The sequence below is a fragment of the Arenibacter hampyeongensis genome, from assembly GCF_002909255.1.
Lineage (GTDB): Bacteria > Bacteroidota > Bacteroidia > Flavobacteriales > Flavobacteriaceae > Arenibacter > Arenibacter hampyeongensis.
In genome coordinates, this window is sequence record NZ_PIOB01000001.1 from 230,686 (window position 1) to 692,058 (window position 461,373).

The 461,373-nt window shown below is 39.1% G+C and carries 359 protein-coding genes, 3 tRNA genes and 1 pseudogene (2 of these 363 cut by a window edge); 191 read left to right on the plus strand and 172 right to left on the minus strand.

Translation table 11 applies throughout. The features are described 5' to 3' along the window. The 14 genes and pseudogenes from CWD91_RS00990 to CWD91_RS01055 form a co-directional block, all read right to left on the minus strand. A protein-coding gene (locus tag CWD91_RS00990) for a hybrid sensor histidine kinase/response regulator transcription factor (RefSeq protein WP_103439088.1) crosses the window boundary here: on the minus strand, nt 1–3,908 show its 5' portion. It extends 55 nt beyond the left edge of the window; the window shows 3,908 of its 3,963 coding nt (coding positions 1–3,908); the start codon lies at nt 3,906–3,908; its stop codon lies off the left edge, out of view. 49 nt (nt 3,909–3,957) lie between these two features. After that, nucleotides 3,958–4,158 carry a hypothetical protein gene (locus tag CWD91_RS00995; RefSeq protein ID WP_103439089.1) on the minus strand — a complete coding sequence of 67 codons (201 nt, stop codon included), beginning with the start codon at nt 4,156–4,158 and terminating at the stop codon, nt 3,958–3,960. Between the two features lie 228 nt (nt 4,159–4,386). Then, nucleotides 4,387–5,316 carry a DUF3078 domain-containing protein gene (locus CWD91_RS01000; RefSeq protein WP_103439090.1) on the minus strand — a complete coding sequence of 310 codons (930 nt, stop codon included), beginning with the start codon at nt 5,314–5,316 and terminating at the stop codon, nt 4,387–4,389. Nucleotides 5,317–5,389: 73 nt separating this feature from the next. After that, nucleotides 5,390–5,893, minus strand: a complete 504-nt coding sequence (locus CWD91_RS01005; RefSeq protein ID WP_103439091.1) for a DUF2480 family protein — start codon at nt 5,891–5,893, stop codon at nt 5,390–5,392. Between the two features lie 93 nt (nt 5,894–5,986). Then, nucleotides 5,987–6,319, minus strand: a complete 333-nt coding sequence (locus tag CWD91_RS01010) for an SUF system Fe-S cluster assembly protein (RefSeq protein ID WP_103439092.1) — start codon at nt 6,317–6,319, stop codon at nt 5,987–5,989. Between the two features lie 63 nt (nt 6,320–6,382). Continuing rightward, nucleotides 6,383–6,805: a SufE family protein gene (locus tag CWD91_RS01015; protein ID WP_103439842.1), complete on the minus strand. Its 423-nt coding sequence runs from the start codon at nt 6,803–6,805 to the stop codon at nt 6,383–6,385. 106 nt (nt 6,806–6,911) lie between these two features. Next, nucleotides 6,912–8,138 (minus strand): aminotransferase class V-fold PLP-dependent enzyme, encoded by a 1,227-nt coding sequence (locus tag CWD91_RS01020; RefSeq protein ID WP_103439093.1) that lies wholly within the window; start codon nt 8,136–8,138, stop codon nt 6,912–6,914. Nucleotides 8,139–8,180: 42 nt separating this feature from the next. Continuing rightward, nucleotides 8,181–9,497 (minus strand): Fe-S cluster assembly protein SufD, encoded by a 1,317-nt coding sequence (gene sufD / locus CWD91_RS01025; protein WP_103439094.1) that lies wholly within the window; start codon nt 9,495–9,497, stop codon nt 8,181–8,183. Between the two features lie 162 nt (nt 9,498–9,659). Continuing rightward, nucleotides 9,660–9,803: pseudogene (locus tag CWD91_RS22920) on the minus strand (four helix bundle protein); the annotation flags it as partial. 165 nt (nt 9,804–9,968) lie between these two features. Beyond that, nucleotides 9,969–10,721: a Fe-S cluster assembly ATPase SufC gene (gene sufC / locus CWD91_RS01035; RefSeq protein ID WP_103439095.1), complete on the minus strand. Its 753-nt coding sequence runs from the start codon at nt 10,719–10,721 to the stop codon at nt 9,969–9,971. 155 nt (nt 10,722–10,876) lie between these two features. After that, nucleotides 10,877–12,322, minus strand: a complete 1,446-nt coding sequence (gene sufB, locus CWD91_RS01040; protein ID WP_103439096.1) for a Fe-S cluster assembly protein SufB — start codon at nt 12,320–12,322, stop codon at nt 10,877–10,879. A gap of 98 nt (nt 12,323–12,420) precedes the next feature. Beyond that, on the minus strand, nt 12,421–12,750 hold the full coding sequence (locus CWD91_RS01045; protein ID WP_103439097.1) for a HesB/IscA family protein: 330 nt from the start codon (nt 12,748–12,750) through the stop codon (nt 12,421–12,423). A 201-nt stretch (nt 12,751–12,951) separates the two neighbouring features. Beyond that, entirely contained in the window at nt 12,952–13,158 is a 207-nt protein-coding gene (locus CWD91_RS01050) for a hypothetical protein (protein WP_103439098.1), read from the minus strand. 190 nt (nt 13,159–13,348) lie between these two features. Further along, nucleotides 13,349–16,282 (minus strand): PA14 domain-containing protein, encoded by a 2,934-nt coding sequence (locus CWD91_RS01055; protein ID WP_103439099.1) that lies wholly within the window; start codon nt 16,280–16,282, stop codon nt 13,349–13,351. Nucleotides 16,283–16,527: 245 nt separating this feature from the next. Between CWD91_RS01055 and CWD91_RS01060 the strand changes: the two genes are divergently transcribed. Together CWD91_RS01060 and thiL are read left to right on the plus strand one after the other, a co-directional pair. Then, nucleotides 16,528–17,982, plus strand: a complete 1,455-nt coding sequence (locus CWD91_RS01060) for a Gfo/Idh/MocA family protein (protein WP_103439100.1) — start codon at nt 16,528–16,530, stop codon at nt 17,980–17,982. A gap of 150 nt (nt 17,983–18,132) precedes the next feature. Then, nucleotides 18,133–19,176 (plus strand): thiamine-phosphate kinase, encoded by a 1,044-nt coding sequence (gene thiL, locus CWD91_RS01065; RefSeq protein ID WP_103439101.1) that lies wholly within the window; start codon nt 18,133–18,135, stop codon nt 19,174–19,176. A 181-nt stretch (nt 19,177–19,357) separates the two neighbouring features. On the opposite strand, the gene CWD91_RS01070 is transcribed toward thiL, so the two are convergent. Next, nucleotides 19,358–19,609, minus strand: coding sequence for a hypothetical protein (locus tag CWD91_RS01070; protein WP_103439102.1), 252 nt, complete (start codon nt 19,607–19,609; stop codon nt 19,358–19,360). 265 nt (nt 19,610–19,874) lie between these two features. Between CWD91_RS01070 and brnQ the strand changes: the two genes are divergently transcribed. Then, nucleotides 19,875–21,155, plus strand: a complete 1,281-nt coding sequence (brnQ, locus tag CWD91_RS01075; RefSeq protein WP_103439103.1) for a branched-chain amino acid transport system II carrier protein — start codon at nt 19,875–19,877, stop codon at nt 21,153–21,155. A 142-nt stretch (nt 21,156–21,297) separates the two neighbouring features. On the opposite strand, the gene CWD91_RS01080 is transcribed toward brnQ, so the two are convergent. Together CWD91_RS01080 and CWD91_RS01085 are read right to left on the minus strand one after the other, a co-directional pair. Further along, nucleotides 21,298–21,951: a helix-turn-helix domain-containing protein gene (locus CWD91_RS01080; RefSeq protein WP_103439104.1), complete on the minus strand. Its 654-nt coding sequence runs from the start codon at nt 21,949–21,951 to the stop codon at nt 21,298–21,300. Between the two features lie 315 nt (nt 21,952–22,266). Next, entirely contained in the window at nt 22,267–23,565 is a 1,299-nt protein-coding gene (locus CWD91_RS01085; protein ID WP_103439105.1) for an aminopeptidase P N-terminal domain-containing protein, read from the minus strand. 186 nt (nt 23,566–23,751) lie between these two features. Here CWD91_RS01085 and CWD91_RS01090 point away from each other — a divergent pair, with 186 nt between their 5' ends. Beyond that, entirely contained in the window at nt 23,752–25,473 is a 1,722-nt protein-coding gene (locus CWD91_RS01090; protein WP_103439106.1) for a DUF4910 domain-containing protein, read from the plus strand. A gap of 75 nt (nt 25,474–25,548) precedes the next feature. On the opposite strand, the gene CWD91_RS01095 is transcribed toward CWD91_RS01090, so the two are convergent. Then, nucleotides 25,549–25,914: a hypothetical protein gene (locus tag CWD91_RS01095; RefSeq protein WP_103439107.1), complete on the minus strand. Its 366-nt coding sequence runs from the start codon at nt 25,912–25,914 to the stop codon at nt 25,549–25,551. 389 nt (nt 25,915–26,303) lie between these two features. On the opposite strand from CWD91_RS01095, the gene CWD91_RS01105 reads away from it, so the two are divergent. The 5 genes from CWD91_RS01105 to CWD91_RS01125 all read left to right on the plus strand — a co-directional run bounded on the left by CWD91_RS01105 (nt 26,304) and on the right by CWD91_RS01125 (nt 31,600). Then, nucleotides 26,304–26,981 (plus strand): succinate dehydrogenase cytochrome b subunit, encoded by a 678-nt coding sequence (locus CWD91_RS01105; RefSeq protein ID WP_103439109.1) that lies wholly within the window; start codon nt 26,304–26,306, stop codon nt 26,979–26,981. Between the two features lie 12 nt (nt 26,982–26,993). After that, nucleotides 26,994–29,009 carry a fumarate reductase/succinate dehydrogenase flavoprotein subunit gene (locus tag CWD91_RS01110; RefSeq protein WP_103439110.1) on the plus strand — a complete coding sequence of 672 codons (2,016 nt, stop codon included), beginning with the start codon at nt 26,994–26,996 and terminating at the stop codon, nt 29,007–29,009. Nucleotides 29,010–29,088: 79 nt separating this feature from the next. Next, nucleotides 29,089–29,835 carry a succinate dehydrogenase/fumarate reductase iron-sulfur subunit gene (locus CWD91_RS01115; RefSeq protein WP_103439111.1) on the plus strand — a complete coding sequence of 249 codons (747 nt, stop codon included), beginning with the start codon at nt 29,089–29,091 and terminating at the stop codon, nt 29,833–29,835. Nucleotides 29,836–29,938: 103 nt separating this feature from the next. Continuing rightward, complete coding sequence (locus CWD91_RS01120; RefSeq protein ID WP_103439112.1) at nt 29,939–30,412, plus strand: very short patch repair endonuclease; 474 nt, start codon at nt 29,939–29,941, stop codon at nt 30,410–30,412. 30 nt (nt 30,413–30,442) lie between these two features. Then, the gene (locus CWD91_RS01125; protein WP_103439113.1) at nt 30,443–31,600 is read left to right on the plus strand and encodes a methionine aminotransferase; all 1,158 of its coding nucleotides are present in this window, start codon (nt 30,443–30,445) and stop codon (nt 31,598–31,600) included. A 10-nt stretch (nt 31,601–31,610) separates the two neighbouring features. Here the strand turns inward: CWD91_RS01125 and CWD91_RS01130 are convergent, their stop codons facing one another. The 8 genes from CWD91_RS01130 to trhO all read right to left on the minus strand — a co-directional run bounded on the left by CWD91_RS01130 (nt 31,611) and on the right by trhO (nt 39,767). Beyond that, nucleotides 31,611–32,144, minus strand: coding sequence for a GNAT family N-acetyltransferase (locus CWD91_RS01130; RefSeq protein WP_103439843.1), 534 nt, complete (start codon nt 32,142–32,144; stop codon nt 31,611–31,613). Between the two features lie 389 nt (nt 32,145–32,533). Next, nucleotides 32,534–33,187 carry a CoA transferase subunit B gene (locus tag CWD91_RS01135; protein ID WP_103439114.1) on the minus strand — a complete coding sequence of 218 codons (654 nt, stop codon included), beginning with the start codon at nt 33,185–33,187 and terminating at the stop codon, nt 32,534–32,536. 21 nt (nt 33,188–33,208) lie between these two features. Continuing rightward, nucleotides 33,209–33,574, minus strand: a complete 366-nt coding sequence (locus tag CWD91_RS01140) for a four helix bundle protein (protein WP_103439115.1) — start codon at nt 33,572–33,574, stop codon at nt 33,209–33,211. A 33-nt stretch (nt 33,575–33,607) separates the two neighbouring features. Then, nucleotides 33,608–34,309, minus strand: a complete 702-nt coding sequence (locus CWD91_RS01145; RefSeq protein ID WP_103439116.1) for a CoA transferase subunit A — start codon at nt 34,307–34,309, stop codon at nt 33,608–33,610. A gap of 118 nt (nt 34,310–34,427) precedes the next feature. Next, nucleotides 34,428–36,770 carry a penicillin-binding protein 1A gene (locus CWD91_RS01150; protein WP_103439117.1) on the minus strand — a complete coding sequence of 781 codons (2,343 nt, stop codon included), beginning with the start codon at nt 36,768–36,770 and terminating at the stop codon, nt 34,428–34,430. A 4-nt stretch (nt 36,771–36,774) separates the two neighbouring features. Further along, nucleotides 36,775–37,260, minus strand: coding sequence for a gliding motility lipoprotein GldH (locus CWD91_RS01155; RefSeq protein WP_103439118.1), 486 nt, complete (start codon nt 37,258–37,260; stop codon nt 36,775–36,777). After that, nucleotides 37,253–38,422, minus strand: a complete 1,170-nt coding sequence (locus CWD91_RS01160) for a PSP1 domain-containing protein (RefSeq protein WP_103439119.1) — start codon at nt 38,420–38,422, stop codon at nt 37,253–37,255. Before CWD91_RS01160 ends, CWD91_RS01155 begins: the two co-directional genes overlap by 8 nt. Nucleotides 38,423–38,735: 313 nt before the next feature. Beyond that, the gene (trhO, locus tag CWD91_RS01165; protein ID WP_103439120.1) at nt 38,736–39,767 is read right to left on the minus strand and encodes an oxygen-dependent tRNA uridine(34) hydroxylase TrhO; all 1,032 of its coding nucleotides are present in this window, start codon (nt 39,765–39,767) and stop codon (nt 38,736–38,738) included. Between the two features lie 565 nt (nt 39,768–40,332). Between trhO and recA the strand changes: the two genes are divergently transcribed. The 4 genes from recA (at nt 40,333) to CWD91_RS01185 (ending at nt 44,110) form a co-directional block, all read left to right on the plus strand. Then, entirely contained in the window at nt 40,333–41,340 is a 1,008-nt protein-coding gene (gene recA, locus CWD91_RS01170) for a recombinase RecA (RefSeq protein WP_103439121.1), read from the plus strand. A gap of 183 nt (nt 41,341–41,523) precedes the next feature. After that, nucleotides 41,524–41,997 (plus strand): hypothetical protein, encoded by a 474-nt coding sequence (locus CWD91_RS01175; RefSeq protein WP_103439122.1) that lies wholly within the window; start codon nt 41,524–41,526, stop codon nt 41,995–41,997. A 20-nt stretch (nt 41,998–42,017) separates the two neighbouring features. Further along, nucleotides 42,018–42,560, plus strand: a complete 543-nt coding sequence (locus CWD91_RS01180) for an RNA polymerase sigma factor (RefSeq protein WP_103439123.1) — start codon at nt 42,018–42,020, stop codon at nt 42,558–42,560. 38 nt (nt 42,561–42,598) lie between these two features. Next, on the plus strand, nt 42,599–44,110 hold the full coding sequence (locus CWD91_RS01185; protein ID WP_103439124.1) for a hypothetical protein: 1,512 nt from the start codon (nt 42,599–42,601) through the stop codon (nt 44,108–44,110). Between the two features lie 44 nt (nt 44,111–44,154). Here the strand turns inward: CWD91_RS01185 and CWD91_RS01190 are convergent, their stop codons facing one another. Then, complete coding sequence (locus CWD91_RS01190) at nt 44,155–44,904, minus strand: lysophospholipid acyltransferase family protein (protein ID WP_103439125.1); 750 nt, start codon at nt 44,902–44,904, stop codon at nt 44,155–44,157. 72 nt (nt 44,905–44,976) lie between these two features. Between CWD91_RS01190 and trpS the strand changes: the two genes are divergently transcribed. Continuing rightward, complete coding sequence (gene trpS / locus CWD91_RS01195; RefSeq protein ID WP_103439844.1) at nt 44,977–45,945, plus strand: tryptophan--tRNA ligase; 969 nt, start codon at nt 44,977–44,979, stop codon at nt 45,943–45,945. A gap of 65 nt (nt 45,946–46,010) precedes the next feature. After that, nucleotides 46,011–49,766 (plus strand): carboxypeptidase-like regulatory domain-containing protein, encoded by a 3,756-nt coding sequence (locus tag CWD91_RS01200; protein ID WP_103439126.1) that lies wholly within the window; start codon nt 46,011–46,013, stop codon nt 49,764–49,766. 185 nt (nt 49,767–49,951) lie between these two features. Here CWD91_RS01200 and dprA read toward each other — a convergent pair whose 3' ends face one another. Continuing rightward, complete coding sequence (gene dprA, locus CWD91_RS01205) at nt 49,952–51,055, minus strand: DNA-processing protein DprA (protein ID WP_103439127.1); 1,104 nt, start codon at nt 51,053–51,055, stop codon at nt 49,952–49,954. A 104-nt stretch (nt 51,056–51,159) separates the two neighbouring features. Here dprA and CWD91_RS01210 point away from each other — a divergent pair, with 104 nt between their 5' ends. Beyond that, on the plus strand, nt 51,160–52,107 hold the full coding sequence (locus CWD91_RS01210) for an HU domain-containing protein (protein ID WP_103439128.1): 948 nt from the start codon (nt 51,160–51,162) through the stop codon (nt 52,105–52,107). A 57-nt stretch (nt 52,108–52,164) separates the two neighbouring features. After that, nucleotides 52,165–52,677: an acyl-CoA thioesterase gene (locus CWD91_RS01215; protein WP_103439129.1), complete on the plus strand. Its 513-nt coding sequence runs from the start codon at nt 52,165–52,167 to the stop codon at nt 52,675–52,677. Here the strand turns inward: CWD91_RS01215 and CWD91_RS01220 are convergent. The 18 genes from CWD91_RS01220 to CWD91_RS01305 all read right to left on the minus strand — a co-directional run bounded on the left by CWD91_RS01220 (nt 52,674) and on the right by CWD91_RS01305 (nt 69,930). Next, nucleotides 52,674–53,510, minus strand: a complete 837-nt coding sequence (locus CWD91_RS01220; protein ID WP_317045592.1) for an aldo/keto reductase — start codon at nt 53,508–53,510, stop codon at nt 52,674–52,676. The two genes, CWD91_RS01215 and CWD91_RS01220, sit on opposite strands and share 4 nt — an antisense overlap. A gap of 12 nt (nt 53,511–53,522) precedes the next feature. Further along, the gene (locus tag CWD91_RS01225; protein WP_103439130.1) at nt 53,523–54,767 is read right to left on the minus strand and encodes a murein hydrolase activator EnvC family protein; all 1,245 of its coding nucleotides are present in this window, start codon (nt 54,765–54,767) and stop codon (nt 53,523–53,525) included. A 1-nt stretch (nt 54,768) separates the two neighbouring features. Continuing rightward, nucleotides 54,769–55,554 carry a DUF4292 domain-containing protein gene (locus CWD91_RS01230; protein ID WP_103439131.1) on the minus strand — a complete coding sequence of 262 codons (786 nt, stop codon included), beginning with the start codon at nt 55,552–55,554 and terminating at the stop codon, nt 54,769–54,771. Nucleotides 55,555–55,558: 4 nt separating this feature from the next. Continuing rightward, nucleotides 55,559–56,491, minus strand: a complete 933-nt coding sequence (locus CWD91_RS01235; protein WP_103439132.1) for a tetratricopeptide repeat protein — start codon at nt 56,489–56,491, stop codon at nt 55,559–55,561. A gap of 184 nt (nt 56,492–56,675) precedes the next feature. Beyond that, complete coding sequence (gene dut, locus CWD91_RS01240; protein ID WP_103439133.1) at nt 56,676–57,110, minus strand: dUTP diphosphatase; 435 nt, start codon at nt 57,108–57,110, stop codon at nt 56,676–56,678. Further along, entirely contained in the window at nt 57,107–58,570 is a 1,464-nt protein-coding gene (locus CWD91_RS01245; protein ID WP_103439134.1) for a lipopolysaccharide biosynthesis protein, read from the minus strand. The genes dut and CWD91_RS01245 overlap by 4 nt, the downstream gene beginning before the upstream one ends. Nucleotides 58,571–58,746: 176 nt before the next feature. Then, on the minus strand, nt 58,747–59,607 hold the full coding sequence (gene atpG / locus CWD91_RS01250) for an ATP synthase F1 subunit gamma (RefSeq protein WP_103439135.1): 861 nt from the start codon (nt 59,605–59,607) through the stop codon (nt 58,747–58,749). 103 nt (nt 59,608–59,710) lie between these two features. After that, nucleotides 59,711–61,285, minus strand: a complete 1,575-nt coding sequence (atpA, locus tag CWD91_RS01255) for a F0F1 ATP synthase subunit alpha (protein ID WP_103439136.1) — start codon at nt 61,283–61,285, stop codon at nt 59,711–59,713. A 58-nt stretch (nt 61,286–61,343) separates the two neighbouring features. Further along, nucleotides 61,344–61,883 (minus strand): ATP synthase F1 subunit delta, encoded by a 540-nt coding sequence (gene atpH / locus CWD91_RS01260; protein ID WP_103439137.1) that lies wholly within the window; start codon nt 61,881–61,883, stop codon nt 61,344–61,346. Nucleotides 61,884–61,893: 10 nt separating this feature from the next. Then, on the minus strand, nt 61,894–62,394 hold the full coding sequence (locus CWD91_RS01265; RefSeq protein WP_103439138.1) for a F0F1 ATP synthase subunit B: 501 nt from the start codon (nt 62,392–62,394) through the stop codon (nt 61,894–61,896). An 88-nt stretch (nt 62,395–62,482) separates the two neighbouring features. Then, a complete protein-coding gene (gene atpE, locus CWD91_RS01270) occupies nt 62,483–62,674 on the minus strand; it encodes an ATP synthase F0 subunit C (protein ID WP_031446173.1) in 192 nt (63 codons plus the stop codon). 36 nt (nt 62,675–62,710) lie between these two features. After that, a complete protein-coding gene (atpB, locus tag CWD91_RS01275) occupies nt 62,711–63,787 on the minus strand; it encodes a F0F1 ATP synthase subunit A (RefSeq protein ID WP_103439139.1) in 1,077 nt (358 codons plus the stop codon). Nucleotides 63,788–63,911: 124 nt separating this feature from the next. Further along, nucleotides 63,912–64,298: a hypothetical protein gene (locus CWD91_RS01280; protein ID WP_103439140.1), complete on the minus strand. Its 387-nt coding sequence runs from the start codon at nt 64,296–64,298 to the stop codon at nt 63,912–63,914. Next, on the minus strand, nt 64,298–64,528 hold the full coding sequence (locus CWD91_RS01285) for an AtpZ/AtpI family protein (RefSeq protein WP_103439141.1): 231 nt from the start codon (nt 64,526–64,528) through the stop codon (nt 64,298–64,300). The genes CWD91_RS01280 and CWD91_RS01285 overlap by 1 nt, the downstream gene beginning before the upstream one ends. After that, on the minus strand, nt 64,506–64,937 hold the full coding sequence (locus tag CWD91_RS01290) for a bactofilin family protein (RefSeq protein ID WP_103439142.1): 432 nt from the start codon (nt 64,935–64,937) through the stop codon (nt 64,506–64,508). The genes CWD91_RS01285 and CWD91_RS01290 overlap by 23 nt, the downstream gene beginning before the upstream one ends. A gap of 20 nt (nt 64,938–64,957) precedes the next feature. Then, nucleotides 64,958–67,501 (minus strand): type IX secretion system periplasmic lipoprotein PorW/SprE, encoded by a 2,544-nt coding sequence (gene porW / locus CWD91_RS01295; RefSeq protein WP_103439143.1) that lies wholly within the window; start codon nt 67,499–67,501, stop codon nt 64,958–64,960. Nucleotides 67,502–67,747: 246 nt separating this feature from the next. After that, complete coding sequence (locus CWD91_RS01300) at nt 67,748–68,443, minus strand: ABC transporter ATP-binding protein (protein ID WP_103439144.1); 696 nt, start codon at nt 68,441–68,443, stop codon at nt 67,748–67,750. A gap of 14 nt (nt 68,444–68,457) precedes the next feature. Next, nucleotides 68,458–69,930: a DUF5687 family protein gene (locus CWD91_RS01305; protein ID WP_103439145.1), complete on the minus strand. Its 1,473-nt coding sequence runs from the start codon at nt 69,928–69,930 to the stop codon at nt 68,458–68,460. A 128-nt stretch (nt 69,931–70,058) separates the two neighbouring features. On the opposite strand from CWD91_RS01305, the gene CWD91_RS01310 reads away from it, so the two are divergent. After that, the gene (locus tag CWD91_RS01310; RefSeq protein ID WP_103439146.1) at nt 70,059–71,108 is read left to right on the plus strand and encodes a ferredoxin--NADP reductase; all 1,050 of its coding nucleotides are present in this window, start codon (nt 70,059–70,061) and stop codon (nt 71,106–71,108) included. 251 nt (nt 71,109–71,359) lie between these two features. Here CWD91_RS01310 and CWD91_RS01315 read toward each other — a convergent pair whose 3' ends face one another. The 3 genes from CWD91_RS01315 to CWD91_RS01325 all read right to left on the minus strand — a co-directional run bounded on the left by CWD91_RS01315 (nt 71,360) and on the right by CWD91_RS01325 (nt 74,132). Further along, nucleotides 71,360–72,145 carry a patatin-like phospholipase family protein gene (locus CWD91_RS01315; RefSeq protein WP_103439147.1) on the minus strand — a complete coding sequence of 262 codons (786 nt, stop codon included), beginning with the start codon at nt 72,143–72,145 and terminating at the stop codon, nt 71,360–71,362. 406 nt (nt 72,146–72,551) lie between these two features. Continuing rightward, the gene (locus CWD91_RS01320) at nt 72,552–72,950 is read right to left on the minus strand and encodes a DoxX family protein (protein WP_103439148.1); all 399 of its coding nucleotides are present in this window, start codon (nt 72,948–72,950) and stop codon (nt 72,552–72,554) included. Between the two features lie 30 nt (nt 72,951–72,980). Further along, entirely contained in the window at nt 72,981–74,132 is a 1,152-nt protein-coding gene (locus tag CWD91_RS01325) for a DNA polymerase III subunit (protein ID WP_103439149.1), read from the minus strand. 232 nt (nt 74,133–74,364) lie between these two features. Here CWD91_RS01325 and CWD91_RS01330 point away from each other — a divergent pair, with 232 nt between their 5' ends. The 3 genes from CWD91_RS01330 to CWD91_RS01340 all read left to right on the plus strand — a co-directional run bounded on the left by CWD91_RS01330 (nt 74,365) and on the right by CWD91_RS01340 (nt 78,313). Next, nucleotides 74,365–75,555 (plus strand): phosphoglycerate kinase, encoded by a 1,191-nt coding sequence (locus CWD91_RS01330; protein ID WP_103439150.1) that lies wholly within the window; start codon nt 74,365–74,367, stop codon nt 75,553–75,555. 115 nt (nt 75,556–75,670) lie between these two features. Next, the gene (locus tag CWD91_RS01335; protein WP_239985604.1) at nt 75,671–77,308 is read left to right on the plus strand and encodes a lytic transglycosylase domain-containing protein; all 1,638 of its coding nucleotides are present in this window, start codon (nt 75,671–75,673) and stop codon (nt 77,306–77,308) included. Nucleotides 77,309–77,320: 12 nt separating this feature from the next. Further along, a complete protein-coding gene (locus CWD91_RS01340) occupies nt 77,321–78,313 on the plus strand; it encodes a DUF4837 family protein (protein WP_103439151.1) in 993 nt (330 codons plus the stop codon). Between the two features lie 341 nt (nt 78,314–78,654). Here CWD91_RS01340 and CWD91_RS23120 read toward each other — a convergent pair whose 3' ends face one another. The 3 genes from CWD91_RS23120 to CWD91_RS01355 all read right to left on the minus strand — a co-directional run bounded on the left by CWD91_RS23120 (nt 78,655) and on the right by CWD91_RS01355 (nt 82,680). Then, complete coding sequence (locus tag CWD91_RS23120) at nt 78,655–78,825, minus strand: DUF6747 family protein (RefSeq protein WP_317045593.1); 171 nt, start codon at nt 78,823–78,825, stop codon at nt 78,655–78,657. A 449-nt stretch (nt 78,826–79,274) separates the two neighbouring features. After that, a complete protein-coding gene (locus CWD91_RS01345) occupies nt 79,275–81,932 on the minus strand; it encodes an OmpA family protein (RefSeq protein ID WP_103439152.1) in 2,658 nt (885 codons plus the stop codon). Nucleotides 81,933–82,494: 562 nt separating this feature from the next. Next, complete coding sequence (locus tag CWD91_RS01355) at nt 82,495–82,680, minus strand: Sec-independent protein translocase subunit TatA/TatB (protein WP_103439154.1); 186 nt, start codon at nt 82,678–82,680, stop codon at nt 82,495–82,497. A 199-nt stretch (nt 82,681–82,879) separates the two neighbouring features. Between CWD91_RS01355 and CWD91_RS01360 the strand changes: the two genes are divergently transcribed. The 26 genes from CWD91_RS01360 (at nt 82,880) to purD (ending at nt 113,674) form a co-directional block, all read left to right on the plus strand. Beyond that, entirely contained in the window at nt 82,880–83,749 is an 870-nt protein-coding gene (locus CWD91_RS01360; protein WP_103439155.1) for a M23 family metallopeptidase, read from the plus strand. A gap of 6 nt (nt 83,750–83,755) precedes the next feature. After that, nucleotides 83,756–85,255, plus strand: a complete 1,500-nt coding sequence (locus tag CWD91_RS01365; protein ID WP_103439156.1) for a GH3 auxin-responsive promoter family protein — start codon at nt 83,756–83,758, stop codon at nt 85,253–85,255. Nucleotides 85,256–85,414: 159 nt separating this feature from the next. After that, nucleotides 85,415–87,100, plus strand: a complete 1,686-nt coding sequence (locus tag CWD91_RS01370; RefSeq protein WP_103439157.1) for a DUF6909 family protein — start codon at nt 85,415–85,417, stop codon at nt 87,098–87,100. 6 nt (nt 87,101–87,106) lie between these two features. Further along, nucleotides 87,107–88,162, plus strand: coding sequence for a hypothetical protein (locus CWD91_RS01375; protein WP_103439158.1), 1,056 nt, complete (start codon nt 87,107–87,109; stop codon nt 88,160–88,162). A gap of 2 nt (nt 88,163–88,164) precedes the next feature. After that, entirely contained in the window at nt 88,165–89,208 is a 1,044-nt protein-coding gene (gene rfbB / locus CWD91_RS01380) for a dTDP-glucose 4,6-dehydratase (RefSeq protein WP_103439159.1), read from the plus strand. A 10-nt stretch (nt 89,209–89,218) separates the two neighbouring features. Next, nucleotides 89,219–90,088, plus strand: coding sequence for a glucose-1-phosphate thymidylyltransferase RfbA (gene rfbA, locus CWD91_RS01385; protein WP_103439847.1), 870 nt, complete (start codon nt 89,219–89,221; stop codon nt 90,086–90,088). Continuing rightward, on the plus strand, nt 90,085–90,630 hold the full coding sequence (gene rfbC / locus CWD91_RS01390; protein ID WP_103439160.1) for a dTDP-4-dehydrorhamnose 3,5-epimerase: 546 nt from the start codon (nt 90,085–90,087) through the stop codon (nt 90,628–90,630). Before rfbA ends, rfbC begins: the two co-directional genes overlap by 4 nt. Beyond that, nucleotides 90,630–91,511: a dTDP-4-dehydrorhamnose reductase gene (rfbD, locus tag CWD91_RS01395; RefSeq protein ID WP_103439161.1), complete on the plus strand. Its 882-nt coding sequence runs from the start codon at nt 90,630–90,632 to the stop codon at nt 91,509–91,511. Before rfbC ends, rfbD begins: the two co-directional genes overlap by 1 nt. Before the next feature lie 302 nt (nt 91,512–91,813). Then, nucleotides 91,814–93,112: a phosphoenolpyruvate mutase gene (aepX, locus tag CWD91_RS01400; protein ID WP_103439162.1), complete on the plus strand. Its 1,299-nt coding sequence runs from the start codon at nt 91,814–91,816 to the stop codon at nt 93,110–93,112. Nucleotides 93,113–93,123: 11 nt separating this feature from the next. Beyond that, nucleotides 93,124–94,269 carry a phosphonopyruvate decarboxylase gene (gene aepY, locus CWD91_RS01405; protein ID WP_103439163.1) on the plus strand — a complete coding sequence of 382 codons (1,146 nt, stop codon included), beginning with the start codon at nt 93,124–93,126 and terminating at the stop codon, nt 94,267–94,269. Continuing rightward, on the plus strand, nt 94,229–95,386 hold the full coding sequence (locus CWD91_RS01410) for a phosphonoacetaldehyde reductase (protein WP_157943691.1): 1,158 nt from the start codon (nt 94,229–94,231) through the stop codon (nt 95,384–95,386). Before aepY ends, CWD91_RS01410 begins: the two co-directional genes overlap by 41 nt. Next, nucleotides 95,386–96,576 (plus strand): CDP-glycerol glycerophosphotransferase family protein, encoded by a 1,191-nt coding sequence (locus tag CWD91_RS01415; protein WP_103439165.1) that lies wholly within the window; start codon nt 95,386–95,388, stop codon nt 96,574–96,576. The genes CWD91_RS01410 and CWD91_RS01415 overlap by 1 nt, the downstream gene beginning before the upstream one ends. Nucleotides 96,577–96,586: 10 nt before the next feature. Continuing rightward, a complete protein-coding gene (locus CWD91_RS01420) occupies nt 96,587–97,504 on the plus strand; it encodes a ComEC/Rec2 family competence protein (RefSeq protein WP_103439166.1) in 918 nt (305 codons plus the stop codon). A 10-nt stretch (nt 97,505–97,514) separates the two neighbouring features. Then, nucleotides 97,515–98,924, plus strand: coding sequence for an oligosaccharide flippase family protein (locus tag CWD91_RS01425; RefSeq protein WP_103439167.1), 1,410 nt, complete (start codon nt 97,515–97,517; stop codon nt 98,922–98,924). A gap of 11 nt (nt 98,925–98,935) precedes the next feature. Next, complete coding sequence (locus tag CWD91_RS01430) at nt 98,936–99,280, plus strand: glycosyltransferase (protein WP_103439168.1); 345 nt, start codon at nt 98,936–98,938, stop codon at nt 99,278–99,280. Nucleotides 99,281–99,708: 428 nt separating this feature from the next. Beyond that, nucleotides 99,709–100,887: an O-antigen ligase family protein gene (locus CWD91_RS01435; protein ID WP_103439169.1), complete on the plus strand. Its 1,179-nt coding sequence runs from the start codon at nt 99,709–99,711 to the stop codon at nt 100,885–100,887. A gap of 7 nt (nt 100,888–100,894) precedes the next feature. Further along, the gene (locus CWD91_RS01440; RefSeq protein ID WP_103439170.1) at nt 100,895–102,661 is read left to right on the plus strand and encodes an O-antigen ligase family protein; all 1,767 of its coding nucleotides are present in this window, start codon (nt 100,895–100,897) and stop codon (nt 102,659–102,661) included. Next, complete coding sequence (locus tag CWD91_RS01445; protein WP_239985605.1) at nt 102,662–103,834, plus strand: NAD-dependent epimerase/dehydratase family protein; 1,173 nt, start codon at nt 102,662–102,664, stop codon at nt 103,832–103,834. Between the two features lie 5 nt (nt 103,835–103,839). Then, nucleotides 103,840–104,682, plus strand: coding sequence for a glycosyltransferase (locus CWD91_RS01450; RefSeq protein ID WP_103439172.1), 843 nt, complete (start codon nt 103,840–103,842; stop codon nt 104,680–104,682). Nucleotides 104,683–104,726: 44 nt separating this feature from the next. Beyond that, on the plus strand, nt 104,727–105,431 hold the full coding sequence (locus CWD91_RS01455; RefSeq protein ID WP_103439173.1) for a glycosyltransferase family 2 protein: 705 nt from the start codon (nt 104,727–104,729) through the stop codon (nt 105,429–105,431). 165 nt (nt 105,432–105,596) lie between these two features. Further along, nucleotides 105,597–106,949, plus strand: coding sequence for an MBOAT family O-acyltransferase (locus tag CWD91_RS01460; RefSeq protein WP_205164585.1), 1,353 nt, complete (start codon nt 105,597–105,599; stop codon nt 106,947–106,949). A 114-nt stretch (nt 106,950–107,063) separates the two neighbouring features. Further along, nucleotides 107,064–108,626: a hypothetical protein gene (locus CWD91_RS01465; RefSeq protein WP_157943692.1), complete on the plus strand. Its 1,563-nt coding sequence runs from the start codon at nt 107,064–107,066 to the stop codon at nt 108,624–108,626. Between the two features lie 108 nt (nt 108,627–108,734). Then, a complete protein-coding gene (locus tag CWD91_RS01470; RefSeq protein WP_157943693.1) occupies nt 108,735–109,742 on the plus strand; it encodes a lipopolysaccharide biosynthesis protein in 1,008 nt (335 codons plus the stop codon). Between the two features lie 92 nt (nt 109,743–109,834). After that, complete coding sequence (locus CWD91_RS01475) at nt 109,835–111,202, plus strand: sugar transferase (protein ID WP_103439177.1); 1,368 nt, start codon at nt 109,835–109,837, stop codon at nt 111,200–111,202. 10 nt (nt 111,203–111,212) lie between these two features. Next, nucleotides 111,213–112,190 carry a UDP-glucuronic acid decarboxylase family protein gene (locus CWD91_RS01480; protein ID WP_103439178.1) on the plus strand — a complete coding sequence of 326 codons (978 nt, stop codon included), beginning with the start codon at nt 111,213–111,215 and terminating at the stop codon, nt 112,188–112,190. 209 nt (nt 112,191–112,399) lie between these two features. Beyond that, entirely contained in the window at nt 112,400–113,674 is a 1,275-nt protein-coding gene (purD, locus tag CWD91_RS01485) for a phosphoribosylamine--glycine ligase (protein WP_103439179.1), read from the plus strand. A 157-nt stretch (nt 113,675–113,831) separates the two neighbouring features. On the opposite strand, the gene CWD91_RS01490 is transcribed toward purD, so the two are convergent. Continuing rightward, complete coding sequence (locus CWD91_RS01490; RefSeq protein WP_103439848.1) at nt 113,832–114,053, minus strand: DUF6341 family protein; 222 nt, start codon at nt 114,051–114,053, stop codon at nt 113,832–113,834. 39 nt (nt 114,054–114,092) lie between these two features. Between CWD91_RS01490 and CWD91_RS01495 the strand changes: the two genes are divergently transcribed. The 3 genes from CWD91_RS01495 (at nt 114,093) to CWD91_RS01505 (ending at nt 116,978) form a co-directional block, all read left to right on the plus strand. After that, on the plus strand, nt 114,093–115,031 hold the full coding sequence (locus CWD91_RS01495) for a hypothetical protein (protein ID WP_103439180.1): 939 nt from the start codon (nt 114,093–114,095) through the stop codon (nt 115,029–115,031). Nucleotides 115,032–115,201: 170 nt separating this feature from the next. Beyond that, nucleotides 115,202–115,804, plus strand: a complete 603-nt coding sequence (locus tag CWD91_RS01500; RefSeq protein WP_103439181.1) for a DUF4254 domain-containing protein — start codon at nt 115,202–115,204, stop codon at nt 115,802–115,804. A 163-nt stretch (nt 115,805–115,967) separates the two neighbouring features. Beyond that, the gene (locus CWD91_RS01505) at nt 115,968–116,978 is read left to right on the plus strand and encodes a glycosyltransferase family 9 protein (protein ID WP_103439849.1); all 1,011 of its coding nucleotides are present in this window, start codon (nt 115,968–115,970) and stop codon (nt 116,976–116,978) included. Between the two features lie 485 nt (nt 116,979–117,463). Here the strand turns inward: CWD91_RS01505 and CWD91_RS01510 are convergent, their stop codons facing one another. The 4 genes from CWD91_RS01510 to CWD91_RS01525 form a co-directional block, all read right to left on the minus strand. Then, complete coding sequence (locus tag CWD91_RS01510; protein ID WP_103439182.1) at nt 117,464–118,078, minus strand: TetR/AcrR family transcriptional regulator; 615 nt, start codon at nt 118,076–118,078, stop codon at nt 117,464–117,466. A gap of 212 nt (nt 118,079–118,290) precedes the next feature. Then, the gene (gene arsS / locus CWD91_RS01515) at nt 118,291–119,346 is read right to left on the minus strand and encodes an arsenosugar biosynthesis radical SAM (seleno)protein ArsS (protein ID WP_103439183.1); all 1,056 of its coding nucleotides are present in this window, start codon (nt 119,344–119,346) and stop codon (nt 118,291–118,293) included. 131 nt (nt 119,347–119,477) lie between these two features. Beyond that, nucleotides 119,478–119,813, minus strand: coding sequence for an arsenosugar biosynthesis-associated peroxidase-like protein (locus tag CWD91_RS01520; RefSeq protein ID WP_103439850.1), 336 nt, complete (start codon nt 119,811–119,813; stop codon nt 119,478–119,480). Nucleotides 119,814–120,014: 201 nt separating this feature from the next. Next, nucleotides 120,015–120,719 carry a TIGR04282 family arsenosugar biosynthesis glycosyltransferase gene (locus CWD91_RS01525; protein WP_157943694.1) on the minus strand — a complete coding sequence of 235 codons (705 nt, stop codon included), beginning with the start codon at nt 120,717–120,719 and terminating at the stop codon, nt 120,015–120,017. Nucleotides 120,720–121,297: 578 nt separating this feature from the next. Between CWD91_RS01525 and CWD91_RS01530 the strand changes: the two genes are divergently transcribed. Beyond that, nucleotides 121,298–122,458, plus strand: coding sequence for an iron-containing alcohol dehydrogenase (locus CWD91_RS01530; protein WP_103439185.1), 1,161 nt, complete (start codon nt 121,298–121,300; stop codon nt 122,456–122,458). A gap of 121 nt (nt 122,459–122,579) precedes the next feature. On the opposite strand, the gene CWD91_RS01535 is transcribed toward CWD91_RS01530, so the two are convergent. From CWD91_RS01535 to CWD91_RS01555, 5 genes are all read right to left on the minus strand, one after another. Next, nucleotides 122,580–123,086: an OmpH family outer membrane protein gene (locus CWD91_RS01535; protein WP_103439186.1), complete on the minus strand. Its 507-nt coding sequence runs from the start codon at nt 123,084–123,086 to the stop codon at nt 122,580–122,582. A 298-nt stretch (nt 123,087–123,384) separates the two neighbouring features. Further along, entirely contained in the window at nt 123,385–124,212 is an 828-nt protein-coding gene (locus CWD91_RS01540) for a class I SAM-dependent methyltransferase (RefSeq protein WP_103439187.1), read from the minus strand. A 652-nt stretch (nt 124,213–124,864) separates the two neighbouring features. Next, entirely contained in the window at nt 124,865–126,733 is a 1,869-nt protein-coding gene (gene mnmG, locus CWD91_RS01545; protein WP_103439188.1) for a tRNA uridine-5-carboxymethylaminomethyl(34) synthesis enzyme MnmG, read from the minus strand. Between the two features lie 5 nt (nt 126,734–126,738). Further along, the gene (ybeY, locus tag CWD91_RS01550) at nt 126,739–127,158 is read right to left on the minus strand and encodes an rRNA maturation RNase YbeY (protein ID WP_103439189.1); all 420 of its coding nucleotides are present in this window, start codon (nt 127,156–127,158) and stop codon (nt 126,739–126,741) included. Beyond that, nucleotides 127,151–130,600 carry a hypothetical protein gene (locus tag CWD91_RS01555; RefSeq protein ID WP_103439851.1) on the minus strand — a complete coding sequence of 1,150 codons (3,450 nt, stop codon included), beginning with the start codon at nt 130,598–130,600 and terminating at the stop codon, nt 127,151–127,153. The genes ybeY and CWD91_RS01555 overlap by 8 nt, the downstream gene beginning before the upstream one ends. 109 nt (nt 130,601–130,709) lie before the next feature. Here CWD91_RS01555 and gltX point away from each other — a divergent pair, with 109 nt between their 5' ends. Beyond that, entirely contained in the window at nt 130,710–132,221 is a 1,512-nt protein-coding gene (gene gltX, locus CWD91_RS01560) for a glutamate--tRNA ligase (RefSeq protein WP_103439190.1), read from the plus strand. 152 nt (nt 132,222–132,373) lie between these two features. Continuing rightward, nucleotides 132,374–133,303 (plus strand): SPFH domain-containing protein, encoded by a 930-nt coding sequence (locus CWD91_RS01565; RefSeq protein WP_103439191.1) that lies wholly within the window; start codon nt 132,374–132,376, stop codon nt 133,301–133,303. An 86-nt stretch (nt 133,304–133,389) separates the two neighbouring features. Here CWD91_RS01565 and CWD91_RS01570 read toward each other — a convergent pair whose 3' ends face one another. From CWD91_RS01570 to CWD91_RS01585, 4 genes are all read right to left on the minus strand, one after another. Continuing rightward, nucleotides 133,390–133,605, minus strand: a complete 216-nt coding sequence (locus CWD91_RS01570; RefSeq protein WP_103439192.1) for a DUF6327 family protein — start codon at nt 133,603–133,605, stop codon at nt 133,390–133,392. Nucleotides 133,606–133,611: 6 nt separating this feature from the next. Beyond that, on the minus strand, nt 133,612–133,956 hold the full coding sequence (locus CWD91_RS01575; RefSeq protein WP_103439193.1) for a hypothetical protein: 345 nt from the start codon (nt 133,954–133,956) through the stop codon (nt 133,612–133,614). An 11-nt stretch (nt 133,957–133,967) separates the two neighbouring features. Then, nucleotides 133,968–134,297 (minus strand): YtxH domain-containing protein, encoded by a 330-nt coding sequence (locus CWD91_RS01580; protein WP_103439194.1) that lies wholly within the window; start codon nt 134,295–134,297, stop codon nt 133,968–133,970. A gap of 417 nt (nt 134,298–134,714) precedes the next feature. Beyond that, entirely contained in the window at nt 134,715–136,400 is a 1,686-nt protein-coding gene (locus CWD91_RS01585; protein ID WP_103439195.1) for a glutamine--tRNA ligase/YqeY domain fusion protein, read from the minus strand. Between the two features lie 251 nt (nt 136,401–136,651). On the opposite strand from CWD91_RS01585, the gene CWD91_RS01590 reads away from it, so the two are divergent. The 6 genes from CWD91_RS01590 (at nt 136,652) to CWD91_RS01620 (ending at nt 160,492) form a co-directional block, all read left to right on the plus strand. Then, nucleotides 136,652–138,919, plus strand: a complete 2,268-nt coding sequence (locus tag CWD91_RS01590; protein ID WP_239985606.1) for a T9SS type B sorting domain-containing protein — start codon at nt 136,652–136,654, stop codon at nt 138,917–138,919. A gap of 6 nt (nt 138,920–138,925) precedes the next feature. After that, nucleotides 138,926–141,016 (plus strand): PorP/SprF family type IX secretion system membrane protein, encoded by a 2,091-nt coding sequence (locus CWD91_RS01595; RefSeq protein WP_103439197.1) that lies wholly within the window; start codon nt 138,926–138,928, stop codon nt 141,014–141,016. A gap of 811 nt (nt 141,017–141,827) precedes the next feature. Then, entirely contained in the window at nt 141,828–158,900 is a 17,073-nt protein-coding gene (locus tag CWD91_RS01605; RefSeq protein WP_157943695.1) for a T9SS type B sorting domain-containing protein, read from the plus strand. 20 nt (nt 158,901–158,920) lie between these two features. Next, the gene (locus CWD91_RS01610; RefSeq protein WP_103439852.1) at nt 158,921–159,871 is read left to right on the plus strand and encodes a PorP/SprF family type IX secretion system membrane protein; all 951 of its coding nucleotides are present in this window, start codon (nt 158,921–158,923) and stop codon (nt 159,869–159,871) included. Nucleotides 159,872–160,010: 139 nt separating this feature from the next. Continuing rightward, entirely contained in the window at nt 160,011–160,379 is a 369-nt protein-coding gene (folB, locus tag CWD91_RS01615; protein WP_262923113.1) for a dihydroneopterin aldolase, read from the plus strand. A gap of 42 nt (nt 160,380–160,421) precedes the next feature. After that, nucleotides 160,422–160,492 (plus strand) — tRNA-Cys (locus CWD91_RS01620). A gap of 83 nt (nt 160,493–160,575) precedes the next feature. Here the strand turns inward: CWD91_RS01620 and CWD91_RS01625 are convergent. From CWD91_RS01625 to rnr, 3 genes are all read right to left on the minus strand, one after another. Then, a complete protein-coding gene (locus CWD91_RS01625; protein WP_103439200.1) occupies nt 160,576–161,241 on the minus strand; it encodes a LysE family translocator in 666 nt (221 codons plus the stop codon). A 13-nt stretch (nt 161,242–161,254) separates the two neighbouring features. Further along, a complete protein-coding gene (locus CWD91_RS01630) occupies nt 161,255–161,938 on the minus strand; it encodes a head GIN domain-containing protein (RefSeq protein WP_192877634.1) in 684 nt (227 codons plus the stop codon). A gap of 156 nt (nt 161,939–162,094) precedes the next feature. Beyond that, a complete protein-coding gene (rnr, locus tag CWD91_RS01635; protein ID WP_103439201.1) occupies nt 162,095–164,284 on the minus strand; it encodes a ribonuclease R in 2,190 nt (729 codons plus the stop codon). A gap of 655 nt (nt 164,285–164,939) precedes the next feature. Between rnr and rpiB the strand changes: the two genes are divergently transcribed. Continuing rightward, complete coding sequence (gene rpiB, locus CWD91_RS01640) at nt 164,940–165,371, plus strand: ribose 5-phosphate isomerase B (RefSeq protein WP_103439202.1); 432 nt, start codon at nt 164,940–164,942, stop codon at nt 165,369–165,371. Nucleotides 165,372–165,401: 30 nt separating this feature from the next. Then, nucleotides 165,402–165,842: a GNAT family N-acetyltransferase gene (locus CWD91_RS01645; protein ID WP_103439203.1), complete on the plus strand. Its 441-nt coding sequence runs from the start codon at nt 165,402–165,404 to the stop codon at nt 165,840–165,842. 95 nt (nt 165,843–165,937) lie between these two features. Here CWD91_RS01645 and CWD91_RS01650 read toward each other — a convergent pair whose 3' ends face one another. Both CWD91_RS01650 and dcm read right to left on the minus strand, forming a co-directional pair. Continuing rightward, nucleotides 165,938–166,312 (minus strand): hypothetical protein, encoded by a 375-nt coding sequence (locus CWD91_RS01650; protein WP_103439204.1) that lies wholly within the window; start codon nt 166,310–166,312, stop codon nt 165,938–165,940. Between the two features lie 153 nt (nt 166,313–166,465). Beyond that, nucleotides 166,466–167,695 carry a DNA (cytosine-5-)-methyltransferase gene (gene dcm, locus CWD91_RS01655; RefSeq protein ID WP_103439205.1) on the minus strand — a complete coding sequence of 410 codons (1,230 nt, stop codon included), beginning with the start codon at nt 167,693–167,695 and terminating at the stop codon, nt 166,466–166,468. Nucleotides 167,696–167,829: 134 nt separating this feature from the next. Between dcm and CWD91_RS01660 the strand changes: the two genes are divergently transcribed. Then, entirely contained in the window at nt 167,830–169,032 is a 1,203-nt protein-coding gene (locus tag CWD91_RS01660; RefSeq protein WP_103439206.1) for an SH3 domain-containing C40 family peptidase, read from the plus strand. A gap of 7 nt (nt 169,033–169,039) precedes the next feature. On the opposite strand, the gene CWD91_RS01665 is transcribed toward CWD91_RS01660, so the two are convergent. The 6 genes from CWD91_RS01665 to CWD91_RS01690 all read right to left on the minus strand — a co-directional run bounded on the left by CWD91_RS01665 (nt 169,040) and on the right by CWD91_RS01690 (nt 176,822). Continuing rightward, nucleotides 169,040–170,074, minus strand: a complete 1,035-nt coding sequence (locus CWD91_RS01665; RefSeq protein WP_239985607.1) for an SMP-30/gluconolactonase/LRE family protein — start codon at nt 170,072–170,074, stop codon at nt 169,040–169,042. A 1-nt stretch (nt 170,075) separates the two neighbouring features. Next, nucleotides 170,076–171,398: a GntP family permease gene (locus CWD91_RS01670; RefSeq protein ID WP_103439207.1), complete on the minus strand. Its 1,323-nt coding sequence runs from the start codon at nt 171,396–171,398 to the stop codon at nt 170,076–170,078. A 41-nt stretch (nt 171,399–171,439) separates the two neighbouring features. After that, nucleotides 171,440–172,600 (minus strand): galactonate dehydratase, encoded by a 1,161-nt coding sequence (gene dgoD / locus CWD91_RS01675; RefSeq protein WP_103439208.1) that lies wholly within the window; start codon nt 172,598–172,600, stop codon nt 171,440–171,442. Nucleotides 172,601–172,781: 181 nt separating this feature from the next. Further along, nucleotides 172,782–173,843: a Gfo/Idh/MocA family protein gene (locus CWD91_RS01680; RefSeq protein ID WP_103439209.1), complete on the minus strand. Its 1,062-nt coding sequence runs from the start codon at nt 173,841–173,843 to the stop codon at nt 172,782–172,784. A gap of 27 nt (nt 173,844–173,870) precedes the next feature. Beyond that, a complete protein-coding gene (locus tag CWD91_RS01685) occupies nt 173,871–175,988 on the minus strand; it encodes an outer membrane protein assembly factor BamB family protein (protein WP_103439210.1) in 2,118 nt (705 codons plus the stop codon). Between the two features lie 174 nt (nt 175,989–176,162). Beyond that, nucleotides 176,163–176,822 (minus strand): SGNH/GDSL hydrolase family protein, encoded by a 660-nt coding sequence (locus CWD91_RS01690; RefSeq protein ID WP_103439211.1) that lies wholly within the window; start codon nt 176,820–176,822, stop codon nt 176,163–176,165. Nucleotides 176,823–177,035: 213 nt separating this feature from the next. Between CWD91_RS01690 and CWD91_RS01695 the strand changes: the two genes are divergently transcribed. Further along, entirely contained in the window at nt 177,036–178,142 is a 1,107-nt protein-coding gene (locus CWD91_RS01695) for an acyltransferase family protein (protein ID WP_103439212.1), read from the plus strand. A 25-nt stretch (nt 178,143–178,167) separates the two neighbouring features. On the opposite strand, the gene CWD91_RS01700 is transcribed toward CWD91_RS01695, so the two are convergent. Continuing rightward, on the minus strand, nt 178,168–179,796 hold the full coding sequence (locus tag CWD91_RS01700; RefSeq protein WP_103439213.1) for a S41 family peptidase: 1,629 nt from the start codon (nt 179,794–179,796) through the stop codon (nt 178,168–178,170). 10 nt (nt 179,797–179,806) lie between these two features. Then, nucleotides 179,807–180,190, minus strand: coding sequence for a ribonuclease P protein component (gene rnpA / locus CWD91_RS01705; protein WP_103439214.1), 384 nt, complete (start codon nt 180,188–180,190; stop codon nt 179,807–179,809). 117 nt (nt 180,191–180,307) lie between these two features. On the opposite strand from rnpA, the gene CWD91_RS01710 reads away from it, so the two are divergent. Beyond that, nucleotides 180,308–182,158: a CBS domain-containing protein gene (locus CWD91_RS01710; protein WP_103439215.1), complete on the plus strand. Its 1,851-nt coding sequence runs from the start codon at nt 180,308–180,310 to the stop codon at nt 182,156–182,158. Then, nucleotides 182,155–183,342 carry a succinylglutamate desuccinylase/aspartoacylase family protein gene (locus CWD91_RS01715; protein ID WP_103439216.1) on the plus strand — a complete coding sequence of 396 codons (1,188 nt, stop codon included), beginning with the start codon at nt 182,155–182,157 and terminating at the stop codon, nt 183,340–183,342. Before CWD91_RS01710 ends, CWD91_RS01715 begins: the two co-directional genes overlap by 4 nt. A 67-nt stretch (nt 183,343–183,409) precedes the next feature. On the opposite strand, the gene CWD91_RS01720 is transcribed toward CWD91_RS01715, so the two are convergent. The 4 genes from CWD91_RS01720 to CWD91_RS01735 all read right to left on the minus strand — a co-directional run bounded on the left by CWD91_RS01720 (nt 183,410) and on the right by CWD91_RS01735 (nt 189,907). Next, nucleotides 183,410–185,278: a M1 family metallopeptidase gene (locus CWD91_RS01720; RefSeq protein WP_103439217.1), complete on the minus strand. Its 1,869-nt coding sequence runs from the start codon at nt 185,276–185,278 to the stop codon at nt 183,410–183,412. A 123-nt stretch (nt 185,279–185,401) separates the two neighbouring features. Continuing rightward, on the minus strand, nt 185,402–187,033 hold the full coding sequence (locus tag CWD91_RS01725) for a S8 family peptidase (protein ID WP_103439218.1): 1,632 nt from the start codon (nt 187,031–187,033) through the stop codon (nt 185,402–185,404). 115 nt (nt 187,034–187,148) lie between these two features. Further along, a complete protein-coding gene (locus CWD91_RS01730) occupies nt 187,149–188,009 on the minus strand; it encodes an MBL fold metallo-hydrolase (RefSeq protein ID WP_103439219.1) in 861 nt (286 codons plus the stop codon). Between the two features lie 116 nt (nt 188,010–188,125). Next, nucleotides 188,126–189,907: a cation:proton antiporter gene (locus CWD91_RS01735; protein ID WP_103439220.1), complete on the minus strand. Its 1,782-nt coding sequence runs from the start codon at nt 189,905–189,907 to the stop codon at nt 188,126–188,128. Nucleotides 189,908–190,143: 236 nt separating this feature from the next. Between CWD91_RS01735 and CWD91_RS01740 the strand changes: the two genes are divergently transcribed. Next, the gene (locus CWD91_RS01740) at nt 190,144–191,994 is read left to right on the plus strand and encodes a cation:proton antiporter (protein ID WP_103439856.1); all 1,851 of its coding nucleotides are present in this window, start codon (nt 190,144–190,146) and stop codon (nt 191,992–191,994) included. A 109-nt stretch (nt 191,995–192,103) separates the two neighbouring features. Next, complete coding sequence (locus CWD91_RS01745) at nt 192,104–193,576, plus strand: sodium:solute symporter (RefSeq protein WP_103439221.1); 1,473 nt, start codon at nt 192,104–192,106, stop codon at nt 193,574–193,576. 104 nt (nt 193,577–193,680) lie between these two features. Here CWD91_RS01745 and lepA read toward each other — a convergent pair whose 3' ends face one another. Then, nucleotides 193,681–195,477, minus strand: a complete 1,797-nt coding sequence (gene lepA / locus CWD91_RS01750) for a translation elongation factor 4 (protein WP_103439222.1) — start codon at nt 195,475–195,477, stop codon at nt 193,681–193,683. A gap of 389 nt (nt 195,478–195,866) precedes the next feature. On the opposite strand from lepA, the gene CWD91_RS01755 reads away from it, so the two are divergent. The 3 genes from CWD91_RS01755 to dusB all read left to right on the plus strand — a co-directional run bounded on the left by CWD91_RS01755 (nt 195,867) and on the right by dusB (nt 201,910). Next, nucleotides 195,867–198,221, plus strand: coding sequence for an outer membrane beta-barrel family protein (locus tag CWD91_RS01755; protein ID WP_192877619.1), 2,355 nt, complete (start codon nt 195,867–195,869; stop codon nt 198,219–198,221). Between the two features lie 184 nt (nt 198,222–198,405). Beyond that, nucleotides 198,406–200,817, plus strand: a complete 2,412-nt coding sequence (locus CWD91_RS01760) for an outer membrane beta-barrel family protein (RefSeq protein ID WP_103439224.1) — start codon at nt 198,406–198,408, stop codon at nt 200,815–200,817. 97 nt (nt 200,818–200,914) lie between these two features. Continuing rightward, complete coding sequence (dusB, locus tag CWD91_RS01765; protein ID WP_103439225.1) at nt 200,915–201,910, plus strand: tRNA dihydrouridine synthase DusB; 996 nt, start codon at nt 200,915–200,917, stop codon at nt 201,908–201,910. Here dusB and CWD91_RS01770 read toward each other — a convergent pair. Beyond that, nucleotides 201,907–203,115, minus strand: coding sequence for an ABC transporter permease (locus tag CWD91_RS01770; RefSeq protein WP_103439226.1), 1,209 nt, complete (start codon nt 203,113–203,115; stop codon nt 201,907–201,909). The two genes, dusB and CWD91_RS01770, sit on opposite strands and share 4 nt — an antisense overlap. A 2-nt stretch (nt 203,116–203,117) precedes the next feature. Further along, nucleotides 203,118–203,510, minus strand: a complete 393-nt coding sequence (gene rbfA, locus CWD91_RS01775; protein ID WP_103439227.1) for a 30S ribosome-binding factor RbfA — start codon at nt 203,508–203,510, stop codon at nt 203,118–203,120. Nucleotides 203,511–203,696: 186 nt separating this feature from the next. Here rbfA and mce point away from each other — a divergent pair, with 186 nt between their 5' ends. Then, the gene (gene mce / locus CWD91_RS01780) at nt 203,697–204,125 is read left to right on the plus strand and encodes a methylmalonyl-CoA epimerase (RefSeq protein ID WP_103439857.1); all 429 of its coding nucleotides are present in this window, start codon (nt 203,697–203,699) and stop codon (nt 204,123–204,125) included. A gap of 151 nt (nt 204,126–204,276) precedes the next feature. Continuing rightward, nucleotides 204,277–204,350: transfer RNA gene (locus CWD91_RS01785), tRNA-Ile, on the plus strand. Between the two features lie 183 nt (nt 204,351–204,533). Here CWD91_RS01785 and CWD91_RS01790 read toward each other — a convergent pair. From CWD91_RS01790 to CWD91_RS01815, 6 genes are read right to left on the minus strand one after another with little or no spacing between them, the layout of a single operon-like run. Continuing rightward, the gene (locus tag CWD91_RS01790; RefSeq protein WP_103439228.1) at nt 204,534–205,748 is read right to left on the minus strand and encodes an McrC family protein; all 1,215 of its coding nucleotides are present in this window, start codon (nt 205,746–205,748) and stop codon (nt 204,534–204,536) included. Then, the gene (locus CWD91_RS01795; protein ID WP_103439229.1) at nt 205,741–207,573 is read right to left on the minus strand and encodes an AAA family ATPase; all 1,833 of its coding nucleotides are present in this window, start codon (nt 207,571–207,573) and stop codon (nt 205,741–205,743) included. The genes CWD91_RS01790 and CWD91_RS01795 overlap by 8 nt, the downstream gene beginning before the upstream one ends. Then, a complete protein-coding gene (locus CWD91_RS01800) occupies nt 207,570–210,281 on the minus strand; it encodes a P-loop NTPase fold protein (protein ID WP_103439230.1) in 2,712 nt (903 codons plus the stop codon). The genes CWD91_RS01795 and CWD91_RS01800 overlap by 4 nt, the downstream gene beginning before the upstream one ends. Before the next feature lie 6 nt (nt 210,282–210,287). Then, a complete protein-coding gene (locus tag CWD91_RS01805; protein ID WP_103439231.1) occupies nt 210,288–212,225 on the minus strand; it encodes a restriction endonuclease subunit S in 1,938 nt (645 codons plus the stop codon). Next, nucleotides 212,218–213,840 (minus strand): HsdM family class I SAM-dependent methyltransferase, encoded by a 1,623-nt coding sequence (locus CWD91_RS01810; protein ID WP_103439232.1) that lies wholly within the window; start codon nt 213,838–213,840, stop codon nt 212,218–212,220. The genes CWD91_RS01805 and CWD91_RS01810 overlap by 8 nt, the downstream gene beginning before the upstream one ends. Then, complete coding sequence (locus tag CWD91_RS01815) at nt 213,837–216,905, minus strand: type I restriction endonuclease subunit R (RefSeq protein ID WP_103439233.1); 3,069 nt, start codon at nt 216,903–216,905, stop codon at nt 213,837–213,839. Before CWD91_RS01815 ends, CWD91_RS01810 begins: the two co-directional genes overlap by 4 nt. Before the next feature lie 177 nt (nt 216,906–217,082). On the opposite strand from CWD91_RS01815, the gene CWD91_RS01820 reads away from it, so the two are divergent. Further along, nucleotides 217,083–218,561 (plus strand): AlbA family DNA-binding domain-containing protein, encoded by a 1,479-nt coding sequence (locus CWD91_RS01820; protein WP_103439234.1) that lies wholly within the window; start codon nt 217,083–217,085, stop codon nt 218,559–218,561. A gap of 206 nt (nt 218,562–218,767) precedes the next feature. On the opposite strand, the gene CWD91_RS01825 is transcribed toward CWD91_RS01820, so the two are convergent. Next, complete coding sequence (locus CWD91_RS01825) at nt 218,768–219,109, minus strand: YegP family protein (RefSeq protein WP_103439235.1); 342 nt, start codon at nt 219,107–219,109, stop codon at nt 218,768–218,770. A gap of 66 nt (nt 219,110–219,175) precedes the next feature. Continuing rightward, the gene (locus tag CWD91_RS22760) at nt 219,176–219,352 is read right to left on the minus strand and encodes a hypothetical protein (RefSeq protein WP_192877620.1); all 177 of its coding nucleotides are present in this window, start codon (nt 219,350–219,352) and stop codon (nt 219,176–219,178) included. 166 nt (nt 219,353–219,518) lie between these two features. Here CWD91_RS22760 and CWD91_RS01830 point away from each other — a divergent pair, with 166 nt between their 5' ends. The 6 genes from CWD91_RS01830 to CWD91_RS01855 all read left to right on the plus strand — a co-directional run bounded on the left by CWD91_RS01830 (nt 219,519) and on the right by CWD91_RS01855 (nt 225,856). After that, complete coding sequence (locus tag CWD91_RS01830) at nt 219,519–220,187, plus strand: sigma-70 family RNA polymerase sigma factor (protein ID WP_103439236.1); 669 nt, start codon at nt 219,519–219,521, stop codon at nt 220,185–220,187. Then, a complete protein-coding gene (locus CWD91_RS01835; protein WP_103439237.1) occupies nt 220,184–220,486 on the plus strand; it encodes a hypothetical protein in 303 nt (100 codons plus the stop codon). The genes CWD91_RS01830 and CWD91_RS01835 overlap by 4 nt, the downstream gene beginning before the upstream one ends. Then, on the plus strand, nt 220,473–221,288 hold the full coding sequence (locus tag CWD91_RS01840) for an ImmA/IrrE family metallo-endopeptidase (RefSeq protein WP_103439238.1): 816 nt from the start codon (nt 220,473–220,475) through the stop codon (nt 221,286–221,288). The genes CWD91_RS01835 and CWD91_RS01840 overlap by 14 nt, the downstream gene beginning before the upstream one ends. Nucleotides 221,289–221,740: 452 nt before the next feature. Then, nucleotides 221,741–222,127, plus strand: a complete 387-nt coding sequence (locus tag CWD91_RS01845; RefSeq protein ID WP_157943696.1) for a plasmid mobilization protein — start codon at nt 221,741–221,743, stop codon at nt 222,125–222,127. Beyond that, a complete protein-coding gene (locus tag CWD91_RS01850) occupies nt 222,124–224,424 on the plus strand; it encodes a relaxase/mobilization nuclease domain-containing protein (RefSeq protein ID WP_103439240.1) in 2,301 nt (766 codons plus the stop codon). Before CWD91_RS01845 ends, CWD91_RS01850 begins: the two co-directional genes overlap by 4 nt. Nucleotides 224,425–224,725: 301 nt before the next feature. Next, a complete protein-coding gene (locus CWD91_RS01855; protein WP_103439241.1) occupies nt 224,726–225,856 on the plus strand; it encodes a Fic family protein in 1,131 nt (376 codons plus the stop codon). A 66-nt stretch (nt 225,857–225,922) separates the two neighbouring features. On the opposite strand, the gene CWD91_RS01860 is transcribed toward CWD91_RS01855, so the two are convergent. Then, the gene (locus CWD91_RS01860; RefSeq protein WP_192877621.1) at nt 225,923–227,179 is read right to left on the minus strand and encodes a tyrosine-type recombinase/integrase; all 1,257 of its coding nucleotides are present in this window, start codon (nt 227,177–227,179) and stop codon (nt 225,923–225,925) included. A gap of 746 nt (nt 227,180–227,925) precedes the next feature. Between CWD91_RS01860 and CWD91_RS01865 the strand changes: the two genes are divergently transcribed. From CWD91_RS01865 to CWD91_RS01880, 4 genes are all read left to right on the plus strand, one after another. Next, nucleotides 227,926–229,347 carry a prolyl oligopeptidase family serine peptidase gene (locus CWD91_RS01865; protein ID WP_157943697.1) on the plus strand — a complete coding sequence of 474 codons (1,422 nt, stop codon included), beginning with the start codon at nt 227,926–227,928 and terminating at the stop codon, nt 229,345–229,347. Between the two features lie 94 nt (nt 229,348–229,441). Next, the gene (locus CWD91_RS01870; protein ID WP_205164586.1) at nt 229,442–230,980 is read left to right on the plus strand and encodes a sialate O-acetylesterase; all 1,539 of its coding nucleotides are present in this window, start codon (nt 229,442–229,444) and stop codon (nt 230,978–230,980) included. Between the two features lie 145 nt (nt 230,981–231,125). Continuing rightward, on the plus strand, nt 231,126–232,709 hold the full coding sequence (locus CWD91_RS01875; RefSeq protein ID WP_103439244.1) for a sulfatase family protein: 1,584 nt from the start codon (nt 231,126–231,128) through the stop codon (nt 232,707–232,709). Nucleotides 232,710–232,880: 171 nt separating this feature from the next. Further along, entirely contained in the window at nt 232,881–234,290 is a 1,410-nt protein-coding gene (locus tag CWD91_RS01880; RefSeq protein ID WP_103439245.1) for a sulfatase-like hydrolase/transferase, read from the plus strand. Between the two features lie 103 nt (nt 234,291–234,393). On the opposite strand, the gene CWD91_RS01885 is transcribed toward CWD91_RS01880, so the two are convergent. The 10 genes from CWD91_RS01885 to CWD91_RS01930 all read right to left on the minus strand — a co-directional run bounded on the left by CWD91_RS01885 (nt 234,394) and on the right by CWD91_RS01930 (nt 251,296). Then, the gene (locus tag CWD91_RS01885) at nt 234,394–235,128 is read right to left on the minus strand and encodes a DUF6250 domain-containing protein (RefSeq protein ID WP_103439246.1); all 735 of its coding nucleotides are present in this window, start codon (nt 235,126–235,128) and stop codon (nt 234,394–234,396) included. A 160-nt stretch (nt 235,129–235,288) separates the two neighbouring features. After that, entirely contained in the window at nt 235,289–236,449 is a 1,161-nt protein-coding gene (locus CWD91_RS01890; protein ID WP_205164587.1) for a putative glycoside hydrolase, read from the minus strand. A 72-nt stretch (nt 236,450–236,521) separates the two neighbouring features. After that, complete coding sequence (locus CWD91_RS01895) at nt 236,522–239,296, minus strand: heparinase II/III family protein (protein ID WP_157943698.1); 2,775 nt, start codon at nt 239,294–239,296, stop codon at nt 236,522–236,524. Nucleotides 239,297–239,354: 58 nt separating this feature from the next. After that, nucleotides 239,355–240,716, minus strand: a complete 1,362-nt coding sequence (locus CWD91_RS01900; RefSeq protein WP_205164588.1) for an alpha-L-fucosidase — start codon at nt 240,714–240,716, stop codon at nt 239,355–239,357. 23 nt (nt 240,717–240,739) lie between these two features. Then, entirely contained in the window at nt 240,740–242,053 is a 1,314-nt protein-coding gene (locus tag CWD91_RS01905) for a sugar porter family MFS transporter (protein WP_103439247.1), read from the minus strand. Nucleotides 242,054–242,070: 17 nt separating this feature from the next. Then, entirely contained in the window at nt 242,071–243,330 is a 1,260-nt protein-coding gene (locus CWD91_RS01910; protein WP_103439248.1) for a glycoside hydrolase family 88 protein, read from the minus strand. A 110-nt stretch (nt 243,331–243,440) separates the two neighbouring features. Next, nucleotides 243,441–244,643, minus strand: a complete 1,203-nt coding sequence (locus tag CWD91_RS01915) for a DUF4861 family protein (RefSeq protein WP_103439249.1) — start codon at nt 244,641–244,643, stop codon at nt 243,441–243,443. Nucleotides 244,644–245,014: 371 nt separating this feature from the next. Continuing rightward, nucleotides 245,015–247,000, minus strand: a complete 1,986-nt coding sequence (locus CWD91_RS01920) for a glycoside hydrolase family 97 protein (RefSeq protein ID WP_103439250.1) — start codon at nt 246,998–247,000, stop codon at nt 245,015–245,017. Nucleotides 247,001–247,004: 4 nt separating this feature from the next. Then, the gene (locus CWD91_RS01925) at nt 247,005–249,818 is read right to left on the minus strand and encodes a heparinase II/III domain-containing protein (RefSeq protein WP_103439251.1); all 2,814 of its coding nucleotides are present in this window, start codon (nt 249,816–249,818) and stop codon (nt 247,005–247,007) included. A 5-nt stretch (nt 249,819–249,823) separates the two neighbouring features. After that, nucleotides 249,824–251,296 (minus strand): sulfatase-like hydrolase/transferase, encoded by a 1,473-nt coding sequence (locus CWD91_RS01930; RefSeq protein WP_103439252.1) that lies wholly within the window; start codon nt 251,294–251,296, stop codon nt 249,824–249,826. 683 nt (nt 251,297–251,979) lie between these two features. Between CWD91_RS01930 and CWD91_RS01935 the strand changes: the two genes are divergently transcribed. After that, nucleotides 251,980–255,225 (plus strand): SusC/RagA family TonB-linked outer membrane protein, encoded by a 3,246-nt coding sequence (locus tag CWD91_RS01935; RefSeq protein WP_103439253.1) that lies wholly within the window; start codon nt 251,980–251,982, stop codon nt 255,223–255,225. A 41-nt stretch (nt 255,226–255,266) separates the two neighbouring features. Further along, entirely contained in the window at nt 255,267–257,051 is a 1,785-nt protein-coding gene (locus tag CWD91_RS01940; protein WP_103439254.1) for a RagB/SusD family nutrient uptake outer membrane protein, read from the plus strand. A 136-nt stretch (nt 257,052–257,187) separates the two neighbouring features. Here the strand turns inward: CWD91_RS01940 and CWD91_RS01945 are convergent, their stop codons facing one another. After that, entirely contained in the window at nt 257,188–261,366 is a 4,179-nt protein-coding gene (locus tag CWD91_RS01945; protein WP_205164589.1) for a hybrid sensor histidine kinase/response regulator transcription factor, read from the minus strand. A 570-nt stretch (nt 261,367–261,936) separates the two neighbouring features. Here CWD91_RS01945 and CWD91_RS01950 point away from each other — a divergent pair. From CWD91_RS01950 to CWD91_RS01975, 6 genes are all read left to right on the plus strand, one after another. After that, nucleotides 261,937–262,902 carry an SMP-30/gluconolactonase/LRE family protein gene (locus CWD91_RS01950; RefSeq protein WP_103439862.1) on the plus strand — a complete coding sequence of 322 codons (966 nt, stop codon included), beginning with the start codon at nt 261,937–261,939 and terminating at the stop codon, nt 262,900–262,902. A gap of 326 nt (nt 262,903–263,228) precedes the next feature. Further along, nucleotides 263,229–263,705 carry a RidA family protein gene (locus tag CWD91_RS01955; protein ID WP_103439256.1) on the plus strand — a complete coding sequence of 159 codons (477 nt, stop codon included), beginning with the start codon at nt 263,229–263,231 and terminating at the stop codon, nt 263,703–263,705. Nucleotides 263,706–263,740: 35 nt separating this feature from the next. Beyond that, nucleotides 263,741–264,667, plus strand: coding sequence for an RraA family protein (locus CWD91_RS01960; RefSeq protein ID WP_103439257.1), 927 nt, complete (start codon nt 263,741–263,743; stop codon nt 264,665–264,667). After that, on the plus strand, nt 264,667–265,209 hold the full coding sequence (locus tag CWD91_RS01965) for a nuclear transport factor 2 family protein (protein WP_157943699.1): 543 nt from the start codon (nt 264,667–264,669) through the stop codon (nt 265,207–265,209). Before CWD91_RS01960 ends, CWD91_RS01965 begins: the two co-directional genes overlap by 1 nt. A 27-nt stretch (nt 265,210–265,236) precedes the next feature. Beyond that, the gene (locus CWD91_RS01970; RefSeq protein WP_239985610.1) at nt 265,237–266,325 is read left to right on the plus strand and encodes a bile acid:sodium symporter family protein; all 1,089 of its coding nucleotides are present in this window, start codon (nt 265,237–265,239) and stop codon (nt 266,323–266,325) included. A gap of 50 nt (nt 266,326–266,375) precedes the next feature. Beyond that, on the plus strand, nt 266,376–268,601 hold the full coding sequence (locus CWD91_RS01975) for a DUF7133 domain-containing protein (RefSeq protein WP_239985612.1): 2,226 nt from the start codon (nt 266,376–266,378) through the stop codon (nt 268,599–268,601). A 23-nt stretch (nt 268,602–268,624) separates the two neighbouring features. Here CWD91_RS01975 and CWD91_RS01980 read toward each other — a convergent pair whose 3' ends face one another. From CWD91_RS01980 to CWD91_RS02005, 6 genes are all read right to left on the minus strand, one after another. After that, entirely contained in the window at nt 268,625–269,617 is a 993-nt protein-coding gene (locus tag CWD91_RS01980; protein WP_103439260.1) for a Gfo/Idh/MocA family protein, read from the minus strand. An 8-nt stretch (nt 269,618–269,625) separates the two neighbouring features. After that, entirely contained in the window at nt 269,626–270,537 is a 912-nt protein-coding gene (locus tag CWD91_RS01985) for a dihydrodipicolinate synthase family protein (protein ID WP_103439261.1), read from the minus strand. A 154-nt stretch (nt 270,538–270,691) separates the two neighbouring features. Further along, entirely contained in the window at nt 270,692–271,624 is a 933-nt protein-coding gene (locus CWD91_RS01990) for a dihydrodipicolinate synthase family protein (protein ID WP_192877622.1), read from the minus strand. Between the two features lies 1 nt (nt 271,625). Beyond that, nucleotides 271,626–273,968 carry a hypothetical protein gene (locus CWD91_RS01995; RefSeq protein WP_103439263.1) on the minus strand — a complete coding sequence of 781 codons (2,343 nt, stop codon included), beginning with the start codon at nt 273,966–273,968 and terminating at the stop codon, nt 271,626–271,628. A gap of 48 nt (nt 273,969–274,016) precedes the next feature. Beyond that, a complete protein-coding gene (locus CWD91_RS02000) occupies nt 274,017–274,721 on the minus strand; it encodes a formylglycine-generating enzyme family protein (protein ID WP_192877623.1) in 705 nt (234 codons plus the stop codon). 11 nt (nt 274,722–274,732) lie between these two features. Next, complete coding sequence (locus CWD91_RS02005) at nt 274,733–275,956, minus strand: hypothetical protein (protein WP_157943701.1); 1,224 nt, start codon at nt 275,954–275,956, stop codon at nt 274,733–274,735. A 512-nt stretch (nt 275,957–276,468) separates the two neighbouring features. Between CWD91_RS02005 and CWD91_RS02010 the strand changes: the two genes are divergently transcribed. The 18 genes from CWD91_RS02010 (at nt 276,469) to CWD91_RS02095 (ending at nt 293,590) form a co-directional block, all read left to right on the plus strand. Next, a complete protein-coding gene (locus CWD91_RS02010) occupies nt 276,469–276,813 on the plus strand; it encodes a rhodanese-like domain-containing protein (RefSeq protein WP_103439266.1) in 345 nt (114 codons plus the stop codon). 48 nt (nt 276,814–276,861) lie between these two features. After that, the gene (locus CWD91_RS02015) at nt 276,862–277,134 is read left to right on the plus strand and encodes a heavy-metal-associated domain-containing protein (protein WP_103439864.1); all 273 of its coding nucleotides are present in this window, start codon (nt 276,862–276,864) and stop codon (nt 277,132–277,134) included. Nucleotides 277,135–277,153: 19 nt separating this feature from the next. Beyond that, a complete protein-coding gene (locus CWD91_RS02020) occupies nt 277,154–278,164 on the plus strand; it encodes a Tll0287-like domain-containing protein (protein WP_103439267.1) in 1,011 nt (336 codons plus the stop codon). 135 nt (nt 278,165–278,299) lie between these two features. Then, nucleotides 278,300–278,902 carry a TetR/AcrR family transcriptional regulator gene (locus CWD91_RS02025; RefSeq protein WP_103439268.1) on the plus strand — a complete coding sequence of 201 codons (603 nt, stop codon included), beginning with the start codon at nt 278,300–278,302 and terminating at the stop codon, nt 278,900–278,902. After that, nucleotides 278,899–280,185, plus strand: a complete 1,287-nt coding sequence (locus CWD91_RS02030; RefSeq protein ID WP_103439269.1) for a TolC family protein — start codon at nt 278,899–278,901, stop codon at nt 280,183–280,185. The genes CWD91_RS02025 and CWD91_RS02030 overlap by 4 nt, the downstream gene beginning before the upstream one ends. Nucleotide 280,186: 1 nt before the next feature. After that, a complete protein-coding gene (locus CWD91_RS02035; RefSeq protein ID WP_103439865.1) occupies nt 280,187–281,089 on the plus strand; it encodes an HlyD family secretion protein in 903 nt (300 codons plus the stop codon). Then, nucleotides 281,086–281,469, plus strand: coding sequence for a hypothetical protein (locus CWD91_RS02040; RefSeq protein WP_103439270.1), 384 nt, complete (start codon nt 281,086–281,088; stop codon nt 281,467–281,469). Before CWD91_RS02035 ends, CWD91_RS02040 begins: the two co-directional genes overlap by 4 nt. 3 nt (nt 281,470–281,472) lie before the next feature. Further along, the gene (locus tag CWD91_RS02045) at nt 281,473–281,949 is read left to right on the plus strand and encodes a hypothetical protein (protein ID WP_103439271.1); all 477 of its coding nucleotides are present in this window, start codon (nt 281,473–281,475) and stop codon (nt 281,947–281,949) included. Between the two features lie 35 nt (nt 281,950–281,984). Continuing rightward, nucleotides 281,985–282,908 carry an ABC transporter ATP-binding protein gene (locus CWD91_RS02050; RefSeq protein ID WP_103439272.1) on the plus strand — a complete coding sequence of 308 codons (924 nt, stop codon included), beginning with the start codon at nt 281,985–281,987 and terminating at the stop codon, nt 282,906–282,908. Nucleotides 282,909–282,949: 41 nt separating this feature from the next. Further along, nucleotides 282,950–283,684 (plus strand): ABC transporter ATP-binding protein, encoded by a 735-nt coding sequence (locus CWD91_RS02055; protein ID WP_103439273.1) that lies wholly within the window; start codon nt 282,950–282,952, stop codon nt 283,682–283,684. 10 nt (nt 283,685–283,694) lie between these two features. Next, nucleotides 283,695–284,801 (plus strand): ABC transporter permease, encoded by a 1,107-nt coding sequence (locus CWD91_RS02060; RefSeq protein ID WP_103439274.1) that lies wholly within the window; start codon nt 283,695–283,697, stop codon nt 284,799–284,801. Between the two features lie 91 nt (nt 284,802–284,892). Then, nucleotides 284,893–286,014, plus strand: coding sequence for an ABC transporter permease (locus tag CWD91_RS02065; RefSeq protein WP_103439275.1), 1,122 nt, complete (start codon nt 284,893–284,895; stop codon nt 286,012–286,014). Continuing rightward, nucleotides 286,014–286,754: an LOG family protein gene (locus tag CWD91_RS02070; RefSeq protein WP_103439276.1), complete on the plus strand. Its 741-nt coding sequence runs from the start codon at nt 286,014–286,016 to the stop codon at nt 286,752–286,754. The genes CWD91_RS02065 and CWD91_RS02070 overlap by 1 nt, the downstream gene beginning before the upstream one ends. Nucleotides 286,755–286,997: 243 nt before the next feature. Further along, entirely contained in the window at nt 286,998–288,302 is a 1,305-nt protein-coding gene (locus CWD91_RS02075; protein ID WP_103439277.1) for a TolC family protein, read from the plus strand. 75 nt (nt 288,303–288,377) lie between these two features. Then, the gene (locus tag CWD91_RS02080) at nt 288,378–289,457 is read left to right on the plus strand and encodes an efflux RND transporter periplasmic adaptor subunit (RefSeq protein ID WP_103439278.1); all 1,080 of its coding nucleotides are present in this window, start codon (nt 288,378–288,380) and stop codon (nt 289,455–289,457) included. Nucleotides 289,458–289,723: 266 nt separating this feature from the next. Then, the gene (locus tag CWD91_RS02085) at nt 289,724–292,921 is read left to right on the plus strand and encodes an efflux RND transporter permease subunit (protein ID WP_103439279.1); all 3,198 of its coding nucleotides are present in this window, start codon (nt 289,724–289,726) and stop codon (nt 292,919–292,921) included. A gap of 135 nt (nt 292,922–293,056) precedes the next feature. After that, the gene (locus CWD91_RS02090) at nt 293,057–293,362 is read left to right on the plus strand and encodes a hypothetical protein (RefSeq protein ID WP_103439280.1); all 306 of its coding nucleotides are present in this window, start codon (nt 293,057–293,059) and stop codon (nt 293,360–293,362) included. A 21-nt stretch (nt 293,363–293,383) separates the two neighbouring features. Next, complete coding sequence (locus CWD91_RS02095; RefSeq protein ID WP_103439281.1) at nt 293,384–293,590, plus strand: YgaP family membrane protein; 207 nt, start codon at nt 293,384–293,386, stop codon at nt 293,588–293,590. A gap of 288 nt (nt 293,591–293,878) precedes the next feature. Here the strand turns inward: CWD91_RS02095 and CWD91_RS02100 are convergent, their stop codons facing one another. Together CWD91_RS02100 and CWD91_RS02105 are read right to left on the minus strand one after the other, a co-directional pair. After that, nucleotides 293,879–295,573 (minus strand): SusD/RagB family nutrient-binding outer membrane lipoprotein, encoded by a 1,695-nt coding sequence (locus CWD91_RS02100; protein WP_103439282.1) that lies wholly within the window; start codon nt 295,571–295,573, stop codon nt 293,879–293,881. A gap of 30 nt (nt 295,574–295,603) precedes the next feature. Next, nucleotides 295,604–299,017 (minus strand): SusC/RagA family TonB-linked outer membrane protein, encoded by a 3,414-nt coding sequence (locus CWD91_RS02105; protein WP_205164590.1) that lies wholly within the window; start codon nt 299,015–299,017, stop codon nt 295,604–295,606. Nucleotides 299,018–299,480: 463 nt separating this feature from the next. Between CWD91_RS02105 and CWD91_RS02110 the strand changes: the two genes are divergently transcribed. From CWD91_RS02110 to CWD91_RS02230, 25 genes are all read left to right on the plus strand, one after another. Further along, complete coding sequence (locus CWD91_RS02110) at nt 299,481–300,989, plus strand: sodium:solute symporter family protein (protein WP_103439284.1); 1,509 nt, start codon at nt 299,481–299,483, stop codon at nt 300,987–300,989. A 1-nt stretch (nt 300,990) separates the two neighbouring features. Next, nucleotides 300,991–301,206, plus strand: coding sequence for a hypothetical protein (locus CWD91_RS02115; RefSeq protein ID WP_103439285.1), 216 nt, complete (start codon nt 300,991–300,993; stop codon nt 301,204–301,206). Between the two features lie 18 nt (nt 301,207–301,224). Beyond that, nucleotides 301,225–301,455: a hypothetical protein gene (locus CWD91_RS02120; protein WP_103439286.1), complete on the plus strand. Its 231-nt coding sequence runs from the start codon at nt 301,225–301,227 to the stop codon at nt 301,453–301,455. Between the two features lie 13 nt (nt 301,456–301,468). Continuing rightward, the gene (locus CWD91_RS02125) at nt 301,469–304,039 is read left to right on the plus strand and encodes a glycoside hydrolase family 2 protein (RefSeq protein ID WP_103439287.1); all 2,571 of its coding nucleotides are present in this window, start codon (nt 301,469–301,471) and stop codon (nt 304,037–304,039) included. Between the two features lie 60 nt (nt 304,040–304,099). Continuing rightward, nucleotides 304,100–305,191, plus strand: a complete 1,092-nt coding sequence (locus CWD91_RS02130) for a sialidase family protein (RefSeq protein ID WP_103439288.1) — start codon at nt 304,100–304,102, stop codon at nt 305,189–305,191. 30 nt (nt 305,192–305,221) lie between these two features. Beyond that, nucleotides 305,222–306,505, plus strand: a complete 1,284-nt coding sequence (locus CWD91_RS02135) for a DegT/DnrJ/EryC1/StrS family aminotransferase (protein ID WP_103439289.1) — start codon at nt 305,222–305,224, stop codon at nt 306,503–306,505. A 57-nt stretch (nt 306,506–306,562) separates the two neighbouring features. Beyond that, nucleotides 306,563–307,405, plus strand: coding sequence for a glycerophosphodiester phosphodiesterase (locus CWD91_RS02140; protein WP_103439290.1), 843 nt, complete (start codon nt 306,563–306,565; stop codon nt 307,403–307,405). 17 nt (nt 307,406–307,422) lie between these two features. Continuing rightward, a complete protein-coding gene (locus CWD91_RS02145) occupies nt 307,423–308,430 on the plus strand; it encodes a Gfo/Idh/MocA family protein (RefSeq protein ID WP_103439291.1) in 1,008 nt (335 codons plus the stop codon). 28 nt (nt 308,431–308,458) lie between these two features. Next, nucleotides 308,459–309,103, plus strand: coding sequence for an HAD family hydrolase (locus CWD91_RS02150; protein WP_103439292.1), 645 nt, complete (start codon nt 308,459–308,461; stop codon nt 309,101–309,103). A 1,288-nt stretch (nt 309,104–310,391) separates the two neighbouring features. Beyond that, nucleotides 310,392–313,367, plus strand: a complete 2,976-nt coding sequence (locus tag CWD91_RS02155) for a PSD1 and planctomycete cytochrome C domain-containing protein (RefSeq protein ID WP_239985614.1) — start codon at nt 310,392–310,394, stop codon at nt 313,365–313,367. After that, nucleotides 313,368–314,819 (plus strand): DUF1501 domain-containing protein, encoded by a 1,452-nt coding sequence (locus CWD91_RS02160; protein WP_239985616.1) that lies wholly within the window; start codon nt 313,368–313,370, stop codon nt 314,817–314,819. It abuts the gene before it with no gap. A gap of 27 nt (nt 314,820–314,846) precedes the next feature. After that, nucleotides 314,847–315,791, plus strand: a complete 945-nt coding sequence (locus tag CWD91_RS02165; protein WP_103439293.1) for a beta-propeller domain-containing protein — start codon at nt 314,847–314,849, stop codon at nt 315,789–315,791. Between the two features lie 5 nt (nt 315,792–315,796). After that, entirely contained in the window at nt 315,797–317,203 is a 1,407-nt protein-coding gene (locus CWD91_RS02170) for a c-type cytochrome domain-containing protein (protein WP_103439294.1), read from the plus strand. A gap of 165 nt (nt 317,204–317,368) precedes the next feature. Next, complete coding sequence (locus tag CWD91_RS02175) at nt 317,369–318,388, plus strand: LLM class flavin-dependent oxidoreductase (RefSeq protein WP_103439295.1); 1,020 nt, start codon at nt 317,369–317,371, stop codon at nt 318,386–318,388. Between the two features lie 110 nt (nt 318,389–318,498). Next, nucleotides 318,499–319,227, plus strand: a complete 729-nt coding sequence (locus tag CWD91_RS02180) for a carbohydrate-binding family 9-like protein (protein ID WP_103439296.1) — start codon at nt 318,499–318,501, stop codon at nt 319,225–319,227. A gap of 378 nt (nt 319,228–319,605) precedes the next feature. Beyond that, nucleotides 319,606–321,282, plus strand: a complete 1,677-nt coding sequence (locus CWD91_RS02185; protein WP_205164591.1) for a PQQ-dependent sugar dehydrogenase — start codon at nt 319,606–319,608, stop codon at nt 321,280–321,282. Between the two features lie 43 nt (nt 321,283–321,325). Continuing rightward, nucleotides 321,326–322,579, plus strand: a complete 1,254-nt coding sequence (locus tag CWD91_RS02190; protein WP_103439298.1) for an amidohydrolase/deacetylase family metallohydrolase — start codon at nt 321,326–321,328, stop codon at nt 322,577–322,579. Between the two features lie 104 nt (nt 322,580–322,683). Next, complete coding sequence (locus tag CWD91_RS02195) at nt 322,684–323,898, plus strand: aminotransferase class V-fold PLP-dependent enzyme (protein ID WP_103439299.1); 1,215 nt, start codon at nt 322,684–322,686, stop codon at nt 323,896–323,898. A gap of 29 nt (nt 323,899–323,927) precedes the next feature. Beyond that, nucleotides 323,928–324,509: a RidA family protein gene (locus CWD91_RS02200; protein ID WP_205164592.1), complete on the plus strand. Its 582-nt coding sequence runs from the start codon at nt 323,928–323,930 to the stop codon at nt 324,507–324,509. A 340-nt stretch (nt 324,510–324,849) separates the two neighbouring features. Beyond that, complete coding sequence (locus CWD91_RS02205; RefSeq protein ID WP_103439300.1) at nt 324,850–326,139, plus strand: DUF5690 family protein; 1,290 nt, start codon at nt 324,850–324,852, stop codon at nt 326,137–326,139. Nucleotides 326,140–326,473: 334 nt separating this feature from the next. Continuing rightward, complete coding sequence (locus CWD91_RS02210) at nt 326,474–328,189, plus strand: alkaline phosphatase family protein (protein ID WP_103439301.1); 1,716 nt, start codon at nt 326,474–326,476, stop codon at nt 328,187–328,189. A 27-nt stretch (nt 328,190–328,216) separates the two neighbouring features. Then, entirely contained in the window at nt 328,217–329,473 is a 1,257-nt protein-coding gene (locus CWD91_RS02215) for a ComEC/Rec2 family competence protein (protein WP_239985619.1), read from the plus strand. After that, nucleotides 329,460–330,824, plus strand: coding sequence for a (R)-1-hydroxy-2-aminoethylphosphonate ammonia-lyase (gene pbfA / locus CWD91_RS02220; RefSeq protein ID WP_103439302.1), 1,365 nt, complete (start codon nt 329,460–329,462; stop codon nt 330,822–330,824). Before CWD91_RS02215 ends, pbfA begins: the two co-directional genes overlap by 14 nt. 159 nt (nt 330,825–330,983) lie before the next feature. Next, complete coding sequence (locus tag CWD91_RS02225) at nt 330,984–332,582, plus strand: fibronectin type III domain-containing protein (RefSeq protein ID WP_103439303.1); 1,599 nt, start codon at nt 330,984–330,986, stop codon at nt 332,580–332,582. Beyond that, nucleotides 332,575–333,732 carry an alkaline phosphatase family protein gene (locus CWD91_RS02230; RefSeq protein ID WP_239985621.1) on the plus strand — a complete coding sequence of 386 codons (1,158 nt, stop codon included), beginning with the start codon at nt 332,575–332,577 and terminating at the stop codon, nt 333,730–333,732. Before CWD91_RS02225 ends, CWD91_RS02230 begins: the two co-directional genes overlap by 8 nt. A 61-nt stretch (nt 333,733–333,793) precedes the next feature. Here CWD91_RS02230 and CWD91_RS02235 read toward each other — a convergent pair whose 3' ends face one another. Together CWD91_RS02235 and CWD91_RS02240 are read right to left on the minus strand one after the other, a co-directional pair. Beyond that, nucleotides 333,794–335,602, minus strand: coding sequence for a hypothetical protein (locus CWD91_RS02235; RefSeq protein WP_192877624.1), 1,809 nt, complete (start codon nt 335,600–335,602; stop codon nt 333,794–333,796). A 368-nt stretch (nt 335,603–335,970) separates the two neighbouring features. Further along, entirely contained in the window at nt 335,971–336,726 is a 756-nt protein-coding gene (locus CWD91_RS02240; protein WP_103439304.1) for a sulfite exporter TauE/SafE family protein, read from the minus strand. An 82-nt stretch (nt 336,727–336,808) separates the two neighbouring features. Between CWD91_RS02240 and CWD91_RS02245 the strand changes: the two genes are divergently transcribed. Together CWD91_RS02245 and CWD91_RS02250 are read left to right on the plus strand one after the other, a co-directional pair. Further along, entirely contained in the window at nt 336,809–338,620 is a 1,812-nt protein-coding gene (locus CWD91_RS02245) for a sodium:solute symporter family protein (RefSeq protein ID WP_103439305.1), read from the plus strand. A gap of 45 nt (nt 338,621–338,665) precedes the next feature. Then, a complete protein-coding gene (locus tag CWD91_RS02250) occupies nt 338,666–339,760 on the plus strand; it encodes an acyltransferase family protein (protein ID WP_103439306.1) in 1,095 nt (364 codons plus the stop codon). A gap of 1 nt (nt 339,761) precedes the next feature. Here CWD91_RS02250 and CWD91_RS02255 read toward each other — a convergent pair whose 3' ends face one another. From CWD91_RS02255 to CWD91_RS02265, 3 genes are all read right to left on the minus strand, one after another. Beyond that, nucleotides 339,762–340,574 carry an alpha/beta hydrolase gene (locus CWD91_RS02255; RefSeq protein ID WP_103439307.1) on the minus strand — a complete coding sequence of 271 codons (813 nt, stop codon included), beginning with the start codon at nt 340,572–340,574 and terminating at the stop codon, nt 339,762–339,764. A gap of 116 nt (nt 340,575–340,690) precedes the next feature. Continuing rightward, nucleotides 340,691–341,419 (minus strand): DUF3784 domain-containing protein, encoded by a 729-nt coding sequence (locus tag CWD91_RS02260; protein ID WP_103439308.1) that lies wholly within the window; start codon nt 341,417–341,419, stop codon nt 340,691–340,693. A gap of 100 nt (nt 341,420–341,519) precedes the next feature. Continuing rightward, nucleotides 341,520–342,110 carry a riboflavin synthase gene (locus tag CWD91_RS02265; RefSeq protein ID WP_103439309.1) on the minus strand — a complete coding sequence of 197 codons (591 nt, stop codon included), beginning with the start codon at nt 342,108–342,110 and terminating at the stop codon, nt 341,520–341,522. Between the two features lie 70 nt (nt 342,111–342,180). On the opposite strand from CWD91_RS02265, the gene pdxA reads away from it, so the two are divergent. The 9 genes from pdxA (at nt 342,181) to CWD91_RS02310 (ending at nt 349,833) form a co-directional block, all read left to right on the plus strand. Continuing rightward, nucleotides 342,181–343,233, plus strand: a complete 1,053-nt coding sequence (gene pdxA / locus CWD91_RS02270; protein WP_103439310.1) for a 4-hydroxythreonine-4-phosphate dehydrogenase PdxA — start codon at nt 342,181–342,183, stop codon at nt 343,231–343,233. Between the two features lie 158 nt (nt 343,234–343,391). Continuing rightward, the gene (locus tag CWD91_RS02275; RefSeq protein WP_103439311.1) at nt 343,392–343,925 is read left to right on the plus strand and encodes a YceD family protein; all 534 of its coding nucleotides are present in this window, start codon (nt 343,392–343,394) and stop codon (nt 343,923–343,925) included. Between the two features lie 8 nt (nt 343,926–343,933). Beyond that, nucleotides 343,934–344,131, plus strand: a complete 198-nt coding sequence (gene rpmF / locus CWD91_RS02280; protein WP_103439312.1) for a 50S ribosomal protein L32 — start codon at nt 343,934–343,936, stop codon at nt 344,129–344,131. Nucleotides 344,132–344,305: 174 nt separating this feature from the next. Then, complete coding sequence (locus tag CWD91_RS02285) at nt 344,306–345,301, plus strand: beta-ketoacyl-ACP synthase III (protein WP_103439313.1); 996 nt, start codon at nt 344,306–344,308, stop codon at nt 345,299–345,301. Nucleotides 345,302–345,334: 33 nt separating this feature from the next. Continuing rightward, nucleotides 345,335–345,820 carry an acetyl-CoA carboxylase biotin carboxyl carrier protein gene (gene accB, locus CWD91_RS02290; RefSeq protein WP_103439314.1) on the plus strand — a complete coding sequence of 162 codons (486 nt, stop codon included), beginning with the start codon at nt 345,335–345,337 and terminating at the stop codon, nt 345,818–345,820. A gap of 91 nt (nt 345,821–345,911) precedes the next feature. Beyond that, the gene (gene accC, locus CWD91_RS02295) at nt 345,912–347,264 is read left to right on the plus strand and encodes an acetyl-CoA carboxylase biotin carboxylase subunit (RefSeq protein ID WP_103439315.1); all 1,353 of its coding nucleotides are present in this window, start codon (nt 345,912–345,914) and stop codon (nt 347,262–347,264) included. Nucleotides 347,265–347,453: 189 nt separating this feature from the next. After that, nucleotides 347,454–348,569: an NAD(P)/FAD-dependent oxidoreductase gene (locus tag CWD91_RS02300; RefSeq protein WP_103439316.1), complete on the plus strand. Its 1,116-nt coding sequence runs from the start codon at nt 347,454–347,456 to the stop codon at nt 348,567–348,569. Between the two features lie 53 nt (nt 348,570–348,622). Further along, nucleotides 348,623–349,078: a 3-oxoacyl-ACP synthase gene (locus tag CWD91_RS02305; protein WP_103439317.1), complete on the plus strand. Its 456-nt coding sequence runs from the start codon at nt 348,623–348,625 to the stop codon at nt 349,076–349,078. A 59-nt stretch (nt 349,079–349,137) separates the two neighbouring features. Beyond that, nucleotides 349,138–349,833, plus strand: coding sequence for a cyclase family protein (locus CWD91_RS02310; RefSeq protein WP_103439318.1), 696 nt, complete (start codon nt 349,138–349,140; stop codon nt 349,831–349,833). A 25-nt stretch (nt 349,834–349,858) separates the two neighbouring features. Here CWD91_RS02310 and arfB read toward each other — a convergent pair whose 3' ends face one another. The 7 genes from arfB to CWD91_RS02345 all read right to left on the minus strand — a co-directional run bounded on the left by arfB (nt 349,859) and on the right by CWD91_RS02345 (nt 357,171). After that, complete coding sequence (gene arfB / locus CWD91_RS02315) at nt 349,859–350,263, minus strand: alternative ribosome rescue aminoacyl-tRNA hydrolase ArfB (protein WP_103439319.1); 405 nt, start codon at nt 350,261–350,263, stop codon at nt 349,859–349,861. A 4-nt stretch (nt 350,264–350,267) separates the two neighbouring features. After that, nucleotides 350,268–351,245: an ABC transporter ATP-binding protein gene (locus tag CWD91_RS02320; RefSeq protein ID WP_103439320.1), complete on the minus strand. Its 978-nt coding sequence runs from the start codon at nt 351,243–351,245 to the stop codon at nt 350,268–350,270. A gap of 77 nt (nt 351,246–351,322) precedes the next feature. Further along, nucleotides 351,323–353,503, minus strand: a complete 2,181-nt coding sequence (locus CWD91_RS02325) for a prolyl oligopeptidase family serine peptidase (protein WP_103439321.1) — start codon at nt 353,501–353,503, stop codon at nt 351,323–351,325. A gap of 140 nt (nt 353,504–353,643) precedes the next feature. Continuing rightward, nucleotides 353,644–354,633 (minus strand): aspartate-semialdehyde dehydrogenase, encoded by a 990-nt coding sequence (locus CWD91_RS02330; RefSeq protein ID WP_103439322.1) that lies wholly within the window; start codon nt 354,631–354,633, stop codon nt 353,644–353,646. A 230-nt stretch (nt 354,634–354,863) separates the two neighbouring features. Next, nucleotides 354,864–355,274 carry a large conductance mechanosensitive channel protein MscL gene (gene mscL, locus CWD91_RS02335; protein WP_103439323.1) on the minus strand — a complete coding sequence of 137 codons (411 nt, stop codon included), beginning with the start codon at nt 355,272–355,274 and terminating at the stop codon, nt 354,864–354,866. 153 nt (nt 355,275–355,427) lie between these two features. Next, nucleotides 355,428–356,534 carry an alanine racemase gene (gene alr / locus CWD91_RS02340; protein ID WP_103439324.1) on the minus strand — a complete coding sequence of 369 codons (1,107 nt, stop codon included), beginning with the start codon at nt 356,532–356,534 and terminating at the stop codon, nt 355,428–355,430. Next, entirely contained in the window at nt 356,527–357,171 is a 645-nt protein-coding gene (locus tag CWD91_RS02345) for a thymidine kinase (RefSeq protein WP_103439325.1), read from the minus strand. Before CWD91_RS02345 ends, alr begins: the two co-directional genes overlap by 8 nt. 204 nt (nt 357,172–357,375) lie before the next feature. On the opposite strand from CWD91_RS02345, the gene CWD91_RS02350 reads away from it, so the two are divergent. The 3 genes from CWD91_RS02350 (at nt 357,376) to CWD91_RS02360 (ending at nt 359,415) form a co-directional block, all read left to right on the plus strand. Beyond that, a complete protein-coding gene (locus CWD91_RS02350; protein ID WP_103439326.1) occupies nt 357,376–358,062 on the plus strand; it encodes a hypothetical protein in 687 nt (228 codons plus the stop codon). 103 nt (nt 358,063–358,165) lie between these two features. Next, nucleotides 358,166–358,837: a 16S rRNA (cytidine(1402)-2'-O)-methyltransferase gene (rsmI, locus tag CWD91_RS02355; protein WP_103439327.1), complete on the plus strand. Its 672-nt coding sequence runs from the start codon at nt 358,166–358,168 to the stop codon at nt 358,835–358,837. Next, nucleotides 358,837–359,415: a uracil-DNA glycosylase family protein gene (locus CWD91_RS02360; protein WP_103439328.1), complete on the plus strand. Its 579-nt coding sequence runs from the start codon at nt 358,837–358,839 to the stop codon at nt 359,413–359,415. The genes rsmI and CWD91_RS02360 overlap by 1 nt, the downstream gene beginning before the upstream one ends. Nucleotides 359,416–360,005: 590 nt before the next feature. On the opposite strand, the gene CWD91_RS02365 is transcribed toward CWD91_RS02360, so the two are convergent. Then, nucleotides 360,006–360,614, minus strand: a complete 609-nt coding sequence (locus CWD91_RS02365) for a superoxide dismutase (RefSeq protein ID WP_103439329.1) — start codon at nt 360,612–360,614, stop codon at nt 360,006–360,008. A gap of 119 nt (nt 360,615–360,733) precedes the next feature. Between CWD91_RS02365 and CWD91_RS02370 the strand changes: the two genes are divergently transcribed. The 4 genes from CWD91_RS02370 to CWD91_RS02380 all read left to right on the plus strand — a co-directional run bounded on the left by CWD91_RS02370 (nt 360,734) and on the right by CWD91_RS02380 (nt 368,740). After that, nucleotides 360,734–363,853 carry a UvrD-helicase domain-containing protein gene (locus CWD91_RS02370; RefSeq protein ID WP_103439330.1) on the plus strand — a complete coding sequence of 1,040 codons (3,120 nt, stop codon included), beginning with the start codon at nt 360,734–360,736 and terminating at the stop codon, nt 363,851–363,853. Between the two features lie 419 nt (nt 363,854–364,272). Next, on the plus strand, nt 364,273–365,613 hold the full coding sequence (locus CWD91_RS02375) for an OmpA family protein (RefSeq protein WP_103439331.1): 1,341 nt from the start codon (nt 364,273–364,275) through the stop codon (nt 365,611–365,613). A gap of 203 nt (nt 365,614–365,816) precedes the next feature. Continuing rightward, nucleotides 365,817–365,978, plus strand: coding sequence for a hypothetical protein (locus CWD91_RS22605; protein ID WP_157943702.1), 162 nt, complete (start codon nt 365,817–365,819; stop codon nt 365,976–365,978). Nucleotides 365,979–365,989: 11 nt separating this feature from the next. Then, nucleotides 365,990–368,740: a PD-(D/E)XK nuclease family protein gene (locus tag CWD91_RS02380; protein WP_103439332.1), complete on the plus strand. Its 2,751-nt coding sequence runs from the start codon at nt 365,990–365,992 to the stop codon at nt 368,738–368,740. A 2-nt stretch (nt 368,741–368,742) separates the two neighbouring features. Here CWD91_RS02380 and CWD91_RS02385 read toward each other — a convergent pair whose 3' ends face one another. Both CWD91_RS02385 and CWD91_RS02390 read right to left on the minus strand, forming a co-directional pair. Beyond that, nucleotides 368,743–369,456: an SDR family oxidoreductase gene (locus CWD91_RS02385; RefSeq protein WP_103439333.1), complete on the minus strand. Its 714-nt coding sequence runs from the start codon at nt 369,454–369,456 to the stop codon at nt 368,743–368,745. 201 nt (nt 369,457–369,657) lie between these two features. Then, complete coding sequence (locus CWD91_RS02390; RefSeq protein WP_103439334.1) at nt 369,658–370,500, minus strand: universal stress protein; 843 nt, start codon at nt 370,498–370,500, stop codon at nt 369,658–369,660. Between the two features lie 266 nt (nt 370,501–370,766). Between CWD91_RS02390 and CWD91_RS02395 the strand changes: the two genes are divergently transcribed. The 5 genes from CWD91_RS02395 to CWD91_RS02420 all read left to right on the plus strand — a co-directional run bounded on the left by CWD91_RS02395 (nt 370,767) and on the right by CWD91_RS02420 (nt 374,003). After that, entirely contained in the window at nt 370,767–371,036 is a 270-nt protein-coding gene (locus tag CWD91_RS02395; protein ID WP_103439335.1) for a hypothetical protein, read from the plus strand. 274 nt (nt 371,037–371,310) lie between these two features. After that, nucleotides 371,311–371,955, plus strand: a complete 645-nt coding sequence (gene deoC / locus CWD91_RS02405) for a deoxyribose-phosphate aldolase (protein WP_103439337.1) — start codon at nt 371,311–371,313, stop codon at nt 371,953–371,955. Nucleotides 371,956–372,003: 48 nt separating this feature from the next. After that, nucleotides 372,004–372,702: a purine-nucleoside phosphorylase gene (deoD, locus tag CWD91_RS02410; protein ID WP_103439871.1), complete on the plus strand. Its 699-nt coding sequence runs from the start codon at nt 372,004–372,006 to the stop codon at nt 372,700–372,702. A gap of 200 nt (nt 372,703–372,902) precedes the next feature. After that, nucleotides 372,903–373,355 (plus strand): DUF2267 domain-containing protein, encoded by a 453-nt coding sequence (locus CWD91_RS02415; protein WP_103439338.1) that lies wholly within the window; start codon nt 372,903–372,905, stop codon nt 373,353–373,355. Between the two features lie 192 nt (nt 373,356–373,547). Continuing rightward, nucleotides 373,548–374,003, plus strand: coding sequence for a DinB family protein (locus CWD91_RS02420; RefSeq protein WP_103439339.1), 456 nt, complete (start codon nt 373,548–373,550; stop codon nt 374,001–374,003). 3 nt (nt 374,004–374,006) lie between these two features. Here the strand turns inward: CWD91_RS02420 and CWD91_RS02425 are convergent, their stop codons facing one another. After that, a complete protein-coding gene (locus CWD91_RS02425; RefSeq protein ID WP_103439340.1) occupies nt 374,007–374,399 on the minus strand; it encodes a DUF302 domain-containing protein in 393 nt (130 codons plus the stop codon). Between the two features lie 714 nt (nt 374,400–375,113). Here CWD91_RS02425 and CWD91_RS02430 point away from each other — a divergent pair. The 3 genes from CWD91_RS02430 to CWD91_RS02440 are packed head-to-tail and all read left to right on the plus strand — an operon-like array spanning nt 375,114 to nt 377,503. Then, complete coding sequence (locus tag CWD91_RS02430; protein WP_157943703.1) at nt 375,114–375,635, plus strand: hypothetical protein; 522 nt, start codon at nt 375,114–375,116, stop codon at nt 375,633–375,635. Between the two features lie 39 nt (nt 375,636–375,674). Beyond that, nucleotides 375,675–376,271, plus strand: coding sequence for a CDP-alcohol phosphatidyltransferase family protein (locus CWD91_RS02435; RefSeq protein WP_103439342.1), 597 nt, complete (start codon nt 375,675–375,677; stop codon nt 376,269–376,271). A 14-nt stretch (nt 376,272–376,285) separates the two neighbouring features. Next, complete coding sequence (locus tag CWD91_RS02440) at nt 376,286–377,503, plus strand: metallophosphoesterase (RefSeq protein WP_103439343.1); 1,218 nt, start codon at nt 376,286–376,288, stop codon at nt 377,501–377,503. 53 nt (nt 377,504–377,556) lie between these two features. Here CWD91_RS02440 and CWD91_RS02445 read toward each other — a convergent pair whose 3' ends face one another. Genes CWD91_RS02445 through CWD91_RS02455 form a run of 3 tightly spaced genes read right to left on the minus strand, consistent with a single transcriptional unit; the run spans nt 377,557 to nt 380,117 of the window. Then, nucleotides 377,557–378,546 (minus strand): MlaD family protein, encoded by a 990-nt coding sequence (locus CWD91_RS02445; protein ID WP_103439344.1) that lies wholly within the window; start codon nt 378,544–378,546, stop codon nt 377,557–377,559. Nucleotides 378,547–378,550: 4 nt separating this feature from the next. Continuing rightward, a complete protein-coding gene (locus CWD91_RS02450; RefSeq protein ID WP_103439872.1) occupies nt 378,551–379,333 on the minus strand; it encodes an ABC transporter ATP-binding protein in 783 nt (260 codons plus the stop codon). A gap of 1 nt (nt 379,334) precedes the next feature. After that, complete coding sequence (locus tag CWD91_RS02455; RefSeq protein ID WP_103439345.1) at nt 379,335–380,117, minus strand: MlaE family ABC transporter permease; 783 nt, start codon at nt 380,115–380,117, stop codon at nt 379,335–379,337. 201 nt (nt 380,118–380,318) lie between these two features. On the opposite strand from CWD91_RS02455, the gene CWD91_RS02460 reads away from it, so the two are divergent. Together CWD91_RS02460 and CWD91_RS02465 are read left to right on the plus strand one after the other, a co-directional pair. Then, nucleotides 380,319–380,963 carry a DUF2975 domain-containing protein gene (locus tag CWD91_RS02460; RefSeq protein ID WP_103439346.1) on the plus strand — a complete coding sequence of 215 codons (645 nt, stop codon included), beginning with the start codon at nt 380,319–380,321 and terminating at the stop codon, nt 380,961–380,963. Between the two features lie 9 nt (nt 380,964–380,972). Then, the gene (locus tag CWD91_RS02465; RefSeq protein WP_103439347.1) at nt 380,973–381,182 is read left to right on the plus strand and encodes a helix-turn-helix domain-containing protein; all 210 of its coding nucleotides are present in this window, start codon (nt 380,973–380,975) and stop codon (nt 381,180–381,182) included. A gap of 58 nt (nt 381,183–381,240) precedes the next feature. On the opposite strand, the gene CWD91_RS02470 is transcribed toward CWD91_RS02465, so the two are convergent. Next, nucleotides 381,241–381,696 carry a YybH family protein gene (locus tag CWD91_RS02470; protein ID WP_103439348.1) on the minus strand — a complete coding sequence of 152 codons (456 nt, stop codon included), beginning with the start codon at nt 381,694–381,696 and terminating at the stop codon, nt 381,241–381,243. Between the two features lie 366 nt (nt 381,697–382,062). On the opposite strand from CWD91_RS02470, the gene CWD91_RS02475 reads away from it, so the two are divergent. Then, complete coding sequence (locus CWD91_RS02475; RefSeq protein WP_103439349.1) at nt 382,063–382,638, plus strand: peroxiredoxin family protein; 576 nt, start codon at nt 382,063–382,065, stop codon at nt 382,636–382,638. A gap of 199 nt (nt 382,639–382,837) precedes the next feature. Here the strand turns inward: CWD91_RS02475 and CWD91_RS02480 are convergent, their stop codons facing one another. Both CWD91_RS02480 and CWD91_RS02485 read right to left on the minus strand, forming a co-directional pair. Continuing rightward, nucleotides 382,838–385,552 carry a hypothetical protein gene (locus CWD91_RS02480; RefSeq protein WP_103439350.1) on the minus strand — a complete coding sequence of 905 codons (2,715 nt, stop codon included), beginning with the start codon at nt 385,550–385,552 and terminating at the stop codon, nt 382,838–382,840. A gap of 325 nt (nt 385,553–385,877) precedes the next feature. Beyond that, complete coding sequence (locus tag CWD91_RS02485; protein WP_103439351.1) at nt 385,878–387,728, minus strand: sulfatase-like hydrolase/transferase; 1,851 nt, start codon at nt 387,726–387,728, stop codon at nt 385,878–385,880. Between the two features lie 385 nt (nt 387,729–388,113). Between CWD91_RS02485 and CWD91_RS02490 the strand changes: the two genes are divergently transcribed. Continuing rightward, on the plus strand, nt 388,114–389,157 hold the full coding sequence (locus CWD91_RS02490; RefSeq protein WP_103439352.1) for a zinc-binding metallopeptidase family protein: 1,044 nt from the start codon (nt 388,114–388,116) through the stop codon (nt 389,155–389,157). A gap of 111 nt (nt 389,158–389,268) precedes the next feature. Here CWD91_RS02490 and CWD91_RS02495 read toward each other — a convergent pair whose 3' ends face one another. Continuing rightward, nucleotides 389,269–393,180 (minus strand): PVC-type heme-binding CxxCH protein, encoded by a 3,912-nt coding sequence (locus tag CWD91_RS02495; RefSeq protein ID WP_103439353.1) that lies wholly within the window; start codon nt 393,178–393,180, stop codon nt 389,269–389,271. Between the two features lie 364 nt (nt 393,181–393,544). Between CWD91_RS02495 and CWD91_RS02500 the strand changes: the two genes are divergently transcribed. The 7 genes from CWD91_RS02500 to CWD91_RS02530 all read left to right on the plus strand — a co-directional run bounded on the left by CWD91_RS02500 (nt 393,545) and on the right by CWD91_RS02530 (nt 402,669). Beyond that, a complete protein-coding gene (locus CWD91_RS02500) occupies nt 393,545–395,035 on the plus strand; it encodes a circularly permuted type 2 ATP-grasp protein (RefSeq protein ID WP_251795461.1) in 1,491 nt (496 codons plus the stop codon). A 9-nt stretch (nt 395,036–395,044) separates the two neighbouring features. Next, nucleotides 395,045–396,022, plus strand: a complete 978-nt coding sequence (locus CWD91_RS02505; protein ID WP_103439354.1) for an alpha-E domain-containing protein — start codon at nt 395,045–395,047, stop codon at nt 396,020–396,022. 72 nt (nt 396,023–396,094) lie between these two features. Then, nucleotides 396,095–396,940 (plus strand): transglutaminase family protein, encoded by an 846-nt coding sequence (locus tag CWD91_RS02510; protein WP_103439355.1) that lies wholly within the window; start codon nt 396,095–396,097, stop codon nt 396,938–396,940. A 332-nt stretch (nt 396,941–397,272) separates the two neighbouring features. Then, a complete protein-coding gene (locus CWD91_RS02515; RefSeq protein WP_103439356.1) occupies nt 397,273–399,909 on the plus strand; it encodes a DUF5916 domain-containing protein in 2,637 nt (878 codons plus the stop codon). Between the two features lie 235 nt (nt 399,910–400,144). Beyond that, on the plus strand, nt 400,145–400,732 hold the full coding sequence (locus CWD91_RS02520) for a hypothetical protein (protein ID WP_157943704.1): 588 nt from the start codon (nt 400,145–400,147) through the stop codon (nt 400,730–400,732). A gap of 186 nt (nt 400,733–400,918) precedes the next feature. Further along, nucleotides 400,919–401,959 (plus strand): sensor histidine kinase, encoded by a 1,041-nt coding sequence (locus CWD91_RS02525; protein ID WP_103439358.1) that lies wholly within the window; start codon nt 400,919–400,921, stop codon nt 401,957–401,959. Further along, nucleotides 401,956–402,669, plus strand: a complete 714-nt coding sequence (locus CWD91_RS02530; RefSeq protein WP_103439359.1) for a LytR/AlgR family response regulator transcription factor — start codon at nt 401,956–401,958, stop codon at nt 402,667–402,669. The genes CWD91_RS02525 and CWD91_RS02530 overlap by 4 nt, the downstream gene beginning before the upstream one ends. Nucleotides 402,670–402,952: 283 nt before the next feature. On the opposite strand, the gene CWD91_RS02535 is transcribed toward CWD91_RS02530, so the two are convergent. Beyond that, nucleotides 402,953–403,026: transfer RNA gene (locus CWD91_RS02535), tRNA-Ala, on the minus strand. Nucleotides 403,027–403,098: 72 nt separating this feature from the next. Then, nucleotides 403,099–403,896 carry a universal stress protein gene (locus CWD91_RS02540; RefSeq protein ID WP_103439360.1) on the minus strand — a complete coding sequence of 266 codons (798 nt, stop codon included), beginning with the start codon at nt 403,894–403,896 and terminating at the stop codon, nt 403,099–403,101. A 402-nt stretch (nt 403,897–404,298) separates the two neighbouring features. Between CWD91_RS02540 and CWD91_RS02545 the strand changes: the two genes are divergently transcribed. From CWD91_RS02545 to CWD91_RS02555, 3 genes are all read left to right on the plus strand, one after another. Beyond that, nucleotides 404,299–405,633 carry an MATE family efflux transporter gene (locus CWD91_RS02545; protein WP_103439361.1) on the plus strand — a complete coding sequence of 445 codons (1,335 nt, stop codon included), beginning with the start codon at nt 404,299–404,301 and terminating at the stop codon, nt 405,631–405,633. A gap of 84 nt (nt 405,634–405,717) precedes the next feature. Beyond that, on the plus strand, nt 405,718–406,485 hold the full coding sequence (locus CWD91_RS02550) for an enoyl-CoA hydratase/isomerase family protein (protein WP_103439362.1): 768 nt from the start codon (nt 405,718–405,720) through the stop codon (nt 406,483–406,485). 8 nt (nt 406,486–406,493) lie between these two features. Beyond that, entirely contained in the window at nt 406,494–406,970 is a 477-nt protein-coding gene (locus CWD91_RS02555) for a DUF4199 domain-containing protein (RefSeq protein WP_103439363.1), read from the plus strand. A 158-nt stretch (nt 406,971–407,128) separates the two neighbouring features. Here the strand turns inward: CWD91_RS02555 and CWD91_RS02560 are convergent, their stop codons facing one another. Beyond that, the gene (locus CWD91_RS02560) at nt 407,129–407,773 is read right to left on the minus strand and encodes a 2OG-Fe(II) oxygenase (protein WP_103439364.1); all 645 of its coding nucleotides are present in this window, start codon (nt 407,771–407,773) and stop codon (nt 407,129–407,131) included. Nucleotides 407,774–407,953: 180 nt separating this feature from the next. Between CWD91_RS02560 and CWD91_RS02565 the strand changes: the two genes are divergently transcribed. From CWD91_RS02565 to CWD91_RS02575, 3 genes are read left to right on the plus strand one after another with little or no spacing between them, the layout of a single operon-like run. Then, nucleotides 407,954–409,162 carry a CehA/McbA family metallohydrolase domain-containing protein gene (locus CWD91_RS02565; RefSeq protein ID WP_103439365.1) on the plus strand — a complete coding sequence of 403 codons (1,209 nt, stop codon included), beginning with the start codon at nt 407,954–407,956 and terminating at the stop codon, nt 409,160–409,162. Between the two features lie 40 nt (nt 409,163–409,202). Then, entirely contained in the window at nt 409,203–409,652 is a 450-nt protein-coding gene (locus CWD91_RS02570) for a 6-pyruvoyl trahydropterin synthase family protein (RefSeq protein WP_103439366.1), read from the plus strand. A gap of 20 nt (nt 409,653–409,672) precedes the next feature. Further along, the gene (locus tag CWD91_RS02575; RefSeq protein ID WP_103439874.1) at nt 409,673–410,440 is read left to right on the plus strand and encodes a UDP-2,3-diacylglucosamine diphosphatase; all 768 of its coding nucleotides are present in this window, start codon (nt 409,673–409,675) and stop codon (nt 410,438–410,440) included. Between the two features lie 153 nt (nt 410,441–410,593). Here the strand turns inward: CWD91_RS02575 and recJ are convergent, their stop codons facing one another. Genes recJ through CWD91_RS02590 form a run of 3 tightly spaced genes read right to left on the minus strand, consistent with a single transcriptional unit; the run spans nt 410,594 to nt 414,670 of the window. Next, the gene (gene recJ / locus CWD91_RS02580) at nt 410,594–412,312 is read right to left on the minus strand and encodes a single-stranded-DNA-specific exonuclease RecJ (RefSeq protein ID WP_103439367.1); all 1,719 of its coding nucleotides are present in this window, start codon (nt 412,310–412,312) and stop codon (nt 410,594–410,596) included. A gap of 5 nt (nt 412,313–412,317) precedes the next feature. Next, nucleotides 412,318–414,228 carry a peptide-N-glycosidase F-related protein gene (locus tag CWD91_RS02585; protein WP_103439368.1) on the minus strand — a complete coding sequence of 637 codons (1,911 nt, stop codon included), beginning with the start codon at nt 414,226–414,228 and terminating at the stop codon, nt 412,318–412,320. A gap of 19 nt (nt 414,229–414,247) precedes the next feature. Then, nucleotides 414,248–414,670, minus strand: a complete 423-nt coding sequence (locus tag CWD91_RS02590) for an OsmC family protein (protein ID WP_103439875.1) — start codon at nt 414,668–414,670, stop codon at nt 414,248–414,250. 55 nt (nt 414,671–414,725) lie between these two features. Between CWD91_RS02590 and CWD91_RS02595 the strand changes: the two genes are divergently transcribed. Next, nucleotides 414,726–415,316: a carboxymuconolactone decarboxylase family protein gene (locus tag CWD91_RS02595; RefSeq protein WP_103439369.1), complete on the plus strand. Its 591-nt coding sequence runs from the start codon at nt 414,726–414,728 to the stop codon at nt 415,314–415,316. 587 nt (nt 415,317–415,903) lie between these two features. On the opposite strand, the gene CWD91_RS02600 is transcribed toward CWD91_RS02595, so the two are convergent. From CWD91_RS02600 to purN, 4 genes are all read right to left on the minus strand, one after another. Continuing rightward, nucleotides 415,904–417,802, minus strand: a complete 1,899-nt coding sequence (locus CWD91_RS02600; RefSeq protein ID WP_103439370.1) for an amidophosphoribosyltransferase — start codon at nt 417,800–417,802, stop codon at nt 415,904–415,906. A 44-nt stretch (nt 417,803–417,846) separates the two neighbouring features. Further along, on the minus strand, nt 417,847–418,773 hold the full coding sequence (locus CWD91_RS02605) for a PfkB family carbohydrate kinase (protein WP_103439371.1): 927 nt from the start codon (nt 418,771–418,773) through the stop codon (nt 417,847–417,849). 87 nt (nt 418,774–418,860) lie between these two features. Further along, on the minus strand, nt 418,861–419,496 hold the full coding sequence (locus CWD91_RS02610) for a ribonuclease H1 domain-containing protein (RefSeq protein ID WP_103439372.1): 636 nt from the start codon (nt 419,494–419,496) through the stop codon (nt 418,861–418,863). Next, the gene (gene purN / locus CWD91_RS02615) at nt 419,496–420,065 is read right to left on the minus strand and encodes a phosphoribosylglycinamide formyltransferase (protein WP_103439373.1); all 570 of its coding nucleotides are present in this window, start codon (nt 420,063–420,065) and stop codon (nt 419,496–419,498) included. Before purN ends, CWD91_RS02610 begins: the two co-directional genes overlap by 1 nt. Nucleotides 420,066–420,224: 159 nt before the next feature. Between purN and CWD91_RS02620 the strand changes: the two genes are divergently transcribed. The 5 genes from CWD91_RS02620 (at nt 420,225) to pyk (ending at nt 424,658) form a co-directional block, all read left to right on the plus strand. Further along, a complete protein-coding gene (locus tag CWD91_RS02620; protein WP_008269813.1) occupies nt 420,225–420,458 on the plus strand; it encodes an acyl carrier protein in 234 nt (77 codons plus the stop codon). 111 nt (nt 420,459–420,569) lie between these two features. Further along, on the plus strand, nt 420,570–421,820 hold the full coding sequence (gene fabF, locus CWD91_RS02625) for a beta-ketoacyl-ACP synthase II (RefSeq protein ID WP_103439374.1): 1,251 nt from the start codon (nt 420,570–420,572) through the stop codon (nt 421,818–421,820). Between the two features lie 8 nt (nt 421,821–421,828). Continuing rightward, nucleotides 421,829–422,572 carry a ribonuclease III gene (gene rnc, locus CWD91_RS02630; RefSeq protein WP_103439375.1) on the plus strand — a complete coding sequence of 248 codons (744 nt, stop codon included), beginning with the start codon at nt 421,829–421,831 and terminating at the stop codon, nt 422,570–422,572. 175 nt (nt 422,573–422,747) lie between these two features. Then, complete coding sequence (locus CWD91_RS02635; protein ID WP_103439376.1) at nt 422,748–423,212, plus strand: IPExxxVDY family protein; 465 nt, start codon at nt 422,748–422,750, stop codon at nt 423,210–423,212. Nucleotides 423,213–423,215: 3 nt separating this feature from the next. Next, the gene (gene pyk / locus CWD91_RS02640; protein ID WP_103439377.1) at nt 423,216–424,658 is read left to right on the plus strand and encodes a pyruvate kinase; all 1,443 of its coding nucleotides are present in this window, start codon (nt 423,216–423,218) and stop codon (nt 424,656–424,658) included. 186 nt (nt 424,659–424,844) lie between these two features. Here pyk and dinB read toward each other — a convergent pair whose 3' ends face one another. Then, complete coding sequence (gene dinB / locus CWD91_RS02645; protein ID WP_103439378.1) at nt 424,845–425,942, minus strand: DNA polymerase IV; 1,098 nt, start codon at nt 425,940–425,942, stop codon at nt 424,845–424,847. 60 nt (nt 425,943–426,002) lie between these two features. On the opposite strand from dinB, the gene CWD91_RS02650 reads away from it, so the two are divergent. Genes CWD91_RS02650 through CWD91_RS02660 form a run of 3 tightly spaced genes read left to right on the plus strand, consistent with a single transcriptional unit; the run spans nt 426,003 to nt 427,682 of the window. Next, the gene (locus CWD91_RS02650; RefSeq protein ID WP_103439379.1) at nt 426,003–426,704 is read left to right on the plus strand and encodes an NAD-dependent epimerase/dehydratase family protein; all 702 of its coding nucleotides are present in this window, start codon (nt 426,003–426,005) and stop codon (nt 426,702–426,704) included. Nucleotides 426,705–426,717: 13 nt separating this feature from the next. Next, nucleotides 426,718–427,191 (plus strand): CYTH domain-containing protein, encoded by a 474-nt coding sequence (locus tag CWD91_RS02655; RefSeq protein WP_103439380.1) that lies wholly within the window; start codon nt 426,718–426,720, stop codon nt 427,189–427,191. After that, entirely contained in the window at nt 427,179–427,682 is a 504-nt protein-coding gene (locus CWD91_RS02660) for a YciI family protein (protein ID WP_103439381.1), read from the plus strand. The genes CWD91_RS02655 and CWD91_RS02660 overlap by 13 nt, the downstream gene beginning before the upstream one ends. 104 nt (nt 427,683–427,786) lie before the next feature. On the opposite strand, the gene CWD91_RS02665 is transcribed toward CWD91_RS02660, so the two are convergent. The 17 genes from CWD91_RS02665 to CWD91_RS02745 all read right to left on the minus strand — a co-directional run bounded on the left by CWD91_RS02665 (nt 427,787) and on the right by CWD91_RS02745 (nt 448,319). Beyond that, the gene (locus CWD91_RS02665) at nt 427,787–429,193 is read right to left on the minus strand and encodes an efflux transporter outer membrane subunit (protein WP_103439382.1); all 1,407 of its coding nucleotides are present in this window, start codon (nt 429,191–429,193) and stop codon (nt 427,787–427,789) included. Between the two features lie 75 nt (nt 429,194–429,268). Beyond that, nucleotides 429,269–432,439, minus strand: a complete 3,171-nt coding sequence (locus CWD91_RS02670; RefSeq protein WP_103439383.1) for an efflux RND transporter permease subunit — start codon at nt 432,437–432,439, stop codon at nt 429,269–429,271. A gap of 6 nt (nt 432,440–432,445) precedes the next feature. Continuing rightward, nucleotides 432,446–433,555: an efflux RND transporter periplasmic adaptor subunit gene (locus tag CWD91_RS02675; protein WP_103439384.1), complete on the minus strand. Its 1,110-nt coding sequence runs from the start codon at nt 433,553–433,555 to the stop codon at nt 432,446–432,448. Further along, nucleotides 433,552–434,055: a GbsR/MarR family transcriptional regulator gene (locus tag CWD91_RS02680; RefSeq protein ID WP_103439876.1), complete on the minus strand. Its 504-nt coding sequence runs from the start codon at nt 434,053–434,055 to the stop codon at nt 433,552–433,554. Before CWD91_RS02680 ends, CWD91_RS02675 begins: the two co-directional genes overlap by 4 nt. Nucleotides 434,056–434,161: 106 nt before the next feature. Next, entirely contained in the window at nt 434,162–434,557 is a 396-nt protein-coding gene (locus tag CWD91_RS02685) for a hypothetical protein (RefSeq protein ID WP_103439385.1), read from the minus strand. 129 nt (nt 434,558–434,686) lie between these two features. Continuing rightward, complete coding sequence (gene pheS / locus CWD91_RS02690) at nt 434,687–435,706, minus strand: phenylalanine--tRNA ligase subunit alpha (RefSeq protein WP_103439386.1); 1,020 nt, start codon at nt 435,704–435,706, stop codon at nt 434,687–434,689. Nucleotides 435,707–435,831: 125 nt separating this feature from the next. Beyond that, nucleotides 435,832–437,682, minus strand: a complete 1,851-nt coding sequence (locus CWD91_RS02695; protein ID WP_103439387.1) for a SulP family inorganic anion transporter — start codon at nt 437,680–437,682, stop codon at nt 435,832–435,834. Between the two features lie 149 nt (nt 437,683–437,831). Beyond that, entirely contained in the window at nt 437,832–438,461 is a 630-nt protein-coding gene (locus tag CWD91_RS02700) for a carbonic anhydrase (RefSeq protein ID WP_103439388.1), read from the minus strand. 390 nt (nt 438,462–438,851) lie between these two features. Then, entirely contained in the window at nt 438,852–439,148 is a 297-nt protein-coding gene (locus CWD91_RS02705) for a hypothetical protein (protein WP_103439389.1), read from the minus strand. Between the two features lie 59 nt (nt 439,149–439,207). After that, complete coding sequence (locus CWD91_RS02710; protein ID WP_103439390.1) at nt 439,208–439,966, minus strand: SH3 domain-containing protein; 759 nt, start codon at nt 439,964–439,966, stop codon at nt 439,208–439,210. Between the two features lie 3 nt (nt 439,967–439,969). Beyond that, nucleotides 439,970–441,748, minus strand: coding sequence for a BatD family protein (locus tag CWD91_RS02715; RefSeq protein WP_394335710.1), 1,779 nt, complete (start codon nt 441,746–441,748; stop codon nt 439,970–439,972). Between the two features lie 5 nt (nt 441,749–441,753). Continuing rightward, nucleotides 441,754–442,599 carry a tetratricopeptide repeat protein gene (locus CWD91_RS02720; RefSeq protein ID WP_103439392.1) on the minus strand — a complete coding sequence of 282 codons (846 nt, stop codon included), beginning with the start codon at nt 442,597–442,599 and terminating at the stop codon, nt 441,754–441,756. A gap of 13 nt (nt 442,600–442,612) precedes the next feature. Then, entirely contained in the window at nt 442,613–443,650 is a 1,038-nt protein-coding gene (locus tag CWD91_RS02725; RefSeq protein ID WP_103439393.1) for a VWA domain-containing protein, read from the minus strand. Nucleotides 443,651–443,702: 52 nt separating this feature from the next. Next, the gene (locus CWD91_RS02730) at nt 443,703–444,701 is read right to left on the minus strand and encodes a vWA domain-containing protein (RefSeq protein WP_103439394.1); all 999 of its coding nucleotides are present in this window, start codon (nt 444,699–444,701) and stop codon (nt 443,703–443,705) included. Further along, nucleotides 444,702–446,357 (minus strand): BatD family protein, encoded by a 1,656-nt coding sequence (locus CWD91_RS02735; protein ID WP_103439395.1) that lies wholly within the window; start codon nt 446,355–446,357, stop codon nt 444,702–444,704. It abuts the gene before it with no gap. Between the two features lie 5 nt (nt 446,358–446,362). Beyond that, the gene (locus CWD91_RS02740) at nt 446,363–447,229 is read right to left on the minus strand and encodes a DUF58 domain-containing protein (RefSeq protein ID WP_103439396.1); all 867 of its coding nucleotides are present in this window, start codon (nt 447,227–447,229) and stop codon (nt 446,363–446,365) included. 88 nt (nt 447,230–447,317) lie between these two features. Continuing rightward, nucleotides 447,318–448,319: an AAA family ATPase gene (locus CWD91_RS02745; protein WP_103439397.1), complete on the minus strand. Its 1,002-nt coding sequence runs from the start codon at nt 448,317–448,319 to the stop codon at nt 447,318–447,320. A 159-nt stretch (nt 448,320–448,478) separates the two neighbouring features. Here CWD91_RS02745 and CWD91_RS02750 point away from each other — a divergent pair, with 159 nt between their 5' ends. The 3 genes from CWD91_RS02750 to CWD91_RS02760 are packed head-to-tail and all read left to right on the plus strand — an operon-like array spanning nt 448,479 to nt 451,308. Continuing rightward, on the plus strand, nt 448,479–449,354 hold the full coding sequence (locus CWD91_RS02750) for an aldo/keto reductase (RefSeq protein ID WP_103439398.1): 876 nt from the start codon (nt 448,479–448,481) through the stop codon (nt 449,352–449,354). 47 nt (nt 449,355–449,401) lie between these two features. Beyond that, a complete protein-coding gene (locus CWD91_RS02755) occupies nt 449,402–450,175 on the plus strand; it encodes an SDR family NAD(P)-dependent oxidoreductase (RefSeq protein ID WP_103439399.1) in 774 nt (257 codons plus the stop codon). Then, entirely contained in the window at nt 450,172–451,308 is a 1,137-nt protein-coding gene (locus CWD91_RS02760; RefSeq protein WP_103439400.1) for an ATP-binding protein, read from the plus strand. Before CWD91_RS02755 ends, CWD91_RS02760 begins: the two co-directional genes overlap by 4 nt. Nucleotides 451,309–451,327: 19 nt before the next feature. Here the strand turns inward: CWD91_RS02760 and CWD91_RS02765 are convergent, their stop codons facing one another. After that, nucleotides 451,328–452,275 (minus strand): carbohydrate kinase family protein, encoded by a 948-nt coding sequence (locus CWD91_RS02765; RefSeq protein WP_103439401.1) that lies wholly within the window; start codon nt 452,273–452,275, stop codon nt 451,328–451,330. A 121-nt stretch (nt 452,276–452,396) separates the two neighbouring features. Beyond that, nucleotides 452,397–454,949: an adenosylcobalamin-dependent ribonucleoside-diphosphate reductase gene (locus CWD91_RS02770; RefSeq protein WP_103439877.1), complete on the minus strand. Its 2,553-nt coding sequence runs from the start codon at nt 454,947–454,949 to the stop codon at nt 452,397–452,399. Nucleotides 454,950–455,356: 407 nt separating this feature from the next. Between CWD91_RS02770 and CWD91_RS02775 the strand changes: the two genes are divergently transcribed. After that, entirely contained in the window at nt 455,357–456,082 is a 726-nt protein-coding gene (locus tag CWD91_RS02775; RefSeq protein ID WP_103439402.1) for a metallophosphoesterase, read from the plus strand. Between the two features lie 64 nt (nt 456,083–456,146). Beyond that, the gene (locus CWD91_RS02780; RefSeq protein WP_103439403.1) at nt 456,147–457,145 is read left to right on the plus strand and encodes an acyl-ACP desaturase; all 999 of its coding nucleotides are present in this window, start codon (nt 456,147–456,149) and stop codon (nt 457,143–457,145) included. Nucleotides 457,146–457,288: 143 nt separating this feature from the next. On the opposite strand, the gene CWD91_RS02785 is transcribed toward CWD91_RS02780, so the two are convergent. From CWD91_RS02785 to CWD91_RS02805, 5 genes are all read right to left on the minus strand, one after another. After that, on the minus strand, nt 457,289–457,840 hold the full coding sequence (locus tag CWD91_RS02785; protein ID WP_103439404.1) for a hypothetical protein: 552 nt from the start codon (nt 457,838–457,840) through the stop codon (nt 457,289–457,291). Between the two features lie 27 nt (nt 457,841–457,867). Then, nucleotides 457,868–458,053 carry a hypothetical protein gene (locus CWD91_RS02790; RefSeq protein ID WP_103439405.1) on the minus strand — a complete coding sequence of 62 codons (186 nt, stop codon included), beginning with the start codon at nt 458,051–458,053 and terminating at the stop codon, nt 457,868–457,870. A 633-nt stretch (nt 458,054–458,686) separates the two neighbouring features. Further along, a complete protein-coding gene (amaB, locus tag CWD91_RS02795; RefSeq protein ID WP_103439406.1) occupies nt 458,687–460,240 on the minus strand; it encodes an L-piperidine-6-carboxylate dehydrogenase in 1,554 nt (517 codons plus the stop codon). Nucleotides 460,241–460,411: 171 nt separating this feature from the next. Continuing rightward, nucleotides 460,412–460,957: a 3-hydroxyanthranilate 3,4-dioxygenase gene (locus tag CWD91_RS02800; RefSeq protein ID WP_103439407.1), complete on the minus strand. Its 546-nt coding sequence runs from the start codon at nt 460,955–460,957 to the stop codon at nt 460,412–460,414. 127 nt (nt 460,958–461,084) lie between these two features. Further along, nucleotides 461,085–461,373, minus strand: the 3' portion of a protein-coding gene (locus CWD91_RS02805) for a CAP domain-containing protein (protein ID WP_103439408.1). Its footprint extends 188 nt past the window's final position; only the last 289 of its 477 coding nucleotides appear in the window; its start codon lies off the right edge, out of view; it ends in the stop codon at nt 461,085–461,087.

Genomic DNA, 461,373 nt, shown 5'->3' on the forward strand with positions numbered 1-461,373 from the left:
GAGAGGTTGTTAAAACCTACCCTGTACGCTATTTGGGTAACACTATCCGCTTTTTGCAGGAGTAATTGCGCCGCTCTTTTTAACCTGAAGTTCCGAAGAAGCTCCCCTGGCGCTTCGTTGGTCAAGGCCTTTAATTTACGGTGCAATTGTGTTTTGCTCATTGCCAATGCCCCCTGCATTTGAGGTACCCCAAAACTAGAGTCGGCAAATTTTTGCTCCAACAAAGACAATACATCTTCCAAAAATTTTTGATCGATAGAAGTGACCGTTACTTTTTTGGGGTCTATCTGTACTTCCTTATTGGTGAAAAGTTCTCTAAGTTTTTGCCGCTGGTTTATCAGGTTCTTAATTCGGACCAACAATTCCTTACCGTCAAAGGGTTTGGTCAAATAATCGTCAGCCCCTGTTTCCAAGCCCTCAATTTTATTATCCATACCGGCCTTGGCCGTCAACATAATCACTGGGATGTGACTAGTGTTCAAATGTGTCTTTAATTTTCTACAGAGCTCTATGCCATCCATTTTGGGCATCATCAGATCCGTAATAATAAGATCTGGTGGGTTCTTAATAGCCAATTGTAGGCCAAGCTCTCCATTAACCGCCTCTTTTACCTTGTAGAGAGGGCTGAGTTGTCCTTTTATATAATTTCGCATATCGGGATTATCCTCTACCAATAATATATTGGGCATATCCCGATTGTCACTGCTTACAAGCTCATAGGTCCTGGGGCTCAATTCAAAAATCTCATTTTCCAGTTTTAATTCCTCTGCTTTTTTAGAGGTTATCCTTATCTTTTGCAAAGGCAATCGCACAATAAAGTAAGTGCCTTTATTCTCATCACTGGATACTGTAATAGTTCCTTCCATTAGCTCAACAAGATCCTTGGAGAGGGATAGTCCTATCCCTGAACCTTCTTTCTCCTTGGTAGTACTATTATCCACCTGATAAAAGCGATCAAAAATAAAGGGGAGTTGCTCCTTAGGAATCCCTTTTCCCGAATCTGACACCTTAAATTGCAGCCGCTGCTCACTGTATTCGGCGGCAAAAGCTATATCAGAACCGTCCTCACTAAATTTAAAAGCGTTACCAAGTAGATTATAAACTATGTTTTCCAATTTATCACGATCAAAGGAAGCCCATAGCACGGTACTGGGTATTTCCACTCGGTAATCCATATCTCTTTGTGCTGCAAGTGAATTAAATGAAGAGGTAGCAGCTCTTAGGCATTTAAATATATCCCCCTCAGTTGGCGATAATTTTAAACTTCCATCATCAATTTTTGAAAGATCCAGTAGTTGATTTACCATATGTAGCAAACGGTTGGTATTCCGGCGGATCATTTTTACAGTTTCTATATTAAGTTTTTGATTAAAATTCTTTTCCAAATTCTCTATAGGTCCCTTTATTAGAGTGAGGGGGGTACGAAACTCATGCGAAATATTGGCAAAGAATCGGGATTTAGCCTTGTCCAATTCCTGTAACTTTTCAGCTTGGACCTTTAATTGGTTTGCTTGATGCCTAACTTCTGAAGTTCTAAGTGCAATGAGCTTTTCCAGCGCAATGTTTTTTGCTTTTAACTGTCTAGAACGCAATTTTAGCATAGCCCATAAAAATATTATAAATGCGAGCAGATAGAATAGATATGCCACCCATGTCCGGTACCAGGGAGGAAGTATTTCAAAATAAAACGATCCAGCCGCACTTAGACCGCCATAAATATCGTGTGCTCTTGCCCTAAAAAGATAATCACCTTCCCTAAGATTGGTGTAATCCTTCTTTGTCTCATTGGACCATTCGGACCATTTCTCATCAAAACCTACAAGTTGATATTGATATTTATTCTCCTCAGAACTCATTGCGGCAAATTCGAAACGGAGGCTATTATTGGAATATTTTAATTGTGGTCTTAATGCAATATTACTGCTTCCACCAAAAATAGCCGAATCCTGCCCTAAGGTTACCTGTCGTATATGGGTCTTGAATGGCAACTGAAAATCAAAAGTGCTTTTTAGGTCATACTTGGTTATTTCTTCCCCTCCTAGCCAAAGAACATTATCGGAATCCCAAAAAGCATTGAATTCCGTGGTACTTCTAAAGCGCTCATCATAAATTCTGCTAACCGAGTATTGGCCATGGCCAATGGGTGAAGCAGAAAATCGATATCGCCTACCTTCTACTGGATTGGATTCCAAAATAACATGCCCGCCATTTTTCTGATAAGCTCTTGGATATAGATAAAGCGAATCCAGGCCAAACTTTTTTCCGAAATGTGCCTCAGGCAAAAATAATTCTGAATCAACATTCAATTTAAATAATGGTCCACTCGCCCCGTTGGAAGTGACCAATATTTCATTTTCAATTAGATACATATTAATGGGCCCTTCAGGAAGGCCATCCTGATATCGATGAACCTTAATTTCAACCAAACTCAGTTCAGCCGGAGAGACTGAAATCGGAAAAGTAAGTTTAATAACCTTATTCAAGGTTGTTCCGAGCCAAATGGCACCACTATTATCTTCATCAATATACTTTATGTCTTCTACAATTTGATCAATATCCATTTCCTTCTGCCATTGTCCATTTTTATTATAAATGGTGGAAAGACCATACATCTGGCCTGCAAAAACCCTATTGGGATCGGTTGTGGATTGATGCAATACACGTGTTCCGGGCAAATGGGCAATCTTAGTCACCGTATTATCCGAAATTAAAAATGTCCCGTCTGCGGTACCAGCCAAAAGTTCGTTTCCTAAAGAAAGTAAAGAAAAACAACCTGTTCCTATTTCTTCTATTCTCTTAAATTCAAGAGAGCGGTTTTCCATATTCTGACCTAGCTTAAAAAGTCCGTTATAGGTGCCAACGTACAATTCACCTTTATAACTTGTTATGGCAGAAACCGTGCCCTCCAGACCCAATCTTTTGTCATAAAAAACATATGGCAAATGAGGTTCAATTTTTGAAATTCCAGTTTGCAGGGCCAGCCATAGGGCTTTACGATTGTCGACTACCATTCCGTGGACCTGATTATTTAAAATTCCCTCGTCCTCTGTTATCGTCCCAATCCGTTTACCATACCGATCCATTAAGACCACACCTCCCTTTAAAGTCGCAAAGGCGTATGTAGAATCGGGCATTTGCTGACCTGCGTATAATAGATTTTCTTTGAGATATTGGTCTATTTCACTTTCCATTTTTAATATTTCCTTTCCAGTGTAGATAAATAGACCGGCGCTCCTTGTTGCAAAAAGCACCATATCTCTTTTATAGGGCAATGCAACCAGTACCTTTAAATCCTTGAAAAATGTTCCGCTGGGTATTAACTCCAAGGAATCTCCCTGAAGTTCATAGATTCCTTGATCCGAAATCCTTATATAGACTTTTCCGTTCACCTGAAACTCCCTATGGATTACACCTGGGTGAGGTATTATTTTCATTTCATCATCTTGCCAACTATAAATTTCGTCGTCGGACACAAATAGTATTCGCCCCACATCTGGGAATATTCGCCAAACTGTGGCATTTAAAGGATGGGTTGAAGGAATTTTTGCAGCTAATGAACGATACACGAGAAATCCTAAGGAATCGGATTCCAGATAACCCATTTCCCTATCTCCCCCTACCCACTTTGTATTATTCCCATCCACCACTACGGCACGTACGGCGTTTAATCCAGGTGATGTAATAAACCTCCAAGTAGCCCCGTCATACTCCAGGATTCCCTCTCCATTTGCAGCATAAATAAGACCCTCCCTATCCTGGGTAATAAACCAATTTTGATGGTGAGCCTGATAATCCTCGTGGCTATAATTTTTAACTGAGAAAAAACCCAATTCAAATGTATCCTCATTCCTTTGGGAAAGAAGTAAAGAAGTAAGAAGTAAACAAAGGGGGAGAATGAATGCTTTCATCTCCAAGGGTTTATACCTACAAGATATCCAATTCTGATGTAATTACAATCTACCTAAAAGAAAATATCAATATTTCTATGGCCCTGGCACTCAAATATTGGAGGTTTAGCAATCCTTTGAAATCCAGTTGCAAAAGCAATTGCTTCACTTCAACGCAAATTAAATATCCTCCCATGGAATCCCCAAAAGCCAAAAATAATTTTCTAACTCCATCAACAGCGTAGTATACCACAAGTTCCACACTATTCACAACATATATTTATCTATAAATTTACTCCCCACTATATTGGCCTTATCGTTTTATGATGATGTGCCCAAAAGCAGGTGAAATTCATCTAAAGGCAACTAGAAAAAAGACCTTCCAATTGCACAGGAATAAAATATATATCGCTTAACCAAAATTGACAAACCCTACTTAGCAAAAAAGGCCCTCATAAAGGGCCTTTAATTATTTTATACTAAACATTTGAAAACGTTTTTAGAACGAATAGTTGAGACCGAACAGCCAATAGGTTTGCAAATCGTTATCAATAGAATCAAAAGTAGGTGTTGGATCCGCTAAATCATCACCTATAGCATAGTTTAATGCTTCCTGTTTATTATTTCTCAGGCCAAATTCAAACCCCAGGCCAATACCCTTCCAAAAGGTATATCCAAAAGAGTTGGTCCAGGTCCAGTTGGAATAATCAGCACTTTTATAACTCTGAAATAGGGACAAATTGGTCTTAAAATTAACCTTACCCAATTGTCTGGTGTAGTCGGCCACAATTTTTGCTCCTAAGGAAGATTCAAAAACACTTTCCCCAGAACTGAAAACAAAGTTGTAGTTTAATGGGTGAATGACCACCACCAAATCAGTAATGGGCGTCCAAGTTGCCCCAACCCCAATGTCCAAATAGCCCGGATCATTAAAATTATCTATAATTGTGGTCCTGTACTCCCCCAAAGTAGATATGGCGAACTTATCGCTCAATTTCTGACCGTACAAAGATGTTATATTAAAAACATCTGTTGCCGAGCGAAAACTATCGTCATCGGTATCAATATCCTTATCATCAATTTTTACCCACCCAAGATTAATATTCAATGAATTTCTCCAGAAAAATTTGGGTTGAATAAGATTTGCAAAAGCATTTGTGGTAATACCTATATTTCCAGCACTGGAATTTGGAGCACCTTTAGCATACCAATTGTTAAAACCTGAAAGACTGGCTCCTATGGTTCCAAAAGCGCCCTTTTTCCAACCGGGTATGGCATTAATTTTACCTTGAATGGCGTCTACCCTTCCCTGTATAGCTGTAATGGAGTCCTTTTTGCTTGCTTTTTCAGCTTTTAACTCATCTAAAGTTTGGGCAACGGTAATGTTCATAGCCAACAAAGTGACTATTGCTAGTACAATTTTCTTCATAATAGTTAGTGTTTTATGTATAGTAACACAAAAATAAGTAATGTTGGCTAAAATGAAGGAACGATATTGGTCGTTATTTTGCCTTAAACAAGGGTACCGAAGAACAGGCTTCCCCGTACATAACACTTTTGGCCACGGTCTGAATTTTGGTCGTGGCCCATAAATAGGCGTTGGGCGGAACCGGTTTATTGGAGCATCCCTTGATGATAACCGGTTTATCCACATATTCGGAAACGTCCATATTTTCCAATATGGATTGATAAAGAGAGGATTCCAACATCTCCAAATCGCCAATAATTATTTTCTGGGCATAAGGTTGCAGTTTGGTAGAAATGAGCATGTAAGCCCAACCCGGGATAATGGCATCCGAAGAGCAGGTTAATGCTAAATATGCATCTTTGTATACACTCCAATCATGTTCCTCCAATTGTGCCCGAAATTCCTTTTCCCGCAGTATTAAACCCTCGTACAACCAATCCTTAATATCCATAAGTATCCTAGTACCCTTAGGGTATAAGTCCTCTAGGTTAAAGGTCACCAATTTACTTTGGGAGACACGATTTATAATTTCAGACATAATTTTTTGAGTTTTTCAATATCAAATTTAACCGGCCGATAAAATGGTAATAAAAATATTCCACCAATCAATATTTGGGTTTGGAGACCCAAACTATAGCATTCCCAGTTCCAATTTGGCCTCTTCACTCATCAATTCCTGAGTCCAAGGTGGGTCAAAAGTAATTTCTACCTCAACGTCCTTTAATTCGTCTATAGATTTTACCTTTTCCTCTACTTCCATAGGTAGGGACTCGGCAACAGGACAGTTAGGGGAGGTTAATGTCATTAAAATTTTAACTTCATAATCCTCATTCACAAAAACATCATAAATCAACCCTAATTCATAGATGTCTACAGGTATTTCGGGGTCATAAATTGTTTTAAGGACCCTTACGATCTTTTCTCCCAATTCCTGTGTGTCTATAGTTTCTATTTCTTCGCTCATTCTTTTAAATGTTTATGGTCTGCAAAAAAGATTTGTCCAACAATTTCCTGTTGGCCAGACCAATTAATTTAATTGTGTTTGGTATGCGACAGCATACAATTTCAATTGTTTTATCATACTTACCAGGCCGTTTGCCCTAGTGGGTGATAAATGCTCCTTTAATCCAATCTCATCTATGAAACTGGTCTCTGCCTCAATAATATCCATAGGTTTTTGATTGCTGAAGGCTCTTATTAAAATGGCGATGATACCTTTGGTAATAATGGCATCACTATCCGCCGTAAAAACTAACCTTTCACCTTCCAATTCTGCATGTACCCACACTTTGCTCTGACAGCCCTTAATGATATTATCATCGGTTTTATACTGCTCCTTGATCATTGGAAGCGATTTTCCAAGCTCTATCATATACTCATACCGCTGCATCCAATCCTCAAACATAGAGAACTCATCAACTATCTCTTCCTGAATTTCTTTTATACCCATATCCAAATTTTGTGCCCATTGTATAATGGTAACAATTCCATACAAAAATACAATAAGTAATTTTGCATATCAACTATTTAAAAGACTGAAAATAAACCAAATGAAGTTATGACAGCATTGATTTTGCCCGCTGCACGCTTGCCACCAATATATCTACTTCTTCCTTGGTATTGTAAAAACTAAAACTTGCCCTTACAGTGCCTGGTATTTTATAAAAATCCATGATGGGTTGGGCACAATGATGACCTGTTCTTACAGCAACCCCCAATTTATCCAAAATACTCCCTATATCGTAAGGATGAAGACCATCGATATTAAACGAAATCACGGCTGTTTTTTCCCTGGTATCCCCGTAAATTTTTAAACCATCTATGGTTAGGAGTTCTTTGGTTGCATATTCCAAAAGTCCGTGTTCGTATTGGGCTATGGCATCAAATCCTATGGCATTCATATAATCCAGAGCAGCACCAAAGGCAATACCTCCACAAATATTTGGAGTCCCAGCTTCGAATTTATGGGGAAGATCGGCATAGGTAGTCTTTTCAAAAGTTACTTCTGCAATCATTTCGCCCCCACCTTGGTAAGGTGGCAATTTATTTAACCACTTCTCTTTGCCGTAAAGCATTCCTACTCCAGTAGGACCGCACATTTTATGGGCTGAAACCACATAGAAATCTACATCCAATTTCTGTACATCAGCTTTTATATGGGGTGCAGCCTGAGCGCCATCCACTAAGACGGCAGCACCTACATTATGGGCCGCTGCTATAATTTCCTCTATTGGATTAATGGTCCCCAAGGCATTGGAAACATGGTTACAGAATACCAATTTGGTACGGTGGGACAATAATTTATGGTATTCCTCCATAATCAATTTGCCCTCCAAACTCATGGGAATCACTTTTAATACAGCTCCTGTCCGTTCACAGAGCATTTGCCATGGAACTATGTTGGAATGGTGCTCCAAGGCCGAAACAACAATTTCATCCCCCTTTTTCAAAAAAGAGGTAAAACCATTGGCCACTAAATTTATACCATGTGTAGTACCAGAAGTAAAAATAATTTCATGGGACTTTGCGGCATTAAAATGCTTTTGTATTTTCTGCCGTGCCTGTTCATAAACATCTGTTGCCTCTTGGGACAGCGTATGTACCCCTCTGTGGATATTTGCATTATAGTTACTGTAATAATCCACAATCGCGTCTATAACCTTCTGGGGAGTCTGGGAAGTAGCAGCATTGTCTAGATACACCAAGGGATAGCCATTAACTTTCCTATTTAAGATTGGAAAGTCACAACGTATGCTCAATATATCGAAAACAGTTTGTATCATGGCAAAAATTCAATGCTGGGAATTACGTTGAATAGAAACTTTCTAAAGGTCAAATCCTAAACGAACGCCCAATTTATTGGCAATTAATTTGTTGATCCTAACCTTTAATTCCGGGATTCGGACACTTTCCAAAACGTTATTGGCAAAAGCGTACATTAACAATGCCCTTGCTTCTTTTTTTGGAATTCCCCTAGACTGAAGATAAAATAAGGCCTCCTCGTCCAATTGCCCAATGGTACAACCGTGGGAGCATTTTACATCGTCTGCAAAAATCTCCAATTGAGGTTTTGTATTAATGGTAGCCTTGTCACTCATTAGAATATTATTGTTCTGTTGAAAGGCATTCGTCTTTTGGGCAATTTTGTCCACAATAATTTTACCGTTGAAAACCCCAGTAGAGTTTTCACCATAAATCCCTTTATAATCCTGATGACTTTCACAATTGGGCTGTATATGATGCACCAATGTATGGTGGTCTATATGTTGTTTTTCCTCAATAATGGTAACCCCTTTCATTGTAGAATCTATCCTTTCCCCATTTTGATAGAAATTAAGGTTGTTTCGGGTTAATTTACCTCCAAAAGAAAACGTATGAACCTTTACAACACTACCGTCTTTCTGATCTATATAAGTATTGTCAATCAAGGAGGCAGTTGTTAAATCGTTCTGTACCTTATAATAATCAACATTGGAATTCTTGGCAGCATAAATCTCTGTAACCGAATTGGTTAATACTTCATTTGCCGTTAAACTCTGATGGCGTTCAATAATTTGCATCTCCGCATTTTCTTCAGCAATTATCAAATTTCTAGGCTGCAATAATAGTGCAGCTTCATTCCCAGTTGAAAAATGAACGATTTCAATAGGCTTTTTCGGAATCTTATTCTTGGGAATGTAAATATAGGCTCCTTCCCTGCTAAAAGCAGTATTCAAGGTAGTTAATGAATCGTCCTTAGAAGCTATTTTATTAAAATAAACATCTATTATTTGCTTGTACATGGGTTTGTTCAAGGCCGAACTCATTAGACATACATCCACTCCGTCATGGGTAGTCTCCGATAAAAAAGAACTATAAACCCCATCTACAAAGACAATTTTGAAGGTATCTATTTCATGTATAAAGTATTTTTTTACATCCCTGTATTCCAACATATTCTCCTTCTTTGGAAAGATGCTGTAATCTATTTTCTGCAATGTATTTAAGGAAGTATATTTCCATGCCTCCTCTTTTTTAGTAGGAAATCCCTTTGCCTCAAAATTTTTAATGGCCTCTGTCCGTATATCGTGAACAGGATTATCTACATCCACACCATTTTCAAATACCAAGAATGAGGAAACCAATTTTTCTTTTAAATCCATCTTTACAAGTTGTAATGTCTAAATGTCAAATGTTATAAAGTGCCTTGATTACTTATCCAAATACTTTATAAACCCACTTAACATTATAGATATATTTTCAATTTTTTCCTTTAATAAAATAAACTCCTTCTCCTCCAAATATCCCAAATCCAATGCTAAATACTACTGAGATCTCACCTCTCCCGCAGAGGCTTTTGAAATGTATAGAAAGTGAATAAATTCCCTATTTGTATTCCTTTCAAACCCTTCCGCAATATTGGAACTTATAGTTACCGAAGCCCTTCTAATTTGTCTTTTTAAATCAAAGTCCTTTTCAAACTCTCATTTATTCGTCAAGCCATAAATTGCTTTATTGAAATCCCTGCTCTCTTTCCAAGCATTTATTTCTTCAAACGAATTTATTTTGGCCATCTCTAATGTACAATTAGAACGCAATTTTGACTTTTAAACTTTCAACATTGAACATTAAAACTAGACAACCGTTTCCTGTTTCAACCAATCGTATCCTTTTTCCTCCAATTCCAGTGCAAGATCTTTAGTTCCGGATTTTACGATTTTTCCGTTGTGCAATACATGAACAAAATCCGGAACTATATATTCCAATAGACGCTGATAGTGGGTAATCACAATAACCGCGTTGTCCTTGCTCTTTAATTTATTTACACCATTGGCCACAATACGCAGGGCATCAATGTCCAAACCGGAATCCGTTTCATCCAAAATCGCCAATTTAGGCTCCAACATAGCCATTTGAAATATTTCGTTCCTTTTCTTCTCACCACCGGAGAAACCTTCATTCAAGGAACGTGATAAAAATTTCCTGTCTATTTCCAACATTTCTGATTTCTCACGAATCAATTTCAACATATCCTTAGCAGGCATATCGTCCAATCCCTTAGCTTTTCTGGATTCGTTTATGGCCGTCTTCATGAAATTTGTAACGGAAACCCCAGGAATTTCAACGGGATATTGAAAGGAAAGAAATATTCCTTTGTGAGCCCTATCTTCAGGCGAAGTCTCATCTAGATTTTCACCTTCCAAATAAACCTCTCCCTCTGTAATTTCAAATTCTTCCTTTCCGGCTATAACTGCCGCCAAGGTACTTTTACCTGAGCCGTTAGGGCCCATTATAGCATGTACTTCACCTGCATTCACCGTTAGGTTTATTCCCCTTAATATCTCCTTATCCTCTACTCTAGCGTGTAAGTTGTTAATTTTCAGCATTGTTCTAAATTCTAATTATTTTAAATAATTGTGCACCTACGGCATTTTATTAAAATCTTCTTTTTTTTGATGTTGTTTTGAGCCTGCAATAGTATTCATCCCTATCGGCTTATGAATCTTCCTCGAAGAAGACTGGCCTTCAGAGCTTAATTCCCCTATCCTACAGACCCCTCTAAACTTATTTCCAACAATTTTTGGGCCTCTACGGCAAATTCCATCGGCAACTTATTAAGTACTTCTTTACTGAAGCCGTTTACGATCAAGGCAATTGCCTTTTCTGTATTAATCCCACGCTGATTGCAATAGAATATCTGATCCTCCCCAATTTTACTGGTAGTGGCCTCGTGTTCTATTTGTGCGGACTTGTTCCTAACTTCAATATAAGGAAAGGTATGTGCTCCACATTCGTTCCCCATCAGCAAGGAATCACATTGGGAGAAGTTCCTGGCATTGTCTGCCCTACTATTAACCTGTACCAATCCACGGTAGCTGTTTTGGGATTTCCCGGCAGAGATACCTTTAGAAATAATGGTACTTCTGGTATTCTTTCCTAAATGGATCATTTTAGTACCTGTATCCGCCTGTTGATAATTATTGGTTACGGCAATGGAATAAAATTCCCCTATGGAATTATCTCCTTTAAGGATACATGATGGATACTTCCAAGTAACCGCCGATCCAGTTTCAACCTGTGTCCAAGAGATTTTGGCATTTTTTTCGCACAATCCCCTTTTGGTCACAAAATTGAAAACTCCACCTACGCCCTCTTTATTTCCTGGAAACCAGTTTTGGACGGTCGAGTACTTAATTTCGGAATCATCCAAAGCAATCAATTCTACCACAGCGGCATGTAATTGATTTTCATCACGGGAAGGTGCAGTACATCCTTCCAAATAACTTACATAACTACCTTCATCGGCAATTACCAAGGTTCTTTCGAATTGTCCGGTACCAGCCTGATTAATTCTAAAATAAGTTGAAAGTTCCATAGGACAGCGCACTCCTTTTGGTATGTAACAAAAAGACCCGTCCGAAAAAACGGCCGAGTTTAGGGCTGCATAAAAATTGTCCTTTTGGGGAACAACGGAACCTAAGTATTTCTTTACCAGTTCAGGGTGCTCTCTAATGGCCTCGGAAATGGAACAAAAGATTATTCCCTTTTCGGCAAGCGTCTTTTTAAAAGTGGTAGCTACGGATACTGAATCCATTACGATATCCACGGCTACTCCCGCCAACTTCTTCTGCTCGTCCAAGGAAATACCCAATTTCTTGAAGGTGTCCAGCAATTCTGGATCCACCTCGTCCAAACTATCATATTTGGGTTTCTTGTTAGGTGCGGAATAGTAGGAAATAGCCTGAAAATCAGGTTTTTTATATTTAACATTTGCCCATTCGGGCTCCACCATTTCCTTCCAGATTTTAAAAGATTCCAATCGCCATAATGTCATCCACTCGGGTTCTTCCTTCTTTTTGGAAATAGCGATCACAATTTCCTCGTTTAAACCATTTGGAAACGTATCTGATTCTATATCTGTGTAGAAACCATACTCATACTCCTTGGTTTCCAACTCTTTTTTTAATTCTTCCTCTGTATATGCCATTCTTCCTAATTTATCAATTGTTTACTGTAACAATTGGCTAATTATTTATCATCTCCAACGCAAGCATTGGTACATTTTTTATTCCCGCCAGTGTTTCGTTAAAGAGAGAAACTCTCTCCACAACCACAAGTTCTTTGGGCGTTTGGATTATTAAAAACAAACCCTTTGCCATTAAGTCCCCCGGAATATTCCAGTACCGTACCTACCAGATAAAGAAAACTCTTTTTATCCACTATAATACGCACTGCGTTGTCCTCGAAAATTTTATCGGTTTCTGTGGTTTTATTATCAAAATCGAGTTCATAGGACAATCCACTGCAACCTCCGCTTTTAACGCCTACCCGCACATAATCCTTGCTGGCATCAAAGCCTCCTTCGGCCATTAGGGCCATTACCCTCTGCTTAGCTGTTTCAGATACTTTAATCATTCTTAATTGGATTTAATCTAAATAGTTTACAAATATAGTACATAAGTAGGGTTTTACCATACTTCCTAACATTAATATAACGAATAGCCCAATTGGATATTTCTATCCTAAAAGTTCTCAAAAAAAAAATGGCCAACAAATTGCTTTACACAATTATATGGCCATATTTAAAATCTTATAAAGTATACTTAAGGCTGTAATTTAATTATCGTCACCAATCTTTTCGATAGCATCATCTATTTTCTCATTGACTTCCTTGTCGGCCTTTTCTCCTGCTTTTTCAAGGATTCCTTTATCTTTCTCTACTTCCTTCTCAATTATTACAGTTTTCTCTTTGGTTTCCCTACACGAGGTCATTGTAAAAAAAGGCAATCCCAAAACCAATATTGTTAAAACAATTTTTTTCATGAAATTTTTTTTAATTCGCACAAATATACCATTTACTTAAAGAATACTTGAATTTTACTTTTTTCCCTTATTCCTTAAATTTATTTTTAACTTTTCCTTGTTTTTCGGATTTTTAGATGATAATTAGCCCTCAACCAATATCCCTAAATATTCCCTACCTAATAGATGTACCCCTTTCTATAATCAAAGATCAAAATTGCTTAAAACCTGGATTATTTATTGGTTTTTTGGTCATGGTATACCAAGCTTCCGTTGACCAAAGAGAATGATTCTTTTCGCTTTTAAAGGGTTTCTTTATGTGAATATAGATAACCTTATTTTCCTGAATCCCTTCAATTTCCAAAAATACTTTCTTCCGATCCCCTGAAAGGTTCACCGATTTTATCTTAAGCTCCTGCTCTCCCAATTTTGGCCCCCCATAATCCTCAGTAGCCTCGTAATAATACTGTTCTACCTCAAAATTTTCCTTATTCAATAACTCCTTCGAATTTATTGGTTCTGTAAATTCGATTTCCATTCCGTTGGTTTTCGCCCTTACCGCCAACATTTCAAAGGTTGATTTTTCATTGTAATGAAATCGGTGCAAAGCATACCAAAGTCGACCCTCATGCCTCCAATTGCCGCCAGATCCAACACCACCGGCATATAGATCTCCATCAGGACCCCAAACGGTTCTATTTATTCCGGCATCCAACCCCTGGATAAAACGAAAAACTACACCCTGTTTTACGCCGTCGACTTCATCAATAAAGACTCTTTTTATGCCACCATGGGTAACATCCCCATGAATCATTTGGTCCTTATATGGTCCAATATTAAAAATTGCCGGTTGACTGGGGGAATTACTGATTTCTTCATGCGGCAGCCAAACTAGTGGGGGATCTTCCTTATAATCCTTTACTCGCTCCCAATCCGCATGTTTAAACCCATAGAATTTACCCTTTTCCACTCGGACAATTTTACTGGTAGGTATCCAATTTCCTTGATTGTCCGCAACATACAGTGCGCCATCCGGTCCCTCCGCAATGCCATTGGGTGTTCTAAAACCTTCAGCTATAATCTCAACGTCACTACCGTCCTTACTAATTCTCACCACTTTACCCCTATCCTTAACCTCTTTAAATTCTGAACCTAAATCCGTAGCCAGGGTAGCATAAAAGCTCCCTTCCTTGTAAACAAGACCAAACGCAAACTCGTGATAATGGGAGGTTACATTCCAAGAATCACAAACTTTTTTGTATTCATCAATTATCCCGTCACCATCATTATCTATCAATTTGGTAAGTTCCTGCTTTTGCAATACATATAGTTCCCCGTCCACCATTTTTATTCCCAAAGGTTCGGCCAATCCTTTAGCTATCTGTTTGACTTCTATGGACTCAGGATCTTCAGTGTTATAGTTTTTTAGAATATAGACAGAACCTGTTGAATCCCAGGTACAGATGACCATCCTCTCCTCATCTATAAAATCTATTCCTCCTATCCTTGGATGAAATTCCGAGGGTTTGGCCTGAAACATATCAAAGGACGGGTGTACCGCATTCAAAGACATTTGATCACCGGGAGTGGTACTGGCCACTTTTGGAAAATACGGCAACAGTTTTCTAAAGGCACGCGGCTCATGGTAAAATACGGTATCCGGTACGACCGTAAACAATTCCCCATCATCTGACCATTGTAAAGAAAGGCCATAGCCACCACCACCTTGCTGAAACTGCAATAAAAATCCATTCCATCCCTTTTCCAATACAGCTAAGGCATCAACGGCCTCTGCGCCATGATCTCCTCTGTTATCGATAATTTCGGAACCATTAAGCTTTAATACCGAACCATCATCGCTTATAAGTCTGAATGTTTTGTTTACCTTTTTATCAGATTTTATAAACCCTTTAAACTCCATATAAAAATGCTCCTTGATTTCTCCCAACGCCCCTGAGGTAGGTATATGAATAGCAGGTGCTACCCCATTCAAAATGGGCAATGTGCTTTGGGTAAGATCTTCATATAGATCACCGCTGTCATTTATCAAATATAAACTTACTGCCGCCCCGGGCTGTTTTACCTTATTTTCGCCGCCCCTTCGATCGTCGTTATCCAAGGCAAATGTTATGTCGGGTGTGTTCAAGGCAATATCCACAACCCTTTCCTGAGGTTCGGGTTCATCATCCAAGGACAAAATATAATAGGCCATATTCTGAGCATCCGACCGTGATAAATCGGGATGTGCAGACATTAAAGCAGCACCCCAATTACCTGTTCCGCCCAGTCTGATCTTATCAGCCAACATATCAAGAGTGGCCCAATCAAAAACGTATCTCTTGGCTATGGAATCATAAGCAGGCCCTACCAAGTTTTCATGTTGCAGATGACAGGCATTGCAATCGCTTTGTTCAACCAATTTCCTTCCCTCTGCAATAATTCCCGTATCGTCCGTAATAGGCTCTTTCCAGTCTGCCGGTACAGGGTTAAAATATGTTTCAACTTTAGTGTTTTTACCCATTTCCAACTGATTGGTATTATCCCCCCTTTTACCGCCATCAAGAGCCTCCTTAAAAACCAGTCCATCATCAGGACCATAATCCAATACGGGTACCAAGTCCTTGGACCAACCTTCCATAATTGAAAAAGTCCTGATCAATCCTGAATGATCGTCTTCCAATCCGTACTCAGGAATTTCACGAATCTTAACCGATTTTCCTGTTTTGGATATAAGCTCAAAGTCGATACCTACTTGACCTTTGATCAAGGAATAACCCAAAAAGTTCACTTTGGGAATTTCCATTCCCTCATTTGACTTTAGCCTCCACTGCGTTTGTTCTGAATCATCCTCTACATAGGCAAAACCAAAACTGGAAGGTTGAATTCCATGGGCCGTAGTATAAACCGCACCCTCGTAATTAACCCCACCTTTCCATACTTTATACAGGTTTCCGGACTGAAGGTTGTAACAAGTATACAAATCCTTATGAAGTGCAATGGTCAACATTCTTGGCTGTTTATCCATAACCGATCGGAATACCCAAGTATCTATTGGCCGAATATTGACAGCGCTAGGTTCACATGAGAAATTGAGACCAATCAAAAATAGGAGAATGGGCAAGAGGAGAGATTTAGTATATTTCATTTTTTAATTATGTAAGGCTTTTGAGTAAAAATACGAAATTTTGGGCCATTGCTTAAACGATTAATTATTTCAGATATTTGTAATCTAAATAACAGGTTTTAAAGCTCTTTATACCTTTTGAACAAAAATATTTTGATCAAAAATTTAATAAATTAACAAAATAAATAGAAATAACTTTATGCTGATTACAAAAATTTAATTTAAATTCAAATCCATTTTTAAATATTAGAAAACTTTCAAAAATTATGTCCAAAAAAAAGACCGCATTTAGTAACAATTCACGAAGAGATTTTATTAAAGGTACCGGCTTGGCAACCGCCGGCTTTATGATCGTACCAAGACATGTATTGGGAGGTCCGGGTTATGTTGCCCCTAGTGACAAATTAAATATTGCTGGTATTGGTGCAGGTGGTAAAGGTAGAAGTGATATTGCTTCCTTCGCGGAAAGCCCCAATGTTAATATAGTAGGACTTTGTGATGTGGATGACAGACAAGCCGTTGAATCCAGGAAGTCTTTCCCAAAGGCAAAATATTATGCCGATTTTAGGAAAATGCTGGAAAATGAAAAGGACAATATTGATGCCGTTTCGGTATCCACTCCAGACCACAACCACGCGGTAGCTGCCTATATGGCCATGTCAATGGGCAAGCATGTCTACGTTCAAAAGCCTTTAACACATGATATCTGGGAGGCTAGAATGCTTACCGAGGCAGCAAAAAAATTCAAGGTAGTTACCCAAATGGGGAACCAAGGTGGCTCAGGTGATGGCGTACGAAAAATGAAAGAACTTTATGATACTGGTATCATAGGGGATGTACATACCGTAAAATGTTGGACCAATAGAGCTATTTGGCCACAAGCACTTCAAACACCGACCAAAAAAGACAAAATACCAAAAGGCTTAAATTGGGACCTGTGGTTAGGAACCGCGGAAATGCGCGATTATAACGATGCCTACCTTCCTTTTGATTGGAGAGGCTGGTCCGATTTCGGAACAGGTGCACTAGGTGATATGGCTTGCCATATTATGGATCCAGTATATAGAATACTGCCTATACTTTACCCTAACCAAGTAGAGTGTAGTGTTTCGGATTCCTTTAAAGGGAAATTTGAAACTGCCGATTACCCCAAGAGTTTCCCTAATTCAAGTAAAATACACCTAAGCTATCCAAAAACGGATGGTAAAGGCACTGTTAAGGTTACTTGGATGGACGGTGGACTTCTGCCGGAAAGACCAGATGAAATGGGTGATGACGAAGCTTTGGGCAACTGGGATGGTGGCGTACTATTTATTGGTACAAAAGGTAAATTGTTGGCTGACTGTTATGGCGCCAACCCAAGATTGCTTCCATTATCGTTAAACGAGCAATTTGAAGTTGCAGAAACCATAGCTAGAGTTCCAGAAGGACACTACCTACAATGGGTAAATGCCTGTATGGCAGGTTATGGCAATGCCGAAACCAGTTCTTCATTTGACTATGCCGGTCCTTTTACCGAAAGTATCCTGATTGGTAACTTGGCGCTTAAGGCCTATTTTGAAGTAGACCCCAGTGCCGATAAAGGCAGCTTCTGGGGAGGCTCAAAATACAATGGCAGAAAACGTTTGCTATGGGATGCAGAAAACATGAGGGTTACCAACTTTGAGGCCGCAAACAAGTATGTAAAACGCAATTATAGAGCGGGATATTCTTTGGGATAGACCTCATAATTATACATTGAATTAAAAAGCCGGACTTTGTAAGTATCATAAAGAATACTTATTTAGGTCCGGCTTTTTAATTGTTTACTTATAGATTCTTTATTTAGTCCAAAAAAAGGATATAATGGATATACTCCTTATTTTTGCGGCATGATAGAAGATAAGAATCAAGAAAAGACAGGATTAGATCAATTGGGAGAATTTGAATTGATAAAACATCTCACCAAAGATTTTACAATACAGCACAAATCTACCCTAAAAGGTATTGGTGATGATGCTGCCGTCTTGGATTTCAAGGACAAAAAGGCCATAATATCTACTGATCTATTGATAGAGGGCGTACATTTCGACCTTAGCTATATGCCCTTAAAACACTTGGGTTATAAATCCGTCATGGTAAATTTATCGGACATCTATGCCATGAACGCCACTGCTACCCAAATAACCGTTTCCATTGCGGTTTCCAATAGATTTCCATTGGAAGCCTTAGAAGAATTTTATAGTGGGGTGGCCTTGGCCTGCGAAGTCTACAAGATAGATCTAGTAGGAGGAGATACTACCTCCTCTACCAAAGGAATGTTGGTGAGCGTTACCGTTATAGGTGAGGCTGCGGAAGAAAACATTGTTTACCGAAGCGGGGCCAAACCAAATGATCTTTTAGTAGTTTCAGGAGATTTAGGTGCTGCCTATTGTGGGCTACAGGTGCTGGAAAGGGAAAAGGAAGTATTCAAAGTAAATCCAAACAATCAACCCGATCTATCCCCTTACACCTATATTGTGGAACGACAATTAAAACCTGAAGCCAGAAGGGATGTTAAAGAATTATTGGATAAATTGGAAATCCGTCCAACTTCCATGATCGATATTAGTGATGGACTTTCCTCTGAAATTTTACATTTATGTGATAAAAGTGAAGTGGGATGTAATTTATTCGAAGATAAAATTCCGTTGGATCCCACCGTAATTTCGGCATGTGAGGAATTTAAAATGGACAGTACGCTCGTAGCCCTAAGTGGGGGTGAAGACTACGAACTTTTATTCACAATAGATCAGAAAGATTTTCTAAAAATAAAAGGAAATCCCCATTTCACAGTAGTGGGACATATGACCGATAAAAACGAAGGTGTTAATTTAATCTCAAGGAGCAATACCAAAATTCCTATTACCGCACAGGGATGGAATTCTTTTTCATAAAGAAAGGGAAACAAATTTGATAATTCAGTTAAAAAAGAATTCCCGAAAACCAAGGACATTCCTTACTTAACTGTCGTGGGGCGCAGGACAGCCAAGAATATGGGCGTGCTTATAATTTACGGGAATAACTTCAAAAACTCCGATACCGCTTAAGGTCGGAATTCATTTGCCAAAGCATAGTTTAGGCTACCTGTTGTGTGGCCCTATGTCTTTTCTGATAAATATCTTGTAAAGTATTGTTGATGTCCTGTAATTCCGGAGTTAAAACGGAAAGATTTCCACTAACATCCGTAGTTACCTCCTTACCACAGTGTACACATTGATATTCCTTGATGTGCAAGGTAACCTTTTTGGATACTGAATAATGGTGTCCGAAAATGCTGCAGCAGATTGCGCTGAGTCTTGTTCCATAGTCTGTGATAACTTTCTTCATAATGCAGGTTTTAGAGTGGCATTGGTAAGGTTTAGGGACCGTAAAATGCAAAAATTAAACTTAGGGTTAATTGGTAATCGTCACTTACTAAATGACTTTCAAATAATTAACGCATACACCCTTCCTTTTATTGAGTACAACCTGTTTTTTTTTCGTTTTTTTTTAGTAAAATTTGTTTTTTTCGACCAACTGCACCTATAGGGTGTCTAAATGCCCATTTAAACTGATCGGTTTTTAAACTATCTTTCGCCCAAAATTGCCTTAAATGCCCAACGCTAAGGAAACCCTTGTCACTTCTTTTGCTTTATTCTCCTTATTCTTTGGAGCAGGGAATTTGATCCTCCCTCCACTGTTAGGGTTTCAATCGGGAAGTTGGTGGTGGCTGGTGGCCCTGGGTTTTGCAGTATCGGCAGTTTTGGTACCCATATTGGGAATTTTGGCCCATGCCAAATTACAGGGCACTATTTATGACTTTGGAAAAAAGGTCTCCCCTACATTTAGTTTGGTTTATTCCATCCTAATTTATACCATTTCCATTGGCCTGCCTTCGCCACGCACCGCTGCCGTTACCCATGAAATTGCCGTGCAACCCTTTTTTAATACTTCACCACTTGTTACCAGTATAATCTACTTTTCCTTGGTTTTTGTCTTTGTCATAAACCGTTCGAAATTATTGGATGTACTGGGTAAAGTCCTGACTCCCGCAATTATTTTAATATTGGTATTGATAATTGGCATAACCGTATTCGCTTTGGACTTCAATTTTGGAGAGACCGATATAGTTAACCCGTTCAGTGATGGTATTTTAGAAGGATATCAGACCTTTGACGCAATTGGAGCAGTTGTAGTTGGTGGTGTAATCATTGTCTCTATCAACCTAAAGTCGAAAGCACCCTATAAAGACAAAAGAACTTTAATCCGCAATGCTGCATGGTTGGCCGGTCTAAGTCTCTTTATAATATATATGGGCCTTATCCTTACGGGGGCCTTGAACCATAATAATTTTGAATCCGGTATTACCAGAATAGAATTGCTTTCAGGGATAAGCAAATTAAGCTTGGGCAATACCGCCAATATGTTTTTAAGCATCTTGGTAAGTTTGGCCTGTTTTACGACTGCCATAGGTATTGTGACAGGGACCGCCGATTTTATGAAGGACCGACTCCCCAATTCAAGACACGCCTACCTTATAACCGCCATAATGGGTTGCCTTCTCGGGATTGCTATAGGACAGTTTAATGTGGCCTATATTATTACAGTAGCCATTCCCGCCCTAATGTTTATTTACCCCATTACTATCATATTAATACTCCTGAACGTTGTTCCGGATAAATGGGCCTCGCCAATGGTCTTTAAGGCTGTGATAATCACCACCATTATTTTCAGTATTCCTGATTTTATGGGGAGTTTAGGAGACCTGGTTCCCCAAATGGGAATCTTCGCATGGATCCCCCTAAGTGAATACCGTCTGGGATGGGTACTACCTGCTTTGGTTGCTTTTGTAGTTTTAAATGTAATTGGAAGGAAAAAAGTGGTAGTTATTTAATGGCGATATTTGTACTAGTTAATTGAAAGTGCAGTGTTTGAAACAGTAATTTTATCTAATTTAAAATTATAAATTAGCTAAATCTTCCTGTGGTTATCCAGAATTAGGCAATATTTGAGTTCGCCCTTATTTTTTAATCTATCTATTCGATTTTTTTTTCAACCACTAATGTCTTAGTCAATTTGTCATATAAATTTTGATTTTTATCATCCCAAAGAATCCAGATCATTGGAAATATAAGAATGCTTAACATCCACTTTAAAAATTCTCTAATAGCTCCCTCGTGCGCTTTGCCATAATCATTTCCTGATTCCGACGAAATAACCTTTAAGTTATAAATCTTGTGCCCTAAATTTCCTGTAAAAATTGGATAGAATACGGCTCCTATAAATATTGAAAAAATGGCAATATGTTCAGGTGATGCATATTTTGGGCCATTGGGATTAAAGTCTTTGGTGGTTATTTTGAAAATAATCAGCGGGACACCAATAATTATGAAAAAGATGAAAAATTCAGTTAGATTGGCTAAAAGTCTAGTTCCTTTTGAAGCTAATTTATATCCGTGAAATAAATTTGAATTTGTTATATCTTCTTGTTTCTGTCTATTAAAAACATCTTCCATATTTATTTCCAGTACATCACAAATTAGATTTAATGTTTTACCACGTGGTTCGTTTTCATTATTTTCAATCCGTTGAATTGTTCTTAAATTAATCTTTGTTAATTCAGCTAACTCCTCTTGAGTTAAACCTTTGGACTTTCTCGCTTCACAAATTGTTCTCCCAATAATACTCATTCCTATTTTTTTAATTCCCTTCAAAGATATTTAAGAAATCATGTTTTGATAGCGGTTTCTTTACGGCATATTTACGACATTTATAAAAATTCAGTTTGTCCTATAAAAATAGTTCCTCATATTCACATTAATAATCAGAATCAATTAGCCCTTCCTGAAAAGAAGTAATTATTAGGACAGAAAAAAGAGAAAATCCACTGATCACCTCATCCGAAACTGCCCGAAAAGGCAGTTCCAACCTCCCCCAAGGAGAGGTATTGGAGGCTCAAAATAAAATCGTCAATTCGCCATTAAAAAACCTCTTATTAACAAAACTTACTTCCTGGCATTCATCAACTCCTCAATCTCCCCTACTTCAATGGGAATATTGGCCATAAGGTTAAAGGGAGCCCCTTTTTCTTGGATAACCACATCATCTTCCAATCTAATGCCCATCTTTTCTTCAGGAATATAGATTCCAGGTTCCACGGTATAAACCATATTGGCCACCATAGGTGTTTTAAGTGCCCCGTAATCGTGGGTATTTAAGCCAATATGATGGCTGGTGCCGTGCATAAAGTACTTTTTATAGGCTGGCCAATCCTTATCCTCATTTTGCACATCGGCCTTGTCCAATAGCCCCAATCCCAATAGTTCGGAGGTCATTAACTTACCCACTTCTTTATGGTATTCGGCCCACATGGTTCCGGGCACCAACATATCAGTAGCATCATTCTTAACCCGCAGCACAGCTTCATAAACCGCTTTCTGCCTTGGGGTAAACCTACCGTTTACTGGAATGGTACGCGTAAGGTCGCTGGAATAGTTGGCGTACTCTGCCGCAACATCCATCAATAACATATCCCCATCCTTACATTCACGGTTATTTTCTACATAATGCAATACATTGGCATTATTGCCGGAAGCAATGATAGGTGTATAGGCAAATCCCTTGGACCTATTACGGATGAACTCGTGCAAAAGCTCTGCCTCGATCTCATATTCCCAGATCCCTGGCTTTACAAATCCCAGTAAGCGTCTAAATCCTTTTTCAGTGATATTACAGGCTGTTTGCATAATAGCAATTTCCTCTGCTTCCTTTACGCCCCTTATTTCTTGCAAAATTGGACTGCTTTTGGCCCATTGGTGCGCTGGGAAATCTTGCTTGCACTTTATAATAAAACGATCCTCCCTTGTTTGGGTCTCTACCGCCTGACGGTAGTGTTCGTTGGTATTAAAGTATACCGTATCCGTTTCGGTCATTAGATCAAAGAAAATCTTATCAAAATCGGTCAACCAATAAATTGTTTCGATCCCGGATACTTCTGTGGCCTTTTCCTTGGTCAACTTTTCCCCTTCCCAAACCGCAATATGTGCATTGGTCTCCCTTACAAATAAAACTTCTCTGTGCTTTTTGTCCACAGCATCTGGGAACAATAACAAAATGGTTTCCTCCTGATCGGCTCCGCTTAAATAAAATAAATCCCTGTTCTGTTCAAAGGGCATGGTGCTATCGGCACCAATAGGATATATGTCGTTGGAATTAAAAACGGCAATACTCTTTGGCTTCATCTGGGCCGTAAATTTCTTGCGGTTCTTTATAAACAAGTTATTATCTATTTGCTGATATTTCATTTTTTATTGTTTTGCAGACAAATTTAATAAATAGGAGGCGCATAGCCCCAATTAGCATAAAATCATTTTTAAACACAGCTGTACCTAGTCCTAAAATTCTAAATTATCCTATCTTCGTCCCATCAAATAGTGCTACAAAATATGGTTCGCCAAATTATGTAAAGTCCCTAAATATTGTCTATAGTTATGACTAAAAATCTAGTTCTTTTATTTATAAGTGCGGTTACCCTAAGCTGGGGCCAGGTAAAAAATTCAGCCGTTACAACAGATGACTATTTAAATATCCTTAGGAGAAATATTAGTGGGGAGATTGCCTACGAGACTACCGCTTTCGTTGAACAGTTTTGGCGCGTGGCAGGCAATGAAGGTTTTAACAAAAGTATCCATAAAATTGCCGATGGACTGGAGGCCGCAGGTTATGTCCAGGAGAAAAACGCATCCAATATGGACCGATTCACCTTTAGAATTGAAAAAAGACCCTTGCAGCATCCTACATGGGAAATTGCGGATGCCGAGATTACCCTTGTAGGTGATAATAAACCTCTTCTGTCCCACAGTTCCAACAGAAACATGGTTTATCTAAATTCAATTTCAACCCCTAAAAACGGAACCACCGCTGAAATAATATTGGTTAGGGATTTAGAGGAACTCCGAAAAATTTCGGTCGGAGGTAAAATTATTTTTACGGAACGCAATATCATTGAAATTTACAAGGAAGGAGTTTTAAAAAAAGGTGCCATGGGAATTGTCAGCTATGATAATCCTGCGTATTTACAACCCGAGAAAAACGTAAATTCCATTCAATTCAGAAGTTTTCCATACGATTCAAAAAATACTTGGGGTATTGCCCTTTCCTTCCAGGCCAAAGAGAAGTTGAAAGCGGCTTTGGAAAAAGGAAAAGTATTTGCCAAAGTGAATATTTCCAGTAAAATGTATCCTTCTGAAGAACTAACAATCGTAGCCAACATAAAGGGATCGGCAATACCTGAGGAACGTATTGTGTTTAGTGCCCATATACAGGAACCGGGAGCCAATGATAATGCCAGCGGCGTGGGAGCACAATTGGAAATAGCTACCATGGCCGCCAAATTAATTAAGAAAGACAGTTTTGATGCCCAAAGGACGATGACCTTCCTCTGGGGAGATGAGATAATATCCACAAACAGGTATCTTCAAGAAAATGAGAAAAGGGCAGCAACTATAAAATGGGGACTTAGTCTGGATATGGTAGGAGAAAACACGGCCATTACCGGAGGATCCTTTTTAATCGAAAAAATGCCGGATCCCAGTGCCATTTGGACCAGAGGAAAAGATAAGCATACCGAATGGGGCGGTACATTGCTCACCTTGGAGGATATGAAGCCCCATTACTTAAACGACTTTATAATCCATACCTTCATGAATCAAGGAAAAGCCGCACAATGGTCTGTAAATACCAACCCTTATGAAGGGGGCAGTGATCATACCCCATTTTTGGACAACCAAATTCCCGGATTGTTGCTGTGGCATTTTACCGATCAGTTCTATCATACCGACAGCGATAGAATGGATAAGGTATCACAAGAAACACTTAAAAATGTATGTATTGCCGCATTGGCCAGTGCATTGACCCTAGTAAATGGTGATTCCTATACGGCAATGGATATTGTTGAAATAGTAAAGGAAGCTGCAACCAAACGACTTGCTGAGGAATTTTTACTAAGTGAGAAATGTGTCAAGGCGGGCAAACCTGTGAAAAATGAGGTAGACATCATAAAAGCTTGGGAAGATTGGTATTTAAAAGCCATTACTTCCTCAAGGGATTTGGCCTCGCCGGAGAATACGGTAATTTTGGACAAGGCAATTTTACAGGCCCAGGCCATTATAGAATCCCAGTCCAGAATTTTTGTTACGGAATTGGAGAAATGATGCTATCGGGATATTCCCTAGCGTTTAAAAGATTATAATCTTGAATTGCCTTTGGGCAATGTATGTGGGAAACACCTAGGTTAATTGTTTTATATTGACCATGATCATCCCAGTCCAGAGTAAGGCCGCCCATAACCAAAGTATGGCCACATATACGGAAATTAGCAGCACTTTGGAATCTGATATTTTATTGAGGTAGTACCACGCCACAGCAGCAAATACAAAACCAAAGGACCATAACATGCCCACCATAATAAGGGTTGGCCATACCCAATCGCCATGCCAATCATTTATATTAGGATAAGGTGCGAATAGGAAAGAGACCGGATAATATAATATTCCTCCCAAGGCACCCATACTCAATAGACCTAGTATTGCAGTAACAAAAAAAGCAATTAAAGAGAATTTAATATTAAAAGTCCAGGATTTCCAGATTATCATGCAATCATCTTTTTTTTTACCGTTGAGTTAGTTACTAACGCCAGGAATCCAATAAAAGTATGGTCACACCAAACGGTATTATAAATAAATGTAAGAAAATCCCTTCTAAATTTACACCGGCCAAATTGAAATTTTACAGCAAAAAAATTGTCCAAATCATCTATCCAATAAAATATAACAACCTGAATATTAGTTATTTGTAAAGCGCAATTCAAAAAATACATTACCTCATTCAACTTTTTTTATAGTTTGAGCGAAAAGATTTTCTTGATATTTCCGAACTATAATTATGGAATTCTTTAAATTGGTTCTAAATACCGTACATAAATTCAACAAAGTTTGTTAATAACTCGATTCTAGAGTAAATTTGCAATCAAAACAAATAACCAATGAGTGGATTTTTAAACTCTTCAATAGGCAGGAAGTACACCATGGCCCTTTCCGCCTTTTTCTTAATGATTTTTATCCTTCAACATTTTGCCATTAATATCCTATCCGTTTTAAGTCCGGATACTTTTAATGAAACCTCGCATTTTATGGGCACCAATGCACTAGTTCAATATGGGTTGCAACCTGTATTGCTTTTTGGTGTTGTTTATCATTTTGTGATGGGGTTTATTCTGGAAATTAAAAACAGGAATGCGCGTGCCATTAGTTATGCCAAAAACAATGGAGCGGCCAATTCCACTTGGATGAGTAGGAATATGATCTGGAGCGGTGGCTTCATCCTTGTTTTCCTAATTATTCATTTCTTGGATTTTTGGTTTCCTGAAATCAATACAAAATATATTCAAGGAGATATGTCGGGCCTTTTAGCCGATGGCGAGGGTTATCGCTATTACGAAGAACTTACCCATAAATTTGAGCCTATTTGGAGGGTTGCCCTTTATTGTTTAGGTTTTGTTTTTCTTTCATTGCACCTTCTTCACGGCTTTAGTTCAGCATTTCAATCTGTTGGTGCCAACAATAAATATACAAAAGGGTTAAAAGGATTTGGAAAGGCTTACGCTGTTTTAATTCCGTTGGGATTTATTTTCATTGCACTTTTTCACCATTTTAACCATTAATAATACAATTCTATGTCTGTATTGGATTCTAAAGTACCAAAAGGCCCATTAAAGGATAAATGGACGACCTATAAGGATAAAATAAACTTAGTAAATCCCGCCAACAAACGAAACATCGATGTTATTGTTGTTGGTACAGGTCTTGCTGGAGGTTCCGCTGCAGCAACCTTGGCCGAACTTGGCTATAGGGTAAAAGCATTCTGTTATCAGGATTCTCCGCGTAGGGCACATTCCATTGCGGCACAAGGTGGTATAAATGCAGCAAAAAATTATCAGGGGGATGGGGATTCTACTTATCGCTTGTTTTACGACACTGTAAAGGGAGGGGATTACCGTTCACGTGAGGCCAACGTATATCGTTTGGCAGAGGTTTCGGCCAATATCATTGATCAGTGTGTAGCGCAAGGGGTCCCTTTTGCTCGGGATTATGGTGGATTATTGGACAACCGTTCTTTTGGAGGTGTTTTGGTTTCCCGTACGTTTTACGCCAAAGGACAAACAGGACAACAATTGTTGTTAGGGGCATATTCTGCCATGAACAGACAGATTGCCCGTGGGAAAATAGAAATGTACAACAGGCACGAAATGCTCGATGTTGTAAAGGTTAATGGCAAGGCACGCGGTATTATAGCGCGCAACCTGGTTACTGGTGAAATAGAACGCCATTCCGCACACGCAGTAGTAATTGCATCCGGGGGTTATGGAAACGTATATTTCCTTTCTACCAATGCCATGGGATCTAACGCCACAGCAGCTTGGAAAATACATAAAAAGGGTGCCTTTTTCGCAAACCCATGCTATACCCAAATTCACCCTACCTGTATCCCACGCTCGGGAGACTATCAATCCAAATTGACATTAATGTCCGAGTCATTGAGAAATGACGGACGTATTTGGGTTCCTAAAAATATGGAAGATGTGTTGGCCATTAGGGAAGGAAAATTAAAACCAACCCAATTGAGCGAGGAGCAAAGGGACTATTATTTGGAAAGAAGATATCCTGCCTTTGGAAACTTGGTGCCACGTGACGTGGCTTCCAGGGCAGCAAAAGAAAGATGTGATGCCGGTTACGGTGTTAACGCTACTGGAGAAGCCGTATATCTGGATTTTAAATCCGCAATTGAAAGATACGGTTTGGAACAGGCCAAAATTCAAGGAATACAAGATGCGTCCAAAGAAAAAATTACCGCATTGGGCGAAGCAGTAGTAGAGGAAAAATATGGTAACCTATTTCAGATGTACGAAAAAATCGTAGATGAAAATCCATATAAGACCCCAATGATGATCTATCCTGCAACCCACTATACCATGGGCGGCGTTTGGGTAGATTACAACCTAATGACTACCGTGGAAGGTTTGTATTGTATTGGCGAGGCCAATTTCTCCGATCACGGTGCCAACCGTTTGGGAGCATCTGCATTAATGCAGGGTCTGGCCGATGGTTATTTTGTACTACCATACACTATAGGTGATTACCTTTCCCATGAAATTAGGACTGGTAAAATTCCAACGGACTCTCCCGAATTTGACACAGCGGAAAAAGAAGTAACCGAAAGAATTAATTTCTTTGTCAATAATAAAGGAACCCATTCGGTAGATTACTTTCACAAACGCTTAGGTAAAGTAATGTGGGACAAATGTGGTATGTCACGTAACGCAGACGGCCTAAAAGAAGCCATTGCAGAGATTAAGGCTATTCGCGAAGAGTTTTATAAAGAAGTAAAGGTCCCAGGTTCAGCCAATGAGATGAATCCGGAATTGGAGAAAGCAGGAAGAGTGGCCGATTTCTTGGAATTGGGCGAATTGTTTGCCAAGGATGCCTTAATGAGAGAGGAATCGTGCGGAGGACATTTCCGCGAAGAGTCGGTGGAAATAGATGGAGAGCAAAAAGGAGAGGCAAAACGTAACGATAAGGATTATGCTTTTGTAGCCGCCTGGGAATATAAAGGAGAACCTTCAGATGCCGTTTTGCACAAGGAACAATTGGAATTTAAGGATATTGAATTAAAACAAAGAAGTTATAAATAAATGGTATTGAGATATTAGAAATGAGATTTTAGAATTTAGAAAACTCATTACTTAGTACTCATTACTCAATACTTAAAATATGAATCTTACATTAAAAATTTGGAGACAGAAAGGACCACAGTCAAAAGGTAAAATGGTCGAATATAAGGTGACTGAGATTTCAGAACATATGTCTTTTTTAGAAATGATGGATGTTTTAAATGAACAGCTCACCAACAAAGACGAAGAACCTGTTGCTTTTGATCATGACTGTCGCGAAGGTATTTGCGGTATGTGCTCTATGTACATCAATGGGGAAGCCCATGGTCCGGATAGAGGGGTTACTACCTGCCAGTTACATATGCGAATGTTCAAGGATGGCGACACCATTACTATTGAGCCGTTTAGGGCCAAAGCATTTCCGGTAATTAAAGATTTGGTCATAGATCGCAGTTCTTTTGAACGTATTCAACAGGCCGGTGGTTTTATCTCCGTCAACACCTCCGGAAATACTCAGGATGCAAATGCCATTCCTATAGATAAGCACGCAGCCGATACGGCCATGGATGCCGCTACTTGTATTGGTTGTGGGGCATGCGTAGCTAGTTGCAAAAATTCTTCAGCCATGCTATTCGTTGGAGCTAAAGTTTCACAATATGCTTTACTACCACAAGGTCAGGTTGAGGCCACGGATCGAGTTAAAAATATGGTAGCTCAAATGGATTTGGAAGGATTTGGAAACTGTACCAATACAGGGGCTTGTGAGGTGGAATGTCCTAAAGGAATTTCCCTGGAAAACATTGCCCGTATGAACAGGGAATTCTTTGCTGCCAGCATAAAAGGATAGTCCAGACCAAAATATAATTTGTGTTTCACAAAAATAGGCCCCATTCCCATTCAGGAATGGGGTTTTTGTTTACCCAGATCCCAAAATTCCAGTATCTTTAAATATGAACAAGGAATATAAGGAAGAACGGATAATAGTCCCGCGTTTCAATGAAGAGTCGGGTTTTTACACCACCCCTGAACGTTCTAAGATTATGGGAAAGATCAGAGGTAAAAACACCATTCCCGAACTAAAATTTAGAAAAGCCCTGTGGGCGGCAGGATATAGATATAGGATAGATTATAAAAAATTGATAGGCAAACCGGATATTGTCCTAAATAAATATAAAACCGTTATCTTCATTGACGGCGAATATTGGCACGGGTATAATTGGGAAGAGCGGAAAAATAAAATTAAAACCAATAGAGAATTTTGGATACCAAAAATTGAGCGTAATATTCAGCGGGACAAAGAAGTAAACCTAGAACTACAAAATTTGGGCTTTACCGTATTCCGATTTTGGGAGCGGGAAATTAAAAAAGAATTGGATCAATGTTTAAACCAAGTAATTGTCCATTTACGATTACAGCAATCCTAATCTACCTTTGCTAAAAATAATTACTCCCAAATGCCAAATTATAGACACAAAATATCCTCCAAATTACCCAAGGTAAAGACTACGATCTTTACCACCATGGGGCAACAGGCACTAAAACACAGCGCAATAAATCTCTCCCAGGGCTTTCCTAATTTTGAACCTGACCCTGTCTTAATAGATTTGGTAACCCAAGCCATGAAACAGGGTTACAACCAATATGCCCCTATGGCAGGGGTAATGGAACTTCGTGAAGAGATTTCCAAGAAGATAGGGCAATTATATGGTAGGCGCTACAACCCGGATAGCGAAATAACAATAACCATCGGTGCCACACAGGCTATTTTTACCATCATTACGGCATTCATTGGCCATGGTGATGAGGTCATAGTCATTAAGCCCGCATACGACTGTTATGAGCCCGCCATTGAAGTCAATGGGGGCATTCCTGTATTTGTTCAACTAAGCAATACGGATTTTAAGGTAGACTGGAAGGAATTCCGTTCCAAGATTACTTCCAAAACCCAAATGGTCATAATTAACACACCTCACAATCCTAGCGGCACCATATTCTCCAAGGAAGATATGCTTCAATTACAGCAAAGTCTGGAAAAAACAGATATAATTGTCATTAGCGATGAAGTATACGAGCATATTGTCTTTGATGGCCTTGAGCATGAAAGCGCTTCAAAATATGAGGCCCTTGCCACCCGCACTTTTGTATGTGGTTCCTTTGGAAAATCATTCCATATTACAGGTTGGAAAATGGGATATTGCGCAGGCCCGGCCGAACTAATGCACGAATTTCGCAAAACCCATCAGTTTAATGTGTTTAGTGCGGACCATGCCGTTCAAAAAGCTTTGGCCACCTATTTAAAAGACCCTGAACACTATCTTAGTCTCAACAAGTTTTATCAGGATAAGCGCGACCTCTTCCTCTCCGGATTAAGCAATTCAAGATTTAAAATACATCCCTCCCGGGGAACCTACTTTCAATTGGTGGATTTTAGTGATATTACCCAGGAACCGGATGAAGTCTTTGCGGAACGTTTGGTAAAGGAATACCAAATAGCCAGTATTCCAATATCAGGGTTTAATACCAATGGAATTGATATAAGCCTTGTGCGATTCTGTTTCGCCAAAACTAACGAAACTCTTGAAAAAGCCACAGAAATTCTTTGTAAGCTATAGTATTTGAGGTTTATATTGACACACCATTTTGGAGGTCCAATCTCATTAACGAATCTGTTTGTTTATCCTCGCCTATGTAGTAAGGATGGCTACCAAACTTATAAAACCCCAATTTTTCATAAAACTTTATGGCTTTAGTGTTCAGTTCCCAAACACCGAGCCACACATAATATTTGTTTTTGGCCCTTGCCATTGAAATTACCTGTGTCAACAACCAGGCTCCAATTCCCCGACCTTGAAATTCGCCCAAAACATAAATACGTTCCAACTCCATGGAATTATTATCCTTAATATCGGATTGAGATCCATTTTCATTCATTTTAATATACCCCACTAAAATGGCATCGTTGTAGGCAAAATAAAAAGATGAATTGTTGTCAAGAAGCTCCTTGTTGAGTGCTTTCTCGCCAAAGGCAGAATTAAGATAAGCCTTAAAATCTTCGGGATTATTATCTTTTTCAAAAGCTTCTATAAAAGTCCTTCTGCTTAGATTAGCCAAAACCTCCAAATCGGCAATGGAGCAAGGCTCCAAATATAGTTTCATTTCTAAATTTTTGTTACCTAAAAATACAATTTTCAACTCGGCTAAACACCAAAAAAAAGGGAGCAATACTTGGTAGTATTGCTCCCTTTAAAAATTTTGATTTATGCCTACAGCATAAATAATTTTTTTGTCAATCGTACAATGCCTCTGAAAAAGTCATTTCGATAAACTTGAATTTCTTCCTGCGAAGGGGCGTGGCTCATTTGGGCTTCCATAGTAAAAGAGGTTTAAAGGTTTAGTAGTTGTTAAATTTGGGGTTTAACTTCCGTTATTAATGCAATATAATTCAGATTAACGCAATATTTAAAAAATTGTTGTGAAATAAGCCTTAATTGTTGTATGCGTATAAAAATAGTTATTTACATCGAAATATGACCACTACCAAAATGTTAAATTTCCATTTCAGGAATATCCCCCTCAACAATTAAATTGCCTTCTGTGGCCTTGATAATTTCTTCAACACTTATGCCCGGGGCCCTTTCCAACAATTGAAATCCTTTTGGGGTTACGTCAAGTACAGCAAGGTTTGTCACAATCTTTTTTACACATCCCACACCGGTCAAGGGTAAGGAGCATTTCTTCAACAATTTGGATTCACCCTCCCGGTTGGTGTGCATCATAGCAACAATGATATTCTCAGCAGAAGCCACAAGATCCATAGCCCCTCCCATTCCCTTTACCATTTTTCCCGGAATTTTCCAATTGGCAATATCACCATTTTCAGAAACCTCCATTGCGCCTAAAATGGTAAGGTCTACATGTTGACCGCGAATCATCCCAAAACTCGTTACAGAGTCGAAAAACGAGGCTCCCGGTAGTGTTGTAATGGTTTGCTTGCCAGCATTTATGATATCGGCATCCTCTTCCCCTTCAAACGGGAACGGTCCCATTCCCAACACCCCATTTTCACTTTGAAATTCCACACTTATATCGTCCCTTACAAAATTGGCCACCAAGGTAGGTATTCCAATTCCAAGGTTTACGTAATACCCGTCCTTCACTTCCTTTGCAATGCGTTTTGCTATTCCGTTTTTATCCAACATTATTGTTGATTTGATAATTAGTTAATTTGATAATTTGGCACGTTTGCTTGTACCTATAATTTTCGAGATAATTCTAATGAGAGATTTTAACTCTGAAAAAAGTGCTTCTTGCGGATTTGGATAATGCCTTGAGGCTTGGCAAAGTTCGATCCAATATAAAGTTTCATCAGCCTCTTTAGCAGCAATCTTAAATTTATGTACAAAATCGGCAGTACTTTCTCCATTTTGAGCCTCCCAAGTATTTGCTCCTATAGATGTTCCACTTTTAAACAATTGAGATGCCATTTCATATTTATTTAATGCTCTTAATTCTTCACAATATTCAATAATTTGCAAGGAGAAATCGAAAGTTTTCTTAACTATTAAATTTTCCTTATCATTCCTCATATTATCAAATTTTCAAATCAGATAACTTTCAAATCAATTAACTTTCCGTACTGTCAACTGCTCAATTCTTTTCTCGTAATTTTCTCCTTGAAAAATACGTTGAATAAAAATTCCTGGAACGTGAATTTGGTTGGGGTCCAGCTGCCCTGCAGGTACCAGTTCCTCCACCTCAGCCACTGTAATCTTGGCAGCGCCACACATGGCCGGATTAAAGTTTCGGGCAGTTCCCTTAAATATTAGATTCCCCGCCTCATCGCCCTTCCAAGCCTTGACAAAGGAAAAATCTGCCTTAAAGGCTTCTTCCAATACATACATTTTTCCATTAAACTCCCTAGTTTCCTTTCCTTCGGCCACTTCGGTTCCATAACCGGCAGGAGTATAAAAAGCCGGAAAACCAGCCTGGGCGGCCCTACATTTCTCCGCTAAAGTACCTTGAGGCGTTAATTCCACCTCCAACTCCCCGCTTAACATTTGTCGCTCAAACTCATCATTTTCACCCACGTAGGAAGATATCATTTTATTGATCTGGCGTTTGTGCAACAATAAGCCAAGGCCAAAATCGTCCACTCCGGCATTATTGGAGATGCAGGTTAAATCCTTTACCCCCAGCTTCACTAAATGCGTAATTGCATTCTCTGGAATTCCACATAATCCAAATCCTCCGAGCATAAAAGTCATACCGTCCTTAACCCCTTGTAATGCCTCTTCAACGTTGGCTACTCTTTTACGTATCATAAAAATCGACTTAGTTAAACCTAATCCTTGATATCTCTAAAATACGGGTTTTTAACGAAAAATGCCCTTAACTTTTGAATAAAAGTAAGGGCATTCTTGGCTATGATTTTTTAATATACTAAAAATCCAAATCGTCTTCTATATCTATTTTATTATCCTCCTCCATTGATGCCTTGGAACAATCCACATTTATGGATAAATTCTCAGGCTTTTCAAATTCTCCTTCGGAAACGCCCAATTCCTTGTTGGCATAGTTCTTTTTCATATACAATCCCCAAATTGGCAAAGCCATGGAAGCTCCTTGTCCGTAGGTAATAGTCCTAAAATGGACCGCTTTGTCATCTCCACCTACCCACACTCCGGTGACCAGGTTGGGTACCATCCCCATAAACCAACCATCACTTTGGTTTTGGGTAGTACCTGTTTTACCGGCAATTGGGTTTTTAAATTCATAAGGATAACCAGTAATGACCTCCTTAAATTCCGCTCTATATTTCTCTGCTCCTGTAGTCCTTAATCTAGTTCCCGATCCGCCTTGGGTTACCCCGGACATAAGATCTACCATGGCATAGGACACATCCTTACTAAGAACATCTTTTGTTTCCGGCACATACTCGTAAAGTACCGTACCATTTTTGTCCTCTATTCTGGTTACCATAACGGGTTTAACATATACCCCTTGGTTGGCAAAGGTGCCATAGGCGCCTACCATCTCATAAACATTAAGGTCCGCAGTTCCCAAGGCAATGGAAGGTACCTCTGGGATTTCTCCGGTAATTCCCAAATTTTTGGCAATGGAAACCACCGCTTTGGGACCAACCCTGTCTATTAATTGAGCGGTTACGGTATTCACTGAATTTGCCAATGCATTTTTAAGTGTAAGCATTTCCCCGGAATATTTTCCATCGGAATTCTTTGGGCACCATGGATCTGGGTTTCCGTGTTTATTGGCCTCAATACAATATTGATTGTCCGGAAGGACATCACAGGGCGAAAGACGCAATTGATCTATGGCCGCGGCATACACAAAGGGCTTAAAAGTAGACCCAACCTGCCTAGCTCCTTGAATAACATTATCATACTGAAAATGCTTGTAGTCTATACCTCCAACCCACGCCTTAACGTGCCCTGATTGGGGTTCCATGGACATCATCGCGGTCTTAAGAAAGGATTTATAATATTTAATGGAATCCATTGGGGTCAATACCGTATCCTTTTCCTTGGTCTCGCTATTCCAATCAAAAACCGTCATCTCCACTGGCTCGTTAAAGGAAGCCCTTATTTCCTTTTCATTTTTCCCTTGATCCTTTAGGTTGTGCCACCTATGTGAAGATTTTATAGCCCTCTCCATAATCCCATCTATTTCGCCAGGAATCTGTTCAATAAAGGGAGCAGTTTTATTTCGATCAGGGGTGTTTTGATGAAAAAACTCGGCTTGCAATCTTTTCATATGTTCGACAACAGCGTCCTCCGCATTTTGCTGCATGCGGGAATCTATGGTGGTGTAAATGCGCAGCCCATCCTTATATATATCCCATTTATCCCTTTCTCCCTTTAAGGCCGGCTTGGGATTTTTCTTAGCCCATTGGTTCATAAAACCCTGAAGGTACATTCTAAAATACGTGGCAATACCCTCACGATGCGATTCTGGATTATAATTGATATCCATTTTTAAGGCCAGTAGCGAATCTTTTTCAGCCTCACTGATAAATTCAAATTTCCCCATCTGGCTTAATACCAGATTTCTCTTTTTTCTAGTTAATTCTTCACGCCTTAATGGATTGTAGTACGAAGAATTCTGAAGCATGCCTACAAGCATGGCGGATTCTTCTATTTTTAGATTTTTGGGCTCTTTCCCGAAATAAATTCGCGAGGCCGAACGGATACCATCCGCATTATTACCAAAATCATAAATGTTGAGGTACATTTTGATTATTTCTTCTTTGGTATAACTACGCTCCAGTTGTGTGGCAATAACCCACTCCTTAGCTTTCTGTTTTATGGTCTCGAATTTGTTCCTCGATCGTACCCCTACAAAAAGCTGACGCGCCAATTGTTGTGAAATGGTACTCGCTCCCCCCCGTTTTCCCAAAAAGACAACAGCGCGTAGTACTCCAATGGCATCAATCCCGGAATGTTCGTAATAACGCACATCCTCACTGGCGACCAAAGCGTCGACCAAATTCTTAGGCAAATCTCTGTAATCAACATCGGTACGGTTGTCATCCAAGTAATACTTCCCTAGTGTCTCTCCATCGGAAGAAATAACCTCGGAGGCCAGTTTGGTTTGGGGGTTTTCCAAAGTCTCAAAAGTTGGCAGTTCCCCGAAAAAACCCCATGAAGCCGATAGGAACAGTAAAGCGATTGCGAAAATTCCGGTCGCAAATAGGATCCAAAACCACTTAATGAATTTAAAAAAATTGTTGTTGCTTTTCTTTTTCTTCTTGGTAGCTGTTGCCATAAGCCTACTGATTACTTTTTTCGATTAGATATCCCACATCGGTGACACCTTCCAGTTCGACAATTCCATCTACTTGGCCATTTTTACGCATGGCATGGGAAATTTCTAATTTATATACGCCTGAAGTCGGGAAAACGACGTTTTCCTTGTACCATAATTTGTTTTCCTTTAAACTACCATAACCTGTTCCCAACCATTTTCCATCCGCCTCGGACATTTCATATTCCAGGGTATCGCGCTGCATATCCCCGTTTGGAAACTGTAATTCTGCAATTAAAAAGAGGTTGCTATAGGGGTAGGTTCCATCATTCCTGACGTTGATGAACATGTTGTACTTTTGAAGGGTATCCAATTCATTAAAAGAGAACGCTATAGTACTATCCTTGTTCCAACTTCCATTCTGTGTTGGACTGTAAACAGATTTTACAGTTTTCCCATCGCAAGAAACCATAAAAACTACTAACAAAAATGCACCTAAACTTTTAAGCATTATTGGCAGGTCTTTTTTTATAATTTGTTCTCTTCTTTTTCTTGTTGTTCCTATTGGACCTCTTTTTCTTAGGGGTATCAAAACGGGTTAAACTGTCCTGACCTACCACATTCTCAAATACCTTTTCCTCTTCTAGAACATTTTCCACGGCGTATTCCTCCAAACTGGCTACTTTCTCCCTCTTCTTGTTCTTTTCCAAAACCTCAATTACCTGGTCCTTGGATAAGATATGCCAATTAGCTGGTTCGTCCTTATACGAAAACCAAAGAGAAGCTTTAAAAATATCTACTTTCTGACAAAAAGCCATTCCTTTTTCAGTGAAAAGCTTGGTGTCTTGACCAGGAAAATCCTTTAACGCATCCAAATAAACATCCAGTTCGTAATTTAGACAACATTTTAGTTTTCCACATTGTCCGGCAAGTTTTTGTGGATTAAGGGAAAGTTGCTGATAACGGGCGGCAGAGGTACTTACGGATCTAAAATCCGTTAACCAGGTAGAGCAGCACAATTCCCTGCCACAAGAACCTATCCCACCCAAACGTTGGGCTTCTTGTCGGTAACCGATTTGTCTCATTTCTATACGGATTCCAAAAGCTTTGGCCATATCCTTGATCAACTGACGGAAATCAACACGCTCTTCTGCGGTGTAATAAAATGTAGCCTTGGAACCATCACCTTGAAATTCCACATCGGAGATTTTCATCTGCAATTTTAGAACTATGGCTATTTCCCTGGCCCTCTTTTTAATTTCCTCTTCCCTATCCCTGCATTTTTGCCAAATATCGATATCCTTTTGGGAGGCCTTTCGGTAAAGTTTGGGAAGTTCAGGATTATTGTAATCCTCCTTTTTCTTCTTCATTTGTACCCTTACCAATTCCCCAGTAAGTGTAACCATACCCACATCATGACCGGAAGTAGCCTGTGAAGCCACTATGTCACCAATGGAAAGTGAAAGATTTTCGGAATTTCTAAAGAATTCTTTTCTGCTATTTTTAAAACGGACTTCCACACAATCAAATGGTTTTTCACCATTTGGCAGTGACATATTGGAAAGCCAATCAAATACCGTCAATTTATTACAGCCGTCAGTGCCACAAGTACCATTGTTCTTGCACCCTTTAGGCTGTCCGTCCTTACCGGTTGAACAACTGCTACAACCCATATTTCGTATCTTGGTTTAGTAAAAATGTAACACTTTTACTAAAAAAGGTTCATAAAATTATTAAACGTAAAGATAGTGTTTTTTTAATGCGATGAAAAGAAAGAGTACCGTTGTCAGCGTTAAGCTTTACTTAAACCATGAAAAATAACCCCTAACAGAAGTATTAATTATTAAACCCTGCCTTAAGATGACAAAATATACCGGCCATTTTTTGAAGGCTCCTAGTTCAGAAATAATTGCTTAAGCATCCTAAAAAACAAACCTTCCGTCATTATTAAAAAATCCTATTTGCAATAGAACCTCAACAAAAGACCTACTTCTTGTACTTTAGTACTGCCGATCTGCCCTTTTTAAAAATTTTGTTGCTCACCACTTTTCCCTTTCTTAGTCGTTTTTGTTCTTCAAAAGGCAATTCATGAATTTCCTTACATTCCAAGGAACAGCATTCGTTCATGGCCTTGGCACAAGCAACACATTGAATAAAAAGAAGATGGCAGGCCTCATTGGCACAATTTACGTGATTGTCACATGGGTTGCCGCATTGATGGCAATGGGCAATGACATCGTCTGTAATCCGTTCTCCCCTACGGTGATCAAAAACAAAATTCTTCCCAAGAAATTTATTCTCCAGATTAAGATCATTTACCTGACGGGTATATTCTATAATACCGCCTTCCAATTGATAAACATTCTTAAAACCCTTGTGTTTGTAATAGGCACTGGCCTTTTCGCACCTAATACCGCCAGTACAGTACATTACCAATTTTTTATCCTCTTTATGGTCTGCAAGATCTTTTTCTATAATATCCAGCGAATCCCTAAACGTATCAACATCTGGGGTAATGGCATTCTTAAAATGTCCTATTTCACTCTCGTAATGATTCCGCATGTCCACCAAAATAGTATCGGAATCTTCAATAAGTTCGTTAAATTTTATTGCATCTACATGAATTCCTTTATTGGTAACATCAAATGAGTCATCATTTAATCCATCCGCCACGATTTTTTCACGAACCTTCACCTTTAATTTTAAAAATGATTTGTTGTCCTGTTCAATGGCTACATTCAATCTAACATTTTCCAAAAAGGTGATGCTGTCCAAATGGGCCTTAAATGACCTGAAATTTTCAGCAGGAACGGACAACTGCGCATTAATACCTTCATGGGCCACATAAATACGGCCTAGAACATCCAGTTCGTTCCAGTGAATAAATAAATGATTTCGAAAAATTGACGGATTGCCAATACGTGCATATTGATAGAAAGAAATGGTTAGGCGTTCCAATCCCGCCTCCTCTATAAGGGCCTCCCTTTCCTTTGCACTTAAGGTATTGTACAGTTGCATGCTATACCAATATTTTAAGTTAAAGAATTATTTAAGAGCGCAAAAATAGGATTTATACACCGGGATTAAAAGGATTAATGTCAGTTTTTACATTTCGGACGACTCAGAATCAACTATATAAACCCAGAGAAATATTACGGGGGTGGAATCTATTTAGGGTCCCATAAAAGTAAAAAAGGATCTTGAAGATATCAAGACCCTTTTTAAGGTCAATATTGCTTTTTCTTTTTCATAGAATTACAATAAAATATTGACCCACAACCCTTATTGTTTTACCAGAACAATAAGCAACCTAATTTGAGTTAGTTATTTTTTAGATGCGATAAATAAAAAAAGGTTGCGTCCAAGGCCACGATTAATTAAGGTCAATCGTAAAAAAACGAATAAAACTGAAGTCGCACATTCCACAAATGCCTTTAAAATATAGTATTGACAAATATTTTGTACTGTTCAATAAAAAATTTTCAATTTAAATAATCTCCCATTTTCTTCGCATAAAATCCTTGCCATTGGTGGTATTATGCAAAAAGAATTGGTATTTTAGCGTCCCTAATATGATATGAAAATGAGTTCCGAAAAAGAAGCAAAATTAAAAGCACTTAAACTTACCCTAGATAAATTGGATAAAACTTACGGAAAAGGTGCCGTAATGAAGATGGGCGATAGTATAGTACAGGACGTAGAAGTGATTTCCTCCGGTTCCTTGGGATTGGATGTAGCACTCGGTGTAGGTGGATATCCACGTGGTAGGGTAATAGAAATATATGGACCTGAATCCTCTGGTAAGACCACACTTACGCTCCACGCCATGGCTGAGGCACAAAAAAACGGGGGTATTGCTGCTTTTATTGATGCGGAACATGCATTTGACCGTTTTTATGCCCAAAAACTGGGAGTGGATATTGACAACCTGATCATTTCCCAACCTGATAACGGGGAACAAGCCTTGGAAATAGCAGATAACCTTATTCGTTCTGGCGCTATTGATATCGTGGTTATCGACTCCGTTGCCGCCTTGACTCCAAAAAGTGAAATAGAAGGCGAAATGGGCGACTCCAAAATGGGTCTTCATGCCCGATTAATGTCACAAGCCCTTAGAAAGCTTACAGGTTCTATTAGCAAAACAAATTGTACCGTAATCTTCATTAACCAATTAAGGGAAAAAATAGGAGTAATGTTCGGTAACCCGGAAACAACCACTGGTGGTAACGCCCTCAAGTTTTACGCCTCGGTGAGACTGGATATTAGACGATCTACCCAGATTAAGGATACCGATGGTGCCGTGCAAGGTAACAAGACACGTGTTAAGGTGGTAAAAAATAAGGTTGCCCCTCCATTCAGGACCGCCGAATTTGATATTATGTACGGTGAAGGAATTTCAAAGGTTGGGGAGATAATTGACTTGGGAGTCGAATTCGAAATAATTAAGAAAAGTGGGTCATGGTTCAGCTATGGTGACACCAAGCTTGGACAGGGTAGGGATGCCGTAAAAAGTTTACTTCTGGATAATCCCGAACTACTCGAAGAACTCGAAGGCAAAATAAAAGAAGCCATCAAAACAGTAAAAGCATAAATTTAAAATCCCGATCTAATCGGGATTTTTTTTTTCTACACGCAACCTTTATTTCCTATTTACATCTTATAGCAAAAAGAAATTGCTATGAAATTGACTTGCCTTTAAAGATTCTGGAATATCTCGGATTTTTTTAAGGTAGAAATTTCTAAAACCATTTAAAACAAACTAAATATTAAAAACATGAAACGAGTATTCTTTTTGCTGCTTGTTGCCTCTTTTACACTAATAACATCTTGTGACATAGATGATGATGTTAACTATCATTTTGAAGCTTTACAGGTGAAATCTGTAGAAATGCCAGAGGCATTTGATTACGGTGAAATCTATAAAATAAAAGTTACTTACTTTAGACCTAATAATTGTACCTTTTTCGAAGGTTTTGATGTGGTCAAGGAGGATATAACCACCAGAAAAGTAGTTACGATTGGCACCGTGATCGAAGATGAGGACGAATGTACCGGGGCTGGCGAGGACTTAGTTGCCACGTTTAACTTTGAGGTTTTATATGATCAGCCATATTTATTTAGATATTGGACAGGTGAAGATGCAAACGGAGAGCCAACCTATTTAGAGATTACCGTACCGGTCAATGAAGACAGTTCGGCCATAGTGTTGCCGGCCAATGAAAACGGGTCGACCATAATTAAGAATTAGTTATTAACCCAATCCATATTTTGAGTAATCCGGTAGAGCTCATTAATAGTTGCAAAAAGGGGGATAGACAAGCACAAGAACAGTTATACCGTGATTATTCCCGGGTACTGTTCGGTATTTGTCTTAAATACTCACGCAATAAAACGGAGGCGGAAGATAACCTACATGATAGTTTTATGACTATCTATAGTAAAATAGAACAGTTTAAGCATCAAGGTTCTTTTGAAGGCTGGATAAAGCGTATTACAGTAAATACAGTACTTCAAAAATATAGAAAAGAGGAAAACTTAACAGTGGTTTCCGAAAATATAGAGGAGGAGGCACCAGAGGATTCAGGTTATGTAAATCTAGATTTGGCCACCTTGTTAAGTTATATACAAGAGCTTCCAAACAAATATCGCTTGACCTTCAATCTATATGTACTGGATGGTTATAGTCATAAGGAAATAAGTGAAATGCTAGGAACGTCCTTGGGGACTTCCAAATCCAATCTTGCCCGGGCAAGAATGATATTAAAAGAAAAAATTGAGGCAAATAAGGCAGGGATCATTATGGAAGGGTAAACCCTCCCCGTCATGATTACTGTTGAACAATTGAAAACATGAGTGAGAATAATTTAGACAAATTATTTCAAGAGAAGTTGGCACACTTCCAAGAAGTTCCGGACGAAAAAATCTGGAATTCGATTGCCGCTTCCTTGGATAGAAAGAAACGATCCCGCATGCTTATCCCGCTATGGTGGAAAGTTGGAGGAGTGGCAGCAATACTTACCATCCTCTTTTTTGCGATCAATCCTTTTTCTACCTCCAATTCGGTAGTACCAATCATTACGGATGTAGAAAACAACACCCCCAATGCAAAGGATGACAACACCTTAAAGGACTCAACACCTGGAGCATCTGGCATCACGGTCATTGAGGAGAAATCCACAGAGGAAAATAAGATTAAATCGACCAAACAAACAGAACAAGAAAAAATTACCAAACCTTTTGGCAGTCAGGAAAGTATTGTTGCTAGCGGTAAAACCAAAAACAATACCCCGGCAATAGACCAAAAAATCGTACCTGAAAACGACGCTGTGGCCAATAGCTTGGCCGAAAATCGAAAGGACAATGTTGGGTTTGATAAAAATGATGGCAAGGAAATTCCCGACACCTTAGAAAATGAGCCATCGGATAACAAATTAGGCCCAAAGAATCTTCCCACTATTGTTGAAGAAAAATTGGTTAATCAGGAAGTTGACAAGGCAAACAAAAAGGCAAACAAAAAAGAAGGGAATAACCCAGAGGTCGCCCCTGAGACCGTTCCAGCCAATAAAAAATCCATTTTGGAGGCTATTGAAGAAAATGAGGTTGTTGATGTTGATGAAACCCCTAATGGAAAATGGTCCGCCGGGCCCAGTGTAGCCCCTGTTTACTTTAATGGTATGGGTGAGGGATCCCCCATCAACTCTATATTGGCCTCCAATACAAAGACTGGCAATGTAACGCTAAGCTACGGTATTACTGTAGCCTATGAGATTTCCAAAAAACTAAGTGTACGCTCCGGTGTACATAAGGTAGATTACGGCTATGACACCAATGATGTTTCCTTTACGTCTTCATTCAACGCCTCTTCTGGCAACCAACTAAGGAATATTGATTATTCCAATGACTCCCAATCCATTATTTTGAATAATTCAAATAGTGAAAATGTAATTCCTAAACCAGGTTCTGTATTTGCTCAGGATGTTACCGGCAAAAACCCTACCCGCTTAGGAACTATGGGACAACAATTTGGTTATCTGGAAGTACCTTTGGAATTAAATTACGCCCTCTTGGACCGTAAATTTGGGGTTAACATCATAGGAGGTGTAAGTTCTCTTTTTCTTACGGATAATTCAGTGATTTTGGAATCCAATGGACAGACAACTGATGTGGGGGAAGCCAACAATATCAACTCCGTCAATTTTAGCACCAACTTTGGACTTGGACTTAATTATAAATTCACCCCGAAGCTTAAATTTAATGTGGAGCCAGTCTTCAAATATCAATTGAATACCTTTTCCAACTCTTCTGGAAATTTTAACCCTTATTCATTGGGAGTTTACAGTGGGTTTAGTTTTAAGTTTTAATGCCAAGTCTTGTTTATTACCTGGAAATGGCCTTGGTTGCGCATTTAATGTCCGGAGCCTGAATGTTGGAGTTCTTTCAAAATTACGTTTCTAACCTTCTCCCGAAGTTTTATTTTTTCCTGCCCGTTTAGTTGATCGGTAGCAAAAAATCTGTGTACCTTAACCCTTAACCTACCTGGACCTCCACTATAAAATGTAAAGGAAAAACGTTTTTTATTGTCGTAGAAGGTCATAGGAACAATGGGGATATTGTGTGCAATGGCCATTTTAAAGGCCCCGTCCTTAAACTCATCCAAAAGTATATTTTCATCAGGCACACCTCCTTCAGGAAAAATGCAGATACTCAACCCTTGATGCAACCTTTTCTGCGCCCGCCTATAAACAGCCGTTCTACTTTTAGAGCTTTCCCTATCCACCATAATACACACCCTCCTATAGAAAAACCCAAATAGCGGAATATTCCCCAATTCCTTCTTGCCGATAAAAACGAATGGATTTTTGCTTACTCTTAGCATCAACATTATATCCAACATACTGGTATGGTTGGCTACCAACATATAACTTCCCCCTTTTTTCATTCTTTGTTCCCTCTGTATTTGTGGGAAACAGCCCATACCGTACAGAATAACGCTGGCCCATATATTACGCGCCATCCAAAAAAACTGCCGATAAGTTTTTTCGGAAATGGTAAAAAGAACTAGAAAGGGAAACATTAACAGGATCGGGAATACCACCAAAATATAGAACCAAATTCTGTATAATGTATGGCCTATTTTCTTAGAGTTCAAAAGCATGAGATCAAAAGTAATAATTTTAGTCCTTTTTTAAGATTTCTTTTACCTTTGTCCTTCGTTGAAAATAAAATAATGGCAAGAATCTTAACAGGTATACAAAGTACAGGGACCCCTCATCTTGGGAATATCTTGGGAGCAATTATCCCAGCGATAGAAATGGCAAACAATCCAGAAAACGAGTCCTTTCTCTTTATTGCGGATATGCACTCGCTTACCCAAATCAAGAATGGGAAGGAGCTACGGCACAATACCTACGCAGTGGCCGCTACCTGGCTGGCATTTGGTCTGGATATAAATAAAACTGCCTTTTATCGCCAAAGTGATATTCCACAGACCGCAGAACTTGCCTGGTACCTAAGTTGCTTTTTTCCATACCAACGATTAACACTTGCCCACTCTTTTAAAGATAAGGCAGATCGATTGGATGATGTTAATGCCGGCTTATTTTTCTATCCTATGTTAATGGCAGCGGACATACTTTTATACGATGCACATATAGTTCCTGTTGGCAAGGACCAAATGCAGCATTTGGAAATGACCCGTGACGTGGCCTCTAGGTTTCACGCCCAACTGGGGGAAACCTTTGTAATGCCAGATGGAAAGGTACAGGAAGATACTATGTATATCCCAGGTACCGATGGCACAAAAATGAGCAAAAGCAAAGGGAATTTAATAAGTCTTTTTCAAACCGATAAACAATTGCGTAAACAAATTATGGGTATACAAACGGACAGCACTCCCATGGAAGAACCTAAAGACCCGGAAACCGATAACGTTTTTGCCCTGTATAAAATTCTGGCTTCTGAAAATCAGGTTTCAGAAATGAGGTCAAACTATACAAATGGCAATTATGGCTACGGACATGCCAAACAAGCGCTATATGAAGTAGTACTGGAGCGGTTTGGTGAGGCTAGGGAAAAATTCGATTATTATATGAACAACTTAAATGAATTGGATGAAGCCTTGGCCGTTGGCGCGGAAAAAGCCAAAAAAGTGGCCGATGAGGTCTTGAATAGGGTAAGAACTAAAGTGGGGTATTGATTTTTCACCGGCTTCCAACCATTTAAATATTTACTTCGTAAATTGAGGCTTCTATCCATGAACCGATGGCACGAATTAAATGTAATATTCTAATTTCCGTTATTTGGCTATATACTGCTGTACTATTTGCCGTTCCCAAGAATTATCCAGGGAATAATTACCCCAATATATCTTCTTCAAGCCTAAACCAACAACTGGAAATTAACGGCATAGTGATTGACCAAGTGACAGGGAAAGCAATCCCTTTTTGCAATATAGGAATTGCATCTTCCCCATGGGGAACTGCAAGCAACGAGTTGGGAGAGTTTGTAATTAAGTTAGACTCCTTACCTGCCAAACTAATTTTTACACATATAAATTATAACAAATACATAGTTGAAGTTGACCAAACCAAAAACCTTATTGTTGAGTTAACCCCTTCTTCCAATGTATTGGAAGAGGTTACCGTAACAGCATCCAAAAAGGACGCCTATGCCTTGGAGCTAGCTAAAAAGGCCTTTCAAAAAGCCAATAATCAATCTCCTAAATCCAATTACGGCAGAGCCTTCTATAGACAGAAATCAAAAAATGGCGATCAATATTCCGAGTTTTCGGAAATTATTTATGACATACGCTATAATGCGCTAGGAATAGAAGATTGGGACATTATTGAAGGCCGATATGCATTAAAACCAGGAGGCCTTCACAATAGGAACTATACTCTTTTAACGCGATTGATCTCTCCATTTCAACCTGACACTGAAGAGGTTATTTTTCCTATGCACCCTGCTTTGGAAGTCTTTTACGACATCTATGTTAAAGAATATATAGAATCCAATAGCGACAAAATTGCCGTATTAAAGTTCAAGCCCATAAAAACCAACAAAACGCCAACTTTCGAGGCGGAAGTGTACATCAACAGTAAAACCTACGACATCCTAAAAATTACAGGCAATCTTTCCAGTGACGACTTAAAATTTGTTCAGCTTGTGAATAACAACAATAACTCATGGCAAAACTATAATATCTCATTTGAAATGGCTTACAGCCTAGAAAATACAAACAATTCCGCTATAGATTATATTAATATTGCCCAAGAATTTGACTACTATATAAACGACAATTTTGAGTTTCATACAACGTCCTCCTCAAACCTAACTTTTTTTGAAAATTACGTCCCCACATCTAGAAAAAAATTGGGAGGGCAGTTCGGGAAGAACAAAACTGACTGGCAAAAACTCGACGAAATAGGTTACAACGAAAAATTTTGGGAAGACAATCCCATTGTAAAAAGAACACCGGTAGAGGAAGAAGTAATAGCTTCCTTTGCAAAGGTAGGTGCATTTGGCTCCATTTTCCTCAACAGCAAAGATCAGGTGGCATTGATGCAATCCAATTTAACCAATGATCCATTTATTGGAGATTTGGGAACATCCGTTAACCAATATAATAATTACAACCCGGTGGAAAAGGTTTTTCTGCATACGGACAAAGAATTATTTGCAACAGGTGAAACCATATGGTTCAGCGGGTATGCTGTTTTGGGGCCCTATCATCATTTTTCTCTCGGCAGCAGGGTACTTCATGTGGATCTAATTGGTCCGCAAAATGAAATCGTGCTTTCCCAAACCCATGAAATTATCAATGGTAAGGCCATTGGCTCCATGGATTTACCCAGCAACCTTAATGCGGGCAATTATCAATTGCGTGCCTATAGCAATTGGATGCGAAATTCCGATCATGATTTCTTTTTTACCAAAACAATACAGGTCTTCAATAATGATAGTACTCCGATAGTTGCCATGCCGAAAGAGGATAAAATTGATTTGCAAATCTTCCCTGAAGGTGGGCACCTGGTTGCCAATTTAGTTGGACAAGTAGCATTTAAAGCAATTGGAAATGATGGTCTAGACAGGAATATTAAAGGGCAAATTGTTGATTCGAACGGAAAATTCATTGCCGCCTTGGCCACAATAGATAGAGGTTCCGGTTTTTTCAATCTTAAACCACAAGTAGGAGAAAAATATTCGGTCATCCTCGACGATGGCAGCAAATTCCCACTACCTGAAGTAATGAGTGAGGGATATGCATTGACGGCATATAACGTAAGTCCAAAAAGCATTCAAGTAAAAATTCAGGCCTCGGAAACTCTGAAAGAGCAATCATTTTATGTAGTTGGCCATATAAACAATAAAAAATACTATCAAGGCAAATTTAATTTTGAAGGTGAACCGGCCGTAAATTTTGAAATTCCCAAAAGTAAAATGCCTAGCGGAATCATGACAATTACCCTATTTGATTCACAAAAAAAACCGTGGAGTGAACGTATCGTATTTATCAACAATCAGGATGAATTGGTAATTAATGCCAATTTAAGTCCTAAAAATTTTAAGGATAGAAGTGAAATTACCATAGATGTACATGTATCTGACACCGATGGCAGGCCTGTTATGGCCGAACTTTCCATGGCCGCAACAGACGCAGATCAAGGCTTAAAAAGTCCAAATTCTTCCAACATTTTAACGCATCTTTTAATACAATCTGACATTAAGGGCCATATTTCCGATCCCGGAATTCTATTTCTCAACCAGAAAAAAGCAACACTGCACGCCCTGGATTTGGTAATGCTGACCCATGGCTGGCGAAAAATTCCATGGCCTGAAATTAAAACTGTGTCCAATTCATCCAAAGAATACATTTTTGCAAAAGGGCTTACCATATCGGGTATGGCTACAGATTTAAACAACAAGCCTTTGGCCAACACCCATTTGACCGTAATTGCGAAATCAGGGGAGCAATTGGGAATGCTTTCGGCAAGGACCGCTTTGGATGGAAGTTTTGCCATACCAGATTTTAACTTTAAGGACTCGACCCATATTGCATTTAACGCATTTGATTCCTCTGACAGCCCTATTGACGTAAAAATTACCTTGGACAAACAGCAAAATACTCTTCCACGACCCCAGTTTAAGACTTTACATTTCCAAACCGGAAAATATGAGCAAATTCCCCATCCACAAAGAAATCCCGTTCCGGCGTTCGATTTAAGTAAAACAACAAAACTTGACGAAGTCATTATTACTGAGAAAAAGGCCGAGAAATCTAGAAATGCCTCTCCATCGGTATATGGACAAAACCCCGATGCTACTTTATATATGGAAGATAACGGCTCTGCCCAAACGGTACTTGATCTGGTAAGAAGATTTGCAGGAGTAAGCGTAAATGGTAATACAGTAAGTATAAGAAATGGAGGCACCCCATTATGGGTGCTAAACGGAGTGCCGGTGAACAATGATAATCCTTCGGCATCCTCCCAAGCCAGGTCTGCCCAGAGACAAGGAACTTCCACTGACCAAGGTGCAGGAAGTGCCGTACCGGTAAACCTCTCCTTATCCATACAGCAATCCATTACCCCTGGGCCCGTACCTACATATATTGCTACCATGGACACTTATACCGTTGAAAGAGTGGAAATCCTAAAAGGCCCATCAGCAGCCATTTATGGGTCTAGAGGGGGCAATGGGGTCATCCTAATCTACACAAAAAGAGGGGGGGCTAAAACTATTGCTCCAGCAGTATCCCCAGATTTTACCGTTTTAGGCCATGCCCCAGAGCGAGAATTTTACTCCCCAAAATACAATGTTCAATTAGACGAAAATAGTGCTCCTGATAACCGTGCCATCCTCTATTGGAATCCATCATTTACTACTGATAAATATGGAAAGGCAAGACTCATATTCTACAATTCGGATAAAGCCAAAAAAATTCAGGTGCACTTAGAGGGGTTATCCCTGTACGGAACTCCCGGGAATTATCTTCAATCCTTTGGTGTAAAGGATTAATATTCAATAGTAAATCTTTAGTCCTCTCGAATAAACAAAAAACCACCTAGTCGGTTTAGGTCTCCCATCGACCGAGCATTTCATTAAAAACCAAGTTCTCTAGTGGTCTTTTATCGGTAAAAAACCTCATTTTAAGAATTAAAGCAACAATTATTAATTTTAGAAACCAATGAGTCGGTCAAATCTTAAATGGCCTCGAACAATTTACCTGGAAGTGGCCTTACTACTCCCTTCATTTCCATATTCAAAAGGGTTGAAGAAACCTTAAAAATTGGAAGCTTACAGTCCAAGGCAATACTGTCCAACATTTGTTTACCTCCCTGCTGTAAATAGTCATATATTTCCTTTTCGGTATCATCCAGATCTACAAATAATTGTTTTTGAATGCTTGCTGGCTCTTTTTCTTCCAATTGCCATCCCAGCATATATATCAGATCTGCTACAGAAGTAAGCATATGAGCCTTCTGTTGCTTAATTAGGTTATTACAACCACTGCTGTATTTATCCTGGGTTCGCCCTGGAACGGCAAAAACATCCCGATTATAACTGTTGGCAATATCGGCCGTTACCAAACTGCCTCCTTTTTCAGCAGATTCCACTACAATGGTAGCTTCGCTCATTCCAGCGATAATCCTATTTCGCTTTAAGAAATTTTCCCTGTCGGGCTGACTTGTACTCCAAAATTCAGTAAAAAAACCACCATTTTTGCTCACCTCTGAAACATATTTTTCGTGAATTTTTGGATAGATACGATTTAAGCCATGTGCCAAGCATCCTATTGTTTGCAAGCCGTGTTTTACCGCGGCCTTTTGTACACAAATATCCACTCCGTAGGCAAATCCACTAACAATAATGGGATTCAAGGGCGCCAATTCCTCAATTAGCTGTTCGCAAAAAGCCATTCCATAACTGGTAATATTCCTGGTTCCTACAACACTTATTATTTTTTGGCGGTTGAGGTTTATATTCCCCTGGCTGAAAAGTAAAATAGGACTGTCTATACAATGTTTTAAATAGGCCGGGTAACTATCATCCATGAAATAATGTAGCTCTATTTCCTGCGTCCCTAAAAATTCGAACTCTGCTTCGGCAGCCTCCAAATGTTCCAAGTCCATTAATCCCTTAAGGGTAAATGAGCCTATTCCGTCTATTTTAAGTAAATGACGCATTTTATCCTCAAATATTACCGATGGACTACCACATTTTGAAATCAATTTTTTCGCGGTTATGTCACCAATATTCGGGACGTTCTGTAAACGTAGAATAGCAATTATTTCATCTCTAGACATTTAAGGAATGTGCTTAGTTGTTCACAAAATACATAAATTATAATGTTAATAAAAAGTTATGCCAAGAGTTTTGAACTTGTGTTATTTTTCCAATCTTTGTTCCCATGGGAACCGAACATTACATAGCGGAGCTGCTTTATAGATACAATTGTGTTATGGTGCCAGAATTTGGTGCTTTCTTGACGCAAATGAAATCTGCCGTTATCAATGATGGTACGAATTCATTTTACCCTCCTTCGAAAATACTATCATTCAACGAACAACTTAGTTCCAATGATGGATTGCTGGTTTCTTATATGGCCGATGCCGAAAAGATGTCATATGAAGACATGCAGAAGCAAGTAGCCGCCGTATCCCTGAAATGGAAAAAACTTTTAAAGGAAGGAAATCGTTTAAGTCTTCCCAACATTGGCGAACTATGGTTGAACAAGGAAGGGAAAACCCAGTTTCAACCTTCCTATCAAGTAAATTACCTAACATCGTCCTTTGGTCTCTCTACCTTTGTTTCTACCCCAATTTCCAGGGAAGTTTTAAAGGAGGAAGTAATTGAACTGGAAGAAAGGATTCCTTTTATGATTACTCCCGAAACTCGTAAGGAATCTACCATCAGACCGTATTTAAAGTATGCAGCGGTAGTATTGCTTGCCATTGCTACCGGATTTACAGGGTATCGCCTTTATAATGAGAATGCGTCCAACCAAGAATTGGTAAGACAAGAGGCACATCAACAAGTTTCCAAAAACATTCAAGAAGCAACTTTTTTCAATACGGCTCCCTTGGAATTGCCGGCGATTTCATTAAATGTAATTTCAATCAAAAAAACCGGTATCCACCAAGTTATTGCCGGCGCCTATAGAATTCAGGAGAATGCCGAAAAAAAGGTACTACAATTAATAGAAAAAGGATTCGATGCCTCTTATTTGGGGGTCAACCAATATGGTTTACATATGGTTGCCTATGGCAGTTTTGATGATGCCAACGAAGCCTTAATATACTTGAGGAAAATTAAACTTTCAGAATCTCCCGACGCCTGGTTGAATTCGGTAAAATAATTCCTTCCCTACTTTTTACCTTAACAATACCAATGTATCTTTGCCCAAAATAAATTTATGGAGCCCAAGACGCCCACTGAATCGCGTACCTTAATGACCGATATGGTCCTACCAAGTGAAACAAATCCTTTGAACAACCTGTTTGGAGGGGAACTGTTGGCCAGAATGGACCGTGCAGCCAGTATTGCTGCCAGGCGACACAGCAGACGAATTACTGTTACCGCCTCCGTGAACCACGTAGCCTTTAACCAAGCCGTACCCGTTGGAAGTGTCGTAACGGTCGAAGCAGCCGTTTCTAGAGCGTTCAGGACCTCTATGGAAGTATTTATAGACGTTTGGATGGAAGACCGGTTTAATGGCGAGAAATCTAAAGTAAATGAGGCCATCTATACCTTTGTTGCTGTAGACGATAGTGGAAAGCCAACCGCTGTTCCTGAATTAAAACCCGAGTCTGCATTGGAAATACAGCGATTTGAAGCTGCACTTCGAAGAAAACAGCTTAGCTTGGTGCTAGCTGGCAAGATGAAGCCCAAAGATGCCACTGAACTCAAGGCCCTTTTTATGGACTAAAAGTCGAAATTATTGGGGTCGGGACCAAAGCGTTTTCCGCGATCCAACCGGTCTAATTTATTTATATCCGTAAGGGCGAGTTCGAAATTAAAAATATCGGCATTCGCCTCTATTCGGTCCTTTTTTGATGATTTTGGAATAGTGACCACTCCTTTTTGCAAACTCCAGCGCAATACGATCTGAGCAATGGTCTTATGGTATTTTTCGGCCAGACTTTTCATAATATCCAATTCAAAAATATGCCCTTGCATCAAAGGAGACCAAGCTTCATACTGAATGGTATTTTTATTGCAAAAATCAATTAACTCCTGCTGCACCAAGTAGGGGTGAAATTCCATTTGGTTAACCATAGGCACAATTTTCGCCGTTTTAAGCAAATCCTCAAGTTGATGTTGCATAAAATTACTTACTCCAATGGCCCTCACCCGCTTCTGCCCGTACAAATATTCCAAAGCTCGCCATGTATCCTTGTATTTCCCCTTTACCGGCCAATGCACTAGGTAAAGATCCAGATAATCCAAATTTAACCGCTTTAAACTGGCTTCGAAAGCCTTTAAAGTACTATCATAGCCCTGATCGCCATTCCAAACCTTACTCACTACAAAGATCTCTTTGCGATCAATACTACTTTCCCTTATCCCTTTACCAACCCCTTCTTCATTTTCGTAGATGGAAGCAGTATCAATATGTCGATATCCTTCTTCCAACGCCCATTTTACGGCATTGGTCACTTCTTTACCATCCTCGCTCAAATAAACACCCAAACCAAGATATGGCATTTTAACACCATTGTTTAAAGTAAATGTTCCTTTTAAATCGGTTAAAGTTTTCAATTTCAAATTATTTTACAATTGATATATCCACTCTTCAGGATTAAGTCGAGTAGTATCCTTGTACAGATAAAACTTTAATTGGGTCGTGCCACTGGATTTGCTGGTATATATATCTCCCAAATCCGACTTGATATTAACTTTATCCCCCTTCTTCACATAAACCCTGGAGAGGTTGTAATAGGTGCTTATATAATTTCCATGTTTTATTTGCACCCCTTTATTTCCGCCAGGTACCGAAAGTATGGCGATAACTTCCCCTTCAAAAATAGACCTCGCCTTGGAACCCTCATCCGTAGCAATAATAACTCCGTTACTTTCGTGCTTGATCCCCGGGTAAACCGCATCGTTATAAACGCCAAAACCCTGCCTTTTAATTCCTTTTTCTACCGGCCAGATTAGTTTTCCCTTGTTCGCCGAAAAATTATTGGCCACAATGGTGGCCTCAGGGGTTAAAACAAACTTACTACTACTTGCCGAGCTGGTATTGGTGGTTTTCCCCACCGCCTTATTGGATGCCGCAATAGCACTTCGAATCAAGCTTTCTATCTGTTGATCGATCCTCTTGGCCTCCTGCTTTTTCTTATCAATGGCCGCTGCATATTTGCTTTCGTTTTGTCGTATACTTTTAAGCAATTCCTTTTGGGATTGAATCTCCTTGTACAATTGATTCTTGATCTGTGTATTTTCCGTAACCAATTTGTCTTTCTCCTTACGTTGGTCCGAAAGATCCTTGTTCAGCTGGGTAAGCTCGTCAGTTTTAGCTACAATTTGCTCACCCTGCTCCTTTCTATACTGGGTGTACTGCTTCATATACTGAAAACGCTTGAACGCCTGAAGGAAATTCTCTGAGGATAAAAGAAACATTAATCGACTTTGTCCAGATTTGTTCTGATAGGATTTTTGGATCATATTACCGTATTCTTCCTTAAGAAAGGCAAGGTCATTACGTAGTTTTCCAATGTTCCTGATATTGGTATTTATTTGTCTGTTAAGTAAGTTGGACTGTTGATTGGTAACCCTGATCAATTGTTGGCGAACGTTAATTTTTTGGTCCATTGCCTCCATTTGTTCCAAGACATTTCCCTTTTCCTTTTTCTCAGCGAACAATAATCGGTTGATTTCAGATATTTCCTTTTGAAGTTGTTCCCGTTTGGATTCCAAGGCCTTTTGTTCATTGGTTTGGGCCAAGGTAAAATTACCCAATAGAAGTAACATAACTAAAAGAAAATAACCTATATAAGAATTCTTACTTCCCATATTAATTTAAGACTATTTCTTTGAAACCATTTGGTATACTATAAGGAAAATTCAAGGCTCTATTAAACTCCATATTTCTAAATTCAACAGTAATATTATTGGTATGGTCGCCATCCAGCGCCAATATATCTATCTCACCGGGTAAAATCCATTTGTTTATTTTTTGATAATTCTTGTAGCTAATTTCCAGCATACGTTTTTCCCAGGGTTGGGACAACTGCTGGGTGACCATTTTGTAATTCAATGGTTCAATTTGAAACAGCGTTTTAAACAACTCCCCTGCCTTTTTTGGTTTTAACTGATAATTGTCATTGGCGATAGCCATCGTATATTTTTCATCCCTCAGATCAAATAGAGCCTCCCCCAAAAGCAGGTTTTGAACTTTTTGAAAATCGAGATCGGTTCCCAACAATTGACTTAAATACGAGAAATTTCCGTCAAAATATTCGTTGTCCATTTTATTATAAAACGACACACGCTCGGGGGTAATGTACGCTTTTACGATTCCCAATGGGGCACTTAGCCATATCGCCTTATCCTTTTCCATTCTGAGGCTTACACTTACACTCTGGGTAGTCTCGCCGTCTGAATAGTCTATTCTCATCTTGCCACTTAAAGTTTTAAAACTTAAATGGGAGTAATAATGGTTCCTTATAACGGCCTTTGCAGTTAAATTTTCATCTACTGCTCCACTTTTGATTACACTACTGGACTTACACGAAAATACAAAAACGGCCAAAATACAAAGCAAGGCCCATTTGTGAAGTTTATTTAAACTGTATATCATAATTTTACGACCCCGATTTAATTTTACTAAGATACATATTTGCCTTGGAAGAATTTCCCAAAGCATTGTTAGCATCAACTAATTCTTTATACATTTTATTTGCCAGTTCAGGGTCCTCCAATAAATAATCCAAGCCCGACTCCAAAATGGCAATGGCCTCCTTATATTTCTTGGCCCTGTTTAGAGCAAGTCCAAAGGTGTAATAAAAGTAGGGCTGGGTCGGAAAGCTTTCCATAGCCTCCTCACTTACGGATGCAGCACTCTTAAATTCGCTCTTTGCCAAAAATTCTGAAATAATGGATTCGTAGTTCTTTATGGGGTTTTCCTTTTCAACTTTTATTACCAACGTATCCTCTTGATTTTCAACCAACTCCTTGGCTTTAATGGAATCATTGATTTTTAAAGTCAGCTGTTTTGAAAATGATGACATTTTAATACCGTTTAGTATTTTTAAGGCATCATCATAGTTTTGCTGCCCATAATAGATAAGTGCTAAATTCTCTTTGAACTTGGGTTCATTATAAGGAATTTTATCCTTCACCATATCTATTGTATAGCCTTGACGTTGCAATATCTCCATCAAGGTATTCAACACCCAAAAATTATGCGGTCTGGCGACAATAGCGGAAATTCCATATTGCTGTGCCTGAACAAACTGTTTTGAGGCCAAATAAACTTTTGATAGCTCATGGTCGATTACTGAATTATTTGGATCCAACAGCTTACATTCCAACAGGAGGTTTACTGCCCTATCATAGTTCTCTATTCCTTTATGCTTTAATGCCTCAAAGAATTTTTCCTGAAAATCATCGGTATATTCTTCTAAAAAAACCTCCGAACTTTCTTCCACCTTCAACTCATTTTCCTGGGCGCAAATAAGTTCTGGGATCAAAATTAACCCCATGGCAAAAAGTAATATGCGAAAGTTTCTAATCATACCTATATATTGCGCATAATGGAAAACAGACCGAAATCTAAATGAAAAAATATACGCTTCAAGCCTGGGCTATTCCAAAATCACGATTTTCCCAACTGCTATCAATCCTAAAACTAGGATAAGGGATTGGGTTCATTAAAATTAATGATAAAGCTAGATTCCACCTTGTTTTGCCAAAGAGATTTTATTTTACCCCTGTACTGCCAAAGCCACCTTCGCCCCTTGAAGTTTCCGAAAGCTCCTCAACCTCATTCCACTCAGCTCTTTCATGTTTGGCAATGACCAACTGGGCTATTCTCTCTCCATTTTCAATGGTAAATGCTTCATTGGAAAGATTTATCAGGATTACCCCAACCTCCCCTCTATAGTCCGCATCAACCGTGCCAGGTGCATTTAGCACGGTAATACCTTTTTTTGCTGCCAACCCACTCCGTGGCCTTACCTGGGCCTCAAAACCCATTGGAAGTTCAAGGAAAAGTCCTGTCTTAACAATAGTTCTGTCCATGGGTTGTAATACTATGGGTTCGGTAAGATTGGCCCTTAAATCCATCCCAGCAGAAGACAAGGTTTCATAACTAGGTAATGCGTGAGCCGATTTATTGATGATTTTTATTGTCATTTCCTTAAAAATATTTGTTTGAGTTTATCACTTTCAAGCCGATATACGATGCCCAAAAATAAAATAAAAAATATACTGCCAATTATTAAATTACGATCGAAAACGTAAAAGGACAACATGGAAAATAAGATGGAGACCCCTAGGTAAAAAACTATTTTTCTATGATTGTACGGAATAGGGTAGTACATTCTACCAAAAAAGAAGGAAAGGATTACCATAGTACCATAGGCAACCAAAGTAGCCACGGCGGAAGCAACATACCCAAAATGAGGAATAAAGGCATAATTAATAATTATCGTCAGTACGGCCCCGATCAAGGAGATGTAGGCCCCAAATTTTGTCCGGTCCGTTACCTTGTACCACACTGAAAGATTGTGATAGATTCCCAAACAAAAACTAGCCAAGATTATAATTGGCACCACAGACATTGCCTCCCAGTAATCCGAATTGGGAACTATAATCAGTTTGAGTAAATCTGCAAAGACCACTACAGAAAGTAAAATAACACTTCCCAGGATTACAAAATAATTTGTTATCTGAGCATATGCCCTTTGAGGGTTATCACTTTTGGAGTGACTAAAAAAGAAAGGCTCAATGCCCATCCTAAAGGCCGTTGCAAATAACGTCATGAACAAGGTAAGTTTATAACATGCAGAATATTTCCCAATCTCGCTCTCGGCAATATCGTTCGGCAAAAGCCAATCCAACATAATTCGATCAAATACTTCATTAATGGTAAAGGCAATACCTGCAATTAAAACAGGAGCAGCGTATTTGATCATACTGGACCATATGACCCTATCGAAAGTGTAGGGCCTTCGCAGATAGAGGCGCAACATTAATAAGAGCGTTGTGCCACTAGCTATTAACATAGAAATAAAGATGTAGGAGATTTCAAAGTTAGGCCTGTAAAGACTACTTAAAAACGATTCTGGATTGTTTTCCGCTATTATCGGAAGCACAATTAGAAAAAAACAATTCAATCCTAGGTTGATCACTACATTGGCAATCTTGACCAAAGCATAGCGCATTGGTTTTTCATTGGCCCTTAGCCACGAAAACGGAATGATTACCAAAGCATCCAACACAAGAATCAATATCGCATATGTGATAAATTGTGGATCTATATCACTTACGGTTGAAATAGGCCCTTTAAATATAAAAGCCAATAGCATGAAAACAAATGAAGATGCCCCAATGGATATTAAGGAGGTGGTGACAACTGTTTTCTTGTTTAGAGCGGTATCGTGATAAAAACGGAAAAATGCGGTTTCCATACCATAAGCAAGTAATACATTAAAAATAGCAAACCAGGCAAAAATAATGGAAACCTCCCCGTACCCATCCGTAGGGAGAACAGTGACATATAGAGGCGTTAAAAGAAACGATAGCATTCTGGGCAATACCGTAGCTAAGCCATAGATAAAGGTCTGTTTAAATAATTTTTTAATTGGATTCAAAGGAATCTATGAATTAGCTTTAAAATTAGGCATTTAATCAATGCGGGCAAAGTTAGTTAATTAGCTTATTCGGTAAATAGCGATTCCAAATTCTTTATAAATATAAAAGCCCCACATTCCTGTGAGGCCTTATATAATTTTCCTTCCCCAAAAAAAAATGGAAAAATAGATACTACTTAGTTGTTCAACGCTTCCGCCCCACCAACAATTTCTAAAATTTCACCGGTTATAGCGGCTTGTCTTGCTTTGTTGTAAGTAAGTTTTAACTGATTTCTTAAGTCAGTTGCGTTGTCCGTTGCCTTGTGCATAGCGGTCATACGGGCGCCGTGCTCACTAGCGAAAGAATCGCGTATACCCTTATACAATTGTGTCTTTAACGATTTAGGAATCAATTGCTCTACAATCTCCGCCTTGGAAGGCTCAAAGATATAATCGGCAGCCGAATTGGCTTCACCTGCTACAGGTACAATTGGTAAAAATTGCTCTGTCATCACTATTTGTGTAGCCGCATTCTTGAATTTGTTATAAACAATATCAATTTTGTCATAGGCTCCTGTAGTAAACAGATCCATTAATTCCTCGGCAATGACAGCAACATTATCGAAAGTTAAATCATCGTAAACCGCACTATGGTTGGCAATAACCTTATTCTTTTTCTTTAAAATATCATTTGCCTTTTTACCAATGGCAACAAAATCCACTTGTTTGCCCGCATAGGTGCTATTGGCCAAAAGAACACTCTGTTTTAAGATGTTCGTATTAAAGGCGCCACATAAACCACGGTTAGAATTTATCGCAACGATCAAAACCTTTTTTACTTCACGGTTATCTGCAAATTTGCTGCCAGAATCTGAATCAAGACTAGCGCTTAAACTTTGCAATAGCTCCGATAATTTATCAGAATAAGGACGCATTGCGGTAATGGCATCCTGGGCCTTCTTCAACTTAGCGGCAGACACCATTTTCATGGCACTGGTAATCTGCATAGTTGAAGATACCGAAGCAATTCTATTTCGTATTTCTTTTAAATTGGCCATAGGCTCCACTTAAGCTCCCCAAGGAGAGGAATACTGTGTTATACAATCATTTATTCAATTCTTTACAGTTTTCCTATTCTGGAAAACTGTAAAGATTACTTTATTAATATTTTGCGGATAGATCTTTGGCCACAGAGGACAAAACATCTATTACTTCATCCGTTAACTTACCGGCCTTAAGTTGATCCAACACGTCTCTGTGCTTAGCGTTCAAGAACTCGATATAATCCCTTTCAAATTCCTTAATTTTCTCAACAGGAACTTTGTTCAATAGGTTTTTGGAACCAGCGTAAATAATAGCAACCTGATCTTCCACCGTAAAAGGATCGTTCTGCGCCTGCTTAAGAATTTCAACGTTTCTACGTCCCTTTTCAATAACATTCAATGTAGCGGCATCCAAATCTGAACCGAACTTGGCAAAAGCTTCCAATTCACGGAATTGTGCCTGATCCAATTTCAAGGTACCAGCTACCTTTTTCATCGATTTTATCTGGGCATTACCTCCAACACGCGATACGGAAATACCTACATTGATCGCTGGACGAACCCCTTGGTTGAAAAGATCTTGGGTTAAGAAAATCTGTCCATCCGTAATAGAAATTACGTTAGTAGGAATATAAGCGGAAACGTCACCAGCCTGAGTTTCAATAATCGGCAAAGCCGTTAAAGATCCACCACCTTTTACCATTGGTTTCAATACATCTGGCAAATCGTTCATATTCTTGGCGATAGTATCATCTGCAATTACTTTTGCAGCACGCTCCAATAATCTGGAGTGAAGGTAAAATACATCACCAGGATAAGCCTCACGTCCCGGTGGGCGTCTTAGCAATAAAGATATCTCACGATAGGCAACTGCTTGTTTTGATAAATCATCATAGATAATCAATGCTGGTCTACCAGTATCCCTAAAATATTCACCAATGGCAGCTCCTGCGAATGGCGCGTATACCTGCATGGAAGCAGGATCGGAAGCATTTGCGGCAACAATGGTAGTATACGCCAAAGCACCGGCATCTTCCAATGTTTTTGCAATGTTTGCTACCGTAGAGGCCTTTTGGCCTATGGCAACATATATACAATATACAGGTTCCCCTGCATCGTAAAATTCTTTTTGATTCAAAATGGTATCCACACAAACGGTAGTCTTACCCGTCTGACGGTCACCAATAACCAACTCACGTTGCCCTCTACCTACAGGAATCATGGCATCGATAGCTTTTATCCCGGTTTGCAATGGCTCTGTCACCGGCTGACGGAAAATTACCCCAGGTGCCTTACGCTCCAATGGCAATTCATATAATTCACCAGTTATTGGTCCTTTACCATCTATAGGAGCTCCCAATGTATCTACAACACGACCTACAATACCTTCACCAACTTTAATGGAGGCAATAGTCTGGGTACGTTTTACAACCGATCCTTCCTTTATATTTCTGGATGGGCTCAACAATACCACACCAACATTATCCTCTTCCAAGTTAAGAACGATCCCCTGAAGTCCACCTTCAAATTCTACCAATTCTCCGTATTGGACATTGGATAATCCATAAACCCTAGCGATACCATCACCTACTTGTAAAACGGTACCTACTTCGTTTAATGAAGCTGATGCTTCAAACCCCGATAACTGCTTCTTTAATATTGCTGATACTTCAGCGGCTTTTACTCCTGCCATTTGTTATAGATATAAGATTAGGACCACATTGAAAACCAACATCGTCCAAAAAAATTATTTATAGACTATTTGTAAACTCTCTTTTCAAATTACTTAATTTGTTAGCTATACTTGCATCATACTGCAAATCCCCAACTCGCAAAATAAACCCTCCAATAATGCTCTCATCCACTTTGTTCTCTATGGTACATTCATTACCGGTAAGTTGAACTACTTTGCTCAATATTTTTTTCTCAAGTTCACTGCTTAGGGGAACCGCGGTAGTAACCATCGCCACACCCTGACCCTTTCTTGCTTCATTTAAAATGATGAACTTCTCGGCTACTTCTTTCAGAATTGAAATCCTCTTATTATCCACCAGTGTGGAAATAAGTCCCTCAGTAACTGAATTACTACCCTTAAAGATTTCGGATAAGGCATTCTTTTTAAGTTCGCCTTTTAAAACAGGGCTTCCCAACATTTCCTGAAGTTCGGTACTGTCGGCTATAGTAGATATTATAGATCGAAAATCCTTTTCCACCTGTTCGGTAGCCTTATTCTCTACCGCCAAATCCAATATTGCTTTTGCGTAACGTACGGCTGCTCTAGCTTCGTTCATATCCAAATCCCTAATTTAACTTGATATCCCCGATCATTTCCTCGACCAACTTTAATTGCTTGGCTTTGTCGGAAAACTGACCCTTAATTAACTTTTCCGCAATTTCCAGGGATAGGGTAGCCACTTCATTCTTTATATCGGCTACAGCAGCTTTCTTTTCGCTTTCAATAGCAAGTTGAGCTTGCTTGATCATTTTGTCAGCCTCAGCCTGTGCCAACTCTTTGGCATCAGAAACCATCTTCTCTTTCATTTCGCGGGCCTCTTTGATCATGGCCTCACGCTCACCCCGTGCCTCTTGTAAAAGACGCTCACTATCGGCAGTAACATTTTGCATTTCCTTTTTGGCATTTTCCGCAGCGGCCAAGGCATCCTTAATTCCCGATTCGCGATCTTCAACGGCATCTAGAATAGGTTTCCACGCAAATTTACGCAGCAAAAGAAGCACTGCTATAAATAATAACAATTGCCAAAAAAACAATCCAAATGAAAACTGCTCTATTAATTTTTCCATGTCCTAATATATGAAATGTAAACGTTTAATTTTTAATTGTAAAAGAACAGCTATAACCAACCGTTATAGCTGTTGCTTTATTGTTTGACTAAGATGCGAAAAGCGCAGCAAAACCAATACCTTCGATAAGTGCAGCAGCAATCAACATTGCCGTTTGAATCTTACCTGAAGCTTCTGGTTGACGAGCGATGGCGTCCATAGCAGAACCACCAATTTTACCAATACCTAAACCAGCACCGATAACGATCAAACCAGCTCCTACAATAGTTGGGATTTCCATAATATATATATAATTAATTATTAAACATTCTACTTATTAATGATCATGATGTTCTTCAACGGCCGACCCAAAATATAGCGCGGACAACATCGTAAAAATATAGGCCTGTAAGGCCGCTACCAACAACTCCAACAAAGCAAGTGCAAATGCCAAACCAAATGACAATGGACTTCCAATCCAGTTTTTGAAGATAAACATCATTCCCAAAATACTCATTAGGACCACATGACCTGCAGTAATGTTCGCATACAAACGAATCATTAAGGAAAATGGCTTAATAAAAGTTCCCAACAGTTCAATCGGAGCCAAGACTATCTTCATAAAGACAGGGACATCCGGCATCCAAAAAATATGCTTCCAGTAATTCTTATTGGCGGTAAACGTAGTTATCAGATAGGTAATGATGGCCAAAGCAAAAGTAACCGCGATATTGTTGGTAACATTTACCCCTAGCGGAGTAAGCCCTAAAAGGTTAATGATCCATATAAAGAAAAACACCGTTAACAAATAACTCATGTACTTCTTATAATGCTTTTTTCCAATATTGGGAATAGCAATATCATCACGTATATAAAGAATAATAGGCTCCAACATACGCCCTATACCTTTTGGCATGGAATTGGTTTTATAGGAATTGGCCATTCTTGCGAATAAGAACAACATCAATGCTGCTACTAAAAATATAAACACTACATTTTTGGTAATGGAAAAATCCAATGGTTTTGCATTGGTAGCATGGTGGGCCTCATCGTAATTGATCGTCCCTTCGGCATCGGTCTTTACAATTTTACCATGATAAAGAGCGTAATAATTTCCGTCCACTTCTGCCACGGATTCCCCATGATGAAATTTAGACGAAGAGAACATTTTTAAGCCATTATCCCATAAAATAACTGGCAACGGAAAACCAACGTGCTCATTATTTTCCTCATCTATGGTAAAAAGGGTAAAATCGTGGGAATCCAACAAGTGATGTCCAATAAATTCCTTGATTTCGGATTTTAGGCTTCCTTTTTCTTCGCTGGGTGAATGGTCCTTTTCCTGTGCGAAAACGTTGATACCCAGAAGAAGTGTAACAACTAAAAGAACTTTAACGTAAAATGGTTTTTGCATATCGCTTAAAATATCGGTCTCAAAAAATCCGTGCAAATGTACGCTTTTATCTCAAAAAGAAAAAAGCATTAAACGGTTTATTTTAAACCAAAATTGAAAAGCAATTCGGAAAACAAAATTGAGGCTAACTATTTAGCATTCTGGCAGTAAACAAGGTTTCCAATAGAAGGCATACGAAATAGGGCACAAAAAAAGATGTAAACTCCAAGGATTCCATGTGGCCATCCTCATTATAGAAGGGATAAAAAACGATAAAGAAAAATAAAAACTTGAGCATACTTCCGCCTAGAAAAAGAAATCCAATTTGGTCTCTATATTTAACCCGGTACCAGTAAAGAGCAGAAAATATAATCAAGGCCAGTACCATGTTGAGCAAATAGGCCAAAACTATCATATGGTCGAACAAGGGAAAACCGATTAAATAGAGGACCAGGATGTGAAGGCAAAACACCAAAAAGCTCAAAAGCACCAAGGAAAGGTAAAAAGTAAATAGAAATTTATGCTTGGACATTAATACTTTATGCGTTTCAACTGCTGTAAAACCAAATAAATTGCAATGGCGACCCCCAATAAAGTAAGCACAATAAGGAAGGTCCTGGACTCCATTTCAAAATAGTCGTCCAACCATTTTCCTCCCTTGGCCGACAGGAAAATAATTCCACCCATTTCCAAGGCAATGCCAGAAAGCAGGGCGGCATTTTTTAAACCGTTGTTATTTTTAGGAGGCTTTTGCTGGCTCATTAGTGGTTACTGAATGTTTTGTTGGGGTATTTAAAGAGCCTTTGCCCTCTTTACCCTTCATTGTACAGGCGGCGTTAAAGGTAGCTCCGGGTTCAACGGCCAATTTGGATACTGTTACAGTACCTTCAATAACCGCGGAAGACTTAAGGGACAATAGATCGGAAACGATCAACTCTCCATTAAAATTACCCTCAATATCGGCATTGACACACTCCACTTTCCCATGAATATAACCATCGATGCCGATGACCACTTTTCCTGAAGTTTTTACATTGCCGTCCAATTTTCCATCGATCCTAAAATCCGCTTCAGAGACAATGTCTCCTTTAATTTTAGTGTTTTTTTCAATTCTGTTGGGTTGTCCGCCTAATTCTGTCATAACACGAGGTTTTTTGTTATCTGAAAACATTTTTGTTAAGGTTTTGGGGTTTACTGTTGAGCTTTATAATCTGCTATATTCTTATGTACTTGTATTATTTTATAGTTGTTAGATAAAATTACGAAATTCTCATCACCGATCCGGTAATCCTTGTTGTTTTTTATCAATTCCGCGTAACCTAACGCAAAGTCCTTGGATTTAAACCCATGAACCACCACAAACTGATTTTCAAGATTATAGATATCTTTTGAAACCTTATTCTTGTATTTTAGATCGCTTATGGATTTTTCCAAAAGTTCCATTAGCCTAAGGGCCTTTTTATCGTCCCTAATTTTAAGGGGGAAGACCACTTTCCAATTTCCGGAACCCGTTGATGCGGTTTCGGCAGAAAAAACCTTAGGCTCCAACTTTGGCAATTGTTCGGCCACCATTGTCTGGGCTTTTTTCCCCTCCGGATTGTTGGGATAGTTGAGGGCAACATAATTTAATGCTTCCTTAAAATCATCGAACCCCTGTAGCCTACCAATGGCGTTTGCCTTTAGCATTTCAAATTTTGGAACAATGGGATCGCCGGTGTACGTACTTATATTTTCCTCAGCTCCAGTAATTACCTGTAAAAACTCCTGATCTTGGAATAATTTATACAATCGTTGATACTTGGCATCCGGACTATCCACGCTTCCTGCAAGTACGGCCTGAGGGTTAAGAAGGATTTCCGCATATCTGGATTCGGGATGGTTCTTAATAATATTATACTTCATATCGGTTGCCAAAGAACTACCAGATTGCTCATATATCTTGTAAAGATTGTATTTCGATGGAATTACCAACCTTTCTTCCGGATTGGATGCTAGAACACTCTCCAATTTACCGGCCGCCAGAAGATTCTCCTTAAATTTTTCTTTATAGATCAAGCCTAATTGATAATTGGCAAAGTTCCGTTCAGTTTTTAAACTATCTATCACTTTAGGGTCTGTAGGTATTTGATCCAAGTAGAATTCAACACTGTATTTTTGCTCCTCCCCGACGGGAGCTACATTTTTCACCCCAGAATTGGCCAAATTACCATCACTAACTTCAAGATTTTGAGATTTAACCTTATTGGACCATCGCCAATCATCCTCTAAGTTTCTCTTCCCCCATCTAGTTTTAAAATCGTTCTTGCCATATCCCAATGCAGTTATATTATAAAAATAAAACTTGCCCTTGTTTTCCTTGCCTCCCTTGCTTTTACTAAAAGCTGCAAATCCGGCATTGGCCATATTTTCTTCCTTCTTTTTATTTTTTTCGGCAACCTCCTTTAATTGGGCAATATAATCCTCAAAATACTTTACCCTATCGTCAATTGAAAACTCATAAAGGGTAATAACACTATCCGTGTATTGGGCCACCTCTTCATACTTTATAACATCTTCCAAATTGTCCAGCTTTTTTTTAACTTCCCTAAACTTTTTGGTATTCTCTTTTAAATTCTGCAACACGCTATCATAATATGCTCCGGAAGCCTTGTAACCATTTTGGTCAAAATTATAAATTGCCAAATTTTCATAGTTCAGCGCGTTCAATTGCGGCATATTCTGAGTGGCACGTATGGATTTGTTGTAATAGACCAAGGCCAGACTATCGGATTTAGTGGCCAAATGAAACTCAGCAACCTGACGGTATATTTTATTCAAGAAAGGTCTATTCTCCCTATCTTCCTCCAATTCCGTAAGGTACTCATACATTTCTTCCCTATTATCATCGTTAAGTTCGGTGTTCTGAATCTTTTGAAGATGGGCGTTGATCATATATACCCTGGGCGATTTTCTATTTAGGGCAATTACCTTGTCAAAGGCATAATTGGCACTGTCCTTATGCCCCAATTGATTGAACAATTGACCTATAATATATAAATAGCGGCCCTTTTCGGGATTTTTTTTGGTGTAGACCGAAGCAATCTTTAATTGCTGAATGGCCGTATCCTTTATTTTAAGGTTGATGTAGGCTTGACCCATCATGGCACGGGTATCGGCATATTCCTGATCACTTAAACGCTCCTGTTTTATTAATCGCTTTAAATTCTTAAGTGCCAATTCCTCATTTTCGAGACGAATATTTACCTTCTCTCTCCAAATAGTTGCTTCGTTCAGCTTATCGCTTTGCGTATATTTATTTAGGATATAATTGAAGGATTCCAAGGCAGGCATATACCGCTGGTCAAAATACCTGGCCTTCCCTAAAAGCAAAAAAGCTTCATCCGTCTGAGGGTTGCGCTCCTCATCCTTAATATCCATACTGCGTTTTTGTATGGCTTTGGTAGCCTTTTCCTCGGCAATAAGAAAATTAGGGTTATTGTCTTCGGAATCCAACTTAATATCCTCCTTGACCTCCAGCCGCTCTACGGGCAATATTTCCCAGTAGTTGTCCTGATAAACCGCATTGAGTCCCTCGCGCCCTTCCTCAAAAGCCAAATTACCGTTGTACAAGGTGTTGTATTTGGTATTTAGCGCATGCCAATTACGGTTTAATAAGGCGTCTTTCTTGGTGGAACAGGCATTAAAAACCAATCCTCCAAAAACAACTGAAAATATAAGTCTATTGCGAAGCTTCAAAATTCTATGTATTCGTACGTATCCTAAACTTAAAAACAACCAAATTATTATGCAGTTGGTCGATTATAACCAGATTATTTTTAGTTGATGGAGAATTCCGGACCAGATCCCAGAAATCGAAAGAAGTAATATATCACCAAAAAAAGATAACTGCCTAAGTCATTCTAAAAAGGAATTTAAACAAATATCATACGGATGATAATAAAACCGGAGTATAAAATAAAATCCTCAAAGCCAGAAACGGATTTATCCTCCAAAAAAAACCTCCAACTCATTGAGGGTCTCATTAGACGTCTGGATATCCTTCACCAGCTCACCTTTACTGAGCACCACAATTCGTTCACATACCTCCGTAACGTGTATTAGGTCATGACTGGATACCAAAACGGTCACCTCTCTACTAGCGGCCAATTCTTTAATAATTCCCTTTAGCCTTATTTGGGTAGTAGGGTCCAAATTGGCAAAAGGTTCATCCAAAATGATTACTTCCGGATTGCCTATGAAGGAGGCAACAATACCGGCCTTTTTTTGATTTCCTTTGGACAGGTCCCTAAGATATTTCTTCTGCCCCAAGATTTCCCCATGAAAAAAATCTGCGAACCCGGCCAACAGATTGTCCACATCCGCCTTGTTCTGACCCCGTATTTCCCCGATAAAATAGAAATATTCCTCCGGTGTTAAATACCCAATCAAAAAAGTCTCATCAATAAAGGCTGATGTAAAAGGTTTCCATGCCTCGCTCGCATCTACCTGAACCCCGTTATTATTGATTTGCCCAGTAGTCGGCTGAATTAAATCGAGCATTAAACTAAAAAAAGTTGTTTTTCCGGCCCCATTGTTTCCAACCAATCCAAAGCTCTGTCCTTTGGGAATTTCCAAATTTTCTATATCCAGTACAATGGATTCACCGTACCTCTTTGTTAAATTTTGGACTGTAATCATAGATATCTTTCCTTTTATGATTTTTGTTTGTATGCCGCAAGGGTCTTATATTTTTCCTTCTTGTAAATGGACTCTATCATGGCAAACACCTTATTTCTAAATCCGAATCCTATAATGCCTGCCATAGCCACAAAAATATAGCCTGCAGTTGGACTAATTAAATAATGTCCCAGAGCATACACCCCCATGGGTAAAATTAACTTGGGCAAGGTCAACAATAAGGTTTTTGTATTAAAAGCCTGCTTATCCCCAAACGCCTTTTTATTGGATGTTAAATCGATAGGTGTTTTAATATAGGCCCCGCCCCAGAGTACCAAATAGGAGTTAACACCAACATTATAAATAGCCCCCACAATGACCGCCAAATAGGCATCCCATCCAAAATAAATATAAAAGGACGCCAAAATGGTGCTTAGGACGGTGGCTATAATTATCAAATACCATTTGGAGCTTAAGTATTCCCGATACCTTATATTCTGACTCATCATTAGGGGATAGTATGAACTGTCCCAGCTGGGCACAAACTGACCAAAACTAAACAAGAAACCCCCAGAAATAAAAATACCTGCAAATATCTTCCATATTGGTCCGTCATATGCCTCTATGCCGCCCGTAAAGAAGAGCAGTCCGTAAAAAATAAAGAAAAAACTCATAATTACGGAGGTTTTGGACCGCTTGTTCCTTCTGATCAATTTTATATCATTCTTTAAAAATGTACCCAAATTACCAAAACGGTTTAGCCAGGCATAGTCCTCTGTTTTGGCCAAAGATTTCTTACCGGCCAGACCGGCATCCAGATACATATGCCTCTTAAAATAAAAAAAGGCGGAAGAAGCCAGTGATATTAGCAATCCCCATGTTAACAAGGCCACCCACGGCAACTCATAAAGAACATTGAAAAATGGAGAAGTGTACACCGTGATATTGAAAAGTTCATAATACTGACATATGACCAAAATTAGAACTACTCCAAGAAGGGAATAAAAAACACTGTCTTTATTGTTTACCAGTACATTTATAAAATTATTACAATAAAACAGTGCCATGATGCCCAAATGCCAACCAATGACACCTATGGGGGAGTAACCCTCTATCAACAGCACTATTGAAAAGGGAACATAGAAAAAAGCATGGGACCAATTAAAAAAAGAAACTACCGTCTTTCCCAGGGAATATGCTACCACTTTACTTTTATTTATCGGAAGGTAAAGCAAGGGCTTAATATTGGTAATGGGCATTTTCTGCAGCATATACCTAATGTACAGATCTCCCACCAAATAATATATCATGAAACGGTTGACAACCTGAAGCGGATCGCCCCAACCTTGCCTTTCAATGATATAAAAGGCACCTATTCCCAGGCCAAGGAATACGGCCATAAAATAGAGTGCCCCAAAAATCATAAAAATCTTAATAGCAAGATTGGCTTTAAAGGAGGCGGATCTAAAAAAAGATTTCCATTCAAGCGTTAGAAAGTGTTTTAACATGCTATTGGATAATTAAATCTGCTGGGTTGGTGCCTAAATTAGGGTATTTGTTACAAACAGCCCGCATTTTTTTGAAATCCCGTTTTAAATCCTGCTTGCTTTGTTTAATTTTGCACCAAAGATTTAATATGGCCCACTTTCATTCGCTTACGGTTCAAAAAATTAAACCGCTTACACCAAACTCAGTTGCAATTACTTTTGCCATTCCCAAGGAATTGATTCAGACCTTTGCTTTTATCGCTGGGCAATACATTACCATTAAAAAGGAAATAAAGGGCAAGGAATTGCGCCGGGCCTATTCCATTAGTTCTTCTCCCAAATGCGATGGTATCACGATAGGTGTTAAAAAAGTAGATAAGGGGGGCTTTTCAGATTTTGCACACAACAAACTTAAAGTTGGGGATGTATTGGAAGTAATGCCGCCGGAAGGCAGATTTGTTTTTAAACCTTCTCCAAGCGCCAAAAATGTTGTGGCATTTGCCGCTGGTAGTGGTATTACTCCAATTATGAGTATTGCCAAAACTGTATTGGAGTCCAATTCAAAGAATAATTTTGTGCTGGTTTATGGGAATAAGTCCTATAAAGAAACCATGTTCTATACAGATTTGGTAAAACTTCAATTGGAATTCACCAATAGATTTCACATCTATTTTATCTTGAGTCAGACCCAGGAGGATGAATCTATTTTTGGTCGTATAGAGGCCTCCACGGTGAATTACGTGCTTAAGAACAAACACAAAAATCTGGATTTTAACGATTACTATTTATGTGGTCCCGAATCTATGATCCAGTTGGTAACCGAGAATTTAAAGGACAAGGGCATTTCAGATGATAAAATACATTTTGAATTATTCACCTCAACGGAAATCATGGATGAACTGCCAGAAAAGCTGGAAGGGAAAACCCAGCTCAAGGTTATTGTGGATGATGAGGAATTTTCCATATCGATGGACAAAGGAACCTTGGTTCTTGATGCCGTTTTAAAAGAGAATATCGATGCACCTTATTCCTGTCAAGGTGGAGTATGTAGTAGTTGTATTGCCCGCATTAAAGAAGGTAAAGCAGATATGGTAAAAAATCAAATACTAACGGATAGCGAAATAGCCGAAGGCTTGATCTTAACTTGTCAGGCTCACCCAACCACACCTACACTAACGGTAGATTATGATGATGTGTAAATAGGGAAAATCACGCAATATTGCTTACGGATCAGAACTGAGAATATGGCAGTAGGCAGTAGGCAGTAGGCAGTAGGCAGTAGGCAGTAGGCAGTAGGCAAAATTAAATTTTTAAAATCTCGACTTAGATAAGCAATAAAATTTTCTCAAAAGATTACCCATTTAAGAGCCCTGTTAAACTTAATTCATCTTTGACTTACACTTTCCATAAAATACTTAGAATAGAAAAATAATCACAGGGTCTTACAAGTTTAGGAGTCACTAAAAGTGCGCTGGATTACTTTTACCGCATGTTCATACCCTATATTGTAAGCCTTTTCAATTCCTTTTTTGTCAAATATACCTATAAGTTCCAGGGCCTGGGGTTCAAATATTAAATCGCATTTTTTCACTTTATTCCTATTGATCGCGTATATCATTAAGGAAGTAGTTCTATTTGCCAATTGCAAGGATGATTTTATTCCTTCCCTAGGAATTTCCTTGATTCCGGACACATTGCTCCCAATGACAAAATCTGATGAATCTGCAACTTCGTCATAGGGGAAATTGTTCATAATACCCCCATCGGCATATAAGCGTCCATTAATACCGACCGGACTAAAAACAGGTGGCAATGCGGCAGAGGCCAACAAAGGTTTAATCAATTCCCCTTCAGAAAATATTTTCTCATCACCTTTTTGCAGATCGGTGGCTACTACATAAAGCTTGCGCTTTAAAGTCTCAAAGGAATTATCCGGTAAATATTTCGCCAAAAGATCAAAATATCTTTCGGTGTCCAAAAGACCAGGTTTTAAAATCGTCATAAAATGATACCGGAAGAGAGGTGTTTCCTTAAAAAATTGCAGCATTTCCTTAACCGAGTTGCCATTGGCATATAAAGCTCCTATCAAGGCCCCTACACTAGTGCCAGAAACCGCATGGGAACTAATTCCAAATTCATTCAGCGCTTGAATCATACCTATATGCGCCATTCCCTTTACACCCCCTCCGGACAATACCAGTCCAACCGATTTTGATTCAATTTCCGATAAATTCATTGATGTCGTATTTTATCAGATCTGTATAAAACAAATAACCCTCAACTGATATGTTCAAAATTACCCATAACCCCTCGATTTTAAAAAAAAATCTTAATTAAGCCCTATTTTACAAACCGCTTGGTACGTAATCTCCATATTACCTAGTTGCATTGTCCATTTTATGGCTTTTCATCGATACCATATGCCCTTATACCCGATTGCCATCATCCAATTCCCAATGGCTGTAGACAAATGACCGACTGGCCAGTATGTTTGGCCTTTTGGCCAGAAATTTAATGCCAATTCGGAATCAAATAGAATCTGTCACCGAAATAAAGAAAAGGTTGTGGTTTTGGAATAGATATATTGGTTTTCCGTTCGCCATGAAGGCTATAGGAACAAACCCCACCTCTGAAAATCGTTTTTAGGAATGCAACAAAAAAACTAAAAAAATAGCCGGCACAAAATAAATGGCAATAGTTCTTGCCCCATCATAATCCTTGGCTATTCGCTGGCCCAATAGCAACATTAACAGAGCAAGGCAAGCCAAAATGGCTCCCGCCAAGGCAATTGAGCTTTCCCCGGCCGCACAAAGTCGATAGAACCCTATGGTACACAGGAGTCCTGCGACAATTTCTGTCACCAGCACAGTCCCCAATAGCAAGGGCACGATATTCTTAAACGGTGTTTTGGAAAAATGCCCTTTTAACCAGGCCAAATTACCCTTCCAATCTAAAATTTTGTCAACAGCACTCTGTAGAAAAGTTATGATTACAAAAAGTAACAAAAGTAATTCAGTGGTATAAGTCATTATGTTGGCCATAGCAAATATGTTTAGTGTTATACAGTTCCTTTAGGCGGCTTTTTTATGCAGTAATCGCGTTAATTTTATGGATAGATCCATCAATATTAATTTGGAATTACCATTTCTTTCAATATGATAAATGGCATCCTCCAATTCCTTCACAATTAAAACTATATTGTTTTCATGTACGAAGGGTGCAAATTTTTCCAGTTCAAATCCCTCAACATGTATCCTCATAAAAGCCAATTCGCGGGTGCTGAAGTTTATTAAAAGGGCTTGCCGCATAACGGACATACAATAATTTAGAAATTTTTTCTGTGTTTCCCTTCCCGTTTTGGCCACCACTTCGCTCCAGGAAATAAGGTCATGTATAGCTGCCTTGTTCCCTTTGGCCTTAAATGCGCTTCTTACCCACTGCACAAACCATTTTTCAAAAACCAAATCCTCAGAATCGTTATTCATGAAATCCAGTGCCTTATTAAAATTGCCATTGGCCTCATGCGATATCCTTAGGGCATCCTCCTTAGAAATCCCCTTATTTACAAGTGCTTGTGAAATTGCTTCTTCGGCTAAAGGAGGAAAATGTAATATTTGGCACCTGGACCGTATTGTTTGTATTATTTGCTCTTCGTCCTCAGCAATTAGAATCAATACTGTTTTGTCCGGTGGTTCCTCAATCAACTTGAGGAGTTTATTGGCTGTAGAGATATTCATTTTCTCGGCCATCCAAATTATCAGGGCCTTATATCCTCCTTCATATGATTTTAAGGAAAGTTTTTTAACAACATCAAGTGCCTCGTCCACACCAATCTGGCCTTGTTTATTGTCGATCCCAATTAATTTATACCAATCAAAAAGATTTCCGTAAGGTTGTTCCTTAATAAATTGACGCCATTCCTCCAAATAATGATCGCTAACGGCATGACTTTTAACTTTGTCCGAATTGGCAACTGGAAAGGCAAAATGAACATCAGGATGGGACAGGGAGTTAAATTTGGTATTACAGGCACTATTACCATTATTATTTTCCCCTTCACTATTCCCACAAAGCAAGTACTGCACGTAACAAAGGGCCATAGGCAAGGTGCCACAGCCTTCTGGACCAACAAACAATTGTGCATGTGGAATGCGGCCCGCATCAGCGCTGGAAACCAAATGCTTCTTTATATGGGAAAGTCCTAAAATATCCTTGAATAGCATGGTTCAAATATAGCGGTTTTTATCTGAAAACTATATTTTCAAGGGGCATAGGAAAATATGGAAACCGAGTTATTTTCTTTTCCGGAAAGCAACTTGAAAACCAATCTGACCTACAACCATTTATAATATAAAAACCCTACTCAGAAAATGAACCACATAAATAATTGGAACAGTCTCTTTAATCGCTACCTATAAATCTTTACATTTGTCACTCTCTAAAACAAAATGGCTAATGAAAACCATCAAGGATTTTAATTTTAAAGGTAAAAAAGCATTAATAAGGGTAGATTTTAACGTTCCATTGGATGCAGATTTTAATGTAACCGATGACAATAGAATTGAAGCTGCAAAGCCTACCATCATAAAAATATTGGAAGATGGTGGAAGCGCCGTGTTAATGAGCCATTTAGGACGGCCTGACGGAAAGGTAAATCCCGATTTATCCCTTAAGCATATATGTAGCCAGGTATCGGAAGTACTTGGTGTGACTGTGAAATTCGCTGCGGAAAGTATTGGACCGGTTGCAGAGAAGGCGGTGTCGGAATTAAAGACTGGCGAAGTTCTTTTGTTGGAAAACCTAAGATTTCATGCTGAAGAGGAAAAAGGAGATAAAAATTTCGCAGAACAATTATCCAAATTAGGGGATATATATGTCAATGATGCATTTGGAACTGCCCATAGGGCCCATGCCTCCACAACCATTGTTGCCCAATTTTATCCAGAAAAGAAATGTTTTGGGTTCTTGTTGGCAAAAGAAATAGAAGCCATAGAAAAAGTAATGCGAACAGGTGAAAAACCTGTGACCGCCATCTTGGGTGGGGCCAAGGTCTCCTCAAAAATTACTATTATTGAAAATATTCTTGATAAGGTGGACCATCTTATTATTGGTGGTGGAATGACCTATACCTTCGTTAAAGCCAAGGGCGGGAAGGTTGGCGATTCCATCTGTGAGGATGACAAAATGGAATTGGCCTTGGAAATTCTTGAGCAAGCCAAGAAAAAAGGGGTAGAAGTACATATTCCTGTGGATGTTCTGGCTGCAGACGACTTTAACAACAATGCCAATACAAAACTGGTCAATTCCAACGAGATTCCAGATGGTTGGCAAGGTTTGGATGCAGGCCCAAAAACCCTGGAAATCTTTAAGGAAGTAATCTTAAAGTCGAAAACCATTCTATGGAATGGTCCCATTGGTGTATTTGAAATGGAAAACTTTGCAAAGGGTACCATTGCCATTGGCAATTATATAGATGAAGCAACCCAAAAAGGAGCCTTTTCATTAGTTGGTGGCGGAGACTCGGTTGCCGCTGTAAAGCAATTCGGTTTTGAAAACAAGGTAAGCTATGTTTCTACTGGTGGAGGAGCGATGTTAGAGAGCCTTGAGGGTAAGACACTACCGGGAATAGCAGCAATATTGGCCTAAAAATAACGTTAAATAATATGGGTTAATTGATTTTTGATGAGCTAACGAAAATTAAATTTCATAGTTCAGAAAAAAATCACGATTTTTAGTCTGCCCCGCTTTAAAAACAAACCTTATGAATATATCCAAAAATATATTATTGGGCGTTTTGTCCATGGGTTTCTTGGTTACAGGCGTAGCACAGGAAATAGATTCAATTCCTTCCAATAAAATTCCCCTTGGCATTCTAAAAGCCAAAGAAATTCCAGTGGATACCACTGCCATGGATTTGGAGGGTGCAGAGCAGATGGAAACCATGGAGGCCAAAGATGACATCCAGGACAATCCGTTACTTTTGGTCAAAGGACAAAAAAAATATGACCTAAAGGATCATCCAGAAGCTGCAAAGTTCGATAGCCTATGGATGAAGGAATTGTATGACAGTTCCTCACTTTTCGATTCCATTTATCAGGAAATTACCGCCCTTGAAATTGATTCGGTATATCATTTCAATGTAGACACGGATACCTTAAAGGCAAGATTGGAAATCTTGAACCAAAAAACACCTTTCAATATTGTTTATAATCCATCTTTGGAAAATGTTATACGATATTTTCTGACGCGTAAAAGGGATATGATGAGTAGGATGTTGACTATAAGTCAATTCTATTTTCCCTTGTTCGAACAGGAATTGGACAACCAAAATGTACCTTTGGAACTGAAATATTTGGCAATTGTTGAGTCGGCCCTAAATCCAAGGGCACGTTCCAGAGTGGGTGCTACCGGGCTCTGGCAATTTATGTACGGTACCGGAAAAATGTACGATCTGGATGTGAGCAGTTATGTGGACGAACGTAGCGACCCCATTAATTCAACCAAGGCAGCCAGTTTATATCTTAAAAAACTACACGGTATTTTTAATGACTGGGATTTGGCCCTGGCAGCATATAATTCTGGGCCTGGCAATGTAAACAAGGCTATTAGAAGATCAGGAGGGTATAAAAATTACTGGAATATAAGAAGAAATCTTCCCAGGGAAACCGCGGGGTACGTACCTGCATTTTTAGCTACCATGTATATTTTTGAATATGCGGAGGAACATGGATTTACCACGCAAATCGCCGAACGTCCCTATTTTGAAACGGACACCGTACATGTGAAGAGTACGATTACTTTCAATCAAATTTCAGAATTGGTAGATGTAAGCGAAGAAGAGTTACAGTTATTGAATCCCGCCTATAAATTAAAGGTTATACCCTATGTCAAGGATAAGAATTATGCACTTAGACTCCCGGTGGATGCAATGGGAAAATTTGTCGCCAATGAGGCTGCAATATATGCCCATGTGCAAAATCAAATAAAATCCAAGGAAGAACCTTTACCTCAGGTAGTTCAATCCCAAGATCAGATAAGATACAAGGTTCGGAGTGGTGATTTTCTGGGGAAAATTGCCGAAAGATACGGTGTAGGTGTTAGCCAGATTAAAAATTGGAACGGCCTAAGAAGCAATAACCTAAGAATAGGACAACGGTTGACTATTTATCCAAGAAAAATTCCTTCCTCTTCAACCTCGACAAGTACAAGCACTAGCTCAACAAATTCAGTGGCTGCAGCAGGTGCTAAGGTCCATACGGTTAAAAGCGGAGACTCCCTTTGGACCATTTCCAAAAAATATCCTGGAATTAGTATAGATAATTTACGAAAATGGAACGGTATTAGTGGTAACGACATTAAACCGGGCACAAGACTAAAATTGTGCGATTGTTCATCGTAAATAAATAACTGTATGAAAAAAATTGGGACACTTGTATTGCTAATTTCATTGATTCTTGGATCGTGTGGTGAAAAGGAGAAAAAGAAATACCTTCCAGAATCCATTGGTGCCATTAATTCCTTGGCCGTAGTAATGGACAATGAGTTATGGGAAGGAAAAGTGGGAGACCGGGTAAGGCAGCATTTTGCAGCCCCAGTTTTGGGTCTTTCCTGGGAGGAACCCCTTTTTACCATTAACCAAATGCCCCCAAAGGTTTTTTCTGGATCCATTTTACAAACCCGATCTATACTTTTTGTTGCCCAGGATACCTTAAGTCTTGCCCACATTAAATCCGATGTTTATGCCACTCCTCAAAAGGTGGGTGTAATTAAGGGAAGTACCGATGAGGAAATTATTTCAAATTTGGATTCCAAGGCTTCTGAGATCATTAAAGCCTTCAAAGAGGTTGAAATTCAAGAATCCCAAAAACGTTTTTTAAAATCGCTTAGCAAGGAAACGGTATTGAACGAAAAATTGGGCATTACCTTGTCCTTGCCGTCCATATACAAAGTAGGAAAACAGGAGAATAATTTTATTTGGATAGATAGACAGATTCAAAAAGGAAGTATGAATATTGTTGCCTACGACATTCCCAACGACTACTTTAAAAACGACTCAACCTTTGTTAAAGAAATAATGGCCATGCGGGATTCTATTGGAAAACAATATATTCCAGGACCTGATGTACCAGGGAAAACGACGTTTATGATAACCGAAAAAGCCTTTGCCCCTTATGTTTTTCCAGTGGAAATTTCTGAAAGAAAGGCCGCTGAAGTTAGAGGAATATGGGAAATAAGTGGCTATCCCATGGCCGGACCTTTTCTGACCTATATCATCAACGACGATAAAAATAACAGGAAAGTCGTCATTGAAGGTTTTGTATTTGCTCCCGCTACTGAAAAAAGAGACGATATGTTCCAACTTGAAGCCATTTTAAAAACAGTGAAGTTCACGGAAAATAAATAATTGCAACTTCAATTATAGATACAACTTATTGGGCCTTTTAAGAGGCCCTATTTTTTTTGCATAATCCACTCATGGTTATTGGATAAATGTGCGTTAAAACTCTTGAAAATAGATTTGGAATTAGATTTCGTTTACGGTCTAAAAGCGACTTACAGGAATAGCGAAAAACTCGCTTCGACAAATCTTCCAATTCGCTAATATTAAAGTGTATATAATTTTGGCCCTAGTAGGCTTACCCATTCAATTTTGGGGAATTAATCGGATTGACGGGAATTCTGGAAAGTTTAAGGCCACAAAAAAACGCCCACTCGGGCGTTTCTTGGTTTTGGTTGGTTAATGGTTTAATCAAAGGCGAAGCCTGTGGTAATCCTGAATACAAAAGCATAGAGCACGATTATGAAGCTAGCAAAACAAAACCAGCTCATTAACTTAAAATAGGATTTAACAAAGGCATGACCCATATTTCTAAATGCCTCTAAATAAATTTCTCGGATTAAATGAACGTTTTTCATGATATTTGGTTTGGTTATTTGGTTGATTATTATACTTATATAACTCAAAATCGGATAGTTAGGTATTTCGTCGGACTTTTTTGTTGTAAAGAGACTCCAATATGTTGTGAAAATGAATTTGACTATTTATCCTCGGCATTATTTTGAATACCAATGGCTTTATACACTCAACCATGCATAAAATTAAAATGGAATAAATGTGTCGGAAGAAACCTCTTTGTTAAATACCAAGCTGGAAATACAATAACGAAAATACTATAAAGACATAACATCGTTCTAAAAAAAAATCGAATTGATTGGGAACAACGTCACTTAACTGTATGTCCGTGTCAATTATTATACCTAACGGTATATTACTGAGATTAATTGGACTGGTAGTAATAAAAAAACCACCTATTCCATTTAAGAAAGGCGGTTTTGGTTATAGTAATTTCGTGTGTGTATTAATTTTACATCTTTACAATTATAAACTCTGATCGTCTATTAAGTTCGTGTTTTGCACTGCTACAGCGGACACCGTTGCCACATTCATTGATCAAACGTTCCTCACCATATCCAATGGCACTTTCAATCCGGTCAGCAGAAATACCCTTGGAAATAAGATAGGCTCTTGTTGATTTGGCCCTCTTATCCGATAAATATTTGTTGTATACATCCGGACCCCTTGAATCGGTATGGGATTCAATCTTGATAACCATGTCTTGGTACTCCGTCATCACCTGCACCAATTTATCAAGCTCCAACGACGCATCCTTCCTAATGTAGGATTTATCGAAATCGAAGAAAATCATGTCTGTTTTAAGCTTTTTAATACCGTCTTCGATTACAATTAGCTCTTTTAACTTTTTCATGGTAACGTCCACATTTACTACTTCATTTTCCTTGGTTTCTGCCGTCATCACATGTTCAAAGAATTCACTCCTAGTAGTCTTAATCGTATATTTGGTATTGGAATCCAAATCTTCAAATACAAAGGAACCGTCATCTTCGGTAACCATTTCCTTTAATTTAATATTGTTTTCATCCAATAGGGTTACCAGGGCCTTAGGCATAAGGTCGCCTGTAATTAGTTCCGTAACTACCCCAGATATGGCATTCTTTACCACCTCTTCCAGTACTAACCTTTCAAATGAGTATATATCATCGTCCCCTTTACCGCCACGTCTGTTGGAAGCAAAATATCCTTTTTGGTCTTTATCATTAACGATATAAGAGAAATCATCCTTATTACTGTTAATAGGTTGTCCCATATTTACTACTTCCTTGAATCCGTCCTCATCATAGGCCACTTCGTATACATCCAAGCCGCCAAGTCCTACATGGCCATTGGAAGCGAAGTACAACTTCTTATCATTAATAAATGGGAACATTTCCTTTTGTTCCGTATTTATTTCAGGGCCCAGATTTTTAGGCTCGGAATACTTCCCGTCTCCCAAAACATCAACCACAAAAATATCGGTTTCCCCTACGGTTCCCGGCATGTCAGAAACAAAATATAACCTCTTGCCATCCGGACTCAATGCAGGATGCCCCGTAGAATAGTCATCACTATTAAAGGGCACTTCCTCAGCCTCGGTCCATTCGCCATCAATTTTTTTGGAAGTATATATTTTTAAATGATTAACCCCATTTTTATCCCTTTTTAATTTTTTGCCGTAATTGTTTCGAGTGAAAAACATGGTTGAATTGTCCGGAGTAAAAGTCACCGATGCCTCGTGATATTTGGAATTTATTTTCTTTGAGAACCTTATTGCCTCCTTAAGGTCTTGGGATTCCTTATTCACCTTTGATACATACAAGTCCAAGTATGGTTGATTGTTCCATTTATACCTCCTGGTATTAAAAATAGAGGAGTCTTTGGCAGAGGCAAATACAATCTCATCCTCATTGTAGAACATGGGCGCAAATTCGGAATACTTGGTGTTTATAGCCAAGTTTTTAAGTCCAAATTTGAGCTCCATATTTAAAATATTATCCAAGATGGCCTCTTTTTGGTTTGCATTGAATTCCAATTTAGAACCTGCATTGCCATTCTTAACCTCTTTGTCATAAAGACGCATCATCCGTTTGGACTTTCCGTACTTCCCTGTACCTTTCAAGGTATGGGCATATTTAAAAATTTGGTCCGGGGAAACCTCATTCTCATATCTCTCAAAAATAATATTATAGTAGTAATAGGCTTTTGCCATATCGGTATTGTAGTAATGGGCATCCCCAGCTTTTTGAAGAATATCAAAAGAATAATTATTGGCATCTTTTTTTATGGCTTCTTCATATAACTCGGCAGCCTCAGCGTACCACATCTTCTCAAAATATTGATCTGCTTTTTGAATGAGCCTTGTTGCATTCGGGTTTCCTTTATCTTTTGAAATATTTTCCTTGGCCTTATTGTTTGCCAAATCGGGTTCCTCTAAGGGGCTAAGCATATCATAGGTAACTTCGTCTATGGACAATTCTTCATCGGGAGAGGACTTCTTGGCCTTTGGAGAAGGTTTTTCATCTTGATCTGGAGACTGAGCTCCTTTCGGATAATCTTTCACATCCTGAAAAGACGAGTTATCTGTGGTTGGGGTAGAGGAAGGTAAATTGGAAATCGACCCATTCCCATTTATATCTATTTTTTTGGTTTTCCCTCCATTATCAACATTCATTAACCAAAATGAATCAGAATAAGTTCCGTTCAATTTAGTATTACAGGCCGCTATAGCCTTGTCTAAATTATCGTACTTTCCCAAATAGACATAGTTTAAACCATTGTTGGAGTTACTTATATATCCCGCATCAAAACCCTGCCCTTTTAATTTTTTGGCCAGCTTTTGAGCGTTTTCCAAATCTGAAAATACACCGGAGACAATATAGAAGCCTTCATCTGCCCCCTTAAGATTTTTAAAAGTCCTGCTTTTAACATGGTTATCAGTGGCCCTTCTTTTAAAAATTTCAGGGGAAACGGTACTTGTGTAAGTCAATGTGGATCTAGACTCACTATTACCGCTTATATCTATATCCGAAAATCGCTCCTCCAAATTGGACGGAACGTTTTTCCTAATTCCTTGGGCACTGCCAATTAAAGCAAGAGTAAGCAAGCAGGCTGTTAGAAGTTGTTTCATGGTTGTTCAATTAGAAAAATCTAGGGAATCTATTTTTTTAAATATCCCGGTATCTGTAAAGTTCAAAACATAACTTCCGTACGAATCCACAAATACTATATATATTATTACCAACGCTAAAACTAGATCGGTTAGTGCCATAAAAAAATTATTTGTTGTGAATGCTCTGTTTTCATTGGTGTAAGCCCTATTTAAAGAGATGTGTATAACATTTATCCTCAAAGGACCAAAGGGCTGTAAAGCAATAGCCCAAAACAAAATTGCCAATTAAAGTCATTAAAATCAATCCAAAAATTACTTTTTTAGATGACTACCCAAGTAATTAAAAACCCTTAAGCACAACTAAAAGCCAATAAACCTTAACAATATTCCAATTGGTATTTTATGTTAAAATACATAAAATGGGCTTTATACCTCCTTAATTTATGCCTAAAAGAAACGGCAAGCTTTAAATTATTGAAGTTTAATATAATTTATTGCTGCAATGTATAATGTAGTAAAGTGTATAAACGAAAAAACATCTACGCAGTGGTAGATGTCTTTTGTATATATATAAAATATTCTATTTTTCCTTTTTCTCTTCCAATTTATCGTCTTCCTTGGAAGCATCTTTAAATTCTTTGATCCCGCTTCCCAATCCACGCATCAATTCTGGAATCTTCTTTCCTCCAAATAATAATAAGACAATCGCCACAACCAAGGCTATTTGCATTGGACCAATGACTAAAAATGTGTTTAAAGTTATCATAGTATAATGATTTAAGAGTAACAAATGTACTAAAAAAGATGTTAGAATGCTGTTAATATTAACGACAAAAATATGTTTTAATTATTCTAAATTTAGAATATATTCTCCTAATGGATACTTTTGCATCGAAATAAGTGCTGAATATCAAATTTAATAATAAAGGAATTAAATTTAAATACTAACCTTATCTTTGTTCATTATGGCCAAAAAGGTAAAGAAAAGAAAAGAAATTAAGCAGAAACTTTTACACAAGTATCGTCTTGTGATTTTGAATGAAAGTACCTTTGAGGAAAAACTATCATTCAAATTAAGTAGGATGAATGTTTTTGTTACCGGATCTCTTTTCATTATCGGATTGATAGGTTTTACCATTTTACTTATCGCTTTTACCCCCTTAAGGGAATATATCCCGGGATACTCATCCACAAAATTAAAGCGGCAGGCCACAGAATTGACCTATAGGACTGATTCCCTTGTGGCAACGCTAAATTATACCAATAGGTATTTAGATAACATAAGAAAGGTATTGCGTGGCGATATTGAGAATAATGAAATTAATAGAGATTCGCTATTTGAACAGTACAAATTAGATCCATCCACTATAGATTTAACCCCAATAAAAGAAGATTCCTTATTAAGGGCACAGGTGGCTTTGGAGGATAAATATAATTTGTTTGAAAGAAACATTAATAATCCAGGGCAAGTCCTCTTTTCTCCCTTAAGTGGATCCCTTTCCCAAGGATTTGATGCGGAAAATAAACATTTTGCCGTAGATGTTGTAGCCCCAAAGGACAGTCCCATCAAAGCTGTGGCCAATGGCACCGTAGTTTTTGCCGAATGGACAGCAGAAACGGGTTATGTTATTATACTGGAACATGTGGACGGATTATTAAGTGTATACAAACACAACGGGGCATTAAATAAAGGCCAAGGCGATGTCGTCCGATCTGGTGAGGTAATCGCCTCTGTCGGAAATACAGGTGAGTTAACCACTGGACCGCATCTACACTTTGAGCTTTGGAGCAATGGCAGCCCAATCAATCCCTTGGATTTTATAGATTTTAAATAAAATTAAATGAGTATAAAATCTTTTGCTGCAAAATTATTTGCCAAAAACATCGCTAGAAAAACTGCCCAATGGGCCAATAACCCTATTGAAACCCAAGAAAAAGTATTCAAGTCCCTCATAGCCAAGGCAACAAATACAAATTTTGGTCAAGATCACCATTTTTCGCAGATACAAACCCATTCCGACTTTGTGGAACTTGTTCCCATAAGGGATTATGAAGAATTAAAGCGATATGTTGAAAAGGTGGTTGCCGGTGAAAAAGATGTCTTATGGCCTGGTAAACCCGCCTACTTTGCCAAAACTTCGGGTACCACTTCCGGAGTAAAATATATCCCAATTACCCACGAATCCATAAAATACCAGATTGAAGCTTCACGAAATGCCATTTTAAACTACATCCATGAGACGGGAAATGCAAATTTTGTGGATGGAAAAATGATATTTCTACAAGGCAGTCCGGAAATGACCGAAAAAAACGGGATTAAAGTTGGCAGATTATCAGGAATATCCGCACACTATGTCCCCAACTACCTCCAACAAAATAGATTGCCAAGCTGGGAGACCAATTGTTTGGAAGATTGGGACACTAAGGTGAATAAAATTGTAGACGAAACCGTCAACGAGAATATGACTGTCATTGCCGGTATACCGTCTTGGGTACAAATGTATTTTGAAAAGCTAAACGCAAAGACGGATAAAAAAATTGGAGACCTTTTTAGAAATTTTCAACTCTTTATCTATGGTGGGGTCAATTACGAACCTTATCGGGCCAAGTTTGAAAACCTCATCGGGCGAAGAGTAGACAGCATAGAATTATTTCCGGCCAGTGAGGGGTTTTTCGCCTATCAAAATTCGCAAAAAGAAAAGGGAATGCTTCTCCTATTAAATTCCGGTATCTTTTATGAGTTTGTCAAAGCTGATGAATTTTTTGTAAAGAGCCCCAAACGGATTACGCTTAAGGAGGTGGAACTGGGAGTGAACTATGTAATGATTATTTCCACCAATGCAGGGCTATGGGGCTACAACCTCGGAGATACCGTTCAGTTTATTTCATTAAAACCCTATAAAATTATAGTTTCAGGTAGAATAAAGCATTTTATTTCTGCCTTTGGCGAGCACGTAATAGGGAAGGAAGTGGAGGAAGCTATGAGACAGGCCATAGAGAGCACCGATGCCAGGATAAACGAATTTACCGTAGCACCACAGATTAATCCGGATGAAAAGGAACTTCCCTATCACGAATGGTTGATAGAATTTGAACACCCTCCATCGGACATTAAAAAATTCATTGAATTATTGGATAATTCCTTACAGAAGCAGAACAGTTATTATTTTGATTTAATAAAAGGAAAAATACTCCAAACACTAAAGATTACCCAAATAAAAAATGGTGGTTTTCAGGATTATATGCAGTCGATCGGTAAACTAGGAGGTCAGAACAAAGTTCAAAGATTATCCAATGACCGAAAAGTGGCGGATGCCTTGAGGAGTAATTTTATAAAATAATTTGTTATAAACTCTAGATTAAATCTTGATTTATAAATCAACCATTCTTTTAATTAAAAAAGTCTAATTTTATTAAGTAAGTTCCCATTAGAATATAGAGAAAAAACCCTCAAGGAAAAAATAAACAATTTAAATTGTAGTTTTGCACGAATTCCGCTTATGAGTAAGACCGTTAACACGACTAGGGCACAAGAATCCACCAATGCCATTGAGCGCTTGTATATTACAATGCGTCATCTTTTTAATCGTGGATTTTACAAGCCTTCAGGTGTTTCCGGAGCTGCTTTAAGACAATCCCTATTACAACTACGTCCGGAAATATATGGCTCCATTGCCGATGAAAAATCGGAACTGAACGGGCTTATGTATGTTTTGGAAAGATTACCGGAAGGCATAGAACAATGCCGATTTATAAACTTAACTTCGGATGAAGGATACGCCGGGTCCCAATTTAAACCCATTATACCTCCTAAAAGACGTAGAAACTGTTACAGGATCGATGATGAACAGATGAATATTGAAATCACAAGAGGCAGGTCCGATATTTATGACATTCTTACACATCTCACCTTTTTGTTTATAGAATCGGAAAAGCTCAGTAAAAAGGTACTTATAGAAGACACGGACAGAACAGTTAGGGACTGGGTAAAATTGGAGGAGGCGGCCCAAAAGGAGGAACTTACACAACTGGAAAGAGAGGTTGCCTTGATTCATGTAGCCAATATTTTGGGAAGGCCATTCATAGAAATTATGGCAGTTCATAAACAGTTATCCACCGCAAAGGAACCTGAACGCTTTTTAAAAATTATCTATTGGTTGGGCAAGCTGGCCATTGAGGAAGAAACGACGGGCAATAAAAGAGCAATTACTTTCAGCCCCATGTTAAGGGAGCGTCTGGGACACCATATTCATGGAGAGCGTTGGGCCAATAGGATTAAAGAAACCTTTATGGAGCATGGACTTATGAAACGTCCAATACACATTATAAGTGCCAATATGCACAGTGTAATGAATTCTTTGTTTGCGCAAAAAGCATTGTCAAAAGCGTTCAAGAGCAAATCAAAGTTAGAAATATATGAAGCTTTAAGCATCCACAAAAATTCCAACTTAAGGGAAAAAGTTATTGCCCATGCAAAAAAGAACGGGATGATCTCTATTGATGACGTTTCCGGAACAAATATAGATGTACAAATTTTCGACATGGCCAAATTGGCCGAAAACACTTGTTGTTATGAATTGCCCAAGAACTGCCCAGAAAGTGAAAAACCTATTATCTTTGTAATGGATTACGCCTTCGGGGAACAAGCCTATGAAACCATTGATGAATTATTAAAACCATACAGAATCAAAAAAAACCAAGAGGTATTTTTGAATGTGGCTTCAATCAATATTATGGGAAAAGCAGGTATTTTGGAGGGTGGAAAAGGAGATATCATGATTCCGGATGCCCATATTTTTGAAGGCACGGCGGACAATTACCCATTTGTAAATGAATTAAGTAAAGAAGATTTCGAAGGCAATGGACTTAAGGTGCTTCAAGGAGCAATGGTCACCGTTTTAGGAACCTCTTTGCAGAATAGGGACATCCTTAAATTTTTCCATGAGTCCACTTGGAATGTGATCGGTTTGGAAATGGAGGGAGTACATTATCAAAAGGCCATACAATCCGCTTCCAAAATTAGAAAAAGCATTCGGGAAGATGTAAAAGTACGTTACGCGTATTACGCTTCCGATAATCCTCTGGAAACAGGAAGTACCTTGGCTTCAGGAGGTTTGGGTACTACAGGGGTAAAACCCACTTATTTAATCACGGACAAAATACTAACACAAATATTTAATTCTTAAATTTATATGGCCAATCAGCAACCATCTCCTAACAATTCTTCCTCCGAGGAGGTTGATTTGGGGCAACTATTCCAATTAATTGGAAACGGATTCAGGAAATTTTTCCGTTTTATAGGAAAAATATTCAACGGGATTTTTCATACAATTATCCTATTCCTCCTCTTTCTACAAAAGCATTTTATAAAATTTGTGATTGCTGCTGTAGTAGGTTTGGCCTTAGGCATCTATTTGGACATGGTGAAAGAGCCAAAATATATCTCCACCATGGTTGTTGAACCCAATTTTAACAGTGTACAGCAGTTGTACAACAATGTCAATTTTTATAATGAGTTAGCGCAAGCAGAAGACTCTACAGCATTAGCTGAAGCCCTGGATGTCAGTGTTACTGAGGCATCTAAACTAAAAAAGTTTGAAGTGGAGTCCTATTCGGATGAAAACCAAAAGGTACAATTGTTCGATAAATTTGTACGTAGTTTGGATTCGACCACCAAAAAGGCCATTGATATGGAGAATTATTTGAAAAACTTTAATTCCATGGATGCTCGTTTCCACACGATTTCCGTTGCTGCCTCAAATAACACCGTGGCCAAAAAGATACAGCCTTCTATTATTAAGTCAATTTCACGAAACGAATACTTTCAGTTACAACAGAGTATTAGTGACCAGAATATAAGTTTACAGGACAGTCTTTACAAAAAACAGTTAATGGAGGTGGATTCCCTACAGCATTTGTACAAACGCGTCATGGAAAAAGAGGCGGAAAAACCTCAACAGGGCACCAATATCAGTTTAGGTGAAAATGGTGGTCAGGAAAACAAGGAATTGGCCTTGATAAACCAGGTTGACAAATTAAAACAGAGCCTAGTAATGTTAAACGAAGAAAGGGCCAATAAATCGAGCATTTTAAATGTTATCTCTGCCTTCCCTAGAAGGGGTGTAGAGGTAAAGGGAATACTGAATAGCTATAAATTTTGGATTCCCCTTGGATTTATCGGTATTACGTTGTTATTTTTAAGTCTGTTGGAGTTAAACAGCTATTTAAAGAACTATAAAAAAGAATAGTTATGAATATATTAGTTACCGGAGGGGCCGGATTTATAGGTTCCCATGTGGTTAGAAGATTAGTAAACAAATATCCAGAATATCAGATTTATAATTTGGACGCCCTTACATATGCCGGGAATTTAGAAAATTTAAAAGATGTTGAGAGTGCTAAGAATTACACTTTCATAAAAGGAGATATTACCAATGCAGATTATATTGATTCACTTTTTTTAAAGCATCAATTTGAAGGTGTAATCCATTTGGCCGCCGAATCCCATGTAGATCGATCAATAACCGATCCCTTAGCGTTTGTAAGGACTAATGTAATTGGCACCGTAAATTTATTAAACTCCTTCAAATCAATTTGGAAAGATGATTTTGTTGGTAAGCGTTTTTATCATGTAAGCACAGATGAAGTATATGGATCTTTAGGGAAAACTGGACTGTTTACAGAAACTACTGCCTATGACCCCAACTCCCCATATTCCGCTTCCAAGGCCAGTTCAGATCATTTTGTAAGGGCCTATGGGGAAACCTATGGCTTACCCTATGTAATAAGTAATTGTTCCAACAACTATGGTCCCAACCACTTCCCGGAAAAATTAATTCCATTATTTTTAAACAATATAATAAAGAAACAACCTTTACCTGTTTATGGCGATGGCAACTATACAAGGGATTGGTTATATGTGTTGGACCACGCAAGAGCGATAGACCTAATTTTTCACAAAGGGGAAAATACCGAAACGTATAATATTGGTGGGTTTAATGAATGGAAAAACATCGATTTGGTAAAATTACTTTGCAAACAAATGGACGAAAAATTGGGAAGGTCCACTGGGGAAAGCGAAAGACTCATCACTTATGTTAAGGACAGGCCTGGTCACGACTTACGTTATGCTATTGATGCATCTAAAATAAACAAGGAATTGGGATGGGAACCATCTGTTACCTTTGAAGAAGGATTAGCGAAGACAATTGAATGGTATTTAGAAAATGAAGATTGGCTTTCCAATGTTACTTCAGGGGAATATCAAACCTATTATGCAAAGCAATACCAGTAAAACATTTAATATGAAAGGAATAATTTTAGCTGGTGGATCCGGCACCAGACTACATCCCCTTACCTTAAGCGTTAGTAAGCAATTGATGCCGATTTATGATAAACCTATGATCTATTATCCGTTATCGACATTAATGTATTCAGGAATCAGGGAAATATTGATTATTTCCACTCCTAAGGACCTACCTTTATTTAAGGAACTTTTAGGTGACGGCAAAAAATTTGGCTGTACATTCGAATATGCGGTTCAAGCTGAACCTAATGGGCTTGCTGAAGCCTTTATAATTGGCGAGAAATTTATTGGAAAAGATAAAGTAGCTTTAATCTTAGGTGATAATATTTTCTACGGTTCCGGCTTGGCAAAATTGTTACAGGCTAATAACGATCCAGATGGCGGAATTATTTACGCCTATCGAGTCCATGATCCAGAACGTTATGGCGTGGTTGAATTTGATGAAAACGGAAAAGCCATAAGTATTGAAGAAAAACCCACCGATCCAAAATCCAATTACGCTGTTCCAGGGATTTATTTTTATGATAATGATGTTGTCGAAATAGCCAAAAACATAAAACCAAGCCATAGAGGTGAAATAGAAATTACTGATGTGAACAAGGTATATTTGGAAAACAATAAATTAAATGTAAGCATACTAGATAGGGGTACGGCGTGGTTAGATACCGGTACTTTTGCCTCGTTAATGCAAGCAAGCCAGTTTGTAGAGGTTATAGAAGAACGTCAGGGACTAAAAATAGGGGCCATAGAAGGCGCCGCATACGAAATGGGCTATATAGACAAAGCACAATTTAAAACACTCGCAGAACCTCTTATGAAAAGCGGCTATGGTAAAAATTTATTGGGAATTTTGAACAAGGATAAATGAAAGTTACTGAAACCAAGTTAAAGGGTTGTTATATATTAGAACCCACAATATTTAAGGATTCGAGAGGTTATTTTTTTGAAAGTTTTAATGCCGATAGATTTAATCGCGAAACCGGTCAGCAAGTTAATTTTGTCCAGGACAATCAATCCTATTCATCTTATGGAGTGGTACGAGCCCTACACTACCAAATAGGAAATTTTGCTCAGGCAAAGTTAGTCCGGGTTCTTAGCGGCAAGGTTTTGGACGTTGCTGTAGATTTAAGAGAAGATTCCTCTACCTACGGACAATATTTTTCTATAGAACTTTCTGCGGAAAATAAAAAACAACTATTTATCCCTAGAGGTTTTGGGCATGGCTTTTCCGTTTTAAGTGAAACTGCGGAGTTCTTTTATAAATGTGATAATTTTTATAATAAAGAGGCTGAAGGCGGAATTATATATAATGATCCAATTATTAATATTGATTGGAAATTACCAATTGACCAAATGAAAGTATCCGAAAAAGATTTGGTGCTTCCAACCTTAGAACATGCTATCCTCTAATGGAAGCTTTAAAAAACAAAAGATTGAAATTATTAATCACAGGAGCCAATGGGCAGTTGGGAAGATGTTTGCAGGATCTCGCAGAGAAATACCCGAACTATCAATTCCATTTTAAAACCTCAAAAGAATTAGATATAACCAAAAAAAATCGAATAAATAAACTATTTGCCCTTGAAAAATATGACTATTGCATAAACTGTGCTGCTTATACTGCAGTGGACAAAGCAGAAACGGATCAGGAAAACGCATTTCTAGTGAATGCCGAAGCCGTTAAGTATTTGGCCGAAGCCTGCAAGACCCACAATACTACTTTCATACATATCTCCACCGATTTTGTATTCGATGGTTCTAAAAATACTCCCTATGTGGAGGAAGATGTTCCTAGCCCTATTAATGTGTATGGAGCATCCAAATTAAAAGGGGAACAATACGTCCAGGATATCTTAGCACAATTTTTTATCATCCGCACTTCTTGGGTATATTCAGAATACGGGAATAATTTTGTGAAAACAATGTTGCGTCTTGGCGCAGAAAGAGATGAACTTAGTGTGGTAAATGACCAATTAGGATCACCCACCAATGCCAGTGATTTAGCAGAAGCAATTTTGAAAATAATCATTTTAAAAGGAACCAATTATGGCCTTTATCATTTTAGTAATGAAGGAGCTATTAGTTGGTTTGATTTCGCTAAGGCTATTTTTGAAATTAAGGGATTAGATGTTAAGTTGAAGCCTATCCCATCAAGAGCTTTTCCCCTTCCTGCCATGAGACCAATTTATAGTGTATTGGACACAACAAAAGTCAAAGATGGTGGCATGACCATTCGATTTTGGAAAGATAGTTTAACTGGGTGTTTATCTAAAAAACTCAAATTATTATAAACTTGGCATACCAATTAATTGAGATTTGTGATTTTTATTAAGTAGATTGTGGGAATTAACTATATATTTCTAGAATTTTCATGATCAACATAATTTTTATATATCATGGTGCGGAAAACGTTTATAGTACTTTTAAACAATTAGCCAATAACAAATTTAAATTTTAGATTTGAATATTAATTTTAAGGTTGAAAAATGAGTTTAAATGAACATTACAATTAGTACTGTTTTATACTGATAGGAGCAGTATAGAATTGTTGTAAAATTGTTGTAAATTTGCTCCAATTAAAAATGAAAAAAATATGAGTGAAGTTTATGTCGGAATGAGTGCGGATTTAATTCATCCAGGACACCTGAATATTTTGAATGAAGCATCCAAATTAGGGAATGTTACGGTTGGTCTGTTGACTGATAAGGCTATTGCAAGTTATAAAAGATTGCCTTATTTGAAGTATGATCAAAGAAAGGTAATTCTGGAAAACTTAAAATCTGTAAACAAGGTAATTCCACAAGAAACATTGGATTATAGACCAAATCTTGAAAAATTAAGACCTGATTTTGTGGTCCATGGCGATGATTGGAAGGAAGGAATACAAAAAAATACTAGGCAGCAGGTGTTGGACACCTTAGACAAATGGAACGGGAAATTGATCGAAGTACCGTATACTGAGGGAATTTCTTCCACTCAATTAAGTAAAGCACTTAAAGAAATAGGTACAACACCTGATATCCGTAGAGCGAGATTAAGAAGATTGATACAATCAAAGAAGATTGTCCGTATTATTGAAGCACATAATGGACTTACCGGATTAATAGTGGAAAATATTAATGTAGAGGTAAATGGAGAAATAAGAGAATTTGATGGCATGTGGGCAAGTAGTTTAACAGATTCCACTTCCATGGGAAAACCGGATATCGAGGCAGTAGACATAACTTCAAGAGTAAACAATATCAACAATCTAGTTGAAGTTACCACCAAACCTATTATTTTTGATGGGGATACGGGTGGAAAAATAGAGCATTTTGTTTTTACTGTTCGCACATTGGAAAGATTAGGAGTTTCTGCAGTAATTATAGAGGATAAAATTGGATTAAAGAAAAATTCATTATTTGGAACGGATGTTCAACAATTTCAGGACTCCATAGAAGATTTTTCCAAAAAAATAGAAGCAGGAAGAGCCGCTAGAATAACGGATGATTTTATGGTAATTGCCCGGATTGAAAGTTTAATACTTAAAGCGGGGATGGAAGATGCCCTAAAAAGAGCCAAAGCATATATTGAAGCCGGGGCTGATGCAATAATGATCCATTCTAAAGAAAAATCTCCAAATGAGATTTTAGAGTTCTGTCATAAATACCAGAAATTTGATAGAAAGGTTCCTATCATCGCGGTTCCATCAAGTTATAATACTATAACAGAAGATGAGCTGGCCGATGCAGGGGTAAATGTTGTTATTTATGCAAACCAATTATTAAGAAGCGCATATCCAGCGATGCTCGATACTGCTAAATCAATTCTTACCCATAGGCGTTCCTATGAATCTAGGGATAATTGTATCTCTATTAAAGAGATATTGGAATTGATTCCTGGAACCAAATAATCTATTATTGAATGATCGATCCATCTAAATTTTATAATGCCCTTTTGGTTAGGGGCATTAATTTTTTCACAGGAGTACCCGACTCCTTGCTCAAAGATATATGTGCGTATATATCAGATAGGGCACCTGAGGAACGACATATAATTTCTGCCAATGAAGGAACCTCGGTGGGGTTGGCTGTCGGAAATTATTTGGCAAGCGGCAATATTCCATTGGTATACATGCAGAATTCCGGGTTTGGAAATACCGTTAACCCCATTCTCTCAATAGCGGATAATGATGTTTATGGGATTCCAATGATTTTGTTGATTGGTTGGAGGGGCGAGCCTGGCATAAAAGATGAACCCCAGCACATAAAGCAGGGAATGGTAAGTGAAGATCTACTTAATGCGATGAAGTTACCCTATTTAGTAGTTGATGGCTATAGTGATATCGAACTGGTCTTGGATAAAGCAATTCATACCGCAAAATCCGAAATGAAACCTTTTGCTTTATTGGTTCGTAAGAATTCTTTTGAAAAATATTCACTAAAAAAAAGTAATTCTACCAGATATCCATTAAATAGAGAGGGAGCGGTAAAACTTATTATTGATCAATTAGGAGAAAACGATATTGTTGTTTCTACCACTGGAAAAACATCCAGAGAGGTTTTTGAATATAGAAAAGCTCTTCAGCAAACGCATGAAAAGGATTTTTTAACAGTCGGGGCCATGGGACATACCTCTTCAATTGCTATGGGAATAGCTATAGAAAAAGAAGATCGAAGCATAATTTGTATAGATGGTGACGGTTCAGTAATTATGCATATGGGAAGCCTTACCATAAATGGATCCATGAAAAAATTGAAAAATTTTAAACATATTGTCATCAATAATGGAGCACATGATTCAGTCGGAGGACAACCCACAGTCGCTCTTGCCATAGATTTACCAAATATTGCTGCCGCTAGTGGTTATTCCTTTGTGGAATCAGCAACGGAAGTTGATGATATCAAGAATAAATTGAGTTCCTTGATGAGCCATCACGGAAGGGCGTTTTTGGAAATAAAAGTTAATATAGGAGCTAGAGAAAATTTAGGAAGACCCACCACCAGTCCTAAGGAAAATAAATACGCTTTTGAAAAATTTCTTAAAAAAAATGACCCAAACACTAATTAAAAACATATCAAGCACAGATATTAAGAATCTTGTTCGCAAATATTCCGCTAACAAGATTTTTCTAGTTACTGGAAAAAGTTCATTTATCGATTCTGGATCTAACAGATTTATTGAAGAAGGTTTGAATGGAGAGGAATATGTTAGATTTTCCGATTTTCAACAAAATCCGAAGTATGAAGATGTATTAAGGGGGTTAGAAATATTTCGTCAATCAAAGTCTAATTTAATCATTGCAATAGGAGGTGGCAGTGTAATAGATATGGCGAAATTAATAAACATATTTTCAGCAAACGATCAAATAAATAGTTTACAGATAGTTAATGACTCTAAATTAATCAGCAAAAAAGGCGAACCTCTTATTGCCATTCCGACTACGGCTGGAACAGGTAGTGAGGCAACTCATTTTGCAGTGATATATCATGATAATAAAAAATATTCTGTTGCCCATCAATTTATACTTCCTGATGCCGTAGGTTTAAATACTATGTTTTCTGTCACACAGCCATCATATTTAACCGCCTGCACAGGGTTGGACGCCCTTTCCCAAGCAATAGAATCTTATTGGAGCGTTGGGGCTAATGCGGAGTCGAAAGCTTATGCAAAGGAGGCTATTCATTTATTACTCGAAGATTTGCCCAATGTCACCAAGGATCCAACAAACGAAAAAAGCAGGGAAACGGTAATGCTAGGGTCATATTTAGCTGGAAAAGCAATAAACATATCCAAGACCACTGCCGCACATGCCGTTTCATATGCCTTTACTACTTATTATTCAATACCGCACGGACATGCAGTATTTTTAACACTACCAGAATTTTTTGAATTTAATTTTGGGGTAACTATTACAAATGCGAATGACCCTAGAGGAGTTGAATTTATTAAAAATAATATAAACGATCTTTGCAGTTTATTTAAAATTAACAATCCTAACGAAGGAAAATTCTTCCTAAAGGAATTTGCTCGTAAATTGGGGATTGAAGTTTCCATAGCCAAGCTTGGAATTACAGATTATGAAGATATCATTGTTAATAACGTGAATACGGAACGACTTGGTAATAATCCCAGAAAAATATCCGAGGATGAACTGAGGAAACTTCTAAAAAACCAATCAAATTAATGTTCCGAATTGTTAAGTATTTGGGTTATATTTTATTTCTACCCATTTGGTGGATTCAAATTTTTTTCCCCAGAAATAAGAAAATATGGGTATTTGGCGCATGGTATGGAAAAAGATTTTCAGATAACAGCAAGTATTTGTATTTATACATTTTAAAAAATCATCCTGAAATAAAAGTCATATGGCTTACCAGGGATATGGCTGTATATGATAAGGCCAAAATTTATACCCCTAAAAATGTTTTTATGACCAACAGCATAAGGGGTATTTATTATAGTCTTCAGGCAAAAAATATTATAGTAAGTTCTGGTAAAAGAGATGTTAATTATTTATTTACCAATGGCGCCAATTGTATTCAACTTTGGCATGGCAATCCAATGAAAAAAATTGGCATGGATGATAAATTTTCCAATGTAAATTCCTTTTTTCAGCAAGTAATCGTTCCAAAATTATTTCCCTTTGTTTGTGAATTTAATTATGACTATGTGGTTTCGAATTCTAGTGCATTTACAGATAAAATGTCAACCGCTTTCAACATCTCAACAAATAAAGTTTTAGAAACAGGATGCCCTAGAAATGATGCTTTTTATAACCCTATTAAGGATACTTTTAATGAGGAGTTAAGAGCTAAGTTCAAAGATTGTAAATTGGTGTACTATTTGCCTACTTTTAGAAATCATTTTGAAGCTAAAAGTATTTTTACATTAACGGATTACAACCCAATAGAACTGCAGTCCTTTTTAATTAAGCACAATATAGTTCTCGTCAGTAAGGGGCATTTTGTCGATAATAAATTAGATTTGGAAAAAAATAACCCTCACAGTCGAATAATTCATTTATCTGATAATCAGACAGATGACATCAATTTCATGTTAAAGGATGCTGATTTGCTAATAACCGATTACTCTGGTGCTTACTTCGATTTTTTATTGGCTCTTAAACCGATTATTTTTGCGGCATTTGATTTAAAGGAATATTTAAAAGGTTCAAGGGAAATGTATTTTAATTATAATGATGTGGTAGCCGGACCAATTGTGCAAAATTGGGAAGAATTAATGAATGCATTAAAAACCATTTGGACAGATACTGATTATAAAGACCTTATAATTGAGAAAAATAATATATTTAATAAGTACCATGATTCTAATAACTCTAAAAGGGCCTTTGAAAAAATTAAAACATTAACCTAGCTGATATGCAATGAAGATTAAATTAATCTGTTCCCTTTTACTGCTTACATTGCTGAATTCATGTGAGGATATAGATGATATAACGCCTATTTTAAACATTACCTCTTTCCCAAATAGAGTTCAAGATTTTTCGTTATGGCAACTGGATGGATTAGATCAAGTTCAAATGGCGTATATTATTAGAACCGATGATAATAATATAATAGTCGTAGACGGTGGTTTGCCAGAATTTGACAATTTTTTAATACAACATTTGAAACAATTTGGAGGCAAGGTAGATACTTGGATTATTACTCACCCACATATCGATCATGCAGGGGCGTTATTGAGAATTATCCCTGACAATCAGGTAAAAATCAAAAAAATCCTTCATGTTGCTTTGGAGGAGGATTGGGTAAAGGTAAATGAAGAGAAGGCATTGGATTTTTATAAGCATTATAGTGCAATAATCAATTCTTCTAATATCCCATTAGTTAATGTTCGGAACAACGATATGTTTGAAATAGGGAATGGTGTAACCATGAATGTATTTGGTGCAATTAACGATAAAATTACGGTAAATGCCATAAATAACTCGTCAATGGTTTTTAAAATTGAAAGTAAGTCTAAATCCGTACTTTTTTTAGGAGATTTAGGGGTTGAAGGAGGAAATGTAATTCTTAATGGACAAAATGTCAACAAAATACAAGCCAATTATGTGCAAATGGCACATCATGGACAGGATGGAGTAGATCAAAAATTCTATCAAAAGGTAAGCCCACATTATGCGATATGGCCGACACCTATATGGCTATGGGATAACAATTTAGATAATAAAGGATTAAATTCAGGTAACTGGAAAACTTTAATAGTTCGTGAATGGATTTCATATTTACAAGTAAAGAAAAATTATGTAGCGGGAATCGACGGGACTGTTCAGATAGATTGACTTAAATAAAATGGCTACAGTATCTAAAAATATTTTTTGGTCATTGGCCACTTCTTTACTTCAAGTTTATACCGGTAGTATAGTTTTTATTGTCCTGGCTAAACTAATGCCTGTTGAAGATTTTGGGATTTTGAGTTTTGGATTTTCCTTAGCTACAATTCTATGGGTTTGCGCCGATTTTGGCCTCTCTTTGATGATTATGAAAGAATACCCGGAGAATAAATTTAATCCTGGAGATTACGTTTCCAATGGCTTGTACGTAAAGTTATCCATATCTCTTATTGTTGGTACAATTTCATTCATATATCTTTATTTACTATATGATGGAAGTTGGGTTTTCGTTGGAGGTATTTTCATTTTATTTGCTTTGGCTTCATCTTATATACTATTCCTTCAAGCCTTATTGAAAGTTAAAAATAAGTTCGGGAAATATACAGAAACGACAATAGTTTATGCCATAGGTATTACAATTTTGATAATAATGTATAGTTTATTGGATTTCTCTTTGGGGATGCTTTCAATAAGTCTTTTAGTTTGTAAATTATTGCAATTGACTTGGATATTATTCGTTTGTCGTGAATCAATCCGTATTAAAGCATACAATATTCAAATTCAAAAACATTTTTTTAAGCGTAGCTGGTCATATGGTTTCCATACAATATTAGGGATATTATATTTTATGATTGATACCCAAATAATTTCCTATTATTTAGGTGCTACACAAGTTGCATTATATCAATCCGTTTTTAGAATAATTTTAGTGCTTTTGATTGCATCCGAAACATTGTCCAACGTTTTGTTACCTTATATGTCCTTTAAATTTTCAAGGGGAGAAAATATATCGGAACTCTCCTCGAAATTACTTTTTTATCTTATAATAATAGGATGCTCATTATTTCTTTTATTTACAACATTTAACAAGTCCATAATAGCCACATTATATACAAGCGAATATCTGGCGGCAATCCCTTTGGTAGCGCCATTATCCCTAGTCGTCGTTTTAAGAACGATAAGTTCTTTGCTAGGAAATATTATGACCATATCCAATAAACAAATTTATCGTGTTCTGACAGTTTCCATTTCTTTATCAATAAGCTTGGTCCTTAATTTCATATTTATCCCAGAACACGGAATTATAGCTGCCGCCTGGATAAATGTTATTGCGCATATAAGTCTATTTGTTTTGTACTTTTATTATAGTAAAAAAGTGGTAGCTAATTTAACATTTTTTACTTCCGATATTGTATTGGTCCTTTTGGGAACATTGTTGATTTTTATGGGCTTGAAAATGTTTTCAATCTTTAACGTACCTATGGTTTTAATAAGTATAATAATCTGGGTGGCCTTTATTTGTTATATGATGACAAGAAATGAAAATTATACATTCTTGCTTAAATTGTTAAATGATAGAGGTATTTAAATTTTTTTAATATGAATTGTTTCTTTCAGGACTTGTTGGCAGTGTTAGTGCTATATAATGAAAAATTAGAAAATTCCAATACCTTTAAATCTCTTTCAAAGGCAATTCCTAAAGGGGCTTATGTTGATTTGGTGGTTTACGACAATTCTCCCGAAACCCATAATTTAGAAAATGTAGAATCTATATCTTTTAAAATACATTATATTCATGATGAAATGAATTCTGGCGTAAGCGCAGCATATAACTATGGTGCTAAATTCGCTGAGACAGAGAATAAAACGTGGATGTTAATTCTTGATCAAGATACTACATTCCGTAACAATATATTTAATAGTTATCATGAAGCTATAGAATAAAATAAGAACATATTTTTATTTGCACCAATTTTAAAAATTAGCACGGGAATAATATTATCGCCATGTAGCTTTAACTGTTACGGAAAACATTTAAAGAATATTGATACTGGGTTAAATTCTTTGAAAATCAATTCTCCTATAAATAGTGGAATTCTGATAAAAGTATCAGAATTTCATGCTGTTGGGGGGTATAATGAGAAAGTGGGGCTTGTTATTAGTGATCACCAATTCATTGAAAATTACAGGAAACGTAATGATAATTATTTCGTGATTGACTCTATTGGATTATAGAACTTTTCTGCTATTGAGGATAATTTGGAAAAACAGCTGGTAAGATTTAAGTACTATTGATAATAAATTCTATTTTGAAAATAATTATTTCGAGAAGAGCTAAATTATTAATCTATTAAAAGAAGGTTAATTATACTATGAGAATTCTTTTGAAATTACTTTTTACTGGTGTCCTCTTAGAACTTTTTTTAGGTGGGGGAGGGAGGGTCTTTGAATTTGGTAATACAACGCTTAGAATACTACTTTTTTTCTTTAACATAGCTTTAGTTGGGGCTATTTATATTTTCCGCTCTAAAATACCTACCTATGTAATACAGCTTTCATTGGCGGTTATTTCCCTATTAGCCTTTTACGTTATTTTAGGTTGGTTAAACGGAGCTCCATTTGCCTTGATCGCCGAGGATGTAAAGCCACTGACCTATTTTTTCAGCGTCATTTTCTTTAGTTATTATATAGATTCCGAACAAAGGGTTAGATTATTAGTTTCCTTAATAAAAAGGACAAGCTTTTTAATGGCAATCGCCTATATATTCATTCAAATTCTATTTTATTTTGAAAAAATCGATTTTACCATATTTTACAATTACGTAAACACCCAAATCGCCTCCTCTGAATTTTACTTTAGAGGGACCAATGGACTTTTCTTTTACAAAGGTTTTCTTTACATGGTAGTTGGCCTAATATTCTGGATTCATACTGATAAATCCAAATTTAAGGGATTGGCCATTTTTATAATCACTTCTGCGATGATACTTTCGGGCACCCGTGGACTGATTCTTATGTTCGTTATCTTGTATGCTCTCTTCTATGGGATTCCGCTTCTATTAAAACTAAACTTTAAAATACTGATTATAACAGTAGTACTTATTTTTGGAAGCTTATATTTTTTTAAAAATATAGAGTTGGGAAATAAGAATCAAAGCGATTCAGTTAGATTACAGCAAATCCAGCAAGTTATAGAACGCATTGACCCCATTTCTTTTTTTATAGGTCATGGATTTGGAAATGGAGTGCCCATAAGAACGGTACATATGGAAATAGGTTATTTGGAAGTCTTCCATAAACAAGGAATTTTAGGATTGGTCATATGGTTTATTTTTTTTACCGTCCTATATAATGCTTATACTCGCAACAAAAATAGTTTAGCTATTCGCAAGGCATTTTTTCTAAGTATTCTCTTCGTTATACTCATTTCCCTTACGAACCCTTTCTTTAACAACCCTATTGGAATTTCATTATTCGTCATATCCATGTCCGTTTTTTGGACCCTAAATAAGACAGCGGAAAATCAAAATAATTTCAAACTGATTAAATAATCTATGTATGTACAGAATTAGGAAACTATCTTTTGTGCCCCGCTTATGTATTTGCATGGCTATATCTCTAATTATAAATTCCCTATTAAATTATGAGCTTTCCTTAGAATTATCTCAAAAATCATATACCCTCCTAGCCGAAATCACTTATCCAGATGAAGGTAGTATTGAGCTTCATTACGACACTGGTGCTGGATTTAATCCAATTCAGGAAGTTAAAAGAGAAGCCAATACAACTGGAAATACCATTGACTTTCCTTTCAAATTAGAAAAAAATGAACAGTTAAAGTTCTTACGCTTGGATTTTGGTTCTAATGAAAATATAAAAAATGTTGTAATTAATTCTGTTGAACTTGTAGCCAATGGCAAAAGCCTATTTAAAATCGCATCTGGCGAATTTAAAAAAAACATTGTTTTTTTTAAACATATAATGGAAGTTGACCACTTACGCTCCGCTTTTATTCTAGATACCTCAAAACCTTCCTTCGATCCTTATATTGTTTTAAAACCTATTAATGAATTAATCTATCCTTTATGGCTACGTACATTATTCTTATTACTTCCCTGGCTTGTTCTCTTTGTTTTTCCCTTAGTAAACTGGATAAAACGCCAAACGGATGAGAAAGATTTAGTCTTGATCTTTGTAGCATTTTTTATTGCAACCATTCCGCTAAAAATAGCTTGGGTTACATTTTCTACACTTTTGTTATTGGCTTACGGACTGTTTAATTCTTATAAAAAAAGGACATTTAAAATTAATTCGATACAAGTGTCAGTGTCTATATTCTTTATAATTCCCTTTTTATTAATTGGAAGTGGAGATATTTCCAAATTATCAATTCCAATGGGTTTTTTATTGTTCACGTTAATTGGTGGGACAATTGACTTCTCCCGACGTAACTCTGATGTAAAAATTATCTATTTAAATGTCTTCCTTGTTTTGTCCTCCATTCTAATAGTGAGCTGGTTGCTACTTATTTTTTGCAGTGGATATTATTACAATATTAATTTCTACAATTACTTTAGCGACATTAAAACCAATGCTCACTTAAGTATATATTGGCTGTTTTATGATCACACCACTTTTATTTCATTTTTCATTTTAATTGGTAATGTTTTTTGTGCAGATTTACTTAGTAAAAAACTAATATCCTACCGTTATATTACTATATATTTTATATTTAGCTTTTTAGCAATTTTAATATTGGGGTCTAGACTTTCAATTGTCCTATTACTTATATTACCCATCCTATTTTCTCTTTCCATAAAAAATATAGCGCGGTATATCTTCCCTTCCATTATTATTGTTTTTGCAACAATAATTTATTTTATAGGTACATTGGATGGCCCTAGAAGTCAATTATGGAAAATGTCATGGAAAGCCATTAAAGACAATCCATGGGCAGGCTATGGCACCGGAAAATCGGATGTTATTCTCCAAAATATAGAAATAGCACATAGAGCTGGGTTTAACTCTATCCTCGCAATGAATCACTCCCATAACCAGTACCTTACTTATTTATTGGAAAATGGAACAATTGGTCTATTTATATTTCTTTTAGCCCTTTCAAATATTCTCTATAATTTTTACAATTCCAACAACAAATGCATGCTGATAATATGTTCAATGATTTTATTATTGATGATATTTGAATCTCCTTTTAAAACGGCAACTCCCCTTTATATGATATCTTTTTTATTGGTTGTTTTCTCTGAAAAAGAAAAGATGAATAGTAAAAAAACACAGGACCAGAACTTTAATAAGCATATATAAGTGTATTTTTGTGAATCATTTGATAATCAGTCATACTTTATGAAGAATATCTTAATTACTGGAGGAGCTGGTTTTATTGGCTCTAATTTAGCTTTAAAGTTAAATGAAAAGGGATATAATGTTACCGTCTTAGATAACCTTTCTGAACAAATTCACGGAAAAGACCCTATAAATACTTCCCCATTATATAATTCTATTAGAAATAAAGTAGTTTTTATTAAAGGTGATGTCATAAATATTCAGGATTGGAAAAAAGCAATATATAACCAAGATATAATTGTACATTTTGCAGCTGAGACTGGAACAGGACAATCCATGTATGAAATAAAAAAATACACTCAGGTCAACGTCCAAGGAACAGCAATTATGTTGGATTTGTTAGTTAATACTCCCAACACGGTTAAAAAAGTTGTAATAGCTTCATCCAGGTCCATTTACGGGGAAGGTAAATATTTGAGCAAGGAATTAGGATATGTATATCCAAAACATCGCATTGAGGAAGATATGGATATTAGTGATTTTGAGGTAAAATATCCAAATTCTTCTCCTCTCCAATTAGTGGCTACTGATGAAAATTCTAAAATCCATCCAACCTCTGTTTACGGAATAACTAAGCAGAATCAAGAACAAATGGTAATGACGGTCTGTCCAACAAAAGGCATTGCACCCGTGGCATTCCGTTATCAAAATGTGTATGGCCCGGGACAATCGTTGTCCAATCCATATACGGGGATATTATCTATTTTTTCTACTCAAATAAAAAATGGAAATGGTATAAACATTTTTGAAGATGGTAAGGAAACAAGAGATTTCGTATACATAGATGATATTGTTGATGCAACTATTCTGGGAATAGAGAAGGAGGAGGCCAATGGAGAAATTTTTAATGTTGGGACAGGTGTCCCTACAGATGTAATAACCGTAGCCAATACTTTAATCAAAAATTTCAATACTTCAGTGCCCTTAACCATAACTGGAAATTATAGACTTGGAGATATCCGTCATAATTATGCAGACCTTACAAAGATAAAAGCAACATTAGGGTTTAATCCAAAAATTGAATTTCAACAAGGTATTAAGAATTTCACTGATTGGGTAAATACACAAGAAATCAAAGAAGACAAGTACGAAAAGTCCATTTCCGAAATGAAGGAAAAGGGAATGTATAAATAACTGGGATGAACAATTTTTTAGAATCTCTTTTAATTATAATAGTTATTTACAACAGAGCTTTGGAAGATTGTGAATCGTTTCAATCGGTACTGCAAATGACAGAAAAGGAGTCAGATATAAACCTCTATATCTACGACAATTCCAAACTCCCACAAAAAATTAACGATACGCAAGGAGTCTCAATGGTTTACAACCATGATTCCAATAATTCCGGCGTTAGTAGAGCTTATAATCAGGGCGCATTTCACGCGCAGAAAACAAATAAAAAATGGATACTATTGCTAGATCAAGACACAACACTTCCAAGCAATATCCTCAAAGAATACAAATCTTCTATTGACAGGCACCCAGACATTAAATTATTTGTTCCTATTTTACTTTTAGAGAATAATAGAATTTTTTCACCATGCGTCTATAAATTCAAAAGAGGCTTTCACCCAAAGTCAATTAATGTGGGTGTAAATTCTTTAAATCAACTGACTCCTGTGAATAGTGGAATGTTAATAAATTTGGACTCCTTTTTGAACGTTGGGGGTTATAACGATAAAATAAAATTGGATTTTAGTGATTTTCAATTCATAGAACGCTTTCGCCAAAAGTATTCAGATTTTTATGTGTTGAATACCACATGTAGGCAAGATTTTTCCAATGACGAAGTTTCTTATTCAAGCCAGATAAATCGATTCAGATACTATTGTAATGGAGCACGAAATATAGATAAGCCTAGTTTCATAGATAAGTGTCAATATGGCACTATCGTGTTTTTGAGAGCTATTATGTTAACCATCAAATATAGAAAATTAAGGTTTTTATTAATTTTTATCAATTCTTATTTGAAAATTAATTAAGCCCTAAGTTTAAATTTTCTTAAAATAATAAAACACAAAGCTTCATGAAGATATCAGTTTGTATGGCTACCTATAACGGAGAAAGGTTTTTAAAAGAACAAATTGACTCCATATTACATCAAATATCCCCAGATGACGAGCTTATTATTTCGGATGACGGTTCAACGGATAACACCATTGAAATTATTAGTTCCTATAAGGATGAGCGAATAAAATTATATCATTCGACAAAAGGCAATTTAATATATAATTTTGAAAATGCCTTAAAGCAGGCTTCCGGAGATATTATTTTTTTATCTGATCAAGATGATATTTGGTTCCATGACAAAGTCGAGAAATCTGTTTGGCATTTACAGGGTAATGGCTTAGTTTTTTCAAATGCTCTAATGTTCCATGATACGGAAAAGGTTAACGGCAGTTTGTTTTTCAAAAATTCGAAAAATAAAACTGGGGTACTTTCCAATCTATTAAAAGTAAAATATCTTGGAGCAACATTGGCATTTAAATCTTCTATTTTACAAAAAGCCTTACCATTTCCCACCAAACTTCCTATGCATGACGTGTGGATAGGACTGATTGCCGAAATTACTTCATCTACTTACTATATTGATGAACCCTTAATATATTATAGAAGACATGAAAACACTGCTTCCAGAACAGGAGAAAAAAGTACAAATTCGTTATTTCGTATGTTAAAAATAAGATATGGGCTTATTTTTAATCTATGTAAAAGAATGGCAACAAGTTGAATTGATTGGCTTTTAGTAATGTATAATTAATAATTTTTAGAATAAAAAATGCTATTTAACTCATTTAGTTTTTTATATTTTTTCCCTGTAGTAGTAATCCTATATTTTGTTTTTCCATATAAATTAAGGTGGTTTTGGTTGTTGATAACCAGCTATTATTTCTATATGAGTTGGAATCCAAAATATGCATTATTGATTTTAACTTCCACCGTTATTACATATGTTAGTGGTATCCTCATTGAGAAAGCAAATAAGGATGGATTTGGAAATAAAAAAATATATGTAGCAATTAGCTTTATTTCCAATCTGGCAATCTTAATTGGTTTTAAATATTTTAATTTTTTAAATGAAAATTTCGCAATTCTGTTCAATAAAATTGGAATAGAATGGAAATTATCAAATTTTGATATTATGCTTCCAGTTGGTATTTCTTTCTATACATTTCAGGCTCTTAGCTACACTATGGATGTATACCGAAATAAAATTAAAGCTACTCAACATTTTGGAAAATATGCCTTATTTGTTTCATTCTTCCCTCAATTAGTTGCTGGTCCGATTGAAAAATCCGTTAATTTATTACCTCAATTTGACCGTGAGAATAAGTTAAACTATGACAGAATTAAAGATGGATTAATTTTGATGCTGTGGGGCTTTTTTAAAAAGTTGGTCATAGCAGATAGATTAGCTATTCTAGTGAATACCGTTTTCAATAACCCCCATAATTTTACCGGTTTTGAGCTAGTAATTGCAATAGTATTTTTTTCATTTCAAATATTATGTGATTTTTCGGCTTATACCGATATAGCAATCGGTGCTGCCAAAGTCTTGGGTTATGATTTGATGAAAAACTTTGACAGACCTTATTTTTCAAAATCCATTCCCGAGTTTTGGAGAAGATGGCATATTTCCCTTGGAGGATGGTTTAGAGATTACCTGTACTTTCCATTAGGAGGCAGCCGTGTTAAAAAATGGAAGAAGAACAGAAATATTATGGTGGTATTCCTAGTTAGCGGAATATGGCATGGTGCCAGTTGGAATTTCCTCATATGGGGATTCCTGCACGGAATATATCAGATAATAGATTTAAGCATAACCCCATTTATCTTTAAATTTTATCGTTCAGTTAAAATCAATTTCAATACAGTTGGTTATAAGTTGTATAAAATATTGCTTACTTTTTCATTAGTTTCTTTAGCCTGGGTATTTTTTAGAGCCAATAAACTTACAGATGCCATATACATAATAAAAAATATTTTCGTTTTCAATCCTGAAGTACTTTTTGGTGATGCTATTTATAAGTTAGGATTGGAAAGAGGAGAATTTAAAATTGCCATTATTTCAATTATAGTGCTTATAGGATTTGATTTACTAGAAAGAAAATTTGACATATTGGCTTTATTAAAGAATCAAAACATTATTTTGAGATGGGGTCTATATGTTTTCTTTATACTGTACATACTCTTTTATGGAATATATGGGAGTAATGAAAAGGCAGCATTTATTTATTTTCAATTCTAAAGATAAAGAATAATGTTATTAAAGTTAATAAGTCGGTTGGTGATTTTTATTTCAATTATATTGTTAATATCCTATGCCACGCTACATATTTATCCTGACTACAAAAAGGAATATGTGGCCGGAATTATTCCCAAAATCAATAAGCTTAAAAAAGTCAAAACAAGGAAAATTGTGATTATCGGGGGGAGCAATGCTTCTTTTGGAATCGACAGTGATTTGATGGAAAGGCAGTTGGGTATTCCAGTTGTTAATATGGCGTTGCATGGTGGTTTGCCTTTATACTATCTTCTAGAACAGGTCAAACCATTTATGAATAAAGGAGATATTTTAATACTGTCTAGGGAATATGATGGTTTAGTGGGGGATAATCGCTGGGCTCATATGACGGGCACAGAACTTCCGAAAATTATTACATATGATTTATCAGGCCTAAGTACTCTGCTAAGTAGTCGTACCTTTTTTGAAACAACAACTTCGTCCCTTTTTAACACTCTAAAGTTATATATTAAGCGATATCCCATGAAAGCGCAAAAAGATACTACATCGGTGTACTCTTCACGTGCATTCAAAAATGACAATATATTCTCAGATTTTTTGCAAGGTAAATATGGAAGTGATATCGAGGAACACCCTCTTCCTAAACCAGGGATAAATTCACTAATAATAGATGGTCTTAGAAAAAATCTTCAGTATTTTAGGAACAAAGGAATCAATTTTTATCTAACACCTCCAGTCATTGTCAAAGGGTATTACAAGGAAGAAGACATGAAATCCTTTTGGGAATTTATTAGTGAAGGAACCAAAATACCAATGTTAAACGAAAAAAAAATGTATTCTTACAATAAGAGTTATTTTTTAAATTCACATTATCATAACAACGCTACTGGAAGAAGAATTAGAACAATTTCAATTATTGATGATATTAATAATAAAAAACTATTAAAATTAAAATATCATAATTTTAAAAGTATTTATGTTTCAAATAAAGAAATTTTATCCAATGCAAGTTTAATGGATTTTAATTCTCTTCATAATTTTAAAATAATTCGGAGAGATAATAATGAAATAGAGATCATACAAAATGGTAGTTTGGAACACAACTATTTTAGAATAAAATTTGACCTCAAAGACTATAAAGGTTACAATTTTTATATCCAATTGGAATGTAACAAGGATGTAATTGATCAAATTAGGTTTAGAGGGACCGGAGCGCTAATGAAATTCGATACAATAATTCCTTTAGGGAATAACAATTATGGGGCGTGGAAAAAAATGGAAAAGGTCCTTTGGACAGATAATAATTCCTATTTAGGCATTTCGTTTCCAAACAATGAAATCTTAAAGGACGCTCGTTTTAAGGTAAAAAATGTTGGGGTATATAAATATATTGGAAAAGATGATCTATTTGTTAATGAATATCTTTTGTCCTTTAATAATAAAACCCCAATATTTTTCGAGGTTAAGTCTAAAAATACTTACGTAAAACTAATGGACATTATTGATTCCGAGGATATTAAAGCAAATATAAAATTGGAAGCTAATCTTCTCTATAAAATGGAATATGCTGATAATAAAATCAGGTTAAAGGACTTCTATTCAGGAAAAATACTTTATGAAACAAAAAAAGAAATCAGATTTAAAAAATCTGATAGTGATTTAGTACATATTTATGAATAAAATGAGTTGTTTTGAAAATTCACGATAGGACGACTCGAAGAAGGTTTTATAAAATTATAAACACCAAATTATCCTAAAAATAAGGTAAGCTAATAATTAATGTTGCCAATGAATGCATTGCACCAAAAAAGAATCCTATTCATTTCGCCGAAATTCTTCGGGTATGAAATAGATATTAAAAATAAATTGGAAAGCCTGGGCGCTAAAGTAGATTTTTATGATGAGAGACCTACCAACACTTTTATAGTGAAAGCGCTTGTTAGAATAAACAAAAAGCTGCTATCAAAAAAAATAAATAAGTATTATACCGATATATTACACAAAACTAAAGGAATTAAATACGATTTCATTTTCTTTAATAGTCCTGAATCTATTTCTAAGCAGCTTTTTCTAAAACTGAAAAAAGAACATGAATCCTCTCGGTTTATATTATATATGTGGGATTCTTTGAAGAATAAAAATGCCAATGAACTGCTAGAATATTTTGATGTCCGTTTTTCTTTCGATCAACAAGATTGTATAAATCGTAAAATAGATATTAAATATCGCCCCTTATTTTATGTAGATGATTACTCCAATTTATCCGGCATAAGCATTCAAAAGGAATATGACCTGTTATTTATCGGCACTCTTCACAGCGATAGAAACAAAATTCTAAATCAAATAAGAACAGAATGCCAAAAACAAGGGTTGAACTATTTTTTTTATTTGTATTTTCCAAGTAAAATATTGTACCTAATAAAACGCATTTATGATAGAACTTTATGGGGCACCAAATTAAAAGATTTTAAATTTGTCCCTTTAAGTAAAAATGAACTAGTAAATTATGTAGAAAAAAGTAACGCTATTCTCGATATCCAGCATCCTAAACAAAATGGTCTAACTATAAGAACAATCGAAATGCTAGGAGCAAGTAGAAAATTAATTACTACTAACCAGGATATTGTCAATTATGATTTTTATAATCCAACAAACATTAAAGTAATAGACCGGAATCAAATTCAACTTGAGAAAAAGTTTTTTGATAAAGCTTTTGAAAAAGGTGATAAAGAAATTATCCATAAATACTCCTTAGAGGGTTGGATAACTGAAATATTTAACCCAGTAAATATGTGATGGATTTTATAAAGTTAGGCTTTATGCGATTAAAAGAATAAACATCCTAGAATTAACAACCAAATAATATTTATATCAGTTAAATTTGGAACATGCCAAGACCTTCAATATTAAACTCCGTTGAAAGAAAATTTATTCTCCTTGTGGGTGATACCCTCATAATTTTGGCATCCCTAAATTTATTGGTAAATCACGCAATAGATGAAAAATATGTTTCTTTAAAACTTAAATTTAGCGTCTTCGCCATTGGCATAACCTCTTACATGGTTTTGGCTTATATCCTGGATTTTTACAATCTGGAAAAAGTATCTGAGAGGCGATTCTTTCTACCACAATCCGCCTACATATCATCCTTGTACGTCTTTGTTGTATTTCTGTCTTGTGTTATTATCTACGATATCAGCTTTTGGAGGGGGCCTTTATTGATGTTTCTAATATTAACCCCTGTAGAAATTGGGTTGTGGCGACTATTTTTCAGTAACGTTTTTAAAATTATTCCTGTTACTAAAAATGTCATTTATATTTATGAGGACGCTACCTATGATAGTTTGCGAGAGGACATGGCTGCAATAAACGGGAAAGATATGGAAACTTTTTACAAGGTGAAACTTACTTTTTCTTTAGACCAAAACACCTTGATCAATAAGAAATACTTTTTAGCGGCAGCTGAAAAAATAGATACATGGATAATTAACACCAAAAGTTATAATAATTTACCGAAAGAGCTCGAAAAAATAATTTTACGTTCAATGCTTAAGGGTAAGGAAGTTATTTCCTTTACTTCCTTTTACGAAAATACTTATGAAGCATTACCCATAAAATCACATAATGATAGCTTCTATGAGATACTTCAATTCAAGAATGTAAAAATCAGATATTTAATTAAAATCTTTAATTTCTTGGTCAATTTTTCTTTGGCGCTATTTGTTGGAATTATTTTCGCCCTCGTTACTCCTTTCGTATTTCTGTTAAATCTGCAATTTAACCGTGGCCCACTATTTTATACCCAAAAAAGAGTAGGACAATATGGAAAGGAATTCAGTATTTATAAGTTTCGCTCCATGGTTGTAGATGCCGAAAAATCAGGAGCGATAATGGCAACTAAGAATGACAAAAGAATTACGCCGTTTGGAAGAATTCTACGTTTATTTCGTATTGATGAACTTCCGCAGATAATTTCTGTGATTAATGGGAACATGCAATTTATTGGTCCAAGACCAGAACGGAAAATATTTGTCAAACAATTAAATGAAATTACACCGTTTTATAACACCAGACATCTTGTAAAACCAGGAATTACAGGTTGGGCCCAAGTCAAATACAAGTACGGTGAGAATTTGGAAGATTCCATTAAAAAATTGGAATATGATCTCTACTATATAAAAAACAAATCACTGACATTGGATTTAAGAATAATTTTTAAGACCGTAACTACGGTCTTGTTCTCGAGAGGAGTATAAACAACAACAAATGAAAAAAGTACTTATCACCGGCGCAGCCGGATTTTTGGGATCGCATTTATGCGATCGCTTTATAAAGGAAGGTTATTACGTCATTGCTATGGATAACCTGATTACTGGCGACCTTAAGAATATTGAACATCTTTTCCCCTTGGAACAATTTGAGTTTCAACACCACGACGTATCCAAATTTGTGCATATTCCTGGAAAGCTCGACTATATACTGCATTTTGCCTCTCCGGCAAGTCCTATTGATTATTTAAAGATTCCTATTGAAACCCTAAAAGTAGGTTCCCTGGGTACATTAAACCTTTTGGGACTGGCCAAAGAAAAAAGTGCAAGGATTTTAGTGGCATCTACCTCTGAGGTTTACGGAGATCCATTGGTTCATCCGCAAAATGAGGATTACTATGGCAACGTAAGTCCGGTAGGACCCCGTGGGGTTTACGATGAGGCCAAGCGCTTTATGGAGTCCATTACCATGGCTTACCATCGTCACCACGGTTTGGATACGCGGATTGTCCGTATTTTTAACACCTATGGTTCCAGAATGCGATTGAACGATGGGAGGGTGGTTCCTGCCTTTATGGGACAGGCTTTGAGGGGTGAAGATCTTACAGTTTTTGGGGATGGTTCCCAGACCAGGTCTTTTTGTTATATAGACGATCAGGTGGAGGGAATCTACCGTTTACTGATGAGCGAATATACCGATCCCGTAAATATTGGCAATCCCCATGAAACGACAATCAAGGAATTTGCAGAGGAAATCATTAAACTCACTGGTACGGACCAGAAAATAATATACAAACCTTTGCCTCAGGATGATCCCATGCAACGTGAACCTGATATTAGTCGGGCAAAGGAAATTTTGGGCTGGGAACCAAAAGTGGCCCGAGCCGAGGGACTTAAAAAAGTATACCAATATTTTAAATCCCTATCCCCAGATGAACTTCAGAAAAAAGAACACCGGGATTTCACGGCCAAATAAAGAACCGGTTTAACTTTTTGGCAGTGAAGCAATAATTTATGTTTTTGTGTCTGCTTGAAGCCGCTTTTAAGGCACATAGCAGATCTACGAAAGGAAAAAAGACAAAAAGTAGGTGCTAAAAGGCAATTTTTTAACCAATTCAAAAAGTTTAAACCAGTTCAAATAGATATTTCCACCTCAAACCGTATTTTTGGGGAAATTTTGTAAGAATGAATATCTTGATCCTTGGTGCCGGTGGGCGCGAACATACCTTAGCTTGGAAATTAAAACAAAGTCCAAAACTTAAAAATCTTTATGTGGCACCCGGAAATGCGGGAACCGCTACCATAGCGAAAAATGTACCCATAGGTGTAAACGATTTTGAAGCCATTAAAAAATGTGTGCTCTTTGAAAAAGTCGATATGGTTATTGTAGGCCCTGAGGACCCACTGGTCAATGGGGTGCACGACTTTTTTCTTAACGATAATGCCTTAAAAAATATCCCGGTCATTGGCCCTCAAAAGGCTGCTGCTACTTTGGAAGGAAGCAAGCAATTTGCCAAAGAGTTTATGATGAGGCACAACATTCCTACTGCGGCCTATGAGAGTTTTACGGCTGAAACCTTGGAAAGGGGATATGCCTTTTTAGAAACCCTAAAACCACCTTATGTACTTAAGGCAGACGGATTGGCTGCTGGTAAAGGGGTTTTGATTTTGAACGACCTGCAAGAAGCCAAGGACGAACTGAAAACCATGTTGATCGACTCCAAATTTGGAGCAGCCAGTACTACTGTGGTCATTGAGGAATTTTTGGACGGAATTGAACTGAGCTGTTTTGTGCTTACCGATGGAAAAGGATTTAAGATCCTGCCAACGGCCAAAGACTACAAAAGAATTGGTGAAGGGGATACCGGATTGAATACAGGTGGTATGGGGGCCATTTCCCCTGTTCCTTTCGCAGATAAAACCTTTATGGCAAAAGTACTTGAGAGAATCGTAAAACCTACCGTAGAAGGCTTTAAATTGGATAATTTGCCATATAAGGGATTTGTATTTATTGGATTGATAAAAGTTGGGGACGAACCAAAAGTAATTGAATACAACGTACGACTGGGCGATCCGGAGACCGAAGTGGTAATACCACGAATAAAGAACGACTTGGTTACGGTTTTTGAAGCAGTGGCAAACCAAACACTGGACAGTATAGACCTGGAAATAGATGAACGAGCAGCTACAACGGTTATGGCCGTTTCCGGGGGATATCCGGAAGCCTATAAAAAAGGAATGGAAATAACTGGCTTTGACAAAATTGAGGATGCCGTTGTATTCCATGCCGGCACCGAATTAAAAGACGGCAAGGTCTTGACCAATGGGGGCAGGGTTTTGGCAGTTACCGCATACGGTTCCAACTTCAACGAGGCGCTAAAAAAATCCTATAAAAACATTGAAAAACTACAATTCGATAAGATGTACTATCGCAAAGACCTAGGATTCGATCTTAAATAAAAAGAATTACTGCAAATACTTGGCTTAGGACAAAAACAAAGAAAGGGATAGCAAAAGCTATCCCTTTCTTTATAGTTGTTATAGTCGTTAAATAAAGTTTAGGTAAAACCACAGCTTCAAAAAGAAGCCTTAATCCAAACAGAAATCCGAAAAACGATTAAAGGTAGGAGTGTGCAGTTGCTTCCTTGTCTTCCTCGCCGCTATCATTGTATTTTTTCAACTCCAACATCCAATACACGAAGGCTGCAGCGCCGATAAGCATAAAAATCCAATTCAATGTATTTGCTCCCCACCAATTCTCCATACTACGCAAAGCGTCAAAGGGGGCAAATAACACATTTACAAATAAATCCTCAATACCGTAAAAAAATGAATCCATCTTAATTATATTTACCATGCAAAAATATAAAAACCTAGGATGATTTCAAGCATTTTTGGAAGAACAAAACCAATAAATTATATAATACTTCTGGTATTTCTATTTTTCTTCTATTGGTTTGTCCACTTTTTCCTGTTCCAAAAATCGTATTCACCAGAACAAATATTGGGTCAAACAGTCATTTTAGGATTTTTATCCTTTAGTATTTTTGTAGTTAATTTTATCACTTTAAGAAATAAGATAACGGGCGGAAATTCATTGGCCATCCTTTTTTATACCTTGCTGATCGTACTGTTCCCGGAAGTGTTGACCGATTCCAACGCCATTCTATGCAGCTTTTTTTTGTTACTTGCCATTCGTCGTATCCTAAGTTTCAGGTCTCTAAAAAATATTAAACTAAAAATTTTTGATGCCACCTTTTGGATATTGATTGCCAGTTTGTTTTACGACTGGGCCATTTTATACCTTATAATGGTTGTCATTGCCATATACTTTTATGATCCAAAAAACATAAAAAATTGGTTGGTACCTTTTGCCGCAATTATAGCTATGTTCCTAATTATGTTGGCTGTTCTGGTGCTGAGCAACAATATGGACTTTTTATGGAATCATTATTTTTTCGATTTTAAGTTCAATGCCGTTTATTTTTATGATTGGAGCAATAGCACCCTTTTGTTTCTTTATGTTTTTACCGTTTTACTCTGCGGCTTTTTGGCTTTTCTGAAATTAGGCAACGTTGGGGTAGGTAAATTGGTGACTATGCGTCTGGTCCTAGTTCTGTTCATTATTGGATCGTTGGTAAAGGTCCTTAAGTCCTCCCCGGATACTCACCCAATTCTGATTACATTCTTTCCCGCAGTAGTCTTTATTACCACTTATGTGCAGTCCATTAAAAAGGATAGTATCAGGGAAATAGTACTCATGGCCTCCGTAATTATTCCTTTTATTGTACTGCTGACCAACATCATAATGAATTAAAAAGGCTATCTATAAATGAAACCGAAGTTTCTTATGATTACCTTTCAAAACTTGCGATTTTTCTGTAAAACATCATCATTTCCTTAAGTCTTCAACCCACAAAATAGCTTATAAATAAATAAAATGCGTTTTTTAAATAAACGGTATCTTTGTTTTAAAACAATGTCGTTATGTTTAGTGATTTTGCCTATAAAATATTTGAAGAAAGCATCGAAAAATATCATCTAGTGGATGATGTTGCCCAATCCTTCAGCAATCCATATCCAAAAGAAGAAATTGCCCACTTGCTATATCGTAAAAATTGGATCGACACCGTGCAATGGCATTATGAAGATATTATCAGGGACCCCAATATTGAACCGGTTGCAGCACTTCAACTCAAAAGAAAAATCGATTCCAGCAACCAGGATAGAACAGATTTGGTTGAATTTATTGATAGTTATTTTCTAAATAAATACCAATCGGTAGAAAAATTCGAAACTGCTACCATAAATACGGAAAGTCCGGCTTGGGCCATAGACCGACTATCCATTTTGGCCTTAAAGATATATCATATGCAGGAAGAAGTAGATCGACAGGACGCCACCCAAGATCATATTCAAAAATGCAGCACCAAGCTTAACATTTTATTGGAACAGAAGAAAGATCTATGTTCTGCAATAGATCAACTATTATTGGATATTGAATCTGGCAAGAAATACATGAAAGTCTATAAGCAGATGAAAATGTACAATGACAACGAACTTAACCCTGTTCTTCGCAAAGCGCCCTAATCCCAAATAATGGATAGCTTATCTTAGCCCAGCAACAAAAGAATTGATGGTAAAAGACAAAAATACTTCAAAGTATGCTGAGGGGAAAGTAAGGGGTGTAACTAATACAACCCTCCTTGAAGCTGACCAAAAAAAGCATATACTGGTCATTCGTTTATCCGCAATGGGCGATGTGGCCATGACGGTTCCTGTCCTATCCGCCTTGGTTAAGGAATATCCAGGATTGAAAGTCACGGTACTGACCAGAAGTTTCTTCAAGCCTATTTTTCAAAACCTTGACAATGTAAGCATTTACGAGGCGGATGTAAAGGGAAAACACAAAGGCATATTTGGTCTTTGGAAGCTATATAAGGAACTTAAAAACTTAAACATAGATGCAGTTGCCGATTTGCACAATGTATTGCGCAGTAATATCCTAAAAGGGTATTTTAAGTTCGGTTCTACTCCCTTTGTTCAGATAGACAAAGGCCGGGCAGAAAAAAAAGCTTTGACTGCTTGGCGTTCAAAGGAATTTCGACAGCTTAAAACTACCCACCAGCGTTATGCGGATGTTTTTGGGAAACTTGGAATGCCCATAGATTTGCAAACAGCCACTGTACTTCCTAAAAGATCCATTGCACCTGCTACAAGTAATTTGGTGGATGGCAAAGATAAAACATGGATCGGCATAGCTCCTTTTGCCGCTTTCGACGGCAAAATGTACCCTTTGGATTTAATGGAAAAAATAGTAGATGAATTAAGTAAAACCGATAAATACAAAATACTACTCTTCGGAGGCGGAAAAAACGAGCAGGAACAGCTGGAAAAATGGGAAACCGAATTCAGTAATTGTATCAACCTGGTGGGCAAATTACCATTCCATGAGGAGTTGGCCTTAATTTCCCAACTGGATTTAATGGTGGCTATGGATAGTGGAAATGCGCATTTAGCGGCCTTGTTTGGAATACCCACCATAACGCTATGGGGAGTTACCCATCCTTATGCGGGATTTTATCCCTTTGGACAAAATTCCAACTATGCAATGTTGGCAGATAGGGAACAATTTCCTCTGATTCCAACCTCGGTTTATGGAAACAAATACCCTCCTGGTTATGAAAACGCAATGCGCAGCATTTCTCCAGAGGATGTTATTTTAAAAATTGAGGAAATTATAAATAGTAAATTATCACGTTAATTAGTCGGGTGATTTTGCACAGCGGGGTTGACTGGCCTGGTCACTTCGACAGAGCGAAGCATGAGCGACGAGAAGTCGCACAAGAAGCTTTTTAACTTGATGTATAAACAAACTTATTAATGGGAAATAGATAATACTGGTTTACAAAGCTTCACGAAAATTCTAACCGCTTTGTAAAGTTGGAGAGCGCCAAGTCGGGAGACCTTGAGCAGATGTGGAATTCTATCCTAAATGAACTGAGCCACAAGTGTGATTTCTCCCGTTGGTCGAAATGACCTTAGTAGTCACTTCGACAGAGCGAAACATAAACGACAAGAAGTCGCACTAATGGGTTTTCAATGTGATATTTAAATAAACTGATAATGGGAAGTTGATCATGGTAAGCTTAAACTTCACCTCTATTTTTAATCGCTTTGTAAAACTGGAAATCTCCAAATCACTGAACTTTGCGCCGCGGGATCTAATCGCTTCGGAAAAACAACAAACTACACGGACTCCTTGTGCTCTATTAATTTAAAGTAATTCCGAAGCTGTTGTATATACTTATAGCGTAACATTTTACCATTTCCTTCAACCATTAAGGTACGAATACCAATATAGGATGATATTAAATAAGTGGCCACTGCCTCACTATCGATATGCCTATTTACATACCCGTCCGTTTTTCCCTTCTGTAGGGCGGTAACCAAATTAACCTCCCACACTTTTAAAATGTCCTGAAGATAATTCATGATATCAGGGTTCTTCCCGTTAAATTCGGTAATGAAATTACTCAGCACAAATCCGTAATCCAGAAAATTATGCTCAGCGGTTTCCAATGCATTATCAAAACAAGCGGCAATCTTGTTCAAGGGGTCTTCTTCGCCCTCTATGGGTTCTATTAGACTACTGTAAACCTTTCTAAATAAAAGGTTTTGTACAATGCTAATGAAATATTCTTCCTTGGATTGAAAGTGGTAGTAAAACGCTCCTTTAGAGAGGGAGAGTTCCTTTAAAATGTCATCAATGCTGGTGTTATGATATCCCTTTTGGTAAAAAATCTCCAAGCCGGTAGTTTGTATGCGTTGCATGGTAGCCATGCGCTTCAATTGTTTGTCCATAAGATTTGGTTTTCTATAAACAGACCTATAAGTCTGTTATCCTAACTCCATTTTTGGTCTTTTATTTAAAAAATAAAGCTAAAAATAACTTTAAATCGATAAAACACACACAAAAAGCAATCCTAATGACAATCTTTAACCCCTACAAACCGAATGGTCCATTTATTTTAGAATTTGCAAATTGACTTTTAAGCAGAAAAATGCGATGGATTCTAAGTAACGGAACCTTGGCAGCTGCTCCCCGCCCCTGCCGTACATCCATAACAATGTTGTGAAATTATGATGTTCCTATCATTTAGGATATCTTCATTGTAATCCCTAATATGTCTAATTTTACTGGCCACCTTTAATCCCAACATCTGATTAAAGTCGCAATCGTAAAGCCATCCATCCCAACTTACTGAAATGGTATTAGTGCACATTACATTGGCAACGGCTGAAGGATTATAGGCCTCTACTAGGGAATACATATAATCTTCATAATTCCCGGAGGCGATCAAATAATCCAAAAAACGGGCAATAGGTAGATTTGTAATGGAAAAAAGGTTGTGAAAATTAATCTCAAAATCTTCCTTTAGCGCCTTTTTAAAGTCGCGCTCCATTGCTACCTGATCTCCGGGCAAAAAGGCCCCAGATGGATTATAGACAAGATCCAATCTTAAAGAACTGCCAGGCATACCATAACCAACCGCATTTAACTCCTGAAGCGCTTTTATGGACAGATCAAAAACTCCTTCTCCCCGCTGTTTATCTGTTTTACCACGTGTGTAGTGGGGCATGGAGGAAATAACATGGATATTGTGTTTTTTAAAAAATTGTGGAAGATCATAATATTTCTTGTTCGCCCTAATAATCGTAAGATTGGAGCGCACTATAAAATCCTTTATTCCAGCTTTGGCGGCTTCCTCTACAAACCACCTAAAATCCGGGTTCATTTCTGGCGCACCGCCAGTCAAATCCAAGGTGTGCGCTGCAGTATTACGGATAACCTCCAAACACATTTCCATAGTTTCCCTCGTCATAATTTCCTTACGGTCCGGTCCGGCGTCTACATGGCAATGTTCGCAAACCTGGTTGCACATATAACCTACATTGATCTGCAGAATTTCCAATTGTTTTGGTCGCAATGGAAACTGTCCTGTCTGGGCAATTTTATCCTTGAAATAGGGCAGCTCCCCATCTTCAAAAATCCCTCCGTTAAGGATTTCCATTTGTTTATTGTCCATTACAAGGGCTTCGTGCCTTGCCTTTAAAGATTTTGTTGCCATTATTATCGTATTCTGTAATTAGTACGCCATATATCCGAAAGTTTACAGAAAGTTGGGAATTTCGGCCCACACTTTTCCTAAAATCCATATATGGACACTACGCCTTTAATTTATCTAGTAAGCTATTTGAGCTACATGGATAGCTTATTATATTTATTCATCATTTGAACCCCATGTACCAAGGTGGCACCGCTTTCAATAGCTGCGCCAGCATGTACTGCTTCCATCATTTCCTCCTTGGTTATCCCCTTTTGCAAACCGTCCTTTGTATAAGCATCTATGCAATAAGGACACTTGACCACATGGGCCACCGCCAAAGCTATAAGGGATTTCTCCCTAGCACTCAGGGCACCTTCCTCAAATACTTTTCCATAGTATTCAAAGAACTTGGTTCCCAATTCCTCGCTCCAGTCGGTTATATTTCCAAACTTGCGTAAATCTGCTGGGTCATAATAAGAATCTGCCATTATAAATTTTTTATTATAGTTATGTATTTTGGAAGCCATTTGTTATGTGGATTTCCATTATTAGGGATTTAATGTGTTTTAGGACCACTTCCAGTACAACAATATTAAATAGGTATAGAGAGTAACAATACAATTGTAAAGTCCTGCTATTAAAATTTTGATCGAAAAAGGCGAAAGTGATTTGGAAATAAATTTCCTCAACTAAGAATAGATGATAGAAGCGGAAGGGGAACCTTTATTGAAATAATTACTTACAAAGTAAAAGTTTATGAATATGCTCCGATGATGAATATATTTTTTCATCGGTTCGGTTAAGGATTTGATTGTGTGAAAGATTTTTGCCGAATACCTCCTAAAGCCATTTAGAATCCTTTTTAGATCGGTATAATTATCCAGATCCAACAGGGTTTGAAGTTGAATTATTTGAATATTCGAAACTTCTATAAGTTCAGTGATTTTTTTGGTGAGTGAATTCGTTTTCCAAGGTAAGTCCCTAAAAGCAGTATCATCAAATTGAGATTTATTAAGTCCCATTAAATAAAAACCTCCATCCTTTGAGGGTCCCAAAACAAACTTATTTGCATTCAAATATCCCGAAGCTTTCAGGATATCGGAGACCTTTAGTTGGGGCGTATCGTTACCTATGGTTATGACATTATCAAATCCCTTTTCGAAAATGGATTTGATTGCATTTACAAACCTTTCCCCAAAAGCTTTTCCATATTGCTCCTTTTCAGTAATAAGAAAAAAGGGAAGTCCAGTTTTTTTTGCAGTACTTATTGCATGTTCCGTTAAACCTTGAAACAATACACTGCCCTTGGGGATGGCCTTATGTTTCAATTCTTCCTTAGAGGAATTGGCAAACACCAAAATTGCAGTTGTAAATATTTTTATAGTTTCGGGCATTGCTCTTGTTATTTCATAAACATACAATAAAATCCTAGAATTGTTTGGTCGATTGCCCAACCATTTCATTACAAGATCGGGCCATAACAATGTCTGCTTATTCCAAATTAAACTAATTGGTTGGTTATACTATTGAAATACCCGACCAACCTTTGAATAAGGATGGATAAAAGGCTTAATAAATCGGTTAAGGACAGAAAAGGGCCTGTTGATTAGGTTTAATATGTTAGTGACCGACTCCTTGGTTTAGAAATGAATTGGATTTAATGCGTTGCGGACAGAGATAAAAGATCTCTTGGGTTAATACCCATTGACGTTTTATGTCCTATAGACCACCATAAATATAAATCTGTGCTCATCAATTCTGTAGCTTTTAAACCAATGGAAACCATTCTTGTCAGGCTTGTTAATTTTTTAGCAAGATTTGGAAAATGAAATTCAATATTCATGTTTTATAACCAACCTAAAATACAAAGTCCTATAGTTTTGTTAAAGTCAATCATAAAGTGAATGAACATTCATTTTCTCGTATCTTTGCATTGTTACTAAATAAATGTTCAACCTTTTACGCCATTAATATGAATAATTTCAAATATAAAAATCCGACCAAAATATTGTTCGGTAAAGGACAAATAGAAAATCTGAAAGAAGAGATTCCCGCCCATGCCAAAATATTAATGCTATATGGTGGAGGAAGCATTAAAAAGAATGGTATTTACGACCAAGTAAAAAAAGCACTGAAAAATTATGAGGTAATTGAATTTGGAGGTATTCCCGCAAATCCGGAATATGACATTCTTTTGCGTGCCCTGCAGTTGATAAAATCGGAGAACATTACTTTTATGCTGGCCGTAGGTGGGGGTTCTGTAATAGATGGCACCAAATTTTTATCCGCAGCTGCACTGTATAAAGGTGACACTCCTTGGGATCTATTAACCCAAAAAACACCAACATTGGAAGGCCTAGCTTTTGGAACGGTATTGACCTTACCTGCAACAGGTTCTGAAATGAATTCAGGAGCGGTGATTACTAGGGCAGAAACCAAGGAAAAGCTGGCCATGGGCGGACCTGGATTGTTCCCAGTATTTTCCATACTAGATCCACAAGTAATTGCCTCCATTCCAGAGCGCCAATTAGCAAATGGAATAGCGGATGCCTTTACCCATGTACTGGAGCAATATATGACCTATCCCATAGGAGCCTCCCTACAAGATCGCATGGCCGAGAGTGTTTTACAGACCTTGATAGAGGTGGCACCAATTATCATTAAAAATCCCGAGGATTATACAGCGGCATCCAATTTCATGTGGAGCTGCACCATGGCCCTTAACGGTCTTTTGCCTTTGGGCGTACCTACTGACTGGGCAGTGCATGCCATTGGGCATGAATTAACGGCGCTCTACGGTATAGATCATGCCAGAACTTTGGCCGTGATTGCTCCAAGCCATTATCGCTATAATTTTGACGGTAAAAAGGAAAAATTGGCCCAATATGCAGAGAGAATTTGGAATATCGGGGAAGGAACTTTGGAGGAGAAAGCCAATTTGGGTATAGAAAAAACGGAGTCCTTTTTTCATGAATTGGGAATAAAAACCAAGCTTTCCGATTATACCCGGGAATTTGAGGGAAGCGCAAAACTCATTTCCAATAGATTTACAGATAGAGGTTGGTTGGGCCTAGGTGAGCATAAAGCTCTCACACCCTCCGATGTAGCTAAAATTGTAGAAATGGCCTATTAGGCCTTTGCAAACGCAAATAACTAGCTACTGCGCACAATCTAGCTGGAACAAAAAAACCTTCGAACATAAGCTCGAAGGTTTTTTTATGATACATCCTCCTCCAGGAGGTTTCTTTGATATGTTACTTCTTATAACTATCGTTCAAAATTTTAACGATAGCATCGGTTACGTTATGGTTTTCCGTTCCGTAAAGAACGCTACCCCCGTCCCCACCGGTTAAGATAAAAGAGTATCCATTTGATTCCCCATAAGCTTTAATTTCCTTTTTTACTTTGGAAACAAGGCTATCCATCTCTGTCTGACCCAGCATTTGCAATTGCTGCTCTTCCTGTTGCAACTGTTGACCAATAAACTGACTACGTTGTTGTAACTGACCATACTCCTCTTGCGCCTTGTCCTGAGCCATTTTTTGAGCTTTAGCCTGGAAAGCTTGGGCCTCAATTTGAAAAGCCTGGGAAATACTATCCCTTTTTTTACCAAAAGTTTCAGTTCTCGTCTTAAATTTAGCTTCAATATCAATTTTCTCTTGATAGGTATCCATCAACTTTACATTATCCACAAAAGCTATCTTTTCCTGTTGGCAAGATATTGTTCCGATAAATACCAGCGCCAAAACTAATTTTTTCATTTTTCTCTTTAATTTAAATTTGGGCAAAAATAGAAAAGGTTTTTTAGATTAAGTCAAAAATTGTTGTCAAACATTAGAACACAAGATTTTAGACGAACACCTCCCCCGTTCTTCCAATACTAAACACCAAAACCCAATTTTAGCAACTATAAATAAAATCTATATAAAATTGTATATACATACTTTTTTTCTATTATAAATAGAGCGATTAATAAGGCTACCAGCGTTTTTCTCAAAGGAGCCATATTAGCAGAAGGTAAAGGGCGTCAAACCCGCTGAGAATGCCTTAAAACAAGTATTATTGCCTTTTAATTATGTAGATCAAGGAAGAATACTCTTTAGACCTTAGGGCAAATAAATTGGATATAAATCCAGACCAAAGAGACTTAACAAAATTCTGATTACCGGTTTTATACTTTTCGGAAAGTAGAGAAACATAAAAAGCGTCAAATATCATTGGCTTTGTCATTACCACTTTCATCCCATGTTTTCCAAAGATGCTTTGAACACTATTTCTCGAAAAATGCCAAAGGTGTCTGGGCACGTCATAAGCAGCCCAATATTGTTTGTAGTAAACCGCATCATAGGATTTAAAATTAGGAACGGCCACAATAAGGGTCCCTGAATCAGATAGGAGTCCTACCAACTTGGATATCTGTTGATCCAGATCTGGTAAATGCTCCAACACATGCCACAGGGTGATAACCTCAAACTTTCTCTGCGGCAGCGCATCCAAATCTTCAAATAGCTCAATGTCCTTTTCACTAGCCTTGCGTTTTGCCACTACACTAGGTTCAACCCCAAAAATTTCCCAACCCTGCCTTCCCGCTACCGCCAAAAAATCACCAGTACCTGCTCCTACATCCAACAGTGTTTTATCTCCAGAAGTATAAGAATCAATAAGTGTAAGTTTGCTTTTTAGATTATATCCCTTTACAGTTTGGTAGATCTTATCCACGAAGGATTTCTTAGAATCCGTATGTGAAATATAATCTTCACTTTCATAATACTTACCCATACTTTCCGGTTGTGGATTAGTCACCAACATATCCAAGACAGGATCGTGCAACAATTGAAACGACTCTCCTGTTAGGGTGTAATCTTTAGTCTCTAAGTACAGCTTCATGGTATAAGATGCGGATTATTATAAATACACGAAGCAACGAAGATACTTCAAAACAGCTGTTCATGAAAGTGAATTTTAAATTACATTATTCTTTAAGCACAACCATCCTCCAAATCAATAATAGTATTCAATACGTCATATTTCCATTTCTACATTATAAAAAGTAGTGTCCACATATTAGGTCCAGGAGGATTAAAAGTTTAACACAGAAATCATTCATCTTGGATACAAGCAATACAATATTTGCAAATAAGAATTTACAAAATACAGCAAAACTTCAGGCAGCCATTAAATAATTAAACCTATTAAAATAGATACTTTTAAAAAGTAAATTTTCCGACGCAGATAAAATTAAAAAGCACACTAATAGTCGATTTTCCAAGCTTTCGAAAATTGATTTAACTGACCTATTTCGAATCTGAAAACAAATGGAAGTTTTGTTTTAAAGGAACAAAATTCAGTCCTGATTTGTCAAACTTCCGCCAATCGATTTAATATTCGGCCACAAAAACTAAGCCATAAAAAAGGGTGTCTGCCTATTAAATAGTGCAAACACCCTCTACATAAAATTAAATTAATAGCCCTTAAAAAGCCCTAAGATCACATTCTGTTTGCTAATGTTCCACGTGGAACATTAAACGGGACCAATAAATTATCGTCCCATATAAACCAGCAAAACGCTAATATCACTTGGAGAAACACCGCTTATTCTGGAAGCCTGTGAAATAGTAACTGGCTGTATTGCCTTAAGCTTTTCACGCGCTTCATAGGAAAGGGAATTTAGCTTACTATAATCAAATCCCTTCGGAATTTTAATATTTTCAAGTCGTTGCAATTTATCAGCATTGTTCTTTTCCTTAGCGATATAACCAGAATATTTCACCTGGATTTCTGCCTGTTCCAAGATCTCCCTATCCAAATTGTTATCGGAAATAAATTCGGAAACACCTTCCAATTGCATCATATGATCCATGGTTACTTTGGGTCTTGAAAACACTTTAAACATCTTATCAGGTTGCTTAACTGTAGACGAATCCAACTCTTCCAAAATAGGATTTATCTGTTCAGGCTTAAAACTGGTCTCTCTAAAAAACTCAATAAAGGCATTGGATTTACGCTCCTTCTCCTCCATCTTTTCAAGCCTATCTTTTGTAGCCAAGCCCATTTCAAAACTTCTAGGAGTAAGTCTTAAATCTGCATTATCCTGACGCAATAAAGTCCTATATTCTGCCCTGGAAGTAAACATTCGATATGGCTCCTCCGTACCCTTTGTAATAAGATCATCTACCAAAACTCCAATATAAGCTTCGTCCCTATTAAGAATAAAAGCATCCTTTTCATTGATTTTTAAATGCGCATTTATCCCAGCCATTAATCCTTGGGAGGCAGCCTCCTCATATCCTGTAGTTCCATTAATTTGACCTGCAAAATACAAGTTCTCAATAAGCTTTGTTTCCAAGGTATGCTTTAATTGAGTAGGCGGAAAATAATCGTATTCAATGGCATAACCAGGTCTAAAAAACTTTACCTTTTCAAATCCCTTTACAGATTTTAAAGCCCTATATTGAACATCCTCCGGCAAGGAAGTAGAAAACCCATTCACATACACCTCAACCGTATTCCAGCCCTCGGGCTCAACAAAAAGCTGATGACTATCCTTGTCTGCAAAACGGTTGATCTTATCCTCAATAGAGGGACAGTATCTTGGCCCCAAACTCTTAATCCGACCATTGAACATTGGAGAACGATCGAATCCTTCCCTGAGCAAATCGTGAACCAAAAGACTCGTATGAGACATATAACAATCCCTTTGTTTAGTAAGTGCTTTTGTGTCCGAATAAGAAAACTTCTCCGGAATTTCATCACCTGGCTGGGGAATCATTAAAGAATAATCCAAGGACCGACCATCCACCCTAGGTGGCGTTCCAGTCTTCATTCTTCCACTTTCAAAACCTAGTCCAACCAATTGTTCGGTAATTCCGGTCGCAGCCTTTTCACCTGCTCTACCACCACCAAATTGTTTGTCCCCTATATGAATTAAGCCGTTTAAGAAAGTACCGTTGGTAAGCACAACAGACTTAGACCTAATGTCAATTCCCAAGGATGTTTTAACACCAACGGCACGGCCATTCTCTACCAAAAGTCCCGACACCATTTCCTGATAAAAATCAACATTAGATGTGTTTTCCAAAGCCATTCTCCATTCTTCAGCAAAACGCATCCTATCATTTTGGGTCCTAGGACTCCACATAGCTGGACCCTTGCTTTTATTAAGCATCTTAAATTGAATGGCACTTTTATCACTTACTATACCACTATAACCCCCAAGTGCATCGATCTCCCGTACAATCTGCCCCTTTGCAATTCCGCCCATGGCCGGATTGCAAGACATTTGCCCTATAGTCTGTAAGTTCATTGTAACCAAAAGAGTCTTAGACCCAAGGTTAGCAGCAGCAGCAGCAGCTTCGGCACCAGCATGACCAGCGCCTACTACAATAACATCATATTCCTTTTCAAACATAGTTTCTAATGTTCCACGTGGAACAATTTAATTTTTTCATCTTCCTTTGACCTCATCAACAAAACCTCTTCCTCTTTCTTGTCGCCATACCCAATAAGGTGTAACACACCATGAGCCATTACGCGTTTTAATTCAGTAATAAAATCAACGCCATAATCAGTAGCATTATCCCTAACACGCTCAACAGAGATGAAAATATCTCCAGCGAGTCCATTTAAATCCTCATAAGGGAAAGTAATAATATCGGTATATGTATCATGATTTAAATAGTCCTGATTTATCTTTAAGAGATACTCATCATCACAAAAGATAAAATCCAATTGGCCATGACATCGGCCCTCAGAAACTATTAACCTACCAATCCAATCGGAAAACTTGGTTTCATCCTCTATTACAAAATCAGACTCGTAGTGAAAATCAATCATCAATTCTAAAATATTCCTTAACCTTAATTTGAAAATTTTGCTGCAAAGGTAATGCTTGTCTGTATAAAATCTCCACTTCATTCCGATAATTATCTAATATTGAGGGTTTAGTAAGTATCGGGTTCTGAAACACATCAATGGCTCTATTGCTCTCCCTTTTCTCTGACTTCCCTTGCTTAAGAGCCGCATTTTCCAATTTCAGCATTTCTCGGTTAATATTATTCATTTTATTAAGGCTTTGCTGGGTAACACCATTCCTTAATAATTCATTCTGAAAATCTTCCATCTGCTTAATCAATTTCTCTCCTATCCTACGATCATCCTTATTAATTAGGTCCTTCAATTGATTCTCAAGTTGTTCCCGTAAAGCTTGTTGCTCCTTGTAAATTTCATAAATTTCATTCAACTCCTCCTCACTAGGTCCTCCTTGCTTACTACTAGAACCACCTTCTCCTCCAACTCCACCTTCTTCACCTTTGGAACCACCAGAACCCTTGCCCTTACCTTCACCTCCCTTACCTTCACCTCCCTGACCATCACCTTCCTTGCCACTACTACCATCCTTCCCCTGCTTATCTCCACTACCTTCACCTTCCTTACCCTCTCCAGGACTCTCTCCTTTTGATCCCTTCATACCCATTTCTCCCAACTTCTCACCCAATTTTTCCTGACCCATAATAATATCAGGTAATTGAAATCCTTGCCCTTTTCCTTTACCGGAACCCATACTCATATTCTGTTGCATATTCTCCAAAACATTGGCCAAAAAGTCCGAAAGACTATTGGAAGCATTTAAAACATACTTCTGATATGAAGCCCCCTGGTACATCTCACTCTCTGCCATACTTTCAAGGGCCTTATCCAAATTATAATACACCTCACCTATCTGTTCATTTACGAACTCGGTCATCTCTGCTTGTCTTAAGGACAAAGCAAACAAACTATCATCCACATGTTTAAACAATTCCCTTAATTCCCGTTGCTTCCTAATACTCCCAGAATTCACAGTACTGGAAATATCGGATTGACCTAAACTATTGTACAAAGCCTCCTGCTTAAAGGAAAAAGTAATTAAATTATCCAACAACTGTCGCAGGACCTCGGCATCCTCAGCTTCCGAAGAACCCCCTCCTGAACCAGAAGCAGATTGCATTAATTCTTCCGCCATTTCACTCATCTTTTTAGCAGCTGACTTCTGATTGGATTTGCCCTTGTCTGAAAGCTTTTTACCTTCTTGAGATTTAAGCTGTTTATCAATCTCTTCCAATGCCACCTCAAGTTCACGCCTGATTGCATCTATCTTGTTTTGATCAATCTTCAAACCCATTGGCTTCTTTAAACTAGCATTATCCTTCCTCAACTCATCCAATTCCTTAGAAACCCGATCAAAATCAGAGCCCAATTTATTTTGTTCATCCTTCAACAAACTCCTTTTCCTTTCAAATTCCTCTGAAATCAAGGACAGTTGCTTATCTGCCAACTTTTTTAATTCGTTGCCCAACTGTTCAGATTTCTGTTGAATATAATACCGTTTGGTAAGTTCCAAAATCTGTTCCAAATTACGGTCACCATTCTTCTGCCGCTTACCCAACTCCTCCAAACGCCTGGCCAAATCTTCCTTGTCCAACTTCTCGGCTATCCCATTTAACTCCTCCAATAATTTTTCATTCTTTTTAGCCTCCAGTTCCTGTCGTTCAATCCGCTCCTGCAGCAATTTATTCAACTTACTATCATCATCGGCCTTTTTAAGATTATCCTTTAGCCGACTACTGAACTTTTTCATTAACTCATCCTGCTGCTCCTGCTGTTTCAAAAAATCCTTAATCCTATTCTGATCGGAAAAACTTAAACTACTTTTCTCCCTTTGTTCCTTGGTTAATTCTTTCAAGGTCTGCTGTTGATTTTTAGATTTCTCCAAAGACTTATCCAAATTACTCAATACCGACCTTTGGAATTCTAACTCTCTATCCTTCAACATATTATCGTCCAACAAAGCTGAGCTAAACACCTGACTCTTAGTTACTTTACCCTTGTGAATGGCATCATTATCCACAACCTCGAAATAAAAATCATAAGTAACTCCTTCAACCAAATCCAAACCAGAAGGAAAAGTGTAATAAAATTTATCGTAATTCAAAATTGGACTGGACAAAACAAGGACCCTCCTATCTTCCTCCCCTTTTTTATAATACACCAATTTAACAGTCCTTAGTTGATAATCATCGGTAGCCTCCCCAAGGTAATACGACACATTTGGATTCAGGGAATCCAAAACCTGATCAACACGCAAACTAGGATAAGCATCCTTAACCACCTTCAACTTATAACCCAATCTTTCATACTCCTTTATATTACCATTGGAAGTAGCCAACTCATAATTAAAATCAGAAAAAACTCTTTTAGAGAAAGTGAAAGTATCCCGTGACTTAATAAAGGTGTCTGAACTATCATTGGCATGAAAAATTACCTCCTCAGTGGCTCTGGTATTTATTCTCCACATCACCTCAGTACCTTCGGGAAAAACAGCGTTTCCAGTACTACTAATAACTTCATCCTTTTTGTTCGTATAGTCAGGATAATCCAAGACCATATCAAAATCGATAATTGCCGGAGTTTCAAGAACATTCAAAAAATATTCCTTTGATCTTACACCATTTGCCAAGAAATAAAAAGAAGTACTACGTAGTGGTGGTGAAAAAACGTATTGATAAAAACCATCCTTAAAACGTAATAGAAATTCATTGTCATTAACAACAATAGACACAGTTTCCGGCTTAATACGACCCTCAGTAGTCACCAAAAGAGTCAAGGAATTATTATCCAATACATCTAGATCAGAATTGACCAATGTAAATCTAAAAGGCGATGGAGGCTCATAGGCCAAATCATAATTAACCACCCTTTTATAAGAACTGAAATATGAAACTATATCACCTGAAACCCATATAAACCCAAAAATACCGATAGGAACTAACAAATACTTTAGGTATTTGGCATTTTCCCTAAAATTAATCGCCTTAACAAAAGGAACTGTACCAAGCTTTGTTGACCGCTGCTGCATACTAGCCAACAATAGCTCGGATCTTGAGTCATTTTCGGCCAAATCCAACAAATTATATAGCTTATCATCAACTTCTGGGAAATACTTCCCTATAAGTACAGAAGCTTCTTTATTACTTAATCCTCGTCTCCATTTAAACAAAAAGGACAAAGGAATAATGATAAAATGCCAAGCCAAATAAAACTCTGTCAAAACGAACAAAAGAAATAGGATAAACCGTCCTGTAGAATTTAACCACAAATAATATTCTATACCGAGTACGACAAAAAAGAAAAGGAAACCAAAGGTTAAAAAAAGAAGTAAACCCTTTAGCAACATCTTGGTATAGAACTTTGCAATGAAGGCACTAAGTTTGTCCAATATATTCTTATAATTCTCCAAAGTCAATCATATTTAGAACCAAGATACAAAAAAGCCAAATAGGACCTATGCCGCAAAACCCCTTAACCAAATAGAACGCTTTATGTATCTTTGGGAAAAAATAAATACAATGACCAAGAAAGTGCGAGTTCGTTTTGCTCCTAGCCCAACAGGACCATTACATATAGGTGGTGTTCGTACCGCCCTCTTCAATTATTTATTCGCCAAAAAACACCATGGGGATTTTATATTGAGAATAGAGGACACAGATCAAAACCGTTATGTTGAAGGTGCCGAACAATATATAATAGATGCGCTCAACTGGTGCAATATACCTTACGATGAAGGTCCAGGAAAAGATGGCGGATATGGTCCATACCGACAGAGCAATAGAAAAGATCTATATAGAAAATATGCCGATAAACTAATTTCCGGCGGTCATGCCTATTATGCATTTGACAAAAGTGAAAAACTGGATTTTCATAGAAAGGACCACGAAGAAAAGGGCAAGACATTTATCTATAACTATCACAACAGGCTAAAACTCTCCAACTCCCTGTCATTAAGTACTGCGGAAACAAAGGCCAAGTTGGAAGCAGGTGAGGATTTTGTTATTCGTTTTAAAACTCCCCAGGATTCCGAATTACAGCTTCACGATATCATAAGGGGTGAAATAAAAATAGATACCAATACGCTGGATGACAAGGTTTTGTTTAAGAGCGATGGAATGCCAACCTATCATTTAGCCAACATAGTGGATGACCATTTAATGCAGATAAGCCACGTTATACGAGGTGAAGAATGGTTGCCTTCATTGGCCCTTCACCAGCAATTATACGACGCTTTTGGATGGGAAGCACCACAATTTGCCCATTTACCCTTAATAATGAAACCGGTAGGAAAAGGCAAGCTAAGTAAAAGGGATGGAGCAAAAATGGGCTTTCCTGTGTTTCCACTTACTTGGGAAGATTCCGTTGGATACCGAGAAGAGGGCTATTTTCCAGAAGCAGTTACCAACTTCCTGGCTTTACTAGGGTGGAATCCAGGTACGGAACAAGAAATCTTTTCACTGGATGAACTGGTAGCCGCATTCAGTTTGGAAAGAGTTAACAAATCGGGAGCCCGATTTGATCCGGACAAAACCAAATGGTATAATCAACACTATATGCAGACGCAGGACAATGCCCAACTGGCCAATGCGTTTATGTTGAACATGAAAGACAGAGGTATTCCCTTACCACAGGAAAAGGATAATGCCAACTATATAAAGGAAGTAATTTCCTTAATAAAAGAACGTGCCACCTTTGTAAACGAATTTTGGGATTTGGGTGATTATTTCTTTGTTGCACCAACCAACTACGATGAAAAGGCGGTTAAAAAGCAATGGAAGGAAGACAGTGCTTCCGTAATGACCCAATTATTAACCCTAATTGAAGTTATCGATGATTTTTCTTCTGAAAACCTTGAAAATGTAGTAAAAGAATGGATTACAGACAATGAACTATCCTTTGGAAAGGTAATGCCCCCCTTACGTTTAGTTATTGTGGGTGAGATGAAGGGACCTCATATTTTCGATATTATAGCATTAATTGGCAAGAAGGATTGCGTGGATAGGATTAAAACAGCTATTTCCGTTTTGTAGACCCTTTGTTTCCAAAATAGGGTAAGATTTGAATTCCCAAGAAGAACGGGAATCTAAGGCTCCAGAAATCGGAAATGTAACATCATGGACTAAAAAGCGACATATCTGCAAAGTCTTTTGTAAATTCATTCACTAATTTTAAACACTTAATCATGGGTTCATTTTTGCTAATTCCGTTACTATTAATCGGTCTTATTGTACTTTTTTCTTCATTCTTCACTGTTAAGCAACAAACTGCCGTTATTATAGAGCGTTTTGGGAAATTCAATAGTGTACGTACCTCCGGTTTAGGGATGAAAATTCCGTTGGTAGACCGCATTGTGGCCCGTGTGGGCCTCAAAATTCAACAATTGGATGTAATTGTTGAGACCAAGACCCTGGACGATGTCTTTGTAAAGCTTAAAATTTCCGTACAATACGTTGTATTAAAAAATAAAGTCTATGAAGCCTTTTATCAATTGGAATATCCTCATGATCAAATTACCTCTTATGTATTTGATGTAGTACGTGCCGAAGTTCCTAAAATGAAATTGGATGATGTATTCGTAAAAAAAGATGATATCGCTATTGCCGTAAAAACCGAGCTTCAAGATGCGATGTTGGATTACGGATATGATATTATTAAAACCCTGGTAACGGATATAGATCCGGATGCCCAGGTAAAAGAAGCCATGAACCGTATCAACGCTTCTGAAAGGGAAAAAATTGCCGCCCAGTTTGAAGGGGATGCTGCACGTATCCTAATCGTAGAAAAAGCAAAGGCCGAAGCAGAAAGCAAAAGGCTACAGGGACAAGGTATTGCCGATCAGCGAAGAGAAATTGCCCGTGGATTGGAGGAATCTGTAGAAGTATTGAACAAAGTCGGTATAAATTCACAAGAAGCCTCAGCCTTAATCGTTGTTACACAACATTATGACACTTTACAATCTATAGGTGAAGCTACCAACACCAATTTAATACTGTTGCCAAACTCACCCCAGGCTGGAAGCGACATGTTAAACAACATGGTAGCCTCCTTTACCGCCAGTAATATGATAGGGGAATCTATGAAAACGCAAAATAAAAAGAAAGACACTAAATAGTCTACTATTTGACTTTTAAAGCAAAGACCTTTTACACTTGTTCAACACAAGTAGTAAAAGGTCTTTGCCTTTGATAAACAGCGAAACTAACCAAGTTTCTTTAAAATCTTATTGGCTACAAAGGAAATAAGCAATTTTTTGGTAATCCCTGCGAACCCTCCCAATAATCTCGTAGGATACAAACTGGACTTTGCATTATTAAGGTGGCCTTTTAACTGCTCCTTATCAATGGCTCTCTGTAATTTTAAAATTCTCAACTTTTGATCTATTTCCTCAAAAGAATTAAATGAAGGTATTGCCATAATTTATTAATCAAAATAATATTTAGAAAAATTCTTCAACATGGGTCTATCCAATTTATGTCTGTACAAATAACAAATTGATCCCATAACAACATAAAATAGCCCCATAAAGAAAAACCCCAAGAAGGTATTTTCCAACCAAAGGCCAATGCCATATGCGACTGCAAAGGATAACATAAACAAAGCAAGTAAAGCTATGCTTCCAACCATCAAGAGCTTTGCAAAGGTAGTAATGCTACGCATTGTTATTTTGAACACCTGAAGTTTATAATACTCACCAGTATTTTCCAAATACGACCTAACATCACTATCAACCTCTATAAAACTTTCCTTTAAATCCTCTAAAGCCATTTAACTCTCTTTTACTTCTGCAATTGTGCATTCTTTACTTTCAGGTCGGCCAACTTATTTTCCAGTGCGGATATAATATCGTCTGCCTTATAGCTCATATTGGAAATGGTCTCCTCCAGTTTTTGATCAAAGTCAATCTTTTTGGCCTCGGCAGTTTTTGTCAGTTCCTCTTTTGCCTGGGAAATTCTACTGCTTATTTCATCCGTTGTTTCCATTGCCTTTTTCTTAATCCTTTTCCTGGTCTTGGTTCCCTTATCGGGAGCGTATAAAATACCTATTCCGGCACCAATTGCCGCACCCGTTAGCAAAGCCAACAAAGTATTTCCACTGTCGTTTGTCATAACTTATCGTATTTAATGTTATTACTTCCTATTTTAATTGATTTACGTCCCAATACAATCCATTTACCGTTAATATCCAGTTAAATAATAAAGACTAAGCAGCCCCTGGAAATTATTTGGGCACTGGTTTCCAACTTGGAGTAAATTCTTCTATAAAATATAAAGTAGTTGTTAATGCTTCAAAATTAAGGGGAAGGAGAACTTTGTATTGCCACTATCCAACAAACTTTTGACCTAAATAGCCAAGACGGCCAAGATTTCTATCAAAAACCGATTTAAGGCCCTATAACAAACAAAATAATCCTAAAGATGTATTTGCCTTGATTCAAAAAAAAACCACAGCAAATAAAAGCTGTGGAATCCGTTTTTTATAGAAAATACCAATTGTTATATCAAAAGGCATCAACTTAATTTATGCTATTTCTTTTCCTGAATTTTGGCCCAGGTATCCCTTAGTCCCACTGTTCTATTAAAGACCAATTTATTGGGTAGGCTGTCCTTATCGATATTGAAATATCCCATACGTTGAAATTGAAAGATATCACCAATATTTCCTTCAGCCAAACTTGGCTCCACGTAAGCAGAAATTATTTGCAAGGAATCTGGATTAATAAAATCCAAGAAATTCTTATCCTTATGGGAATCTGGAGTTTCATCGGTAAAGAGACGATCGTATAACCTAACCTCAGCTGTCAAGGCATGCTTGGCAGAAACCCAATGTAAGGTACCCTTTACTTTTCTTAAACTTTCTTCCGTACCACTTCCACTCTTACTTTTGGGGTCATAAGTACATTGTACCTCAATAATATTCCCATCGGTATCTTTAGTGCAGGATTCCGCCTTTATAATATAACCATTCTTAAGGCGTACTTCTCCTCCTAACTTCAATCTAAAGAATTTTCTATTGGCCTCCTCCAAAAAATCTTCCTGTTCAATATACAATTCCCTTGAAAATGGAAGTTGTCTATACCCTGCTGCCTCATCTTCCGGGTTGTTCTCCGCTTCCAACCATTCCTCTTGAACATCAGGATAATTGGTCAAAACAACTTTTAACGGGTTCAACACGCCCATTACCCTTGGGGCAATCTTATTCAAGTGTTCCCGTACATGAAATTCCAATAAGGAAACGTCCACAACATTATCTCTTTTGGCGATACCAATGGTATCTGCAAAATTCCTAATCGACTCCGGTGTATACCCTCTTCTTCTCAAACCAGAAATTGTTGGCATCCTCGGGTCATCCCAACCGCTTACAAAACCTTGTTCAACCAATTGTAGCAACTTCCGTTTACTCACAACGGTGTGACTAAAATTTCTCCTTGCAAATTCCCTTTGTTTTGGTCGCACTAAATCCTTGTCAACCACTTGATCCAAAAACCAGTCATAAAGTTCCCTGTGCATGGCAAATTCCAAAGTACACAACGAATGCGATACTTGTTCTATATAATCGCTCTCCCCATGCGTCCAATCATACATCGGATAAATACACCAATCGGTATTTGTTCTGTGATGAGCCCTATATAACACCCTGTACATAATTGGATCACGCATCAACATATTGGAAGAGGACATATCCACTTTAGCCCTTAAAACATGTTCTCCCTCCTTATACTTTCCATTCCGCATACCCTCAAACAACTCCAAATTCTCTTCAACAGTACGTTCCCTGTAAGGGCTAGGTGTCCCTGTCTCTGTAGGCGTCCCTTTTTGGGCCGCAATTTCCTCGGAAGTCTGGCTATCAACATAGGCCTTTCCCTGTCTTATCAGCACTATGGCCCAATCGTAAAGCTGTTGAAAATAATCGGAAGCAAAACATTCAGTATCCCATTCGTAACCAAGCCATTTAACATCCTCTTTAATGGCATCTACATATTCCTGCTCCTCCTTGGCTGGGTTGGTGTCATCAAAACGCAAATTAACAGGTGCCTGATATCTCAATCCCAAACCGAAATTAAGGCATATAGAACTTGCATGGCCAATATGGAGATAACCATTTGGCTCAGGTGGAAATCTAAAACGAAGCTTATCCTTGGGAAAACCACTGCCTAAATCCTCTTCCACAATATGCTCAATAAAATTTAGCGATTTTGATGCTTCACTCATATTCTCTTTTTTGATGCGCAAATGTACGGAAAATGCAGGGAAAGCAGACTATAATTTAAGCATACCATACAATAAAGTGGGTTTCACAACAGATTTAAATGTCCTTACAACTTTAAATTTCCAGTATTATAATTATATGACATATTTGTGGTTGGATACTTTGTAACTCAAGGTATTGCCAAATTTTAAAATAAGTTATCTGATAATTATCAACAATATATGCTGGTAGTAACCCCTAACTACAACATCTTATGAACCCGAACAAGAAGAATAACCTACTGATTTTCGTTCTAACATTTATGATGTTGGGTATAAACACTATTTCTGCCCAGACATTGAACAAACCTACACCGGCCGATAACCCAAATTTAGCGGGAAATTCGGTTTGGACCGCTGCCTGTGCATCAGCAAGTTTTAACGAGTACTTTATAAATTTTACTTGGCTACCCTCGGTTAATAGTGACAATAAATTTGTTTTGGAGCTATCGGATGCCAATGGTTCATTTTCAGCCCCCAAGGAACTAAGTAGTGTATCGGACAAGAATTCGGATTTTGACTTCGAATTTAAATTTTCATTGCCCACAGATACTAGGGGAGATGCCTACAGATTTAGGGTAAGAAGCACCAGTCCCGCAAAAACCAGTCCCGTATCAGACGCTTTTGAAATGTACTATATAGATTTTAATTCAACCCTGGCCATAAGGGAAGTAGGAGACACCGGTGCACCGCCGTCACAAAAAATACAACTGTGCAATGGTGGTACAACTACATTGGAAGTATACAATGTTGGCAATCCAGAAACCTATCGGTATAATTGGTATAAAAATACATCCCCGTTCACCAGTAGCGGAAGTGGATCTTCCATTGAAGTTACTGAAAGCGGTTATTATGTTGTAGAATTGGATTACGGTTCAACCTGTTCCGGTTCTGCGAATACCCAGTCACTATCCATTGAGGTTGAAATTGGGACCAGTGTTGGCTTGGCCTTAAACCCACCTGCCGAAACCGCCTTGTGCTCCGGTCAAAGTTATGCGCCCCTAGAGGCCAACATGAACTATCCAGACCTTTACTATACCTGGTACAAGGGAACCACAATTATCCAAGCAAGTACCTTAGGTGCCTATACCTATAACATAGATACCAATGACGCCAATTTTCCTGGTGACTACTCCGTAAAAATACAGGGAGCTGGTATATGTACAGAAACCTCCAATACGGTAAGCATTAGTAATGCCGGACTCTTTACTGTTTCCAGGGATAACCCTGCCAACATGGTTATTTTGCCCGGAGCAACTGCAAATTTAGCTGCTTCATCAGATGTTGGATCTGTCACCTATCAATGGTATAGGGACAGTGCCGCCATATCAGGTGCAACAAACAACACGCTAGTCGCAAATGCAGTAGGTGTCTACTACGCGGAAGTTACGCTAAGCGGTGGCGCCTGTACCTCAGCTACCAAGAATACCGAAACCACAACCCTGGTCAACCCTGATTCTTTTGAGATAATTACGGATTACACAACAGAATATACCAATTGTGTTAATACCAGTATAGCCATAGAGGTCAATAAGATTAACGCAGTACTATCAGATGGTTCCAAAACAGATGTTACGGCAGATTTAATAGCTAACTTCTCCTATCAGTGGACCAAAGACGGGACCAACGTTCCCAGTGCCAATGGCAGTAGTATAAGTTTAACAAATACAGATGAAAATGGTGAATATAAGGTTCAGGGAACATTGGACAGTTTCAATTCCAACTCCAATGCCCTACCAGTACGATTGTTGACCAATGAAACTCTAACTATTTCTGGGAGCGGAAGTGTTATCTGTAATTCAAACGAAACTATCGATATTTCTACCACAACCGTGTTGACCGGTGAAAGCTTTGATTGGTTCAAAGATGGCGTAAATTTAAATTCGGCCAGCGAATCCTTATCGGCTACGACACCAGGTACATATCAATTGATAATACAGAAAAATGGATGCGACCTACAGTCCAATGAAATAATTATTTCACCGCTGGACGCTTCTTTGATTGCCCTAAGCACGACCAATAACGAAGTAGTATTTCCAGAAGGTGGTAGCAAAATAATTTCCGCCAGTGGAGCTATAAGCTATAAATGGTACGACCAAAATAACATTCTTATCAGTGATACGGACACGGTTTCCATTACTCAGGAAGGAAGTTATTTGGTAACGGCGACAATTAACAATTGTGAAGTCTCAAAGTCGTTTACCGCCTCGTTTCAGGATACATTTGGTGTGCCAAATGTAATTACTGCCAATGGAGATGGCTTTAACGATCAATGGATTATTCCCAATACATATACTAAAGACCCCAATATTTCAGTTATAATCTATAATGATAAGGGAGAGGAAGTGCTTAACCAGCAACAGTACCAGAACAATTGGCCAGAGGCTACCACGAAATTCCCCAAGCAGAATATGGTCTTTTATTATACCATAAAAAATGCCAAAGAAACCTTGAAAAAGGGAACTATTACAGTAATACGATAATATACCATGTTTAATAAAAACTATATATTTATACTTTTCTTTTTTCTCTGCCTTACCAAGGTAACAGGGCAGGAAGAAAGTCCGTTTGTTTCTTATGACGTTCCTTCACAGAATCTCCTAAAATTCAACAGATTCTTAATTAACCCTACGTTTTCCACCGTAAGGGAAGACAAATCATATATAAACTTATTACACAGAAACCAAGCGGTATCTTTTAATGATAACAACCAGGATTATTTCCTAAGTTATAGTGGTCGTGTTAATGACCGTAGTGGTCTAGGCCTAAGCCTATATACCCAGAGAGAAGGTTTAATATCCAACTACGGGGTTATGGCCAACTATGCCTATGGTATAAAACTAAGTGATAAAAGTAATTTTACCTTTGGGGCAAACCTTGCCTATTACAATAGTGGCTTTGACAGGAACCGGGCAAACGCATTAGATCCCAACGATCCAGCATTAAACGGCCTACAGGATTCAAATCTTTTATCTTTTCAACCAGGGTTCAATCTTTCCTATGGAAAGTTTGATTTTGGAGTATTTGCCGAAAACCTATTTGATTATAACTTAAAAACCAGTGAAACAATAACCCAATTCGGAGATAAAACATTTTCCGGTCATTTACAATATACCCATCAGTTTGAAAACAGTGATGGTATCTTGGAACAAGGCCGTCTAATGCCATTGGCCCGAGTACGTAAAATAGGAACTGAAGAAGTAGTATTGGGAGGAAGTCTAATCCTTGACCTGCCAAAATTAGGATGGTTACAAGGTGGTTATGATAGTTTTTATGGCGCCTCGGCCGGTATCGGTTTTAACATAAATCGTAGGCTTTCTTTAGGCTACACAATGGAGAAAGGATTGTCCAACAATTTTGACAATTTTGGACTAACCCATGAAATATCCTTTGCCTACTCTATAACCCCGACACTTACAGAAGATCGGGTAATGTTGGAAGAAGGTTACGAGGAACTGGCACAGAACGAAGAAGTGCCTGAAGAAAAGTTGACGGCACAGCAACTGGAAATAGAAAAACTTAAAAAGGCATTGGCCGAAAATGATGAAATTTTGGCCGAGTTAATGTTCCGTCAGGATTCATCCGAAACCAACCGTCAAAAAGATCTGGAACGCAGGTTTGAAATGGTTATGCGAATGGTTCGGGAAGAAACACAGGGCAAGCGACCGGACGTTGAGGAAAAAGCCAAAAAGATGTATCTGGTAAATAATGAAAACGGAGGCTTGGTCGCCAATTCAAAACCAACTAAAAAAGAAAATAAACCGAATGTTATAAATTCAGTTTCCAAACCCAAAGACGCCATAGCCACTAGGGAGGTAGAGACTAAAATTACCCCTAAAACCAAGAAAGAGGACACCCAAGAAAATGATGAGTTTACAAGGGTTGCCCAACAAAACAATATTAAGAGTAGAAAATTCAGGAACTTGGATGGTGTGGCCGACGGATACTATATAGTAGCCAATGTTTATAAAGGTGAGAAGTATCTTAACAAGTTCGTAGAAGAACTTGCCAAGTCCGGAGTAAGGGCAGACCATTTCGAAAATTCGAACAATGGCCTTAAATATGTATATCTAGAAAGGTATGATACATGGCAGGAAGCCATGACAGCCCATAAATCCAACTTAAACGGTTCCTATAACAAGGACATGTGGATTATGAATGTGGACAACACCCGTTATACCGACGCAGATAAAGCCTATGTGGAGAACGTAAACAAAATCAAGGAAAAATCGTCCAAATATGGGGTGGACCAATTACAGAAAAATGTGGTTGTCAAAGATAATGTTACCTCCAATGACCCAACTGCCAAAGTATACAAAATAAATGGCTTGGGAAGTGGTTACTATATTATCGCAAATGTATTTGCCAATGCCAACAATGCCAATCGGTTTGTGAAAATGTTAAATGCACAGGGACTTAGTGCCAGCTACTTTATAAACCCCGAAAATAATTATCGGTATGTTTACTTAAAAAGACATGAATCATGGAACAATGCATTGGTTTCCTATTACTCAAAGATCAACGATACATATAATGAAAAAATGTGGATAATGAGGGTAGCACCAAATCAGGTCACCTAAACTAAAAAGTAGTTTAAAAGTTTCATTCCCATATTCAATAACAGTATTCAACAGAGAACAGGCAATTCTTAATGATAAAAATTCTTATTGGGAAAAGCACATTCACATAAAGACAAACTATTGGTATCGAGCTAATCTTCTATACATTTTAAAAGTTTGTGAACTAGCCTAATCTTTTGTTTAACTGCATATATACAAATATCTTTTAATTTCTCCACACAAATAAGTTATCCGAATATTTTCCAAATTAAGGAGGAAGAAGAATTTTCCAATGTGGTTCAAAAGTTGGATAGCCAAATTACCAATATTGAAGAATGCCAATTTCCATTGTCCTTCATAATTTGTAAATACTTGGTACTTAAATACATAAATTGACCAATCACTAAGCGCTCTTTTGTTGGGTTTGACAACCACTATTTATTAAAATTCCATTCCTTTTCTAGCGGATAAAATTTTCCTTATAAAACAATCTGAACTCATTTTATTTACAATAACCCCAACAATTCCCAGTGATACCTTTAAACAAGAATGAACAATCCCACATTGCTACTTGGCAATATCAGCCCCTCATTTAATCGGGGATACCATACAATAAAAGCGTTTCACAACAGAATCTAACGCTGCTACAACATTAAATTTCCCAGCTCAGGATTAAGATTAATATTTGTTATGAATGTCAGGTTTTTAGAAAATTATCAAGAACGTTTTCAACAACTTAAATTTTAATCTCCAAAAACCTCCCATTCAAAGTAAACACTATTTGGGGCCCCAGGGTCCAAATGATGAATGCCATACCAAACTAATTTACCTGATGGGATCAAAAAATATTAAAAAATTACTACTGACTTGTTTTTTACTCTTAGGCGGATTCTCTGCCTATTCACAAGTAAAAAATACTTTTGATGTTCGTTACGAAAATGAACTCCGTGGTGATATAACCTTTATTGCAAATAACATAGTCAACCGCAAAACGGATGGTTATTGGACAGGGAAAAAAAATAATAGAGTATGGGTCCCAGGTAAAGATCCCAACGAAGCCTACGACGATACAGGAAATTCTTCGGAATACAACGATGACCTGGATATGCAATACATAGATATCGACGGGGACTCTTCCACTTTTAGTTCCAGTAGTGCTATATTAACCGTTCCCAATCCGGATTGCGCCAAAGTACGCTACGCGGGATTATACTGGTCGGCCGTATTTAAACAAAATAACCGAAGTGGTTTTGACCAACTAAAATTTAAGATTCCGGGAGGTACCTATCAGGACTTAACAGCGGATGAAATTTTATTCGACGGAGCTGGAGATACTGATTTTGATTATTACAGCCCATATGCCTGTTATAAGGATATTACCTCTATAGTGGCGGGTATGACAGATCCAAACGGAGAATTTTTTGCAGCCAATATTAGGGCCAGTTCGGGAAGCAGTATTTCAGGGGGTGTTTCTGGAGGTTGGAAAATGGTGGTAGTCTATGAAGACCCCAATTTGCCAGGAAAATATATTACCACTTTTGATGGTTATGCCGGAATAAAGTCAGGAGAAACAGTAGATATACCAGTTAACGGATTTACAACACTCCCAGCACCATTCCCTGTAATTGCACAACTTGGGGTAGGTACCCTTGAAGGAGATAACAGAATAGGTGGTGACGGACTTTCTATTAAAGCCAATAGCAACTTAACCTATACAGCATTAGGAAATACTGTTAACCCAACCAACAATTTTTTTAATAGTAATATTACCAGGGCCAATGCCATAGTAATGGACAGAAACCCCAACTCCATAAATACCTTGGGTTGGGACGTTGACTTTTTTAACATCAACAACCCCCTTAACGGAGTAATACCCAACAATGAAACTGGTGCAGTATTTAGAGCTAGTTCCTCACAGGATAAATACGATATCTTCTTTACCTCTTTCGATGTTGAAATTATTGAGCCTATCATAAATTTGATAAAAACCGTAGAAGATATTGCCGGAAACGACATTACCGGACAAGGTGTACATCTGGGACAAACCTTGGATTATGTATTGGAATTTCAAAATGTAGGTAATGATAGTGCGGACAACTATACAATCAAAGATATCCTCCCTATTAATGTTACCCTTGACGAAACCAATTTTACCTTACCAGCGGGGGTCACTTATACCTATGACGAGCCTAGCCGAACAGTATTGTTTAGTATCCCTAATAACTTGGTAGAAAAAAATGACCCACAGTATGCTATTCGCATGCGTGTTAGGGTTGCAGAAAACTGTTACGATTTTATTGATGCCTGTTCGGACCTTATTCAAAACCTAGCCTATTCTACTTATAACGGTGTATTGAACAGTAATATAATTAGTGATGACCCCAGTGTAACGGACTTTGATAATTGTGGTTTTGTAACCCCTGGTGCTACCAACTTTTTATTGGATGACCTTGATGATTGTAACTTCACAAGAACAGTCCAACTTTGTGGAGATCAGGTGCTTTTGGATGCTGGTGATGGTTTTGACGAATACATATGGTATAAGGATGAAAATAACAACCAACAGTTGGATGCCGCAGATACCGTTATTACGGATGGTGATTCCGATAATGATCCAAGTACGTTTGTAGTAAGTGCCATTGGTACTTATATAGTGGATAAAATAGTCGCTGACCCTTGTAAGGGTTTTAAGGAAATTTTGACCGTGGAGCGTTTTGGTTCCACCCAGACCAATCCCATTGTGGATTTTTTTAACAATAGTAACAACGATGCGGACCCTACCAATGATGTGCAGGGCGAAATTGTTATTTGCTCTGTTGATGGAAGTCCCTTGCCCAAGATTTTTCTTTGTGGTGTAAACGATACCCAGTTAATACAAGTTAATATTGCAGATGCCCTAAGCATGAATTGGGAGCAATTGGTGGAGGGTAGCTGTACAGATGCCGGTGACGACTGTGGTAACAAAAATGCCACTTGTACCTGGAATCAAGTATCCACAGGTTCGAGTTATACGGCGAATAGTGTTGGTAAATTCCGTTTGGTGGTCAATTACCAAAATGGATGTTTTAGCCGATTCTATTTTAACGTCTTTCGAAACAATTTGGATGTACAATATAATTCAAATGATATAATATGTAACACTCCTGGAAATATCACCATTACCAACCTAGGCTTGGGATATGGGTACCAATTATATGATATTGCAAATAACACAATTGTGGTTCCCTATAGCGCCAATAACGGACCCAGCTTTACCATTAACACCAATGGCGCCTACAGAGTTGGAATTATGCAATTGGATAATATTACTGGGGAACCAATAGACGGTTCTTGTGAATTCACAACCCCAGATATTGGTATTAGAGATCGAAATTTTCAAGTTAATACTACAACAACTGCAGCCACATGTAGCACTTTAGGAAGCATAAACATTCAGGCGTTAAATGTTGAGGCTAATTATGAATATGAAATTCGGTTGGATGATGGCAGCAATGGTGGCAACGGTACACTCTTGGATAATGAGACAGCCCAGCCTGATAATAATTTTACATTTCAAAATTTAAATGCAGGCAATTACATTATTCGGGTACGCACAGACGACGGTTGTTTCCGCGAGGAAAAGGTAACCGTTCTTAGTGAAGCCGATCTAGCACTTACAGCAAGAATTTCACAACATATTAGTTGTAAGGAAGGAAATATTCTAATGGATTCAAGTGGAGGCAAAACACCACATACTTATGCCATTTGGTCTTACGTAGATGAGGGAGGAAGCACCGTTACCTCCTATCCCGATGTGACTTCAATACCTCCCGGTAATTTTCAAACCAGCCAAATATTCGATATACTAGATCCAGGAGATTATACTTTTGTAGTAGTAGATCGAAATAATTGCTATTCTTTTTCAAATACCGTTACCATAATTTTAGTACCTGCAGTGGAATTCACTACAGCGGTAACGGATGAGAGTTGTTTTGGCGCAGAAGACGGTAGTATTGTCTACAATATGACAGCCACCAACGGCTACAAGGTAGATTACACATTAACCTTTTCTGATCCAGATGAAGATAGCATAACGAATAGCTCCGGAACATTTACCAATCTACCCCAGGGCAATTATACGGTAACCCTAACTCAATCCAAAGGAGGGGCAAGTTGTGATTTCGTACAGGATTTCACCATAGGTGGTCCCACAGACGGCGTCACGGGTGATGCAACCCTAATACAGGATTATACCTGTCTGCAAGACGGGATAATCGAGGCCCAAAATGTTTCGGGCGGAACGGCTCCCTACTCCTATAGTATTGATGGAGTAAACTTTGTTTCAGGACCAGGTGCGGAAACATTTTCGAATCTTACCAACGGGAATTATTCTATTACAGTAAGGGATGCCACGCTTTGTACTTTTGTCACAAATTCTATTGTAATTGACCCGCTTGATGAGCCAACGGACCTCACCTTTACATCAACAGCGCCAAACTGTCCTACACAAACCTCCAATGTAACGGTAACTGCAGTAAATGGTATTGACCCATTGACTATAGAGATCATTGCCCCTGCGGCTATTCCATCAAATTCCTTAGTCGGTAAAACGGCAACCTTTAATAACCTTAGTCCGGACACCTATACCTTTAGGGTTACAGATAGTAAGGGATGTTCTTATGATGAAACCTATACAATAACTCCGGTTGATCCAATTCAGGTCATTGGTACTTTGATCAACGACGTAACTTGTATAGGAAGTGCCGATGGAGCCATAGACTTTGATATAAACGATTTTAGCACCACGTATAGCTATTCTGTTAACGGTGCAACCGCCATTACTGGACAGTCTGCCAGCACGATTAATTTAACTGGTCTGGTAGCCGGTGATTATACCATTGTGGTTACCGATCAAACCACCAACTGTACCGATACCAGCACGATTACCGTAAGTGAACCGGCAACTGCCTTAGGAATTACTTTTAGCACAACCCCTTTAACCTGTAACGCCGATGGATCGGTTACCATTACTGCAACCAATGGTTGGGGAGGATACTCCTATGAACTTGAACAGCCCGATAATAGTATTTTAGGCCCTCAGGGAAGCAATGTTTTCTCAGGTCTTAGTCAAACAGGCACCTATACCATCAGCGTTACAGATGCTGGTGGATGTACAGTTATCGATACCTTTGATATTGTTGCCCCTACGAACCCTACTGCAACTTTGGCGGCTACAACCAACCTTTGTTATGTTCCTGGAACCGGCGTTAGCCTAACGGCCACCGCTGCGGGGGGAATTGCACCCTATACCTATAGCCTTAACGGCGCACCAGCACAAAACGGCAATGTGTTTAACAACCTAGCTCCAGGCGCTTATTCCGTTGTGGTAAGGGATGCCTATGGCTGTAACGTTACCACTAATACGATAACCATTGAGCCGCAACTGACTGTGTCCAATGCCATTACTAAGGAACTGGATTGTTCCGCTTCTCCTGATGCAATAATTGATATTACCATAAATGGAGGTTATGCCGCCTATAGCTATCAAATTAATGGTGGAACAAGTACGGCTGTATTGGGAAATACTATTACCTATACCACGGCAGTAGATGGAAGTTTCACTTTCCTAATCACCGATAGTGAAGGCTGTACAGCACAAACCACCGTTGTAATTGACCCCATTACCAATCCCGTTGCAACAAATAATACTACTGATCCAAATTGTGATAGTGCAGCCAACGGCAATGTCGAAATTGTAATAGATCCAAATTTTGGAACTGCACCTTTCCAAGTAAACTTCAATGGTGGAGGACTCAGCAATCAGACAACCTACTCTGGCCTTGCTTCAGGAACTTACAACTATATAATTCAAGACAGTAAAGGCTGTGTTTTCAATGGTAGTGCAACCTTGACAGCGCCCAATGCCATTACTGCAGATGCCGTATTAACACAGCCCTATACCTGTTTACAAACTGCCAGTATACAAGCACAAAATATCACTGGGGGAACACCTGGATATACCTACAGTATAGACGGAATAAATTATGTTGCAGGGGATACCTTCACAGGGCTAACTGATGGAGATTATACGATTACCGTTCGTGACGCCAGTGGATGTACTTTTACGACTATTCCGGTAAACGTTCCGGCCTTAGATCCACCTACCGATATTACTTTTAATAGTACGGCAGCCAACTGTCCGTCCGAGACATCAAATGTGACCTTAACAGCGATAGGAGGGAGTGGAGCCATAACTTATGAAATTATTGCCCCCGCTGCTTCAATAGTATCAAATCTAACAGGAGTATTCAATAATCTTGCTCCAGACACCTATACTTTTAGAGTTACAGATGCAAAAGGATGCTCGTACAACGAAAACTATACCGTTAACCCTGTAATAAAAATAGATGCATTGGGCACTTTGACCCAAAATGTTTCTTGCCAGGGAAGTGCCGATGGCGCCATACAATACAACGTAACCGGATTTACCGGTAATTATAGTTTTACCGTAACAGGACCAACTGCCATCCCTGCACAGAGCGGAATTACTACCAACCCATTAAACTTTAGTGGTCTTTTGGCCGGTGATTACACCATTACGGTTACAGACGATACCACCAATTGCACCGATACCGCAATAGTAACCGTGAACGAACCAGCAGCTCCATTGGCCTTTACCTTTGCGTTGAGCCCATTGACCTGTGCCACGGATGGATCGGTAACCATTACCGCTACCAACGGATGGGGAGGTTATAGTTATCAACTTACCGAACCCGATACAAATGTTCTAGGGCCACAAGCCGTTAATGTTTTTTCAGGTCTTAGTCAAACAGGAACCTATACCATCAGCGTTACCGATGCCGGAGGTTGTATTGTAACGAATACATTTGATATTGTTACTCCTGTAAATCCTACAGCTACCTTAGCTGCAACTACCGACCTTTGTTATGTTCCCGGAACAGGCGTTAGCCTAACGGCCACCGCTGCAGGGGGAATTGCACCCTATACCTATAGCCTTAACGGCGCACCTGCACAAAATGGCAATGTGTTTAACAACCTTGCCCCTGGCGCTTATTCCGTTGTGGTAAGGGATGCCTACGGCTGTAATGTTACCACGAATACGATAACCATTGAGCCACAGCTTACCGCTTCCGGTGTATTGACAAAGGAATTGGATTGTACTGGTTCTCCGGATGCTATATTGGACATAACCATCAACGGAGGTTATGCCGATTACAGCTATGGGGTAAGCATAAATGGAGCGGCATACGGGGCTTCTACAGCCTTAGGTGCAGGAATAACAACATTTAGTTATACAGCTACAAGTGCAGGAACCTATAGGTTTGAGATTACGGACAGTGAAGGTTGTACTTCACAAACAACAATTATTACCGTTGACCCGATCAGCAACCCACAGGCTTCAGAAACAGTTACCGATGTTAGTTGTAACGGTGGAAGTGATGGAATAGTAGCAATCATATTGGATACAAATTTTGGAACTGCACCCTACCAAGTAAATTTTGACGGAGGTGGACTAAGCAACAATACCACCTATTCTGGATTGGTCGCGGGAACATATTCCTATACAGTTCAAGATAGCAAGGGGTGTACAGTAACCAATTCGGTTACCGTAGGAGAACCAGCGGCAATCACTTTTGATGCCACTATCATACAAGGATATACCTGTCTACAAGATGCAAGTGTGGAAGCACAGAACGTAATTGGAGGTACTTCTCCTTATACCTATAGCATTGACGGCATTAATTTTGGTGCCAACAGCTTTACAGGTCTTAAGGACGGAAATTATACCCTTACCGTAAAGGATGACAATGGTTGTACCGCCACAAGGCCTATCACCATTGATCCATTGACGCCTCCCACAGACATATCATTCAGTGCCACGGCAGCCAACTGTCCAGCCGAGACTTCGGACATTACCTTGACTTCAACGGGAGGAAGCGGAGCGATTACTTATGAAATCATTGCACCCTTAGCCGCAGTGGCCACCAATGCTACAGGAATATTTACAGGACTTGCTCCAGATACCTATTCCTTTAGAATCACCGATGCAAAAGGCTGCTCGTACGATGAAAACTATACCCTAAACCCAGTTGCTAAAATAAATGTTCTGGGCACTCTGACCCAAAACGTGTCTTGTGTAGGAAATGCTGATGGTGCCATAGAATACAACGTAACTGGATTTACCGGTAATTATAGTTTTACCGTAACAGGACCAACTGCCATCCCTGCACAGAGCGGAATTACTACCAACCCATTAAACTTTAGTGGTCTTTTGGCCGGTGATTATACCATTACCGTTACAGACGATACCACCAATTGTACGGATACAGCAACAGTAACCGTGAACGAACCAGCAGCTCCATTGGCCTTTACCTTTGCGTTAAGCCCTTTGACCTGTGCCACGGATGGATCGGTAACCATTACCGCTACCGACGGATGGGGAGGTTATAGTTATCAACTTACCGAACCCGATACAAATGTTCTAGGGCCACAAGCCGGCAATGTTTTTAACGGCCTCAATAAATTAGGAACCTATACTATCAGCGTTACCGATGCTGGCGGATGTACCGTTACCGATACCTTTGACATTGTTACTCCTACAAATCCTACAGCTAGTATTGATATTGCTGCGTCCACTTTATGCTATACCTCAACAGGTCTGGCAACTATTGTAGTTGGTGCAACAGGAGGATTAGCTCCTTATTACTATAGTTTAAACACCGGACCAACACAGACTTCCAATACGTTTGTGGATTTAACACCTGCCGTTTATGACTTTACGGTAATGGATAGTAATGGATGTACTGATACAGTGCAGTTCACCATAGAACCCGAACTTACCGCCAATGCCGTTCTAACCAAGGACCTTGATTGTTCGGTTAGTCCGGATGCAGTAATAAATGTAACGGTCAATGGTGGGTATCCTGCCTATACCTATGAAGTGTCCTTCAATAGTGGTGCTTATGCACCCTATGCCGGGGCCTTCCCTTATACCACATCCAATGCAGGCACGTATAGATTTAGAATAACAGATTCCCAAGGCTGTATTACGGAGAGCAATATTGTAAATGTTACTCCTGCCGATACACCCGCCTTTACAAGTGTTACTCCTACCCATGTACTATGTTTTGGAGATTCCTCCGGGTCTTTGGATATTGTCATAGACACTAGTGTAGGAATTGCTCCCTATACCATTGGTATTGTGGAAACCGGATCTGGCACCAATTATGGAAGTCAGACCACTGGATTGCCAGCAGGGGATTATTTGATTACTTTGACTGACGACAAAGGTTGTTTTGTAACAACTACTGAAACCATTACAGAACCCACAGCCATAAATCCGAATATAAGTCATACCAATTTATCCTGTTCGGCTTCTACAAATGTAATGGGTACTATAACTGTAGATGCCAGTGGAGGCACATCTACCTATATTTATGAATTAAACAACAATGATTATTCCTTTACGGATTCCTATGATACATCATCGGGTACCAACGACCATACCTTTACGGGATTAAACTTTGGAGATTATACCGTTAGGGTAATTGACAATAACGGTTGTGAAAGTATTTCCACCGTTACCATTACTACAGGCCCTGACGTCCTTATTACGACTTCACCAGTGGCTGGATGTGCTCCTGGAAGTGGTGAAATGCTGGTGGAAGCGGCAGCAAGTAATGGAACATTGGGTACAGGCACCTTCTACTTTGCCCTTTACCCTGCAACACCATGGACCCTTGTAAATCCCGAATGGTCACTTCAGGACCCTCGCCCTTTGCCAACCGACCCTTACACTCACAACTTTACAGGACTTAACCCTGGAGTTACCTATAGTTTTATAGTATATGATGCGTCAACAGGTTGTGAATATATTCAGGAAGCAACAGTTCCTGTTTCAACAAATTCGTCCTTAACCTCTACCATTGATACGACTACCAACATAAGTTGTTTTGGAGCAGTTGATGGTTCCGTAGACTTTACGTATAGCGGCTATGGAGGAACCCAAGTAGATTATGAAATCTTTACTCAAACAACCAATATTAGCACTGGAATTACCGGTAGCTCTACCGTGTTGATTGCAGGAAGTTCACAAAGCAGAAGCTTATCAGGTCTTTCACCAGGGGAATACTATATACTATTTACAGAGGTCGATGGTGCAAATGCAGGTTGCGTCAACGCATCGGCTAGTTTTGTTATACAACAATCCCCAGCCTTATTGGAGATTACAGCCACGGCTACCAATGCCAATAGCTGTACCAATAACTCTGGAACCATTACCGCTGCCGCCAGATATGGGAACGGTCCATATTTATTCCAGTTGGAATTGGCATCTACTGCAGCACCTGATGCTACCACCTGGACAGGTATTAATACTACCGGTATATTTAATGCCAATGCAGAAGATTATATTGTATATGTTAAGGACGCCAATGATTGTATTCGATCGGTGGCAGTAACTATTGCGGAAGATCCAACTCCAGTTATTAGCTTAACGGTGCCCGATCAATGTGCTACTACCGAAGGGAATTTCACCATCCAAGTCACCTTGGACACTCCTGGCGTGCAGCCTTATTTCTTAAGTTTGGACGGAGGGGCATTCCAAGCAGTGAGCTTCTCCGGAGCCCCATCTACATTTGATTTTACTGGATTAAGTTCTGGAAACCATACTGTAGAAATAAGGGATTCCAATGGTTGTGGTAATACCCAAAATATTGACATCTATACCCCAACTTCCTTATCGGCAGAGGTAACGGCAACACCATCATGTAATGCCCTACTTCAGGATGATGGAGAGATTAGGGTAAATGCCTACGGAGGTACCCTGTTCAACTATAGGTATGAGCTTAGGGATACCTCGGACAATATCATTAGACCAAAGCAGATATCGGATACATTCAGTGGCCTAACTCCAGGGGCCTATAGAGTCTACCTATATGATAATGTTGCCACCGGTTGTGATGCATTTATAGAGATCACCTTGGAAATTCCCACTGCAGTTCTTGGTGCAATAGGGGAGATAAATGACATTAGTTGTAATGGTGCCAGTAATGGATCTATAGTGGTAACACTGGACTCAGGTATGGACAATCCACCTTATACCTATCAATTATTTGACAGTGCAGGTATTATTCCAATGACGGCATTTCCACAGTTCTCCAACGTATTTACTGGATTAGACCAAGGGGATTATATTGTAAGGGTTAGATCTGCAAGATTTTGTAAAATCGATATTCCATTTACGATCAACGAACCTAGTGCACTAGTGGCCAACGCAACTGCCACCAGTTTTGCCTGTGCCGCAGATAACTCTGTAGCCCAAGCTGTAATAACGGTGGATATTCCAACTACCGGAACTGCACCTTATACATACAGTATAAATGGAGTAAACTTCTTTAATACCAATACATTCAACATCAACGATACCGGTGCAGTTCAAAATTTCACCGTAACTGTTCGTGATGCCAACGGTTGTACTGATACCGATAATTTAACTATAAACCCCTTACCGACCATCACGGATGTAACCGTTGGTCAGATCACGGCAATTACCTGTACCAATGACGAGCTGGCCAGGGTGACTGTAACGGGAGGTTCCGGCGACTTCAGCTTCGAACTCTTGCCTACGGGAAGTGCCCCGGTACAGACTCCGGGAGCAGCTACCTATACGGCCGACTTTACATTGACCGCTCCGGGGGACTATACCTTCAGGGTGACCGACAACGTTACCGGTTGCTATTTCACTTCCGCACCGTATACCGTTGCGCCATATGACCTGATCGAAGTGGTGGCCACAGCCATTACTCCGGTGACCTGTTATGGCGACTCCGACGGAGCGCTGCAGATCCAGGTCAACAATTATCTGGGCAATTACGACTATCAGGTATTCGATAGCAGTGGGGCAAGCGTTACGGCAGTTATAAGTTCGGATACCTCCGCCAACCCAAGAACCATTTCGGGATTGCCGGCAGGGAATTTCTATGTGGTCCTTACCGCTACCGATACCCCGTTCTGCGACGATACAACCAACACCGTGACCATTGCGTCACCGGCCGCGGACCTGAATCTGGTAGTGGCAAACAATATCAACGCCAACTGTAACATCGGCGCTCAGGTGACCGTTACCGCCAGCGGCGGGAACGGCGGGTATACCTATGCCTTTGTACAGGACGGTGCGGCCGTGAACCCAGGAGATTATACCGCAAGTGCCAGTGCCATACTTGATCCAGCCACCAACCTTAACTGGGACGTTTGGGTGAAGGATGCCATGGACTGTACCTTTATGATCGATGTGGCCATTGCCGCAGATCCTTTGCCTACAGTTAGCCTGCCTGTCTACGCGGACGACCAATGTACCTCCAACGGAACATCTTATACCTTTACCGCAACAGGTACCGGTGTAGCACCAATTAGATACAGCATCGGGAACGGATTCCAGAGCAGCGGCATATTTACCGTATCCGCTCCGGGAACCTATACCGTGACCGTACGTGACGCCAACGGCTGTACCATTACCGATACCATTACCATACTGCCCCCATTGGCCGCAGCGGCCGTGGCCACTGCACAGCCTTCATGTCCCGTGGACGACGGCGTGATCACCATCACTGCCTCTGGCGGTGCCGGTGCCGGAAACTACGAGTACGACCTATTGGATAATGGTGGAATAAGTGTTATCGGAGGAACCCCACAGGCTTCCAATGTCTTCAGCGGGCTTGCCCCGGGAACCTATACCGCCGTGGTATACGATACCTCGGGATCAGGTTGTGACGCCCAGGTGCCCGTTTCCCTGGAAACGCCAACACCGGTCGTATTTACATATACCAAAGAGGACGTATCCTGTAACGGTGGCGCCGACGGTTCCATTCAGGTCATCCTGGACGCTTCCAACGACAACCCGCCATATACCTATACCATAAACGACGGCGTAAATCCGCCGACAACACAGAACGGCAACCTGTTCACAGGTCTGGCCGCAGGCAACTACGACATCACTGTTACCTCGGACAGGGGCTGCTTTACCACACAAAATATAACCATTGATGAACCAAATGCTTTAGATGCCGCTATCACCAATGTAACCGATTTCGCCTGTAATATGAACAATGGCGTCCAATCCGCTTCTATTGAAGTTACTATTACTGCTGGTACAGGAACACCTAGCTATACCTACAGTGTTAATGGTGGTGCCTTTATACCCACAGCTGGGAATGTGTTTACATACACGGTTACAACAGCTGGCAATTATGATATAATTGTAAAAGATAGCAATGGCTGTACTTTTACAATTCCAACCCAAACCATAAACCCCTTACCGACCATCACGGATGTAACCGTTGGTCAGATCACGGCAATTACCTGTACCAATGACGAGCTGGCCAGGGTGACCGTAACGGGAGGTTCCGGCGACTTCAGCTTCGAACTCTTGCCTACGGGAAGTGCCCCGGTACAGACTCCGGGAGCAGCTACCTATACGGCCGACTTTACATTGACCGCTCCGGGGGACTATACCTTCAGGGTGACCGACAACGTTACCGGTTGCTATTTCACTTCCGCACCGTATACCGTTGCGCCATATGACCTGATCGAAGTGGTGGCCACAGCCATTACTCCGGTGACCTGTTATGGCGACTCCGACGGAGCGCTGCAGATCCAGGTCAACAATTATCTGGGCAATTACGACTATCAGGTATTCGATAGCAGTGGGGCAAGCGTTACGGCAGTTATAAGTTCGGATACCTCCGCCAACCCAAGAACCATTTCGGGATTGCCGGCAGGGAATTTCTATGTGGTCCTTACCGCTACCGATACCCCGTTCTGCGACGATACAACCAACACCGTGACCATTGCGTCACCGGCCGCGGACCTGAATCTGGTAGTGGCAAACAATATCAACGCCAACTGTAACATCGGCGCTCAGGTGACCGTTACCGCCAGCGGCGGGAACGGCGGGTATACCTATGCCTTTGTACAGGACGGTGCGGCCGTGAACCCAGGAGATTATACCGCAAGTGCCAGTGCCATACTTGATCCAGCCACCAACCTTAACTGGGACGTTTGGGTGAAGGATGCCATGGACTGTACCTTTATGATCGATGTGGCCATTGCCGCAGATCCTTTGCCTACAGTTAGCCTGCCTGTCTACGCGGACGACCAATGTACCTCCAACGGAACATCTTATACCTTTACCGCAACAGGTACCGGTGTAGCACCAATTAGATACAGCATCGGGAACGGATTCCAGAGCAGCGGCATATTTACCGTATCCGCTCCGGGAACCTATACCGTGACCGTACGTGACGCCAACGGCTGTACCATTACCGATACCATTACCATACTGCCCCCATTGGCCGCAGCGGCCGTGGCCACTGCACAGCCTTCATGTCCCGTGGACGACGGCGTGATCACCATCACTGCCTCTGGCGGTGCCGGTGCCGGAAACTACGAGTACGACCTATTGGATAATGGTGGAATAAGTGTTATCGGAGGAACCCCACAGGCTTCCAATGTCTTCAGCGGGCTTGCCCCGGGAACCTATACCGCCGTGGTATACGATACCTCGGGATCAGGTTGTGACGCCCAGGTGCCCGTTTCCCTGGAAACGCCAACACCGGTCGTATTTACATATACCAAAGAGGACGTATCCTGTAACGGTGGCGCCGACGGTTCCATTCAGGTCATCCTGGACGCTTCCAACGACAACCCGCCATATACCTATACCATAAACGACGGCGTAAATCCGCCGACAACACAGAACGGCAACCTGTTCACAGGTCTGGCCGCAGGCAACTACGACATCACTGTTACCTCGGACAGGGGCTGCTTTACCACACAAAATATAACCATTGATGAACCAAATCCAGTGGATGTAACCGCTACTGCTACCAGTTTTGCATGTAATGCCAACAACCAGCCCTCACAGGCTGTAATAACTGCGGTGGGAACAAATGGCACAGCTCCGTATACCTATAGCATTAACGGAGTGAACTTCTTTACTTCCAATACCTTTAATATTACCGATAATGGATCAGATAGAACTATTACCGTTACTATAAAAGATGATAACGGATGTACCGATGTAACCACTGTGAACATTACTGCCTTAAACAAGTTTACAGCCACATTGACCCAGGATGCTGCAATATCTTGTGCAGGACCGGAAGAAGTAACCATTACTGTTAACGATAATGGCAATGTAGCCAATATTTATACCTATCAGTTGTTACCTATTGGCAATACCAATGCCACATTGACTGGAAATCCGACCTATAACAGCGCCACCTTTAATTTAACCAATGTGGGAAGTTATACCTTTAGGGTTACCGATACCTCAACCGGATGTTATGTGGATACCGCTGCCTATAATATTGCTCCTTATGATTTGATCAAAGTAAACGCTACGGCTATTACGCCTGTTACCTGTTTTGGGGATAATAATGGTGCTTTGCAAATAAATGTAAGCGGCTATTCCGGGCCTTATAATTACACGGTATATACCAGTACAGGTGTAGCCACGGCCATTACAGGATCGGCCAATACATCTACCAACCCACTTACCATAAACGGTTTAACTGGAGGAAATTACTATGTTAGGGTAACCGAGACCAATGTTCCATTGTGTTTTGAGAACTCCAATACGGTTAGAATAATTTCTCCTGATAGGGCATTGATCGCTATAGTTGATCCAATTGCCAATGTTACCTGTTCCAATGATCAAGGTGAAATAATCGTAGACCCAAGCGGCGGATTTGCTCCTTATGATATAGTACTTACCAATACTACAACCTCACAGGTATACAATGCCACAGATGTTAATGTAATGGTATTCAACGGACTTTCCGCTGGGAACTATACAATACAGATTACCGATGCCAATGGCTGTATCCTAAACGATACGGAAACTTTAGTACAACCAGCTCCTATTACGGCAGATATTACTCCGCTTTCCACAACTTTGGATTGCTATGGGGACAGTGATGGTGCATTGACCGCTATTAATATGGCCGGTGGTCAAGGAATCTACCAATACCAATTGAACGTTTACGATTCCACTGGTAGCAGCATTGTGTATACTTCTGGAGGTCAAGTTAGCCCTGTCTTCAACAATCTGAAAGCCGGTATCTACACGATTACCGTATCCGATGGCTGGGGATGTGACATTGAAACCGTACAGGCGACAATAATTGATCCTACGGAAGTTTATGCCTCTTTGATAAGGACAAGTCCATTAACCTGTTTAAATGACGCAGAATTGCTGTTAACGGCTTTTGGTGGAACAGGTCCTTATGAATATAGCATGGATGGAATCAATTACTTCCCAATGAGTGGAGGTAATACACACAGCTTTACAGTTACTGCTGGAACTTATAGGTATTACGTACAGGATTCATTTGGATGTAAATCAATCCTATCCAACGAAATAAAGGAGGATGCCATTGTACCATTAACGGTAACTCTGGATACTTCTGCAGCAGTCATCAATTGTAATGGTGATAATACCGCCATCTTGATTGCCAAAGCAGACGGAGGATTGGGTAATTACCTTTATGAATTGTTTACCGATGCAGCATTAACAAATAGTATTGCTGGACCTCAAACAAACAGACAATTTAGTAACCTTACGGTTGGTAGCTACTATGTTAGGGTAACCAGCGACGACTGTGTTGTGGTATCCAACGAAACACAAATAATGGAACCAACACCTTTGGTGGTAGATGATTCCTTTACCAATGTCACTTGTAACAGTGCCAATGATGGTAGCATAACGGTTTTATTAAGTGGAGGATCAGGAGGTTATCAATTTGCAATTTCACCTAACCTGGATAAATTTGATACGGTAAATACCTTTACCAACCTGGCACCTGGCAACTATACCGTTATAGCACAGGATATCAATGGCTGTTTTGAACAATTACAATACACCATTATAGAACCTACGGTTATTACAGCTGTACCAACAACCACACCCGAAATTTGCATTGGAAGTGAGGACGGAACCATATCCTTGGCTATATCTGGAGGAACAGCACCTTATAGTACGAGTATAAATTCGACTGCAGACATTGACTTTGTCATGGACAGAACCATGTTTGGCAATCTTGCTGCAGGTACATACGCCATTTTTGTAAAAGACTCACAAGGATGTATTATCAACTTGGCAGTAACTATTGATCCAGGTGTAAATCTGAATGCAACGGTAACACCAATGTATGAATGTACGGGGAACATCCCCAACAATTCAATTGATCTTGTTTTGGAAGATGCAACGGTTGGCCCGGACGTAATGTATGCACTGGACTCTACAGATCCAAATGACATGGTCCTAGATCCGAATTTTACCAATATAGCTCCTGGGAACCACTACATTGCCATAGCCCACGCCAATGGTTGTGTTTTGACCATAGATTTTGAAATAGAGAACTTTGAACCCTTGGTTCTTACCTTGGCACCAGGTAACATCAACGAAATAACGGCTGTCGCCACAGGAGGGCAACAAGAGTACACCTTCTATTTCAACGACAAGGACAATGGTACTGATAACACCCATTACATTACAGAAACAAAAACCCATACCGTAAGGGTTGTTGATGAGAACGGATGTGAAGCCATTGCGGAAATCTTTATGGAGTTCATTGATATAGAAATTCCAAATTTCTTTACCCCTGACGGTGATGGTAATAATGATTACTGGAGACCTAAAAATCAAGAAGGCTTCCCAAAAATACTAACCATAATATTTGACCGTTATGGTAGGGAGGTTTACAGAATGGGTATGAATGACCAAGGATGGGACGGACTATACCACAATACTGAGCTTCCGACCGGGGATTATTGGTACGTCATAAAACTTAAAGGTGAGGAAGATGACAGGGAATTTGTTGGACATTTTACCCTTTATAGATGAAGAACTTAACCAAATATACAATGCGCAGTAAACTATTAATCTATGTGTTGCTTTTAGGTACTCTGGCCACTAATGCCCAAGAACTTAATTCGCCTCAACTTTCACAATATTTGGCAGATAATCCTTTCGTGCTCTCGCCAACTTACGCCGGTATTGGCGATCACGTGAAAATTAGGTTGAACGGCCTTGCACAATGGGTTGGAATAAAGGACGCACCTAGAACCCAATCCTTGGCCGCGGATATGAGGATAGGGGAAAAATCAGGGATAGGTGCCTTTCTATATAACGACTCCAACGGTTATACCAAACAACAGGGAGCACGGATTTCCTTCGCACACCATTTAACTTTGAATCGTTATGAGGACGAGTTTTTGTCATTTGGTATCTCTTATAATTTTAACCAATTTAGATTGGATGTTCAGGAATTTGTAGATGCAGGTTTTGATCCCGGGGTTACCAATGACAGGTCCACATCCAACCACAATTTTGATGTAGGCCTTTTGTACAGAAAAAATGCCTTTTACTTCAGTGCAAATGCCTCCAACGTTATTAATAAGGATGTGTACATATTCGATCCCATCTATGAGCCCAGTAAACTTAGAAACTTCTATGTATATTCTGGATACAGATACAAAAAGTCCAGAAACAGTGATATGGAAATAGAACCTTCCATTTTATACAAGATATTTGAAAGTGATGGCAGATCGGAGGCCGACTTAAACCTGAAATTCAGGTGGTACGATTTTGAGGATTACTATTATGCAGGTATAACATACCGTTTCTTAAATGACCAAATTGGAAGGCCCTTATATATAGCTCCCTTGGCCGGACTTAAAAAAAGCAATTTTTATTTCGGTTATTCCTATCAGATCATTCTGAACGAAATTTTGGGATATAGTACGGGTACCCACGTAGTAACCATTGGGGTAGACCTTTTCCAAGGAATTAGTAATTGCAGATGTACCTACTAAATAAATATCTTAGGAATATCAAATTAAATCCATAAAATACGTCCGTTACGTCAGCTCTTGTTCAATCTTACCACTTAAAATTTACTTAATATCTGTTCTTTTGCGCTGCGATTGATTTAATTTTGTAGAAATTATAGATATGGTGGGGAAAGTAAGGGTCAGCAATATAAAAGTTTATGCCAATCACGGTTGTCTTAAAGAGGAGACCATTATTGGAAGCGATTATCAGGTAAATGTTGAGGTAGATGCCGATTTAAAAAAGGCATCCGAATCGGATAATCTTAGTGAAACTGTAGATTACGTTCACATAAACCATATTGTAAAAGAAGAAATGGCTATTCCTTCAAAACTATTGGAACACGTAGCACAACGTATCCTTCATAGAATCTTTGCTGAAATATCAATAGCAAAAAAAGTAAAAGTTGCCGTCTCCAAAATCAACCCTCCCATTGGTGGTGATGTAAAAGAAGTAACCATAATACTTAAATCCAAAAGATCAGGATTTTAGTTTTTGAAACATAAAAAAAGTATTACCTTTGCACTGCAAAAAGGCATTGTGGCCGAGTGGCTAGGCAGAGCTCTGCAAAAGCTTGTACAGCGGTTCGAATCCGCTCGATGCCTCTAAACCTTCATCTTAATTGATGAAGGTTTTTTGTTTTAAACAGTGTTTATATTCCTAAATATAGGTATGAAAAAACAACGGGCTACTCCCTAATAAGCTCTATCCCTTTTTCAATATTCAATTGATCTTTAGGAAGAAAGCCCTTTACTATTAAAACCAAGCCACAAATAACAAGGATAATACCAAGTCCTTTTTTAACCAATAGAATTCGCCTTTTGGTCAGTTTTCTTCTCAATTGCTTAGCCAATAATATTTTAAATATATCGGTAACAAAATAAGCCCCGATCATAGCCGAAAAGAAAAGTATTATTCTATTTGAATCATTATCCAAACTAGGCCCTACTACAATAATAATACCTAGCCAAAATACCAATACCCCAATGTTGATAAAATTCAATAGGAAACCTTTAACACACAAACTAAGGTAGTCGCCCTTGGTAATCCTAATTTTAGTTTCCTGTTTATGGGATTCCCTCTTAAAAACATTGGTAAGTCCGTAAACCAATAAGATGGTACCTCCAAAAACATATAATCCAGGATGATTACTGAGGTTTTCCAATAGTTGAAAACTACTAAAATATGCTAAGGATATAAAAATAATATCGGCAACAATCACACCTATATCAAAACATAAGGCCGCTCTAAATCCTTTAATGGCACTGGTTTCCAGAAGAACAAAAAAAACAGGTCCAATCATAAAGCTTAATAAAAAGCCCAATGGAATTGCCGCCTGTATGTCCTCAATCATAAAGTTCCTTTACTTACATTCTGGTAATTTTACCACCAAAAACCGTTTTTTCTTCCATTTTTGTAGGATTACCATATACCATTACCTCTCCACCCGCCTTTACGGCAGCCTTAACATAATCTGTTGCATATACCTCTGCCCTAGAACCCGCATTTACATTAATGGTACTGAATTTAGTTTTGAAATCCTTTCCTTTATATATACCTCCCGTATTTATCTGTACATCTTGAATGTTGGATGCACCGGATGCAGAAATAATACCCCCTGTGACACTTTTTATAAGCATTTGATCTACCTGGGCACTAATAATCAATTCTCCACCTTCCTGTGCCTTAAGTTCCAAAATATCTTGCTTTATAGGATCTTTAGATGAAATTCTAGCATCTTCATTAGTATCAATAACAATAAGTTTTTCTGTATAATGCAAATCTACAAAAGTTCTATAGCCGCTAAATAGCTTATTAACTTCCATACGAATCTTCAGTATACCATCATTGTTAACAATGGCAACATTACTAGTATTGGCACCAGTAATTACAGCTTTGTTAACATCTGATTTTATAAGATTAACGGATAAACCATCAAAAGCCTTCACTTCTTTGAAGGGCTGTAAATTCTGAGTTACCTTTTCGTTTTGCGACCATAACGAATGTGTCGCAATCACAAACAAAAGCATCACTATTAATTTTTGATCCATTATCATAGGGCTATAGTTTTTAGGTCAATATTCATCAACCCAAAAACATTTTTTCCGGACAAATTCCGTAACACATATTTATGTACTGGCAATAATTCTTCCAACTTTATCGAGCTAACTCAATTAGTTAAACAAATTCCATTCCAAAACAAAAATTTAGTCGTTTTTTCCCAATAAGGAAAAATCCAAATGGCGCTTAATTAAATCTGTACTCTTAACCATTACTACAACCTCATCTCCCAATTGATAGGATTTCTTGGTTTTTTCACCAACAATGGCGTATTCCTTTTCATCAAAGGTATAATAATCATCCTTTATATCCCTAATCCTGACCATTCCTTCACACTTATTCTCAATAATCTCAACATATAGGCCCCATTCTGTAACCCCTGAAATTACACCTACAAACTCCTGGTCCTGATGATCTTCCATAAATTTTATCTGCATATATTTAATGGAATCCCGTTCAGCATTAGCTGCCAGACTTTCCATATCAGAGGAATGCTTGCATTTTTCTTCGTAAGACTCAGCCTTAGGGCTATCACCACCGTCCAAATAATGTTGTAACAATCGGTGTACCATCACATCAGGATACCTTCTAATAGGTGAGGTAAAATGAGTGTAATAATCAAAAGCCAACCCATAATGGCCAATATTGTCCACTGTATAAATGGCCTTGCTCATGCTACGTATCGCCAGGGTATCGACCAAGTTCTGCTCCTTTTTACCCTTTACGTCCTCCAAAAGTTGATTTAGGGAATTACTTATAGATTTTTTATCCTTAAAGTTTAACTGATGTCCAAAACGGGAAATAATACCATTAAGAGCCATTAATTTATCTTCATTAGGTTCATCATGGACCCTATAAACAAAGGTTTTAACAGGTTTTTGTTTCCCTATAAAACGGGCCACTTTTCTATTCGCCAATAACATAAATTCCTCAATTAGTTTATTGGCATCCTTGGATTCCTTAAAATAAACACCTTCCGGTTCCATTTTATCATTAAGGTTAAAACGTACTTCTATTTTATCAAATGAAATAGCCCCTTCGCGCATCCGTTGATCACGCATTATTTTAGCAAGTCGGTCCATGTTCAAGGTGGCATTAACTACCTCATCACTAACGGTATATGCTTTGTCCCTAATGGATAATTCCTCCGGAATATTCCCATTACCAGTCTCTATAATATGCTGGGCTTCTTCATAGGCAAATCGTTCATCAGAATTTATTACAGTACGTCCAAACCACTCATTTTTAATAACGGCTTTGTCATCAATTTCAAAAATGGCGGAAAAGGTATATTTTTCCTCATTAGGACGTAGGGAACATGCATTATTGGATAATACCTCCGGTAACATGGGAACCACCCTATCCACTAAATAAACAGATGTTGCCCTATTATAGGCTTCGTCATCCAAAATAGTATCTGTTTCCAAGTAATGGGAAACATCGGCTATGTGAATACCTATCTCATAATTGCCATTTTCCAATTTCTTAAAAGAAAGGGCATCATCAAAATCCTTGGCATCCTTGGGATCAATAGTAAAGGTAAGAGTATCCCTAAGATCTCTTCTCTTCGCTATCTCTTCCGCTTTAATACTGGTATCCAAAGTGTCTGCGTACATTTCCACCTCTGTAGGAAACTCGTAGGGCAGTCCGTATTGTGCTAAAATGGAATGTATTTCTGTATTGTGCTCCCCTGGTTTCCCCAATACTTGGGTTATAGTACCAAAGGGGGAATCTGCATTATCTGGCCATTCACTTATTTCTGCAATTACCTTATCCCCATCTTGAGCCGTGGAAATTTTATTTTTTGGTATAAAAATATCGGTGTACATTCTATAGTCCGTAGGACGTACAAATGCAAAATCCTTTTGCATATCTACTATACCAACAAAAGCGTTCTTATTTCTGGATATTACCTTAGTAATTTCCCCTTCCAATTTTTTTCCTTTTCTTCTAGGAAAAATATAAACCTCTACTTCATCCTTGTGGAAAGCCTTTTTTAATTTATTGAACGGAACAAAAACATCATCATCCAAACCTTCAACAACAATATAGGCATTTCCCCTACCTGTTATATCTACCGTTCCAGTATGGTAAGTCTTATTTGAGGCTATAGCCTTATAAGCACCCCTATCCTCTTCCAAAATTCGCTTCTTTTCCTTTAATTCTACCAATCTTTTAATAAGAGTGTTCCTATCATTGGCATCTACAACCCCAATTTTAGCAGCAATTTGCTTATAGTTAAAAGATTTTTCCGGCTCCTTTTCCAGAACTGTGAATATCCCTCGGGTTATTTCGTTTTTCCTTTGATTTTTGTTTCTTTTATTATTCTTTGACATTAACACTTTTATTTTTGGAAAATTACGAATTATAATCCATTGTCTTTAAATTCCCATTTTAAGTTTCCATCTTCTTTAATTAATATTGTTATCAACATCTATTATATATATATGTTTTCTTTTTTCTTAAATTTAAAATAAAATGGTGATTATAATGGTCTGTTTATAGTGGATATAAAAAAGCAGTGATTAATTTGCTTTGAACCATTAAATAAGTTTATTGACAATTTATACAGTAAGTAATTATTATAAATCAATGACTTAAATGGGTTATTAATATTTGTTGACAACCTATATCAACATAAAATTATTGAAAAGTTAATGTAATGGGAATGTTAATTACTTCGATTAATTATTTAATATCTTTCTATTAGATTCTAAGAAGTAAATTATTCATTTAGGATAACATTTTGTAAAGCAAAATTAAAGCGGATAATAAAAATTTAATATTTACTTTTTATAAGTAGTTTGTTAACAATAAGCCATTGTTACTAAACGACTAAATAACAACGGTTTTCTTTATTATTATAATTTATGTTGTTAATAACCTGGTTTCTGTGGTGAAACCATAGGTATTTGTACATTTGTGTGTATAGGAGTACGTATTTAATAAAATTATTATTTTACTTTATTCATTAATAACTAACCTAAAACAATGAAAATAGCAATTGGTAATGATCATGCTGGAACAGAGTATAAGCTTGCAATAATTGGGTTACTAAAATCTATGGGTGTTGAAGTAGTAAACCATGGTACCGATGGTACTGATAGTGTTGATTATGCCGATTTTGTACATCCTGTGGCCAATGAAGTGGAGCAAGGAAATGTAGATTTGGGAATTATAATATGTGGAAGTGGCAACGGAGTTTCCATGACGGCGAACAAACATCAGAAAATTAGGGCGGCATTATGTTGGACCACCGAGATTGTACAGTTGGCCAAAGAACATAACGATGCAAATATATTAAGCTTGCCTGCCAGATTTATTTCCTTGCCACAGGCGTTGGAAATGGTTAAAACATTTTTGAATACCTCCTTTGAAGGTGGTCGTCATGAAAGAAGAATAGAGAAGATACCCTGTAAGTAAAGAATTGGCATTATAATATTGTACTTATTAATGAAGTTAGAAATAAAAAAGTTTCATGAACTTGGGGTACAGGAACTATATGATATTTTACAGTTACGAAGTGAAGTATTTGTATTGGAACAGGACTGTGTATACCAGGATCTGGACGGAAAAGATGAACATGCCCTTCATGTAATAGGGTATAAAAATAGAAAAGTTGTAGCTTATACCCGAGTTTTTAAGGCTGGTGACTATTTTAAAGAAGCAAGTATAGGTAGGGTAGTTGTAAGAAAATCTGAACGTCAGTTTGGGTTTGGACTGCAAATTATGCAAGCTTCAATTGCTGTTATAGAACAAAATTTTGGGCCTACTCCTATACATATTTCTGCTCAAAAATATTTAACCAAATTCTATTCTTCGCTTGGTTTTAAGAAAATTGGTGAGGAATATTTGGAGGACGGCATACCCCATCTTGCAATGTTAAAGGAGTAGTTTCATTTAATCCTCTTTCTTACCTTATTTCGATTCAGTCCATAAAAAAGAGCTGAAATTTCAGCTCTTATGAAATATAGTCTAGCTATGTCAAATTAAATTTTAATGGGTGTTTTGTCGCTCAAATTTATATCCTCCAACATACTGTCCGTAAATTTATAGTGTCCTTTTGTGGTTATAATTTTAAAGCGATTGGAATTCATTCTGCTTAGCGTATCCAAAAACAACCATTTGGATTTTAGCAATAGGGGTCGATCAGATTTCAAACTGATTTCAAAATAATACTTTTTACCATTTTTTAAAGCCACAATATCCGGGGTAATTTTGGTGTCACTTCCTTTTTTTAAATAGGATTTTGGACAATCATAACCTTCTAAATCCGCCTTGATTTTTTCAAAACCGTGCGCTTCCAAATGGGTAATGGACTTCTTAATGAACTCCTGGTTTGCTGACTTTTCAATTTTTATCATAGTCGTAATTTACGCAAAAAATCGACAAAAAGCAAATAAATACGCTGATTAACAGTTATTTAAGTAGAGTTTAACAAAAAGGTGGTTTGAGACAAATTATAGGAAAAGGAATACTACAATTGTAGTTTGGAACAATTATTAAATTGCTGTGGTTTACATGTTAATTTTAGTGAAGAGGGTTTCTCCAATTTGCTCCACAACTCCTACAACAAGTGCATTTCCCATAAAAAAAGCGCGTTTGGCATCACTTATTCCCTGCAACTTGGTGTGATTGTCCGGAAACATATTTAATCGTTCCAGTTCCACTGGGGTCAACCTTCTTAATCCCTTACGGGTTTGGACTACATGTTTAAATCGTGAGGGACTTCTTCCTCCTTCACCAGTAATTATGGTTCTGGAAGCATTGTCAAGATTATCTGGAAACAACATTTTCCCTTCACCATATTGGTATTGAAATCCATTTTTAGCCTGGCGTAATTCTTTTTTTGCACCTTTTAGATACTCCCATTTGGTTATATCCTCGGGAGCAATTATAAAGTCATCGGTTATTTCTCCATTATGAAGAATATCACCAAGAGTTGTTTTTGGTCCTTTGTAATTGGCAGTTGTCCTTGTGGTGGTTATAGTTCCATCCATACAGATTCCAGTGTTTTGAAAAGGGGATAACTTCCCTTCCAAATTGAAATTATTGGAAATAGCAACCAAATCGCCTTCCAAGTTTAAATTTGTTACTTGAGAGGATAATCCATTAATAGCGAAGGATTGGGCAATAGTTCCATTTTTAATAAGCCATGCCAATGGATCTAATGATTTAAGGGATTTGTAAATTGCTGTAGATTTATGATAAGCTAAAATAAACACCCTTCGTCTGCGTTGTGGCATTCCATAATCTGCGGCATTTATTACGCGCCACTCTACGGCATAGCCCAACTCGTCCAAACTTTTCAACATTACAGCGAAGTCCCTGCCTCTTTGGTTTGAGGGTGATTTTAATAATCGATCTACATTTTCTAAAAAAAGGTATTTTGGTTTGTTTTTTTTCTCCTTCAAAATATTATGTATACTCCACCATAGCACCCCTTTTTTTCCAATTAGACCTTTGGAATTCTTTAGTGAGGTGGCCACGGAATAGTCCTGGCAGGGAAATCCGCCTACCAAAATGTCGTGATCTGGGATTTCTGTGACAGGAACCTCGGAAATATCTTTATTGGAGTGGTTCTCCTTACCAAAGTTATGTTCATATACCAAAGAGGCGTGTTGGATTTTGGTAGAGGGCTCCCATTGATTGGACCAAATTATATCGAAGTTTTTGGTTCTTTCCAATCCCAATCTAAAGCCACCAACCCCGGCAAATAATTCTATGGTTTTTAATTTTTTCGTCATTCCAGTGTCTAAAATTAGACAAAAAATAAGTCATAAATTTAATTTTAGGAATTGTAGTACCCCACAATCCTTAAATTTTTATAATTTTCCAGATTCCGAAATAATTTTAGTTTCACAACCCTAAAATAATGTACATGAATCGCTGCCAAAGGGGAATATTTTTTCTATTGATTTCAGGAGTTTTATTATTCCTTTCCTGTGAGCCCAAAGTTGACCAAGGAGAGCTTGTTATTAATACCTTGTTGGAAGATATTAAACAGGAATTTGCTCCGGACAAAAGGGTGGCCCTTTTTAAGGTTGAAATTGTTAAAAGTGGAAATGAAAACATATTGAAGGGGGAGTCCAATCTGCCAGAGGCTGTTGCTACATTTAAAGAAAAGCTTATAGATAATAAAATAAACTTCATAGATAGTATTCAATTATTGCCTGCAACCAATTTAGAGGGGCCTACCCAAGGATTAATCACCATATCCGTGGCCAATTTACGGGCTAAGCCAGCACATTCGTCAGAATTGGTGACCCAGGCCACTTTGGGAACACCCGTAAAGATATTGAAGGAGGAGGATGCCTGGTATTTGATTCAAACCCCGGATAAATATTTGTCATGGGTAGACGGGGGAGGAATAGAGGCACTTTCCAGTGAGAGGTATACAGCCTGGAAATCCACCCCAAAGGTTATTTACACCAACACAATAGGACATTCCTATTCAGAGCCGGAAAAGGATACACAAGTGGTTTCGGATATGGTGGCTGGAGGCGTATTGGAGCGTATTGGGGAAGAAGGGGAGTTTTATTTTGTTGCTTATCCAGACGGCAGAAAAGCTTATATTTCTAAAATTGAAGCTATGGACTATGATACTTGGTTGGCCGATTTGGACCCCAATCAGGAATCTTTGGTGCAAACTTCCAAAACCTTAATGGGTGTACCGTATTTATGGGGAGGTACTTCTACCAAAGGAGTAGACTGTAGTGGATTCACAAAAACAATATATTTTTTAAACGGTATTGTTTTACCTAGGGATGCCTCGCAACAAATACACACCGGTAAACAGGTGGATACTGAGAGGGATTTTGATAAGTTGGTTCCCGGCGATTTATTGTTTTTTGGCAAACCGGCAACAGATAAGACCAAGGAACGTGTAATCCATGTGGGTATGTGGATAGGGAACAATGAATTTATCCACTCCGCCGGAAGGGTGCATATTAGCAGTATGGACAAAAATGCCCCTAATTATGACGAGTATAATTTAAATAGATATTTGCGTACCAATCGTTATCTGGAGGAATCCAAAGACGGATTAATTGAGCTGTCCAAAACCCCTGTTTTTAAGGACTAAGCCCAGATTATTTTAAGTTTACCGCCAAAATATAGTCATCGGCTGTTATGTAGAGTCTTTTTTCGTCCGCATCAAAAGCGCAATTTGCGGTGGCCTGTCCCGTGTGGATTCTTGCCAAAGCTTTCCCCATGGGATCAAAGACCCAAATACCGCCCGGGCCAGTAGCAAATATGAATCCCCTACTATTTATTTTTAACCCGTCCGGCAATCCCTGTTCCCCTATTTCTCCTATAAGATGGGTTACGTCATGGAAAAGTTTTTTATCGCTTACTTTTCCTGGTGCTATAATGTTATATTGGTACCAAGCAGCATGTTCCTCGTCAGAATTTGCAACATATAGTGTGTTGCCATCGCCAGATATTCCAATTCCGTTAGGTCGGGAAAGGGAGTCCAATAACATTAATTCCCCCGACGACAGCAGGCAATAAATTCCTTGAAATTTTAACTCTTTGGCTGGATCATTCATTCTTTTTGGTAAGCCATAAGGGGGATCGGTAAAATAAAGGTTGCCCTTATTATCAAATGTTCCGTCATTTGGACTATTCAATTTTTTGCCCAAATAAGTAGAAACCAAGGCAGTAAAGTCAGACTTGGGCGATTTTATGGGTGCATTCATTTTGGCCACCTGACGGTTACCGTGTTGCATAAGCACTAAATCACCGTCCTTATTAAGCATTAAACCATTGGAGCCCGGTTCTTCCCCCGTGAAGCTGGTTCCCGAAAATCCTGAGGGATGCAGGTAGGTAACTGTATCATTGTTAATGGGGTCTAGCTTATAGACCTTATTATTTGGGATGTCCGAAAACAACAAATAGTTGCCCTCTTTAATCCAAAGTGGTCCTTCGGTCCAGGCAAAGCCGCTGGCAAGTACCTCAATTTTCGATTTTGGGTCAATGATTTGCAGCGCTTGGTCGTCAAGTATTTCTATTGAAAATGATGAAGAAATATCTTCAGCGGGCATTGATTTTTTACTCACTTCTTTGCAAGACCCCAATAGGAGTACTGAGCCTATGATAGCACATGTTGTCTTATTCATTTTCATTTTAGGTCATTATTTTAACGATTATAGTGATAACGGTCATGGCAGTGACACCTAATACAAAAGTTCCGGCAGATTGAATCTGATAGCCTTGTTTTACATTCATTCCTGTAAGTTGGGTAAGGACCCAAAAGAAACTGTCATTTACATGTGATACCACTGAAGCTCCGGCACCTATTGCCAAAACGGTCATGGTAGCCATAAAAGGCTCGTCAAGGCCCAATGCGGGCATTAAAGGGGCTATTATGGAGGCGGTGGTTACCAAGGCCACAGTTGAGGATCCCTGGGTAGTCTTAAGACAGGCGGCCAACAGAAAAGGCAGGAACAAACCTAACTCCATACCGGTAAATTCTGAGGTAATGGTATCGGCAATGCCTGAATTTTGCAACATCTTTCCAAAAATACCACCGGCACCGGTAATAAAAATAATGGGAGCGGCCTCCCTCAATGATTCTCCAAACCAGCCTGTGGAGGAGAAAATCTTTTCATCCAACTTCTTAGGCAATACCAAAGACAATAACACTCCTACCAAAAGAGCAATCACAGGAGTACCTAGGAATGATATAATTGTTTTAAATATTGAAGGTTGAAAAGTGAATTCCGGATAATCCATGACCGACTTAAAGATGATTAGCAATATCGGAATTACAATGGCCAATAGGGATTTCCAAAGGGCCGGTTGTTCCTGTTTGGTAGTTACGGCCTCGAGGATTATAGGAACATGAATTCTGGATGCTAACTTGGTAGCAAAGAAATAACAGGCAATTAAGGAAATACTGCTGATCAGCAAGCCCCAAATCATAACACTGCCCAAATCCGCCCCCAAAATACCAGCAGCGGCAATAGGTCCGGGGGTAGGTGGCACCATGGTATGCGAAGCGGTTAAACCCAATGCCAGGGCCGCGGTGGTACCCGCAAATGAAACCCCGGCCTTATGGGAAAGGACTTTGTTCAAGGGGTTCATGATGAGCAGGGCACTATCTGCAAATACAGGAATTGAAAGGATATACCCAGTAAGCAGCATGGCCAAATGAATGGATTTGGCCCCAATAACCTTTAAAATTTTAGAGGCTATGACAAATGCTCCGCCCGATTTTTCCAAGACTTTACCAATGGTAACTCCGAACAATATAATGAGTCCTATTTTGCCCATTATATCACCAAATCCGTTATTGATGGAATTGATTATGGCTTCAATATCCATTCCTGTCATAAACCCGTAAGCGATGGCCGAGAAAAGGAGCACAAAAAAGGGATGTACTTTAAATTTGATGATGCCAATGATCAATAAGGCAAGGGATAGTACTAAAGCAATAAGGTAAGTCATGGTTTTTTGGTTGTTTATTGGTGTTAGTCAATTATATATTCTTACCATTCGGTAAAGTTTCCATCTTGGCCACGCCATATCGGGTTGGCCCAATTATGACCTATTTTTTGACCTTCCCTTATTTTTTCTTCATTCATTTCAACGCCTAGTCCTGGTTTTTGAAACAATTCAATATATCCATCCTTGATATCGAATATCTCTGGGTTCAATACATAGTCCAATAGATCAAAGCCCTGATTGTAATGGATTCCTATACTGTTTTCCTGAATAAAGGCATTGGCGGAGACAAAATCCACATGTAATGCAGAAGCCAATGATATAGGCCCTAATGGACAATGGGGAGCCAAAGCTACATCATAGGCTTCGGCCATAGTTGCTATTCTCCTTACCTCTGAAATGCCTCCAGCGTGACTAAGGTCGGGCTGAATAATGTCCACAACACCTTCTTCCAGAATTTTCTTAAAATCCCAACGGGAAAACATACGCTCTCCTGTGGCAATAGGGATACTGGTGTAAGGGTAAATATGTTTTAAGGCATCGTTATTTTCGCTTAGGACAGGTTCTTCAATAAACATGGGTTCATATGGGGCCAGCTCATCTATAAGTCGCTTTACCATGCCTTTGTGTACACGGCCATGAAAATCCAATCCTATGTCCAAATCGGTTCCAAATTCCTCCCTTAATAATTTAATGTTGTTGGCAACCTGTTTAACATCCTTTAAGGTGGAAATCCAGTCCATTCCCCCAGTGGCGTTCATTTTTACAGCCTGGAACCCGGTCTTTACCTTTTCATGTGCCTGTTCCAATAACACTTCGGGATGGTCTCCACCTATCCAGCAGTACATTTTCATTTTATGTCGCACCGCCCCTCCCAATAAATCGTAAACGGGAACTCCTAGAAACTTGCCCTTTATATCCCAAAGGGCTTGGTCTATACCGGAAAGAGCACTCATTAGAATAGGGCCACCACGGTAAAACCCTCCCCTATAGAGGACTTGCCATATGTCTTCAATATTTGATGCCGACCTTCCGATGAGGTATTGTTGCAGTTCCATTACGCAGGCGGCTACTGTATCCGCTTTACCTTCCACCACCGGTTCGCCCCAGCCAATAATCCCTTCTCTTGTGGTTACCTTAACAAAAAGCCATCTTGGCGGGACTTTAAAAAGTTCAATTTTTTCAATAATAAGTTGTTCCTTCATAATGCTTTTACAATTTCTTTTATCCCTTGTAGGGTGTTCTAAAAATCGTATTTATTTATAGTGGTTGAAACTATTTCGATACATTCCTTTTCGTAAATCAATGACTTTAAAAGTATTAAAGAATTAAATGTAACCAATAGTTATGAATATTTAGAATATTGAAGTTTTTCAACAAATTAAACTAAAGTATAACAGTTTGTCCTGTCCTTACCGACTCATCGGCGGCAAGTACAATTTTAAGGCTACTAATGGCATCCAGCAAGTGGGATGAAAGATCGTGGTCGTTTACAATCGCATTCAATAAAAATTCTTGTTCCAGTAAACAAAGTCCGTCATGATCGGGTTCTTCCTCCGTGGTAATAAGGTCGTCCTTTTTAATAAAATGTCCTTCCTTATCCAATTGGCTATAGTGAATTTTTAGGCTACCGGTTTTTGTATGTCCTTCAATATCCTGGGAATCGTCTTTTGGTTTGTCCGCGATGGAAACAGCTCCTTTTGGGCCAATCACATCTTTGATAAAAACGGCTGTTTCGCTCATCATAGGTCCCCAACCAGCCTCGTACCATCCAACGGACCCATCTTTAAAACGCACTTGTAATTGACCGTAATTATACATTTTTGCATCAATTTCTTCGGTTAAATTAACTCCAATGGCACTGACACTAATGGGTGTGGATTGGGTCATTAAACACATAATGTCCACATAGTGTACCCCACAATCCACTATTGGCGACATGGAATTCATCAATTGTTTATGGGTATACCATTTATCTCCAGAGCTTTGTTGGTTTAAGTTCATTCTCATTACCAAGGGTTTTCCAAGGGTACGGGCAATCTCCACAAACTTGGTCCATGAAGGATGTACCCTAAGGATATAACCGACCACCATTTTCCTATTTTTTGCCTTTGCCAAAGCCACCAATTCTTCAGCCTCAGCAACCGTGAGGGCAAGTGGTTTTTCAACAAAAACATGGGCGCCAGCGTTTAGACTTTTTCTAACATAGTCGGCATGGGTGTCCGGATAGGTATTAATGGACACTACATCTGGTTTGGATTCCCTTAAGGCAGTATCAAAATTACCATAGGTGGGCAAGCCTCCCAATTCCCTGGATAATTTCTCCCTACTTTGGGGCTTACGGCTAACAAGTCCCACTATTTCAAATTCAGGAAGTAGGTGATAGGCCCTGGCATGGGAAATTCCCATATTTCCACAACCTACAACAAGCGTTTTTAGTTTGTTCATAATCTTTTTATATAGTTTCTTAATTTATTATTCCAAAGCAAAGGCAATAATTTGGTTTCCTTTTTCGGTTCCTAATTTTTCGCCACCACAAGCAATGGCTATATACTGCTTGCCGTCTACTTCATACATGGCGGGAGTGGCAAATGCTGCTGCTGGGAGTTTGTACTCCCAAAGTAACTTACCGCTATATTTATTAAAAGCTCTAAAATATCCATCCTTTGTGGCTCCTATAAACAAAAGGCCGTTTTTGGTTACTATCGCACCGCCGTAATTTTCTGTACCTGTCTGTGGAAATCCCTTTTCTTTTAGGGTCAAAGTTTCTCCAAAGGGAACGGACCAAAGGTAATCACCAGTATTTAGGTCAATGGCATGTAATGTGCCCCATGGGGGGGAAATTGCAGGTAGGCCATTACTGTCCAAGAATTTTTTATATCCGGTATGTTTATAGGTAGTTTCTATAGGTTTTTCCTCATTCTTGTCTTTATTTTTAACTAGCTCTTCTCCATACAAAAATTGAAGCAATGCGTCCATTTCATCTTTCTTAATCTGAGGAAATCCGGTCATCATTCCTTTTCCCTTTTGTATGGTCAAGGCAACGTCGACTTTTTCATGCGTCGATTTTAGATTTAGGAGTGATGGATATCCACTTGTTTCGAGGCCATTACGATTTTTTTGATGGCATACAACACAATATTTGTTGTAGGTACTTTCCCCTAAAGGCAAGCTTGTATCCAAGCTGTCTTTTTTCATTTGAAGGAACCAGGCCATTTCATTGGAGTTTACATACATAATCCCCTCCTCTGGATCGGCCGCGGCACCTCCCCATTCCGCTGCTCCGTCATATCCCGGCAAAAGGAGAACCGGATTCAATCCTGGAGGGGCATAGATTCTTTTATCCGATTCATTGAACTGGATCAATAATTCCTCCTTGTTTTCGGCATATTGACTTATGTCTTTTTCCGTCAAAAGATTGGATTGCCTTGCAAAAGGCTTGGGTTTTGTTGGAAATGGTTGGGTATCCCAAGTTTTTTCTCCTTCTAAAGTAGAGGAGGGCACGGTGATTTCCTCTATATCGAACAATGGGGTTCCCGTGGCCCTGTTGAAAAGAAACACATATCCCTGTTTGGTCACTTGGGCCACGGCAGGAATCTTTTTTCCCGCTCTGGTAACCGTCAAAAGGTTGGGGGGTGCAGGCGGATCTCTATCCCACAGGTCGTGGTGGGTGAATTGATAATGCCAAAGGAGTTTTCCAGATTGGGCCTCCAAAGCCAGTAAAGAATTGGCATAAAGATTACTACCTTTTCTGTTGCCACCATAAAAATCGGGAGCTGCAGACCCTGTTGGCACGTACAGGATTCCAGTTTCCTCATCCAAGGCCATACCGGCCCAGTTGTTGGCCGCACCAACAATGTCGCTTTTATAGGCATTGGGATCTTCCCAGGTTTCATTACCAGGTTCACCAGGATAGGGTATGGTATGAAATGCCCATTCCAAGGCCCCCGTTATCACATTAAAAGCCATAATGTCTCCCGGAGCTGCGCCTCTTCCCTCAGACAGCCTAATCGGCATAACAATTAAATCCTTGTAAATTGTTCCCGGAGTGTTGGATACTACAAATTTATCTTTTGCATTTGATGGTAAACCGGAGTGAAGGTCAATTTTTCCATTTTCCCCGAATGAAGTAATTGGTTCACCTGTCTTGGCATTTAAGGCAAAAAGATTGGCTCCTTGGGTAAACAGTATTCGGGCATCATCATTTTTTTCCCAGTATGCTACGCCGCGGCTGGTGGAATTCTCCTGATTTAATGAATCGGCAAATATCCATATTTGCGATCCAGTTCGGGCGTCGAGTGCCACAGCCCTTACTGCTGCTGTAACGCCGTATAAAACGGTGTCCACTACAATGGGGTTCATTTGCATCTGACCGCTATCAGGAGCGCAGTAAGACCAGGCTACTTTAAGTTGGGTAACATTTTCAAGGGTTATTTGTGAAAGGGTGGAATAATGGTTACGGTCCGGCCCGCCCAAATAGGAGGACCAAGTGATATACTTACTGGAATCCTTAAAAGTAGTATCCTGGCAAGCTGTTAAACAAAGTGCCGCTGTGGTTAGGAGCGATAAATATTTGGCAATTTGAAGCGACATTGGTTGTGGTTTTATCGCTTAAATTAATTAATTTTTAAAGAACATAGGTGTTATTTCTTGGTTGTACCAAATTCTTTTATTTGGTCAGGGATAAGATGGTTCTTTTCCCATTGGTTCAAAAATAAAGAAAGCCGAGATGCTATTTATGGGTTTGAAAGTACATATTTATTTGTACTATAATTTTTTCATCGTTTTTTGAAGGACGGGAACAATTAGTTTTCCGAGGTCTTTATATCCTTCCTTATTATAGTGGACATCCTTATCCCCCAAGCCATTTTTACGATGTATGGCAATGGATTTTTTATAGATATCGTTGATAATAACACCATTTTTTTTCATTACGGATTTTGCTGCTTCATTGTATTTGATAACATCTGCAGAATGTCTTCCTGCTTCATTTAAAGGGACATAAGTGGTGGTTACAAAGATTAATTTTGCTGAGGTATTGGTCTTAAGGAAACTAACCAACTCTTCCAGATTTTGCCTATAGGTATTCAGGTCGTAGGTTATGGTACCCTTAATTTTGTCCCTATTGCCATAGACTTTGGAATCTGGGTGCCTATAACAAAGATCCCATAATCCCCAATTAAACTGGATAATATCCCAATCCTCCTGACCTATCCAGGCCTTAATTTTTTCCAATCCCGTTCCTGTATGTTGTGCATTTCCAGGATTGTGCAAAACCATAGCCCTTGAGGCCAGGGTTACTTTTACTTGAGGAAAATAACCTATAGAAATCGAGTCTCCTATGATCAGTATTTTCGGCTCTTTTGGTTTGTAGCCTAGACAAAGAAAAAGACTTAAGGAAATTAGAAGAAAAAACTTGTTTTTCATAGGTTTGATCTTTATAAATGGGAAAATTAATTAAAATATTTAGAAGGTGTGTGGCGGCAGTACTATAAAGCCGAAACTTTTTGGTAAGCGGAAAAAATCCTTGCTTATGCTCTTTAGTTTGGGATGTGACAATTTACAAACATTCATAATATTTTATGAATGTCTTTAGAAAATCACTACATTGTTATTGCCAAATAATCAACCACATACAAAATGACCAACGAAGCTACCAACCTTTCCAAAAGGTTATTTTCCCTGGACGTATTTCGAGGATTAACCATGTTTTTACTCATTGCAGAGGCCGCAGGGTTTCACGGAAGCTTTGGGGAATATACAGAAAACAATGCCATTTTGCACCCATTGGCGGAACAGTTGCACCATCATCCTTGGAATGGTTTGCGGTTTTGGGACCTTATTCAACCTTTTTTTATGTTTATTGTGGGGGTGGCCATGCCATTTTCACTTAGAAAAAGGTTGGCTAACGGAAGCAGAAAAGAAGCTACCAAACATATTTTGAGAAGATGTTTTTTGCTTTTTGCTTTTGGAGTACTGCTGCACTGCGTATATAGCCATGCATTGGTTTGGGAACTATGGAACGTATTGGTCCAATTGGCCTTCACTATTCTTATCGCCTACGCTATCATGAATCTTCCACATCGTACCCAGATCATTATTTGTATTGGGATTTTAGTACTTACCGAAATTCTTTATAGGGTTTATAATCCACAGGACCCTTTCAATAAAGGACAAAGTTTTGGGTCTTGGATAGATATGTTGGTGATGGGAAAAATTAACGGCGGAGGATGGGTTTTCATCAACTTTCTGCCTACTGCAGTCCATACGGTAATGGGCGTCCTTTGTGGCCAATTACTGCTTTCCAATAAATCGGCCAAGGAAAAGTTAAGTCCCATATTAATGTGGGGAGCATCCTTACTTGTAGTGGGCTATGGTATGGATTTATTGGGAATAACACCAATCATTAAAAGAATAGCGACTACCTCATTTACCCTGGCTTCAGGAGGATGGGCATTGCTGGCATTGGCATTATTTTACTGGTGGATAGACATTAAGGACCATAAGAGCAATTGGTTGAAGATCTTTTCTGTCGTGGGGACCAATTCTATTTTTATTTATTTATTTGCCGAAACAGTAGGGTCTCAATGGTTTAGGGATTTTGGGCATATTTTTACCGAAGGAATATTGGCTCCATTAGGTGTACAGGAAGGATTAATATGGGTAATAAATTCCTTATTTGTCCTATTTATGTTTTGGTATATAACCTACTTTTTGGATCAAAAGAAGGTATATTTTAAGATATAAGGAACATTGGCTCTCGGACCAGCAATTATTTTAGGATATCCCTATACTTACCGTTATCATTTAAAAGGGCAGAAGCAGTCATTATGGCTTCGTCATTTTGTAGATGATAATCATAAAGTCCTTCCCTATAGAAATAACGCTTAAGAATCTCATCCTCCAAATTCTTTTGTATTTCCGCTTTATATTTATCCAAGGCCATAATTTTGCTTTTGTCCATCTCCAGCAAAAGCGATTTATAGTTCTCGGTTACCGAGTTGCCATAGAGGGAACTATCCTCTCCTGCCATGGCCTCCTTCAGTGCTTTTTCGGCTTTGGTTTCAAAGTCAAAATTACTCTTGGAAACATAACTCTTAAATGATGAGAAATCACTGATATTAAAGTTGAAATCCAACACATTGGCCACTTTGTTGTTATAATAATAATCCGTGGCGTAATCAAAAATAACATTACCTGATAAAAGGGCTTGGGTAAGGGTATTGGTTTTGGCGGCAGCAATTTCTATATCGGGCAAAACACCGCCTCCATCCTGTACTTTACGTCCATTTTTGGTTTTGAAATCCCTAAATTGGGTATTTTTAACTGCATTTCCATTCTCGTCCCTATTCCAATAATCCAAAGATTGAATACATCTTCCGGATGCCGTATAATATCTGGAGATGGTTACTTTTAACTGGGTGCCATAAGTAAGTTTTAAAGGACGTTGTACCAATCCCTTCCCAAAGCTTCTTGCCCCTACTATGACGGCACGGTCCAAATCCTGTAGACTCCCCGAGACAATTTCACTTGCAGAGGCACTTCTGCCATTAACCAAGACCACCAAAGGTATTTCTACATCCACTGGCTGGTTTGTAGTTTTATACTCCCTATTGAATTTCTTTACCTTGGACTTGGTGGTTACCACCAGTTCCCCTTTAGGAATAAAAAGATTGGTTACATTTATGGCTTCGCTCAAAAGGCCTCCTGGATTATCCCTTAAGTCCAAAATAATCTTCTTGGCGCCATCGTTCTTAAGATCAAGGAGTGCTTTTTTTGTTTGTTCCGTGGCTTTCTTATTAAATTTTAATAGAACAATATAACCGGTATTATCATTTATCATTTTATAATAAGGAACAGCGTCTACTTCTATGGATTCCCTATTTACTGTGGTCGATTTGGTTTCACCCTGCCTAACATAGGTAATGCCAACGCTTGTGTTGTTTGCTCCCTTTAAAAGTTCGTCCGCATCATCCTTAACGTCGGCAATTGCAATATCACCGATTTTAATGATTTCGTCCCCAGCTTTCAGTCCGGCCTTATCGGCCGGATAGCCCTTGTAAGGCTCAACAATAACTATTTTATCCTTATAACTTCGCACTACAGCACCAATACCCGAATATTCACCGGCATTGTTAATTTTGAAGGATTCTACATCTTGTTCGTTAAGAAATTTGGTATAGGGATCAAGCTCTTCCAACATGTTTTTTATGGCCGTATCCATTAGTTCTGCAGGATTGGTTTCATCCACATAGTTCATGTTCAACTCCTTGAATAAGGTGGTAAAAATTTCGATTTGTTTGGCAATCTCAAAAAAATCGCCCTTAAAACTACTCCCTGCGATCAATAGGGTAAGAGCGATAATGGGAATAAGTACCCTCTTCTTTAATATCTCTTTCATCAGTATAAATTTATTTGCTACCCTTAGTTATTTCATCAACAAATTTTCGCATCAAAGGTATCATGGTATCCGTTATTTTGGATTGCGAGGGCATCTCCTTACCAAGATATAAAAACATAAACGCAAACTCGCCTTCTATGTTGTTAAAAATTAGATGTTTGTTTAGCCTATAGCTTTCTCGCATCAATCTTTTTATACGATTCCTTTTTACGGCACTTTTAAAATTTCTTTTGGAAACTGTTACCCCTGCCTGGTACTTGGAATCATCTTCATATTTGGTTTTAAGGTAAACAAGTTTAATGGGATAATTGGTAATACCAACCCCTTCGGCAAACAACTGCTCAATTAGTTTTTTGCTCTTTAGCTTTTCTTTTTTTGGGAATGTAAACGACATGCTCCGCAAAAGTAAAAATAAAAACCACAGTTATGGGATATGACAAACATCATAGTACAAAATCTCCTTAGCCCTTATCTTAGGTTACATTTTTAACAAAACGCTAAATATGGATATATGGGAGAACTGCAGGTTGAAAAATTAAGGAACAATCCTCATAAGGCTAGGTATATTAAACTGTTGTTGGCTGACATCTCGGCCTTGGAACAAATACTGGAAAACAAGTGGTTTGAACTGAGTCCGATTAGAATTGGTGCCGAACAGGAGTTTTGTTTGGTAGATCGATCATGGCAGCCGTCCAATAAGGCTTTGGAAATTCTTAGAAATATAGATGACCCTCATTTTACTACCGAATTGGCCCTGTACAATCTGGAAATTAATTTAGATCCAATTCCGTTGACCGGGAATTGTTTTTCGGAAATGCACTTACAGTTAAATCATTTATTGACTAAAGCTGACAAAGCAGCTGAGGAATATGCCAATAAGATAATACTCTGCGGAATTTTGCCGACCATTTCCAAAAGGCATTTGGATATTGGGTATATGACTCCAATTGCCCGTTACCAGGTACTGAACGAGGTTATTAAGGAAATGAGAAACAAGGATATAGAACTTCATATTAAAGGGGTAGATGAGTTGAACATTCGCCATGATTCCGTGCTGTACGAAGGATGCAATACCAGTTTTCAATCGCATCTGCAGATAGACCCATATGATTTTAAGGATACCTATAATTGGTCCCAGGCTATTGCGGGGCCCATCCTGTCCATTTGTACCAACTCCCCCATGCTTTTTGGCCGGGAATTGTGGGAAGAAACCAGAATTGCCCTTTTTACGCAAAGTGTGGATACTAGGGCTAGTAATTTTCTATTGAATGAAAGTGAACCTCGGGTGAACTTTGGAAATAATTGGGCAAGGGGAACAGTTGTGGATTATTTTAAAGATTCCATTACAGGATTTAGGAGCCTTCTTACTTCCAATGCCGAAATGGATAGCTTAAGCGAATTGAAACTGGGAAAAACACCGAAGTTAAAAGCGTTGGCACTCCATAACGGTACGGTGTATACATGGAACCGTATTTGCTATGGCATTACAAACGGTAAGCCTCACATTAGAATTGAGAATAGGTATATCCCATCAGGACCCACTACGGAAGACGAAATTGCGAATATGATGCTCTGGGTAGGCGTTATGATGGGTAGGCCTAAAAAATACGGTGCCATTCATACCAAGATGGATTTCAACGATGTAAAAAGCAATTTTTTCAGTGCCGCCAGATATGGTATGGCAGCCCAATTTTATTGGGATGGACAACTAATATCCAGCCAACAATTATTGTTGGATCACTTTTTACCAATGGCTTTTAAAGGCTTGTATAGTATGGGAGTGGCTCCAAAGGATGCTGAACACTATCTGAAGATTATTGAAAAAAGAATCGGATCGGCCAATGGTTCCAGATGGATGGTTAAAAGTTATAGAAAAATTAGAAAGGAATATAAGCCACCCGAGGCGTTGACCATCTTAACGGCCAAAATGTATGAAGGTCAACAAAAGGGATATCCCATAGATGCTTGGCAATTGCCAAGAGGAGATGAATTTGTTCTAAATAAAAAGGATAAAAAAGTTTACCAATACATGAACACAAAGACCATAACCGCGCAAGATAGCGATAGTTCGGAATTGGTACTGAAAATGATGCAGTGGAAAAATATTCATCATATACCCATACTCAATGATGATTTGGATCTGGTTGGATTGTTAACTTGGACCGATCTTAAGGAGTATTTGAAGAATCCGAATAAAGTTGAAGACCGTATAAGGGACATGATGAAAACAGAACTCATTACCATAACAGAAGATGAAAGCATGAACAGGGCAAGGACCTTAATGGAAGCGAATGGTATAAATTGTTTACCTGTTGTCCACGGTAAAAAATTAGTGGGTATTATTACTACAAAGGACTTATGACCTACTTGGCACACCAAACTGGCAACAACCGGATCATAGGTCAATTAAACGGTAGCAACAATGGTCCTACCTTGGTATTCTTTGGGGGTATTCATGGCAATGAGCCTTCTGGGGAAAAGGCGATACAAGAGGTTTTCCTTAGAATTGAGGAAGAAAAAATACCTGTAAATGGTAACATTTATGGTATTCGTGGAAATATCGAGGCTCTTTTGGCAGGGAAAAGATTCTTGGATTATGACCTCAACCGATTATGGACCGTTGAAAATATTGAAAAAATTAAACACAGGTCCGAAGAGGAACTTTTTAAAGAGGACAAGGAGTTATTATCCCTATTTCAAGTTTTGCGGGGCATACTTGAGACGGAACCTGGCCCTTTTTATTTTATTGATTTCCATACTACCTCCAGTAAAACCCTACCTTTTATTACCATCAATGATGCCTTGATCAACAGGAAATTTTCCAAGCTTTTTCCTGTGCCTATAATTTTGGGGATAGAGGAATATCTAGAGGGACCTTTACTTAGTTATATCAACGAACAAGGTTACCTGGCAGTGGGTTTTGAATCCGGTCAGCACACAGCAAGGGAATCGGTAGACAATAGTATTGCTTTTATGTGGTTGACCCTCGTTTATAGTGATGCATTAAAAAGGGTAGATGTAAAGGGGTTTGAAGGATATTACCTTCAACTTCAAAATTCTGCCATGAAAAACTCCAGTTTTTATGATATAATTTACAGACATCCAATTGGTTCCAAGGACAAATTCTCCATGTTGCCCGGATTTAAAAGTTTTGATATCGTAAACAAAGGAAAATTATTGGCCGAGCATAATAAGAAAGCAGTATTGGCACTGCAAAAATCCAACATTTTTATGCCTTTGTACCAAAGTCAGGGAGAGGATGGATTTTTTCTGATACGAAGGGTTCCCAAATTGGCCCTATGGTTATCCGCGGTATTGCGAAAAATAAGAATACCGGCCTTGCTTCCAATTTTACCCGGGGTTTCGTGGGCAGATAAGAAAAAGGGAAACTTGTTGGTAAATGAAAGAACTGCCAGATTTTTGGCAAAACCATTATTTCACTTACTGGGTTATAGGAATAGGCAGATCAATAAAAATGAAATCTTAATGAGCAGCAGGGAAGCTACCGCCAAGAATAAGATGTACAGTGGAACACAGTGGTATTAAAAATAAAAAATCCGTTCAAGATGTCTATTAAAAGTCATTTTAAACGGATTTAGCACTTTATTGATTTTTACTCCTGTCCTTGCCAAACATTGTTTTCGGGATCTACATCGGCCATTAGTTGGGAGGGATCCAATACAACGGCCTTAATGTTGTTGAGCGATTTATCCAAGATAAAGTCATAGTTGGTATACGCCCAAGGCCAATCAGGCAATACGGTTCTCTTTAAATTGGTATATGGGTTCTCTTTTTCACCGTACATCATGCGCAAGGGAGCGTAAAACGTTTCCTGTGTACCATCATTGTACAGTACCAAAACATCTATGGGCATGGGCATAAGACCAATGCGCTCCAGGCTTACCTTTGTTTTTTCACCTTCTGCCTCTACGGCCTTAATGCCATAATCTATGGTATTGGTCGTTTGCGTCCAATCTGTAAGGTACCAGTCCAACTCCATACCGGATACTTTTTCAGCGGTTCTTTTTATATCGTTCGGAGTAGGGTGTTTAAATTTAAAGTCTTGATAATATTTTCTAATGGTTTCCATAAGCTTATCCTGCCCAATGATATAGCCCAATTGCGATAAGAATACTGCACCCTTGTTATAGGCGGCTACCACATAGGCAAAATTTAATTCATATCTATCCGCATGGGTAGTTTGGGCCTGTTCTTTACCGGAAGCCACCAAATTGTAGTATCCTTGATAGGAGCTTTCAAAAGGATTATCCTTGTTCTGGTTCGTGATTTGGTCCTTACATAAGGCCGAGATAAAGCTTGTAAAGCCTTCATCCATCCATTCGTGTTTGGATTCGTTGCTTGCCAGTACATGCTGAAACCAGGAATGGGCCATTTCGTGGACCATAACGCTTAACAGACTTCCAAAATTTCTACCTCCGGTGATCAGGGTACTCATAGCGTATTCCATGCCACCATCGCCTCCTTGTATTATCGAGTATTGCTCATAAGGATAATCGCCAATATTTTTATTAAAAAACTGCATGGCCTCGGCCGTTTTGGGCTGTAGTTTTTGCCAATTTTCTATGATTTCCTTGTCGTTCTTGTAGAAAAAATGGAGCATTGGGCCATTTTCTACTTGAAGTGTATCATGAATGTAATCGGGGTCCGCAGCCCACATAAAGTCGTGAACCATTGGGGCCTTAAAATGCCAAGTAAGTGTTTTTCCCTTGGTTTTTTTTACTTCCGATCCCGGAGATTCATAACCATGACCTATTTCTTGGGCATTTTGTAAATATCCAGTTCCACCTACTACATATTTTTTGTCCAAGGTCAGTTTCACATCAAAATTACCCCATACCCCATGGAATTCACGGGCTATATAGGGATCGGCATGCCAGCCTTCAAAGTCGTATTCGGCCATTTTTGGATACCACTGACTCATGGATAGCGCTACGCCCTCACTGCTGTTTCTTCCGGCGCGTCTTATTTGTACGGGTATTTGTCCATTAAAGGTCATTTCAAAGGTGGTTTTTCCGCCTGCTGGAATAGGTTTGTTTAATTCAACTACTAAAACCGTACCCTCTTCCACAAAGGAAACCGCTTGGTTGTCCTGAGTAAGGGATGTAACTCGGAGATATCCAATTTCATCAGGGGAGAGGCTTGCTATTCTACTTTTCCCTTCCTCCATCATTCTACCGTCAGGATCAGCGATACTTTGTAAGCGCATGTCCATTTCACTACCTGGCTTAAAGGCATTGAAGAATAGATGATAATATACTCGGCTTAGTTCATCTGGTGAGTTATTGGTATAGACTAATTTTTGTGTACCGCTGTATTGGTAATTTTTAACGTCCACATCTACTTCCATTGCATAATCTACATGTTGCTGCCAGTAAGTAGTATTGTTTTGTGCTTCCAAAGTAGATGACAAGCTTAGGATCGCTACAACTAAACCTATAAAAAGTCCTTTATTATATTTCATACGTTTACAACTATATAATTATAAAAAAGGGAACGTTGATAACCACTGTGCTCCCCATTAAGAATTTAATTTTGATGACCAAAACTATCGTACATTAGGATTGTTTTGGCCCTGTCCGTTGTATTAAAGGTTTATTTTACCTCTAGTTACTGCTTCTGCCATTATTAAGGCATTATAAGCATTGACCATTTTACCGGATTTCGATATTTTTTGAAAATCCATTGACTTGGATGAATCACCGGCAACCACTACTTTGGATTTTGTAGTAAGTCCGGAATTCAACAATATGGCCTTAACCTGTGAGGCGGTTAGTTTTGGATAATACGATCTAACCAATGCAGCTACTCCTGCAACTGCTGGTGCAGCCATGGAGGTACCTCCCTGAAAATCGTATTCATTGTTCGGCATGGTAGAATAGATATCATCACCAGGGGCAAAAATATCTACATTTATAAGGCCATAATTGGAAAAGGTAGCTACCATTTCTGATCCATACTGGCTTGCCAAAGCTCCTACGGTTATAACATTATCGGCCATTTCAGGACCGTTATTAATTTGGTCGTTTGGAAAATTCGGGTTGTTTGGGTCATCAAGATCTTCGCCCGAGTTTCCTGCCGCATGCACAAAGATTACATCATTATCGGCCGCATATTTAAGGGCATCATATACCCATTGGGCATTTGGAGAGAAGGCTTTTCCAAAACTTCCGTTAATAATTTTTGCTCCGTTATCCACGGCATACCGGATACCCAAGGCAATATCCTTGTCATACTCATCCCCATTGGGAACTGCCCTGATACTCATTATTTCAACATTGTTTGCAACCCCATTGGCACCAAGACCATTATTTCTTTTAGCTGCGATTATGCCGGCTACGTGGGTACCATGACTTTCATCCTCAACCCTATTATTGGGATTGCCATTACCGTAACCTCTATCGTCAAAATTATATGGATCATCCCCAACTATTTTTCTGCCATCAAAATCTACATTTAGATTATAATTAAGTTGGTCTGTAAAATGTTTGATGCCATCCTTAAGTTCTGAAAGTACTTCAGGTATAGTGTCCTTGATACTTAACATTTGCATCAAAATACCTACATTTCTTTGCATAGTTTCGTCCTGCGCCTTAATTTCGGTCAGGTCTTTTTTACTATAGGTATCCTTCCCTAAATGCTCTTTTACTTCTTTATCCGCATTTTGTACTGCTTGAAGTATTTGTTCGTATTGTCCCTTATTTTGAAGTGCTTTCTGATAATCTTTGTCCAAGTTACTTTTGGCCTTGGCCTGTAAGGACGCGTCCCCTATTTTCTTGCTTACAATACGGGCCATTTCCAACTGTTCGTTGTAAGATTCCCCTAAAAAGTTGTAGCCATGTATGTCGTCTATATAGCCATTATTATCATCATCCTTGTTGTTACCGGCAATTTCCCCTTTGTTGGTCCAAAGCACATCTACCAAATCCTCATGTGTCAGATCCATTCCGGAATCCAACACTGCTACTATTACTTTTTCACCTTTTTTATTCCCAATTATCTCTGCATAAGCTTTATCTATGCTCATTCCAGGAATAGTATCCGTAATCAAATCCGCATGGCCCCAATTCTTTTTTTGTGTATCGGTTAATTCCGATATTTTAAGAGGAAGAGTATCAATATTTTCAATTGGGGTGGAAACTAGAGCGGTACTACCACACCCATAAAGTAAAATAGAGACCGAAATGGCCAAAAAAGTTCTGTTTAATGTTAGTGTCATTTACTTGCAGTGTTAAAATTAGAATGTCTTATTCAATGTATTTCAGGGTTATTTAGCTTCAAAGCTTGCTAGGCAATAATGGTTTGCCGTTTATAGGAGTCTATAATTGATCATTTTATTCAAAAAGCTGGGCAAAGGTATGTATTTCTTTTAAACGTATACCTTTTTCGGTTGTTTGTAGGGTACAGACCTGGTTATGGGCATCGTGCTCCAATAACAGGTAATGATTGTTTTTCTCAGCATTTTCCAAGAACAGGGCCTTTTCTTTAAGAGTTAATAAGGGTCTTGTATCATATCCCATAATATAGGGTAGCGGAATATGGCCAGCGGTAGGGAGCAGGTCCGCAGCAAAGACCAAGGTCTTTTCCTTATATTGAATGTGGGGAATCATTTGTTTTTCGGTATGCCCGTCAACGAATAGAATTCCAAAGTCCATTTCCGATTGGTCTTTGTAGGAATTGTTGTCCCTGGCAATAAATCGCAGCTGACCGCTTTCTTGCATAGGCAGTAGATTTTCTTTTAGAAAAGAAGCTTTTTCCCGTTCATTAGGTTCGGTGGCCCATTTCCAATGGGCCTCATTGGTCCAAAAAACAGCATTTTTAAATGCAGGTTCATATCCGGTTCTATCTTTGTTCCATTGTATGCTTCCTCCACAGTGGTCAAAATGCAGATGGGTCAGAAATACGTCTGTAATATCATCTCTATGAAAGCCGTATTTGTTTAGGGATTTGTCCAGTGAATGTTCGCCCCATCTGTAATAATATCCAAAGAATTTATCGGACTGTTTATTGCCCATCCCGGTATCTATTAAAGTCAGCCGATCACCATTCTCAATTAAAAGACACCTGGCGGCCATATCTATCAAATTGTTGGAATCCGCGGGATTGGTTCTGTTCCATATCGATTTTGGTACCACGCCAAACATAGCTCCTCCATCCAATTTAAAATTTCCTGATTCTATAGGGTATAATTTCATAAATAACCTAGCCTAAAGTAGGTGCAAATTAAGAAAAGCACTAAGGATATTTCTTGAAACTTGGGTTTATTAGAGGTTTTTTAACACTTTGTCAATATTTTTTCGTCCAAACCTGTCTATTGTAGGTAAATGACACTTTCCTTGGGCTTAATAATCTCTTTGTAATGAAATGGACGTAAAAGACCGGTTTCACCAAGAATTAATATCGGTAGGATATCCTTGTTTTTGGAATTTTTCTTGACCCAGTTGCGAGTGGTAGTTTCCTTATCTACCTTTTCTATTTTTTTCTTAAAATCATTGGTCGAAATTTTATAGGACCAAGGAACCATATCGGTCTTATTGGCAAACATGGAAGAGGCATCCATGTGATCCAGTAGATTTGGCCCCGCCCCATCTTCAACTGGTGAAACCAGGACTATTCTGTTGGGGATATAAAATGAGTTGAAGGCCAATTGTGCGGATAGGAGATTTATTTCACTATTGCCGGTCAGGGCTATAAATGTATTTTTGGATAGGGCGTTGGCTTCATCGAATGCATCTACCTTAAGTCCGTTTCCATAGATTGCTTTGACGCCCTGGGCATTGGCTTCAAGCACCAAATCTTTATTGGAATCTATCAGGATTACTTCGTTCTGTTCGGCAAGTTGCTTTGCAATGTATAGTCCCAACGGATTTGCCCCAAGTATCAGATATCCATTACGCGCATCCTGTTTTACAAGTTCTCCCCGTCTTTTAAGCCAATTTGTGGTCCATGTTAGGAATATTGGCACTGTTAAGGTCGTAGAAATGGCCATAAATACCAATATTGAGAAAATCTCTTGGGAAATAATGTTCATTTGGAGGCCAATACCGGCGATAATTATCTCTACAGCTCCCCTTCCGTTCATTCCGGTACCTATAGTGAATCCTTCACGCCAACCATAACCACTTGGCAGGTAAAATAAGGTGGTACCCAAAATTTTACCAACAACCGCTCCCAAAATTATCCATATCAACAGGGCCAGATCTGTTTGAAATACTTCCAGAGTAACGTGAAAACCTGCGGTAACAAAAAATATGGGCGCTAGAAATCCGATGGAAATATCGTGGAAGACTCCGGTAACCTCTTTGAGTACCTGTCTGGTAAATATGCCATCCCTTATGAAAAGTCCGGCCATAAATGCCCCCAAAATACCGTGAAGTCCAGCAAGTTCGGCCAATTCGGAAAATACCAACACAATAATGACCAAAATGCTAAAAAGAAATGTCCGGCCCGTTAGCTTAGTTTTTACGAGTAATCTTCCCAACAGTGGAAATATATAAATACCGATCAAGCCTGCGAAGGAGAAAAATAGAATGGCCTTGCCCGCCACCCAGACAAGACCAAAGGAATCAACGCTGCCAGCATCGACAAAACCAATAATTCCAGCAAAAATAATAAGCGCCAAGGTATCTGAAATGAGGGCGCCGGCCATAAGTACATATGCTATTCGTGTATCCAAGAGCTTTAGGTCTACTAAAATCCGACTTTTTGTGGCCAAGGAAGTAACCCCTACGGCAATACCAACAAAGAGACCGGCAAGATGTGTACCATCAAAAAACAGGATAGTATAATAGCCCAATGCAAAAGGGACCACGAAACCGCCAATTGCTGCTAGAAAACCAGCCCATGATGCTTTTCCCAGATCTTTAAAATTGATTTCCATCCCAATGTAGGCCATTAGAAAAAGGATACCAACTTCCGCCAAAATGTTCAGTGCATCGGAAGTTTCCAATATTCCCAACAAAGCTGGGCCCAACATGATTCCTATAAGTAGTTCACCTAAAATGGACGGGAAACCTATTCGTTTGGCCAATATTCCCCCAAGCCATGCGGCCAACAATACCATTAGCAGGTTTACTATATTCAATTCTACCATAGGTTTAAATTTGTTTGTGGGGAACCAGATGAAAAAATAACTAAATATTAGTTATTTGGCAAGTAAGAGCCTTATAATATTCACTGGTTTAAAAAAGGGGTGTTTCCCAATATTATACGCAATGAATAAGTTTCTTTTGGATAGGATAAGTAGGCAATTTTAAAGCCGACCCCAAGGTTTTTTTAACATAGATGGATTTTTTCTATATTAAAACTTATATTGCTTCAAATTTTTTTATGGTAGAACTTGCGGGAATAATCGTTCTTGGGATCATTGCACAATGGGTTGCATGGCGGTTTAAATTACCGGCCATTTTGCCACTTATACTTATAGGGCTATTGGTAGGTCCAATATCTACTTTGTTTACAGAGGACGGCACCAAATTGATCAGACCTATCTGGAATAAGACAGAGGGTTTGTTTTTAGGGGAGAGCCTATATCATTTTGTATCCCTGGCTATTGGCGTAATCCTATTTGAGGGCGGACTTACCCTGAAACGTTCCGAGGTGGCAAGAGTAGGGCCTGTAATTACAAAGCTAATTACTGTCGGCAGTGCGGTAACCTTCTTTTTGGCGGGAACGGCCGCTCATTTTATTTTTGAGCTTCCATGGCAAATTTCTTTTTTGTTTTCTGCACTTATAATTGTAACTGGACCAACAGTTATTACCCCCATTCTTAGGAATATTCCATTAAAGAAAGATTTATCCGCGGTATTAAAATGGGAGGGTATATTAATTGATCCCATTGGTGCACTAGTGGCGGTTCTGGTCTTTGAGTTTATAAGTATTGGGGAAGGGCAAGGCTATACGCAAACTGGACTTTTAGAGTTTGTAAAGGTGCTTTTATTGGGGTTTACCTTTGGTTTCAGCTTTGCACATGCCTTGACTTTGGCCATTAAAAAAAATTATGTGCCCCATTATTTGTTAAATGTGGTATCGTTATCCGTAGTACTTTCGGTTTTTGTCATCTCAGAACTTTTTGCACATGAATCGGGGCTGTTGGCAGTGGTAGTCATGGGTATGGTCATGGGAAATACACAATTGCCCAATATCAAGGAACTACTCTATTTTAAGGAGTCACTTAGTATACTATTAATCTCTATGCTTTTCATACTTCTTTCGGCCAGTATGAATTTACCCGAACTGGAATTGTTGTATAGTCCCAAAACGCTGGTACTTTTTGCTATAGTGGTTTTTGTGGTAAGACCGTTGGGGGTATTTATGAGCACCATTGGCTCTAAACTTAACTTCAGGGAAAAGCTGTTTATTAGTTGGGTTGGCCCTAGAGGTATTGTGGCTGCCGGTATTGCTTCCCTCTTTGGTTCTAAATTGATTTTACGTGGAGAACCGGGGGCTGAATATATTACACCCTTGGTCTTTATGATCGTATTGGGCACCGTACTGCTAAATGCCTCTACCGCCCGGATCATGGCAAAATTGCTGGGGGTGTTTTTAGAAAAGTCCGAAGGTATTCTCATCGTTGGAGCTTCTAAGGTACCTAGATTAATAGCCAGCTATCTTAAAAAGAATAACAGACACGTTGTGCTGATAGATAACAACTCAAATAATATTGAAAAAGCCAAAAACCTAGGCCTGGAAAGCTTTGTCGCCAACATTTATTCCGATAATTTAACGGACAATATAGAACTGAACGATGTTGGTTACCTTATGGCACTGACAGGTAACTCGGATATAAATGAATACGCTATAGACACCTTCAAGAAAGAATTTGGGGAACACGGTTCATTTAGATTGGTTAATACCGATGAGATGAACGACCCTGACAATAATCCTCAAGAAGGTCTTTTTTCGCATACCGATGATTTTATTACATTGACCGAAGCCGCTAGAAGTAATCCTGTGATTCATGAAATAGAATTAAAGGGCAAGGAACATTATGAAGGCCTCATTGAAATTACGAAAGCAGATAAGGATATTATTCCCCTTTTTGTTAAGAGCTTGGATGGGGACCTCAAAATTATTTCATCTTTTAGCAAGAATTTTGAAGATATTCAGGAAGGATCTAAGTTAGTATATCTTGGTAAGTTGTTGGATGCTGATAACAAGGAAAAAAAGCCTAAAAAATAAATTCTCAAGCCAATATTTAATAGAGCATTTCTAATATTTACTTACATGGGTCGTCTAAAAATTGTAATAATAGGCACGGTACTTTAAGTTAAATTAAAATCCAACTGCATTGAATCCACTTTTAGTTTTAGCCATAATTTCCATTTATTTTGTCTTATTGATGACCATTTCATATTTCACTTCAAGAAATAGAAGTGATGAATCTTATTTTACCGGTGACCGACAATCGCCTTGGTTTTTAGTAGCTTTTGGAATGGTGGGGGCCGGACTTTCAGGAGTTACCTTTGTCTCCTTGCCAGGGATGGTCGGCAACAATAATTTCTACTTCTACCAATTTATTTTGGGGAATGTTGTGGGCTATTTGTTCATTACCTTCGTTTTGATTCCGCTGTACTACAGGTTAAGATTGGTCTCTATTTATGGTTATTTGGATCAGCGTTACGGTGTTAAAACGTATAAGACAGGGTCTTTGTTCTTTTTGGTTTCCCAATCTTTTGGTGCTGCCCTGAGGTTATTGTTGGCCTCAAAAATTCTTCAGTTCGCACTTTTCGACAAGCTTAGCATCCCATTTCCCATTACGGTGATAATTATCCTTCTTTTGGTTTGGTTATATACCAATAAGTCTGGCATTAAGACCATTGTTTGGACAGATACTTTACAGACGACCTTTTTGGTTTTGGGCGCTATAATTACCATATATACAATTACTACTTCCTTAAATCTAACATTTTCAGGGGCTTTACAACATGTTACTGAGCATAAGTATTTTGAAGTCTTTAATTGGGAAAGTAAATCGAGCAATAATTTTTTCAAACAGTTTATAGCGGGGATTTTAGTTGCTATAGCCATGATCGGATTAGATCAGAATATGATGCAAAAAACCTTGACCTGTAAAAATCAATGGGATGCACAGAAAAACACCTTGACCTACAGTTTAATTTTAGCTCTCACACAATTCTTGTTTTTAGGATTGGGAATCCTATTGTACAGTTATGCAGAAAAAAATGGGATTAGCTTGCCTGTAGGGGAAAACGGCGCACTTTTGGATACGGATAACCTGTTTCCCGATTTGGCATTGAACCACTTGGGGGTTTTTGCTGGAATCAGTTTTCTGTTGGGTATCGTAGCAGCCTCATTTTCCAGTGTAGATTCTTCCCTGACCGCCCTTACTACGTCTTTTACCTATGATTTTCTGGATATTTCACATAAGTCCAGTGCTGACAAAAAAAGGCTTAAGAATTGGGTTTTACTTGGTTTTTCTGGTGTACTATTTTTAATAATTATGTTGTTTTCCAACAGTAGGGGCGATGTAGTATCCCTTATTTTTAAAGTTGCCGGGTACACTTATGGGCCACTTTTGGGACTTTATATGTTGGGTATGTTTACCAAGATTATGGTTAAGGATAAATGGGTGCCAATTATCTGTCTGATGGCACCTATACTTACTTATCTACTGAGCGTCTTTTTTGCCCAAGTCTATAATTTCGACTTTGGCTTTATTAATATAGCAGTCAATGCCGGGCTTACCATATTGGGATTACTATTGGTAAGACGCAAGGGAGAAACTTCTACATCCTTATAAGGTTGTAATAGGGAAGGAACTAGAAATAATCTTTAGAAATGGTCCAGGAAAAGAGGTTCTAATACCATCTTAACCAAGGTTAATATGCATTATAGAAACGTGTTCTAGTCGTTCAGTTTAAGTACAGCCATAAATGCCTGCTGGGGTATTTCTACATTTCCAACTTGGCGCATACGTTTTTTACCTTTCTTTTGTTTTTCCAACAATTTTCTCTTTCTTGAGATATCACCACCATAACATTTGGCAGTTACATCCTTTCTCAACGCTTTTATGGTTTCCCTGGATATTATCTTGGCTCCAATAGCAGCTTGGATAGGAATATCAAATTGTTGCCTTGGTATAAGTTCCCGAAGCTTTTCGCACATTTTCTTTCCAATATTGGCGGCGTTGTCGGCATGTATCAATGCGGACAGAGCATCTACCGGTTGCGCATTCAGAAGTATGTCTACCCTTACCAGTTTGGAGGTACGTAGACCTATTGGGGTATAATCAAAAGAGGCGTATCCTTTGGATACTGTTTTTAACCTATCGTAAAAGTCGAATACAATTTCTGCCAGTGGCATATCAAAATTTAATTCAACCCTTTCTGTGGTTAAATAAGTTTGATTCGTAATCTGCCCTCTTTTATCTATACATAAGGACATAACGTTCCCCACAAAATCGGCTTTTGTAATAATTGTGGCCTTGATGTACGGTTCCTCTACGTGATCTAGAGTAGAGGGGTCGGGTAAATCCGATGGATTGTTAACAATAATGGGCACATCCGGATTCTTTCGGGTAAAGGCATGGTAACTTACGTTGGGTACGGTTGTAATTACCGTCATATCAAATTCGCGTTCCAAGCGTTCTTGGATGATCTCCATATGTAGCATCCCTAGGAATCCACAACGAAATCCAAATCCAAGAGCAGCACTACTTTCTGGGGTAAATACCAAAGAAGCATCATTTAGCTGCAATTTTTCCATGGAAGAACGAAGTTCTTCGTAATCTTCGGTATCTACTGGGTATATACCTGCAAATACCATTGGCTTAACATCTTCAAAGCCTCCAATAGGATTTTTGGTTGGGCTGGCGGCATCCGTAATGGTATCGCCTACTTTTACCTCCCGCGCATCTTTAATCCCGGTTATAAGATAGCCAACATCTCCGGCTTTTATACTTTGTTTAGGGTGTTGTACCAATTTTAGGGTACCTACCTCATCGGCGTAATAGTTTTTGTCTGTAGCAACAAATTTAATTTTTTGTCCTTTTTTTATTTCTCCGTTAATAACCCTAAAATAGGTTTCTACCCCTCTGAAAGGATTATAAACAGAATCGAATACCAAGGCTTGCAAGGATTCATCAAGATTACCTTTGGGCGCAGGAATACGCTCTATAATGGCGGTTAAAATTTCCTGAATGCCCAAACCAGTTTTAGCACTTGCAGGGATAACGTCCTCTGCCTTACAACCTAAGAGATCAACTATATCATCGGTAACCTCTTCCGGGTTGGCACTCGGCAGGTCCACCTTATTTAAAATAGGAATTATTTCCAAATCATTTTCCAAGGCCAAATAAAGGTTGGAGATGGTCTGTGCCTGTATGCTCTGTGCTGCATCTACGATCAATAAAGCTCCTTCGCAAGCGGCTATGGACCGTGATACTTCATAGGAAAAATCCACGTGTCCCGGAGTATCTATAAGATTAAGTACATATTTTTCGCCATTATACTCATAATCCATTTGGATTGCGTGGCTCTTAATGGTAATACCACGTTCCCTTTCAAGATCCATGCTGTCCAATAGTTGATCTTGCTTTTCCCGATCGGTCACCGAACCTGTAAATTCCAATAACCTATCGGCCAAAGTACTTTTACCATGATCAATATGTGCAATAATGCAGAAATTCCTTATGTTTTTCATTTATGCTGTATTTACTTGGACTGTAATTCCCTGGACAAATTTAATTGATGCATAAGGCAATTCAGTTTCCCATTTTCTTTGATTTGCGCTTCAATGAACCATCATTGCTAACCAAAGCAACTGCAAAGATAGGCTTTATCCATGATTTTTAGAGTAAAAATCTCCGGTGTCGATTATATGCATCAACGGGGATTTAATTTGGTAGACAACAAAAGGGGATTTCTAGCGTCTAATTCCCAGTTGGTAGATTTTTACTACAAATTTTGGAGAAAACATTGTGGGTCGTTAATAAAAAGTTAACTTTAAAAATTTTTATAACGAATATGCCACTGTTTGTGACAATGTTAAAGGTTTTAGCCCCATTCCTACTACTATTATGCATCCCTGTCATGGGGCAAGAATACAAGGTTTCAGGCCAAGTTAAGCAAACCGACGGCACAGAGGTTGCCTTTGCGAATATACTACTTTATAAAGTGTCGGATTCCAGTTTTGTCAAGGGTACCGCTTCTGACGAAAGTGGTTTTTTTTATTTCGATAATGTAATCCGCAACCAATACTTAATTCAAGCTAGTTATATAGGGAACCAATCCGGCTATAAATTGGTGGATGTTAATTCCGATTTGGACGTAGGGCCACTTTTTATAGACGTCACAGGGCAGGAATTGAATGAGGTGGTTGTAGTGTCAAAAAAACCGACCTTGGAACAAAAGGTAGATCGTTTGGTGTTTAACATAGAAAATACTGCGCTTTCCGATTCCGATTTATGGGATGTTCTAAAAAGTACTCCGACCGTATTTGTAAAGAATAATGAGATTACCGTAAAGGGTGAAGGTGGGGTCCTTATAATGATCAACGACAAGAAAGTGAACCTTCCTCCGGAAGACGTATTAAATCTTCTAAGTGGAACCTCCGCCAAAGGAGTGCAATCTATTGAGGTCATTACTACACCACCAGCAAAATATGATGCCGAGGGCGGGACCTTGATCAATATAAAAATGAAAAAGAATTTAATTGCCGGGTATAATGGTGCCTTATATAACAGATATAGTCAGGGTGTATTTCCGCGTCAAATGCTAGGTACCAGTCACTATTTTAAAGGAAGGCGTTTGGAGACCTCTTTTAATTACAGTTATACCCAGAACAAGATATTAACGAATTATACGGATATCACCAATTTTATTGAAGATGCCCAAATAACGGATACCTGGACTTCCGATTTGGAGGTTATCTACAGAAGCAAGAAACACAATACCAGTGCTTTTTTGGATTATGCTCTAGACGACAAAAATACCCTCAGTTTTTCTTCCATGGGCACCTTTACTCCATCTTATTTGACCAGAGATTTTTCCGATACAAAAATACAGAATGCCAATAATGGCAATACCTCTGGTTTTTTAACTTTGAACGATGCCAAGTTTGAATCGATCAACGTGGCATTTTATTTGGATTATGTACACAAATTCAATGATATAGGGTCCAAGTTGGGGGTTAATGCACATTTCACCTACTACGATTATGATAAAAATCAGGCGTTGGAAACCGATTTTTACGACGGGAACGGGTCCACGATAGGAGAGAACGACTTTAGCACCTTTAATCAGCAGCAGACCAAATTATTTAGTGTTCAAGCAGATTATTCGTCGCCCATAGGAGAAAATGCCAATTTTGAATCTGGTATAAAATATGCACTTATAGATTCTGAAAGTTATATTGCCCAGGAGGGTTTTGACCGGGACCAGGAAGGTATAGAACCAACCGAGGATGGTACATTCTTTTACGATGAAGAAATTTTTGCCGGCTACGCCAGCTTTGATGCCAATTGGAACAATTGGACAATAAAATCTGGAATAAGGGCCGAGTATACCGAAACCCAAGGGGATTTCAGTAATAGTGTGGACAAGATTAAAAATCATTATTTGGAATTGTTTCCAACCTTATTTCTTCAATTTAACCCAAATAGAAAACATAGATTCGGGGCCAGCTACAAAAGAAGTATCATTAGGCCCAGTTACAATAAGATCAATCCTTTTCAAGTTTTTCAAAGTAATAATTCTGTGGTGGAGGGCAATGTAAACCTGCAGCCATCCTTTAAGAATTCGGTGATCCTCTCCTATACCTATAACAGGGATTACACCTTTGAACTTTTTTATAGATATCATAGGAATATCATGAGATTGTTGACCTTTCAAGACAATGAAAGTAAACTTCTCAGATTTATTACGGATAATACTGATAGGGAATTGGCCTATGGACTGGATTTTATTTATAGAAAGGAGATATCCAATTCCTGGGACACCTATTTCCTTTCTTCCTATTATTATGGTACGGAGCGTTTTACCGATATTCTATCACAGCAAACCTTGGACCAAGGACTTTGGACCCTTTTGTTACAATTCAACAATAATGTTACCATGTTGGAAGACCGATCTCTAACGGCCAGCCTCAACTATACCTATGTTTCTCCGATCGTTATTGGGAATTCCAGACAGGAGTACTACAATGAATGGGGGATTTCCCTAAAAAAGAATATTTGGGGTAAAAAGGGAACCATTACTATGGGTTTGACCGATATTTTTAAGCAGTTTAAACTAAAAAATACCCGTAAATACGGCAACCAGGATAATATATCGATTTACAGGCCGAACGGCAGAATATTTTCCGTTGGATTTAGGTATAATTTTGGAAATATGAAGATAAGGGACAATTATAAATCCAAGGAAACGGATGAACGGGATCGACTCTAAGATATATAATTAAAGCCACGTGGATACCGGGCTATGAAAGGTATAATCTTCTGCCCTAACGGGATTTAAAACTTACATGGAAAGGGTCGAGCTTGCCGATTATCGTTTTTTTATGCATTTCATCGATACATCCTTAAATAAGACTTAAATTTGTAATTATAACTGGACTACAATTATCTACCCCTTGCGAAAGTATAAGTTTCTTCTTTTTTGCTTACTAATAAGTCCGCTAGCCGCACTGGGACAAAACTTTGAAATAAAGGGAAAAGTCAGGAATGAGCTAAACCAGTCCATTCCCTATTCGAGCATTTTACTTTTACAAGTTTCGGATTCAACGACTATAATGGGTACCTCTGCCGATGAAAACGGGGCGTTCCATTTACAGAATATACCATCCAATACCTACTTTATTAGAGCAAGTTATATTGGGAACCTTTCAGATCTAATAGCGGTGGATATTAAGGACGATATAAATATAGGATCTATAATCATAAAGGAGCGCATCAACGAATTGGATGAAGTGGAAGTACTTTATAAAAGACCCACAATGGAACGTAAATCAGACCGACTTGTTTTTAATGTTGCCAATACCAACCTATCACAAGAAAGTGCGTATTCCATAATAACCAAAACCCCAGGAGTGATCATAGTAGGTAATCAAATCTCCATCAAAAATTCACCAACCCTTATATATATAAATAATAGAAGGGTGTATCTCTCCAATGAGGAACTAAAGGATTTGTTGGAGAATTATGCAGGGGAAAATATTAGTTCCATTGAAGTAATAACCAATCCATCCGCCAAGTATGATGCCGAGGGAGGTGCAGTTCTAAATATCTTGGCTTCAAAGAATTTGTCCATTGGGTATAAGGGCGAACTTAACGGTAAAATTACGCAGGCCATTTATCCGAAATATGAGCTGAGCAGCAGTCATTATTATAAGACGGAGACCATTAATTTGTTCGCCAACTATGGATTTAATCCTAAAAAGACGGACAAAATGGATGAGAGCTATATAAATTTTTTTAATGGAAATCTCAGGGGGGTTAGAAGGGAAACCACATTTGGAAGTACAGCGAAATCCAATGCCCACTCACTTAATACCATAATGGATTTTAAATTGGCCGGGGATCAACAATTGGGTTTGGCGGCAAACATTTTGTATTCCCCCAATAAGGCGAACAATAATCTAGTACAGACCAAGGATTTTGATCAAGCTTTGGTACTGGAATCCTATTCCAATACATCTAGTAATCTAAAAAATGACAACAGTAATATTGCTCTAAATGTGGATTACGGCATGGACCTGGGCAATAAAGGTTCCAATTTAAAATTTATTGGTAATTATCTTTATTTTGATGATGAACTATACCAAGATCTAAATTCGGATTACTACAATGGCGACCAAACATTAAACGACAGTAACAGCTTTAATTCCTTTTCCCAACAACGAAACAATATTGCTACGGGACAAATAGATTTTTCATCTTCATTGGGTCATAGTCAAACCGATTTGGGAATCAAGTACTCCTCCATAAGAAGTAATAGTAGTATTGTTTTTAATGGCCCGGATTTACCGCCATCCACCACCGATGATAAATTTCATTACGATGAGGAGATTTATGCGGCTTACACCAATCTTGCCCAAGATTGGGATCCATGGAGTTTGGTGTTGGGATTAAGAGGGGAATATATAGATGTAAAAGCCAATTCCCTGACTTTGGGAAAGCTCAATGTAGATAGTTACTTTGAACTTTTTCCAAGTTTCAGCCTCCAGCATAGTAGTGGAGAGGAGCACATATTTGGGCTTAGTTATAAGAGGGCCATTGAGCGGCCAAGGTATCAAAGCCTAAATCCATATCGCTATTTTTTAAATGAACAGCAGTACAACACGGGCAACCCAATGCTTGGACCCGCAATAGAAAATAAACTTACCCTTGATTATACCTTAAGGGGCAAGTATATTTTTTCCTTGTATTATCAGCATATGGATAATGCCATTGAACAACTCATTTTCCAGGACAATACCAATAAAACCTTAAATACCACGGAATTTAATATCGAGGAGAATTTTCAATATAGTGCGGATTTTATTTATTTCGATTACCTTAAGGATTGGTGGTATATAAGCACCTATATGTCCGGATATTATTTGGAAAATTCCTTTTTAGCCCAACAGAGCGGGGGAATTCTTCAAAAGAACAATACTCTTGGTTATTTGGGGCAAGTCTACAATCAGTTTACCCTTTCCGAAGACAGTAGTTTTGTTTCGGACCTTTCGCTGCTGTATTTATCCAACTATATAGTAGGATCTTTTGGCTATAAGAACCAGTTTACTGCCGATCTCAGTTTTAGAAAGGCGTTCAGTAAAAAACGCTTTTATGTTACCCTTGCAATCAACGATATTTTTAATACAACCAATATTCCCTTAAAATCTTCTTACCTAAATCAGGACAATGGTTTTTTCTCCAAACCGGAAAGTAGGAGTATTTCTTTGGGATTGCGATATAAATTCGGCAACTACAGGTTGCAGGATAACCATAGGGATACCGCCCCAGCGGAGCAGAAAAGACTGGAAGGCAAGAAGTCATTTTAGGAATAATTAGGGATTTAATTTATTCTTATCCCCTGAAATTTAGGATTATATAATTTTTCAGTAATTTTGCAGTCCCAAAATTTAAAGGATATATACTGTGCCTAAAATAGGAGACATTCAATTACCGGATTTCCCGTTGTTGCTTGCACCAATGGAAGATGTTAGTGATCCACCCTTCCGCGCCTTGTGCAAGGAACAGGGAGCAGATGTGGTGTATACCGAATTTATTTCTTCGGAAGGCCTTATTCGCGATGCTGCCAAGAGTGTCATGAAATTGGATATTTATGAAAAGGAGCGTCCGGTGGGGATACAAATTTTTGGGGCCAATCTGGACTCCATGCTACAATCTGTGGAGATTGTGGAAAAGTCTGGTCCGGATATTATAGATATCAATTTTGGATGTCCGGTAAAAAAAGTGGTATGCAAAGGAGCTGGGGCGGGAATTCTGAAGAATATAGACTTAATGGTGTCCTTGACCAAGGCCATGGTAGAGCATACGAAATTGCCAGTTACCGTAAAGACCCGTTTGGGTTGGGATTCCGATTCCATTAAAATAGTTGAGGTAGCGGAACGCTTACAGGATGTTGGCTGCAAGGCCCTATCCATTCACGGGAGAACCCGGGTACAAATGTACAAGGGAGAAGCCGATTGGAGGCCTATTGCTGAGGTAAAGAACAACCAGCGCATGCATATTCCGATTTTTGGTAATGGTGACGTGGATACTCCTGAAATGGCCATGAAAATGAGGGATGAATATGGATTGGATGGTGCCATGATAGGACGTGCCAGTATTGGGTATCCCTGGTTCTTTAAAGAGGTAAAGCATTATTTTAGAACTGGGACACATGCCGACCCGCCTACCATGGAGGAGCGCGTACAGGCTGCCCGTAGGCATTTACAAATGGCCATTGATTGGAAAGGTGAGCAATTGGGAGTTTTTGAAACCCGTAGGCATTATACCAACTATTTCAAGGGAATTCCCAATTTTAAGGAGTACCGTATGAAAATGGTCACAAGTGATCATTCGGTAGATGTGTTTGAAGCTTTTGATGAGGTAATGGAAAAGTTCGGGGATTTCGAATTTGTAGGTTAATGCGCTATTAATTTTTTATTAATTCTACTACTGGCAATTAGGGAAGCAATTATCCCCAATACAATAATAGTGGCCAATACTACAATTACGTTGATCAAACTGTATTCCACGGGATAGGACAGGCTAGGCGTTATTTTTAACCATCCAAAGACCAATTGGGACCATATTAGCAAAGAACCCAAAAACACGCCGATTAGGCCTCCCAGGCCAGTTACCAATATGCCTTGTACAAAGTAAATTTTTCGAAGTGCCCTTATGGTAGCGCCCAAATTATACAAGGTTTTGGAATTCTGCTGTTTGTCCAGGATCATCATGATGATGGCACCAACCACATTGAATAGGGCTATGATAAGTACTAGGGTGAAGATAAGATAGGTCGCTAGGTTCTCCGTATTTAACATCCGGTGAAGGGTACTATTCAATTCCCTGCGGTCCTTTAGCACTATTTGACCAGAAAAAATAGCTTCGATTTGTTGTCTCAGATCAGAATTATCGGCGTCTTTGGTCAATTTAAAGTTTATGCCCGATATCTGGGTACTATCTTTTTCCAGTAAAGCCTGGACCAATGGCAGATCTGCAAAAATATATTTTCGATCCAACTCCTCTTCAATTTGATATATGCCACTGATGATAAGGGAAGTTTCATTATAGCTGTCCTTTAATAAGCGCTGTCCCAGTAGTCCCTTACCTGGTTTGGGGACACGAATAATCAACGGACTCCTAAAATTGTTGATACTCAATCCCAAAAGATTAACAATGCCTTGGCCGGCAATCCCTTGCAATCCGTTAATGGCCCAATCTCCGTAAAAATACAGGCTACTATCAATTGGGGTGGTTTTTATAAAGGTTGAATCTATTCCTTTTATATAGGCAATATGGGCTTTTTGATCGTGTGTCAGGTAGACCTTTTCCTCAATTTCCTTGGAATAGGCAACAACCCCCTGTAGTTGCTGAATTTTGTTGTTCTGGGATTCCGAAACGCTAAAAAATTTACCATTTAACGGTAAAGCCTTTAGATCCGGGTCTACCATATTGGTATAGGAAAGACTAAATGTTTTTAGTCCTGCGAAACCGGAGAGCACAATAAATAATGCTGCCGATCCAATAACGATCACCAGAAAAGTAATAAAATTTATAATGTTTACGGCATTTTGGCTACTCTTGGAACGTAGGTACCGCTTTGCTATGTATAAAGGGAAGTTCAATCCTATGATTTTTTCCTTTTCTCCAACAGATCTGGATTCTTAACCGGGTTTTCTTCGCCCTTAAGCGATTTTTCAATACCGTCTATATACTCCAAGGAATCATCCAAAAAGAATAAAAGTTCAGGAACCCTTCTTAACTGATGCCTAGTTCGTTGAGCCAGTTCGTGCTTAATCATGGGCTGATTGGATTTAATTCCTTCCATTAATTCCTTGCCTTTGGTAGCTGGAAAAATGCTCACATATATTTTGGCAATGGAAAGGTCAGAGGTGACCGACACTTTGGATACCGAAAGAAGCGTACCTCTTAGTCCACCATCGGTTGCCGCACGTTGTAAAATATCCGCGATATCTTTTTGTATTACCCCGCCTATTTTCTTCTGTCGTTGTGTTTCCATAGGGCAAAAATACGATATATTTATATAGATTCTATGATTGGGACCGGATTAGCTTTAGATTATGAGGAATGTAGTATTTTTGAAAGAATAGGTCGATAAGTCCTTTAGGAAATCCAATTAATTGATGTGGAGGGGGCAAAAACAAACCAGACCCAAGTAAATAGTTATGGGCTAAATATGGTAAAAATGAACAAAATTGAACATTTGGGAATAGCAGTACATGATCTGGAGGCCTCCAATGCTTTGTTTGAAAAATTATTGGGAGTGCCACACTATAAAATTGAAGAGGTGGCTTCTGAAGGAGTGAAAACGTCCTTTTTTAAGGCTGGTCCCAATAAGATCGAACTGTTACAAGCGACTGATGACAATAGTACTATAGCAAAATTTTTACAGAAAAGGGGGGAGGGTGTGCACCATATTGCCTTTGCAGTAGATGATATAGAAGCTGAAATTGATCGTTTAACCAGGGCGGGATTTACGGTTTTAAACACAACTCCAAAAAAGGGTGCAGACAACAAACTGGTAGCCTTTTTACACCCCAAGGGTACCAATGGGGTGTTGATAGAGCTTTGCCAGGAAGATACCTCGGCAACTCGCCAAAGTGGAGAGGAATGATATTTGTTGGGTCAGGGGTTACTTAAGTCCAATTAAGCTTGTAATTTTGTTTGCAGTGTTGAAAAATAAGTAGTAATATTGCATCCGCAATTTGCGGTTCCCGAATGCTTTTTCAGATAAGCGTATTTGAAAACGGAAGCAAAAAGGAAATGGTCCTATAGCTCAGTTGGTTAGAGCACCTGACTCATAATCAGGTGGTCCCTGGTTCGAGCCCAGGTGGGACCACTTAGAAATCAGACAGTTACATAGTTTTGTAGCTGTCTTTTTTATTTATCGGCGTGCTTTCGGCGTGCTTTTTTAATTTTGATTTTCTTTGATTTCACTACTTAATACAATTTTGATTTGCAATAGATTGCCACATCGTCTTTAGTAATTCATTAAGTACTACCTCGATTCGCTATGTTTTATTTAAAACCATTCTAATATTTCGGTTCCACAATTCTCTTTTAAAACGCCATTCTCTAAAATATTCAATCTTCCAATAGCACACTTTTGTTTTTCTCCATTGAAGGATATAAAATCTGGCTTTTCAGTTTCCAATGAGGGATAGAGCAACAAAGCTTTAAACGAATCCCAATATTTGTTATATACATACATTTGTCGCAAATCGTTGGTCGAAGGCTTACTGTTACCGATATTCTTCCATTTTGTATCTATCACATAAGTTTGGCCGTTCTTGTGAAGAACAATATCGGGTCTAATCTTAATGCCATTCCAAAAAGGTTTGGAATTTTGCCCTTTTATAATAAGACCGTTAGTTGGAACGACTTTTAATTTTGCCAATATATATTCTTCCCACAAACTGTTCATATCGAAAAGTAGGGCCAACATCTTTTCCTTTCCGCTTGAGATATTCGGGGCAAAATTTAAAATGATTAACCTAGCAATTACGAGAGCTGTCTCGTAAGGTTTGGTTTTTCTGTTGCTGACCAGTCTATCGAACGTATGGGCATTAGAAGAAATATAAGAGACATCAGGAAAATCAGCTTGAACTTTTTTGCATTTGGAATACAAATAAGTTCCTGATGAAAATTGGCTGATAATGCCAAGTGCTAGTGATAAAATTTGATGGATTTGATGGTCATAATCATACACTTGATGTGCGGTATAGAACCTTTCTTTGTGAATCAGATTACGATTTAGATGTGTTGCAAATTCCAATTTCCCTTTTAGCGCTTTTACATTTCCTTTCTTAGTGCGGTACTGTTTTATAAGACCTTGTCGTATTAATAGTTGTGTTTCGTTCAGAAACCATTCAAAATAAATATCCAACAAATGAATTTGCTGCTTGCTGACTTTGGCTTGACCCACCTTATTGACTTTTAAACCTCTAGTAGCCCTAAGCATATTAATCAATACTTTTTGCCAAAGCAATTCGTCGTCTGAACCACCGTCAATTTTTGGTAAAATTTCAATGGTAAGGCCATCAATTTGAATTACACCTACGTATTGAGAGAATTTTATGCCTTTATGTAGTAGTGTAAAATATTCTTTGTTGTGCAGTTGGTTTAATTTAGCTAAGGCATTTAGGTGCTTTTCTTCGAAAAGAATATCATTATATTCCCGACCAACTTGTAGCTTGCCATGTTCAAAAACCTGAAGTACGTTTTTCGGTTTAGTCATTAGGTCTATTCAGCAATAAACCAACAGCAACTTCAATATTTTCAATCTGAGTGAGTAACTCGTAAACCGTATTGGTTTCAGGTATTTCTATGTTTTTAAATTTTGCGAATTTAATTTTCTCGGCAGCTTTTTCTGTTACAAAACCCTCGCCAAGTACCAAAGCAATTTTTTCATAGTCGTTGTAAAAATACTCTTGTAATAAAGGGATTATGTTATTCTTAAAGACATGTGAAAGTCCCTTTTTATCGCCGCTTTCCAATTTAATAAAGTACGAATGCCCAATTTTATGATCTCTATCTAACAATGCTTCAATACGCCCGTTTATCGTCTCTAATACTTCCCGAAGATTAAAGCCCTCATATGTAATCTTTTCCAACAAATGTGGTTTGGGCATAACCTCTTCAAAGACAAATCGTCTTCTTAGGGCAGTGTCCAAAGCTTCTACACTTCTATCCGCCGTGTTCATCGTGCCAATGATAGAGATATTTGGTGGCACACCAAATTCAATCTTTGAATAGGGAAGTTTGGTTCTTAGTTCTTGAGGATTACCAATTCTCTTGTCTTCCTCAATTAACGTTATAAGTTCGCCAAATATAGCGGAAACATTACCTCGGTTGATTTCGTCGATAAATATAGCGTAGTAATTTTCTATATCGTTTTCGGCCCTTTGGCATAGTTTTTTAAAGACACCATCTGTAATTTCATATTCCAATTTTGTATTTCCTTCGTCCAATCTAGGCTTTATGCCCTCTACAAAATCTTCGTAGCTAAACGATTGATGAAAAGTAACTAACTCATAATTTTTTATGGGCTCATCCTTATTTGTTTGAAAGCTTTTTACTTTTTTTAAAAGTTCAATTCCTTCAGGATATAATTCTTCTACTAGTTCTGGAATTATTCGCCACTCCGAATCACTTTCCTTAACGAATAGCATGGGTTCATTTCTATCTGTAACATTCACATTAGGACAATCCATTACTGTATGTGCCTGCATTCGACTCCAAGCGATAGGTCTGATATTTTTTGCTTTGGACATACTTTCTTTCGCCATAACAATCTCATGTTGCAGCAAATTATTTACCGATGTTTTGCCAGAATCATACAATGCAATTGCAAATGTTTGCCACCAAGTTAATTCAGAAACTAGATTGATGATATATTGTTCTTTGGTAAGTGATGATTCGCTTATCGTAAACCTTTCAAAATACTCATTCTTTAGCCTATATGTCTTTCCGGTACCCGGAGGCCCATAGAGAATAATGTTAAGAGCTTTATTTTCCATAGTAGTTTGATTTTTATTTGGTGTATTGGCATATCTATATTCGTTAATTTTCAGAAGCATTTGTTCAAATTTCTTATCACTTACAAGAACCGACTGCTTACCCCGTTTTTTAAATTCATTTAAAAGGAGTTCGTAGTTCTTATCCAGGAAAGTATATAACTGTGAAAAATCATTATCAGTCAAATCCCCAATGCGAGCATTATATTTAGTGTCTCCAACAGATTTAATTCCGGGGATTTTTTTAGCCAAGGCCTCGTAACAAGATATAAGTTCTTTGTCTTTTTCTTCATTAAACACAATCTCCAAATAACAACTATAGCTTTTTGCTGTGGGATTAATGGAAATGCCAACGCTTCTGGTTCTATTGCTTCCCCCACTTGCATTTATAAGCCCTACAAAGGCATAATCATCATTGCCTTGAAACCAATGCCCACTTTCAAAACGTTTACCCGCACCGGAACGTTGGCGAGTTAGAAATTTAAAATCAGGATTCGCTTCCCGATATTCCAATAGTTTTTTTAAGATTGTTTCGTGGAAGGTCATTGTTTATAATTGTTTTGTCCCCAAACTTCTTGAAACTCTTTTTGATTAAGGCTCTTATAACCCTTTTCAACATATTTTTCTAAAGTTTTAATTGTATTTACAATTTTATCTTTTTCATTGCCTTGAGTCTTCGTAAGCATAATCTTTAAAAAAGCTACCAAGTTGTTCATTCCATCTTTTTCAAAATCGTTAAAAGCTTCGGGATTGTTAATTTGTTCAATTAGTTTGTTATAAGAACCTTCAGAAGCGAAGATTTGTTTCAAAAAATCATTGGGTTTATAACCTCTAAATTCTGCTTCTCGCTTATCTGCCTTATCCGAAATCATCTGAAAAAGAGGTGTATCGTAGTACTTTAAGAAGTCCTCCACTATTTCTTTCCTTAACAAATTATTTGCTTCAAAAGGTCTTATTATTGATTGCTGGGGAGTAATTTTTTCTGTAATTAAATGATATGCCTCCAAAATCTCATTCGTTTCGGCTTTTTTATTGATTAAGACCTTAAGTTTGTGAAGAAGTAATGATTTTAACTCATCTGAAAAGAAGTTATTATTATACTTGGTATAACCACCAGGATAGTTTTCCCCTACTTCCTTTCTTTTCAAATTATGGTTTATACTACTTAACAATCTGTCAAGATATCCGATGGAACTAATGCTCAAAACATTACTCAAAAATTCAATAAAATCTTTTCCCTGATTAGGATAAAAAGTTTCGACACCGTTCTTAAGAATTGCCAAAACTTTTTCATCATCAGAGTGAGTTCCATCTGACATGAAAATGTTTAAGGATAGCACTAAATCTTCAAATTGTTCACGAGTTTGGGGTTTAGCTCTGAAAGCAAAATATTTTAACTCATTCTGAATCGAAAACTCTTTATAATCGGGGCTAGTACCTATCTTATCCACCAATTCATAAAGTTTGCTAGTTTCAAATGCTTTTTGAATTTCAGAAAGTGTAATATTACCTGCGGCAATATTATTTCTCAGATAAAGATCTGTGTAGTAAATTTTGGAAATACTAGTAGGATTATCCGTATAAAACTCTATCCCTTTTTCTCCGAATAATTGACATAGAACTGAATTTATGACTTCGAAGTCTCCTAATTTTCCTAAGTTTTCAAGCATTGAACGCAGTATTTCTTGTTCTTTTGGATTATAGCTTTCAGAGCCATCTAATGGCTTCCATTTATACAGCCATATGTCATTATAGAACCCAGTTCCTATTACTATTTTATTATTAACCGAGTCTATCTTTCCTTTGGAGAAGAATGTTTCCATTCTATTTAGAACTAAATCTTGAACGTATCTGAATTTATAGGTTAAAAGCCTAAGAAGTATATACTGGGATAAATTAACATCAGTAAGAGAATCTAAAAAACCAATATTAAATTTAAATTCATTTACAAATCGTTTAACATCCCTTGGAGTTTCTAAAAAGTCCGAATATGATAATGATTTTTGAGTGCACGGCGTTGACACCAAACCTTCAATGTTAATCACGAATTGGCGATTATCGAACAATTCTTTAAATGAATTTATTAGGCTAGTATCAAATTCACTATTAGCTTGTTGAGAAGATATTTTTTCTATTTCCACCAACAATTCTTGAAGAATAAAGTTTTCATCAAATGGTAACAAATTGATTTCCACATTAAAAACTTTATCGATATAATTATCTTTCGGTTTGGAAATACTTTCTATTACATATTGTCTGTCATAACCGGCTATAAATATAATGTTATTGAAATCGGACAGGGTACGCATCAATTTCATGGTATTTAAAATCTCCTCCCCTTCAAGTCGATCAAGGTCATCTAAAAGGACAATAATTTGTCTATCTATTTTTTTTAAAATTCTATTAATCGAGTTATAGTGTTCCTCAAGGGACTTGTTACCGGTAATCATTTCCCCTCCCAAAGCCAATGCTTTTCCCAACTCATGATGTGGCAGTTTTAATATCGCATCAACATAGCCCTTAAATTCTGTATCGAGTTCCCCTGATAACGGCCTTAAAGCTGTACCCAGTTCGTGAAAGAAGTTTTCAATAATCGCATTTACTCCTTTGTTTTTCCATACCCTATACCAAAAAACCACGGCTTTTGGTTCTTTTTTCTCATATTCGGCCTTAAAACGTCTTAAGAATGTGCTTTTCCCATAACCCCAAACAGCATTGATTCCAACCGAAAAGGCAGAGCTAGGCCAAAAATCTTTTAAACTGATTATTAATTTTTGAAGAATTTTCTCATTGGCTATTTCTCCTTCTTCATAGAGGTTATCCTCTAAAAAGAAAGGTAAGCTTTTCTGCCTGCTTTTTTTGAATAGGGTAAGACTTAAAAGTATGGTATAGAGTACGCCTATAGGAATTAAGATATCAAAATATTTTAGAAGCTTGTTCAATGGTAATAATGCTATTTCATCAACTCCATCAAGTCGCAGAAATAAGTAAAAACAAAGTACAATACAAATTACGTAGGTTAGGTTCTTGTGAGGAATATATTCTCTCCTAATCGCAATAATCAAGAAAACAATAGCCACTAAACAGACAGTTCCGTAGCCAATCCAAAAACCGATAGATTCATAATTAATATGACTTCCAATTTTTGTGAAAAGGTTACTAACGGGGTATGCAAAAAGAAGCAAAAGAGCCATTGAAATTATCAACAAAAGAATATATCTAGTAGTGTATGTTGGATTACTATTTTCGCTCATCTTAATTTAATTCTTGATATATGGTTTAACAAACCCAATCATATGCAACGTCTCATTCTCCGAAAATTTTTCAGCCTTAGTCTTGTTATATTCTTCCTCCATTTTCCACATTGCCATTTTATCACGGATGGCTTGTAAATTATCAGTTTCTATAACTTTCATACATTCAAGAACTGTGTTTAGCAATTCTATGCGATCCATATCCCTATTGATAAGGGGTTTTTCGTAGAGGTCGAGCATTTGATTTACCTGAGTAACAAAATCTTTATTTTCAGGTGCTCCCATCCAAGTCATAATTTCTTTTGTGGCGTTGGGTCTTACTTTTAGTACTTCTGCGCCATGGTCTAAGCGATGAAAATAGATGAATTTTTGGGTATCTATTGTTTTGGCAATGGCTTTGGAGAACATGCCCCAGCCTTTTTCTTTAAAGGCCAATTCCTTGAATTTTGGCATGGTATTCAGCAATTCGATATTGCTGAACATTTTGTGGGTGTATTTTTTACCGTAGGTAAAACCAAAACGCCGTTGGGTCAATACTTGTATAGCGGCTACTTCATAATCCCAATTAAGAGTTTCGAATAGGGTATCAATCGCCGTTTGTTCTTTTTCATAAACGATTTCAGGCTCCGCCGCAACCCTTAACTGCTCTTCTTCATTTTTATAAGTAGTACCCACCGTAACCTGCCCATTCATCAACATGGGCAATAGCCAATCTCTTAGTTTGGATAGTTCTTTGTTTTCCTTTTCAGCAATTTTTATTCTTTCTGATAGTGGATTGATTTTTGAGATGAATAATTCAAGTACTTTCTTGTCTGGGATTACCGTTTTTACATTTGAAAAAACTTCTTTTGATATTTCTTTAAATGTTGAGCCAACACCTATTTTTTGAAGATGTGGAACATTAAACTTTACCGTATAGTAAACGTATTCCACACCAAACCTGTCAAATGGCACAATGGACTTGAACCCTTGATTTGTGCATACTTCATTAAGAGATACGCCTATGTATCCAATAGGAGCACGAGTTGTAAGTAAAATTGAATTTTCAGGCATCAGCTTAGCTGAACTATTATTAAGTCCCAATTCCGTTATATCCGTTGCACCTTTGTCGATGTATTTGTTTTTACTAATTGATAAATCTTTTGGGCTAATCCAAGCGATTCCATCTTCGGTAAAGTAATCTCTATTTTTTGTTGATGGAGTTCCTCCAGTCACTATTTCTCCTAAATCTCCAAAAAAACCATCTTCCCAACCCACCGGAATCTCCCTTTTCAACTCGGCATTAAATTCCATCTTCCCACCAGACGATTTATAAGGCTTGCCATTTTCTCTGGGCTTGCCTTGAGCGAAGTCGAAGGGAAAATCAAACTGCACAAACCAATAGTCATAAATCAACTTGGCCATCGCCTCTAGCTCTGTATTGATTTTGTTATTGAGTTCTATTTTGGTGTCTAAGTCGGAAAGAACCCTAACAATTCTATCCTGATTTTTTTTCGAGGGGAATTTAAATTTTAGATTGCCAATATCATATGGGGAAATAGAGGGATATGCAGATACGCCACTAGTGCCTAAGATTTGTAAATACTCTGTTATGCTGTTTTGAGTTAAGAGATAGTACAAATATTTGGGACTGATACTTTTGTCAAAAACATCGATAGTTGTAAAACCTGTCGATACTACTAAGCCGTCAATTTCCTTTTCAATGTAACCGTAATGCTCTTGATTAGGTCGAACGGTAGAATATAAAATAGTATCTCTTTTAGTCTTTCTTTGCGCTCTACTGGGTATTTTATCTTTAGCAGTATCTAAGATTTGGAAAGAATCGATTTTATTTTTAGTCAGATTACCTGTATCTAGATATTTAATGAACCTTGGAAAACTACCTTTCTTATAGGTTTCCTTATTCAAAAATGCAATGTCAGACACCCTCAAAACTTTATTCATATCTGAATGTCTTCAAATTTTCCTTGATTTGCCTTTCCAAATGCCCACTTTTTTCAAATAGCATATCGAGCTTATAAGAAAAACTGTTCATTTTCTCCTTAAACTCCTCTTTAGAAACATCAACATACTCGATCTTAACCTCAAAATACTGCCCTGCACTCAGCGATAGATTTTTTGCCTTAATATCATCATAACCGACCACCACCGAAAAATCATCAACTGCTTCTTTGGCATTAAACGTATTGATTATCAAATCTTCCTCTTCTTCCGATAAGACAGTTTTTTGGTTTTTACCTTCCTTGACCTTAGTACCCAGGTTAGAGGCATCGATCAAGACAACATCCTCTTTATTTTCCTTGTCCAAAAACAAAATGGAGACATTGGTGCCGGTAGTAGCGAAAATATTGCTGGGCATACTGACCACACCGGCCAACATTTTTTCCTTGACCAGTTTTTGGCGTATTTTTTTGTCGATACCGCTCTGGGCGGTAATAAAACCCGTGGGTACTACAATGGCCGCCTTGCCTTTATCTTTTAGCGAATACATGATGTGCTGAATAAACAACAAGTAAATCGCCATAGCTTCTTTTTTCTTGGCCGGTATGTTGGGAATGCCCGCAAAAAAGCGTTCGTGGTTTTCCTTGGTATCCAAATCTTCGCTGTAATCGGAAAAATCGAGTTTAAACGGCGGGTTGGAGACGATGTAATCAAACTTTTCCAACCGGCCTAAATCGTCTTTATGATAGGGTTCTAAAATGGTATTGCCCTTGACGATATTGGGAATGGAGTGTACCAAATCGTTTAGTATCAAATTCAGGCGTAAAAGTCCCGATGATTTTTGTGAAATATCTTGGGAGTAAATGGTACAGTTTTGCTCCCCAATTTGGTGGGCGAGATTCATGAGCAGGGTGCCGCTGCCCGCCGACGGATCATAGCAGGTGGCATCTTCTACCTCTCCTTGGACTAAACAGCGCGCCATAATTTTTGATACGGCATGGGGCGTAAAGTATTCCGCATATTTTCCGCCGCTATTGGTGTTGTAATCTTTGATCAGGTATTCGAAAATCGTCGCATAAAAATCGAACTTCTCCTCAAAAATATGCTCAAAACTAAAATTGATGAGTTTGTTGATGATTGCCTTGCAGAATTCGTCGCGTTTGTCGGTCACATATTTGCTGATGTTTTCGAACAGCACTATTTTTTCGCCACCTTCGGTAATTACGGAGAAAATATTACTGTTTTCTTTGGCAATGTCCAATAGGGTATTATCAAAGGTTTCGGCGAACTTGGGCTTGTCTTGCCCTCTGAACAGATGAGGAATAAAGTGTTCCGGCCGCATCCGTGCCGTACTTTCCGGCAATAGTGCCATGAGCATTTCGTAGTCCTCATCTGATTTTGCCCTTAAGGTAGCTTCCCAATCATCGGCCTTCGCCACTTCTTTATCTTTCTTTTTTGCCTCGTATACGAACTTGTCGTTCAAAAACTTGTACAGGAAAACCTGTGTAATGATCTTAAACTCATTACCATCGTTTCCCAAGCCATAATTGGCGCATACACTTTTAAGGTCGTCGATGAGTTTTTTCGTTTTTGTTTCAAATGTTACTACTGCCGTCATGCTACCCTACCATTATATTCGTTCATATATTCACGTACGATCATTGCGTTGATTCGTTTTGCGTTGGCCATATCCAACGGAATGTGGTGTTCATTTTTTAATTGTTCCAATACCAACCGCATGGTCATACGCTCTACAAAGCTTTCGTTATCCAATATTTTTGAGTTTTTGACAATCTGGTTGTCCACTTCGCCCTTTAATGCGTTCAAGGCCTCGAAGAGCTTCAATTCGCTATCCGTTAGCGGGTCTTTCTCCATAAGGCGTTTGTGCAGGCGGGCGTATTTTTCGTCATTTTGGTATTTGGCGCGCAATAGTTGGTTTTTGCGTTCCAGCTCACGTGCTCTATCGTATATTTTCTGGAGTTCCTTGATGTTGTTTTCCATTTCAGCTTTGGTCACTTCGCTCAGGTTTTTCTTTTTGAAGAGACGTTCTAATTCTTCCTTCAGGGAAATGAAAAATGGATCTTTTTGGTCGAAATTGCCGCCTAATGCTTCCCTTGTTCGTTGTAGGATGTTTTTCAATTCATCCGCCAATACCATTTCCTCCTCCTTGACTTTAACAAAGGCAAATAGAACATCCTCCAAAGCCACATTCAAAAGATTTGTAGTATCGACGTTACTTTCCAAGGCCTCTTTGGTATTTATCAGGGCCAAATGGTTATTGGCTTCACGGGAAAGCACGGTCAACAGCTTAAAATCCAGTTTTTCCAATAACTCGTAGTTACCTGAAAGTCGAATCAAGTTATACAGACTTTTGGCGTTGTTCAAAGCTCTGGTAATCTTTAACATTACCCCACGGTCTTTAATCTGCGTAATCTGCTGCGAAAAAACTTCGGCATTCTTCGTATCGAAATGAAAAAGCACCTCTTTAATTTCATTAATTTCAGTGGCAATCTCTTCTTCGGATTTGAAGATATTAGTGTAGTGTTCCAACTCATCGCCCAATTCGGACTGTAGTTCATTGAAGTAATCCCGATTAGTCTTATCGAATTCCTTTTGTATGTCGGCAAAATCGACTACATAGCCGTACTTGAAATCCTTATAGGTTCTATTGACACGTGTCAGTGTCTGCAGTAAGTTATGCGCTTTGATTACCCGCCCTATATACAATTTTTTAAGTCGTTTGGCATCAAAACCAGTCAACAGCATGTTGAACACAAAGAGCAGATCTATTTTGCCTTCTTTAAAATCATCCACAAAATCCTTTCGGTCTTGTTTGGTTCCTATATCGTGTAGAATGACCGCTGCGGAGGTAACCTTGCTCCCTTTTTTCTTGTTTTCTCCATAGCTGCTATTCGGCTCTGCCACCATCAATAACGGAGTGCTTTCGCTTTGAGCATATTTGTATTGAAATATTTCGTACATCTTTTTGGCCTGGTCCGCCGAATCGCAGACCACCATACCCCCAATGGTATTGTCGCCCATGGCTACCCTTGCCTTTTCAAAATCAGAAACGATATAGTCGAGCATCGGTTCTACGAATTTATGGTGGGCATATACCGTCTTTTTATCCGCATTCCCTTTCAGGATTTCGATTTCTTCCAAGGCTTGCTGTAAAGTGAGTTTGTAACTCGTTTCGATTTCCTCTCGAATCAATCTCAGCGTATAGCCGTCGGCAATGGAAGCGTTATAATAATATTTGTGGATGTAACCGCCAAATAGGGATTTCGAATTATAGTCGGACCCCAATAGTGGCGTTCCGGTCAATCCGATTTTTACCGAATTGGGATCTGCTTGTTGTAAATTGGCCAAAAAACTTCCCTTGGGATTGTAACTTCTATGTACTTCATCCAAAAAGAAAACCCGCTGAATGTTCAGTTTATAGTCGGTATTTTTAACCACATCGTGGTCGTCCTTAAATTTTTGGATGTTGACCACCGTGATCTCGGCCTTACCGGAATTGTTATGGATAACGCTGGTGGATTTGATATCCCTTGAAAATTCCTCCCGTGAGTTTATGTTATGTACGACCAAACCTCGGCTCTTAAACTCTCGACCCGCCTGAATCAACAGATCGAGCCTATCGACAATGAAATAAAACTTGGGAACAACCCCTTTTTTCAGGTAATAATGGGTCAAGTATTTGACATTGTAAAAAGTCAAGGCCGTTTTTCCGCTTCCTTGGGTATGCCAAATAATCCCTCTATTTATACCATTATCAAGTTTCTGTTCGATAGCCTTTGTAGCAAAGAGCTGCGGATACCGCATGAGGTGTTTTTGCAGACCGTTTTTTTCCTTGACGTAGGCAAATGCATATTGCAAGATGAACTTCAACCTCTCTGGTTGGAACAGAGAAGTGAGAATTTTGTTTGTTGGCGTATCGGGTTTTTTGTTGGTAATGAATTCTTCGGAATTTCTTATACCTACTAAATTGTTGTCCTTCAAAACAGCCAATTCGGTTGCTTCGGAAATGTTTGATAGTAGTTTTTCCAATTCAAAGTTTTCTTCCTCCCGAAAATAATTGAATACTGGTTTTTCATAGGAAGAAGTCGCATAGAAAGCTCCCTCTATAGGCATCGGGGAACTGTCATCATATTCCATATTGTTTGAAAACACCATCATTTGGGTAATGTTCACAAACTTTCTGAATTTGGTATTCTGAAATCGGGTTTGAATACGTTTATGTTCCGCAACAATTCCATCTCGATTATTCGGTTTTTTCACCTCGATAAAGACCAGCGGCATGCCATTGATCAATAGAATAACATCCGGTCGAAACTCTTCATCATCTTTTTTATAGGTAAGTTCGGTAACGACATGCAGGTCGTTGTTGTTGAAATTTTCAAAATCGATTAGTTTGATACCCGACTGTTCTGTAAGTTTTTCGTAGAAAGCCTTGCCCAAATCCTCGTTTTCAAGACAAAGCGAAACTTCTGTATAAAATCTAGAAACGGTATCCGGATCTAATTCAGGATTCAACCGCTGAACACTTTTCTCAAAAATATCGGTAAAGATGTTCGTTGATACGTCCCACTGATTATTCGCCAAGGATAGGTAATTGTATCCCAATCGAATAAGATGCAATATGGAAGGTATTTTTACCCTTGAGTCTTCGTTGAAAATCATTAATGGATGGTAGTGCTGTTCAGCGGCCTAAAATAGGGCATTTTTTCTGATTACGGGAAAAATTAATAAGAAACTCTTGGTTATAAATCTTACTTTATGATTGGGTTTAGGCTTAACGAATATAGGCTCAACAATAAATTATACCTAGTTTTGTGATACAACACATCCTCATTAAAAGTGCTTATAGAAAGGGTAAAACATATCATAGGGAAGGGCGAGGGAATAAGATCCGAGTTCAAGGAGTCACGTTCAAAACTGCCTAAAAACCTCTTCGAGTCCATTTGTGCCATGCTCAATAGAGACGGTGGGGATATTATTTTGGGAGTAGATGATAGAGGTATTATCACTGGTGTAGATAAAAATATAGTTTACGAACTCACAAGCAATCTAATTACGCTCTCCAATAACCCTAATAAGTTAGACCCTCCTTTTATTCTTTTTCCTCAGATATATGAAATTGGGGATGAAACAGTAATTCATTTACAAGTACCAGCAAGTTCTCAAATGCACAAAAGCGCAGGTCATATTTATGACAGAAGTAGCGATGGGGACTTTAAGGTAGGCGAACCGCAACTTATCGCCGATATCTACAATAGAAAAAGAAACCATTATTCCGAGGGAACCATTTATCCTATGGTGCAGCTATCCGATTTCAATACAGATCTGTTCCGAACAGCTAGGAATTTGATTCGGGGCAATAACCAAAACCATCCGTGGTTGTCGCTCTCCGACGAACAATTATTACAGAAAGCAGGGCTTTGGAAGAAAGATTATGCCTCTGGGCAAGTGGGGTACACTTTGGCGGCCGTATTGTTGTTTGGGAAAGACGAAACAATTCAGCAAATTTTACCACACTATAAAATCGATGCCTTAGTGCGGAAGTATAATGTTGAGCGTTTTGACGATAGGTTGTACTGTACAACCAATCTTATAGATGCCTATGACCAGTTAATGGATTTTGTTGCCAAACATCTTTCGGATCCTTTCTTTTTAGATGGAACACAACGAAGAAGTCTACGGGGTATCATTTTCCGGGAAATCATTGTAAATATGATCGTACATAGGGAATACAGCAATGCCCAGCCTGCCACCTTTATTATTTATAGGGACAGGGTCGAGACTGAAAATGCGAACAACCCACATGGGGAAGGCCTATTATCACCGACAAATTTTTCTCCCTTTCCAAAAAACCCGTCAATCGCCAAGTTCTTTATGCAATTGGGCAGGTTTGATGAATTGGGTTCGGGTATCCTGAATGTAAACAAATATATTAAAGCTTATTCTGGTAAAGACAATCCCCAATTTATTGAAGGAGCTACTTTTAAGACTATCATTCCTACCGGTGGAGTAGATGATGGAGGAACTAGTGGAGTTAATGAGGGAGCAATTGAGGGAGCAATTGAGGGAGCAATTGAGGGAGTAACTGACGGAGTAAAAGAAAGACTTGTTCTACTTCTAACCGCTATAGCCGATGATGAAGGTAAAAGAGTTCCTGAATATAGAGAAAAGACAAAACTTGCCGAAAGTTCAATAGAAAGATACATTGCTCAGCTGCGTACTGCTGGTCTAATTGAATTTAAAGGGGATGCGCCTCAGACCGGGGGGTATTTTTTAAAAGATACTGTTAGACAATTGATAGATAACGTGAAATCGTAGTATTGGATAAATTGCAGGATAAAGTGTGGGCTTGAATTTTTATTACTAGGATTTTTATTTTTTGATATTCAACCGTAACCTATAGGAATGACTTGTAAAATCTGGGGTATACATACTTTGAATGGTGGTGATGCCGTTTGAAATAGTCACTTTTATTTCAACTTTTTCTAAAAAATAAAAAAGGAGAGCGTTAACTCTCCTCCATTCTAGGATAAATCTTCAATAGGTGCTGTTGGCGCCGTACTTTTGACAGCCCCAATGCCATTTTCTCGGGCCGCAGTCGTAGTATACGTTTCACTTACTCCAATAGGTTCTCCATTAGAAGCTTTCAAAACAAAGTAATATTGGCCATTAACAGCGGTTTTTCGCTCATAACGCTCATCGTGTGGCGAGTTCCGCTTGACGGAGTCAATGCCGTTTAAACAACTTTGTTTTGTTGTATATCCTTCTCCGTGAAGGATAATCTCGCCATTTCTCGCTCTTAATCGATAGCGATACTCTGTACCAGATCTATATATCTGGAATTTTGGGTTTGTTACTGTACTCATGATTTGAGGTTTAGTATTAATAAAAAACAGTTTTCGAATCTTTTAAAGTCTTTTTCAGGACCTGAATTATTTTTCTTTCGTCACTCCTCTAAATGGTTTGTTACTTGATGTTTTTACATCCATGAAACGTCCCGTGTCACCATCTCTTTTGACCCACTGATTCGTTTTCGGATTTTTTACTTGAGAACGGTTCTTAACTGCTCCATGTCTTCTATTATCTCCTGATTTTCCATTAGTTGCCATAATTATCGGGTTTTAAATCGTTTACAATTTCATATATAAAAAACCGTGACCGAAATACACTTGTCACGGTTTTTTATATATCTTATTAAAAACAAGTATTAACCTATCAAGTTTAACGACATGAAAATTATGAAAACAACCAAAATCGAGACCCAACCACTTAAACATGAACACTTTGAAAAAAGAAGAACTTGAAGAGATATTATTAAAATTCTCTTACCAGGAAGAAAATGAGCAAGAAGCTCAAAAAGCATTTACTATTTTTTACCGTGAGTATTCGAAGTATCTCTACAAGGTCATTTATGAAGCCAAAAAATCGGCTACATATTTTTATAATGACCTCATTGATATTGTGGTACAAAACACTTTTTTAAAAATCTACGAAAAACCATTGGACTTTATCATCGAGGAAGATGAAACTGATATTGAAGTAGATAAAAAACTGAAAGGTTATTTATCTGTAGTGGCAAAAAATGAATTAAAAGGTCTTTTAAACAAGAAATACTGCGCACAAGAACATCATTTAATCATCGACGATGATGAATCCTTTTTCGACCCACCAGACATTAAAATAAGTGAGATGGAAGAATTAAGCCATAATCAAAAGGTTCTTCAGGAAGTCTTGCTGACGTTTTCCGAAAGAGACCGTTTAATCCTTTTATCCCTATATGATTGCCATGAAGAAGGTAAAAAAACACCAAAGAATACCATGGCATGGCTCATCAAAACCCATAGAACAAGCGACGTGAATATTAGAAAAATCAAGTCCAGATGTGAAAAGAAAATCAGGGAATACTTTGAGAAGAACACCACACTTAAACCCATAAAGAGGTGACACAAATTGACAACATATTAAAATTGCTGGAATCTTTGGGATATTTATTTCCAACTACTCCAGAAACAGTAACAGAATTCGAGAAGCGATATATGAAAGAGATTGCGCAAATAAAACCTAAGCATTGGGATAATCCTTTAGAGATATTGAAGAAAGGTAGAACGGAAAACATAAGGACTATTCGGAAAGTTGAAAACCCTAGCTATGAAGGTTTAGCGCAAGCTGCAAGACATGGTAAAGCTATTTCTGCCGAGATGAAAAAGAAGATGCTAGAAGATCGTAAAAATGTTAAAAACTAAAGAGAAATATTTATCAGGCTATAGAAAAAAGGAAATCTCTGAACTTGCCGAATTTATTGCTGAAACTTATTGCCCAAAAAATCTCGTAAACCCAGAGTTAATTGCCGAAAAGAGAGGAATTTCTTTTAGTCAAAATGATTATGGCGATTATTTTGATGGTTTAATCGAACACCTTAATGATAGATTCCATATTTATATCAATACATGGAGATTAGGACATTCATACACCACAAGAGCTAGATATACCTTTGGCCATGAACTTGGGCATTATTTTCTGGATGGGCATCGAAATGCTCTTGCTTCTGGCGAAGCTCCATCTCACTCTTCATTTACTAATTTCAAATCAGAAATTTATACTGAATGGGAAGCTGATTATTTCTCCGCGTGTCTTCTAATGCCTGAAAATCGTTTCAAAAAAGACTGTGTTCGTCGAAAATTTAGCTTTGACTTCCTCGATGAGCTATCAAAAAAATATCAAACAAGTTTAACTTCCACTGCAATTAGGTTTGCCGATATCGGCAATCATCCTTTGATGATTGTCTATTGCGAAAATAATCGAATCAAATGGTACTGGTATAGCGAGGATTTCCCATATATTCAATTACTACATGGGAGATTAAAAATTCCCAATGATACTGCTATGGGTGAATATTTCAATGATGGGAGAAAGCACGAAAGAACACAAGAAGTATGGGCTATTGATTGGTTTAATTATGTTCCCAATTATAGAACCAATCAAAAATTCAAAGAACATTGCATTCCTTTTAAAAATAAGGCTTTGAGCATTATTTGGAAAGATTGAAACTTTAATTAAGTATCTGCCAACGATATTCTTGCCTTTCCTGCGGAAGTCGCACAACCCTTCCACTACAATCCTCCCCAACCGGACACCCTTCGCCAGTCCCGCTTGTGAAGTCTTTCCGTTCCAGTTTTGCACTACACCCTTGGAGCCGTGCAAAAGAACAAGCGGCAAAAAAGCCGCTCGATCTTTCTTCACCCTACCCACAAAAAAAAAGGATTTTTCCATGATTCCTTAATTTTTTCAATACCATATTGGACCAGATAAATTTTCTTTCTTTACCCATTTGAACTCAAATGATTCCATATGATTTATAAGGTTAAATTATTGATTATTAGTCTTTTATATTTCAAATTCATCGACTATATTTATCCTTGGAAAGGATAGCAAGTTGTATTCTAAGTAACTTAGAATTGTCTACTTCTGACGAAGTGTTTGCCTAAAGATCAAAGGAAATGGAACAACGGAAAAGAGGCCGGAAACGATTGGGAAACAGGAAGCGGTACCATAATGTAATGCTCCGGTTCAACGATACCGAATATGATAAATTGAGGCGGATCTGCGAATCTTATCACTTGGATATTTCCGAAAGGGGCGTGATAAGTCCCTTTCTGAGAAGGCTGGTATTGGACCGGGAATCGGAGGAAAAGGAAAAGCTCCCGAACACCTTTGACCTTGCCCACCATATCAACAGGATAGGCAGCAACATCAACCAACTGGTGAAACTGGCACACTTCAAGAACCAGAGAAGTCCCAACAGTGGTTTGATGGACGAGGTACGAAGGACCAATGAACTGCTTGGCGCACTTATTGAAATTACATTACAAGAACAATTGGGATGATAGGAAGGATAGGATATGGGGAAAGCTGTCAGGGAATGCTGAAGTATGTCTTCGGCAAGGAGGGCATGTGCATACTCGGCTATGGGAACATGTACTCCCAGGACATATCGCAAAAATTCTTCGGGAGGGTACTCCACTTTCAGGGGCAGCGCAATGCCACCAAGAACCGCTATGTCCATATTACCCTAAATCTTCCCCTGGGGGAACACCTGGATGACAAAACCTTCCAAGCAGTATCAAGGGAATACATGGCGCAAATGGGCTATGGCGGACAGCCCTATGCAATGGTAAGGCACACCGATACCGGGCACGAGCATGTCCATATCATTACGACCAATGTGGACGATGATGGAAAGGTCCTCGGGATCTTCAACAGCTACAGAAGGAACGTGGCCACCCAAAGGTACCTTGAAAAAAAGTTCGGACTATCGCCCTCGCCACGTACAAAACAACAAAGGGAGCTCCCGATCCTCAGGTCGCCAGAACTACCGTTCGGCACGGACCCTGCCCAAGGGACGAAGTTCTATTTACAGGATGTGCTCAATGGCATCCTGCAAAAACACAAAGTGCGGAGTTTTGGGGAACTGGCCAAACTGGTAAAGCCCTATCACATACAGGTAAGGCAAACAAAAAACATATCGGGAAGGCTAGGGGTGGCCTATGGCCTGGACAATCAAAAGGGCTATAGGACCAGGTTCATCAACGGCTCCACCGTACACCGAAGCTTGAGCGGCCCGAAACTGCAAAAGGTATTCGAGGCCAATTCAAAATCGAAACTGCTTCCGATGCACCGCAAGCGTTTGCTGAAACAAATAGAAACTACCTATGGACTTTTCAAAACAATACAGCCTAACGAACTGGCAGAAGTGCTCAAAGAATATCAGGACATCGATATCAAACTGGACAGAAAAGGGGATGCCGTCAAGGGATATACCATCCATGACAGATCGGGTTATGTGTTCAGGGAAAGGGAGCTGGGACAAAATATCCGAATAGAGAATCAAGCGGATATTTTTGGAAACGACGACGAACCCACGGAAATCGATACCAATAGCAGGCAATTCGGCATAGAGATCCAAAAACTGATAAAGGAGGCATTCCGAACATCCCATCTTAAATCTCCGAAACGGGAGGGACTATTCTCGGAAGATATCATGACCAAAAACCTAATGGACATCCTTCCGTTTATTATAGACTCAAAAAGCTACATTTTCCTTGAACGGTATATACCAGGGAATCAAAAAAAAATAATACTGGAAATACTTAAACGAGAATTCACAACGGTCAGGGATAGATTGTTCCAATTGGAGACCAAGAAGGAAATGGAAACCTTGAAAGGTAAGTTCAACCTTATCGGCAAGGTCTTGGAAAAGGGCATATTCGATGTCGGGATGGAAAAGGGAAGCGTCCGGCTATTGTTCCAGGCTTTGGGGGTAAAGTATCACGACAACCAGTTGTCCTTTGCCAATTCGAACAGGCATACGGTCCCAGTCCGTTTGGGAAATTTACCTTTCTCTAAGGCCATGGAGGAATATGTATCCACAGGATTCGTAAGTCAGAATCATTCGGTGCTGGAACTATTGGCCGAAAAGAATTCGGAGAACGGCCCGAAGCTGGCGGCATCCGCTTTTTTCCTGCCCATGATCTTTCCAAAGCTTTATGAAAAAATGGATCCTGTATACCAAAAGCAATATGAAAGTGTCGCCTTGGGTTCCTATGTGAAATACGCCGAACGGATGCACGCCCCATATGAAAAATCCCCAAGGGATTACATTGCATTTTTCAATGCCAAAGGGTTCTATTTTACCAGAACGGAAAAAGGATTCGAGGTCAAATCCATTTATACGGACAAAGGAACAGGTTGCACGCTGTCTAAAAGGACGGGCCTTTATTTGAATTCCATTCCCGATCTGTCTAAAACATTAAATGAACAACAGTCGATCATCAACGGACTTGTTAAAGACGGCAGGGACCATCTGAAGAACCTATGGGCGGGCCATTTAATAGAAAGGGAGATGTACCATAGGGTTGCTTTTATGTTAACGGAGGAAAAGGTTTATCCGAATCTATATCCAGAGATGGTGCACCACCACATGGACAACGGGCTTCGTAGAATTGTGGGCGAAGCGATCAAAAGACAATCAAATATCCAACAGAACCGCTTATTGCGGAAAGGCGTCTATGCCATAAGTTCGTTGTTGGGCAATAGGGGCAAAGGGCAAGAAGAGGTCTATAACGGGTTCAAGGATGAATTCACGGATTATTCAATGTACAAGGGCAGGGGGATCTCGTTGTAGACTTCAAAAAATTCGTTTCGTTATTGGAATTAACACTCTATGGTCCTTTTGTTTGTGATTAGGGGAAAGTGGATAAAGTGGACAAAACACTTTGGATTTCCCATTGGGCTGTATCTATCTAAACGTTAATGATATTCAATAGAAGGAGATATGACATTAAGTTATGGGTCGATGTGTCTCCAAAAGCTTAAACAAGAAGCTAGTTATTTAAGTTTTTATACAAAAACCTTAAATAAGAATATTGGTATTTAAGAAAAATTGTAATTTTGTTAATTAAGGATGATTTAAGTAAAGGAAAAAAATGAAGGAATTTAAAGCAGGGAAATCGATCAATCAAGGATATTATAAAAGTTTCCAACCCAACCATATAAATAAAGAATGGAAGGTTGACGATATGGAAGTACTTTCCCTCTTAAGTAAAGCAGACCGACATTTGGGGCGATTGGATATGTACTCGGAGTATGTGAACATCGACTTATTCATAAGCATGCACATTGCTAAAGAAGCAACACAATCTTCAAAGATAGAAGGGACACAAACCAATATGGAAGAAGCCTTTTTGAAAAAAGATGAAATTTCTGTAGAAAAAAGGGATGATTGGGAAGAAGTACAAAATTATATTGCGGCAATGAACGAGGCGGTAAAAATGCTCCACAGATTACCGTTTTCGTCAAGACTTATCAGGCAGACCCATAACATTCTCTCACAAGGTGTAAGGGGACAGAACAAATTGCCGGGAGAATACCGGACCAGCCAAAATTGGATCGGCGGAGCAACCATAAACGATGCTGTTTTTATTCCTCCAGCACATACTTCAATAAACGACCTAATGTCGGACATCGAAAAATTTGCCAATGATGAGTTGAACCACCTTCCGGACCTATTAAAAATTGCTTTAATACATTATCAATTTGAAACTATACATCCTTTTTTAGACGGTAACGGAAGGGTCGGAAGGTTATTAATAACGTTATATCTTGTAAGTAAAGGAATTCTAAAACAGCCTATATTGTACCTATCTGACTTTTTTGAGAAGAACAGAACCTTTTATTACGATAATTTGATGAGGGTAAGGACACATAATGACCTTTCTCAATGGTTTAAGTTTTTCCTTACCGGAGTTGTGGAAACTGCTAAATCAGGTGTAACGACGTTCGATAGCATTATGCAATTACAAAAGGCCTTAGAGGTTAAATTAAAGACATTGGGAAATAGGAGCGTTGATGCTCGAAAAGTTATCGAGAGCCTTTATATAAGGCCCGTCATCGATGTGAATAGGATTGAAAGTATAATTGAAAAATCGAATGTTTCCGCCTATAAACTAATAACATCAATGGTGCAATTGGAAATTCTACATGAAATAACAGGTTCTCAAAGAGATAGGCTATATGTCTTTAAGGATTATATAGATTTGTTTAAGAATAGCCTTTGATGATTGGCAATGTAGGAAAGGAATAACCAACTGGCTTCATTCAAAAAGGAACTATCCGATTATTATTTACGAACTCTGCACTTTTGTAATTTTAGCATTAATTTCATCTAGTATTTTTGCTGTAACGCTTTTGCCGTAGTGTTTTTCAGTTACTTGGACACTCGAATGACCTAATCCAGATGATATTTTTCGAATATCTATACCCATATCAAGGCCAATATTGGTCCATGTGTCTCGAAGAGTGTACGTAGTAATCTTTTTTTCTATTCCCAACAAAGTGGCAATTCTCGCCGCATACTCATTAAAAATTTTTGCTTTTGCTTTGTTTACTTTATGCAAGCGTTCAGGTGAAGTATTTTCAGGTATGATAGGAAATAGGTATTCGTTATCTTTTTGACCGTTTAAATAATGATTTATAATTTTTAATGATTCATCACTTTGCAGTACGCTAAAATAATCCCCTTCATAATGAGTTTTTTTTCGAAAATACTTGATTCGATTATCCTCAAACTGGAAACGTTTTAATATTGCCATATCAAAAAAATTCATTCCCATATTATTGAACATGAACAATAGATAATTTCGATTGTCCCAAATCGGGGTTCTAGGCTCTAATTCCAACATTCTAATTTTATGAATATCTTCCAAATCAAGTGGGGCAGGAGCATTCGCATGGCTCTTCTTTTTGATGTTCGATAATGGCTTATGGCTTCTTAGATCCTCAAAAGTCTTACTTGCATCGTTCATAATAGCTTGTAAACTTCTTAGGAATATTGCCGGCGTATTTTTTGATTTATAGCGGTTACTTAAATAGGCTTTAAAGTCCTTCGCAAAACCATAGTCTATGGCCTTGATTTCCATGTCCAAATCCTTGAATTCATCAAGAGGCACCAATTTGTCTTCTTTGATTTCATAAAGAGTTTTTATTTTAGTGTCCGTCATACCTTTTAAATGTCTCCTAAATTTAATCAGGGACTTTAATGCATCTTCGTAAGAACTGGCGGTGGAAAAGCGTTGTTCCAGGCGCAAGCGAGAAAGATATTTCCCTCCATGGTTTAAGATGGTTCGGGACGGTGAAATTTTAAAAAAGCGTTCTTCAATTTCTGATTTCAAACGATCCATTTCCCATTTCTTGATTTCGCCCTGGTTTTCATGGACCCATAAATCCACATCCGAATAGATTTTATGGGTTCGCTTGGTATGGCGCACGGCATTCAATATACCTGTTATTTTTCCAGTGTTAAAATTGTATTGATTTTCTTTTAAGTGTAAATTGAATGGAATATCTCGTGTTTTTCCGGCGTGCCCTATGCGTAAAACCAACGGGTGTTTATTATCTTTGGTAGTGTGGTCTGCCCGTTTATCAAGGGCTATCTTAATAGTGGCCATAAAAAGTGAGTGTTTTTTTCGGCGTGCTTTCGGCGTGCTTTTTTTGATTTATGATGGTTTAATTTGATATTGAAGATACTAAAAATACCCGTAAAATGGGCATTTAAAGCCATATTAAGTTATATGAGACCATATTTGGACTGACTCATAATCAGGTGGTCCCTGGTTCGAGCCCAGGTGGGACCACAACGTGGTAACAAAAAGTCCTAGTGAAAGCTAGGACTTTTTTTGTGGAGCAAAACCTGGTCGAGAAGTCCATGTCGACCAAGGAGGTAAGACAGGTGGAACCGAATCTACAAAAATACGGCTTCCCAGAAATCGGAGGGTTTTTAAATTTAAGGAGGGTTTCGCCAATCACGTTTATTTTACATTTCTTCACGCTTGTATAAATTATTTATTAAAGGATGGAATTTTTTAGGGGGATATCGTCCGACCCGCATTAATTAAACAGTCAAAAGGGTACTGCGTCCAGCGGTTTTAGAATAAGTAGTCTGGATGAAAAAAGTGAAACAAAATCCTTTTCCCAATTTCCCTATATTTAAATATTAGTAAGTCCGTGATTTAGAATGATCAAGGAGTATAATTAATGCTACAACCCCTATGGGGAGGGAAGTGGATGATTTTATCCAGATGGTCATAGTTTGGCATTTTAAGTTTAAACATATAAATACTTACCATATATGAAGACTAATTTAGACCATAGTAATCTTTATCAATTTGCCATCTTCATTATTGGGCTCAATATTGTCCTTTCCATAGTCCACATTGTCGTTAGCTCCCTTTTGGGACCCTCGTTCTTCTATTTTAACGATCATTTTGTTCCTTGGTTCATCTTGGTAATGATAAGCGCAGTTGCGCTTCATTTGGTGTTAATCTGGTATTATCATATAAAAAATTTCAAGTTTGCCTTATTGGCCATTATGATTTCCCTTGTTGCCACTTTGGGGTATAGCCTATTTTTTTATCTGGCATTGACCAATAGGTTTTTGCAAAATATGGTTGCTGGGGCGTATGTAATGGTGCTATTTGTTGGTTCTATATATTCGGCATGCCTTTTTACCTCTAGGACGAAGCAAAGACTTTGGTTATATTGGGCAGGAATCAGCGGATTTTTAGTGCAGGGGATTTTAATTGGGCTGTATCTCTGGGCCATGAACACCAAGAATATTACCATTCTCGGTGGCATTGAAATGGCCATACCCTGGATATCGTTGGTAGGAAGCGCAACACTTATTTTCTATAGCCTGAATTTCAAAGTTGAGTTGAAATCCCTGGACACAAAGGACATGCCTATTCCTTCCAAATTATTGACCGGAACAAGTAACGGGCTTGGGGTAATTTCGGCAATCGCTATTTTTTTGGTTTTGAATCAAGGAATCAAAGGGTATGCATGGCAAAAGGGAAAAGCGGCAAGATCTCTGAAAATGGCGGAACTTTTTGAGGCCAGAATTTACGTGAACAGGCAAAATGATACCCTTAGATATCGTTTATTAAAACCTAAAGATTATAATGGCAACAAAGAGTACCCCATAGTAGTTGACCTACACCATGGGGGAGGAATGGGGAATGACAATCTGATTCAATTGGACGCGGCTGATCCGTCCAAGTTATTATCGACCGATGAAAACCGGGAAAAATATCCGACTTTTATTATAGTACCTCAATGTCCTATGTACTCTAGTTTTAGGGCACTTCCCGATCATGAGGGTATTTCTTCCTTGATTTTTGAAGCCATGGATACCTTGGAGGAGGAGTTTAATATAGATGAAAAGCGGCGCTATGTAATGGGAATATCACTTGGAGGTTATGGCACATGGTATTTTATTGGGTCCCGACCGGAGAAGTTTGCAGCAGCCATACCCATATGCGGGGGAGGTGATTCGGGTATGGCCAATAATATGATCAACGTTCCCATTTGGGCCTTTCATGGTAAAAATGACAAAAGTGTTCCTGTAAATTTAACAAGGGACGTGATCAAGGCCGTTAGGACTTTTGGCGGAAGTCCAAAGTATACTGAATATTCTGCGGGCCACGACATTTGGAATCAGGTTTATAAAACTCCTGGATTGCTGGAATGGCTTTTTGCCCAAAAAAAGGATTGAGCTGTTCTTTGTATTTGGTAACAGGGTTGTTGGCCTCAATGAAATAAGATTGACTCCTGAGGGAAGTATGGAATAAAACCAATAATTTAGAGGAATGACTAAAAAGCCATACATTTTAGTACAACTTGTTTTTCTATTACTCAATAGTTCAATTGCATATTCCCAAGAATTAAAGCCGTCCAGTTTATTCTGCAATAATATGGTATTGCAACGTGGCACTGAGGTTCCCGTATGGGGAGTTGCAGCGCCGAAGGAAAGGATAACGGTAAAATTTGCCGATCAGACCTCCACAACAAAAGCAGGGAAAGATGGTAGGTGGATGGTTGAATTGGCTCCCTTAAAAGCTTCAAAAATTCCTCGTGAAATGACTATTGGCGGAAAAACGGAAATAGTCTTGTCCAATGTGGTAGTTGGTGATGTTTGGATATGTTCAGGACAGTCCAACATGCAATTTTCGGTAGACAATGTCCCTGAAACAAAAGCACTGTTGGCTTCTTCAAAAAATATTAGAAGTTTTGAGGTGAAGAGAACGGTTTCCTTTAAAGAAGTGGACAATGTCATCGGAAAATGGGAAGATGTTCCCCCGAGCAGTGCGGTGGCATTTGGTTTTGCATACTTCCTTGAGAAGTCCGAAGACATTCCTATTGGAATAATACATGCCTCTTGGGGAAGTTCTTCCCTTGAAGCTTGGATGCCACGTGATATGGCAGAAGAGTTTCCCTATTTCAAAGATATAATGGACGATTTTGATGCCGATACCTTAACTAGGAATAGAATAAACACCTCGATTTCTTCCTCTCAAGGTTGGTCTATCCAAGAGGATATTTTTATGCGCAGGCAACCCAATATTCTTTATAATGCCATGATGAAGCCTTTGGCTCCTTATGCTTGTAGTGGCTTGGTTTGGTACCAAGGGGAACGCAATACGCGCTACTTTTCCGGGGTACCGGAAGTAACGGAGGACAACTGGTACCATAGGGTCATAGGAATGAATGAATATGGAGATGTTCTTAAATCATGGATCAAGCGGTGCAGAAAAGAATGGAAAAACAATAAAATGCATTTCTCCGTAGTAATGCTTCCGGGGTATGGCAAAGGCACTAACAACAATCCGGATATAGACCCTAAAAGTCCTACCGCCTTATCTTGGGCATGGATGCGTGAATCGCAATTAAAAGTATTGGACCTTCCCCATACCAGTGTTGTCAACACCATAGATCTAGGTGATGAAAAGAATATTCATCCCAAGGATAAACTTCCCATTGGCATTAGATTGGCACTGCTTGCAGAAAAACAAACCCTTAATAAGGATGTGGTTGCTATAGGCCCTATACTAGAAGAAGTAAAGGCACAAAATAATACACTTGTAGTTCATTTTAATAATGCGCATGGTTTAAAAACTATCGATGGAAAAGCACCTTTAGGATTCTGGATTGCAGATGAGTCATTGCAATGGCAAGTTGCGGATTCAAAATTGGAGGGAGAAACGGTAGTACTGTCGAATGATAAAATAATGAAGCCTATTTATGTTCGCTATGCCTTTGCCGGAAAACCGGATGTAAACTTGGTCAATGGCGCGGACTTGCCTGCATATCCCTTTAGAACTGATAATGAAATTCCTAAAGATGAATAAATTTTATGGAATTTTGACTTTATTTGGAAAACACGATTTATAGAAAGTACGGTTCATTATCGCCAGAGTCTAGGAGATCATTGCTCAAAGTTAGTAAGGGTATCCGTCAGAAATAGATTTTATATAAATTAATTTAAAAGCGTTTATGCATTTATCCAAACAGATTCTTAAAGTTTTATTGTTATTATTTTCGGTAACGACTGGGGCTCAAAATGTACAGAAACCAAATATAATCATCATTTATACCGATGACCAAGGTTGTGGCGATGTGGGAGCTATAAATCCTGAGGCTAAATTTAGGACCCCAAACATGGACAAGTTGGCCAATGAGGGTATAATTTTTTTAGACGGTCATAGTAGTGATGCTGTGTGCACCCCCTCCAGATACTCCTTATTAACAGGGCGGTACAGCTGGAGGACATCTTTAAAAAAAGGGGTTCTTGGTGCGGATGGCCCCTGTTTGATAGAAAAGGATAGGATGACCATTGCCTCCTTGCTGAGGGATAATGGCTATAGTACTGCTATGGTAGGGAAATGGCATCTACAGATGGAATTCCAGGGAAGTTTGGGCAAGGATCGCGACTGGTCCAAACCCTTTACCGATGGTCCTATTGAAAAGGGGTTCGACTTTTTTTTCGGGATTCCCGCATCCATGAACTACGGCATTCTTACCTATTTGGAAAATGATAGGGTTTTGGATCCCCCGGTCTTATGGACTAAAAAGAAAGATGATGATAAGCCAAGGTCTTACGGAAACCGGATAAACCCGGCAGCCTACAGAATGATGCCCCCATATGAAAAAGAGGGAGGTAAAGGCTGGATAGAGGCAGCACCATCGTTTAATGATGAGTTGGTACTTGAAACTCTGGCAAATAGAGCAGTGCAGTATATTGATGAATCGTCCAAGGAGGCAAAAAATGGCAAGCCCTTCTTTTTATATCTGCCATTGACCAGTCCACATTTACCACATAGTACCCACCCCGATTTTCAAGGTCGTAGTAACTGTGGCAATTATGGCGATTTTATGGAAGAAACGGATTATAGGGTTGGACAGGTACTGGATGCCTTGAAAGCCAACGGTATTGAAGACAATACTTTGGTGATTTTTTCTTCGGATAATGGTGCGGAAACCAATTACGTTATTCAACGGGATGACCATGATCATTATAGTAGTTTGAATTTTAAGGGTGGCAAACGCGACATTTATGAAGGCGGTCATCGCGTACCTTTCCTAATGCGTTGGCCGGCACTGATCAAGGCCGGTGTAAAATCGGATGTCCCAGTGTGCCAGACAGATTATCTGGCGACTATTGCTGATATCATTGGAGTAAAGCTGCCCGATAATGCGGGTGAAGATAGTTATAGCCTGTTGCCGATATTAAAAGGGGAGACTTACAATGAAAAAATAAGAGGGCCGGTAATCCATCATTCCGTAACGGGTGCCTTTGCCATACGCGATGGAAAATGGAAATTGAACATGCTGCGTGGTTCAGGGGGTTCCTTGGAACCTAGATTTATTCAACCCAAAGAAGGGGAAGCGGTATTTGAACTTTATAATATGGAGGAAGACCCGGGAGAAACCACCAACCTCTATTTTGAGCACCCTGATCAGGTTAAAAAGCTGACCAAAAAAATAATCAATATCATAAAGGACGGAAGAACAACTGCCGGTACACCCCAGGCTTATGTAAAAGAGAATTGGGTGTTGCCCAATTGGATCAAATCGTAGGTCTGATCTAAACGAAATGTTGCGATAATTCAATTCCCGCCATATTGATAGAAATGAGAAAAAGAAAGGGCGAACTGAGAAATCGTATTATAAGGGTAACCCTTAGGTTTGCCCAAAGCCCAATTTCCTTTTTCATATTTATAACCCATGCTTAAAAATAAAAATTAAGAAATGAAAATAAGAACTATAATCTTGTCCTTTAGCTCCCTACTGATCCTATCATGTGCTGGCAAGCAAGAAGCTAAAAAAGAATCAATTTCCAAGGAAGAAACCCGACCGAATATCATATTCATTTTCGCGGATGATTGGGGATATGGCGATTTGGGAATTCACGGAAGTAGCTTTTGCAAAACACCACACCTGGATAAAATGGCAGCAGAAGGTATCGATTTTCAAAACTTCTCCGTTGTTAATCCTGTTTGCTCACCTAGCCGGGTGGCTGTAATGACAGGTCAATACCCTGCACGACAAAGTGTGCATGGGCATTTTGCTTCAGTTGAATCACATATTGATAGAGATATGCCGGATTGGTTAAACCCCCAAGCGCCTTTACTTCCCAAAATGTTAAAGAAAGCGGGTTACACCACAGCTCATTTTGGTAAATGGCATTTGTCCAACACCCATGTTGAAGATGCACCTTCTCCATTGGAATATGGATACGATGAGTACGGTGCATTTAATTTACCGAGCAATTTACATCAAATGCAGGCGGATTCTACCTTGTATAAAACTATTGATTTTGTGAAACGCAATAAGGATAAACCATTTTTTGTAAATGCTTGGATACATGCAACGCATACTCCGCATTACCCCAAGGAGGAGTACATGCAACAATTTGCACATTTAGGAGAACAGGAACAAGTCTATGCCGCCGTTGTAGCGGAATATGATGCCCGCATAGGAGAATTGTTTGCCATTCTAAAAACTTTGGGAATCGATGAGAATACACTGGTTGTCTTCTCCTCTGACAATGGGCCCGAAATAACAGGTAAAAATAAAATAACGGAGGACAATTCTACTGGCCCAGGTTTGGGAACCTATTATTCGGTAGGGGAAACTGGCGGACTAAAAGGGCGCAAGCGTTCCCTTTTCGCAGGCGGTGTGCGTATACCGTTTTTGGTGCGCTGGCCGAGTGTAGTGCCAGTTGGTAGGATAGATAAAACTACCGAATTGGCTACGGTAGATCTGCTACCAACATTTTTGGATCTGGCAGGCGCAAAATATCCCGAGAATTACCAAGCTGATGGAGTAAGTATTGTATCTGCTATTATGGGAAACGCTTTTAACCGACAAAAGTCCATCTTTTGGGATTGGCGTTTTTCCAATGATCGACCTGGTTTTTGGCCCAGTGCCGCTGTACAAGAAGGCAACTGGAAGTTATTGACGAATAATAATTTAGGAAGGGCCGAACTATATAATATTGGTTTGGATTGGGCGGAGAAGAAGGATGTGTCCACTGAAAATCCTGAAAAGCTCAAGGAATTAATGAAAAAACTCCAGGCCTTTCAAGAGACCCTACCTAAATTGGCGCCTGAAAATAGTTTTTCAAATGCAAGAACAGCCCTTAATGTTGGGGAATAGATGAGGATTATCTACCACTGAAGAAAACAAGACATTTTTATAAGGTGATGGGCTGAATTTACACCTAGGATTTTTCGCTGCGATATTTTTCTGGGAACAGGTCCTATTCTGCGGCTGCCAACCTAAAAACTTGAAAATTATCTATGGTCATATGGTTGTTTACTGTTCTAAAACCAAAGTATCCGCTTGTGTATGGAGAATGGTCATAAAAGTCTATGATCAGATTCCCATCCCTATAGTACTGAATGATGCCTTTATAAGCGATGATTTTTATTTGTGTAATTTGATTGGACTGGATAAGAAATTTTGGTTCCGAAAGATCATGCTCTGGCAATAGGGGCCTATCCCCGGTTCCCATATAGCGTCTGAACCGGGTTTTTGTATTGTCATGTCCACCAACCCCCATATAATAAAGTCTTAGGCTGTCATAATTGCTAAATTTTCCTCCGCGCTTTTCTGAATTGGCAAAGATGTTATTTAGGTTTTCGAGGTCTTTGGCCATCCAAAAACAATTAAGATCGGAAACGCGGTCTTGAGATCCCCCTTGGTCTATTACATAGGCATCATATTGGATCATAATAGGGCCTTCCAATTGTTTTTTGAACCAAATGGTACAACCTGCCACATCTGTAATTTCCAGTTTTCCATCGGTATTGGCAACGATACCACCTGGCATCTGCTCCACCTTCCAACTATCAAGTCCGTTTTTGAAATTATCTTTATGGAGCAATTTTGCTTTCACGATTAGGGTATCGTTAATCACCACATCCTTTACCATTTGGGGATAGGCCTCCAAGAACAACATAATCAACATAAATGTTAGGATTGCTTGTTTCATAAATTTTTATAGTTATCGGTTTTAGGTTTTAAGCATTTTGGAATTATTTGTGTCCAATATCCCAATGAGACCTATTGTTCTAATTAGATTTTATATTCCACAAACTATGTGGAACATTATGGCTACAATTTGTTCTAACAATAGTTCCCAGAAAGGTTTCCTAATGCCACGTAATTTTGGCCTTCTTTATTTCGGTATTGACCCAAATACTTGCATGCTCAAATTCACGTGTAAAAATCCATCCATCAGGTTTTTCTCGTTTATAGGCTCCTTTTGGGCTTCCCAGTGGCTTTTGTAAGGCAGGATAGTCTATTAGGTTTCCATCCTCTAAATTCCAACCCCAATTCCATTGAAAATACGAATAAGGCTGTGCCCCAATAAGGAAACAAGCATGGTAATATTCCAATTGTTCCTTAGACCTTTGTTCTATGCCAACTGTTTCCGTAGCTCCCATTGTGATATCGTTTCGCCCTTTTCCTTTAGCACCGAAACGATAAATTGATATTTTTCCAGCCTTGGCAATCCGGACCATATCTCCCCATTCTTTGAGTAGATTTTCCTTATTGGTAACTGTAGCATTATAATGCTCGAACATAAAAGCATCACAGTGAGGAAAAACATCGTTAGTAGTGGCCGCATTGTTACCGACCAATATTTTATCGGGACCCATTTGTTCTTTCAATGTGGCCATCATTTCTCCTTTGGCCTTGGCTAATTCGGTTAAATCATCCATAGGGTAATTTGCATTTTCGTCCACATTCATACGATCGATAAAAATTCCATCGGCACCTGAAATTTTAACCCCTTCAACGGCAGATGCCACCCACCATTTACGAAATTCAGGATTTAAAGCATCAAAATAGTATGAAAATGTCGGTCCATTCGTTTTTTCCAAGAGTTTTCCGGTCTTTGGATCAACGGCCAAAAATTTGGCCAATTCTTTGTTCTGGGCAATGCCCTCAGGGGTAAGTTCTTTATTGAATTGGGTGAAGGGCCATGCAACGTACGAATTGTAATAGAATAATATTTTAGAATCAGGTTTTATTTTATGAAATGCTTCCACTTCGTGCTTTGTTCCAAGGACAGCGTCACCAAGCATGTTGAATGCATGTGATTTTTCTATGCATATAAAATCTGTTCTTTCTGCAATAAATTTAACCTCTTCCGGTAACAAAACCCGGTCAATATCACCAAAATGATAGTACATAGGTGTTGTTTCCCAACTAAATTTTGGAAAATAGGTCTTTGACTTAAAATTGGAACCATCACTAATAGCCAGTAATGATTTTTGTTGTCCGTAGGAACAAAGGCTTAGTGTCATTAAACAACATATAATGCTCAGTGTTTTAAAAGACCAAATCCACAAAAGTACTTTTTCTCCCATTTTTATAATTTATTCCAAAACAATATTACGCAATGCCCCGGCATTGAATTTCTTTACTGAATTTTTGTGTGTGATAGTCACAGCTACTTCGTTATGTAATTGAAGTTGACCTTCTTTAAACTCCAACACCACATTAGTTACTTCAGGAGCTGAAATAGTGTATCCTTTGGCAGTAACATCTTTTCCATTACCTATAAAAATTACCCAATCCCCGTTCTTTTCGTTGGCTATCAATGCATATGTGGCATCGGTTGTTACCTCTTTGTATTTTACATTTTGATGGTTGGCTGAAGAAAAAACCAAATCTTCACGGCCCGATTTATGGGTAATGTTAAGACCCACAAATTCCGTATTTCCATTTTCGTCTTCAAAACTTATAATCTGCCTTATGCTTTTTCCTTCGGTCGAGGTAAAAGGTTCGTAAACAGAAACGAATGGATATTCCCAAGCCGGCCCATGTTGTCTTGCTGCAAAGGTTAAATAGGGTGCCTTGTCAACGTCATAGGGCAAGCCATGGTCTCCCTTAAAAGCTTTGTTGGGAGGTGATTTGATGGAGAACACTTCACGGCCTTCTGTTCCTTTCATCCATAAATTCATAAAAACATCATCTTGCCCTTCCGGCATATCTATCTTCCATTCCGCCTGATAATCATCTTCTAGCTTTACCGATTTTTTATCCCACATATAATCCAAGGCATACAAGTGGCCACCAGCAAAAGCCATTTCTTCACTTGGAGCAAGTTCCAACGAACTCCCATCGGCATCCATGATTTTCATGCTCTGCCCCAGATTGTGGTAATAATAATCGTGGAATTTATCACCCTTGCGCTGTTTTTTCGAACGGAAAATATCTATATAATAGCCCGTTTCTTCTCCAGTTTTTACAATACTCACCAAACGGGATTGGTCACTACGGGTTTCAGGCTCCAAAAAATAAACATCAGAATAGGTAATGTCCGGATAATAACCTTCTTTTTGTCCGGATTTTGGGTATTGCCCCATGAGATCAAAAGCATGGTAACTCAACATTTCGGTATAGGATGATACGCCATCGACCATCACCGTATTATGAGCTGGAAACTGCGAGTAATACTCTAAATAAATTGGTTGTAGATATCCTGCGCCTTTTCCGGGGTCGGCACCTTGTACAAAACCCTTTCCGTACAGTTCCAAGTTTATTCCGTTGGCATGCATATGGTTGCCCAATGAGGCGTTCAAAGAAGCCATCATGCCATTTTTACCATTGCCCATACGTTGTACATGCCAACTTACATTGGGGGCGTAAAAGGTTTGGGTGATGTAATCATCTAGAACGCCTTTTTGGTACTTTGAATTTAAGGATAATGGCTTACTAGCAAAGAATGATTTGATATCTGCCCTGGGTTGTCTGTTTTGTTCGGTCTGTTCACCATCCGCGAACAAGCCATACAAAGGGGTAAAGTCTTCCTCAAGCTCTTTATTATTGTTTTTCTGGGCGATACGAATCATGTCGCTTATGGGTTCCGGGCTTAATGGGCCATAATAGCTATCCCCAAATGCTACCGTGTGCCCGTTGGGAAATAAATATTGCGGTAACATTTTAATGGCCTTTTCCATTACCGGCATATAAGGCAGGATGTTGTGGTTGAAAGTGTTGTTAAAATCCTCTATAAAATTTGTGAGATCCTTGGTAACTCCTATGGAATAGCCTGGACATTCTGCCCAAACGCCATTGGTTTTGTCATAGCCATAATCCATAAATTTAGTTAGTGACCATTGGCGGGCCGAGGTGACATTTAAAATATAATCGATGTAATATTCCCGCCCTTTTTTGTCCTCATAATACTTATTATCCTGCAATACCATTGCCGCTTTAAGAATAATTTTGGCTTGATGTAGGTTCCAGTTGTTTTGTGGTACGCCATTTTTAATGATTTGATCCGTCCATCGCTTGATGGTGGTATCGTACTTAGCAATGTGCTGTGGATAATTTTCTTCGATATAAGGGTGTAAAAAATCATATAGTTCGGCTATATCGATAAGCACATTCTCATGGATCACCTGAAAATTGGTAAATCCGATCAAGGTTTGAATGTGGCCGTTGAGCAAGTCGATAGGTTCGCTTCTATACGACATGCCTTCCATATAAGTATGAAAAATATCGAATGAAAATTTGGCATATTCCTTTTCATTTTCCAGCCAATAAACGAAGGCGGCATCACGGGCAAGGCCAATTATCTCTTCGTTAATGGAATATACTATTCGTCCCGTTTTAGACGGTTCCGCCCATTCAAAAGGGTTGCCTTCTTTGGAACGGTTCGGCAAATACAACCCTCTGGGGTCATCCATATATGGCAAAATATCTTCCAATTTTGGTTTACCATAGGGTGTGGTATAATCCCTGGACCCCACAAAGCGAACCGTGGGAACCGGGGCCTCGCCATCGGCGTGGGAATAATGAATACCTTTAACATAAATGTTGGTCGCCTTGGTTTTCCAGTGCATTTGTAGGCGGGAAACCATCCACTCTGGATCTGCAATATGGCGTTCTACATGCTTGTCTAGACGCTCATGAATGCCCTGTAAAACCTCCTTTGCCCACTGCTCTTTTTGGATGGTTTTTTGTAGATCTTTTTTCCCGGATTCCGTGATATACAGCCGTGGATACCCTTGTTCCAAATTGGTTGGCAAGGGAATTTCAGAACTATCTTGTGCCTTGGTCAAAGAAGATAGCAGACATAAACCGAATGCAAGAACATATGATTTTGCTGAATATGTAATTGCGCTATAAGTTTTTTTAAACATGCTAGTTCTAATGTTTATAGTAATATATAATTAATAATGCCACATAGATAATATCGGTTTATCGCAATTCCAATTTAATTACGCTTACCGATTGGTCCGGTGCTTCTTTTGGCAGTTGTAGCACAGTACCATTAGCTATTTTGTTGGAACTGATTTCGGTTTGGGGTGCCAGCAATAAAGTAGCCTTTTTTAATTTAATGTTTTTATTGATAACCAATTGGCCATCCTCAGGCCAATCAAAAACATGGGCATAGACAACCCCATCCTTTTTAGTATATCTGCCCCATTCGGGCATATCGTACGGACTGGCCGTGGCGCCATAAATTGCATTTCCGTTGGCATCGGTCCAATCCCCCATGGCCTTTAACCTTCTAATACTTTGTGCGGGAAACCTACCAAATCCATCGGGACCTATATTCAATAAAAAATTACCGCCTTTAGAAACAATATCTACCAATTTTTGAATAAGGTCTTCACTGCTTTTCCACTTGGTGTCGTCCGGTTTATATCCCCAAGTACCGTTCATGGTCATACAAGCTTCCCAATCTGAGTCGATTCCTGTAGCCGGGATTTCTTGTTCAGGAGTACCAAAATCCCCAGCAAAATTGCCTTCCATATCCATACCTTCCATTCCCTTTCTACCTTTGTCGACCCTATTATTGATAATGGTGTTAGGCTGTAACTCCCTAATGTAACTATACATCTCCTTGCCCATTTCAGTGGTATAATCGGCAATCCAATCCCCATCAAACCAAACCACGTCTATATCCCCATAATTGGTCAACAATTCTTTTACCTGTGGTTTTAGATAGTTTTTGTAATATTCCGGAAATTCGGGATTTACCACAGTCTGGTCTTTTTGACCCGCATTGTAATTGGGGAATAGATTTCCCTGTGCCTGGGGATGGTGCCAATCTACGATAGAATGGTACACTCCGAATTTAATACCTTGTTTTCTTGACGCTTCGGCCAACTCTTTAATAATATCACGTTTAATTGGAGCGGTGTCCATGATATCATAGTCTGTAACTTCTGAATCCCAAAGACAAAAGCCATCATGGTGTTTGGAGGTAATTACAATATACTTCATGCCCGCATCCTTGGCCATTTTTACCCAATCATCCGCGTTGAATAATTGGGGATCGAACATTTTTGGAAATTTTTCATACTCTTCAATGGTAAAATCCAATTTGTCCATTGCCCATTCCGCACCGCCCCCGGCAATTCGCTCTCCGCGTTCACCACCTATTATGGAGTATGCTCCCCAGTGAATGAACAATCCAAATTTGGCATCACGCCACCATTCCATCCGTTCGTCATCCGATAATTTTTTTATGTGGGATGTATTCTGGGAATAGCCCGTGTTAAGTGCTGTCATAAATATTAGGATAACGACTATAGATTTTTTTAAGGATTTCATTTTCAACGGTTTAATTTTATGTATTATTTCAGTATAGTTTCCTGTAGTTCTTCCAAGGTTTTTCCTTTGGTTTCCGGCATCATGAAAATCACGAACAATAATTGTAGCACCATCATGGCTGCAAAAAACAAGAACACATATCCGGGACTGGAAAGACCTGCCATGGCCAAAGGCATAAAAAGGGTTATTAAGGCAGCTAGGACCCAATGGGTGGAACTTCCAAACGACTGCCCTTGAGCCCTTACTTCTGTTGGAAATATCTCTGATATGAACACCCAAATTACGGAGCCTTGGCCAATGGCGTGGGCGGCTATAAACAGAAATAGGAAAATGGGGACCATTATTCCTTCCCAATCCAATAAAAAGGCCATGGCAACCAGGGATAAGGAAACAATATATCCAAATGAGCCAATATACATCAGTGTTTTTCTACCTAATCTGTCTATTAAGTAAAGGCCTAAAAGGGTAAATACCAAATTGGTTACACCAATTCCAATACTGCTCAATAAGGAGGCACTGGATTCCAGACCAGCAGATTCAAATATTCTAGGGGCATAGTATAGGAAAGCATTTATGCCCGAGAGTTGGTTGAAAAAAGCGATAAAAAAGGCCAAGAGTAAGGGAAATCGGTATTTTTTATCAAAGAGAGGTTTTTTCGGGTTTTGTTTATGCTCGGGTGTTGACCACAAGGCAAGGTCCATTTCCGTACCTGTGAGCTCCAGATATTTTTCCTTTGCCTTTTCCACATCCCCTTTTTTATCCAAAAGCCATCTCGGACTTTCGGGAATGCGGCTAATGGCTATAACATAAATTAATGCCGGTAGAGCTTCTATTCCTACCATCCATCGCCACGGCTGTATTCCTACATCTTTCAATAAATAATTGGAAATAAAGGCGATCAAGATGCCCAAAACAATGTTTAATTGGTAAAGCACTACCAGTTTTCCCCGATTTTTAGCAGGAGCAATCTCAGAAACATAGGTGGGTGCTGCCACTGTAGAGGCCCCTACTCCTAGGCCTCCCAAAAATCGGAAGAAGGAGAAAGTATAGGGGTCGGATGCAAGCCCGGAACCCAAAGCGGATATTAGATAAAGTACCCCAATCCAGAACAGGGTTTTTTTTCTCCCGAGCCCGTTGCAGGGTATGTGAGCAAATATGGCACCGATTACGGTTCCCCATAGGGCCATTGACATCACAAAGGTACCATGAAACAAATCAGATGTTTTCCATAAATTCTGTAATTGTTGGTCGGCACCGGAAATAACAACGGTATCAAAACCAAATAGAAAACCGGCCATGGCCACCACAAAGGCAGTATACAATAGTTTATTGTTCATATGTTTGGTTTTGAACTTTAATCTTTTTGTTTGATAGTGGTTGGTAGAGGTTTGGTCAAAGGAATACCTGCCTTAAGCTTTTTTAACCTTAGCAATGCTTCCACGTAATAGTAATCTGCGTAGTTGATGGAATAGTCAATTTCACTGCCATTGGGTTTATGGCCTGTGGAATGCAGTAAAAAGGCAGAATTGGCATCTCCGCTTTGATAGTTTTGGGATAGTTCTGCAAGCATTTTTTCTGCTTTGTCCATGTAATTTTTAGCTAATAGTTTATCTTTTGTAAATGTAGAAAGTTCCAAAAGCGCTGATGAAACCAATGCCGCAGCCGAGGCATCCCTTGGTTCGTTGGGGATGTTGGGCGCATTAAAATCCCAATAGGGAATAAAATCATTAGGTAGACGTTCCAAATATACTTTGGCAGTCTTATGCGCATAATCCAGATACTTGGCATCACCCGTTTCTCTGTATACCATGGTATACCCATAAATGGCCCATCCTTGTCCACGGGCCCACATACTATCGTCGGCATATCCTTGATGTGTAACCCCTTTAATTTTTTCCCCCGTTTCCCGGTCGTATACTACTACATGATACGAAGTGTAATCTGGTCTAAAATGATTTTTCATAGTTACATCGGCATGGCTCACTGCAATATCATAAAGGGATTTATCCCCTCCATTTTTTGACGCCCAGAACAAGAGTTCCAAGTTGATCATGTTGTCCATAATGGTATTGTGCTGTGGCCATTCCATATTGGGTACCTCACGGGGCCAAGAAAGGATGGTACCTACTTTTGGATTGAACAAAGTAGCCAAGGTGTCCGCGGTTTTAAGTATAATTTCCTTGTATTCAGGATTTCCGGTTAGCCTGTATCCGTTTCCAAAACTGTTGAAGACCTGAAAGCCTAGATCATGGTCCAGGGCGGGAGTAACCGAAAGAGGGGTAAGATACCTACTGAAGGCGTCAGCTTGTTCTTTCCATTTTGCATCATTGGTATTTTCATATAGATACCACAGGGTTCCTGGCCAAAATCCGCTTGTCCAGTCTTTATAATTGATAAAACGCCATTCCTGACTTTCTGGGGCGATATTTCTCGGAATACTCTTGTTATCGTTTGGAATAAGTTTTAAGGTCTTGGTGGCCTGATGCTCGCAATATGCCAGTTGCCCATCTATATCAAAACTGGGGAAATTGCTTTTTTGAGGTTTTTTATTGCCGCAGCCAATAGCAAGGGATATTAAAAATAAGGAAGCTAAAACTTGTAATTTATTTGTCATTATTTAATGGTTAGTCATTTGTGATGTTCAGTTGATAGGTGTTACCCATTGGGGCATTACCTTATGATATTGATTTGCCAATTGTTTTTATTGGGATTATTTTTGTTTGATTATTCTTTTATTAATACTTCTAAAGGGTTGGCAATAATTTTGGCTTGTTGTGAGAGTATGTTATCCCAGTCTTCAACGTTTGAAATCTGTCCGCTTTTTGCCCAGGAAAACCCAGCATAATAAGTCAAACTACCTTTGGGTTTGGCGATGACCAACAAATTGCTTTGATCTGTTATTTTGCTTTCGCGCACAAAGGCTGTATCTACGACCGAAGTGTCAATTACAATACCTTCGCCCAAATAGGTGCCGTCCATGGTCTCCCAATAACGGAACCAACCCTCCTTTTGGTTGAGTTTGGCTTCCCCTTCGTTTTCATGAAGAGTGACGCCTATTGCAATATTGGGGACTTCTTTTTCAGGTGATAAAACAATTTCAAATTTTGAAAAGTTGCTTCCTAGGTCCAAACTTATTCTTTTGGTTTCCCTCAGGCCATATTCGCTCCAAGGGGCATAATCCAGTTCAAATACTGTACGAAGAGGGCCATCTGCTATGGTCCTGGCTTCGGTAAAATTTTGGGAAACATATAGGCTGTCGTTTTTATAGATGCCGATTCCTCCCGTACCCCGACTTGCGCCCACATGGTAGGGGTCGTATCCTTCTCCGTGATCTATGTGGTAGTAACCGGGTGTTTTTAAGTGTTCGGAATACCACTTATTAATTACTGACTGTTTGGTTCGTTTTAGCCAAAGATCAATTCCACTGGAAAGCGTACTGCCCGGTACACCTTCCAAAGCCTCTTTCTGACCAGCTGGGCCGTAGGTGCGGAAGGCCACTTTGTCGTTTTCCCAGGTATAATCGTCCGTCCGCTCAGGTACCAATCGTGAATATGCAACAACATCAGATTCTGGGACCATTTTGGTACTATCCAAGGTAATTATGTATTTGGATACTGAATTGGCAGCCACTTCGGCCTCAAACAATAATTCATCCTCAGTGCCATCTTGATCGTAATCGATCCATTGGGTTCTCTGATAGTCATTGGAATCTTCTTTACGTATTCTAAGGTGTTCCTTTTTTTCGTTTTCCAGAAAATTTTTCAATTTTTGGGTGGATAATGAAACCACTTCGGTTCGGGGAATATTGAGCCCATTTGTGACCTGTAAAGTCAATTTTTCTTTTTCAGTTGGATTATTACAGGAAACGGCTACCATAGCTACCAACAAATAGCCCTTTATCAATATTGTTCCAATGCTTAATTTCATATATTTCATCGTCTTTGTTCTATTTCTAGAATCTTGGTTCCATGGAGTGCAATCATCCGAGGTTCTCGTTTTTTACATTATTAGCTGTTGGGGACATGCACATAAACATCTAGTACAAGATTAGCCAGAATGTGAATTGGATAACATAAAATATAGTTCAAAGGGTATAAATTATGATTCTTTATGGGGTCCTTTGATAAACTTTATGGCCATTTCGCCCCTATTTACAAAACAGTGACCCTTTTTGGGAAACTACCTGCTCTTTTTTTGTACTTACGCCATTTTTTTTGACTTTAAAGAAACCATTCCTATTGCTTGCAAAAGGGACAGCAATTTCAAGTGGGATATTTTACTCATCGGGTTAATTTTGATTATAACTTAGTGATATGTACAACAAAACCATTGTTGCTTTTCAGGTCTATGTTTAATTTTGAACTGTTTGTGACTTCAATTTCTTCAATTTTAACTTGAGTTCTGGTTTTAACCGCTTCATCATCTGTATACACTTTGGCTTCATATGTAGTACCAGACTCTAAAAATGAAAAATTCAGTTCTACTTGCCGTGCGGTTTTGCCATTGATGCCTCCCACAAACCAATCGTTTCCTTTTCTCCGGGCTATCACACCAATTTCTCCAATTTCAGCTTGAAATACCTTTGTTTCGTCCCAAGTGGTTGGCACATTATTGAAGAACTCCAACTCCGGCTCATTTCCAATAGTCTTGGTATCGCCCCAAAGCCCATCGTCTTTAACCGGGGCTGCCGGAGCTTTATCGTACCAGTATAAAAACTGCAGCGGACTAAAAATGCATACCGTTTTCGCTAATTGAGATGCGTGCGAGCCCATTTTATCGACACGTGTATTAAAATAGCACACCGTGTTATCGGCTGCTCCTGCCAACATTCTGGTAAACATAGTAATTAACGTATGTTCATTGGGTACGGTTTCCTCGTCGCCGCGAATACCTTCTTGGGTCAGCAGGTTGGGATAGGTTCTAGAAAATCCCGTGGGTCTATATTCATCGTGCACATCTACAACCATTTCAAACTCGGCCGCTTTTTTTATGGCTTCATGCATCCAGGTAGTTGCATCTTGGTCTCCCACCCGCACAAAACCAAATTTAATCCCGGAAACGCCCCATTCTTTAAACAATGGTAATATCTCGTCCAATTGTTTTTCCAAAGCTCTACGGTTTACATATAGCATAACCTTAACGCCGTTTTCTTTGGCGTACTTACAAATAGCAACAATATCAAAAGGACCTTTGGAACGTTTGGGGTCTAAAGTAACCGTTGTGGCATCGGAAGCATTGTCCATCTCGTTGCCATACCAACCGGCATCAAAATGCACATATTGCATATTATGGCTGGCTACAAAATCGATGGCTGCGAAACCGCCTTGAGTGGTTAAGGTGCTTTCACGAAGTACCTTTCCAGGGGTAATCCATGATTCGTCTTCAATTTCCGTAGGAGGATTTAAATTTTGAATTATATAATTATTTTCAAGTAATTGTCCATAACTACTGCCGATCATGACTACACGCCATGGTGATTGAAAAGGTAGCTTTTTATGCACCATAGCGCCTTCAATTTTACTTTCGCCAATCACAGCTCCCGTTATGGTGTCTTGTTTTTGCTCCCCTGTTTTACCATCAGGCGAAGACACTATACTGTATTTGGATGACTTGCCTTTATTAAAACTCAATCGGCCATAATCTACCAATCCTGCTTCCGCTAAGGCAATTTTTACACTATCACCAATTTCAATCAACAATGGACGGTCTGCCCCTTCTTGTAAATCCGTTATGGGAATTTTTCTGTATTCCCCTTGCGCCGTAAGTACTCCTTTTTCACGTTTTGGGGTGGACCAAACCGGAAAATCTTCAGAAAAATTGTAGTGAACATTTTCACTTAAACCTATTTCTTCCAATCCCTTTTGCTCAGGAATTTCATAAGCGAAAGCTATCCCTTCATCGTAAGCTCTTGCTATTATATTGACTTTCGCCTCACCCTGTCTTAAATGTATTTTTGTTTGATTGTAATGATTTGGAATGGTACTCAATTCATTAAACCTTGAATTCCAAATAGCGTTTTCCGAAGTATGTTCTATTTTTTCTACAGAGACTTTTCCTATAAAATGCAATTCTTCTGAAAGTAATTCCAAAACTGAGGTTTGAATAATTTTCTTATTATCATAATAAACCGAAAAAGTAAGGTCGTTTTGATTTTGATTGTCCAAGAACTCTATTTTTTTAGTTCCGTCCGGTGAGGTCAATGCAATGACTTCTGTTTGTTTACAACTACTGAAACTTAATAATAGCAAGAGTGCTACCCTACACTTTTTTAAAAATAGGTTCATTAATTTATTGTTTTAGTTCAATTGAAATATTTTGAAAATTTGTTGGTGGTACTTTAAACTGTACTACTTTTTCACCGTTTATATTCCTTCTTCCGCCTCGCAACTCTTTAAAACCGAAATTTAGAACCACTTCGCCTTCTTTATAATTATCGGGTACGGTCAATAAAAGTGCGTCGTTACAAGTTAACTTTAATTGCTGCCCTGTAACCAAGGTGGCCGAGCTCGAGTTTTTCCCTAGTATTTCAATGGTATAACCATCAAAACCCATTTCTTTTCCAGCCCCAATAAAAAGTGTTGCCGAATTGCCATCTTGGGTCAACACCCCAAAAGTTCCTGTAAATTCAATTGATTTATGTTGATACGAATCATAGACCTCGGAAGAAAACACATAATCCGTTCTATCTGTTTTACTATCGATTTGTAGTCCTACAAAATTTGGCTTATCATTAGAGACAGCAAAAGGTTTTACCGCTTTGATGGTTGCTGGTTCTTTGGTAGTAGAAGGCTCGAAAACGGCAACAAAAGGACTTTTCCAAGCTTCGCCATATTGCCTAAGCACGGTGGTCAGCAAGGGTGCTTTCTCTATTTTTTCTGGAAGTATGTTTCTGAAGGCCTCGGAATGGGGCGATTTTACCTTAAAAAGTTCGCGGTTTTCATTCCCGTTCATCCACATATTCATCTTTATGTTCTCCTCGTTGATAGATAAATTGTATGTTGCCTTAAACGGACTATCTATTCTTGTGGATGACTCATCAAACAAATAATCATATGCTTTTATGTTGCCCAATTTTGAGTTTAATTTTGATGATGGCTTTAATGTTATTGGTTGATTATCTGCTGTTGTGAAGTGTAATTCTTGCCCCAAATTATGGTAGAAATAGTCGTGATAATCAGCATTATTGGCTTTGGTTCTAGATCTGAAAATATCAATATAGTAGCCCGTCTTCTCCCCTGTCCTAACAATAGCCATTACCCGGTTTTGATCAGATTTGGTACTGGGTTCGTTGAAATAAAGATTGGAAAAGCCGATATAAGGGTAGTACCCTGTTTTCCTTTCGCTCTTTGGGTATAGGTCATTCACCTGAAAGGGGTAATAGCTCCGCATTTTTTCGTATTGCGATTTTCCATTTACGGAAACCGTGTTGTGGGCAGGAAATTGGGAATAGTATTCGCGATAGTCGGGCTGAAAATAACTGGAGCCCCTACCGCCTTCAGGTCCCAGGATATAGCCTTTGCCATAAAGTTCCATGGCCATACCGTTGGAGTGCGCATGGTTGCCCAAGGATGCTACCTGGGATATCATTAGGCCGTGTTCGGCGTCGTGGCCGTTTCGCATGGCCAGCCAACTAACATTAGGAGCATAAAAGGTTTGGGTCATAAAATCATCTTGCTTTGCAGCGGCGATGCCCGTATCCAGCAATACTTCCGTATTAAATAGAAAATCAAAAAACGGATCTTTTCTCCTTTTTTCCTTCAGCAAGTCCTGCTTGCCGTTGAGCATATACATCAAGGCAGTAAATTTTTCCTCTTGCTGGGATTTACCAAACATTTGGGCATTGGCCACTAGATCTATAATGGGTTCTGATTCCAAGGTTCCATAGTGCGAGTCGCCAAAGGCCACTATATGTTTGTTGGGGAACAAATATTGTGGCATGACCTCCACTGCTTTTGGAATTATTGACATGGCCGGAATAATATCTACCCCAACGGCTTCTTGGATTATCCTTGCCATATGGGTATAGCCTTTGGCAACACTTAAGGCATAGCCGGCACTTTCATTCCAAACTCCATTATCCTGATCGTAACCATAGGCCAAAACATCGGCAACCGACCATTGTCTGGCTTCTGTCTCGTTAAATACGCGATGCAAGTAGTATTGACAGCCCTTACCGTCTTCATAATCCTTATCATCATTCAAAGCCAGGGCCAGTTGTATTACAAAATTTGCCTGATGGAGGTTCCAGTTATTATCGGGAACCCCATTTTTTATGATTATTTCAGCCAATTTTTTTAGAGACCCCGTATATATGGAAACCATAGGCTTTTTCTTCTCCTGAATATATTCATAGAGAAATCCATAGGTTTCCGCCAGTTCGTCTACAATGTTTTCTTTGATGACCTGGAAAGATGTGAGACCAATGATTCGCTGTACATTCCCATGCTGAAGATCTACAACCTCTTTCCTGTAATACAACCCCTGCATGTACACATCAAAGAGATGGGCCGCTAATTGGGCATAATCTTCATCGCGTTCAATAAAGTACACGATGGCCGCATTGCGGGCTATTTTCATGATGTTCTCATTGGTGTTTTCTATGATCCTTCCCGTTTTGGATGGGGGCACCCATTCCCAATCATTTGTATTTTTGTTTTGTAAATACAAGCCTCTTTCGTCCTCCAAATAGGGTTTTATATCCTGTAGCTCGGGAGATTTATAGGCCGTAACATAATCTCTCTGCCCTGTAAACCTTACAGTAGGTACCGGGGCACGACCTGTGGCGTGGGAATATAATTCCCCCTCCACGAACACATCGGTGGCATGCGATTTCCAATACATTTGAAAACGGGAAGACAACCACTCCGGATTCTTCTTATATTGGTCCACATACTTTATTAGTCCACTTTTAAATGCCGTATAGGCCGACTTAATTTCTTCTGAATTTTCAATTTTCTGTAGGATGTTGTCCTTGTTTAAATGCGGGACCAACATTCGGGGATGCGCCCTTTCTATGGAATCGGGAAAAAGGAATTGTGCAAATGCCCAATCACAATTACATAGGAAGACGATTGTCGCAAAAACAAAAATTTTATTTCTCATATATTTTATTTGCTGTCCTGCTTCCTTTCCCAAATGTGACTATCGTTTAAAAGGGCCTTATATTCCTGGCGAAGCTCTTTTTTCAGCCGTTCAAGAACCTCAGGATGTTTTGTTGAAAGGTCCTGCGTTTCCGCGATATCTTGCTTTAGGTTATACAGGACAAAATCGGTAAGTGTGGCATTTTTCACCAAAGCCTCGTTGCCGCGATGTATATTTAGGATTTTAGGGAGATACCCATCTTCGTTCTTTAGTCGGGCCATTATTTTCCAATCACCACTGCGCATGGCGATTACATGTTGGTTGAGTGCATTGTAAAAACCCCATAGCAAGGGTTTGCTTCGTGCAACAGTTCCCGTGTTTAAAAATGATGTGATCGATTGACCATTCAATTCCTTCTTTGGTAAACCGGCTCTGGCCAATTCCGAAAAAGTGGGTAGAAAATCCAAAGCGGACACTACTGCATCCGAAGTTCCGATATAGGTCTCTTTGCCCAACCAATTTATAATACAGGGTACTCGAAAACCGGCTTCGCTGGTCCATAATTTCATTCCTTTTAAATTGCCGGGGGAACCATAGGAACGTTTTGCCCGGTTATACCTCAACAGGGTTTCAGGGCCGTTGTCCGAAGTAAATACTACAAGGGTGTTTTTATCCAAGCCATTATTTTTTAAATAGGCCATTAATCTGCCTACAGCAATATCTACGTTTTCCACGTTTGCGAAATATTCCGCTTCTTCAACCGTATCAGTAAATTCAAGGTATTTTTCTACCAAGGCTTCCGGTGATGCGATAGGTTCGTGGGGCTCATGAAAGGCAACCTCCAGAAAGAAAGGATTGTCTCCCTCTTTTTTGTCGAGCCAATGTTTAGCCTCATCAACGATAAGCTGACTGCTAAATCCTTCCAATTTGCCCACCTGGGCCCCATTACGGACAAAGTTCTTTGGATCTTTATGACTGGGAGATGCATTGTTATGGGTAGCAAACCAGTGCTGGAAACCAAAGTGGTCCGGTTGTGGCTGTTCTTCGGAATTGAACAAAGAACTGCCGTGCCACTTACCTACCAAACAAGTGCTATATCCAGCAGAATTAAGTAGCTGTGGAATGGTTTCCTCATCGGCTTGCAAATGAACCAGATCCTTTAAATCGTCACTTTCCTTATGACCGCCAACAATAAAATCGTACAAGCCTGCCCTATTCGGGCTTCTACCCGTTAATAACCCTACCCTTGAAGGGGAACATACAGGAGCGGCGGAATAAAAATTGGTAAGCTTTATTCCAGTCTCGGCCAATTTATCAAGGTTGGGTGTTTTAATAACGGGGTGGCCATAGGAGGCAAGGTCTCCATAACCTAGATCGTCGCAAAGCAGTACAATAATGTTGGGTCGGGACTTGTCAACCACCTTCACGGAATTGGGGGTAGATTTGCACGATGTTACTATCAGGCAACATATCCCCAAAACAAATACAAAAACTCTCATATAATAAAGTTTAAATTTCTCCATAGTTGGAAGCCTCGTATTTCATTTTTCTTTGGCAGTAACTAATGGTGCAAAAAGCAAAATTCCGTTGTTTAAGGCATATTATTTCTACAGTGTTGAGTTCATAATAAAACTGGACTTTCCTGTATTACAATTTTAGTTAGAGTTTTATTAAGGAAGCATAAAGTATGGTTCAAAGGGTATAAATTATGATTCCTTATGCACCTATTTGTCCGCTAGGTGGGCCTTTCTACAAGATTAAAGAATTATTCTTCCATTTACTTACCAATATTCAGTATCCTTAAATACGGCTTAAAATATAAGTTTTCCAATCCTAAAGATTCTTCGGGAACACCAATAAAATCCACACTATTGGTACTGGGGTACAATATGTGATTTGTTAAGTGCATTTTTAAATGCTGATCAAAGGTTGATTTTGGGGACACTTTTAAATTACAGAAATGGGGGTGATTTTACACTAATGAACGCTTCAGGGTAATGATTTTGCCATTTTAGGCGGTAAAGGAGTGATAATTTATACCCTTTGAATCATAATTTAAACCTTGGACCTAGAATTCTTTTTAACATTGCCTTAACAAATATTAACGCCAAGAACGTGGTATTAAATTGTTGGCAAATTCATTCACAATTAACCAATAAACAACCATTTAAATGAAACTTTTATGATTACGGAAAAAAACAAACAATTTAGTTTAAAGTACGTTACCGGATTTATGGTAATAGTAGGGTTATTGCTCGGTGGATCAACTGGGTTAATGGCAGCCGGCACAAATAGTGTTTTGGGAGTGCCAATTTTAGAATTGGAAATGGATCAGGAGTTGACTATCACCGGTACGGTGACCAGTTCCGAAGACGGGATGCCAATTCCGGCGGTCAATGTAATAGTAAAGGGTACCAATAGTGGTACTACCTCCGATTTTGATGGAAATTACGCAATTACCGTTCCCTCGGGCAATAGTGTACTTGTGTTTTCCTCCATGGGTTATGCTACCAAAGAAATTGTGGTAGGGTCCAATAGGGTAATAAACATATCATTGGATACCGATGTAAGTGCTCTTGATGAGGTAGTGGTAGTAGGTTATGGTTCGGCAAAAAAGGAAACGCTAACTGGTTCTATTGAACAGGTTAAAGCTGAAGCTTTTGAAGATTTGGCAGTAGGTAGTCCAGCTTTGGCACTACAGGGTAGAACTCCTGGTCTGGTTGTTACTCGTACATCTTCAAGACCAGGAGACGAAGGTGTTAATTTTCTTATTAGAGGTGCCTCTTCTATAAATGGAATAGATCCTCTTATTGTTATAGATGGTATTCCGGCAATAAATTCATCCTCTTTTAATGATATGAACCCAAATGATATTGAAAGCATAAGTGTTTTAAAAGGTGGTTCTGCATCTGTATACGGTTCTCGTGCCGCTGGTGGGGTAATTTTGGTAACCACTAAAAAAGGAAAAGGAGATGTTAAGGTCGATATTAGTACCATAACCCGTATGGGTACCATAGGGATTCGTCCACCATCACCAACGATGTCTCAATATGGACAACTATTTGCAGCTGCAGCTCGTGAAGATTTAGCTTCTGGAAAACCACCACGTTATTTCTTTTGGAATGACCTTGAAACTGTAGACAGAATCGCTTCAGGAGAGGAAGGATATTATGATTTACCTATAAATGGAAATATATGGTTGGGTAATGCTCCTAGATTTGATGAAATGTTTGGCAACTCTTACTCTAGCCAGCACAATATAAGTGTATCCGGAGGTACTGAAAAAAGTAATTTCCGTATTTCAGCAGGCTATGATGAAAATGTCGGTGGTTTGAAAGTAGCGGATGATAGTGCCGATAGATATAATTTCTCCATAAATTATGGTGTTGATATTAGTGATAAGCTAAGTTTAAATACCAATATCAATTATTTACATAATAAGTTTTCAGGACCAACGTCTGGTTTGGCCAGGGAAGCAGCTACATGGGATGCACCTTTATTCCCTACCTATAACCCTGATGGACAATATTACGCCAATTTTGGTGGTGTTAATATTACAGGTGATAGAAACGCAATAGCGCAAGTTAAAGATGGAGGCCGAGAAAATAAAGCTGTTGAGCAGTTTAAAATAGCTGCACAGGCAACCTATAAATTTACGGACAATTTAAATTTTACGGGATCTTATGCCATAAGTAGGCAAAACAGCGAATATCAAGCATATGCGGTTTCAGTTCCTCTTTATAGTTGGGACGGAGGATTCTCCAATAATATAAATAATACAAGTTATATCCAGGAAGGAACTGGGCCAGATAACAATGACGGTAACATTACCTATAAGAACTATAAAGGGGCTTTAAATTACACAGATAGCTTTGGTGACCATAATATTTCTGGATTATTAGCCATAGAAGGAGAGAAAAATGAACTAAATGAGTACAATGTTAGGAGAAATGGCTTTGTTGATTATGGTGTGTACGATTTAAATTTAGGAGCCACAGATCAACTTGTGACAACCTCTGGAGGAGGTAACACATGGGGATTTTTTGGTTATATCGGACGTATAAATTATGATTATAAAGGGAAATATCTATTGGAATTCCAAGGCAGAAGGGATGGATCTTCAAGGTTTGCAGATGGCGCTAAATGGTCTAACTACGGCAGTGTATCCGGCGGTTGGGTCTTAAGTGCGGAAGAATTTCTTAAAGACAGTGATGTCGTATCATTTTTAAAAATAAGAGGTGGTTATGGTGAATTAGGTAGTACTTCCGGTATTGGTAATTTTGGGTATTTATCAACAGTTGGCTTTGGTACTACTGTTTTTGGCGAAACAAATGCAAATCAACAAGCAACTTCAAGAGCCAGTAGTTTATTTAGTAGTACTACAACATGGGAACGTATTGTTTCAAAAGAAATTGGTTTGGACTTTAGATTATTTAATAACAAGGTATTCGGTTCATTGGACCTTTATCAAAAAGATAATGTAGGGATGCTCGTTAGAGGGATTACGCCAGATGTGCTTGGAACGGCAACTCCATTTACCAATATAGGTACTTTAGAGACCAAAGGTTGGGAAGCAATGTTAGGTTGGCAGGGTAAAGTTGGTGATTTGGACTTCACTATAAGTGCAAATATGAGTGATTCTAGAAATGAAATTACAGAATATGATGGAGCTCAAACAATTTTTGAAAACCTAAATGATACAGATAGATCTAGAAACATTTTAGGAAAACCAATTAACTCGTTTTATTTATGGGAAACGGATGGTTATTTTGATTCTCAGGCCCAAGTTGACGCCTATTATGCAAGTCTTGACCCAGGAGGCATATTGCCATCACAAAGCTCAAACGATGCTTTGCGTCCTGGAGATATGATTGTTGTAGATTCCAATGGTGATGGGAGTCTTGATAATGATGATTTAACGTACCAAGGAGATGCTGCTCCCCATTATGTTTACGGACTAAATTTTGATATAAAATACAAGAATTTTGATGTAAGTGCATTTTTTCAAGGCGCTCTAGATCATCAAATATATAGGGAAGGTTATTTTGCACAACCTTTTCAGGCAGAATGGCAGAACCAATCCAATACATGGTTAGGCAGAACATGGACTGAGGATAACCGCAATGCAGAGTTTCCTAGGTTAACTACCCAACGCGGGCTATCTGCTTGGAACTATAGAAGTAAGGACCATATTTTACAAAATAATAGATATGTTAGATTAAAATCCCTTATTGTGGGCTATAATTTTAAAGGATTACAAATAGGAAATACACCCATTAATACAGTACGTATTTATTTTTCAGGAAATGATTTGTTTGAGTCTACAAGCGTAAAAGATGGTTATGACCCTGAATTTCAGCGTAGTTCAAATAACAGTGCATATCCATTCATGCGTACATGGGCCTTGGGTTTAAAAGTGTCGCTGTAAGGTATTGTAGCTATTTAATATTTAAATTAAAAAACATTCAAATGAAAAAAGTAATATATAAAGTTTTACCATGTATTATGGTACTCTTTGCATCATGTGCAGACGAATTTATAGATTTAACACCACCAGCATCAATAACGGACGAAGTTTATTATACGGAAGCTGAGCATTTTTTAACGGGCTCCAACAGGTTTTATACTAACCTAATAGGGTGGGGAGACCAAGGTATTTATGCAGATCACGGTTCCGATTTGGTCGGTTATACTGAAGACGGTGGGATGCAGGAATATAGTAGGGGAGACACCCAGGCACCGGAGACCGATGCTTATTATTCCAATGCTTATTCGGCTATTAGAGACATGAACCTTTTACTTGCAAGAGCTGAAGCTTATGATGGAGAAGGAAGCATAGGAGAATATGTGGCAGCAACTAAATTTCATAGGGCTTGGCAGTATTTCTTTTTGGTACAACGTTTTGGAGGTGTTACTTTGGTAACCGAACCTCTAGATGTTGATTCTGAAGAATTATATGGACCGCGCAATAGTAGATATGAAGTGGTTGCCCAAATTTTAGCAGATCTGGATGATGCTATAGCCGGGTTACCTACAGAACAGGAAATTAGTTCTTCTGATAAAGGTAAGATTAGTAAATGGGCTGCCATGGCATTTAAAGCGGAAGTTTTATTACATGAAGCAACTTGGATGAAATATGTTGGTGACAGTACGGATGGTGATGGCTTAAGTACTGGAGCTGGAAGTGCTGGATACGATACAGGTAAAATAAATACTTATTTACAGGAAGTTGCCACTTTAACGAAAACGGTTATGGATCAAGGCGGTTATGAGCTTTGGAATAATAACGATGTTCTTGATAATTTGAGTTCAAATTTCTTATTTAACCTGGAAGATGGTGGATCCAATCCAGGTGGATTGGACAAGGCGTCAAATAAAGAGTTCATTTTTTATAATAAATACGATTTTACTTTTAGACAAGCTGGCACACTAGTAAGTCACGTTTTTGAAGGAAGAGTAAAACCCAGTAGAAAGATGATGGATATGTTTTTATGTGATGACGGACTACCAATAGATCAGTCATTAAAATTTATGGGATATGCAAATACGGAGGATGAGTTCCAAAACAGGGATTTAAGAATGAGGGCTTATTTTACCTATCATAAAAATCTTGGTGAGATTCCTGAAACTGGAGACGTGCTTTTAAATGGAACAAATAATTTCGGCTACTTCAATTCTAAGTTCATGAGTTGGAACTGGGGAACCGATATTGCTTATAGAGCCACAACGACTGAAGCCTATGATATGCCTTTTTTACGACTGGCAGAAGTGTATTTAATGTATGCTGAAGCTTTGTACGAGTTAAACGGAAGTTTAACTGACGCTGAAATGAATGAATCTATCAATTTAGTTAAAGCTAGGGCTGGATTACCGCCTATAAGCAATGTTTTCTTAACGGCTAACGGCATGGATATAGGTACAGAAATTCGTAGAGAACGTACCATTGAACTTTATGCGGAAAGCGCAACAAGATTTAACGATTTAAAAAGATGGGGCATTGCCGAAGAAGAATTAGGTGAAACCATTTACGGCGCAGTTATAGAGGGTACTGCATATGAAGGAAACACGGCCTTATATAATCCGGCTGCCTATGGTTTTGGAGAAGCAACCACCACAACAGGTGTTGGCGAAAGAAGATGTCTCATAGTACAGCCATCTTCTATTCGTAACTTTACCAGAGATAATTACTTATTCCCTCTACCTACATCCCAGACGGGTTTAAATGATAATTTGCTTCAAAATCCCGGGTACTAAAAAATAGTAGTTTTAGTTAGTTTGTTAATGGCAGCCAAAGCTTTATGTTTTGGCTGCTCCTTTTTTTGGAATGGATTGGGCTAAAAGCTCCTAAGACGAAAATGCGTCTGTACGTTGACCGAGCTATTCGCCTGGTTTAATTCTGTTTAACATTGGATTTCTGTTCCATAAATTCGGTAGGGGTCATGTTAAATAATTCCCGAAAGGTCTTGCTAAAATAGGCAGTAGAATTAAATCCACTCATATAGGTTACCTCTTTTATGGTGTATTGGCTGTTTTGCAGCAACTCCGAAGCGTACCTTAACCTAATGGTACGTATAAAGTGGCTAGGGTTTTTGCCTGTGAGCGAATTTATTTTTCGGTAAAGTTGTGATCTGCCGATCCCCAATTCCTTTGAGAGGTCCTCTTGCTTGAAGTCTACATTACTAATGTTTTGAATGATGTTCCTGGTAGCTTTATCCAAAAACACCTCGTCCAAATTGTTTGATGTTATCTCACTGGACGAAAATATACCTCCTATTTCTGAAAACCGTTCCCTTAGCCTATTTTTTGTTGTTAGCAAATTACTGATTCGGGCTTTGAGGACACTTGTGACAAAAGGTTTGGCCAGGTAGCCGTCTGCTCCGCTTTTGTACCCTTCAACTCTATCATAATCCAAGCTTCTGGCTGTAAGCAACAATACAGGTATATGACAGGTATCAAAGTCGGCCTTTATTTCCTTGCACAGTTCAAAGCCATCCATTTTGGGCATCATTACATCGCTAATAATTAAATCTGGGAAGATTTTTTTTGCCATTTTCAACCCTTTGCTGCCATTGGCGGCTTCCTTAATGATATAGTCACTTTGAAGATCGGATGCAAGGTGTCTCCTCAATTCATTATTGTCTTCTATGATTAATACAGTAGGTAATTTTTTATTGGTGTCGTGATCTTTTTTTATGGATGGGATTGGTTCCTCATTTGCTATACTCATTTCATAGTCTACCGCGGTCATAGAGTTGATAAGGAATTCATTTTTTACATTTTCAACATCTTCAGGCTCAGAATCAAAGTTCATAGGCAGTTTAACGGTAAACGTACTTCCCTTCTTACGTTGGCTTTCAACCATTATTTCTCCTTTGTGGATTCCTACTAGTGCCTTCGTAAAATTTAATCCTATTCCGGTACCCGATGTTGTGCTATCTGGGTGATAAAACCGGCTAAAAATATTCTTTAGTTGCTCTTTGTCCAATCCCACACCACTGTCGGTAATCACTATTTCTACATATTCGTTTAAGCTCTCCTTCTTTGCCCAAAATCCGGGTTTTCCATTGCCTTTAGCTAACTTTTTGTGGACCGAAACACCAATGGCCCCCCCCCTTTCTGTAAATTTAATGGCATTGGAAATTAGGTTGGTAATTATTTTTTCAACTTTGTCAAAATCAAAAAGGGTGGTAATATTTTTAGTATCGGCTTCAAATTTATATTGCAGTTCTTTTTTCGTGGCTATTGGCTCGAATAGGGAAAAAATATCCTCACAGAATTTGACTATATTTCCTTTCTCCAATTGTAAGGGGGACATTCCCACATCCATTTTTCTATAATCCAATAATTGGTTTACGAGGTGCAACAGTCTTCTTGCACTTCTTTGAATTGTAATTGCCGAAGATTTAATTTGATCGGAATCCGTGATACTCGATAAAATTTTATCTACCGGGTTGAGTATTAATGTTAATGGAGTTCTGAACTCATGGGAGACATTCACAAAGAACTCCAGTTTCATTTGGTCAAGTTCACGACGTTGGGAGGCTTTTACCCTTAGTGTGTAAAAATTAATTAGTGCCCATAATATTAATCCCCCCACGATCAAGTAAATAATCTTCATCCACCACGTTTTCCAGAAAGGAGGCAATATTTTAATATCAATTCTTGAAGAACTGGCATCTGACCATTGGCCGTCCAAGGTCGCCTTTACCTCAAAAATATAATTCCCGGGTTTTAAATTGGAAAGGTTAACCACCCTATTATTGCCGGCATCAATAAAATTATCATCCAAACCATGCATTTTATATGCATATTGTACCAGTTCGGGATTTTCATAATGTAGCGCTACAAATTCAAAAGAGATATAATTTTCATCGTGTTTTAAGAGCAAATTTTGGATTTCGTTGATCGGCTTGTTGAGAAGTATTCTTCCGTTAACAGAATCGTTGGGGTTGATTTTGGAATTGTTTAACTTAAAACTGGTAATGTTCGGCCTTAACTTGGGTACAGAATCCAATTCAAAATTATTGGGGTCGAATATATTGAAGCCGTTGATGCCACCAATAATTATACGTCCATCTTTGGTTTTTTCAATGGACTTGCTTTGATATTCCGGCCCTTGCAGGCCATCATGAACGTTGAAATTTCTAAATTGATGTGTAATGGGATTCAATAGGGAAAGACCGCTTTTTGTTGTTACCCATAGATTATGGTTGTTGTCTTCTTTTATTCCTACCACTAGATTATTGGGAAGTTCGTTTTTGGTGGTATACGATCTTATAACCTTCAGGTTGCTATCAAGTTTAAAAATTCCGTTGTCTGTTCCCAACCAAATATTCCCAAGATGATCCTCTTTAATATAATTTATGCCATTGCCTTCTAAACCATTTTCTTTTATTTGCTGGAATTGGATTTGTTCTGGTACAAATTCTTCCAGTTTATTTAATTCTAAATAATTTAAACCCAGTGATGTACCTATTAGCAAACGATTTTTGGAATCTATATATAGAAAGAACACAAAATTACTGGCCAAGCCATTATCATTTTGAATAGTATTTTTGTAGTTTTTAAATCGTCCGGTATTTTGGTCAAACAAACTTAGTCCCTCGGTTCTAAGCCCAAACCAAAGCCTATTTTTGTCGTCTTCCACGCCTGTCCACACAGAACTTTCACCAATAGAGTAGGAATTTGCGGGATTATGTACAAACCGTTTAAACGTTTTAAGTTCGGGGTCAAATTTATTTACGCCACCATCTAAAGTGCAAATCCAAATATGGCCGCTGGAAGATTCATAAGTATATAGTATTTTGTTGGAACTTAAGGAATTGGGATTTTTTGGGTCATGGCTAAAATGTTTATAGGAAATATTCTCCTCATCAAATAGATTAAGTCCGCCATTGTAGGCACTGATCCAAATTCTTTCCTTGGAATCCTCTAAAACCGACTGCACTATTTTTTCATTGAGACCATTGGGATTATTTGGTTGGTAATAATAATGTCCGAAAAAATATTTTAATGGGTCCAACTTGCTTACACCCTTATCATAACTTCCGATCCATAAAATGCCGCTTTCGTCCTCGTATATGACCGAGGGTTTGTCATTGGGGATGGAAAACGGATCAAAAGGATCATTTAAAATATTTTGGACTGCCTTTTTTTCTTCCCTGTTGAAAAGGAAAAGGCCATGGCCATCTGTAGACACCCAAACTGTTCCATTTTTATCTAGGTGGAAATCCCTAATCGGAATATCGCCATCAACCAATGAAAGGGGTGTAAATTTGTTGTCATTTCTGGTCCACAAAATTATATTCGACAAATTATTTCCTATCCAGAAATCGTCATTGGAGTCGATATAAACGTTTTTTGGTAAATGGTTAAGTTCATAGGGAACGGAGACATTAATGTGCACTCTATTAAAATTATCCTTATCGGGATCGTATCTATTTAGATATTGGCCATTGGTCACAAACCAAAGGGCACTTTTACTATCCTTTAATATAAAATTTACGCCGTTGTTGTCCAAGGAATTGCTATTGGCCGCTTCATTGTAATAATTGGATATGTCCAACTTTTGGTTATCGCTTGGATTGTCCTGCAGATCAATTTTAATTACCCCGTTATTGGTTGCTATCCAAAGTTTGTTGTTCGCCGAATCATACAATAAATTATTTATTATTTTTCTGGGACTCTTGGAAAGGGTTTGTTCCCCATATAAGTTGATACGATGAAATCTATTGGTATTTTTATCCAAAAAATTAAGCCCATTGCTCGTTCCAACCCAAAGATTGCCAAATTTGTCCTCAACTATCGCGTTAATTCTATTATTGCTAATTGAGGTGGAATCGTTTAGAATTGATCGGTAAATTTCAAACCCATAGCCGTCATATTTATTTAGACCATCTATAGTGCCAAACCACATAAAACCATCACTATCTTGAAAAATCGCCGTACAGGTACTGCTGGACAGACCGTCTATGGTATTTAAATTTTCAAATTTGAGATTGTTGAATTGCCCCAATACCGGATTGGATAAAAAACAAGCCATAATGATTGCACATATGCGTATGATCATTGCTTATAATTTGTGTTTTAAAAAACTATTGGTTAAGCCCATAAATTCGAGAAATTTTTATTGTAATAACTTGGAAGTTGCTATAAGCTCATTTGTGCACAATATAAGCACAAAAAAATAAACCTAAAATTAATTAACTCCCTTGAGGCCATGGTATACGGGGATTGTTTAAGCAAAGGGTTGAAAAGCTTTACTAATTTATGGCCGTAACTATAGTAGCAAGCCGAAGGGTGTGGTAACCAAAAAGTGTAATGCAAGTAAACAATTTTTCAAAAAAATTATTGTGATTCACATCTTGATTCCAATATTATTTAGTGCCAATTGAGAAATTAACTTGTACTTTATTTTAATGTGTCTTAGGCCGTTTTTCCCGAAATAAAATTCTATTGTGGCTATGTTACTTTAATATGTATATTTAAAAGTGAATTTTCTCTGGATCTTCGCCGGCTTGGCCAGCATGTAACGGGATGGCCAGTGATTGTGTCTCCTTAAGCTCTTTATGGTCCGAAATTCGGCACTTTAAATAGCCGAAAAATTTAATAGTAACAGTTATTCTTTATCCAAATGAAAATGAATTATAGGTCAATCTCTTTTATTAAATACCAACTAATCGCCTTATGTTTTGCACTTTTTATAATAGGATGTAAAGAAAAACAGGGAAATACCTCAAAAGAAGAATCTGAGGATAATGGGATTGAACAAAAACAGGAATTGTACCAGAGCAAGGTATTTACCAAACCTTCCCTCTTTCCATCTGGAATTGAAGGCCCTGCAGTGGATGTCAATGGAATCTTATATGCTGTTAATTTCGACAGTACAGGAACCATAGGACAGGTAGACTCCAATGGTGAAGCCTCCTTATTTGTGAAGCTCCCTGAAGGCAGTATTGGAAATGGGATTCGTTTTAATAGCAAGGGCGAAATGTTCATAGCAGATTATACCAAGCACAATATTTTAAAGGTGGATATGGATACCAAAGAAATCAGTGTGTATGCCCATAATGATAAAATGAACCAACCGAATGATGTTGCAATAATGGACAACGACATACTTTTCGCCAGTGATCCCGACTGGAAAAATTCCAAAGGGCAAATATGGAGAATAGATACCGATGGTGCTGTTACTTTGCTGGAAGGGGATATGGGTACTACCAATGGTATAGAGGTTAGTCCGGACAACAAAACACTTTATGTCAACGAATCGGTGCAGCGCAACGTTTGGGCATATGACCTTTCCCCAAATGGGGAAATAAGCAATAAACGGCTGCTTATTAAATTTGAAGATTTTGGAATGGACGGCATGCGTACAGACATCAAGGGAAATCTATACATCACCCGTCACGGAAAGGGTACAGTGGTTCAAGTTTCGCCTGATGGTAAAATTCTAAAGGAAATTGAATTAAAGGGCAAAACACCGTCCAACATAGCGTTTGGCGGAAGTGAAGGCACAAAGGCCTTTATTACGCTGCAGGACAACGGTAATTTTGAAAGCTTTGATACGGAACATCCTGGAAGGGAATTTGTAATGAAAAAGTAGCTTTAAATATCCAAACCCAAGAGCACTACATTTATGTACAGCTATGTTGTGGGAGTAGTTACTTGGCGTTTGGAAATTTTGGCTTACTGGAACACCTAAAACAATAATATGGTCGAATATTTCAAGGTGGTGAAAATTTCATATATTCATGATGTGGGCAATTGACGGTTAAAGACAAATCTTTAAAGGTTTTAGAGTGTCATTGGTCAATCAATTTAAATAATAACATATCCTTTTAAGAGGGGGAGGTTTAGACTACCTAAAACAGGCAAATAGAGTGGAATTCGATTTTTTACATAATACAAATAATCATAATTTAAATTGGCATGGAAAACAAAACAACAAGAAGAGCATCTTTTAAGAAACTAGGAATGGGATTGGCAGCCATGTTTGGCCTAGGTGCCGCCGCCAAGGCAATGGACGGTGGATCAAAACCAAAAAAAGAAGTCGTAGGCGAAATCGTCATGGATCAGGATATTCCATTATTTTCAGGAGGCGTGAAACACGGGAATACCCTTTACATTGCTGGGAAAGGCGCGCATGTGGAACCTTATGAGATCAAGGCACATACCGAAATTGTATTGCAAGAGCTGGAAAAGGAGCTGAAAAAACATGGTTCTTCCATGGAAAAGGTACTCAAGGTAAATGTTTATTTGGCAGATTTGGCCGACTACAAAGGCATGAACGAAGTGTTCAGGGGCCGTTTTGGACCTAACCCTCCAGTAAGGACTACCGTTGCTACCTATGGTGGCGTTCCAGGGAATTCGCTGGTGGAAATGGACTGTATAGCCGCTTTGGACTAGATAACCGATCAACATCTTATAAACCTTTTTGCATAATGAAGTTCAATATAATTGCACTATTTCTTTTCTCGTTTTTACTCACTTTTAATGTTTTTGGACAGACGCTCCCCAAAGAGGAACTTATTTTTTTGACCTCCGAATGGAAAGGGGAACGATTTAACGACGGGCGTCCAAAAATACCGGACGATCTTTTGGAACGGGCAAAAAAAATTGGTATCGATGATGCATGGACGGTCCTTGAAAATGAAGGATATAAGAATCAGTTCGAGGGCAATTGGAAAATGGTACATGATGATGTTCCCGTTGTAGGAAGGGCACTTACAGCCCTCTTCATGCCGAGCCGCCCCGATGTGGAGAAGAGCGTTAAGGAAAGGGGAATAAATTCGCAGGGTAGGAAGGGAAATACCAATTCATGGCCCATTGAGGTACTCACTAAAGGCGACGTATATGTGGCCGATAGTTTTGGCAAGATCGATGCGGGTACCCTAATGGGGGCAACCCTGGCAACATCCATTTACAGCAAGTCCGGCAACGGAGTGGTCTTTAATGGAAGTGCAAGGGATCTGGAGAGTATAAGCCAGATGGAAGGATTCAATGCCTTTGTACGCGATTTTCACCCCTCCTTTCTTGAGGAGGAAGTGCTAATGGGACTTAATACCCCGATTCGGATAGGCCAGGTAATGGTATTGCCCGGGGATCTTGTCCTCGCCAAAAGGGAAGGCGTACTTTTTATCCCTGCGCATTTGGCCGAACAGGTAGTGGGCACTGCAGAGTTTGTGGCCCTTAAGGACCAGTTTGGATTTGAGATGGTAAGGACCAAAAAATATTCTACCGGTGAAATAGACAGTCAATGGACCGAACAGCTAAAAAAGGAATTTTTGGTGTGGTTGGACAAACATCCCGAATTGGGAAAGATGTCTAAGGAGACTTTGGACAAGGTCTTGAGCAAAAGGACATGGTAATGGGACAACGTAAATTTATGAAAATGATAAACCTAAACGGCACTTGCCAAATAAGCAGCAGTTGGATCATTGCAATGTTCGCCCTGTTTGTTTTGATAGGGTGCAGGCAAAACGAAAAGCAGGCAGAGGATGAAACCATGGCCGTTTCCGCGGAGTTTGAACAGGATACTCCCACGATCGAGGAAGTTCAACAGGTCGTTGCGGCTTTCAATAAGGCCATGGTAGACCCGACCGCGGAACTCATGGAAACGCTTTGCGCTGAGGAACTCACCTATGGTCATTCGAGCGGACTGATTCAGGACAGGGCGGCGTTTATAGATGATTTAGTGAACGGCCCGTTCGATTTTTTGTCTTTGGAAGCTGCCGATCAGACTATCCATATTTCAGGGAATACAGCAATTGTTAGACATATTTTTTTGGCCAAGGGCACCAATGCCGGGGAGCCTGCGGATGTTCGTATCGGCAATATGCAGGTATATCAAAAAGGGAAGGACGGTAAGCTTAGACTTTTGGCCAGACAGGCCTATAAATTGCCCAACTAGAACCATAATAACCTAAACCAAACTATTTTGAAAAAATTGAATATTTATTCCATTAGCCTTGGCGTGGCTGCCATATTGCTGTTGGTAGTTTTGGGTATGATCTTTACCCATAATATTGAACATGCCGGACTTTTTATAATGGCCTTTTTTGCATTTCTTGCCCTTGGCTTCAGTGGCTTTAAGTCCCTTAACAGTTATGTTTTTACAGCCTCCATATTTGCCGGTGTAGCACTGGCGCTATATTACCCCCAATACTTTTTGCAGATTGGCAATTTTAAACTTACCGCACTGATCATACCCTTGATCCAACTCATTATGTTCGGCATGGGCACCTCCATGAAACTGGGCGATTTTGCAGAAGTTATCAAGTCGCCCAAAGGGGTGTTGGTGGGTGTCAGTGCACAGTTGGGTATAATGCCGATCATGGGCTTTGTCCTGGCAAAATATAGCAATTTTCCACCGGAGATTGCGGCGGGGATTGTCCTCATCGGTTGTTCCCCCAGTGGGGTGGCATCCAATGTAATGGCATATTTGGCGAAGGCCAACCTAGCGCTTTCCATCACAATTACCTCCATTTCCACAATTCTTGCACCTTTTGTAACACCACTTCTTATGAAGTTTTTGGCAGGAGAATTTATTGAGATTGATGTGTTGGACATGATGTGGAGTATTGTAAAGATGATTATTTTGCCTCTCGGTGTTGGACTTCTCTTTAACCGTTTGCGGGGAGATAGGGCAAAATGGATGGACAAGGCACTGCCTGTAATTTCCATGTTGGGCATTGGCCTTATAATTGTAGTGATAACGGCTGCGGGTAGGGATAGTCTTTTGGACATTGGCGGAATCTTAATGTTATTGGTACTTATCCATAACTTATTTGGCTACATGCTGGGATATTGGTACGCCCGATTATTGCGATTGAATGAGCAGGATTCTCGCACGATTGCACTGGAAGTGGGGATGCAAAATGGAGGACTCGCCTCTGGAATTGCAAACTCCTTGGGCAAGATAGCCACCATGGGCCTGGCACCGGCTGTTTTTGGACCCTTGATGAACATAACGGGCTCTATTCTCGCTTCTTATTGGCACAAAAGACCTCCAAAAGACAGCAATTAATGGGTATTAAAAGTTAAATTTGATCAAACCAAAAGCACTGATATAGTAATATGCTGAAATTGAATAGATTAAAAGTGACCCTGCTTCTTCTGGTCATTGTAAGTTGTGGAAAAAAAGAATACAAGGATAAAATTTATGAAAAACCGGAAATTGTGAGGGAAGCGCCATCGGATTTTCTTTCTCCTGAAGAAAGTCTGAAAACGTTTTACCTGCCGGAAGGATATAGGATAGAATTGGTAGCAAGTGAACCTATGGTCAACGAGCCGGTAGCCATAGCATGGGACGGCAATGGCAAGATGTATGTGGCTGAAATGAGTACCTATATGCAAAACGTAGATGGTGTTGGTGAAGACGAACCTACCAGTCAGATAAAACTCTTGGTAGATTTGGATGGGGATGGAAAAATGGACAAGAGCACAGTGTTTATTGATAGTCTTCTTCTCCCTAGGATGATTTTACCCTTGGATGACCGACTTATAGTGAATGAAACTTATTCCTACGATTTATGGAGCTATAGGGATACAGATGATGACGGTGTGGCCGACGAAAAAATTAGGGTTTATGAAAATCCAAAAAGGAGGGGAGGTAACCTAGAGCACCAACAGAGTGGTCTTGTATGGAACTTGGATAATTGGGTGTATACAACCTACAATCCATTACGGTTCAGGTTTAATAAGGATGGTATACAAGTAGATTCCCTGGTAGATGGTTCCAGTGGACAATGGGGGCTAACCCAGGACGATTTAGGAAATATGTATTATTCTTCTGCAGGTGGAGAAACTGCGGCCTATGGTTTTCAGGTACCGCCAATATACGGGGAAGTGGACTTGGAAGGGCAGATCTCGGAAGGATTTATGGAACCTTGGCCAATTGTTGGCACCCCTGACGTACAGGGTGGTGCAGAATTAAGATTGAAGGAAGATGGTACCCTGAATAAATTTACCGGGGTAGCCGGACAGGAAATATTTAGAGGTGATAAATTGCCCCCATCCACTTATGGCGATCTATTTATTCCGGAACCAGTGGGCAGGTTGATTCGCAGGGCGAAAATAAAAAATGAGAATGGTAAAAAAGTGTTGTACAATGCCTACGACCAAGCTGAGTTTTTAGCTTCCACGGATTTGAACTTTAGACCTGTACAGGCACAAACAGGACCTGATGGGAGTCTTTACATTGTTGATATGTACCGTGGCATTATCCAGGAAGGCAACTGGACAAGGGAAGGAAGTCATTTAAGACCGGTCATTCTACGTAAAGGTTTGGACAAGAACATTGGGAGAGGTAGGATATATCGTATAGTCCATGAAGAGATCAAACCTGATGGAAAACCCAACCTTTTGGACAAGTCTGCTGAGGAGCTAGTGGAGTATTTGGGACATCCCAACGGATGGTATAGGAATACGGCCCAAAAGCTGATCATATTAAAGGGAGATATGGACATTGTCCCTAAATTGACGGAAATAGCAAGCGATAATGAGTCTTTTTGGACCAAAAACTTTGGAGATAAGGATTATCCCCGCGAAAGGGTTCATGCGCTTTGGACTTTGGAAGGACTGGGTGTTTTGGATAAGTCTCTTATTCTTGAAAAGCTAAATGATGTGGACCCCAGGGTCCGTATTACGGCTATAAGATTAAGTGAGGAATTTTTGAAGAAAGACGATCAAGACATAACGCAAGCCATAGCGAAATTGCAAAAAGACACCGATATTAATGTAGTAAATCAATTGGTATTGAGTTTAAGGTATTCCACAAATACTGTAGTCTCCGATGCCCTGAGTGCCATCTCAGAACAATACGGAGATAATGAGCTGGTAGCGGCTTCAGTGGCACTGGGTTTAAAGGCAAAAGATTCAGATTTACTAAAATTAAAGCATAGGCTGGCCAGTAAAAGCAATGGCCATAAATGGAGGGCTTTGGATGGATATGATATTTATAAACAGACCTGCGTTACCTGTCATGGATCTGATTTGAAGGGTGTTCCCACTGGAGAAAATTCCCTAATAGCACCTTCCTTAATTGGTTCACCAAGAGTTCTTGGTGATAAAGAAGTGCTTGTAAAAATTCTTTTAAATGGACTCACAGGACCCATAGATGGAAAGGAATACGGCATTATGCTACCAATGGGCTCCAATGACGATGATTGGATTGGCCATGTAGCTACTTATATTCGTTCCATGAACGATACTACTATGGTCCATGAAAATGAGGTAAGGGATATCCGTGCCAATAATCAGGAGAGGAAAAGCTATTGGACTTTAAAGGAGCTAATGAAATAATATAAAAAGGGGCAACCAGATGTTTACAGTTGTATGCGTTGTCCCTTTAAATTGCTTTCCTCCAACTTTTCAATGACGACCATATTCTTAACGGCATCCTCTAGTGGAGTAGGCACTGGAGTATTATTCTTTATGGCCTGCGCAAAAAGATCTGCCTGAATCGTGTATTGATTACAGATATCAAATTCTATGGTTTGGCACTCTTCGTCAATTGTGAGCCATATTTTTGCTGGCCGATCTATAGGGGGGTTAAAGGGCAGTTCAAATTTTATATTTCCTTTGGTTCCGAAAATTTGTGCCTGTTGATTGTATGCCATTTGTGTTGAGCTGAAGAATACCGAAGTTCCAGTTTCAAACTCCAATATTCCAGAGGTTAAAACGTCTACCTTGAAATCTGGGTGATAGTCTATTACCGCGGAAATACTTTTGGGTTCCGAATTGAACAAAAAACGGGAGAGGGAAATAGGGTAGCATCCAATATCCATTAAACTACCACCCCCGAACTCCTTGCTGTTTACAATGCTATTGGGGTCATCTTCATAAAAGGAGAAAGAAGATTGAATGGTTTTAATGTCACCTATAACCTTTTGGTCCACTAATTCCTTAACCTTTATCCATTGGGGGTGATGCCTGTACATAAAGGCTTCCATAACCTTTAAATGTGGATGGTTTTGGGAGGCCTTCAACAATTTTTCAGCCTCCTTACTGGATAGTCCCACTGGTTTTTCAACCAACACATGCTTGTCAGCTTCCAAGGCCTTTATAGCCCAGTCTACGTGAAGATGATTGGGAAGTGGAATATAGAGAGCATCTACCTCCTTATCGTTTAGTAATTCCTCGTAGGAACCGTAAAATTTTGGAATTTTAAATCGCTTGGATATATTTTTCGCCTTGTCCAAATTTCTTGAGGCAATTGCATGAACATCCCCATGTAGGCAGTTGAGCATTGCCGGAATTACTTGCTCCGTAGCAATATGGGCAGTGCCCAAAATACCCCATTTAAGTTTTTCGTTCATATTTATATTTAAAGGACCTTTGATCTCTCGAACTGGTCTATAAATTGTTTTACCTTCTGGCGTTCCCTATTTTCAAATTTTCGTAACGGTAGTGCCATATGGTCCTCACAAATGTCCATCACGGATAGGGCACATTTTATTCCTTTTGTAATTCTGGAGGAATTCTTGCCTACACAATAAATTGTGCTGTTTACAAAGGCGACTTTGTTACGCAGTATTTTTATATCTTCTAAATTATTTGCCACCGAGGCGTTGTAAAGATCAACAAATAATTCCGGTAAGAAATTTGCCCCACCAGCTACGGCCCCATGACCACCATATAGTATGGTCTCCGGTAAAAACATTTCCGTCCCCACAATAATAGAAAACTCCGGGGTCTCTTTAAACGTTTCAATTAGCGAGTAGAAATAGGACATATCACCAGAACTGTCTTTAATCCCAATGGCACCTAATTCCTTGGCCTTTTTTACGGTCTCCAAAGAGAGGTGTAATTTGGTACAGCTCGGCATATTGTACATCATGACCGGCAAGGACAATTGAGGAATTAAGCGCTCCAAATAGTCGATCATTTCTTCTTGGGAAATGGGTAGATAATAAGGAGGGGCAACCACCACTGCATCTGCACCCGCTTCTTTGGAGTGGGCTGCAATTTCTAAAGAGCCATTAAAAGAGGTGTCCGTTATTCCCACTAGTACGGGAACCCTACCGCGGATATATCCACAAGCCTTGGTTATAAGTTCTTTTCGCAATGCATAACTAAGACTAGGGGCTTCCCCATTGGTTCCTAAAAGGAAAATACCGTGTACGCCACCGGTAATTAAGTGCTCTATCAGTTTTTCCAATCCTTTTTCATCCAATCCGCCGTCTGCGGTAAGAGGGGTAACCATTGGGGGAATAATCCCTTTTAACTCTAATGCCATATATTTTCTTTTGTTGAGAACAAAGTAAATTTAAAAGGCAGGGGTGTACCACAACTATATTATTTAAAACAGATAATATATTGACCATTGTGCCTTTTATCCCACAGCCATGTAAGAACCTTAGCTGAGATTGCCTGTGGGGCACTCTGCAATGTCAGGATTTATCTTCCCTCTGTGTCTTCAGTTCGTTTTCAAGTTGTAGTATCCTATCTATATGCCTGTCTGCCAATTTTTGATGCAAGGCATCAAAGGGCAGAATGGGATTACGTACGTTGGGGGTGTTATAAATTCCTTGACGATACAATAAGCGTTTAAAAAAATGTATGGAGATATCCAGATTTTGATTGGAAAATGCCAATACGGGAATTATTTTATCGAACAAGGCTTCTGCCTCCATAATCTTCCCTTCTTCAAACAGACGATATATTGTGGTGTAAATTAAATGCATCCCTGTAGGCATGAAGGCGTGTACTCCCCTTTGAAGCCCTTCCATCATTTGTGTAACGGCCCAACCTCCACTTAGGTTTAATTTGCCTTGGGTCAGTTCCAAAATACGTGAATATTTTGGGCCAGCCGGAACGGTTTCGATTTTTAAACATCGGAATGCAGACACTTTTTCGAACAAATCACATATAATTTTATCCGATAGGCCGTATCCGGTAGCATCCCAATCCTGTAGCATGATCATTTCTGGGTCAAGTGCCGCCAATTCCATAAAATGATTTCTAAATTGATAATCGTCAACATATGGAATTTGGAACAATACATTTTTGCAACCTAATTCCATATATGCTTTTAGGAGTTCCTTGCTTTTGGATAAATCCTGTTCCCCTGCACCACCTATAACGGGAATCCTATCATTTACGGTTTCCACGACCAGGCCAAGTATTCTTATCCTTTCCGTTTTGGATAATTTATATACTTCTGCAGCCATGGCAGGTACCAAAATACCGGCGACCCCTGCCTCCATCGCCTCCATTACATTGTTTTTCAATGCTAAAAAGTCAATGCCGTCCGCTTTTGTAAACGGAGTGTTAAGAACAGTAACAATTCCTTTTAAGGGATAAAGCTCTTTTTTGGCCAGCATATTATTCTTTTTTAATAAGCCAAACATCGGTTACCCGGGATTGCTTTCTCCAGTTTAGGTGTTCCTCATCGGGTTTGTCAAAAGTGACTTTTAAATTGCCGTCCTTGATTAGATTTTTGGATAGGGGAAATTCTTTAAATTCCTCAAAGCCTTTTTCATATTTGGTAGGTTTTAGCCGTTCTCCGTTTGCCCTTAAAAGTGCTTCGCCATAACCTGAAACACGAATTAGGTAATTGGAATTTGTATCAAGCCCAGTATACTCCAATGCGGGGGTAAATTGGAATAATTGGGTAGACAAACGTTTTCTACTTAAACCATCGTTTTCCCATAGAAAGTCTATGGCATCATCTGTTTTTGAGGTTACATGTTTGGCATCCGCACTGGATATATTGTCGTAAAAGCTTCCCTCTCCTGGTTTTTCGTAGTTTCTGATAAACTCCAATCGCGCTAACTTTTCGGATTCAGACTTAAAAGCTTCAATTTGTTTGAATTCGTCTTCCAACCACCATCTATTGTTTAGGGGGTAATCTATAAAATCCAATATTGCGCCCCTTTCTGAACCACTTGCTTGATACTTTTTTACACTGGTCTGAGCTCCAACAGATTTAAATAGTTTTTCGCCATATTCAAAAACCTTTTCCTTCAACTCTTGTGAAACCAATTCGGTATCTGCCTTATTAATGTGTTGCAGGGCATCGTTCATAGCCTTATCTGCCCCAATAGCCTTTGCCTCGGCCAGTATTTCATAAGCTTCAGCTTCCAGACCTTTTTCATAGGCCAGACGGTCTTGGATATAAGCGTCGTAATAGGCGCGCATAATTAATTGTTGCCATCTCCAATTATCTGCCAGATCAGGATTGTTAACCTCCAAATTTTTCCAAAGCGCCAAGGTTTCTTTGATCGACTTGTTTTCCAAAATGGGTCCATCCCAGTTCTTTTCCAAGTCAAATATGCCTTTGGCCGCTTCTTCTGCCACCTCTGGACCAAAGAAAAATTGCGCGTATTCATGGATTATGGTTTTGGGATCTTTCTTGGAATCCCAACCCAATTGGCTCCATAGAACTTTATTTACATCATCATGGGAACCATCGGAATAGGTAATAAAACCATCGGTGTATTTGGTGTCCCTATTAAAAAGTTCTGTGTACATGAGTGGTTGTGGGTTAGAAGGTTCCCTGCCCAAGGTCAAGGCATATGCCTGGTCCCAATTGTCCACGGGATAATGGCATCTAACGGTATGGGTTATATCCGGATAAAAGCGATGCATGTATTTTTTTGGCAACATTTCGCGCTCCAGGTCAATTGGTGGGCTACTTGGTCCGTAAACAACGCCTTTTAACCAATTTGGACCCTCTTTGTCCAGGTAATCAAAAAAATAATCTACTTTTTCCTTATTAAAACCTTGTAAGGAAACCCAAATGCTGGCATTTGGATGGTATTTGTGCAATATCTCCGACAGGTCATTTAAATAGGGTATTAGCTGCTCAGGATGGTTTTCTCCCGGGTCACCACCAGGAACAAACACTCCATCCAATCTAGGACATTTTGCGTAAAAGGCCTCTTGCTCCGCAAGCCCATCCTGATGGGCGTTTTTTATGGTCAGATCATGTGGTGCCGGTGTCCAGACCCAATACTCGGCATCGTATTTTTCACATATTTTGCTTAATTCCACCTCCATGACCTGTGGATCCACTTTAAAGTGGGGACTTGAAGTGGCTTTCTGAAATGGAATGTTTTCAAAACTATTGGCGCCAAAAAGTACCTGTTCCCTAAAATGTTGATCAAATTGTTCCACTGTCCAGGAGTCCCATGAATTGGCGGTATTGCGATAGCCAAACTGATGTCCGCGTAGGGCGTATTCCGGGGCTTCGGAAAAATCAATGTTAGGGATAAGTGATATTTGGTCCTTACTCATTTTGGCGGTTCGCAAAAGTTTGCCAATTCCATATAGTATTCCTCTTTCATCCGCCCCAATGACCCATAGGGTGTTATTATTGCCATTGGTCTCATGGAAAATACGATAGCCTTCCTTCTTGAGCTCTTGCCCATCGTGACCATCCCTGGAAGGAACCTTTTCCCCAAAGAGTTCCTTTTCATTGGCCAAGGTAAGGGCAATGGTGGTCTTGGAATCCCAATTATTGTGTAATCCTAGTTGCAGATCGGTTCGTTTTGCAATTTCTTCCACAAGAATGTTTCCAGCTGTTGTCTGTACGGGAGAATTAATTTGGGGCGAGATCATGATATTTGCTTGGGAGAGATCCAAGCTTTTTTGGACTTCCTCAGTACAGGACAGCATTGTTCCCGTAATAAATAATACCAGCCAGATTTTTAGTTTAGTGTTCATTTTGTGCAACTTATTTTGATAATATCATTTGAGATAATGGGTAATTTTCTAATCTATGTCCTTTACACATCGTATTCCTACGGGATACACGTGTATTTTTTCCGGCAATACATAGTATCGTTGTGAGGTACGGATAAAGGAGTGGTTATTAAAGTTGGATCCCCCACGCATTACCTTGTAGGTTTCCCCATATTGTTCCATGGGGACCTTATTGCCGGGGTAGGGTTTATACCAATCTGCAGTCCACTCCCAAACACTGCCCGCCATGTCATAGCAGCCATAGGGACTAGCAGGTTTGGCAATAGATGTACCCCTGGTTTCTTTTTGGTCCCAAACAACATAGGTGTTGTCATAGGTATTTCCCCATGGAAATACCCGACCATCGATACCCCTTGCCGCTTTTTCCCATTCTTTTTCTGTGGGCAATCTTTTACCGGCCCATTGGGCATAGGCGTTGGCTTTGGACCAGGTCACTATTACGGCATTGTTCTTTTTTTCCGGAGAGAATTTAAAAGTGGGGTCAAATTTGGCAAATTCTGCATTGCTTACTTCGTACTTATCTATAAAGAATGCCTTTGTGCTGGCAATTTGTTGAGGGCGCTCATCGGGGTCACCATAAGTGCTGCCCATTACGAATTCTCCAGCAGGAACATAAACCATTCCTTCGGGTGGTGACGGTTTTTCTTGTCCAATCACATTTTGCAGGCTTATGATCAAAACTAGAAATGATAAAAAGGCTTTCATAGGCTTCATATTATTTGTGTTTACCATTTTTCATCAATTATACCGTAATACCTGCCAAACCAATAATTACGGATCATGGCAGCCGCGGTGCGTTCTTCCTCCGAGCGCACCATTTTGAAACTACCATCTTTTTGGGGGATTTTAAATTCTTTGGTGTTGCGCTCAAATCCCCACATGTCTTTGATACCTTGTTTTTTTTCTTCGGTAAAAATATCCTCCCCTGTGAGTACCTTATAGACCATCAAAAACCAAATATTACTTTCCCATGTAAATTCTATATCCTTCCAATCGTACCAATGGCGGTTTAAATTCATTCGGTATTTATTTAAAAGGCTGGGGTCGGTCTCTAATCGCATTATCATATAAAGGGAACGTGCTGCATGGTAGTCGTCACCAACATTGCGCCATTCTTTTGGAAAAAGTATTTTGGAATTAATTTGGTGGTCGTCATAATGATAACGGTCTATAAGCATATGATAAGCAGCATTGTAGCGTTCCTTGCCGGTAATATGATGTGTTACCTTAAGTGCGGCCAACATTTCCAATGAATTAAGTTCTTGGTGCGGTAGGTTAGGACAAAAATTGCCCCATAAGGTCATTTTACCGTCTAGGTCCGTAAGTTTAAAATTATTGTCCACTACCCGACCAATAAACCGGTCCAGGAGGGCCGCTGCTTTCTCTTTGTATTCCGCATCTGCACATAGCTCCCAGAAAGTTCCCACACCATAGAAAATGGAAGTGAATTTATCGGCACTTAGATCGCCCAGCCATCGGTAACCAGGCATGGAGGACGATTGGTGCCATTCATGGTACCAAAAAACTTCTTCGTGCCAAAGGGGTTCGTTGGTCCTATTGAAACTGCGGGCAACGAGTCCTTCAACACCGGTTACTTTTTCCAGTTTTAGGATGGCCTCGAAGATATCATTGGCTATTTTTCTGTCCTTTGGGTCGCCGGTAATTGCGTACTTATGGGAGTAAGCGGCCAACATTTCAGAAGTGGGATCAAGACAATCGGCCTGGGAACCTACTATAGGTTCCTCTAGTCCGGCCGGTGGAAAAATGACGTGTTGCATTATTGCCCCCTCGTTCCAATGGTTTCCCAGCATCAATCTATCAAACATTTCCACTTTTTTATACAAAGGGTCTGTTTTTTTGGGAAACTCATTCACTTTTTGTGCAAATATGTTAGGGATCGCAAAAATGGTGCAAACCGTAACCAAGGTCAATAAATGATATTTATGCATGGCCATTTCCTGTTTGTGAGCAATATAAAAAAGGGGTCATTATGCTTTCTGGTTTTATCTACATTTTATAAGTACAATAATATTAACTTATTTTAATCAATAAAACCAATAAAATATTTGTTTGGGTTAATATATAATGTACATTAAGTAATATATATTATGTGGTTATTAATAGGGGTGGTTCTTATGGAGGTCTTACAACTGTAGTATAATGGTTTCCAAGTTTTTCCAATTTTTAAAAATTGCTATTTTGGGGATGAAGAAGAAGGTTATGCAGCCTTAAATCGCTTTAAAAGTTCATGTGATTTTTTATGTATTCAGTAGCGGTATATTAATTCTTTACTTTTTTTTAAAAAAATGCCATGTGTAACAAAAGTTGCTGTGGACAATATATACCTAGCTTATCTTTACAGTATAAATGTTTTGGTTGGTTGTATGAGGAAACGGTCGTTGTAAAAGATGGCGGTTTCCTTTTTTAACATTCACGTATCAAAAATTCTAAATAAAATAATATGTCCATTTTTAGCACTCTTTTCGGAACAAGTAGAGATAAATCCGATAAAATAGAAATATTGGATCCGTCCAAATTTTCAGAAGCGATCACTGACAATAAGGTCCTCTTGGTAGATGTACGTACTGCCAATGAATACGGGTCTGGCCACATAAAAAACGCCATAAATATTGATTTTTTTAATTCGGGAAATTTTGAAAGATCCTTTGAAAAAATGTCCAAGGAAAATCCCGTTTACATTTATTGCCGATCGGGTGCAAGGAGTCAGAAAGCAGCCTATAAATTGGTAGGGATGGGATTTAAAAAAGTATATGACCTGAAAGGTGGTTTTATGAATTGGAGTTAACATAACCTTGGCCAATAGGATCATTAAAATTTGGGTTAAATGGAATCTATGAAATTTACACTTAGTGTTCAGAATATAAAATGTGGGGGTTGTGCCAAAACAATTACCACCAAATTATCTGAATTGGAGAATATCACAGATGTTGCGGTGGATGTAAACTCCGGAACGGTAACTTATGAATCCAAAGATGCTACTGCCAAACAGGATTTAAGGGATAAACTTAAAGCTCTGGGTTATCCAACAGTGGACGCCAAGAATGGCTTGGGAGATAGGGCCAAATCCTTACTTAGCTGTGCGACTGGTAGGTTGATGAAGGAATAAATTCGAAAAAATAGGCTTTATGAGATATCTATCTTTCTTGATAATACTTTTAATGACGCTGGCGAGTTGCAGGGATGTCAAAAAAACGGAGTATAAACCTGTTGAAATGACTACTGAAAATGGGAATGTTGATCAGGCAAAGATACATCCAGGTAAAAAGATAATTGAGGCAGAGTGCTATTTATGCCACAATCCTAAAGCATCCGAGGCCAGCATGATTGCCCCTCCCATGGCAGCCATTAAGAAACACTACATTGGCCCTACAACGACCAAGGATCAGTTCACAGAAGCTATAGTGGGTTGGATCAACGACCCACAGGAGGAAAAATCCAAAATGCCTGGTGCGCTAAACAGGTTTGGTATAATGCCCTATCAACCTTATCCCGAAGAAACCATAAGCTTGATAGCGGAATATATGTATGATAATGAAATTGCACAGCCGGATTGGTTCGATGAACATTTTCAGCGGGAGCATGGTAAAAGAATGGGCAAAGGTATGGGAAATGGAATGGGCCCAGGTTCCAAACATGGATTACAAACGGATTATGGCGATATAGGACTTGGTTATGCCTTGGCCACAAAAGCTGCGCTGGGGAAAAATCTAATGAAAGCCATACAGGAAAAAGGTGCAGATGGGGCGGTAGAATTTTGTAAGCTTCGAGCCATAGAATTAACAGATAGTATTTCTGTTATGAACAATGCCCAGATCAAACGGGTTTCCGATAAACCTAGAAATCCACTTAACAAGGCCAATAAAGAGGAACTGGGATATATAGCTTCCTTTAAGGAGCAGTTGGCTTCAGGCATGGAAGTGGAACCTCTGGTTATCCCGGGAAACGAAGAAGTAACGGTTTATTATCCTATAACTACAAACACCATGTGCCTCCAATGTCATGGAAAACCCAACGAACAGATCAAGCCTACAACCTTGGCCACTTTAAGAAAATTATACCCAGAGGATAAGGCTGTTGGGTATGATGTAAATGAGGTTCGCGGAATTTGGAGTGTGGTTTTTGATAAAAATAAGTAGGCCAATCCCAAATTCGCTAATATATTATCTACAAGGTTCATTTCCCACTTGAAAAAGGAAGATTTAAAGCCTACTTTTTGTTGAACGCAAAAAAATTTGTACATTTATTAACCATATGGTTAAACTATTTAGTTAATGAAAGATCAGAGTACAGAAGAAAATATATTAAATGCCGCGATAAGTGTATTCCAAAAGAAAGGTATGGCGGGTGCGCGTATGCAGGAAATTGCGGATGAAGCAAAAATCAACAAGGCCATGTTGCACTACTACTACAAAAACAAGCAAAAATTGTTCGAGGCGGTCTTTAGGCAGGCCTTTGAAAAATTTGCTCCCCATATCAACGAGGTTTTTAATTCCGACAAAAGCGTTTTTGAAAAAATAATAAAATTTACAGATAGCTATATTTCCTTTGTCATGGAGAACCCATACCTGCCCAACTTTCTGATTCAGGAAATTAATAACAATACGGAGTTTGCCAATTTATTTTTTGGCTCCGAAATCGCACCCAACCCTATTCGCTTTGAAAAGCAGATAGAAGAGGAAATAGAGAAGGGAATTATAAAACCCATAGACCCAAAACAATTATTGTTAAACCTTTTTTCCTTGACCGCATTTTCCTTTGTAGGAACTGGCCTGGTCCGCGGAATATTGAATTTGGATGAAAAAAAATTTAAAACCATGATGGAGGAACGTAAGATTATGATTCCCGAGCTTTTAATTAATTCAATTAAAAAATGAAAAGACTTTTTTTAATCTTAATATTCGCTATACCTATTGCCACTTTGGCCCAACAAACGCTTAGGTTGGAGCAATGTTTTGATCTTGTTACCGATAATTATCCATTGGCAAAACAGTCTGGCTTATTGGAAAACCAAGTGCAACTCGACATTGATGCCCTAAGAACGGGAAATTTGCCTAAACTGGATTTGAATGCACAGGCCACCTACCAGTCCGATGTAACAAGTTTGCCAATCCAACTGCCCAATATAACCGTAGAACCTCCCAATAAGGACCAATATCGGGCTACGTTGGATGTAAACCAAATCATTTACAATGGAGGTTTGATCAATGCCACATCCAAGGTAAAAGAGGCAGCGTTCAAGGTAAACCAACAACAGTTGGAAGTAAGCTTATACGGACTAAAAAGCCAGGTCAATTCCATCTACCTTTCGGTCTTATTGCTTCAGGAAAACCAGGATTTGCTTCGGGCCAAAGAGGAGCAATTAAAAGCGCGTATTGAAGATGTGAGGGCCGGCGTAAAATACGGCACTTTGTTGGCATCTTCAGAAAAGACACTGGAAGCAGAACTCCTAAAATTAGAACAACAAAACATCGAGTTGAGCTATAGTAAATCAGATTTGTTACAGCGCCTGTCCTTGCTTATTGGAAGGGAATTATCTTCAGATGTAAACCTTTTAAGGCCAGAGGTTTTTATACCAGAGGTAAATTCCCAACGACCTGAAATTCAGCTTTTCGACCTTCAAAAGGAACAGATCGATTACTCCTCAAAACTGATTTCAAAATCAAATCTCCCTAAAATAAATGCCTTTGCCCAAGGTGGTTATGGCAATCCAGGCCTGAATATGTTGGACAACTCTTTTAGGACTTTTTATATGGCTGGTCTAAAACTGAATTTGAACATTTTGGATTGGAACAAGACCAGGACAGAGAAACAATCCCTTGAAATAAACAAGGAAATAATAGATACCCAAAAGGAGACTTTTGAACTGAACAATAATTTGGAATTGGTGAGCCTTAAGTCTGAAATAGATAAGATAGATGCTTTGATTTCCACGGACAATGAGATTATTCTTCTTCGGGAAGATATCCTTAAAACAGTGGAATCACAATTGAAAAACGGTGTAATTACAGCCTCGGACTATTTAACCGAATTCACAAATCTATATGAAGCCAAAAGCAATCTGAATCTACACGAAACACAATTGCTGTTGCACAAAATTCAATATGAAATTAAGAAAGGAAGCTACTATAATAACGCATTTAAAACTGTACCCAATTAAAATGAAAAATCTGCAAATTATACTGATAAGCCAGTTAGTAATTCTTTTGGGGTCCTGTACCGGCAATGGGGATAAGGCCGATGGTTATGGTAATTTTGAGGCTACCGAAATTACCATTTCTGCTGAGGCCAATGGCAAAATTCTATTCTTGGATGCTGAAGAAGGAAGTCTGCTTGACCAAAATAAGGTGGTTGGGGCTATAGACACCGTTCAACTCTCCTTAAAGCGAGACCAACTATTGGCTTCAAAAAACACTATTTTCTCAAAATCCAGAAACGTGTTATCACAACGCGAAGTTCTTAAGGAACAATTAAAAGTGGCCCAAAATGATAAATCTAGGGTGGAGAACCTAGTAAAGGCAAATGCCGCAACTACCAAACAATTGGACGATATTAATGGGCAGATCGGTATAATTAAAGAACAGATTAAAAGTGTGGAAACCCAAAATTCACCTATAGTTAATGAGGTGAAAAGTATAGAAATACAGATACGGCAAATAGAGGATCAGATAAACAAAAGCATAGTTCAAAACCCTTTGAAGGGTACGGTCTTGGTGAAATATGCCGAACCTCACGAAATAACCACTTTTGGAAAACCCTTGTTTAAAATTGCGGATCTGGAACATATGATACTTAGGGTCTATATCAGTGAAAACCAGTTGGCAAACCTGCACATTGGACAGGAAGTAAGTGTAAAAATCGATGCTGGTGACGATATGAAATCATACCCCGGCGAGATTAGCTGGATTTCTGAAAGTGCCGAATTTACCCCTAAAATTATTCAAACTAAGGAAGAACGTGTAAACCTAGTGTATGCGGTCAAGGTAAGCGTTAAAAATGATGGCAGTTTAAAAATCGGGATGCCCGCTGAAATGTGGATCGGTACAAATACTAATGACAAATGAAAATAACTTTGATTATCGCGACAATTCTAGCCATCTTGATAGGAATCCTATCCATAATCTCAGGATCCATGGTACTTTTAGGGCTACGATCAGTGGATTATACGGTATTGATCTGGTTGGTGGTCTATAACGTGGCCCTTGGAATTATATCCATTTTGGTAGCCTATCAAATAGGTAAACAACATAGAAAGTCTAAAATAATGATAATGCTCATCCTCATATTGCACTTATTGGTGTTGGGCTATTTGTACTTTTTTAACGAAAGCGTAGCGGTAGAAAGTATCAAGGCAATGTCTTTTAGGGTGAGTATATGGGTAGCAATTCTCCTTTTGATCCTAATCAAAAATCCAAAAACAGTACATAACAATATCAAAAAGTGAGCTATGAAAACGAAAATCATCCTTTTTGCCATCCTATCCATAGGCTATTTAAGTTGCAAACAAGCGGTGAAGGAGGATTCCAAGTCCCCTGGAACCATTATAACTAAAACTGCATCGTGCAGTGAATTACAATTTAATGCAGATTGGGAAAAGGAAATGGCCATGAATAACGGACTTAAGTGGCAGGCAAATTTGGAAACCACTATGGGGATTGCTGCCATGTCCAAACTTATGGCTGAAACCAAAACCCTGTACATGGAAGATTACAGAAACTTGGGAAACGCTTTAAACGAGGTTAAAAATAGCATTGTCAAGGAATGCACCATGACGGGAGCATCGCACGATAATCTGCATGTTTTTCTACATCCATTGATCCAAAAGATTGAACTACTGCAAAAAACTGATAACACGGACACGGCCGCAAAAATCAAGGAAAGTATAAATGGGCAATTAAAAAGCTATTACACCTATTTTGATTAAGATATAACAGTAATTATTATTCAACGGTAAATAAAATGAGCATCATTCTAAACAATATCAGTAAATCGTACGACAAAGTAAAAGCTTTGGACGATATTTCCTTTGAGGTAAAACCAGGGGAACTGTTTGGTTTGATCGGGCCGGACGGTGCCGGAAAGACGACCCTTTTTAGAATATTGACAACATTGCTGATTCAGGATGAGGGAAGTGCTTCAGTAGCTGGCTATGATGTACTAAAACACTATAAGGACATTAGGAACCACGTGGGCTATATGCCGGGCAGGTTTTCTTTGTACCAAGACCTCACCGTTGAAGAGAATCTAAACTTTTTCGCAACTATATTTGGAACGACCATAGCGGAGAACTATGAATTGATCAAGGATATATATGTCCAAATAGAACCTTTTAAAAATCGTAGGGCTGGAAAGTTATCGGGAGGGATGAAACAAAAATTGGCGCTTTGCTGTGCCTTGATCCACAAGCCCAAGGTCTTGTTTCTGGACGAGCCTACCACAGGTGTTGATCCTGTTTCGCGGAAAGAATTTTGGGAGATGTTAAAACGGTTACAGCAAAAAGACATTACAATTTTAGTATCTACACCGTATATGGATGAAGCCGAGCTTTGTGATAGGATTGCCCTGATCAGTGACGGGAAAATACTCGAGATCAATACACCCGAGGCAATAAGGACCTTATTTCCAAAGAAAATTTATAAGGTGCGTACTTCCCAGATCTATCAATTAATTATGGACTTAAGAAGTTACCCGGAAACCCATAGTGCATATCCTTTTGGGGAATACCTGCATTTTACACCAAAGACGGCATCCTTTGTAGCTGAGGATTTGGAAAAATATTTAATACAACGAGAACACAGGGATATTGAGGTTATGGAGACCGTGGCAACCATTGAGGATACCTTTATGGATCTATCGCGGGCAAATGAATTGGTAAATAGATAGGCGACATCGCTTTAAAAACTTAAGAGCTCCTTAGAAGAAATATGAAAAAGGAAAATGTGATACAAGTTGAGAATCTGACCAAGATGTTTGGTGACTTCACCGCTGTAAAAAACATCTCTTTTGAGGTGGGTAGGGGTGAGGTCTTTGGGTTTTTGGGAGCCAATGGAGCCGGTAAGACCACCGCTATGAAAATGTTGATCGGAATTTCCAAACCTACACATGGCAAAGCCACTGTGGCTGGATATGATGTGCTTACACATGCCGAAAAGGTAAAAAGGAATATTGGGTATATGAGCCAACGCTTTTCCTTGTATAACGATTTAACCATAAAGGAAAACATCGTCTTTTTTGGTGGTATATATGGATTGAGCTCATCCACTATTAAAGAAAAATCCCAGACCCTGATCAATGAGTTGGGACTGCATGATAAAGCTAATTCCCTAGTAGGTTCCCTTCCCTTGGGATGGAAACAAAAAGTAGCTTTTTCTGTTGCACTCCTACATAATCCAAAAATTATTTTTTTGGATGAACCAACAGGAGGGGTCGATCCCATTACCAGACGCCAATTTTGGGAAATGATATATAGGGAGGCCAGCAAAGGGGTCACCATTTTTGTGACCACCCACTACATGGACGAGGCCGAATATTGTGATCGGGTATCCATTATGGTAGCGGGGAAAATTGAGGCTTTGGACACACCAAAGAACCTCAAAGGACAGTTTCAAGTGGATTCCATGAACAAGGTATTCTTAAAATTAGCTAGGAACATAGAATAATAATGATGAAATGAAGAGATTTATAGGATTCATCACAAAGGAATTTTACCACATTTTAAGGGACCGGCGTTCGTTGTTTATCCTTTTTGGGATGCCCATTGTACAAGTGATGCTTTTTGGTTTTGCCATTACCAACGAGATCAATAATGTGGATATCGCCATTTTAGATCATTCCAAAGATGTTAATACCAAGGAGATCATTAATAAAATAGCAGCTTCAAAATATTTTAGTATTAAGGGGTTTATAAGCCATGAAGATGAGATCGAATCTACTTTTAAAAAAGGGAAAATAAAGGCAGTACTCAATTTTGAAAAGGATTTTAGTAAAAATTTGGTCACCCAAAAAAAAGCCACCGTTCAAATTCTTACCGATGCTACGGACCCCAATACGGCGAATACCATAAGCAATTATGTAGGGTCCATTTTACAGAAATACCAACAGGAATTAAATAGAGGTTTAAACATACCTTACCAAATAGCACCAAAAACAAGAATGGTATTTAATCCGGAATTAAAAAGTGTTTATATGTTTGTTCCAGGGGTTATGACTATAATATTGATGTTGGTATCTGCTATGATGACCTCGATATCCATTACCAAGGAGAAAGAGTTGGGAACCATGGAAATTTTATTGGTTTCTCCTTTAAATCCATTTCAAGTTATTGTGGGCAAGGTGGTTCCATATATTTTACTTTCCATTATAAATGCTACGGTTATTATTCTTTTGAGCATTTTTGTTTTTAAAATGCCGGTGCAGGGCAGTCTGTTTTTATTAGGGATGGAGAGTACCTTATTTATAGTAAATGCCCTGTCGCTCGGGATTTTGATTTCCACTATTTCTTCCACACAACAGGCAGCTATGATGATTTCTTTAATGGGGCTAATGCTCCCCGTTATATTACTATCGGGATTTATTTTTCCCATCTCCAGTATGCCCTTGCCCTTGCAAATGATCAGTAATATAATCCCTGCCAAATGGTTTATAATGATCCTAAAAGGCATTATGCTCAAAGGAGTGGGATTGGCTTATGTTTGGAAAGAAACCTTAATATTAATTGGGATGACCATATTTTTTATTGGCTTGAGCGTAAAAAAATATAAAATAAGATTGGAGTGAAAGAAATTTGGCAGGTAGTTAAGGCTTTAAAAATCATTTTAAATTTCTTAATCTCAATACTAACTTCTCAATTCTTAATGCTAAAAAGAATATGAACATCATCCGCTATATCATCCAAAAGGAATTTAAACAGATCTTTAGAAATAAGGCAATGCTCCCTATTATTTTTGTTTTGCCGTTGATTCAACTTATCATCTTATCCAATGCGGCCACTTTTGAAGTGAAAAATATAAAGCTTGCCTTTGTTGATAACGATAAGACTTCCGGTTCAAGGGAGTTGGTGGAAAAATTTGAAGCGTCCTCTTATTTTAATGTGATGGGCGACTTTCCATCGGAAAAACTGGCAAGTAAGGCAATGTTGAAGGGCAATGTGGATGTAATTTTAGAGATTCCACCTTATTTTGAAAGGCAACTGCTTAAAAATGAAAAAGCGGATCTGTCCGTTATAATCAATGCAATAGATGGTGCTGCTGCCGGGGTCGAAAATGTATATATCAATCAGATTGTCCAGCAATATAATAAAAAGGCACAGCTAGAATTATTATTCACTAACAGTTCGGGCAAGCAGTTGCAAAATATTGAGACCATTCCTTCCTTTTGGTATAATGAAACCCTAAATTATAAAACTTTTATGGTGCCTGGAATATTGGTGTTATTGGTAACCATGGTTACCCTTTTCCTATCTGGGATGAACATTGTTAGGGAGAAGGAAATTGGTACTCTGGAGCAAATAAACGTTACCCCCATAAAAAAACACCAGTTCATCATTGGAAAATTATTTCCTTTTTTGGTTTTGGGCATGGTATTGTTGACCGTGGGCCTTATTATCTCCAAACTATTGTTCCAAATTCCAATTGTGGGCAGTCTAGGTTTAATGTATTTATACACTACCATATATATTTTGGTAATTCTGGGTATGGGTCTGTTTATTTCCAATTTTACGGATACCCAACAGCAAGCTATGTTCATTGCTTGGTTTTTCATGGTTATTTTTATTTTGATGAGTGGTTTGTTTACTCCTATCGAAAGTATGCCCCAATGGGCGCAGGTTTTAACGGAATTTAACCCGATCAAATATTTTGTACAGGTCATGAGAATGGTCATGCTAAAAGGTGCCGGACTTTCCGATATTTACCCACAAGTTTTAAAAACATTGGTATTTGCCATTGCCATGAATGCTTTGGCGGTGATGAGTTATAAAAAAATAAGCTGATGGAAAATAACCATAACAACAATAGGTTACAGCCCGAAGAATTTCATTTTCTAAGTGGTCCGCTCTCTAGGTTTAAGGAACTGCTATTTACTTTTCGGGTACAATCTAGTTTTATCAGGGCTTTTAGGAAAATGCACTTTATTGGTCCATGTGTAACGGTTTTTGGTTCGGCCAGATTTGATGAAACCAATCCGTTTTACTTAAAGGCGGAACAAGTTGGAGCCGCCTTGGCCAACTTGGGGTTTACTGTTATGACTGGGGGAGGTCCTGGAATTATGGAAGCCGCCAACAAAGGAGCATACGAAGCCGGAGGTTATTCCGTAGGCTGCAATATAATATTGCCCTTTGAGCAAAAACCTAATCCCTATTTGCACAAATGGATCAACATCAGGTATTTTTTCGTGAGAAAATTTATGTTGATCAAATATTCCTATGCCTTTGTGGTCATGCCAGGGGGTATGGGAACATTGGACGAGCTATTTGAATCCATTACCCTGATACAGACGAAAATGATCCAAAATTTTCCAGTGGTCATTTTTGGGTCCGAATACCACAAGGAACTATGTGAACATATCCAGATTATGGCCAAGAATGAAAGTATTAGCCCAAAAGATATGGAGTTGTTGTTCGTTACAGATTCTGTTGAAGAGATGGCCAATCATATTAAAACCCATTCCATAAAAAAGTTTAATCTGGTAAAAAAACCTCAAAAGCCCAGTCGGTGGTTTGGGGAACAATAAGAAGATTTCTTATTTCAATTTTACCTTCACTTCAATACCGTTTTGTGAATATAATTGCTCAGGATGTTAAGGTTTCTGTCCTTGGCCTAATTGGGACTCCAAAGAAATGGTTTGTCAAAAATAAGTATCATCCAACAGATCCAAAAAGGTACTTCGCGCCCAGAAGTACCTTTTTTTGTTGGTAACATTAGTTACTGTGCAATCCTTTCTCTCCCCGTAATTTTGTCCTAAATAAATTGAAACATGAAGAATATCATATATATACTATCATTTTTGGGAACCATGTTCTTTGTTCACGCACAGGAAAAGGTGTTGATCAGCAAAGAGGAAGTGATGACCAAAGTGAGGGAAAACAACAATACTATAAAAATGTCCCAACAGGATGTGTTGGTCGCCAAGGGAGATTTCAATCAGTCCAATGCGTTGATTTTGCCCAATATAAGCCTATCCCATACGGCTATAGCTACTACCAACCCCCTGATGGCATTTGGTTCTAAATTGAACCAGGAAATTTTGACCCAGGCCGATTTTAATCCTCTTTTATTGAACAATCCCAGTCAGATAGAGGATTATGCCACCCTTATCCAAGTGCAGCAGCCTTTGGTGAATATGGATGGCATTTATCAACGTAAGGCGGCTAAAGCCAAATTAAACGCCATAGAGTTGAAAGCGGATAGGACCAATGACTATATGGACTTGGAGGTGGAGAAAACCTATATGCAATTGCAATTGGCGTATAAGTCGGTCACGGTTTTGGAACAGGCAAAAAAGGCAGCCCTAGAAAATAAGCGTTTGGCGGATAATAGTTTTAAGCAGGGGTATCTTCAAAAATCGGATATCCTAGCAGTTGAAGTTAGAGTGACCGAAATAGAGAATCAGTTGCAATACGCCAAGAGCAATGTCCATAATGTCTCCAATTATCTATCCGTTTTAATGAATGATGACAGCTATGTCCTTTTACAACCAACGGACTCCTTGACCTTTGTGTTCAGTGATATGAATGCTGAAGGATTACCGGAAAATAGAAAGGATTTACAAGCCATGTCCTTGTCCAGTGAGGCATACCAACAAATGTACAGGGCAGATAAAATGAGTTTCCTTCCTAGCTTAAATGCCTTTGGAACCTATGAATTGCACGATGATCAAGTTTTTCAGGGAAAGGCCAATGGATATTTGATCGGGGCAGAATTAAAATGGAACATTTTTGAAGGCAGCAAACGTTTTGGAAAGGTCCAAAAAAGTAGGGCCGAATATGAAAAATCCAAATTGGAACTACATCAATATAAGGCTGAGAGTCAAGTAGAATTGAATAGGGCAATACGGTTGTTACAAGATGCCAAAAATAATTTGGAGCTTACTTCCCTGGCCTTACAACAGTCCAAAGAATCCCTTCGCATAAGAACCAACAGGTTTAAACAAGGCTTGGAAAAAACGACGGATCTATTAAATACCGAAACACAATTCTCACAAAAGAGATTGGAATATTACACTACCATTTTTAACTATAACTATGCCTTGGCCTATGTTAAGTTCTTGACCAAGGAATAATACGCCTAAGGCATTCAATATAAGAAACCATAAAAAGGAAGTTTTGCTTCCAGCACTAAAAATTAAAAGAAAAACATGCAAACAAAATTATACCTAGTAGCACTCATTACCCTAGTCATAACTATTTCCAGTTGTGGGAACGAGGACAAAAAGGCGATGCCGGATAATTCTCCCGCTGTTGTCGTTAAAGTGAATACGGTTTCTGAACAGAGCGGGGGCACGTTCCTTTCCGCCAGCGGCAAAATAGAGGCGGTGAACAGTGCCAACCTCAGTACCCGAATGATGGGGTATGTAGATAAAATATATGTTCAAGTGGGGGATAAAGTTAATAGTGGTCAGCTATTGATAAGCATAAACAATGCCGATATATCTGCTAAACTGGCTCAGGTAAATGCGGGTATTACAGAAGCAACCGCTGCTTTTAACAACGCCGAAAAGGATTACAATAGGTTTACGGCCTTGTTTAAGGAGAACAGTGCTTCCCAAAAGGAACTGGACGATATTACAGCCAACTATAACATGGCCAAGGCGCGCTTGGAAGGAGCCAAACAAATGAAGAACGAGGTAAACGCGCAGTTTTCATATAGCAATATACGCGCCCCTTTTAATGGGGTTGTAACCAATAAATTTATTAAGGTTGGGGATATGGCAAATCCGGGAATGCCCTTATTGGAAGTGGAAAGTCCCGGAGATTTTCAAGTATTGGCCATGATACCCGAGTCTGAAATCCTTCATATCAAGACCGATTCAGAAGTTCTTGTCCTGATCAAGACCCTTAACGAATCTGTAAAGGGAAAAGTGGTGGAAGTGAGTACATCGGCTAAAAATACAGGAGGTCAATATATGGTTAAGGTAATGCTGGACAAATCCGAGTATAATTTGCTTTCCGGAATGTATGCTACTGTGCAATTTCCAACGGCAAAAAAGAAGAATACCAATAAAGTACTTATTCCTTTGGATGCCGTGGTTCACAATGGCCAGTTATCCGGGGTATATACGGTAAGCGAAAGCAATACGGCACTTTTGCGCTGGTTGCGGTTGGGTAGGACTTATGGCGATAGTGTTGAAGTATTGTCCGGACTTTCCGCAGAGGAAGATTACATAATATCTGCTGAGGGGAAGTTGTACAATGGAGCCAGAATTAGTATCCAATAATTGAAGATTGATAAAACAGATTTGCGTTAGGCCTGCCTGCCGGTTGGCGGGGATTGCAGAGGTTACCCCAGTATTTTTTAGCGGATTAAGGCTAAAAATGAGATGGAGTAAAAACGGAAAGCCCCGACCTGAGCATTTCTGCCTGATGTTCCCGCTAGGTCTTTAATCCTGCAAGGTTTTCAAAACCTTGTAGGTATAAGAAAAGACCTTGCCGATATGATTGTCATGCGAAGGAAACGCCCAAATACAAAAACAATAAGAAAAAGATGAAAGAAGGATTAGCAGGCAAGATTGCCAAAGCGTTTATAGGTTCCAAGTTAACGGTCCTTTTAATGATTGTATTCATGGTCATTGGGGTGTACAGTTCGTTCCTGATTCCACGGGAGGAAGAGCCTCAGATAGATGTGCCCATGGCCGATATCTTTGTGGGTTACCCAGGGGCCAGTCCTACCGAAGTGGAAAGCAGGGTTACCAAACCCCTTGAAAAGTTAATTTCCAATATTAAGGGAGTGGAATATGTCTACTCTACCTCCATGGAAGAACAGGGAATGGTTATAGTGCAGTTTTATGTAGGAGAGGATATTGAGCGTTCGTTTGTTAAACTCCAGAACGAGATCAATAAGCATATGGATGAAATGCCGCAAGGCGTTACTTTCCCTTTGATAAAAACCAGGGCAATAGATGATGTTCCCATGCTTGGACTTACCTTATGGAGCGAGAATTACGACGATTACCAATTAAAGCAAATTTCGCAGGAACTTACGGATGAAATTGAAAAGATAAACGATGTGTCCGCCACCCAAAAAATTGGTGGCCGAAATCGTCAATTGAGGGTGGTGTTGGACAAGGATAAATTGGCGGAAAGCGGATTGGATTTTCTGTCCGTTGCCCAAATGATCCAGGCCAATAACCAACAAATTAGCGGAGGTACCTTTGATAAGAACGATACGGAATTTATGGTAACCACAGGTAAGTTCCTGGAAACTGCTACCGATGTGGAAAATTTGGTGGTAGGCGTACAACAGAACCGTCCCATTTATTTGAAGCAAATTGCCAGTATACAGGATGGCCCCGAAATTCCCAAGGAATACGTTTCATTAGGTTTTGGCACGGGAAGTGAAAAAGGGGAAACCTATAAGTCCGAATATCCTGCCGTAACCATTTCCATTGCCAAGCGCAAAGGGGCGGACGCCATGAATATTTCGGATATTATTTTAGAGAAAGTAGATCATTTAAAAAAGAATCTTATCCCGGATGATGTGCATGTGGAGGTGACCCGAAACTACGGGGAAACAGCTTCCCATAAGGTATCGGAATTATTGATGCACCTGATTGGTGCCATAATCGCGGTAACCTTTGTTGTAATGTTGGCCATGGGGTGGCGTGGAGGATTGGTGGTGTTTCTTTCTGTACCCATCACCTTTGCCCTCACCTTGTTGAGCTATTATTTATTGGACTACACCTTGAACCGTATCACCTTATTTGCATTGGTTTTTGTAACGGGTATTGTGGTGGATGACTCCATTATTATTGCGGAAAACATGCACCGGCATTTTAAAATGAAACGCTTGCCGTTTAAACAGGCTGCCTTGTATGCCATAAATGAAGTGGGAAACCCTACTATTTTGGCCACTTTTACGGTAATTGCTTCCGTATTGCCCATGGCTTTTGTTTCCGGTCTAATGGGACCTTATATGTCGCCAATGCCAATTGGCGCTTCCATTGCCATGTTGTTGTCCCTTTTTGTGGCCTTGACGATTACGCCTTATTTAGGGTATATATTTCTTAGGGAGAAGGATAAAAAAGGAGAGGAAAAGGTAGAGAAACCTTTGGAGGAAACTTTTATCTATAGGATGTACCATAAGTTTGAAAGTCCTTTGATCGAGAACAAGAAGAAACGTTGGTTGTTTTTAGGAATTACATTTTTGTTGTTATTGGGGTCCATTGGGATGTTCTTTACCAAATCGGTAGCGGTTAAAATGTTGCCGTTCGACAACAAAAACGAATTTCAGGTGGTAATAGACATGCCCGAGGGGACTACTTTAGAACGTACGGGGGTGGTAGCTAGGGAGATTGCCCAGTATTTAAATACCCGTCCCGAAGTGGTAAACTACCAAAGTTATGTGGGGACATCGGCTCCGATAACCTTCAACGGTCTGGTCCGTCATTACGATTTGCGTGGTGGCAGCAATACAGCCGATATTCAAGTAAACCTTATAGACAAAGGTGACCGAAGTGCCCAAAGCCATGATATAGCCAGTTTATTACGTCCAGAGATTCAACGTATTGGGGAAAAGTTTAATGCCAATGTTAAGATTGTTGAGGTACCACCTGGACCGCCGGTGCTATCTACCATTGTTGGGGAAATATATGGCCCCGATTACGATACACAGATCGATATTGCGAACCAGGTACTGCAGATTTTGAAAAACACTCCTGACGTGGTGGACGTGGATTGGATGGTAGAAGCCGACCAGGTAGAATATGAGCTTATCATAGACAAGGAAAAGGCAATGCTTTATGGGGTGGCACCCGCGCAAATTGCCCAAACTATGAATATGGCCCTTTCGGAGAGGGCGGTTACCAATCTGTACGATGAAAATGCCTCCAATCAAATTGGGTTGATATTGGCTTTGGACGAAAAGGAAAAATCTACCATTCAGGACATTGTCCAATTGAAGGTGAAATCTGAACAAGGCAATGGGAATATGGTTCCTATAGCGGATTTGGTAAGCATTGAGCAAACCACTAGGGCAAAGAGCATCTATAGAAAAAACCAGAAAAGAGTGGTTTATGTACTGGCTGATATGGCAGGGGAACTGGAAAGTCCGGTCTATGCCATATTGGGAATGAGCGATAAGTTGAAGGCCATGAATTTGCCAAAAGGTTATTCCATTGATGAACTCTACATAAAGCAACCCGACTTTGAGGATAATTACACCGTAAAATGGGATGGGGAATGGCAGATTACCTTGGAGGTATTCCGGGATTTGGGATTGGCCTTCCTAGGGGTAATTTTCATTATTTATATTTTGATTGTGGGTTGGTTCCAGAACTTTAAAGCGCCAATTGTGATGATGGTGGCCATACCGCTTTCCCTGATCGGGATAGTATTGGGCCATTGGATGCTGGATGCCTTTTTTACCGCCACTTCCTTCATCGGCATGATTGCCTTGGCAGGGATAATGGTACGGAACTCGGTGTTATTGATCGATTTTATCAATATACGGCTGGCAGACGGGGTACCGTTAAAGTTAGCGGTAATTGAAGCCGGAGCCGTAAGGACCACCCCCATTTTATTAACCGCAGGTACAGTGGTCATAGGGGCATTTGTAATCCTGTTCGATCCCATTTTTCAAGGGCTGGCCATATCCTTAATGGGCGGTACTATTGTATCTACAGTGCTTACTTTACTTGTGGTTCCATTGGTGTATTACATGATAGAAAGGAAGAACTATAAGTAACTGAGAGGTTAAATGAGATTCTTATGCAGGTCCCTGAGCGGAGTCGAAGGGAGCGTTCTAGGAAATTAATTTAGTCCATGTTGGAAATGGGTATTAAAGTACAATTCATAAAAATGAAACTAAAAAACTAAAGTAATGAAACTACTTATAGTAACCGTTGTGGAGGAGTACGGAAAGGAAATGCTACAACTTTTTAAAAAAGCCAATATTGAGAGCTTTAGTGGTTCCGAAATTGATGGGTATATGAATCCGGCGACGGTTCTAATGTCATCAAACTGGTTCCCAAGTGAAAAGGCGGGTATAGAATCTAATATGTTCTTTTCCTTTACTACGGAAGAAAATATTGAAATTCTTTTTGAACTTATTTCATCGTTCAATACTAATTTGGAAACCAATAATCCCATAAGGGCTGCAGTGGTTCCAATAGAAAAATTCATTTAATAACCTTAAAAAAATAATACTATGATCAACAGATATATTAGGGCAATTGCCGGGGCTTTTATCATTATAAGTGTGGTATTGGCTATGTACGTAAATATAAACTGGCTGTGGTTTACCCTTTTTGTAGGGGCCAACCTTTTACAATCCGCCTTTACCCAATGGTGCCTTATGGAGAAGATTTTATTTAAATTGGGGGTGAAGAAAGAAGGAGACAGCTGTACAGTATAAGGGTCCAAATTCAATCAATTGTGAACTGTCCTTGACTTAGGGGGTATGCTTCTTTACAACGTGAATTGTTATAATTGTAATCTCTGTATAGATGCCATAATTTACCTCTGGCGAGAATCCCTTATGATGTGCTTTAACCCTACGATTTGGTGCCGGTAAAAGACTAAGTTGAGAGGAAGGAACTACTATCTTAATCCGTTTTAGGCGGGGTGTAATAAAAAATGCCCTGGTAAACCAGGGCATTTTAAAAACTAACTCAAAACTCAATAAATAAAAAACTCAATTTTTTTACCAAGGCTTAGTTACTCCTTGTACAATCCAAGGTTTGGACCAAGGAGTGTCGTTTTCGAATTTTCCAGGCACATCGTTTGTGTGGCTGGTGGTTTCCAATGAAGATAATGCCGCATTGTAATTATCTTCATTAATATTCCTTTCTTCATCAGGATACTGAAAACGAACCGGGATTACTGACGAAAGGGCAAAAGGTCCTGTCTGTAGATCTGGAAGGCCAGTACGTCTCCAATCCAAATAGGATTCAGAAGCGGTAGCAAAGTTGGCAATCCATTTTTGTTCCATGATTTGCGCCAAAGTACCATTATACGCTACGTCAGTGGTAGTTATATAACTATCATATTCTCCACCAATTCCCCATGTTTCCAAGGAGGCTCGTACTCCTTTGTTATAATTTCCTTCTGCATCAGAGCCCCAACCTTTTAAAGCGGCCTCTGCTTTTAAGAAACAAACTTCTGCATAGGACAGAACCCTAGCTTTTAAGAAATCACCACTAGCGTCTTTAAACTGATCGTTCATTAATGAAACATGTACATTGCCTCCACCTTGTACCGGGTTAGGGTTCAAGTTATACGTATATGGCTCCGATCCTTGATACGATACTGGGATACCCACATAGGTACTACTGGTATCTACTAAACTTAATCCAGCCAAACGATCGGCTTTCCAGGTAGTTTTGTCATATATCTTTAAACCATTACCTGCAAGAGTTTCTTCGTTGATATAACGTACTCCATCTACAACTACATCATCTTCTCCCCCAGGAACGTCTGCGGCAGCTACAACTTTAATTGGAATTGCCACAGGTGCAAACCAAACGGTGGCTCTTGGGTCATTAAGTTCCCTTAATCTATCAGTAAAAGTAGTACAAGGCTTAACACGATTGAAGGCAGATGCTCCTCCTGTTGAGCTGTTACTTGGCTGAGCAGTTCCATCAGATGTACCTGTATAGGCCAAAGCACACTCCTCATCCACACTGCTGATCAAAGGTTTCGCCAATGTGGCTGTTACCCCAGCCTGCGCATAAGATGGGTCTTTCTCTGACAATCGCATGTAATATCGCAGGGCCAATGAGTTGGCATATTTCATCCATTTTTCAGCATCGCCTCCAAAGAAAATATCTTGGCTGGCACCAAAGGCCTCTAGGTTACCCATATTGCTGGATATTGAAGCTGCAGCGGCCACAAAATCAGCAATAGCCCCTTTATAAACTGCTTCTTGAGAATCGTATCTTGGTAGAATAACATCCTCGTCAGCTTGTACGGCGTCAGAATAAGGTACGTCTCCATAGTAATCTGCCAAAGTAACAAAGTTCTGAGCCATTAATATTTTGGCAATAGCTTCATGTAAGGTATAACCTAATTCCTGAGACCGTTGTAATGCTAATTTAGCACTACGCAAGTTGCCGTAGTAGGTGTTCCATCCATTGCCATCCCAATCGTAATTGTTGTTACCCCAAGCATCTTTTTGGGTGTATTGAACAAAGGCAGATAGTTCTCCACTATAACCTTTATTACCCACGTCCAAAGCAGTATTCACCATCACTTGCGTTAATAGAAAACTTGGATTGCCTTGGCTAGGATCTACCCCGTTGGGGTTTTGGTTAATTTCTGTAAGGTCATTGTCGCACGAAGTAGCGGACAGTAGACAAACTACGAGAAATAGTTTAAATATCTTATTTATTTTACTCATGATTTTTTGTTTTTTGTTTAAAGTGCCTAATTAGAAACTTACGTTAAGTTTGAAACCTATTGGAATGGTAAATGGACTTATGTTAAAGCGCTCAATACCTTGCTTAAATTGGATACCACTTCCTCCTTGTGTACTTGATTCGTGCTGGAAAGCCATCTCAGGGTCGATTCCTATATCGGCCTTGGTCCATAGGATAATATTTCGGCTAAATAAAGAGATATTTAGATTTTGAAGTCCTATTTGCTTAATATGTTTACTTGGCACGGAATAAGTAAGTGAAATTTCCCTTAATTTTAAGAAATCAGAATCAAAAGTTGCATTTCTTGTAAAGTCCCATCCGTAGTGATCTTGGTATCTTGTAATTACTGTTTCAGGACCACCTAAGTTTTCGGCTGTTGCTATAAAGTTGCCATTATCGTCATAATCGCCTTGTACCCCTGGCATAAATACACCATCGTTCAATGTAATTCCACCTTCAGTTAATGGATACCCGCCATCGGCAGCTGTAGGTCCACCTACCAATACATAGAATTCACCATTTTCTGATAAGAATTGGTCTGCATTGTCTCTTAAATAGGTAGGAACATCCGTAATGTCATTAAAATTATGCAATTTATCGATCCATCGCTGGGTATGTAAATCGGATTCCCCGTATCTGTGAGTTTGCGAAACAAACTGTCCGCCTTTTCTCCAGTCAAAATTCATGGAGATGCTCCAGTTCTTATAGGATGCAGATGTTGTCATACCCAATGTGAAATCTGGGTTAAAGTTTCCAATAATCGGGGCAACTCTGTTTCCGTCTGCATCTTCCCTAGTACGGTCACTGTTTTCAAAACCAGAATCGTCAATAATTGGCCAACCATGGTAGGGAGAGCTGGGATCATCAACACGCACTAGAGCGGCATCAAAAATATTTCCTATTTCTTCACCAACCCAAGTTATAGCACCACCCCGGGCATCAGTCCAAAACTGGATGGAATTCATACCTTCAGCCAATTCAACCACTTTGGTTCGGTTTCTGTTAAATACGAAGCCCATATCCCAACGCCAATCGTTGCTATTTATTATGTTGGCGTTTAAACCAGCCTCTATACCAGTACTTGTCAATAGACCGGCATTGGTGTTTTTAGAGCTGTATCCTGAAGAGATAGGAAGGGCAATTCCAAAAATTTGATTTTCGTTATCTGCAGAGTAATAAGTGAAATCCATACTTAGCCTATTGTTAAAGAAGGCCAAATCTGTTCCTACTTCCCAAGATGTAATACTTTCTGGTTTTAAATCTGGGTTAAGTAGTGTAGAACCCACAGACAACAAAGATCCTGATCCCCATGAAGTTCCACCGCTTAAAGTGGGTTGTAGGTTGTATGCCCCGGTATCGTTACCTACTTCAGCATAACCTGCACGAAGCTTAAATAAGGATACTCCATTGCCAAAGCCAAGAAGCCTATTAACCAATAAACTAGTAGATACAGAAGGGTAAAAATAGGAATTGTTATTATCTGGCAAGGTGCTAGACCAGTCATTTCTACCTGTAACGTCTACATAGAACATATCTTTAATACCAATACTTGCCATTCCGTACAAGCTGTTTACTTGTTTTTCGGAAGTACTATAAGAGTAAACTAAATTGTCGTTAGCAATATTGGACAAGGTGAACAAACCTGGTGTTAAAAGGCCAGATCCCCTGCTTATTGTGGAATTTAACAAATTGTTTCCTTTTATAACTCTTTTGTTACCACCACCAGATATAGAGAAATCCCATCCATCCAGTCTTTTGGCATACGTTAATAAGAAATCGATGTTAGTTTCGTTTGCGAAAATTTTATTGATCCCGTAGGCACCATTCATGTCTCCGGTATAACCTTTAGACAATTTGGTTTCCCGTACTTCGTTAATTTCATCCATGTTGTAACGAACCATACCCGTTAGATCATCGGTGATTTTGTATTCTCCTTTTACATTGCCATAAAACCTGTTTCTTTCAAAACCATTGTTATTCTCGTAAGCTAAGAAATAAGGGTTGTTCCACTCAGTCTCTGTAGGATCGTCCCCAAAGTTATAAGGTGAATTTTGAAAGATGCCTTCGTATCCTGGCAACCAATAATCCTTCATTTGGCGCACATCTATATGCGGGTTCAATTCGTAAACAGCCTGCATTGCGTTAGCACCACGGTTACCAACAGGTCTGTTGTCCGCACCAGATTTTGTATAGTTAAGACTAGTACTAACCGTAAATTTCTCATTTAACTTTAATGATGAATTTAAACTGATGCTATGTTTGTTTAAATCTGTATTTGGGATGTTTCCCTTGTTCTTTAAATCCGAATAGGACAACCTGTAATTAATTTTTTCATTACTATCCTGGATAGAAATGTTATTGGTTGTTGTAACGGCCGTTTGAAAGAAATTCTTTGGATTGTTGTACGACTTCAATTCCCTTGCAACAGGAACACCACTAGCAATTTCAGAAGCACTATAAGGCCATTGGATTGCCATGATGCCTTTGTCCAGTTCGGGACCTGCCCATGCTGAAGCAGTTTCGCCGATGACAATTGCACCATAGGAATTTGTTGGGAAATTATCTTCGGTATAAGGTCTGGAACCTGTGGCAAACCTTCTATGAGTATCTAAGAAACGACTAGGAATATCAAAAACAGTACTGGAATTAATAGTTACTCCCATTCCTTTTTTTGATTTTCCAGACTTGGTTGTAATTAATATAACCCCGTTACCAGCCCTAGAGCCATAAAGTGCTGCTGCACTGGCACCTTTTAGAACAGTAACACTGGCAATATCGTCTGCATTGATATCTGAAATAGCATTTCCATAATCCACTTTATTATCTCTACCTATCTCTGTAATGTTGTTAGCTGTATTGATAACAGGAGAACCATCGATTACAAATAATGGTTGGTTGTCACTGGATAGTGAAGCTGCACCCCTAACATTAATGTTTACAGTTGAACCTGCACCACCAGTAGAGTTTATATTCACCCCAGACACTTTACCGGAAAGAGCGTTTAAAACGTTCTCTTGTGGCACATTGTCCAAAGCATCACCACCTACCTCGCTGACAGAATACCCTAGAGATTTCTTTTCCCTAGTAATACCAAGTGCCGTTACGACTACTTCGTCCAATTGTTCGGAAGATGCTGCCATAGTTACGTTGAGGGTGGTTTGATTGCCTACCGCTACTTCTTTAGTTTCCATTCCCAAATAGGAAAATACTAAAACAGCACTACTGTTAGGAACAGTAATACTGTAAATTCCATCAAAATCCGAGGTTACACCAGTAGTAGTTCCTTTAACCACCACGGATACCCCTGGGAGCAATTCGCCATCATCACTACTGACGACTCCCGTTACTCCTTGTTGTGCCAACATGATTCCTGAAACCATACTGAACAAAAGGAAAGTCAAAAACTTAAAACTTCTTTTTTTCATATTCATTTTTATTAATTGGTTGAGTAATTAGCATTTCGTTAACAAATCTATTGTAAAATTATCGGCAAAAAGCATGGTATTTTATTAGATACCTATTAAATCTTAACCCTAATGTATTAAATATTAAGATATTGAAAATTTTAGGTTAAGATATGATTGATTTTAAGCAAGAATATTTCTTAAACCTAAAAAGGACCCTTTTTGGAACCTGAAGAAATGAGACGGTTTTTATCGTTTTTATTGGTAAGGATATTACCTATAATAGTATATGTTATTCATACCAATATTAATGGAGTGGTATTTCATAATTTACACAAACTGCTATAATTTTAACTTAATAATCATTAAATAAGTTAAAAAACTAGTACTTATGGTAATATACCATGTAAAGACAATAAGATTTACTTAATCAATCACCTCTATTTGAATTTAATTTGTAGGTAATTAATCAAAATACCAAACAATGCTAGCAGGGATAGATTATTTTATAGTAATAGCATATATAATAGGAATGTTGTTACTAGGGCTATATTTTAAAAAATTTGTCAATAGCTCCGAAGATTATTTTCTAGGAGGTAAAAGCCTGCCCTTTTGGGCCATTGGGATGTCTATCGTGGTATCGGATATAGGAGCCTTGGATTTTGTAGGCGTGTCCGGACAAGCATATCGATATGGTATTTCTGTCGGCAACTTTGATTGGGTAGGTTCTGTTCCGGCCATGTTATTGGCGGCATTTATTTTTATTCCTTATTTCTGGCGTGGGGGTATGTATACTATACCTGAATATCTGGGTAGAAGATATAACCAAAAGGTAAGAACCATAGCTTCGGTAACCTGGATTTTGTTTTTTGCATTGGATTTGGGTGTACTTTTTTGGGCCAGTGCGGTACTCTTAAATGTACTTATGGGTTGGCCCATTTGGATTTCTATTATTTCCACTGCCGGTGTAGTTGGGCTATATACTTATTTTGGTGGGATTACCGCAGTAATAATGACCGATGTAGTGCAATTCATTATAATGTTCATAGGTGGTTTTGCCCTAGTTTTCCTTAGTCTTTACGAAGTTGGAGGTTGGGATAATATGGTAGATAAAATCGCAACAATGGGACCTGAGTATAGGAACCATTTCGACATCATTCAACCACAGAATACGAAATCGCCCTTTCCATGGACAGGAATTTTATTTGGTCTAACCTTCGTTATGGCCAATGCTTATATGATAGGCAACCAGTCTATTGTTCAGCGCTGCCTTACCGCCAAGAACGAGTGGCACGCAAAAGCCAGTATGATATTTGGTTCTGCCTTAAAAATGTTTATTCCTATTTTGGTATTGTTCCCTGGCCTTATGGCAGTAGTAGTTCACCCTGGATTGTTAGATGGTGATCAAGCACTGCCAATGATGATCAAATCCATTCTGCCTCCAGGTTTGGTCGGACTTATGTTCGCTGCCTTTTTCGCCGGGCTAATGTCCAGTGTGGATTCATTATTAAATTCCACGGCTACCTTATTTACCAAGGATATATATGAACCCTTTATTAAAAAAGGTGCGGATGATAAGCATTATTTAAAAGTTGGACAGATCACTACCTTGGTTTTATTGGTTATTGGAGTGGCTACCTCTCCCATTAGTAGCGATTTCCCTGGTATTTATGTGGCCATACAAACCTTTATGTCCTATTTCCAAGGGCCGATATTCGCCATTCTACTTTTGGGGATTTTCTGGAAAAGAACTACCGAATGGGGCGGACTTTCCGCATTGGTCATAGGAATTGGATTTGCCGTTTACTTAAATGTATTTAAAGAGCAGTTCTTCACCATAGAAGATCCTTTTCTTTATATTTCATGGTGGTCTTTTCTATTGGGTGTTATTATAAATGTATCGGTTAGTCTGATGACGAAAAAACATACCGAGGAACAACTTAAGGGATTGGTGTTTAGTTCTAAAATATTGGTAAAAAATAAAAACGTGTAATATGTTCAATTTTGACTGGCTTTCCGGTGTTTCGCAAGAAACTGCAAAAATGGTATTTCTTTCTTTGTATGGAGTAATAGGCCTTTTGGTGCTATTGCTGCCCACAGAGTATATTTACGAGGGTATAGCAAAGGAAGATCGTCATTGGTGGAACAATTTAAAACTATGGTCTATTAGTGTTCTGGCCATATTGGCATCTATCTATTATCATTTTTAACCCTTTAATCCTAAAAATATGGAAACAAATGAAATAAATGCGGGGATAAAGGCCGCCCAAATTAATAACGCCCTAGGGTTTTTCATAATAACATTTGGGGTTATTGTACTTTTTGCTATGATTTTCACCGAAACCTTTGTTGAACATATGACCGATATGGTTGCTGGCTTGATACTTATATCTATCGGAGGAGGAATGATGTGGAAGGCAAAAAGCACCATCAAGAAATTAAAAGCAAAGAAGGAATAATAAAATATATAGAATGCATAGATCCGTCAAAATAGCATTATCGGATAATTGGAGAATCCAGAGTTCAAGTAAAGTGTCGGAAAAAGGGGATGAAATTTCTACCAAGTCCTCAATTTCCAATAATTGGTTAACCGCTAAAGTTCCATCTACCGTTTTGAGCACTTTGGTAGCGAATAAGGTTTATGAAGATCCCTATTTTGGGGAAAATCTGAAGTCGATCCCAACCGAATTGTTTAAAGTGCCATGGTGGTATGCCACTAATTTTGAACTTTCTCAGGACCAAGCTGATAATTTTGCAAGTTTAACTTTTGATGGCATTAATTATAAGGCCAATGTATGGTTGAATGGCAAGCTTGTAGCGGATTCCACGGCTATAGACGGGGCTTTTCGCATAACAGCTTTTGATGTAAGTAAATACCTTGTCAGAGGAATCAACCTTCTGGCCATTGAGGTAGTTCCTCCCAAACCAGGCGATTTTAGTATAGGCTTTGTAGATTGGAACCCCGCCCCTCCAGATGGGGATATGGGTGTTTTTAGACCCGTAACCTTGCATCTTCATGGTGGGGTACATATTGAAAAACCATTCGTACAGACCAAAGTAAATCTTGAAACTTTAAAAGAAGCCGATCTAACCGTTTCAACGGAATTGGTTAACCATTCAGATTCTACTATTTCAGGAGATCTTATCGGAACCATAGGGGCCGTAGTATTTAGGAAAAAAATAAGCCTTTCCCCCAAGGAGAGGAAGCTGGTCGTCTTTACAAGCCAAGAGTTTTCGGAACTTAGTTTTAAGGAGCCAAAACTTTGGTGGCCTATTCATTTGGGTAATCCTGACCTATATGATTTGGATTTAAAATTTGTGGCCAAAGATGCGATTTTGGATGGGTCCCAAGTGAGATTTGGAATCCGCCAAATTGAGGATTATTGGTTAAATGATATTCATCGTGGTTATAAAGTAAACGGTCAAAAGGTATTGATCAAAGGTGGCGGTTGGACAGATGATATGCTTTTGATGGATACAGATGAAAGCATTGAAGCACAGGTGAAGTACGTAAAACAAATGAATCTCAATTGTATTCGTTTGGAAGGTTTTTGGGGGAAAGACCATAAACTGTACGACCTATGTGATGAACATGGAATCTTGTTAATGGTAGGATGGAGCTGTCATTGGGAACATGAAATCCATATGGGCGTCCCTGTAAATGAACGTTTTGGAGGCGTGTATAAGCCCAAGGATATAGCGCACGTTGCCCAAGCCTGGGAGGATCAGGTGGTGTGGTTGCGCAACCATCCCAGCATCTTTGTCTGGACAGTTGCCAGTGACAAAGTTCCCATTACAGAATTGGAGCAAAAATATATAGATTCCTTCGCCAAATATGATCCCACAAGACCCTATTTAAATTCTACAGGTGGTGTTGGCAGTGACCAGCATGTTATAGGGAGTGAAGATGTCATTAGTGAGATAAGTGGTTCATCCGGAGTAAAGATGTTGGGCCCCTATGCCTATACTGCACCGGTATACTGGTTTACGGATACCAAATTTGGTGGAGCCTATGGTTTTAATACCGAAACTGGCCCTGGAGCTCAAGTCCCCCAATTGGAAAGTTTAAAAAAGATGATTCCCGAGGAGCAATTATGGCCTATTGGGGAGGCTTGGAACTATCATTGTGGGCGGTATGAATTTGCGGATATTAGTAGATTTACCAAGGCCATTGAAGAAAAATATGGTACGCCAAGTTCTTTGGAAGAGTTCGATAAAAAGGCACAGGCTATGAACTTTGAGCTTATGCGCCCAATGTTCGAAGCTTTTCAGGTTTACAAAGAGAGATCAACAGGCATAATCCAATGGATGTTGAACGCGGCTTGGCCAAAGATGTATTGGCAATTGTATGATTATTATTTAAATCCTACAGCGGCATTATATGCTACCCAAAAGGCCTGTTTGCCTTTAAGCCTGATATATAATTATGGGGATAAACATATTTATGCCGTTAATGACCATATAAGTCCAATAGAAAATTTGACGGCCCATATTCGGGTTTATTCCATAGAATCGGAGATACTCCTTGAATCAAAGGTCGCCTTTGATATGGAACGGGATTCTTCCAAATCTATCATGGCATTGAATAAATTGAAAGGTCTAACAACTACCTATTTTGTAGATCTACGTTTGTTGGATAAGAAAGGCGTCGAAATCAGCAATAATTTTTATTGGCTCTCCACAAAAGAAGAGGTTTTGGATTATGAGGCCGATTTGGGACCATTTGCGTTTCACACCCCTAGTAAGGAATATGCAGACTTTAAGCAGTTGAATGAGCTGCCCAAGATCAAGTTGGAAGAGTCACATTATTTTGATCAGGATGGAGAACATCAAAATATTAAGGTGGAACTTAAGAACAACAGCGAACATATAGCGTTCTTGATCAACCTAAAAGTGGTGGATAAAAAGAGCGGGGAACTTATACTCCCTATATTCTGGGAGGATAATTTTATTAATTTACTTCCTGGGGAAGAACGTATGGTTTGTGCTAATTTTAAAGGGACTTCGGCCGCCGATCTAAAGGTGGAAGGCTGGAATATATAATAGCCCCTATTAATTGCCCATTTCCTAGTTTGGATTACTTAATTTTTAATAATTGTTATTATGCTAATTTGGACAAAATATGTGCTTGCCTGTACCCTTCTAATATCAGGTTGGTCCTGTAAGGAAAAGGCTAAGGAAAGCAAATTGGAAACAACAGCCAGGCACCCTGCAATTGTAGTTGAAGATTACATTTATGAAATAGGCCATGGGCTAACACCCCAATGCCATGCGCCAACCATTGAATTCAGCAATGGAACACTGGTTGCTTCCTGGTTTGGGGGAACAGAAGAAAAAAACAATGATGTTGGCATTTGGGTTTCTAGAAAAAAGAATGGCATTTGGACAACCCCGGTTGAAGTGGCCGATGGCGTAGAGGAGGATGGAGTTAGGTATCCATCTTGGAATCCGGTACTATTTAAGCCTAAAAACAAACCATTGATTCTCTATTACAAAGTAGGGCCTGATCCATTGTATTGGTGGGGAATGTATAAAACCTCCGAGGATGATGGTCTTAGTTGGTCTGCCCCAATCAGATTGGCCGAAGGTATTTTAGGTCCTATAAAGAATAGGCCCGTTACTTTGTCCAATGGGGATATTTTATCTCCTTCAAGTACGGAGAGTGAAACAGAGGGCAATAAGATTTATTTGGAAAGGAGCGTAGATTTTGGCAAAACATGGACAAAAACTGCGCCTTTGAACGATGGTAAAACATTTAAGGCCATACAACCGGCGATCTTGGACCATGGTAATGATACCATCCAATTATTAAGTAGAACCTATCAGGGTGTTATTGGGGAAAATTGGTCTTATGACGGAGGACTGACTTGGAGTGAAATGACAGCTACAGCACTTCCCAATCCTGACTCGGGAATAGATGCCATTACTATGAAAGATGGAAGGCATTTAGTTATCTACAATCCGACCACAATAGAATCTGAGGACAGGGTTCCTTTGAGCGTGGGCGTTTCCATAAACGGAAAGACCTGGGAAAGAGTGTTGGATTTGGAGCCACTAACGGCCAAAACCGATAAAAAGGGAGAGGAATATTCATACCCTACCTTGATTCAAACCCCAGACGGAATGATACATATTGTGTATACATGGAATAGAAAGACCGTAAAACATGTGGTATTGGACCCTGAAAAATTATAAACGAATTCATTCTATAACAACCTTTAAAAAATGAAAAAATTAGCAATAAATGGAGGCTTAGCTAGTCGGGATACCAATAAAAGCCCATGGCCAAAATGGCCGGTATGGGGGAAAGAGGAGGAAGTTGCCTTGATCGAGGTTCTTAACAGTGGAGTATGGTCCTATAATGGACCAAAGGAAATGGAATTTAATAAATTATTTGCGGAATATACTGGAGTTAAACATGCTATTTGTGCTGTTAACGGTACCATAACCTTGCAAATTGCAATGGAAGCCTTGGGTATAGGTGTGGGTGATGAGGTTATTGTCCCTGGCCTCACTTGGCAAGCCACTGCCGCCACCGTAATCGACGTAAATGCCACTCCTATATTGGTAGATATTTGTGAGGATACCTGGTGTATAGATCCAAAAGAAATTGAAAAGGCCATAACTCCAAGAACCAAAGCCATTATCCCGGTACATCTGTACGGTGCATTTGCGGATATGGATGCAATCATGGCCATTGCCAAAAAACATAATCTCTATGTCATTGAGGATTGTGCCCATAAGCACGGTGGGGAATGGAAAGGTAAAAAGGCAGGAAGTATCGGCAATGTCGGTAGTTTTAGTTTTCAATTATCAAAACATTTAACAGCTGGGGAAGGTGGATCCGTTACTACCAATGACACTGATTTGGCCGAGAAATTGGATGCCCTGAGAAATGTTGGACGAAGACCTGAGGGTGATTCGCTTATAGGAGCGGACAAAGGGATAGGTGATTATGGTGATGACGGCAATTTTATTCAGTCTGGGAACTATCGAATTACCGAATTTCAAGCAGCCATATTGGTAGAGGGCTTAAAAAGGTTGCCAGAACAAAATGCAACTAGAGATGCCAATGGAGCTTATTTAAATACGCTTCTGAAGGAAATTGAAGGGGTGACACCTTTAAAAAGAGATGAAAGGGAAACAAAAAAGGCTTATTTCAATTTTGCTTTTCGATACGATTCAAGTAAGTTTAAAAATTTGCCTGTAGAGAAGTTTAGAGCTGCTCTCGAAGCTGAATTGGGAATAATTGTAGATGCTTGTTATGAGCCTTTAAATAATTGCTCATTATATGTGCCGCATACAAAACCTTCAAGACACAAATTAAACGATGCCTATTGGAAGGCCATTGACCCAAAAAGATTTTCATTACCGGTTTGTGAACGTATTTTTAAGGAAGAATCGGTCTGTTTGCACCACAAGGTGTTGATGGGGTCAAAGGCGGATATGGAAATGGTTGCCAGGGCGATAGAAAAGGTTTATGCCCATGCGGGAGAATTGATGGATTAAGCATATTTAATAGCCTTAAGGCAGATTCAATTTTTCAGAAAACATTAGATTAAAATAATGAAATTACCTATAGGTCTTCTTATTCTTTTCACCTGGTCCAACCTTGTTTTATCCCAAGGTTCCTCGATTGACCTGGAAAATAATAGTTTACCGCAAAATGGTATTTGTGCCCATAGGGGTGCCAACGAAACCCACCCAGAGAATACTTTGGCGGCGTTTACCGAGGCAATTCGATTGGGAGCGCAAATGATCGAATTTGATGTCCAGATGACCAAGGACAATCAATTGGTGATTATGCACGATGAAAAGGTCAACAGGACCACTAATGGCCGGGGGCTGGTGGGGAATCTTAGCCTGAGAAAAATTAAAAGACTGGACGCGGGTAAATGGAAATCCAGAAAGTTTAAGAGGGAAAGGGTACCTACTTTAAAGGAAGCACTGGATATAATGCCAAAAAATATCTGGCTTAATATCCATCTAAAGGGGAATGAACGTTTGGGAGCCGCAACGGCAGAAGCTGTGATAGCCGCCAATAGAATCCATCAGGCTGTTATTGCTTGTAATAATGAGGCATCCAAAGGGGTAAGACGGGTAAATTCAAACATTATGATGTGCAACATGGAGCGATTATCCAGTAGAACCGAGTATGTTAATGGAACCATAGAAAATGGCTTTGCATTTCTTCAGTTGAAAAGTAGTCGCGACGATGAAAATTTGCCAGCAGATTTGACGAAACTAAAGGAAAATGGGATTCGAATTAATTATTTTCATTCCGAAGAAGAAGGTCGCGTGAAGGAATTATTGGATGCAGGGGTCAATTTTATTTTGACAGATCGTTTATCTAAAATGCTTGAGGCCTTTGACAAATTCAATTCAGCTCCATCCGTGGAACCAAAATAATATTAGTAATTCAAAAAATGGAAAAAATAAAAATAGCCCTTATTGGTGCAGGATTTATATCTGATTATCATGCCCGCGGACTTCAAACACTGTCCAATGTTGAAATAGTGGCCGTAGTGTCAAAAAACCTGGAAAATGCCAAAAAGTTTGCCCTTAAGTACAACATCAAAGAGGCGCTGAACGATATTTCATCCCTTGTCAACAGAGAGGATTTGGATGCCGTAATTATTAGTACCCCAAACCAATTTCATGCCCCTTATGCCATAAGGTTCTTACAAAATGGCAAAGATGTTTTTCTTGAAAAGCCTATGGGAATCAGCGGTGATGAAGGTAGGCAAATAGCTGAGGTAGCTAAAAAGTATAACCAATTGGTGATGGTGGGGCATATGTGGCGTTTTGATGTAGATACCCGTTATATCAGGGATACCGTAGATTCTGGAACTCTAGGGAAAGTTTTTAAGACCAAAGGCTATGGGATACATGAAAATTGGGGCCCCTCCGGCTGGTTTACCAAAAAGGAACTGGCAGGTGGAGGAGCCTTGGCGGATATGGGGGTACATGCTATAGACGCTGTAAGGTATATTTTGGGTGATCCCAAACCAGCTAAGGTATATGCCAGAATTTCTACAGAATTTGGCGATTATGATGTGGACGACACAAGTATTTTGGTCATTACATGGGACAATGGCACGGAAAGTATAATAGAAAGTGGATGGTGGCATCCCCATATGGACGGACCTGAAGCCAGTACAAGCTTGTTCGGGACTAAGGGTTATGCCAATCTGTTTCCCACATTTTTAAAAATGAAAGATGGGGAAGGCTCAGTAACCACGGTGCCCGAGCTTCCAAAAAGGGATGATCATTGCGATCAAATAATATATACCCGTCAAATGGAATATTTTGTAGACTGTATTAAAACCAGACAACAACCCGTGCCAGGAATTGTGGAAGGGCAAATGGTACTGGACATTGTTGATGCGGCCTATAAATCGGCCGAAACTGGCGAAGTAGTAAATTTAATATAGGACCCAGTTTAATCTAAACCTCAAAATAATGGCGCTGAGTGGATTAAAGAACAATATTGAAAACATCATTTTTGATCTGGATGGTACCCTTTGGAATCCAATGCCCATGAGTATCAAGGCGTGGCATACGGCCCTGAATGGGTTCGACTGTATTAAAAATCCGATTTCCAGGGAAGATATACAGGGTATTTTGGGTATGCAGCACGACCTGGTAGGAAAAAAACTGTTTCCATATCTTTCCAAAGAGCAGCAAGACGAGGTCATGAACAGTTGCTATAAACAGGAGGTAAATGATATTAAGGAATCTGGAGGTGTTTTGTACCAAGGATTGGAAGCCACTTTGCGGACCTTAGGGAAAATTTTTGATCTGTATATAGTCAGTAATTGTCAGGCTGGTTATATCGAGGCCTTTTTTGATTACCATGGTTTGGGTGCCTATTTTAAAGATTTTGAATGTTCAGGAAATACAGGTAAGTCCAAGACCGAAAATGTAAAAATGGTCATTGAAAGAAATACACTTTCCAAACCAATCTATATTGGGGATACCATGGGGGATTATACCGCTGCCGTAGGGAACGGAATACCATTTGTTTACGCCAATTATGGTTTTGGCGAGGTACCCAAAGCGGAATACAACATTAATACCATAGAAGATTTAAAGGAGTTGCTTTAATTCTCCAATGTGTAAGGCATGCTCCATGCGATGGAGTCCCTTATTGGGAGGAGTCCAGTGGTCAACGGTTTTTTCATAAGTTTTTTCAGTTTTATTACTTGCGGAGAAGTTAAATGTCCAATTAATATATTGGCTAAGCTATACGTGCGATTTCTCCCTATCGGGCGAAATGACTTGTGTGGTCACTTCGACATGAGCCTTTTTTGGAAGTCCGGATAACAATCGGAAGAGAAGTCGCACATAATGGTTGTCATTATTGGAATCTCAATTTTATGTTAGGAATAAAATGGTGATTCACGATTATCTTTTAAAATTACGATGAGTTACTAGTGTGATTTCTCACGATGTTCGAAATGACTTATGTGGTCACTTCGACAAAGTCCCTTTTCGGGGCCGACGAGAAGTCGCACAAGCTGGGTTTTCATTTTTGGAAACGTGATTTTATGTTTTCATGGGAATAGTTGCTTCAAGATTAGCTTTCAAAACGACTAATAGCCACTAGTGTGATTTCTCGCGAGGTTAGGTCTAGAAATGACTGTTGTGGTCACCGCGACATGAGCCTTTTTTGGAAGTCCGGATAACAATTGGAAGAGAAGTCGCACATAATGGTTGTCATTATTGGAATCTCAATTTTATGTTAGGAATAAAATGGTGCTTCACGATTATCTTTTAAAACTACGATGAGTTACTAGTGTGATTTCTCACGATGTTCGAAATGACTGGTGTGGTCACTTCGACATGAGCCTTTTTTGGGCGATTGAGAAGTCGCTCAAGCTAGGTATTCGATATTAGGTTACTAATTTTATTCTATTAGTAGGCAGTAACATCGCGGTTAAATTTTAAAATTTCGTTGACCTACCAATGAGATTACTCCTCCCTGTTGAGCGGTACCGATGACTATAGTGGTCATTTGGACAAGGGTCTTTTTTCGGTCATTTGGCTCATGGCATTTCTATTTTAGGGGTATTCCATAGCCCTTAGTGTCCCAAATTCTTGATCTATGATCTAGGAAAAGGGCTCCTTCCCTTGACCTGTGTGGAGCGAAGTCCAAGTATAATGGAAGGTGGATCTTCAGGTTTCGGCCTTGCCCAGGGCGCGAAGCTGAAGTTATTCGTTCTTAAACCCCTTTAACTTAAAACTTAGCATTTTAACAACAATGTATTATTTTTGGATGAAGTCAAAAACATTACCTTTCAAGGGGCTTATATAATAGTTTAGCACATTGTTTTAATAGTTGGTTTTAAACTATTGGATCTGTATATTTGACAATGAGTATAAAATTTTAACAATGTTTTTCAACAGAATAAAGGTTCTGATTTTAATATGTACCCTTGGCGGCTTGAGTATTTCCTGTGACAGATCACAACAGTTCTCTGAACCTCTGCCCAAGGTGGTCGATTTTAATTTTCATGTAAAACCCATATTGGTACAGAATTGTTATTTGTGCCACGGCCCAGACCCAAGTAGCAGAAAAGCGGAGTTGCGATTGGATACTTACGAAGGTGCCACCGCTGCGCTAAAAGAAGGGGGTCATGCCATTGTGCCTGGGAAGACTTCCAAAAGCCAAATGGTACAGCGGATTTATAATGAAGACCCTGGTATGGTAATGCCCCCACCGGAGACCAATCTAAAACTTACCGAGAGGGAGAAGGCTTTATTGAACAAATGGATAGATCAGGGAGCCGAATGGAAAGATCATTGGTCCTTCATTAAGCCGGAGACGAAAATTGCGTTATCGGACCCCAAGGCCATCGATTTTATAATAGACAAGAAACTGGATGAAAAAGGGTTGGAAAAAGTAGCTCTTGCCAACAAAAATTCACTTATCCGAAGAGTATCCTATTTACTTACAGGCTTACCCCCCAACCCTAAGGAGGTTCAAGAATTCCTATCGGATACCAGTGGTGTGGCTTACGAAAAATTGGTTGATCGTTATCTTAATTCACCTGCCTATGGAGAAAGATGGGCAAGACATTGGATGGATTTGGTGAGGTATGCGGAAACAAAGGGCCACGAGTTTGATTATGCAATAACAGGTGCTTGGAAATATAGGGACTACTTGATCAGGGCGTTTAACGAAGATGTGCCCTATGATCAATTCCTTAAGGAACACATTGCTGGGGATTTAATGCAAACTACGAGGGAAAATAAGGAAACCGGAGTTTCGGAATCTAGGCTCGGCACTACTTTCTATGTAATGGGTGAAGGCACCCATAGTCCAGTGGATGTTCGCCAGGACGAGGCAGATCGCATTGATAATATGATCGACGTTACCACCAAGACTTTTCAGGGGTTAACGGTTTCATGTGCCAAATGTCACGACCATAAATTTGACCCCATAACTGCAGCGGACTATTATGCCCTTTATGGGGTAATGGAGAGCACAAGGTTTTCTCCGGTTCCTGCCGATGTAGGCAAGGATAAGAAATTGGCGGCCAAGGAAATAGAAAATCTTAATTCCTATATGCGAAAGCTGGTGGCCGGAAAATGGGACAGAGCCAAAAACAGCTATGAAAATACTAACCACGCCCAGAATATAGGAGTGGCCACTAAGGAAAAGGCCTATACCGTTATTGGCGATTTTAGGGGCCGGGATTTTGATGGATGGACAAGTAATGGCTTTGCTTTTGGACAGAGGACCACTCTGGCTAATCCCATAGTGGATCCCGCCACAGGTACATTGCTTGGATTGGACGAAGGGAAAGCTTCTAGTAGGGCAATAGGTGTAGGTGTTTTTGGAGCTTTGCGATCTCCCAATATTATCTTGGACAAAGATTTTATTGGAGTTAGGGCACTTGGAAAAAACAGCAGCATTAGAATAATAATAGACAATTTTCAATTGATCCAAAATCCAATTTATGGTGGAATAGACCATAAGGTGAATACGGGGGAATGGAATAATTTTGTATTTAACGTAGCGGCCTGGAAGGGCAGAAAGGCATATATTGAAATTTTGACCGGAGCTTATGACCGCCATAATTATAATCTGCCGGAGGATGCTTTTATTGAGGCAGAATATGCAATGACTTATGATGGGGAATGGCCGTCGGATTTGGAGAAGAATATTACAGCTCAACAACCTCAGGATAATTGGGCGAGCCTGGATATATCTCCCTCCAAGGTAACAAGGCTTAATGATGATTTGAAGAAGGGAAAATTGCCTGCGCATTTCCCTGAATTGAAATCGGTTGTGGATAGCAGTCAACAACTTGCAAAAAGTTTAAAAACCGAATCCTTTGTTAATGGTATTTATGATGGTTACGGAATTGATAGCCCCGTTTTCAATAGAGGTAATTATAAGGAACCATCGGAAGAACATATTCCTCGGAGATTTTTATCGGTATTGTCTTTGGGGGATACCGTATTTAAATCTAAGGGAAGTGGACGTATGGAGTTGGCCGAGGTAATGTTGAACAAGGATAATCCCTTGACTTCTAGAGTTATGGTAAACCGGATTTGGCACCATTTGTTCGGCAAGGGAATTGTAGAGACCGTTGATAATTTTGGTCTACAAGGAAAATTGCCAACCCACCCGGAACTGTTGGATTACTTGGCTGTTAAGTTTCAAAAAGAAGGATGGTCCGTTAAAAAATTGATCAGGGCAATTATTACCTCAGAGACTTTTAAAAGGAGTACTTTGAAAAGTGAGGCGCTGGCCAATAAGGACCCCAACAATATTTATTTAGCTTCTTTTCCCGTACGAAGACTGGAGGCTGAAGCTATTAGAGATGGAATATTGGCTGTTTCCGAAAGTTTGGATTCCACCATGTACGGAACACCTGTGGCCACCCATTTAACGGCATTTATGCAGGGACGGGGTAGGCCGCGGAAATCAGGACCCATAGATGGGGAAGGCCGAAGGAGTATTTATTTGGAGGTAAGGAGAAATTTTCTGGAGCCTATGATGACGACCTTTGATCGTCCTATTCCGTTTAGTACTTTTGGTAGTAGGAACGTTACCAATGTGCCTTCACAATCCTTGATTTTAATGAACGACCCATTGGTTGCAGAACAGGCCGAAATTATGGCTGGGAAATTAATGGAAAAGGGACTGGTCGGTTTTGAGGAAAAAGTACAGTGGATCTATTTGCAGGCTTTTTCTCGTTTGGCAAGTTCGGAAGAACTAAAAAAAGCTTCACACTTTTTTGAGATGCTGCAGAAAATGGAAGAAAAAAGGGATGACAGGGAGAATCAAGAAATGGAACTATGGAAAGAGTATTGTCATAGTATTTTTAATTTAAAAGAATTTATATACCTTATTTAAATGGGCCATCATCACAATACTAAACCAAGAGTTATTTCTCGTCGGGAAATGTTGGGACTATCGGCTGGGGGCTTCGGTTCATTGGCATTAATGAGTCTGTTTGGCACTATGCCATTGGGCTGCAAGAGGGCAGGAGCCCTTGAATCAGCTTCCAATCTTTATTTGGGGCCACATTATTTGCCCAAGGCGAAAAATGTCATCTTTCTGTATATGGATGGCGGTGTCTCACAAGTGGACTCCTTTGACCCCAAACCACGACTAGCCAAGGAGAACGGTGAGGATCCAAGAAAGAAATTTAAGGTAGATGCCACTCAGTTCGACAATGTGGGCAAGATATTAAAAAGCCCTTGGGATTTTAAACAATACGGTGAATGTGGTATGCCGGTGAGCGATCTGTTTCCGCATATTGCCACCTGCGTAGACGACATTGCTTTAATACGATCCATGGTTTCCAATTTTCCGGAGCATACCAATGCCAATTATTTTTTACATACCGGAAGTGGTTTGCAGGGACGCCCAAGTATGGGCGCTTGGATGAACTATGGCTTGGGGAGCGAGAATAAAAATATACCTGGATATGTTGTTTTGGACGGAGGGTTGGTTCCTCCAGGTGGATTGGATAATTTTAAGAATGGGTTTTTGCCGGCATCCTATCAAGCCTCTGTTTTTAAAGCCGGTCCAGAACCTGTAGCCAATATCAATCCAAGGGAGGGCATTAAAAATCTTCAGGAGGAGAAACTCCAATTTATTAAACAATTGGATAATAGTTTAATTGGGAAAATTGGAGAAGCCGATGCAGTAGAATCTGCCATTTCCAACTATGAACTTGCCTATAAAATGCAATCGTCCATCCCAGAACTTACCGAGTTTAAGGAAGAAACTGAGGCCACCAAAAAATTGTATGGCATGGATTCCGATGACCCTAATTTGAGGGGATATGCCTCTCAATGCATCTTGGCCAGAAGGCTGATAGAGCGTGGCGTTAGGTTTGTTGAGCTGACCTGTCCAAACGTTGGTCCAGGCGTTGACAGGTGGGACCAGCACAGTAATTTAAAAAGTGGCCATGAAAAAAATGCCCATGCAGTAGATCAACCCATTGCCGGGCTCCTTAAGGATCTTAAATCACGGGGATTGTTGGAGGAAACATTGGTGGTCTGGACTGGAGAGTTTGGCCGTACTCCTTTTGCACAGGGATCTGACGGGCGCGACCATAATCCGTCCGCCTTTAGTATGTGGATGGCCGGAGCAGGAGTAAAGGGAGGAACTATTTTTGGCAAGACCGATGAATATGGCTATCGGGTAATAGAAAACGAAGTAAGCGTACATGACCTACATGCTACCATTATGCATTTGCTGGGATTGGACCACAAACAATTGACCTTTCGTTTTGGAGGTCGTGATATGAGGTTGACAGATGTTCATGGTAACGTAGTAAAGGATATTTTAACCTAAATAAATTTTTAATTGGAATACTCGCATATGAAAATTTTTGGCAAAGGACTACTGTTTTTAATGATGTCGCCGCTTTTTTTGGTAGGACAAGCTACTGTCTTAACACCCCAAAATCAGTCGACAAATAAAAATGAAATTAAGCATTCATTCTTTATAGCAGGACCAAATTTTACTGGGATTATTGGTGAAAATGGAGAGGAACTCTGGGATTCCGGCAAAAATGGCGCCAGGGACGGTTATGTTTTAAAGAACGGGAACATACTTATTTGTTGGGGTGATGAAGTCCGCGAGTACAACAAGAAGAAAGAGGTAATATTTACCTATTCCAAAACTGAGAAATCAATGGAATTGGGAACGGCGGTAAGGCTACCCAACGGCAATACCATGATCACCGAATCCGGATCGGAACCAAGAATAGTTGAGGTCAATAAAAAGGGAACAGTGGTAAGTAGCGTACCACTTAAGCCTGATACGGATAATATACATATGCAGACTAGAATGGCCAGGAAATTATCCAATGGCAATTATTTAGTGCCCCATTTATTGGCATTTGCCGTTAAGGAATACCAACCGGATGGGAGAGTGGTAAATATTTTTAATACGGATTTGGAAGATTTGGGAGGAAGGGAGGCTGAAAATTGGCCTTTTACCGCTATTCGCCTGAATAATGGAAATACCGTGGTTACTTTAACCCATGGGAACAAGGTTGTAGAATTTGATTCCAAGGGCAAGGTAGTCTGGAAAGTATCCAATTCAGATATACAGGAAGCCCCTTTTGTTGATCCCTGCGGGGCACAAAGATTACCCAATGGCAATACAGTGATTGCTAGCTACGGGGCTCAAAAAGGAATTAAATTGTTTGAGTTGGCACCTGATAAATCTATGGTTTGGAATTATGAAGGGCATAGGGTGCATCACTTTCAAATATTGACCACCAATGGAAAACCCATAAAAGGCACTCCACTTAAATAGTATAAATGGGATTTATCTTCTTGATGAATGGTGGTATTTTGGATAACCCGCCAGATGTTGTTTTGTTTTTTGGGCGGTTTCATCCTGTAGTTGTACATCTTCCCATAGGCTTCCTAATTATGGCCATTTTGGCACAACTGGCTACGCGCTGGCCCAAATTCAAGCCTTTGGAGTTGTTTCTCCCGCTGCTGTGGCTGCTGGGTGCGTTTAGTGCGCTTTTGGCTGTAATTTTTGGCTATTTCCTGTCCCTAAGTGGTGGTTATGATGAGGATACGCTCTTCTGGCATCAGTGGGGAGGAATTGCCGTAATGTTATTGTCTTTTGGGTGTTACTTTATCAATAAAAAATCCAGTAACCCACTCTCCATTTCCAAATGGATATTGGTTATCATAGTGGGTCTTTTGCTTATGTTTACAGGTCACATGGGCGGTAACCTGACCCATGGTTCTACCTATTTACTGGAATACGCACCAAATCCCGTAAGGAATATGGCGGGATTGCCTTCCAAGGTGGAACCGCGTAAAAAAGTCACGGTATTGGATTCCGCAGATGTGTTTCTGGATCTGGTGCTGCCAATGATGCAAACTAAATGTGTTAGCTGCCATAACGAGGGGAAAAATAAAGGAGGTCTTTTGCTTACCTCTTATGGTAATATGATGCTTGGAGGGGAAAGTGAACATACCATTATCCCAGGTGATGCCTTGAAAAGCGAATTGGTTCGTAGGATTACCCTACCAACAGAACATGACGATTTTATGCCGTCTGAAGGAAAGTTGCCGCTTACAGATCTAGAAGTGTTACTGATCAAATGGTGGATTAAAATTGGTGCCCCACCGAACGGTTTTGTAACAGCGTTGGATACGGAAAAGGCAGTTAGTGTTTTGGTAAGCAATTATTTGGGATTGGATAAAAACAATCTTTTTAATAAAAATGTTCCAGCGCCAAATCAGGCCATAATCGATTCCCTAATTCACCATGGATTTGTAATCAATCCTTTGATGAAGGACAATAATTTTTTGGAGGCCAACTTTAGTTTAAGTGAATATGATCTTGAAGCTTCCGATATAGACGCCCTAGTGGAACTGAAGGAGCAATTGGTTTGGCTTAACTTGGGAAATTCACACCTCCAGGACAGCTATCTTGAAAAAATTGGATTATTGCAAAACCTGGTAAAGTTGGATCTTAGGGGAAATGAAATTACCGATAACGGGATAAAACACTTATCTAAATTGGAGAATTTGGAGTCGCTAAACCTTTATGGAACTAAGGTTTCAAAAGGTGTTTTGGACCTTGTTCCTAAATTAACTAGGTTAAAGAGTATCTATCTTTGGCAATCTGAAGTATCCAAAGAATCCATTTCTCAATTAAAAGAACAAAATCCAGGTCTTACCGTAATTTTTGAACGGGAATAAGTAGTTCACTTTTATCAAATTAGAGAGGGTCCGTTATGGTTAAGGTGTAGAACCATTCAATTAAAGGATGTTTTTTTACTGATTCTAGACTTCCTAAATTTGATTTAAGTAATTAAATCATTTTTCGACTAAGCCTTACTATCACATCAAGAAAATATCGGTATAATGCAGGATAAAATCAACAATAATTTAAGGAACACAAAGCTTTCAGTTTTGGATTTGGTCCCTGTAGCTCAGGGATCAACGCCCTTACAGTCTATTCAAAAGAGCCTGGAATTGGCACAACATGTAGAATCTTTGGGTTTTGAACGATTTTGGATTTCCGAACACCACAATATGGAAAGTTTGGTTAGTTCGGCCACGCCAATATTAATAGGACATATTGCCCAAGGAACCAAAACCATAAGGGTAGGCTCCGGGGGAATTATGTTGCCCAATCACGCTCCCTTAATTGTAGCGGAACAATTTGGCACCTTGGAGACACTTTATCCAGGGAGAATAGATCTGGGCTTGGGTAGGGCGCCGGGAACAGATCAACTAACGGCCAAGGCTTTAAGAAGAAATAGAACCGAAACTGTGCACGATTTTCCAAATGATATAACGGAATTACAGACGTATTTTTCCAAGGAGAATAAAAATGCAGCCGTGAGGGCGATTCCTGGGGAGGGATTAAACCTTCCCTTGTATTTATTGGGTTCCAGTACCTTTAGTGCACAATTGGCGGGATCAAAAGGGTTGCCGTATGCTTTTGCAAGTCATTTTGCCCCTACACACTTGCATGAAGCCCTTAGATTATACCATCAAAATTTTGAGCCTTCAGAACAGTGTAAAACTCCCTATACTATAGCCTGTGTTAACGTGATTGCTGCAGAAACCGATGAAAAGGCAAGGAATTTGGAGACAAGTCTTCAGCAATTGGCTTTGGGGATTATTAGAAATACCAGAAAACCATTGCCGCCACCGGTGAAGAGTATGGAAGGCTTATGGCATGAGGTGGAAAAAGCTCAAATACAAAATATGATGCACTATAGCTTTGTTGGATCTAAGGAAACAATAAAGGCACAACTTTCGGATTTTGTTGCAAATACCCGGGTCAATGAAATAATGGTCGTATCCCATATTTATGACCATAATGACCGACTAAGATCCTATGAAATATTGAGTAGTCTTCATACTGGAGATTAGTTTAGCCATCCAATGAATAATTATTTGCTTTAACGAGGCTATATTTTTAATATCTTTTAGTTGGGATGACAAATTTTAGCTAATTTGTACTTCTATTGGATATGTCATAAATGTGGAAGAGAATACATTTAGTAATATTGTTCATCGGGCTAATGTTGGCCTGCAAATCTGAATTACATAGTCAGGATAAAGTGCTTAAGGTCAAGGAAATTAAATATAACGGACAAGTTGGTTTGGAGCAGGTGTCCCAACTTTTGGAACAGCATGTAGCATTGGAGCATGTGGATTTAATTAACTGGGATAAGTTTTCTTACCGTCCCGATGTTGCCTTTAGGATTGCACATAGCAATAATGCTATTTGGCTAAAATATTATGTCAAGGAAAAAAACATTCTGGCCAGTGTTGGGGACACTAATGGACCTGTGGCCCGTGATAGTTGTGTGGAATTTTTTTTAGACCCCTTGGGGAACGGGAATTATTATAATTTTGAATTCAATTGTATTGGCACCGTTCATTTGGCTTATGGACCTGGAAGAGGGCAGCGTCAATTTGTTGACCCCAAGACCATTAGAAATTTAATTGAAGTGGAAAGCTCTTTGGGATCACAAACTTTCACAGAAAGAACGGGCGACTTCACTTGGGAAATGACCATAATAATACCCGCTGAGATCCTGACCAATAATCCCGAAATTAAATTAAAAGGCTTAAAAAGCACTGCAAATTTTTATAAATGTGGTGACGCTACTTCCCAACGCCATTATTTAACCTGGAATCCGGTTGGAACTGAAAAGCCGGATTATCACAGACCAGAGTTTTTTGGTAAACTTATTTTTCAATAATCACTAAAGGGGTGATTCTATCACACTTCGGGAACTAGATATTTAAGAGGGATATTTTTTATAATCTTTCAATAGAAATCGCACTTTTCTTTCAATTGGGCAATATAATTGTTAAATATTGGAAATAAAAGGAGCATTTTCTCCAAAGTATTATTAAATTTAAGTTGTGTTCGAACACATCTTATAGCGTTAACGACAGGATCTACATGCAGGCTGAGAATATTATTGTAGGGTAAAACAACAATTTCAAACCATATAATATTAATGGATTAAAAGGGATTGGACAAAATTGCCCACAATGGAGAGTCTATCACTGGTTTATTAAATTTATAATCAATGCCCATTTCCCCTTGTATCAAAAAATTAATTATTTGTGTTGTGCCTATTTTGACTCTAGTGCAATGTGAGGTACAATCATCTAATGGAGGCCTTTTTCTACCTGAAGGTTTTAAAGCTATTGTGGTCGTAGACAGTATTGAGGAAAGGGTGAGGCATATGGCGGTGACAGATGAAGGCATACTATATGGCAAACTTAGAAATTCCAATGAAAAGGGAGGGATAGTTGTACTTCAGGATAAAAATAATGATGGCAGGGCAGATGTGATAGAAAAATTTGGGGCATACCGTTCGCTTCAGAAATGGAGTTATTCCACTGCCATGAGAATCTATAATGGCTATCTTTATTTTAGTTCGGAATTGGTCATTTATCGCTATAAATTAAAGCCGGGAACACTAATACCTGAAGGGGAAATGGAAATTGTAATGACCGATGATCACGAACATGGCAAGCACGAGCATATAGGCAAGCCCATTGCTTTTGATAACGAGGGTCATATGTATGTCCCTTTTGGGGCTCCATCCAACGCCTGTCAAAACCCCAAAAGAACACCTAGGGCACCGGGTATGGACCCATGTCCCCAACTGGAGGATCATGGAGGTGTTTGGCGCTTTGATGCCAACAAGCTGGGTCAGACCCAAAAGGATGGATACAAATATGCCACTGGTATACGCAGTGTAGTGGCAATGGATTGGAATTCGGAGGATGAAAATCTGTATATCGTTATGCACGGGCGTGACGATTTACTTAGACTGTTTTCAAATATATATTCCGGCTGGGATAGTGCCATGCTCCCATCCGAGGAATTTATAAAGGTAACGGAAGGTTCAAATTTTGGTTGGCCTTATTGTTATTATGATCAAATGCAGGAAAAGAAAGTGCTGGCACCCGAATATGGAGGTGATGGTAAAATTGTTGGGCGATGTAAGGATTTCGATGATCCCATAATGGGCTTTCCAGGGCACTGGGCACCCAACGATTTAGTATTTTATGAAGGGGATAAGTTGCCGAACAGATATAAAAATGGTGCATTTATCGCATTCCATGGGTCTACCAATAGGGCACCCTATCCCCAATCGGGGTATTTTGTTGGATTTGTTCCGTTCAAAGATGGTAAGCCTGCTGGCAATTGGGAGGTTTTTGCGGATGGTTTTGCAGTGGTTGATCCCATTGTGAGTGTTAAGGATGCTGAATTTCGGCCTATGGGCCTAGCCTTTGGCCCCGACGATAGCATGTATATTTCTGATTCCGTTAAAGGTAAAATATGGAAGATAATTTTTGATGGAGATAAAGATAACTTTGGTCAGGAACAATTGGCAGAAATGGAAAAAAGAAAATTGTTGTCGCACATTAGAACACCTGATGAAACCAAGGATAACCTTATGGTTGGGGAATTTACGGGTGGACAAAAAACTTATTACACCTATTGCAGTCCATGTCATCAAAAGGATGGAAAAGGGGCAACGGGTAGGTTTCCAACATTAAACGGAACGGAATGGGTAATTGGTGACAAGGAAAGGCTAATAAATATTGTTTTAAAAGGCATGGAAGGTTCTATAGTAGTTAATGACGAGGTTTTTAATGGGGTAATGCCACAGCACAGTTTTTTAAGTGATACTGAGATTGCAGATTTACTTACTTATATAAGAACAAATTTTGGGAATGATGCTGGGGAGGTAAAAGCAGAAGAAGTAAAGAAGTTAAGAGTCAGTTTATAGAATTTACATACTAGGAGTTTAGATCAACCAATACTTTTGAAAAATGAAAAATTTATTAAAAAATCGGATTTGGGTTATTATTTTATTGTTAATAACAACTGTATCAATATCGGCGCAGGACTACGACATCCTGATTATGGGCGGACATGTAATCGACAAAAAAAACAATTTGAACCAAGTAATGGATGTAGCCATAAAGGATGGAAAAATAGCGAAAGTTGATTCCAGAATTCCTGAGAATCAGGCTAAAATGGTCATCGATGCAAAGGGGTTTATAGTGGCGCCTGGACTGCTTGATATTCATGGTCATAATTTTTTTGGGACCGAGGAAGATGCCTATCTAAGTAACAGTTTTAGTAGTTTACCTCCCGATGGGTTTACCCTTAGAAATGGGGTTACCACAATAGTTGATGTTGGGGGAGCTGGATGGAAAAATTTTAGGACTTTTAAGGAACAGACGATCGATCGATCAAAAACAAGGGTATTATCATTCCTCAATATCATTGGATCGGGTATGAAGGGTGGTGCCATTGAGCAAAATATAGAGGACATGAACCCCAAAATGACCGCCTTGGTAGCCAATCAGTATAAAGGCACTATAGTGGGTGTAAAATTGGCCCACTATAATGGTTTTGAATGGGAGCCCGTAAATAGGGCGGTTGCGGCAGGCACCTTGGCAGATATCCCGGTTATGATCGATTTTGGAGGAAGTGAACCCGAGTTGTCTTTGGAAACATTGCTCATGGAAAAACTGAGACCGGGAGATATTTTTACCCATGCCTATGCCCATGTAAAAGGAAGAACTCCGGTCGTGGATGAAAAAGGTAAGGTAAGGAAGTATGTTTTTGACGCTCAAAAAAGAGGGGTTGTTTTTGATGTTGGCCATGGAGGCGGAAGCTTTGTTTTTGAGCAAGCCATTCCTGCCATAAAACAAGGCTTTTTACCTAATTCCATTAGCACAGATCTACATACGGGAAGTATGAATGGAGGAATGAAGGATGTCCTTAATATAATGTCTAAATTTATAAATATGGGGATGCCTGTAGAGCAGGTAATTGAATGCGCCACATGGAATCCGGCAAAATATATTAAACGTACAGATTTGGGGCACCTAACTGTTGGGGCTGTGGCCGACTTGACTATTCTTAATCTGAGAAAAGGAAACTTTGGGTATATTGATACACAGGGAAAAAGAATGTTGGGCGATCAAAAATTGGAATGTGAACTTACCCTAAGGGAGGGTGACGTGGTATGGGACCTTAACGGAATTTCCAGACCAATGTGGGATGCCAAATAAAGGGCTGTAAAAAATGCCATTGTTCCCTAACAAGGGTTTGTGGGGAATTACCTAGTGCAAATACATTGTATTGTTATTTTGGATTAATCTATAAAAAATGAATTATGTTAAGTAGGAGAAAATTATTAAAAACCTTATCCAGCGTACCAGTGGTGGGCGGCTTGGTGGGTACGGGACTATTAGCACCACAATTGTTGAGTGCCGCAGTAACCAAACCGGCAACACGGAATTTTTTCAAGGAATTAGGGATACGAACGTTTATAAATGCAGCGGGTACTTATACTTCCATGACCGGTTCTTTAATGGCCGAAGAAGTTACCTCGGCGATAGTATTTGGAGCTTCGGAATATGTGGATTTGGATGATCTTCAGGACAAGGTTGGGGAAAGAATAGCGGAATTGCTGGATTGTGAATATGCAACGGTATCCTCTGGGGCGTTCGGTGCAATGTCCATTGGTCTTGCAGGAGTAATTTCGGGAATGGATTCCGATATAGCCGCCCAATTACCGGATACTACTGGGCTAAAGCATGAGGTAATAATTCAGGAAGGCCATAATATTGGTTATACCCATGCCCTTTTAAATGTTGGGGCCAAAATAGTCACCGTAAAAACAAAGAAGGAAATGGAGAAGGCCATTAATAAAAATACGGCAATGCTCTGGTTTTTAAATGCCAGTACGGATAATGGGGAAGTTAAGTATGAGGAATTTATTGCCTTGGGCAAAAAACACAACATTCCTACTTTTATAGATTGTGCAGCGGACGTGCCACCCGTTGATAATCTCTTTAAGTTTACCAAGATGGGCTTCGATTTAGTGGCATTTTCTGGCGGAAAAGGTATTAGAGGCCCTCAGAGTGCTGGATTATTACTGGGTAGAAAAGATCTTATCAAAGCGGCTCGAATTCATACTCCACCACGAGGAACCACTATTGGTAGAGGGATGAAAGTAAATAAAGAGGAAGTTTTGGGAATGCTGGTGGCCTTGGAAATGTATTTGGCAAAAGACCATGGGAAGGAATGGAAGCTGTGGGAGAACCAAATAAAACTTATCAGCGATAGTGCTTTATCCGTTAAAGGGGTGGAAACAGAAATTCATGTCCCACCATATGCCAATCATGTTCCATCCCTACGAATTTCATGGGACAACAAAATAGTCAAGATTAGCCCGGAGGAGGCCAGAAAAAGGCTAATGGAAGGGCATCCTGCAATAGCTACAGTTGGCGATAAGGAAACTATTGGGATTACTACTTGGATGATGGATCCGGGACAGGAAAGGATAGTGGCCAAACGAGTAAGGGAAGTATTGGAAAATGTATAATGAATTAAACTAGTTTAAAAAGTACGCTTATGAATTTCAAGTATTTTTTAGTCCCCTTATTGGTCGCAATGGCCATTTCCTGTAATACAAAAAAGGAAGATGTGGTAAAGTCGGTAAACAAAGAAACTCCAATGATTCCGGCCGATTATAACCCAGAGGATAACCTTAAGGAACTGGGCGTAACCTTAATGGAGGCCAGTGCTCCGGTAGCCAATTATGTAAATGCTGTTCGCTCTGGAAATCTAATTTTTTTATCAGGAAAAGGACCACTTCAGAGTAATGGGGAAAATATTGAGGGCAGGGTCGGGACAGATTTAACCATAGAGGAGGGATATGAGGCCGCCCGAATTACAGGAATTAATCAATTGTCGGTCTTAAAATCGGAGTTGGGTAATTTAAATAAAGTAGTTAGAGTGGTCAAGGTTTTGGGAATGGTAAATGCGTCTCCGGAATTCACGGATCATCCAAAAGTGATCAATGGTTATTCGGACTTAATGGTCGCCGTGTTTGGAGAAAGGGGGAAACATGCCAGGGCCGCAGTAGGGATGGGATCCCTTCCAGGTAATATTGCCGTGGAAATTGAAATGATTGTAGAGGTATTGCCGGACTAAATTTATCCAATAACGCTTTTTTGATCCCTTTTTTGCGATCCAAAAAATGAACAATACACCAAAGGGAAGTTGTATTATTCTACCCTTTTTTAGTTGGTGCACAATTGTAGGAATTGATTTCCTCTTAGGATGGTGATACATAGCGAAAACGGGATGTAGAAAAGTAGGCTTGGAAACTTCCCGTGTTTAGATATTTGATAAAATATTCATAGCTTTTATTATTTAATCTTCCCATAACAATCATATAACCGTAAAAAATTCATTTAAATTTAAAAAGGACGCAATTTTGCCTTTTAATATTTATCTTTTGTAAAAATTTACAACCAAACTACCAACATTTTTGAAGCTAGTAAAAAAAGATATTTCGTTTTTGCTATATGGGGCTTTTGCCTCTTTTGGCACTTATTTCTGCATGTATGCTTTTCGCAAACCTTTTACGGTAGCCACATTTGAAGACCTGTCCTTCGCTGGTGTCGATTACAAGATAATTTTGATTATAGCGCAAGTATTGGGGTACATGCTTTCCAAATTTATTGGGATTAAGGTAATTTCGGAACTACAGCCCAATAAAAGAATATTTTATCTCTTGGGCCTTATTCTTGCGGCTGAGGCAAGTCTTCTCATGTTCGCCATTACCCCCGCCCCATATAATATTGGGTTTATGTTTTTAAACGGACTCCCCTTGGGGATGGTGTGGGGAATAGTGTTTTCATATTTGGAGGGAAGAAAGTTTACTGAATTTTTGGGAGTGGCTTTATGTTCAAGTTTTATTGTTTCCAGTGGGGCGGTAAAATCGGTCGGTCTATTGGTTATGGATAATTGGCAGGTGTCCCAATTTTGGATGCCCTCGGTCACAGGGGCCATTTTTTTTGTCCCCTTTGTATTTTTTGCCTGGATGTTGAATAAAATGCCGCAACCTACAGAGGAAGATAAGGAGCTTAGAACAGAACGGAAACCTATGACCGGAAAGGATAGAAAAAAGGTTTTACTTACCTTCCTATTTCCTATTATAATTTTGGTATTTTTCTACACCTTTTTAACGGCATTGCGCGATTTTAGGGATAATTTTTCAAGAGAAATATGGGATACTTTGGGTTTTGAAGGAGATGCAGCCATATATACCATATCCGAACTGCCTATTGCTATATTGGTACTGGTAATCATAGGGTTTTTAGGAGTGATTAAAAATAATTACAAGGCCTTTGTTTCCTATCATTATTTATTGCTATTTGGAACTGTTGCCATTGGTCTGTCTACCCTGTTGTTTCAAATGGCTATTATTTCCCCAATACTCTGGATGATCAGCGTTGGATTTGGACTCTATATTTGTTACGTACCTTTTAACTGCATCTTTTTCGACCGCATGATCGCCACCTTTCGTATACAGGGCAATGCTGGTTACCTTATTTATATCGCGGATGCCTTTGGCTATTTAGGTAGCATGGGAGTATTGCTTTACAAGAATTTTGGACATAGCAAGCTTTCATGGCTCAATTTTTTTATGGCCAGTACCTACTTAATCGCTGTTTTGGGGACCCTAATTACTATTGTCTCACTTATTTACTTTAAAAGAAAATATAGGAAGAGTTTAATTGTGGAAAAACAGGAAGTTCATTTAGCGGAAGCATAAGTTGGTCAAATTCCATTTTAATGGGGTGCAATTTTCAAGAAATAAGTAAGTGTCCTTGTTGGTATTAGGCCAATACTAAACGGCACATCCTACCATAATACATTTTTAATTTGTCCGATGCCTTAGCGGATCAACCACTATGGCATTGTTATGTATAAACTGGACAAGGACTGGAGATTACTAAAGTTGAGAGGATTTAATAGTGTATTGTGATTGGTAATTCATTTCAAAAAATTATAGTTATAGTTACAAAAATTTAATATTATTAACTATTTAACTTAACTTAGTCATATGATATTTACACTACACTAATAATCCTATACAACTTGAGAAAATGGCTAAAATCAATTTTGTACTGAAACCCAATTTTTTGTCTTCAATAGCGGGCACTTTGCGTGGCATAATCCTTAAAAAATCATTGTTAAACGCTTTTGTAATGTTCGCGGTCTTTTGTTCTGTATGGTCTTGCGCCACTACTGAAAAGGAACAATCACCCATGGTAAAACACGTGGTTGTTATTGGTTTTGACGGATTAAGTCCCAATGGATTGAAAAACGCTGCTACCCCAACCTTTGATAGGATAAAAAGTGAAGGGGCTTCAACTATGCATGCCAGGGCGGTTCTGCCTACCAGTTCCAGTACCAACTGGGCATCAATGATTATGGGTGCCGGGCCAGAGCAACATGGGATTACATCTAACAGCTGGGAGAAAAATAATTTTGTTTTACCTGCTGTTACACAAAGCGAAGACTTCTTGTTCCCTACCATCTTTCAATTGATAAATGACAATTTTGAAAACGCTGAAATTGGCGCTATTTATCATTGGACCGGATTTGGTAGGCTGTTTGAAAAAGCTGCTGTTGATTATGATATTAGCCCTGACTCCGAAGATGAAACTGCGGCCTTGGCGAGCACTTATATTAAAGATAAAAAACCAACCTTCACTTTTATCCATTTTGATCATGTGGACCATGGTGGACATGAATATGGCCATGGAAGTTCTGAATATTACAAATCTGTGGAAAAAGCGGATGAATTGCTTGCCGAGGTAATGGAAGCTATAGAGGCATCCGGAATGGCAGATGAAACTTTGGTCATCATAAGTGCCGATCATGGTGGATTGGGTAAAGGACACGGAGGGGAATCATTACAGGAAATAGAAATACCTTTTATTCTTTGGGGAAAATCGGTTAAAAAGAACCATGTGCTTAAATATCCGGTATACCAATACGATAATGCGGCCACAGTTGCCTTTGCTTTGGGAATAAAAACACCTTTGGCATGTATCGGCAAACCTGTAAAAAATGCCTTTGTAGGTTTTGACCTAAGTGACGATTATCCAACTTCGGAAAGGCTTAAGGAGCCTATTATACTTCCCGCGGCCGAATTCAACAAAAAGGCCGGTGGCTTGTTTGATGAATCCGCAACCGTTATCATGGAGAATCCCAATAACGCAGGCGAGATAAGGTATACCTTGGATGGTTCCATGCCCAATGCAAATTCCACCCTATATTCCGAGGCGGTAAAGACTTCGGAAAATGTAGTTGCCAAAAGTGCTATTTTTAACAATGGGAAAATTGCTAGTACCGTTTCTGAAGCTTTTTTTAGAATAAAAAAGGAGACGATGGTTCCACCCATAAAGTATGAAGTGTTTTATTTGGAAAACTTAACGAGTATTCCCAGTCTGGAAAATAAAAGACCGGATGCCAGAGGAACTTGTTTTGAAATAACCTCGGATGAGGTTAAGGAGGAGATCCGAAGCAACACCGTGGTAAAATTCGCCACACAAATTCACATTGAAAAGGAAGATACCTATACATTCTATACCAATTCCGATGATGGTAGTAAATTATGGGTAGATAATAAATTGATCGTGGACAATGATGGGGACCACGGCGTAGTGGAAAAAAACGGCAGTATAGTTTTAATGCCAGGGACCTATCCTTTACAAGTGGTATGGTTTAACGGAGGAGGTAGTGGTTGGTTAAATGTGGATTATCAAACTAAGTCCATTCCTAAACAAGTGCTACCTACATCAATATTAAAGTAATTGGTAATAGAAATAAAAAGATTGTCAATGAAGCTGATATTCTTTCTTTTGTCCATTATGGTGGTAACGGCCCAAGACAAAGGAGGGCAATTGCCCCAATGGGAAGAGGGGATTCTGGATATTCATCACATTAATACAGGCCGTGGGGATGCCGCTTTTTTTATTTTTCCGGATGCCACCACCCTCTTGGTGGACGCAGGCGACATGTCCGAAACCCATCCCAGAACTTTGTCTGCAAGAAATGCGGTACAAAAACCAGATAACTCCAAATCTGCTCCCCAATGGATCGTGGATTATATACATCAATTTTTTCCAAAGAATCAACCCATCCAACTGGATTATGGATTAATCACCCATTTCCATGACGACCATTTTGGGGAAATGGATGTTAACAGGAAAAGGCATCCAAAAGGGAACTATGCCTTGACGGGAATGATGGAGGTGGGAAGTTTGTTGCCCATCAAAACCCATTTAGACCGGGGAAGTAGTAACCCCATCGATCTAAAAAACCCTGTGGTACAGAAGGAAATAAAAGCGAACGATTCCTATAGCATTATAGAAACATTGCAGGAGTATTGGAGTTATATGGATTATCACGCCAAGAAGAATGGCTTGCTTTATGAAACCCTAGAACCAGGGGCTATAAACCAAATCAATCTAAAAAAAAGCCCTAATAATTTCCCCAATTTTTCAGTGCGTAATATTGCAGTAAATGGAAATGTCTGGACCGGTGAAAATGAGGATTATTATTCTTTATTTTCCAAAGGGGAGTATCTTGGCGAAAACCCTTTAAGCACATGCCTAAAAATCACCTATGGGGAGTTCGATTATTTTACCGGAGGGGATATTAGCGGTATCGATGCCTTTGGACAAACAGATTTAAATTCCTTGGAATCGCATGTAGCGCCAGTAATAGGGCCAGTGGATGTTGCCACACTGAACCATCACGGGAACAGGGATTCCCAAAACGTATTCTTTGTAAGAACACTTAGACCCAGGGTATGGATTCAACAAAATTGGTCATCGGACCACCCAGGTGAGGAAGTGCTAAGGAGAATCGCATCAAAAGAGCTCTATCCCGGGGAGCGGGATATGTTTTCTACGGTTATGTTGCAACCCCTTAAAGATGTGATAGGCGATAGGCTGAATCAATATAAAAGTCAGAACGGACATATAGTAGTCCGCGTATATAACCAAGGCAGTAGATATGATATTTACATCCTAAATGATGACTCAAAAAAACGAGAAATAATAGCAAAATATGGACCTTATGAAGCAAGATAATTCAGGTATTGGTGCCCAGAACAAAAAGACAGAAGGAGATATTAATTTTACTCCGGCACGTGCTGCATGGATGGACTCTGAGATTAGCGAGGAAACCAAACAAATTTTGGATCGGGATGCCCGATATTTTCTTCACCAATCCATGTCCACTCCATGTCTGGATGTTTTACAGAGTTGTGAGGGGCCCTATATTGAAAACATATCCGGGAAAAAGTACCTGGATTTCCATGGCAATAACGTGCATCAAGTGGGGTATGCCAATCCACAACTTATTGAAAAAATTATTGAACAATTAAAAGTTTTGCCTTTTTCCCCAAGACGGTATACCAATGTCCCTGCCATTGATTTTGCAGAAAAATTGGCCTCCTTGGCGCCTTCAGATTTAAATAGGGTTCTCTTGACCCCCAATGGAAGTTCTTCCATAGGTATTGCCCTAAAATTAGCGAGGGCGGTCACGGGCAGGTTTAAAGTGGTTTCTTTTTGGGATTCTTTCCATGGGGCCTCCTTGGATGCCATCAGCGTAGGCGGGGAAGCGGTCTTCAGGGAGTCTATGGGGCCGTTGATGCCCGGTGTGGAACGCATTCCTCCCCCAGTAACCTATCGTGGAATTTTTGAGGATAATGAGGAAAAATGTCTGGAATATTTGGAGTACGTATTCGCAAAGGAGGGAGATATTGGCGCCTTTATTGCTGAAACTATCAGGAATACGGATGTGCAATTGCCTTCCAAAGCATTTTGGAAGAAGGCTAGGGAGCTTTGCACCAAATATGGGGTGTTACTTATTTTGGATGAAATCCCAATTGCGCTTGGCAGAACAGGCAAGATGTTCGTTTTTGAACATTATGGAATTGAACCCGATATATTGTGTATTGGGAAAGGATTGGGCGGCGGGATATTTCCACAGGCCGCAATCATTACTAGGGATGAATACAACAAGTTTGGGGATATTTCCCTAGGACATTATACCCATGAAAAAAGCCCATTAGGTGCCGTAGCAGCGCTTGGTACCATTGCCTTTTTGGAAAATGAAAAAATATTGGACAAGGTCAAGGCAGATGAAAGATACCTTAAAACGTCACTGGCCGCATTACAGTTAAAATATCCTATTATTGGGGATGTTAGGGGAATGGGACTATTGTGGGGTGTAGAATTGGTAAAGGATAAGAAAACCAAGGAAAAGGCCATAGATGAAGCTGAGGTGGTCATGTACGAATGTTTAAAACGAGGCCTTAGCTTTAAGGTTTCTGCGGGCAACGTGCTGCAATTGTCACCAGCACTTACCATAAGTAGAAGAGAACTGGATTCGGCCTTAAATATACTGGATGAAAGCTTGGCAATGGTGAATTCCTAATTAAAATAGCCACTGGACTGTGCTTGTCTGCCTACACAGATTCGAGGGGGGACATTTGTGGACCTTGTCTGGTCGGGAGGAGTCCAGACCTTTATGACCCCGAATGAATTAAATACTATCATTTTTGACAAAAGAGTCTATTAAATTTTAAACAAACAGATGAACATTAAGAGTACAGCAGTGTTGTTTTTTGCCATGGCATTCCATTTATTTGGAGGTGCCCAAAATGCAAAGGAAGAAATTTTAATTCAGCCCTATCTTCAGGATGCAGAGCCCAATTCCATCAAAATTATGTGGGAAACTTCAATGGGAGAGGAAAGCATTGTAGAATGGGGATCAACATCTAAGCTGGGAAAAAAGACCAAGGGTATTGCCTATGATATCAATTTTAGTGAATCCCGTATTCACGAGGTTAGATTGGAAGGATTAAAGCGTTTTACCGAATACTACTATCGTGTTAAAACTGGAAAGATAGTTTCGGACATTTTTCAATTTAAAACCCCACCCTTTTCCAGTGACCATGAGTCCTTTAAAATTGTGGCTATGAGTGATATGCAGATAGACCATAATAATCCCAATAAATTCTCCGAGGTGGTCAATGATGGCATATTGCAATATTTAAAAAAGGAGTTTAAGGGGAATCTCCCCAACAATTTGGCCATGGTGATGATTCCTGGCGATCTGGTGGAGAATGGCACAAAGTATTACCAATGGAAAGAACACTTTTTTAATCCCGCTGAAAAATTATTTGCCGAGGTGCCGGTCTACCCGGTTTTGGGGAATCATGAAAAAAATTCTGTATTCTACTTTAAGTACTTCAGTCTTCCTGAAAACGGTACACATGCCTATGCGGAACATTGGTGGTTTAAGGATTATGGCAATACCAGGATAATAGGGCTTAACTCCAATGACGGATACAACAATAGTAGAGATCAGTATGAGTGGCTGCAAAAACTCTTGGACGAAACGGCCAAGAACGAGGAGGTGGATTTTGTTTTTGCTCAACTGCACCATCCCCATAAATCGGAACTTTGGATTCCAGGGGAAGAGGATTTTACAGGAAAAGTGGTAGCCCTATTGGAAGCATTTACCACCAAGACCGGCAAACCCAGTATTCACTTTTTTGGGCATACCCACGGCTATTCAAGAGGACAGTCCAAAGACCATAAACACTTGTGGATCAATGTAGCTTCTGCAGGAGGGGCCATTGACAATTGGGGCGAATTTGAAGGCAGGGATTATGATGAATTTACGGTAACCCAGGACGAGTATGGTTTTGTGATGGTTGAGGTAGATGGTAGCCAGGAAGACCCTAAATTTACCATTAAGAGAATTAGTCAGGGCAATGAAGAGCTGGAGCGTAAAAATGAACTCCGGGACAGCATAGTCATTTATAAGAAGGAAAGAAAGCCCATTGCTCCAACCGCCATCTCACCCAAGGATGAAACAGTAAGTTTTACAGGGACAACATTAAAAGCAGGGCAATTCAATACTACATTTAACAATGCATTTCACGCCGCCTCCCACTGGCAAATTGCCGAAAGCAATGATTTTGAAAAGCCAATTTTTGATAGCTGGAAGCAATTTGAAAATTGGTACTACAAGGAAAACAGGCAAAAGGATGATGACCTTACCGATGAAAAAACGAATAGATTGAAACCAAATACCACTTATTTTTGGAGAGTTCGTTACCGTGATCAAAATTTGAATTGGAGCGACTGGTCCAATACGGCTTCCTTTAACACCAATAATGAATAATTTAATAAGACCAAAAGGCATGAAGAATTCCATTAACTCCGTACTTGTCCTAATTTTATTGGGACTTTTTGGCTCCCTTACTGCCCAGACCAATGATGCTCCCAATGTGGTTCTAATAACCTTGGACGGCTTTAGGTGGCAGGAACTATTTTCAGGTGCCGATTCCCTATTGGTAACCAACAAGGATTATGTACGGGATACTACTGCTTTAAAATCCCATTATTGGAAAGCAACTCCAGAAGAAAGACGATCGCTGTTATTGCCTTTTTTTTGGAATGAAGTTGTTAAAATGGGTCAATTTCATGGTGATAGATCTAAAGGTAGCAAGGTAAATTTAACGAATACCATGTGGTTCTCCTATCCCGGATACAACGAGATTTTAACCGGTGCGGCGGACGATAAGCGCCTTACCAGCAATGAGAAGATAAATAATCCCAATAAGACCATTTTGGAACGAATCAATAATATACCAATGTATAAGGGAAAAGTAGCAGCTTTTGGCAGTTGGGACGTTTTTCCCTTTATCATAAATGAGGAGCGTTCCGGAGTTCCCGTCAATGCTGGTTTTGAGATTGCCAAGGGTGCTAATTTAACGGATCGCGAAATATTCCTGAATCAGCTTCAACCGCAAGTGCCGAGCCCCTGGGAGTCGGTGCGGTTGGATGCATTTACGCATTATTATGCGTTGGAATATATGAAAAAAGAGCATCCAAAATTCGTGTATATCTCCTATGGGGAAACAGATGATTTTGCCCATGATGGGGATTATGAAGCTTATTTAAAATCCGCCAATAATACGGACGGTTTAATTAAGGAATTGTGGCAATTCGTGCAACAGGACAACTTTTATAAAAACAATACCACTTTTATCATTACCACGGACCACGGTCGAGGTACCCAACCCTTGGAAACATGGAAAAGTCACGGTGGGGATATTAATGGAGCAGACCAAGTATGGATAGTTGCTTTTGGTAAAGGGGTGAGCCCCTTGGGGGAAATCACTTCTCAGAAACAATTATATTCAAATCAGATAGCCCCAACAGTATTAAGGTCCTTGGGGGTGGAATTAAATGACCATAGTTTTGAAGGGGAGCCTATTTTACTTTCGAGGAAAACAGTTACAAAAAGATTCATTCCTTTTCATAAATAGCCCATTTTAATTATAACCTGGAATCATTAAATATTTCAGGTTATAATTAAAATAAAGTTCCTTAAACCTCAGATAAAGAAAGTGCCTCAATTTCTAGTTTAAAGCCTTCCAATGTTTTTAGGCCATGGGTCAATTCCGCTAGAATAGAACCTTTTAATTGTTCAAATTGTCCTTTAAGACCTGCAAATAATTGTTGGTAATAGCCGATGCCATCATTTAAATTATGGGTAAATGTCAACAGGTATTTCTCTTGTTTCTTATTCATGGAATACCGCGATTCTTCAATTTTATTTTTAAGATAATCAAGGTAAATTCCAAGTTCCTTAATAAACATATGGGGTCTATCGGTTCTGGAAATCACATTTCCACGCCCGTAAATATGGTCTACCATTTCCTTTAAGGTCATTATTTTGGAATAATAGGCCATATTGGGTCCGGGGCATATAGATACGCCTGGTCCTTCGGTTTTGGTATCCAGGCCATAGGCCAAAAGGGCAGAGGTACCGAGTCCAACACAGGTACATGATTTCTCTGTAATTTTATTCAATCTTCCCGCGTATTCCTTTTCTGTTAAATTTTGGTCATCCAGCTCCTTAATTTTTAAATGTTGGTATTGCCTTGACGCTGTACAGAGCCCTTTTTCCGAGTAGTCCTTGTTCAAGGCCACAAATTTCTTTGGGCAGGAGCTTCCAGGTCTATCCTTATCTATATTTTTTAATTTTTCCAAATCCTTGGTGTTTCCACGAAGGTTATGGAAGGGTACTCCCAATGGGGAAATATCACTTAAGTACAAATCTTCTTCTTTCGCCGCAACCAATTTCTCCAGTGTTGCCTTATCCACTGTAGTGGCCTCCGGGACCAATAGAAATGGCGTTCCCCAACCAACAGAGTCTACCTTGTAATGATCCAATAGAAATTCGTGTTCCTCAACGGTGCCTACACCGCCTTGGGCAGTTATTTTTAGGGATAGATTTTGTTTTGGTACTGTCCGGTCCTTGTTGACCAGTGCAGGAATTAAAATTTCATGTATTTCCTCTATATAAGCTCGTTTGTTGTCCCTGAACTCGGCCATTATAGGCCCCATTAAATACCCGTCGGTAGCAAAGGCATGTCCGCCACAATTAAGACCGGATTCTATTCTATACTCCGACACCCAAATTCCTTTTTTGGCCAAGAACTTACCTTGAATAAGTGCAGACCTATAATCGCTTACCTTTAAAACTATCTTCTTTTTAATATTTCCGTTTTCATCGGGAAAAAAATCATCGAAATTTTCCAGGTAACTATAAAGTCGGGGGTTCATTCCCGCAGAAAGAATAACGGAGGAATTTAGTTCGCTATTGGCATATCCGCGCAGTGCGGCATGGGCATCATTAAATTCGGTAGGCAGCTTAACTTTTTTGATAAAATTCTCCTTGTCCACCTTGGTCATAATATTTACGTCTATACTGCCCATGGTCAAATTCTCCTTCAACCATTTTTTAATTTCCGCAGCACTGAAATCGCCGGTAGTCAGTTTTTCAAATTCTAGCTGGAGAGAAAAGGCGTTTGGTAAAAGGCCTAAATATTCCTTTATTTCATTTCCTGTTTCTTGCACACAATTTTTTAAGTCCTCAAATTTTTTGTGTGCCGCGTCATTTATCAGGTTGAGATAACTGGTAATTCTTTTCGCTCTAAAATCATCCAGCTTGTCTGAAATCTCTTGATAAGGGAGCTCCAATTTTTCACAGTACATTTTCCTTAATTTTTCGATAAGGATGTCATCGACCAAAGAAATAACGGAATCTATACCTAAGTGGGAAACTTTTAAGGGAGTATCTATGGTAAACCCAATTCCCATAACCGGGATATGAAAGCTATGTTTATTCATTTTAGCATTTTTTGTTGGGCTGTTCAAGTTTTTCAACTAAATGTTTACACTAGAGGTATCCAATCATAGGATAACTACCTGGCATTGTACAGTCCAAATATGAATCGACAAATTTTATACGAAATGAGTTCTTAGAATATGATAATTATCAGGAAATGCATAAAATATCTGGCTGAGAATTAAGGTGTTGGAATTATACTGATCCTTAAGGGGTAGAGGCAATACTTTTGGTAATGTAAGCTTGAAGTTTACTTAACTTTTAGTCGGTTTTTTAAAGCGATTTTTGTTTCGAAAAGTTTGAGTTAGTATTAGTTTGAGTTAGTCTGGTTGAAGAGCTGGTGCATTGCACCAGCTTTTTTAATTGCTTATTACCTGAAAAGAATTAGAAAGGCCCCAATAGCGGTAAGGATCAAAATCATCTTCCGGTAGAATTGTTCTTTTATGATTCTCACCAATCTTACGCCGACAATGATCCCCAAAATAATTCCTGGAACCAATTTTAGATTAATTAACAGGGTTTCTGGTGTTATGGTCTTCCAAATAAATATATGAAAGGGCAGTTTAAAGATGTTCACAATAAAAAAAAGCCAGGCCGCTGTTCCAATAAACTCATTTTTAGGCAGTCTCATAGCCAAAAAATAAATGTTTGAAAAAGCCCCGGCCAAATTGCCTATCATGGTAGTAATACCTGCCATGGTGCCAATAAAACCAGCAAAGGCCCAATGAGTAGGAACGTTTTTGGATTTTTTTCTATCCCACCAGTACATCATTATGACCGTACCCAATATAATGACGGCCATGCTGATCTTAAAAGTGGTTTCCGGTAAATCTTTTCCAATAGCAGTGCCAATAAATATGCCTAGAATCATCCAAGGTAAAAAGGCAACTATATACTTCCACTGTGCGTGTCTGTTGTAGTATATAACGGCAAAGGCATCTCCTACTAAAAGTAAGGGGACTATCAGTCCTGTTGATTCTTTTGCTCCAAAGGCCAATGCCATTAGAGTCACATTTATGATGGCGATCCCCTTAATACCGGCTTTTGAAATTCCAATTACAAATGCGGCAGTTAAGGCAAGCGCCCAAGCCGTTGTGGTGATATCTAGTGCTGTTGAGAGAATCATATGTGACATTTAGCGAACAAAGGGCAAAAGTATCCCAAAAAAATTTATCTTTAGTTCTTATTCTCAAACCAAAACCAAACTGATGGAATTAAGTACTCTTGACTACAGTTTTATAGTTGTTTTTTTCTCGATTGTTTTATTTATCGGAATCTATGTCTCCAAAAAATCTGGAGCAAGTTCTTCGGAATATTTTCTTTCCGGCAGAACCATGCCATGGTGGCTGTTAGGTCTTTCCATGGTGGCCACGACCTTTTCTACCGATACGCCCAATTTGGTTACCGATATTGTTCGTACCAATGGAGTTTCTGGAAACTGGGTTTGGTGGGCCTTTCTATTGACAGGTTTATTGACTGTCTTTGTCTATGCAAAACTTTGGAGGAAATCCAATGTTAATACGGATTTGGAATTCTATGAACTGCGTTACGGCGGTAAACCGGCAAGCTTTTTAAGAAAATTCAGGGCTGTTTATTTGGGAGTAATATTTAATGTGATAACCATGTCTGCCGTTACTTTGGCGGCAATCAAAATTGGGGGTATTATGTTGGGACTGGAACCATGGGTAACCGTGGTGAGCGCCGGATTAATTACTGTGACCTTTAGCGCCTTGGGAGGATTTAAAGGAGTAGTATATACCGATTTCCTACTGTTCTTTGTTGCGATGGGTGGTGCCATAGGAGCAGCGTATTATTTGGTCAATATTCCAGAAGTGGGAGGAATTGAAGCCCTAATGGCCAACGAACATGTGGCGGACAAACTCTCCATACTACCTGATTTTAGTAATAAAAAAGCATTAATTACCCTATTTATAATTCCCTTGGCAGTACAGTGGTGGAGTTCATGGTACCCTGGAGCAGAACCAGGTGGTGGAGGGTATATAGCCCAACGTATGTTGGCGGCCAAAAATGAAAACCATGCCATTGGAGCCACTTTCTTCTTCAACATTATGCACTACGCCTTACGCCCTTGGCCATGGATTTTGGTGGCATTGGCATCATTGGTAGTATACCCGGACATAGCAAGTATTCATGAGGCCTTCCCTAATGTTGCTGTTGATAAATTGGGTCATGATTTGGCCTATTCTGCTATGTTGACCAAATTGCCCAGCGGATTATTGGGCTTGGTATTGGCCTCTTTGATCGCTGCTTATATGAGTACCATATCCACGCAATTAAATTGGGGCTCCTCTTATATTGTTTATGACTTCTATAAACAACAGATAAATCCAAACGCCTCTGAGAAAAGATTGGTTGCCGTTGGTAGAATATCTACGGTTATATTAATGGTCTTCAGTGCTGCATTGGCCTTGCTTTTGCAAAATGCCTTACAGTTATTTGAAGTACTCTTGGTATTTGGCGCGGGTACCGGACTTATCTTTATTTTAAGATGGTTCTGGTGGAGAATCAATGCCTGGAGCGAGATTACGGCTATGTTTGCTTCAGGAATTATATCCATCATATTAAAATTAACGGCTGTAGGACCTTTGTTGTTTGCTGCGGAAACAGGTGTTTTCCCAGATTGGGCGGAGTATCCGTTCGTGGTATTGGTTACCACCATTATTTGGTTGGGAGCGACCTTTATGACCCAACCGGAATCCAAGCAGGTATTGCAGGATTTTTACAAAAAAATACAACCGGGAGGACCTGGTTGGTCCAAGGTGATCAAGGAGGCTAAAGATGAAAATGTAGAGATTGTAAACACCAAGGAAAAATGGAGTGTTCCTGCTGGTATTACAGCCATGTTATTGGGTTGTATATTAATATATTCCTGTATGTTCGCTACCGGCTATTGGATATATGGAAAAACCACCAATGCCATTATTTTGACCGTTGTGGCCATTGTATCCGGATTATTGTTGGCACGGGCTTGGAACAAAATGAAAGATCATATTCTATAGTACTTAATGATTTATAATATATAGCTGGTCAGCCACCAAGCAGGAATGAATATACAGAATAGAATAATTTCCGTAGATATCTTTAGGGGACTTACCATTGTTCTTATGATTTTGGTAAATACTCCAGGGACATGGTCACATGTGTACGCTCCATTTTTACATGCCCCTTGGCACGGATATACTCCTACAGATCTGGTTTTTCCATTCTTTCTGTTTATTGTCGGCTGTTCCATTGTATTCTCTTATCAAAATAAGGCTGTAGATTCAAGTACTTATAAGAAAATTACGATTAGGGCACTGAAACTTGTAGGGCTGGGCTTGTTCTTGGGAGCTTTTACCATTCACTTTCCTTTCTTCAAGAATTTCGAAAGCATTCGTTTTCCCGGGGTTCTTCAACGCATTGGCGTAGTATTTTTCTTTGCTTCAATTTTGTTCATCAATTTTAATTGGAAATCCCTAGTTGGTATTTGTTCATTTCTGTTGATAGGATATTGGTTAGTGATGGGCTTTCTGCCGGTCAACGGAATGGAATCTACCTTTGAACGTGCCCCGAACAATTTGGCCAATTATTTGGATGTACTTGTTTTTGGAACCCATAGCTATAAGACGGATTATGATCCAGAAGGCTTATTAAGTACTTTACCATCAATAGCTACCGCGTTAATGGGGATCTTTTCGGGCCTTATTTTGCGTTCCAAAAGAGCTAAAAAGGAAGTGGTTCTGTTCGGTCTTGGAATTGTAATGTTGCTTGTAGGTTATGTGTGGGATTTATTTTTTCCCATAAACAAGGCGCTGTGGAGCAGTAGTTTTGTAATGGTAACATCTGGTTGGGCCAATATAGTTTTGGCCCTAATATATTATATCTCCGATGTAAAGGGAATTAAGTTTGGAAGTATTTTTAAATATGCCGGGGCCAATGCCATTGTCCTGTATTTTCTTTCCAGTTTTATCGGCAAAATTATGGGTATGATAAAGGTAGATGGGGATACATCCCTGCATGGCTGGCTTTTTAATACCGTTTATGTTCAGGATTTTTTGGCAATGGAAACTTCTTCATTGCTATATGGGCTCTCGGTAGTCACTTTTTATGTGTTACTGGGATATATACTCTATAGAAAAAAGATATTTATAAAGGTATAATTCAATCCATTTGGAAGGACCATTTAAAGAATTGTGGCAAGACAGCGCTCCAAGTGCTGAGATCGTGCTTTCCTCCATCAATCTCTTTATAGTAAATATCCCCAGGATAGGAATATCCCTTTAACTGCAATTCGCTTATGACATCCATGGTATCGTCTATGACGTCTATAATACCATTGTTGTTGCGGTCTTCTGTCTCTTCCTCGGTGCCACATTGGAAAAAGTATTGTATGGGGGCCTTATGATCTGCGTTCTTGATCATCTCCAAGGTTATTCGGCTTCTATCCTTTTTATCGTTCTTCTGATACGGTTTCTTTCGCCACCAAAAGGAGCCGCTAAAAACACCAACTTTACCAAAAAACTGGGAATTGTTGAATACAATATCAAAAGCGGAAAGACCTCCTAGGGAAAAGCCGCAATAGACCCAATTCTGAGCTGGAGGGGAGACTTTAAATTCTTGGCATAGGAAGGGAACAAATTCTTCTATAATAAATTTGGAGTATTGGAGTGCCTTGTTCCCCCTACCTTTAAAATCTGCAGAAATTGAAGTTCCATACTCGTAAAGTCTATTTTTGTCGGCTTCTATACCAACATAAACAAACGGATTGGTTGCCTTGTCCCTGTATGCTTCAGAAAGTATTTTTTCCAGATTTAACCCCACGTAATCTTGGCCATCATTCATTAATAATACGGGAAACGGGCTTGGGGATTCCTTGTAGTTGGGAGGAGCTACCAATCTAAAGGCTACGTTTCTATCCAAATGGATAGAAAAAACGTTTCCTTTTAAACTAATATAATCACTTTTAAACTGCATATTAAAACTTCAAATCTTGCAAGTATAACGATTCTTGAAAATAATATTGTATTTAAAACAGGTATTTAACCTCTCCGATAGTGGCTGTCATCATTTGGACGGCAGGTAATCCTCTACTATTCAATGTGCTTTGGGAAGGCATTTTTTAATTCATTATAGATGTCAATGCTAGGTTTTTCCTTTGCACTGAAGTAAATCTTATCTCCCGTTGCTTTTGTAATAAGCAAGTACGCCTTGCTATCGGAGTTCAGTATCAATTTTACTTTCTCTCCTGCACTGGTATTAAAATATCCTTTCCTGATATTTCCTATGGCAAATCCGTTGGATTTTGATGTAATTTTTGGAAGTTCATTTACTAGTGAGACAGATTTTATTTCTGACGGACCTAGGGATTCCCCATAGCTGCCCTGAAATTGGATAGAATTCGATGAAATGATTATATGATTTTCCTTAAATCCCATGGCAAAAAGTCCAACTACAAGGATCAAAGTTGACACAAGAACGTAAATGCCAATTTTATTCCATTTATTGCTGGAACCTTGCCAATATTTACTGCTTCCCCACATGAAGTACACATAGGCGAGAATAGGATAAACACCCATAAATATTCCGCTTGCGGTTTCGCCGATGACAAAATGTAGTAGCAGGCCAAGAAGAATAAAGGAACTTCCCAGAAACAGGTGAAATTTTTTAAAATACGGGATGTAGGATCTTAGGTCGACCTTTTCTCTTTCTACTTCATTCATGCTGTTATATCCGGAAAGAAGATATTTTGCATTGTTTTTGGTAACTAGAAATGCCATGGCGATGAACAGAAGGCCTGTTCCAATTAGTACGTAAAGCATAAGAATTAATCCGTATAATATTGTAGATGATTAAATTACTATAATTTTTTAAAAACTCCCTTAAGTGATCTGAGAATTTTGAGATTGTGTTCTACGGTTTTTAACTTCTAAGCTCCAATAATCTGGAAACGTACTTCCCTATTACATCAAACTCGAGATTTATCCTTGTTCCTATCTTATAACTTCCAAATCGGGTATGCTCATAGGTATAAGGAATTATGGCAACACTAAAGCTGTCTTTCCTAGACCCAACTACGGTCAAGCTAGTCCCATCTATGGTTATGGACCCCTTTTCTATGGTAACATTGTTTTGTTTGGAATCATAGCTAAAGGTAAAGAACCAGCTGCCATCTTTTTCTTCAATCTTAATGCATTGCCCGGTTTGGTCTACATGTCCCTGCACTATATGACCGTCCAATCTGGCCCCTAGGACCATGGCACGTTCTAGATTTACAAGATCGCCCTCAACAAGATCGTTCAAGTTGGTTTTGTTCAAGGTCTCTTCAATAGCGGTTACGGTATATTGATCTGCTTCTATTTTTACGACAGTTAGGCATACTCCGTTATGGGCAACACTTTGGTCTATTTTTAGTTCTGGGGTAACCTTAGATCTTAAGGTAATATGAAGATTGCCTCCCTCTTTTTCCAATTTTTTTACTTCTCCCAAAGTTTCAATAATCCCAGTAAACATGTGTCGTTTAAATTAAGTAGTTTTGTGTTGTAAATTTAGGGGTTTATTTCCTATTAAACGAAAACGCAAAATGCAGGAAACTGGAAAGATAAAATTGGGGATATCCATTGGGGATTTAAATGGGATTGGGTGCGAAGTAGTGCTTAAGACGTTTGAAGATTCCCGTATGTTGGATTTCTGCACACCGGTTATTTTTGCATCCAACAAAACCCTCTCACATCAAAAAACAGACCTGGGATTTGAGATCAATTACAATGGAATCAGCGATGCCTCCAAGGCTATAGATGGTAAGATTAATGTAGTAAATGTTTGGAAAGAAACACCTGAAATAAAGTTTGGGGAGCCTAGCCCGGAGAGCGGAAAATATGCCATACAATCGCTTAAAGCGGCTGTAGCGGCCCTAAAAAATGATGAGATAGACGTTTTGGTCACCGCGCCAATAAACAAAAACAACATACAGGCAGATGATTTTAAATTTCCAGGGCATACGGATTATTTGGCCCAGGAATTGGACGGTGAAAGCCTAATGTTCATGATATCGGATGGTTTAAGGGTAGGTTTACTTACGGATCATGTTGCGGTAAAGGATGTTGCCGCCAGTATTACACCACAATTGATTCGCTCTAAAATCACCACTATTTCCAATTCACTAAAGATGGATTTTGGGATAAGAAAACCTAAAATTGCCCTTTTGGGAATAAACCCCCACAGTGGCGATAATGGGGTAATAGGTAAAGAAGATGATGAGGTATTAAAGCCCGTGATCAAAGAAATGTCGGAAAAGGGGCATATGGTATTTGGGCCTTATTCAGCTGATAGTTTTTTTGGGTCTGACAATTATAAGAATTTTGATGCTATTTTGGCGGCTTATCATGACCAGGGACTTATACCTTTCAAAACCTTATCTTTTGGCAAAGGGGTAAACTATACGGCAGGTCTGAATAAAATTCGTACTTCCCCCGACCATGGAACGGCTTATGAAATTGCCGGTAAAGGCAAGGCGGACCATAGCTCTTTTAAGGAAGCGGTTTTTATGGCCATACTTATTTTTAAGAATAGGGAGGAATATAAGGGGTTAATAGCCAATCCCTTAAAAAAACATAAATTAAAAAGGCAGGCTTAGTAATGCTTTAATATGGGTGCCTACGGGGCATTAGATCAATGATTTATGGAAATTTGATCGTGTAATATTTATTTCGCTCTATTTGTTGGCTTTTTACAAAATAATAGTATCTTTGCACCCGCCTTTATTACGGCGAGTACGTTAAAACCAGTGTGATCATGATGCAGCATAAGGAGTTTATTATTCCTTTTTCGGGACTGAAACAGGGAAAACACGAATTTGAGTACACTTTTGATAATACGTTCTTTGAGTCTTTTGAGTATAATGAGTTTAACGGTGCGGATATTAAATTAAACGTAACCTTGAACAAAATGAGTACGATGATGGAGTTGGAAATGAAGGCACGGGGAACGGTAAACGTTAATTGTGACCTCACCAGCGAAGCTTATGATCAAAAAATTAAGGCCGATTTGGAATTGGTTGTTAAGTTTGGTGATGAGTACAACAATGACAATGATGAAATATTGATTATTCCCCACAGCGAATACCAAATCAATATTGCACAATATGTTTATGAAATGTTGGTGTTGTCGGTTCCACTTAAAAAAGTTCATCCAGGAGTTTTGGACGGCACCCTGCAATCGGAAGTGTTGGACAAGCTGGAAGAACTCCAACCAAAAGAAACAAAGGAAAACAAAGAAGAAATTGATCCCCGTTGGGACGCACTAAAAAAATTATTAACGGATAAATAAGTTTCATAATGGCACATCCTAAAAGAAAAATTTCCAAAACCAGAAGGGACAAGAGAAGAACGCATTATAAGGCGGTTGCTCCTACTGTAGCAAAAGACCCAACCACTGGAGAAATGCATTTGTTTCACAGAGCTCATTGGCATGAGGGCAAATTATACTACCGTGGAGAGGTTTTGATAGATAAAACTGAGGAAGCAGTAGCATAATTTACGCTAGCACATTATAATTTGGACTCCCACTTCTTAAGAGTGGGAGTTTTTTTATGAGGGTGATGTAAAATTCAAAAACAAGGTATTTTTGGACTTAAAGTCACAGAAAATCACTAATTTTCACAAATTTTCAATTGTTTTTGAAGATTTATTGATAAAAATCAGATTTAGATGAGCAAAATAACAGCTGCTATTACTGCTGTAGGGTCTTATGTGCCAGACTTTGTAATGACTAATAAGATTTTGGAAACGCTGGTGGATACCAATGATGAATGGATTACGACCAGGACTGGTATAAAGGAAAGAAGGATCTTAAAGGGAGAAGGTTTGGGAACATCCTATCTTGCCATAAAAGCTGCAGAGCAACTTCTGGAGAAAAGGAAATTGGATCCCAAGGAGATTGATCTTATTATTGTTGCCACTGCAACTCCGGATATGATGGTTGCGGCAACTGCGGCCTATGTAGCCTCGGAAATAGGAGCAACAAACGCCTTTGCCTATGATCTACAAGCTGCATGTTCCAGTTTTTTATATGGAATGTCCACGGCGGCAAGTTATATTGAAGCCGGACGATATAAAAAAGTATTGCTTATTGGGGCGGATAAGATGTCCTCTATAATAGATTACACTGATAGAACTACCTGCATAATTTTTGGTGATGGAGCCGGTGCGGCGCTTTTTGAACCTAACACAGAAGGTCTAGGTCTTCAGGACGAATATTTAAGATCTGATGGCGTGGGAAGAAATTTCCTTAAAATGGATGCCGGTGGCTCGTTACTTCCCGCTTCGGAGGAAACGGTTAAAAACCGTCAGCATTTCATTTATCAGGACGGAAAATCGGTTTTCAAATTTGCGGTGACCAATATGGCAGATTCCGCAGCTAAAATAATGGAGCGCAATAACTTGTCGCACGATGATGTTGATTGGTTGATTCCCCATCAGGCGAACAAAAGAATTATTGACGCTACATCCAATAGAATGGGATTGGAAGATTCCAAAGTAATGATGAATATACAGAGGTACGGCAATACCACATCCGCTACCCTTCCACTTTTATTGAGCGACTATGAAAGTCAGCTTAAAAAAGGTGATAATTTGGTTTTTGCAGCCTTCGGTGGTGGATTCACCTGGGGCTCCATATATTTGAAATGGGCATACAATTCATAAATCTGACGCAACCTATAAACTAAAACGAACTCTATGGATATTAAAGAAATTCAAAGCTTAATTAAATTTGTGGCCAAATCTGGGGCTAGCGAAGTAAAATTGGAGATGAAGGATTTAAAGATCACCATCCGGACCGGAGCTGCCGGTCATGCACATGAACCAACTTATGTTCAGCAATTTCCTATGGGAAACCCTATGGCACAACAGATGGCTGCGGCACCTACAGGCTCTCCTTCAGTTGAAGTTGAGGTAAAAAAGGAAGCTGATGAAAATTCCAAATATATTACCATAAAATCACCTATCATTGGAACCTTCTATAGAAAACCTTCACCGGACAAACCCACTTTTGTAGAAGTAGGAGATACTATAAATAAAGGTGACGTATTATGTGTTATTGAAGCAATGAAATTATTTAACGATATTGAATCGGAAATATCAGGTACAATTGTGAAGGTTCTTGTGGATGATAGTTCCCCTGTAGAATTTGATCAACCATTGTTTTTGGTAGATCCATCATAAGAAGTTTTAAATGTTAAATGTTGAATGACACCTATTTTTGGTCGTTCAGAATCATTTAAAATTTAGAATACAAAATTTAAAATTTCAAAAGATGTTTAAAAAGATACTTATTGCAAATAGGGGAGAAATAGCGCTACGTATTATCAGGACCTGTAAGGAAATGGGTATTAAAACGGTAGCGGTATATTCTAAAGCTGATGAGGAAAGCCTGCACGTTCGTTTTGCGGACGAGGCGGTTTGTATTGGCCCCCCTCCAAGTAGTCAATCATATCTAAAGATTCCGAATATTATTGCTGCTGCCGAAATTACCAATGCCGATGCCATTCACCCAGGGTATGGTTTTCTTTCTGAAAACTCCAAATTTTCCAGAATTTGTGCTGAGCACGATATAAAATTCATTGGTGCTACAGGCGATCATATAGACAAGATGGGGGATAAGGCAACGGCCAAGGAGACCATGAAAAAAGCTGGTGTACCTTGTGTGCCGGGTTCTGAAGGCTTGCTTAAAGATGTAGCCGATGCTAAAAAAGTGGCCAAAAAGATGGGTTATCCAGTTATGATCAAAGCCACTGCTGGTGGTGGAGGTAAGGGAATGCGTGCCGTAATGTCCGAGGAGAAAATGGAGAGTCTTTTTGAAAGTGCTGTTCAAGAGGCAACTGCAGCTTTTGGTAATGGGGGCATGTATATGGAAAAGTTGATAGAAGAACCGCGCCATATAGAAATCCAGATTGTTGGAGACCAATACGGCAAGGCATGTCACCTTTCGGAAAGGGACTGCTCCATTCAACGGCGCCATCAAAAATTAACCGAAGAGACTCCTTCACCCTTTATGACGGATAAATTGAGGGAGGATATGGGGAAAGCAGCGGTAAAGGCTGCGGAATATATTAAATACGAAGGCGCTGGTACAATAGAATTTCTAGTGGACAAACACCGGAACTTTTATTTTATGGAAATGAACACCCGGATTCAGGTAGAGCATCCCATAACAGAGCAGGTAATAGATTATGACCTTATAAGGGAGCAAATATTGGTTGCAGGTGGAGTACCTATTTCTGGGAAAAATTATCTTCCAAAGCTACACTCCATAGAATGCAGAATTAATGCCGAAGATCCTTACAACGGATTTAGGCCTTCACCTGGAAAAATAACTACCTTACATACTCCAGGGGGTCATGGGATTAGATTGGATACACACGTCTATAGCGGTTATACCATTCCTCCACATTATGACTCTATGATCGCCAAGCTAATTACAACGGCTCAAACAAGGGAGGAAGCCATCAATAAAATGAAGCGTGCCTTGGATGAGTTTGTAATAGAAGGAATTAAGACAACCATTCCCTTTCATAGACAGCTTATGGATCACCCAGATTACTTGGCGGGCAATTACACGACCAAGTTTATGGAAGACTTTGTTATGGCACCACAGCCAGTGGAATAAGGGTTAGAAGTAAAAGAAAATTAATTTATTGTAAAGGCGAAGTAAACTGTATCATACCTGCAGATTACTTCGCCTTCTTTGTATAAAGGATTATGTCATTAAGCTTTTAATGTTGTCCCTTTATATCCCCAAAGAAATAATACCTTTATTCTACAATTGTTATATTGATCATAAAAGCACCTGCCATCTATGAATCTAAGTTATTGGGAATATAAAACGTGGTTGTCCAACATAGACTTCACTATTGTAGGAAGTGGGATAGTAGGGCTTAATTGTGCGTTGTATTTAAAGAAACAATTTCCTAAGGCTAAGGTTTTAGTACTGGAAAGAGGCCTGCTGCCCCAAGGGGCAAGTACAAAAAATGCGGGATTTGCGTGCTTCGGCAGTATTTCGGAGATTTTGTCGGATTTGCGGAAGCATTCCGAGGATGAAGTCCTGCAATTGGTAAAAAAACGCTGGGAGGGAGTACAATTACTTCGGGAGAATATTGGGGATAAAGAAATGGATTTTCAGAGCTACGGAGGGCATGAGGTTTTTTTAAAAGAACAAGAGAATCTTTATGAGCATTGTCTGGATAGTTTGGAAAAGGTGAATGCCCTTTTGAAACCTGTATTTAAGGCCGACACTTTTCAAGTGCACCCAAACAGCTTTGGTTTTAGGGGTATACAGGAGAACTATATCTCCAGTCCGTTCGAAGGGCAGATCAATACCGGTAAAATGATGAAAACCCTGCTAGAAAAGGTACAAAATAGCGGTGTAACGATCCTAAATGCCATTGGTGTGGACAGTTATGTGGAAAACGAAGGCCATGTTACGATTAAAACCGATCATTTCGAATTTAGGACCAACAAACTTTTCATTGCAACCAATGGTTTTGCATCCCAATTAATTACAGAAACAGTAAAACCAGCCCGAGCACAGGTACTGATTACCAAACCAATAGAAAACCTAACCATCAAGGGAACTTTTCATTTGGATGAAGGGTATTATTATTTTAGGAATATTGATGACCGAATTCTATTTGGAGGGGGAAGGAATTTGGATTTTAGGGGTGAGGAAACTACATCTTTTGGGGAAACCACTTTGATTCAGGATAGGCTTGAGAAGATACTGCGAACCATTATTTTACCAAATACTCCCTTTGAAATAGACCAAAGATGGAGCGGTATAATGGGAATGGGCAAACAAAAAAAACCCATTGTAAAACAACTCAGTAATCAGGTTTATTGCGGGGTAAGAATGGGGGGGATGGGTATTGCCATCGGCAGTTTGATAGGAAAGGAATTGGCCAATTTGGCCAAGTAGGCCAAAAGTTAAAAATGGCAAAAATTGTATAAATTTAAATTAATGTATTCTGAATGGACCAACCGCTTAAACAACAATTATATGGATTTTGTCAATTATTTGTTGAGAGTCGGTTAAAGCGGATTCAAAATAATATTGATTCCTTGCAGGAGGCCTTGGGTTCTGAGACGAAAAGTAGTGCTGGGGACAAGCATGAAACCGGTCGGGCAATGATTCAGTTGGAGCGTGAAAAATTGGGCAAACAGCTTGCCGAAGTAAATTTACTTCAAGAGTTGTTCAAGAAGATTCCCCTAAAAACCAATTTGTCCCATATTGGACTGGGAAGTGTTGTATATACCAACCATCAGAATTTCTATATAGGAATCAGCGCAGGTGAAATAAGGGTAGACGGAGTTTCCTTCTATGCCATTGCACCAAATACTCCGGTTGGGAAATTGTTAATGGGGAAAGTAGTAGGTGACATTGTTTTTTTTAATGCAAAGGAGATTCAACTACGGCAAATAGAATAATCTTTACTTGCTTATAGAGACCGAAGTTTTAAATATTAATCCTGTTTTTTAATCTAATTATGTCTGAAATCATTGACCTAAGCCAAGATATTTTTCCCGGGATGCCCGTTTATAAGAGCCTTCCGGAGATAAAGATGGAGATGTATGCCTCGCATGAACAATGGGACGGGATTGCCGATAGCAATATGGTTTCCCCCAGTGTATACAAATTGGAAATGAGTGAGCACACTGGAACCCATGTGGATGCCCTGAACCATATGGCTAAAGAATTTAGGGGCCAATCCATAGACACTATGCCCCTCTCCATGTTCTACACGGAGGGGATTTGTTTGGATTTGTCGCACAAGGCGCCAAAAGAATTAATTGAGCCCATGGATTTGATGTCTGCTTGTTCCTCGGCCAATATGACGATAAAAAAGGGGGACACGGTCTTATTGTACACAGATCACTATAGAAGAACGTATGGCAGCTTGGATTGGTCCAGTGGACCAGGATTGAGTGCCTCGGCAGCCAGGTGGTTGGGAGAACAGGCGATTTCCGCATTTGGCGTAGAAATGATGTCGCCCGGAATTCCAGGCATTTCCAATAGGGAAGTACATCAAATTTGTGGCGAGTTGTGCTTTACCCACTATGAAAATATGATCAATTTACACCTTTTAATTGGTCGTGGGCGATTTCGATTTATTGGATTGCCTTTAAAAATTCGGGGGGGTACCGGGTCGCCCGTCCGAGCTGTTGCGGTTTTTGAGGATTAGAAGGAATGGCTGATTTTTAAAGGGATTAATCCAATTTAGGCTTACTGCGGTTTACTTTTTTTAGGGCGGCCCGCTTTTTACTTTTTAGTCGCTTTTCAATAGCTGACCTAGTGGGTTTGGTCTTTTTTCTTCTTTTTGGGACAACCAAATTTACTTGGATCGTCTCAAGGAATTTTTGAATGACCAGTTCCTTGTTTTTGTGTTGACTGCGGGTTTCCTCGCATTGCATTAAAAGAAGGTTTTCTTTACTCAGCTTGGAGGACAGTTTTTTGAGGAGTCTATTTTTCTCCAATTCAGTCAGGGCATCGGAGTTTTCCAGATCGAAGGTCAGTTCCACTTTGGATGAAACTTTGTTTACATTCTGTCCCCCTGCACCACTGCTCCGCACGGCTTTAAATTTTAGCTCCTGAATAATGCCTTCCTTGTTCAATGGCCTATAAGGGTTTTAGACGTTGGTTAATGGTTTCAAGAGCAATGTTTAGAAAGACCTGCCTTCCTTCGGTTAGGGATTCATCGGAATTAAACCTAATTCTGTGCTCTCCAGATAGCCCTTCAATTAGAAAGTGACTTCCCATAAAATAACATTTTTCTACTGTTGTTGGAATTCCGGATTTATGTGAGACCCTAAATTCATGGGCGTAAACAATAATATTTCGTTCTACATCGCCATAAGATTTTATGATGTTTATAGGAATAAGGTTGGCCTCCCCGAACAAGGTGGCTGTATAAATATTTTTTGGGTTACTATATAGATCTTTGGTATTTGCATCTACCATTATTTCCTGATCTTTAAGAACAATGATCCTATTGGCATATGGAAGAATATCTAGGGAGTCATGGGTGGCCGTTATGCAACTGATCCCTTCCTTTTTTAAGTATGCAAAGAGATTTCTTCTCAGTTGATTTTTTCTGAAATTGTCTATATGGCCAAATGGCTCATCCAGTAGCAGTAATTCCGGTTTTTGTGCCAAAACCCTAGCCAGTGCTACTCTCTGTTGCTGGCCACCGCTAAGGTTTTTAACCTTTACCTTGGCAAAGGGAACCATGTCAATCATTTCCAACAATTCAGCTGTTCTTGTATTTAATTCCTCAGGATAGAAAACGGATAGAAATTGACTTACATTTTCTGCCACCGTTGTGAAAGGCATTAGATCAAAATCCTGCGAGAGGTATTTCATGTAGGATTCACCGGGAACAAGATTAAAATTAGGGCCCATCACCTCTTTCTCTCCCCAGAATATATCGCCCTGATTGGGTTGTAGTAGGCCGTAAATAATTTTGAGCAAGGTACTTTTTCCACAGCCACTTTCCCCTACTATGGAAATGTGTTCACCTTTGGCTACCTTAAAACCAATATCGGTCAATACCGGTATTTTAGCATAAGCGAACGAAAGGGAATTGACTTGTAACATGGGCTAAAACTATAAAAAATGTAACTTTAGGCGATAAAAAAAGTCCATTTCTAAAAGAAACGGACTTTAGAACAAAATTATTGATTTTTTTTATAATAATCTTTAAAATCTTTTAAAACTCCCTTGTTCGGGAGTTCCTTAAAGCCCATATTGAACAAGGTGAATCCAAATATATCCACGTTTTGCTCAATGGTCTTGCTCACTGGCGTTCCTGCTCCATGGCCGGCATTGACTTCAATACGTATTATGGTTGGGTTGTTCCCTGTTTGCTTTTGCTGCAGTTCCGCCGCAAACTTAAAACTATGTGCGGGTACTACCCTGTCGTCATGATCGCCAGTGGTAATAAGGGTTGCAGGGTATTGTACACCTGTCCTAACATTATGAACGGGGGAATATCCTTTTAGGTAATTAAACATTTCCTCGTTGTCTTCAGAAGTCCCATAGTCATAGGCCCATCCCGCACCTGCAGTAAAGGTGTGGTATCTGAGCATATCCAAAACGCCTACGGCTGGTAAGGCTACCTTCATTAAATCTGGTCTTTGGGTCATGACAGTGCCCACCAACAGACCACCATTGGATCCCCCTTTAATGGCCAAATAGTCTCTTGAGGTATATTTTTGGTCGATTAAATACTCAGCGGCAGCTATAAAATCGTCAAAGACGTTTTGTTTTTTGATTGTGATACCGGCATCGTGCCATTTTTTGCCATATTCGCCACCACCTCGTAGATTAGGTACGGCAAAGATTCCGCCTTGTTCCATCCAAACCGCATTGGTAACGCTAAAGGTGGGGGTTAGGCTAATATTGAATCCTCCATAACCGTACAGTATGGTCGGATTTTTGCCGTTTAATTCCAAACCTTTTTTATGGGTAATGACCATTGGTATTTTGGTGCCGTCCTTGGAGGAATAGAAGACTTGTTTGGATTCGTATCCTTCCGGATTGAAATCCAATTCAGGTTTCCAGTAAAGCGAATATTCACCGGTATTGATATTGTATTTATAGGAGGACCCAGGGGTATTATAGTTGGTAAACGTAAAGTAGAGTTCGGTTTCCTTGTTTTTGCCACTAAAACCGCCGGCGCTTCCCAGTCCTGGAAGTATAAGTTCGCGTATCATGCGACCTTCGTGGTCATATTGGTACACTTTGGAAATGGCATCTACCATATATTCCGTAAAGAAATAACCTCCGCCAGTACTAACGGAAAGCACATTTTGTGCTTCAGGAATTAAATCGATCCAATGTTCGGGTGTGGGCTTATCGGCTTCTACAATTACAACTTTCTTATTGGGGGCATTTCTATTGGTCAAAATAAACAGCTTGGACCCCACATTGTGTATTACTTGGCTATCGGTGTCCGTTGAATCCAGAATTGTGGTTAGATTGCTTCCGGATTGCCTCAGGTCTTTAATATATAATCGGTTCCCCGAAGTAGAAACTGCGGCTGAAATAATCAAATAGCGATCATCTTCTGTAACATAGCCGGCAACATATCTGTGTTTTTCTGCTGGAATACCACCAAATACCACTTCATCCTCATTCTGGGAGGTGCCCAGTTTATGATAGTAAAGTTTGTGTTGGTCGGTTTTTGCCGATAGTTCACTGCCTTTGGGTTTGTCATAACTGGAGTAATAGAAACCCTCGTTTCCTTTCCATGAGACCCCACTAAATTTTACGTCAACCAAAGTGTCTTCAACAATGGACTTATTTTCGGCATTTATTACGAGTACTTTTCGCCAATCACTTCCGCCTTCCGAAATGGAATAAGCCGCTATGGAGCCATCCTTGGAAAAATTTATCCCCGCTAAAGAGGTTGTGGCATCATCTGAAAAGGAATTGGGATCCAAGAAAATCTCTGCCTCCTCCTTCTCCCCCTTCTTACGGTATAGCACATTTTGATTTTGCAGGCCATCGTTCTTGAAGAAATAGGTATAATTGCCTTCTTTAAAAGGCGACCCCAGCTTCTCGTAATTCCATAATTGTTCCAGGCGTTTTTTCAAATCTTTGCGAAACGGAATTTTGTTCAGATAGCCATAGGTAGTCCTATTTTGTTGCTTTACCCAATTTTCGGTTTCGGGGCTTCTATCATCCTCCAACCAACGGAAAGGGTCATTGACCTTGGTGCCAAAATAGGTGTCTACGGAATCAACTTTTTTAGAAATGGGATAATTCAAAACGATTGCTTCTTTTTTTTTGGGAGTGGGCTCACAGGCAAAAACGAGTATTGCCGTTAACGGGATTAATATTGATTTGTTCATGTAATTAATACTATTGAGCCAAAAATAGCATAAAAAAAACCTTTGTAAATGGTTGTTACAAAGGTTTTAACATCTTATCTTCTACTCTTGGCACCCTTAGGGAAGAGTTGTATTTTCGACGATGATATTAGGTGAATAAATTACACTAATTGGTTCTGAACCAAATATTCTGCAATTTGTACTGCGTTCGTAGCTGCTCCTTTTCTTAGGTTGTCCGCGACTATCCACATGTTCAAGGTATTGGGTTGTGTTTCATCCCTTCTAATCCTTCCTACAAAAACATCATCCTTACCATGTGCATAAATAGGCATTGGGTAAGTATTCGTATCTGTATTGTCCTGAACAACAATCCCTGGGGTCTCACTTAATAACCTCCTTACTTCAGATAGTTCAAAATCGTTCTCAAATTCTACGTTGACCGACTCCGAATGACCCCCGGCAGTTGGGATGCGCACAGCTGTAGCAGTTACGGAAAATGATCTGTCATTGAATATTTTTTGTGGCTCCCTGGCCAACTTCATTTCTTCTTTGGTATAGCCATTGTCCAAGAACACGTCGCAATGAGGCAAAGCATTTTTTCCTATGGGATATGGATAGGCCATTTCTCCCTGTATTCCGGCAATTTCATTTTCCAATTGCTGAACGGCTTTTACCCCTGTTCCGGAAACCGACTGGTAGGTAGAGACGACCACCCTCTTCATTTTGTAGGTTTTATGAAGGGAAGACAATGCCAATACCATCTGAATAGTGGAACAGTTTGGGTTTGCTATTATTTTATCATCCTTGGTGAGTTCGGTCGCGTTTATTTCGGGAACCACCAATTTTTTGGTGGAATCCATACGCCAGGCTGAAGAATTATCTATTACTGTGGTACCAACGGCTGCAAATTTTGGGGCCCACTCCAAAGAAGTGTCTCCTCCCGCAGAGAAAATGGCAATGTCCGGTTTGGCGGCTACCGCAGTTTCTAGGCCAATTAGAGTATGTTCCTTACCTTGGAAGGTTAATTTTTTGCCCACAGATCTTTCAGAGGCTACCACCAATAATTCAGTTATTGGAAAATTACGTTCTGCCAATACTTTTAGCATCACTTCCCCTACCATCCCTGTTGCACCAACTACAGCTACTTTCATTACGATTAAATTAATATTTCAGTTGGCAAATGTACAGATAATAGGGTATTAAACAATACATAAATCAGAATGTATTAAAAATATAACAAATTGTTACAAAAAACACATCCTTTCAAAAAAGAACCGTCAACTTGGATAGCGAATCTTAGTTGACGGTTTTTGTTGGTTAGTTGGTAGTGAAGCGGTTAGACCATGAAAAGACTTCAAGGCCCAATACTTTTATAATGACATTATTTTTTTAATAAATCCCTGATTTGAGTCAAAAGCTCTTCCTGACTTGGACCTTTTGGCGCTTCTGGAGCAGGAGGTGCCGGTGGAGTTTTGGTTTTATTGTAGGCCTTTACAATAATGAATAAAACAAAACCAACAATAATCAAGTTAATTATAGAATTTACCCAAGCCCCATAACGGATGGCGCTTGCCGGTTTTTCAACCGTACCGTCAGCTGCCAAGACGGCATCTGCAAGAACAATTTGCATATCGGAGAAATCTACACCTCCTGTAAAATACCCTACGATAGGCATCATTATATCGTTGACAAATCCGCTGACAACCAAGCCCGCAGCTCCCGCCAACAGTACTGCAACGGCCAAATCAATGACATTGCCGGTCATAATAAAATTCTTAAATTCTTTAAACATAATTACTGTTTTATTTGATTATTAGTATGTGCAATTTAGCTAAAAAAAGAATTCACAACAAAATGTTAAAATAAAAATGCTATGTCCAAATGATAAATCTGTTAATTGTCAATCCCTTTTATGGATATACAAGGAAGTAGATTTTGAATAAATCTAATCGATATAAATTCGTTTTACCCGTTGCGAAATTCCGGTAAGGAGCTCGTAAGTTATCGTTTTTGCAGAAGAGGCTAAAAACTCTGCAGTAGGTTTCTTGCCAAAAACAATGACCTCGTCACCTTCCTTACAATCAATTCCTGTGACATCTACCATAATCATATCCATACATACGTTCCCAATAATGGGCGCCAACTTTCCCTTTACGGAAACCTGTCCAACGCGATTGCCGTATTGACGGCCAATTCCATCAGCGTGGCCCAAAGGAAGTGTTGCAGTTACTATGGACTTATTGGAAACAAATGCCCTATTATAACCTACACTTTCATTTGGTGCAATTTTATGAATCTGTGATATGATCGTTTTAAGGGTGGCCACGGGAATTAATTTCTCATCTTCGGAGGCTTCGTTGCCAAAACCGTAGAGGCCAATTCCACTTCTTACCATATCATACTGTGCTTCAGGATAATTTATTATACCCGAAGTGTTCAGTATATGCCTCCAGGTTTTGCAATTCAAATTGGCAATAAGTTGAGAACTAATATTTTCGAAAAGTTGTATCTGTGCCAATGTAAACTCCTTTTCACTCAAATCTTCGGAGGCCGCTAAATGTGAAAACATAGAGCTGATTTTAATCTGTTCTGATCCCTCAAGTGTTTTAACAATAAATTCCAAATCCTCTTCTCCAAAGCCCAACCGGTTTAAACCGGTGTTGAATTTGATATGGACGGGGTAATTCTTTTGGTCGAGTTGCTTTGCCAATTTTAAAAAAGAACTTAAAATAGCAGGGGAATATAGACTTGGTTCCAGACATTTTTCTATCATTGTGGCAAAACTCACCTGCTGGGGGTGAAGTACCAAAATAGGCAATTTTATACCTGCGTTCCTCAATGCCACTCCTTCAGAAGTATAGGCTACAGCTAGGTAATCTGCACCAAGGGACTCCAATTTTTGGGCAATGGCAATGGAATCACTGCCATAGGCAAATGCCTTCACCACTCCTAGAAATTTAGTTTTGGGATCAATTTTCGATCTTAAATAATGATAATTGTGTTCCAGTGCCCTCAGGTCGATTTCCAGAACGGTTTCTCCAACCTTAGTCATTCGATTTTTTTTGAGGAGGTAGTACTTGTTCGGAATTAACTTCAATGGCATTCACTTTTTCCTTTAACATGGCTTTGTAGTATGCAGCCCGACTAAGGGGTTCATATTCATCGGTTTCTCCAAGAAATACCAATTTATTATTGTTGGCTTTTCTAAAACTATAGTTGGCCAGATTGCCGGTTCGCGTACAAACGGCATGTACTTTGGTAACATATTCCGCAGTTGCCATAAGGGCAGGCATGGGCCCAAAAGGATTGCCTTTGAAATCCATATCCAACCCGGCCACGACCACTCGGATACCCTTGTTGGCCAGATCGTTACATACGGTTACGATTTCATCATCGAAAAATTGGGCTTCATCAATCCCGACAACGTCACAACCGTCTGCCAAGAGACGTATATTTGCAGCTGCGGGTACCGGAGTAGACCTTATTTCGTTGGCATCGTGGGAAACTACCATTTCCTCGTGATATCTTTTGTCTACCATGGGCTTAAAAATTTCCACTTTTTGCTTGGCAAATGTGGCTCTTTTCAGCCTCCGGATCAGTTCCTCGGTCTTGCCAGAGAACATAGAACCGCAGATTACTTCGATCCAACCGAATTGTTCTTTAGGGTTAACAGTATTTTCGAGAAACATTTTGTAATTTTAGACTAAAGTAATTTGTTTTCCGTTTGATTTTTAGGAGGGATAAAATTATTAAAAAAATAATCCTTCCAGTATTAATATTGGTAAAAGTTGGTAATCTTGGTTACTTCATTTTATAACCCAGTGTTATTACCTTTAAGGAATTGTTATTTTTGGCACTCAAATTGAGCTCCAACTAATTAAAAATATATTCAGATGAAAAAGAGACTTAAAGAGGAATTGAGAAAATTATCCACAGAAATAATAACCTCGAGAAACTTAAACGATTTCTCTGCCTTATATGAAACTGCAAGGGAGCTATATGAAAAGTTGGCAGTTCTAAAATATATTGAGGAGAAATTAAATGAAGTTGAGATAGATGTTTCCAAGAATGCTATTGCGGCCAAATTTGAAACAATGGCCAATTCGGTATTAAACGCGAATTCATCTGTACCTGAAAGTAACCCTCATAAAGAGGATATTATTATTCCAGGTATCGATACTATTAAGGATATGATATCGGAAATGCCCGGTGCCACGACCATAGATGAAGTTTTGTCCCAGTTCACCAACAAACCAGATCTGATAAAGAACGATAAGGACTTATTTATGCCCAAAGAAGTGAAAACCGTAAAAGTTGGTGGTACCGCCCAATCCGTGGAGCACGGTTCTAAAAAAACGCTGAAAGTGGATTTAAATGATCGTTTGGCATTTGTAAAGCATCTCTTTAACAATAATATGGAGGATTACAACAGGGTACTGTCCCAGTTGAGTACTATAGACAGTGAGGAACGTTCCATTTCATTTATTACCAATATGGTAAAACCGGACTATAACCATTGGGAGGGCAAAGAGGATTACGAACAGCGGTTTATGAATGTAATTGCCCGTAAATTTGCGTAAATCGGTATTATTGGCATTTAATGGAACTTATGCGTAATGATTTTCATTATTTTTGCCGTCTCTTGCCCGCAATTTCAAGCCATGTGGGTGTTTAATAGAATTAATGGGGAAATTATATATAGTACCTACTCCTATAGGTAATTTGGAGGATATTACATTCCGCGCTATCAGGGTGCTCAAGGAAGTAGACCTTATTTTGGCCGAGGATACCCGAACCAGCGGCAAATTATTGCACCATTACAGTATTGAAACCCCTATGCAAAGTCACCATATGCACAATGAGCATAGGACGGTAGATGGTATAGTTAAGAGATTGCAGTCTGGTGATAATATTGCATTGATATCGGATGCCGGGACCCCGGCCATATCCGACCCTGGTTTTTTACTTACACGTGCCTGTGTAGAAAATAACATTGAGGTAGATTGTCTGCCCGGGGCAACGGCTTTTGTGCCTGCTTTGGTAAATAGTGGCCTGCCCAACGATAAATTTGTTTTTGAAGGCTTCTTGCCCGTAAAAAAAGGAAGACAAACTAGGCTTACTTTATTGGCCGAGGAACCCAGGACGATCATATTTTACGAATCCCCACATAAGTTGGTTAAGACATTGTCCCATTTTGAGACCTTTTTTGGAAAGGACCGACAGGTTTCGGTTTCACGGGAGTTGTCAAAAATGTATGAAGAAACCATTAGGGGAACGGTAAAGGAGGTTTTGCAGCATTATACGGATAATCCGCCCAAAGGTGAGATCGTTATTGTGGTGTCAGGAAAAAAGTAATGGAATTACTATTATCAGAAATAAGGAGTTGCCAAGTTTGTAAGTCTTATTTGCCCTTGGGTCCCAGACCCATAGTGGCGGCACACCCCACAGCCAGGATTATCATTATTGGCCAAGCTCCTGGAACCAAGGTCCACCAAACCGGAATTCCGTGGGATGATCCCAGCGGTAGGCAGCTGAGGAAATGGCTCAATATTTCGGATTCTGTTTTTTATGATGAAAGTAAAGTAGCTCTTATGCCCATGGGCTTTTGCTATCCGGGGAAGGGTAAAGGGGGAGACTTGCCTCCTAGACAGGAATGCGCCCCTTTATGGCACAGTGCATTGCTGGAAAATATGCCCCATTTGAAATTGATTATTCTTATTGGTACCCATGCCCAGAATTATTATTTGGAAAAGAGCGCAAAAGGAACCTTGACCGAAACGGTAAAGAACTATCGGGATTTTTTGCCTAAATACATTCCGCTGCCCCATCCATCTCCCAGAAATAGGTTTTGGCAGACAAAGAATCCCTGGTTTCAAACTGAGGTGGTACCTGTATTACAAGCAAAGGTTGCCCAGATTTTACATATTGGGTAATATCTTCTTAATTTATTATTGCATACACTTCCTGGTAATATGTGCAGAACCCAATTATAAAAAGTATTTCAACCTATAATTGGGAAGTTTGTCTAAAACCTTTTTTACGCAACTACCTTTAGGTTACTTTTGGAGGACCATAGCATAAGTAGGTTAAGTTCATGGTAAGATTTGGGGAAAAAAGGCGGAGCTTAGCTTCGCCTTTTTTATTACTGAATATCAGTATTTTAACCTTAATCGGACAACATTATTTTGTTAATAACCTCCATTGGCAAAAAAAATATATAGATAATATTTCGTAAATATTTTTGTTATTTCTCACAATACCAGTATTTTAGTATCGCCATAGCATAAGTAGGTTAAGTTTATGGTAAGATTTGGGACGAAAAGGGTGGAGGCTTCTCCACCCTTTTCTATTTATTGAAAACAAAAAAGTCCGCTCATTAAAATTTTAATGAGCGGACTTTTAATTAAAGAGTGATTTGCCTTAATAAAGGAACTAAAAATTATCCCTGGACAGCATTAAAAATGTTGTTTATTGCCCAAAATATTTTCCGGTTCCTTCATGCAATCACTTACTATTGTAACCACTATTTCTTTGCCTTGTACGAAGCGGCTACTTTATCCCAATTAACCACATTAAAAAAAGCATTGATGTAGTCCGGTCTTCTATTCTGATAATTTAGATAATACGCGTGTTCCCATACATCCAAGCCTAAAATTGGAAAACCGCCACAGCCTGTATCCGGCATAAGTGGATTGTCCTGGTTTGGAGTGGAGCATATTTCCAGTTTCCCACCTTTATGAACACATAACCAAGCCCAGCCTGAGCCAAATCTTGTTGCCGCAGCCTTGGCGAAGGCATCCTTAAATGAATCGAAAGAACCAAATGCTGATTTTATAGCATCTGCAAGCTCTCCGGAAGGTTGTCCGCCACCATTTGGCGACATGATTTCCCAAAACAAGGAGTGGTTAAAGAATCCTCCTCCATTGTTTCTTACAGCAGCATTGGACATGTCCAAGTTGGCCAAAATATCCAAGATGGATTTTTTTGCCAGATCAGTTCCGTCTATAGCGTTGTTTAAATTGGTAGTATAACCGTTGTGATGCTTGGTATGGTGTATTTCCATGGTCCTGGCATCAATATGTGGTTCCAAAGCGTCGTACGCATAAGGTAATTTAGGTAATTCGAAAGCCATAATGTTCTAGTTTTTATGTTAAAAAATGTTGTTTCCCAAAATTACGGTTTTATGATATAAATTCACCTAATAATTTGTTAAGAACTGTTTATTATTGCTTATTTTGCGACTAAAATAACGTGCAGGACGCTCCTTACAAAATATATAACGCCTCTGCTGGCTCTGGTAAGACCTACACCCTTGCAAAAGAGTATTTGAAAATAATCCTCTCCTCGGATTTCAATAAGAACTATCGTAGTATTCTGGCCATTACGTTTACCAATAAGGCTGTAAACGAGATGAAACAGCGAATTTTGGGCAATCTTTTTACTTTTGGCAAACAGTCGGATAATAATGAAATTCCTCCAATGCTGGTCGATATATCCCGGGAATTAGGGGTAGATATAGGCACACTACGCAATAGATCCAAGAAGGTGCTTAAAGAGATCCTTCATAATTATGCCTTTTTTGATGTTTCCACCATTGATAAATTTACCCATAGGCTGATCAGAACATTTGCAAAGGATTTAAAACTACCCCAAAATTTTGAGGTGGTCCTGGATACCAAATTATTGTTGGATGAAGCTGTTGCCAAACTCATCAATAAGGCCGGTGCCAATGCTCAATTGACCAAGGTGTTGATTGATTTTGCATTGGAAAAAATTGATGGTGATAAAAGTTGGGATATTGCTTTTGACCTACAAAAAATAGGTACTTTATTGTTCAATGAGAATCAGGCTCCTCATTTAAAGAAACTGGAAGGTAAGAGTATAGAGGATTTTGTGGATTTAAAAAAGGAATTGGTACTGCAAATCCAGGTCCATGAAACGAAAATAACGGACTGGGCCGCAGAAGGCCTAACAATAATTGAGGATAATAATCTGGAATTCAATAATTTTAAAGCGGGCTACTTTCCAAAGTTTATGGCAAAAATAGCCGCGGGGGACTTAAATATAGATTTCAATTCAGGGTGGAAACAAAATTTTGAAACAGACCCTTTATACTCCAAGGCCTGCCGCCAGGACATCAAAGATATATTGGACGGTCTTCATCCGAGGTTTATAAGTCTGTTTAATGAAATAAAGGAAAACTCCATTGTTTTGTCCCTGCTCAGGAACGGCTATAACAACATTGTTCCACTTACCGTTCTGAGCGCTATTCAACATGAAATTAAGAACCTGGAACGGGAGCGTGATCTTTTGCCCATATCTTCGTTCAATAGTATTATTTCCAAGGAAATTAAGGATCAGCCTGCCCCTTTTATTTATGAGCGTATTGGGGAAAAGTACCGTCATTATTTTGTGGATGAGTTTCAGGATACTTCCGAAATGCAATGGAATAATCTAATACCATTGATCGGCAATGCTTTGGAAAGTGTGGACGATCAAGGAAAAATAGGTTCATTGCTTTTGGTGGGAGATGCCAAACAGGCCATATACCGTTGGAGAGGTGGAAAGGCCGAACAGTTTTTAAATCTAATCAATCTAAAGGAAAATCCCTTTGTAATTCCACCAGCTACATCAAATCTCCCTTCCAATTACCGGAGTCATGAGGAGGTAATAAAATTTAATAACGATTTTTTCACACTTACCAGCCCCTTTCTGGAGAACGGTATTTATAATAAATTGTTCTTGGAGGGCAATAGTCAAAACTACAATAGTAAAAAGGGAGGTTTGGTACAGCTTTCCTTTATTGATGTGGAGGATTCCAGTGACGAAGACGGGGAATACTGCAATTCAGTATTGAACACATTGGATGAAGTTTTAAAAAAGAACTACTCATTAAGGGATATATGCATCCTTACCCGCAAGAAAAAACACGGTATTTTGTTGGCAGATTTCCTAATGCAAAATAAGATCCCCATCATTTCGTCCGAAACACTGCTTTTGAACAGTAATCCCAGTGTAAGGTTCTTGGTTAACTTATTACATTATAGTCTTCAGCCCAAAGAGCAGGAGAGGAGTTATGAAATCTTAAGTTTTCTTTCCAAGGACCAGGAAAACAGACATCAATTTATATATTCAAATATTACTGGTGTAGCCCAGTTGCTGAATGAGACCTATGGGTTTAATGTAAAAACTCTAGGGCAATCCTCCGTTTATGACGGTTTGGAATATGCTATTAAAAGATTTGGATTGGCAGATACCTCTGATGCCTATATCACTTATTTTTTGGATGTTGCCTTGGAAGTGGAACAAAAGGAAGGTGCTAATACACAGGTTTTTTTGGCCCATTGGGAAAAGAAAAAGGAAAGCTTAAGTATAACCGCACCGGAAAATGTGGATGCCGTTCAGATAATGACCGTTCATAAATCCAAAGGTTTGGAATTTCCTATTGTAATCTTTCCTTTTGCCAATACCAATATATATGAAGAAAGGGATGCCAAATTGTGGTTGCCCGTTGATCCTATTGCCTTTAATGGTTTTGAAGAGCTTCTAATCAATAAAAAACAGGAAGTAATTACCTATGGTGCAAAAGCGGAGGCCCTTTTTAATGAGGAACAGCATAAATTGGAATTGGATGCCTTTAATCTATTGTACGTAGCCTTGACCAGGGCGATTAAGGGGCTTTATGTGATTTCTAAAAAAGACCTTACGCCAAAAGGTGAGCACAAAACAAATGTCTACTCCGGATTATTCATACACTATATAAAGGAAAGGGGACTTTGGGATGAAACCAAGACTTGTTATCAATTTGGTAATCTTGAAATTCAGGATGAACCCTTTAACCAGGCAGAACATCAGGAAAAAATATCCCATTTATACACTTTTAAGGAGCGACCAGAGTTTAGGATTTTGACCAAGTCGGGCGCTCTATGGGATACCGAAAGGGGAATTGCCATAAGCAAGGGAAATTTACTGCATTTTGCAATGGGACTTATAGAGACCACTGCGGATATTGATGGTGTCATAGATGAACTTATTGGAAATGGGGACCTTTCCCAAGAGGATAGTTTGGGAATGGGACAAAGGATAAAGGGCATTGCTGACCATCCAAAGCTGTTTAGCTACTTTGAAAAGGGATACCTTATAAAGAACGAACAGGATATTTTGACCAAAAACGGGAAGGTTCTTCGCCCGGATAGGATAGTAATAAAGGATAACAGGGCGACAATAATTGATTATAAGACCGGGAAAAGGAATCCCGCATATCACGAACAAATATATGCGTATGCAGATGCTTTGGAAGCAATGGGATATGAAATTGAGGGCAAAATCCTTATATATATCAATGAGGATATTACCCTAGACTTTATTTAGGTGATCATTTCGGACATTACCTTAAGGATGTGCAAGAAAAAATATGGCACTTGAGTAGTTGATCAGCAATATGATTGATTGGGACTATGCCATTGTTCCCATACTGTTGTATAATGAAGAGTTATCGTAGAAAATGGGCAATTTACTGCGGCAAAAAGGTATTAATGTTATAGGATCTTCTATAATGTACCCTTTAAAATAAACTAAAGAATTGGGGTATAACTGTCAGCTGCCCACGGTATTGAACACATAAATAGCGCAATAACCGCATTCGCCAGGGTAGGCAAAGTATTAAATCTCGTTTAAATGCGACTTTTTTCGCATGAAATACGTTAAAAAAATTAAGAAAATGATTTTGTTAATAATTTTTAACAACTTACATTTGCAGCTAATAAACACTTAAACTTAAAAAATTGAACATGAAACATCTTAGCAAATTATTGGTTGTTGCCTTACTTATTGTAGGTTTTAACAACGTACAAGCGCAAGACGAGAATAACCCTTGGCAAGTAAGTTTCGGAGCTAACGCAATTGACGTTTACCCTACCGGAGACATGAGCACTTTTGGGAATGAATTCTTTAATGCAACAGACCATTGGAACATCCTTCCATCCATTTCTTATGTAGGAGTATCTAAATACGTAGGTAGTGGTTTCTCAATTGGAGCAAGAGGTTCTTTGAACCGTATTGACAAATTAGGGGATGTAAGCGTAGACGATTTGTCTCACTATGCTCTTGATGGTACAATAAAATATAATTTCTTAAAAAGTACAGTAATTGATCCATTCATCGAAATTGGTGGTGGTTATACTTGGATAGACGAAGTTGGTGCTGGTACCGTAAATGGTGGTATTGGACTTAACCTTTGGTTTACTGAGAACATTGGTTTAACTCTACAGTCTTCTTACAAGCATGCTTTTGAAGATTATTTAGCTAAGCATTTCCAACATATGGCAGGTATTGCTATCAAATTTGGTGGTACTGACACAGATGGTGATGGTATCTACGACAAAGATGATGCTTGTCCAGAAGTTGCTGGTTTGGAGATTTTCAACGGATGTCCAGATGCTGACGGTGATGGTATCGAGGATAGCAAAGATGCTTGTCCTAACGAAGCTGGTTCTAAAGAAATGAACGGATGTCCAGATGCTGATGGTGACGGTGTTGCCGATAAGGATGATGCTTGTCCTAACGAAGCTGGTCTTGCTGCTTTAGCTGGTTGTCCAGATGCTGACGGTGACGGTGTTGCCGATAAAGATGATGCTTGTCCTAACGAAGCTGGTCCTGCCGCTAACAAAGGATGTCCTTACCAAGATAAAGATGGTGACGGTGTATTGGATAAAGATGATAAATGTCCAGATGTTGCCGGAACTGTAGCTAACCAAGGTTGTCCTGAAGTTACTGAAGAAGTTCAGAAGCAATTGAACGACTACGCTAGAACAATCTTGTTCGATACTGGTAAATCTTCTATTAAAGCAGAATCTACTTCTGTAATGGTTGATATTATTACTATCCTTAAAGAGTATCCTACTGCTAAATTTACTGTAGAAGGTCATACTGATAGTGTAGGTAGTGCTTCTTTGAACCAGAAATTATCTGAGTCAAGAGCGCTTTCTGTAAAGGATTTCTTAGTAGAAAAAGGTATTGAGCAATTTAGATTATCTGCTGTAGGTTACGGTGAGGATAAGCCAATCGCTACTAACAATAATTCTAAAGGTAGAGCACAAAACAGAAGAGTTGAGATTAACTTGGTAAAGTAATTTCCAAGTAGTTTTAAAACTATAAATAAGAGCCCCGCTAAATAGCGGGGCTTTTTTTGTTTTTAAAAGAACAAGGATAAATGTCTAAAATATATTCCCTAACCATAAATTATTATATTTTCCTTGATAGAACAGAGTGCATGCCCAAGTTCTATTTTTTATAATTAAATTACCCCATATTTACAGAAATATAAATTTCTAAAATGAATCCAGGTATTGAAGTTAAATTGGATATTTTGAAGAAATTCTTAGGAAAGAATCCAGTTGGTTTGGCGGAGGTAGATTCAGCTGATTATTGGGACCAAAACTTGATTGGCGACTTGCACATAGCTCTTAACTTGCAGGTTCCAACTTTAAAAATATGATGATTTAACCAATGAAAAGCTTTCTCCAACAGGTAGTTGACGATTTATTACAAACCTATGATTCCTTAGACAATCTAATAATAATATTGCCAAGTAAAAGGGCAGGGACAATTTTGAGGACAACCTTGGCAAATACGGCCAATAAAACTATTTTTTCTCCTAAAATTTATAGTATTGAAGGCTTTGTAGAACACATATCCAATTTGCAGGCGGCCTCAAATATGGAGCAACTTTTTACACTGTATAAGGCATATTCAGCAATGGAATATGGTGAAAAGGATAATTTCTCCACCTTCGCCAAATGGGGGCAGACCTTATTACAGGATTTTAATGAGATCGATAGATATTTAATAGATGCCAAAGATATATTTTCTTACTTGGCCAACATTCAGGAAATAAACCATTGGTCCTTACAGAAGGAAAAATCGGAAATAATAACGAATTACATTAAATTCTGGAATAATCTTGAACCGCTATATAACACTTTTAATGATTTACTAATAGCGAAGAAATTGGGTCATCAGGGTCTCATTTATCGTACGGCCTGTGAACAGTTGAATGACTATTTGTCGAAAAATGAAAACAAGACGCACATATTCCTTGGTTTTAATGCCCTAAATACGGCAGAATCCTATATTATTCAGGAAATATTGGCCAAATCCAAAGCGGACATTTTTTGGGATAGTGACACTTATTTTGTGGAAGATCCCATACATGATGCCGGCTATTTTATAAGACAGCATCAAAATACTTGGCCCTATCTTAAAGGGAAAAAGCTAAAAGGAGTTGAAAGCAACTATTTGTCAAAAAAGAACATTAAAATAATAGGTGTGCCTAAAAACGTATCCCAAACCAAATATGTCGGGAACCTGTTGTTGAAACTTAAAGAAGAGGACGACAACATTCTAAAGAACACGGCAATAGTTTTGGGAGATGAAACTTTATTGAACCCCCTTTTGAACGCTATACCCTCTGAATTGGATACCGTAAATATTACTATGGGATATCCTTTGAAAAGTACTCCTTTGGCCAGTTTGTTCTCTCAGTATATTTCCCTACACTTAAAAAAGGATTCCCAAGGGTGGTATTTCCAACAGGTGTTGGATTTTTTGTCACATCCTTATATACAAATTCTATGTACTGAAAAGGAGCAAAATATTGCTGCCATTATAAGTGAGGCCATTAGATTGAAGAATTGGGCATTTATAAACTCAAATAATTTACGTTCCGCAATTGAAGGAAATGACCACTTACTAAGTCTATTGTTTTTTCAGGAGGAGATTTCTGGAACCAATTTTATACATAAATGCGATCAAATTATCCAAATTCTTAGGGAGAAGTTTGTACTATCCAAAGATTCCCTTGGTTTGGAGTATTTGTATAAGTTTTACTCCTTGTTCAACCAACTTCAGGACATGGTGGCGCAATATGCCTTTGCCAACGACCTACAATCCTTGGAAAGCCTTTATTCGGAAATTGTACGGCACGAAACCCTGGATTTCCAGGGGGAACCCTTGGAAGGAATGCAAATAATGGGAATGTTGGAAAGTAGGGTGTTGGACTTTGAAACCGTTATTCTAACTTCGGTCAACGAAGGAATACTTCCTTCAGGCAAGTCCAATAATTCCTTTATCCCCTTTGATCTAAAAAAATATTACAAACTTCCTACATATAAAGAGAAGGATGCAGTGTACACTTATCACTTTTATCGCTTGTTACAGCGGGCCAAAAATATATATTTGGTGTACAATACGGAGCCCGATGTTCTGGAAGGGGGAGAAAAAAGTAGGTTAATTACCCAAATCCTTACAGATGAAAATAAATTGGCGGATATAACTGAAATTATTGCTGCTCCTGAAATAAATCCAACAGTTAGGGTTTTACAGACCATAACCAAGGATGAGGACTTAATGGAATTGATCAAGGAGCATGCTTCCAAAGGTTTTTCACCCACCTCCTTGAGTAATTATATTAGAAATCCCATAGATTTTTATAAAAGAAATCTGTTGGGAATAGACGACGTTTTGGAAGTGGAGGAAACCGTTGCCAACAATACTTTTGGAACTATTGTACACGACACCTTGGAGGACCTATACAAACCTTATTTGAACACCTATTTGGAAGTGTCCATGCTCCAGGAAATGAAAAAGAAAATAAAGGCCACCGTAATTGGTCATTTTGCAAAAAGCTTTGCCGAAGGTGATATTTCCAGAGGAAAAAACCTGATTGCATTTAATGTGGTAGTTAGGTATATAGAAAATTTTCTAAGGATGGAGTTGGCAGAAGTGAAACAACACAAAATAAGGATATTGGGGGTGGAGGAAAAACTCCGAATGAATATTGAGGTTTCCGGACTGGATTTTCCCGTAGTCCTAAAAGGAAAATTGGACCGGATAGATGAAAAGGACGGGCGTATAAGAATAATCGACTACAAAACCGGAAACGTGACAAGTTCCCAGGTTGAAATTGTGGAATGGGAAGATGCCATACAGGACTACAACTACAGCAAAGCCTTTCAATTGTTATGCTATGCCATTATGTACAACAGCACTCATCCTATTGGCACAATAGAAGCAGGAATAATTTCGTTTAAAAATTTAGGTTCCGGTCTGCTTCAATTTGCGGTAAAGGAAAAAAAAGGCAGCAGAAACAAGGATAATTCCATTACCCAAGAAACTATAGCCCATTTTATGCAGTCTATTAAAACCTTAATTTCAGAAATTGGCAACCCTCTTGTACCAATTACAGAAAAAGAAGTATAGCACTATTTTTTATCAGGTCGAGAAGGCCTTACCTCGATCTTACTGGGTAAGGTCCTTGGATTCATCTTCAAAAGATCCAAAACCAACTCGCCAATATCTTCTGGCTGTATCTTCCAAGCATCCTCTTTGGACGGTTCATGACCATTAAAATTGGTGGCCACAGAACCGGGCATTATGGTAGATACTTTAATATCATAGGGCCTTAAATCCAACATTGCAGCTTGGGTAAATCCAACCACTCCAAATTTGGTGGCATTGTATCCTGCCCCATTGGCAAAAAAATTGGTGCCAGCCAAACTGGCCAGAGTTATATAATACCCCTTGGATTGCTTTAGGGCCTCCACCGAAGCCTTCAGGGAGTGATAAACTCCATTTAGGTTAGTGTTTACCATCTCGTGCCAAAGGGTGTCTGAAATTTGATCTACGGGAGCAAAATGTCCAACTCCTGCATTGGCCACCACAACATCCAACTTCCCCCATTTATCCAAAATCTTTTTAACCGCCGACTTTTCATCCCCAATTTTTGAAACATCCGAGGCAATGGCAAGTACATTGTCTTCCGAGCCAAGGCTTTTTGCTGCTTTTTGGGCATTTTCCAATAGCCTGCTACTGATGGCTACTTTCATTCCCGCCTCCAATAATTTGGAGGCAACGCCAAATCCTATTCCCTTGGAACCTCCTGTAATATAAACCACTTTATTTTTTAAATTATTCATGTTGTTTAGTTTTAAGTGAAATTATAATTATAAGGGCAGATAATGAAAAACTGAGCGTTATTATTTTCTTAAACTCCGGCCAAATTAAGTTTCATAAAAACATAAATATTTTGATTAAAAAGGGGAGGTGACTGGGTATTACCAGAGTCCGGTATTATCCTTGGGTTACCTTAGTAATTGTATTGGTCCTAAAGGGGGTCACTATAAATTAAGCTCGTTATAACTAAGCAGCGGGATAGCGATATGTTCTTCCATTTTAGCGACCAGGCTTTTATGGAAAATTTTTTGGAAAAAGCCCTTTTCTTCCCTTTCCAGTAGAACCAATAAGTCGGCCGCCATGGTATCTATGTGGACTTTAAGTTTTTCTTCAACCATATCCGAGAAAATCAATGTAAAGTCTATGGCCTCATAGTCCACTTCTTGCCGAAGCATGTCTTTAAACCACTCCATCTGTTCTTTTCCGGCATATTCTTTTTCTTTTGAAATATGTACAACATGTATTTTAGCTCCAAGCACCTTTGCTATTGGGCTCAATTTTTTAATGGCTAAAACATCTGCTTCCTCAAAATCGGTTGCATACAATATAGTTTTTATGGACTTGTCCTTAATCGCATTAGGGATAATAAGTAAGGGGCAGGGAACCTTTTCTTGAAGCCCTTTGCCAATATTGCCCACAATGAGACCGCGGTCTGTGTGCTTATCCTTTCTTCCTATAATAATGATATCAGTTGTAAAATCCTTGGTTTTCTCAAGAATGGCATTGGAAACCGAGTCGTTGAGCAGTACTTCGACCTGTAATTTATTTCCATCTACGGATACGCCCAAATGTTTTTCACAGTAGGTTTCCAAAATTTCTGTCTGTTCCTTGATTACGTGGTATTCAATTTGGGCCGCTGGACGCGAAACAGAAACACGTAAAGAATCCATTTCATGAACATAAAGCACCAATAGTCTTGCGTTTAATTTGTTACTTAAATTATAAGCATATTTTAATGCCGGTATCGAGTTTTCGGTACGGTCGGTGGCGTAGAGTATCGTCATCATGGTAGCTTTATTTGAACGTTAAATCTATAAGCTATAGTTTGTAATAAATATGATATTGGTCATAACTTCCGGCTTGCTGCGCTTTTAGGAAACTATGTTTACCCCTAAAAACCATGAATAAAATGTTTTTTAAACAATTCGGTTTAATGAGGAATCAACAAACTAACAACTAATCTTAAATTTAACTAAACTGATCTGAATCATTCCAAAAGGCAATTTGTTGGTGTATTTTAGTAACAATTGGAATCTTATAAATCCAATACTTCATGAAAGCTATAGCTAAAATCGGGAACCTAATTTCCAATAAGGACAAAATTGTAATCCTCCGTAACCTGAGTCGCATTATGGATATTAGAATAATAGACCTTGAGGTTGACACGGGTAGACTCATTTTTCTTTACTATAGCCCAATAGCCTTGGAACAGGTGAAGCAAGAACTTTGGAGAATTGGATATCCCATAAGGCATTTTAAATTCCTTTCCCCATTAAATCCAAATTTGCAGAACGATGGGAGGAATGAAACTGCCCTTGCCTAATTATTCCTTAATAATTTATTTCGTTGAACGCTAATTTGCCAACTCTATCACAGGGGGAACCTAAATTGGCTGTTAATAATTCTTGGGTTAATGTTGGCTGGGGGTAACCATTGTAAATTTCCACTATTCCAGTAGAATTGGCTATAATTGGAAGTCGCTTCTGATGATAATTATGATGATCTTTATCATAAAATAACAGATAAAAGAAGTTTACTTTTGGTGAAATGGGCTTATTGGCCATAGGGAGCATTACCAACAAGATTTACGTTTACAAATGCAATTTGAAAATTTTATAGACCATACTTTATTAATACCTATAGCAACAGAGGAAGATATTAAGCGCCTTTGCTTGGAAGCCTTGGAGTATAAGTTTTATGCCGTATGTATCAACGGTTGCTACATATCCCTTGCAAAAGAATTGCTAAGAGGTTCTAAGATAAAGCTGGTCGCGGTAGTAGGATTTCCCTTAGGGGCAATGACCACTTGGGCGAAAGTACAAGAAGCTAAGGATTACATTAAAAAAGGAGCCCATGAATTGGATATGGTCCTGAATATCGGATGGCTTAAATCCGGTAATTTTTTAGCCATTCAAAATGAAATAACACAAGTAAAAAAAGTTCTGGGGGGCGGTGTATTAAAAGTTATTTTGGAAACCTGTTATTTAACAGATGAGGAAAAAAGGATGGCCTGTACATTGGCGGTAAATGCCAAAGCAGATTATGTTAAGACTTCAACTGGTTTTGGTTCTGGCGGGGCAACTTTCGAAGATGTGGTTCTAATGAAGTCTATGGTTGAAAACAAGATCAAAATAAAGGCATCTGGAGGAATTAAAGATGCCGCTACAGCTAAAAGATATATAGATTTAGGTGTTTCCCGAATAGGGACTTCCTCTGGAGTTGCCATTGTGACCAACCTATAAATTGGGTTTCCCTAAGGCACACCCTTGTTTATAAAAATTGAAGTAAAAATGAGCGTACATATTGATGCTAAAAAGGGTGAAATTGCAGAAACCGTATTATTGCCAGGGGATCCGTTAAGAGCCAAATGGATAGCGAATACCTTTCTTGAAAATCCTATTTGTTATAATCAGGTTCGCGGTATGTTGGGTTATACTGGAACCCATAAGGGAAAACGCGTGTCAGTTCAAGGAAGTGGGATGGGCATACCTTCCGCACTGATCTACTATCAGGAGTTGATCAATGATTATGGGGTTAAGAATCTAATTCGTGTAGGTACTGCCGGTTCATATCAAAAAGAGGTTAAGATACGTGATATTGTCTTGGCCATGGCAGCTTCTACGACCTCGGGAATCAATAATTCAAGATTTATTAATGCTGACTATGCCCCAACCGCTGATTTTGATTTGCTTTTGAAAGCTGCACTTTACGCCAGTGAAAAAGGTATTGCCATTAAAGCGGGGAATGTACTTTCTTCGGATGAATTTTATGAGGATGACCCCAATTCCTATAAATTATGGGCAAAATTCGGAGTCCTTTGTGTGGAAATGGAGGCGGCCGGATTATATACCATAGCTGCCAAATTTAATATTAAGGCCCTTACCATATTGACTATTTCGGATTCTTTGGTGACGGGTCAAAAATCAAATTCCATAGAAAGGGAAACCACCTTTAAGGAGATGATAGATATTGCACTTAATATTGCCTAAGATAAAGATACGACTATCCTTTTTTTAATTCTCCGTACCTTATTTATGCCATCTTTTTTAAAGCAAAAGGAGAATTTTTGACCACCTGGAAGAGCATTTCAAGGAAAAACGCAATTAACTTAGGTTACCAATATGACCCAGGTCATTTTACAAGCCAATAGATAAAGCCATTTTTGTATATATCCCAAAATTAAGCAATCATGGCACTCAATTTTAATCAGTATGCTACAGAGGGACATACCTTCTTAAAAGATTACACAAAACAAATGGATATGGGCAAGGATACCGACAAAGCTGGTCGGATTCTTACTTCCATACTTCATGCCTTAAGGGAAATTATTCCGGTTGCGGAGTCGCTGCAATTTATTGCGCAGTTACCCATGTTTTTAAAAGGGGTCTATGTAACGGGATGGACCCTAAAACAGCAAAAACCCAAAATTAAGAATATGAGCGAATTCTTGGACTTGGTTAGACAATTTGACGGGCCGGCCGCTGTAAACGATTTTGAATATAGTGATGAAGTGGCAGAAGAATATGTAAACACTACCTTTCTCTATTTACGAAAATATGTCTCCCAGGGAGAAATGGCCGACATCCGTGATAGCCTACCAAAAAATCTAAAAGGAATGATTTTTAATAATTTAATATTCTAATAACCAATATTATGACCTTATACTTAGCACTTTTTATTTATGCCAGTATTTATGTATTATCCTTTAAGTTAAAAAGACATTCAATAGCTTAAAAAAACATGGGTATATAAGGTCCTAATTGGAGTATGACAATCTATATTATTTCCACGAACTACCTATATTCATTAATATTTATATTTAATCTGATATTTCATGAAATCAAAAACACAGTTGTTTATCGAGTTGTGGGAGGAAGCCAGAACCCGGTTTTCGAATCAATTATCCAAATTAACGGAACACGATTTAAGCAAAAGGTTATTTCCCGCTCCCAATAGTATAGGCTTTCTTATCCGACATATAGGCGATGTTGAACTACTTTTTGCAAAAAATGTATTTGGCGCGCAGGATATAAAGGTTATTGCAAAAACGGTTATCGCACAAAAGGATACGGGGGAGTGGACCAATTTGGGGGAATTATTGGAATATGTACAATATTCATTTTTAATGATAAAGGCGATAATGGAAAAGCAGGAAGATAAGGACTGGGAAACTACCATTACCACCAAAGAATTTGGAACAAAGACCAAGGCGGAGGCATTTGGAAGAATTGTTTCCCACACCACCCATCATTCTGGTCAAATGGCAATCATTATGAAATATGGATCTTAGAATTTAATGGATCTTCTCTACCACCTTCTTTAATTTTTCGCCTACTTCATCCGCAATATTCATTAAATCCAAGTTAATTACGGCCTGCATGGACGCCATAGGGTTTACAGCTGCTATTTCTACTAGTCCAGCTTCCTTTTCCATAACAATTACATTACAGGGCAACATGGTGCCAATTTTATCTTCGGCCTGTAGAGCTTTATGTGCAAAGGGGGCGTTACAGGCACCCAAAACGGTATAATTATAGAAATCCACGTCCAGTTTTTTCTTCAGGGTAGCTTTCATGTCTATTTCCGTCAATACCCCAAAGCCCTCTTCCTGTAGGGCCAATTTGGTTTTTTCCACTGCTTTTTCAAAAGGGGTATTTCCAATTGTTTTGTTAAAATAGTATTCCATAATAAGATTATTAATGTGTTTTTAATATAGTAATTAATGTACTATTCTTTTAATCCATTTAAATTGGTCTTTACCGCATATAAGGTAAAGTGGACTTTTAAATAACAAGGGCTACAAATAATAAAAAGGATTGGGATATCTAAATATCCCAATCCTTCAGGTCCGGGGCAAGTAGCCCATTTAACTAATCCAAGTCCTGGACGGCGCGTTGCAGTTGCAACATCCGTACAAGTTGATAGGGTGATTAGGCTCAAGAAGTTACTTGTGTACCGGTTTATGGTCCCTAAGGCATTACTGCTTAGAAACTTTATTGTTATATCTATCAAAGAACGATTGCTTTTATGATGGAATCAATTTACAATAATTCAATTGGACTTAAAATGATTTAAATCATATAGTCAATCACATTCTTCATTTTTTCTAAAGTGAAAGGTGATTTTAATCAATTCATTTGGATATAACCGATTATTACAAAGCCCAAGGTATTTTGTTCTTTTAAATTATATCCTAGTCCATTCACCTCCCTTGACGTCTAGGGCACCCATAACTGACAAAGGTCATAGGGTGGCATAATGTTAAGGAATAGCTTTATAATTTAAAGCTCTGGTAAAAGATTATTGCCAATTCACAAAATATTTGTATGTGCATTGGATTGTAATACGATGTACGTATCGCATCAAATCTTCTGGATATAATATGTACGTAAGTAGAATTATGAAAAAGGCTAAAAAGATATTGCTCACATTTTTATCCATTGTAGTGGTGTTCTCGGTGTTCATGCTATGGTATCAAAATGAATATTCCATGGACATTGCCGAGGAGTATGAGGTAAATTCTCCCATGGAGAATTCCAAATTACTTATCGCAACCCAGGGAAGTAAGTTTAAAAATACAATTACTACCGCTATTGTAGAGTATTATAGATCGGAGTCCATTTATATTAAAATAATAGATGTTTCTTCATTGGCAGATGTGAACCCTACCAACTACAATGCACTGTTAATTATTCATACCTGGGAGATGTGGAAACCACCGGCATCTGTTAAATCTTTTATCGACAGAATCATGGAGGATAGGGACAAAATGGTTGTGCTGACCACTTCGGGAGAAGGGACTTACAAAATGGAAGGAATAGACGCAATTACAGGAGAATCCATTTTGGATGAAACTCCCATGTATGTGGGTAAAATCATCAATGACTTAAATCTGTTACTAAAATTGAACAAGTCGCAGTAGTCTTTATACAATCGGATTCCATAATGCTAATTACCAAATATGTACAATTTTAAAAATTTCAATATTGCAGATTGGTTTTCCTTCTATCGCATTATGGCCGTTCCACTATTACTTGGTCTAATATGGGTTGGGGAACGTGAATGGTTTAGTTGGATGTTGCTTATAAGTTATAGTACGGATGTCATTGATGGTTTTTTGGCCAGAAGGTTAAAAATTACAAGTGCCAGGGGCTCACAACTCGATTCACTTGGAGATCAAATAACCTTGATAATTGGGTTGATCGGTCTAGTCTTTTTTGAAATCACCTTCATTAAGGAGAACCTTATTCTTATAATAATTGCATTTGTACCTTACCTGATTCAGATGTCCATTGCCTTTGCTAAATACGGTAAAGCGACTGCCTTTCATACCTATTTGGCCAAGTTATCTGCCATTGCCCAAGGGATATTTATATTATGGTTGATGTTCCTTGGACCTGTATATTGGTTATTTTATACCATGATTGTTTTGGGCATTTTGGAAACTATTGAGGAAATTACACTTATCTTTATGTATGATCAGTGGGTAGAAGATGTAAAAGGCTATTTCTGGGCCCTGAGAGATAAAAGAAGGCCAAAGAATACGAATTCCCAATAGTAAAACCCCTATCAATGCGATCCTACACCTTTTTTGCAATAGTCCTATTATGTTTGGCCATTTTATTGATCGATGCCTTGGCCTTCTACTGGCTTAAATCTATCATGGAGCCTATTGAATCTTCCAACATTAAGAATACTATTTATATTGTCTTTTGGTTTTTCACAATAGGACTTATTATTTCCATATTGGTGTTAAAAATTAGATTGGAGAGCATAGCTCCCAAAAGAAAGCAACTACTTATTTCATCTTTATATGGATTGACTGTTTCTTCCTTTATTCCCAAATTATTATTTATTGTTGTTATCTCAATACTCTATTTCTCCAACTATTTGATTTCGGGGGAGAAATCCTTGCTCATCATTCCTTTGGTGGGCGTTTTTTTTGGTTTTTTGCCTTTTTTCGTCATCGTGTATGCCATTTTTAGGGCGGTATATAAATTTAAGGTTCATCACGTTAAGATAAAATCCGAATTGGTCCCGAAAAATTTTAGCGGCTTGCGAATAGTTCAAATATCCGATCTTCATTTGGGAAGTTTTAACTATCGCTACCATATACTGGACCGTGCCATTAAAACGATAAACCAATTAAATCCTGATTTTATTTTTTTTACGGGCGATTTGGTGAACAATTATGCTTGGGAATTGAATGGTTGGGAGAATGTTTTAAAGCAGCTTGTCGCCAAACAAGGTAAATATTCCGTGCTCGGGAATCATGATTACGGGGATTACAGCAAATGGGAATCTGAGGAGGAGCGGAAAAGCAATTTTGAGGATATCAAAGATTTTCACAACAAAATAGGTTTTAAGCTTTTGCTGAATGAAGCGGAATGTATTGAAAATAATGGGGAGGAAATTGCAATTGTGGGAGTAGAGAATTGGGGCAATCCACCTTTTAAACAATATGGGGACCTTAAGAAATCCCTGCTGGATGTAAACGAAATTGGGTTTAAGATTTTATTGTCCCACGATCCATCGCATTGGAGTGGGGAAGTGGTGGATCTGACCAATATAGCCCTTACACTTTCCGGTCATACGCATGGTATGCAAGCCGGAATCAATATCAGAAATAAAAAATGGAGTCCCATAAAATACAAATACGAGCATTGGGCCGGATTATACCAGTTGGGACAGCAGTATCTTTATGTGACACGAGGATTGGGATGGATGGGATTTCCTGGTCGTCTGGGCATGCGCCCTGAAATTACTTTAATAGAATTGGAGAAGGCATAGTAATGGCACTAAATTTCATGTGGTAGAACTAATTAATAATTGGGTATAGGAGCTTATTCATTTATTTTCTCCTGCTCCTTTATTTGCTCTTTTTCTTTCTTTTTAAAATATCGCCGAGTTAAGAAATTATGTTTTAGAGCTTCCGTAATTTCATTGAAATTTTTAACCCCTTTCGTAACATTTTCCATGGTAGTTTCCAATTGCTGTACGAGTAGGGTGTCCGATGACAAATAGTTAATGGCCCCCTTCCCTTTTTTAATATCCCCGATAACAGAATTTAAATCCGTGGACATTTTTTCGATTTCGATGCTGGAATTTTCCAGATGCGAAATTACATTCCTCATTTTATTGCCGGAAATGGAATCCTTAAGGAGAACTCCTGCAGCGCTATTCTCAAAATCGAGCTGTTTTACAATTTTGTTCATTTCCCCAATCATTTTGTTGGCTTCACTACTGCTAAGTTTCAAATTGGTAATGGTTTGGTGAAGCTCCGAGGCCATCAGGGAATCGTTGAGCAACATGCCAAAGGTACCTTTGCCCTGAGTCAAGGATCGAGTGACATTAAGAAGATCTTGTGTCAGCAAAGCAGCATTTTCATTGGTCTGGTTTAGGGTGTTAAGCATATCTTGGGTGGCAACCCTACTATAGGATTGCAATTCATCCTCAGGGGCAATATGGTTTGTTTTCCCTTCCCCAGGTACTATATTGATGAGCATACTACCCACAAGCCCATCGGAGCCAATGGTGGCTACAGCATCCTTTTTAATATGGTATTGCATTTTTTCCTCAATAATCATACGCACGCGAATGGTGGTGTCGTTTATCATTTCTATTTTATTGACCGTGCCCACATTTATCCCTGAAAAACGCACATTATTCCCATTTTGAAGTCCGTTTGCATTCTTGAAAATGGCACTTATAGGTATGGTTTTGCTAAACATATTCTGCCTGTTCCCAATTAAATAGGCCGCAGTAACCAGTAGTAATGTGCCGAGGACGACGAATATCCCAAGTTTCAAATTTTCCAATTTAGTCTTTGCCATATGCTTATTTTTTAAAAAATGCTTCTACTTTTGAATCGGCAGATTGCGATAATTGTGAATAGGTGCCTTCTGCGTAATTAATGCCATCTACCAAGAGGATCATCCGTTCTGAAATTACTCTGGCGCAATCCACATCATGGGTTATTATTAAGGAGGAAGTGCCGTATTTCTTTTGTATGGAACGCATTAATTCTATAATCTCCTTGGAGGTAATGGGGTCTAAGCCGCTAGTAGGCTCATCATATAGGATAACCTTTGGTTTTAGGATCAATGTACGTGCCAAGGCTATCCTTCTTTTCATTCCTCCCGATAATTCTACGGGCATTAAATCCATAGTATGGGCCAAGCCAACATTTTCCATCGCTTCCCGAACCAAGGGTTCGGTATCCGTAACCACTCCCAATTTTTCTTTGTGCCTACGCATAGGAAATTCCAGATTTTCACGGACCGTCATAGAATCGTATAGCGCACTTCCCTGAAAAAGAAATCCGATATCCGAACGCAATTCGTCCAAAGTTTGCTGGTCTAAAGTGTTTATTTCCTTGCCCAAGACTTTAACCGTTCCACTATCGGGTTTTTCCAATCCTACAAGGCATTTGATCATTACTGATTTGCCAGAGCCCGACTTCCCCATGACCACAAGATTTTCGCCCTCCAATAGTGTCATATTAAATCCGTTCAATACGTGATTGTCACCAAAGCTTTTATAAAGGTCTTTGATTTCTATAACCGCTTTTCCACTTTTTGAAGCTTGTTCTGAAGGTGCTATTTGGTCTGGGTTTGTCATATTAAAGTTCATAAAAAATATCGGAAATAAATACCGCTATAAAGTCTACCACAAATAAAAGTAAGGATGCCATTACCACAGCCGTATTTGCTGCGACCCCAACACCTGCAGTTCCTTTTTTACAATAATACCCTTTATAACACCCAACCAAACCTATTGTAAACCCAAAAAAGACCGATTTTATCGTGGCCGGTATCAAGTCGGCAAAGGACAAAGCATCAAAAACCGTATTAAAGTAGAGTTGAAAGGAAACATCTCCCTTTAAATTCTCTACTAGAGCAGATCCATATAGCGCAACCAAATCTCCGTAAACAACTAAAATTGGCAGCATTAGAGTGGTGGCCATTATCCGTGTAATCACCAAATATTTAAAAGGGTTGGTACCGGAGACTTCCATGGCATCAATTTGCTCGGTTACCCTCATAGAGCCTAATTCTGCCCCTATCCCCGACGCAATTCTGCCTGCACAGATAAGCGCTGTAATAACGGGTCCTATTTCCCTTACTATGGAGATACCGACCATATTCGGCATCCAGGAAACGGCACCGAATTGAATCAGGGTGGGTCGGGATTGCAGGGTGAGTACCAATCCAATGATAAACCCCGTTACAGTTACCAAAACTAGGGACCTGTTCCCCATTTGATAGCATTGGCGTAGGAGCTCCTTAAATTCGAAAGGAGGTTTTAATACCTCCTTAAAAAATCGGGCAGTAAAATATGAGAGATCACCGATCTCTATAAAAAATTCTTTTATTCCTTTAAATATCGTAGTTGTATTGCCCATACCCAAATCCCTTAGTAAGGACCTATAACATCAAAGATACCATGAAAGACAAGGGTTTAAAATGAGGAATGTCATGTGTTGCCGGGACTTATGTAATTTTAATTGATTTATAGGATTATACATTGATTAGTAATATTTATTCTAATTTATTGTTGTTTATCAATAAATATTTGTTCTTTTACAATATAAAAATTAAATTATATGGCATTGCACAACAAACTTAACAGCCGAGATTTAATCAATTTCCTGCTCATTGTCTTTCAGATAGGCTTTTTGCTTATGGGAATTGGCCTTGGATTATTTATTCTTTTGGCAATTGTTGCTTTTTTTACGGAATCCACTATTTTCCCAGCGGGTTTTACTGTCATGTTCTCCCTTAGTCAGGATGGGATTGTGAACATCCCAAATGAAATAACAGGAACGACATTCAATATCGAGAACGCCATGGGGATTATTGGGGTGGATCAACTTCCCAAGGTTTTTCTGCTTGCTCATAGCAGTATTTCGGTACTTGCCAATTTTTGTATATTATACAGTTTAAGATGGACGATTAAGATTCTGGAAGCGGCAAAACAGGGAGACTTTCTAATTATCGAAAACGCAATTCGTCTGCGATGGATAGCGCTTCTGGGAATTGGCTGTATTTTTTTCGATAGATTGGCTACTATCTTTGCTTCCTCTTATCTTTACGATAAATTGGAGTATCCGGGCCTGGAATTTACAAATATCAATTTTTTCTCATTTATGACCATACAGTCCGTATTCTCCTTTCTTTTTCTTTGGGTGATTGCCGAGGCGTTTCGTATTGGCTCGCAAATGAAACAAGAGAATGACTTGACTATTTAAATATATCCAATGCCGATAATTATTAATCTTGATGTAATGCTTGCAAAACGCAAAATGTCCCTTACCGATCTGTCGGATAAAGTGGGTATTACTATGTCCAATCTTTCCATTCTTAAAAATGGGAAGGCAAAAGCCATTCGGTTCAGTACGCTTACCTCCATTTGCGAGGTTTTGGATTGTCAGCCAGGCGATATTTTGGAATTTAGTCCTGAAGGATAATTAATTGGAAATCAGAATCGATTTGTTTTGACTTTTAAACTATTGCCATCGTGAAGGCTTATTGTGGCGCTGCGGGCAACATATTTCTTATTGCAGAAATCTGCCACCTATTATCCTCGTAAACTACAATAAAAGTACTCCACATATTTCTAAGGGTACCATCGGGATTCTGTATTTGATATTTGGCATCTGTTATTGCGATCTCCGCATTAAGAAAACGTATTTTATCAATTTTGAGGGTTCGTGTCCCTGGGTTACCAGCCGAGCTTTGGAGCATCCCGTCCATGGATTCCTTTTTACCCGTTCTCCAAATCCCCGATGAAACCAGTTGATCTACATCTGACGTTAAAATATTTTTGAGCAATAGGGTGTCTTTCTTTTCCCTTGCCTGGGCATAGGCTTCTATCAAGGTATAAATTCCTTGCCTTTGTTCAGAATTACCCGTATTGCCTTGGGGATATAACAATTGTATGGCCAGAAAAGTGCCAAGGATTAATAGGAAGCTCTTTTTCATTTTTTTCTAGTTTTAATGTTACTTGGGTTACCACCTGAAAAACACAAAAAGGATTATGTGCTTTATAAATTTAAGCTTTAATTTAATTGTTTTGCTTTAGTTCTCCAACCATTTTCCTTGCACATGTAGACTATTTGACCTGTGACCCACATCATAAGTACAAGATTGGGTTATTTATTACCACGGTACTCCAAATACCATTGTCCAAATACGAGTTGATCTAATTATTTTGGATGATAATGGTGAAAAACAGGTACTACAGGATATCAATGGTTATAAGTAGCCTTCCCAATTTATTGGTAATTTTCTATTTCTGGTTGTTCGTAGATCTTACTTTTTGTTAGTTTGCAGGACAAATAATGTTTTATGGGTAATTTACAAGACTTTCAAAAGTTGGTTATAGCCAATGCCTCTCGGGCTGTAGGTCTGTCCAAAGGGGATATTGCTCCTGATTTTTCGTTACTTAATGCCTTTGGCAAAAAAGTATCACTAACTGAAGCCTTAAAATCAGGTATGGTAATCATAAAATTCTATCGCGGTGAATGGTGTCCTATCTGCAATCTAGATCTTAGGGAAATACAGAAGTATTTGCCACAAATTAAGTCCTTTGGGGCCACTTTATTGGCCATTAGTCCCCAAAAACCGGATGATGCACTAACCGCCGCACAAAAAAACGAACTGGAATTTGAAGTGCTTAGTGACGCAGATCAGGATGTGATAAAAGCGTATAATCTTCAGTTCGATCCAGGGGAGGATTATCACCAACGTCGCGATTTAACTCTTTTGAATGGCGGGGGTTTAAAAACCTTACCAGTTCCAGCTACTTTCATAGTCAATACCAACCAGATCATTGAAGCAGCACATGTTGAGGCAAATTATACCGAAAGGATGGGCCCATTGGAAATAATCAAGGTTCTTCAAAAGATGGTTGAAAAGGAGTAAAAACTTAGGCATTGGGGTATTAGTGGCTTCCAAGTTAATTTTATTTAAATATACCTTGCATAGGGGATTTGCACTTCCATAATCCTAGTTAGTTCCATAGCTTTTCCCAGCAAGGTCCAGGAGAGGAGTTTACCAAGTGCGTTGGGAGGATAGTAGGTTTATCGAACATAAATTCTGGTGTTGGAATATTTCAAAATATTTAGTAGTCTTCCTCTACAACAGAATATTTTTTTTCAAGGTAGCCAATACGCCCATCTGAGGAAATAGCTTCCACAATGATTATATATTCCCCTGCAATATCCCCATTGTAAAAGCTAACCGATGTCTTTCCGTTTTGATCGGTCCGTATACTGGGCGCCCAATGGATCACAGATCTTAAATCCGGTTTTTGGCTGTCGGCCGGAAGCTTTCTATCGTATTTAGGGGCATAAAATTCCTTTTCCGGGCTAAAGACCTCTATTGTTGATTCGAGTGTGCCAGGTGCAGGTCGATGGGTACCATGAATGCCAACTCCTCCCTTGGTATAGACAGAAATAATATGGCCTAAAGTAGGAGCTTCCAAGGGATCTGTCTCGGGAAAAACGGTCAGGTACTGTTTTACGAAAAATTTGGCATATTTAATAAGTTCCACACTTTCGACGATACCTGGGGGCATATGGGGAACAAATTCATATTCCTCTTTAGTGAGTAATCTGCCATCCACCACCAACAAGGTCGGTTCACCCCGGCCTCCTCTAATATTGGCCAGCATAAAGCCATCGGAAAATTGCTCTATTTCTACCTGGTCCCCATATTCGAACATTAGGATGCTGTACAAGCCGTAGGACCATTTCCTTTCTTTGGAACGTATGATGTCCCCTTCTATGACCATGTCCGGCTCCCCGAATTGCTTATAGGCCTTTTGTCGTTCAGGTGTCAATCGATAACCCTCCACCACAACCTCGTCCAACTGTGTTACCCCATTCAGGGAGTCGAATATCGCCTCTGTTTTTTGTCTGTTTTGTTGGGCCAGTACCACGGACCGTGCTACAGGATGTACTTTTTGAACAGAAATAATCGGTTCAAATTCTACTTTTGGACTATTCAGGGTATCCATAAAAATGGTGTAGTTGGTTTTTTTGCCCTCTTGGTCCTTGCTATCGAGCAATATCTTCATCCGTTTGCCATAGGCGTCGTCCAATAAAAAATGGAACCTTCCCATACTATCCGTTTCCTGTGTATAAATAGAAGGTGACTTACCAAAAGTGACCAAGGAGATATCAGCATCGCTGACAAGCTGTCTTTTTGGAAAGCCCGAACGCACTGTACCCTTGACTACAAGTGCTGGTTGGGGCCAATAGAACTTAGGCCCCTGCCTTTTTACCGGATATTTGTAACGTCGCCATCCTTGCGTAAGCATTAGGGCATCCAGATCGTAGGAACTGTTTGGTCGATCTTCCCTGAAGTAAAAATCGGGTTCTTCCACTTCTCCCTTTAGTTCGGAGGTCAATAAAAAATAGGAGCGAATGGTCTCTCCCTTCCCCTGATGCCAATGTTCCTTGTTTATGGCCAAAATGGATAGATCGGTGGTTGTTGGCGCCAAACCTTTTCCAGAAACCTCAATATCGAGTTTGGTCGATTCCTTCCGCCTATATTGTTTTTTGTTCGTAGACAAGGAAATATCCAACCGGTCCTGTTCGGATTCGTTAAAGTACAAGCGTTCGGCTATAGGAATCCGTTGTCCGTCAATGAGGGTAAATACTATGATTCCTTCTGGCAATTTGCTAGAAGGTAAATGGTAAACCAAGCGACCTTCCCGTAAGGCCCCCTCCATTAAATAATAATCCGTTCCCCTGCAACTAGCCTTGATAAATACACGGTCGTTCAAATAATTGGATTCCACTTGGATACGGATCTTATCCTTGGCCCTGCCCACTGAAAGGATGCTTCCCTTGGATACTGCTTTGGGCAAGGGATAGGTTACCTCGGTTTCGAGCTTGTCCGAATTAACAATGTTTGCACTATAGGTGGAACTACTATCGGCCTCCAAAAAGAAAAAACCCATACCCAAATTGTTGCTCATAAAAGAGGCTACCTTTTGGCCTTTGGCATCCAATACCTTGCCTTGGACTGCTATTCCCTTTCCATCCAAACCTACTGCCTTAAAACCGATTTTGTTGCGGAACCCATGGATTATTTCACCACCTTCGGGAAAGAACTGTAAATCCAATGGGGGATTGTTCAGAACTATTGTTCTGGTATGGCGAAGACCTTGTCCAGCGTCCAAAGTGAGGTTAATCCAATCTAATTTTTCTGGAATTTCGTAATCCAGTGTATATAGATTTTTGCCCTTTCTGTTGACCTTGATAGTATCTTTGCCCTTGCCCCAGTCCAGATATACCAGAACCTGACGTTCATACACACTTCCCATTCTTTGTGGCCAGAGCTGGCCAGTTAAGGTCCAACGCCCATGCTCTTTTTCTACTACGGACATGGCCTCGATAGGGTCCTTATCATTATTTTGGATTGGGGCAAATAGATCAATATTGGCCTTGAACATAAAATCATCACCGAAATTACGGTTCCATTGGGTATAGGCGCGGATCAAATAACGCCCTTGTGTCATGTTCTTATTGAGTTCAAAGGCTCCCCTGCCAATACCCTGGGTAAGTTTCACTAGTCTATGTGATACAATTTGCTCATTGGGTCCTATCAGGTCTACATAGAGCAAACGACTTAGGTTGGATGGAATATGGTTTTCAGTTCCGGTGACAATAGCCTTGAACCAAATGTCCTGATCTAGGGCATAGGCGTTGGAAGGGAGCTGCAGGTATATCTTTTCAGCTACTGATGTATTTATAGAGGTATTAAAATCTTGAGAAAAAATGGGGAAGGATAGCAAAATAAAATAAATCAATGTATACCCATTTCTCATTGTGAACAACTGTTTTGTTAAAAATGTCTTGCTGTTATTCAGGATTACAATTTAGTGATTTTTGGAACAATATGTTGTAAACGATATATTATCAAGCAGTTATACTGAAATAAATATATCAAAGAGGCGACCTTTTTTATCATTGGAAGAAAATGGCGAAAAGCAGGAACTTGAGGATATCTGCGATTATAGGCAGCCTTCCCAAATTATTGGCAAATAATTATTTAAAGCCTGTCATAGTTCCAATATCAATTTTCATTTCCTTGGGTGTGAGAAGTGTCCATTATTTTCAATGCTTTGCGCCATTTTTATTGTTCGGTTTCCATTAATTAATGTTAAGTCCCCATTTATTGACCAAGTTCATGGCAGCCCTATAATTGTATTGATTGCGATCTAAAGTTTTCATTCGCTTTAGCGTATTCACTACCTCTTCTTTCAATAATTTGCTATTGTCATCGATTAAGTAAATAGAATTCATGGCCTGTGTTTGTGCAAATTCCCTGTCGGTTTTTAATGCCCTTATGAATCCTTTATAAGCTGCTTGTTTCTCACCAAGTTTGTATAGCGATTCGGCAGCTACCACTGCCACGCTCACCGAAGGGTCGTTGATAGCCTTTTTTAAGGCAGAAATTTCAGATTTACCTTTTTCTCCGAGAAGGAGTAAACCCGTTGCCCCCCAATAACGAATTGCCGATTCTTTGGATTTAAGGAACTCTAACATCTTTCGTTTATTTTCAACTTTCCCAAATGAGGCAAGCTCTGCTGCTTCAATGATTTCCTCAATATTTACCTTACCACTTTGAAAGTAATCGAATATTGTCTGATCTTTTGCCCTTATTGTGCGCTCATCCTCGGGCATAAACCCGGTATCTTTAATTTTTATTACCCATTCACGGTTGGCCGTCCGCATTTTCTTTAAAATAGTTGCGTAGTCGGGATTATCGGCCAGGTTGCTTGTTTCCCAGGGATCATTTTCTGTATCGTACAATTCCTCTACTGGCTTTGTATTCCAATAGACGCTTTGAATTTCGTTGCATTCACCATTTTCATAGGCTGTTTGCCATGATTGCAAAGACTTGGCACGGAACAAATACTCTATTGGCAAGGCATAAATTCTGTGTGGCATGTAATTGTGGATGTAACGGTATTTTTTACTTCTAACGGCCCTGCTCATATCGTACCACTCGTCCATACGGTCACGGAACATATAGGCATATTTTGGATCTGGGCTTATATTTTCACCTAAAAACGCCTCACCTTGTAATTGCTCAGGCACTTCAGCACCAACCAAACTTAGTAGGGTAGGATATAGATCAACAAAGCTGATCAAGCGGTCTACTTTTGAGTCGGGCTCCTTGGCAGGCCAGAATTTTTTATATTTTTCTGGGATGCGCACAATAAAGGGTACATGGGTTCCAGTTTCGTATACATATCGCTTGCTGCGTGCCAATACACCGCCATGGTCGGCGTAATAAATGACGATTGTATTATCGGCCATTCCCGATTCCTCCAATTCTTTTAATCGTTCGCCCACAAAAGCATCCATTTGTTGAATACGGTCATAATACTGTGCCCAGTCGCGTTCCATATCTGGGGTACGGGGATGGTAAGGAGCTATAGGGACTTTTTTGGGATCGTGACCCAACTCATTTACGGGCAACTGCTCATGAATTTTACTTTCATGGGTTATGGTGGTATTAAAAATGGCAAACCAAGGCTTTCCCTGTGGTGCATTTTTATAGTGGGCATCCGAACTGCATTCATCCCATACTTCCTTATCAACATTGGTGTTATAGTCGGTTTTGACAGCATTGGTGGAATAATAGCCCAATTCCCGCATGGCTTCTACATGGAATTTTACTTGTTTACCCCTAGGGTAATTACTTCTCATATTGGAGTGGCCTCCAGAATTGGCGTAGATTCCCGAAATAATGGTGTTACGTGCCGGAGCACAAACGGGGGCATTGGCATAGGCATGTGTGTACAAAAAACCTTCGCTGGCCAGTTGGTCAAGATTTGGCGTATTGGCAAATTCATCGCCGTAACACCCTAGAAATGCGCTGTTGTCCTCGCTCGTAATCCAAAGTATATTAGGTAGGTCCTGGGAATGTAGTTGATTCGTACTGGCCAACGTACAAATACAGGCTACTAAAAGGTAAAGGGAATGTTTTTTCATTGGTAATGGGATGATGGAGTTGGAAATTATGGCATTAAATTAAGAAATAAAGTTTAGAGTAGCTTGGGGCCAAGGTCTGTCCTAAACGTGGTGGGACAAATTGCGTTCAAATAAAAAAGATTCAGAAGCTAAAAACTCTTGAAGCCTTGTGTTTACTTTGTGGAGAATAGCGGAGTAACCATGCTGTACATCTTTTATGCAAATCTATAGTGAACAATTAATTATCATGCGATTTTTATTTTTGAAATGGGACATTTGAGAAATATGCATCATCTTTGTTTCCGTGATGAGCACAGTGATTTTTTCCAATAATCCAATTCCGGATGCCTAAAGAAGCTTTTGTTCATAATTTGTAAGCCGGATATTCAACATTAATATTAAATACATGAAAGTCTTCGAGTGTGGTCATTGTAATTATCCCTTGTTTTTTGAAAACGACCAATGCGAAAATTGTGGACATGCATGTGGTTATCGAGACAGCGACCGTAAAATGCTCACTTTTGATCCTTTGATTACTTCTTTGATTTCTGACCGCGAAAAAATCGAGTTCAAGTACTGTAAAAACAAGGAACATGAAGTTTGCAATTGGCTACTTGACAAGAACGATCAACATGATTATTGTCCAGCATGCCAGCTCAATCGAACGATACCCAATCTGTCGGATAAAGAGAACTTTCCGAAATGGAAAAATTTGGAAGTAGCCAAACATAGACTGGTTTATCAGCTTCAAAAAATGGGTCTGGAATTGCTAAGCAAAATGGTCAATAATGAAGGGTTTTGTTTTGACTTTATCGTTAAAATGAACAATCCTAATATCATGACCGGTCATGCCAGCGGCGTAATAACCATCTTACTCCAAGAGGCAGATTCCGTTATGAGGGAGCAAATAAGAAAACAACTGCAAGAGCCTTATCGTACACTAATTGGTCATTTGAGACATGAAGTTGGTCATTACTTCTGGGAACGTTTAATTTCAAACAATAAAGAGGTGCTGCCAGTTTTTAGGGCAATATTTGGAAATGAGGAGGTGGACTATAGCAATGCGCTTCAAATCTACTACAAGGTTGGCGCACCGGATAATTGGCAGGACTCATACATCAGCAAGTATGCAACGTCACACCCTTGGGAAGATTGGGCCGAGACCTGGGCTCATTATCTTCATATTATGGACATGGTTGAGACCGCTCATTTTTTTGGTTTGAAGGTTAATTCCAATGAGATCTCAAAAAACATGCGGATAGAAGCAACATTCGACCCTTACCATGTAAAAGACTTTGAAACTATTATCAATACCTGCATACCATTATCTTTTGCAGTCAATAGCATCAATCGGGCCATGGGAGTCCCGGATGTCTATCCATTTGTGATTACACCAGGAGTAGTAAAAAAAATGACGTTTATTCACGAGTTGTTATGGCCTAAAAGATAGTTTAAGACCATTATGAATTTTTTTATCCTTTAGCGAAAAGAAAAATTATGATTACCACCACTTTTTGATACCAACCGCAACATCTTAATTCCTAAAATAGTTTGAAAGGAATTATGGAGATACCTCAATTTTATTAGGAGGATTCAATGCCTTTAGATAAGCCACTAAATTTACGACCTCATCATCGGTCAGGTTGTTCAAGAGACCTTCTGGCATCATTGACTTGGTAGTTACTTCACGATTTTGAATCTTGGAGGTACTTATGAAAATCGCCTCCTGACCTACAACTCTCAAAGTTACACTTCTATCATTTTCTGAAATGACATTGCCGCTATAGGTTCTTCCGTCATTGGTAGTAACAACTACAGTTTTATAATCATCTTGAATGTCCCCGTTGGGGTCTAAAATATTACTTAAAAGATAAGTGGTATTCGTTCTGTTTGACCCGGTCAAATCTGGCCCTATGACTCCACCCTTACCGTGCATGGTATGGCAGGCAAAACAAGTGCGTTGATACACCAGTTCACCTTCATGACGATCTGCCTTTGAGATGGCCTCGTCTGTTAATAGTCTATGGTATTTACTAAACTGCCCTTGTTTATCGCCTGAAATCTCATCAATCGGCCCCCAAATTTCAACAAAACCATTACCCACTACTCGCTTTAACTGTAAGGCCACATATGCTGGAATATCTTTTTTGGGCATGGACCCATCCTTTATGGCAAGTGCCAAAGGCCAACCATAAACAGGTCTTGAGGCCAAGGTCTGAATGACTTCCTGTTTTTCTAAATTTGAATAGTTGGGATACTCCTTTAGCAAGTATTTGCCCAATCCTTCGTTGCTATATGCAGCGATTGCCCTTATCGCATCCAATCTCAATTTTGGATTTCGGAGCAATTGGGGCAAAATGGTTTCCAATTCTTTGCGCTGTTGCACTGCCAAATTTTTGATGGCATTTTGCTGTTGCTCTATTTTCGCGTTTGGGTCATTAACAATGTCCATCATTTTGATTGCTGCTTCAACACTGCCAAATCGCTGGGCGATTTCATCAGAAATTGCAGCCAAATTGGACTCTGTTCGCAACTCCTTATACACAGCCGACCAGTTGTTCGGCTCTTTCAAATCGGCTCTACTCTCCAAGCCCGACAACATCCCGTTTAAAAGATAAATTCTCTCACCCGATTTTTTAGCTATCCCGGCTACCAGTTGTTCCAATTTTTCAGCATCTACAAGTCTTCGTCCGATTTTTTCCACGATGGAGGGAATTTTACTTTGACCCGCCAATGCTAATGCCTTTTCAGGATTTTTAGCTACCAGAGGCTCAATTCCAAACCATAACATAAATGGAATATTGGGATCATCAATATCATCTTGGTATTTTACCAACGAAGTTGCAATAGTCCATCGGTCGTCTTCACGGATACGTTGCAATGCTGAGGCCAAATACAATCTAACTATAGGAGAGGGCTCGTTTTTGCCCAAAGCGGTCAAGGCTTCAATTCCTTTTTTGGAGGGATAACCGTCTTCGACCATAAATTGTATTGCCCATGCTCTAATATACTCCTGCTGGTCATTTGTAAGTTGGATCAACTCGTCTGCGGATATGTTGTTGGTAACATGTAATGTCCACAATGCGCGAAGTCTGATGTCCTGATCCTTAATATCTTTTAAAATTGATCTTGCTTTTGACACTGCAGCGTCATCCAACGCCACCTTGTTGGCCCTGTTTTGTAAAATTACCCTTGCTCTTTGCGCATGCCAATTGCTTTTACTTAGCTGCAAATCAACGAGTTCCGTATCGCCTTTTTTGCCAAGGTCATCATATCGTCCAGGCCAATTTTCGGCCAATGACGTTTCGGGCATAATTCGAAAAACCCTGCCCGTATCTTTATTTACTACATCATTTCCGCAGATATCGGCATCGTGCCAGTCTAAGACATAAAGTCCGCCTTCAGGTCCAACCTCCATGCTAAAACCAATCCATTGGGCATTGTTGGCCAACATAAAATCTTCCCCATGACTTGCACTAAATCCAGAACCGTTCGCCTTTAAAACATCCGACAAAACGGCGTGTTCATGAATGTTCGCCATGAAAATCCTTCCTTGTTGATCCGCTGGAAAAGCGTCGGATTGATAAATACGGGCACCTCCATGGGCGGATCTATGCCGATGGTCAACAATGGTCTGAATATCTTCATAGATATACGGATTGAAATGTTGACCTCCTTGGCGATGGTAAATGCCTCCCGGAATGATATGGAACAAGTGTGGAATTACACATGCGGAAATGATCATTTGCCCTTTGGCATCATAGTCGATACCCCAGGGATTGCTAAATCCATGGGCCACTACTTCAAATCGTTTCTTTATAGGATGATAGCGCCAAACCCCGCCATTGATATCAACTCCCTCCTCATCCAACAAATCTTCCGGGAAGGCTTCGCGGTGTTTGTAAATCTTTCCCTTCCCCTTTGGTTTACGAATTACGGAAGGGGTAGCAAAGCCTTCAAGACCATACAGCCATCCATCTGGCCCCCAATGGAAACTATTGATGGTTTCATGGCGATCGCGAATTCCCCAGCCCGTTAACAAAACCTCAATGTTTTTTATATCTGCTTTATCGTCCCCGTCCTTATCCGGTACGAAAAGCAAATTAGGTGGCGCTCCAAGAAACAAGCCATCATGACCAACGGCAATTGCCGATGGAAAAGGGATTCCTTCCAAAAAAATCTTTCTGCTATCGACGATTCCGTCATGATCGGTATCCTCCAAAATCAAAATACGGCTGTCACCTGAATTGGAAAAACCGTCTTGGCGATTTTCGTAATCCCTATTTTCGGCAATCCACATCCGTCCACGATCATCCCAACAGAAAGCCATGGGTTGTGTTATCATGGGTTCCGAAGTATAAACATTAACTTTATAACCTGCTTTAACGGTCATGGCCTCAACCGCTTCCTGAGGGTTTAAAAACTTGGCATCCCTCCCCTCTTGTCGCGCAATATTCCATAAGGAAGCAATATTATACATGCCTTTATCCCCCACATAATCGCCCCATAGGTCGTTCATTTTAACCGGATCCAGTTTGCCCGAATAGGCCACTATCTGATGTTGAATAGTCTTAATTTCCCCTTTTTTAATGTGCCAATCCCCCATTCTGGACCTTACGGGTCCTATGCCCAATTGCCCATCTACGCGCCAAGTTTGTGGAAAATTATCGTTATCGGGATGGTCAAAAATGGCGATATGTCCCCATTCATCAAGGCCATCTATTTTCATACCCGCATCGACCCACATGGCTCTTTTACCTTCGGCCTTTTCGTTTTTCTGGCGAGCGGCATTCTCAACTTCCCCTTCAATGCCTTTTTCCCAAGGCATGCGCAGAAATAAACCGCCATAATCGAATTCGTTAATTGTGATATCGGTCAGAGCCTCACCTTGCCATTCCAAGCCCAATATATATTTGCCTTCTTTCTCCTTGAATGTCCAAATCTGTGTCTCTTTTAAAATTGGTGTTTTCGAGGCATCGAGCATGTTATAAACAGCCTGCCATTTCACTTCAGCGCCTTCAGCGATTAGGATTTGGGTCGATACCCTTTGCCAATAATCGGGCCCGGGATTATGAAAAAAATCACGTCCAATTTTCTTTTGAATATCCTCAGGTTTGTTTTTATCGTAGAACCATTTTTTTAGCTCTTCGGGCTTGGCCCCGGTACCGTTTACCCTAGTAAAACCCCAATACAGGCCTGTTTGATGAGGATGATGACCCGGGCTGTATTGTGTCAACGCCACTTCACTACCAGGAGCGATTATGGGATGGATGAAAGGGCGGAAATCAGATTTTATGTTCTGGGTCACAAGGGCAGTTGAACCATTTTGCCCAAAAACCCGAATGACGTCCTCTCCCTGTTCAACTTTGAAAAGGGATACCGATCCACTCAGCAGTACAGTATCCTTTTCCGTTTTGGATTTGCAGGCTAGTAGGCAGACAATTCCAATGAGCGCAATTCCTATTTTTTTCATCCTATAATATTCTTAAAAAGAATCCAATAAAAAAAGTTTTAGACCAAGGAAACCAGCGACATAGCTGTTATCTAGGGGGAAATATTTTTCGATTCTGTATCAGTTGGTTTAGGACCCATTTCAAAAATCAATACCGCGCCCTATCCTGTGAAGATGTAATTTCTTGAGTTCCCCAAGCCTTTGCGGCCAATAGCATCTATCTGGTGATGGGAGACCTAGGTGATCATCAACTTGTTTTAATTGTCATAGCTATCTTTCATTGTATCATTTTTTTCGTGGAAGCTTAAGACTTAAAAACTTTAGATTTAGCTTTTATAAATTATTTACCCTATCTTTAAAAGGAACGCTATTCAAACAGGTTTAATTGAATTCCACCTTAAAACCTGATACACTTTTCAACTTCACTGCCGATTATATGCCTAAAATAAATTTTAACGATTATGAAATTAAGGGTTTTTATGATGAGATGTTCAACGATACTCATGTTGTGCGCCCTAGTTATGAACTATTCAAGAAACGCCTGGAGAAAGTAAGTTGGAACAAACTTAATTTTCTTCAGCATTCAACTGATCGAGCGCAGCTATCCCTCGGCATGACATTTAACGTGTATAGTGATAATCAAGGTGTTGAACGCATTCTACATTTAGACATCATTCCAAGAATAGTGAGCGGTTCGGATTGGGACTACCTATCCAAGGGTCTTCAGCAAAGAATTGTGGCCCTGAATTTATTTATCAATGATATTTATAATGACCAAAAAGTCTTAAAGGATAAAATTATTCCTAAAGAATTGGTGCTTTCGAGTGCCAGTTATCTTAAGGAATGTATTGGCCTGAAACCACCTGAAAATGTTTGGAGCCATATTTCCGGAACAGACCTTATACGCGGCGGCGATGGAAAGTTTTACGTGTTGGAAGATAATCTAAGATGTCCTTCAGGGGTATCCTATATGTTGGAAAACAGGGAGATCTTGAAACGTACATTCCCAGAAATGTTCGAGCAATTAAATGTGAGACCTGTACATGATTATTCGCACTATTTAAGGGATATGCTGGAATCGCTTACCAAAGTAAATAAGCCCTCTATTGTTGTATTAACGCCAGGAATCTATAATTCGGCCTATTTTGAACATGCTTATCTGGCCCAACAAATGGGTGCCGAATTAGTGGAAGGAGGGGATTTGGTAGTGAAAGGCGATTTTGTTTATATGATGACCACAAATGGCCTACAAAAGGTCGATGTTATCTACCGCCGTGTGGATGATGAATTTATTGACCCTTTGGTATTCAACAAAGATTCCCTTTTAGGAACTCCTGGGCTGTTTAATGCCTATTTAAAGGGTAATGTGGTACTTGTCAATGCACCCGGAGCTGGCGTTGCAGACGACAAGGCTGTGTATGCCTATATTCCAAGGTTGATTAAATATTATTTGGGAGAGGAGGCACTAATACCCAACATTAAAACATATATCTGCGCTGAAGAGGAAGATTGCAAATATGTTGTTGAAAACATTGCCGAATTAGTGGTTAAACAAACAGATGGTTCTGGAGGGTATGGTATGTTGATAGGGCCACATGCTACAAAAGCCGAGCATAACGAGTTTGTGAAGAAGATTAAAAACAACCCTAGGAATTATATTGCACAACCCATGATCAACCTTTCCCGAGTACCAACACTCTGTGATAATAGTATAGAGGGGAGGCATGTAGATTTACGCCCTTATATTCTCTATGGGAAAGAAATCAAGGTAATACCAGGTGCATTGACCAGGGTAGCATTGAAAAAAGGGTCGTTGGTCGTAAATTCTTCACAAGGCGGAGGCAGCAAGGATACTTGGGTCTTGGATAATAAATAAAACAGAACTATGTTAAGTAGAATCGCAAATACCATGTATTGGATGAATAGGTACGTTGAACGGGCCGAAAACTATGCCAGATTCATGGATGTAAATTTCAATCTTTCTTTGGAATCAACCCCTGATGCCATTCAGCAATGGAAACCTTTGGTGGTAATTACTGGGGATTGGGATTTGTATGAGTCTCTCTATAAGACTGTGGAAAAGGAAAAAGTCATATACTTTTTGGGATTCGATCCCCAAAACCCGAATTCGGTATACAACTCTATTTGCCACGCAAGGGAAAACGCAAGGGCCATTAGACCGGAATTGACCAAGGAAGTATGGGAACAAATCAATTACCTGTATTATTTTGTGAAAGAAGAATTGGAAAAAAAGAGTTGGAAAGAGAACGACCCACGTTTATTTTTTAAGAAAGTGAAGGAAGGTTGTCAACTCCTATACGGTATTTTGGCCATCTCCATATCGCGTAACGATGGGTGGCATTTTGGTAAAATTGGTCAATTGATAGAACGTGCAGATAAAACTTCGCGTGTTTTAGATGTAAAATATCACATTTTACTCACAACACCACAATCTGTTGGCACTCCCTTCGATTTAGCTCAATGGGCGGCTTTGCTTAAATCGGTATCCGCATATGATATGTACCGAAAAAAATACGGGAAACTTACCGCTTTGAATATTTCTGGATTTTTGATTTTAGATAAGGTTTTTCCCCGCTCCATCAACTTCTGTTTGATTGAGGCGGAAAAATCCTTAAAAGCAATAACCGGCAATGAAGGAGGATTTACCAATAGTGCCGAAAAACAGTTGGGTAAACTTAGGTCACAATTAGAGTTTACAGATGTAAATGACATTTTTGATAGTGGTTTACATGAGTACATTGATACTTTCCAGAAAAAGCTAAATGAAGTATCGACTGCGATATACGACTCCTTTTTTGCTAATACAAACGAACAAACAAGTCAAAAAACAGAAAACCAATGACTCTCTGCTTTAGCGCTATGCGGAAAAGAGGGTATACGGGATGTCAAATCTATAACTGAACTATAAGGTTTTATGGAAGTTGAAATTATACACGAAACCGAGTATGAGTATCAATCGGAAGTTTTTTTGGAACCGCATTGTTTTAGGTTTAAGCCTAGGGAAACATCGTATGCAGAACTGAAAAACTTCACTTTACAAGTGTCTCCGAAGGTGGCCGGGATTTCTCAACAGATGGACGCCGAAAATAATACCATACATTTTAGTTGGTATGAAGGTATGCACACCAAACTTAGTATCAAGGCGACATCCGTGTTGACTATAAAACCATATAATCCCTTTAATTTTCTCTTGCATCCTTCTAGCCATAATCAATTACCATTTGCCTATGCCGAGGACTTAAGGAAACTATTAAGTCCAGATTTGGAAAAAATTTCAATTGGCCAACCCTTGAAAGAATACGGGGACCTTATTTTATCACGTGTAAATGGCAATACACTTGCTTTTTTAAGTGAACTCACCAAGCGAATTCACAAGGATTTTGTCTTGGAAATACGTGAAATAGGAGAACCGTATCAGCCGGTGGAAACATTTGAATTAAAAAAAGGGTCATGTAGGGATTTTGCCTGGATGCAAATTCAACTACTGCGGCACCTTGGTATTGCGGCACGTTTTGTAAGCGGGTATTTTTATGTTGAGGTGGATGATCCTAAATACGAGCTTCATGGTTGGACAGAGGTGTTCCTTCCTGGTGCAGGGTGGATAGGCTATGATCCAAGCAACGGTATTAGAACATCCAATATGTACTTTCCGGTATCCTCAAGCGCCACTTATTTGAATACCATGCCAGTTTCAGGTTCGGTAAGAGGAAATGCAACTTCAATACTTACTACAAGCTTGGAGATTAATGTGCTCCCTTAAATCCACATAGCCTTTTAGGGATATATTTGAAAGATATTATACCTTCACAAATCAGCAAGTTTTGAAGGCTATAATATGCATATCTGAAATATTATGGATTGATTTCATGAGACTTTTTAGGTTGGCAATTTGTAAAATACATTGCTGAATAGATATGGCGATAATGCCTTTGGGTAAATAACTAAGTATATCTTTTGTGTACGCTTACCTACCCTTTGACACCCTAAAAGTCCAGGACCATTTGCTGTGTTCGAGACCCATTAAAATGTAACCATAAAAAGAGGATTTGCCGTAACATATTTTATATTTTTGACAGTAACCAAAACCAGATTATGGGCAAGTCCTATTTGTTTACTATAATCTTTCTTTCTTCTCAATGTATTGTGTTCGCTCAAGACACTTTAAAGACGATTGACAAGATTCCCAAGAGGACCTATGTAACGAGGAGTATTGGTTATGAGGAACCTCCAACAATAGATGGTGACCTCAGTGATGCAGTATGGAACTTGGTCGAATGGTCGGGTGATTTTACAGAAAATGAACCCAATAACGGAGCGACTCCGAGCCAGCAAACTAAATTTAGAATTCTTTACGATGACAAATTCTTATATGTAGGAGTTCGATGTTTTGATTCCGATAGCAATAATGTTGAGCGTAGATTGGCACGTAGAGACAAGTTTGCCGGAGACTGGATCGATGTTGATATCGATAGTTATGGAGATAAGAGAACCGCCTTTGCTTTCAATATGACTGCAGCGGGGGTAAAAGGGGATGGATTTTTGGCAGAAAACGGTAAAAACTGGGACCCTAGTTGGAACCCCGTGTGGTTTGGGGATGCCAAAATAGATGAAGAAGGTTGGACCGCTGAAATGAAAATACCTTTTAGCCAAGTAAAATTCGGCAAGGCCAAAGAACAGATATGGGGTCTTCAGATCAACAGAAAAATTTTCGCTCAAGATGAACAGGCTGTATGGCAGGCGATGTCTCAAGATGCACCGGGCTGGGTGAGTGAAATGGGCATTCTTAGGGGACTAGTTGATATACAGCCCCAAAAACAACTGGAGATACAGCCTTTTATTGTCACACAATTGGATACTTACCCAAAAATAGAAGACAATCCTTTTCGTGATGGGAGCGACCTTAAGTTTAATGGCGGCTTGGATGCCAAGATTGGAATAACCAATGATCTGACCTTAGATCTTACGGTAAACCCCGATTTTGGTCAGGTTGATGCTGATCCCGGTGCAATTGCCTTGGACGGATTTCAGATCTTCTTTGAAGAGAGACGGCCATTTTTCGTTGAGAACAAGAATATTTTCAATTATCAATTATCAGATGGCAACGATAATGTTTTTTATAGTCGGCGTATAGGTCGAAGCCCACATGGTACGGCCAATATTTCAGACTTGGAGTTCGCCGAGTCACCCATAAATACAACCATTCTAGGAGCGGCCAAATTTTCGGGAAAAACCAAAAAAGGATGGTCTATCGGCCTGCTTGAAAGTGTTACTGGAAAAATGTTCGCCGAGATTGATAATAATGGAGACAGAAGAAAAGAGATGGTTGAACCCTTGACGAATTATCTTGTAGGCCGTTTACAAAAAGATTTTAACCATCGTAATTCATATTTCGGCGGAATTTTTACAGCAACCAATAGAAACTTACCGGATAATCTGGAATTTCTTCACAAGTCAGCTTATACAGGCGGAATCGACTTTAGACACAATTGGGGGAATAGGAATTATTACATTGAAGGAAATTTCGTGACTAGTATGGTAAATGGCAGTAAGGAGGCCATTGCCATTACGCAGAACAGCATTACCCATCTTTTTCAGCGGGTAGATGCAAGTCATGTAGCAGTCGAAACTGACCGGACCTCACTTACGGGTACAGGTGGAAAATTGAAGGTAGGCAAGGCCGGAGGGGGCAACTGGCGTTACAATGGTGGTTTTATTTGGAAATCTCCCGAACTCGAACTAAACGATGTGGGTTTTCTTAGGCAGGCCGATGAGATTCGGCAATTTGCCCAAATTCAACACCTTTTTTTAAGGCCCAATAGTTTCTATAGAAGGGCCCAAATCGGTATTGAACAATATACGACTTATGATTATGAGGGAAATTATAACCGTATGCTATACGAATTGGCGGGTTATATAAACTATAAAAATAATTGGTCTACTGAGTTCTTGGCAGCCCACAAACCTCGTATTTTTTCAAATACGGCTTTAAGAGGTGGACCAAGATGGCGTTGGTCCGATGAGAACTTTTTTTCATTGCAGGTCGGTTCTGATCGAAGAAAAAAGTTCAATTATACTTTGGGATATGTCAACAGTCAGTCAAAACAGAACAATTTTTCATTGGTACATTATAGTATCGAATTTAACTACCAACCCTTTGACGCGTTTAGTTTCTCCACAGAAATAGAGTATGAGGAGAACCCCAATAAAACACAATATGTAACCGAAACAAGTTTTGAAGGTGCTCCTAGGTACATTATGGCACATATTGATAACCGTACTTTTAGTACTTCCATCCGGTTTAATTACAGTATCAATCCCAATTTATCTATTCAATACTATGGCCAGCCTTTTATTGCCAGAGGTATATATTCTGACTTCAATTTTGTGAACAATTCCATTGCTGATGATTTGGATCAAAGGGTAACTTGGTACGATTCAAATCAGATTGCAAGACCATTGGGCGCTGGTAATTATTTGATTGACGAAAATCTTGATGGTACTACCGACTATGAAATTAGCGATCCCGATTTTGCTTTCGTGCAATTTCGTTCGAATTTGGTAGTGCGTTTGGAGTACGTTCCAGGATCCGAAATTTTCTTGGTTTGGTCTCAAGGGGTTACTGGGAATGGTGATCCAATAGACTCTCTGGGAAGAAATCTTGATGCCCAGATATTTGGAAACAAAAAAGACAATACCTTTTTGATCAAGGCCACCTATCGTTTTTTTTAAAGCCAAAAATTCACCGATCGTTATTATTGTCATTCAGGAAAAAACAGTCCCCGAAATTAGACTCCATTATTTTAAGAGAACAAGAATGCTTGATTAATCGATGAATTTTCCAGATTCATCGCAAACTTTTTCGGGTTCATCGCATTTTTAAAAAATGCCTGATTTAGTGGCGTAAGTTTGTCCTGTAAATCAGTAATAACCCTCTGTAATAAAGCAGACTTAAAATTATAATAGCATGAAAAAGTTTTTAAAGAGTATAGCAGTATTGTCCGTTATGTTCATAACAATGACAAGCATGGCAAACAATCCTAAAATCAGTTTGACATCTGGAATCGATTCAAAAAGCCTAATATTTGAAATGGATGGCCAATCAATGGAATCCAAAATCAGAATGACCGATGAGAATGCAAAGACCATTTTTTCGGAGAATATTCTCAATGCGAATTATGCCAAAAAGTTCAACCTTAAAGACCTTGAGATCGGCACTTATTATTTTACCATTGAGAATTCCTTTTCATCCGTAGTCTATACTTTCGTTATTGATAGTAATGAAATTAGGATCAGGAACAAGGAGGAGAACACAGCCAAACCAATTTTCAGAAAAACAGGTGACAAAATAGCTATAAACCTGTTCAATGGCGATCAGCAAAAAGTGGATATTGAAATAGTGGATAGCCGTAACAATACCGTTTTCAAGGAATCTACAAAAGGCGAATTGGTTATTGGGAAAGTAATCAATTTTGAAAACGCAATAAACGGCAACTATACCATTATCGTAAAAGACGGTGAAGAAACTCATTATCAAAATATCTTCATTGGTTAGGCCATAATATGTGTTCAAATAAAAGCCTAATATTTAATAGAAAACGGTCCTTCGGTGAATCAAAGGGCCGTTTTCTTGTTTTCTCAACTAGTCCCATTAGCCTGAATTTTGTAAAGTCATTGCAATGTTCTGTTATGCGCTTATCTACGTTTTGATTATCTTGTCAATCATCATCAAAAATTATTAATGAAACTTGATTTTACTTCTTTAAAAAAATATCAAAAAGTCATCGTACACATATTGGTTTGGACGGCACTTTTCTTTTTACCCTATATTTTAGCGTTACAGGTCGAAGAAGGTGGCCCCAGATCGGAATTAACAAGAAGGATTCTTCATTTGAACAGTATTATGAACATATTTTGGGCGACGACGTTCTACTTGAACACCCTCGTTCTTGTTCCCAGATTATTGTTTCAAAAAAAGATTTTTCTATTTTTTCTTGGCAATATCACTTTTTTTGCGGGAATTTTGTTGCTCAACCGATGGTTGTACGGGGTTCTAATAACGGAACAACCTTATTCTTTTTTCAAGGGGATTGTATTCAACGGGCTTCCTTTCCTGTTTTTTGTCTTAATAGGCACCGTTTTCAAGTCGGTTTCCGACAGGGTCAGAATGGAACGTATTGCCCAAGAGCGTGAAAGCGAGAACTTAAAAACGGAACTCTCTTTTTTGCGTTCCCAGATCAGTCCCCATTTTTTGTTCAACGTGCTCAATAATATTGTGGCCTTGGTGCGACTTAAAAGTGAAGAACTGGAGCCTACCATCATCAAACTCTCCTCCTTGATGCAATACATGCTATATGATACAGACGAGGACAAAGTATTGCTGAGAAGCGAGGTGGATTACCTACAAAGCTATATAGACTTACAAAAGCTTCGTTTTGGCGATCGACTTGCCCTAGTCGTCGATTTGAAACCTAAGGAAGATTGGCACGCTATTGAACCCATGCTCCTGATTCCCTTTGTGGAAAATGCCTTTAAACATGGTACGGGATTGACAAAAGACCCTGAAATCAATATTTCATTACAGACCTTTAACAACAGGCTTATTTTTAGAGTGAAAAATAAATACCTCGAGAAAGATAAAGTAAAGGACAAAGTCTCGGGGATCGGCCTTACCAATGTTCAGCGACGGTTACAGCTTTTATATGGAAAGAACCATAGTCTCGCTATCGATAAGACCGATGATTGGTTTAGCGTTACCCTTGAATTAACATTTGAACCATGATAAACTGTATCGCCATAGATGACGAGCCCCTGGCATTGGAGCTGCTAAAGGACAACATAAGTAAAGTGCCTTTCTTGAATCTGGTTGCTACTTGCAACAATGCTTTTATGGCCATGGAAACTTTGGCGCAGCACCCTGTAGACCTTGTATTTATCGATATTCAAATGCCTGGCCTGACCGGACTCCAATTTATTGCCAGCCTTGAAAAAAAGCCGCTCGTAATATTTGTCACTGCCTACAAACAATATGCTGTGGAAAGCTATGATCTGGACGTTGTGGATTATCTTGTAAAACCTGTGGGGTTGGAACGTTTTATAAAAGCCTGCCATCGCGCCAAGGAACTCTTTGACTTAAAATCCACGAAACATACTGCGCCGATCAAGACGGTAAAAGACCATTTTTACGTAAATGTCGATTACAGCCAGGTAAAAATAGTCTTCGATGAAATTATTTGGATGAAGGGCTATGGAGATTATATCAAGTTTCATTTAAAGAGTGCCGAACATCCATTAGTAGTGCGAACAAGTTTCAAGGAACTGGACAGGGAACTGCCTCCTAACAAATTTATTAGGATCCATAAATCCTATTCGGTGGCTATTGATGCAATCACGGCCATTCGCAAAAACAGTATTTTTTTGGCGGACAGGGAACTTTCCGTTGGGGAGACTTTCCGGGAAGATGTCGAAAAATTGCTGCGAAGGGAAAGCTAGATATTTGCCAAAATTTGACATCCAATGAAATCATTTGATGTCAAAATAATTTTTAACATGTTTCGCGTGCAAATAAAAAAACTTCAAAAGTTAAAAACTCTTGAAGCTCTGTATTTATTGGTGGAGAATACCGGAGTAACTGCGTTGCTCCGCAAGATATCCAATCCTGCAAATGCAATTGGTTAGGCCTATTGGCATAGGCCCTTTAAAACACGAAAGTCACTCAAATAAACTTGAGTGACTTTCCTAAGTTTTAAAACGCAAAACCAATTGCGCTTGATCGTGGAGAATACCGGAGTCGAACCGGTGACCTCTTGCCTGCCAGGCAAGCGCTCTAGCCAGCTGAGCTAATCCCCCAATTTTGGCTGCCGCAAAGAAAATACTTTTTCTAACACTATCAAAGTACAATTCAAGCTTATTCCAAATTTATTAATCTTTTTTCACACTAAGCACCAAAACGGGGACTGGGGCGTAAAATTCCGATTTGGGAATGGTGTTTTTTTCCCACAGTTTCTTAAAGAACCCCCTTTTTTTTCTAAAAACACATAACAAGTCTGGGTGTTTTGCCTCAAAATGCTGTAATACCCCTAAGTATGTAGAAGGATTTTCAGATTGGGTAAGTTCAGAACTGAGGCCCATTAAGGACATGTTTATTTTAAGGTCTTCTTTGGTGTAGCCGGGCGTTTTTACAAAAAGTAGGCTCACCTTGGAATCGAACTTTTTCTTAATTTCTATCAATGGGTATAAAATGCTTTTTTGCTTTAATACCCCGGATTTAAAGGCTGTCAAAATTGTTTTAAACGGCTTAAAAACAGTCCCCTTCGGTACTATTAGGGTGGGTATATCTGTTTGTTTTACGATTTTCCCTGAAGTGTGCCCTAAGTACAATTCCTCCTGTATGTCGTTACTTCTGGGAGCCAAAATAATTAAATCTATACCCAGGTCCTTATCAATATCCTTTAGTCCGTCTACGATGTCACCGTTATAAGTGGCCATCTTAATGTTTATGTTTTTAGAATCCACCTTTTCTATGACGGCTTTTATGTGTTCCTTACTGCTTTCGGCAAGTTTTTCCCTGATATTTGCCAAGGTACTTGCACTTGCACTGACACTAAATACTTCCATTACATAAATATTGGAATCAAATTCGGTGGCGAAGTCCACCGCATATTGTAATGTTTCGTGCGCATTCTCAGAGGTTCCAATGGGAACAAGGATATTTTTCATCTGTTTGTATTTATTTTAATATTGGTCATCCCGATGACTATAGGGAGTTATTCGCCATAATAATCATTAGGGTTAACAACTGGAATTGTTATGGATCATTTCCTAAGTTCAGTTTTAATTACATCTTACACCAATACTAGTTTGCTGGTCAGGTATGGCATAATTGAATTTATTGGTTATTGTCAATAAAAGGGAAAGCCCCTTTCATGATTCGATTCTTCATGAATAGTATAAATTTACAAATTAAATTTAACCGTGCATGATTCGATTGGCAAAGATATTGGAAATTCCGGTTATTCTTAATATTAGTAAGACCTGAGCTAAAAATAGTCTTGCGAATGTCATTTGTCAATGGAGAATGTCCCTTTCATTATTAAGAATTAATTTGATAAAGCATTTATTTTGAAGACAGTGATAAATTTTAAAACTATTAATAATCTTGCTATTCCGGCTACCATAGCGGGTATTGCGGAACCATTGCTGTCCATTACCGATACAGCCATAGTGGGCAACATACCCCAAGATGGAATGGAGTCCTTGGCAGCAGCAGGAATAGTGGGCGCGTTTTTATCTATGTTGATATGGATTTTAGGCCAAACCCGTAGCGCTATTTCCGCGATATTGTCACAGTACTTGGGCGCGGGGAAGTTGGATAGGGTTAAAACACTCCCGGCACAGGCTATCTTTTTAAACATTCTTTTGAGTATTGTTATCCTCCTTTCCACCATTTTTGTTGTTGAGGAAATATTTGTCTTGCTCAACGCCAAAGGTAGAATCTTGGAACTCTGTATTTCTTACTACTCTATTCGGGTTTGGGGATTTCCCTTGACCTTATTCGTATTTGCCGTAATGGGTATTTTTCGAGGTTTACAGAATACTTTCTATCCTATGTTGATTGCTATCACAGGGGCGGTTATGAATATAGGCCTTGACTTTGTACTCGTATATGGGGTGGAAGGGATTATTTCCCCTATGTTCTTGGAAGGAGCTGCTTGGGCCAGTTTAATTGCTCAGGGTATAATGGCTGTAATGGCATTTATTCTTCTTATTTTAAAAACAAATATCAGCTTGGCCCTTAAATTCCCATTACACCCTGAATTGGGTAGATTGGTGGTCATGAGCCTAAACCTATTTGTAAGGGCTATAGCCTTAAACACTGCCTTAATTTTGGCGGTAAGGGAGGCAACGGCCTTGGGCGACAAGTATATTGGGGCCCATACCATCGCCATAAATCTTTGGCTTTTTTCGGCCTTTTTTATTGATGGCTATGGAGCAGCGGGGAATATTTTGGGCGGTAAGTTATTGGGTGCCAAGAACTACGATGGTCTATGGGAATTGGCCAAAAAAATTATGCTCTACGGCTTTGTAATAAGCTTAATTCTTGTTGTTGCGGGTTTCGTGTTCTACAGACCAATAGGGAGTATATTTTCCAACGATATTTCGGTATTACAAACCTTCTACTCCATATTTTTTATTGTAATCCTTGGTGTACCGATGAATATGGTCGCTTTTGTTTTCGACGGACTTTTTAAAGGTTTGGGAGAAATGAAATATCTTAGGAATGTTTTGCTGGTCGCCACCTTCCTAGGTTTTGTTCCTTTGCTCTTTCTAGGAAAATATCTTGATTGGGGGCTTTATGGTATTTGGCTTGCTTTTACCCTTTGGATGTTTATTAGGGGAGGCGCATTGGTTTGGAAATTTAGAAGAAAGTTTCGTCCGCTTCTTCAAAACGTTTAATTTTGAAATGCTACCTAAAACTTTCGGCCTTCTATATTAAGTGTCGGCCGAAATTTAGGAAAGATAACAATTAACAAGAATAATATGGGCACTACCCGATCAAACGGAAGTTTATATACCAACATTGTAAATAGGGTCGCCACTGTAGAGTTTGGACATCCTGCCAGTAATTCCTTTGTTGCGGAACTATTGGAAAGGCTGACCGCAACCTTAGGTGAGTTATCAGTTAATGATGAGGTAACCCTTATAGTATTAAAATCCGAAGGGGACAGGGCTTTTTGTGCTGGTGCATCATTTGATGAATTGGTGGCAGTAAGTACTTTATCCGAAGGAAAAGTTTTCTTTAACGGATTTGCCCATTTGATCAATGCCATGAGGACTTGTAAAAAGCTTATCGTTGGAAGGGTTCAGGGCAAGGCAGTAGGAGGTGGGGTAGGAATTATATCGGCATGTGACTATGTGTTTGCCTGCGAAGCTGCTGCTATACGTTTGTCCGAACTTACCATAGGCATAGCACCTATGGTTATTGCCCCAGCGGTACAGCGAAAAATAGGTCTTGCCGGCATTTCGGAATTGTCGCTCTCGCCCAATGAATGGAAAAATGCCTACTGGGCACTGGAAAAGGGACTGTTTTCCAAGGTCTATGATAAACTGGAGGAAATGGACAAAGAATTGGAAATTTTCACTGAAAAATTAGCTGGATACAATCTTGAAGCCTTGCAAGAATGGAAGAAAGTGCTCTGGGAAGGAACTGGTCATTGGGACACCCTATTGACGAACAGGGCGGAAATTACAGGGCGATTGGCCATTTCTGAAGAAACCAAATCCGCACTCTCAAAATTTAAGAAATAGTAAGTATTATGAAAAAGTTTCGTATTGAAATAAAATGGGCCGTGATTTTTTCATTGGCGACGCTACTTTGGATGGCCTTTGAGAAATCTATGGGTTGGCATGACCAACTTATAGAAAAGCACGCCATCTATACCAATTTTTTTGCGGTCATAGCCATCGCCGTTTACGTTTTGGCACTATTGGACAAAAGAAAGCTGGATTTTAATGGTAAAATGAACTGGAAGCAGGGATTTATCAGCGGTATAATCTTAAGCGTAATCATTGCTTTGGTAAGTCCGCTTACCCAATATATAACCAGCACCATTATTACCCCTGAATACTTCACAAATATTATAAAGTTTGCGGTGGATTCGGGTAAAATGAGCCAAGAGGCCGCCGAAAGTTATTTTAGTCTGAAAAGTTATGTGATTCAGAGTGTTTTTGGTGCCTTGACCATGGGAATCGTCACCTCGGCCATTGTGGCTTTTTTTGTGAGGAAACAATAACCGACAATGTTGATCGTTTTGTTTTTTTAAACTTTAGAAATGGATATTTTATCGTTCTTAAACGGGAACTTCGTTTTCCCTCTACTAGCCCTGGTTTTATTGGTAGTTTATTTCGTTAATCGAATTAAAAACAATAGAAAATTTAAAAGGTAAGCTACTTATCTTGTTTTTAACCAACCTGTAATGCTCAGGCGTTCACGATGGGCTGGTTTTACCTCATGCTCCAGTTCCTGACTTTCAAAAATGACGACCCTACCAGGAAAGGGGGTGATATGTTTTGCCACTTCGCCATTTTCCGATGGGAGGTAAAGTACCAATTCACCACCATCTTTTTCCGGCACCCAGTCTGATTCATTCAAATAACAGACCATGGAAAGCTTGCGACGGTCATCGTTTTGAAAAGTATCCAAATGTCTCCTATAAAAAGTTCCTTCCGGATAAATGGCATAGTGGAATTCCTTGAACATTATTCCCATAAAACAGGTCCTGTTCAAATAATTGGCCATTTCATTGATTTTTAAAAAAAACTGTTGTTCCAGTACATCATTGCTTTTTTCATCCATCCATAGAATAAAATCGCCACGTATCGCCTTCACAATCAATTCGTTGACCCGATTCCCGATAGCTGCTTTTTTAAACTCGTCCTCTTCATATTTGGCGAGTAGGGAATCCCGTAATTGAGCAACTTCTGCCACAGAGAAAAAATCGTCGACAATACTGTATTTCTGAATTAGGATATCCTCGATCACTTTTTCGAAAAGGGGATTCTCCTTAAATTCCAATTGCTCAAAAAGCTCTACCAAGGTTGTAAGATTTTAAAATTCGTGTAAAAATAGCGGAAAATGTAATTGGTATTACACCTAGTGGTATATGCGTATCAACTTTTGGATCAATGAATTATTTATTTGTGATTTTGGCTTATTGTCTGGTTTCTAATACTTTTTCACTAACTTTTGTGATTCAATTACTAAATAACACTATATATGAAATACGTTTTACCCTCTATATTGTTGACTATGGCTTTAGTACTGGGAAGCTGTGGAGATAGAACTAAAAACTCTGAAGAAGCTGTAAAGAAAAGGTGGTATAAAGGGAATTTACATACCCATTCATTTTGGAGCGATGGGGACGAGTTTCCTGAGCCTATATTGGATTGGTACAAGTCGAACGATTATCAATTTATAGCCCTATCTGATCATAATACCATTTCTATGGAAGAAAAGTGGATACAGGTTCGGGAAGATTCCATTTATCAAAATAGCTTTAAGAAGTATTTGGAAACCTATGGAGAAGATTGGGTAGATTATAAAATGGACTCCGGAAAAGTGGAGGTGAAATTAAAGACCTATGCCGAGTATAGTAAATTATTTGAAAGGGCCGGAGAATTTTTGGTAATTCATTCAGAGGAAATTACGGACAGATATGAGGATAAGCATGTTCACATGAATGCCACCAATATTCAGCAAAAGATAGATCCCAAGGGGGGCAATAGTATTTCAGAAGTCATGCAAAACAATTTGAACGCAGTACTTGAGCAACGAAGAGAAACAGGTGTTCCCATTATGCCACATATAAATCACCCTAACTTTTTTTACAGTATAAGCTTGGAAGATATGAAATCTTTAAGGGGAGAACGATTTTTTGAAGTGTATAATGGCCATCCCATGGTTCACAATATGGGAGATTCTACCCATATTTCCATAGAAGAAATGTGGGACCAGATCAATATTTCCTATATCAATAATCAAAAACCCATTATGTATGGGTTGGCAACGGATGATTCACACAATTACCATAAAATGGGACATAAATGGAGTAATTCCGGTAGAGGATGGGTTATGGTACAGGCGGACACATTATCGGCACCATCGCTAATCGAAGCTATGGAAAGGGGCGATTTCTATTCCACCACCGGAGTAACGCTAAAGGCTGTGGATTATGACAATAAGAATTTAACGGTGGAAGTTGAACCTGAAGCTGGTATTAATTATACCATTACTTTCCTTGGTTGCCTAAAAGGGGAAACCGAAGTCAAGGTGTTGAAATCTGTTGATGGTATTGAGGCCAATTTGGATATAACGGACGATATTCTTTTTGTTAGAAGTAAAATTACTTCGACGAAACTTCAGGAAAACCCTATTGAGGATATAAAATACGAAGCGGCTTGGACACAGCCAGTACTCTACAAATAGTTTCACAGAATAAATTACCTTTGCAGTCCAAATAAATATTATGGGCAACATTCGTATTACCAAACAGTTTAATTTCGAAACTGGACATGCATTGTACGGTTATGACGGGAAATGTAGAAATGTACATGGCCACAGTTATAAACTTTCCGTTACCGTAATTGGACGGCCAATTACCGATACGGCCCATGTTAAATTGGGAATGGTTATCGATTTTGGGGATTTAAAGAAAATAGTTAAAGAGGAGATTGTAGATGAATTTGATCATGCCACCGTTTTTAATAAAAATACTCCCCATATTGAACTGGCACAGGAATTAACGGATAGGGGCCACAATGTAATATTGGCCGATTACCAGCCGACCAGTGAAAATATGGTTATGGATTTTGCTGAGAAAATTAAGGCCAGATTGCCCAAAAATATCAGCTTACATTCTTTAAGACTACAAGAAACCGATACCTCCTTTGCGGAATGGTATGCTTCTGACAATTAAAAACGCCCAGCATGAAAACTATTGACGTTCCCAAGGGCAAAAAGATTTACTTCTCCAGTGATAATCATTTAGGAGCTCCTACCAAGGACCTTAGTTTTCCTCGTGAAAAAAGGTTTGTGGCATGGTTGGATACTATAAAACAGGATGCGGCCGCTATTTTTCTTCTAGGGGATCTGTTCGATTTTTGGTTCGAATATAAAACGGTAGTGCCCAAAGGCTTTACCCGTACTTTGGGAAAACTGGCAGAAATTACAGATTCTGGGATTCCGGTTTACTATTTTGTGGGCAACCATGATTTATGGATGAACGGATATTTTGAAGATGAGTTGAACATTCCTGTATTTCATGGACCTGAATCCTTTCTTTTAAACGGGACTTCTTTTTTAATAGGGCATGGAGATGGACTAGGTCCTGGTGACAAGGGATATAAGCGGATGAAAAAGGTATTCACCAATCCAGTCTCCAAATGGCTTTATAATTGGTTACATCCGGATTTTGGTGTAAAATTGGCCCAATATCTTTCCGTTAAGAACAAGATGATTTCCGGAGATGGGGATATTAAATTTTTGGGTGAGGAGAACGAATGGTTGGTTCAATATTGCAAGCGAAAATTGGAACAACAGCACTATGATTATTTTGTTTTTGGACATCGGCACCTGCCTTTGGAAATCACCCTAAACGACCAATCTACCTATGTAAACTTGGGGGATTGGATTTCTTATTTTACCTATGGGGAATTTGATGGATCTGCCTTGTCCTTGAAAAAATTTGAGGCCACTGTGAGCTGAAATGGGAGGTATATTTTTTTTAACTCCTACTGAATTTGAAAAAATAATGAAGATGGGTCAAACGAAATATAAATGTAGCTGTATTCTTACCGTGTTTTGTAATCAGAGCCTATTAATGTCTTAAATTATCAATAATCTATGGTTATTAATAATTTAATATTGATAACTAAGATGTTCTTTTATATCCCTAAGCTTCATTTGAATTGATATATTACCCTGCCATTCGTTCTCTTCCAAAGAAAATACGGCACTTACCGATTTGTTTAAAATTGTAGGCAAATTCTTACCTAAATTAAATCCAATCGCATCAATAGCCATCCTTTTTGATCCATTAACTTTATCAAAAAGCTTACATTTTAGATGTTTTCCCTCCTGGCCAACCACTTTTGCATAACCAGTATCATTCAGATTTTCTGCCATGAAGACGGGAGTTAAATTTCCCGGCCCAAAAGGAGCAAATTGTTTAATGATCCGCATTAATTTAGGGGTAATTTGATCTAAGCTAATTATGGCGTCCACCATAATTTCGGGAGATAGTAAATTAGGGTCCATGGTACTTGAAACCACTTCCTCAAATTTGGTTTTAAATGCTTCGTAATTTTCTTCAAGAAGTGTAAGTCCTGCGGCATACATATGTCCTCCAAACTGTTCAATGGTATCCGAACAACCTTCCAAGGCTTCATATACGTCGAAACCTTTGATGGATCGTGCAGAAGCCGCCAATTTATCACCACTCTTTGTAAAAACCAAAGTGGGTCTGTAATAGGTTTCAATTAGTCTCGAGGCAACAATTCCGATTACTCCCTTATGCCAAGTTTCTTTATAGACTACGGAAGTAAATCCTTCTTCTTCCTTATTTTCCTGAATCTGTAGCAGCGCTTCTTTGGCTATTTCCTGATCTAGATTTCGTCTGTCCGTATTGTACTTCTCAATTTCGGAGGCAAAAAATTCCGCTTGTTCCAAATTGGTTTCCTTAAGGAGATTTACTGCATGCTGCCCATGCTCCATTCGCCCGGCGGCATTAATTCTCGGTGCAATTATAAAAACTACATCTGTGATGGTAAGGACTTGTTTTTTTATCTGATTGATAATGGCCTTAAATCCAACCCTTGGTTTTTGGTTAATTACCTGAAGTCCCCAATAGGCTAGAACCCTGTTCTCTCCAGTAATAGGCACAATATCTGCCCCAATGGCGGTGGCTACCAAATCTAGATATGGAATTAAATCCTCCGTGGTCTGCCCTTTTTTACTACCTAGCGCCTGTATCAATTTAAATCCCACCCCGCAGCCGCACAGTTCATCATAGGGATAGGAACAATCTGCTCTTTTTGGATCCAATACGGCTACCGCATCGGGCAATGAACTTCCAGGTCTATGGTGGTCGCAAATAATAAAATCGATGCCTTTTTCCTTTGCATAAGCAACCTTGTCTATTGCTTTTACCCCGCAATCCAAGGCTATTATTAAGGTAAATCCATTATCCTCGGCAAAATCAATTCCTTGGTAGGACACTCCATAGCCCTCGTTGTACCGGTCTGGGATATAGGTGGCCACATTAGGGTAGGTGCTTTCCAAATAGGATGAGACCAAGGCCACAGCGGTGGTGCCATCAACATCATAGTCTCCAAACACCAATATATTTTCCTCTAGGGAAATAGCCTTTTCGATCCGTTCTACGGCCTTGTCCATATCCTTCATCAGGAAGGGGTCGTGTAAATGCGAAAGCTGAGGTCTGAAAAACTTTTTGGCATCTTCATAGTTGGTAATGCCCCGCTGCAATAATAGTTGGGCTACCAATTCCTCTACACATAGCGAAGTCGCCATTGCATCTATATGTTGTTGTTCGGGTCTTGGTTTTATGGTCCAGCGCATTGCAATTATTCCTTAAGCCTAATTCTATTTTTAAACACTTCCTCGCCATCAATAACTACTTTTATATAGTATCGCATTTTAGGCAAATAGGAGAGGTCGAAAGACAAGGTACCCTTTCTAAAATTCAAGTAGGAATGGGTTTCCACTATTATGTTCTCATCTTCCTGTTGGGTAATGATGACCTCCACATCTTTTGTGTCGTTGGCAAAATAATCCAGAGTAATAGGGCCCTCGGTCCGTGCCGGGAATACAGTTATGGACGGCTCGTTGTCCAAATGATAACTAGCCTCTGGTTTTACATTAAAGTTATAAATTATATTGCTCCCGAAATCGGAGTTGAAATGTTTTATGGCCTGTCCTAAAGTATCCAATAGTTTAACATCGCCCCGTCCGTCTTTTGTCTTGTACCAAAACTCAAGTCCATCTCCCCCTTTATCTTCTACCTTAAAAGTATAGTTGCCTTCCTGAAGCGTTAGGGTATCCAAATAAACGGTATTGGGCTTAAGGTCTAAACTATCCCTTTTAAATATCACCTTGCCATTGCCATCAGTAACCGAGTATGTATTCTGTCCCGGTTTGTTATTTGTTTTAAAATAAATAATACTGGATTCCGGCAAAATATTGGATGTGGTGTAGACCGAATTCTTGGCGTTATCCCGCTCAAATCCATCCCTTTTGCCATTCGGTCTTTTTAATTCCACAAAAAAAGTAGTGGACTCTTTTACACTATATATTTCCTCAGGCAATGTCAACAGTGCTGTTTCCCCATAAGGGACGTTTCCTTTCCAACCAAATTTTTTAGGTTTTTGTCCCTCCAAATAATAATGGACTTCAAAAGATTTTAAATTGTTCTTGCCATTATTTTTGAAGCGAACAAGTGGTAAGGCTCCCGTTTCAATTTGGCGGCTATGGATTTTTTCAGTGGAAGGGGAGATGATATCCACCAAAGTCACATCATGATCAGAATTTATTTTCCCATATTCCAGTACATAGGCAACGAGAAGTTCCTTGGCACTCGGTTTTTCCGTTTCATAGGGCTCCATATTTAGGTCAATGGTAAATTCTTGTCCTGGATTTATATCGAAACCTACCTCGTCCGGTTGTAATAAATAGCCTGGGCACCAATTGGCCCGATCAAAGATCCAGGTGCCTGCTTGGGGGTATAGGGGGTTGTCGCCACATTCCATCCACAATTGTTTGGTATCTATAATATTGCCGTTGTACTGTATTTCCCTATATTTATCACAAAATTCCCCGCAACCATTGGCATCCATACCGTGCCCGGTCTGGTGGATCTTTACCTTTCCGAAAGTCGATCTGGTATTGGCTTTTAGCGTTATGGGTATCAAATGATCTTCAATGGGATCGGTTTTATCGCCATAACTGTAATTGCCGTCGTAAATTTTATACAATGCGAGTGGCTCCGCAACAGGTTTACCGTAAGTTATTTCAAAATCTACGGTAACCTTCCATCCTCGAGTTTTGTTATCTTCGTAACCGGTATGGATGTAATCTACCTCCAAACTGTCCCTTAAAATCGGGCTAAAATCTGATATGTCAACGTTCCAATCAAAGCGCCAGTCTTCCTGAAATCTGCCGCCATATGGTGTTAGCATTCTGGCAATCTCATAGCTCACCGTATCATTTTTTGGCCGCACTTTAATATGGTCGACATAATCCCAATCTGCACAGCGCATATTATCCGGGCACTCAAAAGTAAGATTAAGCACTATCTGCCGTATTTCCTTGTCTTTGGAAGGAAAGGTGGCCCAGCGCTTATAACTATTTTCTCCTTTTGATGGATCTGTAACTATAGTTTCCTGTTTATGGGATATAATATTTTCTGTAAACTGGGCCTGTAAACTATGAATGGTCCATAAGAAACCACATAGCAGAAATAAAACTCTTTTGATCATGGGCAAGTAGAAGTGGTAATTATTGTTTATTGAAATATGTTTTAATCTCCATTTTCGAGAATTGTCTGAACATTTCCATCACTCCGCAATATTTTTCAACTGAAAGATCTACTGCCCGTTGCAATTTTTTTTCGTTTAGGTTACTGCCCTTAAAATGATATTCTATTAATACATTATCATAATACTTGGGGTCCTCTTCCGTTAGGTTGGCAATAGTTTCAATTCTAAACTCTTCAACTTCCAGTTTCATTTTTTTAATAAGTGAAGCTACATCGAGTCCGGAACAACCGGCCAATGCAGTTAACATGAGGGCTTTTGGTCTATATCCCATGCCTTCTCCCCCATTTTCAGGTGCTACATCTATAACAAGGTTATTGCCTGAGGGATTGTTGCTTTCAAAGGCCATATTACCAAGCCATTTGGTAGTGATTTGATTTGTCATGTAGGTGTTTTTTTCGTTACTTGTATAGGTCAAAAATACACATAATTCACGAACCATGTCCCTAGTAGATCCTTTAGATGCCGATCATGATTCAGAGACCAAAAAGTTGTCTGAATTTTTCAATGAAACTCTGGGATTCTGTCCCAATTCTGTATTAACAATGCAACATAGACCAGCTATTTCCAAGGCCTTTATTAGCCTCAACATGGCCGTTATGGCAAATGAAGGCAGGGTTAGTTCTGCTTTGAAACGAATGATGGCCTGGGTAAGTAGTAATGCCACTGGTTGTCGTTATTGCCAAGCACATGCCATTCGTGCTGCAGAGCGTTATGGGGCAGATCAGGTACAATTGGATAATATTTGGGAGTATAGAACACATGAGGCATTCTCTGAGGCGGAACGTGCAGCATTGGACTTTGCCTTGGCGGCTTCACAAGTACCCAATACCATGAACCAAAAAATAAAGAAACAATTGTACAAGCATTGGAATGAAGGCGAAATTGTGGAAATGTTGGGAGTTATATCTCTCTTTGGATTTCTAAATAGGTGGAATGATACCATGGCCACCAACTTGGAGGACGGGGCTATTGAGAGTGGAAAACAATATTTGGAAAAATATGGTTGGGAAAAAGGGAAACATGTTTAGAAGTATGATTTTGGATTGGACCATGTTTGCCTGCAATATTGACAATCATTTTACACTATAAGAAGTCCTTGCTTGGTCCTATTTGCTTCCGAAATAATTTCTATAATTTGGTTTCTAGTCATGCACTTGGAATTCGGAAATAATGTTTCGGATCGCTACCTTATTCCCATAATCCCATTCAGACTTGTGCAAAAATAAAAAGGCAGAGCATAGCTCTACCTTTTTCCCCAAATCTTACCATGAACTTAACCTACTTATGCTATGGTCCTCCAAAAGTATAGTAAACCAAGCCGCAGGAAAAAGGTTTTAGATGAATGTCTCTTTAATAAGTTGAAATACAGCTTATTCGGTAAACAGTAGGAATTATAGGATATAATACAACTGGGATAAGAAGCCTGAATTAGGTCCAATAAAAAAGGTGGAGAAGTCTCCACCTTTTTTGCCCCAAATCTTACCATGAACTTAACCTACTTATGCTATGGCAATACTAAAGTACAGGTGCGCAGTAGGTTTTTGATCAAAAAGACGTTAAAGAGTGTATTTCATCGATGAAGTGCATAAAAACATACACTTCATCGATGAAATTATTAATATGCCCGTTCGTTCTTGCCTTCGAAAAAGTTGATAAACGCCCTATTTACAACCCTGTTGCCCCCTGGAGTGGGGTAATTACCGGTAAAGTACCAATCCCCCAAGTTTTTTGGGCAGGCTTCATGAAGGTTTTCAATATTTTGATATATAATCTGTACCTCTGCTTTAATGTCTGGTGGACTTAATAATTGACCAATTTTATCGGAAATCTCATCGGCTGTAAAAGGTGCATAGAATTCCTTCACATAATTTACAACTTCAGAATCATGTGTATTGGTTTGTTTCAAGCATTTTTTGTAGATTTCCTCCACATGGTGCATTGTATTTCTTTCTTCATGTAGGGCCAATGCAGCCTTAAAGGCAACAAAATCTTCCAGTTTGGCCATATCAATTCCGTAGCAATCAGGATAACGGATTTGAGGTGCGGAAGAAACCACAATTATTTTTTTGGGTAATAGACGGTCAAGTATTCTGAGAATACTTTTTTGCAAGGTCGTTCCACGAACTATACTGTCATCTATAATTACCAAATTGTCATTTTCATTCACAGATCCATAGGAAATGTCGTAGACATGGGCAACCAAATCGTCCCTACTACTGTCTTGTGTTATAAAGGTCCTAAGTTTGGCGTCTTTTATGGCCACTTTCTCTATCCTTGGCCTTACCTCTAAGATTTCGTGTAGTTCTTCCCTTGTTATTTTCCTACCAATAGAAAGTATTTGTTCCTCTTTCTTTTTGTTCATGTAGTTCTGTGCAGCGATTACCATTCCGAAAAAGGAGGTTTCCGCAGTGTTGGGAATATATGAAAATACGGTATTTTTTATATCGTTGTCTATGGATTTCAGGATTAATGGGAAAAGCAATTTACCCAACATTTTTCTTTCCTGATAGATTTCCTTATCACTTCCTCTGGAGAAATAAATACGTTCAAACGAACAGGCTTTTCTTTCAGTAGGTTCTAAAATTTTCTTGAATTTAATCTTACCATTTTTTTTGATGATTATGGCATGTCCTGGATCAAGTTCTTTAACATCATTGAAGCTAACATTGAAAACCGTCTGTATAGCGGGCCTTTCAGAGGCTACTACTGCAATCTCTTCATCTTGATAGTAATAGACAGGTCTAATTCCGGCTGGGTCCCGGAGAACAAACGAATCGCCATGCCCCAACATACCTGCCATGGCATAACCACCATCAAAGTTTTTTGCCGCTCTTCTCAAAATTTTGGCAACATTTAATCTTTCGGCAATTATTGGAGAGGCCTCCCTTTTATTAAAACCTTCTTTCTTTATGTCCTTATAGAGTTGGGCTACGGCATCATCCAAGAAATGTCCAATTTTCTCCATTACCGTTACGGTATCCGCCTTTTCCTTGGGGTGCTGACCTATTTGAATAAGATTATCAAAAAGTTCATTAACATTGGTCATGTTAAAATTACCGGCAACGATCAAGTTACGGTGCATCCAGTTGTTCTGTCTTAAAAAAGGATGTACGCTTTCTATACTGTTTTTGCCAAAAGTTCCATACCGTACGTGGCCCAAAAGTACTTCCCCAATATAGGGAATATGCTTTTTTTGTTTGGCTACGTCATTTACATACTCTGGATTTTCCTTGAACGAAGTGTTTATTCGTTGGTTTATTTGTGCAAAAATGTCCTGTATGGGCTGTTGGTCAATGGATCTTACCCGACTCATATACCTTTCGCCAGCTTCCATATCCAATTTAATACTAGCAAAACCGGCACCATCCTGGCCTCGGTTGTGTTGCTTTTCCATCATCAAGTACATCTTGTTTACACCGTAAAAGGCAGACCCGTACTTCTCTTGATAATATTCCAACGGTTTTAATAACCGAATCAGGGAAATTCCACATTCATGCTTAATAGCGTCGCTCATGGTAACTTTAAATTAAAAATGCCCCGTTAGACCAGGGCACATATTTATTGTAATTCAATATCAAATTGGGTAAGCTCCTTAAACTGGACCAACCTATCGTTTGCTTCTTTCTTTTCCAATCTCTCCATTCTCTGCGTACCAAAACGCTCCACGCAAAATGAAGCTAAATTGGAACCATGGATTACCGCACTCTTTAAGTTATTAAAACTTATGTTTTCGGATTCTGCCAAATATCCTGCAAAACCACCAGCGAAGGTGTCGCCTGCACCTGTTGGATCAAACACTTCTTCCAGGGGCAAGGCAGGTGCAAAAAATACCTTCGATTTGTGAAATAACAAGGCTCCGTGCTCCCCTTTTTTAATTACTACAAATTTAGGGCCCATTTCATGAATTTTCTCGGCAGCTTTTACCAAGGAATGCTCACTGGTAAGTTGTCTGGCCTCTTCATCGTTAATGGTGATAACATCTATATGTCGTATAACTTCCTTCAATTCGTCAAGGGCATTATCCATCCAAAAGTTCATGGTATCCAAAATTATTAACTTTGGTCGTTCTTCCATCTGATTAATTACACTCAATTGAGTGTCTGGGTGTAAATTTCCCAACATTAATACGTCGGCATCTTTAAAGTTGTTTGGAACTATAGGGTTGAAGTCGGCCAGAACATTTAATTCGGTGGATAAGGTATCCCTGGAATTTAGATCGTTGTGATATTTGCCTCTCCAAAAGAAAGTTTTGCCCCCTTTTATAACCTGCAAGGCAGAAATGTCAATATTTTTATCGGTCAATAAATCTAAATATTCCTGTGGAAAATCTTCGCCAACAACGGATACAATAGCAGATTTTACTTTAAACTGCGAAGCGGCCAAACCTATAAAAGTGGCAGCCCCTCCCAAGATTTTATCGGTTTTGCCAAAAGGGGTTTCTATAGCGTCAAAGGCAACGGTGCCTACAATTAAAAGTTTGCCCATTAAATTTTGAAATTTGCTGCAAAGATAGGTTTTTGAACGGCCAATTCAATAGCATTGGAAATCAAATTTCAAAAAATGATAATATGGCTATTTCCTGCCGAAATCTGCCGGAATTTCACCCCAGGCCTTTGTTTCCCATTTAACAATAGTAGTGTTGTAGGTGTTTTTTTCCAACCAGGTAATGGCTCTCCGGACCAAATCGAATACAACTTTGTTTTCAGCTGTCTCCGGCAATTTGGAATTACAGCTTTTTTTTCGGACCCAACTCATAGCGGTTTTGGAATCCGTATATAGTATTCTATCGCTATTCTGTTGTTTTAAAAAGGCCAATCCGTGAACCAATGCCAGAAATTCACCTATATTGTTCGTGCCTTGTTTAAATGGGCCTTGTTTAAACAATTCTTTCTTGGTTTTTGTGTCCACCCCTCGGTATTCCATAATACCGGGATTTCCACTAGAGGCGGCATCTACGGAAATGGAATTATAATTGGGTTCTCCAATTTTTTGTAGTTGTTCTTTACTAAGTGGTGAGGTATTAATTTTCTTGCCCTTGTAATCGTCGTAATTGCCATTGAAGGCTTTTTTTGCGGCCTCAAAGGTGGGAAAGGATTTATACTGTGCGCCTTTATAGTTGGTTATTGCCGCTTTACAGTCTTTCCAACTAGTGTATATACCTGGACGGCTCCCTTTCCAGACTGTATAAAATTTTTCTTTTTTGGCCATTAGATTCCCATTAATACCTTTTCTATAACTTTTGGGAAATACTCATATTCCAGTTGATGAACCTTTTCCGCAATCATTTCTGGGGTGTCATTAGGATCCAATGCAACTTTTGCCTGCTTAATTATGGCGCCTTCGTCGTAATTTTCGTTTACATAGTGGATGGTTATGCCAGTTTCCAATTCTTTATTGTCCTTTACCGATTCATGGACATGCATGCCGTACATTCCTTTCCCACCATATTTGGGAAGCAATGCAGGATGAATATTAATAATTTTATTGGGATAGTTGCTAATGAGGTTATCGGGAATTTTCCATAGAAATCCTGCCAAAACAATAAGGTCTGGACTAAGGGATTTTAGGACATTTAATATACAGTCCGAATTATAAAAAGAAGGTTTATTAAAATATAAGGCGCTAATATTTAATCTGTTGCATCTTTCAAATACCTTGGCGTCCCTTTTGTTGGATAGTACACAGCTAATGGAAACATCGGGATCGGCGCTAAAATAATGTACTATGTTTTCAACGTTGGAACCAGAGCCAGAAGCAAATAGGACAATACTTTTCATGTATTATTTTGGGGTTAGGACAGAAAATTATTTTGGGCTAAAATAGCACTCTTGTATTTAATTTTATTAAATTACATCACATTTTAACGACAAATAGTGTTATTAAACCAAAGTTTTTTATTTTTGCCATCAATTTAAATTTTTAAAACCGATATTATTATGTCAGACATTGCATCAAGAGTAAAAGCTATCATCGTAGATAAATTAGGTGTTGACGAGAACGAAGTTGTAACCGAAGCTAGCTTTACCAACGACCTAGGGGCAGATTCATTGGATACTGTTGAGTTGATTATGGAGTTCGAAAAGGAATTCGATATTCAAATTCCGGACGATCAAGCAGAAAACATTGCTACAGTTGGTCAAGCTATAAGTTATATAGAAGAAGCCAAGTAATTTTATGATTTCTTGAACAAGTTTCAAAATTATCCATGTGGTAAAGACGCTGCATGGATAATTTTTTTTAATTTACACCTAACTTATTAAGTTAAACAAAAATTTAGTTCAATGCAATTAAAGCGAGTTGTAGTTACTGGTCTAGGTGCTTTGACACCTATTGGCAATAATATTGATGAGTATTGGGAAGGCTTAAAGAACGGAAAAAGTGGTTCTGCACCCATTACCTATTATGATACGGAGAAGTTTAAAGTAAAATTTGCATGCGAATTAAAAAACTATAATGCGGAAGATTATTTTGATAGAAAAGAGGCCAGAAAATTGGACAGGTTTGCCCAATATGCGCTAATTTCTTCTGATGAGGCCATTAAGGATTCAGGACTAGATCTTGATAAAATAGACAAATTTAGAGTTGGAGTAATTTGGGGAGCTGGTATAGGCGGATTGGAAACGTTTCAGAACGAAGTTCTAAATTTTGCCGCTGGAGACGGTACTCCAAGGTTTAATCCATTCTTTATCCCAAAAATGATTGCCGATATTGCACCGGGCAATATTTCCATAAAACACGGTTTTATGGGTCCCAATTATACTACAGTATCTGCTTGTGCATCTTCTGCCAATGCCATAATTGATGCCTTGAACACTATTCGTTTAGGGTATTGTGATGTTGTTGTTACAGGAGGGAGTGAGGCGGCCGTTACTATAGCTGGAATGGGAGGATTTGGAGCAATGCATGCACTTTCCACACGGAATGAAAGCCCAGAGACAGCTTCTAGGCCATTTGACGCCACTAGAGACGGATTTGTGCTTGGAGAAGGGGCAGGAGCTTTAATACTTGAGGAATATGAGCATGCCAAGGCAAGAGGGGCGAAAATTTACGCCGAAGTTGCTGGCGGTGGCTTATCCAGTGATGCCTACCATATGACAGCGCCTCATCCAGAAGGTATTGGGGTGGTACGTGTTATGGAGAATTGCCTAAAGGATGCGGGACTAAAACCCGAAGATGTGGATGCCATAAATACGCATGGTACTTCTACACCATTGGGGGATGTTGCCGAACTAAAGGCCATTTCCAAGGTTTTTGGCAAACATGCACCGGACATAAATATAAATTCTACCAAATCTATGACAGGGCACCTATTGGGTGCTGCAGGAGCTATTGAGGCCATAGCCTCAATTTTGGCCATGGAGCATGGTTTGGTGCCTCCGACCATAAACCATACCACTGTAGATGAAAATATTGACCCTAAATTAAACCTGACCCTTAACAAGGCACAGAAAAGAGAGGTAAATGTTGCCCTAAGCAATACTTTTGGATTTGGAGGACATAATGCATGTGTGATATTTAAAAAAATCAGCTAATTCAAAATATGAACGCTTTTTCCAATTTATTTAATTCCCATTCAAAACAGGATGGGGATTTTTTTTTGGGAATGAAAAAAATTCTGGGATTTAAGCCTAAAAACCTGGAAATCTATCAAAAAGCGTTCGTTCATCGTTCTGCCAACAGAAAGGATAAAGATGGCTTCCCTATGAATTACGAGCGCTTGGAATTTCTGGGCGATGCCATGTTGGGAACAATAATCTCCAAACATTTGTACAGCAAGGTGCCGGATGGCGACGAGGGATATTTGACCAAAATGAGGTCTAAAATCGTGAGTAGGGAACATCTCAATGAGTTGGGAAAAGATCTTAACCTAATCGATTTCGTTGAGAGTAGGATTCCTAAATCCCGATTTGGCGACAATATTCACGGCAATGTTTTTGAAGCCCTGGTAGGAGCTATATATTTGGACAGAGGGTATAAATATTGCGAAAAATTTATAAGTAAAAGAATTATAGATCCCTATGTGGATATAGAACAACTGGAAGGTAAGGTTATAAGCTACAAGAGCCTGGTCATTGAATGGTGCCAAAAGCAAAAGAAAACCTTTAATTACGATATATACGAGGATACGGGGAATGATGTAATTAAACATTTTGCAGTGAAATTATCCATTGGCGGTAAAATTGTAGCCAAGGCTAGGGCAACCTCGAAAAAGAAGGCCGAAGAGAGGGCATCCAAGAGGGCGTACTTCGCCCTACAGGACAAAATGGATAAATCCAAAGACTAAAGATTCTGAAATTTACGTAATATTGTTAAAATTGGTAAAGCAAACTTGGCAATCGCCATGTTGGCAATAATAATTGTCTAACTCCAACGTTTTCGTAGGTTTCACAACGTTTTATAGCTAGAATGGATAGGCTGGTTTCGTTATTAATCCTATATTTACGCCTTTCACGGAAAGTATGGCAGCGATACACAAAATTTCGGAAGATTTTTATGAAGAAACTTTTACTTTAATCGCTTTGCACAGTACTATTGAAGATTTTATGCTGGTATACGCACTTAATTTTTGTCTAAAAACTAAGTTGAAGAGGTGCGTGAACGATTTGGAAATATCACAAAGTGGCTCGTTCCCGATATTTGAATGGAGAGACGAGGTAAATGATCGCTATTTCACACTTGTCAGCAATAATGTTGTAAAGGAAGAGGAATTAAGTATAGGAAATCTTTTTCAAGACCAACCATCCTTTACAAAATATCATTTGGTTCCAGAATATAGAGATGTGGATTACTTTTTAAAGATAGAACACGATGAATTCGACGTGGAAGAAAAAATTTTGAAGTCAGTACTTACTATCCCAAAGGTCATAACGGCCTATTTAGTGGATGCCAGTAAGCTAAAATCTAAGAATAATTTAATTTTTTAAATAATGTCAACAAACAAAAAGACAAAAATAGTAGCAACCTTAGGACCAGCTACTAGTACGAAGAGTGTTCTTAAGGACATGATTGAGGCTGGAGTGGATGTCTTTAGGGTAAACTTTTCCCATGCCGATTATAAAGACGTTGCAGAGCGTATAAAGATGATTCGGGAATTAAACGACGAATTGGGTACAAACACTTCAATTCTTGCAGATTTGCAGGGACCAAAATTAAGGGTCGGTGTAATGGCCGGTGAAGTCGTTGTTGCTCCTGGAGATGAAATAACCTTTGTCACCGGTAAGCCTTTTGAAGGAAATGCAGAGAAAGTGTATATGAATTATGCCAATTTCCCGAAAGATGTAAAAGCGGGTGAGCGTATCCTTTTGGATGATGGAAAGTTGATGTTCGAAGTAATTTCTACCAATTCTAAGGATGAAGTCAAGGCAAAAGTAATCCAAGGAGGACCTTTGAAGTCCAAAAAGGGCGTTAACTTACCAAACACCAACATCTCCTTACCTGCACTAACTGAAAAGGATATTAAGGATGCTATTTTCGCAATTTCCCAAGATGTGGATTGGATCGCACTTTCCTTTGTGAGATTTAGCCAGGATCTAATAGACCTTCAAAATATTATTAAGGAACATTCCGCGCATAAGATTCCAATTATTGCAAAAATTGAGAAGCCAGAGGCAGTAGAAAACATCGATAAGATTGTGGCCTATTGTGACGGGTTAATGGTTGCCAGGGGCGATTTGGGTGTTGAAGTTCCGGCTCAGGAAGTGCCACTTATTCAAAAACAATTGGTGTTAAGGGCCAAAAAAGCAAGAATACCTGTAATTATTGCTACCCAGATGATGGAAACAATGATTACAAGCCTTACTCCTACCCGTGCAGAGGTGAACGACGTAGCCAATTCCGTAATGGATGGGGCCGATGCAGTAATGCTTTCTGGAGAGACTTCTGTTGGTAATTATCCTGTTCAGGTTATAGAGAAAATGGCCAGTATCCTGGTAAGTGTGGAGAATTCAGAGTTGATTAAGGTTCCTCATGAACCACCACAGGTTAGGACCAATAGATATATTACAAAATCCATTTGTTACCATGCTGCCAATATGGCCAATGAAATTAAGGCCAAGGCAATATCTACCTTGACCAATAGTGGTTATACTGCTTTTCAAATATCCGCTTGGAGACCAAAGGCGCATATCTTGGTGTTTACATCCAATAAAAGAATTCTTACCCAGCTAAACCTGCTGTGGGGAGTAAAGGCATTTTATTACGATAAATATGTATCCACGGACGAGACCATAGAGGACGTAAATAAAATCGCCTGTCAGAAGGGGTTTTTAGAGGTAGGTGATATGTTGATCAGTTTGGCGGCAATGCCTATAAAAGATAAAGGTATGGTGAATACCCTGAGAGTTTCGCAAATAGAAAGTTGTGATTTTTAGAAACGCATTTCACTAAATATATTTAATTGGACCTGTGGGATTTTCTAAATCGTACAGGTCCTTTTAATTTGTAAGACCCGTATTTCGACAATTTTATACGTAGGGAAATACGATGGTCGAACTAACCCCGCCTTGTCGGAGGAGACTACAGTTCATTGTTTTGGGACTTGCCAAAAGGTTCATTTTTCAAAAGTCGAACCTTAACTGAACCGTGAGTATTTTTTGTGCCAGAGGTTCGTTCTTTTCCGTATTTAAATTAGAGAGGGATATCCCTAATAGCCGAACAGAATTTTCCATTTTATCCTGGTACAGTAATTCTTTGGTAGTTTCCAGGATCAGAGATTTTTCAGCAATAAAATAGGGGAGGGTCTTACTTCGTGTTTGCAGGGAGAAATCGCTATATTTTATTTTCAAGGTTACCGTTTTACCAGAAATCTTTGCTTTTTTTAGCCTCTTCTCCAGTTCCACGGCAATGCTTTCCAATCGCTGTAGCATAAAGATTTCACTGCTTAGGTTTTCGTCAAAAGTACGTTCCGCTCCTACAGATTTAGGGATCCTGTTGGGCTTTACCTCACTGTTGTGAATTCCCCTTACCACATTATAATAGTATTCGCCACTTTTTCCAAAATTCTCCTTTAGAAATTCTATGGATTTACCCTTAAGGTCTTTACCGGTAAAAATACCCAGTTGATACATTTTATCTGCCGTAACTTTCCCTACGCCATAGAATTTCCGAATTTCCAATTCTTCCAAAAAGGAAATAACTTCCTCAGGATTAACTGTTTTTTGGCCATTGGGCTTATTGTAATCACTGGCTACCTTGGCAATAAATTTATTAATGGAAATACCGGCGGAGGCTGTTAATCCCACTTCTTCAAAAATACGTTGTCTTATTTCCTCTGCTATGAGGGAAGCAGAGGGATTGCCTTTTTTGTTGATGGTAACGTCCAAATAGGCCTCGTCCAAAGAAAGAGGTTCCACCAGATCCGTATAATCATAGAAAATGTTTCTGATTTTAAGGGAAATCTCCTTGTAACGTGCAAAACGGGGAGGCACAAAGATTAAATTGGGGCAGTTTTTTTTGGCCATATAGCCGCTCATGGCACTACGTACCCCAAATTTTCTAGCTTCGTAACTGGCAGCAGAAACCACACCCCTTTTTTCGGCCCCACCAACCGCTAAGGGCTTACCTTTTAGATCAGGATTATCCATTTGTTCTACGGAGGCGTAAAACGCGTCCATGTCTACATGAATTATTTTTCGTTGTGGGAAATCCGATTTCATAGCGTAAATTTATAATAAGTTAGCGCTAGTGGGGTCCAATAAAAATGTTAAACATTATAAATGGTTAAGGAACAGGTTAAATTAGAAAAAAAATCGGCCATAATATTGGGGGCTACAGGGCTTACGGGCGGATTTCTTTTACAGAAGCTGTTACAAGACGATCGTTATGATAAAATAAGGATTTTTTCCAGGACCCAGATTGGATTTTCGCACCCTAAGTTGGAGGAACATGTAGGTAACCTTTTCAAATTGGAAAGTTTTAAGATCCATTTCCTAGCGGATGAGGTATACTGTTGTATTGGAACTACCAAAGCAAAAACTCCCGATACCGAAATGTATAAAGATATAGATTTTGGGATACCGGTCTCTGCAGCCAAAATGTGTCGATCCAATGGAATAAAAACGTTTTTGGTTATTTCGGCTATGGGAGCCAATTCCAAAAGTGGCGTTGCCTACAATAGGTTAAAAGGAGAAATGGAAGAGGCGGTCTTAAATTTTAACATTCACAAGATTCACATTTTACAACCTTCCTTAATAGACGGAAATAGGAAAGAGAAACGTACCGGGGAGTGGATAGCCAAAAAGTTCATGAAGTTATTTAATTTTGTCCTGGTCGGACCTTTGGAGAAGTTTAGGTCTATCCACCCAGAGGTAATTGCGGACACTATGGTTTGGTTGGCCAACAATAATTATGACAAGGTTAGAATCCAGTCCGATGAAATTAAGAATATTTGCTATAAGCATTCGAACAATACTTTTTAACCAACTTTAATAAATGATAGAAATAGAGCGTAAATTTTTAGTGAAGTCGGAAGCTTTTAAAACAGACGCTATTCAAAAGGAAAGAATTGTACAAGGTTTTTTAAATACAGATCCCTTGAGGACAGTAAGGGTAAGGATCAAGGGAGACAAAGGATATATGACCGTAAAGGGAAAGGGCAACCATAATGGTACCACGCGCTTTGAATGGGAAAAGGAAATTTCCATTAAGGAGGCGGATGCCTTGATTAAATTGTCTGAGCCCGGGGTAATAGATAAGCTGAGATACTATATTGAGGTGGGGAAACATATATTTGAGGTGGACGAATTTTTTGGAGATAATTCGGGATTGATAGTAGCGGAAATTGAATTGGAACACGAAGAGGAGGATTTTTTAAAGCCTCAATGGTTGGGGGATGAAGTAACTGCAGATATCAAATATTACAATTCGCAGTTGAGTAAAAACCCTTTTAAGACATGGAAAAAATAAGAATTTTATTTGTATTTCTATTGTGGGGGCTGTTATGGTCCTGTAAGGATTCGGAAGCGGTACCGGTTGTAACAGTAAGGCAACAGGATGTTGTTAAGGCAATTTCTATGGCCGAATTAAAAAAGAGTTTGGAAGAAAAGGGATTTCAAACCTTCGATTATGTAGATGAAAAGACCAAGGATACCATTTTGATGCAGCAATATTTTATCGCCTTTTTAAAGAGTGGTCCTAATCGCTCACAATCCAAGGCGGAGGCAGATAGTCTACAGGCCTTGCATTTGGCCCATTTGGGCAGAATGTACGAGGAGGGATTTGCGGATATTTCTGGTCCTTTTGGGGATGATGGTGATATTCGCGGTATTACGATCTACAACGTGCCTACCCAAAAAATGGCGGATAGTTTGGCCAATATGGATCCAATGGCAAAATCGGGAAGGCTGGTTATAGAAATCCATCCATGGTGGGCGGCAAAAGGGTTTATGTTAAGATAGCTTGGAATTCAAAATTATCCATTGCAACCCCACTGATATTTTCCAACCCCATTTAAAAAGGGGAATAATTCCACTTTCCCTTCAAGCTGGGTAAAACCTTGTATTTATTGCCACCCACCGCCCAAGGAACGATACAATTCCACTACGGATTGAAGTTGTTGCAATTTATTATCTATAACATTTAGTTCGGCATTCAATGCATTCTGCCTTGCGGTCAACAAATCCAAATAGGTGCCAAATCCATTGTTTAAAAGTATCTCGGAATTAAGTTCTGCAGTGCGTAAGGATTCGACCTCATTTTGTCTGAATTCATATTTTTTGGTTTCAGCTTCATATTCATAAAGTGCATTGGATACTTCCTGCCCCGCGGCCAAAAGCGTTTTCTTAAAGTTTAATAGGCTTTCTTCCTGTTGGGCTTTGGCCACTTCATATTGGGTCTTTATCCTTCTTTTGTTGAAAATAGGCTGTGTTATTCCACTAACCAAGGTAGCAAACAAAGATCCGGAACTGAACCACTCTTGAAATTCCAAACTTTGGAATCCTCCGGTTCCAGTCAAGGTTAGAGAAGGATAAAAATTGCTTTTGGCTACATTCGAAAGTTCAAAGGCATTGGTCAAATCGTATTCCGCGGCAAGTACGTCCGGTCTATTGGCCAATAGTAGTGCGGGCAGACCTAAATCCAAATTCTTGGTTAATTTTTGTTGTTCCAAAGAACCGCGGGCTATGGAAATGACCGGTTTTCCTAAAAGGATGGATAGGACGTTTTCGGTTCTAAAAATGTTTTTTTCTATATCTATGAGCAAGGCTTGTGTATTATACAACTGTGCAGCCGTTTGATCTACTGCAACTTGTGTTACAGTGCCCGCTTCCTTTAAAGCATTTATAGTTTCCAAGCTTCTTTTTCTGTTCTCAATGGTTTCTTCAGCAACCCTGTGTTGATCATCCAAAGCCATTAATAGATAATAGTTGGAAGCAATTTTGGCTATAAGCTGTGTTTTAACCGCTTGGTGGGCTGCATTGGATTGTAAATAGGTCGCATTCGTGGCTCTTTGGTTACTGCGTATCTTTCCCCAAATATCGGCTTCCCAGGATAAACCGCCGGAAAGCTCAAATTGCTCCAAAGATCCACTAAAAACAGAGCCAAACTGACTGTTTTTGGATAATTCCTGGTGAGTCATCGAGGCTTTTAGGTCCAAAGAGGGTAGATACCCATTTCTTCCCTGTTTCATATAAGCTTCGGCCATGGTTACCTGTTGAAGGGCAATTCTAATATCAAGATTATTTTGAAGCCCCTCTTCAATTATCTGCAATAATTGAGGGTCGGAAAATAGTTCTTTCCAGGATATGGAAGCCAATGACGTACTGTCCAGGGAATGTTGTTGTTCCGTACGGTACAAATCATCTAACTCCTCCAAGTTGGGCCGTTCGTAATTCTTGGCCACAAAACAGGATTGCAAAGTCAATGCAAGGAGCAACAACACTGAAAGTTTATAGGGAAATATTTTTTTCATCAACTGATATTTATTGTTTTTAAGGTCAATTTCCTATGATAATGGATAAACCTAAAATTATATAAGCCTCATGTTTTACTTATTTAAAAATTCTTTTTGCAATTGTCCGTCATGTCCCGTTTCTTTAAGGGCAACAGGTACGCCCGTAATTCTCTCTTGTAACCACTGAAAGACAATAAACAATACGGGGATAATAAAGACGCCAAATACGGTTCCAATTAACATGCCTCCGGCTGCACCTGTTCCAATGGCGTTGTTACCGGCAGCTCCTACACCTTTGGCCAATACCAAGGGCATTAGACCAAGTATAAAGGCAAAGGAGGTCATTAAAATTGGCCTTAATCTGGCTTTGGCTCCCTGGATGGCCGATTCGGATAATGAGAGTCCCTGTCTCCTTCTCTGAAGCGCGAACTCCACAATAAGGATGGCATTTTTTGCCAGTAGCCCAATCAACATAATTAAGGCAATTTGGAAGTAGATATTGTTTTCCAACCCGGCAAATTTGGTCGATAAAAAGGCACCCATAACCCCTATTGGCAAAGACAACAATACCGAAAGTGGCAATAAATAACTTTCATACTGCGCTGCTAGAAAGAAATACACAAATACGATACTCAATAGAAATATTACACCAGATTGACCTGCTGAGGCAATTTCCTCACGGGTAATACCTGAAAAAGCAACTTCATAATTGTTAGGAAGATGTTCTTTGGCCACTTCGTTTACGGCCTTTATGGCGTCACCAGAACTGAATCCTTTTGCTGTTGAACCATTGATGGTTACGGAATTGAACAGGTTGAAACGGCTTACTGTTTGTGGGCCGTAGACCCTATTTAAGGTAACAAACTCTGAAACTGGGGCCATTTCCCCATTGTCGTTCTTTACGAACATACTATTTAGACTGGCAATATCCTTTCTGTCCTCGGGGTCAGCTTGTACAAACACTCTAAATTGCTTCCCGAACCTGCTAAAGTCAGCGGCGTAAAATCCACCTATATAGCCTTGGAGCGTTGTAAGTATATTGCTCACACTAACTCCGGCTTCCTTGGCTTTTGGGATATTAATATCCATTTGAAGTTGGGGAAAATTGGTGCTAAATGAATTGGACGCAAAACTTACTTCCGGACGTTGTGTTAATGAAGATATAAATTCATTGGCTGCATTGTCCAAATCCTTTAAACTACCCGAAGATCGATCTAGTAATCGCATTTCAAACCCTTCTACAGCCCCAAATCCGGGAATACTTGGTGGGGTAAAAAATATAATTTTGGCATCGGGCGTCAGGGCTGCTTTAGCGTTTAACTGACCTAAAATGGCATCTATGGTAGTATCTTCAGTGGTCCTATCTTCCCAGTCCTCGAGAATAATAAAGCCCATTCCATAGGAACTTCCTGAGCCTGAGAAAAAGTTTCTTCCGTTAATGAGCGATGCCGTTCGTATCCCCTTAATGCTACTTATTTGGGTGTATAATTCCTGGGTAGCGCTATAAGTCCTATCCAATGATGCTGCCTGGGGTAGTTCTAGGTTCATAAATACTACGCCCCTGTCCTCGGTGGGGACAAAACCGGTCCTCGTAGTTTCATTGGCCCACCAAATGGCGGCACTGGCTATTACGAGTATTACCGCGGTGATCCACTTGTGCTTTACCAAGAAGCCCAGGGATTTTATATATTTATCGGAAGTGGCCTTAAATGCTATGTTAAATGCAGTAAAGAAGCGCTGTAAGACGCCTTTCTTTTTATCCTTTTCTGTGTGTGGTTTTAAAAAAATTGCACATAAAGCTGGACTTAAGGTCAAGGCGTTTACCGCTGATATAAGAATGGCGACGATTAGGGTTACACCAAATTGTTCATAAAATACACCGGAGGGACCTTTAATAAAGGTAATTGGAATAAAAACCGCTGCCATTACCAAGGTAATGGAGATAATAGCCCCACTAATTTCACTCATTGCGGAAACTGTTGCTTTTTTGGCATCATCGTATCCATCTTCCAACTTGGCGTGGACGGCTTCCACTACCACTATGGCATCGTCGACTACAATTCCGATGGCTAGAATAAGTGCGAATAGGGTAAGTAGATTTATGGAATAACCCAACACCCCTAGAAAGAAAAATGTTCCAATAATGGAAACAGGAACGGAGATCGCTGGAATAAGCGTGGATTTAAAATCCTGTAAGAAAATAAATACCACCAAAAACACTAGAATAAAGGCCTCGATCAGAGTTGACTTTACCTTGTTGATCGACGCAGTAAGAAATTTGTTGGTATCATAGTTTATTAGATACTCCACACCTTCGGGGAAATTCTCCTGTAATCGATCTAGTTCAACATAAAGGTTTTCAATAATTTCCTGGGCATTGGAACCTGGGGTTTGGAAAACTCCAAAATTGATTCCAGGATAACCCTTTGACCGAGATGTAGAGCTATAGGAAAAAGCTTCAAGTTCAACTTTTGCCACATCCTTTAAACGTAAAAATTGGCCGTTATCAAGCGCTTTAATAATGATGTCCTGATATTCTTCCGCGGACTTGTATCTACCCTTGTATTTAATTACATATTCAAAGGATTGCCCTGCATTTTGGCCTAGAGATCCTGCGGCAGCTTCCAGACTTTGTTCATTAATGGCTTGGACCACCTCGGTGGTAGTAAGGCCATAGGAAGCCAATTTTACTGGGTCTATCCATACCCTCATGGAGTAATCTTTTGCGCCGAAAACATTCACGGCACCTACCCCATTAATTCGTTGAATTTCAGGTTTAACATTTATATTCAGGTAGTTCTGTACAAAAGTATCATCGTAATCCGGATTGGTGGAGTACAACGCTACGTACATAAGGGCCGAACTCTGCTGCTTTTGGGTAATTACACCTGATCTTATTACCTCTGACGGTAAAAGCGCATTTGCCCTGGAAACCCTGTTTTGAACGTTTACCGCCGCTATGTCCGGGTCAACACCTTGTTCAAAAAATACAGTTATGTTGGCACTCCCGTCATTACTTGCAGAAGAGGTCAAGTAGGTCATTCCTTCCACCCCGTTGATCTGTTCCTCGATCGGGACAATTACACTTTCCAAAATGGTCTCTGCATTGGCACCGGGGTAGTTGGCGGAAACCTGAACAGTAGGTGGCGCTATATCCGGATATTGTGTGACCGGTAAGCTAGATAGGCCTAAAATACCCAACAGCATTATAATAATTGATATGACTGTTGAAAGGACTGGCCTTTCAATAAATGTTTTAAGCATATTACGTTATTTAAAAACTTTATTGAACGAGTTTAAAATGCTATCCAAGCTTGTTAATTGGGGAATAATTTTTGTTCCCGGACGGGCAGAGCCCACACCTTTGGCCAAGATTTGATCGCCTTCGTTCAATCCCTCCAAAATCGTTAATCCATTTATCGTGGCAAGTGGAGTTATGGCTTTGGTGACCAGGGAATCTCCTTGTACTAGATATACAAAATTTTTGTTTTGTTGCTCAAAGGTGGAAAGTGCCGGCACAGCCAATACATTTTCCAATTTTTCAGATAAAAGTAGGGTGGCACTACTGCCGTTCCTCAGAAGTCCCTGCGGATTTGGAAAGGTTGCTCTAAATTGTACGGTACCGGTATTGGGATTTATTTCGCCGCCAATGGTCTCTATTACACCCATCTCGTCATAAACCGACCCATCGGCCAATTTTAGTTGAACTTTGGGAAGGTTTTTGGCTTTTTCTTCCAAGGAGTTGCCATCTATTCTTTTGATAAAACCTATGAGGTCTTTTTCATTCATAGAGAAAAATGCATACACCTGTTCAATGCTGGAAACAGTGGTCAAAGGTTGGGAATCCTGCCCACTTACCAAATTTCCCTTTCTAAAGGCGATAGAACCTACTACTCCGTTTACGGGACTTTTTATGTTGGCATAATCTATATTCGCCGAAATGCTCTGGTAATTACTTTTGGCTTGCTCTAAATTGGCCATGGCGGTTTGCAATTGTACCTTGCTTATAATATCCTTCTCCACCAAGGGTTTTAATTTGTCCACTTCTACCTGGGCTAAATTAATTCGGGCCTTTGCTGCTCCTGCGTCCTGTGATAAGGTCTGGGTTTCCAACCTGAACAAGGGCTGTCCCTTTTTAACCATTTCTCCTTCATCAACAAATACTTCCTGTACATAACCAGCGACTTTGGCCCTTATTTGACTGTTGACGATCCCTTCTATACTCGCTGGATAGCTAACAAAGTTATCGACGGATGTCCTAACAACTTTAATAGTTGGATAAGGCATTGCCGATAGAGGCTTTTGAGTGGTTTCGCCTTCACCGCAATTGACGAATAAAAGGAGGCATAGGGGCACAATTAGAAAAAAAACTTTTTTCATATGGTATCGGAATTAAATGTTTTTTGAAGGTTTTCTTTAAGTTGAATTAGATTTTTAATAAAATCGTCTATAAATAGGGCGTAATTTTTAGTGTATTGCAGGCCTCGATTATTTTCAGCAGTAATATCCTTTTTTTGATAAAGCTTCTTTTTAAAATCATAAACCTTTAAGTGAATGTTCTTCTCTTTTTCCCACTGCTCGATCTTTTTGTCCAACTGTACAAAAATATCATCGGGAGCAATTTTGAAATAACGCTTTCGGTTACCTGGTTTTGTAAAGTAAACAACTCTTCCTTGGGTTTGTAATAATTGTAAATTGGTGGATACCGAGCTTTTACAGGATTCCAATCCTTCGATAATCTCATCGAAGGCAAGACCTTCCTTGTCTGTCAAGATCAACATAGAAAATATTCTTGCTGATAAAGGCGATAATATCTTGTTTTGTTCAAAATAAACCCCCAACTCTTCGGTAAGATTTTGTATTTCGGTATTGGGTTCCACAAAAAGTACGTTTAAATAAGGAGGCAAAAGTACAATTGGTTCGGTAAAAAACGAACCAGCATTGGGTTAATGTTTTGTTAATTTGAACAATGAGGCATCTTTGGGGTTATTTGGCCAGTACACCTTCCAATTCCATTACAGGGATTGGACTTAGATTGGATTCGCTAATAGTGTATTTTTCGAAGAAAAATCGCTTTTCATAAAGTTTGTCATCTGCAAAAAAAGTAACGAAAAATTCATTGTTAAAAGCTAAAATATCTTCCTGCAACACCTCTATCTTTCGGTACTCCTTAGGGGGGATGTCTCCCAGACCGTGGCGCATAGTTGATGTTTTTCTATCTCCTTCGTAGCCGTTGGAGACGGCTATTACCGCTACAATTACAGTATCCCTGTCGTTAATAATATAGGCATTCCAATTTTTTTCCAAGAACTCCTTGTTCCATTCAGGGATAATGGCCACATGTACATTTTTTGCAATCGGAATTTCTATATCTTTTTTCACTTGGGCGATAAATGTTTCCTCCTCCTTCCAATTGTCATTGTTGGGGGAATTTTGTTAATCTATTCTTTAAAACCGGCCCACTTTCAATAAACCAATTTATTGCCAACTCTTCCTAGCTCTATTGGAAAATTAAAAGGCGCTCTTAAATTGCTCCAAAAACCGCACGTCATTTTCACTTAATAGTCTAATATCGGATATTTGGTGTAGTAATAGCGCAATTCGATCTATGCCCATACCAAAAGCGAAGCCTGAATATTCATTGGCGTCGATCCCACAATTAGTAAGTACATTGGGGTCTACCATACCACAACCCATGATTTCCAACCAACCTGTTCCCTTGGTCATTTTGTAATCAGTTTCTGTTTCCAATCCCCAATAAACATCTACTTCCGCACTGGGCTCCGTAAATGGGAAGTAGGATGGTCTAAGCCTTATTTTGGATTTACCGAATAGCTCGGTGGTAAAAAATTGTAGCGTTTGCTTTAAATCCGCAAAAGACACGTCCTTATCTATATAAAGTCCTTCTACCTGGTGGAAAAAGCAATGAGAGCGTGCGGATATAGCCTCGTTCCTATAAACCCTACCAGGTGATATGGTCCTGATCGGGGGTTTGTTATTTTCCATATAGCGCACTTGTACCGATGAGGTATGCGTTCGCAATAAAATGTCAGGATTGGTCTGTATAAAAAAGGTGTCCTGCATATCCCTGGCCGGATGGTATTCCGGAAGGTTTAGGGCGGTAAAGTTGTGCCAATCATCCTCTATTTCAGGACCTTCCGAGACATTGAACCCAATTCGGGAAAAGATGTCGATGATCTGATTTTTAACGATGGAGATAGGATGACGCGTTCCGAGTCCCAAGGGCTCTCCCGGTCTGGTAAGGTCCCCATAAATTCCTTTTTCCTCCCTCTTGTTTTCAATGGCCTCCCTGAGGGCGTTTACCTTTTCGGCGGCAACAGATTTTAGTAGGTTTACCGTTTGACCAAACTCCTTCTTTTGGTCGGTGGGAACGTTTTTGAAATTTGAAAAAAAATGATTGAACAACCCTTTTTTTCCTAAGTATTTAATTCGGAATGCCTCAATGGCCTCTTTATCGGTAGAATTAAACTTTTCTACCTCCAATATATGTTCCTTTATTTCCTCTATCATGGTAACTGCTTGGCTTGTCTTTCCTAAAGATAGGAACCACAAATTTAAAACTTTTATGCCACGCGGCGAATAGATTTTGCTGAAATAAAAAACGAGCCCCTTAGGTGAGTGGGGCTCGTTTAATTTTAGGCAGGTACACGTTCACTTAGTACCTTTTCCTTTTGTTTGATATAATTGGTACAATCTTGAAAATTATTGAATATATTCTCTTTGGATACCAAATCGGGAATGATGTCAATTCGTTCCATCATATATCTTGGCTGATCAAGGACATCCACGAATAGCACTTCAATGTTATCGCGGCGTAAATCTACTAGAATATCCTCCATAGCATATAGTCCGGATTGATCCATATATTGCATTCTATCCATTCTAATGATAACTGTGGACGCCGTCTTTGGTATTTGCTTGGCAAGTTGTTGAAAATCACTTGTAGAACCAAAAAATAAGGGGCCTTTGACGTGTTTAATAAATACACTTTCCTTAAGGTTCTCAGGGAAGGTTCCCTCGTCAGCCCAGGCTTTTTCCTTTAGTAGGGGCTTCACATCGGAACGTTCCGCTGTTAGATCGCCCATTTTCTTCATAAAGATTAGTGATGCAATGACAAGACCTATACCAACTGCACTTACCAAGTCCCAAAAAACAGAAAGTAACAATACCAAAATCATAATGGCAACTTCACTTTTTGGCATGGCCGGCATAGCCTTTAATCCTTTGTAATCCATAACACCAATACCTACGGTTACCAAAATACCGGCTAAAACAGCTGCTGGAATTTGCGAAGCAACCGGTCCTAAGGCCAGTAAGATAATTAATAGTAATATCGCCGCAATAGCTCCGGACAAACGTGTTTTACCTCCTGCATTAATATTTACAACGGTACGAATTGTTGCTCCGGCTCCTGGTATACCTCCAAAAATGGAGGCTATACTATTTCCTATACCTTGACCCAATAATTCCTTATTGGGATTATGCTTTGTTTTGGTCATGTTATCGGCAACAACCGAGGTTAATAGGGAATCTATAGCTCCAAGTACTGCCAAGGATAGGGCTGCAAATAAGTATGGGGATATCTGGGCGAATTTAAAATCGGTAAACATTTCGAAATGTGGCATAGGAAAGCCACTTGGTATTTCTGCAATAGGCCTGTAATCCAGATTAAAGGCAAAAGCCACACCGGAGACAGCCAATAAGGCCACCAAAGTACTTGGCACTGCTGTTGTTATTTTTTTGAAGCCAAAGATTATAATTATGGTCGCTAGTGCAAGGATCAATTCCAGCCAATCTATATTGGCCAAGGCCCTTGGCAATATTTTCACTGTGCCCAATACGGACTTGGCCTCTGTACCGGCCAAACTCTGGGCCTCCATCAGAATATTGTCAGCACTAACTTCTCCTGCTCTTTTTTGGGTTTCTGTGAAGTCTTCCAACACCAAGTAACCTTCCCCGGCCTCGTCTTTAAGGATTTTTTCCAGTATTACTTCTTCCGCCAATGGTGTATATTGGGAAACGTAGTCTTTATCCTCTTTAGGATAATAACCAATAGCTGGTAAAATTTGGGTAATGATGATGATGACCCCAATGGCAGTCATAAATCCTGAAACAACGGGGTAGGGAATGTATTTAATGTATTTTCCTATACCTATAACACCCAATAGAATTTGAAGTATACCTGCCAACAAGAAAACCAAAAGGATAGAGGGCAACGCCTTTTCCACATCCCCGTTGTTCACTGCCACAATACCTGCAATGACCACTAAACTAACTGCTGTCATAGGAGCAGTGGGGCCACTAATTTGAGAGGGGGTGCCCCCAAATAAGGCAGCAAAGAAGCCTATGAATATGGCTCCGTATAATCCGGCGTCCGGTCCAAGTCCTGAAGAAACCCCAAAGGCAAGTGCCAAGGGTAAGGCAACGATACCGGCGGTAATTCCCCCGAATAGATCGCCCCTTAAATTTGAAAATATATTTTTCATTTTAATTTTTTATTTTGATTATAGTTATTGACAATTCACAGCACAGAGCCAATAGGCGGTAAACCGTATTGGAGTTGTGCAATGAACGGGATATCTTTAAATTAATGTCCAGTGAGCTGAAATCGGTGTACCCAATTGCTAGCGCTGACCTAATCGAGATGGTAGATTTCCATTATGTTTTTTAGAATACCCTTGAAATCTATTTTAAGGTCTACGAGTTTTCCGGTATGTATGTCGAAAACCCAGCCATGTACCGTAAGGTCGCGATCTCTGGCAGCTTTTTGTACGGCTGCAGTCTTAATGAGATTAATGCATTGTTCCTGTACGTTCAATTCTACTAGGCGATCATATCTTTTGTCTTCGTCGTTTATGGCGTTTAGTTCTTTGGCATGTATTCTATATACATCCCTTATGTTTCTTAACCATGGATTTAGAATACCCAAATCGGCAGATTGCATAGCTGCTTTTACACCTCCACAGGAATAATGTCCGCATACAACAACATGGTTCACTTTTAGGTGTTCAACTGCATAATTTACCACGGACATAACATTTAGGTCTATGCTTATGACCATATTGGCAATGTTACGGTGTACAAAGACCTCTCCAGGACCCATACCCATAAGCTCTTCGGCAGTTACTCTACTGTCCGAGCATCCTATATAAAGTATTTCCGGACTCTGTCCTTTGCCCATATCGCTGAAAAATTCCGGACTTACCGATAATTTTTCTTGAATCCATTTTTCGTTATTTTTAAAAACTTGATCTAGTTTTTTCATCTTTTATATGTTTTTTAAAGTCATAGTTAAATTGCCATTTGAAGGGTGTACACCTTGTTATCTTTGATAACCCGGCGAATCTTTTGTTACATGAGTATTTGGGACCTAGTCAAAAGACAATGACTTAATTTATATGCTTATGTATTTTCGTTTAGCTAATTGTTTATTCAAATTTAAAGCGAACATTGTTTCTACAATCAATTACACTGCCTTCTAATGAGGTGTAAATAATTATAAATCATTTTGGGAATGTGCTTTTGGCAGGGCTGTAAGCCCAGTTAAACACCTCCTTTAAATTTCCGCTTGTTAAATTAGTGGATATATCGGTATTGGGCACATGTTTCCTTGAAAATTATGCCTCCAAATATATCCAATGTAAAGTAATGAATATTAGGAAAGAAGTTCCGGAGGAGGAAGATTAATATCCAATATATAATTGGAGGAGCCCAGTAGGTATCTGGAATGGGCCACCTTTTTTTTATTCAGGAAGGATGAAAAAAAATCTTCCGTATTATTATTTAAAATGTGTTTTTCAGCAACGTATTTATTGACGGAATTTTGATTTTCCTCTTCATTTAAGTTGGATACCACAATAACCGTATTATCCCCAACGATGGTGATAATAGCCGGGGCCATAATGGCAAAAATCCAATAAAACAAAAGTATGTAGAGGAAACTTTTCTTCATAAAAAAATTCAATGTTGCGAAGATAATGGTAATACTGTTATAAGACTGTTAAATAATTTCTAAAAGTCTTTTAGTTCCTTAATGTCATCAGCCAACAGCCAGCCTGTTTTACCATCGGCTATTTGAATTTTTTTCCAGTCATTTAATTCTTCCAGCACATGTACCTTGGCACCGGCATGCAGATTGAAAATGGCTTGACTCCTGTTGTTAGGTTCTGATTTAATACCAACTTCTTCCGCGAAAACAATAGCTGGTTGATCGGATTTAAATTTAGAAAATTCTAGATAGGCCAGTAATGAGGCAAGGACTGAAAATAAAAGAAATATGAAGCTACTGATAAATGCTATTCGCTTTTGAGTAGAAAATTTGAAATAATAAAATGCAATATAACAGCACACGAAGAGCATCATGAATCCCACTGCGACGTAGGCCCATTGATCAAATGAGAGATATGCGGTTAGTTTATTGTATATTTTGGAAATAGTAGTTTGTGGCAAGGGTTCAATGGCATCCAAAGTCATATTTTGTGCATATGCCAAGTTGGTCCTAATGTCTTGGTCACTGGGTTTTAGCAACAATGCCTTTTCATAATAATAAATGCTCGGAGCAATATTATTTAGCTTGTAATAGGTGTTGCCCAGATTGAAATAAAGTTCGGCGGAATGTTCCCCGCTCTCCAATATTTTTAAGTAGTTGTTTGCCGCCTTGGTATATTCCCCTTCGTTATAGGATGTTGTAGCTTGGTCAAATAGCTGTTCGTTTTGGGTATATCCCAAGGTACATACCAAAAAGGCTAAAATAGTTAATACACGTACCATTGCTTAAATTTGTTTGTCCAATTGTGAAATAACCTCACTGGCTTTGTTGTAATCCTGTTGCATCTGTACATCTGAGAAGGGGCTATACCTAGCCATTTCGCAATTTTTAAGTAATCCAACAAATCCTTCTTGAGTTGCGTTGTCTACATTTTTTTCGCTTAATAAAGTGGCGATCTTATCCTTGCTAAATTCGGAAGTCTCTATTTTTAGCTTGGCCTTTAAATAATTGTGCAATGCTTTCTCCAGAGCCACATAAAAGGATTCCTTGGAGCCTAGGGCTTTTTTGGCGGCAGAGAGATACTTTCTAGCCAGTTTATTGGCGCGCTTTATTTTATTTCCCTCAACGTCACTTGCAATTGCTTCTCTTTTTTTGCCAAATAGTATTGCAATGGGGATCAACAATAGAGGAAGGAGCCACCAAAGTAAAAAGCTAGTTGAACCAAAAAAGTAATTACTGCCTATAGCTTTTAGATTTGGCTGTAATTTGTTGAATACAAATTGATTTCCTATAGCCACGACCTTTTGTTTATTGCCGGAAATGGGCCCCGTATTGTCCGCATTCGCACTAGTTGGACCTTCCAATACATTGATCAGAATTTCCCCAGAATTCAAAGTTTGATATTTTTCAGTTTTCGGATTAAAAAAACTAAACGCTATACTGGGAATAGGATATTTTCCCCTAAAGGTTGGGACAACAGTATAGCTATTACTTACATTGCCTTCCATTCCGGATAGTGTGGTTCTAACACTTTCGTTAAACTCTGGCTCATAAACCTCCAAGGAACTAGGTAGGTTTAATCCTGGAATCTCGAAAAGCTTTAGATTTCCCTTTCCATTAATGGCCACTTTAGCCTGGAGGGATTCGGATGCGTTTAAATGGGTTTTACTGGTGGTTACCGTAAATTGAAATTCTCCAACAGCACCACTAAAATCTGCTGGTTTCCCTTCGCTTGGCAATGGTTTAACATTTATAGTTCTGTTACCTGCTGATACCGTCTTGTTGGTTTGGGCAAATATTCTTCCTCCAAAAAAATCACGTTTGTTAGTGGGGATCTGTAGGCTTACATCCAAAGAAAGGGGTTCTATTTCCAATTCTCCCGTTTTCTGTGGGTATAGGACTACTCTTTTTAAAATTACCGATCTATAGGATTTGCCATTATAAGTGGTATTCTGAATATCGTATTTGGTAACTGGAATATCCTGGCTCCAGAAATTGTTATATTTTGGGTTGTCCAAGGCCCGAAAATTGGTTACGTCTATTGTGGGGCTGGCATATAGTTTATATACCACTGTAACAGCTTCATTGAGATACGGACTGGTTTTGGATATTTCTGCTACCAGATGTAGGCTTTCATCGGCCACGTCATCTACGGTTTTTTCCCCATCCGGCCTTTCAACTGCGGCAGTAACCTCCACTTCTTTAGGGAGTGATTTATAGGTTTCGCCTTTGATGACAATAGTAGACTGTTTAATAGTAAATTTCCCTCTGGCCGTTGGGGCAAGGGTATAGCTGTATGTTTTGGAAAAGCTCCTTACTCCGTTGACCCATGAAGAGCTAATGGACTGTGATGGTCCCATAAGTACCCTGAACCCCTCAAAATCCGGGGGAACAAAATTATCTCCATCCCTGTTCATGGTAAAGTCGACCCGTAAGCGTTCGTTAATGCCCAACACATCTTTGCTGAGATTCATTTCGAAGGTTACGGACTCGTCATCCTGGGCATTTAATACCATGCCGAGAATAAAAAGGGAAAATAACGATATGTAGCTTTTAATATTCACTTGAGTTACCAGTCTTTTTCATTTTTGGTCTTTACACCTTTCACTTTTTGTGCATCAATTTTTTCCTGTACTTTTTTCTCTTCGTTTTGCATTGCCTCCAACAAATTTTTTACCTGTTGTGGAGATAATTGGTTGGGCCTTGGCTGCTGTTGCTTTTGCTCCTCTGCCTTATACGGTTCGTCGTTTTCCTCCTCATTATCTCCTTCTCCTTCTTTATTGTCTTCTTTCTTTTCCTCTCCTTCATCCCCGTCTTCCTTCTTGTCGTCCTGGTCCTCTTTTTGGTCGCCTTTATCGTCTTCGTTCTTATCCCCTTCCTTTTTATCTTCGTTTTGATCCTTCTGGTCATCCTTGTCCTGGTCGTCCTTATTTTGATCATTTTTTTGCTCTTCCTCCTGCTGCTTTTTTAGCATTTCTTTGGCCAAAGCCAAATTATAGCGGGTCTCCTCATCTGTAGGGTCATTTCTAAGGGCCTCTTTATAGGCGTCTACAGCTTTTTGATATTCTTTGTTTTTCATAAAGACATTACCCATATTGTGGTAGGCCTTATGTTTGTCTTTTTTATTGGAAGCATTTTCGCCCGCCTGCTTAAACCGTCCAAATGCCTCGCTATAAGTTTCGTTCTCATAATAGGCATTTCCCAAATTATAGGGGGCAATACTACTTTCGGCACTCTTGGAGATTGCTCTTCTATAATTGGCCTCGGCATTAACAAAATTGCTTTCAGAGAGTTCTTTATTTCCCTCCCAAGTGTAATTGGTGGCAATTTTAATTGCCTTTTCTTTTTCCTTATCCACTTCCTGGGCATGGGCCAGGCCTCCGATCAAAATGATGATAAATACTATCTTTCCCATATTCCTTCTTCGTTTATCGCTCGTTAAACAGATTCAGTTTTTTCAACCATTTGGTTTTTCTATCCAAGACAAAAACGTCTAAAAATAAGAATAAAAGGCCTGCTCCCAAAAACCATTGAAATTGATCTTTGTATTCGGCAAATTGTTTTGCCTCAAATTCCTTCTTGTCCATCTGGTTCAATTGCTCCTTAATAATAGCAACAGCATCTTCCGTATTATCCCCATTTATATAAAGTCCGTTGCCTTCGTCGGCAATTTCCTGCAGCACTTCTTCATTTAATTTTGTAATGACGACTTCCCCTTGGTTATCTTTTTTAAGGCTTTCAACAATGCCGTTTCTTTTAAGGGGTATAGGTGCTCCTTTGGTTTTTCCTACCCCAATGGTAAATACCCTTATTCCTTCATTGATCGCCTCCTCAACAGCATTGGCCACTTTACCTTCAGAATGGTCCTCTCCGTCCGAGATTATAAATAGGACCCGATTGGTTTGTTCTTCATCGTCATAATAAGTAGAAGCCAATTCTATAGCTTGATCTATAGCCGTTCCTTGGGAGGAGAGCATATCGGTATTCATATTCTGCAAGAACATTTTGGCAGCACCATAATCGGTGGTTATGGGCAATTGTGGAAACGCCTGGCCTGCATAGGCAATGATCCCAATCCTGTCGCTTGCCAATTGATTGATAATTTCTGAGACCAAGCGTTTTGCCTTTTCCAGCCTATTGGGTGCAATATCCTCGGCCAACATACTTTTGGAAACGTCTACTGCAAACACAATATCTACCCCTTCCCTTTTCACCGTTTCCAATTTGGTGCCAATTTTTGGATTGACCAAGGCCATGGTTAAAGATGCGATTCCCAATAGAATAAAAATTAATTTAAGGCTGGATTTAAAATTGGACCTGTCCGGGGTCAATCGCTTTAGTAGAGTAAGGTCTGCAAATTTTCTTTGTGTTCTTTTTTTCCAAAATTGAAGCAGCACAAAAAGGACAACCATCACCGGAATGATGGATAACAGGTATAAATATGATTTTTCGTCTAACTGAATCATTTTGTATTCTTCATTTTTGAATCAAACCCCTTGGAGCCCAGCTTGCTTTTATTTAGATAAAACTCCTAAAGAGGGTAATCCTTGCCAGCCACTCCAACAGGAGCAAAACCCCTGCCAAATAGACCCATGGTCTAAATTTTTCTTCGTATTTATAATACTTAAATTCTTCTACCTCGGTTTTTTCCAATTTATTTATTTCTTCGTATATGGCTTCCAATTTTTTGTTATCGGTAGCCCTAAAATACTGCCCTCCCGTTGTTTCTGCGATCGATTTTAACAGACTTTCTTCTATTTCTACCTCCCGCATTCCGTATCTGAAGGATCCGTCGGCATTATAGGCTATGGGCGTCATGGCGTTTCCGTTGGTGCCAATACCAATAGTGTAGGTTTTTATGCCGAACTCCACTGCCAGATCTGCGGCAGTTTGGGGCTCTATAAATCCCATATTGTTAACTCCGTCGGTGAGAAGTATAATTACTTTGCTCAGAGCCTTACTTTCCTTAAGCCTATTTACTGCTGTGGCCAGGCCCATGCCAATAGCGGTTCCATCATTTAATTGCCCATAGGTTATTTCTTCCAAGGCCCTTAAAACTATGGATTTATCACTTGTAATGGGCGTCTTGGTGTAACTTTCCCCCGCATATGCCACTAAACCAATCCTATCGTTTGGTCTTTCGTTAATAAAATCGGCCGCCACCTTTTTAAGTGCCGCCAATCTGTATGGTTTTAAATCCTTTGCCAACATACTCGAGGAAACATCGATGGCCATTACAATATCTATACCTTTTGTGGTCTTGGTCCTGGTAGAGATATCCTCCGTTTGTGGTCTCGCCAGGGCAATAATTATTGCTGCCAAAGCCAATAAACGCATGAGGAAGAGAGCAGGTTTTAATTTGGGTAATATGCTGCCTTTGGGAAATCCCTTAATACTGGATATTTTTAAGGAAGCCGTTTGTTCCCTTCTTTTAAAGAAATACCAAAGCATTGCCACTGGGAGTAGTAGTAACAACCAGAAAAACTGTGGGTTCGCAAAGGAAATATTCTCAAACATCTATAAGGTCGTTTTTACTTCTACTGAGTTCAAAATTCGTTCTACTATATGATCTGCATAGGTATCATCTGCCAACCATGTCAAGATTACATTTTGTTGAAAGCCTTTGCCACCAAAAAATAGGACAACATAATTCCCGGATATCAATTCTTTGGATTCCGGTACGGCAAATTTTCCACTTCCGTATAGTTTAATTCCTTTGACCCCTGTCAAGGTAGTAAACTCCTCTTGTTTGGTAGTGATGTTCTTTGCGCCTTGTGCCTCAAAATTTTTCAAGATCTGTTCGGAAGCCTTATCAAGATCTGGATCCTCTGGTTGTGCCAAGGTAATAGAGGTGGTGGCTATCGTAAATAGTCCAATGGAACTCCTATAAGCAAAAGCCTGCATTTCCTTTACGGAGGCCTGGGCTTCAGGCGGTAGTTTTACTGCCTGGCGTAATAAAACCTTAGGGGTCTGTAAACTAACTGGAGGGAAACCATAATCGCTCTGCACCCATTCCCCTTCCAATAATTCTTTGGTCGGATGGCCCAAAACAGTGTCCTTCACATATCCAAATCCGTAATAACCTATGGCAGCGGCGGTAGAAAATAACAGTACAAGTACAGCGGTTACTGCCACAATTATTATTTTTTTCCTGTGTTTCTTTCTTTCCAATTCCTCCAAATACTCTTCCCGCAGCAATAATTCCTCCTCTGTAGGTTCTGGAATGGCTTCTTTGGTTTTTATGACAATTTGCTCCACAGATTTTCTATCCTGTTCGGCTACCGAATTTTCAGGTTTGGATTTTGCAAATTTCACCAAATCTGAGGTTTGTAGAACTTTTTTGAACTGTTGAATGGTTTCATGATCCAGTTTTAATTGGCCCGCATCCTTCATCATTTCCAATTTATCTATTAATTGGTCTGTGGTGCTTTCTAGCGCGGTTACATGAACATCTTCCTCTAAATAGGAGCGGACAATGTCCGTGAGTTCGGAATAGTAGGATTTATAGTCATCCTGTATTAAATATTTTGATTTTTCCAATTCTCTCAACCCTAAAATTGCTCGGTCAAAAGGTGGTAAAAGAGCTACTTTTTCCTCTTCGCTCAACGGTTTTTTTCTGAACACGAACCAATATGCCGCTACACCGGCCAACAATAATACGACTAATGCCCATAAAAGAATTTTCCAGAGAGACCCATTGGATTTTTCTACATTGATCAAAGGTTTTATGTCATACATTTTCTGAGCCAAGGTATCCACCGGAACCGTAGCCACATCAATTTTAACGGAATCTGTGAAAAACGGTTTTCCATTTACCATGATCTGTTGTCTTGGTAGGGTGTAAGATCCGGAATCAAATTGGGTGAGGGCGTAGATTTTTTGAAGGGTAATCCGATCCAATTTTTTGACGGTATCGGTCTTTAAGGCTTCAACGGTTTCCAAAGGGGAAAAGGTTTGTCCTTCCGGGAAAATTACCTGTGAGGTAGAATCCGTTTCTACGGTGACTTTAAAATTTAACTGTTCGCCAATCTTTATATATGTGGTATCCACCTCCGACCTAATAGTGGGAGTATTCTGGGAAAAACCATTTGCAGTGGCAAATAGTAGGCACAATGTTATATATCGTAATATATACGAACAACTATTCTTAATGCTAAAATCTAAGTTCCTCATTTAAATCAACCTCTTCTCTTAAAATAGCCCAATAATTTTTTAACATAACTTTCATCAACCCTACAACTTAATACTCCACAGCCAGATTTGGTAAAAGTATCCTGAAAATATGCAACGCGCTCACTGTAGTGTTTGCCATAGGCCATCCTAACTTTTTTGGACTGGGTATTTACCAATTGAATATCCCCTGTTTCCACATCCTGCATTTGTACCATCCCTAAATTGGGAATGTTTTCCTCTCTTTCATCATATACTCTAATTCCCGTAAGGTCATGTTTTTTACCTGTGATGCGTAAAGTTTGAAGGTAATCCTCAGTAATAAAATCGGAGAGTACAAAAACAATGGCTTTTTTCTTCATTACGTTGGTAAGAAATTTTAAAGCGGCACCAACATTGGTCTCGGTACTTTTTGGAGAAAATTCCAACAATTCCCGTATTATTCTAAGGGCGTGACTTTTGCCTTTTTTTGGTGGGATATAGAGTTCCACTACGTTGGTAAACAATAGAAGGCCAACTTTGTCATTGTTCTGAAGTGCCGAAAAGGCCAGGGTAGCGGATATTTCGGTTATAATTTCCTTCTTAAACTGATTGCTGGTTCCAAAAAGCTCTGAACCACTCACGTCTACCATTAGCATCATGGTAAGTTCCCTTTCCTCCTCAAAAACCTTTACGTAGGGTTCATTATAGCGTGCGGTAACATTCCAATCTATGGACCTTACATCATCGCCAAATTGATATTGGCGCACCTCACTAAAAGTCATACCCCTTCCTTTAAAAGTCGAGTGGTACTCCCCTCCAAAAATATGGTCGGAAAGACGCCTCGTCTTTATCTCAATCTTGCGAACTTTTTTTAATAATTCCTTGGTATCCATTTTCAGTTTGCAGTTTGCAGTAAAAAGTATTCAGGCACAATTTTAAGGACTAAAAAGCCATAGCTGTGGACCGATAACTGTAGACTGATTAAGGTACTTCAATTTCGTTTACGATCTTATTAATAATTTCTTCCGAAGTAATGTTTTCTGCCTCCGCCTCATACGTAATGCCGATTCTGTGGCGCAATACGTCATGAATCACAGCCCTTACGTCCTCTGGAACTACATAGCCCCGTCTTTTAATAAAGGCATAACATTTGGCTGCTACGGCTAAATTAATACTTCCCCTTGGAGAAGCTCCGAAACTTATTAAAGGCTTTAGACTTTCTAAATTGTATTTTTCTGGGTATCGGGTAGCAAAAACGATGTCGAGAATATATTTTTCAATCTTCTCGTCCATATATACATCCCTTACCGCCTTTTGGGCACTTAAAATCTGCTTAACACTCACCACCGGTTTTACCTCTTCGTACTCCCCTTTTAGGTTTTGGCGAATTATTAGTTGCTCTTCACTGAGTTTGGGATAATCTATAACGGTCTTTAACATGAAACGATCCACCTGGGCTTCCGGTAATGGATAAGTTCCTTCTTGCTCCACCGGGTTTTGGGTGGCCATAACCAAGAAAGGCTTATCCAAGATAAAGGTTTCGTCGCCAATGGTCACCTGTTTTTCCTGCATGGCCTCCAACAGAGCGGATTGCACTTTTGCAGGAGCACGGTTAATCTCATCCGCCAAAACAAAATTGGCAAATATGGGACCTTTCTTGATTGAGAAATCATTTAGCTTCATGTTGTAAATCATGGTTCCTACCACATCAGCTGGCAACAGATCTGGTGTAAATTGAATTCTACTAAAACTTCCTTGAACAGCTTTGGCCAAGGTATTTATGGCTAAAGTTTTTGCTAGACCGGGAACACCTTCGAGCAGAATATGGCCCTGACCAAGAAGTCCAATCAGCAATCGTTCTACCATATGTTTTTGACCAACGATTACCTTATTCATTTCTAAAATAAGTAGGTCTATAAAAGCACTCTCTTTGGCAATTTTCTCGTTCACGGCGCTGATATCTACCGAAGTATTTTCTTCCATATAATCCTTTGTTTTTTTTTGTTTAAAGTGGTTAACTCCAAAAGTGGGTGCAAATTGAAAATTTATTTAGTTATTGGCTGTTAATGTATGGTTAAAAGTTAAGCAATGGGTCTAGTTTTGTGAACTATTTAAGGGAATTATTCATAATTTCACAAACATATGAAAAATAAAAGATCTTATTCTAAAATCATTGCTGGGACAATGACTTGGGGTAATTGGGGGAAAAAGCTATCTGTTGGGGAGGGAGCAAAATTAATTGGTCATTGTTTGGACCAAGGAATTACCACTTTTGACCATGCGGATATTTACGGGTCCTATAACAACGAATTATTTTTTGGAAATGCCTTTACATCGACCAATATAAGCCGTGATGAAATTCAGCTGATCAGTAAATGTGGTATTCAAATGGTTTGTGAGGAGCGGAAGAACAGAGTCAAGCATTATAACTATACCAAGGATTATATTGTTTGGTCTGTAGAGCAGTCCCTTAAAAATTTAAAAACGGATTATCTGGATATGTTGCTCTTGCATAGGCCTAGTCCGTTGATGCGTCCAGAGGAAATTGGGGTGGCTGTTCAGCAATTGAAAGAAGAGGGAAAAATACTTGATTTTGGCGTGTCCAATTTTACACCTTCCCAGATAGGGTTGTTGGAGACTACTGTAGAGGTACAATCCAATCAACTGGAATTTTCCTTAACTGCCAATGAAGTCATGAATAATGGGGGTTGGGACGATTGTATTGTTCATAAAAGAATGGCAATGGCCTGGAGCCCCCTGGGGAGTTATTATCGTGATAGGGATAAGCGTTCCAAGCGAATAAAAAAAGTATTAAAACAATTAAAGAAGAAGTACCAGGTAAACGCAAGTCAACTTTTATTGGCTTGGATTTTAACACATCCAGCAGGGATACACCCAGTGGTAGGGACCACAAGTTCCAAACGGTTGACAGCTGCAACGAACGCCATAAATATTGACCTTGAGCTGGAAGATTGGTTTTTGTTGTTAGCAGCCAGTATGGGGGAGGATGTGCCTTAATATTAGGCTACCGGTATAAATAGAAACAGTATTAAGAACAAATTTTTATGAATATTTCCAACAATGAGAAACCAATTGCATTTATAACGGGGGCTACCAGTGGAATAGGCCTTGCAACGGCCAAACTTTTCGCTACCAACAAGATAAATCTAGTCCTTTGTGGGAGGCGAAAAAAGCGATTGGCTGAGCTGAAAAAGGAACTGTCCAGACATACCAAGGTTTTTACATTGTCATTTGATGTGCAGGACAAAAAGGCGGTTTTCAAGGCAATTGACTCCCTTCCAAAGGAGTTTTCCAAAATAGACATTCTAATCAATAATGCAGGGAACGCCCATGGTCTGGATTCTATTGAGGACGGCAATCTGGACGATTGGGAAGCAATGCTGGATATAAATGTAAAGGGGCTGTTGTACGTTTCCAAGGCCATAATGCCTAATATGATAAAAAACAAAGCCGGACATATTATAAATATTGGCTCCATTGCCGGGAAGGAAGTGTACCCGATGGGGAATGTATATTGTGCCAGTAAATATGCTGTAGATGCCTTAAACCAAGGGATGAGAATAGATTTAAACAAGTATGGGATTCGCGTTGGGGCCATAAATCCGGGTTTGGTGGAAACAGAATTTAGTAAAGTGCGCTTTAAGGGGGATAATGGCAGGGCCATTGACACCTATAAGGGATATATGCCGTTACAGCCGGAAGACATCGCAGATATTATCCATTTTATGGTCACAAGACCTTCACATGTCAACATTGCAGATTTATTGGTTATGCCAACGGCACAAGCAAGTGCAACTATTGTCAACAAGAAATTATGATCAATAAACGCTTACTCGTAAAAAACCTTCTTGCCCATAATGACGAGAACAGCTTTTATGATAAAAAGCGGTTTATAGATATTGGAAAAAGGGAGGGAAAGGCGAAATTTTTAAAGCATGTTTGTGCACTTGCCAATAGCAATCCGCAAAACAATTCCTTTATTGTCATTGGAGTAGAGGATGAGGATAACGAAATTGTAGGGGTCGATTTTTTCGATGACAGTAAAATTCAAAATTTGGTAAACGCCTATTTGGACAATCCGCCACGGATTACCTATGAAAATATTCCCTTCCCACATTTGCCCATTGGCAAGGTGGTCGGTCTGGTAACCATAAAATCCAATGGAAAGGTATGTTCTTTACGAAAGAATATATGGAAGTATTATGGGGGTGCGGTATTCTTTAGGGATGGAAGTATCAGTATGCCAAAGGCTTACGGAATTGAGTTGACCGATGTAAATGCTGAAGCCGTAGCTACCATAGAACAACACGCTAAAAATAATATTGAACTTACTTTGGATGGGGTGGTCGACTTTCTAAATGAAAGGCATAAGGACCTGACAAGTCATTACAAGGTGTTTAAGGAACAATTTGTGGTTTGTTGGGCAGGACATCAAAAAAAAGTAAAAAATGAAATCTATTACTCCCGTGTTGATATTGAATTGATCAATGAACAAGTGAAGTTGTTTTTTTCTGAGTTCGATGAAATCACTATAACTTATGATGAAAACTCCTTTACTACTATCGAATATGTACAGTTGGGATTAAGTAGTCAACAAAAATATTATCCTTTGGAAAAAGTGGTCATTACCTTTTCCGATAATGGTACCTATACCATTAATTCGGATTTAATATTTGAACCTCCCCTTTATGACAAAAAAACACTTCATCATATATATAATACCAATATCGCCGTACTTAAAAAAATTGAAAAGGGAATACCCTTGTCCCCACACGAAAAAAAGGATTTATCCCTGTTGTCCGACACCTTGTTAATTTGCTATGTTAACGGCTTTGAAGAGGCCAAGGATATTATGGAAAACGCGAAGCCCGTAATAAAGAATTACGATATTCATGTGTATCAATCCATTAAAGAATCGCTTCGGATTATTAGAAAGATGAAATATAATTAGGGAAGGCATTATATTGCATTTATAGCTGATTTAATTGCTCCTGAGTGGGCAAGGATTCTATTGCCCCATAATTTGTGGTGGTAATTGCACCCGCCTTATTGGCGTGTTGAATCATAATTTCCAAAGGTGCAGAATGGTCCATGAGGGTGTTCAAGTTGGTGGTCAGGGCAATCTGTTTCAACAAACATCCGATAAAGGCATCTCCTGCGCCGGTGGTATCAATAGGATTTACCTTTATGCTTGGTATTATTTTTTTGATTGATGAAGTGCTTAAATAGGTGCCCTCCCCACCTAATGTAACAGTTATTATTTTGGTGCCAAGCTGATGTAAAAAAGCACATGCCTCTTCTAAATTTTCTTTTCCAGAGAGTAATTGCGCCTCCTCCAGGCTAAATTTGCACAAATGGGATTTTTCTATGTAAGGAATACATTTTTGGATAAAGACGGCTTCCGTTCCTTTCCAAAGATCCGCCCTATAATTGGGATCAAAGGAAATAAAACTATTATTGGCAATGGCTTCCTGTAGATAAAGTGAATACGCTTCTTCCAAATTGCCCCCCAAAAATGAGGTAGCTGCCCCAAAATGGACTATTTGATCTTTAAACAGATTCTTTAGTCTGCGATCATGTGTCAATTCTTTGTCGGCACCGCGGCTAAAAACAAAATCACGCTCCCCATCCGCTGCTAGGGAAACAAAAGCCAAGGTGGTGAAGGTGTCCGACCTCTGTGCCAGGGAAACATCTACTTGCCCTTCTGTCAGGGTATTGATGAGAAATGTACCAAAGGGATCTTTGCCCACACAACCAATAAAAAAACTTTTACCTCCCAATTTTGCAATTGCCGAGGCAACATTTGCCGGAGCACCTCCTGCTTTTTTTGTAAAATCATTGGCTTTTGAAAGGTCTTTGCCCTGTTTTTCGGCCACAAAATCTATTAATAATTCCCCTATACAGAAAACATTTTTCATACCCTGGATTTATTTGATTAGTCTAAAATAAACAGAAATATGTAGTAATACTACAAATGCCCCTAAATGCTTAGAACTAGGGGCGTGGTTTTCTTAAGTAATTGATGTAAACCTTTCAGACTTATCCACATTTGGACGAGCCACAATCCTTACAGGTAAGGCATCCTTCCTGGTAGATCAGATTCTTGGAATTGCAGGCATCACATTTTTGCCCCTTGGCCTCTGTGCCGTCTTCCACATATCTTTTTAATGCCCTTGCTACGCCATTTTTCCAGGTATTTATGGATTCGCTATCCAGTTGCAGACTATTGATTAGGTCTACAACCTTTACAATGGGCATGCCGTGGCGCAAGGTGCTGGAAATTAATTTGGCATAATTCCAATATTCCGGGTTAAATTTATGCGATAGCCCTTCAATGGTGGTTTTGTAGCCTCTTTTGTTTTTGTACTGAAAATCATATCGCGAAGAACCGTCTTCGTTCCTGCTTTTAAGGATTACCCCGTCATTGACCCATCTAGGAATTAATATACCGTCCTCATCATCGGCCATACCGGTAAAGATTTCATAGGGCTGGTCGTTTATTAATCCAATAAAGGCAATCCATTTTTCTTTATTGTTTTGTAGCCTTACCACATCCGCTTCCAAGATTTGGGGGCGTTTAGTGGGGAAATTTGTTAGGGATTCATCATTTTCGGACTTATTGGATTCATTGGAGATCAAAACACCGGACCTAGAGCCGTCACGGTAAACAGTAACACCCTTACAGCCTGCTTTCCATGCTTCCAGATAAAGTTTTCCTACCAATTCTTCAGAAACATCGTTCGGAAGGTTTATAGTGACACTTATGGAATGGTCTACCCATTTTTGAACCGCTCCTTGCAAACGGACTTTGCTCAACCAATCCACGTCATTGGAAGTGGCTTTGTAATAGGGTGATTGTTCTACAATTTTCTGGAGTTCCTCTTGGGTATAATTTTTTTCTGTATCAATACCCTTAACGGACATCCATTGTTTAAATTTGTGATGGAAGACCACATACTCTTCCCAAGAATCGCCAACTTCATCTACAAAATCAATTCTGGCGTCCTTATCATTCGGATTCACCTTTCTTCGGCGCTTATATACCGGTAGGAAAACAGGTTCTATGCCAGATGTGGTTTGGGTCATTAAACTGGTAGTGCCCGTAGGAGCAATGGTCAGTAACGCAATATTTCTACGCCCATATTCCAGCATTTCATAATAAAGTTTATCATCTGCTTCCTTCAGGCGCAGGATAAAAGGATTGTTTTTTTCCCTTTCGGCATCAAAAATTTGAAATGCCCCCCGATCTTTTGCGGTATGTACTGAGGCCCTGTAGGCTTCCAAGGCTATCGTTTTATGCACCTCGATTGAAAATTTGTTGGCCTTATCGCTTCCGTAGCGAAGACCTAGTGCTGCCAGCATATCTCCTTCTGCGGTAATGCCTATTCCTGTCCTGCGCCCATTCTCGGCCTTGTCCTTTATGTTCTTCCATAAATTGTATTCCACAGCTTTGGTTTCTTCCAGTTCTGGATCTGCCTTTATTTTTTCGAGAATAACATCGACCTTTTCCAATTCAAGGTCAATAATGTCGTCCATAATCCGTTGAGCTGCAGCAATATGTTCTTTGAAAAGCTTAAAATTAAAACTGGCCTTATCCGTAAAAGGCTGCTCTACATATGAGAAAAGATTAATGGCCAGTAAGCGACAAGAATCATATGGACAAAGTGGAATTTCCCCGCAGGGATTGGTGGACACTGTTTTGTATCCTAAATCTGAATAACAATCCGGTACGGATTCCCTAATAATGGTATCCCAGAAAAGTATACCTGGTTCTGCGGATTGCCAGGCGTTATGGACAATTTTCCCCCATAGTTTTTTGGCATCAATGGTCTTGGACAGTTTGGGTTCGGGACTGTGAACGGGAAATTTTTGAGTATATGGTAGGCCGCTTTCAATAGCCTTCATAAAATCATCGTCCATTCTAACGGAAACATTGGCTCCGGTAACTTTTCCCTGCTCCATTTTGGCATCAATAAAATCTTCGGCATCTGGATGGTTTATGGAAACCGATAACATTAAAGCCCCCCTTCTGCCATCTTGGGCTACTTCCCTAGTCGTATTGGAATATCTTTCCATAAAGGGAACAAGTCCGGTAGAAGTCAATGCTGAATTTTTTACCGGTGATTTTTTTGGTCTAATATGCGATAGGTCGTGACCAACTCCGCCACGGCGTTTCATTAGTTGTACCTGTTCCTGATCAATTTTCAAGATTCCCCCATACGAATCGGAATTGCCGTCTGTGCCAATTACAAAGCAATTGGAAAGGGAGGCTATCTGAAAAGGATTGCCAATGCCGGCCATAGGGCTGCCTTGAGGGACTATATATTTAAAATTCTTTATCAGGTCAAAAACCTGTCCTTCATTTAGAGGGTTTGGGTATTTTTGTTCTATTCTGGCTATCTCCTTGGCTATCCTGCGGTGCATATCGTCTGGAGTCAGCTCATAAATATTGCCTTCAGAGTCCTTTAGGGCATATTTATTTACCCATACCTTGGCCGCAAGGTCATCACCTTTAAAATATTTTAACGAAGCCTCATTGGCTTCCTCCTGACTGTAGGTCTTTTTGGGTCCTTGCGCAATTTTTGTGGGCATAGAATAGTTTTTAGTGGTTAGTGTGTTTAAATGAAAGAACAAAAGTATTAAAATATTTAGGAAAGTAAATATGATAATTATCATAAAAGTTTGCAAATAATATGAACTAAAATATTGACAATCAATAATATAGTGAATTGTTAACAATAAAAAGTTAACAAATAAATTATCTTTTGTCTTAGTCCAATATTTATAAACATCGATTCATGCCAATTTCATCCGGTAGAATAATTGTGAACTTTTTATGAACACATTAATACTATCACTTTATTTGACGCGAGGTATTGGGGTGGCTTTTTTGATAGACTAAGTTGATAGGATTTGGTTGGTTCCCCTATTATTGAGTATTATTTAATTTTAGTTCTATTTGCCATTGATATTAATGCAGTATTTGCGATTTTTGCCAAATGAGAACTTTGGTAATTGGAGATCTACATTCGGGCTTAAAAGCCTTGAAGCAAGTTTTGACAAGGGCAAATGTAACCATTGGGGACCATCTTGTTTTTTTGGGCGACTATGTGGATGGCTGGAGTGAGGCTGTTAATACAGTAAATTTTTTATTGGAACTCAGGGCTACCCATAGGTGTACTTTTATTAGGGGTAACCACGATGAACTTTGTAATGATTGGTTGAAAAGTGGAGATCATAATCCCCTTTGGCTACAGCATGGGGGTAGTGCCACTCAAAATTCTTATCGCCAAGTTGGCGATGAAATTAAAAAAACCCATATACAATTTTATGATAATTTGGAAAATTATGTTATAGACAGTGAAAATCGCTTGTATATCCATGCAGGATTTACTAACTTAAGGGGTGTGTCCCACGAGTATTTTACCAAAACCTATTATTGGGATAGAACCCTTTGGGAATTGGCACTCTCTTTGGACCCATCGCTAACCGAAGAGGATCAATTTTATCCTCAAAGGTTAACGCATTACAGGGAGATTTTTATTGGCCATACCCCGGTAACGAGGATTGGAAGGACAACGCCAAAAAATGCGGCCAATATTTGGAATGTTGATACTGGGGCGGCTTTTAGAGGCCCGTTGACAATTATGGATGTGGAATCAAAACAATATTGGCAAAGTGATCCAGTATATTTGTTTTATCCTTCCGAAATGGGAAGGAACTAAAATTTACTGCCCTTTGGGGGCAGATTATCAAGATTATTAAGGATATTTACATAAAATTTGAAGAATGTCTAATAAGAACGTTAGAATAGAAGTGATGAAATCCATTGAGGGTAAGGTGGATGGTTTTATAGACCAATACCTTATTCCAATACAGGATATTTGGCAACCCACAGATTTTTTACCCGATACCCAAAGCGAGGGGTTTATGGATCATGTAAATCAGATACGTGAAGAAGCCAAGGAATTGGGGTATGACCTTTGGGTTACATTGGTTGCAGATACCATAACCGAGGAGGCACTGCCAACCTATGAATCCTGGCTTATGGATGTAGAAGGAATAGACCAACACGGAGAAAATAAAAATGGTTGGTCCAAATGGGTACGCCATTGGACGGCTGAGGAAAATAGGCATGGTGATGTGCTCAATAAATATCTTTATTTGGCCGGAAGGGTCAATATGAGGGAAGTGGAAATAACCACACAGCATTTAATAGCCGATGGTTTCGACATAGGAACGGATAGGGACCCCTATAAAAACTTTGTATATACCTCTTTTCAAGAATTGGCAACTAATATTTCGCATAAAAGGGTAGGTCAAATGTGTAAAAAAGGAGGTAATATCCTTCTAGGTAAAATGTGTACCATAATTGCTGGAGACGAAATGCGTCACCATTTGGCATATAGGGAGTTTGTTAAAGTAATTTTTGAAAATGACCCAAGCCAAATGATGTTGGCCTTTGCCGATATGATGAAGAAAAAAATTGTTATGCCGGCACATTTTCTAAGGGAATCTGGGGGAAGTATAGGAACGGCTTTTGAAAACTTTTCCAATTGTGCCCAGAGACTTGGAGTATACACCGCTCAGGATTATATAGAAATTTTGAAAAAATTGAACAGCTATTGGGAATTGGATAGCATAAGAAGTCTTAACGATGATGCGGAAAGGGCTAGAGATTATTTAATGAAATTGCCCGATAGATTGGAGCGAATCGCTACCAGGATGAAATTCCCAGAAGACAACTATAGGTTTAAATGGGTAGAGGCCAACGGTAGAATGGTGTAATATTATTAAATTTTATAAAAATTGAAACTTGTTATTAAGAAAAAAGTGAAGCGTTCAACGCTTCACTTTTTTTATTCGATTTATCCTCTCGGCAGATTAACCTTTATTTGGTTAATAATAGTAGGGAAATGGACACGAAAATGCTATAGCTTGCCTCTTTTGTGTTCTTCTTGCCATTTTTGCAGTTCTTTCCATTTGCCTTCATAGGCCATTTTGGCCTGCATAGGCCAAGAGGCAGGGTCATGAATTTTATATCGGGCGCCTCCAGAATCCAATACCTCTTGACATTTGGCGACTGCGGTTTCAGACAAATCTTTCCAAGTCTTGATATCAAAGGAATTAAATAGTTGCTGTATTTTAGGGCCAATGCCTTCCACAATCTTTAAATCGTCCTTTTTTATGGATTTGCCTAAAACCGCTTTAGCAGCTTGGGCATTAAAGGGAAGCAGTTCTTCAGTAGCCGCAATTGGAGCGACCGGTTTTGAAGGAAGGGCTACATCGACTTTTTGGGATAGTTGTTTGTTGCACGATGCCAAATCGGCTTGTAGTTGAATGTTTTTGTCCTTAAGTATTCTTAATTCTGAAGACTGGTCAATTTCTGGGGTTTTTCCTTTACCGATCAAATAGCCAAATAGGGCGCAGACTATACCCACTATGGCCGGAATTAACCAGCACCAGATATTCATGTTTTCCATAAACTTTATAAATTAAGGTTAGTTAAATTAATTAGGGTTTTGTTCATGCTTTTTCTCCTCTCCCTTGTTATACTTATCAATGGCTTCAGTGGTTTCTATAGAAGCAGTATCTACTGTTTCACTTGAGCAGTTATTGCACAACATGATGTTAAAATAAGTTCCAGCAATAATTGCGATTACTATTCCCAATAAATTGGTTCTTCTTTTAGACATTTTTAATAACAGTTTGGGTTTAGCTTAAATATATTAAAAAATTCCCTTAAATGTTAAAATAAAGGATCTTAAATATTATCTGTCAAATAGTTAGCTGTATTGGACGATGTTTTTCAATCGAATTCTACATCCCTAGTGGATTTAGTTGGATAGTTGGGGTAGGTATTTGTTCATTTAATTTTCGACTGCCTTTGTATTGGGGATTTTGGGTTCTGTTTTACCACAATTATTTAGTGCAATTCCCTGAAAACTTACCGATTATACAAATTTTAGTACCATCTATATAATTTTACTTTTAAACACGATATGGAATGCAGACTTTAGCGGAAATATTAAAATTACAAAGACCTTATTTCTCCCGACTAAGTTCCGGCATTGAGATAGGTCTTTACCACAATAATTATTTGAGTTAGTTTGGTTAAACCCGCAGCTATTTCTAATGGACCTATTCGGGGGGAGGGGAAATTTTCAAGTGGCTACGGGTTTATTATTTTCTAATCATTCAAAGCGCAAGTTATTGTCTTGAAGCACTACAAAACTAAACTTCAGGATATTATTGGGTTAGTTAGTTTAAAACCCGCTATGCACTGGTCTATATCCAGTACATAGCGGGTTTTTTATTGGTCTTTGGTTCTAAAGATCAAACTTTATACCTTGGGCCAGAGGCAATTCAGTTGTATAGTTAATGGTATTGGTTTGCCTTCTCATATAGATTTTCCAGGCATCCGAGCCAGATTCACGGCCTCCACCTGTTTCCTTTTCCCCTCCAAAGGCACCTCCAATCTCGGCGCCGGAAGTTCCAATATTTACATTGGCTATGCCACAATCACTACCTTGGGTAGATAAAAAACGCTCTGCCTCCCTTAGGTTATTGGTCATTATTGCAGAAGATAGTCCCTGAACCACTCCATTTTGAAGGGTGATGGCATTTTCAACATCTCCGGAATATTTTAAAAGATATAATACGGGGGCGAAAGTTTCGTGTTGTACAATTTCAAAAGTATTGGTGGCTTCGGCAATGGCAGGTTTTACATAACAACCACTTTCATATCCAGTGCCTTGCAACACCCCCCCTTCAACAATAAGCTTTCCTCCTTCTTCAACTACCTTATAAAGCGCTTGCTGGTACATCTTTACGGCATCGGTATCTATCAACGGACCTACATGATTCTTTTGGTCCAACGGATTTCCTATACGCAGTTGCTTATAAGCGGTAACAACAGCTGCTTTTACCTTGTCGTAAATGGATTCGTGTATAATTAATCTACGCGTTGAGGTACAGCGCTGCCCTGCAGTGCCTACCGCCCCAAATACAGCTCCGATAACCGTCATTTTTATGTCCGCGTCCGGGGTTACTATAATTGCGTTATTGCCTCCAAGCTCCAAAAGTGATTTTCCCAATCGCGCGGCCACTGCCTGTGCTACAATTTTTCCCATGCGTATAGAGCCTGTTGCGGAGACTAATGGAACTCTTTTGTCATGTGTCATGAATTCACCTACCTTATAGTCTCCATTGATCAAACAGGAAATACCTTCAGGAAGATTATTCTCCTTGAAAACAGCAGCTGCAATATTTTGGCATGCTACTCCGCAGAGCGGTGTTTTTTCACTGGGCTTCCAAACACATACGTCGCCGGAGATCCAAGCCAATGCAGTGTTCCATGCCCATACGGCAACTGGAAAATTAAAGGCTGAAATAATACCTACTACTCCTAGAGGATGATACTGTTCGTACATTCTATGGCCAGGCCTTTCGGAATGCATTGTAAGACCGTGCAATTGTCTGGACAGACCTACAGCAAAATCACAGATATCTATCATTTCCTGCACTTCTCCCAAACCTTCTTGGTAAGACTTCCCCATTTCATAAGAAACCAACTTACCCAAGGGTTCCTTAAGTTCACGGAGTTTATCCCCGAACTGGCGGACAACTTCTCCCCGTTGAGGTGCGGGTTTTGTTCTCCATATTTTAAATGCGCTGGTGGCGGCATCCATCACTTTTTCATAATCTTCTTTCGTAGTTGTCCTTACTTTTCCAATTAAAGCTCCATCTACAGGAGAATAAGATGCTAATTCCTCCCCGGAAGAAAAATTATTGGAACCGGTTGATGTTCCATTGTTTAAAGATTTGATACCTAATCTATCCAAGGCTTCTTGGATTCCGAAATCCTGCGCAATTTTTGACATTTATAACTTTTTTAGCGATTATTGTTATATTTTTTCAAATTTACAAATTATTGTGTTGACTAAGGCATTAGCGGGCACAAATGTTATCAAAAACCTATTTAATGATTTTGGTGCTTTACAGCTTTTTAAACTACTTTAGAACTGTAAGGAACAACTGAATTAATAAAGTGACTATTGGTCTTCCTTTGCAACAAACCTTTCATCTACGGGCATTACTGTACCACAGTTACTACAGGTCCTTAGTTCCTCCGAACCGTAGAAAGTTTTAAAGTGACCCAAAAAGTCTTTTTCAATATTATTTAGGGTGAAGTAAACTTCATGCAGTTTGTTGTTGCAATTATAGCAGAACCAAAGCAAGCCATCCTTGACATCCATTTGCGCCCTTTTGCGTTCAATGACCAGACCTATGGAACCAACTTGCCTAACTGGGGAATGAGGTACTTTGGCCGGGTGAAGGTACATGTCCCCTGGACCCAATTGCATGGTCTTTTTTTGACCGTTTTCTTGAATATGTACTTCAATATTTCCTTCCAATTGATAAAAAAGCTCCTCTGTTTCGTTGTAATGATAGTCTTTTCGGGCATTGGGGCCGGCAACGACCATTACAATATAGTCTCCGGATTCTGTGTAAAGGTTTTTATTTCCTACCGGAGGTTTTAAGGTCGCCCTATTTTCAGAAATCCATTTATTTAGGTTGAATGGTTGTTTTATGGACATAGCAGTAACTTATTACAATTAGATTTATAAGGCCTTGCTATTCTTGACAGGACATAAAAGTGTGCCGTCAATTATTAACACAGGCATTAATATCAAAAATAAGAAAAGTAAACTGCTTTAAGGAGGACTATCTGTAGAAGAGTTGTGTAAAATATAGTTTACCGCCGGAGTTTCTCTTTACACTTACAGCTGTATGGGTGAAGTCGCCTTCCATGGTTTTTCTGTGGTCGGAACTGGCTAGCCAGTTTTGAAAAGCTTCAACGGCCGAATCATAGTCTTTTGCCACATTTTCGGAAACAAAAGAGGCATTTACGGCCTGGGAGATATCGGAGGCCCTTGCGCTAAAATTATCATGGTTAATAGAACCTTTAGCTATCATATAGTCGGTATGTTTGTTGGCATACTCATACGCTACG

Coding starts and splice junctions, on each gene's coding strand:
- CWD91_RS01000 (WP_103439090.1), bottom strand. CDS start 5,316: ATGAAGAAAATTGTACTAGCAATAGTCACTTTGTTGGCTATGAACATT.
- CWD91_RS01005 (WP_103439091.1), bottom strand. CDS start 5,893: ATGTCTGAAATTATAAATCGTGTCTCCCAAAGTAAATTGGTGACCTTT.
- CWD91_RS01010 (WP_103439092.1), bottom strand. CDS start 6,319: ATGAGCGAAGAAATAGAAACTATAGACACACAGGAATTGGGAGAAAAG.
- CWD91_RS01015 (WP_103439842.1), bottom strand. CDS start 6,805: ATGGGTATAAAAGAAATTCAGGAAGAGATAGTTGATGAGTTCTCTATG.
- CWD91_RS01020 (WP_103439093.1), bottom strand. CDS start 8,138: ATGATACAAACTGTTTTCGATATATTGAGCATACGTTGTGACTTTCCA.
- sufD (WP_103439094.1), bottom strand. CDS start 9,497: ATGGATTTAAAAGAAAAATTGGTTTCCTCATTCTTGGTATTTGAAAAT.
- sufC (WP_103439095.1), bottom strand. CDS start 10,721: ATGCTGAAAATTAACAACTTACACGCTAGAGTAGAGGATAAGGAGATA.
- sufB (WP_103439096.1), bottom strand. CDS start 12,322: ATGGCATATACAGAGGAAGAATTAAAAAAAGAGTTGGAAACCAAGGAG.
- CWD91_RS01045 (WP_103439097.1), bottom strand. CDS start 12,750: ATGATTAAAGTATCTGAAACAGCTAAGCAGAGGGTAATGGCCCTAATG.
- CWD91_RS01050 (WP_103439098.1), bottom strand. CDS start 13,158: ATGAAAAAAATTGTTTTAACAATATTGGTTTTGGGATTGCCTTTTTTT.
- CWD91_RS01055 (WP_103439099.1), bottom strand. CDS start 16,282: ATGAAATATACTAAATCTCTCCTCTTGCCCATTCTCCTATTTTTGATT.
- CWD91_RS01060 (WP_103439100.1), top strand. CDS start 16,528: ATGTCCAAAAAAAAGACCGCATTTAGTAACAATTCACGAAGAGATTTT.
- thiL (WP_103439101.1), top strand. CDS start 18,133: ATGATAGAAGATAAGAATCAAGAAAAGACAGGATTAGATCAATTGGGA.
- CWD91_RS01070 (WP_103439102.1), bottom strand. CDS start 19,609: ATGAAGAAAGTTATCACAGACTATGGAACAAGACTCAGCGCAATCTGC.
- brnQ (WP_103439103.1), top strand. CDS start 19,875: ATGCCCAACGCTAAGGAAACCCTTGTCACTTCTTTTGCTTTATTCTCC.
- CWD91_RS01080 (WP_103439104.1), bottom strand. CDS start 21,951: ATGAGTATTATTGGGAGAACAATTTGTGAAGCGAGAAAGTCCAAAGGT.
- CWD91_RS01085 (WP_103439105.1), bottom strand. CDS start 23,565: ATGAAATATCAGCAAATAGATAATAACTTGTTTATAAAGAACCGCAAG.
- CWD91_RS01090 (WP_103439106.1), top strand. CDS start 23,752: ATGACTAAAAATCTAGTTCTTTTATTTATAAGTGCGGTTACCCTAAGC.
- CWD91_RS01095 (WP_103439107.1), bottom strand. CDS start 25,914: ATGATAATCTGGAAATCCTGGACTTTTAATATTAAATTCTCTTTAATT.
- CWD91_RS01105 (WP_103439109.1), top strand. CDS start 26,304: ATGAGTGGATTTTTAAACTCTTCAATAGGCAGGAAGTACACCATGGCC.
- CWD91_RS01110 (WP_103439110.1), top strand. CDS start 26,994: ATGTCTGTATTGGATTCTAAAGTACCAAAAGGCCCATTAAAGGATAAA.
- CWD91_RS01115 (WP_103439111.1), top strand. CDS start 29,089: ATGAATCTTACATTAAAAATTTGGAGACAGAAAGGACCACAGTCAAAA.
- CWD91_RS01120 (WP_103439112.1), top strand. CDS start 29,939: ATGAACAAGGAATATAAGGAAGAACGGATAATAGTCCCGCGTTTCAAT.
- CWD91_RS01125 (WP_103439113.1), top strand. CDS start 30,443: ATGCCAAATTATAGACACAAAATATCCTCCAAATTACCCAAGGTAAAG.
- CWD91_RS01130 (WP_103439843.1), bottom strand. CDS start 32,144: ATGAAACTATATTTGGAGCCTTGCTCCATTGCCGATTTGGAGGTTTTG.
- CWD91_RS01135 (WP_103439114.1), bottom strand. CDS start 33,187: ATGTTGGATAAAAACGGAATAGCAAAACGCATTGCAAAGGAAGTGAAG.
- CWD91_RS01140 (WP_103439115.1), bottom strand. CDS start 33,574: ATGAGGAATGATAAGGAAAATTTAATAGTTAAGAAAACTTTCGATTTC.
- CWD91_RS01145 (WP_103439116.1), bottom strand. CDS start 34,309: ATGATACGTAAAAGAGTAGCCAACGTTGAAGAGGCATTACAAGGGGTT.
- CWD91_RS01150 (WP_103439117.1), bottom strand. CDS start 36,770: ATGGCAACAGCTACCAAGAAGAAAAAGAAAAGCAACAACAATTTTTTT.
- CWD91_RS01155 (WP_103439118.1), bottom strand. CDS start 37,260: ATGCTTAAAAGTTTAGGTGCATTTTTGTTAGTAGTTTTTATGGTTTCT.
- CWD91_RS01160 (WP_103439119.1), bottom strand. CDS start 38,422: ATGGGTTGTAGCAGTTGTTCAACCGGTAAGGACGGACAGCCTAAAGGG.
- trhO (WP_103439120.1), bottom strand. CDS start 39,767: ATGCAACTGTACAATACCTTAAGTGCAAAGGAAAGGGAGGCCCTTATA.
- recA (WP_103439121.1), top strand. CDS start 40,333: ATGAGTTCCGAAAAAGAAGCAAAATTAAAAGCACTTAAACTTACCCTA.
- CWD91_RS01175 (WP_103439122.1), top strand. CDS start 41,524: ATGAAACGAGTATTCTTTTTGCTGCTTGTTGCCTCTTTTACACTAATA.
- CWD91_RS01185 (WP_103439124.1), top strand. CDS start 42,599: ATGAGTGAGAATAATTTAGACAAATTATTTCAAGAGAAGTTGGCACAC.
- CWD91_RS01190 (WP_103439125.1), bottom strand. CDS start 44,904: ATGCTTTTGAACTCTAAGAAAATAGGCCATACATTATACAGAATTTGG.
- trpS (WP_103439844.1), top strand. CDS start 44,977: ATGGCAAGAATCTTAACAGGTATACAAAGTACAGGGACCCCTCATCTT.
- CWD91_RS01200 (WP_103439126.1), top strand. CDS start 46,011: ATGGCACGAATTAAATGTAATATTCTAATTTCCGTTATTTGGCTATAT.
- dprA (WP_103439127.1), bottom strand. CDS start 51,055: ATGTCTAGAGATGAAATAATTGCTATTCTACGTTTACAGAACGTCCCG.
- CWD91_RS01210 (WP_103439128.1), top strand. CDS start 51,160: ATGGGAACCGAACATTACATAGCGGAGCTGCTTTATAGATACAATTGT.
- CWD91_RS01215 (WP_103439129.1), top strand. CDS start 52,165: ATGGAGCCCAAGACGCCCACTGAATCGCGTACCTTAATGACCGATATG.
- CWD91_RS01225 (WP_103439130.1), bottom strand. CDS start 54,767: ATGGGAAGTAAGAATTCTTATATAGGTTATTTTCTTTTAGTTATGTTA.
- CWD91_RS01230 (WP_103439131.1), bottom strand. CDS start 55,554: ATGATATACAGTTTAAATAAACTTCACAAATGGGCCTTGCTTTGTATT.
- CWD91_RS01235 (WP_103439132.1), bottom strand. CDS start 56,491: ATGATTAGAAACTTTCGCATATTACTTTTTGCCATGGGGTTAATTTTG.
- dut (WP_103439133.1), bottom strand. CDS start 57,110: ATGACAATAAAAATCATCAATAAATCGGCTCACGCATTACCTAGTTAT.
- atpG (WP_103439135.1), bottom strand. CDS start 59,607: ATGGCCAATTTAAAAGAAATACGAAATAGAATTGCTTCGGTATCTTCA.
- atpA (WP_103439136.1), bottom strand. CDS start 61,285: ATGGCAGGAGTAAAAGCCGCTGAAGTATCAGCAATATTAAAGAAGCAG.
- atpH (WP_103439137.1), bottom strand. CDS start 61,883: ATGAACGAAGCTAGAGCAGCCGTACGTTACGCAAAAGCAATATTGGAT.
- CWD91_RS01265 (WP_103439138.1), bottom strand. CDS start 62,394: ATGGAAAAATTAATAGAGCAGTTTTCATTTGGATTGTTTTTTTGGCAA.
- atpE (WP_031446173.1), bottom strand. CDS start 62,674: ATGGAAATCCCAACTATTGTAGGAGCTGGTTTGATCGTTATCGGTGCT.
- atpB (WP_103439139.1), bottom strand. CDS start 63,787: ATGCAAAAACCATTTTACGTTAAAGTTCTTTTAGTTGTTACACTTCTT.
- CWD91_RS01280 (WP_103439140.1), bottom strand. CDS start 64,298: ATGTCCAAGCATAAATTTCTATTTACTTTTTACCTTTCCTTGGTGCTT.
- CWD91_RS01285 (WP_103439141.1), bottom strand. CDS start 64,528: ATGAGCCAGCAAAAGCCTCCTAAAAATAACAACGGTTTAAAAAATGCC.
- CWD91_RS01290 (WP_103439142.1), bottom strand. CDS start 64,937: ATGTTTTCAGATAACAAAAAACCTCGTGTTATGACAGAATTAGGCGGA.
- CWD91_RS01300 (WP_103439144.1), bottom strand. CDS start 68,443: ATGATTACAGTCCAAAATTTAACAAAGAGGTACGGTGAATCCATTGTA.
- CWD91_RS01305 (WP_103439145.1), bottom strand. CDS start 69,930: ATGTTAAAACACTTTCTAACGCTTGAATGGAAATCTTTTTTTAGATCC.
- CWD91_RS01310 (WP_103439146.1), top strand. CDS start 70,059: ATGGCCCACTTTCATTCGCTTACGGTTCAAAAAATTAAACCGCTTACA.
- CWD91_RS01315 (WP_103439147.1), bottom strand. CDS start 72,145: ATGAATTTATCGGAAATTGAATCAAAATCGGTTGGACTGGTATTGTCC.
- CWD91_RS01320 (WP_103439148.1), bottom strand. CDS start 72,950: ATGGCCAACATAATGACTTATACCACTGAATTACTTTTGTTACTTTTT.
- CWD91_RS01325 (WP_103439149.1), bottom strand. CDS start 74,132: ATGCTATTCAAGGATATTTTAGGACTTTCCCATATAAAGAAGCATTTG.
- CWD91_RS01330 (WP_103439150.1), top strand. CDS start 74,365: ATGAAAACCATCAAGGATTTTAATTTTAAAGGTAAAAAAGCATTAATA.
- CWD91_RS01335 (WP_239985604.1), top strand. CDS start 75,671: ATGAATATATCCAAAAATATATTATTGGGCGTTTTGTCCATGGGTTTC.
- CWD91_RS01340 (WP_103439151.1), top strand. CDS start 77,321: ATGAAAAAAATTGGGACACTTGTATTGCTAATTTCATTGATTCTTGGA.
- CWD91_RS23120 (WP_317045593.1), bottom strand. CDS start 78,825: ATGAAAAACGTTCATTTAATCCGAGAAATTTATTTAGAGGCATTTAGA.
- CWD91_RS01345 (WP_103439152.1), bottom strand. CDS start 81,932: ATGAAACAACTTCTAACAGCCTGCTTGCTTACTCTTGCTTTAATTGGC.
- CWD91_RS01355 (WP_103439154.1), bottom strand. CDS start 82,680: ATGATAACTTTAAACACATTTTTAGTCATTGGTCCAATGCAAATAGCC.
- CWD91_RS01360 (WP_103439155.1), top strand. CDS start 82,880: ATGGCCAAAAAGGTAAAGAAAAGAAAAGAAATTAAGCAGAAACTTTTA.
- CWD91_RS01365 (WP_103439156.1), top strand. CDS start 83,756: ATGAGTATAAAATCTTTTGCTGCAAAATTATTTGCCAAAAACATCGCT.
- CWD91_RS01370 (WP_103439157.1), top strand. CDS start 85,415: ATGAGTAAGACCGTTAACACGACTAGGGCACAAGAATCCACCAATGCC.
- CWD91_RS01375 (WP_103439158.1), top strand. CDS start 87,107: ATGGCCAATCAGCAACCATCTCCTAACAATTCTTCCTCCGAGGAGGTT.
- rfbB (WP_103439159.1), top strand. CDS start 88,165: ATGAATATATTAGTTACCGGAGGGGCCGGATTTATAGGTTCCCATGTG.
- rfbA (WP_103439847.1), top strand. CDS start 89,219: ATGAAAGGAATAATTTTAGCTGGTGGATCCGGCACCAGACTACATCCC.
- rfbC (WP_103439160.1), top strand. CDS start 90,085: ATGAAAGTTACTGAAACCAAGTTAAAGGGTTGTTATATATTAGAACCC.
- rfbD (WP_103439161.1), top strand. CDS start 90,630: ATGGAAGCTTTAAAAAACAAAAGATTGAAATTATTAATCACAGGAGCC.
- aepX (WP_103439162.1), top strand. CDS start 91,814: ATGAGTGAAGTTTATGTCGGAATGAGTGCGGATTTAATTCATCCAGGA.
- aepY (WP_103439163.1), top strand. CDS start 93,124: ATGATCGATCCATCTAAATTTTATAATGCCCTTTTGGTTAGGGGCATT.
- CWD91_RS01415 (WP_103439165.1), top strand. CDS start 95,386: ATGTTCCGAATTGTTAAGTATTTGGGTTATATTTTATTTCTACCCATT.
- CWD91_RS01420 (WP_103439166.1), top strand. CDS start 96,587: ATGAAGATTAAATTAATCTGTTCCCTTTTACTGCTTACATTGCTGAAT.
- CWD91_RS01425 (WP_103439167.1), top strand. CDS start 97,515: ATGGCTACAGTATCTAAAAATATTTTTTGGTCATTGGCCACTTCTTTA.
- CWD91_RS01430 (WP_103439168.1), top strand. CDS start 98,936: ATGAATTGTTTCTTTCAGGACTTGTTGGCAGTGTTAGTGCTATATAAT.
- CWD91_RS01435 (WP_103439169.1), top strand. CDS start 99,709: ATGAGAATTCTTTTGAAATTACTTTTTACTGGTGTCCTCTTAGAACTT.
- CWD91_RS01440 (WP_103439170.1), top strand. CDS start 100,895: ATGTACAGAATTAGGAAACTATCTTTTGTGCCCCGCTTATGTATTTGC.
- CWD91_RS01450 (WP_103439172.1), top strand. CDS start 103,840: ATGAACAATTTTTTAGAATCTCTTTTAATTATAATAGTTATTTACAAC.
- CWD91_RS01455 (WP_103439173.1), top strand. CDS start 104,727: ATGAAGATATCAGTTTGTATGGCTACCTATAACGGAGAAAGGTTTTTA.
- CWD91_RS01460 (WP_205164585.1), top strand. CDS start 105,597: ATGAGTTGGAATCCAAAATATGCATTATTGATTTTAACTTCCACCGTT.
- CWD91_RS01470 (WP_157943693.1), top strand. CDS start 108,735: ATGAATGCATTGCACCAAAAAAGAATCCTATTCATTTCGCCGAAATTC.
- CWD91_RS01475 (WP_103439177.1), top strand. CDS start 109,835: ATGCCAAGACCTTCAATATTAAACTCCGTTGAAAGAAAATTTATTCTC.
- CWD91_RS01480 (WP_103439178.1), top strand. CDS start 111,213: ATGAAAAAAGTACTTATCACCGGCGCAGCCGGATTTTTGGGATCGCAT.
- purD (WP_103439179.1), top strand. CDS start 112,400: ATGAATATCTTGATCCTTGGTGCCGGTGGGCGCGAACATACCTTAGCT.
- CWD91_RS01490 (WP_103439848.1), bottom strand. CDS start 114,053: ATGGATTCATTTTTTTACGGTATTGAGGATTTATTTGTAAATGTGTTA.
- CWD91_RS01495 (WP_103439180.1), top strand. CDS start 114,093: ATGATTTCAAGCATTTTTGGAAGAACAAAACCAATAAATTATATAATA.
- CWD91_RS01500 (WP_103439181.1), top strand. CDS start 115,202: ATGTTTAGTGATTTTGCCTATAAAATATTTGAAGAAAGCATCGAAAAA.
- CWD91_RS01505 (WP_103439849.1), top strand. CDS start 115,968: ATGGGCGATGTGGCCATGACGGTTCCTGTCCTATCCGCCTTGGTTAAG.
- CWD91_RS01510 (WP_103439182.1), bottom strand. CDS start 118,078: ATGGACAAACAATTGAAGCGCATGGCTACCATGCAACGCATACAAACT.
- arsS (WP_103439183.1), bottom strand. CDS start 119,346: ATGGCAACAAAATCTTTAAAGGCAAGGCACGAAGCCCTTGTAATGGAC.
- CWD91_RS01520 (WP_103439850.1), bottom strand. CDS start 119,813: ATGGCAGATTCTTATTATGACCCAGCAGATTTACGCAAGTTTGGAAAT.
- CWD91_RS01525 (WP_157943694.1), bottom strand. CDS start 120,719: ATGCCCGAAACTATAAAAATATTTACAACTGCAATTTTGGTGTTTGCC.
- CWD91_RS01530 (WP_103439185.1), top strand. CDS start 121,298: ATGAATAATTTCAAATATAAAAATCCGACCAAAATATTGTTCGGTAAA.
- CWD91_RS01535 (WP_103439186.1), bottom strand. CDS start 123,086: ATGAAAAAATTAGTTTTGGCGCTGGTATTTATCGGAACAATATCTTGC.
- CWD91_RS01540 (WP_103439187.1), bottom strand. CDS start 124,212: ATGAAGCTGTACTTAGAGACTAAAGATTACACCCTAACAGGAGAGTCG.
- mnmG (WP_103439188.1), bottom strand. CDS start 126,733: ATGTTTGAAAAGGAATATGATGTTATTGTAGTAGGCGCTGGTCATGCT.
- ybeY (WP_103439189.1), bottom strand. CDS start 127,158: ATGATTGATTTTCACTACGAGTCTGATTTTGTAATAGAGGATGAAACC.
- gltX (WP_103439190.1), top strand. CDS start 130,710: ATGACCAAGAAAGTGCGAGTTCGTTTTGCTCCTAGCCCAACAGGACCA.
- CWD91_RS01565 (WP_103439191.1), top strand. CDS start 132,374: ATGGGTTCATTTTTGCTAATTCCGTTACTATTAATCGGTCTTATTGTA.
- CWD91_RS01570 (WP_103439192.1), bottom strand. CDS start 133,605: ATGGCAATACCTTCATTTAATTCTTTTGAGGAAATAGATCAAAAGTTG.
- CWD91_RS01575 (WP_103439193.1), bottom strand. CDS start 133,956: ATGGCTTTAGAGGATTTAAAGGAAAGTTTTATAGAGGTTGATAGTGAT.
- CWD91_RS01580 (WP_103439194.1), bottom strand. CDS start 134,297: ATGACAAACGACAGTGGAAATACTTTGTTGGCTTTGCTAACGGGTGCG.
- CWD91_RS01585 (WP_103439195.1), bottom strand. CDS start 136,400: ATGAGTGAAGCATCAAAATCGCTAAATTTTATTGAGCATATTGTGGAA.
- CWD91_RS01590 (WP_239985606.1), top strand. CDS start 136,652: ATGAACCCGAACAAGAAGAATAACCTACTGATTTTCGTTCTAACATTT.
- CWD91_RS01595 (WP_103439197.1), top strand. CDS start 138,926: ATGTTTAATAAAAACTATATATTTATACTTTTCTTTTTTCTCTGCCTT.
- CWD91_RS01605 (WP_157943695.1), top strand. CDS start 141,828: ATGGGATCAAAAAATATTAAAAAATTACTACTGACTTGTTTTTTACTC.
- CWD91_RS01610 (WP_103439852.1), top strand. CDS start 158,921: ATGCGCAGTAAACTATTAATCTATGTGTTGCTTTTAGGTACTCTGGCC.
- folB (WP_262923113.1), top strand. CDS start 160,011: ATGGTGGGGAAAGTAAGGGTCAGCAATATAAAAGTTTATGCCAATCAC.
- CWD91_RS01625 (WP_103439200.1), bottom strand. CDS start 161,241: ATGATTGAGGACATACAGGCGGCAATTCCATTGGGCTTTTTATTAAGC.
- CWD91_RS01630 (WP_192877634.1), bottom strand. CDS start 161,938: ATGGATCAAAAATTAATAGTGATGCTTTTGTTTGTGATTGCGACACAT.
- rnr (WP_103439201.1), bottom strand. CDS start 164,284: ATGTCAAAGAATAATAAAAGAAACAAAAATCAAAGGAAAAACGAAATA.
- rpiB (WP_103439202.1), top strand. CDS start 164,940: ATGAAAATAGCAATTGGTAATGATCATGCTGGAACAGAGTATAAGCTT.
- CWD91_RS01645 (WP_103439203.1), top strand. CDS start 165,402: ATGAAGTTAGAAATAAAAAAGTTTCATGAACTTGGGGTACAGGAACTA.
- CWD91_RS01650 (WP_103439204.1), bottom strand. CDS start 166,312: ATGATAAAAATTGAAAAGTCAGCAAACCAGGAGTTCATTAAGAAGTCC.
- dcm (WP_103439205.1), bottom strand. CDS start 167,695: ATGACGAAAAAATTAAAAACCATAGAATTATTTGCCGGGGTTGGTGGC.
- CWD91_RS01660 (WP_103439206.1), top strand. CDS start 167,830: ATGAATCGCTGCCAAAGGGGAATATTTTTTCTATTGATTTCAGGAGTT.
- CWD91_RS01665 (WP_239985607.1), bottom strand. CDS start 170,074: ATGAAAATGAATAAGACAACATGTGCTATCATAGGCTCAGTACTCCTA.
- CWD91_RS01670 (WP_103439207.1), bottom strand. CDS start 171,398: ATGACTTACCTTATTGCTTTAGTACTATCCCTTGCCTTATTGATCATT.
- dgoD (WP_103439208.1), bottom strand. CDS start 172,600: ATGAAGGAACAACTTATTATTGAAAAAATTGAACTTTTTAAAGTCCCG.
- CWD91_RS01680 (WP_103439209.1), bottom strand. CDS start 173,843: ATGAACAAACTAAAAACGCTTGTTGTAGGTTGTGGAAATATGGGAATT.
- CWD91_RS01685 (WP_103439210.1), bottom strand. CDS start 175,988: ATGTCGCTTCAAATTGCCAAATATTTATCGCTCCTAACCACAGCGGCA.
- CWD91_RS01690 (WP_103439211.1), bottom strand. CDS start 176,822: ATGAAAAACAAGTTTTTTCTTCTAATTTCCTTAAGTCTTTTTCTTTGT.
- CWD91_RS01695 (WP_103439212.1), top strand. CDS start 177,036: ATGACCAACGAAGCTACCAACCTTTCCAAAAGGTTATTTTCCCTGGAC.
- CWD91_RS01700 (WP_103439213.1), bottom strand. CDS start 179,796: ATGAAAGAGATATTAAAGAAGAGGGTACTTATTCCCATTATCGCTCTT.
- rnpA (WP_103439214.1), bottom strand. CDS start 180,190: ATGTCGTTTACATTCCCAAAAAAAGAAAAGCTAAAGAGCAAAAAACTA.
- CWD91_RS01710 (WP_103439215.1), top strand. CDS start 180,308: ATGGGAGAACTGCAGGTTGAAAAATTAAGGAACAATCCTCATAAGGCT.
- CWD91_RS01715 (WP_103439216.1), top strand. CDS start 182,155: ATGACCTACTTGGCACACCAAACTGGCAACAACCGGATCATAGGTCAA.
- CWD91_RS01720 (WP_103439217.1), bottom strand. CDS start 185,278: ATGAAATATAATAAAGGACTTTTTATAGGTTTAGTTGTAGCGATCCTA.
- CWD91_RS01725 (WP_103439218.1), bottom strand. CDS start 187,033: ATGACACTAACATTAAACAGAACTTTTTTGGCCATTTCGGTCTCTATT.
- CWD91_RS01730 (WP_103439219.1), bottom strand. CDS start 188,009: ATGAAATTATACCCTATAGAATCAGGAAATTTTAAATTGGATGGAGGA.
- CWD91_RS01735 (WP_103439220.1), bottom strand. CDS start 189,907: ATGGTAGAATTGAATATAGTAAACCTGCTAATGGTATTGTTGGCCGCA.
- CWD91_RS01740 (WP_103439856.1), top strand. CDS start 190,144: ATGGTAGAACTTGCGGGAATAATCGTTCTTGGGATCATTGCACAATGG.
- lepA (WP_103439222.1), bottom strand. CDS start 195,477: ATGAAAAACATAAGGAATTTCTGCATTATTGCACATATTGATCATGGT.
- CWD91_RS01755 (WP_192877619.1), top strand. CDS start 195,867: ATGGGGCAAGAATACAAGGTTTCAGGCCAAGTTAAGCAAACCGACGGC.
- rbfA (WP_103439227.1), bottom strand. CDS start 203,510: ATGGAAACACAACGACAGAAGAAAATAGGCGGGGTAATACAAAAAGAT.
- mce (WP_103439857.1), top strand. CDS start 203,697: ATGAACAAAATTGAACATTTGGGAATAGCAGTACATGATCTGGAGGCC.
- CWD91_RS01790 (WP_103439228.1), bottom strand. CDS start 205,748: ATGACTAAACCGAAAAACGTACTTCAGGTTTTTGAACATGGCAAGCTA.
- CWD91_RS01795 (WP_103439229.1), bottom strand. CDS start 207,573: ATGACCTTCCACGAAACAATCTTAAAAAAACTATTGGAATATCGGGAA.
- CWD91_RS01800 (WP_103439230.1), bottom strand. CDS start 210,281: ATGAGCGAAAATAGTAATCCAACATACACTACTAGATATATTCTTTTG.
- CWD91_RS01805 (WP_103439231.1), bottom strand. CDS start 212,225: ATGAATAAAGTTTTGAGGGTGTCTGACATTGCATTTTTGAATAAGGAA.
- CWD91_RS01810 (WP_103439232.1), bottom strand. CDS start 213,840: ATGACGGCAGTAGTAACATTTGAAACAAAAACGAAAAAACTCATCGAC.
- CWD91_RS01815 (WP_103439233.1), bottom strand. CDS start 216,905: ATGATTTTCAACGAAGACTCAAGGGTAAAAATACCTTCCATATTGCAT.
- CWD91_RS01825 (WP_103439235.1), bottom strand. CDS start 219,109: ATGAGTACAGTAACAAACCCAAAATTCCAGATATATAGATCTGGTACA.
- CWD91_RS22760 (WP_192877620.1), bottom strand. CDS start 219,352: ATGGCAACTAATGGAAAATCAGGAGATAATAGAAGACATGGAGCAGTT.
- CWD91_RS01830 (WP_103439236.1), top strand. CDS start 219,519: ATGAACACTTTGAAAAAAGAAGAACTTGAAGAGATATTATTAAAATTC.
- CWD91_RS01840 (WP_103439238.1), top strand. CDS start 220,473: ATGTTAAAAACTAAAGAGAAATATTTATCAGGCTATAGAAAAAAGGAA.
- CWD91_RS01845 (WP_157943696.1), top strand. CDS start 221,741: ATGGAACAACGGAAAAGAGGCCGGAAACGATTGGGAAACAGGAAGCGG.
- CWD91_RS01850 (WP_103439240.1), top strand. CDS start 222,124: ATGATAGGAAGGATAGGATATGGGGAAAGCTGTCAGGGAATGCTGAAG.
- CWD91_RS01855 (WP_103439241.1), top strand. CDS start 224,726: ATGAAGGAATTTAAAGCAGGGAAATCGATCAATCAAGGATATTATAAA.
- CWD91_RS01865 (WP_157943697.1), top strand. CDS start 227,926: ATGAAGACTAATTTAGACCATAGTAATCTTTATCAATTTGCCATCTTC.
- CWD91_RS01870 (WP_205164586.1), top strand. CDS start 229,442: ATGACTAAAAAGCCATACATTTTAGTACAACTTGTTTTTCTATTACTC.
- CWD91_RS01875 (WP_103439244.1), top strand. CDS start 231,126: ATGCATTTATCCAAACAGATTCTTAAAGTTTTATTGTTATTATTTTCG.
- CWD91_RS01880 (WP_103439245.1), top strand. CDS start 232,881: ATGAAAATAAGAACTATAATCTTGTCCTTTAGCTCCCTACTGATCCTA.
- CWD91_RS01885 (WP_103439246.1), bottom strand. CDS start 235,128: ATGAAACAAGCAATCCTAACATTTATGTTGATTATGTTGTTCTTGGAG.
- CWD91_RS01890 (WP_205164587.1), bottom strand. CDS start 236,449: ATGACACTAAGCCTTTGTTCCTACGGACAACAAAAATCATTACTGGCT.
- CWD91_RS01895 (WP_157943698.1), bottom strand. CDS start 239,296: ATGTTTAAAAAAACTTATAGCGCAATTACATATTCAGCAAAATCATAT.
- CWD91_RS01900 (WP_205164588.1), bottom strand. CDS start 240,716: ATGAAATCCTTAAAAAAATCTATAGTCGTTATCCTAATATTTATGACA.
- CWD91_RS01905 (WP_103439247.1), bottom strand. CDS start 242,053: ATGAACAATAAACTATTGTATACTGCCTTTGTGGTGGCCATGGCCGGT.
- CWD91_RS01910 (WP_103439248.1), bottom strand. CDS start 243,330: ATGACAAATAAATTACAAGTTTTAGCTTCCTTATTTTTAATATCCCTT.
- CWD91_RS01915 (WP_103439249.1), bottom strand. CDS start 244,643: ATGAAATTAAGCATTGGAACAATATTGATAAAGGGCTATTTGTTGGTA.
- CWD91_RS01920 (WP_103439250.1), bottom strand. CDS start 247,000: ATGAACCTATTTTTAAAAAAGTGTAGGGTAGCACTCTTGCTATTATTA.
- CWD91_RS01925 (WP_103439251.1), bottom strand. CDS start 249,818: ATGAGAAATAAAATTTTTGTTTTTGCGACAATCGTCTTCCTATGTAAT.
- CWD91_RS01930 (WP_103439252.1), bottom strand. CDS start 251,296: ATGAGAGTTTTTGTATTTGTTTTGGGGATATGTTGCCTGATAGTAACA.
- CWD91_RS01935 (WP_103439253.1), top strand. CDS start 251,980: ATGATTACGGAAAAAAACAAACAATTTAGTTTAAAGTACGTTACCGGA.
- CWD91_RS01940 (WP_103439254.1), top strand. CDS start 255,267: ATGAAAAAAGTAATATATAAAGTTTTACCATGTATTATGGTACTCTTT.
- CWD91_RS01945 (WP_205164589.1), bottom strand. CDS start 261,366: ATGATCATACGCATATGTGCAATCATTATGGCTTGTTTTTTATCCAAT.
- CWD91_RS01950 (WP_103439862.1), top strand. CDS start 261,937: ATGAATTATAGGTCAATCTCTTTTATTAAATACCAACTAATCGCCTTA.
- CWD91_RS01955 (WP_103439256.1), top strand. CDS start 263,229: ATGGAAAACAAAACAACAAGAAGAGCATCTTTTAAGAAACTAGGAATG.
- CWD91_RS01960 (WP_103439257.1), top strand. CDS start 263,741: ATGAAGTTCAATATAATTGCACTATTTCTTTTCTCGTTTTTACTCACT.
- CWD91_RS01965 (WP_157943699.1), top strand. CDS start 264,667: ATGGGACAACGTAAATTTATGAAAATGATAAACCTAAACGGCACTTGC.
- CWD91_RS01975 (WP_239985612.1), top strand. CDS start 266,376: ATGCTGAAATTGAATAGATTAAAAGTGACCCTGCTTCTTCTGGTCATT.
- CWD91_RS01980 (WP_103439260.1), bottom strand. CDS start 269,617: ATGAACGAAAAACTTAAATGGGGTATTTTGGGCACTGCCCATATTGCT.
- CWD91_RS01985 (WP_103439261.1), bottom strand. CDS start 270,537: ATGGCATTAGAGTTAAAAGGGATTATTCCCCCAATGGTTACCCCTCTT.
- CWD91_RS01990 (WP_192877622.1), bottom strand. CDS start 271,624: ATGCTGGCCAAAAAAGAGCTTTATCCCTTAAAAGGAATTGTTACTGTT.
- CWD91_RS01995 (WP_103439263.1), bottom strand. CDS start 273,968: ATGAACACTAAACTAAAAATCTGGCTGGTATTATTTATTACGGGAACA.
- CWD91_RS02000 (WP_192877623.1), bottom strand. CDS start 274,721: ATGAAGCCTATGAAAGCCTTTTTATCATTTCTAGTTTTGATCATAAGC.
- CWD91_RS02005 (WP_157943701.1), bottom strand. CDS start 275,956: ATGCATAAATATCATTTATTGACCTTGGTTACGGTTTGCACCATTTTT.
- CWD91_RS02010 (WP_103439266.1), top strand. CDS start 276,469: ATGTCCATTTTTAGCACTCTTTTCGGAACAAGTAGAGATAAATCCGAT.
- CWD91_RS02015 (WP_103439864.1), top strand. CDS start 276,862: ATGAAATTTACACTTAGTGTTCAGAATATAAAATGTGGGGGTTGTGCC.
- CWD91_RS02020 (WP_103439267.1), top strand. CDS start 277,154: ATGAGATATCTATCTTTCTTGATAATACTTTTAATGACGCTGGCGAGT.
- CWD91_RS02025 (WP_103439268.1), top strand. CDS start 278,300: ATGAAAGATCAGAGTACAGAAGAAAATATATTAAATGCCGCGATAAGT.
- CWD91_RS02030 (WP_103439269.1), top strand. CDS start 278,899: ATGAAAAGACTTTTTTTAATCTTAATATTCGCTATACCTATTGCCACT.
- CWD91_RS02035 (WP_103439865.1), top strand. CDS start 280,187: ATGAAAAATCTGCAAATTATACTGATAAGCCAGTTAGTAATTCTTTTG.
- CWD91_RS02040 (WP_103439270.1), top strand. CDS start 281,086: ATGAAAATAACTTTGATTATCGCGACAATTCTAGCCATCTTGATAGGA.
- CWD91_RS02045 (WP_103439271.1), top strand. CDS start 281,473: ATGAAAACGAAAATCATCCTTTTTGCCATCCTATCCATAGGCTATTTA.
- CWD91_RS02050 (WP_103439272.1), top strand. CDS start 281,985: ATGAGCATCATTCTAAACAATATCAGTAAATCGTACGACAAAGTAAAA.
- CWD91_RS02055 (WP_103439273.1), top strand. CDS start 282,950: ATGAAAAAGGAAAATGTGATACAAGTTGAGAATCTGACCAAGATGTTT.
- CWD91_RS02060 (WP_103439274.1), top strand. CDS start 283,695: ATGAAGAGATTTATAGGATTCATCACAAAGGAATTTTACCACATTTTA.
- CWD91_RS02065 (WP_103439275.1), top strand. CDS start 284,893: ATGAACATCATCCGCTATATCATCCAAAAGGAATTTAAACAGATCTTT.
- CWD91_RS02070 (WP_103439276.1), top strand. CDS start 286,014: ATGGAAAATAACCATAACAACAATAGGTTACAGCCCGAAGAATTTCAT.
- CWD91_RS02075 (WP_103439277.1), top strand. CDS start 286,998: ATGAAGAATATCATATATATACTATCATTTTTGGGAACCATGTTCTTT.
- CWD91_RS02080 (WP_103439278.1), top strand. CDS start 288,378: ATGCAAACAAAATTATACCTAGTAGCACTCATTACCCTAGTCATAACT.
- CWD91_RS02085 (WP_103439279.1), top strand. CDS start 289,724: ATGAAAGAAGGATTAGCAGGCAAGATTGCCAAAGCGTTTATAGGTTCC.
- CWD91_RS02090 (WP_103439280.1), top strand. CDS start 293,057: ATGAAACTACTTATAGTAACCGTTGTGGAGGAGTACGGAAAGGAAATG.
- CWD91_RS02095 (WP_103439281.1), top strand. CDS start 293,384: ATGATCAACAGATATATTAGGGCAATTGCCGGGGCTTTTATCATTATA.
- CWD91_RS02100 (WP_103439282.1), bottom strand. CDS start 295,573: ATGAGTAAAATAAATAAGATATTTAAACTATTTCTCGTAGTTTGTCTA.
- CWD91_RS02105 (WP_205164590.1), bottom strand. CDS start 299,017: ATGAAAAAAAGAAGTTTTAAGTTTTTGACTTTCCTTTTGTTCAGTATG.
- CWD91_RS02110 (WP_103439284.1), top strand. CDS start 299,481: ATGCTAGCAGGGATAGATTATTTTATAGTAATAGCATATATAATAGGA.
- CWD91_RS02115 (WP_103439285.1), top strand. CDS start 300,991: ATGTTCAATTTTGACTGGCTTTCCGGTGTTTCGCAAGAAACTGCAAAA.
- CWD91_RS02120 (WP_103439286.1), top strand. CDS start 301,225: ATGGAAACAAATGAAATAAATGCGGGGATAAAGGCCGCCCAAATTAAT.
- CWD91_RS02125 (WP_103439287.1), top strand. CDS start 301,469: ATGCATAGATCCGTCAAAATAGCATTATCGGATAATTGGAGAATCCAG.
- CWD91_RS02130 (WP_103439288.1), top strand. CDS start 304,100: ATGCTAATTTGGACAAAATATGTGCTTGCCTGTACCCTTCTAATATCA.
- CWD91_RS02135 (WP_103439289.1), top strand. CDS start 305,222: ATGAAAAAATTAGCAATAAATGGAGGCTTAGCTAGTCGGGATACCAAT.
- CWD91_RS02140 (WP_103439290.1), top strand. CDS start 306,563: ATGAAATTACCTATAGGTCTTCTTATTCTTTTCACCTGGTCCAACCTT.
- CWD91_RS02145 (WP_103439291.1), top strand. CDS start 307,423: ATGGAAAAAATAAAAATAGCCCTTATTGGTGCAGGATTTATATCTGAT.
- CWD91_RS02150 (WP_103439292.1), top strand. CDS start 308,459: ATGGCGCTGAGTGGATTAAAGAACAATATTGAAAACATCATTTTTGAT.
- CWD91_RS02155 (WP_239985614.1), top strand. CDS start 310,392: ATGTTTTTCAACAGAATAAAGGTTCTGATTTTAATATGTACCCTTGGC.
- CWD91_RS02160 (WP_239985616.1), top strand. CDS start 313,368: ATGGGCCATCATCACAATACTAAACCAAGAGTTATTTCTCGTCGGGAA.
- CWD91_RS02165 (WP_103439293.1), top strand. CDS start 314,847: ATGAAAATTTTTGGCAAAGGACTACTGTTTTTAATGATGTCGCCGCTT.
- CWD91_RS02170 (WP_103439294.1), top strand. CDS start 315,797: ATGGGATTTATCTTCTTGATGAATGGTGGTATTTTGGATAACCCGCCA.
- CWD91_RS02175 (WP_103439295.1), top strand. CDS start 317,369: ATGCAGGATAAAATCAACAATAATTTAAGGAACACAAAGCTTTCAGTT.
- CWD91_RS02180 (WP_103439296.1), top strand. CDS start 318,499: ATGTGGAAGAGAATACATTTAGTAATATTGTTCATCGGGCTAATGTTG.
- CWD91_RS02190 (WP_103439298.1), top strand. CDS start 321,326: ATGAAAAATTTATTAAAAAATCGGATTTGGGTTATTATTTTATTGTTA.
- CWD91_RS02195 (WP_103439299.1), top strand. CDS start 322,684: ATGTTAAGTAGGAGAAAATTATTAAAAACCTTATCCAGCGTACCAGTG.
- CWD91_RS02200 (WP_205164592.1), top strand. CDS start 323,928: ATGAATTTCAAGTATTTTTTAGTCCCCTTATTGGTCGCAATGGCCATT.
- CWD91_RS02210 (WP_103439301.1), top strand. CDS start 326,474: ATGGCTAAAATCAATTTTGTACTGAAACCCAATTTTTTGTCTTCAATA.
- CWD91_RS02215 (WP_239985619.1), top strand. CDS start 328,217: ATGAAGCTGATATTCTTTCTTTTGTCCATTATGGTGGTAACGGCCCAA.
- pbfA (WP_103439302.1), top strand. CDS start 329,460: ATGAAGCAAGATAATTCAGGTATTGGTGCCCAGAACAAAAAGACAGAA.
- CWD91_RS02225 (WP_103439303.1), top strand. CDS start 330,984: ATGAACATTAAGAGTACAGCAGTGTTGTTTTTTGCCATGGCATTCCAT.
- CWD91_RS02230 (WP_239985621.1), top strand. CDS start 332,575: ATGAATAATTTAATAAGACCAAAAGGCATGAAGAATTCCATTAACTCC.
- CWD91_RS02235 (WP_192877624.1), bottom strand. CDS start 335,602: ATGAATAAACATAGCTTTCATATCCCGGTTATGGGAATTGGGTTTACC.
- CWD91_RS02240 (WP_103439304.1), bottom strand. CDS start 336,726: ATGATTCTCTCAACAGCACTAGATATCACCACAACGGCTTGGGCGCTT.
- CWD91_RS02245 (WP_103439305.1), top strand. CDS start 336,809: ATGGAATTAAGTACTCTTGACTACAGTTTTATAGTTGTTTTTTTCTCG.
- CWD91_RS02250 (WP_103439306.1), top strand. CDS start 338,666: ATGAATATACAGAATAGAATAATTTCCGTAGATATCTTTAGGGGACTT.
- CWD91_RS02255 (WP_103439307.1), bottom strand. CDS start 340,574: ATGCAGTTTAAAAGTGATTATATTAGTTTAAAAGGAAACGTTTTTTCT.
- CWD91_RS02260 (WP_103439308.1), bottom strand. CDS start 341,419: ATGCTTTACGTACTAATTGGAACAGGCCTTCTGTTCATCGCCATGGCA.
- CWD91_RS02265 (WP_103439309.1), bottom strand. CDS start 342,110: ATGTTTACTGGGATTATTGAAACTTTGGGAGAAGTAAAAAAATTGGAA.
- pdxA (WP_103439310.1), top strand. CDS start 342,181: ATGCAGGAAACTGGAAAGATAAAATTGGGGATATCCATTGGGGATTTA.
- CWD91_RS02275 (WP_103439311.1), top strand. CDS start 343,392: ATGATGCAGCATAAGGAGTTTATTATTCCTTTTTCGGGACTGAAACAG.
- rpmF (WP_103439312.1), top strand. CDS start 343,934: ATGGCACATCCTAAAAGAAAAATTTCCAAAACCAGAAGGGACAAGAGA.
- CWD91_RS02285 (WP_103439313.1), top strand. CDS start 344,306: ATGAGCAAAATAACAGCTGCTATTACTGCTGTAGGGTCTTATGTGCCA.
- accB (WP_103439314.1), top strand. CDS start 345,335: ATGGATATTAAAGAAATTCAAAGCTTAATTAAATTTGTGGCCAAATCT.
- accC (WP_103439315.1), top strand. CDS start 345,912: ATGTTTAAAAAGATACTTATTGCAAATAGGGGAGAAATAGCGCTACGT.
- CWD91_RS02300 (WP_103439316.1), top strand. CDS start 347,454: ATGAATCTAAGTTATTGGGAATATAAAACGTGGTTGTCCAACATAGAC.
- CWD91_RS02305 (WP_103439317.1), top strand. CDS start 348,623: ATGGACCAACCGCTTAAACAACAATTATATGGATTTTGTCAATTATTT.
- CWD91_RS02310 (WP_103439318.1), top strand. CDS start 349,138: ATGTCTGAAATCATTGACCTAAGCCAAGATATTTTTCCCGGGATGCCC.
- CWD91_RS02320 (WP_103439320.1), bottom strand. CDS start 351,245: ATGTTACAAGTCAATTCCCTTTCGTTCGCTTATGCTAAAATACCGGTA.
- CWD91_RS02325 (WP_103439321.1), bottom strand. CDS start 353,503: ATGAACAAATCAATATTAATCCCGTTAACGGCAATACTCGTTTTTGCC.
- CWD91_RS02330 (WP_103439322.1), bottom strand. CDS start 354,633: ATGAAAGTAGCTGTAGTTGGTGCAACAGGGATGGTAGGGGAAGTGATG.
- mscL (WP_103439323.1), bottom strand. CDS start 355,274: ATGTTTAAAGAATTTAAGAATTTTATTATGACCGGCAATGTCATTGAT.
- alr (WP_103439324.1), bottom strand. CDS start 356,534: ATGACTAAGGTTGGAGAAACCGTTCTGGAAATCGACCTGAGGGCACTG.
- CWD91_RS02345 (WP_103439325.1), bottom strand. CDS start 357,171: ATGTTTCTCGAAAATACTGTTAACCCTAAAGAACAATTCGGTTGGATC.
- CWD91_RS02350 (WP_103439326.1), top strand. CDS start 357,376: ATGAAAAAGAGACTTAAAGAGGAATTGAGAAAATTATCCACAGAAATA.
- rsmI (WP_103439327.1), top strand. CDS start 358,166: ATGGGGAAATTATATATAGTACCTACTCCTATAGGTAATTTGGAGGAT.
- CWD91_RS02360 (WP_103439328.1), top strand. CDS start 358,837: ATGGAATTACTATTATCAGAAATAAGGAGTTGCCAAGTTTGTAAGTCT.
- CWD91_RS02365 (WP_103439329.1), bottom strand. CDS start 360,614: ATGGCTTTCGAATTACCTAAATTACCTTATGCGTACGACGCTTTGGAA.
- CWD91_RS02375 (WP_103439331.1), top strand. CDS start 364,273: ATGAAACATCTTAGCAAATTATTGGTTGTTGCCTTACTTATTGTAGGT.
- CWD91_RS22605 (WP_157943702.1), top strand. CDS start 365,817: ATGAATCCAGGTATTGAAGTTAAATTGGATATTTTGAAGAAATTCTTA.
- CWD91_RS02380 (WP_103439332.1), top strand. CDS start 365,990: ATGAAAAGCTTTCTCCAACAGGTAGTTGACGATTTATTACAAACCTAT.
- CWD91_RS02385 (WP_103439333.1), bottom strand. CDS start 369,456: ATGAATAATTTAAAAAATAAAGTGGTTTATATTACAGGAGGTTCCAAG.
- CWD91_RS02390 (WP_103439334.1), bottom strand. CDS start 370,500: ATGATGACGATACTCTACGCCACCGACCGTACCGAAAACTCGATACCG.
- CWD91_RS02395 (WP_103439335.1), top strand. CDS start 370,767: ATGAAAGCTATAGCTAAAATCGGGAACCTAATTTCCAATAAGGACAAA.
- deoC (WP_103439337.1), top strand. CDS start 371,311: ATGCAATTTGAAAATTTTATAGACCATACTTTATTAATACCTATAGCA.
- deoD (WP_103439871.1), top strand. CDS start 372,004: ATGAGCGTACATATTGATGCTAAAAAGGGTGAAATTGCAGAAACCGTA.
- CWD91_RS02415 (WP_103439338.1), top strand. CDS start 372,903: ATGGCACTCAATTTTAATCAGTATGCTACAGAGGGACATACCTTCTTA.
- CWD91_RS02420 (WP_103439339.1), top strand. CDS start 373,548: ATGAAATCAAAAACACAGTTGTTTATCGAGTTGTGGGAGGAAGCCAGA.
- CWD91_RS02425 (WP_103439340.1), bottom strand. CDS start 374,399: ATGGAATACTATTTTAACAAAACAATTGGAAATACCCCTTTTGAAAAA.
- CWD91_RS02430 (WP_157943703.1), top strand. CDS start 375,114: ATGAAAAAGGCTAAAAAGATATTGCTCACATTTTTATCCATTGTAGTG.
- CWD91_RS02435 (WP_103439342.1), top strand. CDS start 375,675: ATGTACAATTTTAAAAATTTCAATATTGCAGATTGGTTTTCCTTCTAT.
- CWD91_RS02440 (WP_103439343.1), top strand. CDS start 376,286: ATGCGATCCTACACCTTTTTTGCAATAGTCCTATTATGTTTGGCCATT.
- CWD91_RS02445 (WP_103439344.1), bottom strand. CDS start 378,546: ATGGCAAAGACTAAATTGGAAAATTTGAAACTTGGGATATTCGTCGTC.
- CWD91_RS02450 (WP_103439872.1), bottom strand. CDS start 379,333: ATGACAAACCCAGACCAAATAGCACCTTCAGAACAAGCTTCAAAAAGT.
- CWD91_RS02455 (WP_103439345.1), bottom strand. CDS start 380,117: ATGGGCAATACAACTACGATATTTAAAGGAATAAAAGAATTTTTTATA.
- CWD91_RS02460 (WP_103439346.1), top strand. CDS start 380,319: ATGGCATTGCACAACAAACTTAACAGCCGAGATTTAATCAATTTCCTG.
- CWD91_RS02465 (WP_103439347.1), top strand. CDS start 380,973: ATGCCGATAATTATTAATCTTGATGTAATGCTTGCAAAACGCAAAATG.
- CWD91_RS02470 (WP_103439348.1), bottom strand. CDS start 381,696: ATGAAAAAGAGCTTCCTATTAATCCTTGGCACTTTTCTGGCCATACAA.
- CWD91_RS02475 (WP_103439349.1), top strand. CDS start 382,063: ATGGGTAATTTACAAGACTTTCAAAAGTTGGTTATAGCCAATGCCTCT.
- CWD91_RS02480 (WP_103439350.1), bottom strand. CDS start 385,552: ATGAGAAATGGGTATACATTGATTTATTTTATTTTGCTATCCTTCCCC.
- CWD91_RS02485 (WP_103439351.1), bottom strand. CDS start 387,728: ATGAAAAAACATTCCCTTTACCTTTTAGTAGCCTGTATTTGTACGTTG.
- CWD91_RS02490 (WP_103439352.1), top strand. CDS start 388,114: ATGAAAGTCTTCGAGTGTGGTCATTGTAATTATCCCTTGTTTTTTGAA.
- CWD91_RS02495 (WP_103439353.1), bottom strand. CDS start 393,180: ATGAAAAAAATAGGAATTGCGCTCATTGGAATTGTCTGCCTACTAGCC.
- CWD91_RS02505 (WP_103439354.1), top strand. CDS start 395,045: ATGTTAAGTAGAATCGCAAATACCATGTATTGGATGAATAGGTACGTT.
- CWD91_RS02510 (WP_103439355.1), top strand. CDS start 396,095: ATGGAAGTTGAAATTATACACGAAACCGAGTATGAGTATCAATCGGAA.
- CWD91_RS02515 (WP_103439356.1), top strand. CDS start 397,273: ATGGGCAAGTCCTATTTGTTTACTATAATCTTTCTTTCTTCTCAATGT.
- CWD91_RS02520 (WP_157943704.1), top strand. CDS start 400,145: ATGAAAAAGTTTTTAAAGAGTATAGCAGTATTGTCCGTTATGTTCATA.
- CWD91_RS02525 (WP_103439358.1), top strand. CDS start 400,919: ATGAAACTTGATTTTACTTCTTTAAAAAAATATCAAAAAGTCATCGTA.
- CWD91_RS02530 (WP_103439359.1), top strand. CDS start 401,956: ATGATAAACTGTATCGCCATAGATGACGAGCCCCTGGCATTGGAGCTG.
- CWD91_RS02540 (WP_103439360.1), bottom strand. CDS start 403,896: ATGAAAAATATCCTTGTTCCCATTGGAACCTCTGAGAATGCGCACGAA.
- CWD91_RS02550 (WP_103439362.1), top strand. CDS start 405,718: ATGGGCACTACCCGATCAAACGGAAGTTTATATACCAACATTGTAAAT.
- CWD91_RS02555 (WP_103439363.1), top strand. CDS start 406,494: ATGAAAAAGTTTCGTATTGAAATAAAATGGGCCGTGATTTTTTCATTG.
- CWD91_RS02565 (WP_103439365.1), top strand. CDS start 407,954: ATGAAATACGTTTTACCCTCTATATTGTTGACTATGGCTTTAGTACTG.
- CWD91_RS02570 (WP_103439366.1), top strand. CDS start 409,203: ATGGGCAACATTCGTATTACCAAACAGTTTAATTTCGAAACTGGACAT.
- recJ (WP_103439367.1), bottom strand. CDS start 412,312: ATGCGCTGGACCATAAAACCAAGACCCGAACAACAACATATAGATGCA.
- CWD91_RS02585 (WP_103439368.1), bottom strand. CDS start 414,228: ATGATCAAAAGAGTTTTATTTCTGCTATGTGGTTTCTTATGGACCATT.
- CWD91_RS02590 (WP_103439875.1), bottom strand. CDS start 414,670: ATGACAAATCAAATCACTACCAAATGGCTTGGTAATATGGCCTTTGAA.
- CWD91_RS02595 (WP_103439369.1), top strand. CDS start 414,726: ATGTCCCTAGTAGATCCTTTAGATGCCGATCATGATTCAGAGACCAAA.
- CWD91_RS02600 (WP_103439370.1), bottom strand. CDS start 417,802: ATGAGCGACGCTATTAAGCATGAATGTGGAATTTCCCTGATTCGGTTA.
- CWD91_RS02605 (WP_103439371.1), bottom strand. CDS start 418,773: ATGGGCAAACTTTTAATTGTAGGCACCGTTGCCTTTGACGCTATAGAA.
- CWD91_RS02610 (WP_103439372.1), bottom strand. CDS start 419,496: ATGGCCAAAAAAGAAAAATTTTATACAGTCTGGAAAGGGAGCCGTCCA.
- purN (WP_103439373.1), bottom strand. CDS start 420,065: ATGAAAAGTATTGTCCTATTTGCTTCTGGCTCTGGTTCCAACGTTGAA.
- CWD91_RS02620 (WP_008269813.1), top strand. CDS start 420,225: ATGTCAGACATTGCATCAAGAGTAAAAGCTATCATCGTAGATAAATTA.
- fabF (WP_103439374.1), top strand. CDS start 420,570: ATGCAATTAAAGCGAGTTGTAGTTACTGGTCTAGGTGCTTTGACACCT.
- rnc (WP_103439375.1), top strand. CDS start 421,829: ATGAACGCTTTTTCCAATTTATTTAATTCCCATTCAAAACAGGATGGG.
- CWD91_RS02635 (WP_103439376.1), top strand. CDS start 422,748: ATGGCAGCGATACACAAAATTTCGGAAGATTTTTATGAAGAAACTTTT.
- pyk (WP_103439377.1), top strand. CDS start 423,216: ATGTCAACAAACAAAAAGACAAAAATAGTAGCAACCTTAGGACCAGCT.
- dinB (WP_103439378.1), bottom strand. CDS start 425,942: ATGAAATCGGATTTCCCACAACGAAAAATAATTCATGTAGACATGGAC.
- CWD91_RS02650 (WP_103439379.1), top strand. CDS start 426,003: ATGGTTAAGGAACAGGTTAAATTAGAAAAAAAATCGGCCATAATATTG.
- CWD91_RS02655 (WP_103439380.1), top strand. CDS start 426,718: ATGATAGAAATAGAGCGTAAATTTTTAGTGAAGTCGGAAGCTTTTAAA.
- CWD91_RS02660 (WP_103439381.1), top strand. CDS start 427,179: ATGGAAAAAATAAGAATTTTATTTGTATTTCTATTGTGGGGGCTGTTA.
- CWD91_RS02665 (WP_103439382.1), bottom strand. CDS start 429,193: ATGAAAAAAATATTTCCCTATAAACTTTCAGTGTTGTTGCTCCTTGCA.
- CWD91_RS02670 (WP_103439383.1), bottom strand. CDS start 432,439: ATGCTTAAAACATTTATTGAAAGGCCAGTCCTTTCAACAGTCATATCA.
- CWD91_RS02675 (WP_103439384.1), bottom strand. CDS start 433,555: ATGAAAAAAGTTTTTTTTCTAATTGTGCCCCTATGCCTCCTTTTATTC.
- pheS (WP_103439386.1), bottom strand. CDS start 435,706: ATGATAGAGGAAATAAAGGAACATATATTGGAGGTAGAAAAGTTTAAT.
- CWD91_RS02695 (WP_103439387.1), bottom strand. CDS start 437,682: ATGAAAAATATATTTTCAAATTTAAGGGGCGATCTATTCGGGGGAATT.
- CWD91_RS02700 (WP_103439388.1), bottom strand. CDS start 438,461: ATGAAAAAACTAGATCAAGTTTTTAAAAATAACGAAAAATGGATTCAA.
- CWD91_RS02705 (WP_103439389.1), bottom strand. CDS start 439,148: ATGAAGAAAAGTTTCCTCTACATACTTTTGTTTTATTGGATTTTTGCC.
- CWD91_RS02710 (WP_103439390.1), bottom strand. CDS start 439,966: ATGGTACGTGTATTAACTATTTTAGCCTTTTTGGTATGTACCTTGGGA.
- CWD91_RS02720 (WP_103439392.1), bottom strand. CDS start 442,599: ATGGGAAAGATAGTATTTATCATCATTTTGATCGGAGGCCTGGCCCAT.
- CWD91_RS02725 (WP_103439393.1), bottom strand. CDS start 443,650: ATGATTCAGTTAGACGAAAAATCATATTTATACCTGTTATCCATCATT.
- CWD91_RS02730 (WP_103439394.1), bottom strand. CDS start 444,701: ATGTTTGAGAATATTTCCTTTGCGAACCCACAGTTTTTCTGGTTGTTA.
- CWD91_RS02735 (WP_103439395.1), bottom strand. CDS start 446,357: ATGAGGAACTTAGATTTTAGCATTAAGAATAGTTGTTCGTATATATTA.
- CWD91_RS02740 (WP_103439396.1), bottom strand. CDS start 447,229: ATGGATACCAAGGAATTATTAAAAAAAGTTCGCAAGATTGAGATAAAG.
- CWD91_RS02745 (WP_103439397.1), bottom strand. CDS start 448,319: ATGGAAGAAAATACTTCGGTAGATATCAGCGCCGTGAACGAGAAAATT.
- CWD91_RS02750 (WP_103439398.1), top strand. CDS start 448,479: ATGAAAAATAAAAGATCTTATTCTAAAATCATTGCTGGGACAATGACT.
- CWD91_RS02755 (WP_103439399.1), top strand. CDS start 449,402: ATGAATATTTCCAACAATGAGAAACCAATTGCATTTATAACGGGGGCT.
- CWD91_RS02760 (WP_103439400.1), top strand. CDS start 450,172: ATGATCAATAAACGCTTACTCGTAAAAAACCTTCTTGCCCATAATGAC.
- CWD91_RS02765 (WP_103439401.1), bottom strand. CDS start 452,275: ATGAAAAATGTTTTCTGTATAGGGGAATTATTAATAGATTTTGTGGCC.
- CWD91_RS02770 (WP_103439877.1), bottom strand. CDS start 454,949: ATGCCCACAAAAATTGCGCAAGGACCCAAAAAGACCTACAGTCAGGAG.
- CWD91_RS02775 (WP_103439402.1), top strand. CDS start 455,357: ATGAGAACTTTGGTAATTGGAGATCTACATTCGGGCTTAAAAGCCTTG.
- CWD91_RS02780 (WP_103439403.1), top strand. CDS start 456,147: ATGTCTAATAAGAACGTTAGAATAGAAGTGATGAAATCCATTGAGGGT.
- CWD91_RS02785 (WP_103439404.1), bottom strand. CDS start 457,840: ATGGAAAACATGAATATCTGGTGCTGGTTAATTCCGGCCATAGTGGGT.
- CWD91_RS02790 (WP_103439405.1), bottom strand. CDS start 458,053: ATGTCTAAAAGAAGAACCAATTTATTGGGAATAGTAATCGCAATTATT.
- amaB (WP_103439406.1), bottom strand. CDS start 460,240: ATGTCAAAAATTGCGCAGGATTTCGGAATCCAAGAAGCCTTGGATAGA.
- CWD91_RS02800 (WP_103439407.1), bottom strand. CDS start 460,957: ATGTCCATAAAACAACCATTCAACCTAAATAAATGGATTTCTGAAAAT.